General features: G+C 41.3%; 494 protein-coding genes, 2 tRNA genes, 1 other RNA gene, 1 pseudogene, 5 riboswitches and 7 other annotated features (2 of these 510 running past the window's edge). Of the genes and pseudogenes, 88 read left to right on the forward strand and 410 right to left on the reverse strand.

Annotated elements, in window-relative coordinates:
• The 15 genes from ACTJJD_RS01200 to ACTJJD_RS01270 all read right to left on the reverse strand — a co-directional run.
• A protein-coding gene (locus ACTJJD_RS01200; protein ID WP_242730622.1) for a M23 family metallopeptidase crosses the window boundary here: on the reverse strand, window positions 1-105 show its beginning. Its footprint begins 543 nt before the window's first position; 105 of the gene's 648 nt are visible here — the first part of the coding sequence; the start codon lies at window positions 103-105; the stop codon falls past the left edge of the window.
• Between the two features lie 100 nt (window positions 106-205).
• Window positions 206-1,312 carry a sigma X negative regulator gene (locus ACTJJD_RS01205; protein WP_242730624.1) on the reverse strand — a complete coding sequence of 369 codons (1,107 nt, stop codon included), beginning with the start codon at window positions 1,310-1,312 and terminating at the stop codon, window positions 206-208.
• On the reverse strand, window positions 1,272-1,832 hold the full coding sequence (gene sigX / locus ACTJJD_RS01210; protein ID WP_007501006.1) for an RNA polymerase sigma factor SigX: 561 nt from the start codon (window positions 1,830-1,832) through the stop codon (window positions 1,272-1,274). The genes ACTJJD_RS01205 and sigX overlap by 41 nt, the downstream gene beginning before the upstream one ends.
• Before the next feature lie 202 nt (window positions 1,833-2,034).
• Window positions 2,035-3,816 carry an ATP-binding protein gene (locus ACTJJD_RS01215; protein ID WP_024718919.1) on the reverse strand — a complete coding sequence of 594 codons (1,782 nt, stop codon included), beginning with the start codon at window positions 3,814-3,816 and terminating at the stop codon, window positions 2,035-2,037.
• Window positions 3,813-4,535 carry a response regulator transcription factor gene (locus ACTJJD_RS01220; protein ID WP_003215596.1) on the reverse strand — a complete coding sequence of 241 codons (723 nt, stop codon included), beginning with the start codon at window positions 4,533-4,535 and terminating at the stop codon, window positions 3,813-3,815. Before ACTJJD_RS01220 ends, ACTJJD_RS01215 begins: the two co-directional genes overlap by 4 nt.
• 86 nt (window positions 4,536-4,621) lie before the next feature.
• Complete coding sequence (gene ccsB, locus ACTJJD_RS01225) at window positions 4,622-5,800, reverse strand: c-type cytochrome biogenesis protein CcsB (protein ID WP_440608032.1); 1,179 nt, start codon at window positions 5,798-5,800, stop codon at window positions 4,622-4,624.
• Window positions 5,784-7,463, reverse strand: a complete 1,680-nt coding sequence (gene resB / locus ACTJJD_RS01230) for a cytochrome c biogenesis protein ResB (RefSeq protein WP_440608033.1) — start codon at window positions 7,461-7,463, stop codon at window positions 5,784-5,786. The genes ccsB and resB overlap by 17 nt, the downstream gene beginning before the upstream one ends.
• Window position 7,464: 1 nt before the next feature.
• Complete coding sequence (gene resA, locus ACTJJD_RS01235; RefSeq protein WP_017359780.1) at window positions 7,465-7,995, reverse strand: thiol-disulfide oxidoreductase ResA; 531 nt, start codon at window positions 7,993-7,995, stop codon at window positions 7,465-7,467.
• A 90-nt stretch (window positions 7,996-8,085) separates the two neighbouring features.
• Entirely contained in the window at window positions 8,086-8,820 is a 735-nt protein-coding gene (gene rluB / locus ACTJJD_RS01240; RefSeq protein ID WP_007501012.1) for a 23S rRNA pseudouridine(2605) synthase RluB, read from the reverse strand.
• Between the two features lie 134 nt (window positions 8,821-8,954).
• Entirely contained in the window at window positions 8,955-9,491 is a 537-nt protein-coding gene (locus tag ACTJJD_RS01245; protein WP_035391619.1) for a spore maturation protein, read from the reverse strand.
• Between the two features lie 4 nt (window positions 9,492-9,495).
• Window positions 9,496-10,083, reverse strand: a complete 588-nt coding sequence (locus ACTJJD_RS01250) for a nucleoside recognition domain-containing protein (protein WP_440608034.1) — start codon at window positions 10,081-10,083, stop codon at window positions 9,496-9,498.
• Window positions 10,071-11,222 (reverse strand): D-alanyl-D-alanine carboxypeptidase family protein, encoded by a 1,152-nt coding sequence (locus ACTJJD_RS01255; RefSeq protein WP_017367523.1) that lies wholly within the window; start codon window positions 11,220-11,222, stop codon window positions 10,071-10,073. Before ACTJJD_RS01255 ends, ACTJJD_RS01250 begins: the two co-directional genes overlap by 13 nt.
• 110 nt (window positions 11,223-11,332) lie before the next feature.
• A complete protein-coding gene (locus tag ACTJJD_RS01260) occupies window positions 11,333-11,812 on the reverse strand; it encodes a YpuI family protein (RefSeq protein ID WP_061419515.1) in 480 nt (159 codons plus the stop codon).
• 113 nt (window positions 11,813-11,925) lie between these two features.
• Window positions 11,926-12,519: an SMC-Scp complex subunit ScpB gene (gene scpB, locus ACTJJD_RS01265; RefSeq protein ID WP_008344462.1), complete on the reverse strand. Its 594-nt coding sequence runs from the start codon at window positions 12,517-12,519 to the stop codon at window positions 11,926-11,928.
• The gene (locus ACTJJD_RS01270; RefSeq protein ID WP_440608035.1) at window positions 12,509-13,267 is read right to left on the reverse strand and encodes a segregation/condensation protein A; all 759 of its coding nucleotides are present in this window, start codon (window positions 13,265-13,267) and stop codon (window positions 12,509-12,511) included. The genes scpB and ACTJJD_RS01270 overlap by 11 nt, the downstream gene beginning before the upstream one ends.
• 210 nt (window positions 13,268-13,477) lie before the next feature.
• Here ACTJJD_RS01270 and ACTJJD_RS01275 point away from each other — a divergent pair, with 210 nt between their 5' ends.
• Window positions 13,478-13,570, forward strand: coding sequence for a YjcZ family sporulation protein (locus tag ACTJJD_RS01275; protein WP_008359694.1), 93 nt, complete (start codon window positions 13,478-13,480; stop codon window positions 13,568-13,570).
• 88 nt (window positions 13,571-13,658) lie between these two features.
• Window positions 13,659-14,183 (forward strand): DUF309 domain-containing protein, encoded by a 525-nt coding sequence (locus tag ACTJJD_RS01280; RefSeq protein ID WP_072367786.1) that lies wholly within the window; start codon window positions 13,659-13,661, stop codon window positions 14,181-14,183.
• Window positions 14,184-14,409: 226 nt separating this feature from the next.
• Here ACTJJD_RS01280 and ACTJJD_RS01285 read toward each other — a convergent pair whose 3' ends face one another.
• From ACTJJD_RS01285 to ACTJJD_RS01315, 7 genes are all read right to left on the reverse strand, one after another.
• On the reverse strand, window positions 14,410-14,763 hold the full coding sequence (locus ACTJJD_RS01285; protein WP_017359785.1) for a GNAT family N-acetyltransferase: 354 nt from the start codon (window positions 14,761-14,763) through the stop codon (window positions 14,410-14,412).
• A gap of 113 nt (window positions 14,764-14,876) precedes the next feature.
• Window positions 14,877-15,341, reverse strand: a complete 465-nt coding sequence (gene ribH, locus ACTJJD_RS01290; protein WP_007501031.1) for a 6,7-dimethyl-8-ribityllumazine synthase — start codon at window positions 15,339-15,341, stop codon at window positions 14,877-14,879.
• Between the two features lie 26 nt (window positions 15,342-15,367).
• Window positions 15,368-15,991: a 3,4-dihydroxy-2-butanone-4-phosphate synthase gene (ribB, locus tag ACTJJD_RS01295; protein WP_017359786.1), complete on the reverse strand. Its 624-nt coding sequence runs from the start codon at window positions 15,989-15,991 to the stop codon at window positions 15,368-15,370.
• 11 nt (window positions 15,992-16,002) lie between these two features.
• Window positions 16,003-16,653, reverse strand: coding sequence for a riboflavin synthase (gene ribE / locus ACTJJD_RS01300; RefSeq protein WP_242730626.1), 651 nt, complete (start codon window positions 16,651-16,653; stop codon window positions 16,003-16,005).
• A gap of 252 nt (window positions 16,654-16,905) precedes the next feature.
• Window positions 16,906-17,047, reverse strand: a riboswitch (FMN riboswitch).
• Between the two features lie 114 nt (window positions 17,048-17,161).
• Window positions 17,162-17,506: a hypothetical protein gene (locus ACTJJD_RS01305; protein WP_008344451.1), complete on the reverse strand. Its 345-nt coding sequence runs from the start codon at window positions 17,504-17,506 to the stop codon at window positions 17,162-17,164.
• A 234-nt stretch (window positions 17,507-17,740) separates the two neighbouring features.
• Window positions 17,741-17,977, reverse strand: a complete 237-nt coding sequence (locus ACTJJD_RS01310; protein ID WP_017359788.1) for a DUF2164 domain-containing protein — start codon at window positions 17,975-17,977, stop codon at window positions 17,741-17,743.
• A gap of 200 nt (window positions 17,978-18,177) precedes the next feature.
• Window positions 18,178-18,759: a TetR/AcrR family transcriptional regulator gene (locus ACTJJD_RS01315; protein ID WP_242730628.1), complete on the reverse strand. Its 582-nt coding sequence runs from the start codon at window positions 18,757-18,759 to the stop codon at window positions 18,178-18,180.
• Window positions 18,760-19,009: 250 nt separating this feature from the next.
• On the opposite strand from ACTJJD_RS01315, the gene ACTJJD_RS01320 reads away from it, so the two are divergent.
• Window positions 19,010-20,272, forward strand: coding sequence for an MFS transporter (locus ACTJJD_RS01320; protein WP_242732070.1), 1,263 nt, complete (start codon window positions 19,010-19,012; stop codon window positions 20,270-20,272).
• A 30-nt stretch (window positions 20,273-20,302) separates the two neighbouring features.
• Here the strand turns inward: ACTJJD_RS01320 and ACTJJD_RS01325 are convergent, their stop codons facing one another.
• On the reverse strand, window positions 20,303-20,740 hold the full coding sequence (locus tag ACTJJD_RS01325) for a peptidylprolyl isomerase (RefSeq protein ID WP_007501040.1): 438 nt from the start codon (window positions 20,738-20,740) through the stop codon (window positions 20,303-20,305).
• A 321-nt stretch (window positions 20,741-21,061) separates the two neighbouring features.
• On the opposite strand from ACTJJD_RS01325, the gene ACTJJD_RS01330 reads away from it, so the two are divergent.
• The gene (locus ACTJJD_RS01330) at window positions 21,062-21,946 is read left to right on the forward strand and encodes a DUF1002 domain-containing protein (protein ID WP_008344446.1); all 885 of its coding nucleotides are present in this window, start codon (window positions 21,062-21,064) and stop codon (window positions 21,944-21,946) included.
• Between the two features lie 40 nt (window positions 21,947-21,986).
• On the opposite strand, the gene lysA is transcribed toward ACTJJD_RS01330, so the two are convergent.
• The 23 genes from lysA to ACTJJD_RS01445 all read right to left on the reverse strand — a co-directional run bounded on the left by lysA (window position 21,987) and on the right by ACTJJD_RS01445 (window position 40,147).
• A complete protein-coding gene (gene lysA / locus ACTJJD_RS01335) occupies window positions 21,987-23,312 on the reverse strand; it encodes a diaminopimelate decarboxylase (RefSeq protein ID WP_440600068.1) in 1,326 nt (441 codons plus the stop codon).
• A gap of 115 nt (window positions 23,313-23,427) precedes the next feature.
• Window positions 23,428-24,900, reverse strand: a complete 1,473-nt coding sequence (locus ACTJJD_RS01340) for a spore germination protein (RefSeq protein ID WP_440608036.1) — start codon at window positions 24,898-24,900, stop codon at window positions 23,428-23,430.
• Window positions 24,893-25,462, reverse strand: coding sequence for a stage V sporulation protein AE (locus ACTJJD_RS01345; protein WP_440608037.1), 570 nt, complete (start codon window positions 25,460-25,462; stop codon window positions 24,893-24,895). Before ACTJJD_RS01345 ends, ACTJJD_RS01340 begins: the two co-directional genes overlap by 8 nt.
• A gap of 6 nt (window positions 25,463-25,468) precedes the next feature.
• Window positions 25,469-25,819, reverse strand: a complete 351-nt coding sequence (spoVAE, locus tag ACTJJD_RS01350; RefSeq protein WP_007501045.1) for a stage V sporulation protein AE — start codon at window positions 25,817-25,819, stop codon at window positions 25,469-25,471.
• Window positions 25,819-26,835, reverse strand: a complete 1,017-nt coding sequence (spoVAD, locus tag ACTJJD_RS01355; protein ID WP_008344437.1) for a stage V sporulation protein AD — start codon at window positions 26,833-26,835, stop codon at window positions 25,819-25,821. The genes spoVAE and spoVAD overlap by 1 nt, the downstream gene beginning before the upstream one ends.
• Window positions 26,836-26,847: 12 nt before the next feature.
• Window positions 26,848-27,300 carry a stage V sporulation protein AC gene (gene spoVAC, locus ACTJJD_RS01360; protein ID WP_024718929.1) on the reverse strand — a complete coding sequence of 151 codons (453 nt, stop codon included), beginning with the start codon at window positions 27,298-27,300 and terminating at the stop codon, window positions 26,848-26,850.
• 20 nt (window positions 27,301-27,320) lie between these two features.
• The gene (locus tag ACTJJD_RS01365; RefSeq protein WP_007501049.1) at window positions 27,321-27,737 is read right to left on the reverse strand and encodes a stage V sporulation protein AB; all 417 of its coding nucleotides are present in this window, start codon (window positions 27,735-27,737) and stop codon (window positions 27,321-27,323) included.
• A complete protein-coding gene (locus tag ACTJJD_RS01370) occupies window positions 27,727-28,347 on the reverse strand; it encodes a stage V sporulation protein AA (protein ID WP_046343891.1) in 621 nt (206 codons plus the stop codon). Before ACTJJD_RS01370 ends, ACTJJD_RS01365 begins: the two co-directional genes overlap by 11 nt.
• A 114-nt stretch (window positions 28,348-28,461) precedes the next feature.
• A complete protein-coding gene (sigF, locus tag ACTJJD_RS01375; protein WP_007501051.1) occupies window positions 28,462-29,229 on the reverse strand; it encodes an RNA polymerase sporulation sigma factor SigF in 768 nt (255 codons plus the stop codon).
• 12 nt (window positions 29,230-29,241) lie between these two features.
• Window positions 29,242-29,682: an anti-sigma F factor gene (spoIIAB, locus tag ACTJJD_RS01380; RefSeq protein WP_007501052.1), complete on the reverse strand. Its 441-nt coding sequence runs from the start codon at window positions 29,680-29,682 to the stop codon at window positions 29,242-29,244.
• Window positions 29,679-30,032: an anti-sigma F factor antagonist gene (gene spoIIAA / locus ACTJJD_RS01385; RefSeq protein WP_008344431.1), complete on the reverse strand. Its 354-nt coding sequence runs from the start codon at window positions 30,030-30,032 to the stop codon at window positions 29,679-29,681. Before spoIIAA ends, spoIIAB begins: the two co-directional genes overlap by 4 nt.
• 157 nt (window positions 30,033-30,189) lie before the next feature.
• Entirely contained in the window at window positions 30,190-31,344 is a 1,155-nt protein-coding gene (locus ACTJJD_RS01390) for a D-alanyl-D-alanine carboxypeptidase family protein (protein WP_205625806.1), read from the reverse strand.
• Between the two features lie 159 nt (window positions 31,345-31,503).
• Window positions 31,504-32,316, reverse strand: a complete 813-nt coding sequence (locus ACTJJD_RS01395; RefSeq protein ID WP_019743098.1) for a purine-nucleoside phosphorylase — start codon at window positions 32,314-32,316, stop codon at window positions 31,504-31,506.
• A gap of 11 nt (window positions 32,317-32,327) precedes the next feature.
• Window positions 32,328-33,512: a phosphopentomutase gene (deoB, locus tag ACTJJD_RS01400; protein ID WP_025207568.1), complete on the reverse strand. Its 1,185-nt coding sequence runs from the start codon at window positions 33,510-33,512 to the stop codon at window positions 32,328-32,330.
• Between the two features lie 153 nt (window positions 33,513-33,665).
• On the reverse strand, window positions 33,666-34,556 hold the full coding sequence (gene xerD, locus ACTJJD_RS01405; RefSeq protein WP_007501057.1) for a site-specific tyrosine recombinase XerD: 891 nt from the start codon (window positions 34,554-34,556) through the stop codon (window positions 33,666-33,668).
• Between the two features lie 6 nt (window positions 34,557-34,562).
• A complete protein-coding gene (locus ACTJJD_RS01410) occupies window positions 34,563-34,790 on the reverse strand; it encodes a YqzK family protein (protein ID WP_024718934.1) in 228 nt (75 codons plus the stop codon).
• A 117-nt stretch (window positions 34,791-34,907) separates the two neighbouring features.
• Entirely contained in the window at window positions 34,908-35,360 is a 453-nt protein-coding gene (gene fur, locus ACTJJD_RS01415; protein ID WP_003215577.1) for a ferric iron uptake transcriptional regulator, read from the reverse strand.
• Between the two features lie 121 nt (window positions 35,361-35,481).
• Entirely contained in the window at window positions 35,482-36,126 is a 645-nt protein-coding gene (gene spoIIM, locus ACTJJD_RS01420; protein ID WP_017367532.1) for a stage II sporulation protein M, read from the reverse strand.
• Window positions 36,127-36,241: 115 nt separating this feature from the next.
• Window positions 36,242-37,372, reverse strand: coding sequence for a S8 family peptidase (locus tag ACTJJD_RS01425; RefSeq protein ID WP_008344415.1), 1,131 nt, complete (start codon window positions 37,370-37,372; stop codon window positions 36,242-36,244).
• A gap of 111 nt (window positions 37,373-37,483) precedes the next feature.
• Window positions 37,484-37,705, reverse strand: a complete 222-nt coding sequence (locus ACTJJD_RS01430) for a hypothetical protein (protein WP_024718937.1) — start codon at window positions 37,703-37,705, stop codon at window positions 37,484-37,486.
• Window positions 37,706-37,972: 267 nt separating this feature from the next.
• Window positions 37,973-38,425: a GNAT family N-acetyltransferase gene (locus ACTJJD_RS01435; protein WP_008343848.1), complete on the reverse strand. Its 453-nt coding sequence runs from the start codon at window positions 38,423-38,425 to the stop codon at window positions 37,973-37,975.
• Window positions 38,412-39,593, reverse strand: a complete 1,182-nt coding sequence (locus tag ACTJJD_RS01440) for a TIGR00375 family protein (RefSeq protein WP_050827375.1) — start codon at window positions 39,591-39,593, stop codon at window positions 38,412-38,414. Before ACTJJD_RS01440 ends, ACTJJD_RS01435 begins: the two co-directional genes overlap by 14 nt.
• The gene (locus ACTJJD_RS01445; protein WP_019743103.1) at window positions 39,590-40,147 is read right to left on the reverse strand and encodes an NUDIX hydrolase; all 558 of its coding nucleotides are present in this window, start codon (window positions 40,145-40,147) and stop codon (window positions 39,590-39,592) included. Before ACTJJD_RS01445 ends, ACTJJD_RS01440 begins: the two co-directional genes overlap by 4 nt.
• A gap of 168 nt (window positions 40,148-40,315) precedes the next feature.
• Here ACTJJD_RS01445 and ACTJJD_RS01450 point away from each other — a divergent pair, with 168 nt between their 5' ends.
• Window positions 40,316-41,242 carry an aldo/keto reductase gene (locus ACTJJD_RS01450; RefSeq protein ID WP_242730635.1) on the forward strand — a complete coding sequence of 309 codons (927 nt, stop codon included), beginning with the start codon at window positions 40,316-40,318 and terminating at the stop codon, window positions 41,240-41,242.
• A gap of 192 nt (window positions 41,243-41,434) precedes the next feature.
• Here the strand turns inward: ACTJJD_RS01450 and ACTJJD_RS01455 are convergent, their stop codons facing one another.
• Window positions 41,435-41,722, reverse strand: a complete 288-nt coding sequence (locus ACTJJD_RS01455) for an LCI fold-containing protein (protein WP_057079335.1) — start codon at window positions 41,720-41,722, stop codon at window positions 41,435-41,437.
• Window positions 41,723-42,018: 296 nt separating this feature from the next.
• Window positions 42,019-42,243: a YqkE family protein gene (locus ACTJJD_RS01460; RefSeq protein WP_017367538.1), complete on the reverse strand. Its 225-nt coding sequence runs from the start codon at window positions 42,241-42,243 to the stop codon at window positions 42,019-42,021.
• Between the two features lie 119 nt (window positions 42,244-42,362).
• Between ACTJJD_RS01460 and ACTJJD_RS01465 the strand changes: the two genes are divergently transcribed.
• The gene (locus ACTJJD_RS01465) at window positions 42,363-43,292 is read left to right on the forward strand and encodes an alpha/beta hydrolase (RefSeq protein WP_019743104.1); all 930 of its coding nucleotides are present in this window, start codon (window positions 42,363-42,365) and stop codon (window positions 43,290-43,292) included.
• 24 nt (window positions 43,293-43,316) lie between these two features.
• On the opposite strand, the gene ACTJJD_RS01470 is transcribed toward ACTJJD_RS01465, so the two are convergent.
• From ACTJJD_RS01470 to ACTJJD_RS01480, 3 genes are all read right to left on the reverse strand, one after another.
• Window positions 43,317-44,579: a tetratricopeptide repeat protein gene (locus ACTJJD_RS01470; RefSeq protein WP_008343838.1), complete on the reverse strand. Its 1,263-nt coding sequence runs from the start codon at window positions 44,577-44,579 to the stop codon at window positions 43,317-43,319.
• Between the two features lie 300 nt (window positions 44,580-44,879).
• On the reverse strand, window positions 44,880-45,119 hold the full coding sequence (locus ACTJJD_RS01475) for a YqkC family protein (RefSeq protein WP_008343836.1): 240 nt from the start codon (window positions 45,117-45,119) through the stop codon (window positions 44,880-44,882).
• 12 nt (window positions 45,120-45,131) lie between these two features.
• Window positions 45,132-45,458, reverse strand: a complete 327-nt coding sequence (locus tag ACTJJD_RS01480; RefSeq protein ID WP_008343835.1) for an iron-sulfur cluster biosynthesis family protein — start codon at window positions 45,456-45,458, stop codon at window positions 45,132-45,134.
• A 212-nt stretch (window positions 45,459-45,670) separates the two neighbouring features.
• Between ACTJJD_RS01480 and ACTJJD_RS01485 the strand changes: the two genes are divergently transcribed.
• Complete coding sequence (locus ACTJJD_RS01485; RefSeq protein ID WP_440608038.1) at window positions 45,671-46,378, forward strand: expansin EXLX1 family cellulose-binding protein; 708 nt, start codon at window positions 45,671-45,673, stop codon at window positions 46,376-46,378.
• A gap of 17 nt (window positions 46,379-46,395) precedes the next feature.
• Here the strand turns inward: ACTJJD_RS01485 and ACTJJD_RS01490 are convergent, their stop codons facing one another.
• Both ACTJJD_RS01490 and ACTJJD_RS01495 read right to left on the reverse strand, forming a co-directional pair.
• Window positions 46,396-47,370 (reverse strand): GNAT family N-acetyltransferase, encoded by a 975-nt coding sequence (locus ACTJJD_RS01490; protein ID WP_440608039.1) that lies wholly within the window; start codon window positions 47,368-47,370, stop codon window positions 46,396-46,398.
• Complete coding sequence (locus ACTJJD_RS01495; protein ID WP_440600019.1) at window positions 47,367-47,846, reverse strand: GNAT family N-acetyltransferase; 480 nt, start codon at window positions 47,844-47,846, stop codon at window positions 47,367-47,369. The genes ACTJJD_RS01490 and ACTJJD_RS01495 overlap by 4 nt, the downstream gene beginning before the upstream one ends.
• 286 nt (window positions 47,847-48,132) lie before the next feature.
• Between ACTJJD_RS01495 and ACTJJD_RS01500 the strand changes: the two genes are divergently transcribed.
• The 4 genes from ACTJJD_RS01500 (at window position 48,133) to ACTJJD_RS01515 (ending at window position 51,783) form a co-directional block, all read left to right on the forward strand.
• Entirely contained in the window at window positions 48,133-48,582 is a 450-nt protein-coding gene (locus ACTJJD_RS01500) for a YfmQ family protein (protein ID WP_008343832.1), read from the forward strand.
• 141 nt (window positions 48,583-48,723) lie between these two features.
• Window positions 48,724-49,956: a DNA polymerase IV gene (locus ACTJJD_RS01505; RefSeq protein WP_440608040.1), complete on the forward strand. Its 1,233-nt coding sequence runs from the start codon at window positions 48,724-48,726 to the stop codon at window positions 49,954-49,956.
• 15 nt (window positions 49,957-49,971) lie between these two features.
• Window positions 49,972-50,316: a YolD-like family protein gene (locus tag ACTJJD_RS01510; RefSeq protein ID WP_017367544.1), complete on the forward strand. Its 345-nt coding sequence runs from the start codon at window positions 49,972-49,974 to the stop codon at window positions 50,314-50,316.
• 231 nt (window positions 50,317-50,547) lie between these two features.
• Window positions 50,548-51,783: an MDR family MFS transporter gene (locus tag ACTJJD_RS01515; protein WP_008343828.1), complete on the forward strand. Its 1,236-nt coding sequence runs from the start codon at window positions 50,548-50,550 to the stop codon at window positions 51,781-51,783.
• Between the two features lie 29 nt (window positions 51,784-51,812).
• On the opposite strand, the gene coaA is transcribed toward ACTJJD_RS01515, so the two are convergent.
• Window positions 51,813-52,772: a type I pantothenate kinase gene (gene coaA / locus ACTJJD_RS01520; protein WP_281201286.1), complete on the reverse strand. Its 960-nt coding sequence runs from the start codon at window positions 52,770-52,772 to the stop codon at window positions 51,813-51,815.
• A 188-nt stretch (window positions 52,773-52,960) separates the two neighbouring features.
• Here coaA and ACTJJD_RS01525 point away from each other — a divergent pair, with 188 nt between their 5' ends.
• Together ACTJJD_RS01525 and ACTJJD_RS01530 are read left to right on the forward strand one after the other, a co-directional pair.
• Window positions 52,961-54,289 (forward strand): CoA-disulfide reductase, encoded by a 1,329-nt coding sequence (locus ACTJJD_RS01525; protein WP_281201287.1) that lies wholly within the window; start codon window positions 52,961-52,963, stop codon window positions 54,287-54,289.
• 140 nt (window positions 54,290-54,429) lie between these two features.
• Window positions 54,430-54,621 (forward strand): hypothetical protein, encoded by a 192-nt coding sequence (locus ACTJJD_RS01530; RefSeq protein ID WP_440608041.1) that lies wholly within the window; start codon window positions 54,430-54,432, stop codon window positions 54,619-54,621.
• An 18-nt stretch (window positions 54,622-54,639) separates the two neighbouring features.
• On the opposite strand, the gene ACTJJD_RS01535 is transcribed toward ACTJJD_RS01530, so the two are convergent.
• Together ACTJJD_RS01535 and ACTJJD_RS01540 are read right to left on the reverse strand one after the other, a co-directional pair.
• Window positions 54,640-55,416: an SDR family NAD(P)-dependent oxidoreductase gene (locus ACTJJD_RS01535; protein WP_025207582.1), complete on the reverse strand. Its 777-nt coding sequence runs from the start codon at window positions 55,414-55,416 to the stop codon at window positions 54,640-54,642.
• Window positions 55,417-56,379, reverse strand: coding sequence for an MBL fold metallo-hydrolase (locus ACTJJD_RS01540; RefSeq protein WP_440608042.1), 963 nt, complete (start codon window positions 56,377-56,379; stop codon window positions 55,417-55,419).
• A 169-nt stretch (window positions 56,380-56,548) separates the two neighbouring features.
• Window positions 56,549-56,760, forward strand: a binding site (T-box leader).
• Between the two features lie 41 nt (window positions 56,761-56,801).
• Here ACTJJD_RS01540 and proC point away from each other — a divergent pair.
• Window positions 56,802-57,629, forward strand: coding sequence for a pyrroline-5-carboxylate reductase (proC, locus tag ACTJJD_RS01545; protein WP_008342285.1), 828 nt, complete (start codon window positions 56,802-56,804; stop codon window positions 57,627-57,629).
• A 35-nt stretch (window positions 57,630-57,664) separates the two neighbouring features.
• Here proC and ACTJJD_RS01550 read toward each other — a convergent pair whose 3' ends face one another.
• Together ACTJJD_RS01550 and ACTJJD_RS01555 are read right to left on the reverse strand one after the other, a co-directional pair.
• Complete coding sequence (locus tag ACTJJD_RS01550) at window positions 57,665-58,156, reverse strand: DinB family protein (protein WP_008342284.1); 492 nt, start codon at window positions 58,154-58,156, stop codon at window positions 57,665-57,667.
• Window positions 58,157-58,273: 117 nt separating this feature from the next.
• The gene (locus tag ACTJJD_RS01555) at window positions 58,274-59,887 is read right to left on the reverse strand and encodes a M20/M25/M40 family metallo-hydrolase (RefSeq protein ID WP_440608043.1); all 1,614 of its coding nucleotides are present in this window, start codon (window positions 59,885-59,887) and stop codon (window positions 58,274-58,276) included.
• Window positions 59,888-60,027: 140 nt separating this feature from the next.
• On the opposite strand from ACTJJD_RS01555, the gene namA reads away from it, so the two are divergent.
• On the forward strand, window positions 60,028-61,044 hold the full coding sequence (gene namA, locus ACTJJD_RS01560) for an NADPH dehydrogenase NamA (protein ID WP_024718910.1): 1,017 nt from the start codon (window positions 60,028-60,030) through the stop codon (window positions 61,042-61,044).
• 119 nt (window positions 61,045-61,163) lie between these two features.
• A complete protein-coding gene (locus ACTJJD_RS01565; protein WP_041091946.1) occupies window positions 61,164-61,928 on the forward strand; it encodes an alpha/beta fold hydrolase in 765 nt (254 codons plus the stop codon).
• Window positions 61,929-61,972: 44 nt separating this feature from the next.
• Here ACTJJD_RS01565 and ACTJJD_RS01570 read toward each other — a convergent pair whose 3' ends face one another.
• Window positions 61,973-63,280, reverse strand: a complete 1,308-nt coding sequence (locus ACTJJD_RS01570) for an aminotransferase class I/II-fold pyridoxal phosphate-dependent enzyme (protein ID WP_440608044.1) — start codon at window positions 63,278-63,280, stop codon at window positions 61,973-61,975.
• A 139-nt stretch (window positions 63,281-63,419) separates the two neighbouring features.
• Window positions 63,420-64,349, reverse strand: coding sequence for a ribonuclease Z (rnz, locus tag ACTJJD_RS01575; RefSeq protein ID WP_440608045.1), 930 nt, complete (start codon window positions 64,347-64,349; stop codon window positions 63,420-63,422).
• Window positions 64,350-64,571: 222 nt separating this feature from the next.
• Here rnz and zwf point away from each other — a divergent pair, with 222 nt between their 5' ends.
• Window positions 64,572-66,047: a glucose-6-phosphate dehydrogenase gene (zwf, locus tag ACTJJD_RS01580; RefSeq protein ID WP_008342269.1), complete on the forward strand. Its 1,476-nt coding sequence runs from the start codon at window positions 64,572-64,574 to the stop codon at window positions 66,045-66,047.
• A 50-nt stretch (window positions 66,048-66,097) separates the two neighbouring features.
• On the opposite strand, the gene ACTJJD_RS01585 is transcribed toward zwf, so the two are convergent.
• The 9 genes from ACTJJD_RS01585 to ACTJJD_RS01625 form a co-directional block, all read right to left on the reverse strand.
• Window positions 66,098-66,820: a GntR family transcriptional regulator gene (locus tag ACTJJD_RS01585; RefSeq protein ID WP_008342268.1), complete on the reverse strand. Its 723-nt coding sequence runs from the start codon at window positions 66,818-66,820 to the stop codon at window positions 66,098-66,100.
• Window positions 66,821-66,995: 175 nt separating this feature from the next.
• A complete protein-coding gene (locus ACTJJD_RS01590) occupies window positions 66,996-68,402 on the reverse strand; it encodes a glycoside hydrolase family 1 protein (protein WP_168948532.1) in 1,407 nt (468 codons plus the stop codon).
• The gene (gene celB / locus ACTJJD_RS01595; protein ID WP_007501108.1) at window positions 68,386-69,732 is read right to left on the reverse strand and encodes a PTS cellobiose transporter subunit IIC; all 1,347 of its coding nucleotides are present in this window, start codon (window positions 69,730-69,732) and stop codon (window positions 68,386-68,388) included. The genes ACTJJD_RS01590 and celB overlap by 17 nt, the downstream gene beginning before the upstream one ends.
• 26 nt (window positions 69,733-69,758) lie before the next feature.
• Window positions 69,759-70,091 (reverse strand): PTS lactose/cellobiose transporter subunit IIA, encoded by a 333-nt coding sequence (locus ACTJJD_RS01600; protein WP_017357943.1) that lies wholly within the window; start codon window positions 70,089-70,091, stop codon window positions 69,759-69,761.
• Window positions 70,092-70,094: 3 nt separating this feature from the next.
• The gene (locus ACTJJD_RS01605; protein ID WP_008342261.1) at window positions 70,095-70,406 is read right to left on the reverse strand and encodes a PTS sugar transporter subunit IIB; all 312 of its coding nucleotides are present in this window, start codon (window positions 70,404-70,406) and stop codon (window positions 70,095-70,097) included.
• Window positions 70,407-70,979: 573 nt separating this feature from the next.
• The gene (locus ACTJJD_RS01610) at window positions 70,980-71,765 is read right to left on the reverse strand and encodes an SDR family oxidoreductase (RefSeq protein ID WP_041091776.1); all 786 of its coding nucleotides are present in this window, start codon (window positions 71,763-71,765) and stop codon (window positions 70,980-70,982) included.
• Window positions 71,766-71,778: 13 nt separating this feature from the next.
• Window positions 71,779-72,624: a GRP family sugar transporter gene (locus ACTJJD_RS01615; protein WP_024718904.1), complete on the reverse strand. Its 846-nt coding sequence runs from the start codon at window positions 72,622-72,624 to the stop codon at window positions 71,779-71,781.
• A gap of 315 nt (window positions 72,625-72,939) precedes the next feature.
• On the reverse strand, window positions 72,940-74,349 hold the full coding sequence (gndA, locus tag ACTJJD_RS01620) for an NADP-dependent phosphogluconate dehydrogenase (RefSeq protein WP_440608046.1): 1,410 nt from the start codon (window positions 74,347-74,349) through the stop codon (window positions 72,940-72,942).
• 98 nt (window positions 74,350-74,447) lie between these two features.
• Window positions 74,448-75,704 (reverse strand): DNA polymerase IV, encoded by a 1,257-nt coding sequence (locus ACTJJD_RS01625; protein WP_216099380.1) that lies wholly within the window; start codon window positions 75,702-75,704, stop codon window positions 74,448-74,450.
• Between the two features lie 120 nt (window positions 75,705-75,824).
• On the opposite strand from ACTJJD_RS01625, the gene ACTJJD_RS01630 reads away from it, so the two are divergent.
• Both ACTJJD_RS01630 and ACTJJD_RS01635 read left to right on the forward strand, forming a co-directional pair.
• The gene (locus tag ACTJJD_RS01630; protein WP_008342247.1) at window positions 75,825-76,106 is read left to right on the forward strand and encodes a hypothetical protein; all 282 of its coding nucleotides are present in this window, start codon (window positions 75,825-75,827) and stop codon (window positions 76,104-76,106) included.
• 25 nt (window positions 76,107-76,131) lie between these two features.
• Window positions 76,132-76,950 carry a membrane protein insertase YidC gene (locus ACTJJD_RS01635; RefSeq protein ID WP_007501121.1) on the forward strand — a complete coding sequence of 273 codons (819 nt, stop codon included), beginning with the start codon at window positions 76,132-76,134 and terminating at the stop codon, window positions 76,948-76,950.
• Between the two features lie 126 nt (window positions 76,951-77,076).
• Here ACTJJD_RS01635 and ACTJJD_RS01640 read toward each other — a convergent pair whose 3' ends face one another.
• Genes ACTJJD_RS01640 through mce form a run of 4 tightly spaced genes read right to left on the reverse strand, consistent with a single transcriptional unit; the run spans window position 77,077 to window position 80,572 of the window.
• Entirely contained in the window at window positions 77,077-77,541 is a 465-nt protein-coding gene (locus ACTJJD_RS01640; protein ID WP_008342245.1) for a chemotaxis protein CheW, read from the reverse strand.
• Between the two features lie 14 nt (window positions 77,542-77,555).
• The gene (locus ACTJJD_RS01645; protein WP_035390776.1) at window positions 77,556-78,677 is read right to left on the reverse strand and encodes a tripeptidase T; all 1,122 of its coding nucleotides are present in this window, start codon (window positions 78,675-78,677) and stop codon (window positions 77,556-77,558) included.
• 16 nt (window positions 78,678-78,693) lie between these two features.
• On the reverse strand, window positions 78,694-80,157 hold the full coding sequence (locus tag ACTJJD_RS01650) for an acyl-CoA carboxylase subunit beta (protein ID WP_046343931.1): 1,464 nt from the start codon (window positions 80,155-80,157) through the stop codon (window positions 78,694-78,696).
• The gene (mce, locus tag ACTJJD_RS01655) at window positions 80,150-80,572 is read right to left on the reverse strand and encodes a methylmalonyl-CoA epimerase (RefSeq protein WP_035702812.1); all 423 of its coding nucleotides are present in this window, start codon (window positions 80,570-80,572) and stop codon (window positions 80,150-80,152) included. The genes ACTJJD_RS01650 and mce overlap by 8 nt, the downstream gene beginning before the upstream one ends.
• A gap of 101 nt (window positions 80,573-80,673) precedes the next feature.
• Here mce and prli42 point away from each other — a divergent pair, with 101 nt between their 5' ends.
• On the forward strand, window positions 80,674-80,766 hold the full coding sequence (prli42, locus tag ACTJJD_RS01660; protein WP_017357951.1) for a stressosome-associated protein Prli42: 93 nt from the start codon (window positions 80,674-80,676) through the stop codon (window positions 80,764-80,766).
• A 39-nt stretch (window positions 80,767-80,805) separates the two neighbouring features.
• Here prli42 and ACTJJD_RS01665 read toward each other — a convergent pair whose 3' ends face one another.
• From ACTJJD_RS01665 to ACTJJD_RS01690, 6 genes are all read right to left on the reverse strand, one after another.
• A complete protein-coding gene (locus ACTJJD_RS01665; RefSeq protein WP_035702811.1) occupies window positions 80,806-81,315 on the reverse strand; it encodes a L,D-transpeptidase in 510 nt (169 codons plus the stop codon).
• 52 nt (window positions 81,316-81,367) lie between these two features.
• A complete protein-coding gene (locus ACTJJD_RS01670) occupies window positions 81,368-82,321 on the reverse strand; it encodes an aromatic acid exporter family protein (RefSeq protein WP_007501130.1) in 954 nt (317 codons plus the stop codon).
• 111 nt (window positions 82,322-82,432) lie between these two features.
• Window positions 82,433-83,155, reverse strand: coding sequence for an amino acid ABC transporter ATP-binding protein (locus ACTJJD_RS01675; RefSeq protein WP_017357952.1), 723 nt, complete (start codon window positions 83,153-83,155; stop codon window positions 82,433-82,435).
• Window positions 83,148-83,801 (reverse strand): amino acid ABC transporter permease, encoded by a 654-nt coding sequence (locus tag ACTJJD_RS01680; protein ID WP_008342239.1) that lies wholly within the window; start codon window positions 83,799-83,801, stop codon window positions 83,148-83,150. Before ACTJJD_RS01680 ends, ACTJJD_RS01675 begins: the two co-directional genes overlap by 8 nt.
• 126 nt (window positions 83,802-83,927) lie before the next feature.
• Window positions 83,928-84,692: a transporter substrate-binding domain-containing protein gene (locus tag ACTJJD_RS01685; RefSeq protein ID WP_008342238.1), complete on the reverse strand. Its 765-nt coding sequence runs from the start codon at window positions 84,690-84,692 to the stop codon at window positions 83,928-83,930.
• 196 nt (window positions 84,693-84,888) lie between these two features.
• Window positions 84,889-85,326 (reverse strand): BrxA/BrxB family bacilliredoxin, encoded by a 438-nt coding sequence (locus ACTJJD_RS01690; protein WP_007501138.1) that lies wholly within the window; start codon window positions 85,324-85,326, stop codon window positions 84,889-84,891.
• 167 nt (window positions 85,327-85,493) lie between these two features.
• Here ACTJJD_RS01690 and ACTJJD_RS01695 point away from each other — a divergent pair, with 167 nt between their 5' ends.
• Window positions 85,494-86,387: a YegS/Rv2252/BmrU family lipid kinase gene (locus ACTJJD_RS01695; protein ID WP_048003061.1), complete on the forward strand. Its 894-nt coding sequence runs from the start codon at window positions 85,494-85,496 to the stop codon at window positions 86,385-86,387.
• Window positions 86,388-86,401: 14 nt separating this feature from the next.
• Here the strand turns inward: ACTJJD_RS01695 and ACTJJD_RS01700 are convergent, their stop codons facing one another.
• The 9 genes from ACTJJD_RS01700 to ACTJJD_RS01740 form a co-directional block, all read right to left on the reverse strand.
• The gene (locus ACTJJD_RS01700) at window positions 86,402-86,695 is read right to left on the reverse strand and encodes a YesK family protein (RefSeq protein ID WP_008342236.1); all 294 of its coding nucleotides are present in this window, start codon (window positions 86,693-86,695) and stop codon (window positions 86,402-86,404) included.
• Window positions 86,696-86,763: 68 nt separating this feature from the next.
• The gene (locus tag ACTJJD_RS01705) at window positions 86,764-88,020 is read right to left on the reverse strand and encodes a dihydrolipoamide acetyltransferase family protein (protein ID WP_099496598.1); all 1,257 of its coding nucleotides are present in this window, start codon (window positions 88,018-88,020) and stop codon (window positions 86,764-86,766) included.
• A 19-nt stretch (window positions 88,021-88,039) separates the two neighbouring features.
• Window positions 88,040-89,023 carry an alpha-ketoacid dehydrogenase subunit beta gene (locus ACTJJD_RS01710; RefSeq protein WP_007501148.1) on the reverse strand — a complete coding sequence of 328 codons (984 nt, stop codon included), beginning with the start codon at window positions 89,021-89,023 and terminating at the stop codon, window positions 88,040-88,042.
• Between the two features lie 12 nt (window positions 89,024-89,035).
• Complete coding sequence (locus ACTJJD_RS01715) at window positions 89,036-90,028, reverse strand: thiamine pyrophosphate-dependent dehydrogenase E1 component subunit alpha (RefSeq protein ID WP_017357956.1); 993 nt, start codon at window positions 90,026-90,028, stop codon at window positions 89,036-89,038.
• 17 nt (window positions 90,029-90,045) lie between these two features.
• Window positions 90,046-91,470, reverse strand: a complete 1,425-nt coding sequence (gene lpdA, locus ACTJJD_RS01720; protein ID WP_099496599.1) for a dihydrolipoyl dehydrogenase — start codon at window positions 91,468-91,470, stop codon at window positions 90,046-90,048.
• Entirely contained in the window at window positions 91,460-92,581 is a 1,122-nt protein-coding gene (gene buk, locus ACTJJD_RS01725; protein ID WP_017357958.1) for a butyrate kinase, read from the reverse strand. Before buk ends, lpdA begins: the two co-directional genes overlap by 11 nt.
• A 33-nt stretch (window positions 92,582-92,614) precedes the next feature.
• The gene (gene bcd / locus ACTJJD_RS01730; protein ID WP_007501155.1) at window positions 92,615-93,709 is read right to left on the reverse strand and encodes a branched-chain amino acid dehydrogenase; all 1,095 of its coding nucleotides are present in this window, start codon (window positions 93,707-93,709) and stop codon (window positions 92,615-92,617) included.
• Between the two features lie 25 nt (window positions 93,710-93,734).
• Window positions 93,735-94,628: a phosphate butyryltransferase gene (gene yqiS, locus ACTJJD_RS01735; RefSeq protein ID WP_008342231.1), complete on the reverse strand. Its 894-nt coding sequence runs from the start codon at window positions 94,626-94,628 to the stop codon at window positions 93,735-93,737.
• 125 nt (window positions 94,629-94,753) lie between these two features.
• The gene (locus ACTJJD_RS01740; protein WP_025207603.1) at window positions 94,754-96,826 is read right to left on the reverse strand and encodes a sigma-54 interaction domain-containing protein; all 2,073 of its coding nucleotides are present in this window, start codon (window positions 96,824-96,826) and stop codon (window positions 94,754-94,756) included.
• A 149-nt stretch (window positions 96,827-96,975) separates the two neighbouring features.
• Between ACTJJD_RS01740 and ACTJJD_RS01745 the strand changes: the two genes are divergently transcribed.
• A complete protein-coding gene (locus tag ACTJJD_RS01745; protein WP_017357960.1) occupies window positions 96,976-97,212 on the forward strand; it encodes a DUF2627 domain-containing protein in 237 nt (78 codons plus the stop codon).
• A gap of 33 nt (window positions 97,213-97,245) precedes the next feature.
• Here the strand turns inward: ACTJJD_RS01745 and ACTJJD_RS01750 are convergent, their stop codons facing one another.
• The 29 genes from ACTJJD_RS01750 to ACTJJD_RS01890 form a co-directional block, all read right to left on the reverse strand.
• On the reverse strand, window positions 97,246-97,983 hold the full coding sequence (locus tag ACTJJD_RS01750) for a glycerophosphodiester phosphodiesterase (RefSeq protein WP_017367573.1): 738 nt from the start codon (window positions 97,981-97,983) through the stop codon (window positions 97,246-97,248).
• 226 nt (window positions 97,984-98,209) lie between these two features.
• Window positions 98,210-99,310 (reverse strand): Rap family tetratricopeptide repeat protein, encoded by a 1,101-nt coding sequence (locus tag ACTJJD_RS01755; protein ID WP_007501159.1) that lies wholly within the window; start codon window positions 99,308-99,310, stop codon window positions 98,210-98,212.
• A 436-nt stretch (window positions 99,311-99,746) separates the two neighbouring features.
• Window positions 99,747-100,550 (reverse strand): sporulation transcription factor Spo0A, encoded by an 804-nt coding sequence (spo0A, locus tag ACTJJD_RS01760; RefSeq protein WP_440608047.1) that lies wholly within the window; start codon window positions 100,548-100,550, stop codon window positions 99,747-99,749.
• 283 nt (window positions 100,551-100,833) lie between these two features.
• Window positions 100,834-102,111: a SpoIVB peptidase gene (gene spoIVB, locus ACTJJD_RS01765; protein ID WP_007501161.1), complete on the reverse strand. Its 1,278-nt coding sequence runs from the start codon at window positions 102,109-102,111 to the stop codon at window positions 100,834-100,836.
• Window positions 102,112-102,309: 198 nt separating this feature from the next.
• Window positions 102,310-104,043 carry a DNA repair protein RecN gene (recN, locus tag ACTJJD_RS01770; RefSeq protein ID WP_268382927.1) on the reverse strand — a complete coding sequence of 578 codons (1,734 nt, stop codon included), beginning with the start codon at window positions 104,041-104,043 and terminating at the stop codon, window positions 102,310-102,312.
• Between the two features lie 34 nt (window positions 104,044-104,077).
• Window positions 104,078-104,527 carry a transcriptional regulator AhrC/ArgR gene (gene ahrC, locus ACTJJD_RS01775; RefSeq protein ID WP_007501163.1) on the reverse strand — a complete coding sequence of 150 codons (450 nt, stop codon included), beginning with the start codon at window positions 104,525-104,527 and terminating at the stop codon, window positions 104,078-104,080.
• A 367-nt stretch (window positions 104,528-104,894) separates the two neighbouring features.
• Entirely contained in the window at window positions 104,895-105,749 is an 855-nt protein-coding gene (locus ACTJJD_RS01780) for a TlyA family RNA methyltransferase (protein WP_007501164.1), read from the reverse strand.
• Window positions 105,746-107,647 carry a 1-deoxy-D-xylulose-5-phosphate synthase gene (dxs, locus tag ACTJJD_RS01785; RefSeq protein WP_135226712.1) on the reverse strand — a complete coding sequence of 634 codons (1,902 nt, stop codon included), beginning with the start codon at window positions 107,645-107,647 and terminating at the stop codon, window positions 105,746-105,748. The genes ACTJJD_RS01780 and dxs overlap by 4 nt, the downstream gene beginning before the upstream one ends.
• Before the next feature lie 151 nt (window positions 107,648-107,798).
• Entirely contained in the window at window positions 107,799-108,695 is an 897-nt protein-coding gene (locus tag ACTJJD_RS01790; protein ID WP_440608048.1) for a polyprenyl synthetase family protein, read from the reverse strand.
• Entirely contained in the window at window positions 108,679-108,939 is a 261-nt protein-coding gene (locus ACTJJD_RS01795; RefSeq protein WP_003215880.1) for an exodeoxyribonuclease VII small subunit, read from the reverse strand. The genes ACTJJD_RS01790 and ACTJJD_RS01795 overlap by 17 nt, the downstream gene beginning before the upstream one ends.
• Entirely contained in the window at window positions 108,923-110,281 is a 1,359-nt protein-coding gene (gene xseA, locus ACTJJD_RS01800) for an exodeoxyribonuclease VII large subunit (protein WP_440608049.1), read from the reverse strand. Before xseA ends, ACTJJD_RS01795 begins: the two co-directional genes overlap by 17 nt.
• 70 nt (window positions 110,282-110,351) lie before the next feature.
• Window positions 110,352-111,203, reverse strand: a complete 852-nt coding sequence (gene folD, locus ACTJJD_RS01805; RefSeq protein ID WP_007501171.1) for a bifunctional methylenetetrahydrofolate dehydrogenase/methenyltetrahydrofolate cyclohydrolase FolD — start codon at window positions 111,201-111,203, stop codon at window positions 110,352-110,354.
• 11 nt (window positions 111,204-111,214) lie between these two features.
• The gene (nusB, locus tag ACTJJD_RS01810; RefSeq protein WP_012010530.1) at window positions 111,215-111,610 is read right to left on the reverse strand and encodes a transcription antitermination factor NusB; all 396 of its coding nucleotides are present in this window, start codon (window positions 111,608-111,610) and stop codon (window positions 111,215-111,217) included.
• A gap of 209 nt (window positions 111,611-111,819) precedes the next feature.
• Window positions 111,820-112,227, reverse strand: a complete 408-nt coding sequence (locus ACTJJD_RS01815; protein ID WP_017357965.1) for an Asp23/Gls24 family envelope stress response protein — start codon at window positions 112,225-112,227, stop codon at window positions 111,820-111,822.
• A gap of 25 nt (window positions 112,228-112,252) precedes the next feature.
• Window positions 112,253-113,602, reverse strand: coding sequence for an acetyl-CoA carboxylase biotin carboxylase subunit (accC, locus tag ACTJJD_RS01820; RefSeq protein WP_007501177.1), 1,350 nt, complete (start codon window positions 113,600-113,602; stop codon window positions 112,253-112,255).
• Between the two features lie 11 nt (window positions 113,603-113,613).
• Window positions 113,614-114,096, reverse strand: a complete 483-nt coding sequence (accB, locus tag ACTJJD_RS01825; RefSeq protein ID WP_024718862.1) for an acetyl-CoA carboxylase biotin carboxyl carrier protein — start codon at window positions 114,094-114,096, stop codon at window positions 113,614-113,616.
• Window positions 114,097-114,290: 194 nt separating this feature from the next.
• On the reverse strand, window positions 114,291-114,923 hold the full coding sequence (locus ACTJJD_RS01830) for a SpoIIIAH-like family protein (RefSeq protein WP_024718861.1): 633 nt from the start codon (window positions 114,921-114,923) through the stop codon (window positions 114,291-114,293).
• Complete coding sequence (spoIIIAG, locus tag ACTJJD_RS01835; protein ID WP_370539206.1) at window positions 114,923-115,558, reverse strand: stage III sporulation protein AG; 636 nt, start codon at window positions 115,556-115,558, stop codon at window positions 114,923-114,925. The genes ACTJJD_RS01830 and spoIIIAG overlap by 1 nt, the downstream gene beginning before the upstream one ends.
• 28 nt (window positions 115,559-115,586) lie before the next feature.
• Entirely contained in the window at window positions 115,587-116,219 is a 633-nt protein-coding gene (gene spoIIIAF / locus ACTJJD_RS01840; RefSeq protein ID WP_440608050.1) for a stage III sporulation protein AF, read from the reverse strand.
• A gap of 14 nt (window positions 116,220-116,233) precedes the next feature.
• The gene (gene spoIIIAE / locus ACTJJD_RS01845; RefSeq protein WP_017357967.1) at window positions 116,234-117,427 is read right to left on the reverse strand and encodes a stage III sporulation protein AE; all 1,194 of its coding nucleotides are present in this window, start codon (window positions 117,425-117,427) and stop codon (window positions 116,234-116,236) included.
• 19 nt (window positions 117,428-117,446) lie between these two features.
• Window positions 117,447-117,860 carry a stage III sporulation protein AD gene (gene spoIIIAD / locus ACTJJD_RS01850; RefSeq protein WP_440600066.1) on the reverse strand — a complete coding sequence of 138 codons (414 nt, stop codon included), beginning with the start codon at window positions 117,858-117,860 and terminating at the stop codon, window positions 117,447-117,449.
• Window positions 117,857-118,063 carry a stage III sporulation protein AC gene (gene spoIIIAC, locus ACTJJD_RS01855; RefSeq protein ID WP_003153142.1) on the reverse strand — a complete coding sequence of 69 codons (207 nt, stop codon included), beginning with the start codon at window positions 118,061-118,063 and terminating at the stop codon, window positions 117,857-117,859. Before spoIIIAC ends, spoIIIAD begins: the two co-directional genes overlap by 4 nt.
• A 19-nt stretch (window positions 118,064-118,082) precedes the next feature.
• Window positions 118,083-118,598 carry a stage III sporulation protein SpoIIIAB gene (gene spoIIIAB / locus ACTJJD_RS01860; protein WP_007501189.1) on the reverse strand — a complete coding sequence of 172 codons (516 nt, stop codon included), beginning with the start codon at window positions 118,596-118,598 and terminating at the stop codon, window positions 118,083-118,085.
• Entirely contained in the window at window positions 118,592-119,515 is a 924-nt protein-coding gene (spoIIIAA, locus tag ACTJJD_RS01865) for a stage III sporulation protein AA (protein WP_440608051.1), read from the reverse strand. The genes spoIIIAB and spoIIIAA overlap by 7 nt, the downstream gene beginning before the upstream one ends.
• A gap of 66 nt (window positions 119,516-119,581) precedes the next feature.
• On the reverse strand, window positions 119,582-119,863 hold the full coding sequence (locus tag ACTJJD_RS01870) for a YqhV family protein (protein ID WP_017367580.1): 282 nt from the start codon (window positions 119,861-119,863) through the stop codon (window positions 119,582-119,584).
• A 369-nt stretch (window positions 119,864-120,232) separates the two neighbouring features.
• On the reverse strand, window positions 120,233-120,790 hold the full coding sequence (gene efp / locus ACTJJD_RS01875; RefSeq protein ID WP_440608052.1) for an elongation factor P: 558 nt from the start codon (window positions 120,788-120,790) through the stop codon (window positions 120,233-120,235).
• 25 nt (window positions 120,791-120,815) lie between these two features.
• Complete coding sequence (locus ACTJJD_RS01880) at window positions 120,816-121,877, reverse strand: M24 family metallopeptidase (RefSeq protein ID WP_007501193.1); 1,062 nt, start codon at window positions 121,875-121,877, stop codon at window positions 120,816-120,818.
• On the reverse strand, window positions 121,874-122,317 hold the full coding sequence (gene aroQ, locus ACTJJD_RS01885; protein WP_007501195.1) for a type II 3-dehydroquinate dehydratase: 444 nt from the start codon (window positions 122,315-122,317) through the stop codon (window positions 121,874-121,876). The genes ACTJJD_RS01880 and aroQ overlap by 4 nt, the downstream gene beginning before the upstream one ends.
• Window positions 122,318-122,426: 109 nt before the next feature.
• A complete protein-coding gene (locus tag ACTJJD_RS01890; RefSeq protein WP_035390792.1) occupies window positions 122,427-122,954 on the reverse strand; it encodes a YqhR family membrane protein in 528 nt (175 codons plus the stop codon).
• Between the two features lie 221 nt (window positions 122,955-123,175).
• Between ACTJJD_RS01890 and ACTJJD_RS01895 the strand changes: the two genes are divergently transcribed.
• Both ACTJJD_RS01895 and ACTJJD_RS01900 read left to right on the forward strand, forming a co-directional pair.
• Window positions 123,176-124,132 carry a DUF1385 domain-containing protein gene (locus ACTJJD_RS01895; RefSeq protein ID WP_017357970.1) on the forward strand — a complete coding sequence of 319 codons (957 nt, stop codon included), beginning with the start codon at window positions 123,176-123,178 and terminating at the stop codon, window positions 124,130-124,132.
• 38 nt (window positions 124,133-124,170) lie between these two features.
• The gene (locus tag ACTJJD_RS01900) at window positions 124,171-124,566 is read left to right on the forward strand and encodes an SA1362 family protein (RefSeq protein ID WP_024422959.1); all 396 of its coding nucleotides are present in this window, start codon (window positions 124,171-124,173) and stop codon (window positions 124,564-124,566) included.
• Here ACTJJD_RS01900 and ACTJJD_RS01905 read toward each other — a convergent pair.
• The 3 genes from ACTJJD_RS01905 to ACTJJD_RS01915 all read right to left on the reverse strand — a co-directional run bounded on the left by ACTJJD_RS01905 (window position 124,563) and on the right by ACTJJD_RS01915 (window position 126,898).
• Complete coding sequence (locus ACTJJD_RS01905) at window positions 124,563-125,438, reverse strand: patatin-like phospholipase family protein (protein ID WP_440608053.1); 876 nt, start codon at window positions 125,436-125,438, stop codon at window positions 124,563-124,565. The genes ACTJJD_RS01900 and ACTJJD_RS01905 overlap by 4 nt on opposite strands.
• Window positions 125,439-125,541: 103 nt before the next feature.
• Window positions 125,542-125,976 carry a transcriptional regulator MntR gene (gene mntR / locus ACTJJD_RS01910; protein WP_003215946.1) on the reverse strand — a complete coding sequence of 145 codons (435 nt, stop codon included), beginning with the start codon at window positions 125,974-125,976 and terminating at the stop codon, window positions 125,542-125,544.
• 85 nt (window positions 125,977-126,061) lie between these two features.
• Window positions 126,062-126,898 (reverse strand): lipoate--protein ligase family protein, encoded by an 837-nt coding sequence (locus ACTJJD_RS01915; RefSeq protein WP_017357972.1) that lies wholly within the window; start codon window positions 126,896-126,898, stop codon window positions 126,062-126,064.
• 219 nt (window positions 126,899-127,117) lie between these two features.
• Between ACTJJD_RS01915 and ACTJJD_RS01920 the strand changes: the two genes are divergently transcribed.
• On the forward strand, window positions 127,118-127,498 hold the full coding sequence (locus tag ACTJJD_RS01920) for a rhodanese-like domain-containing protein (protein WP_110487391.1): 381 nt from the start codon (window positions 127,118-127,120) through the stop codon (window positions 127,496-127,498).
• A gap of 39 nt (window positions 127,499-127,537) precedes the next feature.
• On the opposite strand, the gene gcvPB is transcribed toward ACTJJD_RS01920, so the two are convergent.
• From gcvPB to gcvT, 3 genes are read right to left on the reverse strand one after another with little or no spacing between them, the layout of a single operon-like run.
• Window positions 127,538-128,998 (reverse strand): aminomethyl-transferring glycine dehydrogenase subunit GcvPB, encoded by a 1,461-nt coding sequence (gcvPB, locus tag ACTJJD_RS01925; protein WP_035390797.1) that lies wholly within the window; start codon window positions 128,996-128,998, stop codon window positions 127,538-127,540.
• Window positions 128,991-130,337, reverse strand: coding sequence for an aminomethyl-transferring glycine dehydrogenase subunit GcvPA (gcvPA, locus tag ACTJJD_RS01930; protein WP_345910964.1), 1,347 nt, complete (start codon window positions 130,335-130,337; stop codon window positions 128,991-128,993). The genes gcvPB and gcvPA overlap by 8 nt, the downstream gene beginning before the upstream one ends.
• Window positions 130,338-130,353: 16 nt before the next feature.
• Window positions 130,354-131,451: a glycine cleavage system aminomethyltransferase GcvT gene (gcvT, locus tag ACTJJD_RS01935; protein ID WP_019743009.1), complete on the reverse strand. Its 1,098-nt coding sequence runs from the start codon at window positions 131,449-131,451 to the stop codon at window positions 130,354-130,356.
• A gap of 104 nt (window positions 131,452-131,555) precedes the next feature.
• Window positions 131,556-131,651, reverse strand: a riboswitch (glycine riboswitch).
• Between the two features lie 3 nt (window positions 131,652-131,654).
• A riboswitch (glycine riboswitch) is annotated at window positions 131,655-131,762 on the reverse strand.
• 250 nt (window positions 131,763-132,012) lie between these two features.
• Here gcvT and ACTJJD_RS01940 point away from each other — a divergent pair.
• The 4 genes from ACTJJD_RS01940 to sinR all read left to right on the forward strand — a co-directional run bounded on the left by ACTJJD_RS01940 (window position 132,013) and on the right by sinR (window position 135,213).
• Window positions 132,013-133,683: a DEAD/DEAH box helicase gene (locus tag ACTJJD_RS01940; RefSeq protein WP_440600370.1), complete on the forward strand. Its 1,671-nt coding sequence runs from the start codon at window positions 132,013-132,015 to the stop codon at window positions 133,681-133,683.
• Between the two features lie 14 nt (window positions 133,684-133,697).
• Window positions 133,698-134,495, forward strand: a complete 798-nt coding sequence (locus tag ACTJJD_RS01945) for a YqhG family protein (protein ID WP_007501215.1) — start codon at window positions 133,698-133,700, stop codon at window positions 134,493-134,495.
• Between the two features lie 184 nt (window positions 134,496-134,679).
• Window positions 134,680-134,844, forward strand: a complete 165-nt coding sequence (locus ACTJJD_RS01950; RefSeq protein ID WP_008342197.1) for an anti-repressor SinI family protein — start codon at window positions 134,680-134,682, stop codon at window positions 134,842-134,844.
• Window positions 134,845-134,877: 33 nt separating this feature from the next.
• Window positions 134,878-135,213, forward strand: a complete 336-nt coding sequence (sinR, locus tag ACTJJD_RS01955) for a transcriptional regulator SinR (protein WP_017357978.1) — start codon at window positions 134,878-134,880, stop codon at window positions 135,211-135,213.
• Between the two features lie 67 nt (window positions 135,214-135,280).
• Here sinR and tasA read toward each other — a convergent pair whose 3' ends face one another.
• From tasA to tapA, 3 genes are read right to left on the reverse strand one after another with little or no spacing between them, the layout of a single operon-like run.
• Window positions 135,281-136,081 carry a biofilm matrix protein TasA gene (gene tasA, locus ACTJJD_RS01960; RefSeq protein ID WP_008342195.1) on the reverse strand — a complete coding sequence of 267 codons (801 nt, stop codon included), beginning with the start codon at window positions 136,079-136,081 and terminating at the stop codon, window positions 135,281-135,283.
• Between the two features lie 58 nt (window positions 136,082-136,139).
• A complete protein-coding gene (sipW, locus tag ACTJJD_RS01965; protein WP_017357979.1) occupies window positions 136,140-136,712 on the reverse strand; it encodes a signal peptidase I SipW in 573 nt (190 codons plus the stop codon).
• A 49-nt stretch (window positions 136,713-136,761) separates the two neighbouring features.
• Window positions 136,762-137,289, reverse strand: coding sequence for an amyloid fiber anchoring/assembly protein TapA (gene tapA, locus ACTJJD_RS01970; RefSeq protein ID WP_073413951.1), 528 nt, complete (start codon window positions 137,287-137,289; stop codon window positions 136,762-136,764).
• A gap of 252 nt (window positions 137,290-137,541) precedes the next feature.
• Here tapA and ACTJJD_RS01975 point away from each other — a divergent pair, with 252 nt between their 5' ends.
• Window positions 137,542-137,868: a DUF3889 domain-containing protein gene (locus ACTJJD_RS01975; protein ID WP_242730660.1), complete on the forward strand. Its 327-nt coding sequence runs from the start codon at window positions 137,542-137,544 to the stop codon at window positions 137,866-137,868.
• A 34-nt stretch (window positions 137,869-137,902) separates the two neighbouring features.
• On the opposite strand, the gene ACTJJD_RS01980 is transcribed toward ACTJJD_RS01975, so the two are convergent.
• The 9 genes from ACTJJD_RS01980 to ACTJJD_RS02020 form a co-directional block, all read right to left on the reverse strand.
• The gene (locus tag ACTJJD_RS01980) at window positions 137,903-138,091 is read right to left on the reverse strand and encodes a YqzE family protein (RefSeq protein ID WP_008360237.1); all 189 of its coding nucleotides are present in this window, start codon (window positions 138,089-138,091) and stop codon (window positions 137,903-137,905) included.
• A 60-nt stretch (window positions 138,092-138,151) separates the two neighbouring features.
• Window positions 138,152-138,535: a competence type IV pilus minor pilin ComGG gene (locus tag ACTJJD_RS01985; protein ID WP_242730662.1), complete on the reverse strand. Its 384-nt coding sequence runs from the start codon at window positions 138,533-138,535 to the stop codon at window positions 138,152-138,154.
• Window positions 138,532-139,029, reverse strand: a complete 498-nt coding sequence (gene comGF / locus ACTJJD_RS01990) for a competence type IV pilus minor pilin ComGF (protein WP_242730664.1) — start codon at window positions 139,027-139,029, stop codon at window positions 138,532-138,534. The genes ACTJJD_RS01985 and comGF overlap by 4 nt, the downstream gene beginning before the upstream one ends.
• The gene (gene comGE, locus ACTJJD_RS01995) at window positions 138,971-139,285 is read right to left on the reverse strand and encodes a competence type IV pilus minor pilin ComGE (RefSeq protein WP_341275286.1); all 315 of its coding nucleotides are present in this window, start codon (window positions 139,283-139,285) and stop codon (window positions 138,971-138,973) included. The genes comGF and comGE overlap by 59 nt, the downstream gene beginning before the upstream one ends.
• Window positions 139,269-139,715, reverse strand: a complete 447-nt coding sequence (gene comGD / locus ACTJJD_RS02000; protein ID WP_440608054.1) for a competence type IV pilus minor pilin ComGD — start codon at window positions 139,713-139,715, stop codon at window positions 139,269-139,271. The genes comGE and comGD overlap by 17 nt, the downstream gene beginning before the upstream one ends.
• A complete protein-coding gene (gene comGC / locus ACTJJD_RS02005; protein ID WP_008342186.1) occupies window positions 139,708-140,001 on the reverse strand; it encodes a competence type IV pilus major pilin ComGC in 294 nt (97 codons plus the stop codon). The genes comGD and comGC overlap by 8 nt, the downstream gene beginning before the upstream one ends.
• Before the next feature lie 17 nt (window positions 140,002-140,018).
• Entirely contained in the window at window positions 140,019-141,059 is a 1,041-nt protein-coding gene (gene comGB, locus ACTJJD_RS02010) for a competence type IV pilus assembly protein ComGB (protein WP_440600365.1), read from the reverse strand.
• Window positions 141,040-142,110 (reverse strand): competence type IV pilus ATPase ComGA, encoded by a 1,071-nt coding sequence (gene comGA, locus ACTJJD_RS02015; protein WP_024718839.1) that lies wholly within the window; start codon window positions 142,108-142,110, stop codon window positions 141,040-141,042. Before comGA ends, comGB begins: the two co-directional genes overlap by 20 nt.
• A gap of 465 nt (window positions 142,111-142,575) precedes the next feature.
• Window positions 142,576-143,448, reverse strand: a complete 873-nt coding sequence (locus ACTJJD_RS02020) for an STAS domain-containing protein (RefSeq protein ID WP_035390819.1) — start codon at window positions 143,446-143,448, stop codon at window positions 142,576-142,578.
• Between the two features lie 99 nt (window positions 143,449-143,547).
• On the opposite strand from ACTJJD_RS02020, the gene ACTJJD_RS02025 reads away from it, so the two are divergent.
• Window positions 143,548-143,618: transfer RNA gene (locus ACTJJD_RS02025), tRNA-Gln, on the forward strand.
• A gap of 55 nt (window positions 143,619-143,673) precedes the next feature.
• Here ACTJJD_RS02025 and ACTJJD_RS02030 read toward each other — a convergent pair.
• Window positions 143,674-144,054, reverse strand: a complete 381-nt coding sequence (locus tag ACTJJD_RS02030) for a Spx/MgsR family RNA polymerase-binding regulatory protein (RefSeq protein WP_007501232.1) — start codon at window positions 144,052-144,054, stop codon at window positions 143,674-143,676.
• Window positions 144,055-144,266: 212 nt separating this feature from the next.
• On the opposite strand from ACTJJD_RS02030, the gene ACTJJD_RS02035 reads away from it, so the two are divergent.
• Window positions 144,267-144,509 carry a DUF2626 domain-containing protein gene (locus ACTJJD_RS02035; RefSeq protein ID WP_003217440.1) on the forward strand — a complete coding sequence of 81 codons (243 nt, stop codon included), beginning with the start codon at window positions 144,267-144,269 and terminating at the stop codon, window positions 144,507-144,509.
• 48 nt (window positions 144,510-144,557) lie between these two features.
• Here ACTJJD_RS02035 and ACTJJD_RS02040 read toward each other — a convergent pair whose 3' ends face one another.
• Window positions 144,558-145,196: an MBL fold metallo-hydrolase gene (locus ACTJJD_RS02040; protein ID WP_216942587.1), complete on the reverse strand. Its 639-nt coding sequence runs from the start codon at window positions 145,194-145,196 to the stop codon at window positions 144,558-144,560.
• Between the two features lie 160 nt (window positions 145,197-145,356).
• Between ACTJJD_RS02040 and ACTJJD_RS02045 the strand changes: the two genes are divergently transcribed.
• Complete coding sequence (locus ACTJJD_RS02045) at window positions 145,357-145,530, forward strand: DUF2759 domain-containing protein (protein WP_003217333.1); 174 nt, start codon at window positions 145,357-145,359, stop codon at window positions 145,528-145,530.
• 24 nt (window positions 145,531-145,554) lie between these two features.
• On the opposite strand, the gene ACTJJD_RS02050 is transcribed toward ACTJJD_RS02045, so the two are convergent.
• The 11 genes from ACTJJD_RS02050 to rpmG form a co-directional block, all read right to left on the reverse strand.
• On the reverse strand, window positions 145,555-145,869 hold the full coding sequence (locus tag ACTJJD_RS02050; RefSeq protein ID WP_017367597.1) for an MTH1187 family thiamine-binding protein: 315 nt from the start codon (window positions 145,867-145,869) through the stop codon (window positions 145,555-145,557).
• A 77-nt stretch (window positions 145,870-145,946) separates the two neighbouring features.
• Window positions 145,947-147,200 (reverse strand): MFS transporter, encoded by a 1,254-nt coding sequence (locus tag ACTJJD_RS02055; protein ID WP_048001385.1) that lies wholly within the window; start codon window positions 147,198-147,200, stop codon window positions 145,947-145,949.
• A 330-nt stretch (window positions 147,201-147,530) separates the two neighbouring features.
• Window positions 147,531-148,652, reverse strand: a complete 1,122-nt coding sequence (locus ACTJJD_RS02060) for a M14 family metallopeptidase (protein WP_440608055.1) — start codon at window positions 148,650-148,652, stop codon at window positions 147,531-147,533.
• 86 nt (window positions 148,653-148,738) lie between these two features.
• Window positions 148,739-150,658 (reverse strand): LTA synthase family protein, encoded by a 1,920-nt coding sequence (locus tag ACTJJD_RS02065; RefSeq protein ID WP_025207626.1) that lies wholly within the window; start codon window positions 150,656-150,658, stop codon window positions 148,739-148,741.
• A 212-nt stretch (window positions 150,659-150,870) separates the two neighbouring features.
• Complete coding sequence (locus ACTJJD_RS02070; RefSeq protein WP_008342319.1) at window positions 150,871-151,824, reverse strand: ROK family glucokinase; 954 nt, start codon at window positions 151,822-151,824, stop codon at window positions 150,871-150,873.
• 13 nt (window positions 151,825-151,837) lie between these two features.
• Entirely contained in the window at window positions 151,838-152,041 is a 204-nt protein-coding gene (locus ACTJJD_RS02075) for a YqgQ family protein (protein WP_008342322.1), read from the reverse strand.
• Window positions 152,042-152,112: 71 nt separating this feature from the next.
• Window positions 152,113-153,651 carry a rhomboid family intramembrane serine protease gene (locus ACTJJD_RS02080; RefSeq protein WP_440608056.1) on the reverse strand — a complete coding sequence of 513 codons (1,539 nt, stop codon included), beginning with the start codon at window positions 153,649-153,651 and terminating at the stop codon, window positions 152,113-152,115.
• An 86-nt stretch (window positions 153,652-153,737) separates the two neighbouring features.
• Window positions 153,738-153,911 carry a hypothetical protein gene (locus ACTJJD_RS02085; RefSeq protein ID WP_017357994.1) on the reverse strand — a complete coding sequence of 58 codons (174 nt, stop codon included), beginning with the start codon at window positions 153,909-153,911 and terminating at the stop codon, window positions 153,738-153,740.
• 89 nt (window positions 153,912-154,000) lie between these two features.
• The gene (locus tag ACTJJD_RS02090) at window positions 154,001-154,264 is read right to left on the reverse strand and encodes a hypothetical protein (protein ID WP_202734342.1); all 264 of its coding nucleotides are present in this window, start codon (window positions 154,262-154,264) and stop codon (window positions 154,001-154,003) included.
• A gap of 85 nt (window positions 154,265-154,349) precedes the next feature.
• The gene (locus tag ACTJJD_RS02095; protein WP_440608057.1) at window positions 154,350-154,910 is read right to left on the reverse strand and encodes a 5-formyltetrahydrofolate cyclo-ligase; all 561 of its coding nucleotides are present in this window, start codon (window positions 154,908-154,910) and stop codon (window positions 154,350-154,352) included.
• 49 nt (window positions 154,911-154,959) lie between these two features.
• Entirely contained in the window at window positions 154,960-155,109 is a 150-nt protein-coding gene (gene rpmG, locus ACTJJD_RS02100; RefSeq protein WP_008360061.1) for a 50S ribosomal protein L33, read from the reverse strand.
• A 451-nt stretch (window positions 155,110-155,560) separates the two neighbouring features.
• On the opposite strand from rpmG, the gene ACTJJD_RS02105 reads away from it, so the two are divergent.
• The gene (locus tag ACTJJD_RS02105; protein ID WP_003217285.1) at window positions 155,561-155,908 is read left to right on the forward strand and encodes a hypothetical protein; all 348 of its coding nucleotides are present in this window, start codon (window positions 155,561-155,563) and stop codon (window positions 155,906-155,908) included.
• Complete coding sequence (locus ACTJJD_RS02110) at window positions 155,905-156,405, forward strand: endolytic transglycosylase MltG (RefSeq protein ID WP_008342335.1); 501 nt, start codon at window positions 155,905-155,907, stop codon at window positions 156,403-156,405. Before ACTJJD_RS02105 ends, ACTJJD_RS02110 begins: the two co-directional genes overlap by 4 nt.
• A 44-nt stretch (window positions 156,406-156,449) precedes the next feature.
• Here the strand turns inward: ACTJJD_RS02110 and pstB (ACTJJD_RS02115) are convergent, their stop codons facing one another.
• The 9 genes from pstB (ACTJJD_RS02115) to ACTJJD_RS02155 form a co-directional block, all read right to left on the reverse strand.
• On the reverse strand, window positions 156,450-157,232 hold the full coding sequence (pstB, locus tag ACTJJD_RS02115) for a phosphate ABC transporter ATP-binding protein PstB (RefSeq protein ID WP_017367606.1): 783 nt from the start codon (window positions 157,230-157,232) through the stop codon (window positions 156,450-156,452).
• 15 nt (window positions 157,233-157,247) lie between these two features.
• Complete coding sequence (gene pstB, locus ACTJJD_RS02120; protein WP_366967242.1) at window positions 157,248-158,060, reverse strand: phosphate ABC transporter ATP-binding protein PstB; 813 nt, start codon at window positions 158,058-158,060, stop codon at window positions 157,248-157,250.
• Window positions 158,061-158,083: 23 nt separating this feature from the next.
• On the reverse strand, window positions 158,084-158,968 hold the full coding sequence (pstA, locus tag ACTJJD_RS02125; RefSeq protein ID WP_007501259.1) for a phosphate ABC transporter permease PstA: 885 nt from the start codon (window positions 158,966-158,968) through the stop codon (window positions 158,084-158,086).
• The gene (gene pstC / locus ACTJJD_RS02130) at window positions 158,968-159,894 is read right to left on the reverse strand and encodes a phosphate ABC transporter permease subunit PstC (protein ID WP_440608058.1); all 927 of its coding nucleotides are present in this window, start codon (window positions 159,892-159,894) and stop codon (window positions 158,968-158,970) included. Before pstC ends, pstA begins: the two co-directional genes overlap by 1 nt.
• A gap of 79 nt (window positions 159,895-159,973) precedes the next feature.
• Entirely contained in the window at window positions 159,974-160,891 is a 918-nt protein-coding gene (locus tag ACTJJD_RS02135) for a phosphate ABC transporter substrate-binding protein (RefSeq protein ID WP_440608059.1), read from the reverse strand.
• Window positions 160,892-161,105: 214 nt separating this feature from the next.
• Window positions 161,106-163,241 carry a peptidoglycan D,D-transpeptidase FtsI family protein gene (locus tag ACTJJD_RS02140; protein ID WP_039964027.1) on the reverse strand — a complete coding sequence of 712 codons (2,136 nt, stop codon included), beginning with the start codon at window positions 163,239-163,241 and terminating at the stop codon, window positions 161,106-161,108.
• A gap of 122 nt (window positions 163,242-163,363) precedes the next feature.
• Entirely contained in the window at window positions 163,364-164,650 is a 1,287-nt protein-coding gene (locus ACTJJD_RS02145; protein WP_008342348.1) for an MFS transporter, read from the reverse strand.
• A 123-nt stretch (window positions 164,651-164,773) separates the two neighbouring features.
• Entirely contained in the window at window positions 164,774-165,382 is a 609-nt protein-coding gene (gene sodA, locus ACTJJD_RS02150) for a superoxide dismutase SodA (protein ID WP_007501264.1), read from the reverse strand.
• A 183-nt stretch (window positions 165,383-165,565) separates the two neighbouring features.
• Window positions 165,566-166,051, reverse strand: coding sequence for a DUF456 domain-containing protein (locus ACTJJD_RS02155; RefSeq protein ID WP_017358001.1), 486 nt, complete (start codon window positions 166,049-166,051; stop codon window positions 165,566-165,568).
• A 143-nt stretch (window positions 166,052-166,194) separates the two neighbouring features.
• Between ACTJJD_RS02155 and ACTJJD_RS02160 the strand changes: the two genes are divergently transcribed.
• The gene (locus ACTJJD_RS02160) at window positions 166,195-166,947 is read left to right on the forward strand and encodes a DUF1189 domain-containing protein (protein ID WP_017367612.1); all 753 of its coding nucleotides are present in this window, start codon (window positions 166,195-166,197) and stop codon (window positions 166,945-166,947) included.
• A gap of 241 nt (window positions 166,948-167,188) precedes the next feature.
• On the opposite strand, the gene ACTJJD_RS02165 is transcribed toward ACTJJD_RS02160, so the two are convergent.
• On the reverse strand, window positions 167,189-167,734 hold the full coding sequence (locus ACTJJD_RS02165) for a GNAT family N-acetyltransferase (RefSeq protein ID WP_017367613.1): 546 nt from the start codon (window positions 167,732-167,734) through the stop codon (window positions 167,189-167,191).
• Between the two features lie 184 nt (window positions 167,735-167,918).
• Here ACTJJD_RS02165 and ACTJJD_RS02170 point away from each other — a divergent pair, with 184 nt between their 5' ends.
• Together ACTJJD_RS02170 and ispG are read left to right on the forward strand one after the other, a co-directional pair.
• Window positions 167,919-168,221 carry a hypothetical protein gene (locus ACTJJD_RS02170; protein ID WP_007501268.1) on the forward strand — a complete coding sequence of 101 codons (303 nt, stop codon included), beginning with the start codon at window positions 167,919-167,921 and terminating at the stop codon, window positions 168,219-168,221.
• A gap of 106 nt (window positions 168,222-168,327) precedes the next feature.
• Window positions 168,328-169,443: a flavodoxin-dependent (E)-4-hydroxy-3-methylbut-2-enyl-diphosphate synthase gene (ispG, locus tag ACTJJD_RS02175; protein ID WP_008342357.1), complete on the forward strand. Its 1,116-nt coding sequence runs from the start codon at window positions 168,328-168,330 to the stop codon at window positions 169,441-169,443.
• Between the two features lie 48 nt (window positions 169,444-169,491).
• On the opposite strand, the gene ACTJJD_RS02180 is transcribed toward ispG, so the two are convergent.
• Window positions 169,492-169,854, reverse strand: a complete 363-nt coding sequence (locus tag ACTJJD_RS02180; RefSeq protein ID WP_008342359.1) for a DUF308 domain-containing protein — start codon at window positions 169,852-169,854, stop codon at window positions 169,492-169,494.
• A gap of 139 nt (window positions 169,855-169,993) precedes the next feature.
• On the opposite strand from ACTJJD_RS02180, the gene ACTJJD_RS02185 reads away from it, so the two are divergent.
• Window positions 169,994-170,572, forward strand: a complete 579-nt coding sequence (locus tag ACTJJD_RS02185) for a 5' nucleotidase, NT5C type (protein WP_366964946.1) — start codon at window positions 169,994-169,996, stop codon at window positions 170,570-170,572.
• A gap of 24 nt (window positions 170,573-170,596) precedes the next feature.
• On the opposite strand, the gene ACTJJD_RS02190 is transcribed toward ACTJJD_RS02185, so the two are convergent.
• The 5 genes from ACTJJD_RS02190 to ACTJJD_RS02210 all read right to left on the reverse strand — a co-directional run bounded on the left by ACTJJD_RS02190 (window position 170,597) and on the right by ACTJJD_RS02210 (window position 174,716).
• Window positions 170,597-171,514: an ROK family protein gene (locus ACTJJD_RS02190; RefSeq protein ID WP_440608060.1), complete on the reverse strand. Its 918-nt coding sequence runs from the start codon at window positions 171,512-171,514 to the stop codon at window positions 170,597-170,599.
• 141 nt (window positions 171,515-171,655) lie between these two features.
• Window positions 171,656-172,084, reverse strand: coding sequence for a Fur family transcriptional regulator (locus ACTJJD_RS02195; protein ID WP_003217433.1), 429 nt, complete (start codon window positions 172,082-172,084; stop codon window positions 171,656-171,658).
• The gene (locus tag ACTJJD_RS02200; protein WP_440608061.1) at window positions 172,062-172,922 is read right to left on the reverse strand and encodes a metal ABC transporter permease; all 861 of its coding nucleotides are present in this window, start codon (window positions 172,920-172,922) and stop codon (window positions 172,062-172,064) included. The genes ACTJJD_RS02195 and ACTJJD_RS02200 overlap by 23 nt, the downstream gene beginning before the upstream one ends.
• On the reverse strand, window positions 172,922-173,698 hold the full coding sequence (locus ACTJJD_RS02205; RefSeq protein ID WP_008342368.1) for a metal ABC transporter ATP-binding protein: 777 nt from the start codon (window positions 173,696-173,698) through the stop codon (window positions 172,922-172,924). Before ACTJJD_RS02205 ends, ACTJJD_RS02200 begins: the two co-directional genes overlap by 1 nt.
• 136 nt (window positions 173,699-173,834) lie before the next feature.
• Window positions 173,835-174,716 carry a YitT family protein gene (locus ACTJJD_RS02210; protein ID WP_007501276.1) on the reverse strand — a complete coding sequence of 294 codons (882 nt, stop codon included), beginning with the start codon at window positions 174,714-174,716 and terminating at the stop codon, window positions 173,835-173,837.
• 140 nt (window positions 174,717-174,856) lie between these two features.
• Between ACTJJD_RS02210 and ACTJJD_RS02215 the strand changes: the two genes are divergently transcribed.
• On the forward strand, window positions 174,857-175,111 hold the full coding sequence (locus ACTJJD_RS02215; protein ID WP_008342377.1) for a DUF2624 domain-containing protein: 255 nt from the start codon (window positions 174,857-174,859) through the stop codon (window positions 175,109-175,111).
• 49 nt (window positions 175,112-175,160) lie between these two features.
• Here ACTJJD_RS02215 and ACTJJD_RS02220 read toward each other — a convergent pair whose 3' ends face one another.
• Complete coding sequence (locus tag ACTJJD_RS02220; protein ID WP_017358005.1) at window positions 175,161-176,054, reverse strand: deoxyribonuclease IV; 894 nt, start codon at window positions 176,052-176,054, stop codon at window positions 175,161-175,163.
• Between the two features lie 9 nt (window positions 176,055-176,063).
• Window positions 176,064-177,383 (reverse strand): DEAD/DEAH box helicase, encoded by a 1,320-nt coding sequence (locus ACTJJD_RS02225; protein WP_024718822.1) that lies wholly within the window; start codon window positions 177,381-177,383, stop codon window positions 176,064-176,066.
• Between the two features lie 155 nt (window positions 177,384-177,538).
• Here ACTJJD_RS02225 and vrrA point away from each other — a divergent pair, with 155 nt between their 5' ends.
• Together vrrA and ACTJJD_RS02235 are read left to right on the forward strand one after the other, a co-directional pair.
• On the forward strand, window positions 177,539-178,252 hold the full coding sequence (gene vrrA, locus ACTJJD_RS02230) for a VrrA/YqfQ family protein (protein ID WP_144679327.1): 714 nt from the start codon (window positions 177,539-177,541) through the stop codon (window positions 178,250-178,252).
• 156 nt (window positions 178,253-178,408) lie between these two features.
• Window positions 178,409-179,353 (forward strand): 4-hydroxy-3-methylbut-2-enyl diphosphate reductase, encoded by a 945-nt coding sequence (locus tag ACTJJD_RS02235; RefSeq protein WP_007501283.1) that lies wholly within the window; start codon window positions 178,409-178,411, stop codon window positions 179,351-179,353.
• Window positions 179,354-179,389: 36 nt separating this feature from the next.
• Here ACTJJD_RS02235 and ACTJJD_RS02240 read toward each other — a convergent pair whose 3' ends face one another.
• The 25 genes from ACTJJD_RS02240 to rpsU all read right to left on the reverse strand — a co-directional run bounded on the left by ACTJJD_RS02240 (window position 179,390) and on the right by rpsU (window position 202,738).
• Window positions 179,390-180,511, reverse strand: a complete 1,122-nt coding sequence (locus tag ACTJJD_RS02240; protein ID WP_017358008.1) for a Nif3-like dinuclear metal center hexameric protein — start codon at window positions 180,509-180,511, stop codon at window positions 179,390-179,392.
• Window positions 180,504-181,220 (reverse strand): tRNA (adenine(22)-N(1))-methyltransferase, encoded by a 717-nt coding sequence (locus tag ACTJJD_RS02245; protein WP_017358009.1) that lies wholly within the window; start codon window positions 181,218-181,220, stop codon window positions 180,504-180,506. The genes ACTJJD_RS02240 and ACTJJD_RS02245 overlap by 8 nt, the downstream gene beginning before the upstream one ends.
• Before the next feature lie 120 nt (window positions 181,221-181,340).
• Complete coding sequence (gene cccA, locus ACTJJD_RS02250; protein ID WP_008342390.1) at window positions 181,341-181,700, reverse strand: cytochrome c550; 360 nt, start codon at window positions 181,698-181,700, stop codon at window positions 181,341-181,343.
• A gap of 301 nt (window positions 181,701-182,001) precedes the next feature.
• Entirely contained in the window at window positions 182,002-183,123 is a 1,122-nt protein-coding gene (gene rpoD, locus ACTJJD_RS02255) for an RNA polymerase sigma factor RpoD (RefSeq protein WP_008342392.1), read from the reverse strand.
• Window positions 183,124-183,326: 203 nt separating this feature from the next.
• On the reverse strand, window positions 183,327-185,156 hold the full coding sequence (gene dnaG / locus ACTJJD_RS02260) for a DNA primase (protein ID WP_008342393.1): 1,830 nt from the start codon (window positions 185,154-185,156) through the stop codon (window positions 183,327-183,329).
• 33 nt (window positions 185,157-185,189) lie between these two features.
• On the reverse strand, window positions 185,190-185,690 hold the full coding sequence (locus ACTJJD_RS02265) for a YaiI/YqxD family protein (protein WP_008342395.1): 501 nt from the start codon (window positions 185,688-185,690) through the stop codon (window positions 185,190-185,192).
• Between the two features lie 261 nt (window positions 185,691-185,951).
• Window positions 185,952-186,773 (reverse strand): pyruvate, water dikinase regulatory protein, encoded by an 822-nt coding sequence (locus ACTJJD_RS02270; RefSeq protein WP_008342399.1) that lies wholly within the window; start codon window positions 186,771-186,773, stop codon window positions 185,952-185,954.
• A 25-nt stretch (window positions 186,774-186,798) separates the two neighbouring features.
• Window positions 186,799-187,437: a helix-turn-helix transcriptional regulator gene (locus ACTJJD_RS02275; RefSeq protein WP_024423017.1), complete on the reverse strand. Its 639-nt coding sequence runs from the start codon at window positions 187,435-187,437 to the stop codon at window positions 186,799-186,801.
• A gap of 166 nt (window positions 187,438-187,603) precedes the next feature.
• Complete coding sequence (gene glyS, locus ACTJJD_RS02280; RefSeq protein WP_099496613.1) at window positions 187,604-189,649, reverse strand: glycine--tRNA ligase subunit beta; 2,046 nt, start codon at window positions 189,647-189,649, stop codon at window positions 187,604-187,606.
• Window positions 189,642-190,529, reverse strand: a complete 888-nt coding sequence (gene glyQ, locus ACTJJD_RS02285; protein WP_003217487.1) for a glycine--tRNA ligase subunit alpha — start codon at window positions 190,527-190,529, stop codon at window positions 189,642-189,644. The genes glyS and glyQ overlap by 8 nt, the downstream gene beginning before the upstream one ends.
• 329 nt (window positions 190,530-190,858) lie before the next feature.
• Window positions 190,859-191,629: a DNA repair protein RecO gene (gene recO, locus ACTJJD_RS02290; protein WP_007501304.1), complete on the reverse strand. Its 771-nt coding sequence runs from the start codon at window positions 191,627-191,629 to the stop codon at window positions 190,859-190,861.
• 35 nt (window positions 191,630-191,664) lie between these two features.
• Window positions 191,665-191,808 carry a YqzL family protein gene (locus ACTJJD_RS02295; protein WP_008342408.1) on the reverse strand — a complete coding sequence of 48 codons (144 nt, stop codon included), beginning with the start codon at window positions 191,806-191,808 and terminating at the stop codon, window positions 191,665-191,667.
• A 147-nt stretch (window positions 191,809-191,955) separates the two neighbouring features.
• Window positions 191,956-192,861 (reverse strand): GTPase Era, encoded by a 906-nt coding sequence (era, locus tag ACTJJD_RS02300; protein WP_007501305.1) that lies wholly within the window; start codon window positions 192,859-192,861, stop codon window positions 191,956-191,958.
• The gene (locus ACTJJD_RS02305) at window positions 192,854-193,252 is read right to left on the reverse strand and encodes a cytidine deaminase (RefSeq protein WP_008342410.1); all 399 of its coding nucleotides are present in this window, start codon (window positions 193,250-193,252) and stop codon (window positions 192,854-192,856) included. Before ACTJJD_RS02305 ends, era begins: the two co-directional genes overlap by 8 nt.
• A 112-nt stretch (window positions 193,253-193,364) precedes the next feature.
• The gene (locus tag ACTJJD_RS02310) at window positions 193,365-193,751 is read right to left on the reverse strand and encodes a diacylglycerol kinase family protein (protein ID WP_242730675.1); all 387 of its coding nucleotides are present in this window, start codon (window positions 193,749-193,751) and stop codon (window positions 193,365-193,367) included.
• Window positions 193,729-194,208 (reverse strand): rRNA maturation RNase YbeY, encoded by a 480-nt coding sequence (gene ybeY, locus ACTJJD_RS02315; RefSeq protein WP_007501310.1) that lies wholly within the window; start codon window positions 194,206-194,208, stop codon window positions 193,729-193,731. The genes ACTJJD_RS02310 and ybeY overlap by 23 nt, the downstream gene beginning before the upstream one ends.
• The gene (locus ACTJJD_RS02320) at window positions 194,209-196,323 is read right to left on the reverse strand and encodes an HD family phosphohydrolase (RefSeq protein WP_423232571.1); all 2,115 of its coding nucleotides are present in this window, start codon (window positions 196,321-196,323) and stop codon (window positions 194,209-194,211) included.
• Window positions 196,324-196,437: 114 nt separating this feature from the next.
• The gene (locus tag ACTJJD_RS02325; protein WP_008342419.1) at window positions 196,438-197,397 is read right to left on the reverse strand and encodes a PhoH family protein; all 960 of its coding nucleotides are present in this window, start codon (window positions 197,395-197,397) and stop codon (window positions 196,438-196,440) included.
• 3 nt (window positions 197,398-197,400) lie between these two features.
• Window positions 197,401-198,591, reverse strand: coding sequence for a sporulation protein YqfD (gene yqfD, locus ACTJJD_RS02330; RefSeq protein ID WP_242730677.1), 1,191 nt, complete (start codon window positions 198,589-198,591; stop codon window positions 197,401-197,403).
• 18 nt (window positions 198,592-198,609) lie between these two features.
• Window positions 198,610-198,891 carry a sporulation protein YqfC gene (gene yqfC / locus ACTJJD_RS02335; RefSeq protein ID WP_012010618.1) on the reverse strand — a complete coding sequence of 94 codons (282 nt, stop codon included), beginning with the start codon at window positions 198,889-198,891 and terminating at the stop codon, window positions 198,610-198,612.
• 205 nt (window positions 198,892-199,096) lie between these two features.
• Window positions 199,097-199,594: a hypothetical protein gene (locus ACTJJD_RS02340; protein WP_024718815.1), complete on the reverse strand. Its 498-nt coding sequence runs from the start codon at window positions 199,592-199,594 to the stop codon at window positions 199,097-199,099.
• 31 nt (window positions 199,595-199,625) lie between these two features.
• Complete coding sequence (floA, locus tag ACTJJD_RS02345) at window positions 199,626-200,618, reverse strand: flotillin-like protein FloA (protein ID WP_007501317.1); 993 nt, start codon at window positions 200,616-200,618, stop codon at window positions 199,626-199,628.
• A 27-nt stretch (window positions 200,619-200,645) separates the two neighbouring features.
• Window positions 200,646-201,959: an NfeD family protein gene (locus ACTJJD_RS02350; RefSeq protein WP_079919484.1), complete on the reverse strand. Its 1,314-nt coding sequence runs from the start codon at window positions 201,957-201,959 to the stop codon at window positions 200,646-200,648.
• Window positions 201,960-202,100: 141 nt separating this feature from the next.
• Window positions 202,101-202,550, reverse strand: coding sequence for a GatB/YqeY domain-containing protein (locus ACTJJD_RS02355; RefSeq protein WP_007501319.1), 450 nt, complete (start codon window positions 202,548-202,550; stop codon window positions 202,101-202,103).
• Window positions 202,551-202,564: 14 nt separating this feature from the next.
• The gene (gene rpsU, locus ACTJJD_RS02360) at window positions 202,565-202,738 is read right to left on the reverse strand and encodes a 30S ribosomal protein S21 (RefSeq protein ID WP_003152957.1); all 174 of its coding nucleotides are present in this window, start codon (window positions 202,736-202,738) and stop codon (window positions 202,565-202,567) included.
• A gap of 182 nt (window positions 202,739-202,920) precedes the next feature.
• Here rpsU and ACTJJD_RS02365 point away from each other — a divergent pair, with 182 nt between their 5' ends.
• The gene (locus ACTJJD_RS02365) at window positions 202,921-203,850 is read left to right on the forward strand and encodes a Na/Pi symporter (RefSeq protein ID WP_041506931.1); all 930 of its coding nucleotides are present in this window, start codon (window positions 202,921-202,923) and stop codon (window positions 203,848-203,850) included.
• 40 nt (window positions 203,851-203,890) lie between these two features.
• On the opposite strand, the gene mtaB is transcribed toward ACTJJD_RS02365, so the two are convergent.
• The 12 genes from mtaB to gpr form a co-directional block, all read right to left on the reverse strand.
• Window positions 203,891-205,249, reverse strand: coding sequence for a tRNA (N(6)-L-threonylcarbamoyladenosine(37)-C(2))-methylthiotransferase MtaB (gene mtaB / locus ACTJJD_RS02370; RefSeq protein WP_017367626.1), 1,359 nt, complete (start codon window positions 205,247-205,249; stop codon window positions 203,891-203,893).
• Window positions 205,249-206,019, reverse strand: coding sequence for a 16S rRNA (uracil(1498)-N(3))-methyltransferase (locus ACTJJD_RS02375; protein WP_212359953.1), 771 nt, complete (start codon window positions 206,017-206,019; stop codon window positions 205,249-205,251). Before ACTJJD_RS02375 ends, mtaB begins: the two co-directional genes overlap by 1 nt.
• A gap of 23 nt (window positions 206,020-206,042) precedes the next feature.
• Window positions 206,043-206,978 (reverse strand): 50S ribosomal protein L11 methyltransferase, encoded by a 936-nt coding sequence (prmA, locus tag ACTJJD_RS02380; protein WP_017358022.1) that lies wholly within the window; start codon window positions 206,976-206,978, stop codon window positions 206,043-206,045.
• Window positions 206,979-207,000: 22 nt separating this feature from the next.
• Entirely contained in the window at window positions 207,001-208,134 is a 1,134-nt protein-coding gene (gene dnaJ, locus ACTJJD_RS02385; RefSeq protein ID WP_017367628.1) for a molecular chaperone DnaJ, read from the reverse strand.
• Window positions 208,135-208,299: 165 nt separating this feature from the next.
• The gene (dnaK, locus tag ACTJJD_RS02390) at window positions 208,300-210,138 is read right to left on the reverse strand and encodes a molecular chaperone DnaK (protein WP_008342469.1); all 1,839 of its coding nucleotides are present in this window, start codon (window positions 210,136-210,138) and stop codon (window positions 208,300-208,302) included.
• A gap of 24 nt (window positions 210,139-210,162) precedes the next feature.
• Window positions 210,163-210,720 carry a nucleotide exchange factor GrpE gene (gene grpE / locus ACTJJD_RS02395; RefSeq protein WP_008342471.1) on the reverse strand — a complete coding sequence of 186 codons (558 nt, stop codon included), beginning with the start codon at window positions 210,718-210,720 and terminating at the stop codon, window positions 210,163-210,165.
• A gap of 63 nt (window positions 210,721-210,783) precedes the next feature.
• On the reverse strand, window positions 210,784-211,815 hold the full coding sequence (gene hrcA, locus ACTJJD_RS02400; RefSeq protein WP_008342473.1) for a heat-inducible transcriptional repressor HrcA: 1,032 nt from the start codon (window positions 211,813-211,815) through the stop codon (window positions 210,784-210,786).
• Between the two features lie 81 nt (window positions 211,816-211,896).
• The gene (gene hemW / locus ACTJJD_RS02405) at window positions 211,897-213,036 is read right to left on the reverse strand and encodes a radical SAM family heme chaperone HemW (protein ID WP_440608062.1); all 1,140 of its coding nucleotides are present in this window, start codon (window positions 213,034-213,036) and stop codon (window positions 211,897-211,899) included.
• 114 nt (window positions 213,037-213,150) lie between these two features.
• Window positions 213,151-214,989 carry a translation elongation factor 4 gene (gene lepA / locus ACTJJD_RS02410; protein ID WP_008342476.1) on the reverse strand — a complete coding sequence of 613 codons (1,839 nt, stop codon included), beginning with the start codon at window positions 214,987-214,989 and terminating at the stop codon, window positions 213,151-213,153.
• A 165-nt stretch (window positions 214,990-215,154) separates the two neighbouring features.
• Window positions 215,155-215,487: a YqxA family protein gene (locus tag ACTJJD_RS02415; protein ID WP_017358024.1), complete on the reverse strand. Its 333-nt coding sequence runs from the start codon at window positions 215,485-215,487 to the stop codon at window positions 215,155-215,157.
• A 13-nt stretch (window positions 215,488-215,500) separates the two neighbouring features.
• Window positions 215,501-216,709, reverse strand: a complete 1,209-nt coding sequence (locus ACTJJD_RS02420; protein ID WP_007501337.1) for a stage II sporulation protein P — start codon at window positions 216,707-216,709, stop codon at window positions 215,501-215,503.
• A gap of 66 nt (window positions 216,710-216,775) precedes the next feature.
• Entirely contained in the window at window positions 216,776-217,891 is a 1,116-nt protein-coding gene (gene gpr, locus ACTJJD_RS02425; RefSeq protein ID WP_008342483.1) for a GPR endopeptidase, read from the reverse strand.
• Window positions 217,892-218,089: 198 nt separating this feature from the next.
• Here gpr and rpsT point away from each other — a divergent pair, with 198 nt between their 5' ends.
• Entirely contained in the window at window positions 218,090-218,356 is a 267-nt protein-coding gene (gene rpsT / locus ACTJJD_RS02430; protein ID WP_008342485.1) for a 30S ribosomal protein S20, read from the forward strand.
• A 134-nt stretch (window positions 218,357-218,490) separates the two neighbouring features.
• On the opposite strand, the gene holA is transcribed toward rpsT, so the two are convergent.
• A complete protein-coding gene (gene holA, locus ACTJJD_RS02435; RefSeq protein WP_048001522.1) occupies window positions 218,491-219,510 on the reverse strand; it encodes a DNA polymerase III subunit delta in 1,020 nt (339 codons plus the stop codon).
• Window positions 219,511-219,748: 238 nt separating this feature from the next.
• Between holA and ACTJJD_RS02440 the strand changes: the two genes are divergently transcribed.
• On the forward strand, window positions 219,749-219,883 hold the full coding sequence (locus ACTJJD_RS02440; RefSeq protein ID WP_008342491.1) for a YqzM family protein: 135 nt from the start codon (window positions 219,749-219,751) through the stop codon (window positions 219,881-219,883).
• Window positions 219,884-219,922: 39 nt separating this feature from the next.
• Here ACTJJD_RS02440 and ACTJJD_RS02445 read toward each other — a convergent pair whose 3' ends face one another.
• The 3 genes from ACTJJD_RS02445 to ACTJJD_RS02455 all read right to left on the reverse strand — a co-directional run bounded on the left by ACTJJD_RS02445 (window position 219,923) and on the right by ACTJJD_RS02455 (window position 223,507).
• The gene (locus tag ACTJJD_RS02445) at window positions 219,923-222,250 is read right to left on the reverse strand and encodes a DNA internalization-related competence protein ComEC/Rec2 (protein ID WP_440608134.1); all 2,328 of its coding nucleotides are present in this window, start codon (window positions 222,248-222,250) and stop codon (window positions 219,923-219,925) included.
• Window positions 222,243-222,812 carry a ComE operon protein 2 gene (locus ACTJJD_RS02450; protein ID WP_060781205.1) on the reverse strand — a complete coding sequence of 190 codons (570 nt, stop codon included), beginning with the start codon at window positions 222,810-222,812 and terminating at the stop codon, window positions 222,243-222,245. Before ACTJJD_RS02450 ends, ACTJJD_RS02445 begins: the two co-directional genes overlap by 8 nt.
• A gap of 65 nt (window positions 222,813-222,877) precedes the next feature.
• A complete protein-coding gene (locus ACTJJD_RS02455) occupies window positions 222,878-223,507 on the reverse strand; it encodes a helix-hairpin-helix domain-containing protein (RefSeq protein WP_440608063.1) in 630 nt (209 codons plus the stop codon).
• Window positions 223,508-223,597: 90 nt separating this feature from the next.
• On the opposite strand from ACTJJD_RS02455, the gene comER reads away from it, so the two are divergent.
• Window positions 223,598-224,446 carry a late competence protein ComER gene (gene comER, locus ACTJJD_RS02460; protein WP_008342498.1) on the forward strand — a complete coding sequence of 283 codons (849 nt, stop codon included), beginning with the start codon at window positions 223,598-223,600 and terminating at the stop codon, window positions 224,444-224,446.
• 48 nt (window positions 224,447-224,494) lie between these two features.
• Here comER and ACTJJD_RS02465 read toward each other — a convergent pair whose 3' ends face one another.
• Genes ACTJJD_RS02465 through ACTJJD_RS02500 form a run of 8 tightly spaced genes read right to left on the reverse strand, consistent with a single transcriptional unit; the run spans window position 224,495 to window position 229,512 of the window.
• Window positions 224,495-225,238: a class I SAM-dependent DNA methyltransferase gene (locus ACTJJD_RS02465; protein ID WP_007501350.1), complete on the reverse strand. Its 744-nt coding sequence runs from the start codon at window positions 225,236-225,238 to the stop codon at window positions 224,495-224,497.
• Window positions 225,235-225,591, reverse strand: a complete 357-nt coding sequence (gene rsfS / locus ACTJJD_RS02470) for a ribosome silencing factor (RefSeq protein WP_008342502.1) — start codon at window positions 225,589-225,591, stop codon at window positions 225,235-225,237. The genes ACTJJD_RS02465 and rsfS overlap by 4 nt, the downstream gene beginning before the upstream one ends.
• A gap of 12 nt (window positions 225,592-225,603) precedes the next feature.
• Window positions 225,604-226,167, reverse strand: a complete 564-nt coding sequence (gene yqeK, locus ACTJJD_RS02475) for a bis(5'-nucleosyl)-tetraphosphatase (symmetrical) YqeK (RefSeq protein ID WP_041091337.1) — start codon at window positions 226,165-226,167, stop codon at window positions 225,604-225,606.
• Complete coding sequence (locus ACTJJD_RS02480; protein ID WP_440608064.1) at window positions 226,157-226,726, reverse strand: nicotinate-nucleotide adenylyltransferase; 570 nt, start codon at window positions 226,724-226,726, stop codon at window positions 226,157-226,159. Before ACTJJD_RS02480 ends, yqeK begins: the two co-directional genes overlap by 11 nt.
• Window positions 226,727-226,739: 13 nt before the next feature.
• The gene (gene yhbY / locus ACTJJD_RS02485; protein ID WP_008342507.1) at window positions 226,740-227,030 is read right to left on the reverse strand and encodes a ribosome assembly RNA-binding protein YhbY; all 291 of its coding nucleotides are present in this window, start codon (window positions 227,028-227,030) and stop codon (window positions 226,740-226,742) included.
• Window positions 227,024-227,866, reverse strand: a complete 843-nt coding sequence (gene aroE, locus ACTJJD_RS02490) for a shikimate dehydrogenase (protein WP_254000668.1) — start codon at window positions 227,864-227,866, stop codon at window positions 227,024-227,026. Before aroE ends, yhbY begins: the two co-directional genes overlap by 7 nt.
• A 21-nt stretch (window positions 227,867-227,887) precedes the next feature.
• Entirely contained in the window at window positions 227,888-228,988 is a 1,101-nt protein-coding gene (gene yqeH / locus ACTJJD_RS02495; RefSeq protein WP_007501357.1) for a ribosome biogenesis GTPase YqeH, read from the reverse strand.
• A 2-nt stretch (window positions 228,989-228,990) separates the two neighbouring features.
• Window positions 228,991-229,512 (reverse strand): YqeG family HAD IIIA-type phosphatase, encoded by a 522-nt coding sequence (locus ACTJJD_RS02500; RefSeq protein ID WP_008356191.1) that lies wholly within the window; start codon window positions 229,510-229,512, stop codon window positions 228,991-228,993.
• A gap of 362 nt (window positions 229,513-229,874) precedes the next feature.
• On the opposite strand from ACTJJD_RS02500, the gene ACTJJD_RS02505 reads away from it, so the two are divergent.
• The gene (locus ACTJJD_RS02505) at window positions 229,875-230,015 is read left to right on the forward strand and encodes a sporulation histidine kinase inhibitor Sda (protein ID WP_003217327.1); all 141 of its coding nucleotides are present in this window, start codon (window positions 229,875-229,877) and stop codon (window positions 230,013-230,015) included.
• Window positions 230,016-230,151: 136 nt separating this feature from the next.
• Here ACTJJD_RS02505 and ACTJJD_RS02510 read toward each other — a convergent pair whose 3' ends face one another.
• The 4 genes from ACTJJD_RS02510 to ACTJJD_RS02525 form a co-directional block, all read right to left on the reverse strand.
• Window positions 230,152-230,301, reverse strand: a complete 150-nt coding sequence (locus ACTJJD_RS02510; protein WP_003217499.1) for a hypothetical protein — start codon at window positions 230,299-230,301, stop codon at window positions 230,152-230,154.
• A 78-nt stretch (window positions 230,302-230,379) separates the two neighbouring features.
• Entirely contained in the window at window positions 230,380-231,108 is a 729-nt protein-coding gene (locus ACTJJD_RS02515; RefSeq protein WP_169476094.1) for an SGNH/GDSL hydrolase family protein, read from the reverse strand.
• 71 nt (window positions 231,109-231,179) lie between these two features.
• On the reverse strand, window positions 231,180-231,920 hold the full coding sequence (locus ACTJJD_RS02520; protein WP_163116347.1) for a polysaccharide deacetylase family protein: 741 nt from the start codon (window positions 231,918-231,920) through the stop codon (window positions 231,180-231,182).
• Between the two features lie 166 nt (window positions 231,921-232,086).
• Window positions 232,087-233,208 (reverse strand): tetratricopeptide repeat protein, encoded by a 1,122-nt coding sequence (locus tag ACTJJD_RS02525; RefSeq protein WP_007501361.1) that lies wholly within the window; start codon window positions 233,206-233,208, stop codon window positions 232,087-232,089.
• Between the two features lie 231 nt (window positions 233,209-233,439).
• Here ACTJJD_RS02525 and sigK point away from each other — a divergent pair, with 231 nt between their 5' ends.
• Complete coding sequence (gene sigK / locus ACTJJD_RS02530) at window positions 233,440-234,168, forward strand: RNA polymerase sporulation sigma factor SigK (protein WP_058014952.1); 729 nt, start codon at window positions 233,440-233,442, stop codon at window positions 234,166-234,168.
• A 151-nt stretch (window positions 234,169-234,319) separates the two neighbouring features.
• Here the strand turns inward: sigK and ACTJJD_RS02535 are convergent, their stop codons facing one another.
• Together ACTJJD_RS02535 and ACTJJD_RS02540 are read right to left on the reverse strand one after the other, a co-directional pair.
• Window positions 234,320-234,601: a DUF3986 family protein gene (locus ACTJJD_RS02535; RefSeq protein WP_178897028.1), complete on the reverse strand. Its 282-nt coding sequence runs from the start codon at window positions 234,599-234,601 to the stop codon at window positions 234,320-234,322.
• Between the two features lie 30 nt (window positions 234,602-234,631).
• Window positions 234,632-235,042 carry an Imm1 family immunity protein gene (locus ACTJJD_RS02540; protein ID WP_144668553.1) on the reverse strand — a complete coding sequence of 137 codons (411 nt, stop codon included), beginning with the start codon at window positions 235,040-235,042 and terminating at the stop codon, window positions 234,632-234,634.
• 342 nt (window positions 235,043-235,384) lie between these two features.
• On the opposite strand from ACTJJD_RS02540, the gene ACTJJD_RS02545 reads away from it, so the two are divergent.
• Window positions 235,385-235,891 carry a restriction endonuclease gene (locus tag ACTJJD_RS02545; protein ID WP_048003091.1) on the forward strand — a complete coding sequence of 169 codons (507 nt, stop codon included), beginning with the start codon at window positions 235,385-235,387 and terminating at the stop codon, window positions 235,889-235,891.
• A gap of 109 nt (window positions 235,892-236,000) precedes the next feature.
• Here the strand turns inward: ACTJJD_RS02545 and ACTJJD_RS02550 are convergent, their stop codons facing one another.
• The 3 genes from ACTJJD_RS02550 to ACTJJD_RS02560 form a co-directional block, all read right to left on the reverse strand.
• Window positions 236,001-237,395 (reverse strand): polysaccharide deacetylase family protein, encoded by a 1,395-nt coding sequence (locus tag ACTJJD_RS02550; protein WP_440608065.1) that lies wholly within the window; start codon window positions 237,393-237,395, stop codon window positions 236,001-236,003.
• Window positions 237,396-237,549: 154 nt separating this feature from the next.
• Window positions 237,550-238,104 (reverse strand): hypothetical protein, encoded by a 555-nt coding sequence (locus ACTJJD_RS02555; protein ID WP_017358048.1) that lies wholly within the window; start codon window positions 238,102-238,104, stop codon window positions 237,550-237,552.
• Entirely contained in the window at window positions 238,058-238,660 is a 603-nt protein-coding gene (locus tag ACTJJD_RS02560; RefSeq protein ID WP_319078268.1) for a GNAT family N-acetyltransferase, read from the reverse strand. Before ACTJJD_RS02560 ends, ACTJJD_RS02555 begins: the two co-directional genes overlap by 47 nt.
• A 287-nt stretch (window positions 238,661-238,947) precedes the next feature.
• Between ACTJJD_RS02560 and ACTJJD_RS02565 the strand changes: the two genes are divergently transcribed.
• The 5 genes from ACTJJD_RS02565 to ACTJJD_RS02585 all read left to right on the forward strand — a co-directional run bounded on the left by ACTJJD_RS02565 (window position 238,948) and on the right by ACTJJD_RS02585 (window position 242,842).
• Window positions 238,948-239,274, forward strand: coding sequence for an uberolysin/carnocyclin family circular bacteriocin (locus ACTJJD_RS02565; protein ID WP_017358050.1), 327 nt, complete (start codon window positions 238,948-238,950; stop codon window positions 239,272-239,274).
• A 299-nt stretch (window positions 239,275-239,573) separates the two neighbouring features.
• On the forward strand, window positions 239,574-241,112 hold the full coding sequence (locus ACTJJD_RS02570; RefSeq protein ID WP_440608066.1) for a hypothetical protein: 1,539 nt from the start codon (window positions 239,574-239,576) through the stop codon (window positions 241,110-241,112).
• 1 nt (window position 241,113) lies between these two features.
• A complete protein-coding gene (locus ACTJJD_RS02575) occupies window positions 241,114-241,614 on the forward strand; it encodes a stage II sporulation protein M (RefSeq protein ID WP_440608067.1) in 501 nt (166 codons plus the stop codon).
• Window positions 241,615-241,635: 21 nt separating this feature from the next.
• Entirely contained in the window at window positions 241,636-242,181 is a 546-nt protein-coding gene (locus tag ACTJJD_RS02580) for a hypothetical protein (protein WP_045034088.1), read from the forward strand.
• Entirely contained in the window at window positions 242,174-242,842 is a 669-nt protein-coding gene (locus tag ACTJJD_RS02585; protein ID WP_440608068.1) for an ABC transporter ATP-binding protein, read from the forward strand. The genes ACTJJD_RS02580 and ACTJJD_RS02585 overlap by 8 nt, the downstream gene beginning before the upstream one ends.
• Before the next feature lie 52 nt (window positions 242,843-242,894).
• Here ACTJJD_RS02585 and ACTJJD_RS02590 read toward each other — a convergent pair whose 3' ends face one another.
• Window positions 242,895-243,188 (reverse strand): CotD family spore coat protein, encoded by a 294-nt coding sequence (locus ACTJJD_RS02590; protein WP_096881650.1) that lies wholly within the window; start codon window positions 243,186-243,188, stop codon window positions 242,895-242,897.
• A gap of 184 nt (window positions 243,189-243,372) precedes the next feature.
• Here ACTJJD_RS02590 and ACTJJD_RS02595 point away from each other — a divergent pair, with 184 nt between their 5' ends.
• Window positions 243,373-243,690 carry a hypothetical protein gene (locus ACTJJD_RS02595; RefSeq protein ID WP_024718781.1) on the forward strand — a complete coding sequence of 106 codons (318 nt, stop codon included), beginning with the start codon at window positions 243,373-243,375 and terminating at the stop codon, window positions 243,688-243,690.
• A 27-nt stretch (window positions 243,691-243,717) separates the two neighbouring features.
• The gene (locus ACTJJD_RS02600; RefSeq protein WP_224558471.1) at window positions 243,718-243,939 is read left to right on the forward strand and encodes a hypothetical protein; all 222 of its coding nucleotides are present in this window, start codon (window positions 243,718-243,720) and stop codon (window positions 243,937-243,939) included.
• Window positions 243,940-243,975: 36 nt separating this feature from the next.
• Here the strand turns inward: ACTJJD_RS02600 and ACTJJD_RS02605 are convergent, their stop codons facing one another.
• The 4 genes from ACTJJD_RS02605 to ACTJJD_RS02620 all read right to left on the reverse strand — a co-directional run bounded on the left by ACTJJD_RS02605 (window position 243,976) and on the right by ACTJJD_RS02620 (window position 249,163).
• Window positions 243,976-245,316 (reverse strand): sugar porter family MFS transporter, encoded by a 1,341-nt coding sequence (locus ACTJJD_RS02605; RefSeq protein WP_440599877.1) that lies wholly within the window; start codon window positions 245,314-245,316, stop codon window positions 243,976-243,978.
• 84 nt (window positions 245,317-245,400) lie between these two features.
• On the reverse strand, window positions 245,401-246,822 hold the full coding sequence (gene araA, locus ACTJJD_RS02610; RefSeq protein WP_217966971.1) for an L-arabinose isomerase: 1,422 nt from the start codon (window positions 246,820-246,822) through the stop codon (window positions 245,401-245,403).
• A 17-nt stretch (window positions 246,823-246,839) separates the two neighbouring features.
• A complete protein-coding gene (locus ACTJJD_RS02615; protein ID WP_007501382.1) occupies window positions 246,840-247,544 on the reverse strand; it encodes an L-ribulose-5-phosphate 4-epimerase in 705 nt (234 codons plus the stop codon).
• Window positions 247,538-249,163 (reverse strand): xylulokinase, encoded by a 1,626-nt coding sequence (locus ACTJJD_RS02620; RefSeq protein ID WP_440608069.1) that lies wholly within the window; start codon window positions 249,161-249,163, stop codon window positions 247,538-247,540. Before ACTJJD_RS02620 ends, ACTJJD_RS02615 begins: the two co-directional genes overlap by 7 nt.
• Window positions 249,164-249,435: 272 nt before the next feature.
• Here ACTJJD_RS02620 and ACTJJD_RS02625 point away from each other — a divergent pair, with 272 nt between their 5' ends.
• Entirely contained in the window at window positions 249,436-250,548 is a 1,113-nt protein-coding gene (locus tag ACTJJD_RS02625; RefSeq protein ID WP_440608070.1) for a GntR family transcriptional regulator, read from the forward strand.
• Between the two features lie 5 nt (window positions 250,549-250,553).
• Here ACTJJD_RS02625 and ACTJJD_RS02630 read toward each other — a convergent pair whose 3' ends face one another.
• The 22 genes from ACTJJD_RS02630 to ACTJJD_RS02735 all read right to left on the reverse strand — a co-directional run bounded on the left by ACTJJD_RS02630 (window position 250,554) and on the right by ACTJJD_RS02735 (window position 271,973).
• A complete protein-coding gene (locus ACTJJD_RS02630) occupies window positions 250,554-251,570 on the reverse strand; it encodes a serine hydrolase domain-containing protein (protein ID WP_440608071.1) in 1,017 nt (338 codons plus the stop codon).
• A 10-nt stretch (window positions 251,571-251,580) separates the two neighbouring features.
• Complete coding sequence (locus ACTJJD_RS02635; protein ID WP_202394234.1) at window positions 251,581-252,036, reverse strand: MarR family winged helix-turn-helix transcriptional regulator; 456 nt, start codon at window positions 252,034-252,036, stop codon at window positions 251,581-251,583.
• 94 nt (window positions 252,037-252,130) lie between these two features.
• Complete coding sequence (locus tag ACTJJD_RS02640; protein ID WP_024718774.1) at window positions 252,131-252,856, reverse strand: DsbA family oxidoreductase; 726 nt, start codon at window positions 252,854-252,856, stop codon at window positions 252,131-252,133.
• 148 nt (window positions 252,857-253,004) lie between these two features.
• Window positions 253,005-253,562: a 6-phospho-3-hexuloisomerase gene (gene hxlB, locus ACTJJD_RS02645; protein ID WP_440608072.1), complete on the reverse strand. Its 558-nt coding sequence runs from the start codon at window positions 253,560-253,562 to the stop codon at window positions 253,005-253,007.
• A complete protein-coding gene (gene hxlA, locus ACTJJD_RS02650; RefSeq protein ID WP_007501390.1) occupies window positions 253,559-254,191 on the reverse strand; it encodes a 3-hexulose-6-phosphate synthase in 633 nt (210 codons plus the stop codon). Before hxlA ends, hxlB begins: the two co-directional genes overlap by 4 nt.
• 338 nt (window positions 254,192-254,529) lie before the next feature.
• The gene (locus tag ACTJJD_RS02655; RefSeq protein WP_012010675.1) at window positions 254,530-254,886 is read right to left on the reverse strand and encodes a winged helix-turn-helix transcriptional regulator; all 357 of its coding nucleotides are present in this window, start codon (window positions 254,884-254,886) and stop codon (window positions 254,530-254,532) included.
• A 71-nt stretch (window positions 254,887-254,957) separates the two neighbouring features.
• Window positions 254,958-255,827: an alpha/beta hydrolase gene (locus ACTJJD_RS02660; RefSeq protein WP_206113976.1), complete on the reverse strand. Its 870-nt coding sequence runs from the start codon at window positions 255,825-255,827 to the stop codon at window positions 254,958-254,960.
• A gap of 53 nt (window positions 255,828-255,880) precedes the next feature.
• A complete protein-coding gene (locus ACTJJD_RS02665; protein WP_008342582.1) occupies window positions 255,881-256,258 on the reverse strand; it encodes a hypothetical protein in 378 nt (125 codons plus the stop codon).
• Between the two features lie 18 nt (window positions 256,259-256,276).
• Window positions 256,277-256,624: a YxiJ family protein gene (locus ACTJJD_RS02670; RefSeq protein ID WP_440608073.1), complete on the reverse strand. Its 348-nt coding sequence runs from the start codon at window positions 256,622-256,624 to the stop codon at window positions 256,277-256,279.
• A gap of 58 nt (window positions 256,625-256,682) precedes the next feature.
• Window positions 256,683-257,081: a YxiG family protein gene (locus tag ACTJJD_RS02675; RefSeq protein WP_163116333.1), complete on the reverse strand. Its 399-nt coding sequence runs from the start codon at window positions 257,079-257,081 to the stop codon at window positions 256,683-256,685.
• A gap of 1 nt (window position 257,082) precedes the next feature.
• Window positions 257,083-257,700 carry a hypothetical protein gene (locus ACTJJD_RS02680; protein WP_440608074.1) on the reverse strand — a complete coding sequence of 206 codons (618 nt, stop codon included), beginning with the start codon at window positions 257,698-257,700 and terminating at the stop codon, window positions 257,083-257,085.
• A 56-nt stretch (window positions 257,701-257,756) separates the two neighbouring features.
• Window positions 257,757-258,386 (reverse strand): hypothetical protein, encoded by a 630-nt coding sequence (locus ACTJJD_RS02685; protein WP_440608075.1) that lies wholly within the window; start codon window positions 258,384-258,386, stop codon window positions 257,757-257,759.
• A 24-nt stretch (window positions 258,387-258,410) separates the two neighbouring features.
• On the reverse strand, window positions 258,411-258,794 hold the full coding sequence (locus ACTJJD_RS02690) for a DUF2750 domain-containing protein (RefSeq protein WP_081832184.1): 384 nt from the start codon (window positions 258,792-258,794) through the stop codon (window positions 258,411-258,413).
• Between the two features lie 65 nt (window positions 258,795-258,859).
• A complete protein-coding gene (locus ACTJJD_RS02695; protein ID WP_035390920.1) occupies window positions 258,860-259,102 on the reverse strand; it encodes a DNA-binding protein in 243 nt (80 codons plus the stop codon).
• Window positions 259,103-259,149: 47 nt separating this feature from the next.
• On the reverse strand, window positions 259,150-259,908 hold the full coding sequence (locus ACTJJD_RS02700) for an Imm26 family immunity protein (RefSeq protein ID WP_375829959.1): 759 nt from the start codon (window positions 259,906-259,908) through the stop codon (window positions 259,150-259,152).
• 53 nt (window positions 259,909-259,961) lie between these two features.
• Complete coding sequence (locus ACTJJD_RS02705; RefSeq protein WP_440608076.1) at window positions 259,962-260,618, reverse strand: hypothetical protein; 657 nt, start codon at window positions 260,616-260,618, stop codon at window positions 259,962-259,964.
• A 426-nt stretch (window positions 260,619-261,044) separates the two neighbouring features.
• Entirely contained in the window at window positions 261,045-261,209 is a 165-nt protein-coding gene (locus ACTJJD_RS02710; protein WP_440608077.1) for a hypothetical protein, read from the reverse strand.
• A 123-nt stretch (window positions 261,210-261,332) separates the two neighbouring features.
• Window positions 261,333-261,998, reverse strand: a complete 666-nt coding sequence (locus ACTJJD_RS02715; protein ID WP_440608078.1) for a DUF7003 family protein — start codon at window positions 261,996-261,998, stop codon at window positions 261,333-261,335.
• Window positions 261,999-262,025: 27 nt separating this feature from the next.
• Window positions 262,026-262,709 (reverse strand): DUF7003 family protein, encoded by a 684-nt coding sequence (locus ACTJJD_RS02720; protein ID WP_440608079.1) that lies wholly within the window; start codon window positions 262,707-262,709, stop codon window positions 262,026-262,028.
• A gap of 6 nt (window positions 262,710-262,715) precedes the next feature.
• Window positions 262,716-269,594: a DNRLRE domain-containing protein gene (locus ACTJJD_RS02725; RefSeq protein ID WP_440608135.1), complete on the reverse strand. Its 6,879-nt coding sequence runs from the start codon at window positions 269,592-269,594 to the stop codon at window positions 262,716-262,718.
• Window positions 269,595-269,898: 304 nt separating this feature from the next.
• Complete coding sequence (gene blaBPU / locus ACTJJD_RS02730) at window positions 269,899-270,684, reverse strand: BPU family class D beta-lactamase (protein WP_417901551.1); 786 nt, start codon at window positions 270,682-270,684, stop codon at window positions 269,899-269,901.
• Between the two features lie 119 nt (window positions 270,685-270,803).
• Window positions 270,804-271,973: an acyl-CoA dehydrogenase family protein gene (locus ACTJJD_RS02735; protein WP_440608080.1), complete on the reverse strand. Its 1,170-nt coding sequence runs from the start codon at window positions 271,971-271,973 to the stop codon at window positions 270,804-270,806.
• 144 nt (window positions 271,974-272,117) lie between these two features.
• On the opposite strand from ACTJJD_RS02735, the gene ACTJJD_RS02740 reads away from it, so the two are divergent.
• Genes ACTJJD_RS02740 through ACTJJD_RS02755 form a run of 4 tightly spaced genes read left to right on the forward strand, consistent with a single transcriptional unit; the run spans window position 272,118 to window position 275,160 of the window.
• Complete coding sequence (locus ACTJJD_RS02740) at window positions 272,118-272,882, forward strand: amino acid ABC transporter ATP-binding protein (protein ID WP_024718348.1); 765 nt, start codon at window positions 272,118-272,120, stop codon at window positions 272,880-272,882.
• Entirely contained in the window at window positions 272,879-273,739 is an 861-nt protein-coding gene (locus ACTJJD_RS02745; protein WP_142155560.1) for an amino acid ABC transporter substrate-binding protein, read from the forward strand. Before ACTJJD_RS02740 ends, ACTJJD_RS02745 begins: the two co-directional genes overlap by 4 nt.
• A complete protein-coding gene (locus tag ACTJJD_RS02750; RefSeq protein ID WP_440608081.1) occupies window positions 273,736-274,434 on the forward strand; it encodes an amino acid ABC transporter permease in 699 nt (232 codons plus the stop codon). Before ACTJJD_RS02745 ends, ACTJJD_RS02750 begins: the two co-directional genes overlap by 4 nt.
• 12 nt (window positions 274,435-274,446) lie before the next feature.
• On the forward strand, window positions 274,447-275,160 hold the full coding sequence (locus ACTJJD_RS02755; RefSeq protein WP_008342619.1) for an amino acid ABC transporter permease: 714 nt from the start codon (window positions 274,447-274,449) through the stop codon (window positions 275,158-275,160).
• Between the two features lie 40 nt (window positions 275,161-275,200).
• Here ACTJJD_RS02755 and ACTJJD_RS02760 read toward each other — a convergent pair whose 3' ends face one another.
• From ACTJJD_RS02760 to ACTJJD_RS02780, 5 genes are all read right to left on the reverse strand, one after another.
• Window positions 275,201-276,241, reverse strand: coding sequence for a 2,3-butanediol dehydrogenase (locus tag ACTJJD_RS02760; protein ID WP_008342621.1), 1,041 nt, complete (start codon window positions 276,239-276,241; stop codon window positions 275,201-275,203).
• 70 nt (window positions 276,242-276,311) lie between these two features.
• On the reverse strand, window positions 276,312-277,532 hold the full coding sequence (locus ACTJJD_RS02765) for an MFS transporter (RefSeq protein WP_440608082.1): 1,221 nt from the start codon (window positions 277,530-277,532) through the stop codon (window positions 276,312-276,314).
• A gap of 371 nt (window positions 277,533-277,903) precedes the next feature.
• Window positions 277,904-278,653: a glucose 1-dehydrogenase gene (locus tag ACTJJD_RS02770; RefSeq protein WP_007501410.1), complete on the reverse strand. Its 750-nt coding sequence runs from the start codon at window positions 278,651-278,653 to the stop codon at window positions 277,904-277,906.
• Between the two features lie 194 nt (window positions 278,654-278,847).
• Entirely contained in the window at window positions 278,848-280,047 is a 1,200-nt protein-coding gene (locus tag ACTJJD_RS02775; protein ID WP_058214191.1) for an iron-containing alcohol dehydrogenase, read from the reverse strand.
• Window positions 280,044-281,486, reverse strand: a complete 1,443-nt coding sequence (locus ACTJJD_RS02780; protein ID WP_440608083.1) for an alanine/glycine:cation symporter family protein — start codon at window positions 281,484-281,486, stop codon at window positions 280,044-280,046. The genes ACTJJD_RS02775 and ACTJJD_RS02780 overlap by 4 nt, the downstream gene beginning before the upstream one ends.
• A gap of 130 nt (window positions 281,487-281,616) precedes the next feature.
• Here ACTJJD_RS02780 and ACTJJD_RS02785 point away from each other — a divergent pair, with 130 nt between their 5' ends.
• On the forward strand, window positions 281,617-282,510 hold the full coding sequence (locus tag ACTJJD_RS02785) for a LysR family transcriptional regulator (protein WP_008342630.1): 894 nt from the start codon (window positions 281,617-281,619) through the stop codon (window positions 282,508-282,510).
• Between the two features lie 160 nt (window positions 282,511-282,670).
• Here ACTJJD_RS02785 and ACTJJD_RS02790 read toward each other — a convergent pair whose 3' ends face one another.
• The 5 genes from ACTJJD_RS02790 to ACTJJD_RS02810 form a co-directional block, all read right to left on the reverse strand.
• The gene (locus ACTJJD_RS02790; protein WP_046344081.1) at window positions 282,671-283,792 is read right to left on the reverse strand and encodes an ABC transporter permease; all 1,122 of its coding nucleotides are present in this window, start codon (window positions 283,790-283,792) and stop codon (window positions 282,671-282,673) included.
• A complete protein-coding gene (locus ACTJJD_RS02795; protein WP_440608084.1) occupies window positions 283,785-284,951 on the reverse strand; it encodes an ABC transporter permease in 1,167 nt (388 codons plus the stop codon). Before ACTJJD_RS02795 ends, ACTJJD_RS02790 begins: the two co-directional genes overlap by 8 nt.
• A 19-nt stretch (window positions 284,952-284,970) precedes the next feature.
• Window positions 284,971-285,915: an ABC transporter ATP-binding protein gene (locus ACTJJD_RS02800; RefSeq protein WP_440608085.1), complete on the reverse strand. Its 945-nt coding sequence runs from the start codon at window positions 285,913-285,915 to the stop codon at window positions 284,971-284,973.
• A 209-nt stretch (window positions 285,916-286,124) separates the two neighbouring features.
• Window positions 286,125-287,339: a formaldehyde dehydrogenase, glutathione-independent gene (fdhA, locus tag ACTJJD_RS02805; protein ID WP_017367682.1), complete on the reverse strand. Its 1,215-nt coding sequence runs from the start codon at window positions 287,337-287,339 to the stop codon at window positions 286,125-286,127.
• Between the two features lie 425 nt (window positions 287,340-287,764).
• On the reverse strand, window positions 287,765-288,367 hold the full coding sequence (locus tag ACTJJD_RS02810; RefSeq protein WP_366963676.1) for a class I SAM-dependent methyltransferase: 603 nt from the start codon (window positions 288,365-288,367) through the stop codon (window positions 287,765-287,767).
• 267 nt (window positions 288,368-288,634) lie between these two features.
• Between ACTJJD_RS02810 and ACTJJD_RS02815 the strand changes: the two genes are divergently transcribed.
• Window positions 288,635-288,760, forward strand: a complete 126-nt coding sequence (locus tag ACTJJD_RS02815; RefSeq protein ID WP_008342643.1) for a YjcZ family sporulation protein — start codon at window positions 288,635-288,637, stop codon at window positions 288,758-288,760.
• Between the two features lie 43 nt (window positions 288,761-288,803).
• On the opposite strand, the gene ACTJJD_RS02820 is transcribed toward ACTJJD_RS02815, so the two are convergent.
• The 7 genes from ACTJJD_RS02820 to ACTJJD_RS02850 all read right to left on the reverse strand — a co-directional run bounded on the left by ACTJJD_RS02820 (window position 288,804) and on the right by ACTJJD_RS02850 (window position 293,681).
• A complete protein-coding gene (locus ACTJJD_RS02820) occupies window positions 288,804-288,965 on the reverse strand; it encodes a hypothetical protein (RefSeq protein WP_154666048.1) in 162 nt (53 codons plus the stop codon).
• A gap of 159 nt (window positions 288,966-289,124) precedes the next feature.
• On the reverse strand, window positions 289,125-289,259 hold the full coding sequence (locus tag ACTJJD_RS02825; protein ID WP_008342648.1) for a YrzI family small protein: 135 nt from the start codon (window positions 289,257-289,259) through the stop codon (window positions 289,125-289,127).
• 647 nt (window positions 289,260-289,906) lie between these two features.
• Entirely contained in the window at window positions 289,907-290,137 is a 231-nt protein-coding gene (locus ACTJJD_RS02830; protein WP_148943687.1) for a YrhC family protein, read from the reverse strand.
• Window positions 290,138-290,209: 72 nt separating this feature from the next.
• Complete coding sequence (locus ACTJJD_RS02835; RefSeq protein ID WP_008342652.1) at window positions 290,210-291,358, reverse strand: bifunctional cystathionine gamma-lyase/homocysteine desulfhydrase; 1,149 nt, start codon at window positions 291,356-291,358, stop codon at window positions 290,210-290,212.
• Window position 291,359: 1 nt separating this feature from the next.
• Window positions 291,360-292,283 (reverse strand): PLP-dependent cysteine synthase family protein, encoded by a 924-nt coding sequence (locus tag ACTJJD_RS02840; protein ID WP_024718360.1) that lies wholly within the window; start codon window positions 292,281-292,283, stop codon window positions 291,360-291,362.
• Between the two features lie 45 nt (window positions 292,284-292,328).
• The gene (gene mtnN / locus ACTJJD_RS02845; protein ID WP_144679901.1) at window positions 292,329-293,024 is read right to left on the reverse strand and encodes a 5'-methylthioadenosine/S-adenosylhomocysteine nucleosidase; all 696 of its coding nucleotides are present in this window, start codon (window positions 293,022-293,024) and stop codon (window positions 292,329-292,331) included.
• Window positions 293,025-293,039: 15 nt separating this feature from the next.
• Window positions 293,040-293,681, reverse strand: coding sequence for a class I SAM-dependent DNA methyltransferase (locus ACTJJD_RS02850; RefSeq protein ID WP_242730742.1), 642 nt, complete (start codon window positions 293,679-293,681; stop codon window positions 293,040-293,042).
• A gap of 187 nt (window positions 293,682-293,868) precedes the next feature.
• Here ACTJJD_RS02850 and ACTJJD_RS02855 point away from each other — a divergent pair, with 187 nt between their 5' ends.
• Entirely contained in the window at window positions 293,869-294,075 is a 207-nt protein-coding gene (locus tag ACTJJD_RS02855) for a YrzA family protein (protein ID WP_026050117.1), read from the forward strand.
• A gap of 141 nt (window positions 294,076-294,216) precedes the next feature.
• On the opposite strand, the gene ACTJJD_RS02860 is transcribed toward ACTJJD_RS02855, so the two are convergent.
• The 11 genes from ACTJJD_RS02860 to ACTJJD_RS02910 form a co-directional block, all read right to left on the reverse strand.
• On the reverse strand, window positions 294,217-294,879 hold the full coding sequence (locus tag ACTJJD_RS02860) for a YrrS family protein (RefSeq protein ID WP_113747145.1): 663 nt from the start codon (window positions 294,877-294,879) through the stop codon (window positions 294,217-294,219).
• Window positions 294,880-294,946: 67 nt separating this feature from the next.
• Window positions 294,947-296,689, reverse strand: coding sequence for a peptidoglycan D,D-transpeptidase FtsI family protein (locus ACTJJD_RS02865; RefSeq protein WP_440608086.1), 1,743 nt, complete (start codon window positions 296,687-296,689; stop codon window positions 294,947-294,949).
• Window positions 296,690-296,739: 50 nt separating this feature from the next.
• Window positions 296,740-297,213 carry a transcription elongation factor GreA gene (gene greA / locus ACTJJD_RS02870; RefSeq protein WP_007501433.1) on the reverse strand — a complete coding sequence of 158 codons (474 nt, stop codon included), beginning with the start codon at window positions 297,211-297,213 and terminating at the stop codon, window positions 296,740-296,742.
• Window positions 297,214-297,861: 648 nt separating this feature from the next.
• Window positions 297,862-298,494, reverse strand: a complete 633-nt coding sequence (gene udk / locus ACTJJD_RS02875) for a uridine kinase (protein WP_007501435.1) — start codon at window positions 298,492-298,494, stop codon at window positions 297,862-297,864.
• 7 nt (window positions 298,495-298,501) lie between these two features.
• Window positions 298,502-299,770: a peptidase U32 family protein gene (locus ACTJJD_RS02880; protein ID WP_025207695.1), complete on the reverse strand. Its 1,269-nt coding sequence runs from the start codon at window positions 299,768-299,770 to the stop codon at window positions 298,502-298,504.
• Between the two features lie 20 nt (window positions 299,771-299,790).
• Window positions 299,791-300,720, reverse strand: a complete 930-nt coding sequence (locus ACTJJD_RS02885) for a peptidase U32 family protein (RefSeq protein WP_008342670.1) — start codon at window positions 300,718-300,720, stop codon at window positions 299,791-299,793.
• Complete coding sequence (locus tag ACTJJD_RS02890) at window positions 300,717-301,382, reverse strand: O-methyltransferase (RefSeq protein ID WP_008342672.1); 666 nt, start codon at window positions 301,380-301,382, stop codon at window positions 300,717-300,719. The genes ACTJJD_RS02885 and ACTJJD_RS02890 overlap by 4 nt, the downstream gene beginning before the upstream one ends.
• 212 nt (window positions 301,383-301,594) lie before the next feature.
• Window positions 301,595-302,677 (reverse strand): endolytic transglycosylase MltG, encoded by a 1,083-nt coding sequence (gene mltG / locus ACTJJD_RS02895; protein ID WP_440599865.1) that lies wholly within the window; start codon window positions 302,675-302,677, stop codon window positions 301,595-301,597.
• A 73-nt stretch (window positions 302,678-302,750) separates the two neighbouring features.
• Window positions 302,751-303,839 carry an acetyl-CoA C-acyltransferase gene (locus tag ACTJJD_RS02900; protein WP_041506821.1) on the reverse strand — a complete coding sequence of 363 codons (1,089 nt, stop codon included), beginning with the start codon at window positions 303,837-303,839 and terminating at the stop codon, window positions 302,751-302,753.
• A complete protein-coding gene (locus ACTJJD_RS02905) occupies window positions 303,827-305,284 on the reverse strand; it encodes an acyl-CoA synthetase (RefSeq protein ID WP_369456506.1) in 1,458 nt (485 codons plus the stop codon). Before ACTJJD_RS02905 ends, ACTJJD_RS02900 begins: the two co-directional genes overlap by 13 nt.
• Window positions 305,284-305,850, reverse strand: coding sequence for a biotin transporter BioY (locus tag ACTJJD_RS02910; protein WP_242730752.1), 567 nt, complete (start codon window positions 305,848-305,850; stop codon window positions 305,284-305,286). Before ACTJJD_RS02910 ends, ACTJJD_RS02905 begins: the two co-directional genes overlap by 1 nt.
• Window positions 305,851-306,126: 276 nt before the next feature.
• On the opposite strand from ACTJJD_RS02910, the gene ACTJJD_RS02915 reads away from it, so the two are divergent.
• Window positions 306,127-307,215, forward strand: coding sequence for a hypothetical protein (locus ACTJJD_RS02915; protein WP_079920071.1), 1,089 nt, complete (start codon window positions 306,127-306,129; stop codon window positions 307,213-307,215).
• A 62-nt stretch (window positions 307,216-307,277) separates the two neighbouring features.
• Here the strand turns inward: ACTJJD_RS02915 and ACTJJD_RS02920 are convergent, their stop codons facing one another.
• The 5 genes from ACTJJD_RS02920 to ACTJJD_RS02940 all read right to left on the reverse strand — a co-directional run bounded on the left by ACTJJD_RS02920 (window position 307,278) and on the right by ACTJJD_RS02940 (window position 312,386).
• Window positions 307,278-307,562 (reverse strand): DUF1292 domain-containing protein, encoded by a 285-nt coding sequence (locus ACTJJD_RS02920; protein WP_017358102.1) that lies wholly within the window; start codon window positions 307,560-307,562, stop codon window positions 307,278-307,280.
• A gap of 15 nt (window positions 307,563-307,577) precedes the next feature.
• Window positions 307,578-307,994, reverse strand: a complete 417-nt coding sequence (gene ruvX / locus ACTJJD_RS02925) for a Holliday junction resolvase RuvX (RefSeq protein ID WP_003216519.1) — start codon at window positions 307,992-307,994, stop codon at window positions 307,578-307,580.
• A gap of 3 nt (window positions 307,995-307,997) precedes the next feature.
• Complete coding sequence (locus tag ACTJJD_RS02930; protein ID WP_024718370.1) at window positions 307,998-308,264, reverse strand: IreB family regulatory phosphoprotein; 267 nt, start codon at window positions 308,262-308,264, stop codon at window positions 307,998-308,000.
• Between the two features lie 89 nt (window positions 308,265-308,353).
• On the reverse strand, window positions 308,354-310,990 hold the full coding sequence (gene alaS / locus ACTJJD_RS02935; RefSeq protein ID WP_242732083.1) for an alanine--tRNA ligase: 2,637 nt from the start codon (window positions 310,988-310,990) through the stop codon (window positions 308,354-308,356).
• A gap of 80 nt (window positions 310,991-311,070) precedes the next feature.
• Window positions 311,071-311,278: a binding site (T-box leader), on the reverse strand.
• A 43-nt stretch (window positions 311,279-311,321) separates the two neighbouring features.
• Window positions 311,322-312,386 (reverse strand): AI-2E family transporter, encoded by a 1,065-nt coding sequence (locus ACTJJD_RS02940; RefSeq protein ID WP_017358104.1) that lies wholly within the window; start codon window positions 312,384-312,386, stop codon window positions 311,322-311,324.
• Window positions 312,387-312,610: 224 nt separating this feature from the next.
• Between ACTJJD_RS02940 and ACTJJD_RS02945 the strand changes: the two genes are divergently transcribed.
• From ACTJJD_RS02945 to ACTJJD_RS02960, 4 genes are all read left to right on the forward strand, one after another.
• Window positions 312,611-313,339 carry an amino acid ABC transporter ATP-binding protein gene (locus tag ACTJJD_RS02945; RefSeq protein ID WP_242730756.1) on the forward strand — a complete coding sequence of 243 codons (729 nt, stop codon included), beginning with the start codon at window positions 312,611-312,613 and terminating at the stop codon, window positions 313,337-313,339.
• A gap of 14 nt (window positions 313,340-313,353) precedes the next feature.
• Window positions 313,354-314,163 carry a transporter substrate-binding domain-containing protein gene (locus ACTJJD_RS02950; RefSeq protein ID WP_008342689.1) on the forward strand — a complete coding sequence of 270 codons (810 nt, stop codon included), beginning with the start codon at window positions 313,354-313,356 and terminating at the stop codon, window positions 314,161-314,163.
• A gap of 80 nt (window positions 314,164-314,243) precedes the next feature.
• Window positions 314,244-314,897, forward strand: coding sequence for an amino acid ABC transporter permease (locus ACTJJD_RS02955; protein ID WP_007501460.1), 654 nt, complete (start codon window positions 314,244-314,246; stop codon window positions 314,895-314,897).
• Between the two features lie 15 nt (window positions 314,898-314,912).
• Window positions 314,913-315,563, forward strand: coding sequence for an amino acid ABC transporter permease (locus tag ACTJJD_RS02960; protein ID WP_048001804.1), 651 nt, complete (start codon window positions 314,913-314,915; stop codon window positions 315,561-315,563).
• Between the two features lie 38 nt (window positions 315,564-315,601).
• On the opposite strand, the gene ACTJJD_RS02965 is transcribed toward ACTJJD_RS02960, so the two are convergent.
• The 8 genes from ACTJJD_RS02965 to cymR all read right to left on the reverse strand — a co-directional run bounded on the left by ACTJJD_RS02965 (window position 315,602) and on the right by cymR (window position 322,421).
• Window positions 315,602-315,733: a YrzQ family protein gene (locus ACTJJD_RS02965; protein WP_008362324.1), complete on the reverse strand. Its 132-nt coding sequence runs from the start codon at window positions 315,731-315,733 to the stop codon at window positions 315,602-315,604.
• 20 nt (window positions 315,734-315,753) lie between these two features.
• Window positions 315,754-315,945, reverse strand: coding sequence for a hypothetical protein (locus ACTJJD_RS02970; protein WP_003216308.1), 192 nt, complete (start codon window positions 315,943-315,945; stop codon window positions 315,754-315,756).
• Between the two features lie 13 nt (window positions 315,946-315,958).
• Window positions 315,959-316,417, reverse strand: a complete 459-nt coding sequence (locus ACTJJD_RS02975) for a PRC-barrel domain-containing protein (RefSeq protein ID WP_100325247.1) — start codon at window positions 316,415-316,417, stop codon at window positions 315,959-315,961.
• A 90-nt stretch (window positions 316,418-316,507) separates the two neighbouring features.
• The gene (gene recD2, locus ACTJJD_RS02980; RefSeq protein WP_440608087.1) at window positions 316,508-318,892 is read right to left on the reverse strand and encodes an SF1B family DNA helicase RecD2; all 2,385 of its coding nucleotides are present in this window, start codon (window positions 318,890-318,892) and stop codon (window positions 316,508-316,510) included.
• 19 nt (window positions 318,893-318,911) lie between these two features.
• On the reverse strand, window positions 318,912-319,565 hold the full coding sequence (locus ACTJJD_RS02985) for a tetratricopeptide repeat protein (RefSeq protein ID WP_440608088.1): 654 nt from the start codon (window positions 319,563-319,565) through the stop codon (window positions 318,912-318,914).
• Between the two features lie 61 nt (window positions 319,566-319,626).
• Window positions 319,627-320,745: a tRNA 2-thiouridine(34) synthase MnmA gene (gene mnmA, locus ACTJJD_RS02990; RefSeq protein ID WP_008342709.1), complete on the reverse strand. Its 1,119-nt coding sequence runs from the start codon at window positions 320,743-320,745 to the stop codon at window positions 319,627-319,629.
• Window positions 320,746-320,840: 95 nt separating this feature from the next.
• The gene (locus ACTJJD_RS02995) at window positions 320,841-321,983 is read right to left on the reverse strand and encodes a cysteine desulfurase family protein (RefSeq protein ID WP_024718375.1); all 1,143 of its coding nucleotides are present in this window, start codon (window positions 321,981-321,983) and stop codon (window positions 320,841-320,843) included.
• A gap of 18 nt (window positions 321,984-322,001) precedes the next feature.
• On the reverse strand, window positions 322,002-322,421 hold the full coding sequence (gene cymR / locus ACTJJD_RS03000) for a cysteine metabolism transcriptional regulator CymR (RefSeq protein ID WP_008342713.1): 420 nt from the start codon (window positions 322,419-322,421) through the stop codon (window positions 322,002-322,004).
• 207 nt (window positions 322,422-322,628) lie between these two features.
• Here cymR and ACTJJD_RS03005 point away from each other — a divergent pair, with 207 nt between their 5' ends.
• A complete protein-coding gene (locus ACTJJD_RS03005; RefSeq protein WP_008342715.1) occupies window positions 322,629-323,894 on the forward strand; it encodes a replication-associated recombination protein A in 1,266 nt (421 codons plus the stop codon).
• 33 nt (window positions 323,895-323,927) lie between these two features.
• On the opposite strand, the gene ACTJJD_RS03010 is transcribed toward ACTJJD_RS03005, so the two are convergent.
• The 5 genes from ACTJJD_RS03010 to ACTJJD_RS03030 all read right to left on the reverse strand — a co-directional run bounded on the left by ACTJJD_RS03010 (window position 323,928) and on the right by ACTJJD_RS03030 (window position 328,656).
• Window positions 323,928-324,692, reverse strand: coding sequence for a tRNA threonylcarbamoyladenosine dehydratase (locus ACTJJD_RS03010; RefSeq protein ID WP_008342718.1), 765 nt, complete (start codon window positions 324,690-324,692; stop codon window positions 323,928-323,930).
• A gap of 92 nt (window positions 324,693-324,784) precedes the next feature.
• Window positions 324,785-324,965: non-coding RNA, 6S RNA (gene ssrS / locus ACTJJD_RS03015), on the reverse strand.
• A 77-nt stretch (window positions 324,966-325,042) separates the two neighbouring features.
• The gene (aspS, locus tag ACTJJD_RS03020) at window positions 325,043-326,821 is read right to left on the reverse strand and encodes an aspartate--tRNA ligase (RefSeq protein WP_242730766.1); all 1,779 of its coding nucleotides are present in this window, start codon (window positions 326,819-326,821) and stop codon (window positions 325,043-325,045) included.
• 18 nt (window positions 326,822-326,839) lie between these two features.
• Window positions 326,840-328,114, reverse strand: a complete 1,275-nt coding sequence (gene hisS, locus ACTJJD_RS03025; RefSeq protein ID WP_017358112.1) for a histidine--tRNA ligase — start codon at window positions 328,112-328,114, stop codon at window positions 326,840-326,842.
• Between the two features lie 73 nt (window positions 328,115-328,187).
• Window positions 328,188-328,427, reverse strand: a binding site (T-box leader).
• A gap of 58 nt (window positions 328,428-328,485) precedes the next feature.
• On the reverse strand, window positions 328,486-328,656 hold the full coding sequence (locus ACTJJD_RS03030) for a YrzK family protein (RefSeq protein WP_003216250.1): 171 nt from the start codon (window positions 328,654-328,656) through the stop codon (window positions 328,486-328,488).
• Window positions 328,657-328,793: 137 nt separating this feature from the next.
• On the opposite strand from ACTJJD_RS03030, the gene ACTJJD_RS03035 reads away from it, so the two are divergent.
• On the forward strand, window positions 328,794-330,374 hold the full coding sequence (locus ACTJJD_RS03035) for an SH3 domain-containing protein (protein ID WP_007501478.1): 1,581 nt from the start codon (window positions 328,794-328,796) through the stop codon (window positions 330,372-330,374).
• 97 nt (window positions 330,375-330,471) lie between these two features.
• Here the strand turns inward: ACTJJD_RS03035 and dtd are convergent, their stop codons facing one another.
• The 8 genes from dtd to ACTJJD_RS03075 all read right to left on the reverse strand — a co-directional run bounded on the left by dtd (window position 330,472) and on the right by ACTJJD_RS03075 (window position 339,949).
• On the reverse strand, window positions 330,472-330,915 hold the full coding sequence (gene dtd, locus ACTJJD_RS03040) for a D-aminoacyl-tRNA deacylase (protein WP_216099482.1): 444 nt from the start codon (window positions 330,913-330,915) through the stop codon (window positions 330,472-330,474).
• Window positions 330,916-330,933: 18 nt separating this feature from the next.
• Window positions 330,934-333,144: a RelA/SpoT family protein gene (locus tag ACTJJD_RS03045; protein ID WP_008342726.1), complete on the reverse strand. Its 2,211-nt coding sequence runs from the start codon at window positions 333,142-333,144 to the stop codon at window positions 330,934-330,936.
• 142 nt (window positions 333,145-333,286) lie between these two features.
• A complete protein-coding gene (locus tag ACTJJD_RS03050) occupies window positions 333,287-333,799 on the reverse strand; it encodes an adenine phosphoribosyltransferase (protein WP_008342729.1) in 513 nt (170 codons plus the stop codon).
• Between the two features lie 23 nt (window positions 333,800-333,822).
• The gene (recJ, locus tag ACTJJD_RS03055) at window positions 333,823-336,156 is read right to left on the reverse strand and encodes a single-stranded-DNA-specific exonuclease RecJ (protein ID WP_440608089.1); all 2,334 of its coding nucleotides are present in this window, start codon (window positions 336,154-336,156) and stop codon (window positions 333,823-333,825) included.
• 81 nt (window positions 336,157-336,237) lie between these two features.
• A complete protein-coding gene (locus tag ACTJJD_RS03060) occupies window positions 336,238-336,594 on the reverse strand; it encodes a LapA family protein (RefSeq protein WP_440608090.1) in 357 nt (118 codons plus the stop codon).
• A 99-nt stretch (window positions 336,595-336,693) separates the two neighbouring features.
• Window positions 336,694-337,182, reverse strand: coding sequence for a cation:proton antiporter regulatory subunit (locus tag ACTJJD_RS03065; protein WP_008342734.1), 489 nt, complete (start codon window positions 337,180-337,182; stop codon window positions 336,694-336,696).
• A gap of 200 nt (window positions 337,183-337,382) precedes the next feature.
• Complete coding sequence (gene secDF / locus ACTJJD_RS03070; protein WP_440608091.1) at window positions 337,383-339,611, reverse strand: protein translocase subunit SecDF; 2,229 nt, start codon at window positions 339,609-339,611, stop codon at window positions 337,383-337,385.
• A gap of 41 nt (window positions 339,612-339,652) precedes the next feature.
• Window positions 339,653-339,949 (reverse strand): post-transcriptional regulator, encoded by a 297-nt coding sequence (locus tag ACTJJD_RS03075; protein WP_003216788.1) that lies wholly within the window; start codon window positions 339,947-339,949, stop codon window positions 339,653-339,655.
• A 116-nt stretch (window positions 339,950-340,065) separates the two neighbouring features.
• On the opposite strand from ACTJJD_RS03075, the gene spoVB reads away from it, so the two are divergent.
• A complete protein-coding gene (spoVB, locus tag ACTJJD_RS03080; protein ID WP_440608092.1) occupies window positions 340,066-341,616 on the forward strand; it encodes a stage V sporulation protein B in 1,551 nt (516 codons plus the stop codon).
• Window position 341,617: 1 nt separating this feature from the next.
• On the opposite strand, the gene ACTJJD_RS03085 is transcribed toward spoVB, so the two are convergent.
• Complete coding sequence (locus tag ACTJJD_RS03085; RefSeq protein ID WP_024718383.1) at window positions 341,618-342,280, reverse strand: DUF421 domain-containing protein; 663 nt, start codon at window positions 342,278-342,280, stop codon at window positions 341,618-341,620.
• Window positions 342,281-342,445: 165 nt separating this feature from the next.
• Here ACTJJD_RS03085 and ACTJJD_RS03090 point away from each other — a divergent pair, with 165 nt between their 5' ends.
• The gene (locus ACTJJD_RS03090) at window positions 342,446-342,823 is read left to right on the forward strand and encodes a TIGR04086 family membrane protein (protein ID WP_007501492.1); all 378 of its coding nucleotides are present in this window, start codon (window positions 342,446-342,448) and stop codon (window positions 342,821-342,823) included.
• A gap of 49 nt (window positions 342,824-342,872) precedes the next feature.
• Here ACTJJD_RS03090 and yajC read toward each other — a convergent pair whose 3' ends face one another.
• The 7 genes from yajC to ACTJJD_RS03125 all read right to left on the reverse strand — a co-directional run bounded on the left by yajC (window position 342,873) and on the right by ACTJJD_RS03125 (window position 347,901).
• On the reverse strand, window positions 342,873-343,139 hold the full coding sequence (gene yajC / locus ACTJJD_RS03095) for a preprotein translocase subunit YajC (protein WP_003216659.1): 267 nt from the start codon (window positions 343,137-343,139) through the stop codon (window positions 342,873-342,875).
• A gap of 47 nt (window positions 343,140-343,186) precedes the next feature.
• Window positions 343,187-344,332 carry a tRNA guanosine(34) transglycosylase Tgt gene (gene tgt, locus ACTJJD_RS03100; RefSeq protein WP_008342748.1) on the reverse strand — a complete coding sequence of 382 codons (1,146 nt, stop codon included), beginning with the start codon at window positions 344,330-344,332 and terminating at the stop codon, window positions 343,187-343,189.
• Between the two features lie 31 nt (window positions 344,333-344,363).
• Window positions 344,364-345,392, reverse strand: a complete 1,029-nt coding sequence (gene queA / locus ACTJJD_RS03105) for a tRNA preQ1(34) S-adenosylmethionine ribosyltransferase-isomerase QueA (protein WP_431793892.1) — start codon at window positions 345,390-345,392, stop codon at window positions 344,364-344,366.
• A 34-nt stretch (window positions 345,393-345,426) separates the two neighbouring features.
• Window positions 345,427-345,627 carry a DUF2905 domain-containing protein gene (locus ACTJJD_RS03110; protein ID WP_008342752.1) on the reverse strand — a complete coding sequence of 67 codons (201 nt, stop codon included), beginning with the start codon at window positions 345,625-345,627 and terminating at the stop codon, window positions 345,427-345,429.
• Entirely contained in the window at window positions 345,620-346,624 is a 1,005-nt protein-coding gene (ruvB, locus tag ACTJJD_RS03115) for a Holliday junction branch migration DNA helicase RuvB (RefSeq protein ID WP_007501501.1), read from the reverse strand. Before ruvB ends, ACTJJD_RS03110 begins: the two co-directional genes overlap by 8 nt.
• A gap of 11 nt (window positions 346,625-346,635) precedes the next feature.
• Window positions 346,636-347,241, reverse strand: coding sequence for a Holliday junction branch migration protein RuvA (ruvA, locus tag ACTJJD_RS03120; RefSeq protein ID WP_173408156.1), 606 nt, complete (start codon window positions 347,239-347,241; stop codon window positions 346,636-346,638).
• Between the two features lie 147 nt (window positions 347,242-347,388).
• Complete coding sequence (locus tag ACTJJD_RS03125) at window positions 347,389-347,901, reverse strand: intercompartmental signaling factor BofC (RefSeq protein ID WP_008342756.1); 513 nt, start codon at window positions 347,899-347,901, stop codon at window positions 347,389-347,391.
• 226 nt (window positions 347,902-348,127) lie between these two features.
• On the opposite strand from ACTJJD_RS03125, the gene ACTJJD_RS03130 reads away from it, so the two are divergent.
• On the forward strand, window positions 348,128-348,772 hold the full coding sequence (locus tag ACTJJD_RS03130) for a serine/threonine protein kinase (RefSeq protein WP_017358124.1): 645 nt from the start codon (window positions 348,128-348,130) through the stop codon (window positions 348,770-348,772).
• Window positions 348,773-349,004: 232 nt separating this feature from the next.
• Here ACTJJD_RS03130 and ACTJJD_RS03135 read toward each other — a convergent pair whose 3' ends face one another.
• Window positions 349,005-349,187, reverse strand: a complete 183-nt coding sequence (locus ACTJJD_RS03135; protein WP_008342761.1) for a hypothetical protein — start codon at window positions 349,185-349,187, stop codon at window positions 349,005-349,007.
• Between the two features lie 192 nt (window positions 349,188-349,379).
• Here ACTJJD_RS03135 and ACTJJD_RS03140 point away from each other — a divergent pair, with 192 nt between their 5' ends.
• Window positions 349,380-349,502 (forward strand): hypothetical protein, encoded by a 123-nt coding sequence (locus tag ACTJJD_RS03140; RefSeq protein WP_436482096.1) that lies wholly within the window; start codon window positions 349,380-349,382, stop codon window positions 349,500-349,502.
• Window positions 349,503-349,559: 57 nt separating this feature from the next.
• On the opposite strand, the gene thiC is transcribed toward ACTJJD_RS03140, so the two are convergent.
• The gene (gene thiC / locus ACTJJD_RS03145) at window positions 349,560-351,320 is read right to left on the reverse strand and encodes a phosphomethylpyrimidine synthase ThiC (protein ID WP_272511749.1); all 1,761 of its coding nucleotides are present in this window, start codon (window positions 351,318-351,320) and stop codon (window positions 349,560-349,562) included.
• A 125-nt stretch (window positions 351,321-351,445) separates the two neighbouring features.
• Window positions 351,446-351,555: riboswitch (TPP riboswitch) on the reverse strand.
• Between the two features lie 238 nt (window positions 351,556-351,793).
• On the opposite strand from thiC, the gene ACTJJD_RS03150 reads away from it, so the two are divergent.
• Window positions 351,794-352,426, forward strand: coding sequence for a LysE family transporter (locus tag ACTJJD_RS03150; RefSeq protein ID WP_440608093.1), 633 nt, complete (start codon window positions 351,794-351,796; stop codon window positions 352,424-352,426).
• A 46-nt stretch (window positions 352,427-352,472) separates the two neighbouring features.
• Here the strand turns inward: ACTJJD_RS03150 and ACTJJD_RS03155 are convergent, their stop codons facing one another.
• The 5 genes from ACTJJD_RS03155 to nadB form a co-directional block, all read right to left on the reverse strand.
• Window positions 352,473-353,093 carry a YhcN/YlaJ family sporulation lipoprotein gene (locus ACTJJD_RS03155; protein ID WP_017367717.1) on the reverse strand — a complete coding sequence of 207 codons (621 nt, stop codon included), beginning with the start codon at window positions 353,091-353,093 and terminating at the stop codon, window positions 352,473-352,475.
• Window positions 353,094-353,226: 133 nt separating this feature from the next.
• Window positions 353,227-354,450, reverse strand: a complete 1,224-nt coding sequence (safA, locus tag ACTJJD_RS03160) for a SafA/ExsA family spore coat assembly protein (protein ID WP_440608094.1) — start codon at window positions 354,448-354,450, stop codon at window positions 353,227-353,229.
• 131 nt (window positions 354,451-354,581) lie between these two features.
• Window positions 354,582-355,691 carry a quinolinate synthase NadA gene (gene nadA / locus ACTJJD_RS03165; RefSeq protein WP_440608095.1) on the reverse strand — a complete coding sequence of 370 codons (1,110 nt, stop codon included), beginning with the start codon at window positions 355,689-355,691 and terminating at the stop codon, window positions 354,582-354,584.
• Window positions 355,678-356,541 carry a carboxylating nicotinate-nucleotide diphosphorylase gene (nadC, locus tag ACTJJD_RS03170; RefSeq protein WP_440608096.1) on the reverse strand — a complete coding sequence of 288 codons (864 nt, stop codon included), beginning with the start codon at window positions 356,539-356,541 and terminating at the stop codon, window positions 355,678-355,680. The genes nadA and nadC overlap by 14 nt, the downstream gene beginning before the upstream one ends.
• Entirely contained in the window at window positions 356,523-358,094 is a 1,572-nt protein-coding gene (nadB, locus tag ACTJJD_RS03175) for an L-aspartate oxidase (protein ID WP_440608097.1), read from the reverse strand. The genes nadC and nadB overlap by 19 nt, the downstream gene beginning before the upstream one ends.
• 92 nt (window positions 358,095-358,186) lie before the next feature.
• Between nadB and ACTJJD_RS03180 the strand changes: the two genes are divergently transcribed.
• Entirely contained in the window at window positions 358,187-359,335 is a 1,149-nt protein-coding gene (locus ACTJJD_RS03180; protein ID WP_440608098.1) for an IscS subfamily cysteine desulfurase, read from the forward strand.
• Window positions 359,336-359,338: 3 nt separating this feature from the next.
• Window positions 359,339-359,878 (forward strand): transcription repressor NadR, encoded by a 540-nt coding sequence (locus tag ACTJJD_RS03185; protein ID WP_017358132.1) that lies wholly within the window; start codon window positions 359,339-359,341, stop codon window positions 359,876-359,878.
• A gap of 24 nt (window positions 359,879-359,902) precedes the next feature.
• Here ACTJJD_RS03185 and pheA read toward each other — a convergent pair whose 3' ends face one another.
• The 20 genes from pheA to ACTJJD_RS03285 all read right to left on the reverse strand — a co-directional run bounded on the left by pheA (window position 359,903) and on the right by ACTJJD_RS03285 (window position 377,978).
• Complete coding sequence (gene pheA / locus ACTJJD_RS03190) at window positions 359,903-360,781, reverse strand: prephenate dehydratase (protein ID WP_039167032.1); 879 nt, start codon at window positions 360,779-360,781, stop codon at window positions 359,903-359,905.
• A gap of 18 nt (window positions 360,782-360,799) precedes the next feature.
• Window positions 360,800-361,243 carry an ACT domain-containing protein gene (locus tag ACTJJD_RS03195; protein ID WP_008342790.1) on the reverse strand — a complete coding sequence of 148 codons (444 nt, stop codon included), beginning with the start codon at window positions 361,241-361,243 and terminating at the stop codon, window positions 360,800-360,802.
• 55 nt (window positions 361,244-361,298) lie between these two features.
• Window positions 361,299-362,585: a GTPase ObgE gene (obgE, locus tag ACTJJD_RS03200; protein ID WP_007501521.1), complete on the reverse strand. Its 1,287-nt coding sequence runs from the start codon at window positions 362,583-362,585 to the stop codon at window positions 361,299-361,301.
• Window positions 362,586-362,606: 21 nt separating this feature from the next.
• Window positions 362,607-363,200, reverse strand: coding sequence for a sporulation initiation phosphotransferase B (locus ACTJJD_RS03205; protein ID WP_007501522.1), 594 nt, complete (start codon window positions 363,198-363,200; stop codon window positions 362,607-362,609).
• Window positions 363,201-363,478: 278 nt separating this feature from the next.
• Entirely contained in the window at window positions 363,479-363,763 is a 285-nt protein-coding gene (gene rpmA / locus ACTJJD_RS03210; RefSeq protein WP_003216586.1) for a 50S ribosomal protein L27, read from the reverse strand.
• Between the two features lie 12 nt (window positions 363,764-363,775).
• Complete coding sequence (locus ACTJJD_RS03215) at window positions 363,776-364,114, reverse strand: ribosomal-processing cysteine protease Prp (protein WP_007501524.1); 339 nt, start codon at window positions 364,112-364,114, stop codon at window positions 363,776-363,778.
• Between the two features lie 14 nt (window positions 364,115-364,128).
• Window positions 364,129-364,437, reverse strand: coding sequence for a 50S ribosomal protein L21 (gene rplU, locus ACTJJD_RS03220; RefSeq protein ID WP_003216781.1), 309 nt, complete (start codon window positions 364,435-364,437; stop codon window positions 364,129-364,131).
• A gap of 12 nt (window positions 364,438-364,449) precedes the next feature.
• Window positions 364,450-364,523 (reverse strand) — a sequence feature (ribosomal protein L21 leader region).
• 66 nt (window positions 364,524-364,589) lie between these two features.
• On the reverse strand, window positions 364,590-365,459 hold the full coding sequence (locus tag ACTJJD_RS03225; protein WP_041506793.1) for a M50 family metallopeptidase: 870 nt from the start codon (window positions 365,457-365,459) through the stop codon (window positions 364,590-364,592).
• Window positions 365,452-366,243, reverse strand: coding sequence for a M23 family metallopeptidase (locus ACTJJD_RS03230; RefSeq protein ID WP_039167025.1), 792 nt, complete (start codon window positions 366,241-366,243; stop codon window positions 365,452-365,454). The genes ACTJJD_RS03225 and ACTJJD_RS03230 overlap by 8 nt, the downstream gene beginning before the upstream one ends.
• Window positions 366,244-366,352: 109 nt before the next feature.
• The gene (gene minD, locus ACTJJD_RS03235; RefSeq protein WP_017358134.1) at window positions 366,353-367,156 is read right to left on the reverse strand and encodes a septum site-determining protein MinD; all 804 of its coding nucleotides are present in this window, start codon (window positions 367,154-367,156) and stop codon (window positions 366,353-366,355) included.
• A gap of 2 nt (window positions 367,157-367,158) precedes the next feature.
• A complete protein-coding gene (minC, locus tag ACTJJD_RS03240; protein WP_007501533.1) occupies window positions 367,159-367,842 on the reverse strand; it encodes a septum site-determining protein MinC in 684 nt (227 codons plus the stop codon).
• A gap of 54 nt (window positions 367,843-367,896) precedes the next feature.
• Window positions 367,897-368,415, reverse strand: coding sequence for a rod shape-determining protein MreD (gene mreD, locus ACTJJD_RS03245; RefSeq protein ID WP_440608099.1), 519 nt, complete (start codon window positions 368,413-368,415; stop codon window positions 367,897-367,899).
• The gene (gene mreC / locus ACTJJD_RS03250; protein WP_007501536.1) at window positions 368,412-369,311 is read right to left on the reverse strand and encodes a rod shape-determining protein MreC; all 900 of its coding nucleotides are present in this window, start codon (window positions 369,309-369,311) and stop codon (window positions 368,412-368,414) included. The genes mreD and mreC overlap by 4 nt, the downstream gene beginning before the upstream one ends.
• A 28-nt stretch (window positions 369,312-369,339) precedes the next feature.
• Complete coding sequence (locus ACTJJD_RS03255) at window positions 369,340-370,359, reverse strand: rod shape-determining protein (RefSeq protein ID WP_007501538.1); 1,020 nt, start codon at window positions 370,357-370,359, stop codon at window positions 369,340-369,342.
• A 90-nt stretch (window positions 370,360-370,449) separates the two neighbouring features.
• Complete coding sequence (gene radC, locus ACTJJD_RS03260; RefSeq protein WP_026050121.1) at window positions 370,450-371,124, reverse strand: RadC family protein; 675 nt, start codon at window positions 371,122-371,124, stop codon at window positions 370,450-370,452.
• Between the two features lie 48 nt (window positions 371,125-371,172).
• Window positions 371,173-371,742: a Maf family protein gene (locus tag ACTJJD_RS03265; RefSeq protein ID WP_007501543.1), complete on the reverse strand. Its 570-nt coding sequence runs from the start codon at window positions 371,740-371,742 to the stop codon at window positions 371,173-371,175.
• A gap of 177 nt (window positions 371,743-371,919) precedes the next feature.
• Window positions 371,920-373,104 (reverse strand): SPOR domain-containing protein, encoded by a 1,185-nt coding sequence (locus ACTJJD_RS03270; protein WP_440608100.1) that lies wholly within the window; start codon window positions 373,102-373,104, stop codon window positions 371,920-371,922.
• Complete coding sequence (locus ACTJJD_RS03275) at window positions 373,085-373,816, reverse strand: prepilin peptidase (protein WP_440608101.1); 732 nt, start codon at window positions 373,814-373,816, stop codon at window positions 373,085-373,087. Before ACTJJD_RS03275 ends, ACTJJD_RS03270 begins: the two co-directional genes overlap by 20 nt.
• Before the next feature lie 149 nt (window positions 373,817-373,965).
• Window positions 373,966-375,270 (reverse strand): bifunctional folylpolyglutamate synthase/dihydrofolate synthase, encoded by a 1,305-nt coding sequence (locus ACTJJD_RS03280; RefSeq protein WP_440608102.1) that lies wholly within the window; start codon window positions 375,268-375,270, stop codon window positions 373,966-373,968.
• A gap of 65 nt (window positions 375,271-375,335) precedes the next feature.
• Window positions 375,336-377,978 carry a valine--tRNA ligase gene (locus ACTJJD_RS03285; protein ID WP_024718405.1) on the reverse strand — a complete coding sequence of 881 codons (2,643 nt, stop codon included), beginning with the start codon at window positions 377,976-377,978 and terminating at the stop codon, window positions 375,336-375,338.
• A 59-nt stretch (window positions 377,979-378,037) separates the two neighbouring features.
• Window positions 378,038-378,267 (reverse strand) — a binding site (T-box leader).
• Window positions 378,268-378,436: 169 nt separating this feature from the next.
• Here ACTJJD_RS03285 and ACTJJD_RS03290 point away from each other — a divergent pair.
• Window positions 378,437-378,625: a hypothetical protein gene (locus ACTJJD_RS03290; RefSeq protein ID WP_003216497.1), complete on the forward strand. Its 189-nt coding sequence runs from the start codon at window positions 378,437-378,439 to the stop codon at window positions 378,623-378,625.
• Window positions 378,626-378,704: 79 nt separating this feature from the next.
• Here ACTJJD_RS03290 and ysxE read toward each other — a convergent pair whose 3' ends face one another.
• The 8 genes from ysxE to hemA all read right to left on the reverse strand — a co-directional run bounded on the left by ysxE (window position 378,705) and on the right by hemA (window position 387,610).
• On the reverse strand, window positions 378,705-379,736 hold the full coding sequence (ysxE, locus tag ACTJJD_RS03295) for a spore coat protein YsxE (protein ID WP_008342818.1): 1,032 nt from the start codon (window positions 379,734-379,736) through the stop codon (window positions 378,705-378,707).
• A 37-nt stretch (window positions 379,737-379,773) separates the two neighbouring features.
• Window positions 379,774-381,024, reverse strand: coding sequence for a LysM peptidoglycan-binding domain-containing protein (locus ACTJJD_RS03300; RefSeq protein WP_440608103.1), 1,251 nt, complete (start codon window positions 381,022-381,024; stop codon window positions 379,774-379,776).
• A gap of 331 nt (window positions 381,025-381,355) precedes the next feature.
• Complete coding sequence (gene hemL / locus ACTJJD_RS03305; RefSeq protein ID WP_440608104.1) at window positions 381,356-382,648, reverse strand: glutamate-1-semialdehyde 2,1-aminomutase; 1,293 nt, start codon at window positions 382,646-382,648, stop codon at window positions 381,356-381,358.
• A 27-nt stretch (window positions 382,649-382,675) separates the two neighbouring features.
• A complete protein-coding gene (gene hemB / locus ACTJJD_RS03310; protein ID WP_007501555.1) occupies window positions 382,676-383,647 on the reverse strand; it encodes a porphobilinogen synthase in 972 nt (323 codons plus the stop codon).
• A complete protein-coding gene (locus ACTJJD_RS03315; RefSeq protein WP_217967937.1) occupies window positions 383,644-384,435 on the reverse strand; it encodes a uroporphyrinogen-III synthase in 792 nt (263 codons plus the stop codon). The genes hemB and ACTJJD_RS03315 overlap by 4 nt, the downstream gene beginning before the upstream one ends.
• Window positions 384,432-385,367 (reverse strand): hydroxymethylbilane synthase, encoded by a 936-nt coding sequence (gene hemC / locus ACTJJD_RS03320; RefSeq protein WP_024718409.1) that lies wholly within the window; start codon window positions 385,365-385,367, stop codon window positions 384,432-384,434. Before hemC ends, ACTJJD_RS03315 begins: the two co-directional genes overlap by 4 nt.
• A gap of 37 nt (window positions 385,368-385,404) precedes the next feature.
• On the reverse strand, window positions 385,405-386,235 hold the full coding sequence (locus ACTJJD_RS03325) for a cytochrome c biogenesis protein (RefSeq protein WP_007501558.1): 831 nt from the start codon (window positions 386,233-386,235) through the stop codon (window positions 385,405-385,407).
• A 7-nt stretch (window positions 386,236-386,242) separates the two neighbouring features.
• The gene (gene hemA / locus ACTJJD_RS03330) at window positions 386,243-387,610 is read right to left on the reverse strand and encodes a glutamyl-tRNA reductase (RefSeq protein ID WP_024718410.1); all 1,368 of its coding nucleotides are present in this window, start codon (window positions 387,608-387,610) and stop codon (window positions 386,243-386,245) included.
• 240 nt (window positions 387,611-387,850) lie between these two features.
• Between hemA and ACTJJD_RS03335 the strand changes: the two genes are divergently transcribed.
• Window positions 387,851-388,336 (forward strand): hypothetical protein, encoded by a 486-nt coding sequence (locus ACTJJD_RS03335; protein ID WP_024718411.1) that lies wholly within the window; start codon window positions 387,851-387,853, stop codon window positions 388,334-388,336.
• Window positions 388,337-388,580: 244 nt separating this feature from the next.
• Here ACTJJD_RS03335 and yihA read toward each other — a convergent pair whose 3' ends face one another.
• The 14 genes from yihA to ilvE all read right to left on the reverse strand — a co-directional run bounded on the left by yihA (window position 388,581) and on the right by ilvE (window position 406,932).
• The gene (yihA, locus tag ACTJJD_RS03340) at window positions 388,581-389,168 is read right to left on the reverse strand and encodes a ribosome biogenesis GTP-binding protein YihA/YsxC (protein WP_007501562.1); all 588 of its coding nucleotides are present in this window, start codon (window positions 389,166-389,168) and stop codon (window positions 388,581-388,583) included.
• Window positions 389,165-391,489, reverse strand: a complete 2,325-nt coding sequence (lon, locus tag ACTJJD_RS03345) for an endopeptidase La (protein WP_096881697.1) — start codon at window positions 391,487-391,489, stop codon at window positions 389,165-389,167. Before lon ends, yihA begins: the two co-directional genes overlap by 4 nt.
• A 171-nt stretch (window positions 391,490-391,660) precedes the next feature.
• Entirely contained in the window at window positions 391,661-393,322 is a 1,662-nt protein-coding gene (lonB, locus tag ACTJJD_RS03350; protein WP_007501566.1) for an ATP-dependent protease LonB, read from the reverse strand.
• Window positions 393,323-393,460: 138 nt separating this feature from the next.
• Window positions 393,461-394,726: an ATP-dependent protease ATP-binding subunit ClpX gene (gene clpX / locus ACTJJD_RS03355; protein ID WP_007501568.1), complete on the reverse strand. Its 1,266-nt coding sequence runs from the start codon at window positions 394,724-394,726 to the stop codon at window positions 393,461-393,463.
• Window positions 394,727-394,977: 251 nt separating this feature from the next.
• Window positions 394,978-396,252 (reverse strand): trigger factor, encoded by a 1,275-nt coding sequence (tig, locus tag ACTJJD_RS03360; protein WP_440608105.1) that lies wholly within the window; start codon window positions 396,250-396,252, stop codon window positions 394,978-394,980.
• Window positions 396,253-396,492: 240 nt separating this feature from the next.
• Window positions 396,493-397,500 (reverse strand): DNA damage checkpoint antagonist DdcA, encoded by a 1,008-nt coding sequence (gene ddcA, locus ACTJJD_RS03365; protein WP_008342841.1) that lies wholly within the window; start codon window positions 397,498-397,500, stop codon window positions 396,493-396,495.
• 123 nt (window positions 397,501-397,623) lie between these two features.
• Window positions 397,624-398,223, reverse strand: a complete 600-nt coding sequence (gene leuD / locus ACTJJD_RS03370) for a 3-isopropylmalate dehydratase small subunit (protein ID WP_008342843.1) — start codon at window positions 398,221-398,223, stop codon at window positions 397,624-397,626.
• 15 nt (window positions 398,224-398,238) lie between these two features.
• The gene (gene leuC, locus ACTJJD_RS03375) at window positions 398,239-399,654 is read right to left on the reverse strand and encodes a 3-isopropylmalate dehydratase large subunit (RefSeq protein ID WP_007501575.1); all 1,416 of its coding nucleotides are present in this window, start codon (window positions 399,652-399,654) and stop codon (window positions 398,239-398,241) included.
• Between the two features lie 42 nt (window positions 399,655-399,696).
• Window positions 399,697-400,794, reverse strand: coding sequence for a 3-isopropylmalate dehydrogenase (gene leuB, locus ACTJJD_RS03380; RefSeq protein WP_046344144.1), 1,098 nt, complete (start codon window positions 400,792-400,794; stop codon window positions 399,697-399,699).
• Between the two features lie 18 nt (window positions 400,795-400,812).
• The gene (locus ACTJJD_RS03385) at window positions 400,813-402,366 is read right to left on the reverse strand and encodes a 2-isopropylmalate synthase (protein ID WP_008342850.1); all 1,554 of its coding nucleotides are present in this window, start codon (window positions 402,364-402,366) and stop codon (window positions 400,813-400,815) included.
• A complete protein-coding gene (gene ilvC / locus ACTJJD_RS03390; RefSeq protein WP_007501581.1) occupies window positions 402,353-403,381 on the reverse strand; it encodes a ketol-acid reductoisomerase in 1,029 nt (342 codons plus the stop codon). Before ilvC ends, ACTJJD_RS03385 begins: the two co-directional genes overlap by 14 nt.
• An 18-nt stretch (window positions 403,382-403,399) precedes the next feature.
• Window positions 403,400-403,918 carry an acetolactate synthase small subunit gene (ilvN, locus tag ACTJJD_RS03395; protein ID WP_007501584.1) on the reverse strand — a complete coding sequence of 173 codons (519 nt, stop codon included), beginning with the start codon at window positions 403,916-403,918 and terminating at the stop codon, window positions 403,400-403,402.
• Window positions 403,915-405,639: an acetolactate synthase large subunit gene (gene ilvB / locus ACTJJD_RS03400; RefSeq protein WP_008342854.1), complete on the reverse strand. Its 1,725-nt coding sequence runs from the start codon at window positions 405,637-405,639 to the stop codon at window positions 403,915-403,917. The genes ilvN and ilvB overlap by 4 nt, the downstream gene beginning before the upstream one ends.
• 122 nt (window positions 405,640-405,761) lie before the next feature.
• Window positions 405,762-406,009 (reverse strand) — a binding site (T-box leader).
• Between the two features lie 8 nt (window positions 406,010-406,017).
• Window positions 406,018-406,932 carry a branched-chain-amino-acid transaminase gene (ilvE, locus tag ACTJJD_RS03405; protein WP_008342856.1) on the reverse strand — a complete coding sequence of 305 codons (915 nt, stop codon included), beginning with the start codon at window positions 406,930-406,932 and terminating at the stop codon, window positions 406,018-406,020.
• A gap of 432 nt (window positions 406,933-407,364) precedes the next feature.
• Between ilvE and ACTJJD_RS03410 the strand changes: the two genes are divergently transcribed.
• Window positions 407,365-408,408 (forward strand): lactonase family protein, encoded by a 1,044-nt coding sequence (locus tag ACTJJD_RS03410; RefSeq protein ID WP_440608106.1) that lies wholly within the window; start codon window positions 407,365-407,367, stop codon window positions 408,406-408,408.
• Between the two features lie 183 nt (window positions 408,409-408,591).
• On the opposite strand, the gene ACTJJD_RS03415 is transcribed toward ACTJJD_RS03410, so the two are convergent.
• From ACTJJD_RS03415 to ACTJJD_RS03500, 18 genes and pseudogenes are all read right to left on the reverse strand, one after another.
• Window positions 408,592-409,011: a YkvA family protein gene (locus ACTJJD_RS03415; protein WP_008342863.1), complete on the reverse strand. Its 420-nt coding sequence runs from the start codon at window positions 409,009-409,011 to the stop codon at window positions 408,592-408,594.
• Between the two features lie 95 nt (window positions 409,012-409,106).
• Window positions 409,107-410,273, reverse strand: coding sequence for a D-alanyl-lipoteichoic acid biosynthesis protein DltD (gene dltD / locus ACTJJD_RS03420; protein WP_440608107.1), 1,167 nt, complete (start codon window positions 410,271-410,273; stop codon window positions 409,107-409,109).
• Window positions 410,273-410,509, reverse strand: a complete 237-nt coding sequence (dltC, locus tag ACTJJD_RS03425; protein ID WP_003216498.1) for a D-alanine--poly(phosphoribitol) ligase subunit 2 — start codon at window positions 410,507-410,509, stop codon at window positions 410,273-410,275. The genes dltD and dltC overlap by 1 nt, the downstream gene beginning before the upstream one ends.
• Before the next feature lie 21 nt (window positions 410,510-410,530).
• Window positions 410,531-411,715 (reverse strand): D-alanyl-lipoteichoic acid biosynthesis protein DltB, encoded by a 1,185-nt coding sequence (gene dltB / locus ACTJJD_RS03430; protein WP_035391213.1) that lies wholly within the window; start codon window positions 411,713-411,715, stop codon window positions 410,531-410,533.
• Complete coding sequence (gene dltA, locus ACTJJD_RS03435) at window positions 411,712-413,217, reverse strand: D-alanine--poly(phosphoribitol) ligase subunit DltA (RefSeq protein WP_212338295.1); 1,506 nt, start codon at window positions 413,215-413,217, stop codon at window positions 411,712-411,714. Before dltA ends, dltB begins: the two co-directional genes overlap by 4 nt.
• A gap of 14 nt (window positions 413,218-413,231) precedes the next feature.
• The gene (locus ACTJJD_RS03440; protein WP_024427820.1) at window positions 413,232-413,381 is read right to left on the reverse strand and encodes a teichoic acid D-Ala incorporation-associated protein DltX; all 150 of its coding nucleotides are present in this window, start codon (window positions 413,379-413,381) and stop codon (window positions 413,232-413,234) included.
• 254 nt (window positions 413,382-413,635) lie between these two features.
• Window positions 413,636-414,895, reverse strand: a complete 1,260-nt coding sequence (locus ACTJJD_RS03445) for a Kelch repeat-containing protein (RefSeq protein ID WP_041092487.1) — start codon at window positions 414,893-414,895, stop codon at window positions 413,636-413,638.
• A gap of 226 nt (window positions 414,896-415,121) precedes the next feature.
• Window positions 415,122-415,586, reverse strand: a pseudogene (locus ACTJJD_RS03450) (DUF4241 domain-containing protein).
• 446 nt (window positions 415,587-416,032) lie between these two features.
• A tRNA-Arg gene (locus tag ACTJJD_RS03455) sits at window positions 416,033-416,106 on the reverse strand.
• Window positions 416,107-416,226: 120 nt separating this feature from the next.
• Entirely contained in the window at window positions 416,227-416,751 is a 525-nt protein-coding gene (locus tag ACTJJD_RS03460; protein WP_008345914.1) for a YfcE family phosphodiesterase, read from the reverse strand.
• A 14-nt stretch (window positions 416,752-416,765) separates the two neighbouring features.
• Window positions 416,766-417,368, reverse strand: a complete 603-nt coding sequence (locus ACTJJD_RS03465; RefSeq protein WP_440608108.1) for an XTP/dITP diphosphatase — start codon at window positions 417,366-417,368, stop codon at window positions 416,766-416,768.
• 10 nt (window positions 417,369-417,378) lie between these two features.
• On the reverse strand, window positions 417,379-418,107 hold the full coding sequence (gene rph, locus ACTJJD_RS03470) for a ribonuclease PH (RefSeq protein ID WP_007501599.1): 729 nt from the start codon (window positions 418,105-418,107) through the stop codon (window positions 417,379-417,381).
• Between the two features lie 151 nt (window positions 418,108-418,258).
• A complete protein-coding gene (locus tag ACTJJD_RS03475; protein WP_007501601.1) occupies window positions 418,259-419,320 on the reverse strand; it encodes a GerMN domain-containing protein in 1,062 nt (353 codons plus the stop codon).
• Window positions 419,321-419,421: 101 nt separating this feature from the next.
• A complete protein-coding gene (gene racE / locus ACTJJD_RS03480; RefSeq protein ID WP_440608109.1) occupies window positions 419,422-420,240 on the reverse strand; it encodes a glutamate racemase in 819 nt (272 codons plus the stop codon).
• Between the two features lie 7 nt (window positions 420,241-420,247).
• Window positions 420,248-420,688, reverse strand: a complete 441-nt coding sequence (locus ACTJJD_RS03485) for a MarR family winged helix-turn-helix transcriptional regulator (RefSeq protein ID WP_007501606.1) — start codon at window positions 420,686-420,688, stop codon at window positions 420,248-420,250.
• 149 nt (window positions 420,689-420,837) lie between these two features.
• Entirely contained in the window at window positions 420,838-421,062 is a 225-nt protein-coding gene (gene gerE / locus ACTJJD_RS03490) for a spore germination transcription factor GerE (protein ID WP_003184172.1), read from the reverse strand.
• Window positions 421,063-421,268: 206 nt separating this feature from the next.
• Window positions 421,269-422,585: a CitMHS family transporter gene (locus ACTJJD_RS03495; protein ID WP_025207747.1), complete on the reverse strand. Its 1,317-nt coding sequence runs from the start codon at window positions 422,583-422,585 to the stop codon at window positions 421,269-421,271.
• A gap of 155 nt (window positions 422,586-422,740) precedes the next feature.
• On the reverse strand, window positions 422,741-423,601 hold the full coding sequence (locus ACTJJD_RS03500; protein ID WP_007501609.1) for a LysR family transcriptional regulator: 861 nt from the start codon (window positions 423,599-423,601) through the stop codon (window positions 422,741-422,743).
• Window positions 423,602-423,736: 135 nt separating this feature from the next.
• On the opposite strand from ACTJJD_RS03500, the gene ACTJJD_RS03505 reads away from it, so the two are divergent.
• On the forward strand, window positions 423,737-424,867 hold the full coding sequence (locus ACTJJD_RS03505; RefSeq protein ID WP_058336561.1) for a 2-methylaconitate cis-trans isomerase PrpF family protein: 1,131 nt from the start codon (window positions 423,737-423,739) through the stop codon (window positions 424,865-424,867).
• A gap of 139 nt (window positions 424,868-425,006) precedes the next feature.
• On the opposite strand, the gene ACTJJD_RS03510 is transcribed toward ACTJJD_RS03505, so the two are convergent.
• From ACTJJD_RS03510 to ACTJJD_RS03530, 5 genes are all read right to left on the reverse strand, one after another.
• A complete protein-coding gene (locus ACTJJD_RS03510; protein WP_076822506.1) occupies window positions 425,007-425,723 on the reverse strand; it encodes a biotin--[acetyl-CoA-carboxylase] ligase in 717 nt (238 codons plus the stop codon).
• A 71-nt stretch (window positions 425,724-425,794) separates the two neighbouring features.
• Entirely contained in the window at window positions 425,795-426,253 is a 459-nt protein-coding gene (locus ACTJJD_RS03515; protein ID WP_007501614.1) for an acyl-CoA thioesterase, read from the reverse strand.
• Between the two features lie 123 nt (window positions 426,254-426,376).
• Window positions 426,377-427,141 (reverse strand): succinate dehydrogenase iron-sulfur subunit, encoded by a 765-nt coding sequence (gene sdhB, locus ACTJJD_RS03520; protein WP_017358239.1) that lies wholly within the window; start codon window positions 427,139-427,141, stop codon window positions 426,377-426,379.
• A gap of 1 nt (window position 427,142) precedes the next feature.
• Window positions 427,143-428,903, reverse strand: a complete 1,761-nt coding sequence (sdhA, locus tag ACTJJD_RS03525) for a succinate dehydrogenase flavoprotein subunit (protein WP_008345971.1) — start codon at window positions 428,901-428,903, stop codon at window positions 427,143-427,145.
• Between the two features lie 37 nt (window positions 428,904-428,940).
• Complete coding sequence (locus tag ACTJJD_RS03530; RefSeq protein WP_007501622.1) at window positions 428,941-429,549, reverse strand: succinate dehydrogenase cytochrome b558 subunit; 609 nt, start codon at window positions 429,547-429,549, stop codon at window positions 428,941-428,943.
• A 283-nt stretch (window positions 429,550-429,832) separates the two neighbouring features.
• Between ACTJJD_RS03530 and ACTJJD_RS03535 the strand changes: the two genes are divergently transcribed.
• The gene (locus ACTJJD_RS03535; RefSeq protein ID WP_202734304.1) at window positions 429,833-430,276 is read left to right on the forward strand and encodes a YslB family protein; all 444 of its coding nucleotides are present in this window, start codon (window positions 429,833-429,835) and stop codon (window positions 430,274-430,276) included.
• A gap of 168 nt (window positions 430,277-430,444) precedes the next feature.
• On the opposite strand, the gene ACTJJD_RS03540 is transcribed toward ACTJJD_RS03535, so the two are convergent.
• From ACTJJD_RS03540 to zapA, 15 genes are all read right to left on the reverse strand, one after another.
• Window positions 430,445-431,680 carry an aspartate kinase gene (locus tag ACTJJD_RS03540; protein ID WP_017367813.1) on the reverse strand — a complete coding sequence of 412 codons (1,236 nt, stop codon included), beginning with the start codon at window positions 431,678-431,680 and terminating at the stop codon, window positions 430,445-430,447.
• Window positions 431,681-431,811: 131 nt separating this feature from the next.
• A riboswitch (Lysine riboswitch) is annotated at window positions 431,812-431,989 on the reverse strand.
• Between the two features lie 61 nt (window positions 431,990-432,050).
• Window positions 432,051-433,823 (reverse strand): excinuclease ABC subunit UvrC, encoded by a 1,773-nt coding sequence (gene uvrC, locus ACTJJD_RS03545; protein ID WP_440608110.1) that lies wholly within the window; start codon window positions 433,821-433,823, stop codon window positions 432,051-432,053.
• A gap of 140 nt (window positions 433,824-433,963) precedes the next feature.
• On the reverse strand, window positions 433,964-434,278 hold the full coding sequence (gene trxA, locus ACTJJD_RS03550; RefSeq protein ID WP_007501629.1) for a thioredoxin: 315 nt from the start codon (window positions 434,276-434,278) through the stop codon (window positions 433,964-433,966).
• 246 nt (window positions 434,279-434,524) lie between these two features.
• Entirely contained in the window at window positions 434,525-436,003 is a 1,479-nt protein-coding gene (locus tag ACTJJD_RS03555) for an alpha-N-arabinofuranosidase (RefSeq protein WP_440608111.1), read from the reverse strand.
• Between the two features lie 75 nt (window positions 436,004-436,078).
• A complete protein-coding gene (locus ACTJJD_RS03560; RefSeq protein WP_007501631.1) occupies window positions 436,079-437,056 on the reverse strand; it encodes an electron transfer flavoprotein subunit alpha/FixB family protein in 978 nt (325 codons plus the stop codon).
• A gap of 44 nt (window positions 437,057-437,100) precedes the next feature.
• Window positions 437,101-437,874, reverse strand: coding sequence for an electron transfer flavoprotein subunit beta/FixA family protein (locus ACTJJD_RS03565; protein ID WP_017367815.1), 774 nt, complete (start codon window positions 437,872-437,874; stop codon window positions 437,101-437,103).
• 31 nt (window positions 437,875-437,905) lie between these two features.
• Entirely contained in the window at window positions 437,906-438,685 is a 780-nt protein-coding gene (locus ACTJJD_RS03570; RefSeq protein ID WP_017358245.1) for an enoyl-CoA hydratase, read from the reverse strand.
• A gap of 25 nt (window positions 438,686-438,710) precedes the next feature.
• The gene (locus ACTJJD_RS03575) at window positions 438,711-439,295 is read right to left on the reverse strand and encodes a TetR/AcrR family transcriptional regulator (protein ID WP_017358246.1); all 585 of its coding nucleotides are present in this window, start codon (window positions 439,293-439,295) and stop codon (window positions 438,711-438,713) included.
• 174 nt (window positions 439,296-439,469) lie between these two features.
• Window positions 439,470-441,179, reverse strand: coding sequence for an AMP-binding protein (locus ACTJJD_RS03580; protein ID WP_144610573.1), 1,710 nt, complete (start codon window positions 441,177-441,179; stop codon window positions 439,470-439,472).
• A 100-nt stretch (window positions 441,180-441,279) separates the two neighbouring features.
• A complete protein-coding gene (locus tag ACTJJD_RS03585; RefSeq protein ID WP_440608112.1) occupies window positions 441,280-441,735 on the reverse strand; it encodes an Imm63 family immunity protein in 456 nt (151 codons plus the stop codon).
• A 162-nt stretch (window positions 441,736-441,897) separates the two neighbouring features.
• Window positions 441,898-442,302, reverse strand: a complete 405-nt coding sequence (locus tag ACTJJD_RS03590; RefSeq protein ID WP_007501637.1) for a DUF350 domain-containing protein — start codon at window positions 442,300-442,302, stop codon at window positions 441,898-441,900.
• Between the two features lie 14 nt (window positions 442,303-442,316).
• The gene (locus ACTJJD_RS03595) at window positions 442,317-444,674 is read right to left on the reverse strand and encodes an endonuclease MutS2 (protein ID WP_440608136.1); all 2,358 of its coding nucleotides are present in this window, start codon (window positions 444,672-444,674) and stop codon (window positions 442,317-442,319) included.
• 21 nt (window positions 444,675-444,695) lie between these two features.
• A complete protein-coding gene (gene polX, locus ACTJJD_RS03600; RefSeq protein ID WP_178930442.1) occupies window positions 444,696-446,408 on the reverse strand; it encodes a DNA polymerase/3'-5' exonuclease PolX in 1,713 nt (570 codons plus the stop codon).
• A gap of 114 nt (window positions 446,409-446,522) precedes the next feature.
• On the reverse strand, window positions 446,523-447,056 hold the full coding sequence (locus ACTJJD_RS03605) for a CvpA family protein (RefSeq protein ID WP_008345997.1): 534 nt from the start codon (window positions 447,054-447,056) through the stop codon (window positions 446,523-446,525).
• 7 nt (window positions 447,057-447,063) lie between these two features.
• The gene (gene zapA / locus ACTJJD_RS03610) at window positions 447,064-447,321 is read right to left on the reverse strand and encodes a cell division protein ZapA (RefSeq protein WP_008345998.1); all 258 of its coding nucleotides are present in this window, start codon (window positions 447,319-447,321) and stop codon (window positions 447,064-447,066) included.
• A 134-nt stretch (window positions 447,322-447,455) separates the two neighbouring features.
• Here zapA and rnhC point away from each other — a divergent pair, with 134 nt between their 5' ends.
• Window positions 447,456-448,379, forward strand: coding sequence for a ribonuclease HIII (gene rnhC / locus ACTJJD_RS03615; RefSeq protein WP_035391180.1), 924 nt, complete (start codon window positions 447,456-447,458; stop codon window positions 448,377-448,379).
• 246 nt (window positions 448,380-448,625) lie between these two features.
• Here the strand turns inward: rnhC and pheT are convergent, their stop codons facing one another.
• The 3 genes from pheT to ACTJJD_RS03630 form a co-directional block, all read right to left on the reverse strand.
• A complete protein-coding gene (gene pheT, locus ACTJJD_RS03620) occupies window positions 448,626-451,040 on the reverse strand; it encodes a phenylalanine--tRNA ligase subunit beta (protein ID WP_440608113.1) in 2,415 nt (804 codons plus the stop codon).
• 15 nt (window positions 451,041-451,055) lie between these two features.
• On the reverse strand, window positions 451,056-452,090 hold the full coding sequence (pheS, locus tag ACTJJD_RS03625) for a phenylalanine--tRNA ligase subunit alpha (protein ID WP_008346004.1): 1,035 nt from the start codon (window positions 452,088-452,090) through the stop codon (window positions 451,056-451,058).
• 376 nt (window positions 452,091-452,466) lie between these two features.
• A complete protein-coding gene (locus ACTJJD_RS03630) occupies window positions 452,467-453,210 on the reverse strand; it encodes a TrmH family RNA methyltransferase (protein ID WP_254000713.1) in 744 nt (247 codons plus the stop codon).
• A gap of 113 nt (window positions 453,211-453,323) precedes the next feature.
• Between ACTJJD_RS03630 and sspI the strand changes: the two genes are divergently transcribed.
• The gene (gene sspI / locus ACTJJD_RS03635; protein WP_008346010.1) at window positions 453,324-453,545 is read left to right on the forward strand and encodes a small acid-soluble spore protein SspI; all 222 of its coding nucleotides are present in this window, start codon (window positions 453,324-453,326) and stop codon (window positions 453,543-453,545) included.
• 45 nt (window positions 453,546-453,590) lie between these two features.
• Here the strand turns inward: sspI and cstA are convergent, their stop codons facing one another.
• A complete protein-coding gene (gene cstA / locus ACTJJD_RS03640) occupies window positions 453,591-455,387 on the reverse strand; it encodes a carbon starvation protein CstA (protein ID WP_268372974.1) in 1,797 nt (598 codons plus the stop codon).
• Between the two features lie 349 nt (window positions 455,388-455,736).
• On the reverse strand, window positions 455,737-456,825 hold the full coding sequence (locus ACTJJD_RS03645; protein WP_411230726.1) for a M42 family metallopeptidase: 1,089 nt from the start codon (window positions 456,823-456,825) through the stop codon (window positions 455,737-455,739).
• 179 nt (window positions 456,826-457,004) lie between these two features.
• Between ACTJJD_RS03645 and ACTJJD_RS03650 the strand changes: the two genes are divergently transcribed.
• Complete coding sequence (locus tag ACTJJD_RS03650) at window positions 457,005-457,409, forward strand: sigma-w pathway protein ysdB (RefSeq protein ID WP_440608114.1); 405 nt, start codon at window positions 457,005-457,007, stop codon at window positions 457,407-457,409.
• A gap of 17 nt (window positions 457,410-457,426) precedes the next feature.
• On the opposite strand, the gene ACTJJD_RS03655 is transcribed toward ACTJJD_RS03650, so the two are convergent.
• From ACTJJD_RS03655 to infC, 4 genes are all read right to left on the reverse strand, one after another.
• Entirely contained in the window at window positions 457,427-457,693 is a 267-nt protein-coding gene (locus tag ACTJJD_RS03655) for a DUF1294 domain-containing protein (RefSeq protein WP_008346019.1), read from the reverse strand.
• Between the two features lie 63 nt (window positions 457,694-457,756).
• Window positions 457,757-458,116 carry a 50S ribosomal protein L20 gene (gene rplT / locus ACTJJD_RS03660; protein WP_007501659.1) on the reverse strand — a complete coding sequence of 120 codons (360 nt, stop codon included), beginning with the start codon at window positions 458,114-458,116 and terminating at the stop codon, window positions 457,757-457,759.
• Between the two features lie 31 nt (window positions 458,117-458,147).
• Window positions 458,148-458,348 (reverse strand): 50S ribosomal protein L35, encoded by a 201-nt coding sequence (gene rpmI, locus ACTJJD_RS03665; protein ID WP_003216324.1) that lies wholly within the window; start codon window positions 458,346-458,348, stop codon window positions 458,148-458,150.
• A 25-nt stretch (window positions 458,349-458,373) separates the two neighbouring features.
• On the reverse strand, window positions 458,374-458,889 hold the full coding sequence (gene infC, locus ACTJJD_RS03670; protein ID WP_024718649.1) for a translation initiation factor IF-3: 516 nt from the start codon (window positions 458,887-458,889) through the stop codon (window positions 458,374-458,376).
• A gap of 71 nt (window positions 458,890-458,960) precedes the next feature.
• Window positions 458,961-459,092 (reverse strand) — a sequence feature (ribosomal protein L20 leader region).
• A gap of 338 nt (window positions 459,093-459,430) precedes the next feature.
• Between infC and ACTJJD_RS03675 the strand changes: the two genes are divergently transcribed.
• Window positions 459,431-460,006 (forward strand): DUF4352 domain-containing protein, encoded by a 576-nt coding sequence (locus tag ACTJJD_RS03675; RefSeq protein WP_039168866.1) that lies wholly within the window; start codon window positions 459,431-459,433, stop codon window positions 460,004-460,006.
• A gap of 136 nt (window positions 460,007-460,142) precedes the next feature.
• Window positions 460,143-460,922 carry an HAD family hydrolase gene (locus ACTJJD_RS03680; RefSeq protein WP_017358259.1) on the forward strand — a complete coding sequence of 260 codons (780 nt, stop codon included), beginning with the start codon at window positions 460,143-460,145 and terminating at the stop codon, window positions 460,920-460,922.
• Between the two features lie 55 nt (window positions 460,923-460,977).
• Here the strand turns inward: ACTJJD_RS03680 and ACTJJD_RS03685 are convergent, their stop codons facing one another.
• Window positions 460,978-461,373, reverse strand: partial view of a methyl-accepting chemotaxis protein gene (locus ACTJJD_RS03685; protein WP_135009385.1) — the 3' end only. 525 nt of this gene lie beyond the right edge of the window; the window shows 396 of its 921 coding nt (coding positions 526-921); the start codon falls outside the window, past its right edge — the gene reads right to left on this strand; the stop codon is at window positions 460,978-460,980.

Here is a 461,373-nt window from a genome sequence, read left to right on the forward strand (position 1 = left end):
ACCTTTGATTGGTTCCACCCACTCGGTTGTTTTCTCTGCATGGGCAAACGGTGATAAGGTCAAGAACAAGAAACAGCTAGCACATATGTAGCAATACCTTTTCATCAGTGACTTCCCTTCTTTGAAGTTCTTTTCATGACAGCTTAGTATACCTCAAGGAAGCCCTTTTCTATACATGAAAAAAGAACGCAATAAGTTGCGTCCTTTAGCGTTCTTTGATAACAACCGGGTTTGGCAGTGCCGGTACCTCTAGCGGTTCTTTTAATTCATATGGGCCTACTTGATCTGTTCCTGCATTTTGTATCGTGACATCTGTAAAACCGAAATCTTTCGCTGTGAGCAGCAGTCCTTCAATAAGTAAAATATGATCAATTGAGTCCGTTAATTGTGCTGATGCTCCAAACGTGATGGTTGCATGTTTTCCTTTTGATGTCACCTTTTGAATAGGCTCTTCTTTAATGAGTGGATCGAGTCCTGCATCATTCGCCCGCTTCATCGCCTCTACCGCATCTTTATAAGAAGGATAATCATCTTTTGACGGCACCAAAAATGTCCCGCTCTTATTTTCTAAAACGTAGTAAGCGTGCTTTGTTTGTTTATTAATTGAAATGGTACCAAGACGGCCATTCGTCCCTAATTGAAGGTGCGAGCCATTGACAGACTTGACCTGTACTTGTTTATATTGGCTCCATTTTAACGTTTCTTTGACCATGTCTTTAAAACGATTGGCTTCTTTTAATGTATCAACAGACAAATCATTTTTCAGCTGAAAAATCAGTGTATCCCCTTTTTCACTCACATCCACCATATCCATATAAGCTTGAAGAGGTTTTGTCATTTCAGGCAGCTCCAGTTTTTCGTATGTATCAAGAAGCGCCTGCACATCATCATGCTTATTTTCTTTTTGAATACTGATTGGGACAACTTGAGAAGTCGATTCATCTATGTATGAAATCGTCATATACTTTTCTTTGTCAGATGCATAAGCAACATGTGAAGGATCATTTGTGTTTTTTACCGCCTCTAATGTAGCATTCACCTGTCCTTTTTCAGCACTCGAGTCCATTTTCACTTTCTTTATATCTTGAGCAGCCGGCTGAAATAAATGAGGAGAAATCAAAAACGCCATAAATAAGACCACAACGGTTGCGACCGCTGGACCGATCCATCTGGCACTTTTCTTTTTCTTCCCGCTTGCCATCAGCATTTGCTGGTAAATCTGCTTAGATGAACGGTTGTCCTCCACCTTTGGAAGCTGACTGAGTAATACTTTAATTCGTTCTTCGCTCCAATTGGACCTGTTCGTTTTCATTCACTAGCTCCTCCTTCAAAAGCTCCATATGTTTTCGGAGCACTTTCAGGCCTCGGTGCTGCGTTGTTTTGACTTTGCTTTCCGAGAACTTTAGCGCCTTGGCCGTCTCCATGATTGAGTAGCCTTGGATAAACCTTAAAATGATGACGGCTCGTTGATCAATGGTGCAATGATCAAGTGCGGCATAAATTTCTTTGATATTTTCATCCTGTACAGCCAATTCATCTGGGAGCAGGTCTGGATCTTTTACATCCTGTTTATCCCAATCAAACGTGCCGAGCACCCGTTGTCTGATGGTTTGCTGTTTGCGAAACCAGTCAATTGCCACATGCCTTGCAATTGAAAACAGCCATGTTTTCTCGCTGCTTCTTCCTTCAAAAGTTTTATATGAGTGAAGTACCCGAATGTAAACCTCCTGCACGAGATCCTCTGCCTGATTTTTATCTTTTACCATATAAAATAAAAATTGGTACAAATCTTGATGGTACGAATCATATATTTTTTGAAAGGTTTCATGCATAGGAAACCCCTCCGTTCACTTATTTTTGTCGAGTGACTCTCACAAAACGTTACATTACAACTTTATGACAAATATATTACAAGATCGACAATTTGGAAAGGGCTTTTTGTTTAACTTCTCCTTAAAAATATGAAAATAGAAAAAACACTTCATTTTCTTTCGAAAAGAAGTGTTTCTCATGTAACAAGATTCTTCGTCAAGATTAGACGAGTTCCTGCTTTTTTTTCGGAATATAGAAAGTGAAGTGAGTACCTGTTCCAGCTTTACTATGTGCATGAATGGAGCCTTGATGCGCTTCTACGATGTTTTTCACAATCGCAAGGCCCAGCCCCGTACCGGAACGTCCTCTTGTTCTTGCTTTATCTGCTTTATAGAACCGTTCAAAAATAAACGGGAGATCCTCTTCAGGAATGCCGCTTCCCGAATCTTTCACATCCATCTTGAGCCCATTTTCCACCGATTGAACTGAGAAGTGAACTTCTCCGCCTTCTGGTGTATGACGAATGGCATTATCGATGAGATTTGTAAAAACCTGTTCTATTTTATCTGGATCAAATACAAAATACGGTTCTTCTACTTGAATTTCATACGTCAGGTTGATTTGTTTTTCTTTCGCAATTCCAAGGAATTTACGGTAAATTTTTTCAGTCAGCTCTTCTGTATCAGTTGATTCAAGATTCAGTGTAATATGACCAGCTTCCATACGTGCGAGATCGAGAAGATCATTCACAAGACGCCCCATTCGAAGTGATTCATCATAGATAATTTGGGCAATCTCTTTCTTTTCCTCTTCAGATCCGGCAATGTCATCGACAATCGCTTCACTATAGCCCTGGAGCATAGCAATAGGTGTGCGGAGTTCATGACTAACATTTGCAATGAAGTCTTTTCTTAGCTTATCCAGTCTTCTCTCTTCTGTCATATCGCGAAGTACCGCTACCGCTCCTCTGACATCTTGCTGATTATAAAGCGGAGACATGAGAAGAACCCAAGTACGCCCTTGCAGCGTGACTTCGATCATTTGCTCTTTTTCCGTACTGACGGCAGTATGAAACAATTCACGCGCTTCTGGCGGCAGTTCATCCCCATCTTTGATCTTCATATTTTGCTCGTAATACCAAGCCTGCAAGAATCTTTCTGCAGGAGGATTTGTCATGAGGATCGTTCCATCAATATTGATCGTGATGACACCGTCTGCCATACTGCTCAGAATGTTGGACAAATGTTCTTTTTCTTGATTTAAAGCGGTTATATGAAATTTAAGCTGCTTACCCATTTGATTAAAGGCGATCGCCAGTTCCCCAATTTCATCTTGCGTTAAAATAGGAATCTTTGTATCAAATTTCCCTTTCGCCAAATCTTGTGCTCCCTCCCTCATCTTTCTAAGAGGATAGGTGACACGAGTGGATAAGAAGAAAGCGAAAATCGTGGTGAGCACAATCGCAATTCCGGCTGCGAGGAAGATATAACGCGTCGTATGTTTTGTCGTCTGCTCTACTGCGAGGAGGGATTGAGAAAGAAAGACCATCCCTTTCTTTCCGTTCGCCTCGTAAGGAACACCTACTACAATGCGTTCATCCTTCTGATTGCCTGTATCAGATTCAGCTCGTTTACTGATTTTTTTTCGTTCTGTCAGTGCCCTGTTCAAATCTTTGTCTGCTTCAATTTGTTCTTTTGTGATCGCAGGAAGCTTCCCGCCTTTTTCAGACGAATACCATTCTAGTCCATCCTCTTGAACAATCGCGATACTTGTCAATTTATCAGCTAGTTCTGATGTAATCGATCTTGCAAGCGATTGATCCTCATGGCTTTCTAAAATGACTGCTACTTTGTTGGCCATTTGTGTTAAATCAGACTTTGCTTCTTCCACATGGTAATTCTCAATGAACTCTAAAAGAAGCACAGTTAAAATCGATAAAACAATGAGCACGAGGAAAAGAATGGTTAACCATAGCTTTCCTACGACACTTTTCCACAGCTTCATTCAGCGCCGACCTCAAATTTGTACCCGACACCCCATACTGTCACGATTTTTTTCGCTGCTTCTGGTGACACTTTATTTAGTTTTTCGCGAAGCCTTTTGACGTGAGTATCCACTGTTCTCAGATCCCCAAAGAATTCATACTGCCACACTTCTTTGAGAAGCTTTTCCCTGTCATAGACCTTATCCGGTGTTTTTGCCAAGAAGTACAAAAGTTCGTATTCTTTCGGCGTGAGGCTGACTTCTTTTCCATCTGCTGTGACCCGGTGTGCATCATGATCAATAGATAGATGAGAAAACACGAGAACATCTTTTGTGGTTGTTCCAGTATTAAGGTATGACGTTTGAGACGATCTTCTTAGCAGTGCTTTCACACGAAGAACCACTTCACGCGGGCTGAAAGGTTTGACGATATAATCATCCGTTCCTGCCTCAAAGCCTTGCACACGGTTAGCTTCCTCACCTTTTGCTGTCAGCATAATAATTGGTGTGGCTTTTTTATCTCGGATTTGATTACACACTTCAATCCCATCTGTCCCAGGCATCATTAAATCAAGCAAAATGAGGTCATAATCGGTTTGAAGTCCTTTTTGAATGGCTTCATCCCCATTTTCCGCTTCATCAATTTCATAATTTTCCCGTTCTAAATACATTTTTAAAAGGCGACGAATTCTTGCCTCATCATCGACGACTAATATTTTCGTTTGAGTTGTGTGTTCCATTAGACAATCCTCCTGCTTTCTCCGTTGTTACATACATTTTAACAAAAAGCCGAATCGAATCATAAAAGTTGGCCTTTTTCATGCGATTACGCGTAAGAATGAAGCCCGGCAATCACTAGGTTGACAAAGATGAGGTTAAACATAATGATCGCAAATCCGATTACAGCAAGCCAAGCGGACTTTTCACCATGCCAGCCTCGTGATAACCGAAGGTGGAGATAGGCGGCGTAAAATAAAAATGTAATTAAAGCCCATACTTCCTTCGGGTCCCATCCCCAGAATCTCGTCCATGCAATTTGTGCCCAGATCATCGCAAAAATAAGACCGCCTAACGCAAATACAGGGAATCCTATGGAAACAGCCCTGTATCCAATTTCATCGACTAAATCAAGATTCACCTGTCTTACGAGCGGCTGAAGCAGCGCACTTAGTCGTTTGCGAATGATCAATCTTAGCAGTCCATAAATGATCAGCCCAACGCCAAATGACCACAGCACTGTATTCACCTTTCTACCTGAAAAAACAGGCGGCAGATCAACCACAGGCTCTAAACGATCTTTTGTGATAAGTTCTCCTTTATGAGGTCCTACTAAGGCAGGCAGCTCATAGACCATGACGCTCTCTTCTTTATTTTTATCTACCCAATTAAATTCCGCTTCATACCCTGTCATTCTAAAGATGGACGTGACAGCGATAAATGCAAGGGTGACCACAATCATAAACATGACCAGCTCTAAGCCAAAGGTTTTCTTCCCCGGTTTTGTTTGATCGACATGCTTCAAAAGAAAAATCACACCTGCCACAAAACTGATCGCCAAAATGGCTTGACCAAGCGCTGCTGTCGTGACGTGAATATATAGCCAATTACTTTGAAGCGAAGGAATCAACGGTGAAATATCCGATGGAAACATGCTTGCATAAGCAATGATTAATAAAGCGATTGGAAGTGTGAATAAACCTAGCACAGACACTTGATAGACAAAATATAAAATAATAAATGCGAGCACCAGCATCATGCCAAAGGCTGTGGTGAATTCAAACAGATTACTGACTGGTGCGTGACCAGACGCGATCCACCTTGAAATAAAATAGCCAAATTGACTCAAAAAACCGATGATGGTGAGCGTTATGCCGATAAGTGCCGCCTTGTTTTTGCGCGGACCATCTTCCTTCTTTTTTCCTTTAATGGCCCCTCCAAAAAAAGGAACTGCCGCTAAATACAATAGAAAAGCTGCAAATAACAGGTTTTCACTGACTGCCGCCATCTAATCCTTCCCCCTTGCTTTTGCTGATACTTGTTGTATCAGGCAGTTCTTTTTGATCCACTGGCTGTTTGATGCCACTGCCATGCAGTAACACCTTGAGATCAGACTTTAAGCCGAACCAGTTTTTGTTTGTATGTCCTGCCACAAACACTTTTCCATCCTTTGCCGACAGCCAGATTCTTCTATGCTGCCAGTACATCCCTTGTACGACACCAATCATAAAGATCATTCCGCCAACAATAAGTACCCAGAGTGTTAAGTCTTTTCGAACCGTTAAACCTGTCACGTTTTTTGTTTCAACCCGGTCAAATTTCATTTTATAAAGATTGTTATCAGAATCCTCTACTGTCTCTTGAATCGCGACAAAACTTTTTTCACCTTTTGGTTTTTCAGGAGAGATCATTTCAAATACGAACGCAGGATTATTCGGATTCCTCGTTTTCGTACTAGGTGTGCCATCTTCGTCAAAATAAAAATCAGGCAAATAACTCATCACCTTGACTTTGTAACCGCTACCAAGATCATATTCTGACTTAGGCTCCAGCAGATTAATCTTTACTGTTCCGAAAGATTTCTCAGTATCTTTTCGAATCAGCTGAAAGACCATTTGATCGAGTTCATTTTGTTTAAAATCCACTTGATATAATGAGAAATTGTCAAACTTAAGCGGTTCATTCACTTTAATATCGTGTTCTGTTACCTGCTTCAGCTTTGGTTTTTCACCAAAAACAACTTCCCCTTCACGTTTGTATAAAACGGCATCGGTTTTATAACTTTTGACGACTTGACCATCGCCAGCCTTTTCAATAGCATTTTCAAAGACTTCTTTTTCTTTTTCAGATTCATAGCGGTCAATTGAAAACGCATTATTCTTTAAGAAGTATTGGCCTCCCGTTCCTGGGATTGGTGCCGTTTCGCCTTCTCTTACCCATAATGTTTCATCCACGTACATTCCTGGGACAAATCGAAGCATGGATCCAATGAGAAATATAATTAATCCAATATGATTGACGTAAGGTCCCCAGCGGGAAAAGCGGCCTTTTTCAGCTAAAATATGTCCATCTTCTTCTCTTACGCGGTAACGCTTTTGTTTCATTTTACTAACGATGCCTTCATATGTATGTTGATCTAATGTTTGATTTGTTTCGCTGAAAAGACGCTGCCTTCTCATAAAACCTTCTTTTTTGACAACCCCTTGATTTTTGAGTGCGCGATAAAGTGGAATCACTCGATCAAGGCTGCAAATCACAAGGGAAATTCCGATAGATGCGACAAGGGCTAAAAACCACCAAGAATTATAAAGATCATGGAATCCAAGGATGTAATATAACTTGCCAAACGACCCATATTGCTCCTCATAATAAGTGGAAGCTGATGCACCTGGCGGAATAAACCGCTCCTGCGGAAAAATAGTTCCTAGCGAAGAAGCTAACAGTGTGATGACAATGAGCCACACACCCACTTTTACGGAAGAAAAAAAGTTCCATACTTTATCAACAATCGTTTTGTTGTATGTTTGCGAGCGTCTTGCACTGCCGTCATATCTCATATCAAGCAGCTTTGATGAATTTTTCTCTTTTGCTGCAATGGGATTCCCGCATGATTCACATAGAACAGTACCGATTGGATTAATATGTCCACACTCGCACTTTACCTCTTTCATTCTATGACCCCTTTGGTTTAATCAAATTCATATATTCATAGACATTACGTTCTGTCATCGTCCCCTTTATGACTTTGATTACTTTGCCTTCAGGATTAATTAAAAATGTGGTTGGCAGCGGCGTAATATCATATGCCTCTGTCACTTGACGATCTTTGTCCATGGCAACAGGAAAATTCACGCCATAAGCATCCATAAAATTCTTCACAGCAATATTGGATTCCCCCACATTCACGGCAACAATTTCGACACCGCGATCCTTGAACACTTCATACTGATTTGCCATATAAGGGAATTCCTGCTTACATGGACCGCACCATGTACCCCAAAAATTGAGAAAGACGCCTTTGCCTTTTAAGTCCTTTAATTCAATCCGTTCCCCATCTACCGATTGAAGGACAAAGTTCGGCGCAATAGATCCTTCTTTGATTTGATCCTGTTTGGCAAATACTGAGTTATACATCGTATAACACAGTGCAGCAAGCATCACGAGGAGAATGCCCGTCCGTATGAAAAATCGTCTTTTCTTCATCTGAAGTACCCCTTCCCCATAGACATTCAGGTAAATTATAGCATTCTCCTTCTTTTGATGCTTCTTCATTTTTTGAAGTTTATGTGAAAATTAAAAAGCGCTTTTCCCATGATCCGCAATCGCTCTTAGGCGTTTTACTTCATGCGGCGTCAATTCTCTGCGATCTCCTGGTCTCATGCCTTCAATATGAAGGAAAGCATATTGCTCTCTTTTGAGTTTTAAAACGTCGTGACCGATTGCTTCAAACATGCGGCGAACCTGTCTATTTCTGCCTTCATGAATGGTTAATTGCACAATACATGTTTGCTTTCGTTTATCAATCGAGAGCATTTTGGCACGGGCAGGTGCTGTTTTTTTATGGTCTAACATGATTCCTTTTTCTAGCTTTCTAAGCAATTCTTTTGAAGGGATGCCTTTTAGTTTCGCTGCATACGTTTTATCAATTTCATATTTCGGATGCATGAGCTTATGAGCAAATTCGCCATCATTTGTAATCAAAATTAAACCGCTCGTATCATAATCCAACCGGCCGATTGGATACAGACGCTGCGGAACATCATCAAAGAAGTCTGTCACGACTTTTCGTCCTTTATCATCCTCGGCAGCTGAAATGACGCCGCGCGGTTTATAAAGCATAAAGTAAACCGGTTCTTCTCTTTCAAGCTTTAAGCCATTGACTTCAATTTTATCTGAAGAGCCCACCTTTACTCCGAGCTCTGTCACTGTTTCACCATTAACGGTAACTCGTCCTTCTTTAATTAATTCTTCAGCCTTTCGTCTAGAAGCGACGCCGGCATGGGCAATTACTTTCTGTAAACGTTCCATTTGTCTTTCACCTCATGTACTATCTTACTTGCTTGGCTTGAAACAAACAAGCATTCGTGGAAAAATAAGCGTTTCATCTGTCTAATTTCAACAAAAAAGCTGTTTTCCATCCACGAAATAAAAAAAGCACCTGATTAGGCGCCGCTAAATAACAAACTGACGATAATAATCGATGCAATGATCCCAATCAGGTCTGCTAACAGCCCCACTTTCAGTGCATCTCCCATTTTTTTAATACCAACTGCTCCAAAATAGACGGTTAAAATATAAAGGGTCGTATCCGTTGACCCTTGCATAACGGCGGCAAGCTTGCCGATAAAAGAGTCTGGACCATAAGTCGCAATTAAGTCTGATGTCATACCAAGCGCCGCTGTTCCTGATATAGGACGAATAAACGCAAGCGGCACCACTTCTGTAGGAACTCCAATCGCTGTGAACACAGGTTTCAATAATTCCATGACAAAGTCAAGGGCACCTGATGCTCGGAAAATCGTAATGGCGACAAGCATACCGACTAAATATGGAATGATTGAAAAGGCAATTTGAATGCCTTCTTTCCCGCCTTCTACAAATGTTTCGTACGTCGGTACTTTTTTAATCGTCCCTGCAATTAATATTCCTGCGATGATCAGTGGAATCAAAGCAAGTGACAGCCAGTTAATAAATGCCACAAGATCACCCCCGCTTGCTTCTGCGATAGTGGAAATAGCGATCAATCATAATCGCACCGATACCTGAAATAAGTGTCGCCAAAATGGTTGGGCCTACAATATCTGTTGGCTGATCTGCGCCATAGGTCATACGAATGGCAATGACAGTCGTTGGCACAAGTGTGATAGAAGATGTATTGACTGCTAAAAAAGTGATCATAGACCGGCTCGCCTCATTTTTTCCGCCATTTAATACTTTCATCTGCTCCATCGCCTTAATTCCAAGTGGTGTAGCGGCATTCCCAAGGCCAAAGAAATTTGCCATGAGATTGGACAGAATATACCCCATCGCTGGATGATTCGCAGGAATCTCAGGAAATAGTTTTGAGATAAAGGGCCGGCATAATTTACTAAAGAAATGTAACAACCCCGCTTCTTCTGCGATCTTCATCAATCCTAGCCAGAATACAAGAACACTAATCAGCCCTATTGAAATGGTGACCGCTTCTTTTGATCCTTTAAAGACCGCTTCATTCACTTCATGCATCGTTCCGTTAAACATTGCATAGACAAGACCGATGACCGTAAGGAATACCCAAATCAGATTGACCATGAAGATCCGCCTATCGATGTCTGAAAGACAGATTTAAACATTTCTTGAAAGCTTTTTTGAGGCATTCGGTTGCGTTTGTTTTCATAAAAAATCGGGACTTGCTCAATCACCTGACCATCCAGTAAGAACGTCATTTTCCCTACTACATCTGGGATCGCTTCTTTGTTTTTCTCCCATTTCTTTTCAGGCGTCAGCATTTCCGTTTCGATTTCCACTAGTTTTTTCTCATCCTCATTTAGTAAATAGTCCACATCCCGCTTAATAAACGCTTTTTTTTCGTAAAAAGTCCCTTTTAACGAAGCGAGCCTGCCTTTTTCAGCAAGCACATACGTTTTATAGTGATCAAATGCATACTCAAACATTGAGATATGATCCTTCCAGTCATCCGGTGCATTAATCGTCACAGCAATGAGCGCAGCATCTCCTTTTGCAGCTGTGGAGACAAGTGTGCGTTTTGCAAGTTTTGTATATCCTGTCTTCCCTCCAGTCGAATATTGATACAAACCCGTGAGCAGCTTGTTTTTATTTTTCCAATAACCCTCGATTGTTTTTGCTTTATAAAAGGTGGTACCGGCAATTTTTTGATATTGCTGATGCTTCATGGCGTACTTCGTTAAGATCGCCATATCATAAGCTGATGAATAATGGTTTTTATGATCATCGAGTCCATGCGGATTTTGAAAATTCGTATTCTCCATGCCTAGTTCAGAGGCCTTTTGGTTCATCATAAAAATAAAGCCTTCTAAGCTGCCGCCAACATGTTCTGCAATGGCAACAGCTGCATCATTTCCAGAGCGCAGCATGAGCCCATATGTCAAGTCTTCTAAACTCACCTTCTGTCCTTCCTTTAAATAAATCGAAGAACCTTCCGCTTGAATCGCACGTTTTGACACTTTGACCATGTCGTTCATTTTTCCTGATTCAATGGCTAATACAGCCGTCATAATTTTTGTGATACTGGCGATTCTTCTTTTTTCGTGCTCGTCCTTTCCAAATAGGACTCTGCCTGACTGTCCATCTATTAAAATGGCGCTTCTCGCACTCACCGATAATGAGACGTCTGCTTGAGCGTGTGAGGAAAAAGGCAGTAAGAGTGTTAATAGAAGAAGGACTGCTGTTCCAATTTTTAAATAGGGCATGTTCATTCACGTCCTTGTCCGTTTTGTACAAGTGTATGCGCGGCTGAAAAAGTTATGATGCCTCGTCCATAAAAAAAAGCAACTCTCATGTGAGAGTTGCTTTGTCTTCTTTATACCATTTTCATTTGCTGATGAGATGTTGTATATTCCAGCTCTTCTCTCATCGTTAAAAAATCTTTTTCTAATGAAGAAAACAAACGTTTGACCTCAGCCGATACTTCATAATGGAAAACAATGCAGCTTTTTCCTGTGTAGGCTGAACGGCTATTTTCATACCAAGTATCCTTTTTTGGTGTAAAAAATTCTTCAATACATTGATGATAAATACGATGAAGCGTCTGCTGTGCGGCTTGCTGCGGGAATGTCTGCTGCTGCCTGATTTTCCTACAAACCGCCGCGGCATCCTCGCTATAAACTGCAAGCTTCCGCAATGTACTTAATATGTCACAATAATAGGCTTCCGCTTCCGGGTTTAATCGTTTCAAGCTTGATAAGGTAGCTTCGTTCAGAAAATCATTCACTTCAACTGCAACCTTTGATAAAAAAACGCCTGCTTGATCAACTTGAGCCTTTACATTCATATGTGCCATTTGTTTCGTGTTTACCTTCCCCTCATGGCTTTGTCACCATTTTATCTTTCAAACGAAGATTTTAGACCTAAAATCTTTTTTATATTTTATCATACATTTTTCCTTATTTTGAACTATTTTATCTCTTCAAATGTTTGATTGAAGTTTTCAAAAAAGAGATCAGCCTCTTCTTGTACCCCATCTGCTTCCACATTCTCTGGAAGTGGCGGTAATTCGTCTAATGCTTTTAAACCAAATTGCTCTAAAAAGGTAGGTGTTGTCCCATAAAGAATCGCTCGTCCCGGACCATCGGCACGTCCTACTTCACAGAGCAGTGCTTTGGCAACTAAACTATGCAGCACTCGTTCTGATTTCACGCCTCTGATCTCCTCGACTTCGCTGCGTGTAATCGGTTGTTTATACGAGACAATGGCGAGCACTTCTAGCGCTGCCTGTGACAAACCTTTCGATGGTGTCTCTACTAATTTTTTTAAATATACGCTGTATTCTTTTTTCGTCAGCAGCATATATGAATCTGCATATTCAATAAGCTCAATCCCTCGTTCTTGTTTTTGATATTCTTCCTTTACGGCAGACATAATATCAAGCAACGCTGCCTCATCAACTTCAAGAACAGACATGAGCTGTTTTCTTGTTAAGCCTTCATCACCTGCTGCATATAGCAGCGCTTCTAAGATGGCTTTCCAATTCACGATATCAAGCGTCATGAATCGTTTCACTCCCTATGATATAAATATCTTCAAAGTTTCCTTCCTGCTCCAGCATGATTTGATGGCTTTTCATCAATTCGAGAACAGCAAGAAACGTCACGACAAGGTGTTCCTTTTGATCATGTTGAAATAAAGTCATAAAATTGGTCCGCTTTTTTGTTTTTCTTAAATGGTTCATAATCTCATTCATTTTGTCTTCAATCGGGATTTCTTGTCTTGTAATCTTTGATGGTGCTGGTTTTGTTATTTTTTTGCGGTTCAATACCTTTTGGAACGCACCTAACATATCATACACCGTGACGTGTAAGTTTGTGTCCTTCGCTTCTGCTTCTTTTGCAAAATCACTTAAATCACTTGGTGGTTTTGTGAAGGCGTTTTGCCGCTCTTCTTCACGTTCCTTCAGTTCTTGCGCTGCATTTTTATACTTGCGGTATTCAATTAATTTACCAATCAGCTCATCACGAGGGTCCTCTTCTTCTTCCATCAGGTCTTCATCAAACAGCTCTTCCTCTTGTTTTGGAAGAAGCATTCTGCTTTTAATGCTCAGGAGAGTTGCAGCCATCACCAAATACTCACTTGCAACATCCAGTTCAAGCTCCCTCATCGTGTGGACATATAATAAATACTGCTCCGTAATTTTAGCGACGGGAATATCATAAATATCAATTTCCAAACGGTTAATTAAATGTAAAAGCAAGTCCAAAGGACCCTCAAACGAATCTATTTTCACCTGATATTCCAGCATTCTTTTCTCACCATTTCTACTGTCTTCTAAGTACCGTTTTCATCGGCTAACCTTTAGTATAAGACACGATAAAGCTCTCGTCCAATATAATTTCGACCATGAGGCAGCAGGCAAAAAAAGAAAAACAGTGGATTCGCCCATACCAATGAGGGCATTTATACATAGAATACCATTGTAATCAGAACTGATGAAAAAGGAGGCCGTAACATTATGGGAGATGGTTATTACTTCGGCGGAGGATTTGCGCTTATTGTTGTGCTGTTCATCTTGCTGATCATCGTTGGCGCGGCTTGGGTTTATTAAAGAAACAGAGCGTCCTTTCATAAAGGGGCGCTCTTTCTTCTTTTCTTTTCGGTATGTTAGACTGATAGTGGAAAAGGAGATGACCGCTGTGTATCCTAAAGCGTACGTGGCTTTTTTACATGAATTTCATACGACAAGAGATTATTTTGAGTGTCATGAAATTCTTGAAGAATTTTGGAAAGAAGATCCTCCTCATCAGCGCAAAAAGTACTGGGTGGGTCTCATTCAGCTTGCTGTTGCTTTGTATCATCAAAGACGAGGAAATGGAAAAGGAGCAAAACGGCTGATTTCAAACAGCCTTCATATATTAGATTCGGACCGGAACGTACTAACAGAATTAGGTCTTGATGAAGAGGCATTTCTTTTACTGCTGAGAACACTGAAAAAGAAAATCGATGAAGACATGCCCTACGAAAGTGTGATGCTGCCAATCCGAGATGAAACGCTTCTTTCTTTATGCCAAGAGATGGCGGAAAAAGAAGGCTTAACCTTCGGACAGGAGAGCAACTTATCCCATACATTCTTAATTGAAAAGCATAGACTGCGTGATCGGACGGACGTATTGCTTGAACGTGAAAAACAGATGGAACGTAAAAAAAGCAGAGGCATATAACCTCTGCTTCAGCGTGTAGACAAACCCTCGCATTCGGTGTCAGTCCTGCGTGCCGGTGCTCACGAATATCGAATTCGCTCCGCTCCAGTACTCGTCCTTCCTAGACTGCAAAGGTTTCTATCACGCTGAAAAAAAGAAGACAAAGGGCTAAAATCAAGTTCATTTTAGCCCTTTGTCAACAATCTAAAGCAGAGGCATATAACCTCTGCTTTTACATGTGTGATATTTAGTTTGTTTCATTGTGACACTTATGAAAGAAGCCTTGCGTTAATTCATTTGGAATGAGTGTTTTCGTTTTGAATACTTCTTCCACGGCTAATACCATTTCCTTGCCGATGCCTTGGTCACGATGGGACGGATTGACACTAATATGTTCGATTTGTACTTGGTCGTCTGTTTTCAGCACACCAATCGCACCGACGATATCCTCACCATCTTTCCAAAGGAACAGCTGCCGATCTTCATCCATTTCATACGACTTTATCGTCTGCTGAAGCTGTTTGACGTCTTTCTCACCCGGCATAAAGGACAGGAGTCCCATGGCAATTTTTTCAAAAGACCTCTTGTAACGAATTAACATATATACCCCTCAATATTAAAATTATCCTATTTTCCAGCAAATGTCTTATGAATCACTTGCTCATCACACATTATAAACACTTTTAGGTTGTTTTTAAACTCTTTTTCATCAAATTAACGAAACGTTCGATTTAGGTTGGCCATTTCAATAGCCGCTGCAGCCGATTCACTGCCTTTATTTCCAGCCTTTGTACCGGCTCTTTCAATGGCTTGTTCAATAGATTCTGTTGTCAGTACACCAAAGATAATCGGCACCCCTGTTGAGATGGCACTTTGTGCGATTCCTTTAGCCGCTTCATTACAAACATAATCGTAATGTGATGTTGCCCCGCGAATCACGGTTCCAAGTGTAATGACTGCATCATATTTTTTTGTTTCTGCTAGTTTTTTTGCCATATACGGAATTTCAAAAGCCCCCGGCACCCACACGACATCAATATCGTCACCGTTTGCTCCGTGTCTGAGCAATGTATCTTCTGCTCCATCTAGCAGTTTGCTTGTAATAAAATCATTAAATCTAGCGACGACGATTCCAAACTTTAATCCTTCTGCTACTACATTCCCTTGTATTGTATTCATATGTTCATCATCCTTTTTTGTGATTTTTATTTTGTTTTCATTGTCGTTGTTTGCTTGTTTATATATGCCTGCAACGCTTCAATCGTCAGCATCTTTAAATCGTGTTCTTTTTGAATTTTTTGTAGTTCGGGTACGCGGGCCATGGTTCCATCTGCATTCATAATTTCACATATGACACCCGCTGGCACTGAACCCGCAAGTTTAGCAAGATCAACGGCTGCTTCTGTATGACCTGGTCTTTCTACTACGCCTCCCTCTTTCGCAATAAGAGGGAAAACATGACCTGGGCGGGCAAAATCTTCTGGTTTTGACTCTTTATTTAACATGGCCAAAATGGTCGTTGAGCGCTCAAAAGCACTTATACCAGTTGTCGTTGACGTATGGTCGATGCTCACTGTAAATGCTGTATGATGTGCATCCGTATTTCGCTCGACCATGGGATGCAGATCCAAGTGTTTCGCAATCGAGGCATGAACTGGTGTGCAAATAAGACCTCTTCCATGTAAAGCCATGAAGTTAATGACTTCCGGCGTTGCATGCTCAGCAAGTGCCACAAAGTCTCCTTCATTTTCTCTGTCTTCATCATCTACTACGATAATGATTTCTCCTCGTTTCAGGGCATTTACTGCCTCATCAACTGAATGATACATACAATCGCCTCCTAGAATCCGTGCTCTTTTAAAAATGATGGGGTTAATCGTGATGGCTGCTTTTCGTTTTGCTCTTTTGTTAAAAAGCGATAAATGTATTTACCGATCATGTCACATTCAATATTTACTACATCCCCCATAGATTTAGTCGGGAAAATAGTTCCTTCAAGCGTATGTGGAATGATAGAAACTGTCACATGAGCATCTCGTAAATCGAAAATAGTCAAGCTGACGCCGTCTATTGCGATCGATCCCTTTTTTGTGAGCATATCTGTGAGGGTCTTGTCCATTTTCAAATCATAGTAAATGGAATTACTCTTCTTTTCTACACGGGTAATCACAGCCGTTCCATCAACATGGCCTGAAACAAAATGACCGCCGAATCGTCCATTTGATGACATCGCTCGCTCTAAATTCACTTGGCTACCTGGTGCAAGCTGATCAAGTGATGTCGCTTTGACCGTCTCAGGCATCACATCTGCCGCAAACTGTTCTTTTGTGAAGCTTGTGACAGTGAGACAAACGCCATTGATGGCGATACTATCGCCTAGGTGAACATCTTCTAGTACACGACTGCACTTGATGATAATTTCCATGGCATCTGCGGATCTTTTGCTCAATGACTGGACTGTACCCACTTCTTCAATAATCCCCGTAAACATGTGATCCTCCCTTTCTCTTTCTTTTGTATTTCTCACTTTATGAAAAAGCGATGTTTGGGACATGTGATCGATTGAACACCTTCGTCGCTTTTTATGGTCCATACAAGGTAAATGAGGGATCACCTAATAAACACTGCATGCGATGACTATATTGACATACAGAAAGCCCCGGAAAAATTCCGGGGCTGTGGTTTTTTTGCATTAGAAATAAAACTATGATCAACACATATTTTTTGTTCATACATAGCTTTCGTTATCCTTCTCCCATCCAGACTTTCACTGTCGGCTTCAGCTTCTCACTGAATCAACCGTTAATAAATTAACGGGTCACGGGCTGTAAAGCATTTGCTTTATTACCGTCGGTCGGGATTTTCACCCTGCCCCGAAGGATACAATCGATATTTAGCTGTCCTTAGGGGCTATTATAGCGATCCTTGTGGTCAAATGCAACAATCAAGATTTATCACCTGTTCATAAAAAAAAGCCTCCCTATAGGAAAGGAGACTTGTTAATTGACGACTTTTACTACTTTTATAAGACCGTCTATTCTTTTTTCATTACTAAAGTATGCTTTAATACGATCGCCTTTTTTCAGATCGGCCACATCATCTTCAAATTTCTTTCCGTTAAAAATGATTTTCGTGCCATTTTTGGCTTGACCGTAATACTCATCACCATCAATTTTTGTAATGGTATATTCATAGATGGTGTAATCTTTATCATTATTCGTTAAACTTTCGCCAATGGCTGTTGGCACATCTTCAATTTTCATGCCATTCATGTATAAATAACCTGCGCCTAAACAAAGCAGTAAAACAAATAAGATTGCGATTTTTAATTTGATTTTCCCCATATTTAGAACCTCCATCATCTGCACTTCGCCTATTTGTATGTTCTATTCCTTCTTTTGATGAAATAAAACCAAAAAAGCTGATTTTCATTAATGGTTACTTATATAACGATTCAAGTGGACTTTTGGTTCCACCTTTTCATCATTACATATGATACGAATATGCGTTCTTTATTAAGGGGGTCTTTTTTCCTCTTTATCTGTTAGCAGGGTGAACAAGAAAAACGAGCTTTTTGATTATATTCTTTTCTCTAATGCGAATAGATCTTCCTCTAACAATTGAGATCTTTGAACAGCGATATTTCGGCTGTCACGAACCCCTTGATTATAATAGTAGCTTCCAAGATGTTTTGTGATAAATTCTAATATATTGATGGCTGCTAATTCACCAATCTCCTCTTCTCGTTCTTCAGCAAAGTAACGCTGAATGGCAATCATCATCTGGTTTTTTTCTTCTTTTGTTAATGGTTTCAAAGTATCTCCTGCTTTCTTTCAGCATGATCACACGCTTTTTAGATGTGCACTTTCACTTATTTTTAGAGCTACATATGGTGACACTCACGAATACGAATGTTTGTTCCCTTATCATATCACAAAAACGTGTCCATCACACCCTAAAAGAAAAAGCGTGCTTTAATCAATGGATCAAAATACGCTTTCTTTATATAGACTATTTATTTCAATATGGATAGTATCGTCGCTACAGAATGATCTACAAATGAACGCTCTGGGCGAGATTTCATGAGGACTGTAAGTCCAATAAAAGAAACAACCAGCGCCTGTGCTAAGGCTTTGGCATTCAGACTGCTTTCGAGCTCACCCGAGCGAATACCTTGTACAATTTTTTCTTCAAAAATGACCGAAAGATACATCTGATGCTCTCTTGTAAGAATTTCAAATTTCTCTTCGTGGGGGGCAAGCTCGACTATTGTATTGATGCAGAAGCACCCTTTACTCGGCCCATTTCCATATTCCTCTTCTACTAATTCAGCAAATAATATATGAAATGCTTCCTTTACAGATAGATTGTTTTGAAGTTTTGTTCGAATGTGGGCAGCATGCTGAGTTGTATATTTGCGTAATGCCGCTTCAAACAATTCCTCTTTATCACCGAACGCTGAGTATAAGCTTGGCCGCTGTATTCCCATTTTTGCAGTTAAGTCGCTTAATGTAGTCGCTCTATACCCCTTCTCCCAAAAAAGCAACAAGGCCTCATCCAACACTTTTTCCTCATCAAATTCCCGTTGTCGAACCATTATCAACCCTCATTTCTATCATAAAAATCTCTTCACTAAATCAATCATCTATTTCTTATAAGGATTTTTTACTCATCGGTATATTATCATTTTATTTTATTGACGTATCATTGTCAAACCGACTGCCCCTCTCAAGATCTTCACTACATCATCTTGACTTTAAAACGTTTCTCTGGTTATCCTTAACAGGAATCATTTTATACCAAACAGTATATTATACTATTTAGTACAAAAAGAGAGGATGACATGCATGAAAAAAGAAAAAATGAATGCCGTTGAACATTCTGATCTAGAAACGACTCATTTACAAATAAACACCCGATCAACGATGACTCGCAATATGGCTCTACTGTTTTCGACAGCCTCAGGGATGGCAGTTGCAAACATATACTTTGCACAGCCATTATTAGACTCCCTCGCAGCCGAGTTTGGTATCAGCTATTCATCCGTTGGTATGGTCATTATGATTACTCAGCTTTGTTATGCGCTAGGACTGCTACTGATCGTACCACTTGGTGATCTGTTCAACCAACGGCGGCTCATCGTAGCTCAAATGCTAGTATCCGTGTTATCTCTCATTCTAGTCGGTATCGCCCCTACCGCCACCGTCCTGTTCATAGGACTAGCTGCGGTGGGACTGCTCGCTGTAGTCACTCAGGTACTCGTAGCATTCGCAGCGACATGGGCCGCTCCTGAAGAACGTGGCCGCATAGTGGGCTTGGTTCAAAGTGGAATTGTGATTGGTATTCTTCTCGCACGAACGTTTGCTGGTGTACTAACCGATCTCGCCGGCTGGAGATCAGTCTATCTCGTTTCCGGCGTGATGATGCTGATCATAACTGGCGTGTTGTACCGGTATCTTCCGCGTGCTGACAGCAAGAGAGTCTCCATATCCTATGTGAACTTGCTCGCTTCAATGTTTATATTGTTCAGACAAGAACGAATTCTACTTATTCGTGGCGTACTGGGTTTTCTGATCTTTGTTGTGTTTGGCACGCTGTGGACTTCACTTGTGCTGCCTCTCAGCACTACGCCATACAATCTGTCACATACGGCAATTGGTGCATTTGGCATTGCTGGAGTTACCGGAGCATTAGGTGCCGCTCGAGCTGGAAGCCTTGCTGATCGAGGCTTAGGACAGTTAACAACGTGCATCGCCCTTGTCCTATTACTCTTTTCATGGTGTTTTATCTTTTTCACTGAATATTCCCTCATTTTATTAATCGTTGGTATAGTCATTCTTGACCTATCTGTGCAGGCCGTTCATGTGACCAATCAAAGTATGATTTTCATGGTCCGGCCTGAGGCGAGAAGCCGGCTGACTGCTGCTTATATGATTTTTTATTCCCTCGGCAGTGCGCTCGGTTCTATTGTATCAACTAACATATACGCAAACGCTGGCTGGAATGGGGTATGTTTATTTGGAGCCTCTATCAGCGCCTTAGCCCTTTTATATTGGATGATCACCTACCGCTTCACGGCACAGATCACAGGAACATCAGATGTAAAATAAAAAAACACCGCAATTAAGCGGTGTTTTGGATTAAGCATCGATCACTTCGACTTTTTCCATGCCTTGTCCTTGTTCCATATCAAGAACAGCTTCGATACCAGATGTTACTTTGCCAAAAACAGTGTGAACACCGTTTAAGTGCGGCTGTGGGTCATGTACGATAAAGAATTGGCTGCCGCCAGTGTCTTTACCAGCGTGTGCCATTGATAATGAACCTCTCTCGTGCTGATGAGGGTTTCCTTCTGTTTCACATTTAATTGTGTAACCAGGTCCTCCAGTTCCATTACCGTTTGGATCGCCACCTTGGCTTACGAACCCTGGGATCACGCGGTGGAATTTCAATCCATCGTAGAAGCCTTCATTCGCTAATTTTTCAAAGTTTGCTACTGTACCTGGAGCAGCCTCTGGGTAAAGTTCAAACTCAATTTTCTTTCCATTCGTTAATTGTATGTATCCTTTTTTCGCCATTTTTCACATTCTCCTTTCAGGTTAAACAACGCTCATTATAGCACATTTTCGGTGATGTTAAACATCCCCTGCTTGTCGAATGTGATTTACCTCTTTTGCCATCATTGATAAAATAAAAGAGCTTGATCCTTTTCTCCTAAGGAAATGATCACAGACTGAGCAAATCACTTCATCATATTGGAGGTTTCAAACATCTTTAAAAGAAAATTGAAACGTCAGACTGATTTGTTACGTCTATATGATGGAGTACGATTCAAATCATGTACTCAAAAGATGAGTTTCTCACCATCGAGAAACGCTTTCGACTTGAAGGAGGTCAACATGTTTAAAAAAACAATGCTTGGTATGATGGCAGCGCTCCTTTTACTGATTGGTGCGCCAAAAGTCAGCTTAGCGGATGCAGCTGTCGGCGATGTCATCGTCACACTCGGGCAAGACTTAACACCGGCTGATCGCCAGAAGGTGCTTGACGAGTTGAATCCACCTGAAAATGCGACAAAAATTGAAGTAACCAATAAAGAAGAGCACGAATATTTAGGAAAGTATATCCCTCGTTCTTCTATCGGGACGAGAGCATTATCATCTTCATCCATCACCATTGAAAAATCAGGTACGGGTCTGACCGTGGATACACATAACATTAAGACCATTACAGATGAGATGTATTTAAATGCTTTAATGACCGCAGGCGTGAAAGATGCAAAGGTTGTCGTGACGGCGCCGTTTGAAGTATCTGGTACAGCAGCACTGACAGGTCTATTAAAAGCCTATGAAGTGTCAAGCGACAAAGCCATTCCTGAAGATGTGAAACAGGTGGCAAACGAAGAACTTGTAACAACATCTAAACTGGGAGACTCTATTGGAAAAGACAATGCCTCTGCCCTGATTGCAAAAATCAAAGATGACATTGCCAAAAATGGAGTTCCTAAAACAACAAAAGAAGTGGAAGAAAAAGTAGATCAAGCCGCTTCTGATTTGAACTTAAATCTAACGCAAGACCAAAAAGATCAACTTGTCTCTCTCTTTGATAAGATGAAAAATATCAATATCGATTGGAAACAAGTCGGATCTCAAATTGATAAAGCAAAAGACAAGATTACAAAATTCATAGAATCAGATGAAGGGAAAAACCTTCTACAGAAGATTTGGGATTTCTTTGTCTCCATTTGGAACGCGATCGTTTCTGTATTTACTGGTGGAAAATAAATGTCATAGAAAAAGCTGCCTGATGATCAGGCAGCTTTTTTTAAGTCGATGATTTCACTTTTGATTGATAAGGTAAATCCAATTTGACAATGTCCTCATATGTCTCACGCTCAACGACAAGCTGCGCTTCCCCATCTTCTACAAATACTACAGCCGGGCGAGGGATGCGGTTATAGTTGTTTGACATGCTGTAGCCATAAGCTCCTGTACAAAAGACAGCTAACAAGTCTCCCTGTGATAACTCTGGCAGATCAATATCCCAAATGAGCATATCTCCACTCTCGCAGCATTTCCCTGCAATGGACACAGTTTGATCATGCGTTTGACTCATTTTATTGGCGCTTGCTGCTTCATATTTTGCTTGATATAAAGCAGGTCGAATGTTATCACTCATTCCGCCGTCAATGGCTACATAATCGCGAATGCCAGGTACATGTTTTGATGAACCAATCGTATAAAGAGTGGTTCCCGCATCTCCAACAAGTGAGCGGCCTGGCTCAATCCAAATTTCAGGCATCTCAAACTCATAGCGGGCTACATTTTCTTTCACCGCTTGAATAATTTTCTCCACGTATTCAGTTGCTGGAAGTGGTTCGTCCTCTTCTGTATAACGGATGCCAAAGCCTCCGCCTAAGTTCAGCACTGTGGAAATAAATCCAAATGATTCTCTCCATTCATCCAGCTTCAAGAAAATTTTATCTGCCGCAAGGACAAAACCAGCTGTATCAAAGATTTGAGAGCCGATATGACAATGAACACCTAAAAGCTCGATCACTTCTGATTCAAGTACTTGTTTGACCGCTTCGTCTGCTTGTCCATTATGAAGATCAAAACCGAATTTTGAATCTTCTTGACCTGTTGTAATATAGTCATGCGTATGTGCTTCAACGCCCGGCGTGATGCGGAGGAGTACATTCACCTGTTTTGATAGCTCTTGCCCAAGCTGTTCAATGAGGTTGATTTCATAGAAATTATCAACAACAATACAGCCGATTCCATGCGCTAATGCCATCTTTAATTCTTCTCTGCTTTTGTTGTTACCATGGAAATGAATTTTTTCTACTGGAAACCCGGCACAAATGGCTGTGTGCAGCTCCCCGCCTGAAACGACATCAAGTGATAAGCCTTCTTCTTTTGCCAGCTGGAACATGGCAATAGAAGAAAACGCCTTACTCGCATATGCCACCTGAGCCTTTAGTTCTTCTTCAATAAATGCTTTCTGAAAGCTTTTTGCACGCTCCCGTATTAAAGCCACATCATATACATAAAGTGGTGTCCCATACGTTTCAGCTAAAGAAACGGCATCAACACCACCAATTTCTAAATGTCCGAGTTCATTTTGTCTGCAAGTGCCGTGTAAATACAATGTCATTCCCTCTTTCTCCGCCTCGGCTGAAAAAAGACAGCTGCACAAGCTGCCTTTTGCCGTTTCTCAAAGTTAAAAATACAATATCACAATCTTCAGCCACTTTCAACGAGCGTTAAGAATTTGGCGGAATTTTTGATCTGTTCTGAGGGTGAACGATGCTCGGCCTTACTTTTGAGCCAGGAACAGACGTCCGAATGAGCACTTGCCACAAAGCCTTTCCATTAAAAGGAATAAACGGCCACATATAAGGCGTCTGTAAGGAACGAATGGATGTTAAATAAATAAGTAACAGCGTAAAACCGATGATCAGTCCATTCAGCTTAAAGATCGCTACTAGTGCTAATATGATCAGTCGGATGATTTTATTAGCGACACTCAGTTCATAACTTGGAGTGGTGAATGTGCCGATGGCTGCTAGCGAGACGTATAATATGACCTCTGGTGTAAATAAACCGACATCAATTGCAATTTGTCCAATTAAAACGGCTGCAATCAAACCCATGGCAGTCGACAAGGCGGTCGGCGTATGAATCGCCGCCATTCGTAAAAATTCCACCCCAAAATCAGCAAGGAATACTTGGAGAATGACAGGGATATGAGAAGGTTTGTTAAATCCAATATAGCTTAGATTGTCTGGCAGAAGATTCGGTTCTAGAATAAAAAGAAACCAGATCGGCAAAAGAAAAGTAGAACATAAGATGCCTAAAAAACGCACCCATCTTAAAAAAGTCCCAACCGCTGGCGCCTGGCGGTATTCTTCAGCATGTTGAACGTGATGAAAAATAGTGGTTGGTGTAATGATGACACTAGGGGATGTATCCGTAATGATGATGACATGCCCTTCTAATATATGGTTAGCGGCTACATCTGGGCGCTCGGTGTATCGCACAAGCGGGAAGGGATTATATCCTTGCTTAATGATAAATTCTTCTATTGTTTTATCAGACATCGTCAGTCCGTCAACTTTAATCCCAGACACTTCTTTTTCGATAATATCAACAAGATCAGGGTCAGCTATGTCTTCAATATAACAAACACAGACGTCTGCTTTAGAACGCTCGCCTACTTTAAGCATTTTGTATCGCAGTTTTTCATCCCGCACTCTTCTGCGAATGAGTGCTGTGTTCACAATGATGTTTTCAACAAAGCCGTCTCTTGCACCTCTGACAACCTTTTCTGTATCCGGTTCCTCCGGCATTCTGCCAGGGTAGCTCCTGACGTCAATAATAAATGCGTAATTTTCACCTTCGACAACGACTGCCACAAGTCCAGACAACACTTGATCCACTGCTTCATCAAGCGTTTCAACTTTTGAGACTTGCTGATTGACAAGACGGTTTTCTACCACACGTGCAAGATCATCTGATTCAGGTTCGTTGTCATTGATTTCAATCAGTTCTTTTAATAAATAGATCACATATTGTGTATCACATAATCCATTTACATAGTAAAGCTGGATTTCCTGATCATGGACATAAATTTTCCGAACGCCAAGGTCAAAGCTGAGACCCATCCCGACATTGTCTTTGAAAAAATCTTCATTTTTCTTCGGATCTCGGTACACGTGCACCTTGTCTTTATTCATGGAAACCACTCCTTTCTAAAATTAATTCGACTGCCTTCATTGTGATGGGGGACCCTTTGCTTAGATCATCTTTCCGTCCCATCTTGCCAATATCTCCAATGCCGACAACAATCGGAAGCTGTAGTGAATCGAGACAATACACTGTATCTCCACTCATTTTGTGTGGTTCCATTTCTGGAAGTCCATGTTTGTCAACGCCGTATTCTGTCAGTTCACCTTCCCGGTCAATGGAGACATGTACCTTTGTCCATTCCGCTTGATGGGTTTTAGATGCCACTGCAATGGCGCCAATCACTTCAATTTCAGGGTGACGTGCTACGTGCTTCATGGCCGTTTCCCCTGTTCCTTCACCTGTTAGACCAGAATCATCAAACATGACAAACACTGGGTCATACGGCGTTTTCAAAATCATCTGGACCAGTTCTGGTCCTGTTCGTTTGCTCGGATTCCCTTTTGAGCTGGAAATACATCTTCCGCCGACTTTCTTTGCGACAAGCTCAATCGTTTTGGCAGCATATATATCTCCGTCTGTCACTAAAATGATTTTGCGTCTTTGCCCCATATTAGGTTATCCTTTCGGTTTAAAGATAAGTGCAATGATAAATGAAAATAAAATTGCAGCTGATATTCCAGCAGAGGTTAACTCAAAAATCCCAATTCCGATTCCAATAAATCCGTGGACATCAGCCTGATGCATCGCCCCATGAAGCAAGCTATGACCAAAGCTTACGATAGGGACGGTAGCACCCGCTCCTGCAAATTCAATAAATTTATCATAAATACCAAACCCGTCTAAAATCGTCCCCGCCACAACAAAGGTCGTCATGACATGTGCCGGTGTGAGTTTCAGTACATCAAGTAAAAGCTGGCCGATCACGCAAATCAGTCCGCCTGCAACAAAAGCAATCAAATAATCCATTAGCTTTCTCCTCCTGCACGCTCAAATACAACTCCATGCGCAATGGTTGGAATGGTCTCTTTTTGCTGAACCATCATTGGGCTAAGAAGCGCCCCGGTTGCTACAACCAATACTCTTTGTAAATTCCCTGCTTTCATTTCTTGAAAGATGTGACTGAATGTCACGACAGCTGAGCAGGCACAGCCGCTGCCTCCAGCGAATACATTTTGATCAGGTGTGTATATGATTAATCCGCAATCATCATGCTTCCGTCCAAGCTGAATGCCATCTTCTTTCAGAAGATCCTTTAAAATAGGCGATCCAATTCCAGATAGATCTCCTGTTAGGATGAGATCATAATCATCTACTGTTCTTCCTAAGTCTTCTAAATGTTGTTTGATTGTGTCTGCCGCTGCAGGCGCCATAGCCGAACCCATATCAAATGGATCTGTAATCCCAAGATCCATCACCCGTCCGACGGTGGCACTTGTAATTTGAATTTGGGAAGGTTCTTGGCTGATGACGACAGCACCGCTCCCTGTCACTGTACTTGTGGCTGTATCGGGTTTTTGCCCGCCATATTCTGTTGGATTACGAAATTGCCGCTCTGCCGTCGCATTGTGACTGCTTGTGGCAGCAAGCGCTCTATTGGCAAAGCCACCATCTACTAGCGCTGAGGCAATGGCGACTGATTCCATTGATGTGGAGCAGGCACCAAATAAACAAAGAAACGGGATTTTGAGTTCTCTTGCCACATAGTTGGCTGTCACGTTTTGGTTCAGTAAATCTCCTGCCAGCAGAAGGTCAATATCACTTTTTTGCAAATTCGCTTTTGATAAGGCCATTGATATGGCATCATCCATGAGCTGCCTTTCAGCCATTTCCCAGTTCTTTTGATAACAGTGCATTTCATCATAGGTTTTATCAATGAGATGACCGATTGGGCCTTCTTTTTCTTTCGGTCCTGCAGCTGTTCCTTCCGCATTCACATAAAGCTTGTGTTCAAATACCCAAGATTGCTTACCTGTTAGTTTCACGTTTTATTCCTCCTACGAAAACATCTTTTCCAAGACGTATCGAATAATCCCTACGACATATGCCGAGACGACACCAAACACAATGACGTTCCCAGCCAGTTTAAACATATTGGTCGCTACACCTAACACAAGCCCTTCACTCTTATGCTCAAGAGCCGCACTTGTCATGCTGTTTGCAAATCCTGTCACCGGGACAGCTGATCCCGCTCCAGCAAACTGGCCGATTTTATCGTAAATACCAATACCAGTTAAAATAGAAGAAATTAAAATAAGGGTTGCCACCGTTGGATTCCCTGCTGTCTTCTCATTAAAATCAAAAAAAGTAATATAGAAATTTTGCAATCCCTCGCCTATCGCACAAATCAAACCGCCGACAAGAAAAGCCTTGATGCAGTTCAGTACATAAGGAGGTTTCGGCTGATACGTTTTCACTTTAGATGGATAGTTCTCTTTTAAACTTGACACGTGTTGTTCCCTCCACATTTTTAAATATAAATAAGCCAATGAAATAGCGAGCCAAACACCTTTCCTAAGACGATGGCCATGAGCAGCAGCACAATTTTCCCGTCCATTCCAATTCTTTTCGTTAAGATAGGAAGTACATTTAACACTTCAGTGAGTGCGGCTGCAAGCATGCCAACAAAAATGCCAGATAAAAGACCGATCGGAAGCGCTAGCCATTTGGATAAATGCAAATGGACTTGACTTAAAGTAGCCCAGCCGCCAACGACCGCTCCACTTATCACGGCAGCCTCATATCCTTGAATGAAACGCTGCGTTTTCGTTAATTGCATTAATCGAGGGATAATACCAAGCACTGTGAGAAACGCCACAAATCCTGCCCCTACCGTTAAACCGCCGCCGAGCCCAACAAGCACCACAAAAAGCCATTTACCGATCATGGATATCTTTCAATGTTTCTTTGTTTTCATTGAGTGCGACATAATGATCAAGATCGAGCTGATATTTAAACATTTCCACTTCAAGCGGACTTGGCTCTTCGTTTAAACGCTTTTTAAACACATGATTGAAAAATAAAATCATGCCCAAACCGAGTCCAAAGCTATATGGAATTTGTAATAAATAAGGATGCTCAACCGTGTTTCCAGTAATCATCTCGTAAAGGCGGATATGCACAAGCCGCATACTAACATCCTCATGGAAATTCATGATGGCAAGGGCCGCTCCGACAAATAAGAGGAGCCATACAAACACGAATAATACGGGGGACAGTTGGCGTTTGCCTGTATCAATTTCAACAATGGCCTCTGAGCCTCCAACCGTTTGAATGTCGATGTCAGGCCACGCTTTTTTGATCGTTTTGACCACATGCATGATATCTAACACAACGATGTGACGATCCTTTTTGCTGACATGGTATATCGGCATTTTGCTCAGCTTTTGCACAGCACTGTCATCTCCAGTGATTTGGGCAATATCCTCTAAATAGATAAGCTGATCATTACCAGTCTTAATCCGATGGCGCAGCCGAATAAAGATTTGTCCGTCCATCCAAGTCACTTCCTATACGATGGGTTAAAAATAGTATGTGGTGAAAAATGGTTCTCATACTGAAAGAACTTGATTTACCGGTAATTACCACACAAAAAAAGCCAGCCGAATTGGCTAGCTGTCTTTTTGATCCATTTGCATTTGGATTTGTTTTAAAATCTTCTTTTCAAGCCGTGAGACTTGCACTTGGGAAATTCCGAGTCTTTCTGCTACTTCTGATTGTGTTTGGTCTTTATAATACCTTAAATAGACAATCAGTTTCTCACGCTCTTCTAATTCTTTAATCGCCTCTTTTAGCGCAATTTTATCAAACCATCTTTCTTCTGAATGATCGGCAATTTGATCGAGCAACGTAATCGGATCGCCGTCATTTTCATACACGGTTTCATGAATAGATGATGGTGAGCGGACCGCTTCTTGAGCAAGAACGACATCCTCAGGTGTGATGTCCAGATATTCAGCGATTTCCTGAACAGTCGGCATTCTGCCATGAGATTTAGACAATTCGTCCCTTGCCCGCCTGATTTTATTTCCAAGTTCCTTTAAAGACCTGCTGACTTTGACGGTTCCATCATCACGAATGAAACGCTGAATTTCACCAATGATCATTGGAACGGCATAGGTCGAAAACTTCACATCATAAGACAAATCAAATTTATCAACAGATTTCAGCAGGCCAATACAGCCTATTTGGAACAGATCATCTGGTTCATATCCTCTATTTAAAAAGCGCTGAACAACGGACCAAACAAGACGCATGTTTTTTTCTACGAGGAGGTCTCTTGCTTGTTGATCTCCGTCTTGGCTTTTTTTGATGAGCTGTTTCACCTCATCATTAGACAGCTGTGCTTTTTTTGCTTGCTTTTTTACCTCCACATCCATATGAGCAGCTCCTTAATTACAAAGCGCTTTGCTTTTTGATAGATGCTTTGTTAAGCGGATCGTTGTGCCCATTTCTGGAGATGAGTCCACCATGACATCATCCATAAAGTTCTCCATGATCGTAAAACCCATCCCGGAACGCTCTAAGTCTGGTTTCGTCGTAAAAAGCGGCTGCCTTGCTTCCTCAAGATCTGAAATGCCCATGCCTTCGTCTCGAATCGTCAGATACACAATATGGTCATCCAGTGTGACGCTAATGTGCACCTTGCCGTCTGGATTCCCGTCATACCCGTGAATGATCGAGTTCGTGACCGCCTCTGATACGACGGTTTTGATTTCTGTTAGCTCATCTAATGTTGGATCGAGCTGAGCGATGAATGCTGCCACCGTTACTCTCGCAAAGGATTCGTTTTGACTTAAAGCAGAAAAAGTCAGATTCATTTCATTTGTCATGATGCCACCCCCAATGTTTGCAGCGCAGTTTGCTCTGAAGGCTCCATACGAATAATTTTAAACAAGCCGGACATATCAAATAAACGGTTCACTGCTGGCGAGATCGCACAGACGACCATTTCACCGCCAAGCTGTTTAATTTCTTTGTATCTTCCTAAAATCACTCCGAGCCCAGAGCTGTCCATAAACGATAAATCAGCTAAATTCAGCACGATGTGGCGAATGTCCTCTGTTTCCAAATAATTCGTCACCTTTTGTCTCAATGTCTCTGCGGAGTGATGATCAAGCTCCCCTGTCAACCGAATGCAAAGTACGCTCTCTTTTATTTGAAAATCAATACCAAGGCTCATCTTTTCTTCCTCCTTGCTCTATTTTCGGATAAAGAATGTTTCTCTTTCTTCACATGCAAATCCTTCACCATGACAAAACTAGTGATCATTCGTCACATTTAGATGTTCTTTTCGTTCATAGCAAAAAAGACTGCCAGTTGCAGCAGTCTTTCACCTTTTAATTCCATTTAACAAATTCGGCCATCGCCCGTTTGAAGAACGTCCAAACACCGGCTTTTTCCATATCTTCTTTCGCTTCAACAGGACTTTCATGAAGCACTTTTCCATCTTTTTTCAAGATGATGGTGCCAAGTTTCGTTCCTTTTGAAAATGGGGCTGTGACATCTTGAGATAATTTAATTTCTTTTTTGATCTGATCGACATTTTCACCTTTTTTCGTTAGAAGAGAGATCGGTTCTGACGTGACAAGCTGAATTTTTTTCTTTTTCCCTTTGCTCACTTTGATCTCTGCTACGTCTTGACCACGCTTGTACAGAGGATGCGTTGTATATTGACTAAAGGCGTAATCCAGCATTTTGACGACTTGGGCATTTCTGTCTTTTGGTGTACTTGCGCCGAATACAACAGCAATGACGCGCATGTTCCCTTTTTTAGCGGATGCCGTTAGACAGTATTTTGCCTCGCCTGTAAACCCTGTTTTCACCCCATCCACACCTGGATAAAATTTAATGAGACGGTTTGTATTCACAAGCCAGAATTTTTTATCCGTGTTCTGACGAAGATAGTCTTCGTATACACCTGTGAACTTGGTGATCTCTTCATATTTCAACAGCTCTTTTGCCATTTTTGCCATATCATGAGCCGTGCTGTAATGATCTTTTTCAGGAAGTCCTGTTGGATTTTGAAAGACCGTTGAGGTGAGCCCAAGCTCTTTTGCCTTTTTGTTCATTTGCTCAACAAACTGTTCTTCAGATCCAGCAATATGTTCTGCCATGGCAACTGAAGCATCGTTTCCTGACGCAATCGCAATGCCTTTTAGCATGTCTTTAACCGTCATTTCTTCTCCCGGTTCAAGGAAAATTTGTGAGCCTCCCATAGATGCTGCATGATCGCTCGTTCTTACTTTATCAGTCATTTTTAATTTCCCTTGATCCATCGCTTCCATGATGAGAAGCATCGTCATGATTTTGGTCATACTTGCAGGGGCAAGCTTTTCATCACTGTTTTTGTTGTAAAGCACTTTTCCCGTGTCACGTTCCATTAAAATCGCTGATTTGGCTTCATGCGCCAATTCTGATGTTTGTTTTTCTCCTGGCTTTTCAATCTTTTCTTTTGCCATCGCTGATGGTGAAACCATTGAGATAAGGATCATTAAAGTAAACAATGCACATATATGACGTTTCAAGTGGCAGACCTCCATTATCGTAATCCTTTCTATTTTTTCCTCATAAAGGCTGTTTTATTCAGAGATCGTTTGATTGCCATAAAAAAAAGCCCTCTGTTTCATGAACAGAAGGCTTTTTCACACGATCTATGAGAGTTGTTTGACAACTTCTTTCACTAAATCAAGGAAACTTGCTTTCACTTTTTCCGTCACTTCGATCACTTCATCATGAGAAAGCGGCTGATCTAAAATACCTGAAGCCGCATTAGAGATGCATGAAATACCAAGTACTTTTATGCCTGCATGACGTGCCACAATCACTTCTGGCACAGTCGACATACCGACTGCATCAGCGCCAAGCGTTCTGAGGAAACGAACCTCTGCCGGTGTTTCATATGAAGGGCCTGTCATTCCTGCATAAACCCCTTGCTGCACAGATATGCCTAAATGTTTAGCCGTTTTCTCTGCAAGTGCCAGCAAATCTTTATCATACGGTGCAGACATATCAGGGAAACGAACCCCTTGACTGTCGTTTGGTCCAATTAACGGATTGGTTCCCATCATATTGATATGATCTGTAATCAGCATGAGATCGCCAGGATGGAAGGATGTATTCACACCGCCCGCTGCATTTGTCACAATACATGTCTCAATGCCGATTTCTTTCATCACACGGACAGGAAATGTCACCTGCTTCATATCATACCCTTCATAGTAATGGAAACGTCCTTGCATGGCACAAACGACCGTGCCTTTCAGCGTTCCAATGACGAGCTGGCCTGCATGCCCTTCTACTGTTGAAACAGGGAATCCAGGAATATCTTCATATTTCAATTTGATTGGATTTTCAATCTCATCGGCTAAAATGCCAAGACCTGAACCTAAAATCAATCCAACTGTTGGTACATATGTCGATGCTTGTTTAATATATGCCGCCGCTTCTGAAAACTGTGCTCCCACGTGATTTCCCCCTATTTGAGTTTAGATAAAAAGCTTGTTCCGTATTTTGGCAGCGTTGATTTAAAATTATCTGCTACCGTTGCCCCAAGATCAGCAAATGTTTTCGCTGTTGGCAGCTCATTCGCTTCTTGATGCTTTTTGCTGTAAGCAATAAGCGGAACGTATTCTCTTGTATGATCTGTTCCGTGATGAACCGGGTCATTTCCGTGATCTGCTGTGATCACAAGCAGATCATCCTCTTTTAATAGATCAAACACTTCAGGTAGACGTGCGTCAAATTCCTCTAGTGCCTTACCGTAGCCTTCTGGATCTCTTCTATGTCCATAAAGCGCATCAAAGTCGACAAGATTTAAGAAGCTCAGCCCAGTAAAGTCTGTTTTCAGCGTCTCCACTAGCTTGTCCATTCCATCCATGTTGGATTTCGTTCTGAGTGAAGAGGTGATTCCTTCACCATCATAAATATCAGAGATTTTTCCGATCGCAATGACATCAAGTCCATCATCTTTCAATTCATTCATGACGGTACGGTCGAATGGTTTTAATGCATAGTCATGACGATTTGGTGTTCTAACAAATGCCCCCGGCTCTCCGACAAATGGACGAGCGATGATGCGCCCTACCATATATTTTTCATCTAAAGTCAGTTCACGTGCGATTTCGCAAATGCGATAAAGTTCGTCTAATGGCACAACTTCTTCGTGTGCAGCAATTTGCAGCACAGAATCTGCTGAAGTATAAACGATTAAATCGCCTGTTTTCATATGCTCTTCGCCAAGCTCATCCAGAATTTCTGTACCAGACGCTGGTTTATTTCCAATGATGCCGCGCCCTGTTTTTTCTTTTAATTCATTTAACAGTTCATCTGGAAAGCCGTCTGGAAAGACTTTAAATGGTGTGTCGATGTAAAGACCCATGATTTCCCAATGCCCTGTCATTGTGTCTTTCCCGTTGGATGCTTCTTGCATTTTCCCATAATACGCAAGCGGTTTTTCGTCCGCTGGAATTCCTTTAATTTCTTTAATATGACTTAGCCCAAGCTTCGCCATATTCGGCATATGAAGCCCGTTCATTTTTTCAGCAATATGTCCAAGTGTATCTGCACCTACATCATTAAAATCAGCAGCATCAGGTGCTTCCCCGATTCCTACTGAATCCATCACAATGAGGAAAATACGTTTATACTGATAATCAGGCATAAAAAAGCGCCTCCTTCAATATTCTTGTCCTTTCACCTTTCACAACTGGAGAGGTCAGACATCTCAAGTATAAACCGTTTTCAAGTCAATTGACAACCATAAACGGTCCAAACATAAAAAAGCATGATACACGTTCACCGTGCCATGCTTTACTTATGCCCTTGGATGGAATTTGTGATACACGTCTTTTAATCTTGTTTTTGTGACATGTGTGTAAATTTGTGTAGTAGAAATATCGGCATGTCCGAGCATTTCCTGTACGGCTCTAAGATCCGCACCGTTTTCAAGCAAATGTGTCGCAAATGAATGTCTGAGCGTATGAGGCGTCAATTCTTTTTGAATACCTGCTTCTATGGCTCGTTTCTTTAAGTTCTTCCAAAAGCCCTGCCGCGACATTTTTTTTCCGTGATGATTCAGAAACAAGGCATCGGCCGGCTGTTTTTTGAGCAGCTTGTTTCTGCCTTTTTCTATATACACTTCAATCGCACTTGCAGCAGCTTCACCAATAGGCACGATTCGCTCTTTTCTTCCTTTTCCAAAACAGCGGATAAACCCCATGGTCAGATGCACATCTGCAAGAGTCAGATCAAGCATTTCACTTACGCGAATACCTGTTGCATATAAAAGTTCGAGCATGGCTTTGTCACGGTAGTCAAATGGTGTTTGCTGCTTAGGTGTATCGAGCAGCTTTTCTACCTCATCTAATGATAGAACTTTCGGTAATTTCCGCTCTGTTTTTTGTGATTCAATGTTCCATGACGGGTCATCTGTTGTCACTTTTTCACGGAGCAAGAATTGATGAAAGGAGCGTATCGATGATAGATGACGGACGGACGTTTTACTCGATTTCCCCTCGTCTTTTAACTGTTTTAAATAATGAATAATATGAAGGCGTGTGACGTCTTTTACATCTGTCAATTGTTCATGCGTCATTAAAAAAGACAAATAGTTCTGTAAATCTCTTTTATAAGAGACAATGGTATTTTCAGAGAGTCCTCTCTCTACTGTCATAAAATGAATAAAGTCGGATAATTGATCCTTCAATGGTTTCTACTCCCCGTTTTGATAAAAATAAATCAATCGATCCTGCCACCTGTCTTGTTTCGGCTGATCCATTTCCATCACTTTTATCGCTGCACCTTCTGGTTTATCATAACGATGATAGCTTTCATATTCTGAATTTATCCATATCATAGCATAATAGAACAGGACGGTAAAACCAGTGAACAAGATAAATACTTTCATTACTTCACCTGTTGTTTTGAGCCATTTTCGCATGTTCTTCATGTCCTTTCTCGTGTTCTCATTACTTCAGCATATGCCAGGTGGGACAAGGAATATACAGCGAACATGCAAAAAACCTTTTCATTTTGAATGAAAAGGTTCCAATTCGGATTATTTGCCGGATTCATCATCATGACACCGGTGGCAAATACCATGGAATGTCAATCTATGATCCTTAATTTTAAATTTCCAATCGCGTTCAATAATTTCTTCAACATCTTCTAATAAATCATCTTCTATCTCATCGACTGTTCCGCATTCCATACAGACAAGATGGTGATGGAAGTGAGCGGCTCCTTCTTTGCGAAGATCATATCGCGAAACGCCGTCTCCAAAGTTAATTTTATCAACAACTTTCAGTTCAGTAAGCAATTCTAACGTCCGATAAACAGTAGCAAGACCAATTTCAGGAGACTTCTCTTTTACGAGGAGGTATACATCTTCTGCACTTAAATGGTCTTCTTCATTCTCAAGCAGTACTCTTACTGTTGCTTCACGCTGTGGCGTGAGCTTATAGCTGGAAGAATGAAGCTGTTTCTTAATTCGATCAATCCGATTTTCCATTGACTTTCCCTCCTACGCCACATTACTTGATCATTATATCAAATGATGTGCAGAGAGCCAACTATAATCATTTTAAATTGATAAATAAATTGATTATTATTTAATAACGATTATAAAATCATCAAAACAGAACACCTGCCAGCTTTTTCATCAGCATGAATGATAAGTATGATTCAAAGAAGGACGAAAGAGCAGCGAGGGTTAAAATCATCAGTAGAACAGAAGCATACCGGCCAAACCAATGGATTGGCGCTTGACTGATGGTTTTTTTCATAAAAAGCTGACCAATTAAACGAATGGAGAACGCAATCGCACAAGTTCCGATCACTAAATACGCAGGAATGAGCAAGATATTTTGAGGAAGCACCGAGACAAAAGAAAGAAAAAAACCGCTAAGCCCCATTTGATTGACTAAAAAACCGACAGTAAACCCAACTACAATCCCTTTTAGAAAGATCATAAGAAAAATAAGCGGCAGGCCAATGATGGAAATTCCGAGTATCCACATGAGGCCCAAATATTTCATATGATGCAAAAAGCTTTGCAAAAACATTTCTTTTGATTCTGCTGCTTTCTCATTCGTCAGTTGACCAAAAAATTGATTTAAATAGTAGAATAAATCCTCTTTCTGACTCATTGTCATACTATTGACGATAATGGCTCCAAAAATGACGCCCATTAAAAATAGTACAGAAACAAACAAATAAATCGATAAATGATCTTTCACGTGCTGAAGAAGATGTTCTTTCCAAGACTTTTTCCGCATGCGCCTTCCTCCCAAATAGTAAAGGTTACTAGATTCTATGAGAGAGCAGACGAAACATGACAGTTTTATAAAAAGAAAAACGAGAAAGCAGCTGTACACCGCTCTCTCGTTTCCTTTATCGTGCAGCTTTTTGTACGTTCACAAGCCCAGCGCCATAATAAAAAGGTTCGCCAAGTTTTGTTGCCGTTTTTGTCAGCCTTTCACGCAATTCATCATTTGTCAGATTCGGATGTTTTGATAGAATGACTGCCGCAGCACCAGCTACATGAGGTGATGCCATAGACGTTCCACTCTTATATCCATATTCGTTATGAGGAATGGTACTTAATGTTGAAACACCTGGTGCTGATACTTCCACTTCTTCCCCAACAGAGGAATCAAAGGCTCTTTGCTTTCGTTGATCCACAGATGCGACTGCCATGACAGAGCTGTATTTGGCCGGGTAATCTATCGTATTAAGTGACCCGTAGCTCCCAGCATTTCCTGCAGATGCGACAATGAGAATCCCGTTGTCATAAGCTCGATCTACCGCTTCTTTCAGCGCCTCCGATTCACTTGCTCCCCCCATACTAATATTGATAACATCCATCTCATTCTCAATCGCCCATTCAATGCCTTTAATGATCCAGCTATAGTAGCCGTCACCATTTTCATCTGCCACTTTCACCGCATAGATCGAAGCTTTTGGTGCCACACCAACGACGCCTACTTTATTATCTAATGCTGCGATCGTGCCTGCAACGTGAGTTCCGTGTTCATGCGGGTCAACGAGCGGATCGGACTCTGTTGGAACAAAGCTGACACCACCAGTTACATGTAAATCTTCATGCTTGCCGTCGATTCCACTGTCAAGAACAGCTACTTTGACATTCTGTCCGGCATATCCTCGTTTATGTACCTTTTGTGCTTTGATGCTTTTGATGCCATAAGGAACGCTTTGACCGCTTGTTTTTGCTTTTTGGTCTTCCTCAATAAAAGTAACTTCTTTTGCTTGATGTAGTTTTTCTTTTGATGCTTCGTTCAACGAAACTTTCATCATATCTATTTTCTCTATTGATTCTTTCACATGACCGCCGGCTTTTTCAACAAGCTGTTTTTGTGTTTTGTCTTGAACGGAAGAAGAAAAACCGATCATATACTCTTTTTTTGCTTGATCCTTTGCAGATACATCTGATGCGCCGAATGTCATCGATGCCAGTAGCATACTTGCCATACAAAGCCCTGCTCCAAATGATTTGACCTTCACGATACCCACTCTCCCTTTCATTTCTTTTTGTCATTTAACTACATTTTTAGACAAAAAGAAACGACCGTTTGTCCTATTTTTTAAAATTTTTCCAATTATTTGATCTACTTGTCACAAAAAAGCAAAATAAAAATGCTTATGATCCTGTTCATAGCGATCATAAGCATTCCTACCTTTATGTTTTTTCATCATATGCTGCAAGGCTTCTTGTTTTGTTTTTGTCTTTCTTTCGTGTGTACTAAAATGCGGTATATTTCCTCTCGATTGTTCTGGATTTCGACTGTGCTGCCTTTGAAGGTGTTCTCTCTTTTTCTTTGCTTTGCTTTTTCCCATTTCGCAAAACCCCTTTCGTTGTCGTTATGATACATGAAAGCACCTAAAAAAGATAGACGTATACACGTCTATCTCAAATTGTTGACAAAAGGCTAAAATGTACTTGATTTTAGCCTTTTGTCTTCTTTTCAGCGTGATAGAAAACCTTTGCAGTCTAGGAAGGACAGCTACTTTCACGGAGCGAATTTGACATTCGTGAGCACCGGAGCGCAGGACTGACAAAGAATGCGAGGGTTTGTCTACACGCTGAGATAGACGTATACACGCCTATCTTTCTTTTCTCACCATATCAAGATGCGGAATTCCATCCTCATCATAACAATCTGAGACAGCTTCAAAGCCAAACGATTCGTAGAACGATTTCAAATAAGCCTGTGCTTGGATTTTAATCTTTGTTTCGCCTAATTCACTGAGCTTTTTTATCGCTTGATCGAGCAGGATCTTCCCGTAACCTTTTTTCCGGCCGGTCTTCGTCACAAGGACACGGCCAATGGATGCCTCTTTGTACATGATCCCGCTTTGGAAAATGCGGCAATAAGCGACAATCGTGCCGTTCTCTTTGGCGATGACATGCAGCGCCTCTTGATCACGATGATCAATTTCAGGATAAGGACATGTTTGTTCTACAACAAACACATTTACCCTTTCCATTAAAATCAAGTAAAGGTCCTCTTTAGACAGTTGTTCAAATGTGTGACATGTCCATTTAAGTTGATTCATGATTGATATCCACCTTACCGTAGACCCCGCCTCCGCCAGCGATCAGTCCAACTTCACCTCTTCTTGCTTTGATGATGTAATCGGCTGTTTTCTCAGGCAGGACCGCTTTTAATTCTTGTTCTGTTGCTTGATGAAGAATATTCATCTCTGTATGAAAGACAGCTTTTAACTTTTCTAACGTTTTGGCTCCAACACCCGGAATAAAATGAAGGGGAAGCTGGTGAACATAAGGAGGCCTTATTCCTTTGTCACTTTCTTGGTCAGCAAGCTCCTTTAACCGCTCACTCACCCCTTTTGTCATTCGGGTATGGCCGCATGCTTGGCACTTTTCTTGATCCTGACTGTCAGGTCTTACCCCGCATTTCTCACAGGTCGTATGATAATACTTTCCGAGCCGCGGAGCGAGCCCATAATTTCCAGTGATGTTTCTGCCATCTTTTCCTTGAAGCGCTAGCTCAAATTCAGCAAAGGAGGCATGATCCATTCGGATCTTCGTATATTCCCGCGCAATTTTCCCTAAAGAATGGGCATCTGAATTTGTTAAAAAAGGATAACGGTTTAGCTCACTTAGCTGGGAGGCCATAGACGTATCACAGCTAAGGCCAAGCTCAACAGCATCAATGAGTTCTGGATCGAATACTTCGGTTAAAGACGTATTGACCCCTTTACCGTATAAACTTTTATGCGGCGTAAAAATATGGGCAGGAATAAATAATCCCCCTAGTTCCTTCACCTTATGCTGAAGCGTTCTCCCATCCACATATAACCGCTGTGAACTCAAATGCACATTTTTCATATGAAGAGAAAGCCATGCGGAAAACTCAGACATTTTACGAAGCGTGGGCATAAAGGCAAGCACATGAATCGGACCTTTTGATTGGTCATCATTGATTTCTAGCTCACTGCCTAAAAGCAAAACGGTCTTTCCAAATGATAACCCGCCATCGCTTAGTTCCGTGTATATGCCTTCCTCTACACCTTCTATCAATTCTTCTAGGACTTCAGGAGATTGTGCATCAATCACACCAATCATTCCCATCCCTTTACTTTGAGACGCTTCAATGAGAATTTGGTCAATGGTCAGTGACCTTGCACCTGTAATTTTGACAGCCCTGCCTGTTCTTGTTCGACCAATATGAATATGGATATCTGCAAAGAATTCCCTCATTTTGTAGACTTAAGTACCTCTTGCAATTGTAAGTATTGAATGGCATAGGCTGTTTTCGCATCATAAATATGTTGTTTTTCGATGAGGTGCAGTGCTTCTTCTAGTGAAACTTCCATCACTTCGACAAATTCATCCTCATCCAGCTCTCGTTTTTCTTCAAGCGGGACGAGCTGATCAGCAAGGTAGATGTGAACAATTTCATCCGCAAACCCTGGTGATGTATAAAAGGCTGTCAGCTTTTGGAGCGCCTGAGTTGTATAACCTGTTTCTTCTTCTAATTCTCTCAGTGCTGTATGTGCCGGCTCTTCTCCTTTTTCTAATTTTCCAGCCGGAATTTCAACGATGGATCTCTCCAGTGCTTTACGGTATTGCTTGACCAAAATGATTTTATTTTTGTCTGTACGTGCAATGACTGCTACTGCACCTGGATGTTTAATGATTTCGCGTTTGCCTGGTTTTCCGTTCGGCAATTCTACATCTTCAAGAACCAAGTCAATGATTTTTCCGTTATATAATGTTTTTGACGATAATGTTTTTTCTTCAAAGTCCTTCAATTTTGTCAGCTCCTCGTTCTACTTTCACTTTTTACTTCATTCATTTTAACATAGATGTTTTAGGAGAAGCCAAAATGCGGATGCCTGCTTCAATGCGCCTTTTGAAATCACCTAGCTTGAATTCCAGAATTGTTTCACTTAATGTGAAAGGATAGGAGTGTGATTGAATTGAAAAAAAGACGAATTGGCACCTCTGATCTCTTGGTTAGTGAGGCGGCACTAGGATGTATGTCCCTTGGGACTGAAAAAGAAAAAGCGCTCTCTTTATTAGATGAAGCCATTGATCTTGGGATTAACTATTTGGATACAGCTGATTTATATGATTTTGGAACAAATGAGGAGATCGTCGGGGAAGCCATTAAGAACAGACGCCAAGATCTGATTTTGGCCACAAAAGGCGGCAACCGCTTTGAAAAAGGCAAACCTGGCTGGGACTGGGATCCTTCAAAAGCATATATAAAAGAGGCAGTGAAACAAAGCCTGAAACGACTTCAAACAGATTATATTGATTTATATCAATTGCATGGCGGCACAATTGACGATCCAATTGACGAAACCATCGAGGCATTTGAAGAATTGGTTGAAGAAGGTGTCATTCGCTATTACGGCATATCGTCAATCCGTCCAAATGTCATTAAAGAATACGCCAAAAAATCAAATATCGTGAGTGTGATGATGCAATATAGTTTACTCGATCGTCGCCCAGAAGAATGGTTCTCTCTTCTTGAAGAACAAAGCATTAGTATCGTGGCAAGAGGTCCTTTAGCAAAAGGATTATTAACTGAAAAACCCCTTTCGCAAGCAAGTGCGGCGATTCAAAAGAACGGGTATCTTGACTATTCATTTGAAGAGCTCCAGCAAATCATCCCTTCGTTAAAGAAAGTCGCTTATGACCTATCACTGACAGAGCTGTCCATTCAATACTTGCTTAAGCATTCTGCAGTCAGCTCTGTTGTTTTTGGCGCAAGCTCGGTGAAACAGTTAAAAGAAAATGTGGCAGCGGCAAATGCACGTTCATTAAGCGATCAAGAAGTAAAAGCTTTGTCATATTTCACAAAACAGTCTGTGTATGAGACGCATCGTTTGAATCAATAGAAAGCAAAAAGAGATCGCTTGCATGCATGTGATCTCTTTTTAGCGTATGTATATATGTATGTACGTTTTCATGTTCTACGTGCAAATAGGAGAACAACTTGCCACTTACGTTTTGTTTCCCGTTTATCCAGTAGCAACGAGCTAATCAAGATTTCCTCTAAGACTGAGGGGCTAAAAGCCCCCGTTGACTAATTAACTTTTGCTGCTACTTTCATAATATCCATAATTTCCAGCTTTGCCTTTAAAATAAAATGTAGTACCGAAATTATTGAAACTATTTGCAAAAACACCATTATCTGAGTACATACATAATCTATTCGTTTCTTTTTTAAAAGGAGTTTCGGAACAATCTACAATTTTAGTAGCCTTCGTACGCAGATCTGCATCGGTTGAATGATTTGTAGCAAGAGCTTGTCCAGAAATAGGTAAAAGCAAGCCTAAAGATAAAGCAACTCCAGTCATTGTTCTTCTCAATTTCATGTGAATCATCTCCATCCCCAAATTTTGTAATACACCTTAATTATAAGAGGAATGACTCTTTCCTAAAAGGGTCTTAACTACTATTTTTGGGATAAAAAGGAATTTAAGTAAATCAATACTCCTCTTTTTAATTTATCGTTTATAAAATACGTTTTGTTTTGGTTTGGTTTGAACGTAAAATCCTATTGGTAAATGAAGTGATACGAGGGAGTCAGACGTGTTTTCTCTCAGGCTCATGTAGTATGTATTCATCTCAATGATATAACATAAAAAAGGGAGCATCGTAGCTCCCTTTTTTAACTTTTATACTTTCTCCAGTCTAAATGACTTTCATCTAGCAGCTCTGAGAAGCTTTTATTTTTTTCTTTTTCTTTCTGTTGCCGAAGGAGGTCTTGTCGTTTTTGTTCTTCTCTTTTTTCTGTTTCGGCGGCCAGATGCTGCTTCATTTGAAGGAGCTGCTGTTTCACATCATCCTTTATGCCGTCCTTTAGCTTTGCTTGATCTTGATTGGTCTTTTTCACTTTGCCTCTCTCCTTTTGCTTTAGTGTATCATCCGTTTTATTTGCTCAGCAAGAGTCACGCCAAACTCCCAACATGTGGTATGATCATCATAGAAACCCTTCGGAAAGGAAGAATCAGCTTGAAGAAGAAATGGCTCGCTATACTTGCCTTGGTATTATTTCCACTAGCTGCAATCGGCATTTTTTTTACCAATAAAATGATGTATATACGAAAATTAACGGATGAAGAGCTCATGAAACGAGAATCAGATGAAGGGCACTATCATCACGAGGAGTTTCAACAGCTTCAAAAAGAGAAAGTTTGTATTTCTTCAGCATTTGGTTATGATCTTCATGGCTATTTTGTACCGCTCCCTCATACAACACGCACCATCGTTCTTTGTCACGGGGTTACAGTCAGTTTGATCAATTCCGTGAAGTATATGAAATTATTCCAAAAGCTTGGATGGAATGTGCTGCTTTATGATCATAGAAGACATGGGATGAGCGGCGGAAAAACAACGAGCTATGGATATTATGAAAAAGAAGATTTGGCTCAAGTCGTCAAGTGGCTGAGAAAAAGACTTGGGGAAAAAGCAATCATTGGTATACACGGAGAATCGATGGGCGCAGTCACAACTTTATTATATGCTGCAAAACCGGATGCAAGCGCCAATTTTTACATCGCTGATTGTCCTTTTGCTTCTTTTGAGGATCAGCTTCTGTATCGATTAAAAACGGATTTTCGTCTTTCAGGACAGTGGATTCTTCCACTAAGTGATCAAGTGTTGAAATGGCGGGACGGATACAGCATTCGACAAGTTTCTCCACTTGATGTAATCGACCAGGTGAAAGAACCTATCCTTTTTATTCATAGCCTCCATGATGACTATATCCCTTGTGAGCAAAGCGAGCAGTTATACGCACGCAAAAAGGGTGATAAACGGCTATTTATTGCGCCACATGGTGCGCATGCGATGTCTTATAGTGACAATAAGGAAGTCTATGAACAAGAGGTCGAAGCATTTCTGGAAGCATTTCAATTCAATCAAAATGAAAGAGGAGAATGAACAGCCGTTCGTCTCCTCTTTTTGCTAACTTATACGATAGTCACCACTGTTGTATGGTGTCTGCCCGCCAGCTCCATATGGCTCTCTTCCGATTGCTGCTGACTCATGACCGATAATCCTGCAGTTGCTGCCAATAAAAGAACTATCAAACTCATTTTCATATAAATGACCTCCATTTTGAATTTTTGATATGGCTTGAATTTTCCTTTCGTAATACCGGGTAGAAACTTCAAATAATCCAAGCTCATTATAATAATGTGCCGCATCAAGTGCCAGTTCCTCAATATCTGGGTATAAGCGCTTGTCCTCCAACAAATCTAATGTATCGTCTATGATTTTTATTTCTGCATCAACGTATAATGCTTTTAAAAACTGAAACTTGCAGATGTAAATTTCATCTTCTAAATCACAGGCTTTCATAATACCTTGTTGATAGAGGGTTAACGACTCTTCTATTTGTTTTTGTTTAAACAGGATTTGGGTCAGCATAAATAGTGGGTCTAGAGAGCGATTCAGATGGGTTAAATTCTCCTTTTCAAACACTTCAAGAGAGTCTTTGAGATAGCGACTTGCTGCAGCAAGATCGTTCATTTGGTAATAGCAGTTACCTAAGTTGAAAAGGGCCGAACCTATGACTCGAGGGTTTCCAATTGAGCGTGCTCGCTTTAGAGCATTTTTAAAGTAGGGCAATGCATGTTCATAGCATTTCAAATCATCATAGTTTGCACCGATGACAAATTCACAGTGGATGATTCTCAGCGTGTACGTTCTGTAGGCAGAGTACGTATCTAACGCTTGCAAAGCATAGTGCATCGAAAAGTGGGTTTGTTTCATGTGGTAGTATATTTCTGCTAATTTAAAATAAAATTCTGCTCTTTCTATATCATCTGATATGAGATTGAGCTTTTTTTCTGCGGAACGGTAATAAGCAATGGCACTCAAATAGTTTCTCTGTTCAAATTCAAACATTCCTGTAAAAAAATGAACATAGTATTCAAGCATATCCGTTAATTTGGTCTGCGAATGTTCAATTGTTTCTAGAAGCTTCTTAATCTCCTCATCATTCGAGGCTTTTTTTGCCGGTTCAAAATATTCAAGCATGACCTTATGTCGAAAATCCATCAGCTGGTAAAAAAGCAGCAAGTTCTGATCTTGCTCCATCTCAAGGATTTCCTGCTCGATCTCGGCCTTTAGCTTCTCTGCTTTCATGACATGAAATCCGCAAATCTGCCTATACCATTCGTTTATTTTGATTCCAACCTGAGGCGATGACAGCTTGAGCTTCAATTCACCTTAGCACCTCCCTCCTCATGTACGATACATGTTGTATTCTATCATATTTCCTCGAATGGAAGAAATATGAAATGTCGTTTTTCGTAAAGTTTTCGGTATCCCGCAATAACCGCTTCCATTGCCGATTTTTCGGCATTTACAGCCTCTCCTTTTCTCTTTCTATTTTTCTCATTTTGTCGAAATGTTTGTTAAAAATGACTTTTTATCGTTGAAAAATCTCATTTTTCAAATTAGACAGTTCTCCTGTTTGATGAGATGATGATGGCACAAAAAAAGCCCTCTTCAGCAAAGGGCTTATAACACGTCTGTTACGTGTTCCATATTCTCTTTTATCCAACTGACTGCTAATTCAAGCGTTGGAAATTCTTCCGTTTCAAATGTGACTTCATCTTGGAGAAGCCAGACGTCCTTTTTTACTGAATCCATTCCACCGATTGACCAGTGCAAAAGGCTATACGGATGATTATTATTTAAAAACGACACCCACGTTTTATTTTGTGCCGTGTTTTGTATCACTTTCAGCTTTTGATCCACTACGTTTCCACCTTACTTTACAAGTATACCCATTCTAGGGCTGAGTATTTGTTGAGGACTTTTCAACATAAGTGTATTGGCTTTTTCATTAAAATCAATCGTCATTTCCTCGTCAAAAAACACCTTTTGTGCTGTGTGTATATATAGTTTTAAATGTTGGCTATTATTAAGTGGTTCCCATTCACCTGTTCTTTCACTTGTTAACCAAAGCATTGGTACGCCACTCACTGCACAGCCACAACCTTCTGAATCGTAGCGAAGCAGTAACTCCTTCGTTTCGTTTCCTGTTTGCTGTTTCTCTATATACGTTTTAGCCAGTTCTGTGATGTGAATATACATGGCGAACATCCTTTTTAAATTGATGCTTACATTGTAACACATAAAACACCATAAAACATGACACACGACTAAATCCGAAAGTCACACTCTTTGAAATACACCCTCTTCTCACTAGGATTATATCTATCTATTGGCTCTTTCTGCATCCTGTTTTTTAGAATTATACTGATGACGCTATCAATTTTAAAAGAAGAAACAGGAGGTTTTAGATCGTGAAAAAAAGATTATCTCTCTGCTTCATCGGGGCGCTGATATTGATGTTGAGTTTCACTATGCCAAACATGAAAGCGGCATCTATCCTTGATGAAGTACGAGAAAGCTATGCAACTTATACGGGATCTGGTTACTCAGGGGGCGCCGCTTTATTAGATCCTATTCCATCTGACATGAAAATTACGGCTTTAAATCCCCATGACTATAACTATAAAGGGGTAAATGCGGCACTTGCAGGGGCTTACCTTGAAGTAACGGGACCAAAAGGAAAAACCGTTGTGTATGTAACCGATAAATATCCAGAAGGAGCAAAAGGAGCTCTTGATCTTTCACCTAATGCCTTTGCCAAAATCGGCAATATGGCAGATGGGAAAATCCCAATTAGTTGGAAAATTATAAAAGCACCGATTAGCGGAAATGTAGCTTACAGAATAAAAGAAGGTAGTAGTGAGTGGTGGGCTGCGATTCAAGTACGCAATCATAAATATCCGATTATGAAAATGGAATATTACAAAGATGGACAATGGGTTAACATGGAAAAGACAGACTACAACCATTTCCTTGGCTTTCATATGGGGTCTACATCTCTTCCTGTTCGAATCACAGATATCCGCGGGGTCATAGTAAAGGATCAATTACCCGCTCTTCCATCTACTGCTGCTTCACAGGCCTATATTGTAAAAGGCAATGTTCAGCTTCCTAATTAACGAGGAGAAGAGGCAGCTTATTTATGAGCTTCCTCTCTTCCTTCTCTATCCCAGCGATATGCCTCATTTTCTATTTCTTTTATGATTTCATTCTTTCCTGCCATATAGCTTTGTATATCTTCCGGATACTGATTTGCTAATTGTTCCTTGACAGACGCATACGCTACAGCTCGTTCTGGGTGGACTCTTAAGTAATCTCGAAACAATAAATGTCTTTTCACATCAGGATGATTTCTTTCATAAACATGGACATGATGCGTACGATTCAAGCCACCCTTTTGAAAAAAACGTCTCCCTTTTATACCATTTTCACCGAGCACTTCGTATCCAAGGTGTTCAAATCTCTCTTTTTTCCTATCAATCTCTTCTATATCGCTTACTTCTATTAATATATCTATAATTGGTTTGGCAACAAGTCCTGTAACTGACGTGCTGCCAATATGGTATCCTTCTATCCAGCTCTTTTGAATGATTTGCTTGAGTCGCTGCTTTTCTTGACGGAATTCTTCATGCCATTCTTTTTTGAATTCGACAACCTCAACCTTGCGTCGCGGTGTCCATTTCATTTTTGATAGGGTGAGCTCTTTTGCCACATGAATCACATTTGTTTCAAAAAACCCCAATTTTTCATATAGCCTTTTTGCAGGGGTGTTTTCTTGCCCTGTGGTCAGTTCTATCGGGACATTCTTCTCTATGATTGTGGACATAAGTCTTGTTCCAATACCCTGCTTTAGCGCTTTTGGATGCACAGCCAATCGACTAATGATCAAACAATCTTCCAGCTCTTCATAAGAGACTACACCTAATAAGAGATCATCTTGCTGAAAACCAATAAATTGCTCTTTTGCTCTCATAACATCTTGAATGGTCTCTTTTAATGGCGGAAGATCAGCATAGCCAATTTGTTCAGCTTCTTGTTGGTATGCAGCTAGTTGAATATGTAAGATCTGCTTTGCTACATCACTTATTGTGTGATCTAAATTGACAATCATTTCATTGCCTCCAGCTTCTTCACAAATAACACACGGTCTTCATGAATGCCATCGTAATCTGAAAAGACTGAGATGCCATCTACTGTTTTATCTCCCTTTTCTATCTGAAACCCGAGTTTTGTATGATAAGCAATGGAGACTTTATTGATAGGAGCTGTGACAGCTTTAATTGTTGTTCTTCCTTCCTTTTCAGCCGCTTCATAAAAAGCTTGATAGAGGATTTTACCTATCTTTAATTTACGGTGATCTGGGTGGACGCCAACAAAGTGAATATAGGCTTCATCCGAATGAGATTGTGATAAAAAACCAACCAAAAAGCCGATCAGCTCTCCCTTTTCAACGACAACAAAACTTGTTTGATGGAAATGTTCAAAAAAGAGCTTTGGCAATTTTGCACGCAAATCTCTGCCTCCCCACCAGCTTTGAATGACGGATGTGACTGCGTAAAAATCTGATGGTTTCACTTGACGTATCATGATGGCCTCGCCCCTTTTCCATTTTGGCTTTCCTTGCTTGAATCGTTTTTTTCTCAAAAATATGATTGTTTCAATAGTCTACCTGTCTGATCAAATGATTGTAAAGACAGTATGCCCGTCTTTTTTCATGTTCACTTGTTGGTTCTTCGTCTTTCAGCCGCCATCTCCTTTTAAATCTTCACACTTATTTCAAAAAGTCCACTTTTTGTGCGAAAGTTTCATTCATTTGTTATGTTAAGATGGTTCATATAGGAAATGGTACAAATGTTTATTGGAGATGATGAGATTGGTTTGGGTTGTTATTTCACTTGTTGTGTTTAGTCTTTTAAAGCTGCTTGTCACCTCTTTGCCTTCTGGTGTTGTTGAGCGCCTTTTTAGCCGCTATGCCGTACATGCTAAAGTAACAAGTGAGCAAACAAATATTACTTTTCAAGGTCGTTCGCTTGATAAGCAGCGAGCAGCTGAAGTCATTCAACATTTTAATGATGCGATCTTTATTGAACGCTATTATATTTACCCAGGTGATGAAGAACGTTTTCTTCATCCGAATGAAGGGCCAACGCCGCTTACTATGCAAACAAAGCATGGGAAACATGATGTCACCCTTTATCTGTTCCATTATGATGACCATGTGGATGTGGTTCGGCAGTTTACACATAAGCCAAAGAAAAAGCTGATGGCTTATCGTCTGCGTTCTGAACCGCTCCAAACATTCCACAACATGGCACATGCCTAACAATCGTTGCAGCAGACGAGACGAAGTGTTCACCACTTCGTCTTTTTTGTATGGACAGCTTTTGAATGATTTACCAGTATGAATTTCACCTCATGTTGTTTACAATAGATACAGAACATATGTTCTAAGAGGTGAAGTACAATGAATGAACGAGCCATTCTGCTTGTGGATATGCAGTCATTTTATGCATCAGTCGAGAAGGTGGAGGCGCCTCATTTGGAGAATGTGCCGCTCATTGTCTCTGGAGATCCAGAACGAAGAAGCGGAGTCGTCCTGGCAGCCTGCCCTCTCGCGAAGAAACGTGGCGTACAAAATGCATCAAGGTTATGGGAAGCACAGGAGAAATGTCCTGAAGCAGTGGTCGTACGTCCACGTATGCAGCGCTATCTCGATATCTCTGTCATGATTACAGAACTGCTTGAACAATACACAGACCTTGTCGAGCCATATTCCATTGATGAACAGTTTCTTGATATTACAGGCAGTCTTACACTATTCGGCTCTCCACATGAGATCGCTCAACATATACAAACAACGATTATGAACCAGACTGGCATTTACGCACGTGTGGGCATAGGCCCTAATAAAGTGCTCGCTAAAATGGCCTGTGACCATTTTGCCAAAAAAAACAGAACCGGCATCTATGAACTGAGTGCCGACCGAGTTGCTGCTGATTTATGGCCGCTTCCAATTGGAAAATTATTTGGCGTCGGCAAACGAATGGAGCATCATTTGAAACGAATGGGCATCAGTACCATTGGCACACTTGCTGCTTATCCGTTAGACCAATTAAAAAAACGCTGGGGAATCAATGGGGAGCTTCTGCAGCGAACAGCTTTAGGACACGATCCCTCTCCCGTCACTATTCACACACATGATCAGCAAAAAGCCGTTGGGCACCATATGACCCTTCCCCGTGATTACGCATCTTTTGAAGAGATCAAAGTCGCTCTTCTTGAATTGAGTGAGGAAGTCGCTAGGCGGGCACGTTTTAAGCATTATCTCGGTCAAACGGTGTCTGTTGGTGTAAGAGGGGCTGATTTTTCACATCCAACAGGCTTTCATCGACAAATGAAGCTTCATTCACCGACACAGTATGGCTCAGATATTGCAGAGGCAGCGATTCAGCTATGCCAGCAGCACTGGGATGGCCAGCCCATTCGCAGTGTAGGCATTACACTCTCACAGCTGCAGCCTGACAGCCACTATCAGCTGACTTTATTTGATCATCATTTGAAGAAAGAGCAACTCAGCAAAGTATTTGATGAAATCCATCTGAAATATGGACCTGCGGCATTGCTGCATGCTTCGTCACTGACAAGCGCAGGGCAGGCATATCACCGCGCCGAAAAAATTGGCGGGCATTACAAATAACGGAGGCGAACAAGCATGAATCCCAATAAATTAACACCTGGATACAACATCATGTGGGAATCAAGCCGAATGATGCTACCAGAGCACCGGGAGCAGCTTCTTGCTCAAAAACGAAAGAAAAAAGAATATACACCTCTACCGCTCAGCTCCGATCAGCTAGAGGAAATGAATGTTTTGATCACACAGTCGATTACCGAGGATCAAGCGATTTGCGTGACATATGTCTCATCCGGCATGAAAGCACAGTTTTGGGGCTGGGTGAAAGCCATTCATTATGAAACACGCCAAATGAAAATCGTGAATGACGAAGATGTTCTAAACCTTTCCTTACATCAAATTATTGCCATCGATCTCAATTGATTTTCGCAAAACGAAAACATGATCATTGAAAAACCCGCTTCGTTTTTCCGAAAAAATTATGATCCATCAAGGCTTAAAACCTTGAAAACGGGGCATATGCTCTTCGAATGAACGGAACGGTTCAAGCTTCTCTGTCATTTGACGTATGACTCCTCCATCAAATTGTGTATTTAATTTGCACAATTTTTCATGTATGATTGGAACATCTTACAAACTCAGGGGAGACACAGCATGAAAAATAACTTACGCACTTTACATCCACTTAGTTGGACGATCATCATCGGCACGATATTTGGCCGAATGGCGACATCTATGAGCATTCCCTTTTTAGCCGTTTATTTGACACAAGTCAAAGGCGCCTCAGCCTCTTCAGCTGGATTGATCATTGCCGTCAGCTCTCTTATTGGGATTGTTGCGAGTTTTTACGGCGGCTATGTTTCCGACCGAATCGGCAGAAAAAAGGTCATGCTTTTATCCATCTTTGGCTGGACACTTGTCTTTGTTGGCTTCGCGTTTGCAGATGCCATTTGGGTCTTCTTTTTTATGAATGCTTTAAATGGACTGTGCCGGGCGCTGTTTGAACCAACGTCTAAAGCACTCTTATCCGATGTCACCCCATCGAGCATTCGGTTGTTTGTCTTTAACTTACGGTATACGGCCATTAACATTGGTGTCATTTTCGGCCCGCTGCTTGGCTTATATCTCGGGTCATCAAAAACGACTTTTCCATTTCTCGTCGCTGCCCTCATTTACTTGTTGTACGGGTTAACGCTGGCATGGCAATTTCAAAAGCACCCAGTGGCTGCTCCAGAAAGCACCAAACAAATCGGCGTCAAAAAAGCTCTTTCCATTATTCAGAAAGATACGGTCTTTAGCATCATCCTCATTGGCGTTACTTTATGTTCATTTGGCTATTCACACCTAAGCTCAACACTGCCTCAATATTTATCGGCATCCCCTATGATTGAGGATGGCCCTAAACTGTTTGGGTATCTTTTATCCTTAAACGCAGTGGTTGTCATTGTCGTTCAGTACCCGCTGATTATGATCGCTAAGCGCTATTCAACGATTTTGTCGTTAACGACTGGGAACGTGCTTCTAGCAGGCAGTTTGTTTGCCATTGCTTTTTCACAAAGTCTCGGCACGCTTGCTTTTATCATTGTCGTGTTTACGATTGGTGAAGTGCTGCTCTTTGCGATGATGGATCTGTTTGTAGACAATATTGCAAAACCTGAAGTGAAAGGATCATACTTCGGCGCAATGGGGTTTTCTCAGCTCGGCAGCGTCGTCGGACCGTTTGTCGGAGGATTGTGTATTGACTTATTTGGCGCAGCCCATCCCCTTTCTATTTTTTCAGTCTTGGCGATTGTCACCGCTGCAGGCGTTCCGTTTTTACTTATCGGATACTATCGCCTAAAAAAACGAACGGCGGCTGCCGTGGCTGTGAAAGTAAGTGGAGGTCATTAAAAAAACCGCTCTCAATTGAGCGGTTTTCTTTATACCCTGCGGATGGCGATCTCTTCCACCTTATGCTGATCGCCTTTTTTTAAAATCAAATCGGCTCTATATTTTGTCGGCAAAATATTTTCATATAAATTTGGCCGGTTCACTGTATTCCAAATCGTGCTTGCCATCTGATCTGCTTCTTCATCCGTCAAATCTTTGTATTTATGAAAGAAAGATTCAGGGTCTTGGAAGGCTGTTTCCCGCAGCAAACGGAACCGTTCTTTATACCAGCATTGAATTTGCGTCTCAGCGGCATCTACATAAATCGAAAAATCGAAGTAATCTGATACAAACACGCGCGGCTCATCCTTCAGATCATCCAGTGCCGGTGATTGCAACACATTGATCCCTTCAATGATGACAATATCTGCATCTTCTACTGTTTCATACACCCCTTCAAGACGGTCATAGGTCAGATGTGAATATACAGGTGCATGCACAGTTTGTTTCCCTGATTTTAATTCATTTAAAAACGAAAGTAGCGCTTTAACATCATAGCTTTCCGGGAAGCCTTTCTTTTCCATCAGCCCCCGATCTTTTAACTCTTTTTGAGGATACAAAAAGCCGTCCGTTGTTACGAGACTCACCTTCAGCCCATCTCCAAGCCTTGATAAAAGTGTTTCAATAATACGTGCTGTCGTGCTTTTTCCGACGGCCACACTTCCTGCAATCCCAATTAAAAAAGGGATTTTCGCATGATGCGGGTAGTTTAAAAAAGCATTGACATGCTGATTTTTTTGTTTTTCTGCAAAGACATGTAATGTCAGAAAACGAATAAGTGGTATGTAAATATCTCGCACTTCTTCTAGCGATAAGTAGTCGTTTAATCCTTGAAGTGCTCTCACTTCTTCTTCTGAAACAGATACCGGCATATATACTCCAAGAGCGGCCCACGCCTCTCTCGTATGGCGTGTATATAGTGTATTAAAATCTAGTCGTTCGTCACCCAAAGTCTTTCCCACCAATCTAAACTAAACTCATAACCAAAAAGACGATAATCCGATTGTAGCTTAAAATGAAGGCGCTGTCTTTATTTTTCAACGAAAGTTTGCTTCTTTTGCGAAAAAAAAGCATTAAATAAAGGAAAATGAGGGTAAATAAGAGTATTCAGTTTGATAGATAGAAGGGAGCACACCAAATGAAATATGTGATGATTGGCGGAGATGCAGCAGGAATGAGCTGCGCTATGCAAATATATAGAGAGGATCCAGATGCGCAAATTGTAGCTTTTGAAAAAGGAGAGATTTTCTCATATGGACAGTGCGGACTCCCCTACTTGATCGGCGGTCTCATTGATCATCACAGAAAACTCATCGCACGTAGCGCTGACACTTTTCGTGACAAATACGGAATTGATGCCAGATGCTTACACGAAGTGACCTCAATTGACCCGGAGCAAAAAACAGTATCGGGTATTCATTCTAAAACAAAAGAGCCCTTTACAGAAACGTATGACCGCCTGTTAATTGCGACAGGAGCAAGCCCCGTCACACTTGATCTAGACAGTCATTCATTAGAAGGCGTCCACGTATTAAAAACAATCCCGCATGCGCTGTCTATTTTAGACAATCTAAAAAAAGACGTCACACATATCACGATCATCGGCGGAGGATATATCGGCTTAGAAATGGCAGAAAATTTAAAAGGGCTAGGCAAAGACGTTCATATCATTCAGCGGGGTGCAACACTTGGCCCAGGCTTTGATCCCGATATGGCAAAATATCTGAAAGAAGAAGCGGACAATCAAAGCATTCACGTGGTACTTGGTGAAACAGTGCAAAAATTGAAGGGCAAGACACATGTAACAGCTGTTCAAACAGACAAACAGACCATTGAAACAGATATGGTCATCATTGCCGTTGGCGTCACTCCGCAAACATCCTTTTTAGACAGCACAGGAATTCAGCGACTTCAAAATGGCGCAATTGTTGTGAATGAATACATGCAGACCAATGTACAAGATATCTATGCGGCGGGTGACTGCGCAGCAACCTATCACCGTATCAAAAAGGAACTGGACTATATTCCGCTCGGCACGACAGCAAATAAACAAGGAAGAATCGCAGGCTTTCATATGACAGGAACAAACCGTGCGTTTCAAGGCGTAACCGGCACAGCGGTGATGAAATTTATGGACGTGACGGCGGGACGAACAGGTTTGTCAGAGAAAGAAGCAAAAGACGCGGGCCTTCCTTTCTCCACCATCACCATCGACAGCACTAACCACGCTGGATATTACCCAGATGCAGAGAAAATGAAAGTGAAACTGATTTACAGAAGCGATGATCACACCTTGCTTGGCGCACAAATCATCGGTAAAGAAGGTGTTGATAAACGAATTGATGTCATGGCAACTGCTCTTTATCAAGGGCTGACTGTGACAGACCTTGAAGATTTAGATATTAGCTATGCCCCTCCTTTTAACAGTGTATGGGATCCACTTCAGCAAGCGGCAAGACGAATATAGAAAACTTGGTATGAACAGATTTTATAGATGATCGTTCTACATCAATCAGAAGAAGCAGCCATGCTCACTTTTATCTCGTCAAAACAAAACACGAGAAACGAATCTACTTTATGAACTCTTTTACAGGAGTTCGGCATAGTATGATTGATCTATTTGTGAAGGATTTAAAAAACTTTCACCAGTATTTAAGCGAGCATGAAGTGACCGTATCGGATATTCAAATATTAGCTGACCCAGACTTAGGCGGTTTTAGCTTTGAAGCTGTTGATGGCAATGTCTTTGGCGTCACCAATATTAAGCCCCATCAAACAAAAAAAGAAACCAGCCTGTGACCGGTTTCTTTTTTTTTGTTACTTTTTCATCATCGCTTTACGTGCTGCTTTTTCAAATAAAAACGGGAATAATTGATACAACTTACTGCCAGCATTCATCCATCCTGGTAAATTAATCTCTCTTTTTTTTGTCATCATGGCGGATACGACCTTCCCTGCTACCTTGTCAGCACTGAGCATCATAAAATCAACATTTTTCACATATTCACCACTGCGGTCTGCAATGGTAAAGAAGTCTGTGGCAATCGGTCCTGGATTGACGGTTGTGACATGAATTCCGCTGTCTGCCAGCTCCATTCTGAGGCTGTTTGAAAATCCGAGAACCGCATGCTTTGATGCGGAATAGATGGCGGATTTAGGGGTGGCAATTTTGCCTGCCTGTGACGCAATATTGATAATATGTCCCTTCCCTCTTTGTTTCATCTCAGGAAGGACCTTTTTTGTGCAGGCAATTAAACCAAAGACATTGACCTCAAACATCGACACCATTTCTTCAATGGATGCGTCTTCGACGAGATCGAACACACCAAAGCCGGCATTGTTCACCAAAATATCAACAGCACCCACTTGTTGATAGGCTTGATCAATGTCCTCAAGCTGACTGACATCAAGCTGAACGATGTGACATACGCCGCCAGCACTTATAATCTTTTCTTTTACACCTGCGAGCTTTTCAATTCGTCTTGCCGACACAATGATTTCTGCTCCTTCGGCTGCTGCCAAGTACGCCATCTTTTCACCAATACCGCCTGAAGCACCTGTAATCCATATTCTCTTTCCTGTTAGTCGCCCCATTTATTTCACTCCTTCAGTTGCTCGATAGTAGAGGGTTCCGTCTTTTTGCACTTCTTCAATTTGTCCAGCCGCTAAAAGCACATCAAGCTGGCCGACTGTCTCAGACATTGTCAGAAATAATGCTTCTTCATACAGGCCCGGAAATAAGGTGCGGCAAAGATGAAAGGCGGTCATTTCCTTTCGTTGAAGCAGCTGATACATCGTATTTGCCCGTTTTTCCTGTTTTTTAAATCTTTCTTCGATCAATTCGTGATGAGAGGTAATGAGCTGGCCATGCCCTGGATAAATCGCCTGAATGGGCAAATGCAATAAACGCTCGAGTGATGCTTTATATTGAAGCAGCGATTTTTGACGTTCTGTTCCTTTCACCGGCGCTTCCATTAACGGATTGGAAGAAATGGTCGTAAGCAGCAGATCACCGCCGATGAAATTCCCTGTTGTTTCATCTAAAAAAGAAAGATGAGATTGTGCATGTCCTGGGGTCTCCAGCACTTGGAAGTGCTCATGTCCCTTCAAACGATCGCCTTCTTTTATGACGTCATCGACATGTGCCGTACATGAATATGTATAGGACTGCCTCACCATTCTTTCACACTCACCTTGACGAAGCGGGACACCTAACTGCTGAAAAAAATCATTCATAAAATGGATTTGACGCTGTTTAAACGCTGCATCCTGACTAATATAGGGCTCATTCAACTCGTGTCCGATGACACGGACATGAGGTTTCATCAGATCTAAAAGACCGACATGATCTGCATGATGATGTGTTAAAACCACTTGATCAATATCATCTATTGATAAATGATGTTCCTTTAATTGCGTGACAAAGGCATGCTGCGCCTCTTGTGTCATCGGTCCGCAATCGACTAAGGTCACGGCATCGCCTTTTAATACATATGCATGGACATCCCCAACCGCAAACGGTGTAGGGATGGATAATTGAATCATTTCTTCTTTCACTTTTATACGTCATCTCCTGATTTTTGTCTCATAGATCATCTGAACTCACTCTTCTTTATTCATTGTATCTTGCAAAGGGCAGACTGTCATGCGGTTTAGATGGTCAATTTTTTTATCTCTCCCTATTGACACAAACTTGTCCATCGTTGCATAATGAACAACAAATATAAGATGCGCGATGACAAGGATTAGTAAGCAAAATAATGATGCAAGAGAGTGAGGTCCGCCGGCTGTAAGACTTCACCATCCTCTTATTTGCTGAACCTGCCCTTTGAGCTGTTAGGCAAACCTAAACGTTTCCCGCGTTAAGGGACTAGAGCTGAGTATGCATGATTGCATGCTAATTGAGGGTGGTACCGCGAAAAACCTTTCGTCCTTTGCAGACGAGAGGTTTTTTTATTTTCTACAAGGAGGAGTATCTTATGAGTAAAATTGGATTTATTGGTGCAGGCTCAATGGCCGAGTCTATGATTAAAGGTCTTTTAAAGAGCGGCATTATGTCAAATGAAGATATCATTGTCACAAATAAAACAAATGAAAAACGATTAGAAGAATTACATGCACGTTATGGAGTCAAAACAGATTTCGCTCGTTCCTTTATTTATGAAGAAGCCGATATGCTGGTGTTTGCTTTAAAACCAAAAGATGCGGAAAGTGGCATTTCTGAAGTAAGGCCCCATTTAAATGGACAGCTGATTATTTCTATTTTAGCGGGCATTTCTATTGAAACCATTCAGCATTATGCTGGCGCAAAAACGGCGGTGGTTCGTGCCATGCCAAATACATCAGCGGCCATACAACAATCAGCTACTGGCATTGCTGTCAGTGATGAAGTCACAGAGGCGCAAAAGGAAAAAGCAGTTCAGCTGTTTGAAACGATCGGTCATGTGACGGTTTTAGATGAATCACAGCTGAATGCGGTCACAGCCATTGCAGGCAGCGGTCCTGCCTTTATTTATCATTTGATTGAAGGAATGGAGCGAGGTGCATCGGAACTTGGGATGGACCAAGAGACAGCGAAATTGCTCATTTGTCAAATGATTGCAGGCGCTGCTAACATGCTGCAGGATAGCGGAAAGGAACCTGCTGAACTGCGCAAAGAAATTACGAGCGAAGGCGGAACGACAGAAGCAGGACTGAATACCCTTGCTTCCTATCAATTTGAAGAAGCGATTGTCGATTGTGTGAAAACAGCGACGAAACGTGCAGCAGAATTAAATGATATGTTTTCAGCGAGTACGTATAAGTAAGAAAGCAAAGCACCTGCCTTGATGACAGGTGCTTTTCATCTATCACTCGATGCTCTCATGGACATGATGGCTTTGATTTGATCGAGGTGATGAATTTCATGTAAAGCAATGGTTTCAGCTAATATTTGGACTGTCATCATCCCTTCTTCAGGATGGAGACCTGAAAAATCCCATGTATCCTTTTCTAATCGTTGTAGTGTTTTGTTTCTGCTCTCTTTTAAGCGTTCGATCAATGCACTGACCTCTTGTGCGGTATACGTTTCATAAGCTCTTCCCTTCACATATATCTCTGGATCATATGATGCGAAAAGCGTGTGCTCATTTGATATTGCCTGCTCTATCCGCTCTGACCAGACTTCTTCTGTATCATACAAATGTCCAACAATTTGTTTAATCGACCACTTGCCTTCCCCAAAAGATTCATCTAATGTAGCCTCATCACATGTCCATACTAACTCCTCAAGCTTACGCAAACTCTCATGAAGTGATGTCATGATCTCTGTTTTTGTTAGTACTCCTGTTTTCACTCTCACAATCCCCCTTCAAATATATGTAAGTATTATTCTATATCATACTCTATTTCTTTAGACAGAAGGTGATTGATATCAAAAAGAAAAGCCCTATCATGACGATAGAGCTTTCACTTAATTCTTTTCTAATAAAGCATGAATTGTTGATTCTAAGAGCGAAGGCAAAACGCCAAAAGAGAATGGGACATGCAGCCGTTCTGTCCATTTGTGCGCATCCTTTCCTAATGGACCAACGTTGATGACAGGTACGTTAAGAGCTTCTTTTTCTCCTTGTGGTAACGAGTAGCCTTTTTGGTATAGCGGCATGTTGGCTGTATAATCGTCTATATCTTGATTTTCAAGCTGTAAGTAGCTTAAATCAGATAAACCAGGAAAATATTTGACTTCTTCTACTTCAATTCCATAGATCTCTTTTGCTTCTCTTTGAATCTTCTTTAAGGTCGTTTGAATATGCAGATCGTTTGTTGAAGAAACAGATGGGTAAAATGGCGGACTATAAAACAACACAATCAGTGCTCCATCTTCCTTACAAAGGGTCGTCAGTTCTGATACAATTTTGGTTGAAAAATCACGATCCCCTAGCTCACCCCGGTTGGCAAAGGCGTAGTTGACAATTCGCTCGACCTCCTGCTTGCCGGATCGTTCAGCAGCTTTTTCGTACAGCTCATGATACGTTAACACCGTGATGTTTGTATCAATGGGTGTAAAATGTTTAAAGCGTTGAAATGCAGCGGTTTTCTGTTTGAGATTGGCTTCGATTTGAGCTGCTGCTTGTTTCGCAGTTTCATAGAGGAGCCCGTGAAGCTCTTCACTAGAGCGGTTCATCATCAGCACATTAAATAAAGAAACAGCCGTGTGAGGCGTTTGAACAGAGTAAGCTTCTTTCAAATCCTTTTGCATCAAATTGGTCGGAGGCGGTGTCACTTCACCATCTACTTCCTCACAATAATCACTATTCAGTTCTAACAGCCTGTTTAATTCAGATACCATAAAATTTGCATTTAATCCTGAGAAGGGCTCACCTACATGTGTTTCAATTCCTTTGCAGAAAAATCCCGCAAGTACCTTCCCTATACTACCTGTATAGATATATTGGTGCGCATCCCCGGGATACTTTTCAAACATCGGCTCACTGTTTAAACACGCGGTATACTCAAGGTCATACTTCTGCTTGAGCTCCTTTAGTTTCGGAACAGCCTCCAGCATCCCCTGTGAATTCACTTCTTCATCTGGCACTGTGACGAGCAGAATATTTCCTTCAAACCTCCCCGCCATGGCTCTTTCTAGCATGGAAAGCTGGACAGTCAGGCCTGCTTTCATATCCATGGACCCTCGTCCAAACAGCCAGTCACCTGAAGCTAAATCCTCTCTTGCCCTTTTTGGAAGAAGTGCACTTTTTTGAGAAAAGGACACCATTAACTCTTCGGGCTTACACGCCATATTTTGAAATTCTCCGTAATCCTCTGTATCGACGACATCAAAATGGCTGAGGAGTAAAACAGTACATGGCAGCGTACTTCGTTTGACAAGTGCCGTTAAAAAATACCGGCCATCTTTCATTGGATGCAAAGCCAAGTGATCAGGATGCTGCTCAAAATATGGCCGCTCCCTCAGCAAGTAATATAAATATTCCGCTAATGCGACTTCTCCCGTTGTACCAGATATGCTTTCATACTGCATCAGAGCTGTGAGTAGCTCCTTTAGTTCACTTTCCGTTTGCCATTTCATCCGTTTATCCCCCTTTGATGTCCATATCTTTCATTATACAAAATCATGTTCAAAAGCTATATGGTTTGAGCACCTTTTATGACGAATGTTTGAATGACTGTTATAATCGGCTATACCATTCTATGAGGAGGCGAAGGTAATTGGAAACAAAGCTTTTTTCACCTTGGACATTAAAAGGTGTCACACTCAAAAACCGCATCGTCATGTCCCCGATGTGTATGTATTCATCCTATGACCGTGATGGAAAATTACAGCCTTTCCACTTTGCACATTATATTTCCCGTGCGCAAGGTCAGGCCGGATTAATTATGGTCGAGGCAAGTGCTGTTTCACCTGAGGGAAGAATTAGTGATCAGGACCTCGGAATTTGGAGTGATGAGCACATTGAAGGATTTGCCTCATTAAACGAACAAATCAAAGCGTACGGAACAAAAACGGCCATCCAGCTAGCCCATGCAGGACGCAAGGCTGAGCTAGATGGTGACATTCTTGCTCCATCCAGCATTCCATTTGACGAACAATCTAAAACACCTCTTGAGATGTCTATCGATCAAATAAAAGACACCGTTCAGGCGTTTCAAGATGCAGCTGTCCGCGCCAAGAAAGCTGGATTTGACATCATTGAGATTCATGGTGCGCATGGCTATTTGATTAACGAATTTCTCTCACCGCTTGCCAATCACCGGACAGATGAATATGGCGGTTCACCAGAAAATCGTTATCGCTTCTTGAGAGAAGTTGTTGATGCAGTCAATGAAGTGTGGGATGGACCATTATTTGTCCGTGTATCCGCTTCTGATTACACAACAAAAGGACTAGATATTGCAGATTATATTGGCATTGCCGCATGGCTGAAAGAGCAAGGAGTCGATCTAATTGATGTGAGCTCAGGTGCTGTGGTGCAAGCCAGTATTAAAACATTCCCCGGCTACCAAGTCACCTTTGCTGAGAAAATAAGAGAAGGTGCCGGCATCCAAACAGCCGCTGTTGGTATGATCACATCTGGTGTACAGGCCGAAGAAATTTTACAAAATCAGCGTGCTGACTTGATCTTTATCGGCAGAGAATTTTTACGGGATCCGTATTTCCCCAAAACAGCCGCTAAAGAGCTTCGTACATCCATCGAAAGCCCGCGCCAATACGATCGCGCTTGGTAACATCTTTAAGCAAAAAGGTGTCTATTTTTTGAAATAGGCATCTTTTTTGTTTTTAAGAGAAACATCTTTGCCTTTTGTGCCGTCTTTTAGCTAAAGAACCACTTAGAGGAGATGGAAGAATGAACTCGGCATTGATTGAAAGAACGTATCATATAGATGGACATCACTTTTATACAAGGCATCGTCAAGGAAAAAAGCAAGCCACCATTATTTTTGAAGCAGGATATGGAATTTCAGGCGATACGTGGGCGAATATCGCTCGTGATATTGACCCAGAGCTTGGTGTTTTCTTATATGACCGTTTAGGTAATGGAAAAAGCAGTGAAAGCAAAGAAGGAAGAACTTTGCATGATCTTGCGGATGATTTAGATACACTCTTACATCAAGCCAATATTCAGCCGCCATTTCTCATTGTGGCGCACTCATTTGGCTCTCTTGTCAGCCGCTTATGGGCAAGCCGCAGAAAAGAAGATGTTATCGGTATGGTCCTTCTAGACCCAGCAAGTGAGGAGCAAGAGCAGGTCATTCTGCCGCTCTTATCAAAGGAAGAACGCACTTCATATATGGCGCAGTTCACAGCAGAATGTACACATGAGGACTTTGAGCAAATGCTGCGTACGATCAAAGAGGAGCAAACGCATTATGGGATGATGCCCCTTCTTGTCATTTCATCAGGCAAAAGCCGCTTGTTTCATCCAGCACATGAAGCTTGGCTGAGGCTCCATAAACGAATGCTCACATTGTCATCCCAAAGCGGATGGATTCAGGCGCAGAACAGCTCGCACTATATTCATCACGATGAACCACATATTGTGCAGCTTGCCATTTATGATGTATGGTGTGCAGCAAAACAGCCTGTCTCTTATTATCAAACAGCTAACTAAAAACAAAAACTCCTTGACCGGACATCAGTCAAGGAGTTTTTTCATTATACCGTTGGTGCTGATTGACTTTTCTCAGACAGCAACTTTTCAATGCTGACAAGCTGAACGCATAACGTAAAGATGTCAATCGCCTGCTCTAGTTCTTCAAGTGTTGGGAACGTTGGCGCAATACGGATGTTCCGATCAAGCGGGTCGTTTCCATAAGGATATGTCGCCCCTGCCCCTGTTAGTGTCACACCGGCTTCTTTCGCTTTTTGCACAACAGCTTTTGCACAATGATCAAGTGTATTTAAGCTAATAAAATATCCGCCATTTGGTTTGTGCCACTCAGCGATGCCTGTTCCACCAAGCTTTTCATCAAGGATCGAAAGAACGAGGTCAAATTTCGGCTTAATAATCGCTGCATGCTTTTTCATATGTTCCTTCAATCCTTCTGGGTTCTTGAAGAAACGAAGGTGTCTTAATTGATTGATTTTATCTGGCCCAATGGTTTGAACTGATAGCTGTTTTTGAATAAAGCTGACGTTGTCCTGACTAGATGCCATCAGTGCAACACCCGAGCCTGGGAACGTAATTTTAGAAGTAGAGGCGAACATAAACACACGGTTTGCATGTCCTGCTTTGTCTACTGCTTGAAAAATATCTTTTAACGTATCAGGCGTATCTGTTAGATGGTGGACTGCATAGGCATCATCCCAAAAAATACGGAAGTCTTCTGCTTTTGTCTGCATAGAAGCAAGACGGTCAACAACCTCATCTGAATACGTAATGCCGTCAGGGTTACTATATTTCGGTACACACCAAATCCCTTTGATGGCTTCATCTTCTGCAACCAATTTTTCCACCTGATCCATGTCAGGTCCATCCGACTTCATATCTACCGTAATCATCTCTATGTTAAAATGCTCACAAATGGCAAAATGACGATCATATCCTGGGCTCGGTGCAAGGAATTTTACCTTTGGAAGCTCTCCCCAAGGTGTTTTGCTGCCATATACGCCGTGAGTCATAGCACGTGCAATTGTGTCATGCATCATATTCAGACTAGAATTACCGCCAATGATGATTTGTTCTGGCTTCAGATTGAGCACACTTGCAAAAAATTTCTTTGTTTCAGGAAGGCCTGTCAAGCCGCCATAGTTTCGCACATCTGTACCATCCTCAGCTGTCATTGCATCCTTTGATGTCACGACATCGAGCATGCCCATAGATAAATCGAGCTGTTTTGGTGAAGGTTTCCCTCTAGACATGTCTAAGTGTAAGTTTTTACTTTTGTACGTTTCATATTCTTTTTGTCGTGCTGCATATAGGTCATTTAATTCTGCTTCACTTAACGCTGTAAAACCGCTCATCTTTGATTGTGCCTCCCGTATTCTTCATAGTGTAATTCGTCATTTGTTTTTTCTTCACCATTTTACCACTACCTGAAAAAGAGCGTCATCATAAATATCAAAAAAATCACACAACTTTTTTTGACGATTCATCCAATTTTTACAGGGTACGGTCAATAGGAAAAGAAAAGAAATCATGTGCAGCTTCAGTCAGCGGGAATATATCGCGGGCTTCTTTGAGTAATTGTTTCAGTGACTCTTCCCCTTGGTACCGTGCACTAATATGGGTCAAAATCAGTCTTTTTGCGCCTGCTTCCTGCGCTGTTTTTGCTGCCTGTTCTGTCGTACTGTGATAATAATTATAGGCTAGTTCTGCATCTTCTTTCCCAAATGTTGCTTCATGGACTAACACATCCGCATTCTTGGCAAGCCTTGTTATATTCTCGCACAAACGGGTATCTCCTGAAAATGCAACGATTCTCCCTTTTTTAGGGGGTTCCAAATAATCGGTTCCATCAATTATTCTTCCATCTTCGAGTGTAACGGTTTCCCCATTTTTCAACTTCTGATACAAAGGTCCAGGTTTTACACCGATTTTTTTTAGGTCTTCGGCTTTTAGTGCACCCGGTACATCTTTTTCCACGACCCGATAACCGTAAGCTGGTATCCCATGAGACACTCGTCTTGCTTCTACTTGAAAGGTCTCATCTTCAAAAACGATCCCTTCCTCTATTTCTATGATATGCAGCGGATAAGTCAAATGCGTTTGTGTCGCTGAAAGTGCTGCGTTTACAAAAGCTTTAATGCCGCTTGGACCATATATCGTCAATTCATCCTCTCCGCCTTGAAAGGACCTGCTGCCAAGCAGACCCGGGAGACCATATACATGATCACCGTGCATATGCGTGATAAAGATCTTCTCAATTTTTCTTGGTTTAATCGTTGTATGTAATATTTGATGCTGCGTCGCTTCTCCGCAATCAAAAAGCCACACGGCTTTTCTCTCTTCTAAAAGCTTCAGCGCAGTGCAAGTGACGTTTCTTGTTTTTGCAGGAATGCCTGCACCTGTTCCTAAAAAGAGCAGTTCCATTACGATTTCCTCCTACAGCCGGTATACAATCTCTTCATTCATATAGAATACATGAAGACAGGATAAATGTGAATTCAGCGGAATTTTTGAAAAAAGTCAAACTCGGGCAGAAAAAGTCGAATCAAATGTTTGCTTTACGAACAATGAACCTTTAAAATAAAGAAAATGTACATACATTCTCGGTTTTTACAACAATGCTACGAATAAAGTGAGGTACTTTTCGTGAATACAGAAACTAACTATCCAAAAGCAGTCATTGTCATTTTTGGCGCAACAGGAGACCTTGCAAAACGCAAGCTCTACCCTTCTATACATAGACTTTATCATAGCGGAAAGCTTGGAGACCAATTCGCCGTTGTAGGTGTTGGACGTCGTCCTTGGTCTCATGAAGACCTAAGAGCTGTGGTAAAAGAATCGGTCTCTTCTGATGATGCAGAAGCAAAAGCAGAGGAATTTATTTCTCATTTCTATTACCATGATTTTGATGTCTCAAGCCCTGCTTCCTATCAAGCACTGAACACACTTCTTTCTGGTCTTGAAGATACATACAGTATCCCGAATAACCGGATGTTCTATTTAGCGATGGCACCAGAATTCTTCGGAACCATTGCGAAGTTTTTAAAAAGCGAAGGCGTATCAGAAACGACTGGATGGTCTCGACTTGTTATTGAAAAACCGTTTGGTCATGACCTGCCTAGTGCCAAAACATTAAATGAAGAGATCCGAGATGCATTTACAGAGGATCAAATTTATCGTATTGACCACTATCTTGGTAAACAGATGGTGCAAAACATTGAGGTAATTCGTTTTGCGAATGCGATCTTTGAACCGCTTTGGACAAACCGCTATATTTCAAACATTCAAATCACATCGAGTGAATCATTAGGTGTCGAAGACCGTGCGAGATATTACGAGAGTTCTGGTGCACTGAGAGATATGGTACAAAACCATATGCTTCAAATGGTTGCACTGCTAGCCATGGAGCCACCGATTAAGCTCAATACAGAGGAAATCCGTAGCGAAAAACGGAAAGCATTGCGTGCGCTTCGTCCATTCTCGAAAGATGAAGTGGATCAATTCTTTGTCCGCGGACAATATGATGCAGGAACAATTGATGGCAATATGGTTCCTTCCTATCTTGAAGAGCAAAATGTGGACCCAAACTCCAACACAGAAACATTCGTTGCAGGGAAACTTCTCATCGATAACTTCAGATGGGCCGGGGTACCATTTTACATTCGTACAGGAAAACGTCTAGAAAAGAAATCCACTCAAATCGTGGTGCAATTTAAAGACATTCCGATGAACCTGTACTACGGAAACGGGAATTCCATGCATCCAAACTTACTTGTGATTCACATTCAGCCAGACGAAGGCATCACCCTTCACCTGAATGCTCGCAAGCTTGATGGCGGAACGTATGCTAAACCAATTAAGCTGGACTATCAAACAAATTACAACGACATCATGAATACACCAGAAGCGTATGAAAAGCTAATTCATGACTGTTTGCTAGGTGATGCAACAAACTTTGCCCACTGGGATGAAGTGGCACTGTCTTGGAACTTTGTTGATCCAATTTCAGAAAAATGGGCTGAAACCAAAACGTTAAAACCAAATTATCCTGCTGGTTCTATGGGACCAAAAGAAGCAGATCAGCTTCTTGAAAAAGATGGATATCACTGGTGGAATATATAAAATCAACAAAAAAACAGCAGTCTCCCGATTGAGGGGGTTCTGCTCTTTTTTTAAAGTCGTGTTTTCGTAATTTCAACTGTTGAAAAATCAAATTTATCATAGCGATGATGGCTAAAGGAATATTCAAACGGCCGGCCTGTGTTTAAATAAGCCACCTGCTCCACTTCTAGCACCGGATCCGTAGGGTCACAGCCTAAATATTGCTGATCAAGCTGATCTGATTTAGCCGCTCTAATTTTTTTGTGCGCTCCTGCTACTTTTAATTGCAGTGTGTTTGTAATGTAGCTATAGATGGAACCCAATAAAACCTCTTCATCTATTCCCTTAATGACATTGACAGGCATAAAGGTTTTTTCTAATACATATGGCTCTTCTTCTACCAAACGGAGCCGAATAATGTCATAGACGGGTGTACTTGAGTCAATGGATAAATGAGCTGCCACCTCTTCACTTGGAAAATGCACATCAAAGCGAATGATTTGGCTCGTCACGTTTTTATCTGCCATCACTTTCGTGAACCCTTTATTTTCATGACCTGATACGTTGATCGCACCTTGATTTAGTGCTGCCTTCACAATAAATGTGCCATGACCTCTTTTTCTAAAGAGCAGACCTTCCGCCACTAAAAGATCGAGCGCACGCTTCATCGTCATTCTGCTGCATTTAAATTCAGCGGCAAGCGAGTTTTCATCTGGAATGGGTTGATCTTCTGGATAATATGCTGTTCCTATTCTTTTTCTAATTTCTTCTGAAATGAGTTCGTACTTTGTCATCTCACACCACCAACTGACTTGTTTTTTCATATCCTATTATAGCGCTTTCTAGCCTTCCTCTCATTCTACACTAAGCCTAGTGCGCTTAAAAGGTTCGAGCCACTTTCATTTCAACCCTTTCATCTTTACATAAGAAAAATACTTGCCCTTTTCAAGGAAAGAGCAAGTATCTTGATTAGAAACCATTATTCTCTGAAACCGATTGAAACCAATAGCCACTTTTTTTGATGGTACGTTTCCCGTCTTCCTCAAGGTCCACTGAGACAAATCCATAGCGATTTTTATAGGCATTCGACCATGACCAATTATCCATAAACGTCCACAGGTGATAGCCTTTTACATGACTTCCTTCTTGGATGGCTTGATGCACCCATTTAAGATGCTCAGAAATAAAATCAATGCGGTAATCGTCATGAATCATTCCTTCTTCATCCTGAAACCGCTCTTCTCCTTCAACACCCATTCCATTTTCAGAAATAAAGCATTCAATATTCCCATAGTCTGTCTGGACTTTTTTCAATATATCGTAAATACCCTTTTCATAGATTTCCCAGCCGCGGTACACATTCATTTTTCTGCCCGGCATTTCAAAAGAATCGAAATAATGATCTGGCATAAATGGTGCATCAGGGTGAGGCATGTGTTCCTTTGCTTTCACTCTTCTTGGCTGATAATAGTTGATGCCGAGAAGGTCGATCGTGTTCTCTTGAATGAGTTCAAGGTCTCCTTCTTCCATACTTGGCATAAAGCCTTCTTTCTTTAAGACTTCTACTAGTTTTTCTGGGAAATGTCCCTTCACCGCAGGATCTAGGAAGGACCGGTTAAAGAAGGCGTCAGCCATCTCAGCTGCTTCGACATCCCTCGGATTCTGGCTTCGCGGATACGAAGGAGTAAGGTTCAGGATAATGCCTATTTTCCCATCCTGCTTCATCTCTTTATAAGCCGCAATGGCCTTAGCATTTGATAAAATCTCATGAAATCCAACTTGCACTGCCTTTTGGAAATCAACTTCGTTTGGATAATGGAAGCTATACATATATCCACCCTCTACAGGGACAATCGGCTCGTTATGGGTAAACCATTTTTTCACCCGGTCGCCAAATAGCTGAAAACACAATGTCGCATAGCTGACATAATCGTCTACGACCTGCCTGTTTACCCATCCTCCCGTCTCTTGCAACGCCATTGGCATATCAAAATGATACAAGTTCACAAACGGTTCAATGTCACTGGCTATCAGTTCATTGATCACATCATTGTAAAAAGCCACAGCTTCTTCATTAACAGCCCCTTTTCCCTCAGGTAAAAGGCGTGACCATGAAATAGATAGACGAAACGAGTTGTGCCCAATCTCCTTCATGAGGCGGATATCCTCTTTGTATTTACGATAAAATTGCGAGGTTACACCTGGACCGACGCCCTGAAAAAAACGATTCGGCTCTTTTTCAAACCAGTGATCCCAAATGTTCGGTCCCTTTCCATCTCCTGGATAACTGCCTTCTGTTTGCGTAGCAGAGGCAGAAGATCCCCACCAGAAACCTTCTGGAAATGTATATGATTGACTGTTAGTTTCCATCGACATGTATTGAGTCTCCTTCACCTTTGATGTTTGTTTGTTTCGTTTTTTCTGTCGTGACTATTTTTTCATTTTTCACATTCATACGATCAATAAATTTTAGGAACGGGAACCAAATGACAAACACAATCATTAAATTAAACAGCTGAAGCAGACCGCCCGCTAATGAATTCGTTGCCATGACTCCGCTAATAAAGATCGGTACTGTCCATGGAATATTCACGCCTGTCGGAGGCGGCACAATACCTGCGGCCATCGCAAAATAAGAAATACAAGTAATCACCATTGGCGCCAAAATCCATGGAATGAGAATAAGCGGGTTCATCACAATCGGTAAACCGAAGATAATGGGTTCATTGACGTTAAATAAACCTGGTCCTAAGCCGAGCTTTGCTACTTGTTTCAATTGCTTACTTTTAAGAAAAATTAAAATCGTAAACACAACAGCTAGCGTCATACCGGTTCCACCCATACCCACTGTATAGATTTCGATAAACTGCTTGCTGATGATGTTCGGAACCTCACCTGTTTTTGTGTAGCTTTCTAGATTTTGAATGGACAATGTATTCCAAATCGGGTCCATGACAGAGTTGATAATAATTTGGCCGTGGAGCCCAAAGAACCAAAGAATTTGTATAAAGAAAATAGCGATCAAGGTCGGAATGATACCGCTTCCAAGTCCGACAAGCGGCGCCTGAATCGCATTGTAAATCAAGTCATGCATGTTGGTTTTGAACCCTTGTGTAATGATGATATTGATCAGTAGAAAGGTTGTGAGTGTCAAAGTAGCCGGGATGAGTGCAGCAAAAGACTTAGAAACAGCTGGCGGAACCCCTTGCGGCATATTGATGACAAATTTCTTTTGGACAAAATAGCGATAAATTTCAGCAGACAAAAAGCCTGTGATCATTCCAAGGAACATTCCCTTTGCGCCCAAACGATCGACTGGGATGACGCCTGCAATGGATGCACCGCCCTCTTGTTCTAGTAAAAATGGCGTAAGGAGCAGAAAAGAGGCTAAAGCGATCACACCGCCAAAGACAGCTTCCACATCATAGCTTTTCGATAAATAGTAGCCAATCCCAAATACAACAAACACACTCATAATGCTGATGGTCGCACTAGGTGCAATATTCAGTGCAGACTGAACACCTTCCAGTGCTGTTTGACTCATGATCTTATCTAAAAATGGCAAATTCATTAATACGACCATGATGGAACCAAAAATCGTTAATGGGAACGCAAGCATAAAGGCATCCCTTAATACCCCTAGATAGCGATTGTTGTTCAATCTCCCAGCAATCGGAACCAAAATCGCACTTATTTTATCAAACATTGGTTTCCCCCCCTTGTTTACACCCTTTATTGTTTCAATGATTGCAATATCGGTAAGAGCTCTCCCACAAGCTCTTTTATTGTCATCGTTGACATGAAATGATCTTCGGCATGCATGAGCAGCAAGGAGAATGAAATCGTTTCTCCGCTTGCCTCTTGCTGTACCATTTGAAAATGAATATCATGTGCATTCCGCAAGTCATCTTCCGCTTCTTTGAGAAGGTCAGATGCTACTGTTTCATGACCTTCTCTGAATTGTTTAAGAGATTGAAGCAATTTGCTTCGTGCATTTCCGCTGTGTAAGATCAATTGAAAACTGATTTGTTCTTCCGTGAGTCCTTCGAGCGTTTTCTTTTCCATCCTTTAAGATTCCCCCATCAATGAAACCGCTTGTTCATACGCTTTTTGTCCATCTGCTAGCCCATACGCCTGCATATCGATGACCTCTACTTCAATCCCATATTTTTGAGCTTCTTTTTGAAGATCCCCTTTTAAAAAGCTCATTTGCGGTCCAATTAATACAACATCGGCATGTGCCATTTCTTTTCTCGCTTGGTCTTGTCCGACTGCCCAAATCTCTGCTTCTTCCCCTATAGACTCAGCATGTGCCTTCATCTTTGTGACTAGTAAACTCGTAGACATACCTGAACTGCATGCTAATAAAATACGTTTCATTTCTCTCACCCCATTGTTGTAATAAAAGCGCTTCCAGTTAATATTATATATTTTTATTTTTAAATGTCTAGACATTTAATTATATATGTCTGTATTTTATTTTAAAAATGACCGTATCAATACTCACAACAAGCTTTCAGAACAAAAAAGATCTCATCCAGATATGAACGAGACCCCTTTTCTTTTAAAAAATACTCTCCGAATGAACCATAAAGTAGCTTTTTCTTCAGAAGATTTGAGAACTTTGTTAAAATAAGTGCTAATGACTTAGCTCATTCAAAAACCCATAAATCATGAGAAGTAACTGCCCCGAGATGGAAACAGATGCTATTCCCACTCAATTTGATGGATAGGTAAACGTCTTTTGCTGCTACTTTTCGAATCTATTCATATCTTTGTAATCAAAATTTGGGTAAAGCCTGTAAAAGAAACAAGCATATTTGAATAAGGCGTATAAACGGATAAAAGCGTGTGAATGTTTATACACACGCTTTTCATTAGTCTTCACATGCACATACTAGATCATAATTTGATGTTGTGTTATCCTCTGGACCCAGCCCGTGATCATCACGATTATCCTTTTCCTGCTTGGAATCCCGGGTACTTGGTCATACCGCCGTCTACATATAACGTCAACCCTGTCACATAGCTCGCCTCTTTTGATGCAAGCCAGACAGCACATGCTGCCACTTCTTCCGGTTTTCCGATATAACCAATCGGTATCAGCTCAATGACGCCCTTTTTCAATGCTGGATCATCAAATTTTTCGGCATTGATCGGGGTATCAATTGCGCCTGGTGCAATGCTGTTTACGCGAATTTTTTTAGGGGCATATTCTAGTGCCAGCGTTTCTGTCAAAAGCTTGGCGCCTCCTTTACTTGCTGCATAATGGACAAAATGAGGCCACGGAATTTGCTGATGGACCGACGACATATTAATAATCGACCCCTCGATCCCGTGTTCTGTCATATACTTCAATGCATCACGGCACCCTAAAAACATACCTGTTAAATTGGTGGACATCACTTTGTTCCAGTTATCTAGCGTCATTTCAGTTGAAGGAACTTCATTTTCAATTCCTGCATTATTGATCATGACATCAAGACTGCCATATGTATTGACAGCTTGATCAATCATCGCCTTCATATCCTCTTCTTTTGATACATCCCCTTGAATTTTGACAGCCTGTCCGCCACTTTTTTGAATCTCAGCAATCGTGTCGTCCGGGTTTTCTTTATCTGAGAAATAATTGATCACTACATTGGCTTTTTCTTGTCCAAACCGGCGTGCCATCGCCTGACCTATCCCTGTACCTGCTCCTGTGATGAGAACTGTTTTTCCTTCCAAATCTGGATACATTCGCTTAAACCTCCTATTTTGTAAAACCTAGTAGCACACCGCCTGCGATAATCATCAAGCAGCCTGCAATGACAAAGCTTGTTTTAGATGCTTTCTCTTTTAATAAATAAATACCGCCTAAAGTCGAGATGACAATTCCTGTTTGAGACATGGAAAAACTTACTGCTACGCCAATGAGTGGAATCGCCAAAAGAAGTCCTAGATTTCCTGTCGACCACACAAGACCAGCAATGATATTTCTGAACGTATATTTGCTAAACGGGTCTTGCTTTAGACTAATCGCTAACGATGAAAGCAGCATGCCGACAGATTGCGGAACGAGCGCAGACCAGCCATCTATATGAAACCATCTTAAAATGACGACGTATCCTACGTAGCCTACGGTTGAGATGAGCAAAATGATGATTCCCTTTTTAAAATTGCCGCCTTCGTTCCCGCCACTCTTTTTTTGACCGAGGGATGTCATGACAACGCCAGCAATAATAAATAAAATGGCACAAGAACCAATAAGTATGACCGTCATGGTTTGCCATTCTTTGAAGACGATGACACCAAATAATGTCGTGCTCACAAGCTGCATACCCGTTGATAAAGGAACAGCCTTTGACACCCCTAGAAAGGCGACACTTGAAAGCTGATTCATTTGCCCAATACTCCAAAAGATCCCAGAGATAACGGAAACCGCAAAAATAAGCGGTGTCAGTTCCGGCATTTTGATCAAATAGGCGCCGATTGAAAACAAAAAAGCGCCGAGGGTAATGCCGAGTGTTTGCTGATAGGCATTCCCGCCAAGTTTGACACTGATGAGAACAATACTTCCCCAAAATATCGCTGGGAGAAGTGCATATAAAATGCCCACTTCTATCCCTACTTTCTGTTCTTTTTTACTTAGCATCCCTCTTTTTCGGATTTTTAGCCGAATAGATGTAAACACAAAAAAGACCTTACCAAAGGTAAGGTCACAGCGTGTAGACAAACCCTCGCATTCGGTGTCAGTCCTGCGTGCTGGTGCTCACGAATGTCAAATTCGCTCCGCGCCAGTACTCGGCCTTCCTAGCCTGCAAAGGTTTTCTATCACGCTAAAAAGAAGACAAAGGGCTAAAATCAAGTTCATTTTAGCCCTTTGTCAACTATCTGAGACCTTACCAAGGTAAGGTCTTTTGAGGTTGTATACTTATTTCATCCATTCAGTATGGAAGACGCCTTCTTTATCTGTGCGCTCATACGTATGTGCGCCGAAGTAGTCACGCTGTGCTTGAATTAAGTTAGCTGGAAGGACAGCTGTACGATAGCTATCAAAGTAAGCTAGTGCACTTGAGAATGAAGGAACAGGAACACCTTGTTCTACTGCAAGTGAAATCACTTTACGAAGTGATGATTGATAGCTTTCTACGATATCCTTGAAGTAAGGATCAAGCAATAGGTTTTTCAATTCAGGGTTACGGTCATATGCTTCTTTGATTTGCTGCAGGAAGGCTGCACGAATGATACATCCACCACGGAAGATCATCGCAATTTCACCGTATTTCAAATCCCAGTTATACTCATCAGACGCTGCTTTCATTTGCGCAAAACCTTGTGCATATGAGCAGATTTTACTCATGAATAGGGCTTTTCTAACTGCTTCGATCAGCTCTTGTTTATTCTTTGCTGATTGCGCTGGCTTAGGACCTTCAATTAATTGACTTGCTTCAACACGCTCATCTTTCATTGCTGAAATGTAACGCGCGAAAACAGATTCAGTAATGATTGGAAGCGGAACACCTAGATCAAGAGAGCTTTGGCTCGTCCATTTCCCAGTTCCTTTTTGTCCAGCTTTATCTAAGATCACATCCACAAGCGGCTGATTTGTTTCTTCATCCACTTTTGTGAAAATGTCAGCTGTAATTTCAATTAAGTAGCTGTCAAGTTCGCCTTTATTCCACTCTGAGAATACTTCATGAAGCTCCTCTGCTGACAATCCTGCCACATGCTTCAAGATAAAGTATGATTCAGAGATCAATTGCATGTCTCCGTACTCGATACCGTTATGAACCATTTTGACATAATGTCCTGCTCCATCTGGACCGATATACGTTGTACAAGGCTCACCATCTACTTTCGCAGAGATGGCTTCTAAAATTGGTTTCACTAGCTCGTGCGCTTCTTTTTGACCGCCAGGCATGATAGAAGGACCTTTAAGTGCGCCTTCTTCACCGCCAGAAACACCTGTACCAATGAAGTGAATACCACTTTCCGCAAGCTCTTGGTTACGTCTTTGTGTATCCTTGTAATATGTATTTCCACCATCAATTAAAATGTCACCTTTCTCTAGGTGAGGCAGTAATGATTGAATGGTTGCATCTGTTGCTGCACCCGCTTTTACCATTAAAAGAATTTTACGCGGCGTTTCAAGCGATTGAACAAATTCTTCAATGCTGTATGTGCCTACAACGTTTTTCCCTTGTGATTCTTGAAGAAACTCTTCTGTTTTGCTGCTAGATCTGTTATAAACGGACACGGAGAAACCGCGGCTTTCAATATTTAGGGCAAGGTTTTTCCCCATAACGGCTAGTCCAACGACACCGATTTGTTGTTTTGACATAATTCTGACGTCCCTTCTAACACACTATATTGATTACTGCTGAAATGATGTACCCTTTGAAATTACCACAACATCACCTCTTTTATCAAGTTTTCAGGCTAGTCATTTCCTCTTTCGTCCTGAAAAAAGTCTTTATTAAAACTTGTACCACTTGTTTTGCTCTCTTTTTCCTTAATGGTCACTCCTCTTTGGATGAGTGGTTTACCGTATTTTTCTTTCAGTCCGTCTAAAAGAGATTGGAGCGGTTCGTCCTTTGCATCTTCTGTATAAGAGAATAAATCAAGTTGCTTGACAGCTGATTTTCGTTCCACAAGATCGGTCCCCGTCACACCTAAAAGTCTTACAGGCTGGTCATTCCAATGCTTTAGGAATAGCTGCTTTGCCGCCTCAAATAGATCTTCATTTCGATCAGTTGGATTCGTGAGTGTGACGCTCCGTGTGATATTTTTCCAGCTTGCATACCGAATCATAATGAGCAACCGGTTTGCCATCACTTCTTTTCTTCGTAATCTGGCACTCACCGATTGCGACAGTTTCTCTATTAATGAAACGAGTTCATCTGTATCATCAGAATCGTGAGGAAGAGTGGAAGAATTGCCGACAGATTTAAATTCGTATATTCTTTCTGGATCGACAATGCCGTCATGCTCTCCGTTTGCTTTTTGCTTTAACCTCGGTCCATTGATGCCTAATAACTCTTTCAGCGCATATTCATTCGCTTTTGCTAAATCTTCAATAGTATGAATTCCGATGGTTTTCAGCTTATCTGCCGTTTTCTGTCCAACCCCATGCATGTCACCTGCAGGGAGCGGCCAGAGCATTGTCGGGACATCTCGTTTACGCAAAATGGTAATGCCCATTGGCTTTTTCCAATTAGACGCCATCTTCGCTAGAAATTTATTCGGTGCAATGCCAATACTCGATGGAAGCATGAGCTCTTCTACGAGCCTCGTTTGAATATCATGAGCGGTTTTTACGGCATGCTCAGCATAAGGTGTATCGGTTAAATCAATATAGCCTTCATCAATTGAAACGGGTTCAACTAAGTCACTATATTCTCTTAGTATGGTAAACATTTCTTGTGAGGAGCTGCGGTACCGGTCGAAGTTGGGTGTACGCACAATCAGTCCCGGACATAGCCGCTTCGCTTCCCAAAGTGGCATCGGCGGCTTCACCCCGAGTGCTCTTGCCTCGTAGCTGCAGGTTACAACTATGCCTTTGCGCTCTTTTGCATTTCCGCTAATGGCTAAAGGTTTCCCTCTCAAAGAAGGATCATACGCCATTTCTACCGATGCATAAAAACTATTCATATCAATATGAAAAATGATTCGCCCCTTCTTTTGAGAATCAGCCATTTGCTTGCCTCCTTAGGTGATCTACTTTCCTTCACTTCACCGTGATTTCACCTGTTTGTTCCATTAGACATTTCATATGGTGTATAGTACACTGTGAGTAATGAAATGGATGTGATAATCATGATTATTGATACATTCAATGAAGTCTTTTTCCTTGTTGAATTCTTTACGATTATTCTTCCAGCGCTGACCGCCATTGGTATTGCTTTCTTATTAAAAGACTGCCGAATGAACGAGCACCTCGGAGGACATCGTTTAGAAGAGTTGGATGCATCTTGTTTGAATCGAACAGACTTTCTGTTTATCATATATGATCGCATTACAACTTGGATTAGTAAAGTCATTCGAATGAAAAGATCATCAAATGATGATGAAGACCATTCGCTTCCTCTCTCTTATTAGATTTTATTATTGAGGAGGAAACGAATTGAAACGTTTATTGACAATTTGTACGACTTTATTTTTGATGATGGTAGCGTCACCGGCATTTGCTGCCAGTGCGCAAACAAATACAAGCTCTGATGGGTTTTTCCATCATTATTTTGTTCAGCCTTTTTCTGAGTTGATTATCTGGCTTGCGAACTTTTTCCATGATGACTACGGTTTATCTATTATGTTCGTGACATTGATTGTCCGGCTGCTTATTTTCCCGCTTTTTGCAAACCAATTTAAAAAGCAGAGAGTGATGCAAGAGAAAATGGCACTCGTTAAACCTCAGATTGACCAAATACAAAGCAAATTGAAAAAAACGAAAGAACCTGAAAAACAAAAAGAACTGCAAATGGAAATGATGAAAGTATATAAAGACAACAATGTGAACCCGCTGGCAATGGGCTGTCTGCCGATGCTGATTCAAATCCCAATTGTTCTTGGCTTTTACTCAGCAATCCGCTCAACACCTGAGATTGCAACACATTCGTTCTTATGGTTTAACTTAGGACAAACTGATCTTTTGGTAGCGATCTTTGCAGGGGCCATGTATTTCTTGCAATTTTATGTCACACAAAAATTCGCAAAACAATCAGGCACCCAAACAGAAGCTGCACTGAAACAAGCAAAAATCATGGGCATGATTTTCCCAGTCATGATGCTGTTTCTATCAATTAATGCTCCCGCTGCTCTTCCTTTATATTGGATGACAAGTGGACTTTTACTCACCATTCAAACGATTATTTTAAATGTGATGTACCAAAAATCAAAAACAAAAGCTGCGGCAAACGATTCAATTAACCCAGCAGCTGAATAAATTATAGCCCCCTTACCGGAACATGATAAGGGGGCTTTATTTGTCTTCTGTAGAGCGCAACAAATAAAAGATGCGTGAGCTCCGGCACGCAAAATGACCCCTTATCCATGGATAAGGGGCCTTTGTTTATGCCAATTCCTCTTTCAATCGCTCAGGCAATTGATCAAGATCCTCAATTTTCCCTAGAAACTTATTAGGGTCCACTTGTAAAATCATCTTGTTCTCTCTCTCAACGACGCCGAAGAAATATTCAGATGCTTTTGTGTTCATATGAAATGGCTTGATCTCACTTAACTCGATATCAATGATATCTTTTGCATCAGAAACAAGGCAGCCAATCATTTGATCGTTCAATTCAAATAGTAGAACCTTAGACTGTTCGGTTACATCCAGAGGTTTTCCGTGCAGCATGACACCTGTGTCACTGACTGGAATGACCTCTCCTCTTAACGACATGAGTCCTTTAATCTCTTTTGGAAGGTTCGATACTTCTTGTAAATAAGGGACCTTCTCAATTGAGCGTATATGTTCTACGCTGATACCAAAATCCTCTTGTCCCACTTGGAAAATAATGATCTTTTGCGTGCTCACAGAGTCTCCTGCCTTTACGATGGATTTGTCGTTTCTTCGATAATGGCGAGAACCATTTCAGCTGTCTTGACTAATTCTTCAATCGGCATTTTCTCATTTTTCGTATGAATATCTTCATATCCAACAGCTAGGTTGACGGTCGGGATGCCATTTCCAGCAATGACGTTTGCATCACTGCCTCCCCCGCTTGTCTGTAGTTCTGAAGGACGGCCAATTTTCGCAGCCGCTTTTTTCGCCACTTCAACGACTTGATCGCCGTGTGAGAATTTAAAGCCTGGATACATGATGTCAATTTGTACATCGGCACTTCCGCCCATTTCTTTAGCGGTTTTTTCAAAGGCTTCTTTCATTTTCGCTACTTGCGCTTCCATTTTTGCCGGTTCTAAAGAACGTGCCTCTGCCAAAATATCCACTTGATCACAGACAATATTCGTTTGTGTTCCGCCTTCAAAGCGGCCAATATTCGCCGTTGTTTCTTCATCAATACGGCCAAGCGGCATGCTGGCGATCGCTTTTGATGCAATCGTAATCGCAGAGACGCCTTTTTCAGGTGCCACTCCTGCGTGAGCTGTTTTTCCGTAAATGGTTGCACGTACTTTCGCCTGTGTTGGCGCAGCCACGATAATGGTACCGACCTTGCCATCTGAATCAAGGGCATAACCATATTTTGCTGTCATCAGTTTCGGATCTAACGCTTTTGCTCCTACAAGTCCTGATTCTTCACCAGCTGTAATGACAAATTCAATCTTGCCATGCGGTACATTTTTCTCTTTTAGGACACGGATCGCTTCAAACATTGCAGCAAGCCCTGTTTTATCGTCAGCACCAAGAATGGTTGTGCCATCTGTCTTGACATAGCCGTCTTCAATGACTGGCTTAACACCATTACCTGGTACAACTGTATCCATATGAGAAGTAAAATAAATCGTATCTGCCTCTTGATTCCCTTCAAGTGTGCAAATAAGATTGCCTGCTCCATGGCCGGTTGTCTCTTTTGAATCATCTTCGACTACATTAAGCCCTAAACCAGTAAATTTCTCTTTTAGGACTTCAACAATTTTTTCTTCATGTTTCGTTTCTGAATCGATTTGAACAAGTTCTAAAAATTCGTCTAATAAGCGTTTCTCATTGATCATGGTGATGTTCCTCCTCTTATAGCGGCATGTTTCCATGCTTTTTTAACGGTCTATCTTCTTCCTTACTGCGAAGCAGGTCAAATGAGCGAATGAGCCGCTCTCTCGTTTCATCTGGCATTAAAATATCGTCGATTAATCCTAATTGTGCTGCCTTCATGACACTAGGTTCATTGTCCACCTCACGCAAAGCAGGATGAACAATTTCGTCTGCAAACGATTTTCCCATGACATCAATTTCTGCCTCTGGCCATGCATACACAAAGTCAGCACCTAAGCCCTTACTATTCATCGCAACGTATGCACCGCCAAATGCCTTTCGCAAAATCACAGTGATCTTTGGAACGGTCGCCTCAGCGTACGCATACAGAAGCTTTGCGCCGTGGCGGATAATGCCTGCATGCTCAGCTTTCTCCCCTGGCAAAAAACCAGGAACGTCCACAAGGGTTAAAATGGGAATATGAAATGCATCGCAAAATCGAATAAACCGAGCCGCTTTATCAGCAGCATCGAGGTCAAGGCTTCCTGCCAGCACCTTAGGCTGATTGGCTACAAGACCAATGGAAGACCCTTGTAATCTGGCAAAACCTGTGACGATATTTTTGGAGAAACAACGCTGCGTTTCAAAAAATGAGCCGTGGTCGGTGATCGCTGTCACCACTTGTTTGACATCATAAGTACGTGATGGCTCCTTTGGCAAGATGTTCCCAAGATCGCTCGCATCATGCTTTTGCACCTTACGATGAATGACAGGCCGTCGTTTCGTTGGTATGTACGTTAAAAGCGTTCGAACTGCTTTTAACACGTCTCTCTCATCTTTCCCTGTATAGTGCACATTCCCGCTTGTTTGATGCTGAACTGCTGCACCTCCAAGCCGGTCAGGACAGACCGTCTCTCCTGTTGCTTTTTCTATCACTTTCGGTCCAGTTAAAAACATATGAGCTGTTTGCTCCGTCATGAATACAAAATCCGTCAGTGCAGGTGAATAAACTGCACCTCCCGCACAGGAGCCTAAAATAACGGATATTTGCGGAATTTGACCAGAGTACAGCACATTCCGTTTAAAAATCTGACCGTATCCCTCTAATGATACCACACCCTCTTGAATTCTCGCACCACCTGAGTCTTTTAGACCGATAACAGGCATTTGATTTTTAGCAGCCAAATCCATTAAAGCCGCTATTTTTTTCGCATGCATGTCCCCTAGCGAACCCCCGTACACGGTCGCATCTTGTGCATAAACGCCTACTTGTCTCCCATGAATCAGTCCCGTCCCAGTGACAACGCCATCCCCTAAATGTTCTGAGCGGCAGCCTTTAGCAAATGACTGAATTTCCATAAAGCTGCCTTCATCAAGAAGTTCATGAAGCCGCTGCCGAACAGTCAGCTTTCCTTTGTTTCGGTGAGCTGCTGCTCGTTTTTCACCGCCGCCCCTTAAAGCTTTCTCGCGCCATTCAGACAAGTCATTGAACGATTCATGCATCTTCCTGTTTCTCTCCTTTCAAAGGTTCACACAATTCAATTAGCACACCTGACGTTTCTTTTGGTGAAATAAACGCAATGCGATTTCCGTTCGCACCATTTTGTGCGCCCTTTTGAATGAGCTGCATGCCGAGCTCCTCAAGTTGACTGAGATCAGCCTGAATGTCACCTGACTTTAATGCAATATGATGAAGCCCCTCTCCTCTTTTTATTAAAAAGGTATGTAATGTGCTGTGATCCTCCATCGGTTCAATCAACTCAATGTGCAGATCACCTAGGGAAGCAAAAGATACTTTGACCCCTTGATTCGGAAGTACTTCTATGTCTGAAAATTCCCAGTTAAACAGCCTAGAGAACGTACGTGCTGTTTTTTGAATTGAGAAAACGGCAATGGCTATATGATCGATTTGATTCATCCGTTCACTTCCTTTGTACATCACTTGTCGCCTGCGTAAAAACGAGCTAGAATAAAGAAAGGTGCGCTCGTCGCAAAAACATTTGATTATAGGGGTGCGATATGTCTCAGAAATTCATGAAATTTATGGTATTGCTCATGATTAGCTTACTGTTAATTTCTTCACTTTTAGCAGGAGCGGCAGCCTTTTTATAAAGTGTTGATAAAAAAGCAGACAAGCAGGTGATTCGTTTTTTAACGAATGGCCTGTTTGTCTTTGGCCAGTTTTTCAAATGCATCGCTTGATGTCGTGATCCATACCTTTGTACCAACTGGAAGCTGATCAAATAGCCGTTCTACATCTTGATTATGAAGACGTACACAGCCTGCCGTAATAAATTTCCCTATCGATGTCTCATCACTTGTTCCATGAATGCCATAGGTTCTCCCGTCGGTTCCTCGCGCATCAAATCCAATCCACCTTCGGCCGAGTGGGTTATTCTTCGCACCGCCTTCAATATTTTTTCTTCTGTAATAAGGATCTTTCGCTTTGATCATAATCGTAAATTCACCTTCTGGCGTTAAATCAGCTGTTTTGCCAGTAGAAGCCGGGTAGACTTTTTGAATTTCCCCATGATCAATATACGCAAGCTCGTTCGTTTGTTTATTAATAATGACATACGGGTCTCCTGGAAGCGGGTTTTGCCCGAGCGGCCAGATGGGTGAAAGGGACATGGTCAGCACAGTATAAAATAAAAGACGCATAGGCTCCTCCTTTTTCATTAGATTGACCAATGAAGGAGGAACTCATGCGTCTTTATTCTTTCATCCCTTTAAAATAACTTTTCAACACCAAATATTGTTCCATTTCCCCGAGAAAATGAAAGAGTGCGGCTCTAGCTTCAAATTCTTCACGTGTTTGCGGAAGCGGCAGTGCATCAAACTCTTCTTTCATATCAATCAGGCGTCTTAAGAACTTATGAGCCGTGTTCCCTGGGTGAATATGTTCTCGTAAATCTCTAATATATTCTGCAATGATTTGCCCATGCTCCGTTGTAACAGAAATGGACGTAATTTTCGGAAGCACCCGCTCAATGATTTCAAATTGCTTTTGTCTCATGTTGAAATAATGATAATACAGATTTTCATGTCTTAAGACATGATTTTCAACATCACGGTATGCAAGAGCTTTCGCTTCTTTAATCAATTGATGCGTCTCTGGAATTTCTTTTCCTGTCCAGTCTTGTTTTCCGGTCATTAAATATTGCTCGATTTCTTCAAAGATTTTCGCAAAATTCGCTTCAATTTGTTCACTGTATTGTTTCAGCTTTTTATCAACGCTAGGCATATACAGGTTCATTATGAGTGCGACCCCTACACCAATGGTGATGAGTAAAAGCTCATTCCAGATGAGATGAAGCGTAATGCCTCCAGACATATACAAATGAAGGATAATCACTGAACTTGTGACAATCCCTTCTTTAATCCGAAGCAAGACCGTTGTTGGAATAAAGACGAGCAGCATCAGTCCAATGACGAAAGGATGATACCCAATCAGATCAAAAAATAAATAAGAAAATAAGATGGCAAGACTGCATGCGGCAAAGCGGGCCCCAGATGCGAGGAGTGACCTTTTTTTCGTCACCTGAATACATAGGATCGTAATAATGCCGGCAGCTGAATAGTTTTGCAGACCGAGCATTTGTGCAATGTAAATGGCTAGAGCTGTTCCTAATGCTGTTTTCAGCGTTCGGTAGCCGATTTTAAACATGATGTGATTCACTCTTTTCTGTCTACTTTTGTGAAATGATGAACTTTTTTTACTTTCCCCATTATAATCAAAAAAAGAAGGAGATGTTAAGTCTCCTCCTCGTTTTTTTCATTATAATATTTTTTGTAAGAAATCTTGAGCACGCTGTGAAGACGGAGATTCAAAGAATTCTACAGGATTGGCATCCTCTACAATTTTCCCATCATCCATAAAAATCACACGGTCTGCCACTTCTTTTGCAAAGCCCATTTCATGTGTGACGATCATCAGCGTCATCCCAGATTGAGCGAGCTCTTTCATGACCTCTAATACTTCCTTTACCATTTCTGGATCAAGAGCAGACGTCGGCTCGTCAAAAAGCATGATATCTGGTGTCATTGCAAGAGCACGTGCAATGGCGACACGCTGCTTTTGACCACCTGACAGCCGGTTCGGATAATCATCTTTTTTCTCTAGAAGTCCGACCTTTTTTAAAAGCTCCTCTGCCTGCTTGATGCTGTCTTCCTTCGATTGGTTCTTTACATTCATTGGCGCATACGTAATATTTTCTAGCACTGTTTTGTGCGGGAATAAGTGAAAATGTTGAAACACCATACCAATATTCTCGCGCACTTTTAGTGCATTTGTTTTTGGATTGGTAATTTCCGTCCCCTGAATCGTAATCACTCCAGAAGTCGGTTTTTCAAGTAAGTTAATACAGCGAAGAAATGTTGATTTTCCTGAACCAGACGGCCCGATGACAGCTACCACTTCGCCTTCTTTAATTGTGGTATCAATCCCTTTCAACACTTCATTTTTACCGAAAGATTTTGTGAGTTTCTCTATTTTAATCATTTGATTTTAACTTCCTTTCCACCGATTTGCCGACGAAGGTAAGAATAAGCACGATGACATAATAGATGAGACCCGCAAAAATTAGCGGTTCAAGATAGTTATAGGTGACGGCACCTGCTTGATAGGCTCGTCTCATGACATCGCCAAGTCCAATGACTGTGACAATCGCTGATTCTTTTGTCAGTGTAATCGTTTCGTTCACAAGTGCTGGTGAAATATTTTTGAATGCTTGCGGAAGCAATAAGTCCTTCATCATTTTAGCATACGGGATACCTAAAGCAACGGCCGCTTCTTTTTGCCCTTTATCAATGGCATTGATTCCTGCACGAATGATCTCAGAAACGTACGCCGCCGAGTTTAGTGAAAAGGCGGCTACAGCAGCCCAGTATTGATCAATTTGAAAGCCGAGCAGCTGGGGAAGACCAAAATAAATAATCAAAAGCTGAAGCACAAGCGGTGTGCCTCGGAAGATTGACGTATAAAAATCGGCTAGCCAGATAAGCGGCTTAAATACACTAATTTTACAGAGCGTTAATAAGATTCCTAAAATAAAACCAAGAAACAGTGATACCACAACAATAGAAAGCGTTACTTTAAGACCTTCTAAAATAAAGGGCATCTGAGGTATGACATCTTTAAAATCCATCATGATATTCTCCTTTTTTTCCTTCAGATAAAATCAAAGAATAAACAGGAAAAAAGTTCAACACATGTTGAACTTTTCAGCGCTTTCTACTTGATTTTCATGAATGACGCTGATCCTTTTCCTGACTTACTTTTCATCAGCAAACCATTTTTTAATGAGTTTATCAAGTTCGCCATTATCCTTCATTTCTTTTAATGATTTATTGAATTTCGCTGTTAAGTCGCTATTTTTTTTGAATGCAATGGCTGAACCTTCGTTTGAGCTATTCAATCCAAATGCTTGGAAATCTTTTTCCTTTTTCAAGTAGCCAGCCGCTACTTTATCTTCAATAATAGCTGCATCAAAACGGCCTGCTTTAATTTCTTGAATGATATCAGAAATTTTATTACGATCTTCAACTGTTAAGTTATATTTCTTTTGCAATCCGTTTGCTTCATCTTGCTGGATAGAACCTAATTGAACGCCAACCGTTTTGTCTTTTAAATCTTTCTCTGTTTTTATACCGCTAGATTTTTTTGATACAACCAAGTTTTCAGCATTGTAGTAAACATCTGAGAAATCAACTTGTTTTTTACGTTTTTCAGTAGGTGTCATGCCTGCAAGCACAATATCAGCTTTATTTGTTTTAAGAGCTGACACGAGGCTTGCAAAGTCCATATCTTGAATTTCTAGCTTGTAGCCGTTCTTTTTCGCTAGAGCTGTAGCAAGGTCGACATCAAAACCGATAATTTTATCACCATCTTTTGATTCAAATGGCGGATAATCTGCTGAAGTCGCCATAATGAGTGTTTTGTCGTCTCCTGATGCGTTTGAATTATTAGAAGAAGTTCCGCATGCTGCTAATGCAGCTGCAAGACCAGCTGTCATAAGTAATAATAACCACTTTTTCATATGATAATGCCTCCTAGTATTTAAAATCATGAGTAGATTTGAATATTTATTCACTATAATGTATTTTAAACACTTTCTTTTTGATATGCAATAGTATTTTGCTAAAATTATTTTGATTCTTATGTCATGTAAAACAAAAAAACAGACCGATCAAAAGACCGGACTGCCTCTAAATGATTCATTCAAAAGTAACATGTTACACTTCTTCGCAATACTCATCGAAAGCGGCTTGAAGTTTTGACACCACTTCCATCGGTTCATGTCCTTCGATTTCGTGACGTTCGACCATTTTAATGATCTTCCCGTCTTTTAATAGAGCAAATGATGGTGAAGATGGCGGGAAGCCTTCAAAGTATTCACGTGCTCTTGCGGTTGCTTCTTTGTCCTGTCCAGCAAACACTGTGAGCAATTGATCTGGACGCTTATCGTAATGAACAGAATAACCAGCCGCTGGTCTAGCAATACCACCTGCACAGCCGCACACTGAATTCACCATGACAAGTGTCGTTCCTTTTTTCGTCAGCGCTTCATCGACTTCTTCAGCTGTTGTCAGTTCCGTATAACCTGCCTGTTTAATCTCTTCTCGTGCTTGTTTCACAATATCATTCATAAATAAATTAAAATCAATATTCATAACCGTCCACTCCTTCTACGTACCAAACCATTTTAACTACATCATATCAAGGAAAACGCCGGCGGGCAAATGTCTTGTTTCGCCCCCTTCACTTTTTTCAAACGTCGTTTATGACTTGTGGAATTGGGGAAAAGTGATAGTAAAGTGATGAAAGGGAGAACTGCGTGATGGCACAATTCAAAAAAGCGATACTCATTTATAACGGAAATGCTGGACAAAAAAACATGGAAAAAACACTAGGTCAAACAGTGCCTCTTCTTTCTTTACATATTGATGAACTCATCCTTAAGCCTACAAAACAGCCGAATGATGCCTATCATTTCTGCCGTGAGATGGATGAGTCGGTTGAATTGCTGATTATACTAGGTGGAGACGGAACCGTCCATGAATGTATGAATGGAATTGGCGGTTTAGAAAAAAGGCCAGCTTTAGCGATCTTACCTGGCGGGACGTGCAATGACTTTTCTAGAACGCTGGGCATCCCTCAGCAGATGCCAAAGGCCGCTCAAATGGTGATAGATGGCACTGAAAAAAAGGTCGATTTAATCAAAGCAGATGATCGATACCTTTTAAATTTTTGGGGGATTGGTCTCATCGCAGATACCTCAAACAATATTAATGATAAAGAAAAAGCTGTCCTCGGAAAAATCAGTTACTTCACGAGCGCTCTTCGAACCCTTCAGCAGACAGAACCTTTCTATGTACGCATTGAAACCGAAGAGGAAAACTGGGAAGAAGAAGCTGTGATTGTCCTTGTCATGAATGGGCACTTTATCGGTACAAATAAAATAGATCTGCCAAATGCTTCAATTGATGATGGAAAAGCCGAAATTTTAATTTGCAGAAATACGAGTTTCTCTGCTTTAAAAGAGATTTTTTCAATGAACCGCGAAGAGCTAGAAGATTTTAAAGGTGACCTGTCTCTTATACAAGCATCCCGCATTCATATTCATACTAAAGAGGAAATGGATGCAGATACAGATGGAGAAGTATACATGACCGCTCCTTCTTCCCTTGAAGTATTAAAACAGCATTTAACCTTTATCGTTCCAGCAGAATAAAGAAAACGCCTGCATCATTTCGATGCGGGCGTTTTTTTGATATAACGTCTGTATAAATATTCAAGTGCATACCCTAGCAGTGTACCTATCAGAAGGGAAATGCCTAATAAACTATTGGCGACTCCTTTAAATCCTCCTATCATTAACAAGCAATAGGCGATTTGAATGATTGAAACGATCGATATGATGAGCAGTAAGCGTTCAGGATGATTGCGTGATTTGGAAATATACCGAAGAAAAGCGAACGCAATGGCTGTGATAAACATCAGACCGATCGTAAGAAAAGCAAAAAAATCTAGTCCAGACATCTCATGCCTCCTTTCTGATTGATATGGAAATCCCCCTCTCATTGTGAGAAGGGGACATATAAATGAGCTTAATAGACGGACGTCTCTTCGTCAATGCCTTCAAGAATTTGTTTAATTCTTTGCAGGAATCTACCGCATACAAGACCATCGAGTACTCTATGATCTAATGAAAGACAAAGATTCACCATATCTCTTGCGGCAATCATACCATTTACAATCATCGGGCGCTTTACAATAGATTCTACTTGTAAAATGGCTGCTTGCGGATAGTTAATGATCCCCATTGATTGAACCGAACCAAATGATCCTGTGTTGTTCACAGTGAAAGTGCCGCCTTCCATGTCACTTTGCTTCAGTTTGCCTTGTCTGACCTTGAAAGCAAGTTCATGAATTTCCTTGGCGATTCCCTTAATCGTTTTCTCATCCGCATCTTTAATCACTGGGACAAAAAGAGCGTCATCTGTCGCAACAGCAATGGAGACATTGATCGCTTTCTTTTGAACAATTTTATCACCAGCCCACATGCTGTTCATTTCAGGGAATTCCTTTAAGGCCTGAGCCACTGCTTTGACAAAGAACGCAAAGAACGTCAAATTAAAGCCTTCTTTTGCTTTAAATTGATCTTTTAGCTGATTTCTTCTTGTCACAAGGTTTGTCACATCCACTTCCATCATCGTCCAGGCATGTGGAATTTCATGCTTGCTTCTTAGCATGTTTGCGGCAATCGCCTGTCTAATCGGAGTGACCGGCAGTTCAACATCTCCAGGCATTGAAGGGATGGAAGGAGCCTCTTTTGCTTGTGACGGCTTCGCAGGCTCCGTTTGACCCGTACCATCACTCACAGGTGCTGCCGTTTCTTGTGCGCCTCCACTTTCGATAAGCTTCAGCAAATCTTTTCTTGTGATTCTGCCGCCAGCTCCCGTTCCTTGAACAGCCGCTAAATCAATTCCGTGCTCATCTGCTAAACGCAGGACTGCCGGAGAGTATCGTTTCTTTTGACTCTGATCCACATTTGTTTGGTCAGGTTCTGGTGCTTCATCTTGCGCAGGCGCCTCTTCTGTTTTCGCACTCTGCTGCGCACTGCCTTCTACTTCAATTTCACAAAACACTTCTCCTACTTGAAGGGTATCACCCTCTGCAGCCGCTAGTTTAGTGATTGTTCCTGTAAAGGATGACGGAACCTCTGCATTTACTTTATCTGTCATGACTTCCGCAATCGGATCGTATTTATTCACATGATCGCCAGGTGAAACGAGCCATTTGCTAATGGTTCCTTCTGTTACACTTTCACCAAGCTGAGGCATTTTCATTTGTTCAGTTGCCACTTTGAAACCCTCCTCTTTCTTAAAACGCCGCTAGTTCTCTCATTTCAGCTTCTACCTTATCCGGATTAACCATGAAGAATTTCTCCATTGTCGGTGCATAAGGCATTGCAGGGATATCAGGTCCTGCTAGACGTTTAATTGGCGCATCTAAATCAAACAAGCAGTGCTCTGAAATGATGGCCGCCACTTCACTCATGATGCTTCCTTCTTTTGTATCTTCTGTTAACAAGAGTACTTTCCCTGTTTTTGATGCCGCTTCAATAATCGCTTCTTGATCAAGCGGGTACACTGTACGTAAATCGAGAATATGAGCAGAAATTCCGTCCTTCGCAAGGCGCTCTGCTGCTTGGAGGGCAAAATGAACACAAAGGCCATATGTAATGACCGTAATGTCATCGCCTTCTCGTTTCACATCCGCTTTTCCAATTGGGAGCGTATAATCCTCTTCAGGCACTTCTCCTTTAATGAGACGGTATGCACGTTTGTGTTCAAAGAACAATACAGGATCTGGATCACGCACTGCGGCTTTTAACAACCCTTTGACATCATAAGGTGTAGAAGGCATCACAATCTTTAAGCCTGGCTGATTGGCAAAAATGGCTTCGACCGATTGTGAATGATAAAGCGCCCCGTGTACGCCGCCCCCGTAAGGAGCACGAATGACCATTGGGCAGCTCCAATCATTATTGGAACGATATCTAATTTTTGCAGCCTCTGAAATGATTTGGTTGATGGCTGGCATAATAAAATCCGCAAATTGCATCTCTGCGATCGGACGCATTCCATACATAGCAGCCCCAATACCTACACCTGCAATCGCTGATTCGGCAAGAGGTGTATCCATGACGCGCGCTTCTCCAAATTGCTCGTAAAGACCCGCTGTTGCTTTAAATACGCCGCCTTTTTTCCCGACATCCTCTCCGAGCACAAACACTTTCGGATCTCGCTCCATTTCTTCTTTCATCGCTAATGTGATAGCGTCTATATATGACATAACAGGCATTTTTCTTCCCCCTTACTCCGCATACACGTAACGAAGTGCGCTTTCTGCATCGGCATAAGCTGCGTTTTCCGCTTCATCAGTGGCTTCGTTTACGATTTGCATAATTTCTTTGGTCATGTCTTCTTTCATTTCAGAAGTCATGACATTTCCTTCGATTAAGTACGTTTCATATTGAATGAGCGGATCTTTCTTTCTTGCTTCGAGCACTTCTTCCTTTTCTCGATAGCTAGAATCATCGTCATCACTTGAATGCGCAGTTAACCGGTAAGAAATGGTTTCGATCAATGTTGGGCCTTCGCCTCTTGCCGCACGGTCTCTCGCTTCTTTGACCGCTGCATACACTTCAAGCGGATCATTTCCATCAACCGTCACACCAGGCATTCCGTACCCTATTGCACGATCTGAAATACGCTCACATGCCACTTGTTTGTCATACGGGACAGAAATCGCATACTTATTGTTTTCACACATGAAAATAACAGGCAGCTTATGCACCGCAGCAAAGTTGGCGCCTTCGTGGAAGTCTCCTTGGTTTGAAGAGCCTTCACCGAACGTGACAAAGCTAACAAAATTCTTTTGCTCTAGACGCCCGGCAAGTGCGATGCCAACCGCATGAGGAACCTGTGTTGTCACAGGTGATGATCCAGTCACAATTCGGTTTGATCTTTGCCCAAAATGACCTGGCATCTGTCTCCCGCCTGAGTTTGGATCGTCTTTTTTCGCAAAACCAGACATCATTAAATCTTTCGCCGTCATCCCGAATGCAAGGACAACCCCCATATCACGGTAATAAGGTAAAACGTAATCCTCTTCCCTATTGAGGGCAAAAGCGGCACCGACTTGCTGCGCTTCCTGTCCTTGACAAGAGATGACGAATGGAATTTTTCCAGAACGGTTTAAAAGCCACATCCGTTCATCAATTTTTCTTGCTAAAAGCATGGTTCTATATATGTCAATCGCTTGTTCATCTGATAATCCTAATTCCTGATGACGCATGTTACTCATCATGTTTCCCTCCTTGATTAAAAATGGATCGCCTTTCCGTCAACAGCCAGTGCTGCCTCGCCAATTGCTTCTGACAAGGTTGGGTGCGGGTGGATCGTCTGCCCCACTTCCCACGGAGTTGCATCTAATACTTTGGCTAATCCAGCTTCAGATATCATATCTGTTACATGAGGACCAATCATATGAATCCCTAAGATATCATCTGTCTTTTGATCGGCAATGATTTTGACAAATCCATCAGACTCTCCAAAAACAAGCGCTTTTCCGATGGCCATGAAGGGAAACTTCCCAATCTTGACTTCGTAGCCTTGCTCTTTTGCCGCCTGTTCAGTCAGCCCAACACTAGCGGTTTCTGGGTGAGAGTACACACATTTAGACACGAGCGTTTCATCAAGCGGCTTTGGATCTTGACCAGCCATATGTTCTACTGCAATCATGCCTTCATGTGATGCGACATGCGCCAGCTGAAGACCGCCAATGACATCACCTATTGCGTAAATATGCGACTCTTTCGTTTGATAATGCTCATTCACGACAATGCCTTGCTTTTCTGTCTGAATGTCCGTGTTTTCAAGACCTATGCCTTCCACGTTTGGCACTCGGCCAACTGAAAGAAGCAGTTTCTCTGCTTCAAACGACTGAGTGTCTCCACCTTTTTCCACTTGGATCTTGACGAGATTCTCGTGCTTTTCGGCAGTATCTGGCAGAACCTTCGCATTTGTCACTAAGGTGATGCCCTTTTTCGTTAAAAGCTTTTCCATTTCTTTAGAAATATCTTGATCCTCTGTTGGTAAAATGCGATCTGCAAATTCGATCACTGTGACTTTTACGCCAAAATCATTGAGCATAGAAGCCCATTCGATTCCAATCACGCCTCCGCCGACAATCAGCATGGACTGAGGGAGTTCTTGCAGTTCAAGTGCTTCGTCTGATGTAAGGATGTGTGTTCCATCTGCTTCAAGTCCGGGTAGGACGCGCGGTCTTGATCCAGTCGCAATGATGACCTGCTTAGGAATCAGCATTTCATTTTCATCGCCATTCGCCATTTCTACCGAGATGGTGCCTGGCATTGGCGAAAAGATTGAAGGGCCTAGGATACGGCCTATTCCTTCGTATACATCAATTTTTCCTTGTTTCATTAAGTGTTTGACGCCGCCTGCTAATTTGTCGACAATCTCTGTTTTTCTTTTTTGTACGCTTGCAAATTGTAAGGCAATTCCGCTTGCTTCAACGCCAAAATCAGCGGCACGTTTGACCGTTTGATAGACTTCTGCACTTCTAAGCAGCGCTTTAGATGGGATACAGCCTTTATGAAGACATGTTCCACCGAGCTTTGATTTTTCTACGACTGCTGTTTTCAATCCAAGTTGAGAGGCACGAATGGCCGCTACATAGCCGCCTGTGCCTCCACCAAGAATGACGAGGTCATATTCAGTTGCCATGACTTGTCACTCCTTTCTCCGCCTTTTGATCATTTGGGTATTCTTTTGGTGATTCTTCTTCTTTTAAGATGCGAAGCGCCCCTTCTGCTAAGGATTGCAATTCATTTTCACCTGGGTACACAACAACATCTGAAATCCAGTCAATGTATCCTCTAATGCTTGACGTAATTTGTTTGCTGTAGGCAAGGCCGCCTGTTAACACAATGACGTCTACAGCTCCTTTTAAGACCGCACTAGCCGCACCGATTTCTTTGGCAATTTGATAGCACATCGCTTCATAAATAAGCGCCGCACGCTCATCACCTGCTTCGATCATGCGCTCTACTTTTACTGCATCTGTCGTACCAAGATAGCCTGCAAGACCGCCTTCGCCAATAATGCGTTTGAGCATTTCCTCTTGCGAATATTCACCAGAAAAGCATAAATTAACAAGGTCACCTGTTGGGAGAGTACCTGCCCGCTCTGGACTGAAAGGACCCTCACCATGAAGACCGTTATTCACATCAATGACTTTTCCTTTTTGATGTACACCAATCGTAATTCCGCCGCCCATATGGGTAATGATCATGTTCAAATCTTCGTAACGCTTTCCAAACGAAGCAGCCGTTTTTCTTGCGACTGCTTTTTGATTTAACGCATGAAAAATGCTTTTCCGCTCAATTGTTGGCAGTCCTGAAATACGAGCAATCGGCTGTAGTTCATCTACGACTACGGGATCAACAATAAAAGCTGGGATGTTAAGGCCAAGTGCAATTTCTCGGGCAATAATTCCGCCTAGATTAGAGGCGTGCTGGCCAGCATACCCTTCTTTTAGGTCTTCAACCATTTGCTCATTTACTTCATATGTGCCACCTTCAATCGGGCGAAGCAGACCACCACGTGCGCAAACTGCATCAAACTTTGAGATGTTCATCCCCTGTTCATGCAGTGTTTTCAAAATGGTTTCTTTCCGGAATGAAAATTGATCAATGATATGAGGAAACTGCTTGATTTCCTCATCTGTATGTCTTAATGTCGTTTCAAAAATAGATCGTTCATTATGAAACACACCGATTTTTGTTGAGGTAGAGCCAGGATTAATCGTGAGAATACGCCATTCTTTTGTCAGCAAAAACAAAACCTCCGTTTCAACTCATTCATCCATTTAGCGACGACTTAAAATATGTTGACCATTTTGCAGGAATTGGCTTCTTGATTTGCGCATTCTTTCAATTCGCTCTTCAGCCAATCGGTCAGCCGCTTTATAAGTTGGAATGGCATCACGGTTAGAGATTTCAATCACTCGCTCAATGTTTTGGTAAATGCCTTCTACTTTTTTCATTGCACGATCTGCATTATAGCCATAAAGCTCATCTGCAACATTAATCACACCGCCTGCATTGATCACATAATCAGGTGCATACACAATGCCCATTTCATGAATAAGATCTCCATGATGTGTTTCTCTCAGCTGGTTATTCGCTGCACCTGCAATGACTTTTGCCTTTAATTTAGGAATCGTCACATCGTTAATGGTTGCACCGAGTGCACATGGTGCGTAAATATCACATTCTTGATCATAAATATCATCAGGGTCTACCGCTTTTGCACCGAAGTCTTCTACAGCTCGCTGAACTGAGTCTTTGTTGATATCAGTAACGATAAGCTGTGCGCCTTCTTCATGCAGGTGTTTACATAGGTTGTAAGCCACGTTTCCAACACCTTGAACGGCAATTGTTTTTCCTTCTAATGAATCTGTACCGAATGCTGCTTTTGCAGCTGCTTTCATGCCTTTATATACACCGTAAGCAGTCACTGGAGATGGGTTTCCTGAAGAACCAAATGCAGGAGAGATGCCTGTGACAAAGTCTGTTTCTTCATGGATAAGATCCATATCTTCTACCGTTGTACCGACATCTTCAGCAGTGATATAACGGCCATTTAATCCTTGAATGTAACGGCCAAAAGCACGGAACATTTCTTCATTCTTGTCTTTTCTCGGATCACCAATGATGACCGTTTTACCGCCGCCAAGGTTAAGCCCTGCCGCCGCATTTTTATAAGTCATACCTCTTGCAAGACGCAAGGCATCTTCGATAGCTGCTTCTTCATTTTCATATGTCCACATTCTTGTTCCGCCGAGTGCTGGCCCAAGTGTTGTATCATGAATGGCAATGATGGCTTTTAAACCAGACTGTTCATCCTGACAAAATACAAGCTGTTCATAATCGTATCGTTCCATATATTTAAAAAGTTCCATTTTCTATTCCTCCTAATACTTTCGCTTAATTAGATGTACAGATGGCAAGTGCAATTGAATAGAGCTTGCTTTCAGCTGAATCAGACCGGCTTGTTAAAGCAATCGGTGCTTTCGCTCCTGCCACCACAGCTCCCACTTTTGCATGAGCAAAGTAGATGAGAGATTTATAAAGAATGTTGCCTGCTTCAATGGTTGGCACAAGCAAAATATCTGCATGACCAGCCACATCACTCGTAATATTTTTATGAGAAGCTGCCGTTTGAGAAATGGCATTATCTAAAGCAAGCGGCCCATCAATCAGGCAGCCAGAAATTTGACCTCTTCGATTCATTTGCGCAAGACTTGCAGCTGTGAGCGTCGAATCCATCGCTGGGTTTACGACTTCTACCGCTGATAATACCGCCACTTTGGGCATATCATTTCCGACAGCTTGCGCGACTTGAACGGAATTCACCGTAATTTCTTTCAGCATATTTAAATCAGGCGCAATGTTCATCGCAGAGTCCGTCACATAGATAAAACGGTCAAAGCCCGGTACTTCGAAGGCTGCAACATGTGAAAGGACACTCGCTGTCCGAAGACCATATTCTTTATTTAGGACAGCTTTTAACAGTACGGCTGTCGGGACATGACCCTTCATGAGAATATCTGCATGATTTTCACTTACTGCCTGAACGGCAATTTTTGCAGATTCTTCTGGTGAATCTGAATGAATAATATCTATCCAGTCTTCATTGATCTCATGCTGTTTGACTAGCTCCTTTAGGTTGCGTTTGTTTCCAACCAGCAGGAAGCGAGCGACTTTTCGTTCGATTGCCATTTTGATGGCATGAAGCACTTCTTCGTCTTCTGCATGAGCCACAGCCGCTGTTTTATTCTGCAGCTGCGAGGCTTTGATAATCAGATCGTCAAGCTTCATACTTGCCCACCTTTCCTTGTGCTCGGTTCCTCTTTTTATATGCAAGTTCCGTGCCAGCTTGAAATGTGTGAAAAATAAACCTTTTCGCAAAGAAATCATGCAATTTTTTGCAGGTTACGTGCATGTTACTGCATGCTATCTTTTGCAAGCTGATACTTATCCATTTTATAGTAAAGATTTCGAATGCTGATCCCTAACGTTTTTGCTGTTTTTGTACGATTGAATTGATGTTTTTCAAGGGTTTGTTTGATCAGCTGCGCTTCAAATGCTTCTACAGCATCCGAGAGCGTCTCCCCCTCAAATTGACTAACAGCCAGTTCCTGCTGCTCTTTTTCCTCATGCTCTTCTGACTCCATGAAGGCGATATGTGCTTCATCGATCCATTCTTCTTGCGGATTCAAAAAGATCATCGCTCGTCCAAGCACATTTTCAAGCTCTCTCACGTTGCCTGGCCAGCTATATGATCGAAGTCTATGAAGCGCACGATCTGTTAAGCCGCTGACGTTTCGCCCATAGTCTAAATTGATCTTCTGGATGAGGCGTTTACTTAATGATTCAATATCTTCGAGACGCTGTCTGAGCGGTGGGATCGATATCGGGTATCTATTCATTCGATAATATAAATCCTCTCTGAACTTCCCTTCTGCCATCGCCTTTTCAATATTGACATTTGTCGCTGTGATCACACGCACATCGACCGGTATCGCTTTCGTTCCGCCTACCCGAACAATTTCTTTTTCTTGCATGACACGCAGCAATTTCGCTTGTGTACTTGGCGTCATTTCACCGATTTCATCTAAAAAGATGCTGCCTTGATTGGCTTCTTCAAACAGCCCTTTTTTCCCGCCTCGCCTTGCACCAGAAAACGCTCCTTCCTCGTAGCCAAACAGTTCTGACTCTAAAAGAGTTTCTGATAAGGCAGCACAGTTGACACGGACAAAGCGGTTGTACTTGCGATCACTTTCATTGTGAATGGCATGTGCAAACAGCTCTTTCCCAGTACCTGATTCTCCGCGGAGTAAAATGGTTGCCGGCGTTTTTGCACCCAGCTTTGCCTGCTCAAGTGCGACAAGCATTTGTTCACTTTCTCCAATAATGTCTTCAAATGTGTACTTTGCTTCAAGTGTTCGGATGAGCTGTCTTGCTTTATTTAATTCATTCGTCAATGATTGAATTTCGGATACATCGTGAATGACGCCGACACTGCCTTTTAGAATGCCGTCCACAATAACAGGTGCTACATTGACGATGACATCTTTTTTATTTGGACCAACCTTCATTCTGACGCCACGAACAGGTCTTCTTGTTTCAAGCACCTTTAAGTGCATGCTTTCCCCTTCGGAAATATCAGCACCAGCTGGTTTACCTACGACCTCTTTATCCGTTAAACCGGTCATTTTCGTATAAGCACGGTTGATCAAAATACCTTTCCCCTGCTCATCGACAACCGATATGGCTTCATCTGATGATTGAATAATCGCCTCAAGCATCGTTCTTACTTCTTTGAGGTTTGTCACTTCTTCCGCAAGCTCCACCGCATCTGTAATGTCTTTAAAGATGGATAAAGCACCTAACATTCTCCCCGCGTCATCAATAATCGGCAGACGGGTGGTCACAATTTGAATTTGCTGATTCAAAAATTGCTTTTGGTTAAATTCCGGCTCCCTTGACCTTAATATATCGGGAAGTTTCGTGTTCGGAATCACTTCTCGAATGTGACGGCCAATCGCATCCTTTTGCGAACACCCCACCATTTTGGCAGCCGATCGATTAAACAGGACCACTTCTTCATCCATATTAATAAAAATCATGCCATCATTCGTTGCATTAAAAATGCGGTCATGTTTATAGGTTTGTTCCTTCAATATTTGAATAAGCTGTTGTTTCTCTGCCATTAATTCTGACATGACATATGCCATCGAGCTTGGCACAATCACAGCATGCTCTGGTTTTTGTTCAATTAGTTCCTTCAGTACAGCAGAACTGCCTGTGGTTTCAATGATGATATCAATGTCATCTTTTATGTATTCTTTCCAATCCGTCGTCGTCTCAATTCCATTCTTTTTCGCTTCATCCATCCCCGGTGCCTCGAGATCAAGGTCGGCGATCGCAATGATTTGAACCGTATTTGTTTTCAGCAATGTTTCAAGCAGTGCTGATCCACCTTGTCCTGCACCGACAATCAAGACTCTCTGCATCCCGTTACCCCTTTATATGAAAAATTTTGCACACCATATTTTTCCGTTGCAAAAAATTGCACAACACCTATATTACCACGTTTTCCTTTCTTGACAAAATATTTTTTGAATTAGACAATGGAAGTAAATGACGTTTAAGGGGACATTTGATGGGGAGAATACTGGCATTAGTGATTATTTTAATACCTGGAGCCTTTGCAGCACTTGGCATTAAGCTGCTGCGTGACACTGTTTTCGGCATCATCATTGCACCATTTCCATATTTATGGCTGCAAGGAATTGCAGGGTTGTTATTTTTAGGGGGAGGTCTTTATGTTGTTGCAGGATTTATTTTATATAGAGACCGTAAACGAAATAAAGTAACAACTCGTTTTAAGCAAAGGTAATCATGAAAAAGACCCGCTGTTGATAGCAGGTCTTTATTTCATTTCTTCTCTTATTTTGACGGCTCGATCAGGAAAATCAGTAAAGATTCCATCAACACCCAAGGTCAACATATTTTTTATTTGCTTCTCACTGTTTACAGTAAACGGTCTGATCACTTGTTGGTCCGCATGGAGAGCGGATACTACTTCTTTTGTCACCCCAGCGCCCTTTATATTCGGATGGTAGCCCTTTGCCGGGATTGTTTTTAAATACATGTCCGGTTGATGAATCACATCCATCGTGAGGACCGCCAGTTCAATGTGCGGCATCAGCTTGTGAAAAAGAGCTAAGCTGCCGTGATGAAATGATGAGACAAGCACTCGATCCTCTATTTGAAAGTGCTCAATTTGCTCTTTTACTTTTTCTTCAATCCCTGGATATCGATAAATAGAGTTTTTTAATTCAATGTTGATCATAAAGGATGGTCTCTGCGTCACTAGCTCTAATACTTCTTCTAATAGAGGAATGGAGACCGCACCCGTTTCTTCATAGAAAGAATGACTGGCATCTCCTCTTTTTAACTCTTCATATGTATAGTCTTTCACTAACCCTTTCATATTGGTCGTTCGGTTCAGCTTTTCATCGTGAATGACAGCTAGTCTGCCGTCTTTGGTGAGCTGAACATCAAGCTCAATCCCATCCGCTCCAGAATGGAGTGCGTGCTCAAAGGCAATCATGGTGTTCTCTGGATAGTTTCCTTTAAAGCCTCTATGTGCAAAAATTTTCGTCATATGCCACCTCTAAATATGATGATTACCTATATTATGACGTGTCTGTTTTCGTTTTGCCAGTTTGAGCACATAAAAAAACCTCTTCTAATAAGAGAGAAGAGGTTGACAGGTAAATTCGATCACGTAATCGCTCTGATGGCTTGCTCTGTCGTCTCTGCGTCAAGAGCAAAAAGGGAAGAAACAACTGCGACTGCTGTAACGATTGTTACACCTAACAACAACTTTTTCATAAGATAACCTCCACTTTCTTTTGAAGTATTTGTGCATCGAATTTCTTTTCAAGAAAACGAATGGCATTTTGATAATCATTTCGTTCCTTGAAGTATTTCGATATTTGTTCAGACAAATCCTCAAGCTCCACATATAATCTATTTTTTTCTATGTAGTCTAATTTTTCAGAGAATACGTCTGCTGCTCCACTATTTTCGCACATCAAATCCAAAATTTCAAATTTTACTATATATTCATTATTTTGGATATCGCAGCTATATTGAATCCCCTCTTTAATATATTCTTTTGCCTCATGATCCCCTAAATGAACTAAGGCATTTGCGAGAACATATAAAGATTGGATGAAATAATGGCTATTGTCGCGATGAATTTGAATGCTCATCCCTTTTTTAGCGTATTGTGCGCTTTTTTCATAATCATGTTTTGCGTAATAAAGAACCGCTAAATTGTGATAGCACTTCCCAATCAGCACTTCATTGTTAATGCGCTTACTTTTCTCAAGTGCCTCTTGGTACTTTTCCTCAGCTTCATCAAACTGTAGTAAATCAATACAGTTGCTTGCATGTAAAATCAAGCTGTCAATCGCCTGTGCGGTATATTCCTCATGCGCTTTAAACGTATCAATGGCTTTTTTAATATGATTAATGGAAATGAAATTTTGCTTCAGTTCGTAATAAATGGAAGCGACTTTATGATGAAAAGTTCCGACTTCAAGATCTTCATTCACACGTTTTAGACGCTGCTCAGCAATCTTATAAAAACTAATCGCCTCATCATATTTTTTGACATAGGCAGCATATTGGCCTTTATAAAAGTAAAAATAAAAATTAATAATGTCATCTGCTTTTTCATCCAGCGTTCCGACACTTTTCATAATCTGATTGGCTTTTTCAATATTTCCAAGTAACATTTCATGTCTGCCGTCGACTAGCTGATAATAAAGAAGAACTTCTCGATCCTCATCTGTATTTTTTAGCAAATTCTGAATTTTCTCTTTATAGACAGCAGATTTTTCTAGGTCATTCTGAGAAATGACCCTCGTCCACTTGCTAATTTCGTTCGCAACCTCAGCAGAGTGGATTTTCAGCTTTCCCATAACCTCACCCTCTTCTTTTCATTATTATAGCATAGTAAAAGAATGTGAAAATTATTAAATTCGACAATGGGAATATTCAGTTCAAATGGCACAATCTCTAAGAAGCCAGTGACTTTAAAACGCCAACCAATCAGGTCAATAGAAATAGAACTTTCGATCTCATTTACTTTATTTACTAATTACATAAGACCTTTTCCTCTCATCCTTTTTCTTACGAATGAGCGTTTTCTTCTTCTATAAGCCAATTGATTAGCGTAGCTGATTACCACTATTTTATGTCCTATTCATTTCTTTCATGCTTTATTTTTCATTTTATTCTGAAAATAAAGCAGCCCGTTTGTCCAATTTAAACATTAAAGATGATTTTATCAATATAACCATTTTTTGGCAATAAAAAAACGCCTCATTGAAGAAACGTTTTTTTATGGAAGGTGACTTAGCTTGCTCTATGCTCTAAACGCAGACGATCAGCCACCATGGCAATAAATTCGGAATTGGTCGGTTTGGCTTTTGACATGCTGACTGTGTAGCCAAAGAGTGACGAAATGGAGTCAATATTCCCTCTACTCCAAGCCACTTCAATGGCATGGCGAATCGCTCGTTCTCCCCTGCTGGCTGTCGTGTTAAATTTCTTTGCAATGTCTGGGTACAATACTTTTGTAATACTGCCGAGTAGTTCAATATCATTGTACACCATCGAAATGGCTTCTCTTAAGTATAAATAACCTTTAATATGAGCTGGCACGCCAATCTCATGAATAATCGTCGTAATGCTCGCATCTAAGTTCTTACGTTTCGGTTCAGGTTTGCTGCGAAGGACACTGTTTTGGATAGATGAAGATCGATGGCTGACTTGTGTGCCGTTTCCACTGACTTGACGAATATGACCTACGAGGTTTTCCATATCGAATGGTTTCAAAATGAAATAGGATGCGCCCAAATCGACTGCTTTTTTCGTTACGTCTTCTTGTCCGAAAGCCGTCAGCATAATGACACTTGGCTGTTTGGTCATTTCATTGTTTTCACGGAGGCGTTCCAGTACAGCAAGACCGTCTAAATGAGGCATGATAATATCTAAGAGGAGAACGTCGGGCTCTTTATCTTTAAATAATGTCAGACATTCCTGACCATTATACGCCACGCCAAGTACTTCCATATCTTCCTGTCCCTCAATATACTCTGTCAAAAGGCCAACAAGTTCTCGATTGTCATCAGCTACACACACTTTAATTTTCTCCACGTTCTTTCCTCCCCAATGTCGATTCCTTAGTCTTTTGCATTTCTCTTCTGAGTGTTCAATTCGACAAAACCATGCTATCCCCTTTAAAAAAGTTTAATTTTCCGAATAATAGAGCATTATCTAGCTTTTTCTACGTTTTTCTTAATGAATCGACGATTATTGCAATTTGACAACACACTGTTTTCCATTTTGTCGAAAAATCTCTTTTTCCTTATTTTATAACATGATGGAAGAGAAAGAAAGGGTAGAAAAAAACTGCCGGAAAATTCGCGGCAGTTTTTCATCAGCTTGCTTTTTTGTTTTTTTGATAAAGATCAATTCCTGCTTCTGACAGCATCCATTCAATGTGTACGCCGTATCCGCTTGTCGGGTCATTGACGAACACGTGAGTGACCGCTCCAATGACTTTGCCATTTTGGATGATCGGACTTCCGCTCATTCCTTGAACGATCCCGCCCGTTTTGCTTAATAAGCGTTCATCTGTTACTTTAAGCACCATTCCTTTTGTTGCCGGGAATTTTTGTGGTGTTGTGCTGACGATTTTAATATCAAATTTCTCTACTTTATCATGGTCCACAACCGTTAATATTTCGGCTGGACCTTCTTTTACTTCATTTGATAATGCGACTGGAAGTGGTTTGTCTGCTACATGATTTTCAAGTTTTTCGGTTAACGTACCAAATATACCGAATGGACTGTTACGTGAAATATCACCTATCGTTTTTCTTTCGGAAGAAAACCTAGCCAATTTTTCTCCAGGGTTGCCTCCTGTCCCTTTTTCAATGGATGTGACGGTTGATCTGACAATTTCACCATTGTCGACTACGATTGGTTTTTTTGTATCCATGTCAGAAATCACATGCCCAAGGGCGCCATATTTTTTAGAAGATGGTTCAAAGAAGGTCATCGTCCCGATTCCTGCTGCGGAATCACGAATATAAAGACCGATTCGATAAGTACCTTCACTTGCATCTTTCGCGGGTGTTAATGTCGTTTGAAAGGTTTTATGGTCTCTTTTTATGAGTAAATGAAGGGTTTCCCCCGTTTTTCCGGCTTTCTGAATAAATGGGGTGAGGTCATTCATCTTCTCCATTTTCTGACCATTGATCTCAATGATCATATCCCCTGATTGAATGCCTGCAGCTTCACCTGGTGATTTTTTGCCGTCTGCTGTTGTGATTTGATGAAAACCGACAACGAGAACTCCGACAGAATGGAGTTTGACGCCAATGGATTGTCCTCCAGGAATGACTTTTAATTCGGGAAGAACATCGACTTTTGTTTTCTTAATAGGAAATCCTTTAAAATCATAAACAATTTCGGCTTTTCCCGCCTTTTGTCCCGTTACTTCAAGTTGATTCTTTTTCTCTGAAAGACTAAAGGCTGGTGAAGAAGCATTGGCTGACGCTTCAATGGATGTATCAATCGAATGCTTCTCGTGTTCAAATACTGCGACAGTTGTTGGAATGCTGATATATTCCTTCACTATGCTCATAAACCCTGTACTTATTAAAGAAACAAGGAGAATCACACCAATGGCTTTTCTCATCTTTTCGGGCATTCATTTTTCACTCTCCTCGCTCCTTACCCACACCAGAACATTAATGTTTTGGCTACATCTTTACTTTTGCCTTCTTAGCGAGGATTTATAACTGACACCTTTAGAAAATGATTGGATAAATTGATAAAAGAAAAAGACGATTTCATGCGTATATACGGCGAATATGAGACAATATAAAAAAGGCAGCTGTTGTTTCAGCTACCCTGTCGTTTTGACATCATTTGCTTGGTGCAGTAATTCTTTTGCATGCTGTTTTGTGAGCTCAGTGACTTCTACACCAGCAATCATTCGGCCAATTTCACTCACTTTTTCATCATCACTGAGTGGTTTGACGTTCGTCATTGTTCTACCAGCTTTAGCGCGTTTTGAAATAAAAAGATGTGTATCAGCCATTGCTGCGACTTGCGGCAGATGGGTAATACAAAGTACTTGTGAGCCTGCTGCTACTTTATAAATTTTTTCAGCAATGGCTTGTGCGACTCTGCCGCTAACGCCCGTATCCACTTCATCAAATATAATGGACGTCACTTCTTGTTTCGCCGAGAAAATACTTTTCACTGCCAGCATGACACGTGATATTTCTCCTCCAGATGCTACTTTTGACAAAGATTTCATCGGTTCACCCGGATTTGTAGAAATGACAAATTGCGCTTGATCTATGCCATTTTTCCCGAGCTGTACGGGTTTTCCATCTAAAAGCGGGCAGTCCGTACTGCCAAAAGGTGCATATCGAATCGAAAAAGCGGTATCAAAAGAAGACTTCTCCATATATAAATCCTTCAATTCAGCTTGAATGTGCTTCGCCAGTTTTTTCGCCCATTTTTTACGGAGCTCTGACACGTTAAGCGCTTCAAGCAATGCATCCCGGCTTATCGCATCAAGTTTGTTTTTAAGTGTCTGCAAATGGCTGTCTCGATTTTGGATTTGGTCTATCTCCTCTTCAATCTTAGCCGCATATTCTAAAATTTCCTCAACGGTTGTGCCGTACTTTCGCTTCAGCTGCTTCATCTCATTTAGCCTAGACTCAATAAAATCAAGACGGGCTGGGTCAAATTCTAATTGATCAAGCATGCTGCGCATTTGAAAAGTAGAATCTTCTAATAAATAATAGGAGTTTGACACTTGCTCAGAGAGTGTTTTCAGATCGTCATTGATCTCAGAAACTTGCTCAAGCTCGCTTGAAGCCATCCCAACCCAATCAAGTCCTCCCTGCTCATTACGCAGAGCATTATACGCGTTTTGAAGCGAGGAAAAGATTTTTTCAAAATTGCTGATTTGATGACGTTCCTCTTGAAGTTTCTCATCTTCCCCAGGCTCTAATTGTGCCGCTTCAATCTCTTCGAGCTGAAATTGCAATAAGTCTAACCGGTGAACCATTTCTTGTTCATTTTCAGACAGCTGTTTGAGTTTTTGCGCCGTCTTCATATATTGATCATACGCTTCTTGATACTGCGAGAGAGCAGGTGCAATTTCTTCTGCTCCAAATTGATCAAGCAAATGCAAATGATTTTCATCCTCCATTAACAGCTGGTTATCGTGCTGTCCATGTATATCAAGCAAAAGCCGGCCAACTTCTCTTAAAAGCGAGATGGTGACAAGCTTCCCATTAATGCGGCAAATGCTTTTCCCGCTTTGATTGATATCACGGCGAAGAATCATCATTTCATCAGATGCATCAATTCCTTGTTCCTCGCAAAGAGCAAATACAGGATGATCTGCTGGTACAAGAAAAAGACCTTCCAGCTCTGCTTTTTTTTCGCCATAACGGACAAATTCGGATGATCCTCTTCCCCCTACGAGAAGTGAGACAGCGTCAATCATGATTGATTTTCCGGCACCTGTTTCCCCTGTTAGAACTGTGAGTCCTTTTTCAAACGAAACCGTTAACTCCTCAATGATTGCAAAGTTTTTAATGGTTAGTTCTGCTAACACTCATTTGACACCTCTTTTTGTAAACCTGATCTCTTTATAGAAGCTCTAAAATTTTGGACGAAACGGTATCCGTATCGTCTGGCGTGCGGCAAATGATTAAGATGGTATCATCCCCACAAATGGTTCCCATAATTTCTTCCCAATCTAAATTATCCATTAAAGCACCGATGGCTTGAGCGTTCCCAGGCATTGTTTTTAGAACGATTAAATGACTGGCAGCATCCATTTTAATAAATGCGTCCATTAAGGAACGCTTTAATTTTGATAGCGGGTTAAACCGCTGATCTGCAGGAAGGCTGTATTTATATGTTCCATTATTTGTTGGCACTTTGACTAAATGCAGTTCTTTGATATCTCTTGATACGGTCGCCTGTGTGATGTTATATCCATCCGCTTTCAAAATATCGACTAATTCGTCTTGTGTTTCGATTTCTTGGCTTGCGATAATTTCTCTAATCTTAATATGTCTTTGACCTTTGTTCATTTTGACCCCCCTAGGCGTTAGAATCTCAGTTTGTCTTTACGTTCTATGTTATATGATGCACACTTCAAAAAACAAGCATTACGTGAGAAACGGTCAATTCTGATCTTTTGACCATGTAAAAAGGAATAATAGCGAGCTATTATTCCGTTCAGCATGTAGACAAACCCTCGCATTCTTTGTCAGTCCTGCGCTCTGGTGCTCACGAATCCCAAATTCGCTCTGCGCCAGTACTCGTCCTTCCTAGGGCTGCAAAGGTTTTCTATCACGCTGAAAAGAAGACAAAGGGCTAAAATCAAGTTCATTTTAGCCCTTTGTCAACAATCTAAAAGGAATAATAGCGAGCTATTATTCCTTTTGTTTCAATAATTCATGTGTCAGCCGGCTCAGGACTGTTTTTCTTTTCTTTCAATACGGCATGGGCTTCTTTGACGACTTTTTCAAGTTCAGATACTGGAAGTGCCGTATTCTCTTCTTGATCAGGATGCAGGACCAAGTGGAGGAGAAATTCGATATTTCCATCTCCGCCTGTAATGGGTGAAAAAGAAACATCCTTTACATCATAGCCTTCTTTTGCAGCAAATTGATTCATTTCTTCTAGCACACCAAGATGTACAGAAGGTTCTCGCACAATGCCTTTTTTTCCAACAAGCTCTCTGCCCGCTTCAAACTGCGGCTTTACTAGCGCAATACAGTCGCCGCCTGGGATAAGAATATGCTTTAATGCGGGAAGAATGAGTTTGAGCGAGATAAATGATACATCAATAGATGCAACCTCTGGTAATCCTTCGGTGAAATCTGCCGGAACAGAATGGCGGAAGTTGGTGCGTTCCATGACGATCACCCGATCATCCTGTCGTAATTTCCACGCAAGCTGATTGTAGCCAACATCCACAGCATAGGATTTGACTGCTCCATTTTGGAGTGCGCAATCTGTAAATCCCCCTGTTGATGAGCCGATATCAATTAAAAGCTTTCCTTCAACGGTTAAATCAAATTCTTGAAGTGCCTTTTCGAGCTTTAGCCCACCTCGGCTGACATATTTCAGCGGATTCCCCTTCACAGTCAGCGGGGTATCACGAGCGATTTTTTCTCCTGGCTTATCCAAACGGTTTTCATTTGAGTAAACGATCCCTGCCATAATGGCGCGTTTTGCTTTCTCTCTCGTTTCCATTAGTCCTTGTTCGACTAATAAAACGTCAAGTCGTTCTTTCTTTGATGTCATGATCCAATTCCTTTTCTTGGTGCTGCGGGAAGCAGGTCACGTAACGTTTCAGCAGCCTGTGTTTTCGTCAGTCCAATTTCCTCAAGTAGCGCATCGACACTTCCATGCTCAATAAATTCATCTGGAATGCCCATACGTTCTACTTTTATATGAGACGCTTTTTTGTCGTGAATATATTCTAGTACGCTGCTGCCAAATCCACCCTGAAGCACCGCTTCTTCTATTGTTAAAATTGGCAAACCTTCAGACAGTATCTCATTTAACATGCCTTCATCAAGAGGCTTAATGAAACGTGCATTGACAACACGGATTGATTTTCCTTCTTTTTGCAGTTCTTCTGCTGCCTGCAGCGCCATTTTAATGGTTGTACCGAATGTTAAAATGACAGCATCTTTCCCGGGACGAAGAACTTCCCAAGAACCAATTGGGATGGTTTTCAGCTGTTCATCCATTTTGACGCCTAGTCCATTTCCACGCGGGAAGCGCATGGCAATTGGACCATCATCATATTGAATGGCTGTGTTGACCATATGCTGTCCTTCATTTTCATCCTTTGGCATCATGAGAACCATATTCGGCATATGACGCATGAAAGCAATGTCAAACACACCTTGATGTGTTTCTCCATCTGCACCGACAAGACCTGCACGGTCAATTCCAATGAACACATTGAGATTTTGACGGCAAATATCATGCAGCACTTGATCATAAGCTCTTTGGAGGAATGTTGAATAAATCGCTAAAAATGGCTTCATGTCTTGTGTAGCAAGTCCAGCTGCCATTGTTGCGGCATGCTGCTCTGCAATTCCAACATCAAACATTCGCTCTGGGAATTCTTTTGCAAATCCTTCAAGCTTTGAGCCGACAGGCATTGCAGGTGTAATTGCGACAATTCGCTCATCTTCCCGTGCCAGCTTTCTGACGGTTTCACTGACGAGACCACTCCATGACGGTGCGGCGGCTGTCGGTTTTACAAAGTCACCTGTGTCGATTTTGTATGGGCCTGTTCCGTGCCATGTGCCGATCTTATCAGATTCGGCCGGCTTATAGCCTTTTCCTTTTTTCGTGATGACATGAAGGAGAACCGGGCCTTTTGTTTTCTTTGCGTACTCAAGATTCTCAAACAAATCTTCATAGGAATGTCCATCTACTGGTCCTAAGTAAGTAAAACCCATTTCCTCAAAGAACATACCAGAGACAAGCAAATATTTCAGACTGTCCTTGATACGTTCTGCTGTTGCAGCAAGCTTCCCGCCTACTGCTGGGATACGCTTGAATAAGTATTCAAGCTCGTCCTTTACCCATTGGTATTTACCAGCTGTACGTAGTCTGCCAAGCATTGTATGGATCGCACCAACGTTTGGCGCAATACTCATTTCATTGTCATTTAAGATCACAATCATGTCTTTTTTTTCATCCCCGATATGATTCAGTGCTTCTAACGCCATACCGCCGGTTAGTGCACCATCGCCGATAATCGGGAGAATGTATTCATCTGTTCCTTTAATGTCACGCGCTGCCGCCATTCCCATTGCACCAGATAATGAGGTTGAACTGTGTCCAGTCTCCCAAACATCATGTTCACTTTCATTTCGTTTAGGGAAACCGCAGAGCCCTTTATATTGACGAAGTGTATCAAACTCGGCGCCTCTTCCAGTTAACAGCTTGTGAACGTAAGACTGATGTCCAACATCCCAAAGAAATTTGTCTTTCGGGCTGTCAAATACTTTGTGAAGTGCAACAGTAAGTTCAACGACACCAAGGTTTGGACCAATGTGCCCACCAGAGTTCGCTAACGACTCAATTAAAAACGTGCGAATGTCCGCACTAAGCTCCTCTAATTCTGCATTTGACATTCCTTTTAGAAACGTTGGATTTTTTATTGATAAAAGATCCAATCAGGATCAACTCGCTTTCAACAAAATTTCTATCTACATATATAATGCCTTATTCCTATGAAAACCAATTCAGGAATAAGAGTTGTCTCATCATGATAAACTGTTTACAGTTTACCACAATTGCTCGAGGACCCTCAAATCTAGGCTGTTTTTAGTGATCTCTTGAGGCAATCAGATCGCATAAATCATGCAGCAAGTTTTGCTCTAACTCAAGATTTGAGACAATATCTTTCGCACGAGTGATATGTTCATCCAGCTTTTCTTTTGCTCCTGAAAGCGTTAATAAAGAAGGATATGTCGACTTTTCATTTGCTGTATCGGAGCCGATCCGCTTTCCTATTTTCTCTTCGCTGCCTTCAAGATCTAAAATATCATCACGGATTTGAAAAGCAATACCAATATGATAGCTGAATTCTCTCAGCTTTTCGATCTCATCATCAGGTGCACCTGCCAGTATCGCACCAGCAACCACACTAAAGGTGAGTAGCTTTCCTGTTTTGCGCGCATGAATCGATTCTAGTTCAGAAAGAGGAATTTGTTTCTGTTCTGCTTCCATATCATCAAATTGCCCGCCAACCATTCCGAGTGCACCTGCTGATGTAACAAGTTCATCGATGATTCTAAGCTTTTGATCAGCAGGTACATCGTCAGATAATTGCGATGTAATCAGACGGAAGCTTTCAGTAAGCAGCGCATCACCTGCAAGAACGGCTGTTGCCTCGCCGTATACTTTATGGTTGGTCGGCTTTCCTCTGCGCAGATCATCATCGTCCATACAAGGAAGATCATCATGTATCAAGGAATACGTATGAATCATTTCCACTGCGCAGCCTACTGGTATACCGTCTTCTTCCCTTTTTCCATACGCATTTAAAAGAGCAAGAACAAGCACAGGACGCAGTCTTTTCCCGCCAGCTTTCAGAGAATAAAGCATAGAAGATTTCAGCTCTTCTGGAATAGACAATTCCTGCACATATGTAAATAAATAATCTTCAATTGCTTGTTTTCGTGTTGTTAAAAATTCGTTTAAGTTACTTGTCACCAGCATCTGCCTCCTTCACTGAAAAAGGAGCTAGTTCACCGTCCTCTTTTAAAATGAAATCCATTTGCTTTTCAACATGCTGTAATTTTTCATGGCAAAGTTTTGAGAGTGTCATACCCTCTTGGAAATAGTGGATGGCTTGTTCAAGCGGTACATCGCCTTCTTCGAGCTTTCCCACAATCTCTTCAAGTCCTTTCATGGCCTCTTCAAATGTCATTTGTTCTTCTTTTTGTTTATTTGATTCTGTCATGATGATTGCCCTCCTTCTCAATAACCTCACAAATCAGACGTCCATCCTTCATTGTAATCGTCAGTTGATCCTTCGTTTCTACTTGATTCACACTTTTAATGAGCTCATCTTCTTTATAGGCTAAACTATAGCCTCTTTCCATGACTTGAAGCGGATTTAATGCATTTAGTTTACCAAGAACCGATTGGAACTGCGAATGAATTGTTTTCATTTGCACATTCATGCTCCGAACGAGCTGTTCTGTTTCATTGGCGTGACGTTTTTTCGCCTGAAGTAGCTGCTCTTTTGGATGAAGCGGCTTCAGTCTATATGTTTGGCGGTCAAGTTGACTGCGTTTTTGTTCCATTTGTCTTGTCAGCTGTTTTTGAAAACGATCAAATACCATATCGAATTGCTGCTCTTTTTGCTCTTGTAATCGTTTTGGAAAACGGAAAGCATAGGAGGATTGAAGTGCCACAAGACGGTCTTTTGCTTGTGTCGTTCGATTTTTTACCGCTCTTGTTAACCGAATGTCGATTGATTTGATTCGTTCAATTAAATCAGCGGTGCTTGGAACAGCTAGTTCTGCTGCTCCTGTTGGTGTGGGTGCTCTCATGTCTGCAGTGAAATCACTAATGGTAAAGTCTGTTTCGTGCCCAACGGCAGAAATGATTGGAATGTCTGATGCGAAGATCGCTCTTGCGACTGCTTCTTCATTAAAGGCCCAAAGTTCTTCAATCGATCCTCCGCCTCTCCCGACAATCAAGACATCACAAAGCTGTTTTTCATTGGCTTCTTTAATCCGTTCCACAATCGAACGCGGAGCATTTTCTCCTTGGACTAATGCCGGAAGCACAATGATCTTGGCCTGCTGATAGCGCCGATTGATTGTGGTAATGACATCTCGAACAGCTGCTCCTGTTGGGGATGTAATGACACCAACAACCTCTGGATATTCAGGAATTGTTTTTTTATAGCGCTCATCAAATAAGCCTTCACTTGCTAGTTTCTTCTTCAGCTCTTCATAGGCAAGATGAAGAGCACCAACACCATCAGGCTGCATTTCTTTTGCATATAATTGATAGCTTCCGCTCGGTTCGTAGACTTGAATTCCGCCACGTACGAACACTTTCATTCCGCTCTTTGGTGAAAAAGGTAGCTTGGACGCGGAGCGCTGGAACATAACAGCTTGCATACGTGCATTTTCGTCCTTTAAGGTGAAATAAACATGACCTCTTGAATGAATCTTCACATTTGATAACTCACCTTTGATCCAAATATCTTCTAAATGAGGGTCAACATCAAATTTTCTTTTTATGTATTTTGTAAGGGCTGTGACCGTCACAAAGGCTTTTTCACTCATGACGTATTCCTCCTCTTCAAAAACGCACATTCATCCACCGGCAGCACGCAGGTGGATGAATGGATCAAGCTTATGATAATGTACGTTTTGCTGATTTAACCGTATTGTGTGCAAGCATCGTAATTGTCATTGGACCCACTCCGCCAGGGACTGGTGTGATGTAAGAAGCTTTTTCTTTTGCTGCTTCAAAGTCAACGTCCCCTACAAGTTTCCCTGTTTCTAGACGATTGACTCCTACATCAATGACAATAGCGCCTTCTTTGATTTGGTCAGCTTTAATAAAGTTTGCTCGACCGACGGCAACAACTAAAATGTCCGCTTTTAACGTATGTTCTGAAATGTTCGCCGTTCTTGAATGACAGTAGGTGACGGTTGCATTTTCGTTTAGTAGCAATTGTCCAACTGGTTTGCCGACGATATTGCTTCGTCCTACAACAACCACTTCTTTGCCAGAGAGATCCACACCTGTTTTGTTCAATAATTCAACAATACCTGCTGGTGTGCAAGGGAGGAATGTGTCTTCCCCAAGTAGCATTTTCCCGATATTCAGCGGATGAAAACCATCTACGTCTTTCTCTGGTGAAATTCGTTCAATGACGGCTTTTTCAGAAATATGTTTTGGCAGTGGAAGCTGAACAAGAATTCCGTGGAATTGATCATTCGCATTGTACTGATCAATCATCTTTAGCAATTCCTCTTCTGTTAAAGAAGCATCTAAATGATCAAGCTGGAAATGCATGCCCATGGCTTCTGCTGCTTTTTTCTTCCCGCGTACGTAAGAAAGTGAAGCCGGATCATCACCGATTAGAATAACGGCAAGACCAGGTGTGACTCCTTTTTGTTTTAGCTCTTCTACTTCTTTTGCTAATTGTTCACGCTTTTCTTTTGCTGTTTCTTTCCCATCGATGATTGTTGCTGTCATGTCGAATCCTCCTATTGCTGCTTTAGGTCGTTTTTAATGTTTGAAAGTACACCATTTACAAATTTCGGCGCCTTATCGTCACCGAACAATTTAGCCAGTTCAATGGCTTCATTCATTGAAACACTCACCGGGATATCTTCTTGATATACCATTTCGTACACAGACAGCCTTAAAATGGCTCTGTCTACGTTCGCAATACGATCAAGTTTCCAATTCACAAGATGCTGTGAAATCATGTCATCGAGCTTGTCCTTTTGTTCGAGCACACCGAAAACCAGTTCCTCGAAAAAAGGATCTGATTCTTGTTCATCCAGCGCATGTGTAATGGCCTCTTTCGGATCAATATTGCTGACATCAATTTGAAATAATGTTTGTAGCGCCTTTTCTCTTGCAGTTCTTCTTTTCATTATTTACTCCTTTAACCACTTTATCCGCTTGTCGTTAAGCCATACAGAGATCATAACATATTTTGACCGCAGTCGCACCAAGATCCATGCGAGCTGTGACGAAAAACGAATCACTCCATGCGTGACGTAATCATCATGTGGAATTTTCCCAAAAATGGGCTTTAAAAAACCAAAGAGGCAATGCCTCCTTGGTTTCACTTCAACCCTTTTTACATTTCTTGATCAACTTCAGCTTCAGCTGTTTTTGTATCAAATTGAATGCCGACGACATGAATGTTGATTTCATTAATCGTTAAGGCCGTCATGTTTAAAAGGGTTTGACGGATATTTTCTTGAACAGCAGTGGATACCTTTGGAATGGATAGGCCAAATTCAACCACACAATACACATCAATTGTGATGCCTTCATCAGAGACATCTACTTTCACACCTTTACGGTGATTTTTCTTCCCAAAGCGTTCTGCCACATCAGCAGCGAAGTTGCCGCGCATTTCCGCAATTCCTTCGACCTCTGATGCAGCGATCCCAGCAATGACTTCAATCACTTCTGGCGCAATTTGCACTTTTCCCAATTGATCTTCATCAAGGTTCATTTCAAGCAAATTGTTTTCTGACACGATCATTCACCTCCGAAAGCTGTTATTATTTCATAATTTGATATGTTTCTAAAAACTTCGTATTAAAATTACCGCTCACAAATGTTTCGTGCTCTAGTAATCTGAGGTGGAATGGAATCGTTGTGTAGACTCCTTCAATGACGAATTCTTGAAGCGCACGTTTCATTCTTGCAATTGCTTCTTCTCTCGTTTTACCATATGTGATCACTTTCGCAATCATACTATCGTAATATGGCGGAATCACATAACCAGGATAAGCGGCAGAATCAACACGTACTCCTAAACCGCCTGGCGGAAGGTACATTTTAATTTCACCAGCAGAAGGCATGAAATTTTTCTCAGGGTTCTCTGCATTAATACGACATTCAATCGCCCAGCCTTCGTATACGACATCCTCTTGCGTAAGGGAAAGCTTTTCACCTGAAGCTACTTTGATCTGTTCTTTGATCAAATCAACACCAGTGACCATTTCCGTTACAGGATGCTCTACTTGGATACGTGTATTCATTTCCATGAAGTAAAACTTCTCTTCATTATAATCGTAAATGAATTCAACCGTTCCGGCACCTGTGTATTCAACAGCTTCGGCTGCTTTTACGGCAGCTTCACCCATTTGCTCACGAATATCTGCATTTAGTGCAGGTGATGGCGTTTCTTCCAGTAGCTTTTGCATTCTTCTTTGGATAGAACAATCACGTTCACCTAAGTGAATGGTATTCCCATGCTGATCAGCAAGGACTTGAATTTCAACGTGTCTAAAGTCTTCAATGAATTTCTCCAAATAGACACCTGGGTTCCCGAAGTTTTGTGCTGCTTCCTGCTGCGTGATGGTGACACCGTTAATGAGCTCTTCTTCTGTGCGAGCCACACGGATACCTTTACCACCGCCGCCTGCAGTTGCTTTAATAATGACAGGATACCCAATACCAGCTGCTGTTGAAACAGCATCATCAAGATCTTTTACAATTCCTTGAGAACCAGGGACAATTGGAACTCCAGCTTGCTTCATTGTTTCTCTTGCCACATCTTTCGTTCCCATTTTGGAAATTGCTGACGCAGTTGGTCCAACAAAGATGACATTACATTCCTCGCAAAGCTCTGCAAAGTCTGCATTTTCAGCAAGGAAACCATATCCTGGATGGATGGCATCTGTACCTGTTAGTTTTGCCACGCTGACAATATTTGTCACATTTAAATAACTATCTTTTGAAGCAGTCGGTCCGATGCAATATGCTTCATCAGCCATTTGAACATGCAGCGCATCACGATCTGCTTCAGAAAATACCGCAACTGTTTCAATTCCAAGCTCTTTACAAGCACGGATGATTCTAACTGCGATTTCTCCTCTGTTTGCAATTAATAGCTTTTTAATCATGATCGTACTCCTTACTCTGCTTTCACTAGAAAGAGGGGTTGTCCGAATTCTACAAGCTGACCGTTTTCAGCTAATACTTCGACGATTTCGCCTTTTACTTCTGCTTCGATTTCATTAAACAGTTTCATCGCTTCAACGATACATACAACTGAGTTTTCCTTCACTTTAGAACCTGTTGTCACATATGGATCTGCTTCTGGTGAAGAAGAAGCGTAAAATGTGCCAACCATTGGGGATGTGATTTTATGCAGGTTTTCAGACGCGGCTCCCTCTTGTGCAGGGGCTTCGGTCTGAGCTGGAGCTTGTGCTTTAGGAGCTTGTTGAGCTGGAGCTGCTTGGACAGGAGCCACTGGTGCTTGTGCCGCAACTTGCTGAACGACTTCTTTATTTTTCTTTAACTTGATTTTTGCACCTTCATTTTCGTACGTAAATTCATCAATTGTTGATTCGTCAATTAATTTAATTAGTTCATGAATCTCTTCAATTTTTAACATGGATTTGCACCCCTATGTATGGATTTATCTTTTTTTATAGGCTAGTACTAAAAGTACATACTATAACCATCTTACAGGAGGATTTCGTTGAATTCAACTATTAATGTGATGAGACACCTCGCGCAAGCACCTGAAAAAGGGCGTCAACCCGCATGAAAAAACGCCCTTTTCAGAAAAGGGCGCTTGTGCATTTTTTATTGATTCGATGGCTCAAAAGTGACGGCTACGTTATCGAGCCCTCTCATTTCTTTTGTGACCAAATCAATAATATCTGCTGCTTGGGACTTTGATTTTTTATCAGAACGAACCGTGATGTTCACTTTATCTCCTTCTGCACTGACGAGCGCATCTTTATATCCTTTTGTTTTAATTAATGTCTCCAGCTGGCGCTCTGTTCCTTCTGCCTCACTAAGCGCTGTCATTTGATCATAAGCTTCACTTTTTTCTTGCGCTGTTGCATCATCGCTAGACACGATTTCGTTATACTCTTCACGCTGCTTGCTGCGCTTATCTTCCAGTTCAAGTCTGTAGGTTGTGAAAAGTTCATCGTCGGTCTGCTCTGATACAGCCTTTCCTTCTTCTCCACTTGTTTCAACATCTTCTTGTTTCGCATTGGTTTCTTTGTCAGTTGACTTCTCTTCTGCGTTCTTTTCGGTTCCTTTATCAGTCCCTTTTTCTGGCTCAGCCTTTTTCTCTTCCATTCCTTTTGATTTTGTATCTTCTACTGTCACAGCATTCTCACCTTGTGGGGACATGATATAGTACACACTTAATACGACAACTAAACTTAGCATCGTTAATAGCCAAACCGTTTGTTTTTTTAACATCATTCCGAATCCTCCTTGATTTTTTTAGGGGCAACAGCCACTCTATGGCTCGGTACATCAAGCACTCGTGTAACCGCTTCAATGATGGTTTTCTTTATTTGAACGTTGTCTACTCCTTGAGCAACAACGAGGACACCTCGAATGTCTGGCTTTTTCGTTTGGACAACAACAGGTGTTTCTTCATTGCCATTTTTAATAATGACAATTTCTTCTTCTTTTGTTTGATCCGTGACACTTCGCACGCCGCCTTCTTTGTCTGTTTCCTCGGTCGTAGTGCTTTTATTGGATTTGTTTTTTTCAAACACTTTTAAAGAAGTTGCGTCTACATTTACTACGATAGAAACATCCTCAACACCAATGATCGTTTCTAAAATCTCTTTCAGCTGATTTTCGTATTCTTGTTCAACATCCTCTATCGAGTTGTTTGACTTACCTGAAGAGGATGGTTTGAACACCGCCTGCTCTTCTGAGGATGTTTTTTTAGACGCAGGAACAGCAGCCTCTTGTTTGCTTGATGGCGGTGACAAAATTTGACTGACTAACATGAATGACACGCCGATGATGAAGACAAGCAGTAAGTAATGGTGCTTCGTTAATTTTGGTTTCCCTTCACCTTTTTCAGGTGCTTGGAACATTGATTTCAGTTTTTGTCTCCAGTCTTTGTTATTCATGATCTGCTGCGTCACCTCCCTCAATGTTGAGCGCAATGTGTTCAGGCCGTGTATTCCAAACATCTGCAAGCGTCTCTTTCACCCTCGCCATCTCTTTTGCTGACGTCTCGGCGCTTTCCTCCTTTTGCCTGGAGAGATCAATGTCGACCTTTGCCACCGTTTCTACAGCATCACCTGTGAGCGGGACAAGGACTGCTTTGATGCGAAATTGATCTGCCTCCATATTCTGATCAAGGTGCTCCTCATCTGCCAACACTTCTACGTGTTTCATTTCATAGCTCTCCTTCTCCAGTGGCTCCTTTGCGCTTTTTTCTAGTTGGACAGCCATTTGCTTTAAAATATATGCACGCTGTGAAGCTTGTATTTCTTTTTTTTCTAAATTCACCTGATTTTTTATTTCTTCTGATTGCGCTTGGTCCTTCCCTTTCATGATTTCTGAGAAAATTTGGTCCGGATCTGCCCGGAATAACGCAAAGATCGGATTGAGCATCACCACAATCAACAATAAGCTGACGACCATTTTTGCATACTTCTGCATGCTTGAATTGGGAAGCAAAAGATCAATCACAATCGCAAATAAAATAAACAGAATAATACTTGTGATCCATTCTGTGAGAAAACTCAAATGGTGTCCCCTCCTTACTTCATCATCATGGTGAGGTTGCCAGCTGTGATGATAACGGTAATGCTTAAAAAGAACATAAGCGATACAACAGCTAATGCAGCAAATATATAAAGAACACTTTTTGAAATGACATCAAGGCAGCTTATAATCGGCCCGCCCCCTAAAGGCTGAAGAATCGCAGCGGCCAGTTTATAAATCAGAGCGAGCGACAGCACTTTAATCGCTGGGAAAGCCGCAATTGAAATCAAAATGGCGACGCCTACAAGGCCAACCGTATTTTTCAGCAGCACAGAGGCGCTGATAACGGTATCTGTCGCATCAGTAAACATTCTGCCAAGGACAGGGATGAAATTTCCGGTAATAAACTTGGCTGTGCGAAGAGCGATTCCATCCGTGATAGCAGCAGATGCCCCCTGTACAGAAATGACGCCGAGGAATACAGTTAAAAAAACAGCGAGCCCGCCAATGGCGACATTTCTTAACAGCTGGGCAAGCTGGGTCACTTTGTATTGTTCGGTCAATGTACTGACGATGCTCAAGATCGCTGATAAAAAGATGAGCGGAAGAACGACATATTGAATAAAAACACCGCTCGTGTTCATTAAAAACAAAATCACAGGATGAAAGAATCCGGCTGAGACAAGCCCGCCTGATGAGGCAATAAGTGCTAATAAAAGAGGAATAAGAGCAAGAATAAAACTAGTCATCGTTTGAATGGCTTCTGTTGCATAAGAGATCGCAACATGAAAACTGTTTAATGCAATAATGATAAGCACCATATAAACAAGAGCGTATGCAACTTTACTAACAGTGCTTTGTTCAAACGCATTTTGCAAAAGCTGCAAAAGCGAACAAAAGATGGTGAGTAATATAAGTGTGCCTAAGAGCTTTCCATTGGCAATCAGCTCATGAAACAGATAATGAACAAAAGCCTTCAGCCACGTTTGGGGAGATAGCTCTTTATCGCCATCGATCATTTCCTTCACTGTACCTTTTTGGCTTTCAGGCAGAAATCCGCCATACTCGTCCAATATCGTTTCCCAAAAGTCACTGATAGAATGAAGCTCTAAGGCATCAGCCTGTCCACCCGCAACTTCTTCTGCGACCGGTTCTTCACTTGATAAAGGCACACTTTCTTCTGCACCTGCATACGGAACGATCATCCAAAAGAACATCATAAACCCTAGCACAGCTGTCACCCGTTTCATCATCATCACCTCTTTTCCATCAAGTCATGGACGGGATCATACCTAGGATCGTCTCAATGATGACCGTTAAAATCGGTACCGCCATGACCAAAATAAGAATCTTGCCGCCAAGCTCTATTTTTGAAGCGATGGCGCCTTGTCCCGCATCCTTTGTGAGCTGGGCACCAAATTCTGCAATATAGGCAATGCCAATGATTTTCAAAATGGTTTCAACGTATTTCATATTGACGCCTGCGCTTGCTGCAATTTTTTCAATCATGGAGATAATGGCATAGATTTGATCGATTAGATAAAGGAAAATGACACACCCAGTAAACACAATAAGCATAAAGGCGAAGGTTGGCTTTTGTTCTTTGACAATTAATGCTAGAAAAGTAGCGATTAAACCAAGTCCAACAATTTGAATGATTTCGATTTGTAAGCCCTCCCCTATCCTTGAAATAGAAATACGGCTTTAATCTTCTTAAACAAATCATCCACAATGGTAGCAACCATAAATAAAATGTAGATAAATCCAAGCAGTGTCACCCACTGTGCGTACTCTTTTTTCCCCATTTGATCTAAAATCGTATGGAGAAAAGCCACAACGATACCCACTCCCGCAATTTGGAAAATGACGTTTACATCAACGCCCATGCTCTCGACTCCCTTCTTCTCACATCAATAACAGAATCAGTAGTAACCCACTTAGAAAACCAAGACTTCTCACCATTTTTTCATTTTTCGCTTGGGCAACTTCAGCTTCTTTTTCCTCTGATTCCAAATGGCCTAAAGCTAGCTTGATATATTTTTGCTGAGCCGTCACATCATGCTGACCAAGGGTTTCTCCAAAGTGCTTCAGCGCCTCATATTCGCCTTTTTTTAATACGGTTTTTTTCCATACATCCTCTAGACTTTCATTCCATGCATGCCTCGCAGAAAAGGTTCCGACGTTGAGTTTTTCTGCAAATTGTTCAAATAGCCGATTCACAGGTGGTCCTACTTGGGACGCAATTTGGTCAGCGGCTCTAGCTAAAGGTGTTTGACCATACATAATTTCAGCTTCAAGAGATTGGAGTGCAAACCGGAGCTGGCGGATTTGCTTTGGCCGATCACTGTACCGCTTCGCAAACTCGAATCCTCCCCATGTCGTAGCCGCAACAATGAAAATAGCACCAATAAGCTTTAACATACGTCCACTCCCCGCCTCCTCTTCAGCTCTTGTCCCTCTTGGTCAAATATCCGTCCGATCGTGCCAGGCCCCTTTTCTCTATTTAATTCCACATATCGATCAAACACACGAAGCTGCCATAACGGTTCAAATGATGGCCGTTTAGATAAGTCTTCAAGAGAATACCCATGAGCTGAGACGATAATGGTGACTCCAGCATGGATTGCTTCTAGCAGTGCCTGTACATCTTCACTTTTTCCGATTTCATCGACAATGATGACTTCTGGGCTCATGGACCTGATCATCATCATTAACCCTTCAGCCTTTGGGCACGCATCAAGTACATCAATCCGGTGTCCAAAAGAATGCTGCGGCACTCCTCTTATACAACCTGCGATTTCAGATCGTTCATCTATAATCCCTGTTTTTCTAGGAGAAATGGCTGTTGTTCCTGTACTGACAAGACGTGCTAGATCACGCAGCAATGTCGTTTTCCCGGTTTGCGGCGAACCTATAATCAGTGTGTTACACCAATGTTTTTCATATAAATAAGGGAGAAACGGCAAAGCAATTCCGATCTTCTCTTTTGCGATGCGAATATTAAATGAAGAAATATCTCTTAAGCCTTTGACGAATCCATTTTCGACGATGACCTTTCCAGCAAGCCCAACCCGATGTCCGCCAGATATGGTGATATAGCCCTGTTTTAACTCTTCCTCAAGTGTGTACATGCTGTAATTACTGAGCCTGCCTAATAGCTGAGCCGCATCTTCACCTGTTGTATAATAGGAAAGAAAGCGGGGTTTTCCTCCTTGCATCAGCTCAATTGGGCGATCGGTGCGAATGCGGATTTCTTCTATTTGCGCCCACTCTGCTTCTTTTAACATGCTGAGTTCTTGTCCAATTGAGTGCGGGAGAATATCCAACAAACTCCGCAACGAATTCCCCTCCTTTTTTTCTTCTCTAAAATGTATGATGCATGCCGTTAATTATGCCAAGCCATTTCACTTATAAATTCCAACAAGAATAAATACGACACCAATGAAAATAAACACAAGCTTCGCATAGGATAACTGCCCTGCAATTTGATAGATTCCAATCGTCATCGTGATAATAAAAATGAGCGGCCCGATAATCGCTAATATACTATTGATGACAACCGCTTTACGCACATCATTTGTCACTAAAATGAGGATGGCGGCCGTCAGTTCAATCGCGGCAGATAAAAACCTCATCCCAGCCATGGCAGCAACTGATGGGTGTATACCCGGGAGAAATTGTTTCATATAGAACCTCCAGCTTTTTTTACACTATATGCTTCACTAGCTAGAAGTAGTCTTGTTTTTCAAAAGGAAGAGAGATGGATGAGAGAATAGAGTAAGGGGTGTCATAACGAGGCGTCCTATTTTTCCAAATAAAAAAAGACTGTAAACACGAGGTTTACAGTCTCAGATAGTTGACAAAGGGCTAAAATGAACTTCATTAGCCCTTTGTCTTCTTTTCAGCGTGATAGAAAACCTTTGCAGTCTAGGAAGAACGAGCACTGGAGCGAATTTGACATTCGTGAGCCCCAGCGCGCAGGACTGCGGGCGAATGCGAGGGTTTGCCTACACGCTGAGACTGTAAACACGAGGTTTACAGTCTCTCTCCGTTCATTACGCTCTTGAAACGTATGAACCGTCAGATGTATTGATCACTAGTTTATCACCTTGGTTCACAAAGAAAGGAACGTTCACGATTAAACCAGTTTCTGTTTTTGCAGGTTTTGATCCACCTGATGTTGTATCGCCTTTAATACCAGGCTCTGTTTCTATTACTTCTAGTTCTACAGTGTTTGGAAGTTCTACTCCAAGTGTTTCATCACCGTACATGACGATTTGAACCGACATATTTTCAAGCAAATATTTCAGCTCATCTTTGATTTGCGCTTCGCTTAGTTCAAGTTGTTCGTATGAACTTGTATCCATGAATACATGCTGATCGCCATTTGCATATAAATATTGCATTGTTTTTGTTTCAATTTGCGCTTTCGCTACTTTTTCACCTGCACGGAATGTTTTCTCTTGAATCGCACCTGTACGCAGGTTACGCAGTTTCGAACGGACAAACGCTGCGCCTTTTCCTGGTTTTACGTGTTGGAAATCCACTACACGCCAAATACCGCCGTCCACTTCAATTGTCAGGCCTGTACGAAAATCGTTTACTGAAATCATTTTGTCATCCTCCTACATTTCACCATCATAATATGATAAGTTCTTTCGGTGAGTGGGTCAATCGTTTATTGCCGTCAGCTGTCAGGACAATATCATCCTCAATTCTCACGCCGCCGACATCCGGCAAGTAAATGCCTGGTTCAACTGTCACAACCATTCCCTCTTCTAACACGACATCTGAGCGTGAGGAAAGGCCAGGTGCTTCATGTACTTCCATACCAAGCCCATGTCCAGTCGAATGCCCGAAGTATTGACCGTAGCCATACTTTTCAATGATGTCTCGTGTGATGCGATCAGCTTCTTTTCCTGTTAAGCCTGGCTTGATTTTATCCACACCAGCGTTTTCTGCTTCTAATACGATATGATAAATTTCCTTTAATTTGTCGCTTGGTGTTCCTACAGCAATAGTTCTTGTCATGTCTGAACAATAGCCTTTATAATAGGCACCGAAATCCAGTGTCACCAAGTCGCCAGATTCAATCACCTTTTCGCTCGCTCTCCCGTGTGGCAGGCTTGAACGAACGCCAGAGGCAACAATCATATCGAATGAAGATCCTTCTGCCCCTTCTTTTCTCATGAAAAATTCAAGCTCGTTCATGACTGCAATTTCTGTCAGGCCCGGCTTGATGTACGTGAGAATATGATCAAAGGCATGATCTGCAATCTTCGCAGCTTCCTCTAATATCTTAATCTCTTCATTAGACTTAATCAAGCGCAACTTTTCAACTGATTCCGAGACTGGAACAAGCTCGATACCGCTTGCTTTTCCCGAGTACTGCTGGTAGGTGGCAAATGTCATATGGTTTTGTTCAAAACCAAGACGTTTCACCCCAAATTCGTTTGCCGTTTGGACAGCAGTTTCCACAATGTTTCCTTTATGTTCAATGATGTCATAGCCCTTTACTTGATCCTTGGCTTGCTCCGTGTAACGAAAATCCGTAATAAAGGCGGCTCGATCCTTTGAAACGATGGCAAGACCGGCTGATCCAGTAAAACTCGTCATATAATGTAAATTAAAGCTGCTCGTAATCACTAAACCATCTATGTCTAATTCGGCTAAAAGTTTTCTTAGTTTTTCAAGTTTCATGATACTGCTCCCCCTTCACTGACTAAATAACGAATCGCCAATTTATATCCTTCTAAACCAAGTCCAACGATTTGACCTTGGCATACTGGAGCAAGAACCGAATGATGGCGGAATTCCTCTCTCTTATGAACATTTGTGATATGTACTTCGATGACAGGTAACGTAATACTTGCAATGGCATCTCTCAGTGCATAGCTATAGTGGGTAAAAGCACCCGGGTTAAACACGACGCCATCGTACTGATCTTCTGCTTCATGGAGCGCATCGACCAGATCTCCCTCGTGATTCGATTGAAAGAACGTTAATTGAATATTTGCTCTTTCTGCAAACTGAAACAAATCCGTTTCTAAATCTGTTAGTGTTTTACTTCCATAAACTCCTGGCTCTCTCTTGCCGAGCCTATTTAAGTTGGGCCCATTCAGCACTAGAAAATGAGGCATATGACCACTCCTTCACCCTAATTCACTCTATATCGATGTCTGTTTCTTTTTCCTTAGAAACCTTTCGTTTCCAAAAATAATTTTATCATATGAAAGGTGGATTTACACTTTATTCTGTCTTTTTCCCGAGTGCCCTTGCAAGCTTCTGACTCGTTAATTCATTATATTCAAATGAAATACTGTACCCGACAAACATGCCATATAAAATATATAGGCAAAATGTCGTCACAATGGTGCTTTGCTGCAAATCTTGCACTTGCTTCACATCGGGGAATATAGGATTAAATACATAAAAAACAAGCAGCCACAAAATTGCGCCATAAATCAGTCCCATCCAAAAACCTTTGATTCGTTTGAGCAGTCCATAATAAATAAAGGCTGCTCCAATAGATAAAATCCCTAAAAGTACAATACTCATAAATGTACCAAGTCCGCCTTTTTTCCATTCACCAAGCACAAATGGCTGCAACAGCATATTTGGACTCACCTCTGAAAAATGAAACATATGGGTCAGAAATCCGATAAAGCCCCAAAAAACTCCGCCGACAAAACCTGTAGCTGCTGCCCTTGCCACCATTGAAGACGTTTGTACTGATTGATTTTTTTCTTCTTGGTTTTTCTTTTCATCACGTTTCATATGAACACCTCCAGCAAGTAGTATGTCCAAAATGTCATGAAAAAAAAGGATTTCCGTGCGAGAGTGTAAAATTTTTATAACAGGGTATACTGGCTAAAAAGAGGTAGATAGAATTCTAGTAGATAATCGACCTGTGAGCTAGTGATTTCCCCTCTTTTCCTGTACAATAAAGGTATAAGGAAATGCATGTAAATTACAGGAAACAGGCAGGTTGATGAAATATGTCCAATCAAACAAAACCTCCAGCATATGGAGGGCAGGCAGTTGTGGAAGGTGTCATGTTCGGAGGTAAAATGAACTATGTGACAGCGATTCGGCGTAAGGATGAGTCGATTGAGTTTTTAAAGCTTCCCCGGACCTCCAATAAACGAACCGCCTTTCTTAAGAAAATCCCTTTTGTCAGGGGTGTTGCTGCACTTGTTGAAGCAAGCGCAAACGGCAGTAAGCACTTAAACTTCTCCAGCGAGCGCTATGACTTAGATCCTTCTGAAGATCATTCTCTTGAAAAAGAACAAAAAAGCTCGAAATTATCAATGATCTTTGGCATTGCTGTGATCGGAGTTCTCTCTCTTCTTTTTAGTAAATTTGTCTTTACTTTAGTGCCTGTCTTTTTAGCCGAACTTGTGCGTCCGGTGTTTTCTGGAAACTTCGCACAAATTGCAGTGGAAACATTCTTTAAATTGATCCTGTTATTAGGCTATATTTACTTTATTTCCATGACCCCTTTAATTAAAAGGGTATTTCAATATCATGGGGCAGAACATAAAGTCATAAACTGCTATGAACAGAATCTTGACATCACAGTGGAAAATGTCCAAAGCCAATCTCGCCTGCATTATCGATGCGGCAGCAGCTTTATTTTATTCACTGTCATTGTCGGCATGTTCGTCTATTTACTCGTACCGACAGATCCTTTGTGGGTGAGAGTTCTGAATCGCTTGGCGCTTATTCCGGTTGTTCTGGGCATTTCATTTGAAGTGCTTCAGCTCACAAACAAACTCCGTGACGTGCCAGTGCTTAAAGTGCTTGGCTATCCTGGCCTTTGGCTGCAATTGCTCACAACAAAAGAACCCTCTGATGATCAAGTCGAGGTAGCCATTGCAAGTTTTAATGAACTTCTTCGTTTAGAGGAAGCATCTGCGAAACAAGCATCAGATTCTGCTCATCAAGTGATCTAGTTTATAAATCCGGTAAATTCTTTCGGAGGTGGACAGTTATGAATCGCCGAGTACATCCTGCTTTTACCATTATTTTCGCTTTAGGTGTTTTGGGATTTGTGTATTTACTCACAACGAATCCAGGCAGACTCTTTACGATGCTGCTATCAGTTGTGATCATTGGAGCGGTTCTATTTTTCTTATTTAGATGGCTGATGAATCGAAGAACTGGAACAGAAGGAAATCTTTATCGTAAAGCAGTCAAACAATCAAAACGTCGCTACCAGCAGCCTAAACCAAAAACGAAAAGCCAGATGAAAAACCGGGTCACTCATTTGCGAAGCGTGCCGACTGACCACAAGTCTAAGCCCGTCCTTCTCAAAAAGAAAAGCCAAACACATTTGACAGTCATTGAAGGCAAGAAAAACAAAAAGAAAAATCGCGCCTTATTTTAAAATGTCCAGCTCTTTAAAAATTGCTCGGCCTTCTGTCTGCCTAGATCGACGAGCGCCTTTTTCTTTTCTGTCATGAGATGAAAATCAGTGGCAATGACGTGTTCTACAGGGATAAAAATAATATGACGTTCGTGTTTTGTGGCAATATGTCTTTCGTCATGAGCACCACGCATCGTTTCAAATAGAGCGCCAAACAGTTCAAACGCATTGCGGATGGAATGTTGAGGGCGTTCTTTTTCGTTTGGGGTTAATGTGACACCGACAAACGGTCTTTTTTTCTCTTCAGCAAAAAGCCAAATCGGAAAGTTGCTGAGCACGCCGCCATCCACGATGGTACAAATTCCTTTTGAAGACCTCAGTTTGACAGGTTCGAAAAAATACGGCAAACTGCAGCTCATCCGAATGGATCTGGCAACAGAAAACCGTTCTGGATTTAACCCATAGGAAGGAAGGTCATCTGGAAGGACGAGGATTTTGCCATTTGTTAAATCAGAAGCGACGATTTTGAGCGTATCTTTTTTCAGATCCCCAAATACGGTGACGCCTTTTCGTTTTAACACGTCTGTCAGCCATTTTTCTAGACGGTCACCTTTGTAAAGGCCAAGACGCCAATAAATAGACACCCACCTGAGCATTTTAAACGGGATGAATTGACACCTTCGGTCAAGCAATTGATGCTCATCCATTTCGTCTAACAGCTCCCGAATCTCCTGACTCGTAAAACCCGCTGCGATGAGTGAAGCAATGATCGCTCCCGCACTTGTTCCAGCGAGACGGACAAATTGAAACCCTCTTGCTTCAAGCGCTTCATAGGCGCCTGCAAGTGCTGCACCCTTAATGCCTCCACCTGAGAACACACCATCTATCTTCATCAAGGAGCCCCCTTTTCTGTCACACTATTAATAGTGTAGGAGCATTTGCCTTTCATTAGAACTATATTCAAAAAGGACACCCATGCTAAGGGTGTCCTTTTTCTTAAGATTCTTGATTTGTTTGTTCGTTTTTCTTTTGAATCGCTTTCAGCTGAACGGATCGCTCATCGTTTTCTTCAAAGAATTGGACGAGGTCGCCGATGCGGTCAATGCTGTTCCAGCTGAGATGATGCTCAATACCTTCTACATCATCATAAATTTTCTCTTCATCTACACCAATGATTCTTAAAAATTGCTCTAGCAGTTCATGTCTGTATACGAGACGTTTTCCAATTTTTTTGCCTTTCGGGGTTAAAATTAGACCACGATATTTCTCATAAATGAGGTATTCATCTTTATCTAGCTTCTGAACCATTTTTGTTACAGAGGAGGGATGGACAGCGAGGGCTTCTGCAATATCAGATACTCTTGCATATCCTTTTTCTTCTATCAGCATATAAATTTGTTCAATATAATCTTCCATACTAGGTGTAGTCATAAAACCCCTCCAAAATGCACCTTTACTTAATAATCATAACAATTCTACACCATCGCCCATTAAAAAACAAGAAGAGTCCTTCGTCTTAACGCTTGTAATTCCAATCATCTGTGGCGTATTTCGTTTTGGCGAGGTGATGAACAAATGCCAACTCTTCATCTGTCAGCTCATAAGGCACAAGCTCGATATTTAATCCTTTTTCAAACCCTCGTTTAAATGCAACACGCGCATCGTCTATCGTACATGTTCGATCTGAAATTTCATTGATCGCCACCGCTTTGTTTTTAAAGCTGCGCTGCATCCGCTCTCTCACCCGGTCGTTTGGATACAGAAATAAATCAAACAATTTGTCCTCATCAAGATCAATTAAGATCGAGCCATGCTGGAGGATCACACCTTTTTGTCTTGTTTGCGCACTGCCTGCTACTTTTCTACCTTCTACAACAAGCTCGTACCATGAAGGCGCATCAAAACATACAGACGATCTTGGATTTTTTAAGCTTTCTTTTTCTTTTTCTGTACGAGGAATGGCAAAATATGCATCGAGTCCTAGTTCTTTAAAGCCCTCTAAAATCCCTTCTGAAATGACGCGGTATGCCTCTGTCACCGTCGCCGGCATCTCTGGGTGCTCTTCTGACACGATCACACTGTAAGTCAATTCCTGATCATGAAGAACGCCGCGGCCTCCTGTAGGCCTGCGAACAAATCCAAGACCATAGCGCTCAACCGCTTCCATGTTGATTTCTTTTTCAACATGTTGAAAATATCCAACAGATAATGTCGCTGGATTCCAACCATAAAAACGGATCACAGGCGGGATCAGCTTCTCGCTATGCCAATAAAGCAAGGCTTCGTCCATTGCCATGTTAAAGGCAGGGTCTTGGTTTCCTGTATCAATGAAACACCATTTCTCTTTTTGCATATAAAATCCCTTCTCTTTTACTTAGTCAATGTTAGATAATGGTGGTGACCACCGATTTTCTCTCTTCATCAGTCTATCAAATAGGGAAGGAATTGAAAATAATTCTTACCATTTATGATGACAAGTTTCTTTTGCTTTACTATAATAGTATTTGTCTAAAACGTACCATCAGACAGGTGACTGTGCTGATGCTCAAGAAGGAGTCGAGTCGTATTGCCAATATTCAACTATATCGTCCTCGCACTTTGTGGACTTTTCGTTCTTTATTCCATCGGCAGTTACATTTATCAGCAGCGCATAATGAAAACGCTGACGGAAGCAGAATTTATCAAAGGTTACCGCAAAGCCCAACTCATTGATGTGAGAGAACCAAATGAGTTTGAAGGTGGACATATTTTAGGCGCAAGAAACATTCCCCTTTCACAATTAAAGCAGCGCAAAAATGAAATACGTCCTGACAAGCCTGTTTATCTCTATTGCCAAAATAATTTGAGAAGCGGAAAGGCTGCTCAAACGTTACGTAAAAATGGCTGTCGTGAGATTTATAATTTAAAGGGCGGCTTTAAAAAATGGGGCGGCCGCATTAAAACAAAGAACTAACAAAAAAGACTCTGGGAGCTAATGCCCCCATGAGTCTTTTTATTTTCTTTCAAAAACCAGCACTGGATTCCGTGCAGCCTTTGTTTCATCCATTCGTTTCACAACGGTTGTATGTGGTGCTTCCTGTACGATTTCTGGGTTCTCTTCCGCTTCTTTTGCAATTTGAATCATCGCTTCAATAAATGCATCAAGGGTTTCTTTTGATTCTGTTTCAGTTGGTTCAATCATGATACATTCCTCTACATTTAGCGGGAAGTAAATCGTTGGCGGATGATAGCCAAAATCAAGTAATCGTTTGGCAATATCAAGCGTCCGCACACCTAGTTTCTTTTGACGTTTACCTGAAAGGACAAATTCATGCTTACAGTGACGGTCAAATGGCAAATCATAATGAGCACATAAGCGGCGCATCATATAGTTTGCATTCAACACCGCATGATCCGTTACAGCCTTTAAGCCGTCTGGTCCCATAGAGCGGATATACGCATACGCTCTGACATTGATACCAAAGTTCCCATAGAACGGTTTCACACGGCCGATGGATTCTGGACGATCGTAATCAAAGAAATAACGACCTTCTTTCTTCACAAGCACTGGCTTTGGCAAATATGGAATCAAATCCTTTTTCACGCCAACTGGACCTGAACCGGGGCCTCCTCCTCCGTGTGGACCTGTAAAGGTTTTATGAAGATTTAAGTGAACCACATCAAATCCCATATCCCCCGGTCTTGCTCTGCTTAATACAGCATTTAAGTTCGCTCCATCATAATAAAGCTTCCCGCCTGCTCCGTGGACGATTTCAGCCATTTCTAAAATATTTTCTTCAAAAAGGCCGAGTGTATTTGGATTTGTGAGCATGAGAGCCGCTGTTTCTTCATTGACAACACGGCGCAGGTCGTCTAAATCGACAAGCCCATGTTCATTAGATGCCACCGTAATCGTTTCAAATCCAGCTACTGTTGCAGATGCGGGATTTGTTCCATGAGCAGAATCAGGCACGATGACTTTTGTTCGTTTAAGATCTCCTCTTGCTTCATGGTATGCACGAATCATCATGAGCCCCGTCCATTCGCCATGTGCTCCTGCCGCAGGCTGTAATGTCACGGCGTCCATTCCTGTAATTTCTTCTAAATGGTCACCTAAATCATAAAGTAACTCTAATGCACCTTGCACAGTGTCTGCCTCTTGAAGTGGATGCACATGCGAGAAACCTGCAAGACGTGCCACCTTTTCGTTAATCTTTGGATTATATTTCATCGTACAAGAGCCTAGGGGATAAAAGCCAGAATCGACCCCGTGATTACGCCTAGATAATGCTGTGTAGTGACGCATAATATCCAGTTCAGAAACCTCTGGCAGCTTAGCATCTTCATGGCGGATATACGCTTCATCAAATAAATCTGGGAGCTTCTCCTCAGGTACGTCTAAATCAGGCAGGCTGTAACCAATTCTTCCTTCTTTGGATAATTCAAAAATAAGCGGCTGATCTTGTTTATTCATGACGATCCCCCAATTCCTTGATGAACGTATCAATTTCTTCTTTTGTTCTTAGTTCTGTCACAGCGACGAGCATATGCTGCTGAAGCTCTGGATAATCCCGTCCCAAGTCATATCCGCCGATGATTCCTTTTTTAAGCAATCGCTCATTCGCTTCTTTCACAGGTTCATTCAGTTTCAACACAAATTCATTAAAATGAGCACCCTCTATTTCAGCCTGTAACCCATGTTTTTCTGCCTGCGTCTTGGCATAATGGGCTTTTTGTACGTTTTGATAGGCAATGTCTTTGATGCCTGTTTTCCCAAGCGCCGTCATCGCAACAGAAGCGGCTAACGCATTTAATGCTTGGTTTGAACAAATATTTGAAGTCGCTTTGTCTCTTCGGATATGCTGCTCGCGCGCTTGAAGGGTCAGCACAAATCCTCGCACACCGTTCTCGTCTTCTGTTTGCCCGACTAAACGCCCCGGCACTTTTCGCATTAATTTTTTCGTCACAGCGAAATATCCACAATGAGGTCCGCCAAATGCAGCTGGAATGCCAAATGGCTGCGCATCACCAACGACAATATCTGCCCCAAGCTTTCCTGGTGGTGTCAGTAAACCAAGTGCAAGCGGGTTACTTGAGACGATGAATAAACTTTTCCCTTTATGCGCAATCGGTTCAATGTCCTTTAATGGTTCAACAACACCGAAGAAGTTTGGGTATTGTACAAGGACCGCTGCTGTTTCGTCGCAGACGGCTTCTTCTAATGCAGCTAGATCGGTCTGACCTTTTCGCGCAGGTACCTCGACGACTTCAATATGCTGACCTTTCGCATATGTTTTCAGCACCGCTCTTGATTCAGGATGAACCGTCTCAGAAACCACAATCTTTTTCTTCTTTGTATGACCTGCAGCCAGCATCGCTGCTTCAGCTAATGACGTTCCGCCATCATACATCGAGGAATTGGCAAGATCCATACCGGTCAGCTCAGCAATCATTGTTTGAAATTCAAAGATTGCTTGCAATTCACCTTGAGAAATTTCAGGCTGATAAGGTGTGTACGCTGTATAAAATTCAGAACGTGAAATCACATGGTCGACAATCACAGGCTGGTAATGATCATACACACCAGCACCTAAAAACGAGGCATAGGCCACTGTATCTTTATTTTTTGCAGCAAGACGAGACAATTCCCGCACTAGCTCTGTTTCAGATGCGGCTTCTTTGATGTTGTACGCACCTTTGAATCTGACTTTCTCTGGGATATCTGAGAAAAGCTCATCAATTGACTGAACACCGATGACATCCAGCATTTCTTTTTGATCTTGCTCTGTTTGCGGCAAATACCTGTGCTTCATCCTCTATTCCTCCTCGTTATTTGGCTCTTTTATAAAATGGTGTGGCGACGATTTTGGCTTTTAGACGTTTTTTACGAACTTGCACTTCCACTTCTGTCCCAAGCTGCGCCTCTGATGTTTCAATCAAGGCAAGCCCAATATTTTTCTTTAATGTTGGAGATTGTGTACCGGTTGTGACTACACCAATCTGCTTATCTCCCGAGAAGACTGGATAGTCTGTCCGCGGAATCCCCTTATCTATCATTTCAATCCCGACAAGCTTTCGCTTCGGTCCTTCTTCTTTTTGTTTTTTAAGTGCATCTTTTCCGATAAAATCTGCTTCTTTATCCGTTTTAACAGCAAAACCAATGCCGCCTTCTAAAGGAGAAATATCCTTCGTGAGCTCTTGGCCATAAAGCGGAAGTCTTGCTTCAAATCTTAAGGTGTCACGTGCACCGAGTCCACATGGAATCAGTCCTTTCGGCTGTCCGGCTTCTAATAAAGCGGTCCAAAGGTGAACAGCATCTTCTGACTGGCAGTAGATTTCAAAGCCATCTTCTCCTGTGTAGCCGGTTCTTGATACAAGCACCTCTTTTTGCGCAATGATTGCTTTTGATAAAAACGTAAATGGCTTCAATGACGTTACCTCTTCATCCGCAACATCTTTGATGATGTCAGCAGCAAGAGGTCCTTGAAGGGCTAACAAGGCGGTTTGATCAGAGACATTTTTAATCGAAACGTCTTCCTCACCTTGATGTTTCAGCAGCCAATCCACATCTTTTTCAATATTTGAAGCATTGATCACAAGCAAATAGTTGTTCTTTTCTTTTTGGTAGACGAGCAGATCATCCACCGTTCCGCCATCTTCATAACACATGGCTGTATATAGTGCCTTACCGTCTGTCAGCTTTGACAGATCATTGGTTAATAACCTTTGTAAAAAAGGAAGGGCTCCCTGACCTGTGACTTCCACCTCACCCATGTGAGACACGTCAAACAGTCCTGCTTTTGTTCGAACAGCTTCATGTTCTTCTTTAATGGAAGAAAATTGGACAGGTAATTCCCAGCCCCCGAAGTCAATGGTTTTTGCGCCAAACGTTTCATACGCATGAAAAAGCGGTGTTCGTTTCAACATCAATCGTTTCCCCCTTTTTTCTTACAGTGCACATCACAAGCTGAATTTTCAGAAAAAAATCACAGCAAAAAAGGACAGAGCGCTCCCTTTTATCAAAAAGAAGTCTCTGTCCTTGCACCTGAAAGTTTACAGCACAACATCATTGTGCGTTTTCCCCTTTGGTGGTTTGCTAAAAATCGCTGCGCAAACACTCTCCAGAGTTGCGTCCGGTAAGAGTACTTTTGCCTGAGAGATTCACTGAACCAATTCAGCTTGCTCCTTCGGCGCCTGTCAGTGCAAAATAACCGCTAGGTCTCTCCCCATACCATCATCCGCTCATATTCTTCACCTTTATTGGACATACTATCAAAATGGGTGACTTATTCTCTAGATCACTTACCAACATCCTACCATTAGAAATGGATGAAGAGCAACAGAAAAATCATTAACATTTTTAAAATAATCATTCATAATCGTTCGCTTTTATTGATATATAACATCTTTTAAATCGCTATCAAAAAATGAAGCGTTTAAAAACAGAACGATTTTATCATCACTCTACCAGAAAGGCAGGCGGTCACATTGAATATTCAAACGATATTTGATCAAAAATGGGCAAGTGAATTTCAAAAGCGGCTTACAGCAGACGGCCCCTGGGCGAATTGGGATATGTACCGTTTAGCAGCACAGGTACAAAAAGTGACAGCCATTGATTCATTTGAAGGACTGCAAGCACCTGCGCACCTGCCTGCATTTACTCCTTTAAAACACCAGCTCGAAGTCGCTAGAAGAGTCGTAGAAGAGATGAATGGGAAAGCCATTTTAGCAGATGAAGTGGGTCTTGGAAAAACCGTTGAAGCAGGACTGATTATCAAAGAATACATGATTCGCGGACTTGCCAAAAAGATTCTCATTCTCGTACCCGCCTCCCTTGTGTCCCAATGGGTACAAGAACTGCGGACGAAATTTTACATAGATGCTGTCGAGCAAAAGAAGAGCTATGTGTGGGAGCAGTGCGATGTTGTGGTTTCCTCAATTGATACAGCCAAAAGACAGCCGCATCGAGACACGATCTTATCCATCTCCTACGATATGGTCATTATTGATGAAGCACACAAACTGAAAAACAATAAAACGAAAAACTATGAGTTTGTGAGAAATTTGAATAAAAAGTTCTGCCTACTGCTCACAGCCACACCTATCCAAAATCGGATAGGAGAAATTTTTAATCTCGTCTCTCTGTTGAAGCCAGGCCATTTAGGTAATGAAACACAATTTAAAGACCTCTTTGCCAAAAAAGACCTTCAACTTGAAGACCATGACCGGCTAAAACAGTTAGTCAATAAAGTCATGATTCGGAACCGGAGACAAGACACTGGCATCGAGTGGTCAAAGCGTCATGTGAAGACAATTTCTATTGATTTCTCCCCGACAGAACAAGCACTATATGATGAAATTTGTCAGTTAAAAGAAAACCCTTCCTATACGAAGCACATGTTTTCAATTATGACCTTAGAACGAGAATGCTGTTCGAGTCGTGAGGCCGTCTATATGACCATTAAAAAAATGCAAGAAGAGGAAAAACACATTCTAGGTGCTTCTGCGATGATGCACATCATGGAGAAAATCAACCAGGTAGAACAAAATTCTAAAGCAATTGAAGTCGTTAAACTCATTCAGCAATTAAATGAAAAAGTCATTATCTTCACTGAATACCGCGCGACACAAATTTATTTACAATGGTTTCTCCAGCAAAACGGCATCAGTTCGGTTCCTTTTCGAGGCGGGTTTAAACGGAGTAAAAAAGACTGGATGAAAGATTTATTTAGAGAGCGGGCGCAAGTGCTCATCGCAACAGAAGCAGGCGGCGAGGGGATCAACCTTCAATTTTGCAACCAAATCATCAACTACGACCTTCCGTGGAACCCAATGCGCTTGGAACAAAGAATTGGACGTATTCACCGGCTCGGTCAAGAGCGGGATGTCCACATTTACAATATGGCAACCAGCGGGACAGTCGAAGAACATATTTTAAAACTTTTATATGAAAAAATTCAGCTGTTTGAAAACGTCATTGGCGATCTAGATGATATTTTAACCCGAATTGATATCCAAGATGCTGAAACAGAATTGCATCAAATTCTCTTCCAGCACGAGTCTGACGTAGACATGAAAAAGAAATTAACCCAATTTGCTTCCTATTTAACAGAAACACAAACACCGTTTTTAGAAGAAAGACAGCAAGGTTCATAAAGGAGAGTTGACCAATGGAGCAGCGCGAGATTCACACATTTCTTCTCCGTTTCTTTCAGGCAAACCAATGCGACATACTTGAAGAAAGTGCAGGGCACCTGACCGTACAGCTGACAATCGAAATGGATAAATTGATCATGAACCGCCCTTTTTATTGGCATTGGCTCGAAAAAACGGGAGGCGTACCTGAGCCGCGGCAATTGACTTTGATCACCGATCAAAAAAAAGCTGATGACTCGGTCGAAGGAGAATTTGTCCACTTCGGCTCCCCTCGTTTATTCCAAATATTCGAGGTTGTGAAACAGCAAGGCCGTTTTATTCGGCTGTACGAAAAAGTCAGACCGCTCACAAACAGCCAGATCGCACTGGAGCCGTGGCTTGGTCTCAATGTCAAAATATCCTATCTGGCAGACCGTAAAAAAGACAAACTGCTGTCTCTTGGACTTCATCTAATACGCGGAGAAGTCATCGAACAATTTCAAGAGAAGCTGGAAGCGCGTGAGCTATCGTCTCAAATTCCTGATTATTGCTTCACAATGAGTACGATGATTAAGCCAGAGAGCGGCGTCAAACGGCTTTACAGCCTGATGGAACGTTATGCCAATGAAGAGCCGGATGATTGGGCGGTAAGAGCTGTTCAAAAGTGGAAAGAAGACTCGGAACTTTTAAACCAATTTTATGAAGGGACTTCAGACACATCTGTAGAATATGAAATAGAAAGACAAGCACTTAAAACTTTATACGAACCAAAAATCAGTCTTACGATTGAAAATGGCGGACTTTTTTACTTACAGCAAAAAAGAGGAGGCTGACTTAGCGAGTCTCCCTCCCTTTCATGTGATATCAAATTTTCGATCAATCAAAAGCAACGTTTGTCTGTTTGTATTGGGCGGAAACATGACGCAAGCAATCTATGAGGTCTTATCACCTGTGTTTTTCCATTTCATGCGTTAAGTGCCTGAAATACACGATTCAGTATTTTAGGAGGGTATTTGTATGGAAAAGAAAACGAAGTTATTAGACAGTGAATGGGTTCAATTATTACGCGAAGCGCGCAAAGCGGGACTAACAGTTGAAGAAGTCCGTCATTTTCTCAAATCACGCGAAAAGTCCTCTGAGTCTCCCCCTATGGCAAGAAGTCATTCTATCAAACCTTTCTGAATGTGCTATAATATCGAAAGGAAGGTGATGACATTGATTGGCCAGCGTATTAAACAATACCGCAATGAAAAAGGCTACTCACTATCAGAACTGGCCGAAAAGGCTGGGGTAGCGAAGTCTTATTTAAGTTCAATAGAAAGAAACTTGCAAACAAACCCCTCCATTCAATTTCTTGAAAAAGTCTCCGCTGTTCTGGACGTCTCGGTTCATACACTGTTAAACGAAAATGATGAAACCGAATACGATGGTCAATTAGATAGTGAATGGGAAAAACTAGTTCGAGATGCAATGACATCAGGGGTTTCGAAAAAGCAATTTCGTGAATTTTTAGATTATCAAATCTGGAAAAAAAAGCAAGAAGAGGAGTAATGCGCATATTTTAGCGCATACTCCTCCAATTGCTATGCAGATCTTGTTATCAGTCTAAAGACTGACTTTATTTTTTATCTTCGCTGTGTGCTTTTTCGTTTTCTTTCACGTAGCCTTTTTCATCCGTATGCTTTTTCGGATTGATCGTTAAACCATTCCACTGAGTCGCTTCGAAGGAAAGATCAACTTGAATCGCATCGCCTTGGTATTTATTTTGGATATAGTTACCCGCTTTATCCTTCGTCTGGTCATTGACAAATTCAATGATCATTTCCATTTTATCGTAATCAAACGGATTCTTTGGAATGCCGTCATACTCTGGAGCTGTTGATCCATCAACGGTGGCAACATTAATTTTACCACTTTCATGTAAAAACTTCTCATCGACGGCATGACGAAGCTTTTCAAATGCGGTCTGATCCTGCTTTGACGTTAATAGATGCAGGTCAAGCAGGTTTGCATGGTCTAAAATAATATTTTTCGGGTATCCATTCCCACCTTCGGCTCCAACCGTTAGAACACTCACCTGAAATTGGCTGAGGAATTCTTCAGCTGTATTCTTCCCGCCATTTTTCGCTGATGTTCCATCTTGAAACTGGCTATAATCAAGACTCATCAGCACTTGATTAATTGCAAGAGACCCTTTATTTTCAAAATTAAATTCCTTCTTTATACGGTCACCGGGTTTTATGTTCGCAAGGTTGATGGCGCCGGAATTCTCTTTTGCAGATAGATTCAGCTCTCCTGTAGAGTAGACCGCGTTTGCCGTCTCAACATCATTAAATGCAGCCCACGTTCCCCCGCCAATTAAAGCAAGACCTAACGCTCCCGATAAAACACCTAAACGAATTGATTTTTTCATTGCCATGATTGAACCCCCTAATAAATTGTTTTATTGAAACCTGATTTAGGTTACAAACGAAAATTTATGCTTGTTCCTCTGACATATGTAACTCAGCCGTATGTCTTCGATGTTTGGCAGCACCAACAAAATGAATGGTTGAATAAACAAGCAGCATCACCCCTGGAATAATGAGCAAAAGAGCGGTCCCAGCAGAAGTTCCTGCATACGAAAGAAGCTTTCCTGCATAAGGAATGTTCACGCCCGTATACTGCGCAGTCACTTGATTCGCTTTGACGAGCGTGCCGTCTTGATACATATTGTGGTCTCCTTTTGTCTCAAAGGCTTTATTTACTCCTTTTCCTTTCACCCCAACAATGCGGTGAGTCACAAAGGATTGGTCTTGCTTCGTTTGAAACGTAATAATATCCCCTTTTTTGAGTGTTTCAGGTGAGGTGACATGTTTCACAACAATCAATGAACCAGTCGAAAATTCCGGTTCCATTGATCCAGATAATACTTGCTTGAACTCATAACCAAAAATCTGAGGATCTCCGCCTGTTGTCCTTGATGACAACACGACAATAATACACACAATCATCATCGTGAAGACCAGCGCGTAAAGAATACTCCCAGACATTTTCATCCACTTTTTCATACCTTTCTCCCCTTTACATATCATGTTTCATTCAGCAGGCAAACCCTATTTAGGACGCCTTTTCTTGACAATTCGAAAGCTGCATATGTTGAGACGTAAAGAATGGCTTTTCAGAACCACCAAACCCTTTAGGATAATAGATTTTAAACACATAGATTCCATTTGTTTTTGCTTTAACTGCCGTGACAGTCGTCGTTTCTTCTGATGAGAGGGACTGTATAGCACCTTTTTCAATAACATGGCCATCTTGTAATGGCATCTGAACACTCTCTACTTTATGTAGTTCCCACTTCCATTCAGAGTGCGCGATGGGTTGTCCAATATTTTTTAGTGACATGCTCAGCTTTTGAGGCGCACAGACTGTCCCCTCAATGATCGTTTGATCGATCAGTTTCAAATGGCTTCTATCCCATTTCTTCGGCTGGCAATGCTGATCTGTCTCTTCGAAATTTTCACATGTTTTCATGACAAAGTTCGAATGCTCGACATCGTTAAAAGAAGCATTAGTAGACGTAATAAAAAAAGAAGTGAAAATCAAACAAATAGCACAAAATAGTACAAAGAGCAGCTGTTTCATTGAATCTTTCAACTCCTTGAACAATTGTTCTTTAAAAAGAACGATTACACTCAGTATAAGGAATTACCTATAAAATCCAAAACGTCAAATTAGTCCATTTTGTTCTTAAACAAGAACATTACCGAGAAAATTCTTCCATTTTCTCATTCTTTCGCCATATTCAATATTTTTTTCTGTGACATTTGTACTTCTTAAAAATTTACATAAAAGTGCAGGATTTGGTCAGGATAATAATTGGTGAGGTGATGTTAGTTGAAATATGGAAGAATCATGATCATGCTCAGTTTACTGTTAAGCCCCTTGATACAAAGCGCCCATCTAGCTGATGCAAAAGGAATCACTGCTGCCGCAGATCAATGGGAAACAAGGGCAGTCAAAGAAGCAAAAAAACGGTATCCGTTAGCACATGTTTTATTCAAACAAAAAGTGTGGGATCGGCACCGGGAGAAAGAAACTGTGAAGCAATATCATATTACGTTGAAAGATCAGGCCAAAGAATTTGGGGTATATGTCACCATTTCCTATAACCCTTACTCGAACAAGGTCAATAAAGTCATTGTTGTGGAAGAATACAGCTAAAATGGCATTAAAAAAACCGCCTGCTGGCGGCTTTTTACTTTTGTCGATGACGTTTTTTTAGCATCATTGAAAAGCCAAAAGGCAGAACACCGAATAAACGCTGAGAAAATGGTGGTTTTGTCTCCATTTTTTCCTGTTTATGTTCTTTCCGCTCGTCACGTGGTGTATTCATATATTTAATAATTTCCTGCGTCATATATTTTACATAATCATTTGTCTTCATCGAACACTCACCTCTTCTTCCTTAAAGTGTTACCAAGAAGAGTATCGTTTTATACACTCGCTAATAAGTGCTGATCCATTGATTGATTTCTCCTGTCTCCTTATTCATCTCTAGTTCCCGCTCGTCAGTTACACCACCCTTTGTCTCGATGTTAACCAAGAGGCGGACTAGCTTTTTTCTGTCATCACACCCAATTCGCTTCAACGTCACTCGACCTTCTTCTGTGACAATTGGGCTCAATGGCTGATTACAAATACGATTTAATTTGTTTGCAGCTTCACTTAGACCTAAACGAAATAACTGCTGTTTTTGATAAAAAGAAATCGTGAGCTCTGCACTTTTCAACTCTTTTTGAAACCCAATGGTCATCGAGCCTAGAATCAATAAAAATAAAAGAATGACAGCAAATACGTGAGGATAAATAAACCCGTCTTCTCTTTTCACGTTTTAGGAATCACTCCTTTGTAAGTGAAAAAAACAGCTTCATGTACTTGACCAAATACATCTGTGACTTGGAGAGTGGTGGTTTGCTCTTTTGTTCTTACATGGAATTGTTTCACCTTTTGTAATAAAGGGAGATGGCCTGCCTGATCCGTTCGTTTACGAAGCATCTCTTGATACGGCTCAATCGTCACCACTCGCCCTTGACTTGAAATATACTCCAGAGCTGTTCCATTTTTCACCGCTCTTACAGCGACAGCACAATTTAGATCCTCCTCTAATTGCAGGACCGTTTGTTTCCACTCCATTTGCGAAAATTTGTTGATTTCTGCAAACGGATGAGTTTTTTCAACAATTGATAAAAGCAGCATGCAGCCAAAAGAAAGCAGCAAAAATAGCTGCAATTGCCATATTGCTTGAGCGAGTGTAAATCCTTGTTCATCGCTCCAAATGTCGAAAGCAAATCGTCTTCTTTTTTTGTACTTTGTATGAAACACATCCCTTCTCCTGACCCCAAATGAATTCATATGTGATCTCGCCTCGTTTCTTTGTACTTGATTCATTTTGACCTACTATAAAAGCTTTATTCATATACTCATGTAAGATTTGATAAGCTTCAAGTTTAGCCCTTAATTCTTCTTTCCCAATTGTCAGTTTTTCAAAGGATGGCGCGAGCACAAGAGCAGCAAATAAAAAGAGGTGGCAAGAAAAGAGCATCTCAAACGTACTAAATCCTTTATTGTTGCTGAACATGAATCCGCCCGCTCCCTAAGTAAATCGTGAGTTTATATATTTGACTGCCAAATTGAACAATGAGAGAACCGCCGCTATTTGGATGTCCGTTTTTATTAAAGTGAAGGCCTTTTTGAAATGTGGATTGCTTGATGGTGCCTTTTTTATGTGGATTAGAAGCAATGATCTGCTCACTATTCTGCTCGATGACTTGATAAGATACATTGGGCGGGTGAAACTCAACAGTTACTCGTGTTTTTTTAATAAATGCAGTATAAGATGCCAATTGAAGATCTTGTTTTAGCAAGTTCACTTGCTTTTTTGCTTCAGCACTTTCTAATACATTGGGCACTTTTCCACCTATTATCGATAATAAGATAGAGAAAATCATGACGATCAAGAGATGCTCAATGAGTGTAAATCCTTTCTCCTGGAAAAGCGATTTATTCATTTTTCACATCGCCGTTTTGAATGAAAATTGCTTTTCCATTTGGACAAGTTAATCCTTTTTTGACATAGCCTTCTTTTTCTAATTCAGCTAAAGATGGCGTCTTGCCGTCATGCTCTAATTCATATGCCATTACCTGTGTACTCACCATTGATTTCAGCCCTTCACAGCCCTTTGCTTGAATGCTTTGATGATGCCGAGTGATATTTGGAATGGTGATCAATAGAAGAATGGAGATCACAAGCATGACAATTAACATTTCTAACAGTGTAAATCCTTTATCATTCATGCCTTAGTCCTCCCTTTTCACACTTGTTCCATTAGTTGATACATTGGTAAAAGAATAGATAAATACACAATGAGTATAAGAAATGCTGTTAAGCCATAGATGACAGGCTGCAGCCATGAAACCCATTTTTCAATTTTCAATTCTGCATTCTCTAAAAGAAATTGACTATATGTGTACATTTCTCTTGCTAGCATCCCACTTGCTTCCCCATGCTTAATGACAGCCGCAAAATGCCTTTCGAAAAAAGGAGACCGGCTTATTTGATGTTCCATACTCTCACCTTTTCTTAACTCTCCTATCATTTGTTCAGACATTTCTTGAAGGAAGGGTAAATAGGTCTGCTGTTTAAAAGCTTGCAAACTTTCGTAAATCGATAACCCAGCTTGAAGAAGTCCGCTTAGTTGAAGGGAAAAAAGATACGTATGCATCAGCTGCACCCCTTTAAATACCACCGGCAGCCTGCTGATGACTTTCAGTTTCTCAAGGGTTGATTTTTTCTTAAAAAAGAGCTCATAATATCCAAAAAGACAGATACATATACAACCGATCATGATCAGCAAAGCGTGTAGGAATTGGAAGAGGCCAAACATTCCTTGAATGAGCCATGACATGCTTGTATTCATAGATGAATATAATAAAGAAAATTGAGGAACGATCATTTGCTGAACAATGATGAGCACAACAAAAACTGTAAACATAAGAAAAATTGGATATCGTAACATGCGCTTGAATGTGTCTATCTGCATAATTTTTCTCTCTAAAAAACGGGCGCTTTGTTCAAGAGCTCTCGCTAGGCTGCCATGTTTCTCTGAAAAACAAAGAATAGCGACGGCTTCTCGCTGAAAATGAAGTCGCTCAAGCACAACGTAAAAAGGCTCTCCTTCAAGCAGCCACTGAATGCCTGGCGTTAATCGTTGCTGCTGTTTTTTTGATAACTGAATATTCACCATCGTTAGTGCATCAACCAATGTATATCCGGCTTGAATCAATTGAGCCAGTTTCGATAAGAATTCAACTTGTTCTTTTTTAGACCAGGCTTTAGAGGTTCGCTTCTTCATAAACCCAGCGATGATATGTGCTTTTTGATAAATAGCCGAGTGCCACTCCTTTCCGAATTAATCTTTGCAGTGTTTCGTATGACGAATGAGCGTATTCTCCTTTTGCCTCTTTGATACACTCACCAAGCTCCTTTCCGTAAAGCAATTCAAATACATTTGTTCGTCTGACTGGTCGATTTAGTTTGCAATAAAGCTCACACGTTTCGCCGCAAAATGGACATGCGAGTTCGATTAACCGCTGAGCAGCAATGGCAACCATTGTTTGTTCGAGTTCATTCATCGTCACACCAAATTCGAGCATTCGATAAAGAGCTCCTTTTGCATTCTTTGCGTGCAGTGTGCTCATGACTAAATGACCTGTCAGAGCTGCTCTAATAGCTGTTCTTGCTGTTTCCGCATCTCTTATTTCTCCAAGCACAATCATATCTGGATCATGTCTTAAAATAGCGCGTAAACCTGCCGCATACGTGATACCAGCTTTTTCATTTACTTGAACCTGCAGCACTTCTTCATTTCTTGTTTCCACAGGATCTTCAAGGGTAATAATATTTCGATTAAAATGTTTTTTGGCAAACTGGATCAATGAATAAAGTGTTGTCGTTTTCCCTGAATTTGTAGGTCCAGTAAATAAAATAAGCCCATGCGAATGATTCAGAAACGATAATAATCTCGCTGAAGCCTTCGGGAACAGTGACAAATACTTTGTTTTCGGCACATGATCCTGCGGTAAAATCCGAATCACTAAACTTTCATCATTTACAGTCGGTAATGTAGAAAGCCGAACAAACACTTGACCGCGTCTTAGCATCACAGCCAATGACCCATTTTGTGGTCTCCTTCTTTCACCAATATCCATAGAAGATAAAAATTTGAAATGAGCAATGAGCCGCTCTCCGCTCTTTTTGTCAATGATCCGCTGCTGAATGAGGTCAGCGTCTACACGAAAAGAGACTGAAGCTTCCTTTTCTCTCGGAACAATATGCACATCAGATGCTCTCATGCGGCACGCCTCTTCTAGCAGCTCTTGCCCCAAATATTCAATACCATACAAGGGTGTTCACTCCTTTCAGTGACCATATTGTATGATGGTGGAACGTGCCTGACAAAAACGTATTTCATGATTTTCATGACTGAAGAGGGTTAAAAATGTTCAATTTGAGGTGTATTTCATCTATAAATAACAGAAAGACATATCAAAAAATTTGACTTTTACAACAACGGGTTCCGTTCAGAGGAGAAAATAAAAAAGAAGTGCTACTGGCACCTCTTTTTTGATGATCATCATTATTTCATTTTGTTCTTTCATTATGGATGATCTGTTACAAGGAGGTGTCTCCAAATTTAATCCTCCTTAATAGATTACTGATTTGAAGATAAAGAATATCCTTTCGTGTCTGATTTATGGATAAAAAAAGAGACCAAATCTGTATGCGAATTGGTCATCTCATTCATATGCTCATTATATTGTTTCTCCTTGTCAACGGACCCGTTACTTTTACTAGTAACATTTTTTGGTTCACGTTGCTTCTTGCTGCTGCTCTTCAAAGATACGAAATCCTCTTTTTTCTAAAGCTTTTGCAAGGCTGTGTTCAGTATTTACTTTTGAGAAATCAATGCCGAGTTTCACTACAGTTTGAGCGATTTCTGGTCGAATACCTGATATAATCGTCTCAATTCCTAGCAACTTCGCACTATCAACCACTTTAAACAGCTGATAAGCAACCATCGTATCAACAACGGGAACGCCAGATATATCAATAAATAAATGGGTTAGACGCAGTCTAGATGCCTGTTCTAGTACTGATTCCAAAATGATTTTCGCCCTGTATGTATCAATTTCACCAATCAGCGGCAAAATACCGATCTCTTTTGAAACTGGAATAACAGGCGCACTAAGCTCTTGAATCATTTCTCTTTGTGCATTAAGCTGATTGATTGTCACGCGGTCATACTCTTCTGATAAACGTGCAATCATGTCATCAAATGTGGCGTGAAAATGCTGATTCCAATCGCACACATCTTTGAGTGTCACTTCAAGCTCCGTTTGTTGTGTAAAGGTCTCAATTCTGGAACAAAAAATGTGGCGGAACACCTTAAATTGTCCGATGATTTCATATAAAGGTACTTCATGAACAGCTCGATCGCGGGCAATATCAACTGACCACTTTTTTAGATGGTCTTCTACTTTATCTGATAGCGTGACTAACGTTGCTGCAATCGTTTGAATAAATGCTGTGTTTTGTTCTTTCAGCTTCTTTTCTGTCTCCTCTGAAGCATGTTTGGAATATAATGAGCCTTCTTCTGTTCTTGTTTTCAGCCATTCTTCGGTCATGACAGGGGCTTCTTTAAGAATAAATTCATATAATTGCTCAGATTTTTCATTTTTCATTTCTGTCGTTCGCTCCTTTTTCACTTACAACTAGTGACAACCAACTTTTTATGTATAAATGACCGCAGATGGTGAACAATAGCATTACACGTTTCATATTGGGCTATAGCCAAGTGGTAAGGCAATGGACTTTGACTCCGTGATCGTTGGTTCGAACCCAGCTAGCCCAGTTCAGCACAAAAACGAAGACGGCTGAAACATCATTCAGCTGATCTTCGTTTTTGATTAGGAAACCGATTGATGAATCGCTTTCTTTTTTGAAATTTTCATGAGTTCTCCTGGATTATAGCCGACCACTAATTTATTTCCATCAATGATAATAGGTCTCCGGAGCAGCTTTGGTTTTTCAATGAGAAGCTGAAGTACCTCATTTACTTTTAGATCATTAATATTTAAATTTAAGCTTTTAAAAGCTTGGCTTCGAGTAGCTAAAATTTCATCCATTCCTTCTGTTGTTAAGGAAAGGATTTTTTTCAATTCGTCTAGTGTTGGCGTTTCTCTGAAAAGGTGACGCTCTTTAAAATCAATTTGATTCGCCTTTAACCAATGTTTTGTTTTGCGGCAAGACGTGCAGCTTGGGTATGAATAAAAAGTAATGTCACTCATTAGTCTTCCTCCTTAGGTCGTTAACCTTTTCTCTTATGGACTAAGTACCCTCATAAATTTAGGCATAAACACTTTTTCATCACTTTTTCAAAAAAATTTTTTCTAACGAAAGAATGAATGTTCACACGTTGTCAAAAATGTAAATGTTTACATAACAAGTGATCATCAGCTATAATATGAATCAAAGGGGTTTTTTAAGGGGAGGGAAAGAAATGAATCGCATGTTCCGCGTTCTTGGGTTTTGGACGGGTATTTTTGCTGTCATGTTCTATTTAGGACATATGAAAGATGCATCCTTGCTGTTCTTCGGTCAAACCGTTCTTTTTGTATTTTTATCCTACTTGAATTTATCCGAAAGAATGTATATTTACATTTTCGGAGCGTACTTGACGATTTTCTTTGCCGGATTTACATATTATTCGATTTTCATCATGGTTCCCGGTACCGGACATTAATAGAAAAAAGCATCTCCTTTGAAAGAGATGCTTTTTTCGTGCGTGCTATTATAAAGAAAACCCATTGATAAACGGATTTTGCTCCTGTTCTGTAAGCACAGTTGTTTCCTCGCCATGTCCACTTAACACAAGAGTTGATTCGGGCAATGACAACAATTTGTCATGTATCGATTGAAGCAGCACGTCTTGATTACCGCCCGTTAAATCAGTTCTCCCGATACCACCTTGGAATAAAGTATCACCAGAAATTACAAATCCCTCTTCCGCAGAATAGTAAGACACACTGCCAGGTGAATGACCTGGTGTGTGGAACATTTCTAATGTAAACGATCCAATGTGAAGAGGTCCTTCTGACGTAATCAATTGTTCCGCTTCTTTGACCGTAATTCCGTTACCAATAAGTCGAGCTGAACCGTTTAGCTGAGCATTTGTCAGCCATTCTTTTTCCTTTTCATGGACATAAAGCGGAATTCCCCATTCTTGACGCACCTCATCTGCTGCACCAATATGATCAAAATGGGCATGTGTCAATAAGACAGCAAGTGGTTTCAGCTGTTTTTCTTTCACATAAGAAATTAGCTTTTGCGCTTCGCCGCCTGGATCAAAAATTAAACATTCTCCCTGTTCATTTTTCCAAATATATGCGTTCGCTTGCACATAGCCTAGCGGCATTCTTCTCCAATTCATTTTCATCACCTACTACTTTTTTCATTCTTTTTTATTATGAAGGCTATTCAATAAAAATTCAAACAATCGTCAACTTGAATGTACTCGACAAGCTTTATGAAAACGGTTAAAATGAAAAGAAAGGAAATCAAGGGGATTGATGACAAAGGGGGACTTTCATATGATGCTCGTCATTATTTTTGGTCTAGTCACGATTTTAGCCGCTCTCGGCATCTATCGCTCACTCAAAAAAGTGAACGTACTGGCCATTGCTTTCGCTGGCGCCACATTTTTGGTTTTTGGATGGTTTACCGTCATGACCATCATCTATAGCGGTTATCCAACTGCACATTAAAAGCCTGCAATAAGCAGGCTTTTTCTATTGATTCAAATGTTTATTCACGCTTTCTAATTTGCTTGAAAGGGTGGTCGTTTGATCTCTTCTGTCATCTATGCGGATATTGGTTGCTACTCGGTGTAAACCCTTTTCAAATGGAGCTTCATGAATACGCTGAATGACCTCAAATAAAACGGATAGCTCCCCTTCAATTAAAGTATTCATTGGTGTGAGCTGATATTTGATTTTCCCTTCTTGTTGAAAGCCCTCTAACAGTCTTTGTACGTCTGCTACATATGCACTCACGCTTGGTGTCTCAGTGCCTATTGGAATGATGGTGACATCTGCTATCGCCATGGTTCTTGCTCCTTTCAATGACATCCTATTTCTTTCTCGTTCTCATTGTAACCCATCGTGATTCAAAAATGCCATGATCATGTGGCGTTTAAGCTTGGTTTGTCCCGTTCTATCGTCAAATCTGCTCTCTCTACCTTCCCAATCTTTGTGAAAAGGAGCAAGCAGATACCTGAAATGGCTTCTATCAGTCCACCAGCCGCAATGACATATCCTGAACCGAATAACGTCGCCATATAGCCACCAATGAGAGCGCCTAACGGGATCATTAAATACGAGATCATGTTAATAATCGCATACACTTGCGGCTGATCCTCCGCTTTTACTGACAATTGAATCATCGTATGTTCAGGTACATTTACTGCACTGATGGCTGCACCTAAGGCAAATGCAGATATAAACACAAGTGGTAATAAGGCATTCATCCCTGTAATGAAAAATGCAATTCCATCAACGATCCCTGCCCCGATAAACAACAGACCGTATCGATTCACTTTCACCTTTGTTAAAACGAATCCCATCAAAAATGCACCTAATGCCGTGGTCACTTTGATGAATGAATATACTACTGGTCCACTATGTAAATCTTCTGTTAAATAAATAACCGACAATGCCTCCCACGGTGCCGCAGCAAAATTGGAGCAGACACAAAAAATGGCTAATGGAAACAAAATATGATGACTTTTCACAAGTGAAAATCCTCTTATTAATCGTTTTCCGTATGATAATCCTTTTTTACCTTTATCCATGATCGCTTCCGTTTTATATGTAATCAGCAAAACCAGCAAAGCGGACATGAGGTAAAGAGGAATAATGACAAGCATTGTATATCCTACCCCTACAAATGCAATCATGACACCACAAATCGTCACAGTCACAAGCCTGACCACATGACTGGCTGATTGAATGGTTGCATTCGCCTTTTGTATCACATCTTCATGCACAAGCTTTGGAATAATGGACACCGAAGCTGGTTCATAGGAACCACCAGTCGCTGAATGCAGCAACATACCGCCAATGATGAGTGCCAAAGGAGAAAAATCATAAAAGTAACTCACCACAATCACAAGTATAATCGCCGCCCGAGTTAAATCAGCAAAGCACATCCAAAATTTCAATTGATGCGGCTTCATCATTGGGGTAATAAACGGCCCAATAATGGCTTGAGGGACAAAACTAACGGCAATAAAAAATGCTGTTCCAATTGCTCCTTTTCCCCCTAGCACTAAAAGCCACAAAATGGTGTTAAAAGATAAACTATCAGCAGTAATTTTACACATTTTAGAAACAAATAGATAAGTAAAATTCCGTTTCCACAGGCTTTGAGCATTCAATCATCGACATCTCCCTAATTCATATCCTTTTTTTTACATCTACTCTTTCACAATAGCTTACAGGGATGCTCTCGTCAATCACTTCAACACGGTTTTTATTGACCATAAGAAATTGATTGGTTTGAACGGATTAAATGATTGTTGACAAAGGGCGAAAATGAACTTGATTTTAGCCCTTTGTCTTCTTTTCAGCGTGATAGAAAACCTTTGCAGCCCTAGGAAGGACGAGTACTGGTACGGAGCGAATTTTACCTTCGTGAGCACCGGCACGCAGGACTGACAAAGAATGCGAGGGTTTGTCTACACGCTGAAAGCACCAATTAGGTGCTTTTAATACTTACATGCTTCCCACAATAACCGCTTTGTTTTTTCATAGATCGAATCAAATTGACTCATAGAAAGCGGGTTCTTTCCTCGCCCAAGTTCCACCGTATAGCCCTCACTTTTACATTGATAAATAAACCAATCTCGATAACCTGCATAGCTATCAAGATATTGAATCGCTTTGTAACCGCTCACCCGTTCTAACCGTTCGACCGTCTCTTTTGAAATGGCCGGTTCGTGGCCAAGAAACCCCCAGTATATCTCTTCTCCTTGTGTATGAAGGGCAATTAGCCGGTCAAAGCGTTTTCGTAAGGCGAGATGTGCCATTGCTTTCGCTTCTGGTTCTGTTAACGGCTGATGCCCTGGGAAATCCCTATAAGACGGTGCCTTCGGCTTATTACGATAATATTCGATTTCCCAATAGGCAGGAAATTGATTGTTTAAATCAATTCCTCGAATATTCGCCTTCCATTCTCGATAATCGGAAAATCCACCATTTAGCGGCGCGAACTCCTCACGGCACAGACCTAAAGATTCTGGGCCATTGCGAACCAAATCAACACCGTCTGGATTTACCATGGGTACAATAGACAAAGCAGTGGTCTGCAATATACGAACCGCTTCATGATGTCTTGCTTGCACTGGGTCCGAGGCCGCTAAACAAAGTGATTTAAGCCATTTTAATAAAACAGAGGTCGTGATCCATTCATTTGCATGAAAAGAGGCATTAACATGTATGGAATGTAAATGTTGTACAGGCTCCGTACGGATTTCATAAATGGGCGTATCAAGCACTGATTGACCAATCACACTCATCTGAAGAAAAGGAAAAACAGCTTTCAAATATTGAAGCTCTCCTTCTAAGTGAGCGCTATCATATTCAAATGTTCCGCTGATCCATTCATCTGATTGCTGGAGCCGGTAAGGCGCTATGAAGCTTTGCACATCACCTACCGATTGAAATGAATGGGTCCCTTCTGGAAGTCTATACCCCGGTAAAAGGAGGTGATCCGTATTTGATTGATTGGATAAACTGAAAGCTTCTTTCCCTATACCAAGCTGCTTTGCCACATCCTCCTTCCTTGCTTCACCCAGATGCCATTCAATTGTGCCAAACGACTTTTTCATTTACATCCCTCCCCTCTCACACTATATGAACCAGTAAGTAAAAAAAGAAAACCTCTGCATGTAAATAGCAGAGGTTTTCTTTTAAATTAAGACGCCTTTTTTAGCTCAGTGTCATCTTCTTTTTTAGATGGTGAATGGTCCGAGTTGTTTCGGTCATAAAATCTAAGGAGATCTCCATAGATAATTTGATCAGAGAATTGAAGCTCCTGTTTTGCCTTTTCTTCATAAGACTGACAACCAGACTCATCTTCTCTCGGCTCACCCGTTTCTTTGTTGTAGCACACACCAGCTGTGAAAACACTGTCCTTCGTAATAAAACTTCCATCTCGAAGCACTGTGAAGTCATTTGTATCTTTTGATAATAGGTCATGACCAAATTGAATTTGCTTACTTGTATCGATTCCTAGAAGGTTCATGACTGTTGGACGGATATCCACTTGGCCGCCAACTGTATCAATCTCTTTTGGATGTTTATCCGTGATACCAGGAATGTGTACAACAAATGGTACTTTTTGAAGCTGAACTTCTTCAAAAGGTGTAATGTCTTTGTTTAAGAATTGTCCCATTGCTTCGTTATGGTTTTCAGAAATCCCGTAGTGATCCCCATATAACACAAAAATGGAGTTATCGTATAACCCTGCTTCCTTCATTTTTTTAAAGAAAAGCTTGAGTGCCTCATCTTGATAACGCACTGTAGGGAAGTATTTGTTCAACGTTTTGCTCTTTGAGTCATATTCATCAATGAGCTTATCTTCTTCATCTAAGTCAAATGGAAAATGGTTCGTTAATGTAATTAATCTCGTATAGAACGGCTGCGGGATCGTTTTCATTAAATCTACTGACTGCTCAAAAAACGGACCATCTTTTAGTCCCCAGCCAACTGAATTTTCTTCATTTACATCGAATGATTTAATATCAAAAAATTTGTCGTAGCCAAAGCTGTCATAGATCAGGTCACGGTTCCAGAAACTTTTGTTATTCGCATGAATAACAGAAGAATGATAGCCTTCCTCTTTTAACAACTCAGGTGCGGCTTTGAACTCGTTGCTTGGATTTGTGAAAAATACAGCTCCTCTTCCAAGTGGATAGAGTGAATTATCAACAATAAACTCGGAGTCGGATGTTTTTCCTTGACCCGTTTGATGATAGAAATTACTGAAATTGTAGCTTTTCTTGATCAATTTGTTTAAGAACGGCGTGATCTCTTTCCCATTCAATTTTTCATTGATCACAAAGCTCTGAGTAGACTCAAGCGATACTAAAATGACATTTCGTCCTTTTGCTTGACCAAACGTCTTTTCATTACGGTCTGTTTGATTTGCGCTTACATAGTTTTCAATTTCCGTTAAGCTATTGCTGTCGGCAAGTGCTCGCTGAGCGGATTGCTTCGATTGCAGAACCCCATCATAAATATGGAAGTTATATAAGCTGATGTTTTTCACTAGCATCTCACGGTCAAATGAACGAGTTAACAGCTCTGGTCTTTCTGTTTCAGCCAAACCAAGGTTAAAAAAGAAAGTGGCTGCCACAAATAAGTAATAAGCTGCACGTCCCTTACGTGAAATCGTTACATCTGTTCTAAAGGAAGGCTGTTTTTTATAGAGCCAAATTAAAATGATGATATCAACAAACATCAGAAAATCAACTGGTTCAATTAAAGAGGTAATACTTGACCCGAGGTCACCCATATTGTTTGTTTGAAATAGGACGGGGATGGTTAGAAAATCACTGTAGAATCGATAAAATACAATGTTAGCTAACAAAATAAATGTCAGAACAAAACTCGTCACGATGATATATCGATTTCGATTTTTTTCTTTAAAGAATAAACCGATACCGAAGATAAACAAGAGAAAGCTAAGCGGATTAATAAACAGGATAAATTCCTGCATGAAATTTTCAATTTTGATATTAAAGCTAGATTTATAGATAACATAGGTTTTCACCCACATTAACAAAGTCGCAATCAGTAAAAATGAAATCGCCTTTAATCTTTTCTTTCGCATTGTAACCTCCTTATGCTAAAAACGCACTCAGGTTAGGGACATCCCCAATTATTGGTGCTTCTTCAAAAATAACTAAAGTATATCTTATCCTGTCTATGCTGGAAAATCAATGTCTTTTTCCCCATGACAAACTTATGAATATGCTAAACATTCAATTTCATGCCTATCTATCGCTGATTTTAATAAAAATGACATCATTATGACATTTTTGTTCAAGACAGCCACTTGTTTTTTGCCATCCATGCACCGCCGATCACGCCTGCATCGTTTCCTAGCGAGGCAATCACCACTTCAACATCCTCAGCACATGGCGGGAAGGCATGATGCTTGACGACACGCTCTACTTTACTGCGAAGAAGCTCGCCCGCTTTAGATACACCGCCGCCAATGACGATTTTTGTTGGGTTTAAGGCACTGGCTAGATTCGCAAGGACAAGACCAAGATGGGTTGTTACTTCATCTACGACATGCATCCCAAGTTCGTCTCCGTTTTCTGCTGCCTCAAATACATCCTTTGCAGACAGCGAAGTAAGTGAGCCAAGTGATGATGTATGGCTCTTTGTTTGTAATGTATCCTTTGCGATTCGGACGATACCTGTAGCAGACGCAATGGTTTCAATACAGCCTGTTCTCCCGCAGTTACATGGTGCTCCTTGAAATGGAACGGCACAAATATGACCAATTTCTCCACCAGCACCTGTTTCGCCTTGAACCACTTCTCCATTGACAATAATACCGCCGCCAACCCCTGTGCCCAGTGTAACCATCAGGATGTTTTTGGCGCCATCACCTGCACCCTTCCACATTTCACCGAGTGCAGCAATATTTGCATCATTTTCGATGACAGATGGAAGTCCTGTCTCTGCCTCTAAATGGTCTTTCAAGGGATAGTTTGTCCAGCCCAGATTCGTTGTTTTATAGACAATTCCGGATACTTTATCCACTGGTCCAGGTGCCCCCATACCGATCCCAATTAGGGCTGATTTCGGCATGCTGATCTCAACTAGTTTATGGTCAATTGACTTGGCAATGTCGACTGTAATTGTCTGCCCAGATTTATCCGTAGGAATCTCCCACTTATGCTGAATTTCACCATAAAGATTAATAAACGCAAGCTTAATTGTCGTACCGCCAAGATCAACTCCTACAAACCAATCCCCTGTCATATGTCCTCCACCTTCACATTGTTTTTCGATTTAATTTGGCTAGTTCCATTTGAAGGATGGTCATTGCGTTTGACCATTCAGTTCGATCAATGATGCCCGATGTGTACATTTCCTTCAATTCATCTGCCATAAATTCTAATTCCACTTCACGATCTCCGAAATACACGTAATTTCCAAATCTCATGAGCAGCTGCTGTACATCATATAACGTTTTCATTATTTTTCACCATTTCTCTAAATCAACAGATAGGATAAGCGTATTCATAAATACGCTTTCAGTCAAGTCATTCAACGTGTTTGAGTGTTTTCAATATATTGTTTCAACTTTAAAAATTGGTCATTTTGCGGATCTTGTTTTAATGCTTTTTCGATGAAGTCGTCTGCTTCCGCTGTCTCGCCTTTTTCTACATATAACAACGATAAGTGATACAATTTATTCGGCTCATTTGGATCTTTTTCAAGCGACTTTTGCAAATACTCAATGGCCTTGTCAAGATGTCCAAGCTGCGCTTCGGAAAGCGCATATATATGAAGTGCTTCAGCTGAGGCATCCTTTTGCTTTACATATTCCTCTAGACGCTGACTTGCTTCGCTATAGTTCTTTTCATCAAATAAACTCGCTGCCTCGCTAGTTGCCGCCGCTTCTTTTTGATCGTCTGAATGAAACCCTGTATACAATCCAAAGCCGCCAATAAGGAGGAGAAGAAGACTAGCAAGAAGCATTTTGACAGGCTGAAACTGTTTAGGAAGACGGACCGCTAAAGCGGCTAAAAATCCGCCAGCGAGCCCCCCAAGATGCCCTGCATTATCAATCCCTGATACAGTGAAACCTATCCCTAAATTGATGAGGATAATCACGATAATATTTGTCCCCATCGTACGAAAGAAGAGCTTCCGGTTAGAGATCGCTAAATATAACAATGCGCCTAAACAGCCAAAGATCGCACCTGATGCTCCTGCTGCGATGGCTGTATTAAACACAAAGCTCGCTATGGAGCCAAAGATGCCGGAAATTAAATAAATGAGCAAAAATCTTCCTGAACCATAAATTCTCTCAACAGCCGCTCCAACGGACCAAAGAGCAAATGTATTAAAGAGTAAATGCGTCAAACCAATGTGTAAAAACATAGGTGTCACAAAACGCCACCATTCACCCTCTAAAATCAGCATATTATTTTTCGCACCAAATGCTGTTAAAGTGGCTGTGTTGGTACTTCCACCAGATAATTCGAGTAAAAGAAACATCATCACTTGAACTGCGATTAACATGTAGGTAAAAATCGGTCTGCCATTTTGAAAAACGGCCCGTTCTCGTTCACGCTGCTTTTCCTGATCTTGAAATGCCTGAAGCACGTTCATTTTAAGCTGCATCACATCTTCGGCTGTATCTGCCTTCGCCTCTTCTACATTAATCGAGAGTGATGTATTCAGCCATTTTTGCAGCTCGTGTCCATCGTTTTGAAGGGTTTCTTCATTCAGTAAAACAGGTGTCACCGTCACCTTTTGCTGTTTTTGCGGTTGACCGTTTATGTCTTCCCAATCATCTACTGGATGATCAGCTGTAAATTGTAGCTGCAGGAGATGGAGAGAACGTTTACGCATGGCTTCTCTTAACTGATTCATCCGAAAGGCCTGTTCTTCCATATCTCGAACGATCTCCTGTCTAAAATTCACATCTCTTCTATATAGACGGATGAGATCGTATCCTGAGTTTCGTGGTGCTTCAAAAAAGATTTCATCTTCTGGGTACGGACTTTGAATCATCTCGTATCCTTTTTGTCTGAGTTCATCAATCACTCGCCAAAATAGACTATCTATGACATTCATTCATTCGCGCTCCATTTTTTACATTATTATAGCAAGAATTACTCTTATACGCATTTCTCAACAAAAAAATCCCGGCTTTTGCGGGATTAGAATGCTTGGCGAATAAATTTCGTCCGAAAATATGGGATTTTCATTAGCCATTTAATAAAAAAGTGCCGCACTTGGTTTTGACCTAAGATCAAATTCATGACCCGATAACGATTTTGCACAAGAACGAATGCAAACAGTGTGAACACAATGCTCCAAATCATTTTATTCATCATATTCCCTCCTATGTTCGTATCGTGGCTTAAATAGGATTTGTTTATGCATGAACCATCATTTTTATCTCTTACCATGCGATCTACTTTCACACTCTAATCCCTTGTTCTTTTGATTGAATATAATAGACCTCTTCACACTCTGATTGATCATAAGAACCGCCAAATTGATGAAGGTCGATTAAATTTTTGAACGCTTTGATATACTCTCTTCTTATTTTTCCGACTCCAAAAAAATCAAGATGTGTATGCCAAAAATAAACCCATGAATCATGTTCGAGTTGTAAGTCAAAAGTATTCACTTCCTCCCACAAATTACGGAAGTATCTTTTCTTTCCTCGAAATTTTTTCAATATATGCCTCCTGCTAGCTAAAATGCCATGAGCTAATGAAACGATCTCAACACAAAAAGCCCGTTTTTGGACAATGAGCGGGCTTTCACTTTTGATATAACGTACCTTTTTCACTGACAATCATAGATACCGGTATGTCGTGCGCTTCAGCCGGAATATGCCTCGTCTGCTGTAAAGACAAACAAAGGGCAATGGTTACGCCGTGGTAGTCCGCTAAGTAGCGATCATAATAGCCCCCACCAAACCCAATCCGGTAACCACGTTGATCGAAGCACACCCCAGGGACAATGATCAAATCAATGGCTTCTTTATGTACAGCTTTAGACTCAAGAGGGTCTGGCTCCAATAGTCCAAAGTAGCTGGATGTCATCTTTGTTTCAGGTGTATATTCATAAAACACCATCTCTTTTGTTTTCGGAAAACAGGTCGGAATACAAACTGTTTTTCCTTCTTCCCACGCTTTTTCAATCAGAGGCATTGTCGGTATTTCTTTTCCCCTAGACATAGTCAAAGCAATCGTTTTCGCCTGTTTCCATTCTGACAGCTGCAGCACGTGTTCATGAATTAGAGCGGCGTAGCGATTGAACTCTTCAGCGCCTATCTGATCAAGCATGGCCAATGTTTGAAGGCGGAGCTCCTTTTTCATACAGGTTCATCTCCCATCATAAAAAAACAGCAGGAAAATTCCCTGCTGCTTACTTTGTTTCACGATGTAAAGTTTGTTTTTTATCACGTGAGCAATACTTTTTGAATTCAACGCGATCTGGATTGTTTCGCTTATTCTTTTTAGTAATATAGTTACGCTCACCGCATTCAGTGCAAGCTAGAGTAATATTTACGCGCATGTTTTTCCCTCCAAACTAAAATCAATTCACATTCAGACCTAACTATAATACCACTTCTAGCTAAGGAATGCTAGAATGTTTTTTCACCAATTTCATTTTTCAATGCATTCCACCCGCATCCTGATTCATATTGTCTGGTCATGTGATGAAAAATCGCCTTCTCCCCTATAAAAACACGTTCTTTGTCGTACTGTATACATGAGAACCCCCTCTTTGTTCCACAGCTTTTTTTCATCTGATCCGTCTTCATTTATTTTAACAGCGGGCAAGGTTTTCATACTTGGTTTCCCTATAAAAAGAAAAATGATGAAAAAAAGGTGATTTTTTCAGCAATTCCTTTTGAAACTAGCTTTTTTATGGTATAAAAAAGAAGGGTCGAAAACTGTCTGAAACAATCATGAGAGCCTTTTTTGGCTTTCAGCATTAAAATATGAATAAAAGGTGATGAAACATGGAAATTGCAATTATCGGATTGCTTGTTGTCAGTATTGTACTGATCGCATTCTCATATTTTCAAAGAGAGCCGATTAAAGAAGTCGAACAGGAACTTGAAACACTTCAACTATCTGCAATGCAAGAAATCTATAAACTGAAAAAGAAAATGAAGGTTCTTGAAGAAGAATTGCTTGAAACAAACATCGTTGTCCGCAAGCATTCAGAAATTGATCCATCTATTGCAAGACAAATCATTTCAAAGCATCAAAATGGCATGTCTCCTGAGGCGATTGCGCGCGCTGAGCATGTATCTGTAGAAGATGTGAACATGATCATTAAAGACAACGAGAGGGTGCTTGTATGACGAAAAAAAGCATCCAAACGTTTGCAGCAGGTATGATTCTTGCAACCGGTGTTCTGGCGATCGTTTTTTTCCTTACTGGAAAAGATGAAGCGGCGGCTGATTCTACAACAAAAGAAACCCTCGCAGCGAAAGTGACAGACACTGACGTGAAAAATTACTTAGACTCTAAAAAAGAAGTCTCCGTCAGCCGTGAAACATATCAACAACTTCTTGATTATAAAGAAAAAGCGTTGAAAGCAAATGAAGACGGCGATTCTCAGAACGATAAACAAACAACGGACAAGCCAAAAGGCAAAACGGTTAAATTCGTGATTAAAAATGGTATGAGCACAAGTGATGTTTCAGACATGCTTGAAAAGGACGGAATCATCAACTCGTCTAAAGATTTTAATGATTACGTAATAGACGCAGGCTACCATAAAGAAATTCGTGCCGGCAAATTCAATTTAAAAACAGGTATGACATTCAAACAAATCGTCAAAGCCTTAACAAAATAACATCAAAAACCCCCTGGCGGCATTGACCTCCAGGGGGTTTTTGATTATCCAAATCGTCCTGATATATAATCATTTGTTCTTTGATCATTTGGCTCTGAGAACATCACATTCGTATCATTGACCTCAACAAGCTCGCCCATCAAAAAGAACGCTGTTCGGTCTGATACCCTTGCCGCTTGCTGCATATTATGCGTCACAATGGCAATCGTATATTTCTCTTTCAATTTCATGATTAATTCTTCAATCTTTAATGTTGAAACAGGATCAAGCGCAGATGTTGGTTCATCCATTAATAGAATATCCGGGCTTGTGGCAATGGCTCTTGCGATACAAAGACGCTGCTGCTGACCGCCGGAAAGACCTAATGCAGGCGCACTTAATCGATCTTTCACTTCATCCCAAAGGGCAACATCACGAAGTGCTTTTTCAGCGATTTCTTTCAATTGTTGCTTGCTCTTCACCCCATGAATTCTTGGCCCGTAGACGACATTATCAAAGATAGATTGAGGGAATGGGTTTCCTTTTTGAAAGACCATCCCGACGTTTTTACGCAGTTCCACTAGATCGACACGGCCTTTTAAAATATTGTCACCGTTATACATCATATCCCCGGTGATTTTCACACCTGGCACTGTTTTGACCATGAGATTTAAGGTCTTTATAAATGTTGACTTTCCGCAGCCGGACGGACCGATAATCGCTGTGACCTCATGCTCTTTAATGTCTAAATCAATATGCTTCAGTGCGTGATGTTGTCCGTACCAAAGGTTCATATCATTCACACGAAACACTTCTTTTTTGGCTGTTTCAGTTGCTACTGCATTCATCAAAATCCACCCGCCTTATCCGAATCGACCATTAATATAGTCTTCTGTTTTTTGCTGCGCAGGACGTGTAAAGATACGTTCAGTCGCATCGTATTCCACTAGATCACCGTTCAGGAAAAAGGCTGTATGATCAGATACACGTAACGCTTGCTGCATATTGTGTGTGACAATGACAATCGAATAATCATGTTTTAATTCCGATAATAGTTCTTCAATTTTTGCATTTGAGATCGGGTCTAAGGCAGAAGCCGGTTCATCTAATAAAAGCACGCTAGGTTTCATCGCAAGGGTACGTGCAATACAGAGGCGCTGCTGCTGGCCGCCTGATAATGATAAGGCAGAGCGGTGCAAACGATCCTTGACCTCATCCCATAGCGCTGCCTTTGTTAAGCTTTCTTCTACCGCATCATCAAGCACTGATTTCCTTTTTTCACCCGCATATTTTAGCGCATGCGTAATGTTGTTGTAGATGGATTTAGGAAATGGATTTGGCTTTTGGAAGACCATCCCGATTTCTCTTCTTAAATTCACCACATTAATACGGTCATCCAAAATATTTAACCCTTCGTACATGATCGCCCCTTCACTTCGTGCACCTGGAATTAGGTCGTTCATGCGGTTAATGCTGCGTAAAAAAGTCGATTTTCCGCACCCTGATGGGCCGATTAATGCAGTAATTGCATTTTTTTCAATTTCAAATGAAATTTGATTGACTGCTCTTTTTTCACCATAATAAATACTTAAATCCTGCACCTGTAGAATCTGTTCCGCTTGAAGTGGAACCTTTTTTGCTGCAATCTCTTTTTTTTCTGCTAGCATTTGAACCATATCCCCTTCACACCTCTCACTATTTATTTTGACGTAAGCTTCTTATGAATAAATGAACCAAGCCATCTAGCTGCTAAGTTGAATACTAATACAGAGAGCACAAGTACGGCTGATGCACCATTTGCAATGGCCTCTGCATCTGGAATAATCCCCTGTGTATTGACGTTCCATATATGAACGGCTAATGTTTCTGCCGGTCTAAAAATATTCAGTGGTGATGTATCGGAGAAAGGACTCCAGTTTGTAAAATCAAGACGCGGTGTTGAAAGACCTGCTGTGAAAAGAAGAGCAGCCGCCTCACCGAAAACTCTTCCCGATGCTAAAATCGCTCCGGTAATAATGGATGGAATCGCACCTGGGATCAGAACCGTCTTCACTGTATGCCACTTTGTCACACCGAGCGCAAGCGATGCTTCCTTTTGATCCTTCGGTACAGATCGAAGTGCATCTTCTGTCACCCTGACCATCACTGGCAGGTTAAAGACAGTCAGCGCAAGGGCTCCTCCGATGATCGTATAGCCCCATCCTGTTAAATTAACAAACATCAGCAAACCAAACATACCGATGACGATCGATGGCAGAGACGATAACACTTCAATACATGTACGAATAAAATCAGTCACTTTGTTTTGAGGTGCATATTCTGCCATGTACACCCCACCGCCCACGCCAAGAGGCACGGTAAACAGCATCGTAATAAATAGAATGTAAAACGAGTTAAACAGCTGATCCCTAATACCGCCACCAGAACCAATCGCACTTGAGCGTGTAGTCAAAAAGTCAAAATTTAATTCTTTGGCACCGTTGAAGATGATATAAGAAAACAAGCCAACAAGTATCGCCGTAATAATGGCGGCACATAATCCAAAAACAATTGTGGCAAAACGATCGGTCATTTTGCTATTCATTAAATCTTCCTCCTAGATGACAAGTATCTGATAATGAGTATGAACATAAATGATACAACTAGAAGGACAAGTCCCATTGACCAAAGTGTATTGTTTTCAACACTTCCATACGTTGTATGTCCCATGTTTAACGTAATAATGGTTGTTAATGTACCAGCTGTGTCCATAATACTTTCTGGTAGATTACGCGTGTTTCCAATGACCATCTGAACGGCAAGGGCTTCTCCAAATGCTCTTGCCATTCCAAGCACGACTGCTGTCATTAATGTCGGAAGCGCTGCAGGTACAAGAACACGTCTGATCGTTTGCCATCTTGTTGCGCCTAATGCATACGATCCCTCACGTAAATTTTTTGGAAGTGAAGCCATTGCGTCAGTTGCAATGGATGTAACAGTTGGCAGAATCATAATAGAAAGGACAATCGTTCCTGCTAAAACACTGTGCCCTGAACCGCTTGACTTAAAGTGTCCAATAAACGGCACCAATACTGTAAGACCTATGAATCCGTAAACAACGGATGGAATCCCTACAAGCAGTTCAATCACTGGCTGGAGAATTTTCCGTCCCCATGCAGGTGCAATTTCTGTCATAAAGATCGCTCCTGCGATGCCTAGCGGTGCTGCTATGAGTGCTGATAGAAGCGTGACAGCGATTGATCCAAAGATAAATGGAAATGCGCCGTATTGCGGATTTTCTGCTGTAGGGTTCCAATTGATACTGGTTAAGAACTCAATTGGGCTTACACCATTTACGATGAAAGATTGTAAACCCTTAATGCCAAGGAAGATTGTGATGGCAATTGATACAGCAATCATTAAGAATGCGCAAAATTTCACCAAAATACTTCCTCTTACTTCATCCATTTGCCTATTTTTTTTCGAGCTGATCAGTCGATCGCTCGCTTCTGTATGTTCTATCTGTTTCATCTTTTTCTACACTCCTATGAATGTCATAAAAGGAAAAGTGAAAAGCTCCACTTTTCCTTCATCATCAATTCAAGACCCTTTAATTATCTGTTTGTTTGCCTGTTGCGTCTCTTTCTACTTTCATATTAGAGACTGAGATGTAGCCTTGGTCTTTAACGATTTCTTTTTGTACTTCGTCACTCATCAAGTAATCTAAAAATTGTTTTGCTAAACCTTCTGGCTCACCTTTTGTATAAGAGTGCTCGTATGCCCAAATTGTATATTTACCGCTTTCTACATTGCTTTCTTCTGGTTTCACACCATCAATGCTAAGCGGTGTAATTTTGTCATCTGTTAAATAAGAGAATGCTAGGTACCCAATCGCACCTGGTGTTTCTGCAATCAACTTTTTCACTGTGTTTGAAGAATCCTCTGTGATTCCTTCTGCAGGAGTCGCGCCGTCAAGTGCATATTTCACAAATGTTGCACGGGTTCCTGATGAGTCTGGTCTGTTCACAAGTGTGATTTTTTGGTCTTTCCCGCCAAGCTCTTTCCAGTTTTTGATTTTACCAGTGAAGATTTTTTTCAATTCGTCCTTTGTGATGTCTTTGACACCAACTTCAGGGTTAACAGCTGCGGCCATTCCAACAACTGCTACTTTGTGGTCTTTTAAAGCTTTTGCGTCGATTCCGTCTTTCTCTTCTGCGAATACATCTGAGTTCCCAATTTGTACAGATCCTTCTGATACTTGAGAAAGTCCTGTTCCTGAACCGCCGGCTTGTACTTGAATATCGGCTTTTGGATGTTTATCCATGAATTTTTCTGCTGCCGCAAGAACTAAAGGCTGCATCGCAGATGATCCTGAGATGGTAATGGAACCTGATGCCTCATCTTTGTTTGAAGCATTTCCTTTACTGTCTTTTGAATCTCCGCTTGAGCTGCTGTTTCCGCATGCTGTGACGAATGCTAACAATGCGATAGTAAGGAAAGTAAGCAGCCATAATTTGTTCTTTTTCATTTCAAGAATACCCCCTGAATAATTTGTCCTACGAGTAATACATTAAAGGTTCTTTATTAATTTCGTTTAAATGGAATGTTAAGGTTTTGTAAATGTCGGAGATTTGTAGAGAAATTGCGGGGTTTTTTATGATTTTTGTCAATTTATATCGAAAAGTTTGAAGAAAATATAAAAAAACGCCCACAAAAAGTGAGCGTTTTTACCTAGAATAGGTCTAGTTATTTGTTTCTGCTTCATTTTCAATTTTGTTTTTGTTCTTCGCTTGTGTATCATTGCTTTCCTGTTTCGATTTCAGTTCAAAGTACTTGTCTAATACTTGTTCACCAATATCATTTGTAATCGGATAGCGCTGGTTGTAATCTTGATACACCCAAGGCACGACAACTGAAATCGCTACTTCTGGATTATCAGCAGGCGCATACGCAACAAGTGTTGTGTTATATGTTGGTGTGCCGCGTTTGCTTTTAATCGGGCCGTCATAGAATGATTGAGCGGTCCCTGTTTTGCCAGCTGGATTGTATTTTTTGTTGCCAAAGTTCGAATATGCTGTCCCTCTTGGGTTCTGCATCACAAGCTTGAATCCTTGCTGTACGCGTTTGATCTCATCACTTGTCATATCGAGCTTATTCAGTACATCCGGCTTGACGGACTCCGTTACAGCCCCAATGCCTCTTTGCGGATCTGGCTCTCTCACTTCTTTTACGAGCTGAGGACGTAAACGATAGCCGCCATTGGCAATCGTTGAAACGTATTGCGCCATTTGCAGCGGTGTAAACGTGTCATATTGTCCAATCGCATAGTCAAGTAAAAGACCAGATTGTGTAGATGTTCCACGATAGCCAGTTGCTTCGTTTGGCAGGTCAATACCTGTCTCCACTCCAAGACCAAATTTACTAAAATTGTAACGGAACGTATCAAACGCCTTTGTATCAATTGGGAGCGGCTGATTCTTACGATATTCCCCTTTCCCAATTGCAATCGCTGTTTTAAACATATACACGTTTGATGAACGTTCTAGTGCGGTTAAATCATTAATGAGACCCATATTTTGATAGGATTTTTTCGGCGGTGACTGAGCGATATAGAGCGGTTCATCGTATTGGGTGCTTCCAATATGAAGGACGCCTGTTTTATAACCTGTCAGCACAGTTGCCCCTTTTACTGCTGATCCCATCGCATATGATGATGTCATCGTTCCTAGTGCATAGTCATCAAATTTGTATGACCCATTCTTATTGGTAATCTGTTTACCCGCAATCGAGAGTACTTCCCCATTTCTCGGGTCCATCATGACAACAAACGCACGATCAAGAAGTTCTGTGCCGCCTCTTTGCTTCGCACTTTTCAAGTTCTTTTCGATGATTTTTTCCACCGCTTTTTGCAGCTGAATATCAATCGTCAGCACAAGGTCTTTCCCGCTCTTTCCTTCTGTTAACACTTTAGAGCTTGTGACATTGCCTTCTTTATCTGTTGTACTTTGTTCTTTTTCTTTTTGACCTTGCAGCACATCTTCATATTGATATTCAAGATAGCTTTTTCCTACACGATCATTTCGGCTGTAGCCGAGTGATAGATAATGTTCAAGCAGTGACGACGGAAGACCTTCATCACTTGAAGACACACTGCCGAGCATACTGCGGAGCAGTCCTTTATAAGGATAGCTGCGTGACCAGTCTGTTGTGACATCTACACCTGGCAGCTCGTCCAAATGCTCAGAGACGTAAGCAATTTCACTTGGCTTTACATCTTCATTTTTAATGAATTGAGGCGTAAGTGCATAGCCTGCGTCCATCTGTCTTTTAATCGCAAGCACTTGCAAATCTTTTTTCGTCAGTTGATTTAATTCTTTGTCTGTGATGCGTTTCAGCTGGAGCTCGTATAGTTTATCATCAGAGACCTTATCGTCACCCTTTAAATCGGCTTCTTTTTGAACAAGCTTTTTCGCTTCATTCGGATGGGTTAAGATCCAGAAATCTTTTTTATCACGATCTGTGATTTTCTTCGTACTTACGTGAATCATATCCGCTAATTTTGTTGCCACTTTGAGCCGCTCTTCTTGTGAAGTCGTCGAGGTTCTCGTATATGTAATGGCATTTAGCGCTTTATTGCTGACAATCGTGTTATAATTTCGATCATAAATTTTTCCGCGCGGAGCAGATGAGCTGACATTCACGTCTTCTTGTTTTTCTGCCTGCTTTTTATAATCTTCTCCATTCACAATCTGCACAAAACCGAGTCTGACCACAACACCGGTAAAAATAATGAACGCAGCTAAAAATAATAAATTCAGCCGGATCGGAAGTGTTTTGCGCCCTTCCTTCGCGTCTTTTTTGTTTTTCTTGTTTCTCATCACATCACCTTTTCTATCAAGAAAGAAATGGCACCCCTTTTTGTGTATAAAAGGTGCCATCATCATTTTAGCGGTTTTTCTATCATTTATCTAGAAATTTGATGTTCCATTGGTAAGAAATTTTACCTTTCTCCCTTCATAAGGTTCGTTTGAGAAACAGGCTTTTGACCGTCAGCCTCTTCTATATCAGCTGTTTTCTCTTTTAAATGAATGTCCTTTACAAAATAATAAATAAGGGTGTGCCCCGCTCCAAGTACGACTAGTGAAGCAGGAATCCCAAGCCGATCGCCCAGTAAGGTGACAGATAAAAGAAAAAAGACAATCGAACAAATACGCCCGGCATTTAAAAATAGTTCTCTGACGACAATATATTCAATTCGGGCTTTTCTTGCATATCTAGCATGACCGATGACATCGTAAGTTAAAGAGACATACGGAACTAGCAGAAGCGGGTAGCCGATCGCAATGGCTACAGCGTACATAAGCAGTGATACATAGGACAAGTGAAAGACGATTAAAAATAAAGCGCCGTATAAAATAAGCCCGCCAAACATAATCGCTTTTTTGCGCCATTTTTTCTTAATCAAACGAGTAGCAAAAAAATAGGCAAAAAAGGCAACACCTGAATTGACTAGACCAAATGTGCCTAAAGCAAGCTCACTGTTTGTTGCAATAAACACAAAGACACTGATTAAAAAGACAAACACGCCTTCACGGAGCCCCTGAAAAAAGTGAGCAGTTGTGATCTTACGCCAATTCTCGTCCGCATGGCGCTCTTTCCAAATTTGCTTAATGATAAATTTTCCTTTTGATTGTCTCCTCTTGAGGAAAAAACTCATCACAACCGCTAGTGAAAACAAAAAAAGCGATAAAGTGAAAATCACTGTATAGCCTGTATCATCCGTTAATTGAGAAATCACAATTCCTGCAATGAGCGGCCCGATCATACCGGCTGTAGAGGTAAGCACTCCTAAAAATCCATTAAAGAAATCCCTTGTTTCAGGTTCAGTAATCTCAAAAGTGAGCACGTTAAAGGCAAGCCAGTAAAAACCATAGCCGATTCCAAGCACACTGCCTAATAACACGAGCCGAGCTGCCGCTTGCTCTCCTGCCATGAGAACAATTAAGTAAAAAGCGGCTAAGAAGATGACACCGAAACGAAGGACAAATGCACGATCTATTTTTTTAGCGAGCCGTCCAGCAAATAAAAAGGTAATGGGCTGAAGGACAACAATCGCCAAGTTATAAATCGCAAGGTCTGTAAATCGCCCAGACTGTTTCCATAAATACACGTTCACAAACGTATTCGAAAGCGCAATCGCAAGTGCGTATAATCCGCCAATCGTGAGGAGGAGCAATAAATCTCTTGTGACATCCATGTCCCCGAACATTTTCTTTAATCTGCTCATATCATTCATTCTCCTTTTCTACACAATAGTCTGTCTCATCAAAAGGCAGATATGTAAAAAAAGGAGGGAAAATATAAAAAGACCCGCTCTCAGAGAGAAGCAGGTCTTTTCAAATCAAATCATTTATTTAGCTTCGCTGTAAAGGCGAGCCACTTCATCCCAGTTCACAACATTCCAGAATGCTGAAATGTAATCAGGACGACGGTTTTGGTAGTTTAGGTAGTAAGCATGCTCCCAAACGTCTAGTCCTAGGATTGGTGTTTTTCCTTCAGTTAAAGGAGAATCTTGGTTTGGTGTGCTTGTGATTTCAAGTTTGCCATTGTTCACAACAAGCCATGCCCAACCAGAACCAAAGCGTCCTGCAGCTGCTGCAGCGAAATCAGATTTGAATTTTTCAAATCCGCCTAATTCTTTTTCGATCGCATCTGCAAGTTCACCAGTTGGTGCGCCGCCACCGTTTGGTGAAAGAAGCGTCCAGAATAATGAGTGGTTCGCATGTCCTCCGCCATTGTTACGTACAGCTGTACGAATGTTTTCAGGCACAGAGTTCAAGTTAGCCACTAGCTCTTCAATTGATTGATCTTCAAGAGCTGATACACCTTCGATTGCTTTGTTTAAGTTTGTTACATAAGTGTTATGGTGTTTTGTGTGGTGAATCGTCATTGTTTCCTTGTCGATATGTGGTTCTAATGCATCGTAAGCATATGGTAATTCTGGAAGTTTAAAAGCCATGGTTAAATTCCTCCTTAGAAATGTATGTACTGAAATGCTTCCTTAGTAAGCAAGCAATTCACCCTAATCAAAGAGTATCAAAAGAAACGGCTTGTTTCAACGTTATTGCTCATGATCTGAAACATTTCAGTGTTTATTTTGTATTTAACCCTTCTGAAAGAGTGTTAAACACCGATTTTCCATTTAGCGAAGCACATAAAACAAAAAGATTCCCAGCATCAGTGCTTGAATCAACCCTTTTGCAAATACGCCTGACACAAAACCAATTAATGAGCCAAGCCCCACTTTCACACTTGTCTTCAGATCTTTTTGATGAACGAGCAGCTCTGCGATGACACTGCCGATAAATGGACCAATGATAATTCCAGCAATCGGAATCACAAAAGGACCGGCTAAAAGCCCAATGGTACTTCCCCAAATGGCCGCCCGGCTGCCACCAAAGCGTTTCACCCCAATCAAATTGGAGACATAATCCGCGGCAAATAACACAGCTGTAAACATGGCTTGAATGAGCCAAAAGGTGAGCGTCAATTTCTCAAAGCTAAAAAAGAGCCCATATAAAATAAACCCAAGAACCATGAAAACCACACTAGGAATGATTGGATAGACAAGTCCCACAAACGCAATGATAAATGCACAGCCGATCAAAACCCAATATAGCACGTCCAATCCGCAGCCGCCTCCTTTTTATATGCTGTATACATTATGCCTCATTCCTTCTATCTTAACCAGCAATGAAGGCCGTACTTGTACTGGATGGATAGACATTGATACAATGTGAGAAATAGAAAAGAATGTAGGAAGTGAATCGGTTGAACGTATTTAGTTTATTGTTAAAAGGAATTTATTCACCAAAAGATATTGCCAGAGCACGTTTTACTGGGATTGGAAAGGCCATTTTATTCATCTTTATCCTTTCGATCATCGCAGCTGTCCCCCAGGGCTATCATATGAGCCAAGAGATTTCAAATGCGATGTCAGGATTTCAGCATGTGATTAAAAAAGATTTACCCGACTTTTCCATTGAAAAAGGAACGCTTCAAGCGGTCCAAAGCACGCCGATAGAAAAAGAAGAAAACGGCATCACGATTATCTTTGATCCCGCTGAAAAAATAAAATCAAGTGAGCTTGAGTCAAAACAAACAGCCATTGCGTTATTGAAAGAAAAAGCAGTGATTGCCATTGATGGACAAATGACAGATATTCCATACCAGCTGCTTGGCGGAACACTCACAAAAGATGAACTTGCCAGCGTCACAAACCAGAATCAAGCGATCATTATCCCTGTCATTTGTGTCCTGCTGTACCTATCTACTGCTGCTCTCATGTTCATCAGCGCAACATTCCTAGCCATGCTTGGCACATTTATTAAACGAATGCAGCAAAAAGAGCTGTCCTTTCAAATGCTTTGGAAGCTCTCTGCCTATTCACTCACATTAACAACCGTCTTTTTCGCCATCATGAGTGCATTAAACACGCCGGTTGCGAACTCATTTTTATTAAATTGGGTGATTAACTTTATTTTCTTATATCTTGTCATTAAAGAAATACCTGCAAAAAAATAAGCTCCCTCATTTTGGGGAGCTTTCAGATTGTTGACAAAGGGCTAAAATGTTGTTGATTTTAGCCCTTTGTCTTCTTTTCAGCGTGATAGAAAACCTTTGCATTCTAGGAAGGACAGCTACTTTGACGGAGCGAATTTGTCATTCGTGAGTACCAGCGCGCAGGACTGACAAAGAATGCGATGGTTTGCCTACACGCTGTAAGTTCCCTCATTTTAGGGAGCTTTTTTTATTTGTCTTGACCCTATGACTCATCTGGATGGATGATCGCAAACATATAGTGATCCTCCCACTTATCATTGATCTTTACTTTTTTACGATGAAGTCCCTCATTTTCAAACCCTGTCTTCTCAAGCACACGAATGGAACCAATGTTAGATGGTTTTACGCCAGCCTCAATGCGGTGAAGGTACAATTCATAAAAGGCATAATCGATAATCAAACGAATCGCCTCTGTCATATACCCCTTCCCGCCTTGCCTTTCATCAAGCACATATCCAAGCAAAGCCCCTTGAATCGGTCCTCTTTCAACAGAATGGAGTGAGATCGTTCCAATTAATGCATCTGTTTCATTTAAGAAAATACCGTGCATATAGGCTTCATCTTTTGCACGCCTTTGCATACTGCGGTTAATCCGTTCCTTTTGACGAGGTACAGTAAAAAAATCATCCTGAACCAAAGGTGTAAATTGCTGAAAATAAGTGCGATTCTCTCGTTCAAGTGTTAATAGAGCTTCTGCATCACTTTCTGTTAGTGTTCTTACATATATATTCTGACTGATTTTCTTCATATACTCTCCCCCTTTTTTTATTTTATCATAATAAAGAAAGGGCTTCGGCTTATCAAAGATTTTTCCGATTACAAGTCATAATAGAACTCACTAGAACCACCCTTCCTAGCTTTTTCACTCTTTTTGTTCTATCAACTCAGGGACAAACATACACTGAAGTAAACTCTTAAAAGCGGTGAGTAAAATGCGGCGAATTATTTTTTTACTAGTCAGTTTGTTTGTCCTCTTTATTATCTTTTTTGATTTGAAAAATGGAACGATCCCCGTTCAGGAAGGACCTGCTGTTCCCGCCAGCGCCTTTCAAACAGCTGAAAAACAGGCATATAAAACTGTCACTGTTAAACAAGGTCAAACCGTCGTCTCTATCGTACATACAAGTAAGCCATTAGATGAAGTGATCGAAGACTTTGAAGCACTGAATCAAGGCGTCAAAGCGAACGAAATTCGGGCAGGCAGCACATACAAGTTTCCGGTCTATAAGAGATAAAACGTTAATTCCTTGTCATTCATATAAAGAGACTGTTACAATATGAGATGTAAAACACGTCGTACACTGCAAACGAATTGCATGTACACTAAGGAGCGATTGACAAGTGAGTGAAGTCACACATCGTACAAAAACGCGTCCCGTCAAAGTGGGACCTTTAACTATAGGTGGAAACAATGAAGTCGTCATTCAAAGTATGGCGACAACCAAAACACATGATGTCGAAGCGACAGTAGCTGAAATTAAACGTTTAGAAGAAGCTGGCTGTCAAATCGTGCGTGTCGCATGCCCAGATGAGCGTGCAGCAAATGCGATTGCGGACATTAAAAAACAAATCAACATTCCCCTTGTTGTCGACATTCATTTTGACTACAAGCTTGCACTGAAAGCGATTGAAGCAGGTGCAGACAAAATTCGTATCAACCCAGGAAACATCGGAAGAAGAGAAAAAGTCGAAGCTGTTGTGAAAGCGGCAAAAGAAAAAGGCATTCCAATTCGTATTGGGGTAAACGCCGGTTCACTCGAGAAAAAGATTCTTGATAAATACGGCTATCCAACAGCAGATGGTATGGTTGAAAGTGCACTGCATCACATTAAAATTTTAGAAGACCTAGACTTTCATGACATCATTGTCAGTATGAAAGCATCTGATGTAAACCTTGCGATTGAGGCATACGAAAAAGCAGCAAAAGCCTTTGATTATCCTCTTCATCTTGGGATTACAGAATCAGGTACGTTATTTGCAGGTACGGTCAAAAGTGCTGCTGGTCTTGGCGCAATCTTGAATATGGGGATTGGTAACACACTCCGTATTTCATTAAGTGCTGACCCGGTCGAAGAGGTCAAAGTGGCACGTGAATTATTAAAATCATTTGGTCTTGCATCAAATGCAGCCACACTCATCTCTTGTCCAACTTGTGGACGAATTGAAATTGACCTCATTAGCATTGCAAATGAAGTCGAAGAATATATTTCTAAAATCAAAGCACCAATTAAAGTAGCTGTTCTCGGATGTGCTGTAAACGGTCCGGGTGAAGCGCGTGAAGCTGATATCGGCATCGCTGGTGCTAGAGGTGAAGGCCTCTTATTCCGCAAAGGTGAAATTGTTCGGAAAGTACCAGAAGAAACAATGGTCGAAGAACTGAAAAAAGAAATCGATAAAATCGCTGAAGAACATTATGCGAAAATGGAAGCTGAAAAAGCAAAACAAGCGAACGCATAACAAAGAACGCCTGACATCACTGTCAGGCGTTTTTCTGTTCCTGTCCTGTTAAAAGAACGGGGTGATAAAGATGCCGAGGATGACGGAAACGATTCCGATCCCGATTGACCACGCGCCAAGCGCATGTGCTCCTTTTCTTCTTGCAATATAACCAACGACGATTGCCGCTACCCCTAATAGCACCGGCAAGACAAATAATGAGATAATCGCAATCGCGAGTGCTGTATAGCCTATCCCTTTACTGCCTGAATCGTCACCTACATGGTCACGTTCTCTTCTGTCTTCACGATCTCTTGATGCTTGATATGGCTCTGCTATTTCAGCAGCTGTTTCCTCTAAATAGCCATCATCATTACTAAAGTGTGTGTCGATTTCACGATCATTTCTTCTGAAATCTTCGTCTCTTTCCATGATCAATTCCCCCTTTTGGTTAATAGAAAGGAGCTTTTTTAGTATGAGCAAAAATGTCTGTTTCATGTTTGCTAAAACTTGCTGGAATTGTGAATTGATTATGTTACACTTTAAGAGGATAAATATGAGGAGTGTGGGCATGTTACGTTTAGGAATTGATATCGATGGCACAGTCACGGCGCAGGACACCTTTGTCCCCTACTTAAATGAGTCGTTTCAATGTGACATCACACTAGATGATATGACGGAATATGATTTGACGAAGCTTTTAAAGATTTCAAATGAAGAATTTTGGGGCTGGATGAATGAGTACGAGCCTCTTATTTATAAACAGGCAAAGCCTGCCGAGGGTGCAAAAGAAATCCTCAATCAAATGAAACTTCATCATCAATTGATTTATATCACAGCCAGAAGGCAGCATCACTCAGACATCACCTACAAATGGTTTGAGGAGAACCATGTCCATTATGACGATATTGAGCTTGTTGGCGGACATCATAAGGTGGAAGCTGTTCAAAAACATAAGATCGATGTGTTTTTTGAAGATCACCATGGCAATGCCACAATGATTGCAAAAGAAGCTGACATTCCAGTGATTCTGTTTAACTCACCGTATAATCAAATGCCAATTGATGAACGGATCATTCGCGTGAATAACTGGCAAGAAGCATCCCAATGGATCAAACAGTATGAAAAGCGTCTGCAAACTGCTTACTAAAACAGATCAAAAGCCGATACGTTTTTAATGTATCGGCTTTTTGATTGTACGATGATGTCCTTCTTTTATTAAAAAATGATAAAGTGCACCCATCATACCTGCCTGATTGAAGTAATAGCACGTTTCCAGTGTCACCTGTATGTTTTTCCATGCATGCAAAGTATGTAAATGTTTCTCAATGTTTGGAATCAAATCGGGCCTTGCACTCACGCCCCCGCCAATGAGGATTTTCTCTGGATTGAGAACAGTTGACACATTGTAAATGCCAATTGCGATTCGTTTGTACCACTGATCGATCATCTTCTCAATGGCCGGATCATGCTTGGCTTTTTCAAAGATCTCTTGACCGTCGATTTGCTGACTTTGTGGAATTCCCTGCTGCTTTTTGTAGCTTCGTATCAATCCAGCTGTCGAAGCACTGCTGTTGAGTGTGGTAAACTGACCATTTTCTGTTTCTGTGAGCATCATGCCAAATTCACCGCCGCGAAAAGAGGCACCGCGCACAAGCTCGCCACCAGCAAAAATACCACCGCCGACACCAGTCCCAAGCGTCATACATATAAAGCTGTCACACTCTTTCGCATGACCACTAAATTTTTCGGCCAGAGCTGCACAGTTCGCATCATTTTCTACTTCTACACGAAGTGATGTTTTTTCTTCCAAAAGCGTTTTGACATTTTGACCATTTAAAGCAATAATCGCTCCTGCAAATTCCGTATAACCCGTTTGACTGTCAACAAACCCCGGAAGACTCATCGCAATCCCTTTGATATCCCAAGTCCTTTGATACTCTTTCACCACGTTCTCCATGTCCTCTAAAAACGGCTCAAGCTGCCGGCAGTTTGTTTCGTAGTCGCCGCTCATGATCAGCTCACCATTTCGATTCATGACCCCGTGCTTTGTTTTTGTCCCGCCTACATCGAATACGATATAATACGCCACTTTTGACCCCTCCCCCTATTTCTAAAGACTCAAATCTGCTTCTATAGATGATCTGTTGTTCTCATTTTAATGAAACAGCTATCCTTTGTAAAACGTTTTCAACATGACAAAACAAAAAGCCAGCCCATCGGCTGGCTTCTTTCATGAATGAACTTCTTTTGGTTCGCAAGAAGGACACGTTCCGTAAATTTCAAATTTATGTCCGCTAATGTGATAATCCTCTAGATCAGCATCAAGCTTGTCCATAGGGCAAGCGTCGATTTCCTTTGTTTTACCGCACGTCAAACAAATAAAGTGATGATGATGATGAGAAAACGAACATTTAAAACGGAACAGTTTCTCCCCTGATAATTCCGTTGTCTCTAATATCCCAAGATCTTCATATAAAGACAGGTTTCGATAAATCGTATCAAAACTAAGCCCTGGGTAATCTTCACTTAAAGCTGTTAATACATTTTTAGCGGTCAAGTATTTATCAGAATCAGAAAACAATTGAAGCATATCTTCACGTTTGCTTGTATATTTATAGCCTTTTTCCTTTAATAAATCAAGCGCTTCTTGTACGTTCATGATGATTCCCCCTTCTGAATTTCCCAATACTAATACACCCGATTAAAATCAAAATAGACAGCATCACAATGGTTCCACCCGGCGCTAAATCAAGATAATAACTTAAAATCAAGCCGACCATGACAGACAATTCCCCAAATAAGATGGAAAGGAAAATCGCCTGTTTAAACCCTTTGGCAATCCGAATACTTGCCGCAACTGGCAGTGTCATGAGTGCGGACACTAGGAGTGTACCGACAATACGCATCGATGCTGCGATGACAAGTGCAACAACTAAAATAAAAATAAAATGAATCCACTTCGCTGAAATACCAGAAGCCTTCGCATGTTCTTCATCAAAAGAAAGCAAAAACAATTCTTTATACAAGAGCACAACCACTAATACAACAACAAGTGAGATCCCAACAATAATCCAAAGATCGAGCTTTGAAACCGCACTGACACTTCCGAACAAATAACTGAACAAATCTGTATTAAAACCATTTGCAAGTGAAATGAAAATAACAGAGATCCCAATACCACCCGATAAAATAATGGGAATCGCCAGCTCCTGATAATGTTTATACACAGAGCGCAGACGTTCAATAAACAATGAGCCAGCCACAGAAAAAGCCATTCCTAAGTAAAGCGGGCTAACCCCTGTCAAAAGTCCAAATTTTTTATCAAGGAATAAACTTGCCGCTATCCCAGCAAGTGACACGTGACTAAGTGCATCTGCGATGAGAGAGAGCCTTCTCACGACAATAAATACACCAAGTAAGGGCGCAATAAAGCCGATCAGCATACCTGCGATAAACGCATTTTGTAAAAATTCATAATGAAAAAATGGAAATAGCATTATTCATGTCCCCCATGATGGTGATGATCGTGATGAATCACTTGAATGTCATGCCCGTAAAACTGAGAAAGCGCCTGATCATCCATCGAATCAAACGTTTCCGCATCTCCATGAAAATGAAGTGTCTGATTTAAACAAGCCACATGCGTGACTTTGTCAGAAACGGTTCCTACATCATGTGTAACGAGAATTAAAGACATTCCTTTTTCTTTGTTCAATGTTTCTAACAGCTGATAAAAGCCTTCTACTGTTCTTTGGTCTACACCCACAGTCGGCTCATCTAAAATAAGCAGCTTCGGCTGACTGACGAGTGCACGGGCAATAAATGTACGCTGCTGCTGCCCGCCTGAAAGCTCACCAATGTTTTGGTGTTTTAAGTCCTGTATGCCAACTGAGCGGATGGCCTCATCTACTTGAAGCTTATCCTGCTTACTCATGCGTTTGAATAAACCAATCTTCGCCGTTAAACCACTTGCCACGACCTCGTATACAGAAGCAGGAAAACCTGTATTAAAGCTATTCGCCTTTTGAGAAACAAATCCAATTTGATCCCAGTCTTTAAATTTTTGAGCAGGTGTGCCAAAGAGCTTCAATTCTCCCTGCTGGGGTTTAATCAAGCCAAGCAGGCATTTTAATAAGGTTGTTTTACCAGATCCATTCGGTCCAACAAGTGCTAGAAAGTTTCCTTCCTCTACCGTTAAATGAATGTGATCGATGACATTTCGCTGTCCATATGAATACGAAATGTCCTTCATTTCAATAATTGGCTTTGCCATAAATCTTTCCACCTTTAATCCAATATAAAAAGAATGATTACGATTTATACAACAAAAAGAAAATGGCAAAAGCCATTTTCTTTGTCCATACATACATTTCATTATATAAAAGAAAGATAAAAAAGTAAAATAAAAGCTAATGAATGGCTGTTTTGAATTTACCGCCTTTTGTTTCATGCGTATCCATAATCGTAATAAAGGCTTGACCATCAATTTCAAACACGATAGATTTCAGTTTCGTAATTTCAAGTCTTGTCACGACGGCGTAAATGACATCTTTTTCTTCATCAGTATAACCGCCTTTTCCTCTAAGTTTGGTGGTTCCCCTTCCGAGACGATGAAGGATCGCATCTGAAATTTCATCATAATAATCCGAAACGATAATGACAGCTTTTGTTTCATCTAGTCCTTGAATGACAGCATCAATTGTTTTCATTGCCAAATAATATGTCATGACAGAATACATAGCTTGCTCCGGTCCGAAGACAAAGCCCGCCCAAATAAAAATGAACACATTGACGATCATGACAAACTCACCGACGGAGAAAGGAATTTTTTTCGTCAGAAGAATTCCTAAGATTTCCGTTCCGTCCATTGAGCCTCCATTCCGTATCACAAGCCCAACGCCAAACCCGAGTAACAGCCCCCCAAATACAGTAGCTAAAATCGGCTGCGTCGTAAATGCTTCTACATGATGGAGTGAAGATTCAATCACGGCCAAGCTGACAATCCCAATCACAGTGGAAATCAAGAAGGTTTTCCCAATATGTTTGTATCCTGATATCATAAATGGAATATTTAAAATGACAACAATCGTCGCAAAATTAATGAATGGGTTATCCGTAAAAAGATAATCCAAAATAAGCGAAATACCGATGATGCCTCCATCAATAATATTGTTTGGCACTAAAAATAATTCAATGCTGACTGCCGCACATGCAGCTCCTACTAGAATCAGAAAAATTCTCAAAATAAAATGAGGCACTGATTCCTTTTTATGCTGTTTACTATTTGCCATACGTTCTCCCTTCTACACATGTTTAGTTTTCAATGAACATTTTATTCACTTTACTATTTTATCATTTCACAGAGTAAAATAAAATTTTTTGCACATTTTCCGTTTTCGCCCATACATTGATACAGAGGGGAGGAATGGAATTGATTTTAATTCAAAAAATTGTGTTGCAGCGTCTGAATCAGATCACAGCAAATGACTTGTTAAGGTATGCGAAACAGTATGGGGTCAGCTTAACATCCAATCAGGCTGCTGAGGTCGCCAAACTCATGAATGGGAAAAACGTCAATATTTTTAACGATGCAGAGCGCAACCGGCTGCTTAAGCAAGTGGAAGCGATTACGTCTAAACAAACTGCACAGACCGTCAACGATCTGTTTAATCAGTTCACAAATTAGGCAAAAAAGGGCCGCATTTAGCGGCACCTCATCACATTGCATGCACTTTTTATTGACCCGTAATCTTGTCTAGTAAACCTTCATCGAATTGCTTTTCTTTCAGCATCGCAATTTCGAATTTGTAAGGTGGTTTCTTGTTCTTTTTATCTTCACCTACATAAGGCGTTTCTAGAATCTTCGGCACATCTTGAAGCTGTGGATGATGAACGATATAGCTCAGGGCATCAAAACCAATTTCTCCAAAACCGATATTTTCATGTCGGTCTTTTCTTGCGCCTTGTACATTTTTACTATCATTAATATGAAGAACTTTGATTCGGTCGATCCCGACAATTCGATCAAATTCTTCTAAAACTCCATCAAAATCACTCACAATGGGATAACCTGCATCGTGCGTGTGACACGTATCAAAGCAAACAGAAAGTGCTTCGTTATGTGTCACACCGTCAATAATTTGGGCAAGCTCTTCAAAGCTTCTTCCGCACTCTGATCCTTTTCCTGCCATTGTTTCCAGCGCAATTTGAACCTCCTGCCCCTTCACAATGACTTCATTAAGACCTTCAATGATTTTTTGAATTCCAGCATCTGCACCTGCTCCGACATGCGCACCTGGATGAAGAACAATTTGTCTTGCACCTAGCGCTTCTGTACGCTCTATCTCAGAGCGAAGGAAGTCCACTCCAAGCTCAAATGTCGCTGGATTCACTGTGTTCCCAATATTGATAATATATGGTGCATGAACGACGATATCTGTCATACCATGCTCTTTCATATGCGCTTGTCCAGCTTCAATATTGAGATCTTCAATTTTTTTACGGCGCGTATTTTGCGGTGCACCTGTATAAATCATAAAAGTATTTGAACCATAAGAGGCAGCTTCCTCACTCGCCGCAAGTAGCATATGTTTTCCGCTCATGGATACATGTGATCCAATCTTCAACAATGTGTCCCCCTACTTTCCGTTACGCTTTGACTTTCTACGTTCTTGTCTTTTGATCTTATCCATCTCACGTGTCATTTTCTTTTTATATCCAGGTTTGACGGCTTTCGGTTTTCTGACAAGGCGTTTTGCTTTTTCTTCAATTTCATTTGGTGCTTTTTTACGTCTTTGACGCTTCAAACGATCATCTGCATCTCGCCATTCGCCATGAACAATCGTTTTGTTTTCAAACACAACACCCATTTTTTCAATTTGAACGAGTGCATCCTCATCAGCAAGATCATAAATGGTCATTGCAATGCCAGATGAACCAGCGCGAGCCGTTCTTCCCACACGGTGAACATAAAAATCAAGATCGGATGGGAGCTCATAGTTAATCACGTGGCTGACGCCCTTAATATCAATCCCGCGGGCAGCAAGATCAGATGCCACAATATATGTGAACTCCAAATCTTCAATTTGTTTCATCACTTTTTTACGTTCACGAGGCGTTAAACCACCATGAAGCACCCCAATTTTCATTCCTTTTTCCTGTAGGAATGAGGCAATTTCATCAACAGTTGATTTCGTATTGGCAAAGATGATCCCTAAATAAGGCTGTACATTCGTCACCATTTCATGAAGTAATTTTAATTTATCACGTTGTTTAGATGGAACTAAAATATGCTGAATGTTTTCAGCCGTAATGCGTTTCGGTTCAACATGTGCATATTTCGGATTATCCATATATTTTTTGAGGAAAGGTTTTAATTTTTCTGGAATAGTTGCTGAGAACACGAGCATTTGCAACTGTTCTGGCATTTGTGAACCAATACGATCCACATCTTCTAAAAAGCCCATATCCAGCATAAGGTCGGCTTCATCAATGACAAGAGATGTTGCTTTGTACACATTCAGCGCTTGCTCATGAATAAGATCAGCAATACGTCCAGGAGTGCCGACCACTAAGTGCGGCTGATTCTTTAGCTTTTGAATCGATTTCTGCTTGTCCGTTCCGCCAATGTAAAGCTTTGCCTTGATTTCTTCTTCTGGAGGCGTATTTTTTAAGATCGTTTGTGCTTCTTTAAAAATTTGATTCGCTAATTCTCGTGTTGGTGCAGTAATGACCACTTGTACTTGCTCTTTGCTTGGATCAATTGAATGAATAAGCGGCAATAAATACGCATGGGTTTTCCCTGTCCCTGTTTGAGACTGTCCAATCACGCTTTCACCTTTTAAAACAGCAGGTATGATTCTTTTTTGAATATCAGTCGGCTCATAAAAGCCCAGTTCATGAATAGCATCTATAATAAAAGACTTTAATTCATATGTCGTAAATTTCGTTTCTTTCATGTTTTCACTCCTTAAGGCAATGCCTTTTTGCTCATCTCCTCATTATAGCTGATTTTCTGCAAAAAAACCATGTCCGCTTTTCTCACAGGAAACCAAATGATACTTCCCTGCATAACCTATGAAGAGAAAGAGAATGCAGTAAGGGAGGTACAAGTATGTTAGGGCAAAGGCCTATGGGCGATTTTCAGCCGCATCGCCCCTCACGCCGGCACCTTGGAAATGGCGGACAGCCCGGAATTTTTCAACGGAGACAGCAGGCTCCGATCGAACAGCCTTTTCAAGGGCAAGGCAACCAATTTCAACAAATGATGCCTCGCTCTCCGTCTGTACAAGGCGGCGGTCTACGCGGGATGGGTGGCATTCCTGGAGGCGAAAGCCGTGCACTAGGCGGCGGAGCCGGAATTAAGGGCATGCTGGCAAAATTTCTTCCTGGAGCTGGAGGAGCAGGGATCTCTGGAGCTGGAGGTGGTGCGGGATTACAAGGAATCCAGAGCTTCGCAAACCCTGCGAACCTTTCAAGCATGTTAGGAAATGTTCAAAAAGTACTCGGAATGGCGCAGCAATTCACGCCTATGATTCAGCAATACGGTCCTTTAGTCAGAAATTTGCCTGCCATGATTAAACTCTATAGCCAGCTTGGCAGTGCGGATGACGATGAAACAAATACGAATGATGCAGACGAAGAACCAAAAGAAATCACTGCAGAAACAGACGTTCCGCACGAACCAGTTGATGATGAAATAGAAGAAGGAAAAGAAGAAGAACCAGAGGACATCCTTGTCAAAAAAGGGACTGTACACACATCAGCTGCTCCTGAAGCAAAACCGAAAAAAAGATCGGGTAGTTCCATTCCGAAACTATATGTCTAGTGATCTTTTAAAGGCGAAGTGTTTCCCATGTATAACAATCTTTGATATATGCGCTTACTTTGGCTATAATGAAGGAAGAGAATGATCAAAAGCCGTTTTTCACGGCTTTTTATATTGTTCTTCTCTAGCAGCACTTCCCTACAGGAGGACGAATAAATGAATGTAATTAAAATTTCGCCGCGTGGCTATTGCTATGGCGTTGTAGATGCAATGGTCATTGCTAAAAATGCCGCACTTGATAAAAACTTGCCACGCCCAATTTATATATTAGGTATGATTGTGCACAACAAACATGTCACAGACGCCTTCGAAGAAGATGGAATTTACACACTGGACGGACCAAACCGTCTGGATATTTTAAAACAGGTTGAAAGTGGCACAGTGATTTTCACCGCTCACGGCGTATCTCCTGAAGTCCGTCAAATTGCAGAAGAAAAAGGCCTTGTCGCCATTGATGCGACCTGTCCAGATGTCACGAAAACACATGAACTCATTTCAGAAAAAACAGCTGATGGATATGACATTATTTATATCGGAAAAAAGGGTCACCCTGAGCCAGAAGGAGCCGTCGGTGTTGCACCTGACAAAGTGCACCTTGTCGAAACAGAAGCTGATATTAAAGCGCTCGATTTAACGTCAGATAAACTGCTCATCACCAATCAGACGACAATGTCTCAGTGGGATGTTCATGATCTGATGGAGCTCATTAAAGAAAAATATCCTCACGTCGAGTACCATCAAGAGATCTGCCTTGCGACACAGGTACGTCAAGAAGCTGTGTCACAGCAAGCAGGCCAAGCCGATCTGACCATTGTGGTCGGCGATCCAAAAAGTAACAACTCAAATCGTCTGGCGCAAGTGTCAATGGAGATTGCAGGAACGCAGGCTTACCGAATTGGTGATCTCAGTGAGTTAAAGCTTGAATGGCTCCAAGGGGTAAAAACAGTTGCCGTTACTGCAGGTGCTTCCACACCAACACCTATTACAAAAGAAGTCATTCGTTTCTTAGAAAACTACGAACCTGATGATGAATCGACATGGAAAATTGAACGGACGGTTCCTCTTTCTAAGATATTACCTCGCGTGAAAACAAAGAAATAAAAAAACGTCAGAGCTGCTATGCTCTGACGTTTTTATTTACACAAATTGAAACGGATTTGTGTTTGATTCTGATACAAAGAATCGCACATCATATTTTTTATCTGTACATAGCGATTCTAGCTTTGTCTTTACGCCTTCTTTCATGATCTTTTCTGCGTAATGACCTGGGTCCACTACATTCAGTCCGAGCATCATGGCATCGTGAGCGACATGGAAATAAAGGTCGCCAGTCACGTACACATCTGCACCCATTCTTTTCGCTTGATGGATATATTTATTTCCGTCTCCTCCAAGCACAGCTACTTTTTTCACGACCGCTTCCTGATCTCCTACAAAACGCGCTCCATTCACATCTAACTTCGTTTTCACAAATTGAGTGAAGTCTTTAAGTGTCATAGGTTCTTTTAATTCTCCAATACGGCCAAGGCCTTTTTGAATAGGAGGAAGATCTGTCGTGTGTACACTGTAAGCCACTTCTTCATAAGGGTGTGCTTTGATCATTTCACGAATCACTTGTTTTTCAATACTTGCTGGGAAAATGGTTTCGATTCGTACTTCTTTCACAAATTCCAATTTACCCGTCTCACCAATAAATGGCACAGCTTCTTCTGATGGCAGAAAACTGCCTGTCCCTTCATTTGAAAAAGCGCAATGACTGTAGTTGCCAATATGGCCAGCTCCCGCATTTCCTAAAGCCGTCCTGATGGCCTCTTCAAATTCCACTGGGACATACAAGGCTAGCTGCTTAATTGGATCTTCGTATGTTGGAACTAGCACTTTTGTTTCCCCGAGCTCTAAAGCGTCTGCAAGCAAGTCATTGACTCCTCCATCAGCCACGTCCAGGTTTGTATGTGCTACATACACCGCAATATCATGTTTGATGCATTTCTCAATGATCCGTCCCGCCGGCTGATCTGTCGCCACATGTTTTAATGGACGGAAAATTGGCGGATGGTGGGCAATAATGAGATCCACCTTCCGCTCAATTGCCTCATCTACCACATTTTCTAATACATCTAAGGTGATCATGACATTGGTCACTTTTTTATTCAGCGTTCCAATCTGGAGCCCAATTTTATCACCTTCCACCGCATATGCCTTTGGTGAGAATTGCTCAAATAATTGGATGATTTCATGCCCGTTCACTGTTTTAGCCAACAGTCAAAACCTCCTTTAGCATTTTTATTTTCGCATTCAGCTCTTTGAGACGTTCTTTGTTCTCTTCCGTCGGCGCTGCTTGTTGAATCTGGCCTTCTATATGCTCCATGTGCTGAAGCTCATTCATCCATTTGCGCCGGAAGACATCATTTTGCTCTTTGGCGAGAAACGGACCAACGAGCATGCCTTTTTCAATCGACATGCCTTCATAGGCTTTATCTTTGTCGCCAGTTTCGGCAATGATGATTTCGTATATTTTGCCATCCTCTTCTAAAATCACTTCATCCATCAATTCATACCCCTCTTGATAGAGCCATAAACGAATATGGTGGGCATGAATATTAGGCTGAAGAATAAGCCTCTCCTGCCCTGTGAACTTGTGCTTACCTTCATTTAGAATGCTTGCAATAAGTGCTCCGCCCATCCCTGCAATCGTGACAGCATTTACCTCGCCTTTTTCAATCACTTCAAGGCCATTTCCTTTTCTGACTGAAATTTGCTCATCTAATTCAAGCCTATGTACTTGCTGCTTCGCAGATTGAAGTGGTCCATCAGTAATTTCACCAGCAATGGCTTTCAATGCTTTATGATGTAATATCGCATAACATGGCAAATAGGCATGATCTGAGCCGATATCAGCAAAGACCGCCTCTTTTGGTAAAAAGTCTGCGACTCTTTTTAATCGTTTTGACAAATTCATTTCATTCATCCATATCACTACTTTTCTTTAATGTTCATACTTGTCTATCTTATATAAATTATGGACTTTTTAAAAGTCGTTTTCAAATGAAAAAAGCTCTTCTGATGAAAAAGAGCTTTTTGCACTTTATTATTTAATTTTGGATACCCATTCTGACATTTCATCGAGCTTTTCATTCGGGATTAGCCCGCCCGGCATCCCATTTCCGCCTTCTTGAATTTTCTTCTTGATGTCTGCTACTTCAAGCTTGTCGCCAACACCTTTTAATGCAGGACCAGCGCCACCTTCGTAGTTTTCCCCATGACAGCTAATACAGTTCTGCTTATACAATTCTTCCGGCGTTGCATTTGCGGTCTCTTCTTGCTTTTGCTCTTTGCCCCCAGAGGCAATTTTGTCTTCATCTTTCAGCCCCTTCATTGATAAGAAAAAAGTGAGTCCAATACCTAAAATGGCAATCAATAAGAATGGTATAAGTGGATTCCGTTTCATTTCTTTCATCCTCCCCTTTGTGAAAAACCCCTTTGAGACTATGCAAACAATTCTAATTCTACTTTAATTTTACAAAAAGTAAACGAATTATGATACAAAACTTTGGTCAAGTTCACAGATTAGACAAAAATGATTCAAAATGAGAAAAGAAGCCTTCAGCACATTTAGATGTATTTTTTATACATCTTTTCTCTAAGAACGTTGCAAATTCATTTGTTATTCAGTAAAATATAATCAGATCAAAAAAGCGTTTTCATTTTGATGAAGAAAGAACGGATCTCTCTCAAGATCCGTCCGGTTTCTATTCTAAGAAGTCTTTTAATCGTTTACTTCTGCTTGGGTGTCTTAATTTACGAAGAGCTTTCGCTTCAATTTGGCGAATACGCTCTCTTGTTACGCCAAACACCTTTCCTACCTCTTCTAATGTGCGTGTTCTTCCGTCATCTAGTCCGAAACGCAGTCTCAGCACATTTTCTTCACGGTCCGTTAGCGTATCTAATACATCTTCAAGCTGCTCTTTTAAGAGCTCATAGGCAGCATGGTCTGATGGAGAAGTCGCCTCTTGGTCTTCGATAAAATCACCAAGATGCGAGTCATCTTCCTCACCAATAGGTGTTTCTAAAGATACTGGCTCTTGCGCAATTTTAAGAATTTCTCTTACTTTCTCTGGTGTTAAATCCATGTCTTCCGCAATTTCTTCTGGCGTTGGTTCTCTACCTAGATCTTGTAGAAGCTGTCTTTGAACACGGATTAATTTATTAATGGTTTCCACCATATGAACCGGGATCCGGATTGTTCTCGCCTGATCGGCAATCGCACGTGTGATCGCCTGTCTAATCCACCAAGTCGCATATGTTGAGAATTTGTATCCTTTGCGGTAATCAAACTTCTCAACCGCCTTCATGAGCCCCATGTTTCCTTCTTGAATCAAGTCAAGGAACAGCATACCACGACCAACATAACGTTTCGCAATGCTGACAACAAGACGAAGGTTCGCTTCCGCTAATCTTCTTTTTGATTCCTCATCGCCTTCTTCAATCTTTTGAGCATACGTAATCTCTTCTTTCGCAGATAGCAAATTGACGCGCCCGATCTCTTTTAAGTACATACGAACAGGATCATTAATTTTGACACCTGGTGGTACGCTTAAATCATTCAGGTCAAATTCCTCTTCTGCCTTAGCCAGCTGCTGAACATTTGGGTCTTCAGTCTCTTCATTTTCACTGATGAGTTCTACACCCTGTTCGCCTAAGTATTCATAGTATTCATCCATCTGGTCTGATTCAATTTCAAAGCTAGACATACGCTCTGCAATTTCTTCGTATGTTAAAACGCCCCGTTTTTTACCCGTTTCAGTGAGCTTATCTCTCACCTGTTCAAAGGTTAATTCAGTTTCAGTTTCGTGGGCTTGTTTATCAGCCATTATGGATCCCTCCTTCCAAAGCTTGCAACGAATTCTAAAGTAACTTGCGATTTGCTTCTGCTCTGCCTTTCTCTCTCTATCAAACAGAATGAGCAAATAGGAATAAAATAAATAATGATGAAGGCAAGATGCTTGCGGTCTTATGCTCCTCCCATTAAAGGATTCATTGCCAGCCGTAAGTCTTGTCATAAATAGTAGACGTATTACTTCAGCGAACGGTTCAACTGAATAATTTCTTTTGCAAGTGTTGCCGCTTTGAAGAAATCTTTTTGCCTCTCCGCCTCTGCACGTTCTAGTTCTTTTTCCTTTATCATTGACAAATTCCGATGATTCAACACTTTTTTTACATAATCACTTAATTCAGCTTCACTTAGTTCGTCTCCAACTTGAATCATGAATATATCCGTCAGGAGCTGATTGATCACATCATCTTCTATACGGTTCATCAGATGCTGCGGGGTCGGCTCCTTGCCTTCTTCATACAATGCATAAATGTATGTTGCCAGCGCTCTGTGCGAATCTATATTAAATTCAAACCCTATCCTATCAAGCACTTTTCGGATCACGTCATCATTTTTCAACATATGTGCAAGGAGCATTCGCTCTGCGTTTTCATATGCCGGCCTTAGACGTTTTCGTCTTACCTGTGTTGACAGATGTGCACGCCGCTTTTCAAGTCCATTTTCTTCTTGCGAGCTCTTGGCCTCTTGTCTCTGCTGCTTTTCAAAAAGCTCCAATTGCTCCTTTAATGAGTCAAGTGAAATGGAGAACTCCCCAGCCAGCTGCTTCATGTAAATCTCTTGTTCCAAGGAACCGTTTAATCGGCTAATTTCTCGGAGAACCTGCTTCATGTAAGTCAGGCGGTCTCCTTCGTCAGACAAATTCTTTCCTCTTCGGAAAAAGTTCATCTTAAATGTCATTAATGTCACACTTGCATCTATGATGTCATTCCTAAATTTCTCGCCGCCATATTTACGAATGTAATCATCTGGATCAAGTCCATCTGGTATCATGGCAACGCGAACTTTACATCCTCTTTTTCCAAGCAAATCTGATGCTTTCATGGTCGCTTCATACCCGGCCGTGTCAGAGTCATAACATAAAATGATCTCTTCTACGTTCCGCCTAAGAAGCTTTACGTGCTCTTCTGTTAAAGACGTACCCATTGTTGCAACACTTTCGCCAACACCACTTGTGACAGCCGAGATGACGTCAGCAAATCCTTCGAAAAGGACTGCACGTTCGCGTTTTCTAATATGCATACGCGCGTCATGAAAGTGATAAAGCAGCTTACTTTTATGAAAAAGTGGCGTTTCAGGACTATTCATATACTTTGGCTGCTGATCACCAAGTGATCTTCCAGAAAAAGCGACGACCGTCCCGTGATGATCATGAATTGGAAACATGACACGATCTCTAAAGCGGTCAAAAAAACCTGTGCCGTTTTCTCGTTGAATCAAAAGACCAGCCTTCTCCATCATCGCAGGATCAAACCCTCGTTTTTCTAAAAACTTGGTCACGAAATCCCACGAGTCGAGAGCATACCCGATCTCAAACTTGGCAATTGTTTCATCCGTAAAGCCCCTGGACCTTAAATAATCGAGTGCGTTTTGACCTTCCTTTGTATTTACCAGCAAATGGTGGTAAAATTTCTTAAGAAGCTCATGCGCCTCAATCATTTTATGATCTGCTGTATCCTCTTGCTGTGAGGAACTGATCTGCGCATTCGCTACATGATCCGGCAAATCAATATGGTACTTATCAGCAACATGTGAAACGGCTTCAATAAATGAGTAGCCTTCCATTTGTCTGAGGAACGAAAATACATTGCCTCCTGCACCACAGCCAAAACAATGGAAGATTTGCTTATCTGCTGAAACAGAGAATGAAGGAGTATTTTCACCATGGAATGGACAAAGACCGAAGTAATTCCGACCTTGTTTTCTAAGCTGTACGTATTCTCCAATCACTTCGACAATGTCTGCGTTTTTTTGGATTTGCTCCAAAAGTTCATCTGGTATACGTTTGCTCATCCTAATAACACTCCGTCGTACATTATTCGCCTTTTAATTCAAAAATCCTTCATGATTCGACAGGATTTTTTGTAGTTGGGCAATAAATCGCTTTTTATCCTCTTCTAAAAGCTTTTTGGGACCTTTTCCGTATACACCTTTTCTTCGCTGTTTACTGGAAACATGCCTGCGTTCCAAATCAAAATCAATTGTTTCGTTTGTGTACATTCGTCCTCTTTCAGACAGAACAATGACTTGTCTTGGAAGCAGTAAGGAGGCCAGACCAATATCCTGGGTGACAACAATATCGTGCTTGACAGCTAAGTTCGCAATGACTAAATCTGCTGCTTCCTTATGTGTATCAACAAACCGCCAATCTTCAAGTGGTGATCGTTTGGTTTGAAAATGCTCATATGAAGCAATGAAAGTCACAGGTACTTGAAATTGAGATGCGACAGAAAGGATTTCGTCTTTTACAGGACAAGCATCTGCATCGACATAAATCGTCCTTTCTTTTTTACGTTCATTCAGGTGACTAATTCTCCATCCCTCCACCTTATTCCTGCTTTAGAGAAGCAAAAAGACCATACTTTTCCCCCATAAAGCAATCAACAGTAAAACTCATTTTGTCGAAAAGTTATGTTCAGAATCACTTGACTTCTGCCAATATTAGTTTATTCGTTCTTGACTTAACTTAAACCTAAAATCAATCATTTTATCACAATTTTTTATTATAATACAAATGCAGCAAATATGCTATTGTTTTTGTTTACCCGTTTTCCACCATAGGAAAAACCCAGGAGGAGCATCCTGAGTTTATTCGGAACCTCTTTTGGTCAGCATTTGATGAATGACATTTGCTGTCTCCTCAACTGCTTTATTCGATACATCAACAACTTGACAGTTAATGCGGTCAACCACTTTTTCAAAATATTCTAGTTCCTCTTTAATCCGCTCAATATTCGCATAAATGGCACGGTCATTTAAACCGAGTGATTTTAAACGTTCTTTACGGATATGATTTAGTTTATCTGGACTAATTTTCAGGCCGATGCATTTTTTTGGATCAACTGAGAATAACTCCTCTGGCGGATCAACTTCAGGAACAATCGGAACGTTTGCTACCTTCAAGCGTTTATGTGCTAAGTATTGAGAAAGTGGTGTCTTAGACGTACGCGATACACCAATCAGCACAATATCAGCCTTTAGAATACCTCTTGGGTCCCGGCCATCATCATATTTCACAGCGAACTCAATGGCTTCTACCTTTTTAAAATAGTCCTCATCTAATTGACGTACACGACCTGGCTCATGTTTCGCTTCATTTCCATATGCCGTCTCCATTTTATCAATAAGTGGACCGATAATGTCATAGTACACGACGCCATTCGCTTCTGCTTCTTCTATTAAGAATTGGCGCATTTCTGGCACAACAAGAGTAAAGCAAACGATCCCATTATCTGCTTTCGCCAATGAAATCACTTCTTTAATCGTACCGACATCCTCTACATATGGGATTCTTCTAATATTTGAATGGTCGGATGAGCCGCCATCAAATTGGCTAAGTGCCGCTTTGACCACGAGCTCTGCCGTTTCTCCTACTGAATCTGATACAACAAAAATTACGCGATTACTCATAACATCCCCTCGCAGTCTTCTGTAATTAGATAATTTCGTTCTCTGATAAGCTAACAAGTATTTTCGTCATGTTTGTTTTCGTAATTCTGCCGACCACTTCAAAGCCTTTATCCGTATCTTTTATAACAGGAAGTGCATCTATTTGCTTTTCAATCAAGTGCTTGGCCACATCCATAATAAAATCTTCTTTGCGGCAAACGGTAATGTTCGGCATTCTTGTCATAATAATATGGACAGGTATAGATGGAAGCTCTTGTTTCCCAATACTTGCTCGAAGGAGGTCTTTTCTTGATAACACGCCTGTTAAAATAGAGTGATCGTCCACAACGAATAATGTGCCCACATCCTCTAAAAACATCGTACAAATCGCATCATAAACCGAAACATTCTCGTGTATCACGACCGGAATGGACTGAAAATCTTTCACTTGAAGTTTTTTCAGCTTATCTGCCAGAAGCTGCGTGCCTGTTTTGCCTGTAAAAAAGTAGCCGACCCTTGGTCTTGCTTCTAAAAAGCCAGACATCGTTAAAATGGCTAAATCCGGTCTGAGGGTAGCCCTTGTTAAGTTCAGCCGATCGGCGATATGCTCTCCAGTGATCGGACCATTCTCTTTGACAATCTGTAAAATCTGCTCTTGCCGTTTATTTAACTCGATTGTACTCACCACCTTTAAATAGAGAGAGCGAATCCTTACTTTATGTATATCAATTTCATAACTCATCATATTATAGCGCATCTTTGTCCGAATGAAACAAAAATCCACTCAAAAACCGTGAATTAAATGAGTAAAAAACGATTGCCCTTCGAAAAAGGCAACCGTTCTTAGGTATTTATTTTACAATTAAATTGTTCATATTCGCAAATGATTGAATGACTTTTGCAAGTTTGACCATTTGTGCCAAACGATTTTGTTTCAGTTTTTCATCATCGGCATGAACCATGGTATGGTCGAAATAATGAACAATTGGTGCCTTTAACGTATCTAACGCTTCAAGTGCTGAATGGTACTGTCCACTTGCCATATGCTCGTTGACGGCTTTTTCCGCTTGCTGATACGCTTCAAATAGCTTTTGTTCGTGTTCATTTTCAAACAGTTCAGGCTGAATCTGTGCGTCTTCCCCTTTTTTACTGATTGAAATGACGCGGCCTAGTGCCTCAGCCGTTTCTTTGAAACTCTCCTGTTTCACGCTCTCTTCAAGAACAGCCGCTTTTTTCACAACCGCATATGGTTCAATATTTTCAACATCAAGGACTGCTTCCACTACGTCATGACGGATATGTTCTGCTTGGAGAACATATTTCAAACGGTGTGTTAAAAATTCAATGAGAGCCGCTTCATGTTTTGCATCTACTTGAGCTAGTGCTAAAAGCTCTTTAAATGAAAGATTCCATTGGCGGTCGAGCAGGATTTGAACGATACCGCTCGCTTGTCTTCTTAATCCATAAGGATCTTGAGAGCCCGTTGGAATGACATCAATTGAGAAGAATGAACAAATAGAATCTAACTTATCCGCCACTGCAACAATCGCCCCAATAAGTGTTGACGGCGCATCGTCACCAGCAAAACGCGGCATATAGTGCTCGTTGATACTTTTTGCCACTTCTTCATGCTCGCCAAGTGCTCTAGCATATTTTTCACCCATGATTCCTTGCAGTTCTGGGAATTCATAGACCATCTGAGTCACAAGGTCAAATTTAGAAATACTGGCTGCTCTTGCAGCGCGTTTAGACGTTTCTTCATCTGCACCCACATGACTAGCAAGGCGAACGGCAATGTCTGTTACTCTTTTCAGCTTGTCGCCAATCGTGCCAAGTTTCTCATGGAATACGACTTTATCAAGCTTTTGAATGTTGTCTTCAATGACGAGTTTTTCGTCTTCTTTATAGAAAAATGCCGCATCTGATAAACGTGCACGAAGGACCTTTTCGTTCCCTCTTGCCACATTTTCAAGTGCCTCACTGTTTCCATTTCTGACCGTAATAAAGTGCGGCAGTAATTCCCCTTGTTCATTTTTCACAGGGAAATAACGCTGATGCTCTTTCATTGTCGTAACAAGCACTTCTTCCGGTAGCGCAAGAAATTCTTCTTCAAAAGAACCAAATAGAACGGTTGGATATTCAACGAGATCGTTCACTTCTTCTAGAAGCTCGGGATCAACTGGAATGACCCAGCCTTTTTCGGAAGAAAGGGCATGTAATTGCTCAGTAATTAATTGTTTTCTTTTATCTGAATCTACAATGACAAATTGATCTCTTAATGTTTGCTCATAAGAAGCTGGTGTGTCAATGCTGGCTGTTGTCCCTAGGAAACGATGTCCTCTAGTCTCCCGTCCGCTTTTCACTCCTGCAATTTCGACAGGAATGATCTCTTGACCAAATAAACAAACAATCCATTTAATTGGACGGATATAGCGTAAATCCTCGCTTCCCCATCTCATGTTCTTTGGAAAACTCAATGAAGCGGCAATGTCCCCCAATGCTGGAAGAAGGTCTTTGACTTGCTTACCTTCTTGAAACTTTTGGACATGGACATAATCCACACCTTTGATGTCTTTGAAATACAGATCATCAGTTGAAGCGCCTTGTCCGCGGGCAAAACCTTCGGCAGCTTTTGTCCAATTGCCTTCAGCATCTTGAGCAATCTTTTTAGCCGGTCCTTTTGCTTCTTCTTTGATGTCCTCTTGTTTTTCTGCAACACCTTTGACGAGTACAGCTAGACGTCTTGGTGAATTAAATAAAGCAACGTCTTCGAATGAAATATTTTGCGCTACGAACCAAGCTTTTACTTTGTCACCTAGCTGCTTTGTGCTTTCTGGCATGAAACGAGCCGGCATCTCTTCTAAGCCGATTTCAAGTAATACATCTTGTTTATTCATGAGAAGCCGCCTCCTCTTTTAGCATAGGGAATCCTAGTTTTTCTCGTTCTTCGTAATATGTTTTGGCTACTTTTCTCGCTAACTGACGTACTCTTCCGATATAACCTGTTCGCTCAGTCACAGAAATCGCGCCTTTGGCATCAAGCAGGTTAAAGGTGTGAGAACATTTGAGTACATAATCATATGCCGGGTGAACAAGCCCTTTGTCCATTTGACTATGTGCTTCTTTTTCATACGTTGTAAATAAATCGAACAGCATATCCGTATTAGATGTTTCAAACGTATACACAGAATGCTCGTATTCAGCCATTAAGAATAAATCTCTTACAGTAAAGCCATCTGTCCATTCAAGGTCAAACACATTTTCTTTGTCCTGAATGTACGAAGCAAGACGCTCAATTCCGTATGTGATTTCAACAGAAACTGGCTTACATTCTAAACCGCCGACTTGCTGGAAATACGTAAATTGCGTAATTTCCATTCCATCTAGCCAAACTTCCCAACCAAGTCCTGCGCAGCCAAGAGATGGGTTTTCCCAGTTGTCTTCAACAAAACGAATATCATGTTTCAGCGGGTCAATTCCAAGCGCCTTCAATGATTCTAGATACAGTTCTTGAATATTGTCAGGTGATGGCTTAATGATCACTTGAAATTGATGATGTTGATACAATCTGTTTGGGTTTTCTCCATATCTGCCGTCAGCCGGGCGTCTTGAAGGTTCTACATAGGCTACCTTCCATGGCTCTGGCCCAATGCTTCTGAGGAACGTGTATGGACTCATCGTTCCGGCACCTTTTTCTGTGTCATATGCCTGCATTAATACGCAGCCTTCATTTGACCAATGCTTTTGCAGTGTCAAAATCATGTCTTGAATATTCAATGATCGCACCTCCATCTTTTTTACACCATCCGCTATGTATGGCGGTGGGGCCTAGAACCTTTTTGCAAAACACAAAAACTCCCGTCTCTATGCTCACAAGGTTCCTTGCAAACATAGGGACGAGAGTTTTTCCCGCGGTTCCACCCTATTTGCTGGTGTCGTAGCACCCAGCCGCTTTGTTTTACGTTGCTCAAGAATGCCTTTCGTTACGTGTCCATCCTTAGCTCACACCGTCCTAAGGTCGCTTTTATGGCTGATACGTAAGTACTTCTTTCTGTCAATGCAACATATTTGATCTTAGATGATCTTACAAAAAGTCACGAGAGATGTCAACTTTTGTTTTCACCGTCCATTAGCTTTTTCATGGATTCCATTTGATTCATGAATTTTTTTGATTTTAAATAAAGACCTGAATACTCTTCATAATAATGATCGAGCACTTGACGAATTTCTTGTTTCGTTTGTGGTTTCACGTCAACCTGACCAAGCCTTGATAAATCAAAATAATGAAACAAACGGAGCAGTCTTGCTGCTGCTGGGGATAAGGGCAGTTTATATGGATCTTTAGAAAAGCATTGCCTACAGATGAATCCGTTATCTCTAATTGAGAAATGGAACTGCCCTTCTTTTTGACCGCAGTGTACACATTGGTCCAGTTCTGGCTTCAACCCCATCACTGACAGCATTTTAACCTCTACGATAAATAAAATAATATCAGCATCTGTGCCTTCATTGAGATGGCGTAAAGATTGAAGAAGAAGTTCAAACAAGTAAGGGTTTGGCTTCTTTTCTTCTGTTCCTTTATCAAGTAATTCTGTCATATATGCGGCATATGCGGTCAGAAATAAATCTTCCCGAATGGTCCGCATGCTTTCCATCATTTCACCTTGCTGGAGCGTTCCAAGTCCTGTTGACGATTGGATCAGGAAGGTTCCGTATAAAAACGGCTGGCTTATGGCTGACAGGCGGCTGTTCGATTTCTTAGCGCCTCTTGCCATCACACCAATTTTCCCATGTTCTCTAGTGAGCAGCGTGACAATTTTGTTTGTTTCGCCATAATCTGTTGTTCTAAGGACGATTCCTTCACTTTTAATGAGCATTTGTCTACACTCCGAGCATTGGAGGGGGTCAAGAATTATAAGATTGGAAAATCAAGTCGTGCTATTTCTTCTTCAAGTACATCGGGTCTTTCCAGGTTCTCCTTTTCTAACTCTTTGAAAAGCAGATACGTGTCAACGCTTCCTGTTTGTGAAAATACGTTCCATGTAAAATTCAACATAAAAACCCCACCTTTCTTTATTAGAAGCAGCAACGCTACATCCAACATATTAATTTTATCTTGACCAGGCTACCTCCATTTCATGATAAACAATTTTTACTAATCGAACCGCACCATTGTCAGATCTACTAACAACTGTATCGGTTTTTAATATTCGTCTTCTCTAAATCCGAAATCACGAAGATGTGTGGATTTATTACGCCAGTCCTTCTGCACTTTTACCCAAAGCTCTAAATACACTTTTGAGCCTAAAAGTGCTTCAATGTCTCTGCGCGCTTTTTGTCCCACTTCTTTTAATAAGCTGCCGCGCTTACCAATCACAATCCCTTTTTGTGAATCACGTTCTACGACGATGGTCGCTGCAACATGAATCTTGCCGTTTTCATCTGGCTTAATCGATTCAATCGCAACCGCAATACTGTGAGGGATCTCTTCTCTCGTTAAATGCAGCACTTTTTCACGAATTAATTCAGAAATAATAAATCGCTCTGGGTGATCTGTTACTTGATCTGCCGGATAAAATTGAGGGCCTTCTGGAAGATAACCTTCAATTTGCTGAAGAAGCGTATCAATGTTGTTGCCTTCAAGTGCTGAAATTGGCACAATTTCCTTAAATGGGTAACGTGTGCGGTATTCATCAATTAAAAGGAACAGTTCATCCGGATGAATTTGATCAATTTTATTGACGACAAGGAACACCGGTGTCGATGTTTGCTTTAGTCGTTCAATGATGAATTCATCACCTTTTCCATAGCCTTCCTGTGCGTTGATCATAAACAAGATCAGGTCGACTTCCTTGAGTGTATTTTGAGCCACCCTCATCATAAAATCGCCAAGTTTGTGCTTCGGTTTATGAATTCCTGGTGTATCGATAAAAATCGTTTGTGACGTGTTCGTTGTCAGAACACCTTGCACTTTGTTTCGAGTCGTTTGGGGCTTATCACTCATAATCGCAATCTTTTGCCCAATCACACGATTAAGAAAGGTCGATTTCCCTACATTTGGTCTTCCAATAATTGATACAAATCCTGATTTGAAGCTTTCGTTAGTCATTTAAATCCTCCGGTGAAAATGCGCCTGGCAATAGTTCGTTTACTGTCGTTTCGTATATATGTCCTTTTAAGTTCGTTAGAATCACTGGCATATCAGGTGCACATAGCTCTGAAATGACCTGTCTGCATGCGCCGCATGGTGAAACAGGTCGATCTGTATCAGCCACTACTGCAAGCATTTGAAAAGATGTGATGCCCTCTGAGTAAGCTTTAAAAAGTGCTGTTCTTTCCGCACAATTACACATACCATATGCTGCATTTTCAATATTGCAGCCGCCATACACTTTTCCGTCATGCGATAATAATGCTGCACCGACTTTGAATTTAGAATAGGGTACATATGCAAAATCTCTTGCTTTGACTGCTTCTGAAATCAACTCTTGTTTGTTCATTCTAGTTCCCACTTTCAGAAGAAATGGTACCACTGTCACATTTATATTTTACATAATTCACGTGACATTTTCACGCCCATTTCTAAAAATGTTAATAAATAGTAATATTGTTCTATTGCATGATCTTCGGTAAGAAGATCATCAACCCAATCATAACCGAAATGGCGGCGTAAACGCAAACAGCGCCTGCTGCCGCGTCCTTCGCTCTCTCAGCAAGAGGATGCTTCTCTTCTGTGAAAAGATCTACTGTATGTTCAATCGCTGTATTCACAAGTTCTAACGCAAACATCCCGCCGCATAAAAGCAGAATGATCATCCATTCAACCGGATGAATGTGAAACCAAAAGCCGCAAATCACCACGATGATGGCTGCGACTGTGTGAAACCGAAAATTCCGTTCATTCAAGAAAGTTCGCCATATTCCTCTAAATGCATAATAAAAACTCCGAAAAAAACGGACAAGCGGCGTTCGTTTCTTACGATGATCTAGAAAGGCCATAATCATCCAAGATTTTTGTCTGTTTGGCGAACATTTCTTTTTCATCTTCTTCTGTCATATGATCATAACCAAGCAAATGAAGAAAACCATGAATCGTTAAAAATCCTAGCTCTCTCATGAAGGAATGTCCATATTCCTCTGCTTGCTCTTTCGTACGATCAACACTAATGATAATGTCACCAAGTACAGGCGGAATGTCATCAGCTCCAATGATTTCAATTTCCCCTTCGCCTTCTTCCTCAAGTGCAAATGAAATTACATCTGTTGGTGCATCTTTTCCTCGGTATTCTTTATTAATTTGATGAATTTCTTCATTTGAAACGATCGATACTGATACTTCTGCTTGATCTTTTACTTCAAGAGCATCCGCAGCAAATTGAAGAAGCTTTTCCACTTCTTCAAGCTGCTCTTTCGATACTTGTCCTGTTTCATCTATTAAATCGATTAACAATGTCATTTACTTCACCTTCTGCTTCGGGGCATCTGGATATTCAATCCGAGAATGGAAAATCCCCTTTAATGTTGTACAAATTGTTTGACTAATAATATTTAATTCTTTAAATGTCAGATCACATTCACTAAATTGCCCATCCTGCATCTTATCTGAAATAATGCCTTTGACAAGCTTTTCAATCCGCTCAGGGTTTGGATTATGCATCGAACGAACCGCCGCTTCCACGCTGTCAGCTACAGAAATAATGGCCGCTTCTTTCGATTGCGGTTTTGGACCAGGATAACGAAATTCTTCTTCTGTCACCTGATCATCCCGTTCTTTTGCCTTATAGTAAAAGAACTTCAGCAGGGACTTTCCGTGATGCTGTTCTGCAATGTCCACAAGTTCCTCTGGAAACTTCTTTTCTCTCAGCATTTCAGCACCATCTGTCGTATGGGCAATAATAATATTTTTGCTCAGCTGAGGAGAAAGCTTGTCGTGCGGATTATCAATGTTCATTTGATTTTCAATAAAGTATTGGGGTCTTTTCGTTTTTCCAATGTCATGATAATAAGCTCCAACCCTTGCTAACAATCCATTTGCACCGACTGCTTCACATGCAGCATCCGCTAAATTCGCCACCATGACACTATGATGATATGTACCTGGCGTCTCTGTTAAGATCTTTTTCAGCAGCGGATGATTCGGGTTCGATAATTCAATAAGCTTCATGGTCGAAAGAATGCCAAACATGCTCTCAAAGACTGGCATTAACCCAATAACCAAAATAGCCGATGCAAACCCTGACACAATCGCCATGATGAGGTTCACACCTATTTCAAGCCCTGATGGAGAAGAATTTTGAATCAGCGTAATGGACAGCACAACAAGTACATTCACCAAAGCTACCCAAAGCCCCGCCTGCAAAATTTTTGATCTCGCATTATGTTTTCTCAAAAATAAAATCCCCGCCATCCCGCTTATTAGATAATAAGCACAGATGACATAGTTAAAGACGCCTGTTACTCCTTGATTAAACATCATACTGCCGCAAAGGGCAAATACAAGGCCGGAGAAGATCGCCAGCCGCTCATTGATCAGCAGCTTAATCAGCATCGTGCCAAGTGCCACAGGCACGACGTAGCCGATGGTTGTATATTTGGTTTCCTGGAAGAGACTGAATACTTCCATGATGATTAAAATAATGGTGAAAATAAGCGAGTACAGCAGTAACGATTTATTCTTATGGACGAGCGACTTTTTCCTCGATTCCAGTGAGTGGACAATCGCCGCTAAGAAAAGACCGATTAAGATGATAAGACCGCTTACAGGCTTAAACAAATTGGAGCTGTTTAAAAGACCGGTCAGTTCTAATTTACGATACACTTCACGGTCAATGAGCTCGCCTTCTTCCACTAAAATTTGCCCTTGCTTGATTTGAACCGGCTGGATATTATCAGCTGCTTCTTGTCTTTTCTTCTCTGTTGCCACCGGGTCAAATACATAGTTTGGAATAATCGCAAATTCACCAATTTCTTTCGCTGCATTTAAATATTTTGACGGAATCGAATTGTTTTCAAGCTCTGCTTTCACTTGTTTCTTTTCATCTTGCAGCTTAGAAGCTGTGATTTCTTTACCCATGAGCGAATTGACCACTGTGATGATGGAGTCCTTTGTAAAAGAAAGGTTTTCGTCGCTTGCTTGGAGCAGTGCTTTAATCGATTGATCCGAAACAGCTTCCTGCATATCCGTCGTGAGTTTCTCTTTTACATGCTTCACCATCTCTTGATCTGTTGGCGGGTTCTCTTTGTCATCAGCTGCTGCTTTCTTCTCTTCTTTAATGGCTTCAAAGAGGGATGAAATGAGGTCAACACGATTATCAGAATACGCTTTTTTGAGTGTATATTGGTCTTCCACTTGATCCGTTGCTTCTTGTTTCTTTTCTTCTGTTGCTTCTTGGTCATCAACGGTAGACGGAGAATAGATGGTCTGTTCGCTCACTGAAAACAAATCTAGGTCGAGCGATTCAGGCTTTACATGGAAGAAGAGCACCACAAACATGATGGCCGCTAAACCAGCGTATAGCAGTACGTTTAAATAGCGTGAGCGCTCCATTTTCTGAGGTTCTTTTTTAGACAGCAGCCTTTTGCGCTTACTGCCTTTCTGATTCTTTCTCAAGGAAAGTACCTCCTTTTTTACTTTAAACCACGATCGAAACAAAATGACCCGATTAAGGCGATCGGGTCACTCAGTTCATTTTTGCTTTTCGTATGCTCCAATGATCTTCGCCACAAGCGGGTGTCTGACCACATCTGTCTGATCTAATTCAATGAATGAGATACCCTTGATCTCAGCAAGCATGTCCTTTGCAGCCGCAAGACCTGACTGCATACCTTTAGGCAGATCAATTTGTGTAATATCTCCTGTAATGACCATTTTAGAACCAAAGCCTAGTCTCGTCAAAAACATTTTCATTTGAGCTGGCGTTGTATTCTGCGCTTCATCTAAAATCACAAATGCATCATCAAGCGTCCGCCCTCTCATATAGGCAAGAGGGGCAATTTCAATCACTCCGCGCTCAATTAAACGTTCCGTATGATCACTACCAAGCACATCGTGCAAAGCATCATATAGCGGTCTTAAATAAGGATCAACTTTTTCTTTTAAATCTCCTGGCAAAAAGCCAAGACTTTCTCCTGCTTCAACAGCTGGCCTTGTCAGGATAATCCGTTTGACATGTCCATTTTTCAGGGCATGTACGGCGTTGACCACTGCCAAATACGTTTTACCTGTACCAGCAGGTCCAATCCCAAAGACCAGATCATCTTTTTTCATTGCCGCAGCATATTCACGCTGGCCGATCGTTTTGACTCTGATTGACTTTCCTTTGGCATTTTTCGTAATTTCATCTTCATACATATTTTCAAAATAATTGAGCTTGTCTTTTTGCGCCATTTTAATGGCATAGACAACATCCCGTTCAGAAATCTCAATTCCTTTACGAATGAGATGTAAGAGAGATGTAATCAAACGGCTCACAGTATCTCTTGATGCTTCCTGACCAGAAACATACACTTTCTCTCCACGTGTGATAATGGAGACATTCAGCTCGTTTTCCATCAGTTTCAGATAAGCATCTTGATTGCCAAATAAAGCAATGGCTTCGTTTGGACTATCCAATTTTTGTTGAATCTCAAGTAAATGTTCTGTCATTCTCTAGTCTCCCTGAACAATAGGTGTTGGTTGAACAATATCTTCTATTACTTGGTAAAGGATGATTAACTTAACTTTACCATTCCCTGTTGTCTCGTGCAAAACTTTTTCACTTTTCACCTCACCTGTTGAACCTAGCTTTTCTTCTAATTCTTTTTTACCCATTTTAATCCCTGCTTGAACCGCTTCTTTATTTGTGTATTCTCGATTTATTTTTTCACTTTCTCGTGTGATTTCCTTTTCATAGGAGAACGGCAATTGCATATTCAAAAAATGAAGCGGGTGAACTTCTGTTTCTGTTTTCGGCTGCTGAAAATCATCTTTTTTAAAGGAAAATCCCCAAAATGGGATGGAGCCTCCAAATAAGGAGAGCTTGTGCTTTGTCTTCATTTTACCCGTAAAGACATCAAAAGATGTTCGGAGAGGGACAGAAACTTCAGATCGGTACCATGTTTCACCATAGATTTTCGCTTTAGCTCCGACCGTTTTTTTCTGATCTTCACTCCCAATTAAACCTGAGACGAGCATCTGCCCTTTTTTCACATGCTCATCGACCTGGGCAAGCGGTTCCCCCTTTTCTACATACATTCTCGTGATGACCGCCTTTTTCTTGGCAACGATGTGCTGAGGACTCGTATATTTCTCCTTTTCAGGTTCATTTTTTTCGACCACTTTCATTTGAAACGTCGTTCCGTTCAGTTCAACTCCGACCCATGTAATGCTCTGAATATTGGTCGTCAATGACTTTTGTATTTTTTCAGGTGTCCCCATGAGAAACTGAAAACGCCCTTTTTGCACCCCTATTTCGTCCAGATGCTTTCTCATTTGGTGTTCTGTTTCTGGATTCGCACCTTTAATCTCAATTTTCCACACCATATTTGAAAGAGCCAATATCGTCACTAGGAAAAAAGCCATTCCGAGGGTGAATCCAATATTTCTTCTCGACCATAGAAGAAGAAACGGGAACCCTTTCTTTTGATGAAACGAACATTTCACCTCATGATGTCTGCGCACTTTTCTAAAGGCATGTACATCTGAGAGGCGAATAAATAAGCGCACGCTGTCTTGACGGCGGCTCACTTGAAAAATTGTGATCCCCTGTCTCGTGCACTCATTGATTAGCCGCTCAATACCGCTTCCTCTTATCTCCACTTCCACTCTGCCAATAAAATAGGAAAACCATTTGTTTTTCACGTTTCTCCCCTCCGTCAGTTAAGAATCAATATAACGGACCTCATCAATTTTCCCCTCTAATAAGATCTCTTCTGGCAAAATCGTTTTAATCACAAAGTCTTTTCCTGAAATAATGCACTGTCCTTGCTTGAGCATCAGCCTTACCTCTTGATCACTGAAAAGTAAAAGCCCTTTATGGTTCTCTATGTAAATATGGAGTCTGCCAACCATCGTAATACGGGGAAGATCCATCATCACGTCCGGAGGGATTTCAAGTGTTCTTGTCAGCCATGCTTTAAGTCGATTTTTTCTTTTTCCCATTCAATAAGAACCCCTTCCCACCTCATGTGTATGAGATCAAACTGAAAGATGGTGAGACTGATGAGAAAGCCTCTATATCATCCTATTCCTTAGCGGTTCATATCATGCTAATGAATCCCGTAAAACAGCCGTTTCATCATTTTGACTAAAAAAAGTCTCCATACACAACAAAAAAGCCCCCTTAAGGATGAGGGGGCTTACTTCTTTATCTTTTATATGGCCGTTTCATCGTTCGATGTGGCTTTTTCGCACGAGGCTCTCCAAATACTTCACCAAGGATCATCCCTTGAACGACCGTATCTTGGTTGAGTTTCTCAATCATTTTCGGCTTCATTCCAGCAGATGCTGCCTTTGGCCTTGTAAGTTCTCTTTCAAGCGATTGAAACTCTTTATTCAGCTCGCTTTTTCTTTCTTCCATTTCGGCAAGTGTAGCTGTATAACGATCCTGTAAGGATTGTGAACCTTGTTTCTTCATCCCGCCATGATCATGTACATCGCCAAAATCGTCAAGCTGGTCCGTTACGACCGGATCTGGACTTGTTTGTTTTGTTTGCTTTTGCGGCACTGGTTTACGCTGAGGAGCCGGTTTGTTTTGCTGGTTCTTTTGTTCGTTCTCCTCTTGTTTACCGATTTTCCCAAAGACCGCAGAAATGATACCGATGATAATCGCGATTAATAGCGGATTTTCAAATAGAATGTCCAATGGGCTCCCTCCTTAAAGCGTGAGAGGATGCTTATTTGTTTTCATTATCAGATGGACCTTTTGTCATTTTGCCAAATGAATCTCTCATATCCGTATCAGCATCGATATTCTTAATGTTCATGTAGTCCATGACACCGATATTACCTTCACGTAGTGCTTCGGCCATTGCAAGTGGTACTTCAGCCTCTGCTTCTACTACTTTCGCGCGCATTTCTTCAACTCTCGCACGCATTTCTTGTTCTTGTGCAACAGCCATTGCGCGGCGTTCTTCTGCTTTCGCCTGTGCAATGTTTTTGTCGGCTTCTGCTTGGTCTGTCTGCAGGATCGCCCCGATGTTCTTACCGATATCAACATCTGCGATATCAATCGAGAGAATTTCAAATGCTGTACCTGAATCTAATCCTTTACCAAGAACCGTTTGAGAAATCATATCAGGATTTTCAAGAACCTTTTTATGATTATCTGATGAACCGATTGTCGAAACAATCCCTTCACCTACACGAGCAATGATTGTTTCTTCCCCTGCACCACCGACAAGCCTGTCAATGTTTGCACGAACTGTAATACGTGCTTTTGCTTTTACTTCAATCCCGTCCATCGCAACACCTGAGATAAATGGTGTTTCAATGACTTTAGGGTTTACACTCATTTGGACAGCTTCAAGTACGTCACGGCCTGCTAGGTCGATTGCCGCACAGCGAGCAAAGTTCAATTCGATATTCGCACGCTGAGCTGCGATCAGTGCGTTGACAACTCGGTCTACGTTACCACCTGCAAGATAGTGGCTTTCTAATTGGTTAATCGTCGCATCAAGACCTGCTTTATGCGCTTTGATGAGCGGGTTGACCACTCGGTTTGGAATCACTCGGCGAAGTCTCATTCCTACTAGTGTAAAAATGCTCACTCTTACGCCAGCCGCTAGGGCAGAAATCCACAGCATCACCGGTACAAAGGTGAAGAAGATCGATAGAACGATCAAACCTGCTGCGATAATCACGAATAATAGTAAAGTAGATGGATCCATTTTATTCCTCCTATAAAATCAGTATATCTATACTTTCCTCACGACAATGCGTGAGCCTTCCGCTTTCACAATTTTTACTTGTACATCCTTATCGATAAAAGCACCTTCTGACACAACATCAATGCGCTCGTCTCCGAATACAATCGTACCAGATGGACGAAGTGCTGTTGCTGTCACTGCGATTTGTCCTACAAGATCATCTCTTGTTTCATTTGAGACATAACCACTTTCTTTATTGGTTGAATCGGTTAAAATGAACTTTTTAAAAAATTTCATACGTTTCCCCAACACCTTTGTCAATAAAATAACTGCTATGATTGAAACAGCAGTGGCAATCAAGATGGAAATCGCCATTTCTGTGAAGCTTCCAGCTGCTAAAAATAAGCTGACAACGACACAGATTAGTCCAATGACACCCACGATTCCCCCTGGCAAAAATAATTCCAGAATGATCAACACAATCCCTGCCAAAAACAGGAACAATGTCTCATATCCTGCAAAACCTGCCACGAGATGACCATAAAAGAATAGAAGAAGCGCTGTGACTCCCATGGTGCCTGGGACCCCAAAGCCGGGAGAATATAATTCAACAATTAATCCTAAGCTCGCAATGGATAAAAGGATAGGAATGACGATCGGATGCGTGAGAAAACGCGCAACCTTTTCAGCAAAGCTCACTTCATCGTATTGAACAGAGGCATCTGCTAAGTTCAGCTTCTGAAGCAAGTCATCCATATTTTTCGCTTCTCCTTCTGCATAACCGAACTGAAGCGCCCGATCTGTGTTAAAGGTCAGCAATTCTCCTTTTGGTGCACCAGCTTCTTTTGCGTCTATATCTACATCTGCCATCGCAAGAGCATATTTTGGATCACGCCCCTGCTTTTCAGCAGCGTCACTCATTTCAGCAAGCCATAGAGATTCAGATTTTTGATCGGCAGCGTTGCCTTCACCGTCAATGATCGCAGCAGCCCCCATCTTTCCGTTTGGGGTCATATAAATTTGATCGGCATTTAAGGCAATGAATGCCCCGGCTGAAAGCGCTCTATGATTCACAAACGCTGTCACTGGGATGTCGGATGCACGAATGGTATCGGCTATTTCAAGTGCCGCATCGACTGCACCACCTGGTGTATTGATGTCGAGAATGATGTGCTTCGCCCGTTCCGACTTTGCCTGCTCAAATGATCGTTCAATGAATTTAGAAAGTCCTTTTTCTACTGTATCTTCAATTGGGATAACATGAACTTTCTGATCTGCTGATTTCGCGGTCAATTGAACCCCTAATAACAAGCATATTATAAAACAACTGAAGAGAGCAATAGAAATTTTCATTTTTTTCATCTATTTAGTGATCCCCCCTCTCTTTATTTCATTTTACCGTTCCTTTACATACGTTACAAATGTATCATAGGTTTCATTTTTATATGACAGGTTTATGGAGGCATAAAAAAAGTACCCTTCTAACATGAGAAGGATACTTTTTTATTGAGACAGTTGCTCGCTGACAAGTCTGTTAATCACAGCCCCATCAGCTTTACCTTTTACTTTTGGCATAATAGCGCTCATCACTTTACCCATATCAGCTTTCGATGAAGCACCGGTTTCGGCGATTGTTTCTTTCACAACCGCCTGCAGTTCTTCTTCAGAAAGCTGTTCAGGTAAATAAACGTCTAAAATGTCAATCTCTTTTTGAACTTTATCTACTAAATCTAAGCGATTAGCTTTCGAAAATTCATGGAGGGAGTCTTTACGTTGCTTAATCTCGCGGGAAAGGACGGTTAGTTCCTCATCTCCGGTCAAACTGTCTTTCTTAAGCTTTATTGCTTCATTTTGCAGTGAAGCCTTTACCATACGAATGACAATAAGCTTGTCTTTCTCTCGGTTTTTCATAAAAAGCTTCATATCAGAATTTAATTGCTCAAGAAGACTCATAAAATCCACCCTCTTTAGAATTTACGTTTTCTAGCAGCTTCAGACTTTTTCTTACGCTTTACGCTAGGCTTTTCATAAAATTCACGCTTTCTTGCTTCTTGCAATGTTCCAGTTTTGGATACACTGCGTTTAAAGCGACGAAGAGCATCTTCAAGCGATTCGTTTTTTCTAACGACCGTTTTTGACATTCTCTTTCCCTCCCTCCGAATACACCAATCGACTGCATTAAAAAAAGATATACATGCAAAACATGTACCTAGACATTATAATATAAGCCTAGGTTGAGGTCAACTAAGTGATTTGGAAATATATTTTCGTCATGAGCAGGTAGACAAGTCCATATATTCATTGGTAAGAGGAGGACTTTTCTATGATGGCGATCATTTATTTTTGTGCACTTATTTTCATTTTTTTATGGGCAATGGGTTTGCTTAGGAAAGGATTAATGGCACTCACGTCGTCTCGTATTGAGAAATCACTTCTTCTCTTTACAGATCATCCAGTCAAAGCATTCTTGGTCAGTATTGTGTTTACAGGGGTTCTTCAAAGCAGTTCGGCGTTTATGGTCATCGTTATCGGCTTTGTGAGTACAGGCATTCTCACGTTTAAAAAATCCATACCCATGATTCTTGGAACGAATATCGGCTCAACATTTACGACAGAATTTATTGCCATTAAGATGGACGTGTTTATGTGGGTTCTGATTGCAGCTGGTCTTTTATGTATCATTTTGGGCAGGAAGTCTTTTCGATATGCAGGAAAAAGTTTATTTGGGCTTGGCATGATCTTTTTTTGTATTCAAGGTTTTTCAAAAATTGCAGGTATGATGACCAGTCAGCCAGAGACACTGCGTTTCCTTGAAATGATGCAGCACTCAGATTGGACAGCTCTTCTCTCTGGTACAGTGTTCACGGCCATTGTTCATTCAAGCTCTGTATGTATCGGTATTTTGATGGGATTTATGAATGAAGGGACTGTCGCTCTAAAAGAAGGCATCAGCTTTGTTTTAGGGTCCAATATCGGAACATGTATTACTGCCGTGATGGCTGCTATCTCTGGCGGTTATGCAGCCCGCCAAACCGCGTATGCACACGTCGTGTTTAATGTTCTAGGTGTACTTTTATGTCTTCCTTTTCTCGCCTTTATTACAGAGTTTGTTGCACTTTTAGCAAGCTCTCCTGCCCAGCAAATTGCGCACTTTAGTCTGCTGTTTAATGTTGCAAGTTCTCTCCTCTTTTTCCCGTTCATCCGCCCTTTTCACGCCTTGATTTTGTTCCTTCTTCCGAATCGGTCAACATAAAAGAAACCGGCTTGCCTAATGGCTGCCGGTTTTTCATTCATTATGAGGTCATTCTCACTTGATCCGTCTGCACGTCATCACTTATACGGACGAATTGCCCTTCGTTATAAGGATAACCTGCTTTCGTAATCTTCACTTTTACCAAACGGCCGATCATGTCCTCTGTTCCTTCAAATACGACCTTCATGTAGTTATCAGTATATCCTACATACAGATTGTGCGTTCCGTCCTGTTCTTTGAAGGATTCTTCTGGAATAATCTCTAAGACGTCGCCTTCATATGCCGATGCATATTCTTTCGCAAGCTGATCAGAAAGAGCAATGAGGCGGTGAACGCGTTCGTTTTTCACATTCTCATCTACTTGATCTTCCATTCTTGCAGCAGGCGTACCTGTCCGTTTGCTGTAAGGGAACACATGGAGCTCAGAGAATTGATGGTCTTTGACAAAATTGTATGTCTCCATAAATTCTTCTTCTGTTTCTCCTGGGAATCCAACGATCACATCTGAAGTGACAGCAAGACCTGGCAATGCTTTTTTAAGCTTCGTTAAACGCTCTGCAAAGAATTCCATTGTGTATTTACGGCGCATTCTTTTCAGTACAGTATTAGAGCCAGATTGAAGCGGAATGTGCAAGTGTCTCACAATTTTATCTGACTGATCGAGCACTTCAATCACTTCGTCTGTAATTTGACTTGCTTCAATGGATGAAATGCGGATTCGTTTTAATCCCGCCACACGTTCATCTAATTCTTTCAGAAGCTTAGCAAAGTTATAATCCTTTAAATCTTCACCGTATCCACCTGTATGAATACCTGTTAATACAATTTCTTTGTAGCCAGCATCGACAAGCTGCTGCGCTTGATTGATGACTTCTTCTGGATCGCGAGAACGCAGTAATCCGCGAGCCCAAGGGATAATGCAGAATGTACAGAAATTGTTGCAGCCTTCTTGGATTTTTAATGAAGCACGTGTTCTGTCTGTAAACGCAGGAACATCTAGTTCTTCAAAGACCCGTGCTTTCATGATATTGCCAACTCCGTTGATCGGCTGTCTTTCTCTTCTGTATTCTTCAATATAACCAAGCAGTTTATGTCTGTCTTGTGTGCCAACCACAATATCAACACCAGGAATCGCCATGATTTCTGCCGGAGACGTTTGTGCGTAACAGCCTGTTACACAAATGACACCATCCGGATTATGACGAATGGCTCTTCTAATGACTTGGCGGCTTTTTTTATCGCCTGTATTGGTGACGGTACATGTATTAATGACATATACGTCTGCTTTTGATTCATAATCTTTTCTTTCATAGCCAGCTTCTTTAAACAGCTGCCAGATGGCTTCTGTTTCGTAGTGATTGACCTTACAGCCAAGTGTATGGAACGCTACTGTTCCCATCATGCTTCACCTCTTAATAACTCTGTTTGATAAGATATAGCAGAAAGCGCGTAAAGAGGAGCTGTTTCTGTTCTTAAAATGCGTGGTCCAAGCCCGCAAATGACTGCACCATGCGCTTCAAGTTCTTCAATTTCCTTTTCTGCTAAACCGCCTTCTGGACCAAAAACCACTAATAAGGTTTGTCCGCCCTTCATCTGTTGGAGCACCGTTTGAAACCGGCTTTGCTCGCCTTCTTTCGATGATTCTTCGTATGCAACGACACATTTATCGAATTCACCGGCCAGTTGAATCAGCTCTTTAAATGTTGATACTGGATGAACGCGCGGAATGATATTCCGGTAAGACTGCTCGGCAGCTTCTTTCGCAATTTTTTCCCAGCGATCTCGTTTTTTTAATGACTTTTTTTGGTCAAGTTTTGTAATCGAACGAGTCGCTTGAAACGGAATAAAAGCACTTGCGCCAAGCTCGGTGCCTTTTTGGATAATCCATTCAAGCTTATCCCCTTTTGGCAGACCGCTTGCAATCGTCACCTTGATCGGAAGTTCTCGATTCTGATTCGTCCAGCCTTCCAAGTGACAAATCACTTCTTCCTTTGTTATTGTATCAATTTTACTGAGCGCTTCAAAGCCGTCTGTCGTTAAGCAAAGGATGTCCTCCCCTGCTTTCATCCGCATGACGTTTGCAAGGTGATGAACATCTTCACCCTTTATGACGATGTTTCCCTTTTCCGTCACTTCTTCTTTTGTGAGGTCGATAAAATATCGTTGCATACGTGTCCTGACACCTACTCGCTTTATTTTTTCGCTATGATGCTGACCCAATCTTCCATTGACAGCACTTCAACAATCTCAAAACCGGCTTCTTCTAAAGCAGTTTTGACTTGTAATTTCTTTTGTCCGATAATGCCTGATGTAATAAAGTAACCGTCTTTCTTCAATAGATCATACGCTTGATCTGTAAAGCGCATGATGACCTCTGCAAGGATGTTGGCCACAATCACATCGCGTTCACCTGAAATCCCATCAAGTAAATTATTTTGTTTTACCGTTACTTGCTCGCTCACACCATTTAATTCGATATTCTGCTTTGCACTTTCCACTGCAACGGTGTCGAGATCAAATGCATGAATGTCTTTTGCACCGAGCATTGCAGCAGCAACACTTAAAATGCCAGATCCTGTTCCAACGTCAATCACCGTGTCGTTTTCCTTCACATAGCGCTCAAGCGCCTGAATGCAAAGAACCGTTGTTGGATGTGTACCGGTTCCAAATGCCATTCCAGGGTCCATTTCGATGATCAATTCATCAGAATGAACGGGTGTGTACTCTTCCCATGTTGGGACGATGGTAAACTTCTCAGAGATTTTCACAGGATGATAGTATTTCTTCCATGCAGTCGCCCATTCTTCTTCGTTTACTTCACAAATTGACAATGTATTTCGTCCAAGGTCAATATCGTATAGAAGAAGATTGTTAATGGCTTCTTTGATCTCATCTACCGTTTCCATCAAAAAGCTATTCATCGGAAGGTAGGCTTTGACGATAACCCCTTCCTCAGGATAATCATTCGGATCGAGCTGGTAGATCTCACCGTATACATTTTCACGTTCCTTGACTAAATCAAGCGGGTCCTCAATCACGACACCGCTTGCACCTGCTTCATGCAAAATATTGGTGATCGGTTCCACCGCTTCATTTGTTGTATGGACGCTAATTTCTGACCACTTCAATACTACCAACTCCTTATCCGTCTTACTCGCCTTTAAATGCGCGTTTCACCTTATCGAAAAAGCTCATTTCTTGTTCGTCCGGTTTATTTCCGCTCACTTCAGCAAATTTTCTAATGATATCTTTTTGATTTTCAGTTAAATTCGTCGGTGTTACGACGCGTACAACGATATGCTGATCGCCTTGACCATAACCACGTACATTTTTTACACCTTTTCCTTTGAGTCTAAACTTCGTACCCGTTTGTGTGCCCGCAGGAACTTTTAATTTGACTTTCCCATGTAATGTCGGCACTTCAATTTCATCACCTAGTGCAGCCTGCGCAAAGGTAAGCGGCATTTCGCAGTAGATGTCATCTCCATCTCGTTCGAAGAATTCATGTGCCCTCACATGGAAAACAACAAATAGATCACCTGGAGGTCCTCCATTTACACCTGGTTCACCTTGACCAGATACTCTAAGCTGCTGACCATCGTCCACACCTGCTGGGATCGTCACATTGATTTTCTTACGCTTACGCACTTTACCAGATCCACCACATGTTGAACACTTATGTTCAATTTGTTTACCAGTTCCGCTACAGTAGTTACATACTCTGCGGTTGACTACTTTACCAAATGGCGTGGATTGCTCGACATTTAGTTGACCTGATCCGCCGCAATGTGAGCATGTCTTCGCCTGTGTTCCAGGTTTTGCACCTGATCCATGACACGTTTCACATGATTCTTCGCGGGGAATCTCGATCGTTGCTTCTTTCCCAAATGCCGCTTCTTCAAATGAAAGGGTCATTGTATATTGAAGGTCCGCTCCTTGACGCGGTGCATTTGGATCTCTTCTTCTGGCTCCGCCGCCAAAAATACTAGAGAAGATGTCATCAAAGCCGCCGAAGCCGCCAAAGTCTCCTCCACCGCCAAATCCGCCGCCACCAAATCCTTGGTTTGGATCGGTGTGACCGAACTGGTCATAATGTGAACGTTTTTGATCGTCAGAAAGGGTTTCATAGGCTTCTTTTACTTCTTTGAATTTCTCATCTGAGCCAGCTTCTTTATTAATATCAGGGTGATACTTTTTTGAAAGCTTGCGGTATGCCTTTTTGATTTCGTCCTTTGAGGCGCTCTTACTCACGCCAAGCACTTCATAGTAATCACGCTTACTCATCTCTTCACACTCCCGATTTTCTCACATAAATACGATTGTATCATTTTAAATTGATCTTTTTCAATTCCTTTTCATCGTTGAAAAGAAAAAAGTCAAAGCCAAGAGATCCTGACTTTGACTTTCTGACGAGTACGTTTCAGCAGTCTTTTTCAAAAGTAAAGGTGATTATTTTTTCTCTTGATCGTCGTTTACTTCTTCGTATTCTGCATCCACTACATTGTCATCTGCTTTTTGAGCACCTTCAGCGCCTTCTTGCTGAGCTTGTGCTTGTTTTGCAGCTTCTTCATAGAGCTTTGTCGTTAGTTCTTGAACGATTGTTTGCAGCTCATCTTTTTTCGCTTTGATGTCTTCAAGCTCGCCTTTTTCGATCGCAGCTTTTAGTGCATCTTTCGCGTCGTTTGCTTTTTTCACTTGCTCTTCATCGATTTTGCCTTCAAGATCTTTTAATGTTTTTTCTGTTGTAAACACTAATTGATCTGCTTCATTGCGCACTTCGATTTCTTCTTTTTTCTTCGCATCTGCTTCAGCATTTTCTTCTGCTTCTTTGACCATTTTTTCGATCTCATCATCAGAAAGACCTGAAGAAGATTTGATTGTGATGTTTTGTTCTTTTCCAGTACCCATATCTTTCGCACGTACGTTGACAATACCGTTTTTATCGATATCAAAAGATACTTCGATTTGTGGTACGCCGCGTGGTGCTGGTGGAATATCAGTCAATTGGAAACGACCTAATGTTTTGTTGTCTGCTGCCATTGGACGCTCACCTTGTAAGACGTGAATGTCTACAGCAGTTTGGTTGTCAGCAGCCGTTGAGAATACTTGAGATTTGCTTGTTGGAATTGTTGTATTACGTTCAATCAGCTTTGTGAATACGCCGCCCATTGTTTCAATTCCTAAAGAAAGTGGTGTGACGTCAAGAAGAACAACGTCTTTGACATCTCCTGTGATAACTCCACCTTGAATTGCCGCACCAAGTGCAACCACTTCATCAGGGTTTACGCCTTTATGAGGCTCTTTACCTGTTTCTTTTTTGATTGCTTCTTGTACTGCAGGAATACGAGTTGATCCACCAACAAGGATGACTTTATCAATCTCGCTAGCAGATAGACCAGCATCTTTCAATGATTGACGTACAGGTGTCATTGTACGCTCTACAAGGTCTGCAGAAAGCTCTTCGAATTTAGCACGCGTTAGCGTTAATTCTAGGTGAAGAGGACCTGCATCTCCAGCTGTGATAAATGGCAGTGAGATTTGTGTAGAAGATACACCAGAAAGATCTTTTTTCGCTTTTTCAGCAGCATCTTTTAAACGCTGAAGCGCCATTTTATCTTTAGAAAGATCAATGCCGTTTTCTTTTTTGAACTCAGCCACTAGATGATCGATGATGACTTGGTCAAAATCGTCTCCACCTAGACGGTTGTCCCCAGCAGTTGAGCGTACTTCAAAGACGCCGTCTCCAAGCTCAAGGACTGATACGTCAAATGTACCGCCACCAAGGTCATATACAAGGATCGTTTGATCTTCATCTGTTTTATCTAAACCATAAGCAAGTGCAGCTGCTGTTGGTTCGTTGATGATACGTTCTACTTCAAGACCAGCAATTTTACCAGCATCTTTTGTTGCTTGGCGCTCTGCATCGTTGAAGTAAGCAGGAACTGTAATAACCGCTTTTGTTACTTCTTCGCCAAGATAAGCTTCAGCGTAAGATTTAAGGTGTTGAAGGATGATTGCAGAGATTTCCTGCGGCGTGTAGTTCTTGCCTTCAACTTCTACTTTATAATCTGTACCCATATGTCTTTTAACAGACATGATGGTGTTCGGGTTTGTAATTGATTGACGTTTCGCTACTTCACCTACTTGGCGCTCTCCATTTTTAAAAGCGACAACAGATGGTGTTGTACGTGCTCCTTCAGCGTTTGCAATAACTTTTGGCTCGCCGCCTTCGAGTACTGCAACACATGAGTTTGTTGTTCCTAAGTCAATACCAATGATTTTACTCATATTCGATGACCTCCCATTATGTAGTTATTGATTTACTTTTACCATTGATGGACGAATAACTCGGTCTTTGAGTTTATAGCCCTTTTGCAATTCTTCTACAACGATGTTTGAATCGTAGTTTTCATCTTCAACTTGCATGACGGCTTGATGAAGGTTTGGATCGAACTCTTTGCCGACAGCTTCAATTGGTTCAACGCCTTCATTTTTCAACGCTTCTACCAGCTGGCGGTAAACCATTTGCATACCTTCTAACAAACTTTTCGTCTGCTCATTGTCTGGATCGATTCCAAGCGCTCTTTCAAAGTTGTCGAGAGCTGGGAGAAGGTCGCTGACAACATGTTGAGAACGATATTTTTGCACGGTCTCCACTTCAGTTCGAGCACGGCGTTTATAGTTTTCAAAATCTGCTTGAACACGCAGAATTTTGTTTTCTTTTTCATCTAGAAGCTGCTGCAATTCATCAATCTTCTCTTGGAAGGCAGACTGTTCATCGTGCTTTACTTCCTCAGTTTCTGCTTGAACTGCTTCTTCTTGTGCTTCAACCTCTGCTGCTTGCTCAGGTGTCTGTTTTTCTTCTGACATTGTGTTCACCTCCCTCAAAAGATTCAATTATACGAAGGGGCTGTGCCCCCACCTTTTATCACCCTACTCATCATACAAATTGGAAAGTGCGTTTGACAAGTCTTTTGATACATGATGCAAAAGACTAACGACTCGCCCGTAATCCATACGGGTTGGACCAATGACAGCGATGGAGCCGAGTGATTTTTGATCAATCGCATAAGTTGCTGTGATTAAACTGCAGTTCTCCATTGCTTCCAAATTGTTTTCTGAACCGATTTTAATGGTGATTCCTTGCTGATTTGGATGAAACAGCTGCATGACATCATTCTTTTGTTCAATCAGCATCATGAGTGAACGAATGCGGTCAATGTCATGAAACTCTGGCTGGTTCAACATATTAATCTTCCCGCCAAAGAAAAGTTTTGATTCATTTTGTGTTGAAGTGAATGTGTTACCAAGCGCATCTAAAATATGATCATAGTCTTTTAAATGCGTGCGAAGGAGCATCACTACTTCTTTATACATCCTGTCCTTCAGCTGATCCATCGGGACTCCGGCTAAGCGGCTGTTTAAAATATTCATCAGCTTCTCAATATCGGAGACATCAAGATGCTCAGAGAAGGTAATGGTTTTGTTTTCAACATGCCCGCTGTCTGTAATCATAATCGCTACTGCTTTATTAGGTTGGACGGGGACAAGCTGAATTTGCTTCAATCGATTTTCACTTAGCTTTGGACCAAGGACAATCGATGTGTAGTTTGTGAGATCTGATAAAATTTCCGCCGATTTTTGAACTGTTTTTTCCAGCTCAAAAATTTTCTCCTGAAATACTGACTGGATGAGCACAAGCTCTTTAGATGACAGTTTTCGCGGAGAGAGCAAATGATCTACATAATAACGATATCCTTTTTCGGAAGGAATTCTTCCTGATGAAGAATGGGTCTTTTCAATAAAACCGAGTTCCTCCAAATCAGCCATTTCGTTTCTAATCGTCGCAGAGCTGAATGTAATGTCTTCTTTTTTGGAAAGAGTCCTTGATCCAACTGGCTGCGCCGAACGAATAAAGTCATTAATAATGACTTGTAGAATCAAAAGCTGACGATTTGTTAACATCATCATCACCCCTGTTAGCACTCTCTTTCAACGAGTGCTAATTGTATAAACAAAATTACCAAACTCAAATTAAAATGTCAATTATAACTCACCGAGAAACGCTTGAAATACTTCATTTCCTAACAATTTTCCTTTTCTTGTTAAACGAATGCCAATCTCATCCTGTTCAATGAGACCTTTTTCTGCTAATTCTTCAAGAACGGCGGGAAAGAGTGCTTCTGGTGATGCTCCAAATTTCGCTTGAAAGTGAGCACTTTTCACGCCTTCAATTTTCCGCAAACCTAAGAACATTTCTTCTTCAATCTGTTCTGCTTTTGTCACCTGATGCGTTTCCTTATATGGAAACCCTGTTTGTTCAATGAGCTCTAAGTAATGCTTCACTGGTCCAGCGTTCACATTACGGACGCCATCTACATACCCGTGCGCTCCTGCGCCAAAACCAAAGTAATCTTCGTTGCTCCAATAGGTGAGGTTATGTTGGCTTTCAAAACCTGGTTTGGCGTAATTGCTAATCTCATATTGTCTGAGTCCGTTCCGCTCCATTTCATCCATGACGAGCTCATACATTTCAGCCTCACGTTCTTGCGGTGGTAAATGCAGTTTCCCTTTTTGCATTAAATTGTAAAAAACCGTCTTCGGCTCGACAATCAGCGAATAAACCGAATAATGTTCTGCACCTAATGAAAAAGCGGTCTCTAGTGAATGCATGACATGATGCTTCTCTTGATGAGGCAAACCAAACATCAGATCAAGACTAATGTTGTCAAACCCAACTGCTCTTGCTCGCTCGAAAGACGTGAGAACATCTTTCTTTTGATGAACCCGTCCGATTTTTTTGAGCAGGTCATCTTCAAATGTTTGAACACCAAAGCTCAGCCGATTAACGCCTGCTGATTTTAAGACATTCAATTTCTCAAGCGATAGTTCGTCTGGGTTTGCTTCTACTGCAAACTCGATTAAGTTTTTGGTTGGTTTTAATACGCGGTAAATGCTGTCCATAAGCTGATCTAACTGGGTGGTTGTCAGTGATGTCGGGGTTCCCCCGCCAATAAAGATCGTCTTTAGTTCTTGCTCCCCTTTTTGATCGATCGTGTGCTGCATTTCTTTTTCAAGAGCGGCTAAGTATTCATCGACCGGCTGGGTTTTAATGAAAAATTTATTAAAATCACAATAGTGACAAATGTGCTCACAAAATGGAATGTGAATGTATGCTGCTTTCATTTGTTGACACCTTCTTTACAGGTAAAGAGCCGCAGTTTATCGCTGCGGCCTCTTCGTTTGTTTTCGACTATAAACGTCAAGGCGAGCATTGTAAAGCAGGTTGCCTTGAGGATGTTATTTTTTCGGTGTGCTGTCGTCCATTTTCAGCACGGCCATAAATGCTTCTTGTGGGACTTCTACAGAACCCACTTGCTTCATGCGCTTTTTCCCTTCTTTTTGCTTCTCAAGAAGCTTTCTTTTCCGGGAAATATCTCCACCATAACACTTCGCTAGTACGTTCTTGCGCATTGCTTTAATGGTAGACCGAGCAACAATTTTTTGACCGATCGCTGCCTGAACTGGTACTTCAAAGTGCTGGCGCGGAATCAGTTCTTTCAGCTTTTCTACAATGATCTTTCCGCGTTCATATGCATAATCGCGGTGAACAATAAAGGAAAGTGCATCGATTTTTTCGCCATTGAGCATGATATCCATTTTCACTAGAGTGGATGGGCGATAGCCGATTAGCTCGTAATCAAAGGATGCATACCCTTTTGTATTGGACTTTAATTGATCAAAGAATTCGTATACGATCTCTGCCAGAGGAATTTCGTACACAATGCTCACGCGGTTTGCATCAAGATATTGCATATCAATGAAATTGCCGCGCTTTCCTTGGCAAAGCTCCATCACAGAACCAACATAATCATTTGGCACCATCATTGTTGCCTTCACGTATGGCTCTTCAATTCGCTCAATCTTTTGCGGATCAGGCAAATTGGATGGATTATCTACAACGATTTTTTCTCCGTCTGTCATATACACATCGTAAATAACACTTGGCGCTGTCGTAATGAGGTCGATTTTAAATTCACGTTCAATCCGTTCTTGGATGATTTCCATATGAAGCATGCCAAGGAAGCCGCAGCGGAAGCCGAAGCCAAGTGCTTGGGATGTCTCTGCCTCATATTGAAGTGAAGAATCATTTAATTCAAGCTTTTCTAACGCTTCACGCAAGTCGTTATATTTCGCTGTGTCAATTGGATAAAGGCCGCAGTACACCATTGGGTTCAGCTTTCTATATCCAGGCAGAGCTTCTTTCGCAGGGTTTACCGCACTTGTGATCGTATCCCCTACTCGTGTATCACCAACGTTTTTAATGGCAGCTGTTAAATAGCCAACATCTCCAACAGTGAGTTCGTCTGTTGGCATTGCTTTCGGTGTAAATACGCCAACTTCAAGCACTTCAAATTCTTTGCCTGTCGCCATCATCTTAATTTTTTGACCCGGTTTTACGGTTCCTTCGACAATTCGTATGTAAGCAATGACGCCACGATACGCATCGTAGAGAGAATCAAAAATGAGGGCTTGAAGTGGTGCTTCTGGATCTCCAGCTGGTGCCGGCACCTTTTCGACGATTTGTTCTAAAATATCCTCGATCCCGATGCCCGCCTTAGCAGAGGTGAGAACAGCTTCAGATGCATCCAACCCGATGACATCTTCAATTTCTTGTCTTACACGTTCAGGCTCTGCACTCGGCAGATCAATTTTGTTAATGATCGGCAGGATTTCTAAGTTGTTATCAAGAGCTAAATAAACGTTCGCAAGTGTCTGTGCTTCAATGCCTTGTGCTGCATCCACCACAAGAATTGCACCTTCACAGGCAGCTAGGCTTCGAGATACCTCATAGGTGAAGTCGACATGCCCTGGTGTATCAATCAGGTGCATAATATATTCTTCTCCATCCTTCGCCTGATATTTCAGCTGGACAGAGTTTAATTTGATCGTAATGCCGCGTTCACGCTCTAAGTCCATGGAATCAAGTAATTGTTCTTTCATTTCTCGTTGCGTAATCGCCGCTGTTTTTTCCAAAATACGGTCAGCCAATGTGGATTTCCCATGGTCAATATGGGCGATAATGGAGAAATTTCGAATTCTTGATTGCCGTTCTAATCGTTTTTCTTTATCTGTCACAATCTATCACTCCTACTATAAAACGCGGGTTGCGCTAGGTTAGATTATATCAATAGGGCTGTAAAGATTCAATCGAAATCAAGAAAAGCCGCTCATCGGTTAGCGGCTTTTGCGAAAAGGTGTGATATCTTATGAAATAACATCCAACATGATGCTTACAACAGTTTATTTACCATTCACCCAATCATAAAGTGTACGGGCTGCATGCGTCATACCATCTGATAATGCTTTTCCGGCCTTAGAGAAGGCATTAAAGCTCTCCATTTCTTCTAGCTGCTTTTGTTTTTCTGCTAAGTCTTTTTGTGTGACAGCTGTTCCGAGGATAGAAGCTTCTTTTTCTTGATCATCATTCGTTTGCACAGTGAAGGCCCCTTTTAATTGCGGATCATGATACCCTTTCATTTGCAGCATGCCATTATTGGCTTGCTGCATTCCTAAAAAGACACCGAATAGCAATACGAGCGATAAAATAATGGTTTTTCCGATAAATGATCCCATGTCCTCCACCACCTTAAGACCGTTTTTTCTCATCCTTTGCTTTGCCGTCTACCTTTTCTGCGTCCCAGAAAATTTCACTGAACACATCAGCTGCTGCATTGGATGCGTTTTTCAGTTCTTCCATATTATTATCCACACCGCCAAATTCTAATAGGAGGGCTTTGTCAGATAAATCTTGATTATAGATTCCATTATCACCAATTTCTCCTTTGGCAAACACACCGACACTAAGTCCTTTATATTTTTTCTCCATCAAATGGTGGAACTCTGTCGCCAGCTTTAAGTTTTTCTCATAGCTTTGATTTTTCTTCCCTACAACAAAAGCGATTCTCGCATATTTCTTGCCTTTGATTTCTACTGTCGTATCTTTCTTTCTTCTTGAATCCCGGTGAATATCGATTAAGTAATCTAGATCATCATTTTTAGCGAGAGCTTCTTTTACAACCAATCTGGATTCATTATATGATTGAGGATACTTCAACCCTTTTTTCAGCAGTCTTTTTTCAATTTCTGTTTTATCCACTGTGTTGCCGATTCCTTGCTGATCGAGCGCTTTACCAAACATCTCCCCGACAAGGGTGACGTTCACTTTTGAGTGGCGCGCATTGTTTGGGTTTGTTTCTCCTTTTAAAAATGGTAAATATGATTCCGTATTATGTGTGTGATAAATGTATACAGCTTTTCGTTTTCCTGTCGACTGGTCCGGCTCTTTTGCAGGCGTTTTCGGTTCATCTTCATCAAGCTTGTCCAGCTCAGCTAGATTTGCTTCTTTTTCATCTTTGATGACTTCACTTGGAGGCGGCGATTCCATTGGCATATTCGTATAGTCTGTACCTTCACCTGCTAGGATGATTTTTGTATCAAAGTGTTCAAAGCCTGGCAGCTCTCTTCCTAGAAAACTGCGGGGGTCTTCTAAATTGATACTTGTGGCAAGTTTGAGTGACAGCCCGGAGAAATGAAATCCTTTTTGATCTTCAGGGACTGCTGAGGCAAAATATTGATTTTCCATCCCCATTAGAGTTGCAAAGAATGCCCCTGACAGCTCATCTGCCACACCATATAATGATGCTTGAGGCCTAAGCTCAGGTTTTAAAGACGTCAAAGCCCCTGACATGACAAACACAACCACCAGAGAGACAATAAACAAAAAAATACTCTTCACTACTTTTGTTCCATTAATCGCAACGACCAATTGTCGAGGACGGCGAGGTCTTTTTTTCATGATTTACTCCCTCCAGCACGCTTTCTAGTAATTACACTATGAGCGAGCTAGAGAAAGTAGAACTGATTAATGATTATAGGAACCCATGTTGTCTTGAGAGATTTTTTGATGAAGTGCTGTATTTAACCCATTGGCGAGTACGTTCGCCATGTCATCAATGAATGTATCCACTTCCTTCGGTGTGACCATTAGATTTTGTCCAAGCGGCGCAAGCACTTCATGGATCAACTGTCTTTTTTCTTCTTCAGGAAGCGTTCCGACGATTCCTAAAAAGGATTGACGCGTTTCATCATCTGGCAAATCTTCTTCATTCAGCACTTTTTTCTTCCCAAATGTCAGACCCGCTGGTACTAAAGATCGGGAAGGTCTATCATCTTTCAGTTCTCTACCAAAATGCTTTAACACGTAATCAATCGTGTCACTTGCGATCGTCACTGCATCGACCACTGTCGGTACACCAATGGCAATGACTGGAATCCCCAAGGTCTCTTTGCTTAATTCTTTTCGTTTATTTCCGACACCCGATCCTGGATGTATACCTGTATCAGAAATTTGAATCGTTGTATTCACCCGTTCTACTGCACGTGCAGCTAGTGCATCGATGGCGATCACAAAATCTGGTTTAGATCGTTCAATGACACCTTGTATAATGTCACTTGTTTCTATACCAGTCAGTCCCATGACTCCAGGCGATAGTGAAGACACTGGGCGATAGCCTTCCTGCACATTCTCAGGCTGTAATTCAAATAAATGGCGTGTCACCAGCAAATTCTCAACTGTGAGCGGCCCTAATGCATCCGGCGTGACATTCCAGTTTCCTAGTCCTACGACAAGACAGCTCGCATCTGCCTGAATGCCGTGATCTTTTAAAAACTGAGCAAAATGATGGGCAAAAACTTCGACCACTTTTTCTTGCATCTCAGAGTCTTTCTCCCGAATTCCTTGCGCCTCAAGCGTCAAGTATGTCCCTGCCTTTTTTCCGGTCAACTCTTCTCCTTCTGTCGTAATCTCCACAGTGCGGATGCGGATGCCGTGCTCTTCCTTCTCCTTCTCAACAATTCCTTGAATACCGTCCTTTTTGACCACATTCGGATCGTTCTCTTGTTCTAGTATCTCTTTTGTTTCAACGGCCAAATCGGTCCGGATTTGATAAGCGCTTAAATCGAGTTTCTGTTTCTTCATGAAAAGGCTCCTTCCATCAAGTAATTAACAGTAGTCTTTCCATCTCTTTCAAGAAACATTCGAGCGCTTCATCAATGAAAAATACTTTACATTTATATTGCATTCTAAAGGTGTGTTTGATAGAATACAATTTGTTCTATTGTGAAGATTTAACCTTAAGACAATTGTGTTTAGGTTGTATCTTAGGAGGTGAAACACATGCCAAATATTAAATCAGCGATCAAACGTACAAAAACGAATAACGAACGCCGTGCACACAACGCAACAATCAAGTCTGCGATGCGTACTGCGATTAAACAAGTTGAAGTTTCTGTAGCTAACAACGATGCTGAGCAAGCAAAAGCTGCTCTTTCTTCTGCTGCAAAACGCATTGACAAAGCCGTTAAAACTGGTCTTGTACACAAAAACGCAGCTGCGCGTTACAAATCAAGACTTGCGAAACAAGTAAACGGACTTTCTGCATAATGTTTGCAACGCCTCAGTGATGAGGCACCTGTTTAACTGTACGTCCGTCCTGAACGGCTCAGCCATAAGGACAGACTGGCAATTATACATCTAAACAAAAACGACCCTCTTTTGAGAAGGTCGTTTTTTTATGTTCAAGCCCCTAATAACCGAAGCAGGAACAATTCTAATAATAGCTGCTTGTCCTTTTTACCCGTTTTCATTTCATAATCAATCGTGGAGAGCTCTTTGACGATGTACTTGAGCTCTTCTTCTGAAAACAGTCTTGCTTGATCCATTGCAAGTTTGACCCGAAATGGGTGGACTTTCAGGTTTGACGCAATTTGTTTTTGCCCGTATCCCTGCTGAGCAAAGTACTTTGTCTGCAATATCAACCGAAATTGATTTGAAATGAGTGCCAATATTTTAATGGGTTCCTCATTTTGCTTTAGGAGGTCATAAAACATTTGCATCGCTTCAGACCGGCGCCTGTTCACGATTTGGTTAATCAGTTCGAAAATATTCTGTTCCAAACTTCGTGCAACGAGCTGATTGACATCCGCCAGCTCAATTTCCTCTCGCTGCCCAATATATGTACTTAGCTTTCGAACCTCTTGAAAAAGTGAGGACAGGCTCCCGCCACATAACATGACAAGCTGTTCTGCCGCTTCAGCCGAGATTGTTTTTCCTTCTGTTTTTACTAATGTGATGGTGAAATCCGTTGTTTCTTTCGGATTTAACTCTTTCGCCTCAACCACAGCCGCTTTCTTTTTTAACAATTTGGTGATTTTCTTACGTTCGTCCAGTTTTTCATATGGGGCTAATAACACGAGAATCGTGTAGGGTGCTGGCTTTTCTAAATAAGCTTCTAATACAGAAAGCTGATGCTCGATCTTTTCTTTTTTCTTTTCTGCAGTGAGGAAATAAGGGTTCTTGATCACAACGAGACGCCGCTCTCCCATAAACGGAAATGTTTCTGCGTCCGTCACAGCCTGCTCAAGCGGCACCTCTTCCATATCGAAGACAGAGTAATTAAAATCCTTTGTTTCTTCGTCGACGACAGCTTGTCTCAATTTTGCAGCTGTCTCTTGAAGTAAATACGTTTCTTTTCCATATAAGCAATAAACGGGATTGATATCCCCTTTTTTTAAATTGTTCCATACTTCAAAGACCATTCGCTTAAATCCCTCTCTTTCACTTCCTCCTCTATCCTAAAGTGTGTAGAGACATTAGTAAAGAGGAAGCTGAAAGTGCCGCCTCCTCATTTATAGTAAACGTCTCACGTAAGCTCCCGGGTCAGCTTACAGTCAGACGATATTCACAAAATGATCATGAAAATGGAAAACGGTTACTTTACCTTCTAGCAATTCCAAATGAGTTCAAGTATACTAAAAATAGCCAGGAGGGATGAAAATGAATGAATTTGAAAAGAATGTTCAAAGCAAGCGGAATGATGTGACCGACTCAGCTGTTGGTTTTATCGTCACATTCGGATTTTTCGCCTCAATGTTTATTTTGGCAACAGTGATACACCTCGTTGGATCTTAACTACATGAATGCAAGATGACTGCCGTTTTGGCAGTTTTTTTATTGATTTTGTAAGATATCATATGGAGGATGAGCGTAAAATGTTCCATCCTCTTCAAGAAATTCATAGGTCACACTTCCATCAATATCTGTACGATACACCTTTGTTTGATGATCATTTAATTTTTTCAAAACTTCTTGATGAGGATGGTGATACCGATTTCGTTCACCTACTGAAATCAGTGCATATGACGGGTTCAAATGCTGAAGCCATTCTTCACTTGTTGATCCTTTACTCCCGTGATGCCCAACCTTCAAGACATCCGCTCGTAGCTCAGGGTAAGCTTGAATGATGTCTCGTTCCCCTTCTTGTTCAAGATCCCCAGTCAGCATAAAACGCTTTCCGCCAAGCGTAAAGGTGAGGACCAGTGAATCATTATTTTTACTCGTCACCTGGTCACGTGCGGGATGCAGAACGTCAAATTTTTGTCCTCCAATTCTCAGCTGATCCCCTCTTTCTAACTCATCTATAGGAATCCTTTGATCAGCCGCTTCCTTTAAAAGCTGCGCATCCTCTGGATTTCGAGCAAAGCCTTTTGGGATTGCAAGGCGTTTGACTTTATTTCGCTTTATTAACCGCATCGCTTCTCCCATATGATCTTGATCTGCATGGGTAAGGATGAGGACATCAAGTTTTGCTATGCCTTTAGAATGCAGAAATGGAATAAGCGTTTGATCCCCAATTGTAGATACTTTACGTCTTTTTTTCCATGGCTCTTCTTCAAAAGAAAGTCTGCCTCCTGTATCGACTAATATATGCCCGGTTCGATAAGGTAGCTGAATAAACAAACTATCCCCTTGTCCTACATCTAACATCGTGACCTCTCCTTTTTGGAGAAAATTCGGCGTGAAATAGTGTACAGCCAGCACACAAACGAGAATCAAAATCGGCACAAGATAAGATTTGATAGAAGTTTTACATTCCATCACAATGAATAGAAAAACAATGGAGGAAACCTCTAGGAGCACATGCCACCATGTCGATTTCATAAAAATCAGAGTAAGACCATCGTAAGCAGCCATGTGTGCAGACAATTGATGACTAAACTGGATCACCCAATCAAGCAGCTGAAACAGTGTTTGTCCAAGCGGAAGATAAATGATAGATAAAAGAAAAAAGAATAAGGACAGAGGCATGACAACCATTGTGTAAAAAGGAACAAACATCATATTTAAAGGAACACTCAGCAAGGAAAATTGTTGAAAATAATATAAAAGAACAGGAAGCGAAGCAAGCTGTGCAATCAAGGAAATGAGGAATAACTGCATCACCGAACTTTTTGCTTTTGATAAAATACTAGTGGATAGCAAAATAAATAAGGTCACCACAAATGACAGTTGAAAACCGACATCAAATATATAAAGTGGTTGAATGGCTAATAAAAGCAAGAACGCTGCACTTAACACGACCGCAGAAGGCTGTTTCATTTCTTTTGGCAGGCTTGTGATGACTAAATAAATTCCAGCCATGAGACAGGCTCTTAACACAGACGGTGCAGTACCTGTTAAACAAGCATAAACCGGCAAAAAGGATAATAAAAGAATACGCGCTGTCTCTCTTGTCACGCCAGCACGGAGTAGACACCAAAATAGACAAGCGAGCAATGTTTGAACATGAAGTCCTGAAATGGCTAATAAATGAATGATGCCAAGCATTTGATAATCTCTTAATGTATCAGGGTCTATTAAATCACGATCGCCAAAAATAAGTGCCTGCACAATCCCAACAGAATTCTTCGGAACGTGATCTTCTAGAAATTTCAACCCCTTCTGCCTAATAGATGAAAGGTCATGTGAAGGGCTGTCATGTTTCGTGCAGCTTTTCATAGACTGCGTTAAGAAAATAGCATCAATGCCTTTTGTTTTTAGAAATTGATCATATTGAAAGCCATTCGGTATGGTTGCATGTTTAGGCAACCGCATCTCACCTGTCATATGACAGCTCATACCTGGCCCAACATCTTTTAGCGCTTCTTTTTCACGCTCTGTTTGAATCGTATAAAATGCCGCTAGTCGACGATTCTCTGATGAAACAGTCGCTGAAAAGCGATTGCCATCTATTTTCGGAATCGTTTCAATCACAACCGAATCAGAAAATGCTTTTTCTTGTATGGGATGATTCGTTTCAAAAGACTGATGCACCATAAAAATGAGCATATAAATCATTCCACACAAACTGACCATTAAAAAGAACTGGGGTGTTTTTTTCAGCAGACTGAAAAGAAGACATACAAGAAGAAAAAGGAGAAAATACAAATGAAGATGATATGCGGCCAGAGCAATTCCAGCAGCTGCTGAAATCGCCCCGAACGGCAAATACTTAAACATAGGAAGTAAATAATTGATTCGCCTTTTCATGCATTTGACGAATTTCTGTTTCGCTACGTCCTGATTCACTTAGTTTGCCTATTAAATCCGCAACAAAGGCTAATTTTTCTTGGTTTTTTAAGTCAATAATCATCTCATCTAGTTCAACCTGTTCTGTATGAACTCCGGCTTGTTCGAATAAATCAACAGCATATGGATGATTTTTATAATCCTTCGCATAATACACTGTTCGAATACCTGCTTGAATAATCGCTTTACAGCACTGCAAACAAGGAAAATGCGTCACATATATTTCAGCATCAGCCGTTGGTGCACCAAATTTGGCACATTGTAAAATAGCGTTCATCTCCGCATGGATTGTACGAACGCAGTGATGATCTATCACATAGCATCCTACATCTGCACAATGCACGTCACCGGCAATGGATCCATTATATCCACCTGCGATGATGCGCTTGTCTCTTACGATCGTTGCCCCAACAGCTAGCCGCTCACAGGTGCTTCGCAAGGCAAGCAAATGGCTTTGAGCCATAAAATATTGATTCCATGAAATTCTCTCCACGAGCTGATCCCTCCAGAATGATGGTTGGTATTAAGTGTACATGCCTTTCTTCTATACCGTCAATTCTACTTGACCGTCAGTTGATTTTTCAGCCGTTCAATGGTCTTCTCTCCAAAACCCGAAATATTCCGTAAATCTTCAATTTGCTGAAATTCTCCATGTTCTTCTCTATACGCAATGATGGCTTCCGCTTTGGCTGGGCCTATTCCGTTAATGGTCTGCAATTCCGCTGCATCAGCTTGATTGACATTCACCCCTTGACTCTTTTCATTTCCCGGCGGCGTATCAGCCGCTGCTGTTTGTCCCTGCTTGTCAGCCTCCCCCTTCTTTCGTACATAAATCATCATACTGTCCTCTAATTTTGCTGCTTGATTGATGTCAACTGTATCTGCCTTGCCCGTAAAACCACCTGCTCTTTCAATGGCTTCTTCAACTCTGTCCTCAGCCATAAATACATAAACGCCCGGCTTCCGTACAGCTCCTTTGACCTCTACTACGATGGATGTTGGCTCTTTTTCTGCACTCTCTTGTTTTTCTTCTAATGTGACTTGCGTTTCATGTTGTTCTTTCAATACACTTGGCTCGGCGCTGCCTTTCTCTTTTCCTACTAAAAAGCAGAAACAGATGATGAGGAGAATGATGATTCCCGCTATCAGATAAAGACTGTATTTTTTCAACGAAATGAGCTGCTTCACTTGTTCACGCTTCTTTCAATCATATTTTCACGCTGCTTCACATACTGTTTAGAAGATAACAGATCCTATGCGTCTAAGGAGGGAGAACGTTTGAATATAGGGTTAATCGGTACAGGAAACATGGGTACCATACTTACTGAGGCATTTATTGAATCAAAAGCAGTCAATCCCTCATCTATCACCATTACAAATCGGACCATCGAAAAAGCGTTCAATATAAAAAAGAATCACCCAGAGGTCGAAGTGACGAAACAGCTTTCAGGAGCTGTAACAGATAAAGATTTCATCTTTGTTTGTGTCAAACCACTTGATATTTATCCGCTTTTAAAAGAGCTGAGCCCACTTTTAAAAGAACAGCAAACCATTGTCATCATTACAAGTCCGGTTCATCCTGAACAGCTTCAAGATATTGTTCCTTGTCAAACAGCCAGACTGATCCCAAGCATCACCAACCGCGCATTATCAGGCGCATCACTTTTAACATTTGGTTCATCATGCAATGTCACGACAAAAGCAGCGCTCAGACAACTCGCTTCCCGCATTTCAACACCAATCGAAATTCATCATTCAATCACACGGGCAGCCTCAGATATTGTCAGCTGCGGTCCTGCCTTTATTAGCTTTCTTGTTCAGAAAATGATTGAAGCCGCTGTTGAAGAAACAGATATTTCAAAAGAAGAAGCCACCACCCTATCAGAAGATATGCTTGTAGGACTTGGCCGTTTGATTGAAAAAAGGGTGTATACCCTGCCTACACTGCAAGAGAAGGTGTGTGTAAAAGGCGGCGTCACCGGCGAGGGTATTAAAGCACTTGAAGCAGGTGTTCAAGATATGTTCCATCAGCTTTTTCAGAACACTCATGACAAGTTCGATGAGGATGTAGAAGCGGTTGCGCATCAATACCCACCGAGTGTGTTTACTGATGATCTCAGAAATTAAACATCTTCGCAACAAGCGAAAAAAGGGTTTTAAAAAACCATCGTTCCATTAAACGATGGTTTTTGGTTTCTTCGCTGAAATAAAATATCTTTCTGCACATTCTTGAGGTGCTTCATTTGTAAAATCAGCGGTCACTTCAATCTGTTCAAAGCCAGCGGACTCAAGGAACGCTGCATATGTCTCAAAAGGAAATGTACGCTGTTCGTGCGTTTCATCATAACGCTCATACACGTCTCCGTCTTTTACAAAAAAGCTTAAATCATGAATGACTGAAAATGGATGATCTCCTTTATCACTCTGCCAAATGTAGCTGATTTCTTCATCTTGATCGGCATAAGTAGAGCCAGGAAATACCTCTTCCATTTTAAAAGGGGTATGAACATCAAACAATAAAACCCCACCTGTCTCTAAAAGCTGAAACATGTTTTTAAAGGTTTTTTTGACGTCATTTTCGTTTTTTAGATAATTCAAAGAATCACAGCAAATAACCGCTGCTTGAAAAGTTTGTTCAAACCCCTCAAGCTCTCTCATATCTTGATGTAAAAATTGAATAGACTGCTTATGAGCCTGTGCTTTTTGCTGCGCAAATGCCAGCATCTCTTCACTTAGATCAATTCCTGTGACCATGTGGCCTTTTGCAGCTAACCGAAGAGAGATCTCTCCAGTTCCACAACCTACATCGATAATCGCACTATTTGGCTTGATATGCCGCTGTATCCACTGAACCCATTCATCATAAGGGGCATGTGTCATGAGCTCATCATACACACCTGCAAACCCTTGATAAATCATGAGTTAATGCCAAGCGAAAGCGTTTCTCTCGGCGCATCTCCCCAAAGCTTCTCTAAGTTATAGTATCCTCTTTCCTCTTTGTGGAACACATGAGCAATGACATCTCCTAAATCAATCAAAACCCATCTTGCTTCGTCAAAGCCTTCCATCTTTTTAACTTCGATGCCGCCTTCTTCTGCAAGGTGTTTCACTTCTCTTGCAATGGCCTGTACTTGTTTGTCAGAATTACCGTGACAAATGAGAAAATAATCTGCAACAAGTGAGATCCCTTGCATATTCAGGGCAATAATGTCCTCTGCCCGTTTATCATCGCACGCTCCTGCTGCGATGTTTAAAATTGATGATGCATCCATCAAAATTCCTCCTTAGTTGTTCTTTTGCACAAGTGAGTTATAAGTAGCAAGTGTATCTGGGAAAACTGGCTGATTCTTTTTCATTAAAAAGCTGACGGTGTTTTTTAAAGATTGAATCAAGGCAAGGTCCAAATCCTGCTCTGCTAACTCTCTTACTTCCTCTACACCAGGAAAATGGCGTCCTGGCTCTATATAGTCGGCGACATAAATAACTTTTTCAAGCAATGTCATGTTCGGTCTGCCGGACGTATGGAATTCAATGGCTGTTAAAATATCTCGGTCGTCAATTCCAACTTCTTTTTTGACCAAATAGGCACCAACTGGGGCATGCCAAAGCTCAGGTGAATATTTAAGCAATAGAGGGTTCATCTGTTCTTGCTCGATGATGCCCTTCATTTCTTCTTTCGGTCTAAATTTAGCATAATCGTGGAAAATAGCCGCGACCTCTGCTTTTTTCACATCTGCACCAAAACGTTCAGCTAATGAAATGGCCGTCTCCATGACCCCAATTGTATGTGTATATCTATGCTCTGTTAACTGCTGTTTGACACAGTTTAACGCTTCTTCACGATTCATATAAATGATGCTCCTTTATATAACACTCAACAGCTTTCGGAATCAAATAATCAACAGGTTTCCCCTGCTCTATTCGCTGCCTAATCAATGTCGATGATACATCAAAAGCCGGAACATCTGCAAACAAAAGAGGATACGCCGTACTTCCTTCATAACCTGGTCTTTTCATCCCAATAAAGGTGATCATCTGAAGCAAATCATCGATTCTGTGCCATTTCGGTAAATACTCGACCATGTCCGCTCCAATCATAAAAAAGAACTCATCTTCAGGATGGCGCTTCTTTAACAGCTCAACCGTATCTACTGTATAAGATGGGCCTTCCCGCTCCATTTCAATAAGCTCAACTCGAAAATGAGGATTTGACTGAATCGCTTTTTCCACCATTTTTACACGGTGATGACTCTCTGCTCGTTTTCGACCTGTTTTATGGGGGGGCTTGTGATTTGGGATAAACCAAATTTCATCAAGCCCTACTTGGAAACGCACCTCACTTGCCATCAGCAAATGCCCATTATGCAGGGGATCAAACGTACCGCCGAACAACCCTATTTTTTTCATATCATATCCACCTTTACGGCAGCTTAATTTGTTTATTTTCCTTTGATTCCTTATAAAGGACAATCACATTTCCGATCGTTTGAACGAGTTCAGCTTTTGCACCTTTTACAAGTGCTTTTGCAACCTCTGTTTTGTCCTCGTCGCAGTTTTGCAATACGCTGACTTTCAAAAGTTCTCTTGCTTCAAGCGCCTCGGAAATTTGCTTGACCATATTGTCATTTACCCCGCCTTTTCCAACTTGAAAAATAGGTGATAAATGATGTGCTTGCGCACGTAAAAAACGTTTTTGCTTACCTTTTAACATGGTGTTCCTCCTAATTTCTCTATGACAATTGACTTCATTTTTCGGGCGTCAGGTGTAATGCCCGTCCACAGTTCAAAGGCTCTTACCGCCTGACCAACAAACATGCCGACGCCATCGACTGTTTTCAAACCTAACCCGGCTGCTTCGCTTAGCAGCTTTGTTTCTATTGGATTATACACAATATCACAAACGACCGCTGTTTTTTTTGCGTTCGCTAAAGAAATTGGGGTTTCTTCAACATTCGGATACATACCAATTGAGGTCGTATGGATGACGACATCATATTCCCCAAGCCGCTCTTCTGCTGTATTTAATGCAATCGCACGAGATGTGATTTTCCCATCGGCACTTTCAATTAAAGCCTCAGCTTTTTCAATGGTGCGGTTGGCGATATCAAATTGTTTCGGTGCATACTCAGCAATTGTCGTGTAAATCGCTCTTGCTGCTCCACCAGCACCAAGCAGGAGAAATGACAGCTCTGATAACGGCTGATCCAACGCTTCAAGCAATGAATGAAGAAAGCCTTCTCCATCTGTATTGTACCCAACGAGCTGATCTCCTTCGAGACGCACCGTATTGACGGCACCAAGGCGTTCAGCTGTCACATCAATTTTGTCGAGGTACTTCATGATTTCTACCTTGTGCGGAACAGTGACGTTAATGCCGCTGATTCCTAACGCTTTCATGCCGCTAATCGCATCTTTCAGGTCATCATTTTCTACTTGAAAGCCATGATAATGTCCATCAATTCCAGCATCCTTTAATGCTGCATTATGAATATCTGGAGACATTGAATGGCCAACAGGGTTACCGATTACTCCGTATAAAGGTTTCAAGGTCTCTCCCCCTCTGAACATTTAAATTAACGAACGTCTCATAAACACGTGCACGCCTTTTGGCGCATACACTTTGATTTGTTTCCCAGCATCATTCGCCGTCACCCAGCCTAATCCTGAAAAGACAATGTCCATTTTTGGCTGATCGATGGTGAAAGTGTGCGGAACGAGCGGCGGGAAATCTTCCATTCCCTCTTTTGATGGCGGTGAAAGCAGTTCACCTGCATGCTTTTCATATAAGTCATCTGCATTCTCCATCTTCGTCCTATGAATGTTGAGTTCATTTGGCATATAGCAGACAAAGGATGTTCTGCCGCCTTTTACATAATCAAATCGAGCCAGTCCGCCAAAGTAAAGCGTTTGAGCTTCATTTAACTGGAACGTTCTCGGTTTCAATTCTTTTTTGGGCGTTAAAATCTTTAAGTCATTTTTGCCGACATAGTGCGCCATTTGATGGCGGTTGATGATCCCCGGTGTATCGAATAAAGCAGACCCGTCATCAAGCGGGATTTCAATCGCATCAAGTGTTGTCCCTGGGTATTGGGATGTGGTGATCACATTCTCTTCTCCAGACACCTCTTTGATAATGCGGTTAATAAATGTTGATTTCCCAACATTTGTACAGCCGACAACATAGACATTTCTACCCTCACGGTAATGATCAATGGCCTCCATGACCTCAGGCACACCTTGTCCTCTGCTCGCACTGATTAAAAACACATCGATCGGATTGAGCCCATTTTCTTTTGCTTCCCGCTTCATCCATTGAACAAGACGGTCTTTTTTCACGGATTTCGGTAAAATATCTACCTTGTTGCCGACAAGTAAAATGGGATTACCACCAACAATACGGCTCAGTCCATTAATCCAGCTTCCGTTAAAGTCAAAAATATCAACGACCTTGACGATCAGAGAATCAGTCTCGCCAATGCTGTGTAAAATATTTAAAAAGTCGTCTTCTGTTAAAGATACATCCTGAATTTCATTGTAGTTCTTTAACCTAAAACAGCGCTGACAGATCACATCTTCTTTCAATAGAGATGCTGCCGGCGCATATCCTAATTGATCTTTATCTTCCGTCTGAATGGCTACACCGCAGCCAATACAAACAACCTTTTCCATTATTACTCTTCCTCCCACTGAATGTGGCCCTTACGCTTTAAGGCTCCTAAAATTCTGCGTTCAATCTGCCTGTTAAACTTCGTGAAAAATCCGTCCGATGCCGCAACAGGTACAACCAAAATGGTATGGAAGCCATGCCTGTTTCCGCCAAGCACATCTGTCATAAGCTGATCGCCAATGACAACCACATCTTCTTTCTTCAATTGCATATCAGCGACGGCCTTATTAAAGGCTCTTCCCATCGGTTTTCTCGCTTTATAAATAAACGGGATATGAACCGGCTCAGAAAAAAGCTTGACCCTTTTTTCATTATTGTTCGATACAATCGTCACCTGTATCCCGTGATCTTTCATCTCTTGAAACCATTCAATTAAACGCGGGGTCGCACTTGGACGATCCCATTCTACTAGTGTGTTATCTAAATCCGTAATAATTCCTTTTACATTTCGTTCTTTTAGTTTTTGCGGCGAAATGTGGAAAATACTTTTCACAAATTCATCCGGTAAGAAATACTTCTTTAGCACAATTTGCACCCTTTCTTCCATTGGTTTTTCAGCGATTGTGTCGAATCAAATCACAATTTGTCTGTCTATCGAATACAATGAAAAAGTTTTCGACATATGATGAGGACCTTCAACAGGTGTGGATAATTTTACACACATTATCCACCTATATTTCATCACGCTTTCATTCAATTATAAACACTCTACCCACAAGTTATCCACTTAACCATGTGGATAACAGAACGATTGTTCTTGTTTCCCATTCATGGTAGATTAAAGGTACTTCAAAGACATTCGATCAACCTATGATGATATGTCTTTTCCTCAAGTTTTATGCCAACTTTTTCAGGGGAGGTGTTTTTCCCATCATATGGGTTTCTAGTATGAAAAAGCTGTCAGATGATTTACTTATAGAATCGTATTATAAAGCAAATGAAATGAACTTAAATCGCGACTTCATTGAATTAATTGAGACAGAAATGAAAAGACGTTCGCTCGGGCATATGCTCTCTGTTTCCTCTTAATTCCATATATCCAGGAACCATGCCTCCCGAGCACTCTCCTTTTTTAAACTCAGGTGACTGATATTATATCACTTGCGCTATAGGCTTACTACTATTTTCCGTAAAAAACACCCCTTCTGATCAAAGAAGAGGTGTCTTATTTGCAAGGCTGTTCATTCCAAAACCATAACCCTCCACCTACGACCAAAATAACGACAAGGAACACAACAAGAAAAGCGTAACCGATTCCTGCTCCTTGAGCTGGATAAGGTGAACACGCAGGGTAAGGATAAGGACATCCCCACATATCAGTTACCTCCTTCTAAGAAGATATACTGTTAGACTATGCTGGATGGATCGTCTTGTTTAGGCTGATGGCCTGCATTTAAAAATGTTTAATGACATCACGCTCTTTGATTTCGTTATAAATGATTCTTGCCCCTTTTGGTGTCATATGATTGCCAGAAGGGTCAATGAGGCCAGATTGAATCAAGGCGTTGTCACTATCTTCACCCGCTTCTCGGATGAACGCTTTCCAATTGTCGACAAGCGGCACTTGCTGTTTTTCAGCTACTTGTCTTGTGATGTCATTGTATGAGTTTTGCCAAGCTCTCGCCCCGCCTCTCTCAGCAAAATAAGATGACTTATATCTAGAATAATAATACAAGCCCTTTTTGCCTCCTTCCACCACAGGCACGCACGTCATGAGGATCGGGGTAATTCCCTCTTTCCTACTTTCAGAAATGAAGTAGGATAAGTTTTCTTTAAATCGTTTTTTGGTCACACGGGGATGTTTCCCGTCTAGAATCGCCGCATCATTTGTACCGAACATGATGAGGACGTAAGTTGGTTTTTGTTTTAAAATATCCTGCTCAAAGCGCAGCTTCGCATCCTCTGTTGTCTGCCCGCCAATCCCGGCATTCTGTACCTTGATTTGGCCGCGCTCGACGTTTTTCATGAGATTCACCCATTTTTCAGATGTGGGATAATCTCGAAAATCCCAGTTCGATCCTCTTGTGTTACTGTCACCAAATGCAATCACACTTTCCTGCACTGGTTTTGAGCACCCAGCAGCAACACATAACAGGATGAAAAGGAAAACAAATTTCTTCACAACATTCACCTCCAAAAGCCCTCTTCATATAGTAAACGACAAGACTTTTGGTTTCAATGAATGACTGTTTCTTATTGTAATTGAACCGGCAGATAATCTCTGTTATGGTGCACCAGTTCGCTTACTTTCACAAACTCATAGCCCCTTTTCTTTAGTTCAGGTACGACTTGTTTCAGCGCTTCTACTGTCTGCTTACGATTTCCTCCGCCATCATGTAAAAGGATGATATCACCGCCCTGAATATTCTCAATAATACGGCTGGCAATTTTGTGTGCACCTGGCCTAGACCAGTCCTTCGGATCTTGCGTAAAGGACCACATCACGACATCGTATCCTTGCTTAGAAAGAATGCGGAATGACTTCATCGTCAAGCGCCCGCCCGGGGGACGAAATAATAAGGGTCCGCCAGGCTGGAGTGAAGCGATATGAGCCGCTGATTCTTTTAATTCTTGCTTGATTTCTTTCGATGACAAAAGGTCAAAATACGTATGGTTCATCGTGTGATTGCCAAGCTCATTTCCTTCGCTCACAATCCGCTCTGCGAGCAGGGGATATGCATGAATACGGCTTCCGATGACAAAAAAGCTGGCATTCACTTCATGCTCTCTCAGTACATCTAGTATTTGATTTGTGTATACCGGATGAGGCCCATCATCAAAGGTTAACGCAATCTTTTTCCGTTCCTCTCTCATGTCCCAAAAGGCTCGTCCCGTTTTTTCTAGGTCGATTCTTTTTAATGTACGCGCCTCTATGTTACCAGGAACAAAAGCGCATAATACCAATATACATAACAAGATATGCAACCCTTTCATCAGATCGCCTCCACAGAACATCATTTCACATTAAATTGCCCGCTTTCTGATGAATTCATTCAAGTTTCGTGATCGTCTACGCTTCTTTTTCACATAAAAAAAGCCGGCCCATTAGGCCCGCTTTTTGTCTCACGTTTGGTTTCTCTCTTCAACTGTCGAACGTTGCTTAGAATTCATACAGACACTCTCCTTCTTGGATTTGATTTTGAGCCCATAGCAATTTTTGATAATACTGGTTGGACTTCTGGTATTGTTGAGAGGTTTCTAAGGCTGTCGCAATTTCTAGTGAGATATCCTCTATATAAGAGTATAGGCTAAGTTTTTCCAAATAATCAATGGTTTTTTGCAGTTGTTCTTCATTGATTTCCTGAACATATAAAGCATCCAGATACTCAAACATATGACAGAACAGCTGGTCTTCATGCTTCTTTGCGGCCAATTTCCCATCCTCTAATATGCGCCTTGCTTCAGTCTGCTCATTTTGTCTAAAAAGCAGCTTGGCCAGTGTATAAAGTGTATGAGGCAGCGTGGGAAGCAGTTCTTTTTTGGCGAGGTCAGCCGATTCGGTTAAATATCGTTCTGCTTCTTCTCGATAACCTAACTCCCCGTAACATTTCCCTAAATTATAGAGTGCTGAGCTATAAATGCGCGGGTGATCAATTTCGGATGCGAGTTGTTTCGCCTTTTTCAAGTGAGGCAGTGCTCGATCTTTACGTTTTAAATCTTGATAATTTCCCGAGATGACAAAGAGGCACTGAATAATGCGAATGGAATATGCATCATGCTGATCGTATATTTCAAGCGCTTTTAAAATATGGTGCATGGAGACATGCGTTTGTTTCATTATATAGTAGGCTTCTGCTACTTTAAAATGAAACTCAGCCTGCTCAATATCATCAAATACCATAGACAGCTGTTTTTCTGCCATGCGATAATATTTGACGGCCTCCAAATATTCTTTTTGACTAAACTCATGCATGCCACGAAAAAATGCATGGTAATAATGCAGCATATCAGATAACTCATGATTGGAATTTTCGATTTTATCGACAAGGTTAGATACTGAGAAAGGTTGATATTTTGAAGGGTGTATATAGTCGAGCATAATTTGGTGCCGAAAACACATGAGCTGATAATAAATCAGTAAATGCTGGTCCTCTTCCATACGTTCAATTTCCGCTTCTACTTCCGCTTTCAAGATTTCCGCATCTGGAACACTGAACTGCCGTATCATTCGATACCATTCATTAATTTTCATACCGACATGTGAAGAAAGAACCTTCCCCATGTTCCGAAAAAACCCCTTCCTTTTCGGTCTAATATTACATATTTTAGCACGCTTCTAGACCGCCAAGCACCGCAAAGAAACCGCAAACATATGAGAGGTGCAGCAAAAACATACGCACAGAAGCACGTTTCTTTCAAATAAGATGATTTTTTCATCGTACAGACACAGACAATCCTTCCTTCACATACATTTGAGGATATAGGCAGCGGCCTAAACATGGTGGAGGTGAAAATCGTGGCAGGAGTATTTACAGCGATGGGATTGATGGTCAAAGAATTGGTGTTTTTAGTGTCCTATGTCAAAAACAATGCCTTTCCACAACCCCTTTCGGGAGATGATGAGAAAAAATACTTAGCCCTCATGGCAGAGGGCGATGAACACGCAAGAAACATGCTGATTGAACATAACCTTCGGCTCGTCGCCCATATTGTCAAGAAATTTGAAAATACCGGGGAAGACGCTGAAGACCTCATCTCCATCGGGACGATCGGACTCATTAAAGCCATCGAAAGCTATTCCTCTGGAAAAGGAACAAAGCTGGCAACTTATGCGGCGCGGTGTATTGAAAATGAAATTCTCATGCACTTACGCGCACTCAAAAAAACAAAAAAGGACGTCTCTCTGCATGACCCCATCGGTCAAGATAAAGAAGGCAACGAAATTTCATTAATTGACGTCTTAAAATCAGAAAATGAAGACGTGATTGATACCATTCAGCTCAACATGGAGCTTGAAAAAGTAAAAGAATATATCGACATTCTCGACGGCCGGGAAAAAGAAGTCATCGTCGGCCGGTTCGGTTTGGACTTAAAAAAAGAGAAAACGCAGCGGGAAATAGCCAAGGAGCTCGGGATATCAAGGAGTTATGTGTCTCGGATTGAGAAGCGAGCGCTGATGAAGATGTTTCATGAGTTTTACCGGGCAGAGAAGGAGAAACGGAAGCGGGAGAAGGGGAAATGATTTGAAAGATGTAAAAAAATCCATTCATTTTGGGTTGATAAAAAAACAGACCACATTAGGTCTGTTTTTTTATTTTGACCATTCTTTGTTTCTTATATAAGACTGACCCTTATTAGATTTAAAAATACTCTAAAGGCTAAGAGATATCTGTTCACTCCATTGACTTCAATATCCCGTTTTCTTTTAAAAAACGCTCAAACAGCTGATTTCCTTCACCTTCAATTTTGTCATCTTCAATAGAATACTCGCCAATCAACAGCCCTAAATCTTCATATTTTTCATAATGCTTTAAAAGCGTGATCCCATACCATGTATGGTCAAAGAATAATTGCCACTTTCCTGTTTCTAAACTCTTAAAAAACACCCCTTCAACATCAAGACCATGTTCGTAATAGCCAACATGTACATGCATGGTATCATCTAAACGACACATTTTATTCTCCTTCTTGTTCCCCGTAAAACTTTATAGATCTTGCTGAAAATCAATCGTCCTCAACTCCACCCATTCAACACTATCAGGTACCGATTTTGTTTTTAGAAAATGTTGAACGATTTCATAAGCTTGATGTCGATCGACGTAGCTGCATGAAGGTACATACAATGGTGCGCCTGCAACGACATGCTTGATCGTTTCTATCTTCTCTACTTTTTTAAAAGGAACCAAAAAATCTGGATATCTCATAAGAAAAAAGCCATAAGGTTCATGATAAAAGAAAACAAGACTTTCCGTTTCCCAATCTTCATCCACTTCAATAGAAGATTCTCCATTCCCTTGTTTCCAATAGTCTTCACCCTTATGGAAGAAGATTTCTTTCATCCATTCTTCTCCCGGATTTTCCACTGGAGCACCGGTTGGTCCATAATACAAAAACATTCCATTCTCTCCTTCGACAACTATTGATTTCTCGTTCTCTTTCCTTCAAATGTGTAAAATGGATAAGTAAATGATGATTTATTCTGAAAGAATGCTTCTTAAATTCAATATTTTTTAATAGACCATTCATATTCAATTACTAAACTCCATTAATCTAAATTCTCCTTATTATGTTTCAACTCTTTATAAATAAATTAAATAAGTTTAAAGTTTTCATTTAACCAACTATAAAAATCTTAAACTCCTATGAAAAAACTTTAATTCTTTACTTTCAGACCGATTATAAAATTAAAGATACACCAATATTAAACAATATTTTTATTCTGAACAAAGGGGAATGACATGTACGATTTTTTCTTATTTATATTTTTTGTTAGCCTTATTTCCATAATAATTATTATTATATTGACCCTCATTGAAAGGACCAAAGAAAAAAATGAATTTGAAAAATTAAGCAAATCAGGAATCGATCAAATAGATGCTATGACAGGAAGAGAATTTGAAATCTATTTAAGCGTTCTATTTAGGAACCTAGGTTATAAAGTAAAATTAACTAAAGCTTCTGGTGACTACGGTGCTGATCTAATCTTGAAAAAATCTGGTTTGAGTATTGTAGTTCAAGCTAAAAGGTATAAAAAAAAAGTGGGGGTGAAATCTGTACAAGAAATCACTTCAGCAAGGTTTTATTATTCATCTGAATCATCATGGGTAGTTACTAATAATTATTTTACATCTCCAGCAATCGAATTAGCTGAAAAAACAGATGTTAAATTATTTGATAGAGATGATCTTGTTAACTTAATTTTAAAGTCAAAAGAATCAAACGAAAAAATAATTATTACCTATTGAATATTAACTAGATTAACTCTAAGAGGCATATATAATGGATCTAATTACTTCTTAAACAGAAAACAATTTCTATGTTCCGAAATTGTTTTCTCAATTAATTATCAATAAATTATTTTTTCTGTTCTTCCTTCCACTGCTCAAGCTCAGACACCGTCAATAATTGATATCCCTGTTTGGTGAGTTCTTTGATAATCGTGACGGCTGCGTTTGCTGAGGTGTCATAGATGTCGTGCATTAAGACCGTTTCACCGCTAGATACATGGGCTAGAATGTAGTTCGCGACGTATTGGCTGTTTCGATATTTCCAGTCTTCAGGATCCACATCCCAAAGGGTCACTTTCATGTGAAGAGCTTCGTTGATTTGCCCGTTTGTCCCGCCATATGGCGGTCTAAAATGAGTCGGTGTGAACCCGCTCGCTTTTTCAATGATTTGTTGCGTGTCTTCTACTTGTTTGACCGCTTGTTTTAAAGGAAGTCTTGTGAGCAAAGGGTGGTTATAGGAGTGGTTTCCAATTTCATTTCCACCCTTTCTGATTTCACTTAACATATCGGGATAATACTGAACCCTGCTGCCTAATACAAAAAATGTAGCATGTCCTTTGTTCTCTTTTAATGCTGTTAAAATTTTTGAGGTCGTTGATGGATTGGGCCCATCATCAAATGTGAGTGCAATGGCTTTTTGATTTGGATGAAATGTGGATGGTTTTGGCAATTTCACAATCTTTCTTGTTGGAATCGGTTCTTTTTTCTCGTTTTTGTTCATTTCTTTCTTAATATATTCGGGTTTTAATATTCCTTTCAGCAGTGTTTTCTTAATCGCTAACACTTGAGGGCCTTGATGATTTGGAGCGATTTGTCCTCTTGGAAAGTAGAATTCGATATAGCGATCCTTGATGGCAAAATACTGATAATTCTTCGCCACAGGAGACGTTCCCTGTTTGAGCAGCGACTGATTTTCAGCTAGCGTTCGATCTTTTTTTAATTCCTCAAAAGTCATATGAGATAATTTTTGAAGATTGTCCTTCTTTGATAGAAAGATATCGTTGATTGATAAAAATGTCTGTTTCTTGAAATCAAAGTTCATCACCTTCGTTTGATTGACGCCTTGCTTTCCGCCCTTCACTTCATATGTATTGAATTTGATTGCGACGGTTTGCTTGGCATAATGAATGATCTCATAATCGATGTTTAACTCGTATCGTTTTTCTTCATTGGCATCACTCGCTTGACTAAACGATGTTTTAAACTTTTCTAACGCTGTCTCTGCAAATCTTTTGATCTCCTGATCTAGTTTTTCTTGATGAAACAGCGGATAGTTGACAGCATATCTCATGAATTTCCCGTCATTCACAAGTGTGACAATTTCAACTTGTTTGTAGCTCGCATCTTGTTCTACTTTTTTTCTCTCTGTCCCGCTTGCCTGCTGGTTATGATAAAACGCAGCGATACCGATGACGATCGCAAGTACACACAGGACGAGACTGATCTTCCCTTTCATTGACACAATGATTCTCCTCTCGTGATGCCGTCATGTCTAAATGGCGTGTGTTTGTTGGATAGACTTTTCGCAGCCCCTTTTTAGTTTGCAAAAAACACATTTGTCACATTTTCGACATATTTTACGAGAGACATATAAAAAGGGCTTGATCGCTCAGCCCTTATTTTTGCATATACAGTTGGAATAACTTTGTTTCTTCATCAATAGAGCGTGCCTGGTCAAAAGCTGCTCTGACTGTCTTTGAGTTGTTCACCAGCTCATACAGCATGGTGAGAACAAAAATAAATGACGCATTTCCATCAATGTAGTCATCGGGCGCTGTATAGGATATCGCCCCTGTTTCTAAAAAAGCTTCTGCCACCTTTTTTTCGCCTAGTGTACAGCCTGTACATATAATGTGGACTCCATTTAACGAAGCATACCGCTTTATGTCATCCGCACCAAAAGCAGCACCTCTCGGCTCACCCTCTTCGTATACATCTTCTCCTAACTCCGGCATGAGAAACGCTCCTTCTTCTCCGTGAAAGGATAAAAGAATGAAATCCGTCTCGCCTCTATTCCTCCCGGATAAAACATTAATCAGGTCATTCGGTCTGCCTATCCAATGCATATCGACTTTTGCGCCAAAGTTTTCAAGTGCTGCACGAAGCGCAAAGGATTCCAGCTCACTATTTGGTCCGGCTGCCAATGTGATGCGCATGACTGGCTGGCTCATTTATATCCCCTCCAAACGATGATAAACATAGCACCATTTTTTCCTCATCTACATAAGCACCATTTATTTTTAGTGCTTTTTCTTCTACCGCATACGACTTAAATCCAACAGACCTGTAAAGATGTTTGGCTGGGTCATTTGTTGTGACCACTGTTAAATATATTTGTTCGATGTCTTTTTTTTCGCGTGCAAAAGAAAGAACTTTTGTCAGGAGTGCCTTCCCCATTCCTTTTCCGCGTCCATTAGCCGTTACATACATCGCTGCCACATTGGCACGGTGCTTTAATTTCTGCAAGGTTTCTTGTATGAGTGTAACCGAGCCGAGCAGCTGACCTTGATGAAAGGCACCGAATGTCCACATAGATTGTGTAGAGGCAAAACGAGCCTTATATTTATTCTTCGTATCTAGCTTCTCTTCCTCGTAACTCATAGCAAAACTCTCTGGATTTAATCGGAGTGCTTCTAATCTCAAGTTCGCATATTCTTGAGCATCTTCTGGTGTTAACAATCGAATATTCAGAAAATCGCCTCCATCAGAATGAATTGATACTTCCAATTTTATCTTGAAAGGCGCTTTTGATCAAAGAATATTGGTTCATTTACATATAACATATTTCTTATAGACTTTTAGGCTCTCTTTCGTTTTTGTGAAAACAAGGTCATTTTGATCATGTTCACTCGATATTTCCTATCCAAAACGATTCTTTTCTCACTTATCTTTTCACTTTTTTTATATTAACCTATAACTAATTCATAAAAAAAAGAAAAAAAAGGATTGATATGAACAAAAACATATCATAAGATAGAATAGTAATAAAAAGACAAAAAAGGGAGGAATTTGATATGACAGAAACAAGAAATGAAATCAAACTACATGTTCTTTTTGGTGCTTTAGCAGTAGGATTCCTTATGCTAGCTCTTTTTTCCTTCTCGCTACAAGTACTGCCAGTTGCTGATCTAGCAAAAGAATTTGGTATTCCAGGCAGTGTTGCCGCTGTAGTTCTTAATGTGGTTGAAGCGGGTGGAGCTGTCACTACAATTGTCTCCATTTTAACTGCTGTAGGTTCAGGCGGTCTTTCTCTTATTGCTGCAGCTGGTAAAGAGACAATTCGTCAATACCTTAAAAACGAAATTAAGAAAAAAGGCCGTAAAGCCGTTATCGCTTGGTAATTTATTTAACGACTCAATAGAAGGAGACTCTGTTCTCCTTCTATTTAAATTTTAGTGCAGGTGAGAAGATGTTATATCCATTATTATCACTACTTCTATCCATTAGACTGGAGCAACAGTATTCTAATATCGCTCAGTTCGTTATACGAAAAATTCCATTTCTCAAGTCGTTTTCTTCAAAACAGTACATATTTTTTTCTTGTATTCTTGATATCATATTCGGATGCATGATTGTATTCGTGATTTCTTCATTTCTTTACTCCCCCGTTTATCAAATAGAATGGGAAAGTGCTTTTGTGATGTTTTTATTTTTATTTTCTATCGTCAAAGGAATTGAATCTTATAGAAGAACTCATCTTCTTCCTTTTAAAGAATTGATACAGCTAGCACCTGTTTCCTCCAGACAACTTTTTCAAACGCTTCTGTTTTCAGAATTGATTTGGCTTGTGTTTACGAGTTTGAGCACTTATTTGATCTATTTTTTATTCCAATATGATATTGTTCAAACACACGATCTGGCATTCTGGTTAAAACATGTCAATGTGATGCTGACAAGTATCTTCCTATTTATCATCAGCAATAAGATATTCGGTGCTTATATCTATAACATCGTCGTGAAAAAAATCGGGGCTATTCGTGTCCTCTTTTTTGCAAGCATCGCTTTGCTTTTTTTCTTATTCGGAAGGGTTCTCATATTAAACATCATTTTCCCTTTTTATCACACCTTCCAAAAACTTTTTCAATCAATCTCATCGCTTGCAGAGGATTCGTTTTGGATCACTCTTTCAAACAAGCTGATCTCTTTATATCAACATGATCTTCAGCAAATGCATCATGCTTTATTTTCAGATGGCTCTGTTTTTCTACAATTTCAAGCCCTTTTTAATTCACCTATTACATTGATTGTTGTGATACTAGGTAGTGCGCTTGTCATGAGAAGTCCTGTTCGATGGATTCCAACGGAAAAAGATCAAGACCAAAGCTCAAAGCATTTTCGGGATTTATTTTATTGTTACTTTCAAGTACTGCATAAAATTCAGGGTTCGCTGTTTAGACAAAATGTGTTGATCCAAAAAGACATCAAGCTGCTGAAAGAAAAAAGGTGGCTCTTATCTAAAGAATTTTTTAATTATATGTTCATGTCATATGAAGCCTTCTTTTATATTGGTGTTTTTACCGGATTGATCTCGATCATCGATCAACAGGCCTTGCAAATTCAGCTGCTATTCACACTCAATATTATGATACTAGCGAATCAATCTTATGAGATGAGAATGCTGACACCTTCTATTTTTGCTTTAAGTGCTGAAAAAAAGAACATTTGGCTTTACGAGCTTTCTCAAATATCTCTTTTGCAATTTTTCTTATCAAAAATCCAGTTATTTTATTGTTTATTTTCCATACCAGCGCTCTTTTTACTATTCATTAATCTATCTATTATGACTGTGTATCAACTGTTTCATATTCAGATGCTCATTCAACTGGTGGTATTAGGGGTTGGCTTTTTCATTTTTCCTTTGATTCAGCTTTACTTGTTTCCATTCACAACGAAATTCAATTTTATTCATGAGCATGAAATAGGGACAACAAATGAGGAACTAGAGATCATCGATAAAGGTCAGGCATTTGCAAGAAACTTTCTTGTTCTGCCTTTTATGTACTATTTGATTTTGACCTCTTTTCTCCCTATATTGCAGCAATCCTCAGGGCTCGTAAACGTGCTGTTCGCTATATATTTTGTGATCGTTTCAGTGATTTGCTGGATATTATGCCGCAAGACCATTTATAAAGGAATTGAGTATGTTGAAAAAAATAAGATATTTTCTATCGGAGAATAGATTGATTCTACGCCTCGGCTATCTTTACGCCGGTGTATTTATTGCAGCTTTGCTCATTGGATGCCTCCTTCCTTATGATCAGATTCCTTATTTAAAAAAGGATGAAGACATGTTTTTTCTCTCTATTTTTTCAAACAATTTACAGGTTGGGCTTGCCATTCTAGGTATCGGGGCTTTTACTGGCGGCATTATGTCTGCTGGCATTCTTTTTTATAATGGCTATGTCATCGGAAAACTCATTCAGTTTTTGATAGCTCAGCATGAAGTGAAGCAGTTATTCACTGGCCTCATGCCGCATGCTTTTGTTGAGGTTCTTGGTTTGATCTTATTTTCAATCGTCAGTGCTTTTCCATTTATTTATCTTTACCGGTTTATGAAAGGTAAGGCCATTGATGTAAGAAAGCTGACTCGAACTGTGATTCAGTTAATCTTTGCCGCTATAGTGCTCTTGTTGATTGCCTCTCTTTTAGAGGAATATGTCAGCCATGTACATCTATCTTAGAAGAAAGGAGAATGTGGTTCTATGGAGCTACTTCTACGCCCTAAACAATTTTTCAACCAACATCAATCGACCAAAACTGTTATAGGCTTAGTCTTACTATCTTTATTTGTTTCAACTGTTTTTTTAACATTTTTCATTATTGATTTGTTAGTAGAGGAACCATTATCTGCGGGAAAACAATTAGCCAGCATTGTGTTTATCTTTTTACTGACAATCCCACTTTATTTCATATTGAATTTTCTCGGTACTGTCGTGACTTCAATTTATATGTACTTTTTTCATAAAACGTTTATTTTGCGCAAAATGTATTTTGTCATCTTGCTTTATAATGCGTTTCTTCTATTAGTGAATAGCGCAGCAATCTATTGTGTGATGGTACTCGATTTAGATCATTATTTTATCTTCATCCAAGCGGTTTCGTTTTTGATCAATTTGTACCTTTTACGCATCCTATATGATGGGATCATTTATTATGCTAAAGGATCAAAAAAAGCCGCCCTTGCGACCGTCATCTTGTATATGCTGGTGACCACTGTTTTTGTTATTGGAGGATTTATCAATGGCTAGTTTGCAAGTGTCTCAGCTATCTTTTCGTTATGAAACAACTGAAGAAAGCTCTCCCCTCCTTGATCAAGTATCCTTTCATCTGAAAGAAGGTGATCGTGCTTGTATTATCGGAAAAAACGGCAGCGGTAAATCGACACTTTTAAAGATCATCGCAGGTCTGCTTCCTTCAGTATCCGAAACGGTTTTACTCAATGAACAGCATCATCCTGGGTCAGCTCTTTATAAAGGGTTGGTCGCGTACATCCCAGATAAGCCTTTGGTTTATGATGCGCTGACTGGTATCGAGCATATGACTCTTATACAGTCGCTATGGAAAATGAATCAGTCAGAAAAAGAGGTATACAAAAAGACCTTTCTCTCGCTTTGTGATGCATTTGATTTAACTCATGCACTCAAGATGCCTGTCAAACAATATTCACTAGGCATGAGATATAAGCTTTTCTTTAATTGTATGGCGGCCAGATCACCAGAGCTAATCATTCTTGATGAACCTTTTACATCTCTTGATGAGGCATCTCAAATGCAGTCTATTTCTTTATTAAAAGAAGAATTCTCTGATCAATGTGTTTTATTTACAAGCCATCAGAGCTACCTTTATTCAGAATTAGGAAATCGTTTTTTCGAGCTTGATCACGGACAACTAAATGAAATAGAGCGTTAAACATACAAAAGGCATCCCATCACAGGATGCCTCACTTCTTTTCACCATTAAACTACCACTTACAGCGTTTGACCGGGCGGCAGCAAGGATTCTTGATATCACTACCACAGTCATATTCTTCCACAATATACTCATTTCGTGTAGATTGCGTCACAGGGTAGTAGTTTTCAATTCTTTTGATGTTTTTATTGACGTTTGTGATATGAGTTGGATGAATCTTTCTGATCGTTTGTTCATTTGTTCTCGTGTTGACAATTTGACGTGTAGGGGATACAACCGTTTCAACTTCTCCATGATTCCCTCTGCGAGGCCCAAAGAAAAAATTGTCTAATCGATTCCGGCTCATTCTCAACACCCCTTCAAGTTGTCTTTCACTTACACTCTATCGTATGTCAGAGGCACGATCAGTGATTAGATGCTTGTCTATTTTTGAAAAAATTCGCTTGTGATCTAGTAGTCTCTTTCTTTACAATAGGACAATTTTAACATATTATACAAATGATCTCTTGTGAAGGAAAGGACATTCATTGATGAAGACAAGACATAAACTTTTTTCATTTTTCATCCTTCTCGTCGTAGTTATCACCCTTCCCTTGCTGTCGCCTATGGTTTTTACAAATGCGACTGAAAGAGGAGCGATACGGCATGCCATTTATCAAGAAGGCTACCCTTACCAAAGCTATTTTGCTATTTTGCAAAAAAAGGACGATGTAGATCCTCAATATGGTCAGCTGTATGATGTGTATTGGCAGGCTTGGAAAAGCGAGACAGGAATGACACCTTCCGTCTGTTATTCAAAAAAGATAGAAGACCATGAATATAAGGTCAGCTGCGGAACTGCACCATAATATTTTTCAATAACTTTAAAATTAGAGGTGAACGATTTGATCAACACAACACAAACCATCGAACGAAACAAACTGGACATTGCACTTGAACTGACACAATTGCATTTGAATCGATATGAAGCAAATCATCCTGATCAGCTGAGTGAAATTTATGCGAAATATTATGCGCTTCTTGAAGTACTGGACGTATCCTCATCTGATCAATTAATGGATTTACTGCCAGATGAACTGAAACAAATACTTGATTAAAAAAGCCATCTATCCTGTGTGGATAGATGGTTTCCTTTAGACACGTGCAGCCATATCGGTTTCGATTTGTTCTAAGCTTCTTCCTTTTGTTTCGACTAATACAAAGCGCGTGAACAACAGGCCAATTAAGCAGATGACCCCAAATGAAGAGAAAATGACGCCAAAGCTGAATTGGTCAGCCAAGATAGGAAACACAAGGCCAACTGCTAATGATCCCGTCCAGTTAAAGGCAGATGAAATGCCCGCTCCAATACCCCTGACAGAAAGTGGGAAAATTTCACCGATGATAATCCATGTGATCGGTGCCCATGAGAAGGCATAGCACAAAATAAAGCAGCAAAGTGAAATCAATGTGACCCAGTTTAATATGCCTTCACTCACTCCGAGCGCACCTAATGCCGCTGGTGCAAAGAAAGACAGGGCCATCCCCGTTCCCCCAACTGTGAGAATCGTTCGGCGGTCGAACCGGTCGACGAATTGTAAAAAAATCACGGTCGTCACAACAAATATGACACCAACAATGACGGTAAAACCTGCGGCAACTTGCGGAGCAAGACCTACATTTCTTGCGATACTCGTTGCATAATACACAATGGAGTTCGCCCCCTGTATTTGCTGGAGTGTTGCCATTCCGACCCCAATAAAGAGAGCCATTCGGAATTTCTTTTGAAATAATTCACGAACGCCTGAGCGTTCTTCTTTTGCTACTTCTAAAATTTCTTGCATTTCTGCTTCAATCTCTTCACGTGATGAACGAAGTGATCCTAATACTTCACGTGCCTTATGAGCCATTCCGTGTTTAATTAAATATCTTGGAGATTCAGGAAGTTTCAGCATGCCAATATAAAGCACGATCGCAAATAAAGCAGCACTTCCCAGCATCCAGCGCCAGCTGTCTGGAATTGGTTCAAACACAAATGCGACGATATAGCTAAGCAATAATCCACTCACAATCATCAGCTGATTCAGGCCGGACAATTTCCCGCGAATTTTGGCCGGAGCGATTTCAGACATGTAAGCAGGCACGAGCGATGAGGCTGTCCCTACAGCTGTTCCTAAGAAAATCCGGGCAATGGTTAATGAGATTTCTTCTGGTGCAATGGCTGAGCCAAGCGCACCGACAAAAAAGATAATCGATGACACCAAAATGAGCTTTCTGCGGCCAAACTTATCCCCCATCAGACCGCTTAAAATGGAACCAATGATCGCCCCGCCCATTAATGAAGAAACGACGATGCCAAGCCATAACGGGCTGAGCTGAAATTCTTCCTGAATGTGCCCTTCTGCCCCTGCGATAATACCAATATCATATCCAAATAAGATACCTGCAAAGGACCCGAAAAAGAAGATAAATTTACTTGATACTTTTTTCTCCAAGTGGATGACCCCCCTCACTTAATAAACCGCTTTCATTTCTCCCTGCCATTCTACCGTTCACAGTAGAATGCATTTCACCCTTCTTTATAAAACCACATATTCTGCATTCACAAGCTTTGCAAAATGAACAATTTGATCAACCGTTAAATTGAGAGATACGACTGTATGATGACCTCCGCCGTGCTTAATCCATGCTTTGACGCCATCTTGAAAGTTCGGTTTGATTTTCCAGAGGACTCGTGCTACCGGTAAATGTGGTGCTGCTTCCTGCGGCTCAAAGGCTTCCACTTCTTGAATCAGCCATTTGAAATGTGTTCCAAAATCAGCAATGGAGACAACAACGCCCTCGCCTGCTTTTCCATCAAACACAAGACGTGCTGGGTCTTCCCGGTTTCCAATGCCTAGCGGAGACACGACAATGACAGGTTTTGTATGTGCAAGCGCAGGATCTACTTCTAGCATATGAGATTGCAGCACTGCTTCCTGACCAGCAGTCATTTCATATGTGTAATCTTCCATAAAACCAGTCGATTGATGATGGCTCATCACCTTTAATAAACGATCCAGTGCGGCGGTTTTCCAATCCCCTTCACCCGCAAAGCCATATCCCTTTGCCATCAGTCGCTGAACGGCTAAACCCGGAAGCTGCTTCATGCCATGTAAATCTTCAAAGTTTGTCGTAAAGGCATTGTAGCCGCCTTCATCTAAAAAACGTTTGATGGCAATTTCATATCGTGCTTGCACTTTTACACTTTGTTGCCATTCTTCTGCCGAATAGCTCCCATAATCCACGTCATATAACGTTAAGTACTCAGCAAACAGAGCATCAACTTCTGCTTCTTCCACAGCATTTACATAGTTCACAAGATCGCCAATTCCAAAGTAATCAACGGTCCATCCCAGCTGGATCTGCGCTTCAATTTTATCTCCTTCTGTCACCGCAACGTGGCGCATATTGTCACCAAACCGAGCCACTTTAATGTGGAAGCTCTCATGATAGGCAGCCGCAACGTCCATCCAATCAGCGATTTGCTGCTTCACCTCCTGCTTCGACCAATGACCTGCAACGATTTGGTTTTGCTTATTTAAACGTGCATTGATATAGCCGTACTCTCTGTCTCCATGTGCCGATTGATGGAGATTCATATAGTCCATATCAATCGTGTCCCACGGAATGTTTTCATAGTATTGCGTGACGAGATGCAAAAGAGGCTTTTGCAAAAGAGACGTACCACGTATCCACATTTTTGCTGGAGAAAACGTATGCATCCAAGTCATCACACCGATGACCTCATCACGATAGTTGACCTCTTTCATCAGCTCTGTGATTTGATCCGCACTAACCGCCAGTTCCTGCAGAATAATTGGATAAGGCAGCAAACCGCTCTCATTTAAGGCATCTGTTATCTTTTGCGCATCTGCCTTCACTTGCTTCAGTGCCTCGTCCCCATATAAGTGCTGTGACCCGACGACAAACCAACATTCTTTCTTCTGACTTGTTAACATAGAAATCCCTCTTTTCTTTATCTTGAAGGTTTTTGTCCGTAATACGCATGTGTTCCATGTTTTCTTAAATAATGTTTATCTAAAATCACCTGCGGAAGAGGCTCCGCATATTCGTTCAATTGCTTTGCAAACAGGTTCATTTTCGCTACTTCATCTAAAATGACACTGTTCGTTACCGCACTTTTTGCATCTTTTCCCCACGTAAAGGGACCATGACCTTGTAGCAAAATACCAGGAACCGCCATGACATCTATTTGTCTTTTCTCAAACGTTTCAATGATCAGGTGTCCTGTTTCCACCTCATACCCGCGATTCACCTCTTCTTCTGTGAGAAATCGAGCGCACGGAACAGGTCCGTAAAATGTATCTGCATGTGTTGTGCCCATTGCTGGTAAATCAAGTCCAGCTTGCGCCCATACCGTTGCCCACATCGAATGGCTATGTGAAATGCCGCCAATTTCCTCAAAGTGTTTGTAAAGAACAGCATGTGTGGCAGTATCGGAAGAAGGATTGAATTCTCCCTCGACCACTTGACCGTCAAAATCGACCACGACCATGTCTTTTGCTGATAATTTGTCATACGCTATGCCGCTTGGCTTAATGACAAACAGTCCACTGTCACGATCGCACGCACTGACATTGCCCCATGTAAATTTCACAAGTCCGTACTTTGGCAGATCTAGATTCGCTTGAAACACTTCTTCTTTTAACCGCTCTAACATACAGGTGCCGCTCCTTTCTGTGGCGTCAAATGTTCTACTGCCGCTTTTTCTATCGGGAGTCCTTCTTGATAGCGCTTTATAAATTCCTCAAAACCTTTAACATCCAGTGGATCAGGATCAATAAGCTCTTCTAATGTATGGGCAAACACTTGTTGCTTGAGAAAATGGCTCAGGGTTTGCTGCTGGTGATTGAGCATATATGAAGCAAGGACCGCCATCCCAAACGCACCGCCTTCTCCCGCAGTTGATACGACGGATACAGGTGTCCCGAGTGCAGCAGCGACCATTTTTTGCCCAACTATCGGTGTTTTAAATAAACCGCCATGTCCTAGTAAGCGATCAATCTTGACTTGTTCATGTGCTTTTAAACGATCCATCCCAATTTTCATTGCGCCAAATGCAGAGAAGAGATGCGTCCGAATGAAATTAGCAAGGGTAAACCGGCTTTGAGGAGATCTAACAAAAAGAGGTCTTCCTTCTTTTAGTCTCGTAATATTTTCACCAGAATAATAGCCATAGCTTAAAAGCCCGCCCCCATCATGATCTGCTTCTAAAGCTTGATTTAATAGAGTTTCGTACAATCTTTCTGTTTCAACTGGCTGACCCATTGCTTCAAACGCTTCTCTGAATAGATTCATCCAAGCGTTGAGGTCACTTGTACAATTGTTGGCATGAACCATCGCGACTGGCAGGCCATCTGGTGTCGTGACAAGATCCACCTCTGGGTACACACCTTTTAAATGATGCTCTAACACAATCATGGCAAATACAGATGTCCCAACTGAAATATTCCCTGTCCTCTTTTCCACACTGTTTGTTGCGACCATCCCTGTTCCTGCATCACCCTCTGGCGGGCAAAAAGGGATACCTGGCTGCAACTGTTTGCCTTGGTCTAAAATCGCTGCTCCAGCTGCTGTTAACACACCAGCTTCTTCGCCTGCTAAATAGACGCGCGGCAAAAGATGACGAAGCTTCCACGGATAGCCTTTTTCTGCAATCAATGCTTCAAATTGATGAAGCATCACTTCGTTGTAATCCTTCGTTTTTTCATCAATGGGGAACATTCCCGACGCATCGCCAATTCCGATGGCCTGCTTCCCTGTTAGCAGCCAGTGAATGTAGCCGGACAAAGTGGTCACATACTCTAACCGGGACAGATGTTTTTCCTCTCCTAGTATCGCTTGGTATAAGTGAGCGATACTCCATCTTTCTGGAATATGAAATCGGAATACATCTGTTAGCTTTTGACTCGCCTCGGTCGTTGTTCCATTCCGCCACGTTCGAAACGGGACGAGGACTTCTCCTGTATGATGACAGGCGACATAGCCATGCATCATCGCAGATATCCCGATGGAGCCAATGGTTTGAATCGTCACCCCATACAATTGTGCAGCCTGTTCTTTCATCTGACGGTATGCCACTTGAAGACCTGTAATGATCTCAATTAAGTTGTACGTCCATATTCCTTCTTGAAGAGAACTTTCCCATTCAAATGCACCTTGCGCAATTGGCTGAAACTCTTCATCTATTAAAATCGCTTTAATTCGTGTGGAACCAAATTCAATGCCCAAAGATGTCCTGCCTTCTCTAATGGCTTTGGCCGCCTTTTCACGATTCATTTTGTTCACCTCCAAGATGATAACGGTTTCAAATATCTTTTTCGTTTGATTCACCTTTACCTGTGCACAAAAATAATATAATATTTGTCCGTACATATGTCAATAATAAATATAGTTGTGCATACATAATCAGACAAAAACTTTTATATTCTCTAAGGATCAGACAGTAGACACTGTAAGCGTCTGTTTTTGATTAAGCAACCATGTTAAAATATGTCCATACAAGTTCTTCTCAATCCGAGTAGAGGATCAACTGTGAAAGAAGTGAAACGATGAAAAAGAAGTACCAGATCATTATGGATGATATAAAAAGCAAAATACTGACAGGGGATTACCGGATCGGGGAGCGTATTCCAACCGAATCAAGCTTACAAGAGATGTATCAAGTAAGCCGGCATACGGTGCGAAAAGCCATCTTGGAATTATCAAGTGAAGGTTTTTTAAGAAGTGAAAAAGGCTCAGGCACATTTGTCACCAATCAATATCAAACAAAACCTGCTGGACATGCTCATATGAAAACGATTGGCGTCATCACCACATACATATCCGATTACATTTTCCCGTCGATCATTCGGGGCATCGAAAGCCGATTAAATGAAGAGAACTATTCTTTGTTACTGGCGAGTACAAATAACGATGTGGAGCAAGAGAAAAAAGCGCTTGAAATGATGCTGTCCTTTGGTGTGGACGGATTAATTGTCGAACCGACAAAAAGCAACTTATATAATCCAAACATTTCGTACTACCTATCCTTTAAAGAACAGGATGTACCGCTTATTATGATCAATGCCTACTATGAGCAGTTAGAGGTCCCCTTCCTTTGTTTGGATGATGTAAAGTCCAGCTATTTAGCGACAAAGGAGCTGATCACCTCTGGGCATCAGCACATTGGACTGATTTCAAAAACAGATGATTTACAAGGAAAATATCGAATGAAAGGCTATATTCAGGCACTCGGTGAAGCGAAGCTCAATTTCCTACCAGAGCATGTTCTTTTTTTCGATACAGAATCGAAGCAGTATTTAGGGGATCATATAAAAACCTTTTTACAAGCGCACCAGCATGAGCTGACAGCCCTTGTTTGCTATAACGATGAGGTAGGATTAGAAGTAGCAAATGTATGTAGTGAAATGGGTTTATCTATTCCAGATGATCTTTCCATTATTGGACAGGATAACTCGTATATTGCCCAAAAAAATGCCCATGTGAAACTGACAACGCTGACACACCCTCAAGAGCAAATGGGACGAGATGCGGCAGACTGGATGATTAAAAAAGTACAAGGGAAAAAGAATCTCCCTGATCAAACATTTTATGAGCCTGCACTCGTTCCTGGTGAAACGATTAAAGAGCTGAACGCAAGAAAAAATGAGCCCTCTTCATAGGAGGCTCATTTGACTTTAGGCTCTTGTTCAAGCATATTCATCACGTCATAAGCAATTCGGTCGGGAGAGTCTTGCGTGATACGATTGCGATAGTTAGACAAGACGACCACTCCTGTTTTTGAATGTGGGCGGAAGCCCATGAAGCTGGAGAAACCAGAAGTGGCACCATTATGGCAAATCAATCCCGTATCATCTATGACCCACCCGAGTCCCATTGACATGTTTTTACCTATCTTCACCTTTGGCTCGTGGATCATTTTCCATGGAGAAGCGGCGTCTGCACTCATATGTGCAGAGAGAAATGAAAGCAAATCAGTGACCGTCGACCGAATCGCACCAGCCCCTTGATAGTCATGCATCTGAAGCGGAGGAACCTCTTTTCCATTCTCTTGATGACCTAGGATCATCTTCTCTTGGACCTCCTCCTTGATCGTAATAAAGGTGTTCGATAGTTTCAGCTCATCCACGATATATTCAGTCAGCAGCTCTTCATATGTTTTGTGAAGAGACCATCCCATGATCAACCCGAGGAGTCCCATCCCTACATTGGAGTAACGAGATGGGTATTCTTTTCGCTCATTCCATTTTTTCGAGTGTAACAATTTCATTAATTCATCGAGGGAGTATTGACAGTACATATCTCTTCTCACTTTTGGAAGGAACCTTAGTTGTAAATCTCTGAGAAAACGATATGAAGGAAGTCCAGACGTATGGATTGCCAGCTGTTCTATTTGAATGGGGTGATTCTTTCTTATTTCAGGACAATACAGTGAAATGGAATCGTCTAGCTTCATCTGCCCTTTTTGAATCATGCTTGCCAATATACTTGTCGTAAAGACTTTTGAAATAGAGCCGATTTCAAAAATGACCTCCTCAGGCTGGACGCGCTGCCGTATGGGGTGATCTCCGAAATGAAAAACATGTCTTTCTCCTTGATGAATCAGTCCGATCACAAGCAGTGCCTGTTTCTTTTTCTCCGTATAAGAAGAGGCAATTCGCTGTACTTCTTGTTTGAGCATCATCAATGGATCATCATCCTTCCCCTTCATTTTGATCTACAATCAATTGATCAAGCTTTGTATAAATGGATGTCAATGTGTTGATCTCTTCGAGGCTTAATTTTGAATAGTATTTTTCAATGATCGCAAGTTCTATCTTTCTCATATTCTCCAAGTACGTCTTTGCCTTTTCAGAAAGTTCAACGTGCAATTCCCGACGATTTTGCGGGTTGATGCTGCGGCGAACCCATTCTTTTTTTTCAAGCGTGTTTAACAACTGGCTCACAGCACTTTGGGTGATGCCTAGTTGCTGAGCAATTTGAATAGGTGAGCTTCCCCCTTTTCGCTCTACGAAATCAAGGACAATGTGCTGCTTATCAGTTAACTCATCTACAAATAACTCTTCAAACTCTAATCGGAGCTTTTGATGGATGCGCGCTTCGATTTGGTTTAATTCTTGGATCATCGTTGTTTTGGATGTCACTGTCATCACCTTCATAATTAAGATAACTTAAGTATAAAGGTATGTTAATTATTAATCAACAAAAATCCCTATCTTTTATTAAAGATAGGGAAAATGCCGATTATACTTCTTCTTTAGGTGAAGGTACTGCACATACGCCATCTGCACATGCTTCTTCAAATGAAGCATCAGCCGCTTTCTCCGTTTGCACTGCCTCTTCTGTCCAAGCCGTTTCAAGGGCACGAAGGAACGTATCTGCTGGCTGTGCACCAGCAACCGAATATTTGTCATTGATCAAGAAAAAAGGCACAGCAGAAATCCCGAGCTGTCTTGCTTCTTTTTCATCTTCTCGTACATCGTCTGCAAATTCTTGCCCGTCTAGAACCTTTTGTACTTCGTTCTGATCAAGGCCTGCTTTTTCTGCGATATCTAAAAGGGTTTGACGATCACCAACATGCTTTCCATCTGTAAAATACGCTTGAAACAGCTCTCCCATGACGAGATCGCCTTTTCCCATTTTTCCAGCATATTGAGCGAGCTGGTGGGCATCAAAGGTGTTTGTCAAAACGAGTGGATCGAATTGAAAATCGATTCCTTTCTCCTTGCCCGCCTGTTTCACCTGTTCATTCATCGCGATGGCCCGGCTGCGGCTCATGCCATATTTTTTGACAAGCATATCATGCACATCATAATCCACTGCAACAGGTGCATTCGGATCAAGCTCAAAGCTTTTAAACTCTACTTCTACCTGTTCTTTATGAGGAAATTGCTCAAGCGCTGTTTCCAACTGTTTTTTTCCTATATAACAAAAAGGACAGGCGATATCTGACCAAATTTGCACTTTCATCTTCATCTTCCTTCCGTTGCTTACGTTTTTTCTTCCAAGATGTAACTATTATAGTTACATCTTATCCTTTATGTCAAGTGATCCTTCTTTTTAAGTACCATGTAATAAAAAAACCTTTCCTTCAAAAAAGGAAAGGTTTTCATCATGGCTATTCTAAGTTCGCATGGTGACCGTACATTTTATGGGTGTCGAGCTCTTTCAATTCCATCAATCTCAAGATGACCGCATCGTACATAAGAAGCAAAGTTTGCTCAAATAATGAGCCCATCGGCTGAATCGTATGATGGTTTCCTTCATGTTGATCCTTTGGCGCACCTGACAGTAAGATGACTTCATCCGATAGATCAGCTATAGGTGACTCAGCTGAAAGCGTGAACGACGCCACGCTTCCGCCAATCCCCCTTGCCTTTTTCGCGAGCACAAGTAGCGTCTCTGTTCGGCCAGAACCGCTCCCTACAATCAATAAATCCTCAGATGTAAAAGCAGGCATATTCGTTTCACCGATCACATAAGCTTCAACACCAATATGCGTGAGTCTCATCGCAAACGATTTCCCCATCAAACCAGACCTGCCAGCCCCTGCGACGAAGACCTTTCGAGCCGCTAAAATGCTTTTGACAAGCTGCTCTGCTTGTTCGTCTTGAATCGCGGGCGAGTGTTCAGAAAGCTCGCTTAGAATTACTCTCACATAGTCACTTATTTTCATGATTGTGCAATCAACTGCTTCATTTGCGCAGCCACTTCTGCTTTATTGTCTTGAGCCGCAATGCCGCCGCCGACAATAATCAAATCTGGATTTAATTTGACGACTTCAGGCAATGTATCAAGCTTAATACCGCCTGCAATCGCTGTTTTTGCCTGTTTGACCACTTGTTTAATGGTCATGAGGTCAGCAAATGAGTTTTGACCAACCGCTTGCAGGTCATAGCCTGTGTGCACGCAAATATAATCTACCCCAAGCTCATCCAGCTCTTTCGCACGGCCGGCGATATCTTTGATCCCAATCATATCAACTAAAATTTGTTTCCCTCTTGCTTTTGCTTCCTTCACCGCTCCTTGGATAGACATATCTTCCGCTGCCGCAAGAATCGTGACGATATCCGCTCCAGCTTCAGATGCCTGCTGCACTTCATAACCGGCAGCATCCATAATTTTAAGATCCGCCAGCACACGTAAATTCGGAAACGCCTGTTTGACTTCTTTTACAGCACGAAGCCCTTCGTTGATCACAACAGGTGTCCCAATTTCCACCACATCAATAGACGCTTCTACTTCTTTGATCAGCTCGATCGCTTCTGGTATATTCACTAAATCTAACGCTAATTGTAATTTCATGAACGTTCACTCCCGTTTTTTCATCTCATCTTCAAGAGCTCCGTGAATAGGGCTTCTTGAACGATGAAATGAGTATAACAACAGGATGGAAGCAATCCAAGTACGCACTTTTTTTTTACATACTATACTTTTTCGCATATGGTTACAAAAAAGACACTGTCTTTTCGACCAGTATCTAAACGTACTGACAAATCCTCGCATTCGGTGTCAAGTCTGTGTTGTGATGCCGCTCCAGTACTCGTCCTTCCTAAACTGCAAAGGTTTTCAAGTCACGCTGAAAAGAAAACAAAGAGCTAAAATAAAATGATTTTAGCTCTTTGTCTACATCTATCGTCTTTCTATTTATCATCCTTTAAAAAATTGCTGTCGAGATATTGTTTGCCCCAATCATACATCGCCTCTAAAATCGGCATTAAGCTTTCTCCGAGTTCTGTGAGAGAGTACTCAACCTTTGGCGGAACGACAGGATAAACCTCCCGATGCACAATATGATCTTCCTCTAATTCTCTTAGCTGATTGACAAGCATTCTTTGCGTAATCCCAGGCATTAACGACTTTAACTCACCAAACCGTTTTGTCCCTTCTCTGCCAAGGTGCCATAAGATCAGCATTTTCCACTTCCCGCCGATAATATTCAGCGTCAGCTCTTTTTCGCAATTGAACACTTTATTTTCCATACGTGATGACAACGACATACACTCCTTTGATCTAAAACCACTTTATCATATACTGCGGCAAAATGGATTGCCCTAGCATACAGTCTTTGTTATTGATTTTGTTTTTTGACGAAAGCCATCACAGCCTTTGTCATCTCTTGCGCTTCTTTTGGCGCTCTGTCAGATCCAAACCATTTATTTAAATCACTGTGGCTCAGCGAATGAACCCGAAAGACAAACTTAGAACCTTTATCATGATTCAGTTTTTCTGCAAATCGGTACACCTCAGGATTTTCCCATCCTGTGACCAAATAAACAGGCGGTACATTCGTTTGATTCATATAAGTGACCGGTGATGCCTTTGTCCAATTCTCCTCTTGTTTGCCAAAGACTTTTTTGTACGATGGGATAGCTTGTATAAATTGATTGAGGTTTAACGGTCCGTCTAGAACAACAATGGAATTGATTGTTTTTGGCGACAGCCCCACACGTTTCAAGTAGGTCGAATCTGTGGCAACCAGCGCCGTCAAATGACCGCCCGCTGAGTGACCCATGACATTGATTTTTGACGAATCGATTTGATATTCATCTGCATGATCCTTCACCCACTTAATAGCATTCGCCGTATCATCTGCCATCTGCTCGTAGTTGGCATCAGGGTGAAGCCTGTAATTCATTGAAACAAACACATACCCTTGACCGGTAAAATAATCAGCCTTTGAAGCGACTCTATTCTTATCGCCGCCTGTCCAGCCTCCGCCATGGAGATAGATCATGACTGGATGCTTCTTCTTTTTGTCTTCATCTTTGTCCTTTGGCATGTACATATCGAGTGTTTGCTGTTTGTTTTGTGTGTCTGCATAATGGATGTTTGTCGTCGGCTTAGGCTGGTTGAAACGGAACACAAAGAATGCGCATACCAATAAGCCAGCGATGACTGCCGCAAATAAAAGCCACTTCATCATTCGATTCAATGTCATTGCACCTTTCTGTGTTAGGATGGGGAAGCATGATTTGCACATATGTAGAGCGACTAGCCCGATTCATTTGATACGACTTGTATGACTTGAATCGTTTCACAATAAAAAGAAAAATACTGTTCTTCATAATCTTCGACAAAGTAATTCAAATATTCCCAGCCTCTATCCAAAAGTTGAATGTTCAAAAAAAGAGAGGAATCGTTTGTTAACTCCAAATCTTTGATTTGAACAGAAGAGACGTTGGTAAATTTCAGATGAATGTCTGCTTTATGGGTTGCAGATTCGTATGGGATGTGTAGATGAATACAGTTGATCAAGTCGTAATGTTCATTATACTCTTTAAAGTAGTGAAATTCATTGATTTGCTTTAGATGGTTGATATTGAAATCAGGGATTTGTTTCTGGACTTTTTCATCTAAAAACCATGTCATCGTTTGTCCTCCAAGAGGTTATTGTATCAGTGCAATGATTCGTTTTCTTGTTTCTTCATGGTATTGAACATAGGAGTGCAGTAAAGGATATGATTCAAGGATCTCTTGATACGATTTGATTTGGGGATATTGCTCTTCAAATGACTGACGCAGCACGTTTAACTGTTTTTTCGGTATTCGTTTATGATCGACCACATAACTTAAGCTGCCTGCAACAAGTGAAAAAAATAAATAAAAGTCATCTGAAAATATACCAGTTTCTGCTTCAAAAGAGACGATTTCATCTGGATAAGATGAATCTAATAAGTATTGATAACGTTGTTTTAAATCATCGAATAAACCTTGTTTACCTCGGCTGATTTTCATGGATTTTCCCCAATCTCTCATTGTTTTTAATTCTTATTTAGACGCTAATGAGATCTTCCTATACACTGCAAATAAATTCTTGTGAATCGAAACATACGTTTTTCGATTCTATTGCGAGTAACATCCCATTGATGTTAAATAGAAAATTTGCATTTGAATCAAATTCTTCAAGAAGTACATTTTTAAGGTTCCCTATCCCATTAGGATGGTAACTACATTCAAAAATTTGCCAATTCATCTCTTCTTGTATCAATTCTTCAAATCTATCATTACCTTCACCTCCATTATAATAAAGACTCGCCACATTCATAAATCGCAATTCATGATACCGAGCATCATTTATTTCACTTATACTAATGTTTATGACTAGTTCTTTACGAAAAAAATCAAATGAGAATGCCAGTACCTCACAGACACCATCTAAATAATCGATCCATTTCTCAATACTGCTAAACATCTCATTCACTCCCCAAAAAATTAGTATAATTTCGAATCAGTTCTTTTCTAAAATCATCAGGAAGTTTTTGATTCGGAAATACAACTGAAATCCAGCCTAATACAATCTCATCTAAAATTCTCCACGTTTTTAACAATTGTTTATTCATTTGTTCTAATTGAAGAATCGCTAGTACTCCTATCTCATAACCTCTATCGCCATAAATGATCCATTTTGCAGAAGGGGAAACCCATATCACACGTGAAGCAATATCCATTATGCTATCATTTACACTCTCTATCGGATAATCCGTTAAGAGATCGAGGTAATCACTTGGTGTGAGGTTTAACGGTACTTTCACCCAAGGATAATAACCAAAATCATGATAATAATCATCCATGCTCTTCTGCTCATCTAATACAGCCATGAGTATATAGTCATCATGATGATTCAAAGCTAAACCTTTTAACATTTCCCAACCATCATCTGATAACAACCAATGGAATTCTTCGAATAAATAATGAGGGGTTTTCGTTTTCAACACTTGATCAGGGAATGTCTTCGTACTGTGAATGAGCGAATGAACAAACGATAGAACATGTTCAAATTCTTTTGGATCGGATATAAACAAATGTTTCACTTTATGCTCCTTTCATATCTTCGGGTAAGTCTATCATCAGTCATTAATAATCCATTTCACCGCTTGTAACATGACGCATAATGAGAGAGCATTTGAGTGTAATAATCATTGAATGTTTTTTGATCCTTCAATAATCCTTCAAACCAATTTGCTAAAACAGGGTGATCCATTGGTTTCCACCCTTCTTTTAATAACCTATTTTTCACAGAATCTTTTGTTGATACCATTCCTATGATACAAATTTCCATATCTCTATCTGCCCAAATCGCCCACTGCAAAGAATGAGCTAACCAGACAACTATATTCGAATTCGTGATTATATTATCCGCTATGGAACCTTTTGGGTGCATCCATAGTGCATTTACATAATCCTCACCTGAAATGTTCACACTCGCTTTCAGCCAATGATAATAACCAAATTCCTTCAAATAATATGCGGTTGGATCTGGTTGAAGGACTGCAGTCAAAAATTCTCTATCTTGTGTAACAGTTGATAACTCTTTTATGGTTGGTAAAATATCATCACTCAATGCCCAATCAAACTCTTGAAACAAAAAACAATCAAATGTCTTACGGAAGACTTGTTGTGGCAGCTCTTTATTTGTGTCAAACACATGATCTACTAAATTCTGATAGAATTTGAATTCTTTTTCTGAACGAATAAATAAGTCTTCAAGCCGTTTCAAACAACTACCTCCACTCTTGTCGAACTAGTAGTTTTTTAATTCTTCCTCTATATCTTCTTTTAATGTTTGAATTTCAATTGACACCGAATTATTTCGATTATAGAAAATGGACGGATTGATTCCATCTGCTAACATTCCCGGCAGCCACTCTTCTATAAAATCGTCTAAATCAGTCATTTCTGGCACTGTTTTTTCCCATTGGTCGATCGCACAATAAGCGGCATGTTCCTCTGTCGGCCAAAAATGAAGCTGCGGTACACGATGTTCATCCTCTGACATCACCCACCCCTTCTCGTTTCTTAATGACCAAACCTCTTCAAAATCAACAATCTTTTTGATGAAATAGTCATAACGCTTTTTCGCAGGTAATTGGACGGTGGTTTCTAATTCTTTCGGATGCATGGACATTGCGTCACTCCTTTTATTTATAAATGGGCTTAATCATAAGAATTTAGCAAGCTCATATATAGGAACTATTTGTATTCTTCTAACCAGTCATTCAAATCCTCTACAGGATGTAAGTAAGAATTAGGTGAATCTTTCAAATCAATTCCACTTAAAAGAATCAGCATATCCCAAACTTGATCATCGTCTATTTCTGGATCGTCTGCAGAAACGTAAATTTCAGCCCAATCAGACACTTGTTCTCTTGTGATCGTCCCCTTTAAGACATTTCGGATTTTATTTAAACAGTCTAGCATTTTTGGTTCAGCCATTTATTACACCATTCCTTTCTCAAAACTCATTTTACGCTGTAAACTGCCTATATTTCATATTTAATAATATCCTCCATTGACATACCTTTAAAATATAATGAAAGAATGCTTATAATAGTGTATTCGCCAAGCATACCAATCGGGTTAAATATCATTTTAGCCATTTTGGGGTCAGCAACCTCTAAGTCCATAACAGGTGCATTGTGACCTTCTTTCCCCTTGCTTACGTAATAATTTCCATCTCGGTATTCCACGAATTTCAGATTTTGAAGATCCTCTTCTTTTATAAAATCTTGATTTATTTTTGTGATGACTTTCCATGAACCATTTAAAAAGCCTGTCAGACCTGTATTTGCAACAAATAGTCCATTCTCTTTTTTCATCAATTGTTTTAACTCATTTTTTTCTATTCTTTCATCAACAAACAAATCATAGTATTGGATTAAAATATCATCATATTGATTTTTCCCCTCACCCGAAATGATCAAAGCATAGCTCAATTTCCCAACTTCTTTTAATGGGAGTTCAAATATAGCTCCTGGTTCCACTTTACTTAAAGTTTTTACTTTTTTAGTTGTTATTTTAATATCCGTTACTTCTTTGTCGTTTAAATCATCAAAATAGTGACTACCTCCATTGTTTAAAGCCATCATAATTGTCATAAGCATCTCATCAATCGTTGGCTTTCTCTTCAAATGTTCCTCAGTCATTTCATAGAATTGTTCAATCGCTTCTTCAAAAATATCTAATCCATCATCACCAATTATGATGTTCTTTTTCTTATGTTCTTCTTCCCAAAAGCCCATTTAGAATACCCCTTTATATATTGTGTTCTTTATGCTATTCTCATTTTGCTTTATCACGATAAACGTATACTTGTATAAACTGTTTTATTTGCACGTTTGAAAAGTGCCACTTCATGATCCGTTAACCACTTAAGCTCTCTCATATGATAGGAAATTTCTTCTAAGTAAGTATCGGTTTTAGCAATTAATTTTTGATCTAAGATATTTCTTTTATTGTCTTCAACTACAAGATAAAGAGTAAACTCTTTTAAATCTAATTCGATAAGTGGGTAAGCTTTTCTTTTTTTATCGGGACTTAGTTTTGTTCTCCCTTTAATCTCCGCTTTATATTCCTTCTCTTTCATTTTGTTAAATGTCGCTTTGACTAGCTGACTGTCCCAATTTTTCAGTTCACACAGATAGAGTATCGCTTTTTCCAAAGTATCTGCTAAGATCTTTTTCTTATTTGTTGCATTTTCAAATTCACTGTAACAAAAGGGTACTTCTAGCTCATATGTATTTTTTAAAAATAACATGTTAGGTTCTTCTTTTGAGGTACTAATTAATTTATAGTCTTTAAAAGACCCACATATAAAAACAATAGCCTCACAATCTTTCGTTTGAAATTTCTTTTCTAATTCGTATAAAAACATTTCAGTCATACAAAGGGATTGGCTGGCTAAGTTCCCACGATCGTTATCTGACATTAATTGTATATTTTTCAAATGCACTTCTTATAGGCCTCCTAATAAGATTTTATTCATCATGGCTTTGAATGGTTTGCTCATTCTTTTTCCTTTACTTGCTTTCTTACTGCAAATGCTCTACTTTATCTTGTTCCTATCTAAGCACCATTTCTCTCCCTTTTAGACCGGTTGAAAAAATCCTAGCTGCTTAGGATTTGAAGAATTTCTGTTGCTTCTTTATACAATTCATCAATTAATGGTATAATCATTCCCCACAAATCTGATTCATTTTCAAATACTCTTAAATATCCTTTTTTGCTAACGAGATTATTCGATACACAAATCCAAATATCGAGATGGTCTATACAATAACCTGGATCACCTTCTTCACCATCATGAAGCTCTTCGCCATTTTATGGATGAATGATATCCTGCTGTAAAACAATCTGAAACTTGAATTTCTCTTCCTCTCTATTTTCCGAATACAAACCTTCCAAATTCAGCATTGATTGTTAACCCTAAATCTTTAAATTTTGCTTGTTTTTCTTTCACTAGATTCAGTGCGGAATTTATTATTTCTTTTTCGATATCTGCGATAGATTCTTTGGTCATCGTGCTTAATTTAACTTTCTTCAATTTTTTCACCTCAATTACTGTACAAACTCAAATGATCTTTATAGCAAACAAACCTCCTACTGATAAGTGGAGGTTTGTTTGCAAACTTAAAAGTATTCATTTGAATCTTCATGTTCTCATTGATCAATCAATATCATAATCTTTCCATTCCATCCAATGATTATTTGGGATACCAACATTAACGGAGTCTACCTCATTTGCCAAAAATTGAGCGAACGATTTAAATGATACTGTCTCGCTTGGTTCTGTTAAGTAGTCTGGATACTCCCATTCCTCTGTCTCAAATACTTTTTCATAACCTTCTTTTAAACCCACAAAATTCAAAAGAGAGCTTGGTGTTTTCCAAAGAAAATTTCTAAAAGAGGGTATTTCATAAAGATTTCTAAAAAAAGATTTATCACTCTTATCCATTTCATCATTTAGATTTAGATTTAGATTTTTCAAACAAAAAGAGTCTTCATTAAACTTTATTTCTTTTATTAATTGTAAATGATGGGGTTCAATATCTGAAAAAGGGATGTAACTATTATTATCTAACTTAAAAGTCAAGTCGTCCATTAGTATATTTTGATATCTGTTTTGTGTGTCATTACGGTAAAAATCTATTGTCACATAAGGACCTTTCTTATCTAATAAGAAAGATTGTATTGCTATCAACCACTGTTGATGATTCAAGCGAATAATTGTACATTTACTTCCAATATAATTCATTTCACGCCACTCAAAAATAGGACGATTTAAATTATCAAACTCTTCGTCTAATATATTAAGAATTTGTGTTGAATTCATTAGTATTTTCTCCTTTTAACAATGAGATTAATAATATTCTACCGAGTCAGTATGTGCCCATAAATTCCATTCTGTGTTCTTTTTTTCATTTTTGATAATACTAGAATCATGAAAAACTATACTCTCAGCAACTGTTTGAAAAAAAACATTTTGGCTAGGCAGATGTTTATCCGATTCTGGGTGAAACCATGAATTAGTTGTATACAGTTGAGTATAACTTGATTTTAAATTGAATAATTCTAGTTGTTCTTTACTTGTCAACCAGAGCCTCTCTAGAAACATTTGGTCTTTAGCCATTTCTCTTAAGCAAACAATCCATTCATTTTCTTCTTTTATATGGGTTTGAGAGGACTCAGAAATATGAAATTCAAAAAATTGATCTCTTAATTTAATATGAATTGGATTTTTTGTAAAACCTGGTTCTATCTCTTCATCCACAATAATTGTATTATGTTGATCTATGAAATCAAAAGGAAAGTCTAACAAAGTATTCGAAGGTTTGTTGTTTAATTGATTTCCAATTGCAAAACAATCTATGGCCGGTCCCAATTTGGATAAACCAAATATTTGAATTGTAATTAGCCAATCTTCTCTTCCAACAAATACAGAAAATCTACCTGTGACAAAATCAAAATTTCCATTATCCAAAAGAGGCATCTCTTTTTTAAGAAAAGACTGATCCAGTATTAATAAGATCTCTTCTTTTTTCACCTTTAATTACCTCCTAGATTTTTTTCTAATAATTGCACTTACATGCCCACCCTGTTTTCGAGAGCAAGTCTGACAATGAGGAAATAACTTTTGAGCTTGGCCTTTTTTTCTCAACTGTGATACAGGTTGATGGTCAGCTATCCAATTTCCACTTTTTGTACCTGAGGCTCTCGCACCACACGTATGACAACCGTGTGTATTTCCAATTCTATTAAGGATTCTACGTTCTTTCTTTCTAAGCCTACTACTTGTACTCCTCGCTGGAATAGATCTCTTAGCAAAAGGTCCTGGCTTTAAGTATTTTTTACCTTTCGCAAAACTATAAACCCTTTTCGCACCTTTAAATATCTTCCCAGGTCCAAAGTTCGAAGCTGCTGCTAAAGCCGCACCTTTCCAGCCCTTGCCCGATTTATAAGCTTTGTATCCATCATATACCGCAAATCCTGCATTGACAACAAACCATACCCAATGACCATCCGGGTCAACATTCATGACTGGGTTGTTGTTTCCATAGGTATATCCGTTTTGATCTAGTGCATCTCCATCGCTTCCTGGGTCTGGGTCAAGTGATAGGAATACGCCATTTTTTGGTTCATAGTAGCGGGCGATTAGATAGTAAAGTCCTGTTTCTTCGTCGAAGCGGTAACCAGCATAGCGATATGGGTTTCCTTTTACTTCTTCATTTTCTTTTACTTTTGTTGGAACGCCCCATGTATCGTATTCGTACTCAGCAACGATTTTTCCTGCACTATTTGTGATGGCTATGACATCACCGTGTGCATTGTAGTGATAGAAATATTTGTTTCCATTTTGCGTGAATGCAAGGAGTTGTCCACTCTCACCGTATGTGTATGTTTTTGTGACTTCGTTGTCTCCATCTGTTTCGTATAAAACATTCAGACTATCACCATCATAAAAATAATTGGTGACTTTTCCATTCACTGTTTTTTGAATTCTATATCCACGCTCATCATATTTGTAAGTGACAAATGGCTTGTCTTCCCCTTTTTTCGTGATGGCCGTTATGTTATCTTCTGCATCCCATTTATAAAGGAATTGCCCGTCAGACGTTCGGTTGCCATTTTTGTCATAAGTTAAAGTCTCATCATTTACCTTTGTCAGTTGGTTCATGATGTTGAATGATGCGTTGATTGTTTTTTTAGTGCCATTTTTTTCAGTCGTGACGGTTTTTCTGTTTCCAAACCCATCATATGTGTAACCAATGACCGTGCCATCTGGATAAGTTTCTTTGATCAATTGATCTAATTTTCCATATTCATAACGAATCTTCCCGTTGCTTCCTTGATCAACCTTTATTCTGTTTCCATTTTGATCATATTCGTAAGCTTCGTTTAAGATCGTTACCCCTTGGCTTGTTCCAATGTGCAAATCATTAATTAAATTGCGCTCATCATAAGCAAAGCTAGCACCACTGCCGTTACCTGTAATAAAGGACTGAACATTTCCATTTTCATCATAATCAAACGAATACGTAGAACCCGAATCCTTCATCTGCGTCATTTGATCAAGCTTATTGTAACTGAATTGGTTCGTTCCTTTTTGATTTCCGTGTGTCCATTCAAAGGATTTCAGTTTATCTGAATTGGCTGGATACGTCCAAGTTTGGCTGCTGCCACGCTCTGTTAACTTTGTGATGCGGTTTTGTTGGTCGAACGTTCTGTTTTTGGTTGTGTTTTGTTCTTTGTTAACAACCGTTGTTTCGTTTCCGTTTTTATCATAGCTAAAGTTATATTTTTCTGTCCCATTGTATGACTTGGATTTCACTCGGTCTGTTCCATCATACGTGAGAGACACTTCATGTCCATTTGCAGAAATTGTTTTGATTAAGTTGCTATTCGCATCATATTCACTTTTCAACACATTCCCTAATGGATCAATGGTTTTTGTCAATTTGCCCATTAGGTCGTATTCGAATTGATACGTCTGATCTGACTCTGCACGAATGGTTTTCGACTGTTCATTGCCCTCTTTATCATACGTTCTCACAATGGATGTCTCGTTAGATAAAGTGATTTTCTTCAGCTGATCAGCCTGGTCATATTCAAATGTTGTTTTTTCGCCTTTCGCATCTGTTTCAGAAAGTTTTTTGCCTGTTTCATCGTAGGCAGATTGAGATGAGTAACCAAGCTCGTCCTCTTCTTTAACTGCATAGTTCCCTTTTTCGTCGTAAGTGGTTTTCGTTAAAAGACTTCCTTCTACTAGACGGATATCATCAAACCAAGCCGTTCCCGTCGCACTTTTTTGGAAAACGATCTGTACATCGACTTTTTTCAATGGTTTTGTTTTTGGTATGACAACCGCTGCTCGGTTCCATTCCTGTGTACCGGTTGGGAATTTCGCATTAAATGTTCCTGTTGTGCCATCTGTATACGTAACGAACGCTTGAAGTGAGTAATCATTTTCATTTGAGGCTTTGACATTTTCAGCCTTAGACATCCCAGTCAATGTGACATATACAGATTGATCATTCGCACTTTGTTCAATCGGTACAGATTGTTTATAGATGGCATTTGCTTGAGTTGAAGAGGTTCTTGTCATTTTTAACGAAACGTCATCGTTAAAGCCTTCTTCATTATCTAATGAACCACCTGACCCACTCCAGCTTGTTGTTTTATCTGTAAAGGAATTATTTTTGACTGGATTATAACTTGATGAAACTTCGCCTTTTTCTAACTGAATTTCATCGAACCAGGCTTTTCCTTTTCCAGCCTTATCTCGATGATCCACTTCCATATAGATCACAGCTTTACCTGCATGAGATGGCGTCGTAAACGTGACTTGGCGTTTTGTCCAATCGTTTTTGCCTGATAATGTGCTGTAACCGTTGCTGATCCATTGAATTCGTTTGTTGTTTGTATCTCTTAAATCGATGTTAAAAAATGCCCTTGCTTTCGTTAGTTCTGTCTTTATTTTCCCACTCAGTGTATACGTCGTATTTGGCTCTAGTATTACTTCTTGTGTAGCCGAAGAATAGCCAAGTTCTGTTCCTTCAGTTGTCGATTGTGAACTGATCTCTAACACTCGACTACCAGATAACACACCACTTTTCCCAGCTGTTTGTGCTAATTTCCCTTCATCCTTAGATGCTGTAAGCTTCCAGCCAGTTAGCGTATCTTCAAAACTGCCATTTTTTAATATACTCGCACCTGCAGCAAGTTCTTTACTCGTTTGTACCAAATTCCCGTACGAATCATAAATACTTGCTGAAGACATATTTCCACTTTGATCCGTTTCAGATACAGCATCTAATCCATCATAGGCGATATCTGTGATATCTCCTTCTGTATCTTTTACTTTAATGACATCATTGTTTTTGTTATACTCGTAGGTTTCTGTCCCGTAAGCATCTTTCGCCAGAATGACGTTGCCATTTTTGTCATACGAATAGCTTTCTGTAGCTTTTCCTTTTTCTACATCATTGGGATCAGTTTCTTCTACGATTTGGTTGCCTTCATATTTCGTTTTAGTAGTAATTTTAAGCCCTTCCGCATCATCTACAACTTGAATCGGGTTGGCTGCTTCATTATACGTATACTGTATTTTCCGACCGTTTGGCTGCGTCAGCATGAGTGTCTTTTTAGACATATCATATGCATACTCAAAGGTTTCTTTTTTTGCATTGATCGCTTTGACTAAACGGTGATTTTCATATTGGTATTCTGTAAAAACAGGCTGATCTTCTGTGCTGTTTTGAGAGAATTGTTTAATCAATTTTCCTTCTTTGTCGTATTCATATGAGATACTCGTTCCATCTAAATCAATGACTTTTACTAGTAAGCCTGCATCATACTCAAATGAAAGTTTTTTCCCTTTTGGTCCTTGAACCGAGGTGATATGACCATCTTCATCATATTCCATTGTTATTTTTCGGCCAGATGCATCTTCCATTGAAGTGAGCTGATTGTTTTCGTTATATTTGTATGTCGTTGTATTTTTATGTCCATCTACAATCTTGGTGATTTTCCCACCATTTTTACTAAAGTGTGCAAAGGTTTGATCCTTTGTTTTTAACATGTATTCATCTTTTGATTCCGTTAATTCAAGGAAAATACCTGTTGGTGGTTGATACGTACCATCTGCTTTTTTTGTAAAAATATGAGTTGTGGCATCCTCATCAAGATAGATGGCACCTTCTTTTGTTGGCGTGATACTAGTTTCTACATCTGCGTACCACCCTTGACCAAACAGATGGTCAGCTGCATCTAAACTGTTATACGTGCGACCAATTCCAAGTCCCGGTCCTCTTCCATCAATCGACATTTCTTCTTCACTGACAATCACATTACCAGTTGCACCATTCAGCTGGCCGTCTGGTATATCAATAATCGACCAGTAATCCTCTATTCCAAGGAATTCGGCACCTTCATGGAATGTCGGGTTAAAGGCTGGTGTCGGAATGGTTTCTCCATTTGCATCGTAAGCGGAAAGGGTAAAGGAGTAGTTCTTGCGTCCTTTATAATTTCCATTCGCATTTTCATAAACTGGTGATGGGTCTAGCGCTAATTCCCCGCCTTTATCATCTGTATGAAGCACATATTTCCCATTTTTAACCTCAGTAGGAGTCGGCCAAATATTCTTATTTTGTGTTGTCCAATGATCGACATCACCAACATCAAATGATTGATATGCCTTACCATTATAGATGTTAATTTTATATCCTTTTGCATTTTTTACTTTGTCCCAATGTAAATTGATATAACCTGTTTGGCTCTCTTTCGTATTCGTATAAGCATATCCAGACAAAGCTTTCGGTCTAGATAGATCAGGTAAAGTTGGTCCAGATGGCGGTGAAGCAATAGCTTCTCCATCTTTATTGTAGGCAATCACTCTGAAGGAATAATGTTTTTGAGCCGCATCTCCTCCAGCATTTTTATAAGTCGCACCAGGATGAATTGGCAGCTCAGCCCCTTTTCCATCTTGGAGGTGCAATGCAAATTTACCTGCTTTAATTTCAGCAGCTGTTGGCCATACTTTTTTTCCTTTTGTTGACCATGATGTTTGATTACCGAGATCCAATGTCTCATAGCTTTTCCCATTAAACATTTGTATTTTATAACCGGTCGCACCGGAAACTGAAGTCCAAGAAAGATCAAAGTAACCTGTTGCGTTATTATTATTGAATCCTTTTGTACTAGGTGCTTTCGCTCTAGCCACATTCGGCACGACAGGTTTTACTTTTGCTGACATTGCGCCTTCACCTTGGTCGAAAATCGCACTTACAGCTACCCAATAATTTTTGCTTGTCGCATAATTACCACCTGAGTTTTTGTAAACCGGGGAAGGATCAACTGCTAATTCTGTCCCCCCTTTTCCATCTAAATGAAGTTTATATTTCTTAGCTGCAATCTCGCTTGCTGTCGGCCAAATATTCTTTCCTTTTGTACTCCATGATGCTACATTCCCAACTGAAATGGCTTCATATTCTTTTCCGTTGTATAGCCACACTTTGTAACCTTTTGCGCCAGACACCTTTTTCCAACTTAAGTTTAAGTAACCTGTCCCATTTCCATTACTAAAACCTTTTACAGTTGGTGCATTTGCTTGTGGAATGGTATATGTGACTTCAATGACTGGTTTTTTGGTTGAGTTTGTTGATGAGATTATTTTTTTCCAATGGTCTTGTCCATTTCCATTAGCATGTAATTTAAAGCCGTAGTTAGCTGTTCCACTATTCCAAGCTTTGATGGTCGATGTCACATCATAACTCGCCCATTGTCCTTTATATACGTTGGCCTTACCGATGTTTTTAGAACTTGGTTTATTGTTCCATGTTAGCTTTGTATGATCATAGTTGGCATTCACTGTATCAAGCCAAAGACCAGTTGCTTTCGTCCCGTAATATGAATGAGCAACATACGTTTTGAGCGTCGCTTTTGTTACATTCATATTTTGAATCGGTTTGAATGAATTAAACTTCATGAACGCGTAGTTTGTACCAGTTGTTTTATCATAATAACCGGTTTTCAGGACATAACTTTTCAGATTAGCATCCCATTTTTGCGTAGATGTTGAATAGTTTGTTGTTGGGTATGCACTCATAATGAATGTGTCTGATGAAACAGATAAAGAAGTCGATGGATCGATAGACACAGGATAAACTCGTTCAGGATCCTTAAGCCATTTCTCATCAGCAGTTACACGAAGTAAATAGCCATCATCTTCTTTTTGCAATTCAAAGCTCACATCTTCTGATCGAGCCACTTCGCCTGACTTTTCATCTAGATTTGAATCGGTCATAAACGGTTTTGGAACTTGAAAAATGGTCTGTTTTTTCTGATCAAAAAATCTAATAGAACCATCTTCCTCAATTTCTCCAGTTAGATCTGTCTTTATTTTAAATGTAAAAGAATTGTAGCCATCATATCGTTTGAGTACAATATCTTCTTTGATATTTTCATTAAAAGTAAATGATCGTAAATCAATATGTGGAAATACCTCTTCGTATGTAAGTTCGTTGGTGTTTTCTTTAAATTGTGCAGAGGTATCTTTGGAACGAATTTCTGATTTGTTTGTTCCTGAAGCTTTTAAAATTGAAAATTCAATTTGATGCTTCTTGTGTTCGAATGTAGCATAAAGCCCTTGCTTCATTTGTTTTTGAAAGGTTGAATCTAACCTTGCATTTTCCGTTTCTATTTCTTTTTTCGAAGTTGCTTTTAACTCTGGAGAGATGTCCTCCCACTCAGCATCTGGTGACTCTTTTATATGAATGGGGTCAGGATATACTTCTTGCGTAAATACTCCCTCTCCTTCATAGAAAAGTTTGCTATTGGCTGTTCTTTCCGAAAGAACTTCTCCGTCTTTACCAATTTCAGCTTCATCAATCCCTGCTATTTCAAGGGTTTTTGAATCGTCTGTTTCTGGCATGCTGTTATGACTTGATTTTGTATTTTCTACATGTTCTTCTGCAAAAATGTCAGAAGGTAACATTGATATAAGCATCACAAAGGCTAGAAGCGCTGCAATATTTCTTTTCCAATTTACTTTTCTTTTTAGGTTCATATTAATCTCCTTATCATATATTTGTAACATTTGTAACAATACGTCATATATCATAATATATTTAAGATAACGTTTCAATATTTTTCTAAAAATATATCATTCTTTCAAACTAACCCAAGTATCATCTTTTTATCAATATATCCCCAAATTCACTCATAAAAAAAGCACCCTAAACGGATGCTTCTACCAAATGATATTTTTTCAAAATACGATAGGTGATTTCTTTTGCTTCTAGTCCGGTGCCTTCTATATTTGTGGCGAAGATGTAGGTTTTGTTTTCATGTTTGATGAAGCCTGCGTACCAGCCGATTCCTGATCCGGAGCCTGTTTTTCCGTATAGCGTGGTGTGTTTCTCTTCTTCTTGTATCATCATTCGTTTGACGGTTCTCATAACCGATAGGTCAAATGGGAGACTTTCTTCATATAGCTGTTTAAGGAAATGAACTTGTTCTACTGGAGAAATGCTCAACGTACTGCTTAGCCAAAACTGATCAATTCCGCCAGATATGTCTTGATTCCCATAATGAATGGCTTTTATCCAATGGCCCATGCGTTCTTCCCCGATGTCACGTGCCATGGCTTGATAATACCAGACGACTGAATCTCTCATGCCAGAGCCCAGTGTATGGTCCTTATTCCAGTTATCAATCTCTCTTTTTACTCCGTCCCAATATTTGATGTCGTATTCATCTTTAACTGCACCTGTTTGAAGTCCGATTAAGGCATTTACTATTTTAAACGTTGATTGTGGTGCAAAGCGCTTGTTCGCTCTTTTTTTGTTATACACCCATGGTGATTTTTCTTTTACTTCTTGAATCACAAATGTGCCTTCCCGGTCTTTCAAAAATTCATCTACTGACCACGATGGTGATGTTCCTTCGCTTGATGAAGGTTGGCCGATAAAAAGTGCCATCAGCATAATAGTGGAAAATAGCCATTTTATATGCTTCTTCAAAAAAACCGCTCCTTTTCCCATGATTTGTATCGATTTTAGCATGTTGAGCGATAAGACATAAGGTACGCTTGTCCTCTTTTCTGCCATATAAAAAAAGCCGGTTTTATCCGGCTTTCTGTTTATTGTACGTTCCATTTTTTCTCTTCAATCGCTTGCTTTGCAATTTTCGAAATCGTCATATCGTCCATTGGTGGGTTATGAAGGCCAGCACGAATGTCTCGATAGTAACGTTGAAGCGGGCAGCTAAGGCTTAAGCTTTTTGCACCGACTAAACGCATGGCTTTATCGACCACTTGCAGACTATAATTGACGACTGTATGCTTCACAGCACCGAATTCATTGATTAACAGCTCTCTTTTCTCTGGCTGCTCATACAATGTTGTCGTTGAATAGATGACATGGCGTGCTTGCTTTAGTAGTAAATCAATTTCGCCAATCAGTGTTTGGACATTTGGCAGTTCGCTAATCGTTCCGCTAATACTGTTCGGTGAATGGGTGATGGCATACTGAACAGCATAGTCTCTTGCCGCTTGTGCAATCCCTAAATAGCAGGAAGGAATGTGTGCGATCCAAGGGTTTAACGTACCGCCCCGAGGTCCTTTTTGCACTTCAACCAACATGTCATCTGGAACTTCCACATGATCTAGAATTAAATCATGGCTCTCTGTTCCTCTCATGCCAACAACATCCCACGTTTCTTCTATAGAAACACCTTTTGTATCACGGTGAATTAAGAAGAAGCCCATCGCTTCTTTTTCTTCGATCCATACACCGACGAGAAAGTATGTGAGTGCTGGTGACATCGTTGTGAATGTTTTCCGGCCATTGATCACCCAATGATCTCCTGATTTCGTTGCAGTTGTTCCAGGTTTGCCTCCTCTTGTTGGACTCCCTGTCTGCGCCTCACTGACGGCCCGGTTCACAAGAGCCCCATTTTTGATTTCTTCAGCAAAAAATTGCAGCTGCTTCTCATTCCATAGTTTCTTTTCATAAATTTCACCAACAACTCCTTGGTGCCAGCCGATCGATAAGGCAGTTGCTCCATCCATACTTCCTAGTGTTTCTTGAAAAAGAACCATATCCTTTACAGATTGACCCCCGCCCCCGTACTCAACGGGCAGAGACAACGTTGTATAGCCCAGTTTTACTAATGATTCGATATTTTGTTTAGGAAAATAGGCACCCTCATCATGTTCTTTTGCAGATTGTTCGATCGTTTCACGAAGGGATTCTAGTTGATTTAGCCAATTTTTTTGAAAATCTGTATCGACAAATAATGCTTTAGACAAAACGCATCCAACTCCTCTGTTTCTCGCAATCTATCATATCCGATTTATCCAATAGGTATTATTAAAACACACTTTACTTATAGGATTTAATGTGTTAAATTTTATCAATATTAAGTACATATGTCAAAGGAACGTGATGCTTTTATGATTTCTGCTACTAATCTACATAAATCCTATGGGTCAACTCATGTGTTAAAAGGAATTGATTTCACCGTACAAGAAGGTGAAGTGGTCGCCATTATTGGACCGAGCGGATCAGGAAAAACAACACTTCTCCGCAGTCTAAACAGCCTTGATATCCCAGACAAAGGAACGCTGACAGTTGGAGAAGCTACGATTCAATTTGAACAATATCGAAAAAAAGATCTTCTAAAACTCAGACAGCAATCGTCTATGGTGTTTCAGCATTATCACTTGTTTCAAAATAAACGAGCACTTGAAAACATCACAGAAGGATTGATTGTGTCTCAAAACATGTCTAAAAAAGAGGCGGAAAAAATCGGAGAGCAATTGTTAACACGAATTGGGCTGCTTCATAAAAAAGATGCGTTTCCAAGTGAATTATCCGGCGGTCAACAGCAGCGTATCGGAATTGCCCGTGCGCTTGCCATGAATCCTGCGGTGCTTTTGTTTGATGAACCAACGTCCGCACTGGACCCAGAGATGGTCGGAGAAATCCTTGAAATGATGAAAGATATTGCGAGCCAAGGCATGACGATGGTCATTGTGACGCATGAAATCTCTTTTGCAAAGGATGTAGCGGATACAGTGATCTTTATGGCAGATGGGGAAATCGTTGAAAAAGGCTCACCAGAAGACGTCCTGATGAAACCTCAGCATGAACGGACGAAACAATTTTTATCAAGAATTCATCGCGGGATGTGGCAAGGATTGGAGGAAGACAGATGAAGCGCAAGACTTTATTCACTGCCGCTAGTATCCTTCTGTTTCTCCTCTCTCTCATTGGCTGTAGCAGTGTGAAAACAACAACAGATGATGGCAGACAAATTGTCAAAGTCGCACTAAGCGCAGAAGTCAATCCTCCTTTTTTAGCCACAAATGACCGCAACGAGCCGATTGGCTATAACATCGATTATTTAAATGAAGTCGAGAAACGTTTGCCACACATTCATTTTGATTATATCTTTGGCGAGGAAGAATCCAATTTAATTGGGATCGGCGCTGGGAAATTTGAAATGGCGGCTAATTGGTTTTTTAGTAATCCTGAACGTGAAAAACGCTTTCTTTATCCTAAGGTTCCATACGGCTATTCGATGACAGGTTTAATTGTGAATGAATCAGAGCAAGATATTCAATCTCTAGACGATATGACATCAAAAAAGCTCGCTCCCGTCAGTCCTAGCGGCGGCCTTCGTTCCATATTAAATCAATATAATGAAGAAAATGATCGGAAAATTCCGCTCACGACCATTGAAAGCCCTTCAAACGAACTCAATTTAAAACGAGTCGAAAGTGGACGGTCCGATGCGGCTTTTATGAATATTTCGACCTTTGATACGATTCAAAAACATCTTCACCTGAAAGTCAAAGTGGGCGGCATTGTCTCAAAGGAACCTATTTATCTTGTCTTACAGCCTAGTCAAAAGAAACTAGCATCAGAATTGGACCGAGTGACACAAGAGATGATAGAAGACGGAACATTACCTGACCTTGCGAAGAAATGGTTTGGCGTTGATTTCTTTCAAGATATTGACTATATATCAGAGCAAGGCTATCAATATGAAGAAAGGAAGGAAGCGCCATGACGTTTACAGCTGGAGATTGGCTGAGAATCTTTTTACAAGTGGTTGATCGTCTGCCACTCACATTTCTTATGATTGTGGTGTCATTGTTTTTTGCCATCATCATCGGATTGCTGTTTGCTTGCATTCGAATCAAACAAATTCCAGTGCTGAAACAATTGGCGGTCATTTATTTGTCATTTACACGAAGTACACCGCTCATTGTTCAGTTATTTCTGATTTATTTTGGCCTGCCTCAGCTTTTACTCATGGCCGGAATTCAAATCAATCATTGGGATCGTGTGTTATTTGTGATGATCACATTCTCGTTACATACGGGCGCTTATTTATCTGAAGTCTTTCGCAGTGCATATTCCTTTGTTGGGAAAGATCAGCTTGAAGCAGCTTACATTGTTGGGATGACAGATACGCAGGCATTAATGAGGATCATTATTCCGCAAGCCTTTCTCATTGCACTTCCGAACCTCGGAAATTACACCATTGATCTCGTGAAAGATACCGCCATTGCATTTACAATCGGACTCATTGATATGATGGGACAGGTCAAAATCATCCTAGGCAATAACTACGGGATAGGGATGTTTGAAGTGTACGTCATCATTGCAATTGTGTATTGGCTGATTTGCATCAGTATTGAACTGATCACGATGCTACTGGAAAGAAAATTTGTGAAAGGCCGCACCAGCCTGTCACGCTAAGGAGGCGATTTGATGCAAACCATTGATATATCATTTGCGATTGACCAAATACCACATATTCTAAAAGGCGTTCCCTTTACCTTATTGATTGCACTTGTTTCTATGGCTGTGAGCCTTTTGATTGGATCTGTTTTTGCTTTCATTCGCCTCTTTCGTATCCCTGTGCTCCGCCAGCTGGTCACACTCTATGTCTCATTTTTTAGAGGAACACCTCTCATTGTTCAGTTGTTTGCTTTCTTTTATGGCATTCCATTTGTTCTGACCAAAATGAATAGCACTTTTGGGTTGACCTTTCACCCGGATATGGTCTCCCCGCTTACCGTTGCCCTTATCACCTTCAGCCTGCATTCAGCCGCACATTTAACAGAAGTGGTCCGAAGCGCACTTCTTGCAGTAGACAGAGGGCAGCTTGAAGCGGCGAAAATCGTTGGCATGACCACTAGACAGGCGATGATTCGCATTATTTTACCGCAAGCGTTTGTGGTTGCCCTGCCAAACCTAGGGAATCAGCTCATTCAGCTGTTAAAAGCCACATCCCTTTCGTTTACAATTGGTGTACTAGAAATCATGGGAATCTCGCGCATCATTGCAAATGATGGCTACAAGTTTTTAGAAACGTATCTTGTCTCTGCTTTGATCTATTGGATGCTTAGTATTTTCTTTGAACTCGCTTTTGCTTTGTTAGAGAAACGAGTCAGCGTGTACGGAAAATCTCTTGGACGTTAAAAAAAGAGAATGGTAGATGCCATTCTCTTTTTCGTCCTACTTATTCAGCACTGACTAAAATTTTCACTTGATCTTTTTCATTGATTAATGCATGGAAGCCATCTTCGATCACATCGTCCAACTTGATTTTCTTCGTGACGAGTGTGTCTGCAGAGAAATAGCCTTTTCTCATTAAGTTTAATACAGATGGGAAAACATCTCTGTAGCCGATGATTCCTTTGACTGTACGTTCTTTAATGACAATGTCATTCGGCATAATTTCTGCGCCCTTTTCCCAAATGCTTACAATGACTGTTTCACCTGAAATTCTAGTTGATTGGATTGCTTGCTTCAATACAACAGGTACACCTGTCACTTCAAAAGAAACATCGACTCCACCATTTGTACGGCGTGCGATTTCTTGAACAACATCTTCATACTGAGAAGGATCTACAATGATCGCTCCAAGTTCTTTTGCTTTTTCTTGGCGCTCTTTTGATAATTCCACTGCATAAATGTCAGTAGCACCAGCTGCTTTTAATGCTTCAATGACAAGTAAACCAATTGGTCCACAGCCAAACACAGCTGCTGTATCCCCAGCTTGTACTTTACTAGAACGAACGGCATATAAAGCAACTGCAGAAGGTTCAACAAGTGCACCTTGCTCATATGAAATTTCGTCTGGTAACAAATGAAGTAATTCTTCATCGACAGATACATATTCAGAGAATCCTCCACCGCCACCAGCAAGTCCTAAGAAGCCCATGTTTTCATCTAAGTTGTAAGCACCTTGGTGCCCGTGAGTTGCAAAAATAGGTTCAACAACCACTCGATCGCCTACTTTGTAATTACTCACGCCTTCACCAACTTCTACAATTTCACCAGAGAACTCGTGTCCCAGTGTAATGGGTGCTTTTTCTTTTGTAAGTGGATGAGGTTCATTCACAGGAATGAAGATCGGCCCGCCTAAATATTCATGTAAATCACTACCACAAATGCCGCACCATTTTACTTTCAGTTTCACTTTTCCTGGAGCAACTGTTGGTTCGTCAATTTCCTCTAGTCGAATGTCCTTTTGATCGTGCCAGCGTAGTGCTTTCATTTGTAAGACTCCTTTTCTCATCAATTTAATTAACTTACTTAAATAATGATAACATAATTTTTTTAATTTTCTAAGTAAGATGCACTATTTTTTTGACAGTCAATGGACGAAAAATGACAAAACATAGCAACAGACAAATAAGAAGCATACATAGGCAGCCGATTATGACAGAAGTACGTATCGATAACACATGCGCCAATGCGCCGCATATTCCTGTCATCATCATCGTCAGAACAGCTTCACATAACGCATAAAAACTTGCCACTCTCCCCATAACCTCTACCGGGATATTCGTTTGATAAAAAGTCATAAAACCGGTGTTTGCAAATGCTAAAAAGAAAGCGAGAACAAAAAAGCCAGCTGCTGCGACAGTCAATGTGTTCGAAAAAGCATAGATCAAGTATCCAAAAGCCACAAGCAAACTCCCCGCACCAAGCATCACTGAAACAGGCAGCCTTTCGACAATGACCGTATTGAGACATGCCCCTGCGATAATCCCTGCTCCAGCTACACTGACAAGAAACCCATATTCGGTATTGGTCAACATCAGCACTTCCTTTGCAAAAGCTGCTTCAAGTGAGTCAATCGCAGTCGGCAGCACCGTGATGGCGGCACTAAATAATAAATACACGGCCATCACTTGCCTGGATGTGAGACTGAAACGAAAGACAAGTTTTGCATCTTCCTTTAATACCGAGAGAGAAAAGCCCTTTTGTGCCCCGTCTGCTTTTGACAAAATCGGTAAACACATCGTCAAAACAGCAGATATCAAAAGGCAGATTGCATTTACATAAATTGAAAGGACTGGTGTACCAATGAGAAAAAGCAGCCCTGCTACGGCGGGTCCGAGTAAAAATCCACCAGACTGCAGCAAGGATCGAATGGCATTAAACCGTTTTCGTTTATCCGCCGGGATTAGTGCTGTCATATACACCATCGAAGCTGGATGAAACATGGCTTGTGCCATATGAATGAGAAATAGCATCACATATACGATCAATAAGTGGCCTGAAAATAAGGCAAAGGGTAAACAAGCAATCAGAACGGCCCGGCATAGATCTAGACTGATCATGACATTCCGCTGATTCAATCTATCTATTAAACTACCAGACCAGCTATTTGTTAAAAGAGCCGAGACAGGTCTTAACATATAGACGGCTGTTACAGCAAGAACGGAGCCCGTTTCCTGAAAAATCAGCAGGTGGAGAGCAATCATATAAATCCATTCTCCTATGTTCGCAATACCAATCGCTCCAAGTAACATGCTCATATCCCGCCAATGTTTTTTCATCGTGGTGCCCTCCTTTTTGTCATAAAAAAATCCCGCCCCCAAGACATTTCTGTCTTGAGGACGGGATTGACTCCGCGTTGCCACCTCAGTTCATTCACCTGTTACCAGATGAACCTTAGCAGGTTATCGCTAACCCTTCTCTATAACGGGAGAATGCCGCTGCACCACCATCACAATGAATCCGGTGCAGAGCTAAGAGGCTTGGTTCTGTAACGCTTCCCAGCTCCTTCTCAGCTTCACGGAGTTCTCTGTGTGAGGCAGCCATTACATACTCTTCTCTATTTGCGCTTTATCTTTTTTTTCATCACGATCTTCAGCTGAATTGTTCTATATTGTACTGCGCCTCCGTCAAGACGTCAATGTTTTTCATGTTAATCCGCATAAATCATTTTTCTCGTCATACCGCCATCAACAACCAAATCTGTTCCTGTCACAAATTGATTGTCTTCATCTGTTAAATAAAAACAAGCTTTGACAATATCCTTTGGCGTTCCTACTCGATTGGAAAGGTGCTGCTGATGGTCAATTTCTCGCAAATTTTTCTCATCCTTCGTTTCAATCCACCCAGGGGAAATGCTGTTTACTGTTATATGATCCTGACTAAAAGAAGCAGCCAGCGCATGAGTAAGTGCTGATATCCCGCCTTTTGATGCAGCATACGCTTCTGTATGAGGCTCTGACATGGTCGCACGGGTAGATGAAATATTCACAATGGAACCGCCGTTTGGATTCTCTTTGATATAACGTGCCGCTTCCCTTGCACATAAAAAAGCACCTCGTAGGTTTGTATGCAGCACATGATCAAACTCATCAACCGTTAGCTCATAGGGCGATTTTGTACACATAACCCCTGCATTATTGATGAGAATATCGATCGTTTGATAACGAGCCACAGCAGCCGACATGATGTCTTGAATATCCTTCTCTTGTTTCACATCCGTTTTTTTAAAAAAAGCCTCAAAGGACTCCTTTTTCAGCTGATCTTCCAAGCGTTTACCCTTCTCTTCGTCAATATCCGCAAGCACGACACGCGCCCCTTCTTTCGCATAGCCATACGCGATCGATTCACCAATTCCATTGGCTGCGCCAGTGATAACGACTGTTTTATTGTGAAAATTCATCGTTTATCCTATCCTTTCTCTCATGAGATGTTGTCGTCTATCATACCACTCATATATACACGATACCTAGTCCAATGGGACATAGAAAAACCACCACCTAAATCATACATTAGGAGGGTGGTATATTTGTAATTCTCCATATTGACGACATAGTCGTTTGCTTCTTGTGTAAAGTTTAGGAAAGTTTGTGTTTATCATTCAGTCATTCTATTCGGCTCTTTTTCTGTATGACTATATGAAAAAGCAGCCTTTAGTATATCTAAGTAGTCCGCTTTCGTAACGGCACGAACATTGCTTTTTGTAGAGTTGTTTTGTTCTGCTAGTTCAGCCATTTTTTCAAAATCTTCTACTTTTATATAAGATAATTCTTTTAGTGATGGAATACCTAAATTCTTTGTGAATGTATACATACCATCCATTAATTTTTGAATCGCCACATCATCTGCATCCGTTTTATCTGCAAAGCCCATAATGTTTGCAAGCTCTATGTGCAATGATTTGTTTTCAGCTGCATTAAATTGTATGACATAAGGTAAAAACACAGCATTTGCGATACCATGAGGCGTATCATAAAGACTGCCGAGCGCTTCGGCTAAACAATGTACGGCTGCTACATCAGCGGAACCGAAGCATAAGCCAGCGAGTAAACTGCCTTCCTGCATTTTGTATCTTGCTTCTAAATCAGAACCGTCTTCATACGCCTTCGGTAAATAGGTCACAATGGTTTTCATTGCGCTTGCCCCCATCGCCTTAGAAATAGGGTTTGTTTCTTTACATGTATAGCCTTCAATCGCATGGACCAGTGCATCAACACCTGTTGCCGCTGTTATACTTTTTGGCACCGTAGAAGTAAGAGCAGGATCCAAAATCGCAATAGTTGGCCGAAGCAAGGCATGTTTTAAGGTGATTTTTTTATGTGAAGTAGCTAACGTAATCACAGATGAACGGGTCACCTCAGAGCCAGTTCCAGCAGTGGTTGGAATACAAATTAAGGGTGATACATTTGTATACGCCTTCTTCCCTGCAATATACTCTTCAGGATTACCGCCATTTGGACCTAATAAAGCAATGGCTTTTGCCGTATCCATTGGGCTTCCTCCACCAATCGCAATAACCGCTGATGCTTGTACTTTTCTAAAGAGCTCTGCACCCGTTAGACATTCATGATCTCTAGGGTTTGGTGATACTTGATCAAAGACGACAACGGAATAACCAGCTTCTTGCAAATACGCTTCAATAGGCGTCACCAATCCTGCGCTTTTTACACCAGGGTCAGTCACAATCATAATTGTAGCACTAGGCAATACAATGTCCTCTACAATAGAGGCAATATCTTTAGATTTTCCAGTCCCCATGATCATTTTCGTATGACAATCATATTCAAAATTTATCATTGATTTTCTACCCCTTCATTTGTTGATTTAATCGCTTGTTTTTCTGCTCCCCACCATTCTATTCCTTTTAAACCTGGAATGGTAGAAGCGTAAAAAACAGGGTTCTTTCCTACCTTTCTTTGTCCCATGTAATCATTTAGAGCCGCAAAAGCAAATTTGCCTAAAATCGCAATGGCAACCAAGTTAACAATAGCCATAATCGCCATCGACAAGTCCGCTAACGTCCAAACGATTTGTAAGTTGGCGAGAGCACCAAACATGATCATCATTAAAACAGTGATTCGATACACGAATAGCGCGGATGCACTGTTATGAATAAAACCGATATTGGCTTCACCGTAATAGTAGCCACCTACAATGGAGCTAAATGCAAAAGTAAAGATCGCAAATGCTAAGAAAATACTAGCCCAAGAACCGAAATGCTGCGCCATTGCAGCTTGAGTAATTTCAATACCTGACAAATCACCTGCTGTTTCTACTGTTGATAGCATAATAATAAATGCTGTACAACTACAAACAACTAATGTATCAAAAAATACACCTAATAATTGAACAAACCCTTGTTTTACTGGGTGCGAAACATGGGCAGCTGCTGCTGCATTTGGCGCACTTCCCATTCCTGCTTCATTGGAAAATAAACCGCGTTTGACACCGTTCATTATTGCAGCGCCGATTCCGCCTCCAACCATTTGCTCTAATCCAAACGCGCTTTTCATAATACTTGCTAATGCTGCGGGTACATCAGCGATATTTGTCACAATCACATAAAGTGCTAAGATAATATAAAACGAGGACATGATTGGCACAATGATTTGGGTAAAGCGGGCAATTCTCTTTACACCACCAAAAATGATGAGAGCCGTAAGAATGGTTACGAATACCCCCATACCAATTGGATTGATACCAAATGAATATCGAAAGGCATTTGTGATGGTGTTCGTTTGTACTGCATTAAAAATCAAGCCAAAACTAAGAATAACAGAAAAGGCAAAGATCCTACTTGGCCATTTCAGTCCAAATTGCTTTTGTATATAATAGCCTGGCCCCCCTTTAAAACCATCACTTGTTCTCACTTTATATATTTGAGCGAGTGTGCTTTCGACAAATGCAGAAGCTCCCCCTAAAACTGCTGCAAACCACATCCAGAAAATAGCTCCAGGACCACCAACTGTGATGGCAATAGCAACACCTGCCATATTTCCAGTTCCAATCCTCGTCGCTGCTCCGATAAAGAAAGCTTGCATTGAAGAAATGTCTTGACTCCCTTTTATTTTTGGGGCTTTTTCAAAAATAGAACGGAAGATCTCTTTTAGTAAGACAATTTGCATAAACTTCATTCTCACCGTAAAGTAGATTCCAATCCCTATTAACATAACGACTAAAATATATGTCCATAAAAAGTCATTTATTGAATTGACAATCGTTTCAAACAAAGCCATCCCCCCTATAAAATCTGAACATTCTAAATAATGAAAGCGCCTACTTTTATCATAGTAAAAATGTTATGATCTATCTATAGAAGTTTTCTGATTGCATCAATCGGCTCATCCGATTTAGGAGGGATTGACGTTGGAAATAAAGCAACTGATGATGTTCCAAACAGCATCAAAAGTATTAAACTTTACAAAAACAGCACAAATACTTGGCTATGCTCAATCTAGTATCACGGCGAATATCGCTGCATTAGAAGAAGAGCTAGGAACCCCTCTATTTGAAAGGCTTGGAAAAAGGGTCATTTTAACTGAAGCTGGCATGAAGTTTCAAGATTATACGGATAAGATTTTAGGTTTAACAGGAGAAGCATTAGAGGCTGTTGGTGGGATGAGTGAGCCAAGCGGCATTTTGAGAATATGTGCATCTGAAACACAATGTACCTATCGACTTCCTCATATTTTAACGGACTTTCAAACAACGTATCCTAAAGTAGAACTGATTTTTCGTCCCGGAATAGCTGAAAAGGATGTTTTAAATCTATTACTGGAAGGACAAATTGATGTCGCCCTATTATCGATGAATCCTGTCGTATCCTCACATTTAATTGTAAAAGAATTAAAAGATGAACCGATGGCGATTGTATGCTGTCCAACAAATCCATTGAGCAAAAAACAAAAAGTATATCCTATCGATTTAGACGAGCAAAGATTGTTGTTAACCGAAGACTGCGATTATCGTTATGCCTTCGAACACTCTTTGACACAGGCAGGAGCAAAACCGAGAAGTAAACTAGAACTAGCAGATGTAGAAGCCATAAAAAAATGTGTAATGGCTGGTTTAGGAATTGCTGTACTTCCCGAAATTTCTATAAAAAGAGAAATAACAGAAGGCCATATGATTAAAATCAATTGGATGGGACCCTGTCTCACAACGAAAATCCAACTATTCTGGCATAAAAATAAATGGATGTCTCCTGCTTTGAAGGCGTTTGTTGATTTAACAGAGGAATATATCCTTCTCAATGGGTAATGTGAAATATTTATTTGGGCAGCCTTCAATTTCTTTCACCATTGTACCTCAGAAAATATTAACGAGTTATCCAATCATTTTAAGTAAATCACATGTATACAAAAAGCCCTCTACATAGCTATAGAGGGCTTTTTAGAAGATACAATGTAAATACAAAGGATTAATAGGATCTGATACTCTTCAAACCAATGATCATAAAGACCACCGTAAAAGCAATTAAAACCGTCGCATCTAATAATAAGATAGAAAGATTAACATTGCCGCTCATGATCTCACCAAAACCAGACATCATCCATGTTTGCGGTATAGTCAAAGAAATCTTCTTCATAATGTCTGGAACGATATCTAAAGGCCAATAAATACCACCCAGCATGCACGATCCTACAATGACAATTGCACTAAAGATTTCAGCTTGTTTTTTTGTTTGAGATAAAGTAGCTATCATAAATCCTAAACTTACGACAAGGCCTATAACAAATGATCCGAACAATAAGATAAGAAACAGGTTGCCTAAGTAGACATTAAAGAAAATAGATAAGATGGTCAAAAGAACACCCAATTGTATCCATCCAAGAAGGAAATATGCCATTAAATAGCCCAGAAGTACATATATTTTATGGATTGGACTCGAAAGCAATCTTTGCCATGTATAATTTTTATACTCCGAATGTATAGATGACAAAGAGCTTGAAATCGCAAACATCATAAACATAATGGTAAAGCCAAGCGGTATCAAATTTGGTTGTTGGCTTGCTTGACCATTTTGATTTTTTTCGGCCAATGAAATCGTACCAGATTCATTTAACTTGTTCAATGCATTGGTGAGAGAAACACTTTTCTGCTCTTTCACACCCTGATTGATTTGATAAATGATGGCAGCTGTCTCTTTTAAATAGGGAGATAAGACTGCATATTCTTCAGTTTTTTTATAAACTGTCACATCAAAAATCTCTTTATTTTCTTTTAGATGGGACTTTAATTGGTTTACGACTTTCACAGACGCAACTACCTTTTCTTCAGATACTAAATCTTTTGCGTCGCTTTCAGTTGCCTTTACCCAGAGAAATTTGGTGTTTTTTTCGAGAATTTGAAAAATTTCTTGATCTAGTTTACCTTGACTGGGCTCTAGAATAAAAGCAACTGTCGGTTTCTTTGTATCAGATGCGGTACTACCAAAGATAAAACTAAAAACAATTGGCATCACAAATAAAAAAATGAGGGTCAATGGGGACTTTAATGTTTCTTTTAACTTTAACGTGATAATGGCTAATATTTTATGCATAACGATGCTTCCTTTCAAAAGACATTCTTAATAAAGCAATGATGAAGAAAGCCATTCCCATCCCACAGCTAAGTAATAATCCGTTTTGTATTTCACTAAAATCAGCACCTGCCATACTTTTCAAAAACATTTGAAGTGCAAGAGAATTAGGTAAAAAATAGCTGGTATCAATCACCCATTGTGGGAATAAGTATAAGGGCACCATACTCCCGCCTAAAGCAGCTAACACTTGAGTGCCTAAAATCCCCACACTATTAAACGTTTTTTCTCTTTTGATAAAAGAACCAATCAGCACCCCGAAACCCGCAGCATTTAATATAAAACTACATCCGATCATAACAACAGTAAAAGGCTCTCCCCAGTTCACCTTAAAGACAAAGCTAGTAAATAAAATAATGACCGCAAGTTGAATCATACTCATTAAAATAATGCCCAATAACTTTCCAATGATATAACTAGTATTGTTTAATTTTGATACTAGTAGTCTTTTATAAACTTCTTCTTCTTTTTCCTCTATCATACTGCCAACCAAGAAAACAACAGTCATTAATAAAAAAAGCACACCCATCCCGCCTGCGTAGTATTGGAAGGATGTAATCGGCTGGCTGTTGATATGAATATTCCTTTCGTTCACTAGTTCTTTTTTCAGTTGATCAGACACGACCTCCACTTCTTTACCTTGATTCAACGGCACCAGAATACGATTCATATGATAATTTTGAAAGAATTGCAAAACCACATTTTCTAGGACCATTTCCTGTAAGCTTGAATTAGGTCCTTTCAAAATATTCAATTGCACATGATCATGATTTAATAGGCTTTTTTCAAAATTCGGCTTGATGATTATACCCATTGTAATGTCTCTACTATTTAAATCTTTCTCTAGCTGATTTTTCGAGGTGACCTTCACTTCAAATATGTCACTGAGTTCACTCTTAGACAATGTTGAAAGAAACATTTTACTTCTAGCGGACTTATCTTGATCTGTTATTCCTACTCGAAATGAATTGATCCTAATTTCGCTATCTTTCTTCATGTTATCTCCAAATGCTGCACCTAAAATAGCAATTAATATGATAGGCATAAAAAAAAGTGTAAAAAAGCTTTTCTTATCCCTAAAAAACAATAATAGATCTTTCAGTACAACCCAAATACTCATATACTTACCTCTATTCGGTCTAGTCTCGTAATTTCTTACCTGTTAAATACAAGAATACATTTTCTAAATTTGGTTCTACAACTTCTGCTGAAATTAATTGAACATGTAATGCGGTTACACCTTGAATAAGTTGACTTAGTAAATGCTGAGGATTGTCATCAAATAATTTGATTTGATTTTCCTGCACCGTAAAGTCATTCAATGGGTGGTATTCATTTATATATTGGCACACTCGCTCCATATCCTTTTGTCCTTGTTCACATTTAATCGTAAAAATGATTTCTCTCTTTTCTCCAACAAGCTCAGCCAATTCACTTAAATCACCTACCTTAATGAAAGAACCTTGATCCATAATAGCTATTTTTTCACATAGATATTCGACTTCCTCCATGTAATGACTCGTATAAATAATCGTCATTCCTTCACTATTTAACGTTTTAACTGTTTCTAATATATGATTTCTGGATTGCGGGTCTATACCCACTGTAGGCTCATCCATTATTAATAGTTTTGGCCGATGCAAAATCGCACATCCGATATTCACTCTTCTTTTCATCCCTCCTGAGAATACTTTCACCTTATCATTCGCTCTATTGCCCAGACCAATTAATTCAAGGATTTCTTGTACTCTGCTTTTTAATTCTTCTCCTTTAAGTCCATACATTTTCCCCCAAAACGTTAAATTTTCTTTTGCTGACATATCTAAATATAAAGCGATCTCTTGCGGAACAATGCCAATCAATTGCTGTGCATGCTTTGTTTCTTTATGTAGATCAATGCCTCCAATCGTAATAGTCCCGCTCGTTGCATGTATAAGTCCTGTCATGATACCGATTAAGGTTGATTTCCCTGCACCATTAGGGCCCAACAGTCCAAATGATTCACCTTGTTTTAAGTGGAAGCTAACCCCTTTTAATACTTGTTTACCTTCATAATTTTTGATGATGTTTTGTACTTTTAGCAATCGCAATCTCTCCTCTATTCTTCCTATCTATCAAAATCCTGTCCAATCATTGCCAACTGTTTTATGGTATGTCTTTCAACTAAAGATCATTTTTTCCAATTTACTCATTTTACCACGTTATGAAATATAGAAGAACAGTATAGGTCTTTTTATATTTATAAACAAAAAAACTTACAGGAAAAATCCTGTAAGTTTTTTTCGATGGATCATTATTTAGAAATCATGCCATGCGGGTCAATCACAAATTTCTTCGCCACACCCGAATCAAAATCGCTATATCCTTTAGGGGCTTGATCAAGGGAAATGACGGTTGCATTAACGGCTTTGGCGATTTGTGCTCTTCCGCTTAAAATAGATTTCATCAAGCTGCGGTGATATTGCATGACAGGGGTTTGGCCTGTCACAAAGGTATGGGCTTTGGCCCAGCCAAGTCCAATTCGCACTTTCAGAGATCCAACTTTTGCATCTTCATCCACAGCACCTGGATCTTCTGTGACGTAAAGTCCTGGAATTCCAAGCTTACCGCCAACTTTGGTAATATCCATAATTGTATTTAAAACGGTGGCTGGTGCTTCTCCTTGATCTCCATGACCTGAAGCTTCAAAGCCGACACAATCGACCGCACAGTCGACTTCTGGCTCTCCAAGGATGTTTGTCATTTGTTCACCGATTCGATCATGTTTTCGTAAATTAATCGTTTCGCAGCCAAAGCTTCTCGCCTGCTCGAGCCTTTGTTCATTGAGATCGCCGACGATGACAGCAGAAGCGCCAAGGAGCTGAGCGGAATGCGCTGCTGCAAGACCTACTGGCCCTGCACCAGCAATATAGACAGTAGAGCCTGGTTTTACGCCAGCCGAATACGCACCATGAAAACCTGTCGGGAAAATATCGGAAAGCATTGTCAAATCAAGTATTTTCTCCATCGCCTGATCTTTGTCCGGAAATTTAAGCAGCTGGAAATCAGCATATGGCACCATGACGTACTCTGATTGGCCGCCAACCCATCCGCCCATATCTACATAACCATAAGCTGAGCCAGGTCGATCGGGGTTCACATTTAAACACACATGGGTTTTTTGTTCCTTACACATGACGCAACGGCCACAGGCAATATTAAACGGAACTGATACGAGATCACCCTTTTGGATAAACTCTACATCTCGTCCAACTTCAACGACTTCACCAGTAATTTCATGACCAAGGACAAGTCCTTCAGGCGCAGTTGTGCGCCCTCTTACCATATGCTGGTCGCTCCCGCAAATGTTTGTTGTCACTACTTTTAAAATGACGCCATGCTCACACTTACGTCCAACATTGGCTTTAGGTACACCAGGGCCATCCCTTAAAACCAAATCAGGGTATCCAATATCCTCAACTGCTACATTTCCTGCTCCTTTGTAAACGACACCTTTGTTTCCCGACATGTTTTCATTCCTCCCTTTTTGTTTAAAAATGAAGTCTCTCCAAAATTCTCTCTTTCTCGGGCTTTTTCCTTCTTTTAACCGCACATTGACTCAAAAAATAAGTGACAAATGTCTATCTAGGAGAGAAAAATGTATTTTCCAGTCAAATAAAAAAGAAAATATTGAAAAAAAAGCTAAACATTTGCAGAACATTGTCGATATAAGGAATAAGCCAGACAGGTATCCTTAATCGACAAACAAATTCCTTATATATACTATCATTCCTTACACACCTGGCTGGCCCCTACATATGAAATGAATGCAAAAGACTCTTCTTGTGAAGAGTCTTTTTTATTGATGAATGATCAATTCCTACATGCAAAAAAGGCCCTTCTGGCGAAGAGCCTTTTTTTGAGTGCTTGTTCATTACCTGGGAAATATTTTCATCATTTTAAGGCTTTGATACAGATGTATGTATCATAATGGTAAACAGAGACGTCTCTAAAGTGATACGCTGAAAAAAGACAGCTGATGTCTTCTTCACTGTACGTTGAAAGAGACTGTGAGCGTTTTTGTTCCTTCATTAGTTCCTGCTTTTGAAAAGATAAGAATACTTCTCCATCCACTTGAAGAACACGATATACCTCTTTCATGACTTGTTCGATATCTGGCAAGTAATAGATGGTCTGCACTGTGAACAATTTATTGAATGATCTGTCTTCAAAAGGTAATTGCTCAGCTTTTCCAAGTGTGATAACGGCTTTTTCCTGCTCGACAAGTCTCTTATGTTTTCTTTTCGCGTATTTTACCATATGACGCGAAGCATCGATTCCATATACTTTTCCTCGGTCAAGTTTTTCCGCTACTTTAGATAATGTCATACCTCTTCCAGTACCAATTTCTAAAATCCGGTCGTTTTCTTGTATATTTAAGAGTTGAATCGTCCATTGATTGATATTATGATGATTTTTTTCCATATAGCGGGCAACCCATTTTGATAACAAGCCCTTTGGTTCCCTCATTTGTTTTCCAATCCAGCTTTGAATCAATGTCAACACCTGCTTTGCACCAGTAAATAAAACTATTTACGAATTTTCTTACTTTTCATATCGGCTCTCGCCTAACAAAAGTTAAGACCTAGTCCTAATTTCTTTGTCTTTTATTAGACGGCACCTTTTCTGAAAATGTTTCGCACGTAATGAAAAATATTTAAACAAATAGGCATTTTCATTAATTGTGCTCAGATTGATTTCGTTTTCTGCATGAGCTGCATATTTTATGAATGTATCTTGATTAGATAAAGGTGGTGCTAGATTATGGGCTTTGGCGGTTATTCTGGAGGCTACTGCGGTGGCTACGGTGGCGGTTTTGCAGGCGGATTCGCATTGCTTGTTGTACTGTTCATTTTGTTAATCATCATCGGTGCAAGCTGGATTTGCTAATGTAAAAGGAGCAGGAAACGATGACGTTTCCTGCTCCTTTTCTTTAATACCAATAGGTTGGATAATTGTACATATAGCGTCTGAGCATTTCTTCTTGCTCTCTTTGCATTCTGTATGGATTGCCGTACCCGTGCTTTAAAGAATGCGGAATAGACGCATACCCGTGCCCCACTGACGGAAACCTCATATATGGTGACATCGACATTCATTGATCACCTCACAATCTCCTTTTACGGTTATCATATGTGCAGGTGATCAATGTGGAGCGTGTCTAAACCTGGTCCTTCTCCCTTGTATAACAATCAAGCATTGCAAGCATCATAAACATGTCAATCTCCTCCTTTTCATGTTTTTATTGTCCTTTTTAGTTCATGTACTTTAGTTGTTTCTGCTTCATTTCTTCATAAAATGTTTCGACTTGTTGTTCATAAAGAACGGTTTCAATGTCCTTGTATTTACGTTGGATCGTCAATGTGATAAAAAATAAATGGATTGTCATATACGCTCACCTCCCTTCAGTTCGCAGCACGCGAAATAGCCCGCAGATCTTCTTTATCAGTTGACCTGCGGGCACACAAAAATGCAGATCAAAAGACAGTGTCTTCTAACCTGCGATGGATGATACGTGAAATCCTCGTTTACTTAAACAGTTTTGTAGCGTGAACCGTAAAAGGTAAAGGAAGGACACGAGCTCTTCCACAGGCTGATGACATGATGAAATTGGTTGTTGAATTGATCACAAGTAGATACGAATAACATATTCTTCAGCCTCCTTTACGTTTTTAATTACTTTGTAAGTATATCCAGCAAGCACCATTTTGTAAACCTGTTTTTAGTAAATTAGATGATTTTTGTGTGTTTGACTAAATTTCTACAGTGATTCTTGTCCGATTATCCAGTGTAATTAAAAAAAGTTTCCTCACCACATGAGGAAACTTCAGAATGTTGACAAAGGGCTAAAATGAACTTGATTTTAGCCCTTTGTCTTCTTTTCAGCGTGATAGAAAACCTTTGAATTCTAGGAAGGACGAGTACCGGCGCGGAGCGAATTTGACATTCGTGAGCACCGGCACACAGGACTGACAAAGAATGCGAGGGTTTGTCTACACGCTGAAAGTCTCCTCATCATATGAGGAGACTTTTTGCTTAATCTTCATCTAGTTCTTGTAGCTTTTTTTGAAAAAAGATCGCACGTTTCACGCAAAGAAAAGCAGCCAATAGGAAAACACAATCAACTGCCAGCATCAGCATTTTTGGTGATGCTTCTAGGTGCTGATTCGGTAAAATCGTACCAATATATAAAAAGGTGCTAACAGCAAGCAAAATAAAAGCGTATTGCTTGTAATCTGTCACTAAACCATCCCACTTTTTCTTCACTTGTTTCACCTTCCCGTTATCAATGTCTATTGATAGCTTACCATAGTGAGAGAAAGCGAGGGGCATGTAAATCTATCCATTCGTTACTGCGTCGAGCCCTTGTTCAATATCATGTAATAAGTCATCAATATCCTCAATACCGACAGAAATACGGATTAAACCATCTGTGATACCAAGCTCTTCTCTGCGCTCTTTTGGAATGGATGCATGGGTCATGCGAGCAGGAACAGAGATTAAACTTTCAACCGCCCCTAGGCTTTCTGCGATTGTAAACAATTTCAATTGGCTTAAAAACACGTCGACATTTTCTTCTTTTCCAATATCAAAAGAAATCATACCGCCAAAGCCTGTTGCTTGAGTTTTTGCAAGCTCATGACCTGGGTGAGCGCTTAAACCTGGGTAATAGACACGTGTAATCGCAGGATGCTGTTCTAAAAACTCAGCGATTTTCTGCGCGTTTTGTTGATGTGCTTCCATTCTTAGTCCGAGCGTTTTCATCCCTCGCATTAGAAGCCACGCATCTTGCGGTCCAAGAATACCGCCTGTAGAGTTTTGAACAAAGTGCAGTTCTTCACCAAGCTCTTCAGTAGCTGTCACGACAAGTCCGCCCACCACATCACTATGGCCGCCTAAATATTTTGTGGCACTGTGCAAGACAATGTCAGCCCCATATGAAATCGGCTTTTGAAAATATGGGGTAAAAAACGTATTATCGACAATCATCAAGATGCCAGCTTCTTTTGTGATCCGGCTTATGGCTTGTAGATCGGTCATTTTCAGCAATGGATTGGTTGGTGATTCAATATAGACGGCTTTTGTTTCTGGTAAAATTGCTTTTTTCACCGCTTCAGGATCACTTGTGTCTACAAATGTGGCTTTAATGCCAATCCGGTTGAGCACCTTTGTCATCACACGATAGGTTCCGCCGTACACGTCGTCAGTCAGTACGATATGATCTCCGCTGTTAAACAGCATCATCACAGCTGTAATTGCAGCCATCCCTGAACCGAATGCATAGCCGTTTGCCCCGCCTTCAAGATCACGAATGACTGTTTCCAGTGCTGTTCTTGTTGGATTCGCAGTTCTGGAATATTCATATCCTGTGTGCTCGCCTGCTTTAGGCTGCTTATAGGTGCTGACTTGATAAATGGGAACAGACACGGCTCCTGTTTTTTCATCACCAGTGATTCCACTATGAATCATCATTGTTTTTGGCTTCATTTTATTTTCCTCCCTCATAAATACCTTTACTTAGATAACGCTCACTGCTATCAGGAAAAATAGTCACGATCACCGTCCCAGGTGATGCCTTTTTCGCTTCCTCTAAAGCGGCAAATAGAGCGGCTCCAGACGAGCTTCCGAGCAGAACACCTTCCTTTTCAGCTGCTTCTTTCACCATTCGGAAAGCATCATCGTCACTGACGGTATAAATCTCGTCAAATAAAGTCGATTCCATATAATCTGGAATAAATTCAAGGCCAATTCCTTCCGTTCTATGCGGTCCCGGCTTTCCGCCATTTAAAATAGATCCTTCTGGTTCCACGATCACTGTTTTTAGCGCTTCTTTCTGCTCTTTTAAATAGGCAGCACAGCCTTGAAACGTTCCGCCAGAGCCCGCTCCTGCTACAAACACGTCTATGTTTCCCTGGAGGTCAGACCATATTTCTGGCCCGAGCGTTTTATAGTAAGTCAATGGATTTACTTGGTTTTTAAATTGTAAGACACAATAAGCATTGTCAAGGCTTGCCTCTAGTTCAAGGGCTCGATCAATCGCACCCTTCATCCCATCTTTTCTTGGTGTATGAATAATCTCTGCACCAAGCGCCTTCATGAGCTGTTGTTTCTCTTGACTAAAATGTTCTGGTACACAGAAGATCGGATGCAATTGATGTTTTCTTGCACTTAGCGCAAGCCCGATGCCTGTGTTTCCTGCAGTTGCTTCAATAATGGTTCCGCCTGGGCGCAGTTTGCCCGATGCCAGCGCTTCTTTAATCAGCATATCACCTAAGCGATCCTTAATACTTCCGCCTGGGTTCATCATTTCAAGTTTTGCATAAACATCAACACCTGCCGGCACACCCATCCCTGACAGTTTTAAAAGCGGTGTGTGGCCAATTAATTCCGTAATATCATGTATGACAGCCATATAAATCCCTTCCTTTGTATGGAAAAGAAGGGGAAACCCCTTCTTTTATTGTGTTTGCTTTATCATACGCAGGACAAGGTCTGTTGAGTGAATCGCTGCTTGCTCTAGAAATTGATCAAAAGAGATATTGGATTCTTTCCCAGCAATATCTGACAACGCTCGAACGACCACAAATGGCGTTTCAAATAGATGACAAACTTGCGCAACTGCTGCTGCCTCCATTTCCACTGCATACAGCTCTGGAAATTTCTCTCTCACAAACGCGACACGACTAGGATCATCCATAAATGAATCTCCTGTTGCAATCGTTCCTTTTGCCACTTGAATATGATCGATTTCTGAAGCAGATTCCTCTGCCAGCTTCACAAGCTGATCATCTGCGATGAAAGCAGCTGGTAATCCTGGCACTTGTCCATATTCGTAATCAAAGATCGTCACGTCCACATCATGATGTCTAACATCTGTAGAGATGACAATATCACCTACATTTAATGAGTGATGGAAACCGCCAGCTGATCCTGTATTGATCACATAATCTGGCTGAAAGCGGTCAAGCAGAAGTGTTGTGCTGACCGCTGCATTTACTTTTCCAATCCCTGATTTTAATAAAATCACTTCTTTATCTTCATAAACACCTGTTGTAAATTCACACCCAGCGATGTTTTCTTGTGTGGCATTCTTTAGTTGGTCTCTTAAAATCGTCACTTCTTCTTCCATTGCACCTATCACTGCGATTTTCAAATCAAAAACATCCTTTCATTCCCTTTTCTTCGCTTCTACGATCCACACAAAATCATTCATTTGATGAAAAGATGTGCTAAAACCTTCTTCTTCAAAGATTTGCTTTAACACACCTATGGATGGATAATATTCCGTTTCTAAATCCTCTGCAAGCTGATCGAATCCAGCGGCTTTCGCTTTGTTCGTTTCAGCTTGATGTGCTGCTTGATTTTGAAACATTGTATCAGCAAAGACTATTTTACCACCTGAGGGAAGGATGTTGCCATAGGTGTGGATGGCTTGTTTTTTTTCGTCGTCCGTTAAATGATGGAAAGCATATGAACTGACGATCGTATCTGGCTCAAAAGGTGGAGATGGAAACGATAAAAAATCCCCGTCATGAAATACATCTGGTATTCCTTTTTGAAGAGCCGCTTTCTTCATGGCCTCTGAAGGTTCAATGCCAAACACTTTCTTATCTGCTTGAAGCAGTGCCGCCGTTAGGTTTCCTGTGCCGCTTCCAAACTCAATGACATGTTGACCTGCACGGCGAGTAATCTCTTTTAGAATGGCCGGATACCGGCGAAACACTTCTTTATACTGCTCGTCATGACCACTTACCGTGTCATCATAAGATTCAGCCCAATGATCAAATAAAGAAAGAAACTCACGTCCCATTTTTCTTTCCCTCCACTTTATCTATTTATTCCTATCCGTATAGTATGTTTTATTCCGTCGAACAGTTCCTATCCTACCACATCTTCTGATTCTTTCCTACTAAAAAATACTGGGCGGGGTAGAAAAATATTTGCCCTTTTGAATGGGAGAGATTATGATGAATCTAGAGCATGGAGGGATGAATGAAATGGATTTTCAACTGGATTTTTTAAAGGACAAAATTGAATTTTTTGAAGCAACGTCTTTAAAAGAACTTGAACAAAAGATCCAAAAACAAATTGAACATAATCAGGCGATCTTGCTGACTGTTCATTCTGTAAGTCATCAAACAACTGTCATTGATGATAAGATTTTGTATACAGCAGTTGTTCATTTTAAAGCGAATATCTCATAAAAAAAGATCAGCGTGTAGGCAGTCAGGTCTATGCGCCGGTGCTAGTCCTTTCTAGACTGCAAAGGTTTTCTATCACGCTGAAAAGAAGAAAAAGGCTAAAATGAAGTTCATTTTAGCCTTTTTGCATACATCTTTTTTATTTTATTTTAATTTTTCAACCTTCACAGGTTTCCAGCCTTTTTCATCCACCCACGTAATTTCTACACGGTAGCGTTCACCTGTTGATTTATCACGGATGGTTCCTTTTGCATCTTGAGGTCCTCCGTTATTTCCTAACCAAATAACAGTCATTTGGTCTTCTGAGATTCCTGTCGCATAGGACATGGCTTTGATCATTTCTTTCCAGTCTTTTGAGTTAGCATCATAGGTTGCTGTATGTGATCCCGATTGCTCTGTTCCTACAGGCTCCCAGTTATCGTTTTCATATGTTTTATCTACGTCACTTGTTTTACCGCCATCTGTTTCTGTGGCGTCTTTTAACGCATCTTTGTTTGGCTCTTCTTCTTCATCTGTTTTCTTTGTATCGTCTTTTTTGTCAGATGAATCGTCTTTTTTTGCATCCGCATCATCGGATGTGTCTTTCTTTTGATCTTTCACATCTTCTTCTGAGTTTTGTTTATTTTCACTCGATGCAGGTGCTGTTTTTGATGGTTCGTTGGCTACATCTTTCGGTGGTCTATTAAAAATTAACAAACTCGATGCGACAACCAAAATAAGCACCACAACGATACCAATTAATATGTTAAGCACCATATTCGCCTTTCTGCGCTTATCACGATGTTCAAATCGAGAATTTCTACTCAAAATCTCTGCACTCCTTTGCCTCTGTTCCCTAAGTCGTTACTATTCTAACATGACATGAAGGGATGTTCTATGTCTGTTTCTTTTCAATTTCATTGACCTTTTTTACAATATCATAAAACGCTTCATTTGTCTTAGCCCGGCCACTTTCCTCATCAAGGTGAACAACAACCAGAGCGTATTTTGGTTTTTCTGCCGGAAAGTATCCGGCAAACCACTTGTGATAAAGTGGATTCCCCTGTTTATCTTTGCTGCCGGTTTGGGCAGTGCCTGATTTCCCTGCTATATGGAACGGCAGGTCTTGAAATCTTCTTCCTGTTCCTTTGTCAGAGGTCACCACCTGCCTTAAGTACTTTTGCAAGGTTTGAGCTGTATAGCGGTCAATACTGTCACCATCAGGTCGTTTGTTTTGAAAGGATAGCATCGTTGTTCCGTTTTGATACATCACTTTATCTGCAATCCTCACTTCTTTTCGTTCTCCGCCCCTTGCAATCGTTGCCATCATATTGGCAATTTGTAAGGGGGTTGTTTTGACATTTTTTTGACCAATCGCCGTTTGCGCAATGGCTTTTTTGACATGCTTGTCTCTTTTATCTCCCCACACACTGCCTGTTTCTTCACGATCAAACTGTTTGAATTGTTGCTTATGGTATACATCCCCTTCCCAACCGGCTCGATCCACAAGCCCAAGCTTTGAAGCTGTCTTTTCAATGATTTGATCATCTGTTTGGATGAGCTGCTCAGCGAGTGTCGCAAATGTATAATTACAGCTTTGCGCAAAGCTTTCAGACAAATTCAGTACTTCCTGCTTTCCTTCTGGCTCTCCATATAAATTCTTTCGACAATCATACATCGTTTGTGGCTGGTTCAAGTTTTTTTCAATCGCTGCGGCAAGTACGACCGTTTTAAATACAGAACCGGGAGCCATTGCGGTCAGCATGTAATTTCTTGCCTCATGCCGGTTTTTGCTGGTCACATTTGGAACACTCGCCATCGCCAGCACACTGCTATTTTGAATGTCGAGCAGAACCGCTCCGCCTTTTTCAACACCTTGCGCTTTGAGAACATTCTCCATTTTCCTCTGCATGTCTTCGTCCATAGTTGTCTGCACTTGCAGCAGATAAAACGAATGAGCTTCTGCTGTATATTTGACGTCCATCCCAAACAAAGGGTTTCCCCTTCCGTCCACATGATATAACAATTTTGTGTCTTGCTCTGGTAATAGAAATTCGTCAAATGTACTTTCCAAACCGAATGTACCGATCTCAGTGCGAATCGAAAGCTCTTTTTTGTCCGGATAACGTTTTCTCAAGAGTTCTGGATTCTCGCTTGTGAAACCTAATGTGTGGAGGGCAAGTCTTTTTTTGTCCTTCTCTTTCATATATACGCCGTAAACACCTGAATATTTCATATCATTGATGTCTTTCAGCTTTTTTTTCGTGACATCATCTTTTAAAATGAGTGGTTTCTTCGTTTCTGTCAGCTGGCTCTTCAATTCATCTTCTTCCATCTCAAGTATAGAAGCGGTTTGTTTTAAGTGAGGCAGGTCATATTGCAGGAAAGGAAATATGATGACTGCAGGCTCTTCTTTTGTGAGAAGTGCCTCGCCGTTCCGATCTAAAAATTCGCCGCGTCCGTCTGAAATGACTACTTCTTCTGTCCGCTGCCTGACACTTTCTTGGATCAAATTAATATCAAGCTTTGAAAAAGATTCCGTGAAAAACAACTGAATTTCCGCTAGTCTAAATAGGAGACCGAGCAATAAGATAAAAATAATGACACCTGTCCATTGGATTCTTCTTGTTTTCAGCATAAAAACACCTCGTCCCTATTGTGGACGAGGTGTTTATCGTATAAACGTAATTATGAAATTTTTACAATTTGGACGAACATTTCTCCGCCAGGTGTTTGAACCGTGACTTTGTCGTCTACTTGTTTGCCTAAAAGGCTTTTTGCAATTGGTGAATCGTTTGAAATTTTGCCTTCAAACGGATCAGCTTCTGCACTTCCTACAATCGTATAAGACTCTTCTTCACCGTCTGGTAATTCAACGAATGTCACCGTTTTACCGAGTGAAACAATATTTGAGTTACCTTCATCTTCAATAATTTTGGCATTACGAATCATATTATCAAGCGTTGTAATACGACCTTCTACAAACGCTTGCTCTTCTTTAGCAGAATCATATTCCGAGTTTTCAGAGAGGTCTCCAAAACTTCTAGCGATTTTAATACGCTCTACAACCTCTTTACGTTTAACCGTTTTCAAATATTCAAGCTCTTCTTCTAATTTGCGCTTTCCTTCTTCTGTCATTGGAAATACTTTCTCTTGTGCCATGAATCATTCACTCCTTCTATTAATCCTCATCATACAAGCTTTCTGCATGTGAGTGACGACTGAAATATACAAGAATGAGGACATATTCCGGCCCTCATTCCTTCTGTCCCATATTCGTAAAAGTCCATCTTACATGGCGTCCCTTTTAGATGCAACTATTATGCCTTTTTATTAGGCAGGAACAGCAGCGGTCTCATGATGATGTATTATCTTCATCGCACAAACTGTGGAAAGGCACAGGAAGCTCCTGTACCTCGTTCGGCCATTTCGATCATATGTAGAAGAATAGCTTATCCATTCTCCATCTTCCAATACATAATATGGTCAGTGTACGATATGTCTATGCTATATTATTACAAAATTGCATTTTGATCAAGAATTGTTTGAAAATTTGTGATGATTTGTTTGTCGTTTTTTTAATATACTTTTACAAAGCAGGAATAACTGAAACTTTCAGCATCCCATCGTGATTTTCCTGTCTTCATTTCGCAGCATTGTTTTCCTATCATATCAAATCTTTTATTCAGAGGGCTGTTTCTTACAATGCTCACCGATGATTTCGGACTAGCCATTACTAAAGTATTGACTACAAGAGCATGATGTTGAAAAGACCTTTACGTCGTAAAGGTCTTTGTTCTTCTCCACCATTTACTCTCCGCGGTTTTGAAGAATCGTTTGAATTTTTGTCACCATGAGATCAATGGCCACATGATTTTGACCGCCTTCTGGGATGATGATATCCGCGTATCGTTTTGACGGTTCAATGAATTGATTGTGCATCGGTCTGACGACAGATACATATTGTTCAATCACGGAATCAATCGATCTGCCTCTTTCTTTCGTATCACGTAAAATACGGCGAATGATCCGAAGATCTGCATCAGTATCCACATACAGTTTAATATCCATTAAGTTTCTTAGACGTTCGTTTTCAAGAGCAAAGATTCCTTCAACGATGATGACATCTTTGGGTTCAACATGTACCGTCTCTTCTGAACGTGTGTTTAGTTTAAAATCATAAATCGGTTTTTCAATGGACTCGTACTTTAGCAGCGCTTCTACATGCTCAATCATCAGGTCATTGTCAAATGCAAGCGGATGATCATAATTGGTCAGCAGGCGCTCTTCAAATGGCATATGACTTTGATTTTTATAATATAAATCTTGCTGAAGCATGAGGATTGAATGTCCTTTAAATTTTTCGTAAATGGAATTGGTGACGCTCGTTTTACCTGAACCCGAGCCGCCAGCGATTCCAATCACCACTGGTTTTTTCCCCATGTGCCGGTTATTTCCCCTTTCTCATCATGTTGCTAGGGTATACTTTTTGATCAAGCTTAAATTTCACAATTTGCAGTGGATGACGAGCGGCATCGATTTCGTTCCCTTTTTCGTCCCAAATCGTCTCAATCTTACATGTGAAATTTTCGATTTCTGGACCGAAAAATTCAACTGCGTCGCCAGCTTTAAAGAAATTACGCTGCTGTAATGTGACAATTTGTTCTTGTTCATCATAATGAAGTACAAGACCGACGAAATCAAAGGTCGTTTTCTTTCCATGAATGCCAAACATTTGTTCATCCGTTCCTGGTACACCTTCAAAAAAGGCAGGAGCCGTGTCACGGTTGGCACATTTGTCTAATTCATCGAGCCATTCTTGTTGAATGACGAAATTGTCTGGATCCGCACAGTAAGCATCAATGACTTTACGATAGACACTGACAACTGTTGCTACATAATGAATGGACTTCATTCGTCCTTCGATCTTTAAGCTGTCAATTCCCATTTCGATCATTTGCGGTATGGATTCGATGAGTTTTAAATCTTTTGGACTCATCGCAAATGGTGCATCTTCTTCACCGAATAAAGGCGCTTCCTCAGAGCCTTCTAGTTTATAAAGGTCATAATCCCAGCGACAAGATTGGCAGCAGCCCCCGCGGTTTGAATCTCTCGCTGTCATATGGTTACTGAGCACGCAGCGGCCAGAATAAGCAATACACATCGCCCCGTGAATGAACGTTTCGATTTCAATATCCACTTTTTCTTTCATTTCTTTAATCTCTAGAGCGCTTGTTTCACGTGCAAGGACCACACGCTCAAGCCCTTCTTCCTTCCAAAACTGCACAGCTTTCCAATTTGAAAGAGATTGCTGTGTGCTTAAGTGAACTTCAAGTTTTGGAGCTACTCGTTTGCATGTTTCGATGATGAGTGGATCAGCGACAATAATTCCCGCTACACCCGCTCCTTCAATCCCTTGAAGATATTCTTCCAGCCCGTCCATGTTTTCGTTGTGGGCGAAAATATTCGTTGTCACATAAATACGAGCACCGTATTTGTTCGCAAATGCGACCCCTTCTGCCATTTCTTCGATTGAAAAGTTATCTGCATTTGAACGAAGTCCAAATTCTTTCCCGCCAATAAAAACAGCGTCTGCTCCATAATGCACAGCAATTTTTAGTTTTTCTAAGTTTCCTGCTGGCGCTAGCAGTTCTGGTTTTTTTGTAATGACACGTTTTCCATCGATCACTTCAGAAATTCCATCTTTTAAAAGTGCCATTTCCTCTGCCTCCTTTTATCTTAATAAACCGTTTCTTTAAAGAAGAACCCTGTATCGATTGAGCGGTTGACAGGCTGGATCTCTTCAATACGCTCCACCCATTCATCTTTCTGATCTTCATAGGCTTCCTTATCAGTCACTAGTAAATCAATGGCTTTTCGATAGAGGGATGTCACCTCTGTCATATAAGAAAGTGACTTTAAAATTCCGTCAATTTTAAATGAGTCAATGCCTGCGTCGACAAATTCTTCTAATTCATCAATCATACATACATCATTTGGACTCATAATGTGTGTACCATTTTCATCCTCAAAAATAGGATATTTGTTTTGACGCTCCTGGTCGTGAAGGAATAGACCTTCTTCCATATTTCTGCCTTCCACGTCCATTTGTTTGCCTTGATATTCAAAATAGTTGCCAACAAGTGTCCGTTTGGATTGGAACATACAGGTCATGCCGTGGACTTGAATTTCAATCTCCACTTCGGCGTTTTCTTTGATATCAATCACGCTATCCATATTGAGTTCTTTGGCAAGAACAGCACGTGTTGCGCCTTTTCTGCCCCAGTAGTTACAAGTGTAATAGTTTGTCCCAGTTGTTTCTGTACTCCAGTGCAGATTCAAGTTGACACCTGTTTCTTTTGCGGCCATGATCACGGCCGGATCTCCAAAAACGACACCATCCACGTTTAACCCATCGAGAAAGGTTAAATAATCTCCAAGCAGTGCCACACGGTCATTATGAAAAATCGCATTCATGGCGACATATACTTTTTTGTGATGTGCATGTGCGAGTTGAACCGTTTGTTTCACATCTTCTCTTGAAAACTCACCTGCAAGACGGATTCCATATGTTTGTTCACCTATTAAAAATGCGTCAGCACCCGCTTCAATGAGCGGCAGTACATCCGACACCTTGCTTGGCGTCACAAGCAATTCTGGTTTTTTCATGATTGGTCACCTCTTTTTGTACTAATAGCGATCCCATCTCCAACCGGAATGATACACGTTTGGTAGTCAGGATTTGACATCAGCCATTGATTGTATCGATCAATTTTGCCTATTAATTGTTTTTTTCGTTTATCTTCAATTTCTTCTTCATAATTTGTCGCAACTAAGCCTTTAAATAATACGTTGTCTGTAATAATCATTCCGTCATCGGACAGCATCGGTTCAAACAGCTCAAAAAAGCGTTGATACTGACCTTTTGCCGCATCAATGAAGATCACATCATAGGGCGCCATCGTCTGAACCGTTTTAGCTGATTCGATCGCATCGCCAAAAAACACGTGAATTCTATCTTTGAAATGTAATTCTTCAATATTTCGTGTCGCTTCCTCATAACGTTTCGCATTTCGCTCAATCGTATAGATTTCAGCATCTGGCAGAGCTTCTGCCATTCGAATCGCTGAATAGCCAATCGCTGTCCCAACCTCAAGAATCTTCTTCGGTTTTTTCAAAGAAAGCAGCTGCAATAACAGTTCAATGCTCACCTTTTCCATGATTGGCACATGATGCTCTTTGGCATACTCCTCTAATTGAGCGATGGCATCAGGACTCGGCTCAATTAAATCTTCAATATAATCATTTATTTGATCATCTTCGATTGTCATTATATGTCTAGCTCCTTCATGACCTGAAAAAGAAGAGTCCTGCCTGCTGCAGCTCTCTTTCTCGTCAATCTTTCGTTCATCTAAGTAAAAACAACCCGATATATTTTACCACAAAGATGTGGTAATTGCGAACCTATAAAATGGATATAACAACGAAAAAAACTGCAGGCAATTTCACCATTGTCTACAGTCTTTTTCCTCTCACATGAGCGCTAGTTGCTGCCTGTGATGTATTTCGCTTTCGCTTTGTTGTGCTCATTTAACGTTTTCGTAAAGACGACTTCCCCATTTTTCTTTGCTAGGAAGTAAACAAAATCTGTTTTCTCTGGATGGAGTGCTGCTTTCCAAGAAGATTCTCCAGCATTGGCAATAGGTCCAGGCGGCAGCCCTTTGTTTGTATACGTATTATAAGGTGATTTCACTTTTAAATCTTTGTAATAAACACGGGACTTATGCTCGCCAAGCGCATAAAGAACGGTTGGATCTGTTTGAAGCGGCATGTCCTTTTTCAACCGGTTATAAAACACACTTGAGATTTTTGACCGGTCTGTTTTTTCGGTTGCTTCCATTTCTATCAGGGATGCCATCGTTAGGACATCATGGATGGACATCTTTCTCTTTTTCATGTCCTTTTCATACGTTTTCACATATTGATCTGTTTGTTTAATCATCGTGTCAATGATGGTTTCAAGTGATTCATCCTCACGATAAAACGGATACGTCGCCGGGAATAAATATCCCTCTAACGGATGCTTGACCTGTTTCCCGTTCACTTGTGATGTCACCGTTTTCGGGTATTTTTTCATTAATTTTTTAATAAAGGCTGGATCATCCAGCTTCGCTTCAACTTCCTTCGCTGAAAAATTCGTCTGGTTTGCGATAATAGCTGCAATATCAGACAACTGTTTCCCTTCAGGTATCACAAGCTGAAATGCGTAGTCTGTCCCGCCAGATGTCAGCTTTTGAATTAGCTGATCCGCATCCATTGTTTGTTTGAGATGAAAATAGCCCGCTTTAAAGCCTGACGCTTTTTTGTACTTTGCATAGTAAGTGAAAATCGTGTCATTTGAAATCAGCTCTTTTTCTTTTAAAATGCTCGCAATTCCACTGACAGATGTCCCATTTGGAATATGAATATTAATGGTTTGTTTGCTTTTTTGATCGACCGGCCCGAGTGCTGATTTTACATATAAAAAACCTGATAATGCTGCAATGATGATCACAGCAAGTACAGATAACAGGACGATCCCCATTTTCCTTTTAAAAAATGGTCGTTTCTTTTGTTCTGAAAACATGCATGGCCCTCCTCACTACTAGCTTTTATAGTACATGATTCGACGGAGTTCGGCAATTACTTGCTCATGCATGTCATGACAGAACTTGCCATAGTGCGGCTAAACCGACACCGCCTCCACTTCCAATTGCAGCCATGACATAGCTTCCATTCGGTAAGGCGCGGGCTTCGTAAAACAGTCTCACCATCATAGCTGCTCCCGAGGCGCTATATGGATGCCCAAGACAAAGCGCACCGCCTCTTTTATTGATACGGTCATAAGGAATACCTAGTGTCCGGGCAATGAGCACTACTTTGAGCGCAAACGCTTCATTGATTTCAAAAAGTGCAACATCTTCTATCTTCACCTGTTCTTTATGTAAAAGTTTCTTGATTGCATCAATTGGTGAAGCAGCAGGATAATGCGGGTCCATAGCGGTCACGGCACTCCCGATATACCGCAGCATAGGGCTGAAGCCTTTTGCCTCCGCTTCCGCTCTTTCCATCACAACGACGGCAGCTGCACCATCTGCTTCTTTACAGCTATTGGTCACAGTCACAGTACCTTTGCCTGGTAAAAAGACAGGTTTTGCCCGCTTTATCAAGCTTGCAATCGGTCTTATTTTAGCTGCCGCTTCATCTGTACTCATCCCGCTAATCGGAACAATTTCTTCTGAATACGTTCCTTGCTTGAATGCGGTTATACTTCGTTCCCAGCTTAAAAGTGCATAGTCATCTTGCTCTTGTCTCGCAACTGAAAATCTCGACGCCGTCAGCTCTGCCGCTTCCCCCATATGAGGGTCCCCTATCCACTCTGGAGAAAAGCGGGCCCTTTCTTTCATTGGTGACCGAGAAATGCTTTCCGTTCCACCAGCGATATACATTGATCCCTCCCCCGACTGAATCATGATGCACGCCGTTCTAATGGCTTCAAGACCGGAAGCACACTGCCTATCAATGGTCATACCCGGAATATGTAATGAAAGCCCTGCTTCTAACGAGGACAGACGGGCAATATTGCCACCACCCCCGACGACATTGCCTAAAATGATGTCATCTGGCTTGGTCACGTTTGAAAAATGCTGGATCAAGGGCGCAGCTAGATGCTCTGGCCGGTAATCCTTCAACATTCCATTTTTCTCACCGAAGGGCGTCCGCTTCGCTTGTACAATCACGGCTTGCATGATAATTGTTCCTCCGCCCATTTTTTCATACTGGCACGAGCGATTTTCCCTCCTGATGTTTCGATCATTTTGTCCGTGACGAGCCATTTTTTTGGTACTTTGTATGCCGCTAATGTTTCTTTTACCGCTTGCCGAATGGTTTTTGTTTGCTGTACATTCTCAATAATGGCAACAGGGATTTCGCCCCAATATGGATCAGGAAGTCCAATCACGATTGACCGATTCACCTCTGGCTGTTCATTCAGCACACGCTCAATTTCCTCTGGAAAAATATTCAGTCCCCCATAGACAATCATGCCATTCTCGCGGCCGCTCATATACAAGTAACCATCCTCGTCGAGCCACCCCATGTCATATACGGTCAGCCACTCTTCGGGCGGCTTTTCATCTTGTAAATAGCCTGAAAAAGACACTGGGCTTTTCACATAAATTCTCCCTATTTCATTTGGCTTGCAAACGGTTTGATCTGCCCTCCTGACTTCAACCTGAATAGAAGGAAAAGGCTTTCCGACAGAAGTAGGCTTTTGCAAAAAGTCATCTGAAGATAAATAGGAGACAAAACTCAATTCTGATGTTCCATAAAAATCAAAAAATGTGATGTGAGGATAGCGGTTGACGAGCTGTTTTTTTGAAGAGTTTCCCCAATCTGCACCAGAAGACAGGACAAGAAGCGGATTCTTTCCGAAAGCATCCATTTGCAGTAACGATTCTGTCATGGTCGGAACCGTATAAATAGCCGTGATGTCTCCTTTCTCTAAGGTTTTCTTTGCTTTCTCTGGCACAAATTTTTCTAACAATGTCACGGTGCCCCCGAAATAAAGTGTGCTGATCGCACCGTATAAAAAATGAGAGGATAAAAGTGTGCCTAAAATCAGTACATGGTCTTGATGTGTGATCCCAAAGACGGAAGCTGTCATTTGAAAGCTCTCGATCCATGACTGCTGGCGTCTTATAAAGGCTTTGGGCGATCCCGTTGATCCTGAAGTAAAACCCATATAAAAAGCAGGATCTTCCTCCGTATTACTTTTGTTCGATTGAACGTTTATGCTGAGACTGATTTTTTCTTTCCATTCAGATAAAGAGAGCACTGGCATATCCAGCTTGTACTTTTCAATTCTTTTGATATATCGATCTTCCACAATGACAAGGTCTGCCTCGCTTAATAAGAGCTTTTCCGCGCATTCCTTATCACTCCACCGCGGATCAAGAGGCACCGCTGTCCATCCTGCAGAAGCTGCGCCAGCAAATAGTTGGAGAAACGGAACACCATTTGATAATAAAAAAGCGACTCTTTTTTGCTGATGAGGCGTTTCTTTTAACCATTGTGCAGATGACTTCACATGCTCATGCCATTCTTCATAAGTGATCTGCTCTTTTTCATCTATGATCGCCATCTGATCTGGCTTCACTTTTGCATGAGCTGCATAGCTTTCCGTTATTCTCATCAAACTGCTCGCCTCCCTCTATGGAAGTCCCTTTTTCGATATGACATCGCTTGAATGATTTTCACCGTGAAGACGGCACATATCCCTGCTTTGATCAGATCACCCGGTAAATAAATGACGCTGAACAGAGCTGCTTGCGTGATCTTTATATGCATCATCATGGCTTGAAAGGGAATTCCACCTATATATAATATCCCGATACTGCATACCGCATAGATCAAAAATAGTCGTAAGGCCGTCACTTTCTTCAGCTGGTTCAGCCACAGGCTGATCATAAAGGCAGCCACTGGATAAGCAAGTAAAAAACCACCACTTGGCCCAAAAAAGACCCCTATTCCACCTCTCCCTCCAGATAAAAGAGGTGCGCCTGCTGCCACTATTAGAAGAAACAGAAGTAAACTAATCAGGGCTTGCTTTGGTTTTAACAGCCCTCCAGCAAGCAAAAGACCTGCGGTTTGTAAGGTGATTGGTACAGGTGTAAACGCAAGAAAAATAGGCGGAATCAATCCTAACATCCCAATAACTGCTGTCATGAATGCCATTTGCATCATATCGTGAATTTTCAATTTTCATACCCCTCACTCGATTCATTGTTAAAAATAGAGTAAAAGGTACAGTCCATTATGTCAACTTAAAATGATTTAAAGTTGACATAATGGATGTAAAAAAGAATTAACTTAATATAAAATTTTAATTCCTCTAGATCATGTCTTTAAATTAAACTTAAATTAACTGTAGATCTATTTATTTCCTGATTAACTAAATGCTAATATTCTCTTGATAAGGATATATTTCATTAATACCTATATCTTAGTGAAAGTACATACTGGAGGAAACACATTTTGCGTAAAATCTTTTATATTTTAATGATACTAATTGGTTCAGTAACTCTTTTATATCTAGGCGGATGTAGTCAAAAAAAGACCGTTTCAGAAGATCATAAAATAGAGTTTAAAATTGAGGACAAAGAATTTGGTCATACAACTATGCTCAACTATCTTGTGACAAACTCTGTTTCAGCCGTTGGAGATCATTTATTTTTAAGTGTAGATGACCATAGTCCTTCAAAGATGGCAAATAAAGTAGTTGAATTTAATAGAAAGACACTGAAAAGCAACATACTATTTACAACAACTTTCGAGCGTTCTTCCATTCAAGGTTTAAAAGCTAATAAAGACTGGGTCGTTTGGATTGACAGTGATGAATTAGGCGGACAGATGAATTATTACGTCATGAATTTGAGCACACAAGAGATAGAGTCGATTAAAAAGAATAACACTTCGGAGACATTAAGTGACACTCTTGAATTAACAGGTCATCGTGCAGTGTGGATATCTCATGATGAAGAAAAGGATGCTACCCATATTTATATGAAAGATCTCAAAAAAAAGCAGACAAAAAAGCTCTTTAAACTAGACTCAATGAATAACGCCCATCTCTCTGTTCACAATGATAAGCTTCTCTTTTTTAATAAAGACAATAGAAAGCAGCAAGCATACATTTACAATCTTACTACTGAGTCACTTAAAAAAATTCCATTGAATCAAAGTTTAATCAATAACGGTCAACTTATTAACGACCATCAATTTGTTTACGAGAAGGCTTTTACTGACTCGGAAGGAACAATCAATAAAAGCCAATTAATCTTTTATGACATAAACACAAAACAATCTAAACTAATTAAGAACACTGACTCGGGTATCGGATCAATCGTGATTGATGATCATAATCGGTTTTTCGTCGAAACAGATGAAGCTAAAAAGAGTGGTTACACGATACTAAAAGAGAAGAACGATTCCATCAAAAAAATTGGTTCCCTAAAGAAAGAAAATCATTTTCATTTAACATTTGATCATGGTCTTTATTTACTTAACTTTCAAAATGCACAACGAAATAATCAAAAGTTAACCATCACTTCAAAGCTTCCATAAATAATAAAAGGCCTGTGATCATGCAGATAACTCTCATCTGCTTCACAGGCCTTTTATTCGTTCTATTCTTCTTCGTCTTCTTGATCTAAGAACGTATTTAACGTTTCTTCAATCATGTCCCACTCTTCATCCGTTTCAATTGGCTCTAATTCGCCATCTTCACCGTCTTCATTTGGTGTGAAGCTTGATGCATGAATTTCAATTTCTTCGTTATCTTGTTCAGAAATTGGGTAGTAAAGAACATATGATTTGTTAAAATGGTCGCTTTCAAAAGTAAATAGTACTTCGCAAAGCTGCTCATTTCCATTATCATCAACGATTGTAATTTGCTTTTCTCCGTGTTCCATTTGATTCACCTCATTTTAATTTAAGCTGTCTAAATACCCTTGAAGGATCATAACAGCCGCCATTTTATCAATGACTTTTTTACGCTTTTGTCTGCTCACATCTGCAGAGATGAGCATTTTTTCTGCTGCCATCGTTGACAGACGCTCGTCCCAAAGCACAACAGGAACATTGTACGTGTTTTCTAACACTTTCGCAAATGATTGGCTGGCCTCGCCTCTTGGACCGACCGTACCGTTCATATTTTTTGGAAAACCAAGGACAATTTTATCCGTTCCATATTGCGAGACGATCTCAGACAGGCGGCTGAGACCAAAGTCTCCGCCTGCTTCATCAATTTTAATGGTTTCAATCCCTTGAGCTGTCCATCCCATTTCATCACTGATTGCCACACCAAGGGTTTTCGTGCCTAAATCTAAGCCTAAAATTCTCATGTTTTACGCCTCTTTATGTGTCTCTAAGTACGATTTAACCAATTCCTCAATTAATTCGTCTCGTTCTAGTTTACGAATTAGGTTGCGTGCATCCTGATGTCTTGGAATATAAGCAGGGTCGCCTGACAGCAAGTATCCGACAATTTGATTGATCGGGTTGTATCCTTTTTCTTGGAGTGCGTCATAAACTGTTATGAGCACTTCATTCACATTGGTTTCAGCTGAATCATCAGAGAAGTTAAACTTCATTGTCTTATCAAATGAACTCACTGCTTCTTGCACCTCTCTTCCAACATTCTACTAGCAAGCTTTTTTCTAACCGCTCATCTAATACCATTATTCTACACTACATTGACTGATTATAAAACGGATTTGACAGATTCTTCGACAGTTGCCAGTGCTTCTTCAAGCTTTTCTGGCTGTTTCCCGCCTGCTTGTGCCATATCTGGGCGTCCGCCTCCGCCTCCGCCGCAAATTTCAGCTGCCTGCTTCACAAGTTTTCCTGCATGAAGACCTTTTTCAATAACGTCTTTCGTCACACCGGCTGAAATGTTGACTTTTCCATTTTGAACGGCACCAAGTACGATGACAGCTGAACCTAATTTCGCTTTTAAGTCATCAACCATCGTTCTTAAATGGTTCATGTCTTTGGCGTTTACTTTTTCAGTTAACACGTTCACTCCGCCAACTTCGATGACTTTTTCTAAAATAGAGCCAGCTTCTGCTTGACTTAATTTCGCAAGAAGTGATTCGTTTTCTCTTTGAACTTCTTTTAAATCAGCCTGCAAGGAAGCGATGCGTTTTGGTACATCTTTTGTATTTGATTTCAGTTCATTAGCTGCCTTTTCTAAAATCGCAAGCTGATCATTTAATTCTTCATAAGCACCTTTACCTGTTACAGCCTCAATACGGCGTGTTCCAGCACCAATACCCGATTCAGATGCAATTTTAAACAATCCGATCTCCGCAGTGTTTTGAACATGACAGCCTCCGCATAACTCGATGCTGTAATCACCTACTTGCACCACACGGACAATATCGCCATACTTCTCGCCAAACAGCGCCATTGCGCCCATTTCTTTTGCTTCAGCAATTGGTTTCAGGTCAATGGCAACCGAAATGCCTTCCCAAATCTTTTGGTTGACGATTTTTTCAATTTGTGACAATTCTTCTTTTGTTACTTGTCCAAAGTGAGAAAAGTCAAAGCGAAGTCTGTTTTCATTCACAAGTGAACCCGCTTGGTTAACGTGGCTGCCCAATACATCTTTTAGCGCTTGGTGCAAAAGATGTGTCGCTGTGTGATTTTTCACAATGCCTTTTCGAAGCGCTGATTCGACTTCTGCAGTGACTTCAATGCCTTTTTGAACCGTACCACTTACGACGATTCCTTCGTGGACATGCTGGCCGTTTGGTGCCTTTTTCACATCTTTGATATCAATGATCGCTTCGGCACTTTTTAACGTTCCTTTATCCGCCACTTGTCCGCCGCTTTCCGCATAGAAAGGTGTTTCATCTAATAAAATTTGCACCGTTTCCCCTTCGTGAGCTTCTGTAACAATTTCACCGTTTTGAAGCAATTCGATAATACGAGCATCTGCAGTTAAATTTTCGTAGCCCACAAACGTACTTTCTGCTTTAATATCGCCTAAAGCCCCGCCTTGAACCTGCATACTACCTACATCTTGTCTGGCATTTCTTGCACGTTCACGCTGCTTCTCCATTTCTAGCTGGAAGCCTTCACGATCGACTGTCATGTTCTCATCTTCTGCATATTCTTCTGTAAGTTCGACCGGGAATCCATATGTGTCATAGAGCTTAAACACATCTTTACCGGAAATTTGTGAGCTGCCATTGTCTCGTTCTTTTTTGATCACTTCTGATAAAATGGCTAACCCTTCATTCAGTGTCTCATGGAAACGCTCTTCTTCATTTTTGATCACTTTTGCAATAAATTCTTCTTTTGCTTGAACATCTGGATAGAAATCCTTCATGATCTCCGCAACAACTGGAACTAGGTCATACATAAATGGACGGTGGATATGGATCGTTTTTGCATAACGCACAGCACGGCGCAGCAAACGTCTTAACACATAACCTCGGCCTTCATTAGAAGGAAGTGCTCCGTCACTGACGGCAAAGGCAACAGTACGAATGTGGTCAGCAATGACTTTAAATGCTGTGTCTTTTTCTTTTGACTCCCCATAGCTTTCTCCAGAAATCGTTTCTACTGCACGAATAATCGGCATGAACAGGTCTGTATCAAAGTTCGTCGGTACGTTTTGAATCACAGAGACCATACGCTCAAGACCCATTCCTGTATCAATGTTTTTCTTCGGAAGCGGTGTGTATGTACCATCTGGATTATGGTTAAATTCAGAAAAAACAAGATTCCATACTTCTAGATAACGTTCATTTTCTCCGCCTGGATATAATTCAGGGTCGTTCATGTCGTTGCCATATGCTTCGCCGCGATCATAGAAAATTTCGGTATTCGGACCACTTGGCCCCTCGCCAATATCCCAGAAGTTGCCCTCTAGACGAATAATTCGTTCCTCAGGGACACCAATTTTATCTCTCCAAAGAACATACGCTTCTTCATCCTCTGGATGTACTGTTACAGATAACAGATTCAAATCAAAGCCAATCCACTCGTCACTTGTGAGGAATTCCCAAGCCCATTCGATTGCCTCTTCTTTGAAATAGTCTCCAATAGAGAAGTTGCCCAGCATTTCAAAAAACGTATGATGGCGTGCTGTTTTCCCTACATTTTCAATGTCATTTGTACGAATTGATTTTTGTGCGTTGCAAATACGCGGATTCTCAGGCACGACGCGGCCATCGAAGTATTTTTTTAATGTTGCCACCCCGCTGTTAATCCATAAAAGTGTTGGATCGTCATGCGGTACGAGAGACGCACTCGGTTCGACAGCATGTCCTTTTTCTTTAAAAAAATCTAAAAACATTTGACGTACTTGAGCTGAAGTTAAAGTTTTCATCATAAATCCTCCTTTTTTTATTCCTCAATCTTCACACAAACGAAAAAACATCCCGCCCTATGCAAGCAAAAAACTACTTACACAGGGACGAGATGCTCTCGCGGTACCACCCTGATTATAGACATATGCGTCTATCACCTTCACATCCGATAACGCCGGAAGAGAGCGGCAGTGTTTATCTGCACTCGGGACTAGCTTCCGTTAAAGGTCTGATAAGGCTTTTCTCAGCAAACAAAGCCTCTCTCTGCAACAGCTTTTTAACGTACTCGGGTCCGTCATTGAATTCAATATGTATGAATCGAAATTATTATAGACAACTCGGCTCGTCTTGTCAATGAACGCTTCGTCTCATGTGAATATATTGCACAATGATGACCCTCATAATGGCTGCGGACGGCACGGCTAAAATCATTCCAATCAAGCCAAACAGCTCACCTCCAGCGAGTAACACCAGCATGATTACGACAGGATGCATATGCAGGCTTCTCCCGACAATGATCGGACTCAGTACATTGCTTTCTAAAAATTGAAGCACGGCTACTGTAATTAGCACAATGATCACTGACTTCACTGAGATGGTAAAAGCGATAAAAACAGCTGGAATCGCTCCAATTATCGGGCCAAAATACGGAATGACATTCGTTGCACCGATTAACATACCTAGTACAAGCGGATATGGAATATGAAACAGCCAGAGAACAATGGCAGCAGCTCCCCCAATTAAAGAACAGACAAGCAATTGCCCTCTAATATAATCCCCAAGTGAGTCATCCACTGCTTTCACAAAGGCATGTCCCCTTTTTCGAAAGCTCGGCGGCGTTAAATACCATGCTGCCCGCTTCATCGTGTTCATATCTTTCACCATATAAAAGACAAGAAAAGGAATAAGTGCAGCAACTAAGGCGTAATCAAGCAGTACTTTACAGCTAAGAATCATCCGCTCTGCGCCATTTGCGGCATACGTCTCAGATTGGACAATAAAACGATCCAGCCTTTCATGTAGTCCATCAGGCCAGTGGCTTGTATGACGATGAACATGTGATAAAGCACCATTATACGTTTCGGCAAGCATGGGAATTTGCTCCGACAATTCATTTAACTGAGCGATTAAAACCGGTGCCCCTTTATACACAGCCAAACCAATGCCGCCAAAAAACAGCACATATATCAATAAGAGACTGACCGTCCTTGGCAAACCTCGCTTATGTAGTCGTTCAACAATTGGATAAAGAAGATAAGAAATAAAAATAGCGATAAGAAGCGGGATCAAAACCGCTTTGAGCAATAAAAAAATAGGCATCCATAACTCGTCGAGCTGAACCAAAATGAGTAAAGACGCAAGGACAAGCAGTACACCTGCAGCATATATTAGAAACTCGATCGGACGTTTCTTCACCTTTTTCACCTCTCTTCTTATTGTTTAACCAACTTCTGCAATTATCCATGTAAATAAAATTTGTCCTAACTTTGTTAAAAATGAATACACATGAAACATACAGCTCCATCCAAAGTCACTGTTTGCTGTAAAACCCCGTCAGAAAATATTCCAATATTTACTTCTTTTTAAACCATTTATGCTAGAATCCGCTTTAGTTCAATGATGACAAGAGGAGGTTCTTCATGATCACATTCGAAGAAGTCAACAAGCATTACGGCCCGTTCCATGTACTTAAGGACATTAACCTACATATTCAAAAAGGTGAGGTTGTTGTGATCATCGGTCCTTCAGGATCTGGAAAAAGCACGATGCTCAGGTGTATCAATCGTCTTGAAAGCATTGATGAAGGAAAAGTCCTTGTCAATCAAGTGTCTGTTCAGCATCCGAAAACCAACATCAATCTCATCAGGCAAAATATCGGGATGGTGTTTCAGCACTTTCATCTTTATCCGCATAAGACGGTGCTTGAAAACATTATGCTTGCGCCTATGAAGGTTAAAAAAGTGAGCAAAGAAGAAGCAAAGGAAACAGCTGAATTTTATTTAAATAAAGTTGGCATTCCTGAAAAAGCAGACACCTACCCTTCTAGACTCTCAGGAGGACAACAGCAGCGTGTGGCAATCGCAAGGGGACTTGCAATGAAACCTGATGTCATGCTTTTCGATGAACCAACATCAGCTCTTGATCCAGAGATGATCGGTGAGGTGCTAGATGTGATGAAACAGCTGGCTAGGGAAGGGATGACAATGGTCGTTGTCACGCACGAGATGGGATTTGCCCGTGAAGTCGCAGACCGCATTGTGTTTATTGATGAAGGAAGAATCCTTGAAGAATCAACACCAGCTGCCTTTTATGAAAAACCGCGCGAGAAACGCGCTCAGCTCTTTTTAAGCCGTATTTTAAATCACTAGGAGGTATAAATTTGATGAAAAAAATGAAACGCTTTGGCCTATTACTGTTGATGACTTGCTGTATGATCGCTCTCGCTGCTTGCGGCTCTGCCGAGAAAGGCTCAACCGATGCAAAACAAGGCAGCTCATTAGAAGCCATTAAGAAAGACAAGAAAATCGTTTTTGGTGTGAAGAACGATACTCGTTTATTCGGTCTAAAAAATCCTAGCAGTGGGGATATCGAAGGGTTTGATATTGATATAGCAAAAGCGATCACTAAAGAAATGCTCGGTGATGAAGGAAAAGCAGAATTTAAAGAAGTGACATCTAAAACAAGGATTCCTTTACTGCAAAAAGGAGATATTCATGCCATTGTTGCCACAATGACGATCACAGAAGAGCGTAAAAAAGAGGTCAATTTCTCAGACGTATACTTTGAAGCAGGACAATCACTGCTTGTGAAAAAAGGCAGCGACATTCAATCGATTGATGATCTTAAAAAAGGTACGAAGGTGCTTGCAGTGAAAGGGTCGACTTCTTCTCAAAACATTCGCGAAAAAGCACCAGAAGCATCCGTTTTGGAGTTTGAAAATTATCAAGAAGCCTTTACAGCCTTAAAATCAAATCAAGGGCAAGTTTTGACAACTGATAATGCGATTTTATTTGGCATGGCAGACGAAGATTCAAATTATGAAGTCGTTGGCGGAACATTTACCGATGAACCATATGGCATTGCTGTGAAAAAAGGCGATGAAGAATTAACAGAAGCCATTAATAAAGCGTTAAAGGCATTAAAAGATAATGGAGAGTATGACAAAATTCATAAAAAATGGATCAAAGAATAATCAATTAACTCGATCAACCTCAATACCCTCAGGAGAGCCGCTTGCCGGCTCCTCTGTTGATTAGGAAGGAAGTGAACTGATTGCTGCGGTTTTCCATTTTAACTGAGAACTTCCATCTTTATTTAGAAGGGTTTAAATATACGATTGGTGCAAGTGTCATTGCGTTGATTGGAAGCTTTTTCATCGGTACACTCATTGCCATTATGAGAATTGCGCCACTAAGGCCGCTCAACTGGTTAGGGACGGCTTACGTGGAATTTATTCGGAATATTCCGTTATTATTGATCACCTTTGTGTTCTTCTTTGGTTTACCGGTACTTGGCATTGTGGCAGATGGCTTTACAGCAGGAACCATTGCCCTCTCCATTTATACGTCTGCTTTTATCGCTGAAGCCATTCGTGCAGGTATACAAGCTGTACCGCTTGGACAAATGGAAGCAGCTAGAGCTTCTGGCCTGTCATATGGTGGAACGATGCGATATATTATTCTGCCGCAGGCAATCAAAATTGTCATTCCCCCACTTGGGAATCAATTTATCAATCTTGTGAAAAACTCGTCTATTTTAGGTGTCATTGCAGGGTTTGATCTGATGTACCAAGGAGACCTTATCGCTTCGAGAACGTTTGTGACATTTGATGTATACATCTTTGTTGCCATGTTCTATCTTCTATTGACCATTCCGCTTAGTCTAGGCGTTGGTTATTTAGAAAAAAGATTAGCCCGAAGCCACTAGAAAGGAGGAAACACAATGGATTTTATAGGTGCCTACCAGCCCGATCATCTCGCCTTTTTACTTGAAGGATTTGCTGTCACCTTAAAAGTGGCTTTTATCTCCATCATTTTAAGCTTTATCATCGGATTAGTCGTTGGCACATTGAGGTTCGCACAAATCCCTATTTTATCAAAGGTGCTTGCGGTCATTGTTGAAACCGTCCGGAACCTGCCGCTTTTGCTGATCATCTTTTTTACGTATTTCGCCCTGCCTGAAATCGGTATTAAGCTGAGCATCACCGCCTCTGCCATTGCGGCTTTAACCGTGTTTGAATCCGCCATGCTGTCAGAAATCATTCGCAGTGGGTTAAAATCAATTGATAAGGGACAAATCGAAGCTGCCAGGTCCTCTGGCTTAACGTATATGCAAACGTTAAAAATGATTATCATGCCACAGGCGTTACGCCGAATGGTACCGCCGATTGTCAGCCAATTTATTTCTCTTTTAAAAGATACATCGCTTGCCGTTGTGATTGCCCTTCCAGAATTATTGCATCACGCACAGATTTTAAATGGTCAAAGCCAATCTTATTTACTTCCTATTTTCCTCTTGGCGGCCATGATGTATTTTGTTGTGAACTTCAGCTTGTCCTTACTTGCACGGAGATTAGAGTACAGGCAGGCATAAAAAAAGGACATCCGCTCATGGTGGATGTCCCTTTTTGTTTAAAACATTCGCATAACTCGTTTTCTCATCTTTTTCATATCTCGCTTAGATGGCATATCATATCGACTTGCAAAGTGATATGCGAGTGCACCTGCACCAAGCGTTAATAGTGAAGAAGTCATTTTGCCCATTCGAAATTCCCCCTTAACACTTATAGTTGAATTGAACGTTCATCGTCACTAAACAGGTCGTCTAAACTGCTTAGTGTACCATCTTCCTCCACTTGATGAGTAGATATTTTGCCTTTTGACAGTGTCAATTCAATAAAACAGCCCCAGCAATAATATTGATTGACCCCAATTTTTCCGATGTCTTTACATTTGCAATTTGGGCAAATGAGCATACTCAGCACCTCTTTACGTTCGGTTTAGAACAAGTGCTTCCTTTTGAACATCCATCAAGGTTCCGGCAGCATGCAGCTGCTTTCGAATCCCTGATAGCTCTGTAAAGAAGCCGTCCGAGAGTTCATATGCTACGATTGTGCCCGAATTCATGCAAAAGTATACATCTTCCAAAACACCTAATGTTTCACCATCTGGCGTATGGATCATTTTCTTTTTTAATTTCGAAAAGAAGAAGGATGGAGCGGAGGTATCTATCTCGATGCCCTTCTGGCAGCTCACATATAGACCTTTGTCTGTCAGTTTGTCGCCAGCTGAGAATGGAATGAAAGCACAGTCTTTCTTTTTCCCATCTAAAACATATCCCCCGCAGCTGCCGCCGGCTAAAAAGCAAATATCTTTGATCGCCCCAAGTGAATGAGACAGCTCGTCTGTATAAATCGTCTGTCCTTCAAGCTCTCGACATGTTCTCAAAATGTGATCAACCACCTTTTCGGAACAGTCTTATCGTGTGCGTTTCCTCTATGACTCATACGAAGAAATGGCTTCCATGAAGGAAGCCATTTACTCTTGCATAAAATCAAACGGGGTGATTCCCTCCATGCCAATATTGGCATCGTGTACGCTGAAAGGAAGTTCTTTTTGGAGTGCTGCTAGCTCAGCGTCCATGATTTTTTCCGTTTCAGTAAGACGCATGGTTAAAGACGTTTGTCTGAGGGAGTCTTCATTATTTTTCACGCCCCACTCTAATGCTGATTCCTCGCCGCACAAAATTAAAAACTTTTTACTTCGTGTAATGGCCGTGTAAAGCAAATTTCTTCGAAGCATTCGATAATAACTTCTCACGACTGGCAGCACCACGATTGGGAATTCACTGCCCTGAGATTTATGAATCGAGCAACAATAAGCGTGTGTAAATTGATGAAAATCTTTTTTCGTAAACGTGATTTCGTTTCCATCAAAGGAGATGACCGCCATATCTTCTTTTTCCGTGTTTTCTTTCGCATAAAAGATCGAGACAATTTCGCCAATATCTCCATTAAAAATGTTATTCTCGGGCTGATTGACAAGCTGAAGTACCTTATCGCCTGTCCGGTAGACGACATCACCAAATGGAATCTCTCTTCCTTTTGGCTTTTTAGGATTCAAAATTTGCTGGAGCATTTTATTCAGTTCATTAATGCCTGCTTTTCCTTTATACATCGGGGCAAGCACTTGAATGTCCTTTGCTGAATAACCCTTTTGAGCAGCATTGCTGACCACTTTCTCGATGACTTCTTTCATTTGGTCACTAGAGCATTGAATAAAGGATCGATCCTTCGAGCGCGCAGTAATATCCTTTGGCAATACACCATTTTTCATATCATGCGCAAGCTCAACAATTGTTGAACCGTCTGCCTGCCGGTAAATATCAGTTAGTGTCACTGCCGGTATAGCTTGTGAAGCAAGCAGGTCTCTTAACACTTGACCAGGTCCGACAGATGGAAGTTGATGTTCGTCTCCAACCATAATGACTTGAATATGATCTGGGATCGCCTTAAACAAATGGTTCGCCAGCCAAATATCCAGCATACTCGATTCATCAATGATGACAAGTTTTCCTTCAATCGGCTGGTCTTCATCATGTGAGAAGCCTTCTGATCCATTCCAGCCTAGCAGCCGGTGAATGGTCACAGCAGGAAGTCCAGTGGATTCTGTCATTCGTTTCGCAGCACGTCCAGTTGGTGCGGCAAGCACGAACGGAAATGCTTCATCCTTTTTATAATCACCCGGGTCAAGAGATACGCCGTGAAGATCGCTGTAAAGCTCGACAATCCCTTTAATGACCGTCGTTTTCCCTGTACCCGGTCCGCCTGTTAAAAGCAGCATTGGAGACATGAGTGCCTTTTGAATGGCTTCTTTTTGGGTTGGTGCATACTGGACACCAAGCCGTTCCTCCAGTTCACCGAGTGCAAGCAGAAATTCTGATTCAGGAAATTGATCTGCATATTCCGTTTGAGCGACAATTTTTTGAATGCGTTTTGCCACACTTTGCTCCGCATAAAAGAGCGACGGATGATAACAGCGCTCATCTTCAATAATCATTTCTTTCCCTTCACCAAGTGCAATGATCTGATTGGCAACGTCCATTTCAGTCACTTTGTAGTCATTGCCGGTTTGATTCAGCAGTTTACGGGTTTCGACGATCAGATCTTTCGTTTGTATGTACGTATGACCGTCCTGCAGGCTTGCTGTCTCAACGGTATACAAAAGAGCTGCACGAATGCGGTCTGGATCATTTCCAGATATCCCTGTTCTAGCGCCGAGTTCATCTGCTTTAATAAAGCCAATCCCCTCGACGTCTTTGACGAGCTGATAAGGGTTTTCTTCAATTTTCTGCAACGTTTCACTCTCGTATACTTGGTAAATCTTCATGCTAAGCTGAGGACCAAAACCATATTGATTCAGGCTGATCATGATTTGCTCAAGCCCTTGATGCTCTTGAAGTGCGGCAGCCAGCTTATCGGCCTTCTTTTTTGACAGGCGAGGGACATCATACAACACAGACGGATCACGCATAATTTGATGAAGCGTCTGATTGCCAAGCTTGCCGACGATTTCTTCCGCCGTCTTTTTTCCAATCCCTTCAAACAAGTCACTAGAGAGATAATGAATGATGCCTTGCTTTGTTGTAGGGACTTCCTTTTGAAAATGAGTGGCTTGAAACTGCTCGCCAAACTTCGGATGACTTGTGACCTTGCCATAGAAGGTGTAGGTTTCCTCCTCATGAAGCGCTGGGAAGTACCCTGTGACAGATGCTGTCTTTTCCTCTAAATTCTCTGATGTTTCAATGACTTTTACTTTTAACACAGAGTATAAATTACTTTCGTTATGGAAAATAACGGCTTGAACCGTCCCTTTTAAAAACGGTTCATCTTCAAGCTTCATTTGATCTGGATGTTCCTGCACAGGTCTTCCCTCCTTCCGGTTATTCTGCCTCTTGAATCAGCTTTTGCGCATGCAATGCAAGCATATGATCAGGCTGCACGTCAATGGCTTTTCCTAGCATTTCAAGCGCTTCGTCCTTTTTCTCTAAATACGCATACGCAACGCCTGCATTATAAAAGGCGTCTGCATGCTGCGGATCTCGCATAATCACTTCAGTAAAGACTGCGACCGCTTCCTCCAGCAGATGTTCATTCGCTAAGCACATGCCAAATTGAAATCTTGCTTCGTTGTCTTCTTCGTTTAACTCAACTGCACGCTGAAGATAAGGCATCGCAAGCTTCGGCTGCTCTAATTTCATCAGTGTCTGCCCTAACATATAAAACAAATCACTGTTTTCCATTCCAGCTTGTAGCGCTTGCTCAAAATAGTCTTTCGCTTTCATAAAGTCTTCTTTCATCGTGTAAACATTTCCTGCTCCGTAATAGGCTGCAGCTGCTGTATGATCAAGTTCAATGGCTTTTTGAAAGAAGTTCAAAGCACGTTCAAATTCATGAACACTTGAAAGTAAATTCGCAAAGTTGATATATGGAACCGGGTCCTTTGGGCTTTCTTCAATGGCTTTCGTAAAAGCTTCAGCTGCCTGTTCGATATTCCCTAGATTTAAAGCTTCAATACCGATTTCGTTATGATTCATTCGCTCTCTTCATCCTTTCATTAAAAAACCTCAACAGCGACGTTGAGGTTTTTAACACATGTTACACATACGACAGCTTTTGGCCATCTTTAAAGACATCGTCAATGGTCCCGCCGCCAAGACATTCTTCGCCATCATAAAAAACAACAGCTTGTCCTGGAGTGACAGCACGAACGGGTTCATCAAAGATCACCATTGCTTCCTGCTCACCTGTCATTTTGACTTTTACATGATGGTCTTCTTGACGGTATCGGAATTTCGCTGTGCATGTGAGTTCACCGTTTTCGCCGACAATATGAGGACGAGTCCAGCTGATGTTAACAGCTGAAATACTTTCAGAGTATAAAAGCGGATTGTGGAAGCCTTGTTCAACAAATAAGATATTTTTCTCTAAGTCCTTCCCAACAACGAACCACGGATCACCGCTTCCGCCAATGCCAAGTCCTTGGCGTTGACCGATCGTGTAATACATGAGTCCATCATGTTCACCTTTTACTTCTCCGTCCATTGTCTGCATCACACCGGGCTGTGCAGGCAAATATTGGCTAAGGAACGTTTTAAAGTTTCTTTCCCCAATAAAGCAGATGCCCGTAGAATCTTTTTTCGTTGCTGTTGCGAGCTCTGCTTCTTTCGCTAATTCACGCACTCTTTTTTTCTCTAAATCGCCGATTGGGAACAATACTTTATCAAGTTGTTCTTGAGTCAGCTGATTCAAGAAATAAGTTTGGTCTTTGTTTGTATCAAGACCTCTTAGCATTTTCACTTCATCGCCGGTTCTGTCGACACGGGCATAGTGGCCTGTTGCCAAATAATCCGCTCCAAGCGACAATGCATGCTCAAGAAATGCTTTGAACTTAATTTCTTTATTACACATGACATCTGGATTCGGCGTTCTGCCTGCTTTATATTCATCAAGAAAATATTGAAACACTTTGTCCCAATACTGTTTCTCGAAATTCACTGCATAATATGGGATTCCAATCTGGTTACAAACACGAATGACATCCTCATAGTCCTCCGTTGCTGTACATACACCATTTTCATCTGTGTCATCCCAGTTTTTCATAAATATGCCGATCACATCATAGCCTTGCTCCTTTAGCATGAGAGCAGCAACTGATGAATCGACGCCTCCGGACATACCGACCACAACTCTTGTGTCTTCAGGTCTTTTTGTCATCTTCATCAACTCCAATTTCAATGAAACAACGTGCGCGTTTCGTTCTTCAGGTGCCTAGCTGTTTCATTTTTCACACACGAACAAAAGGGGAGCATTTATTTGGCCAGGCGTTTGACGACAGCCGCTATCTTATACGCCGCCTGCTTTACATGTTCCTCTTCATTACCAAGACCGAAGCTTATTCTGACTGAGGATGTCAGCTCTTTTGCTTCTTCACCATACATGGCGCTTAATACGTGCGAAGGAAGGACAGATCCAGCCGTACATGCTGACCCGCTTGAAACAGCAATCCCTTCCATATCTAAGTTCACAAGTAACGATTCAATAGAAACGCCCGGGAAGTGAACATTTAAAATGTGCGGCAATGTCTCTTTCGGATGTCCATTGATAGAGAAATTGAGTGATTCCTCTTCGAATACTTGCAGCATCGCTTCTTTGAGCTTACCATAATGCACTGCTTTTTCTCTTCTATTTTGCTTTGTTAATTGAACTGCTTCTGCAAGTCCAATGATTCCCGCCACATTTTCAGTACCAGCACGGCGTTTTCTTTCTTGTTCTCCTCCGAATAGCTGCGGTGAAAGTTTCACACGCTCATTCACGTATAAAAAGCCTGTTCCCATCGGGCCATTTAGTTTATGACCGGACGCAGATAAGAGGTCGATATGAAGTTCTGTGACATCAATTGATATTGTCCCAAATGCCTGTACAGCGTCTGTATGAAAATAAGCAGTGTGTTCGTGTAAAAGTTGACCAATTTCTTTAATTGGCTGAATCACACCCGTTTCATTATTGCCATACATGATAGTCACAAGAATTGTATCGTCTCTTAGTGCTTGTTTTAATTGATCAAGATGAATCAATCCAGTGTGATCCACATCTAAATACGTCACATCAAAACCAAGCTTCTCTAGTCGCTCGCATGTATGCAGCACTGCATGATGCTCAGTTTTTGTTGTGATGATATGTTTTCCTTCATGCTGCCTTGCCATTGCCACACCTGTAATGGCCAAGTTGTCTGCCTCTGTTCCTCCGCTTGTGAGGATGATCTCCTGCTGCTTACAGTGTAATTCTCCTGCAATGACTTCCCTTGCTTCATCGAGCCACTTTCTTGCCTCGCGCCCATATGAATGAATACTAGAGGGATTGCCAAATATCTCTGTAAAGTAAGGCATCATCTTGTCCACAATCCGTTGATCCATCGGCGTTGTGGCTGCATGATCTAAATAGATACGTTCCATTTCCGGTACACCTCTGATCTAAATATAGAACATATACGCCTCTTGATCCTCGTCATCTTTATAGCTTGCCAAGTCTTCAAGAGTTGTATTGTCTAGTACGTCTTTTACTGCATCACGAATACGAATCCAAAGTGCACGCTTTGCTGGTTCTTCGTTTTCGATCACTTCAACAGGACTAATAGGTCCTTCTAATACACGAATAATATCACCGGCTGTAATCTCGTTTGGCTCATGGGCAAGCACATAGCCGCCATACGCTCCGCGGATACTTTTCACAAGACGTGCATTGCGAAGTGGTGATACAAGCTGCTCTAAATAATGCTCAGACAAATCATTGTTTTGAGCGATTGATTTTAATGATGTAGGGCCTTCGCCATGTTTTTTGGCTAATTCGATCATGATCGTCAGACCATATCTGCCTTTAGTAGAAATTTTCAAGTTAAACACCTCTGCGTTTTCTATTTCTATGTCATCAATTATTTTTCTGATTTCATATACGCTTATATAGACCAAAAGCAATTATATCATACTTTTAGCCAACTTTCATTTGCGGGTTCTGAGCTCAAAACGAGGACGCATCCCTTTTCTATTTGAAGAAATTTCGGTACTCTATACAAACAAGACATTGCTTTAGGAGAGATAATCATGAAACCTTTAGCGTATCGGATGCGCCCAAGTCATATTGGAGACATTATTGGGCAGGAGCATCTCGTTGGGGAAGGTCAAATTATTAGGCGAATGGTCGAGGCGAAACATTTGTCCTCGATGATTTTATACGGACCGCCGGGAATCGGCAAAACATCCATTGCAACTGCAATCGCTGGCAGTACAAGCATTGCCTTCCGTACATTGAATGCGGTGATTCATAACAAAAAAGATATGGAAGCTGTCGCCGCTGAAGCGAAAATGAGTGGTCAGGTCATCTTGATTTTAGACGAAGTCCACAGACTCGATAAAGGGAAGCAGGATTTTCTTCTTCCGTATTTAGAAAATGGCATGATCATTTTAATTGGCGCGACAACAGCTAATCCGTATCATGCGATCAACCCAGCCATCCGCAGCCGGACACAAATATTTGAGCTGAAGCCGCTGGAAACAGAGCAAATTAAAGCTGCATTATCTCGAGCTTTACAGGATGAACATCGCGGGCTTGGCGGTTATTCCGTCAAAGTTGATGAGGAGGCAATGAATCATTTTGCAAATGGATGCGGAGGAGATGTGCGTTCCGCTTTAAATGCGCTTGAACTAGCCGTCTTATCGACAAAAGCGGATGAATCTGGACAGATCACGATCACTCTAGCTGCAGCAGAAGAATGTTTACAAAAAAAGAGCTTCTCGCATGATAAAAACGGTGATGCCCATTATGATGTCCTCTCGGCTTTTCAAAAATCCATTAGAGGATCTGACGCAGATGCGGCACTGCATTACCTTGCAAGACTCATTGAAGCGGGAGACCTTGAAAGCATTTCGAGACGATTACTTGTGATGGCTTATGAAGATATTGGCCTAGCCAGTCCGCAGGCAGGGCCACGTGTGTTAAGCGCTGTTCAAACAGCTGAGAGAGTTGGTTTTCCAGAAGCACGAATTCCACTCGCTAATGCCGTGATTGAACTGTGTCTTTCTCCAAAGTCAAACTCCGCTTACCAAGCGATTGATGCGGCACTGCATGATATTCGCACGGGGAAAATTGGTGAAGTTCCCGTTCATTTAAAAGATGCCCACTATAAAGGAGCAGCAGCACTTGGAAGGGGCGCCGATTACTTATATCCGCACGATTATGAAAATGGCTGGGTGAAGCAGCAATATTTACCTGACCCGCTGAAAAACAAGCAATATTATGAACCAAAGCAAACTGGAAAATTTGAAGGTGCACTAAAGCAAGTGTATGAAAATTTAAGACGGCAAAAATAAAAAAAAGCCCCCTGCTCTAAGCAGGCGGGCTATTTATTTATCTTTCACACGTGTAATCGGAATGTCTTTTAACAGTTTCATAATGACATGACCACCCATGATCAGTCCAGCCACAGATGGAACAAACGCATTAGATGATGGCGGCATTTGTGCCTTACGAATTTTCGCTTCATCATTTCCAACTTCTTTTCTCACATCTTCACGAATGACAATCGGACTTTCATCAGAGAAAATAACTTCAATTCCCTTACGAATGCCTTCCTTCCGCAGGCGTGTTCTGACGACTTTCGCAATTGGGTCTGTATGTGTTTTCGAGATGTCATCAATTTTAAAGCGTGTCGGATCTGTTTTATTTGCAGCACCCATACTCGAAATAATGTTCACATCGCGTTTCAGGCACTCTTTCATTAAATGAATTTTATAATGAATTGTATCTGATGCATCAATGACATAATCAAGTGGATACTCAAAGAATTGTTCATATGTTTCTTCTGTATAAAACATTTTGAGCGCAACAACTTCACATTCTGGGTTAATGTCAGCAATTCTTGCCTGCATTAAGTCAACTTTAGGCTGACCAACCGTTGATAGCAGAGCTGGCAGCTGCCTATTTACATTTGTAATATCAATATCATCTTTATCAACAAGAACAATACGGCCAACACCTGAACGAGCAAGGGCTTCTACTGCAAAAGAACCTACGCCGCCTACTCCAAGCACTGCAACTGTACTGTTTTTTAATATATTTAAGCCTTCCTTGCCAATGGCAAGCTCGTTTCTTGAAAACTGATGTAACAAGTGCCTCACTCCACCTTTATTTAAAATGAATCGAAAGAATCATATCATATTCAGCGTTCTCCGTCATCCTTCTCAAATAGAAAAAAACACAAAAAAGTCCCGATCACGCCGCCAGCTTTTCCTTCGTTTTGAACCCCGCACCATGCAGGTGGGTGCTTTCTTCCTCACTTTATAAGTCCTCAGAAGAGGCATTTATGCAGAAAGGAAAGGCAAGCTCCCGTAGAAAAAAATGTTCGGTCAAAACTAGGTAACCACCGTACGTATCAGGACTTTATTTATTGGTTGATGAAAGCATATCATAGGCATGTCCCTTTTTCAAGCGTTTACATGCCTATAAACATGCGCCTATTTTACTGTTTTACTTTTGTTTTAATAGCCAAACTCAGTTCATCTAGCTGCGCTGCGCTTACAGTGCCAGGAGCATCTGTGAGAACACAGCTTGCACTTGCCGTTTTCGGGAACGCAATGGTATCTCTTAGGTTAGATCGGCCGGCAAGCAGCATTACTAGGCGGTCAAGTCCAAGCGCAATTCCGCCGTGCGGAGGCACACCATGCTCAAATGCATCAAGAAGGAAGCCGAACTGATCGTACGCTTCTTCTTTAGAAAAGCCAAGTAAACCAAACATTTTCTCTTGAATGTCCTTTTCAAAAATACGAATAGAACCTCCGCCAAGCTCATAGCCGTTCAGCACAAGATCATACGCTTGAGCTTTCATATCTTCTGGACTTGTTTCAATTAATTCAAGATCATCCCGAACTGGCATTGTGAAAGGATGGTGGGCAGCATAGAAGCGGCCTTCTTCTTCATCTTTTTCAAGCAGCGGCCAGTCGACTACCCATAAGAAATTGAAGACAGACTCATCGATGAGTTTAAGCTCTTTGCCAAGTTTTAAACGAAGTGCGCCAAGCGCATCATGGACAACAGACGTCTTATCTGCAACAAAAAGTAAAAGGTCGCCTTCTTCAACTTGAAGCTGTTCTTTTAATTCTGCTTGTTTTGACTCATCAAAGAATTTAGCGATTGGTCCTTTTAACTCTGTCCCTTCAGCTTTTAGCCAAGCAAGACCTTTTGCACCATAGTTCGCTGCAAATGCACCAAGTGCATCGATGTCTTTTCTTGAGTAGTTTGCTGCAGCCCCTTTGACATTAATCGCTTTGACAGCTCCGCCATTGTTTACAGCACCGCTGAAGACTTTGAAATCTGAGTCTTTTACCGTGTCTGAAATGTTGACAAGCTTCATGTCAAATCGGGTATCTGGCTTGTCAGAACCATAGGAATTCATCGCTTCATCGTACGTCATACGAGGTAATGGCAATGTCAGGTCAACACCTTTGACATCTTTCATCACCTTTGCCATCATCTCTTCAGCAATTGTCATGATGTCTTCTTGGCTCATAAAGGACATTTCAATATCGACTTGTGTAAATTCCGGCTGACGGTCAGCACGCAAGTCTTCATCTCTAAAGCAGCGAGCGATTTGATAGTAGCGGTCCATCCCAGACACCATGAGCAATTGCTTAAATAATTGCGGAGACTGCGGCAACGCATAGAATTCTCCTTCGTGTACACGGCTTGGCACAAGATAGTCACGCGCACCTTCTGGCGTACTTTTTGTTAAAATTGGCGTTTCAATGTCTAGAAAGCCGTGATCATCTAAGAAATGGCGGAATGCTTTTGTGACTTCATGTCGCATTTTCATCGTTTCAAACATCGCAGGACGGCGAAGATCTAGGTAGCGGTATTTTAAGCGCACATCTTCTGATACCTCATCTGCTTGATCAGAAATCACAAATGGAGGCGTCTTGGCTTCATTTAAAACAGTGACCGTGTCGACTTGAATTTCAATTTTGCCTGTTTTTAAATTTGGGTTGATCGTGGCTTCTTCTCTTGCGACCACTGTCCCTTTAATATCAAGGACATATTCATTCCGAATCGATTCTGCTGTCTCAAGAGCCTCTTTTGATTGGTCTGGATGAAAGACAACTTGCACAATGCCTGTACGATCACGCAGGTCAATAAAGATTAATCCACCAAGGTCACGACGTTTTTGTACCCATCCTTTTAATACAACGGTTTGACCGATTTGGTCTTCTGTTACTTCTCCACAATAAAAAGTTCTACCAAACACAAACATTCCACTCCTTCTTTACGCTTTCTGGTGGGCTTTCATCATTTGAATCAGCTCATCAAGCTTCACTTCAATTTGTTCACCCGTTGTCGTATCTTTTACATTTACAATTTGCTGCGCCAGCTCATCTTCACCAAGAACTGCAATAAACTTGGCTTTCGAGCGGTCTGCGGCTTTAAATTGTGCTTTTAGCTTTTTCCCTGTATAGTCCATTTCACTTGAAATGCCTTCTTTTCTTAAGCGATTCAATAAGCCAACAGCATAATCTTTTGCTTGATCTCCTAATGCCGCAATGTATAAATCAATGCCGTCTTGAACAGGAAGCTCAATCTTCTCTGCATCAATCGCTGATAGGAAACGTTCAATACTCATCGCAAAGCCGATACCTGGTGATTCAGGACCGCCAATTCCTTCAACAAGTCCATCATAACGGCCGCCGCCGGCTAATGTTGTGATCGCGCCAAAGCCTTCTGCATTACTCATGATCTCAAAGGCAGTGTGATTGTAATAATCAAGACCGCGCACTAAGTTCGGATCGACGACATATTCAATGCCTAGATCGGTTAAGTATTGTTTTACTTTTTCAAAATAAGTCCGTGATTCTTCATTTAAGTAATCTTGAATGGATGGTGCCGTTGCCATCAATTCGTGATCGCGGTCCTTTTTACAATCAAGAATACGCAATGGATTTTGATGTAAACGAATTTGGCAGTCGTGACAGAATTCATCAATTCTTGGTTCAAAATGCTCGACAAGTGCTTGACGGTAATCTGCACGGCTTTCTTTGTCACCAAGGCTGTTAATGACGAGTTTTAAGTTGGAAAGACCTGCTTTCTCGTACACACTCATCGCTAATGAAATGACCTCTGCATCAATGGCAGGATCTTTTGAACCGATCGCTTCAATTCCGAATTGATAAAATTGACGATATCTTCCCGTTTGCGGACGCTCATAGCGGAACATTGGTCCAATGTAGTACAGCTTTGTAGGCTGTGCAGGCTGTGCAAACAGTTTATTTTCAACATAAGAACGGACAGTTGAAGCTGTTCCTTCTGGGCGAAGTGTGATGCTACGTCCTTTTTTGTCTTCAAATGTGTACATCTCTTTTTGAACGATATCTGTTGACTCGCCTACTCCTCGTGCAAACAGTTCCGTATGCTCAAAAATCGGTGTGCGAATCTCTTTGTATTGAAAGGCTGCACATGTATCTCTCGCAATTTGTTCAACATACTGCCAGCGTTCTGATTCTCCCGGTAAAATATCCTGTGTGCCTCTTGGAATATTAAAACTCATTTTTCGTCCTCCTACGACCATCATTCATTTTTTATGTGGACATATAAAAAACCCCCGTCTCTACTATGTGTATAGTAGGGACGAGAGTTATACCCGTGGTGCCACCCTAGTTGGAACATGATCTAGTCATGTTCCCGCTCAAATCCTTAACGCAGATTCACGTTCTCCGCCTAATGACTCATTTTTTGAGTGTTCAGCAGGAAACCTACAGAGTGTTCTTTCGTGATAAATGCCATGCGGATTCGCTTTCAGCCTAAGGCGATTCCTCTCTGCTCACGCAATTTATCCTACTATTCTCTATCATCAGTTCCACATTTTAAATTTTCAAGTGTGTTGATTTATATTATAATAAGGTCGGTGCTGCCACTCTGTCAACCCTTGCCGTGTCTCTTTTTCTTTTCCAGCTCTTCTTTTGACGTGCATCCGTATTCAGATGCCGTTTCTTCAAGGAAGCCTGGTTGATCCATTTCGTCGTGCTGCCAGCGGTCGATATCACGATGTCCATTATATTGCACTCGTCCTAATTTTCTGCTTAATCTCATGTTTGTACATCCTTTTATCACATTTTTATTTAGTATAAACAGATTGATTCAATTTTATTAGGGAAACTGCAAGGAATTCATCCATTACATAACGAATTAACATTCATCGGTTTTACAAGGGAGGGGAAAACACCGTTTTGAATCTGAAAACACACCATCACATGATGTTGCTGCTCACCTGTTTTGTCCTCATTGCCAGCACTTGGCCAATGACACATGCGACGGCTCAAACAGATCAAGCCGTCGTTGCAACAGATGAAATCAATGTGCGAACCGGACCTGGTTTAAGCTACGGGATCGCAGCAGTTGTGAAACGAGGAGAAAGCTACCCGATTCTCACTGAACAAGGAGAATGGGTACAGATCGGTCTATCGAACGGACAAAAAGGCTGGGTCGTCTCATGGCTGATTACCAAGTCATCTGATGCACAAAAGCCTGCTAAGCAAAAGACACAAGGTCAAAGTACGCAAGGAAGCAGTTCGATTACGTCAACAGCCTCCGACCTTCGCATTCGGACAGGCCCAGGGACTTCCTATCAAGTCATTGGCACTTTCCCGCAGGGCGCTTCCGCTAAAAAGCTGGACACAAGCGGCGAATGGACAAAAATATCGTACAAACAAGCGGAAGGCTGGGTCCACTCTGATTATATTTCTGGCGGACAAAACGCTTCTTCATCCAGTTCAGCTGAGCCCGCTCGTTCTAAACAGTCCGGCACAGTTGGCGTATCAAGCTTGAATGTTCGAAAATCGGCGGCACCAAACGCACAAGTGGCCGCTTCACTTTCCCGCAACACTCAAGTCACCATTTTACGGGAGCAAAATGGCTGGTATGAAATCGAAGCAAAAGGCGTTAAAGGCTGGGTTGCAAGTTATTATATTGTCTCAAACCAAGGAACAAGTGCAGCACCTGAAAAGAATTCATCCTCTTCGTCATCTCATCAGAAAGCGTACATCGTTTATGATGGAACGAATATTAGAAAAAGCGCTTCTACCTCTGCTGGAATTGCAGAAAGAGCAACAAAAGGAGCTGCTTATCAAATTGTTCGTACGCAAGGTGACTGGTACGAGGTGACATTATCAAACGGCGGAACAGGCTATGTGGCGAGCTGGGTCGTTCAAACAAAGAAAAATAGCAGCGAAGCACCAAGACCTCAGCAGGATTCATCGTCTGGCACTGGATCTTTAAAAGGCAAAACAATTGTTCTTGATCCTGGGCATGGCGGAAAAGACAGCGGCACGATCGGCGCAGACGGTGCATTTGAAAAGAATATCACGATCAAAACCGCTCATTTGCTGGCGGGTAAGTTAAGAGCTTCTGGAGCAAATGTCTATTTAACAAGAAGTGATGATACATTCATCAGCCTTCAATCGAGGGTTGCCACTTCACATTACCGAAATGCAGATGCATTTATTAGTCTTCATTATGATAGTTTTATGGACCCAAGTATCAGAGGGAGCACCGCATATTATTATCAGGCATCCAAAGATCAACGTCTGGCGACAAGCGTTCATACGGAAGTCGCAAAACGATCACAGATCCCTGATAAAGGAGTCAAATTTGGAGATTATTTTGTTTTAAGAGAAAACAAGCGCCCTTCCCTTTTATATGAACTCGGCTATTTAAGCAATCCTCAAGAAGAAGCGATCATTTATAGCGCCTCTTACCAAGAACGAGTGACAGAAGGAATGACAGAAGGATTAAAACAATATTTCCGATAGAAAAAAGAGGCCGCTGCGCCTCTTTTTTGTTTGATCGCAAAAGAAAAAGACTCTAAACAAACTCTCAGCAAGAGTTTATCTACAGTCTAAAGTGAATCTATTCTTTGCTATCCATCCAGATGGTGACGGGTCCTGAGTTGGTCAATGACACATCCATCATCGCACCAAAGCGGCCAGTTTCTACATGAATGCCTTTGTCTCTAAGGGCTTTATTGAAACATTCGTAAAGGGCGTTCGCAGCATCTGGCTTGGCAGCTTTCATAAAGTTCGGCCGTCTGCCTTTTCTCGTATCACCATAAAGGGTAAATTGAGACACAGACAGTACACTTCCTTTTACATCTAACAAAGAATGATTCATTTTCCCGTTTTCATCTTCAAAAATACGCAAGTGTGCGAGCTTTTCAGCTAAGTAATGCACATCTTCTTCTGTGTCTTCATGTGTAACCCCAACGAGCACCATATAGCCTTCATTGATGGCACCTGTGATCTCTTCTTCTACTTTCACAGATGCACTCGTCACACGCTGAACAACAAGCCTCATAGACGATATACTTCCTTTCTAATTCATGAATCGGCGAACAGAGTAAATGTCTTTGATTTGTTTAATGCGTTCTACCACTTTGTGCAAATGGTTAATATTTTGGATAAAGATCGCCATATGGATCGTCGCCACTTTGTTACGATCCGACTTACCAGAAACCGACGAGATGTTCGTTTTGGTTTCGTTGACTGCTTGAAGCACCTCATTAAGTAAGCCGCGTCTGTCATATCCTAATATTTCAATTTCCACATTGTATTCTTTACGGTTTCGAGCAGGCTGTTCATGTTCCCACTCAACCGGGATTAACCGTTCCTGCGCTTCTCCTGTCTTCACGTTCGGACAGTCATCACGGTGAACAGATACGCCACGGCCTTTTGTAATAAAGCCAACAATGCTATCACCAGGAACAGGATTACAACACTTAGATAAACGGACAAGCAAGTTATCAATGCCTTTCACTCGCACGCCAGCTTCCCGTTTTTTCCCGTGATATGGTTTTGACTCTACAGACACTTCTTGAACGGTTTTCTCTTGTTCTTCCTGATCTCTTTGTTTTCTTTCTTTTTCCGTTAAACGATTCGCCACTTGGAGTGCCGTAATTCCGTTATAACCGACAGCTGCATACATGTCCTCTTCATTTGAGAAATTAAACTTATCGGCCACTTTTTGCAGATTTTCAGCGGTCAAGATGTCTTTAACATCGAACTCAAGGTTTTTGATTTCTTTCTCCACAAGTTCTCGGCCTTTTTCGACATTTTCTTCACGGCGCTGTTTCTTGAAAAACTGTCTGATCTTGTGCTTCGCTTGGGAGGTTTGGGCAAGTTTGACCCAATCCTGGCTTGGTCCATAGCTATGCTTAGATGTCAGAATTTCAATAATGTCACCTGTTTTTAGCTTATGATCAAGTGTAACCATTTTACCGTTGACTTTGGCTCCGATTGTTTTATTCCCAATTTCCGAATGAATCCGGTATGAGAAATCAATTGGTACGGAACCAGACGGCAGCTCGATGACGTCACCTTTTGGTGTAAATACAAACACCATATCAGAGAAGAGATCGATTTTTAACGATTCCATAAATTCTTCCGCATCTGTAGATTCATTTTGGAATTCAAGGATTTCTCTAAACCAAGACAGCTTCTTCTGGAAAACGGCTTCTTCCGTCGATTCTGCTGACTCTTTGCCTTCTTTATACGCCCAATGTGCGGCAATTCCGTATTCAGCAATTTCGTGCATTTCCACTGTACGAATCTGAACTTCAAGCGGGTCCCCTTTTGGACCAATCACCGTTGTATGAAGAGACTGATACATGTTCGGCTTTGGCATCGCAATATAATCCTTAAATCTGCCTGGCATCGGCTTCCAGCATGTATGAATAATACCAAGTACCGCATAGCAGTCTTTAATGCTGTCAACCAAAATACGTACAGCCAGCAAATCATATATTTCATTAAACTGCTTATTTTGCATGACCATTTTGCGATAAATACTATAAATATGTTTCGGTCTGCCGGAGAATTCAGCCTTAATGTTCACTTCAGACACGCGGTCTTTTACTTCATTGACAACCTCGTCCAAGTATTCCTCACGTTCCGCTCGTTTACGCTTCATGAGATTCACAATTCGGTAGTATTGCTGCGGATTTAAATAGCGGAGGGCTGTATCTTCAAGCTCCCACTTAATCTTTGAAATCCCTAATCTGTGCGCAAGCGGTGCAAAGATCTCAAGGGTTTCATTTGAAATTCTTCGCTGCTTTTCCTGCGGAAGATGTTTGAGTGTTCTCATATTGTGAAGACGGTCTGCCAGCTTAATTAAGATGACGCGAATATCCTGCGCCATTGCAACAAACATTTTACGATGGTTTTCAGCCTGTTGTTCTTCTTGTGATTTATATTTAATTTTTCCAAGCTTTGTCACACCATCAACAAGCATGGCTACTTCTTCGTTAAAATGCTCTTTTAAATCTTCTAATGTCACATCCGTGTCTTCGACAACATCATGCAAGAAGCCGCCAGCAATGGTCGAAGGGTCCATTTCAAGATCAACAAGAATTCCCGCCACTTGAATAGGATGGATAATATAGGGCTCACCGGATTTCCGGTATTGCTCCTTGTGAGCATTTTCAGCATATTCGTATGCACGCTCTATAAATTGAATATGTTCAGCGGACAGGTATTCTCTTGCCTTATCAATGACCTGCTGCGCCGTTAAAACTTGTTCGTTCGCCATGGAATCACCTTTTTAAATGAAAACTGTATTGTAGTTTATTATCAAGAAAAATTCGATAGATGTAAAGAGAAGAAGTCCGCTAAAAGATTTTTGATAGGAAAAAAGCACCCTTCTTACTGAGTGCTTTTTGCGTAAAACTCCATTAGTATTGCATTAACGTCAAGATGTCGTAACCGTCAAGCTTCTTTCTGCCATCAAGATACGTCAGCTCAATTAAAAATGCAATCCCTGCCACAACGCCGCCTAATTCTTCAACCAGCTTGATGGATGCTTCAATCGTTCCACCTGTCGCAAGCAAATCATCTGTGATCAGTACACGCTGACCAGGACGAATTGCATCTTTATGAATCGTTAATACATCTTTACCGTATTCCAAACCGTAATCGACTTTGATGACTTCACGAGGAAGCTTTCCTTCTTTACGAACTGGGGCAAAACCTACACCAAGTGCGTATGCTACAGGGCAGCCAATAATGAATCCACGCGCTTCAGGACCAACAATGAGATCAATGTCTCTTTCCTTCGCGTATTCAACGATTTGATCCGTTGCATAACGGTACACTTCGCCTTTATCCATTAACGTTGTAATATCTTTAAATTGTACACCTTCCTTTGGGTAGTCAGGTACAACTGTCACATATTGTTTTAAATCCATCTTTTCCTTTTCCTCCTCGTACGTCAAAGCACAGGTGAGACTTCGCTCATCATGCTATTCAGCCATTCCTTCAGCTCTTTGGCTGAGGAATATGTTAGTGTTTGATCGAGTTCCATCAATCGTTGTTTTGCTGTATAAGACGATGATGCGGTTAAATCTTTTTTAGGGGCATCACGCACTATTGACAGCACACCATTCTCTATTTTAACAAAACCGAGTTCAAAAAACACCTTTGTCATAAAAATGATTGTATCTTTTGTCCAACCTCTATGTTTGGCAAGCTCCATGCCTTGTTCTTTAATAGGAAAACTTCCCCGTTTGAACAAGAATCCATAAAACCATTTGAATTGATCACGGCTCGGGAATGAGGACATAAAGTGATCTTCTTTCCGCTGAAACACCGTATAAATTCTTGCTGGTTGTTGATTTTCTAAAAGCAGCTTGAGCAAGTGTTCGTCGGCAGGAACATCGGCAAAGATCACATACTTTTCCTGCACATCAAACGTGGATACATTTTCTGCATCAATAAGGTGAATCGGAATATCCACCAGCTCCGATTGCTTTTTTGTTTCTTCGTCAAAACAGAAGACCATCGTTTTTGCTGGATCAAGTGTTGATACTTTCTTTTCCCAATCTTTTTTCCCGCGTAAATCAAACAGCTGCCATTCATCGACTCTAGCGTCTTTTAGCATGAGCTGAGGTTTCTTTCGGTTATTCCATTCATTAATCGAGACCTCACCAACGACAGAAATTTGACTCCCTGGGACAAGTTCTTCTTTTAGCTTGCCTTGGTGAAAACCGACACAGTCGAGCAGCTTGTCTTCGTCTTTTAGTGACATTTTAATGTGATTTTGATTGGCCCCGATCGTTCGGATGTCTTCAAGCTGGGCGTCTTCAATCATAATGAACGGCTTAGGATTCTGCATGCCAAACGGGGACAGCAGTCCCACTTCTTCAATGGCTTGCACCGTCATTTCGTCCACTTTACATACTGCATCGACCCGTTGAATTGGAATAAAATCTTCTTCTGTCAACGTTTCATTTGCATATTGATTCAATCTTTCCCTAAGTAAAGGAACATCATCCGCTTGAAGTGTCATTCCTGCTGCCATCGGGTGTCCACCGAAATGCGGCAGGATGTCACGGCACTTGCTCAAATGGAAAAACAAATCAAAGCCAGGAATACTTCGTGCTGACCCTTTCGCCATCTGCGTTTCTTCATCTATTCCAAGCACAATCGCCGGACGAGAAAATGTATCCGTCAATTTTGAGGCAACAATGCCGACAACGCCTGGATTCCAGCCAGCTTTTGCTACGACGATAGCAGACTGGTCAGCGCCTGTCTCTTCGACCATTTGAATGGCTTCTTCCGTGATCGTACTCACAATTTTCTGCCGTTCTTTGTTCAATTCTTGTACAAAACGAGCGAGTTCTTCTGCTTCATCCATATCCTCAGTCATGAGAAGATGAACAGCCGGATCTGCCTGCTCAATTCGTCCAACAGCATTCAGCCTTGGCGCAATTTGAAAGCCGACCGTTTCCTCATTTGCTTCTTCAAGAGTGGCGCCTGCTTCTTTTAATAACGCTTTTAACCCAGGCCGTCTAGATTGACGAAGCTGCATTAGGCCTTTTTTTGCAAGCCATCTATTTTCATCATGCAGCGGGACAAGATCCGCAATTGTACCGATTGCAGCAAGATCTAATAATTCTACTGGGAGTTTACCGAGGAGTGCATGTGCCACTTTAAACGCCACACCGACACCCGCCAGCTCTTTAAACGGATACTCACACCCAGGCTGCTTAGGATGTACAATCGCAAGTGCCTCAGGCAGTTCCTCGCTTGGTTCATGGTGATCTGTGATGATCAGGTCTAATCCTATTTCTTTTGCAATACGTGCTTCATTTACAGCAGCGATCCCTGTATCCACAGTGATGATAAGCGATGCTCCTTGCTCTTTGATATATCGGAAAGCCTGTTCGTTTGGCCCATATCCTTCTTTAAATCGATCTGGAATATAAAAGTCTACCTTCGCAGATCGTTCTTTAAGTGTATGTAAAAGTACAGAAGTACTTGTCACACCATCTGCATCATAATCTCCGAAGATCACAATCGATTCCTGCTCTTCGATCGCTTTGTTGATGCGCTCTACTGCTTCTTTCATTCCTTTTAATAAGAATGGATCATGAAATTCGGCTTTTTGATCAAATAAAAAAGACCTCGCTTCTTCTACTTCTTCGAGTCCTCTTTGTACAAGAAGTGATGCAGTCAGCGCTGAAATATTCAGATTTTCAGAGAGTGATTTCACTTTTTCTTCGCTAGGATGTTCATATTCCCAACGCATTTTGGATAATAACATAAATTCACCCCTCAACCACACTATTATACTAGAGTGGACTGAGGGGTTTCAATTTTTATTTTATGAAATTGTACTGGAAGATTATTTTTCCTTCCGGTCAAAAGACGCTGGCTGTTCTTTTAAAGGTGTGACATTCGTTTTCTTTTGAACGTCTTTGTCTACCTTTTTTGGAGAAGCAGTAGGGGCAGTCACAGCGGCTGCACGTTCAGCTTTTAATGCTTTTAATTCACGTTTCATTTTCACAATTTGGAAAATCCCCGCAAAAGCCACAATGAGTCCGCCCATCAGAACAGAACCGATAATGACAAGGATTAGCGGCCATTCAGCCGTTCCAAATAAGTAGTCTACCTGTACAGGCCGCACGTTAATAACAGCAAATACTGAGACAATTAATACGAAAATAAATGCGAGTATGATGGTCCATTGTTGTTTATTCATCTACAAATCCCCCAAGCTTTTTCTTTTATTCTTCCCTCTTTCTTGTCCTTTTTAAACACCGAAAGAACATGGTGGAAGGTTTTCTATCAGCATGGGCGCTTAGCTGCTGAGTTTTTCTTTAATGAGGCTCTTTAATTCTTTTCTTTCTCCAGAGATGACAAGGGTGTCTCCTTCTTCAATCACCGTATCTGGTCCTGGATTTAAAATTTTCTCATGTGATTTTCTCACAATGGCGATGACTGTTACTTGATAGTTTTGGCGAACACTCAGGTCTCCGATCGTCTGGTTAACAGCCGGTGCGTTCTTTTCAATCTTAAACCATTCAATGATGAGTTCATCAATGGCCACCTCCACTGTCTCAAGCGCTTTAGGTTTATAGACCATGCCGCCTAAAATAGCCGAGATTTGTCTTGCTTCTTCATCGCTAAGCAAGATACCAGAAATACATTCTTCGTGATCATCTTCTTGAAAATGATACATCTCTCTTCTGCCGTCATCATGTGTGATAATGGCAAGTTTCTCATTATTTCTTGTGATCATTTCGGCTTTGTGACCGATACCTGGCAGTTCAGTTTCCCGAACCTTCATAACAGCCCCTCCAATGAATAAAAGCCAAATGCCCCAAACAGACACTTGCTTTCTATACTGATCTAAACGTATGTCATTATAGCAAAAGACCATTTCAAGATCAATGAAACCCGAAATGTTTTTACATATCATCTTATTGTTGTGACGATGACAAGTATGATGCATGAAAAAAAGACTGCCAAGCTGGCAGTCTTTCTTGTTTAAATATCTTGTTCTGTGTCGATTTTAGCCGGCTTTTTCAGCTCACGACCTTTCCAAATCAGCCAAATTTGTGCCGCAATGTAAAGAGATGAATACACCCCTGTTAATAGGCCGACAAGTAAGGCAATGGAGAAGTTTGTAATAGATGCTGAACCGAAAATGAGAAGTGCAATCACCACTACAAGTACAGTGAGTACAGTGTTCACAGAACGCGTAAAGGTTTGCTGTAAACTTAAATTCACAATGTACGATAAATCTTCGATCGTTTTCGGTTTGCGTTTCTTCATTTGCTCACGCACCCTGTCGAAGGTGACAATCGTGTCATTGATTGAGTACCCAATGACCGTGAGTATCGCTGCAATGAAGGTGACATCCACCTCTAAGCGCGTAATACTAAAGAAGGCAACGATAAAGAATGCATCGTAAAGCAGAGAGATTATCGCTGCAATCGCCATTTTATACTCAAATCGGACGGATACATATAAGATAATCCCGATCGAAGCAATGATGACAGCGTATAATGCGTTACGCGCCAGCTCTTTTCCAACTGTCGGAGACACTGTACTTACGTTAGGCTCCGTTCCGTATTTATCTTTGAAGTAATCTTTCACTTCAGCAATTTTTTCTTTATTCGGAACACCGACAAATCGAGCTGCTGCTTGATTTTCTTTTTGCCCCGATAACACAACACTGTCTGTCTCAAGGTCTAGCTTTTTAAAATCTTGCTCCACCTGTTCTGTTGACAGTTTATGGTCACTTTGAATGTCAACTCTAGTACCACTTGCAAAGTCAATACCTGCATTGAGCTTGAAGATCGACAGCACAATGATTCCAGCAATGGTAATGGCTGCTGAGAAAATCATAAAGCCCTTACGTTTGCTGACGAAATCCCATTTATCAAATGGTGTTTTCGGTTCAGTATTTTCAGTTGTTTCATGAATATCAATGATGTCTTTCTGACGAACACCAAACCAGCCTTTTCTGCGATCGAGATAGCGGCTTTCTACAAGTAAGCCAAGAAGGAATCTTGATAGGAAGACAGCCGTGATAAAGCTTGTCAAAATTGATAGGATAAGCATGGTTGCAAACCCTTTGACAGAGCTTGTTCCAAAGAAGAATAGAACCCCGCCGGCAATAATACTTGTTAAGTTTGCATCAAAGATCGTGGCGAACGATCTGCGGTTACCCGATCTGAAAGCAGAACGGACAGATTTACCGAGCTTGAGCTCTTCTTTAATCCGCTCATACGTAATAATGTTGGCATCAACAGCCATCCCTACCCCAAGAATCAATGCAGCGATTCCAGGCAGTGTCATGACCGCACCCATCCAGTCAAAGACTTGCAGTGTGATATAGATATAAGCTGACAGTGTAATGACAGCAACAAGACCTGGTAATCGGTAATAAAGCAGCATGAATAAGAAGATAAATGCTATTCCTACAATTCCTGCGAAGACTGTTTCGTTTAGTGCTTGCTCACCAAACTGTGCACTCACAGATGTTGAATATTTTTCGGTTAATTTTACTGGCAATGCGCCGGCATTTAAAATGCTCGCAAGGTCTTTTGCCTCTTGAACCGTAAAGTTTCCTTCGATTTGTACGTCACTGCTGTTAATTTCTTGGTTTACATTCGGCGCAGATACATACTTATGATTTGATTTAGAGACTTCTTTTTTGAAGGAATCTCCCTTATGATAATCTAGCCAAATGACAAGCTGATTGTTTGGTGCCATCGCCGCTACTTTTTTTGTCACGTCACCAAACTTTTTCGCATCCTTTAGTTTGACCGTCACGATCGGCTCATTCGTTTGATTGAATGTTTGTTTTGCACCATTTTCAACAAGATCAGATCCGTTTAGAAGCTCTTTGTCATTCGTATCTCTGAAGGAAAGCTGTGCTTCAGTCGATAGAATCTCCCGTGCTCTGTTTTGATCTTTTACACCCGCAAGCTGTACGCGGATACGGTTGTTTCCTTCAATCGAAATGTTCGGCTCACTGACCCCAAGCACGTTGGCTCTTCGGTTTAAAGCCTCTACTGTACTGACGAGAACACCATTTGTGATCTTGTCTTCTTTTTTCACTGGGTGTACATCATACAGAACCTCAAATCCACCCTGTAAGTCCAGCCCTAGCGTCATATCTTTCGCAACGGGCTTCGTTAATAAGCCCACACCAGTTCCGATTAACAGAACCACTAAGAAAAACGCAAGTATGCGCCCTTTTTTCATTATGTATTTCCTCCTTAAACACCTGAATCCATTTAGATGGCTTATTTCAACAGTTCGTCCAGCATATTCTTGCCATCTTCACTGTCCAAAAAAGCAGACGTTTTAAACGACTGAACGGTTGCATAGTTCATAAATTCGCCAATTTTCACAGATAAAATATCTGCAACCATTTCATGAATCGGATACTCTTGTTTTTTCTTCCACTTCTTATTCTCTAAGTATGACCATAATTCCTCTAAATCTACATCTTTATAGCCCAAAACGATGAATTCTTCAAGCTTACTGAACAGAAAAGGCTTTAGATGGTCTTTGTATATAGCAGCCGGATGTTGTGTCATTGTGAGGCTCCCCCTTTTCAGTTTTTTATCGAGAGACTTGTCATGCTTGGACGATATACACGCATATCTTATTGTATATGATTCTATGTCGTTTGAGAAGGCAGGTGATCTGTGATTTGACGAAGCAAACGTTTTTAAAAGGGACGATTATTTTAATTTTAGCAGGTTTTATTACAAGAATATTGGGTTTTGTCAATCGAATTGTGATTGCAAGGTTCATTGGTGAAGAAGGCGTAGGGCTTTATATGATGGCAGCGCCTACCTTTTTTCTCGCCGTGACGCTGACACAATTCGGACTTCCTGTTGCTATTAGTAAGCTAGTCGCAGAAGCAGAAGCCCGTGGTGACAAACAGAAAACAAAACGCATTCTAGTGATGTCCCTTGCGATAACAGGAACACTCAGCCTGATTTTCACGCCGCTCTTTTTATGGTTTGCCCCTATTATGGCGGAAAATATGCTGACAGATCCTAGAACGGTCTATCCTCTGCTTGCCATTACACCAGTCGTACCCGTTATTGCGATCTCTAGTGTGTTAAGGGGCTATTTCCAAGGAAGACAGCAAATGAGCCCGCTTGCGATGTCGCAAGTACTAGAACAGGTCGCAAGAATTTCACTCGTGGCAGTATGTACAACAGCGTTCCTGCCTTATGGAATTGAATACGCAGCAGCAGGCGCTATGATTTCATCTGTCATCGGGGAAATGATTTCACTTGCTTACTTACTGATTGCCTTTCGTTATAAAAAGACCATCCGTATCCGAAAACGTTTTTTCAAGGCAATTCATGATGGAAAGGACACGTTTAAGCAGCTCATGAGTATTGCCCTGCCAACGACAGGCAGCCGTTTCATCGGCAATATCTCTTGGTTTTTAGAACCGATTGTAGTCGCGCAAAGCCTTGCGATTGCCGGTTATGCAGCTGTGGAAGCAACAACGCAGTACGGAGAATTGACGGGACTTGCGCTCACCCTTTTGACACTTCCTAGTTTTATCACGTATTCTCTCTCCACCGCACTAGTTCCAGCGATTAGTGAGGGGATGGAACAGAACAAACGCAAAACGGTCGAATACCGGCTCAAGCAGGCGATGCGCCTTTGTTTATTAAGCGGGGGCATTTCATGTATCATCCTTTTCGTGTATGCAGAAAATTTAACCCTCTTCATGTATGGTTCATCTCATGCCGCTGTCTATGTAAAATTCATGGCGCCCTTCTTTTTGCTCTATTACTTTCAAGGGCCGCTGCAGGCTGTCCTTCAAGCATTAAATTTAGCGGGGGCAGCGATGACCAACAGTTTGATAGGAGCTGTTGTGAAAACAGGCATGATCTTTGTTCTTGCTTCACAGCCAAGCTTTGGCATTATGGGCGCAGCGCTTGCGATCCTCATTGGCATCGTTCTTGTCACGTTGCTCCATGCGGCAACTGTCGGTAAAGTGCTGCCTATTCATTTACCATTAAAAGAATATGGACTTTGCGTCCTTGTGATCATCGGCACTGGGGCAGTCAGCTTATGGATGAAACATCAAGCGAGCGGACTCTTTTCCGCACCTTTAGAGCTTGTCATGATGATCTTTTTGACGTGCGTGCTGTATGTCATTCTATTAATCTGTCTTGGGCTAGTGAAACGAGAAGAGCTGCGCCGCATCCCGTTTATTGGGAAGCTGCTGTAGCTCATCTTTTCTTTATAATTTCATCTTTCAAATCAATATAAAAATTCTTCTGATTAAAGCTGCAGTAAGAGATTTGCTCGATATCATGATAGCCTCTTTTGGCAAGCTCCTTTATCAGCCACTGTTCATCATGGTTGATCTGCTTGAGATGATCATGCTGAACCACACCGTCTGCAATAAGCGGGAGCTCAAGCGCTGCATGTTTGCGCTTGTTTTCTTTTTCAACAACGGCGAGCTTTCCTGAAGGCTCTAAGATGGCATATGAGACATCCTGGATACTATCGATGTTATTTTCTCTTAATTGAATCAGCAAATCATCAAAATTGTATCGCTGTTTTCTCATCGCACCCTCGTCTATTTTTCCGTTGATGATGAGCAGGGCCGGCTTACCGTCGAGAAAACGACGGACACCTTGGAATTTTAGTGACAAATAGGCAAGGGTGATTTGAATGAAGGTTAACAGCAGGATCGGCCATACTGTATGTAACATGTGATCCTCTACTTCTTCTATGGCGAGCACCGCAATTTCAGCGATCATCATAAAAATAACAAGATCTAAAATACTCAGTTCCCCAATCTCCCTTTTGCCCATTAAACGAAAAATAAACCAAATGAGAAAATATAAAATGATCGTTCTCATGGAGATAATTAAGATGTCCTGCATATGATGTAAACCCTCCTTCTCCACCATAGCTTGTGTCAAAACACTTTATTTATGTAGAAAAGAAAGCCTCGGTTTTTATCACGAGAAACATGTCTATTTTTTCTTCTCCGTGAATACATTTTAGTAAAAGACAAGCTTCGGTCAATTGGAGAGGAGACGAATCACATGCAGGAAACGAAACAAATAGGAAAAGGCATTTTATCTGGCTTAATTGCTATTTTTGTCGTGATGATTGTCACAAGCTTACTTGTATCACTGATGCTTACCTTCACAAGTATGCAGGAATCATCGTTTAAATGGATGATCATGATCTTGTCCTTTGCGGCACTTTTTCTAGGAGGAATGATTTCTGGAGGGAAAGCAAAGGAACGGGGCTGGCTCATTGGCGCCATGACCTCTTTTATCTTTTCACTCACTGTTTTTTTATTTCAATATTTAGGGTTTGGAGAAACCTTTTCACCAGAACAATTCATCTATCATGCAGCCTTTTTGGGAATTTGTATGCTAGGGGGAATGATTGGCGTTAATCTTCGGGGCAAATAAAAAAAGAGCGAATGATATCGCTCTTTTTTTATCGCTATGTATTGGAGGATTAACCTTTGTCAGCTAATTCTCTAATAGCACGTCGGTCGAAAGTTAAACGGTTGTTTTCGCTTGTTTTGATGACCACTTTTGATTCATCAATGTAGTCGATTTCACCGTGTAAACCACCGATTGTGACGATTTTATCGCCTTTTGATAAAGATTGCTGCATCTGACGCACAGCTTTTTGTTGCTTTTGCTGTGGACGGATTAACAAGAAGTAAAGCACAGCAAACATGACAACAATCATAATGATTGAACCCATACCACCATCCATTCTATCTCACCCCTTTCTAAAGCATTGTAAAGCTTTTCGTTTATGCGTTAAAAGTTTTTCGCATTCGGCTTGTTAAAGCCATAACGCTCAAAAAACTCTTCTCTAAAATCACCTAAACGATCCTCACGGATAGCTTCTCTCACTTGCTCCATTAATTTTAACAGAAAATGAAGATTATGATAAGTTGTTAATCGAATTCCGAACGTCTCATTTGTACGGATCAAATGTCTAATATAAGCGCGTGTGTAATTTTTACATGTGTAGCAGTCACAGTTTTCATCGATTGGTCTGAAATCACGCTCATATTTAGCATTTTTCACAACAAGGCGTCCTTCACTTGTCATGAGCGTACCATTTCTTGCAATTCGCGTTGGCAGTACACAGTCAAACATATCGACACCGCGGATCGCACCGTCAATTAATGAATCTGGTGAGCCAACACCCATTAAGTATCTTGGCTTGTCATCCGGTAAAAATGGCGTTGTGAACTCCAGCACACGGTTCATCACGTCTTTAGGTTCACCAACAGATAAACCTCCAATGGCATAGCCTGGGAAATCAAGTGAAACAAGATCTTTTGCACTTTGTTTACGAAGCTCTTCGTATTCTCCGCCCTGTACAATGCCAAACAGTCCTTGATCCTCTGGACGCTGGTGCGCTGTTAAGCAGCGCTCTGCCCATCTGCTTGTCCGCTCTACAGAACGTTTCATATAATCGTACTCTGCTGGGTACGGAGGACATTCGTCAAATGCCATCATAATATCTGAGCCGAGCGCATTTTGAATCTCCATCGCTTTTTCAGGAGAAAGGAACAACTTATCTCCATTTAAGTGATTACGGAAGTGAACGCCTTCCTCTTCAATTTTTCTAAATTCACTTAAAGAAAACACTTGGAATCCGCCTGAATCAGTGAGAATCGCTCGATCCCAGTTCATAAATTTGTGCAGGCCGCCTGCTTCTTTGACAATGTCATGCCCAGGGCGCAGCCATAGATGATACGTATTGCTTAAAATAATGCCTGCTTCCATTGCTTTTAACTCTTCAGGCGCCATTGTTTTCACTGTAGCCAGTGTACCAACTGGCATAAATACAGGTGTTTCAAAGGAGCCGTGCGGTGTATGAACGCGTCCAAGACGTGCACCTGTTTGTTTGCATGATTTAATGAACTCATAACGTATCGGTAATTGCGACAAAAATGAGCCCTCCTGTCTTTGTTGTATGATGTTATTGAATCAGCATGGCATCGCCAAAACTGAAGAATCGGTATTCCTCTTTTACAGCCTCATTGTACGCTTTTAGGACGTGTTCTCGTCCAGCTAATGCACTGACAAGCATAATTAAAGACGATTTTGGCAAGTGGAAATTCGTGATCATGCCATCAATTGCCTTAAATGTATAACCTGGATAAATAAAAATCGACGTCCAGCCGCTTGACGCTTTGAATTCCCCATCATAAGCACTTGCAATGGTTTCAAGCGTTCTTGTCGAAGTTGTTCCGACTGAAATAATCCGCCCGCCTTCTTTGCGCACGCGATTAAGCTCTTCTGCCGTTTCTTCATTCATTTCGTAAAACTCTGCGTGCATTTCATGTTCTTCAATGCGTTCAGCACTGACCGGTCGAAATGTGCCAAGTCCTACATGGAGCGTAATAAACGCAATATGCACTCCTTTTGCTTTCAGTTCATCCAGCAGTTCATTTGTAAAGTGAAGACCGGCAGTAGGCGCAGCAGCCGAACCAACCTCTTTGGAATAAACGGTTTGATAACGCTCACGATCGTCAAGCTGCTCTTTAATGTACGGAGGCAGCGGCATTTCACCTAAAGATTCAAGTACTTCATAAAAAATGCCTGTATACTGAAACTCAACTTTTCTTCCGCCATGTTCCAGTTCCTCTGTACATACCGCTTTTAATCGTCCATCACCAAATGTAATGACTGTTCCGTTTTTCACACGTTTTGCTGGTTTCACGAGCGTTTCCCATTTGTCTCCTTCTTCTTGTTTCAAAAGAAGCAGCTCCACTTTAGCACCCGTATCCTCTTTCGTTCCAAACAGACGTGCAGGCAATACACGTGTATTGTTTAAAACGAGACAATCACCCTTTTGAAAGTAATCTGTGATTTGCGAGAATGTATCATGTGTGATGTCACCTGTTTGTTTATGTAAGACCATCAGTCTTGATGCATCTCGTTTTTCAAGCGGCACTTGTGCAATCAATCTTTCTGGTAAATCAAAATCAAATAGTTCTAACTTCATTTCCTTCACCTATTCTGTAGTTAACTAGTTAACGTTATTTCATCCGTCCGAAGACATTGAGTAAAATGGTTAGGACGATGCTAATGACAATGCATGTAATCACAGGAAAAAAGAACGTTACGTTCCCTTTTTTCACGAAAATATCGCCTGGAAGTTTCCCAACCAATTGAAACACTAAACCTGCGGCAAAAAGGACACCACCTAAAATCATCAACATTTTAGGGAATTCAGTCACGAATCGGAACCTCCATATGAAAATGTTCATACGCTTCTCTTGTGACGACCCGCCCTCTTGGTGTTCTTTGCAGAAAACCAATTTGCAGTAAATACGGTTCGTACACATCTTCAATCGTATGTGATTCTTCTCCAATTGTCGCTGAGATCGTATCAAGTCCAACAGGACCGCCTCTAAATTTTTCAATCATACTTAAAAGCAGCTTATGATCGATATGATCAAGTCCGAGTCTGTCAACTTGCAGACGCTCAAGAGCATCTTCTGCAATGTCTTGTGTGATCGCATGATTTCCGAGCACCTGCGCAAAATCTCTTACTCTTCTGAGCAAACGATTGGCGACCCTCGGTGTGCCTCTAGATCTTCTTGCAATCTCTTCAGCTGAACGAATGTCGATCCCAATCTCAAACAGCTCGGCTGTTCTTGCTACAATGTGAGCCAAATCTCTTTGCTCATAGTATTCCAATCTTGCATGAACCCCAAACCTATCACGAAGCGGCGCTGTTAAAAGCCCAACACGGGTTGTAGCACCTACAAGCGTAAATGGCGGTAAATCAAGCCGCACAGAGCGTGCTGTATCTCCTTTTCCAATCACGATATCTAGACAAAAGTCCTCCATCGCTGGATATAGCACTTCCTCTATTGAACGCTGCAAGCGATGAATTTCATCAATAAACAGAACATCGCCAGGTTCAAGAGATGTTAAGATCGCCGCCAAATCGCCAGGACGTTCAATCGCCGGTCCAGACGTTGTACGCAGCTGAACATTCATTTCATTGGCAATGATCGACGCAAGCGTTGTTTTCCCAAGTCCCGGCGGTCCATATAAAAGGACGTGATCCAGTGTTTCCTGCCTCATTCGGGCAGCTTCAATAAATACGCTGAGATTATCCTTTACTTTCTGCTGGCCAATATATTGACTAAGCGTCTGTGGACGCAGACTTTGCTCAATGGCTGATTCATGGTTGTCTGCTTCAGTTGAGACGAGCCGTTCATCCATGAGACATCACCCTATTTCAACATTTTTTGTAAAGCTTTTTTCACATATTGATCGGTTGTAAGATTCTTCTCTTCTTTTAATAAAGGAAGAACCTTTTTGATTTCACGATCACCATACCCAAGGACACTTAAAGCTTCAACCGCTTCATCTAAAGCGCTTTGCTGTGTTTCAACCTGAATATGATCCTCGTGGTTAAATAAGTTTCCTATCATTTCAGGCACCACATCTGCGAGCTTCCCTTTCAGATCTAGAATGATCTGACGTGCTGTTTTTTTGCCAACACCCGGGAATTTAATGAGGAAAGCTTCATCCTCTCGTTCGATCGCTGAAATGACAGCGCCAGGGTCACCGGAAGCAAGAATCGCAAGCGCCCCCTTCGGTCCAATCCCTGTGACATTTAACAGTTTTGTGAACAACGCTTTTTCTTCTCGTGTTTGGAATCCATATAACGAAAAAGCGTCTTCCTTTATGTAATGATACGTATAAATCGTTTCTTGTTTTGATACTCGATAGATAAACGGATTTGGGGTATAGACTTGATATCCCACTCCGCCGTTTTCAATGACAACATATTGCGGGCACACATAATCAATGGTCCCTTTTACAAACTCTATCACCGTTTTCACCTCTTTGACTGTTCTCCATTGTAACATAAATCGAAGAGAAAACCGTAATAAAAGTTAACATACGTTCGCTCAGCCTTTTTTCATAGTCAACCCATGAAAAAGAGCTTGCGGTCTTCACACCAGCAAGCTGTCATACGATTAAAACGATTGTTCATTTCGGTAAGGTTTCATGACTTCAAGCACATGCTCAAATTCATCTTTTGTTCGAAATGGAATGCCTTGTGCAAGCTGCTGCTCTACATGACTTTCCAAGCGGGACGTATCAATTTGAAAAAAGAGATGAATAGGCTCCGCCCACCCGTCAGGCCTTCCATGAAACGTAGAAATCACGCCGTCTTCTGATAATCCGATATATCCATTTGCTTTACTCAAAGGCGATATATCGTCAATTTGCTTTCTAAAAAGGGCAAAATCCTCTCGCTGTTCTACCAATGTCCAGCCCTTATACTGGGCCCAAAATGTGTCTTTGTCTTCTAATGATGCCCGCTGTCTTTCAATACTTACATCGCCGTCTAGATAGACCTTTTCAAGCTGAACGTTGATGGTTTTTGACTCTTTTTGCAAGTGTTCTGCTGCTTCCATATCAACAGCGAAAAAGAGTACACTTGTCATGATAAGTCCTGTAACGAAATACTTTATTTTCACTTTCACTATTTACACCTCTTTAGAACATAAGATCGATGCATGACATATGTAGTTTGACCCATTTTGCTACACATTAACCAAATCGATGTCTTGACACATATTGAGAGTCTTTCGTTGTATCCTTCGTGCGTAAATGTTATGTTTTATACAATCCATTGCTCTACCGAATTACATGGTTTTTTCATCATTCGTTTTTCAGCCGCATAAACTGAAACCAAAGAAGGTGAAGTCAATGTCAGATGTCAAAAGATTAGCCGAATCGATTCAGTATCAAGAAGAAAAGCGTTTTAATAAGCTCGTCTTTAAACCGGCTGAGCTTGAGCTGTGCGGCAAAGGAAGAAGTGCCTATGTATTTTCATACAAAAAAGACGGCAAAAAAATGGCGTTAAAAGTCTTTTTTCCTTCTTATCGAAACATCGCCCGCAAAGAGGCTGCAATTTATGAAAAACTTTCCGGCTCCTCCTATTATCCTGAGATTTACGAGTCTGGGGATCAGTATATTTTAATGGAATATATTAAAGGTTATACTTTCTATGAATGCCTGACAAAAGGAATTCCGATCAAAAAACAAATGATTGAACAAGTAGATGATGCATTGGAAGAAGCACGCGCGAAAGGTTTAAATCCTTCTGATATTCATCTGCGAAATTTAATTTTAACAAAGGATGGCCGCGTCAGGGTCATTGACGTCGCCCGCTTCACGCAAACGAAAACATGTCATCAATGGGATGATTTAAAAGCTGCATACGCCTATTATCAAAAACCTTTTTTCCCTAAAAAAGCGCCGCGTCTGTGGCTTGAAGTGATTGCCTATTTGTATAAGAAAAACTGGCTGTCTCGAAGTCAGCTGAACAATCGAAATGATTTTACTGCATAATGAAAGCCGCTCGAAAAGAGCGGCTTTCAGATTGTTGACAAAGGGCTAAAATGAACTTTATTTTAGCCCTTTGTCTTCTTTTCAGCGTGATAGAAAACCTTTGCAGTCTAGGAAGGACGAGTACCGGCGCGGAGCGAATTTGACATTCGTGAGCACCGGCACGCAGGACTGACACCGAATGCGAGGGTTTGTCTACACGCTGAAAGCCGCTCTCTTTGAGCGGCTTTTCGTTTTATTCTGTTTCTACATGGATACTATTCACATTTAATAGGTTAATGATTTCATTATTCAGCTTAAACCAATGATTGGCTTCCTCAATTTTTTTATACACATCATAGGTAGCTGGACGTTTCAGCTCGAAATCGAGCACTTCCCCATTGTTCATATGAAATGTTACCTTAAATACTTTCATCATAAGATCACCTTCCACTCTGTCTTGTTCACTAACCGGATCGGTCAGCTCTTTTCATTCATTCTCTATTCAATCCGTTTCCCCTGCTTCTTTCCTTCTAAACACAAGAAGTTTAAATTTTGTTTAAATTCGCACAACATATCTATCTATATACTCTTCAAAAGAAGTATATTGAATGAAAAGGAGGCTGCCTTTATGAAACAAAAGAAAAAACGAACATCTCCAGAGAGACAAACAGTCCTGTTTCATTTAACAGATGCCTCATCCCAAGTATTGAAACGATGGCGATTGCAGTTAGAGCATTTTTGCACCTCGTGAGAAAAGCCATTTCAGCCGTTTTATAAAAACCCCGCACTAGAGGAGTGCGAGGTTTTTTTAGGATTGGTAGATTTGACTTCCTTGACTGATAAACTCTTTTGCCTTCTTCTCCATCTCTCTTTTCACTTCTTCTGATTGGTTGCGGATGTCATGAGATATTTTCATACTGCAAAACTTTGGTCCACACATGGAACAGAAGTGAGCAGTTTTAGCACCTTCAGCAGGCAATGTTTCATCATGGAATGCCAGCGCTCGTTCTGGATCAAGTGACAGGTGAAATTGATCCCGCCATCTGAATTCAAATCTCGCTTTCGATAAGGCATCATCACGCTTTTGAGCAGCAGGATGTCCTTTTGCTACATCAGCTGCATGTGCAGCAATTTTATAAGCGATGACGCCTTCTCTTACATCTTCTTTGTTCGGCAGACCTAAATGCTCTTTTGGTGTCACATAGCACAGCATGGCTGTTCCGTACCAGCCGATCATCGCCGCACCGATTGCGGATGTAATATGATCATATCCCGGTGCAATATCTGTTGTTAGAGGGCCTAACGTATAAAAAGGTGCCTCTTTGCATATCTCCATCTGCTTATCGACATTCTCTTTGATTTTATCCATTGGAACATGACCAGGTCCTTCAATCATGACCTGTACATCATGTTTCCAAGCGATCTCTGTCAATTCCCCTAACGTTTCGAGTTCTGCAAACTGCGCTTCGTCATTTGCGTCCGCAATGGATCCAGGTCTGAGCCCGTCCCCAAGCGAAAAGGCAATGTCATATGTTTTCATGATTTCACAAATTTCTTCAAAATGGGTATACAGAAAGTTCTCTTGATGATGAGCGAGACACCATCTTGCCATAATGGCTCCGCCTCTGGAAACAATTCCTGTGACCCGGTCGACTGTGAGCGGAATATACCTTAACAGGACGCCCGCATGAATGGTGAAGTAGTCAACCCCTTGCTCTGCCTGTTCAATTAATGTGTCTCGGTATACTTCCCACGTCAAATTTTCTGCGATTCCATTCACTTTTTCAAGTGCTTGATAAATCGGGACAGTTCCTACTGGGACTGGGCAATTGCGGATAATCCATTCTCTCGTTGTATGAATGTCCTTTCCTGTAGACAGGTCCATCATCGTATCTGCCCCCCATCTAATTGCCCATGTCATCTTCTCCACCTCTTCTTCAATGGACGATGTCACAGCTGAATTGCCAATATTCGCATTAATTTTCACGTGAAAATTCTTTCCGATGATCATCGGCTCACTTTCAGGATGGTTGATATTCGCTGGAATGACCGCTCTCCCACTAGCCACTTCCTCTCTAACAAACTCAGGACTTAGCTGTTCTCTCAAAGCGATAAACTCCATTTCAGGCGTAATGATGCCCTTTTTTGCATAATGCATTTGCGTCACACAAGCACCTTTTTTCCCGCGGAGCGGTATATGATGAAAATCTGTCTGGACAGCTTGAAAGGATTCTTTCACATTCAAGCGATATCCATTATCTTCTGGCTTTACTTGACGCCCTTCATAGCTTTCAGTATCTTCTCTTTCTTTAATCCATGCTGATCTCAGGCGCTTTAATCCCTTTGTGACATCAATATGAGCCTCCTCATCTGTATACGGTCCACTTGTATCGTACACACGAATCGGTTCATTTTGGATATCACCTGCTTGTGTCACTGTATTTGTGAGCACAATTTCTCTTTTTGGCACCAAAATGTCAGGTCTTGAGCCTTGTTCATATACCTTTCGACTGCCTTCAAAGTTTGATAATAAAAATTGCGTTGATGGAACATTTGTCTTTTCATTCATTTGCTGTTCTCTCCTTCTTTTCGTGTCACCGGACAGGATGGAATCAGCACCAGCAAAAAACCAGATTCTATGTAAAGAACCTGGTTTCGTCGTCAGAAAAAACATGTATGCCATTCATATGGCACATGTATCATCTTCAACTTCCCCACGCTGGTACGAGCCAGATCAGGTCCAAAGGGTTAAGAAGCTTGTCTTCTCTCTCAGCCCGCATTTCCGGGCACCCCTAGTCACTTATATTGATTTCCACAACAGTGTAGCATAGCTGAGAAATGAAAAAAAGAAGTTTCAGGAAAATAGTTCCTTTCCCCTACAATGAATACATGATCTTCACGATATACATCTTTCTATACACGATCTATCTCTCTCATTTCGATTAAATCAGAAATAATCATTGATCCTTTTCTCCTATTATGTATAATTAATCTAAACGGAGAATTTTTATACAAACATGATTCAAAGGAAGTTCTAGTCGATTGCAAACATTTCTTACATTTATCGTCGTTGGATTCTCAATTGCTCTACCTGTTGGAGCGATCACGGTTGAAATGACAAAGCAGGGATTAAAAAACGGATTCTTTCATGGATTAACTGTAGGCGCTGGTGGTATGACCATCGATATATTGCTCATCTTGGCTTTATATGCTGGATTTGCTCAATTTTTATCTTTGCCCTTTATCCAAATTCCGCTCTGGCTGATCGGTGCCATCTTTTTAATGATTCTTGCCTACGATTCGATTAAAAATGCGGATCAAGACATCCATTTAGCAGGAGAAAAAGTGAATAAATCATTCGCTAAAACATACCGAAATGGGCTGCTCGTCGCGGTATCCCCTGGAAACCTTGTGTTCTGGGTATCTGTGTTTGGTGCTGTACTGGCAGATGCTTATAAAAATACAAATTCATCTGAATTTATATTGGCTGCTGCGGGTATTTTGGCAGGAATTCTTCTTCATGACATCGGTCTTCTCTCGATTGTTTCCCTAACAAGAAAAGTGATGAACCGAACCATGATTAAGTGGACATCCATTATTGCCGGTATTTTATTACTTGGATTTGGCTGTTATTTCTTTTATGAATTTTATATCGGGATCAAAGTTTATTTTTAAAGAAAGGCTAAAGTTCGTCATGAACTTTAGCCTTTTTTATTCCAGCTTATCGGGTCATGCCTGTCTGACCTGTTTCAAATTGCGTTTTTCTCATATCTCTGAAGCGTGTAAATGCGCCTTCGTCTTTAATGACTTGGACAGCTCTACCATCTGCATAACGAGTCGCTGCTTCTTCTACTTGTGATACACCCTCTGATGTCAAGCGCCCATCTGTTTTAAGAGCAATATACACATTTTCATCCGTCACCATAACTTGTGAGTCTGTCACATGGTTCATTTTGTTCACTCGGTTGGCGATTTTTCTTGAACGCTGGATGTTCTCTTGTTTATCGTAGCCAGAGAACGACATTTGGTTATGATAGTTCATATCTCCATGACTGTAGCGTCCATCTCCACCAGTAAGCGGCATTCTCACTTGATCCTGTGTAGGGCGTGAACGATAATCAACATTCGTTGTATTTCTTCCGTTCATTCCCTCCATAAGCTCAGAAACCGGTCCTTGATGATCTTGATTGTTGTCTGTTGCCTGTTGATTGGAGTGGTATCCAACTGGCTGACCTGATTGATTATGTCGTGTATCTACACCCGCATTGTTATTTGTACCACATGCCGTTAATCCAATAGGTAAAAGCACTAAGGCGATTGTTTTTTGCCATTTTTGTCTCAAACGAAAAACCCCCTGTACAAATTGAATCTCATGAGCGCAAAACAGGCTCTGTATTAGCATGTACAGTTGAGGACAAAAACAAGCTGTCAGTTATAAACAAAAAAAGGAACGATTGAGATCGTCCCTTGTGTCATTAATCTTCTTCGTCTTCTTCTGGTCTTGCAAAGACAGATGGGTTTTGATAAGGCTGCTGCATATAAGGCTGTGCTGGATAAGCACCCATTTGACCATATGGAACAGGGTTTGGATAATGTCCAGGCCATGGTTGATGATGCTTCATCCCATCATCGCATCCGCAGTCTTCCTTGCCATATGCTTCATTTGGAGCGTTTGGAGCGTTTGGATAAAAGCCTTGATTGGCATTGGCATTGGCATTGGCATTTGCATTGGCATTTGCGCCTGCATTTGGATGCATATGGTGGTGCCAGTGATGCCCATCGTTTGCATGATGCTCATGATGTTCACCGTAATAAGCCGGTGCTTGATACGCAGGATAATAAGGCTGAGCCGCCGGGTAAGGGTACGGCATCATGTGATGGTGATAATACGGCTGTACCGGATAACAAAGGCCTGATCCCGGTAAAATAGGAGAAGCGGGTACCATTTGCTGCGGATATGGATACATTGCTGGCATGTAATGACCATAACCATAATAAGGATCATATGACTCTTGATGATGGTGGTGATGCTCTTTATTTTCAGCCATGCCCCCTACTGCTGCCCCTCCAACATTCGGCATTTGCGGGAAATTAGGAAGGTTTGGGTAATTACTATGTTCCATTTCTTTTCCCTCCTCTTTTTGATGTGGGATATGAATGAATGGATCATATCCCTTTGCCACTTCATCTTTGAAATGATCCTTATTTTCATGATGAAAATGGTCCTTGTGATCTTTATGATCCTTTTTCTCATGAACATGATCTTTCTTTTCATGAACGTGATCTTTTTTCTCATGATGTTCTTTTTTGGGAGGAGGCGTGAATGGCTGGTAGAGATTCGTCTGATAATAGTTTACATCAACTTGTGGAAAAACTGGCTGTTCAATCTTTGGTACTGGTGGCACATAAGGTACCGGTTCATTCGGCTTTTCCTTCGGCTTCGTATCTTGAACTTGCACGACATCCTTTGGCTTTTCTTTTACATACGGGTGTTCTTTTGCTTTTGGCATTTCTTTTGCTTTGTGATGATCGGTTTTCACAGGAACACCACTAGATGGAATTTTGATTTTCATTCCTGGCATGATCAAATCTGGATTACTGAGCTGCGAATTTAATTTTTTCAATTCTTGAAAGTCGACTCCGTACTTCTTTGAAATTTTCCAAAGGGAGTCTCCTTTTTGCACAATATGAATTTTCAACGTTTTCCCCTCCTATGCAAAACGTGAACGTAGCGGTTATGTCAGAAGTACAATATGTTTCAACATAAATTTATGCCTATTTACAAGCCGATATGATAAAAACTTGTTTTCTGATAGGAGGGGACACTTCATTATTTAATGGTGAGCATCTTATTTAAAGCGAGCAATGCCTCTTTTGTCGTCTCTTCATTCACTTGAATCAAACCGACCGGCTCCCCTTTTTCAATGCTTTCAAGTGACCATAGTAGATGAGGCAGATCAATACGGTTCATTGTCAAACATGGACACATATCTGGATTAAGGGATTCGATTTGTTTGTCAGGGTGCTGGTCAATGATGCGTTTCACTAAATTCATTTCTGTTCCAATGGCCCACTTGCTTCCTGCTGGTGCCTGCTTGATCGTATCGATAATAAATTTCGTTGAACCAGCTAGATCAGATGCCTTTACGACTTCATGCGTACACTCTGGATGAACAAGAATCTGTATGTCACGGTCTCGTTTTCTCGTTTGTTCAATATTCTCAATGGTAAATTTCTCATGAACAGAGCAATGACCTTTCCATAAAATCATTTTGATTCGATGAAGCGGTTGGTCGGTGATGAGCTTTTCTTCTATTTGATCCCAGACAGCCATTTCCTCTAGCGGAATCCCTAAATCATAGGCCGTATTACGCCCTAAATGCTGATCAGGAAGAAAAAGAATCCGCTCTTTTTGGGTCAGCGCCCACTCCAATACTTTTTTAGCGTTTGAAGATGTGACAGTCGATCCGCCATGTTTGCCGACAAATGCTTTAATATCAGCCGTTGAGTTTACATAAGTCAGCGGAAGGATCGTATCTCCAAACAGCTCAGTGAGCTTATCCCACGCCCTGTCTGTTTGTTTCATATTCGCCATATCTGCCATTGAACAACCTGCTCTCATATCTGGCAAAAAGACGTGCTGATTCTTTTTTGATAGCATATCGGCCGTTTCTGCCATAAAATGAACCCCGCAAAATACAATGTATTCTGCTTCGTGATTGTCAGCAGCAATTTGTGCAAGCTGCAATGAATCACCTGTCACATCAGCAAATTGGATGACTTCATCTTTTTGATAATGATGACCTGGTATAAAAAGCTTTGATCCAAAGGCGCGTTTAATCTCTAATACTCTCTCTTTCATTTCATCATAAGAGCGCTGTTTATATTCATCTGGCATCACGACTGTATGCTGCGCTGCTAACACATCAAGCATGGACATGAGTCGTTCCCCCTTTATGGCTGAATTCCATATTCATACTAAAATCGAATGATGGAGCAGAATGTGTGAGGAATCCAAGTGAAATAAGGTCTACACCTGTCCCCCGGTAGTTAGCCACATTCTCCAACGTGATACCGCCTGATGCCTCTGTCAATATGGTTTCAGGGGTCATTTGTATAAAGCGCTTCACTTCGTCAGGAGAGCAGTTGTCAAACATGATGACATCTGCTTTGGCATCAATGGCTTCCATCAGCTGTGCTTCTGATTCAATTTCCACTTCAATTTTCACCATATGACCGGCGTATGCTCTTGCTTTCTCCACAGCTTCCCTGATAGAACCACAAGCCGCAATATGATTATCTTTAATCATCACCCCATCGGATAAGCCGAAACGATGATTCTTTCCGCCTCCGACTTTTACTGCGTACTTCTCCAGCATTCGCAAACCGGGTGTCGTCTTTCTCGTATCACAAATCGTAATAGATGGATCAGCTAATCGCTCTACTGCTTCATGCGTTAGTGTAGCAATCCCTGTCATTCTTTGCAGGATATTCAACACCACCCGCTCCCCTTTCAGCAAGTCGTTGACGGGGCCTGTTATTTGTGCCAGTACAGCCCCTTCATGAATCCAATCACCTTCTTGGAAGAACAGCTCAGTTTGAACTTGTTCATTCAGCAGTTTGTATCCCATATCAATAACTTGCGTCCCGGCCAATACGCCTGATTGTTTCGCCATGATGTAAGCTGTTCCTTTCTTGTCTCCAAAGATGGCATCAGCGGATACATCTCCAAACCCAATATCTTCTTTTAAAAAATGAGTGAGCATTTGCTTTAACTGTAAACGTTCCATTTGGCACCAATCCTTTCATTTTTTACGATATAAATATGACCCTGTTCATGTACAATCTGTTTTGCTCGCCACGAAGCATCGTGCCGATTTGGATAATCGGTGCGATAATGACCGCCCCTACTTTCTGTTCTGAGTAATGCGGATTTGACAAGGCATATGGCTAAAGCCCATTGATTAGTTATTTCGATCTGTTCATTTGTGATATTCTTCACATTAATTTGCTGAAAAGAGACTTGTTCTAAATGATCGAGCAAAGTCTGTAAGCCTTTCTCATCTCTCACAATTGCGGCATATGCTGTCATCCATTTTCTGAGCTGAGCCTGTGAAACCGTTGGGACAGACCATACTTCTTGAATGGAAAGAGCAGGGTTTTTATCTTGCTGGGCTTGCAACCGCTCAACATACCGTGCCGCCTTGTTTCCTAAAACGAGACCTTCTAAGAGCGAATTACTTGCCAGTCGATTGGCGCCGTGTAAACCTGTACAAGCTGCTTCACCAATGGCGAAAAGTGATGGAACTGTTGTTTCTCCATGTTCATTCACCTTAATTCCACCCATTAAAAAGTGCATACCGGGTGAAACTGGCAGCCTTCCGCTTGCCATATCAACTCCCGCACGCTGACACATCGAAGCAATCGCAGGAAAACGTGCAGAAAAACGCGGAATATCACGGATGTTCAGATAAATGGAATGACCGAGTTGCTGCTCATGGAAAATGGTCCTTGCCACCACATCTCTAGGCGCTAAATCGCTCTGCGGGTGGATTCCTTTCATGATCCGCCTGCCTAATTCATCTTCTAAATAGGCGCCCTCTCCTCTGACTGCCTCTGATACGAGACCGATCGCTTTACCTGAAGTGGTCAAAAGGGTCGGATGGAATTGCACAAATTCGAGATCTACTAGCTGTGCCCCTGCGCGATAGGCCATCATCAGACCATCTCCTGTCACAGACGGATCATTTGTGTTTGTTTCATATAAGGATCCACAGCCGCCAGTGGATAATACAACTGCATCTGCGGTCATTGTATGTACATGACCTTTTTCGTCTTTCCACACAACACCGGTACATATCCCTTCATGAACTAATAGATCCATGACATGATGGTTTTCGTATACATGAATGTGTGAGCCGAGCTTCTCTTTCAAAAACTGCACGAGGGTTTTTCCCGTTTGATCTCCTCCTGCATGCAGAATACGATGGGTCGTATGGGCTCCCTCTTTACCTAACTGCGGAATTCCCGTTTCATCTCGATCAAATGGGCAGCCCTCTTCTACGAGCTTCTTTACAAGATCTTTTCCATGACGGACGATCTCCTGTACAGTTTTGTCATCATTGTGACCACACCCCGCAGCTAAAGTGTCTTGCACATGCTGATCGACAGAATCATGTACGGAAAAGGCTGCAGCGATTCCCCCTTGTGCAAGCATGGAATTACTAGAGGAAAATTGTTTTTTTGTCATCATGATGACTTGGCAGTTCTCTGAGATCGTATTCACAAAGGAAAGAGCCGCAATGCCCGACCCCACCACAATGACTTTTTTGATAGATGACACAATCGCCCCTCCTGTCATTTACACCTGTCTTGACACATATCATTACATAACACTACAATAAATACAAGAAAAAATTTTCACACAGGAGATGGATGGATTTGATTTATTTAGATTATGCAGCTTCTACACCTGTTTCTGAGGAATCACTGCATGTATTTCAGCAGTTGAGCAAAGAATGTTACGGAAATGCGAGCAGCCTGCATGATGCAGGAGGAAGAGCAAATGAAATCTTGGCTTACAGCAGACAATCACTTGCAGCGATTCTTGGAGGCGAACCTGATGGTATTTACTTTACAAGTGGCGGAACTGAATCCAATATCCTTGCGATTCAATCGATCATAAATGGGCTACCTCCACATAAACAGCATGTCATTACCACATCAGTAGAGCACCCTTCCGTTCATCATGCGGTCAATGCCTTGCAGCGTCTCGGTGTGAAGGTGACGTTCATAGAACCGAATCAAGAAGGAATCATCACAAAGGAGATTCTCAAACAGGCTCTATTGCCTGAAACCGGACTAGTATCCATCCAGCATGCCAACTCAGAAACTGGGATTATTCAGCCATTAGCTGAATTAGCAACGCTCTTAAAAGAAAGAGATATTCTTTTTCATACAGATGCAGTGCAGACATTCGGAAAAATGCATGTGTCGATTAAAGAACTTGGGGTTGATGCCCTCTCCATTTCGAGTCATAAAGTGTATGCACCTAAGGGCGCCGGTGCTGTCTATATGGGGGCACATGTCCCTTGGAAGCCTATATATAAAGATACTGTACAGGAAAATGGTCTACGCCCAGGGACAGTGAACGTTCCATGCATCGGTGCTTTTGTTGCCGCGAGCGAGCAAATCATGTTGAAAATAGATCAACAGCAGCAGCTGGATATTCAGCTTCGTGATTATTTTCTTCAGCAGCTAAAAAAACGGAAGCTGCCTGTCCGCATGCTGCAAGAAAGTGACCAGCGCCGCACGCTGCCTCATATTATTGGTTGTTTTTTTGAAGGGTTTGAAGGACAATATGTAATGTTAGCTTGTAACCGGCATGGGATTTGTATATCCACAGGAAGTGCGTGCGCTTCTGGTTATCACCACCCTTCCCCTGCTGTGAAGGCATTACATGTATCAGATCGTGATGCCCTTCAATTCATTCGACTATCATTTGGACGAGGATCATCAAAGGATGACATCGATCAGCTTTTGCATACATTTGAAAGCTTGCAAAAGGAGAAGAAAGGAGCATAAAACGTGGAACAAGAGAGAAAACTCATTGGCGAAGAAAGAAGAAACGCCATTTTAAAGTGGCTACAAGAGACTGATACACCACTCACCGGAAGTTTTTTAGCTAAAAAAGCCGCTGTCTCACGACAAGTCATTGTACAAGATATTTCATTACTAAAAGCAAAAAACGAACCCATTATTGCTACAAGCCAAGGCTATGTGTATATGGCACAGCATACACCGGAAACTGAAATTGAACAGATTATCGCTTGCAAGCACGATCCTCATCGTACAGAAGAGGAGCTGACACTGATTGTAGACTACGGTGTAACGGTGAAAGACGTGATCATTGAGCACCCTGTCTACGGGGAGCTGACGGCCTCTATTCGAGTGAGTACGCGCAAACAAGTGGCTGACTTCGTTCATCATATTTCTAATACGGGCGCCTCCTACTTATCAGAGCTGACAGACGGCGTACACTTACATACCCTTACTTCATACAGCCAAAAGCAGCTTGACCAAGCCATTCAAGCGCTTGATGACGCTGGATTTCTCATTAAAGACTAAAAAAATAGTGTCCCCAAGAGGACACTATTTTTCATTCGTTAATTCATATGTTTGATAGCTGCCGAGTAATTTCACTTCACAGCCAATCGCTTCTAATTCTTGAATGGCGCCAGGGACAAGTACATCATCCATCTCTTTTTCGATATCAATGATAAATAAATAGTGTCCAAGGCCTGTTTTTGTCGGACGCGATTCAATTTTGGACAAATTGAGATTCCGCCATGAAAAAGCTGATAACACGCGGTGCAATGCACCTGACTGATCATCCTTTGGCAGGCTGACAACAATGGTCGTTTTTGGCTTTGAAGAAAAACCAGAGTTCATTGGGAACGATGCCTTCGCCTCTTTATGTAAAATAACAAAACGTGTATGATTGTGCGGATAATCATGAATGTCTTTTTTCGCAATCGTCAATCCGTACGTTTTTGCGGCGATTTCATTCGCAATCGCACCAACAGCTTCATCTGGATGCTCACTGATGTATTTTGCTGCATAGCCTGTTGATTCCACTGGCCGATGCGGAATATCAGGGAACTGCCTCTTCAAAAATTGATGACACTGCGCAATGGCGTGCGGATGTGACTGAATCACATCTAATGTCTCCCAGCTCTCCGCTCTCGATGGATGGACAAGCAGGTGCTGGCGAATCGGTGCTGTCATTTCGCCCACAATGGACAAAGCGTCCTCATGAATTAAATAATCAATCGTTAAGTTCACAGATCCTTCGAGTGCATTTTCAAGTGGAACGACCGCCAAATCTACTTCTCCCTTTGACACGGCATCCATACATTGCGGAATGGTTGCATAAGCCCGTTGCTCTGCTTCTTTTGGAAAACAAGAACAGACAGCCAAATGAGTAAATGTGGCCTCTGGTCCAAAGTAACCTACCGTTAATTGCTTCATTTGCTATGATCTCTCCTTTTACGCCCCAGAACCTAGAATTTCAACTTTTTCGACAAATTCAAGTTTTCTTAATTGATTCATGACTGTATTGATATCATCTGCCATGCCGGCAGTACTGATCGACAGGGTAACATTCGCTCTTCCTTGCAGCGGAATCGTTTGGTGAATGGATAACACATTACAGCCAGAGTCAGCCACAATTTGCAGCAGCCTAGACAGAGCCCCAGACCGATCCTCCAGGTGGAAAAACAATGTGATGATCTGCTCTTTGACCATCGTATAAAATGGAAAAACAGCATCTCGATATTTATAAAAAGCACTGCGGCTTAAATCCGCTTTTTGAACAGCATCGGCAACTGAATCCGCTTTTTTGCGATCGAGAAGCTTTTTGACTTCAAGCGTTTTTCGCATCGCATCCGGAAGTACATCCTCTCTTACTAAATAGAACGTTTCTTCTTTCACCTGTTTTCTCCCCTTTTAAAAACGGGAGAGCCCATGAACTGGACCCTCCTTTTGATCAATCGATAAATTCAAATTCAAATTCCAGCAGACGAATAATGTCTCCATCTTTTGCACCACGTTCACGCAGGGCATCATCAACGCCCATTCCGCGCAGCTGTCTAGAGAATCGTTTCACTGACTCGTCTCTTGAAAAATCTGTCATTTTAAACAGTCGCTCAAGTGCTTTACCAGTTAAGACAAACGTACCATCAGGATCTCTTGAGATCTCAAATGCTGCTTCTCCTTCATCAAACTTGTACATCACACGGTTATCAGAGAGCTCTTCTTCATTGTAGAGCGGGAATTCCGGTGTTGTTTCAAGCTGATTGGCGATTTCAAATAAGAGCTCACGAAGCCCTTCTCTTGTGATCGCACTAATTGGGAACACTTTATAGTCATCTGTTAATTTTTCTTTAAATGCCGCTAGATTGTCAGCTGCATCCGGCATGTCCATTTTGTTCGCTACAATGATTTGCGGACGCTCTGTCAATCTCATATTGTATTGCTCAAGCTCTTCGTTAATCGTCACGTAATCTTCGTATGGGTCACGTCCTTCAAGTCCAGACATATCAATGACATGGACAATGACACGTGTACGTTCAATGTGGCGTAAAAATTGATGACCTAAGCCAACACCTTCGTGCGCTCCTTCGATCAGTCCTGGCAGATCCGCCATGACAAAGCTTCGGTTATCGTCTGTTTCAACAACTCCGAGGTTTGGCACAAGCGTTGTAAAATGATAATCCGCAATTTTTGGTTTCGCAGAAGAGACAATCGAAAGCAGTGTTGACTTCCCGACACTTGGGAAACCAACAAGTCCAACATCTGCAAGTACTTTTAATTCTAAGATGACGTCACGTTCTTTACCTGGCTCACCGTTTTCAGACAGCTGTGGTGCAGGGTTTGCTGGTGTTGCGAAGCGTGAATTTCCACGTCCGCCACGTCCACCTTTGGCAATCACAGCCCGCTGTCCATGCTCTGTCAAGTCAGCTAGTACTTGTTCCGTCTCAGCATCTGTCACAACTGTACCCGGCGGAACTTTAACAATCATTTCTTCCGCATTTCGGCCATGCTGGTTTTTACTCATTCCATGCTCACCGCGGTCCGCCTTGAAATGACGCTTATAACGAAAGTCCATTAACGTTCTGAGTCCTTCGTCTACTTCAAATACTACATCTGCACCATTTCCGCCGTCGCCGCCTGCTGGCCCGCCTTTTGGCACATATTTTTCACGACGGAACGCCACCATACCGTTTCCGCCGTCACCGCCTTTAACATACACTTTAACCTGATCTACAAACATAACTTCCTCCGTTTCTCTGCATCACATATCTCGTTCTTGCCTCAAACAAAGCTCAATCATGGACTCGTGATTCGTCACATGAAATTGCGTTATACTCATACATGGATAGTTTGCGTCATGAAACGCATTTAACGCATCCAAACTTGTTAATTTTCCTTTGAAATCAAAATATAAGATCACATCATTCTCTTCATGATCCGTTTGGAAAGTGACCGTTAAATGATTTTCAGTTTTTTGGCAAACTGATTGATCGAATATCGAAAACAACTCCCGTGATACCGTTAGCAGCTGCGATTCATATGCTGATAAGTCTCGGGTTTCACCAAGCACTTCATATTCTAGGGTGATAAAATGCGACTCCCAATTAAAGGTTAGAAAGTAATAGGCCAATTGGGGAATTTTTAAATTTGAGAGTTTGGATTCATGCTGTGCTTCAATGACCATTTCTTCTATTATTTCGAACACTCGGTCATATTTTTCTAATGTCAAGTTGCCTTTGATTAACTGCAATTTATTCATCCAGTCGTGTCTTGAACGACTAAGCAAATGGATCAATTCATTCGTTAATGCAACGTGAGTTAATTTTTCGTTTTGTTTACTTGGTATCTCTTCCATTATCGCACTCCCAATCGTTTGGTCTCTCTTTTAGGAGTCTTATCATCAATATGTCTCCCTGAATTATAACAGAGAAGACAGCTTAGAAAAACACTAGTTATGTGAGGAAAGGTTGTTTTTTCTGATCGTATAGGAGAAAATGAGGCAAAGTCAGCAAACATTCTTTGATATTCTATGGAGTGCATCTTCTTTTATCATCTTCGGTACTACTTGTAAAAAGCGCAAAAGCTCCCTGAATAGTGAAAAAAACTCCAGTCAATGACCGGAGTTTTTAGCAATTATTGTGCCGCAGGATATACGCTCACTTTTTTACGGTCACGACCGAAACGTTCGAATTTAACTGTTCCGTCGATTTTAGCGAAAAGAGTGTCGTCGCCTCCGCGTCCAACGTTTTCACCTGGATAGATTTTCGTTCCACGTTGACGATAAAGGATAGAACCACCAGTTACGAATTGACCATCAGCACGTTTAGCGCCTAAACGTTTAGACTCAGAGTCACGTCCGTTCTTTGTAGAACCTACCCCTTTTTTAGATGCGAAAAATTGAAGATCTAATCTAAGCATGAAGTTCACCTCCTATTTTTTTGTAGATATTCTCACATAATCGTGATAATCTCGTTCAATTGTTTCTAAGGAAACGACCATGCCTTCTAAAAGCAACTGGGCTTTTTCAAAGGTGACTGGATCTGTATCAGCTGGCAGTTCAAAAGAGAAATACCCGCCTTCATCTCCAATATCAAGCAGTGGATCCATTCCTGTCAGTGCAATAATTGAATTGACTGACCCGAAAACAACAGCAGATACACCTGCACAAACGAGATCCTGACCTTTTTCAGCAAACTCGGCATGTCCAGTCATCTGAAAAGACGTAATGCTTTCATCTGCTGGCGACCGAGTAATGGTTGCTTTGATCATATCACTCACACGCCTTAAGCGTTGATTTTTTCGATAACAACTTTAGTGTAAGGTTGACGATGACCTTGTTTTTTGTGGTTGTTTTTCTTCGGTTTGTACTTGAACACAGTAATTTTCTTACCACGACCTTGTTTTTCAACTTTAGCCGTTACTGTTGCTCCAGCAACTGAAGGGTTACCCACTTTGACAGTGTCTCCGCCGACAAACAATACGTTTTCGAAAGTAACTGTTTCACCTGCTTCAGCAGCTAGTTTTTCAACATAAACAGTTTGACCTTCTTCAACTTTTACTTGTTTACCACCAGTTTCGATAATTGCGTACATCTCTGCACCTCCTAATAAACTCAGACTCGCCGAATACAGGGGGCCAATAGGCACTTTACACCTGCTCCGCGCGGTTGTAGCACGGGTGCTACATATCCATAACATTAAAAAATATATCAAATTAGACGCTGAATGTCAATGTATTTTCACCATTAGTACGGCAAAAGAAGATCTTCCATGGAAGAGGTGGTTCTTCGATCTGAAAAATAAGCATGGAGCAATTCATTTTCATCGAGCTGGCTCATTTTCACACCATTCCGTTCGATAATAATGGGATGCTTACAGCCCCTTTGGAATCGCGCCATCACTTCATATATTTTCTCCTCAGCACCGGCTCTCAGCGGAATGAGTTTCTCTACCTTTTGCTCTTTTTTACCGTAATAACGTTCTAGTAAAAAACGTACCCTGATATAATGCCGCTGCCGGTGCTCCATCACAAGCGAGTAGGCTAAAAAAGTGAGCAGGATCCAGCCGTTGAATTGCAGCGGAGCAAAACAGAGTAACCCTGCTGTCAAAAGACCGAAAAAAATGAGAGAGCCTTTTATTGCAAGGGCATGTGCCTGTTGGAAAGGGTAAAAAACAGATAAGAGCAAAAAGAATAATTTCCCGCCATCAAGTGGCCAAATGGGCAAAAGGTTCACTAAAAAAATCGCTACATTATAAAAAGTAAACATCGTAAAGACGTCATATGAGATAAGTGAGGCTTCCATGAGAAGCCAGGCGACGAGCTGGAGCGGGACATGCTGAAGCGGTCCGCATAAAATGACCGCCAACTCTTCTTTTAGCGGACGGTTCCCATGCTCTTCTACTTCTACCGCCCCGCCAAATGGCAGTAAAAAAATCCGCCGAATCCGCCAGTGATAATAACAAGCAGCCGCTGCATGTCCAAGCTCATGGACACAGACGATGATGAGCAGACAAAGCAACGGCTTAATTTGACCTGATAGCATGGCAAATGCCATGACTATCCAAAGGAGCGGGTGAACATGGACCTTTGTCAGCATGAGCAGCCATCTATTCAAAGGTCATCACCTGAATGGGATCAATAAACTGTTCATTTTGCTTAATGGCGAAGTAATATGTCCCCTTGCCTTGTTCATCAAGCGCAATTTGACCAATTTTTTCCCCTTTATCGACAAAATCGTATAAAGCCACATCAGCTTCTTTTAGTTGGCCGTACCAGCTGTAGCTGTTATCTGCATGCTGCACCACGACTGTGAGCCCCGTATCACTTTTCTTTTTCACTTCTACGACATAGCCTTCTTTCATACTATCGATGGCTTCAGCAGATGTTTCAACTTTCACTCCGGCACCGTTTTGCGTAAAGGATTCCTGCACTTTTCCAGACGCAGGGACAGCCAGCTCTTGATTGGCTTGTACGTCCTTTTGTCCTTCTTTTTTATCGGTTAAAAAGGCAAGTGGGTTTCCGACAGTCTTTTCAAACCACCGATTGGCGGCGGCAAATTGAAAATCTTGCTCAAAGGTTTGACTGATCATCGGCTTCAGCTGCTGAAAAGGCCCCGCCTGTCCTTTAAATGAAATAGCGGCAATCAGTACTAGAGAGGCAGAAAGTAAACATTTAAGCACAAATGTATTTGAATGAAATAACGGATGGCGAAATTTTTTCGGCTGATGAGACGTTGACTCGTAGGAAGCCGAGCCAGAATGCTTTTCTTCTTCTGTTAACATGACCCATGGTGGAATATCATCTTTCTTCTTGAAAGCTGCCTTCTTAGGGGCAGCAGCTGGCTGCTTCATTTTGCGGCGCTGCGCTATTTTCTTTCGATACTCGTCCACTCTTTTCATAAGATCACCCTTTACATACAAACAGTTTGTACATTTTATGTGGCGACCTCATATGATATGCAACAAAAAGACCGATTCTCATCGAATCGGTCTCATCTCACGTGAATCATTATGCTCTTACACCGAAAAATGCTTTCAGCTTTGCAAACATCCCTTTGTTTTCTTCTTCAAAGGATTGAAGAGGAACAGATTCACCTAGTACGCGGCGAGCAATATTGCGATACGCAATGGAAACTTTATTTTTAGCATCCATGACAATCGGTTCACCATTGTTTGAAGCCTTAATGACATCATCATCATCGGCTACAATGCCGAGAAGATCAATTGATAAATGATGAACAACTTCATCCACATCCATCGAATCGCCATTTTTCGCCATGTGTGTACGAATGCGGTTCACAATCAAACGAGGCGGTTCAATATCCTCTTGTTCCAGCAAGCCGATAATTCGGTCTGCATCTCTCACAGCTGAGATTTCAGGTGTCGTGACCACAATTGCTTTGTCAGCACCTGATACAGCATTTTTAAAGCCTTGCTCAATTCCAGCAGGGCAATCAATGACAACATAATCAAAGTCTTGTTTCAATGATTGAATTAATTCTTTGATCTGCTCCGGCTCTACCGCCGTTTTATCGCTTGTTTGAGCAGCAGGTAAAAGATACAACAGATCCTCGAACCGCTTATCCTTCACAAGCGCTTGGTGAATCTTGCATCTTCCTTCTACTACATCGACTAGATCATAAATAATGCGGTTTTCAAGCCCCATCACGACATCTAAATTCCGAAGGCCGATGTCGGTATCAACTAGACACACTTTTTTTCCTTGAATTGCTAGTGCTGTGCCTAAGTTTGCAGATGTTGTTGTTTTGCCAACGCCGCCTTTTCCTGAGGTAATCACAATAGCCTCGCCCAATTTCACATTCCTCCCTCAAGCCTTGTCAGATTAGGTCTTATATGAGCCAATTGCTGCAGGCGTTCAATGATCATATTGCCATCTATATCTAAATAAGCACATTCCATTTCATTTCCATCTTCTTTTTGATCCGGTGCACGGTTAAACACCTGTGCGATACGAAGCTGGGTTGGAATCATATGAGATGCCGCAATCACAGCTTGTTTGTTTCCATTACATCCAGCATGCGCTACACCTTTTAATGCACCGAGCACAAAAATATTCCCCCCTGCACGAATGGTGCCGCCAGGGTTGACATCTCCTATTAATAAAAGATCCCCTTCGACATAAAGCACCTGTCCAGAGCGTACAATTTTTGCTACAGAAGTAATCTCAGCCTCTGCTTTTAAACGTCTCGCCTCTTCAGTTGACATGACGTCACTTTCAATAGAGTGAATGACGAGATGTTCATTTTCAGACACCGCTTCAGTTAAACGCGCCTCTTGATCCTCTGTTAAATATCGAAAACCAAGTTTAATATGCACATTGACTTTATGTCCTTCTCTTCCATCTGTATATTGCTCAAGTAAAAGAACCTCTCGCAAGCCAGAAAGAAGGTCTTCAAACGAACAGTCATCATTTAACTGTAATGTTAATCCGTTTTTTGTACCTTTTATTGTCACATACTGCTGTTTTTGAGTTTTCAAGATGCTCACCTCAACAACATACTCATTTCGCCGTAATTGGACAAACTCCTGCTTTTATTCGTCGATCAGTCCTTGTTTCACATTGATGAAAAAGAGCCTAAGCGGCACAACAAGTATGAGAGACGCAGCAGTATTTAAAAGAATCGTTGGAATAAAGCGTTCGATGACATACGTATTAAAAGGCATAATACCTGGTTGAACCGTCGCTTGAACGCCGTACACATAAAACTCCATCACTGCAACAGCAATCATCGATAGAAAGACAACGACTAACATATTCGTTTGGAGGACTTTGAAGGCTTTTGCTAACAAATAGCAGAGCGCACCAAAGCCAAACATATGAACACCAAGAATACCTGTATACGAAATATCATATAAAAGTCCAAAGATAAATCCATAAACCACACCATATTTTTGATTCACAAAAGCTGTCATAAATACAAGTGCGAGTAAGATGAAATGAGGTGCTAAAATTTGATTATCTGAAACAAATGGGAGCTTCACTAAATCGACAAAAATACTGTCAAATACGAAAATAAACAACATGACGAAAGCAAGAAGGACACGTTTCACGAGCCTTCCTCCTTCGTTAATTGAGATGCATCTGCCGTACTTGTGCTGCGATTCACAACAATCACGCGATCTAAATTATTGAGTTCAGCAGCTGGTTCTACATAAATAATCTTTGTCAGTCCGTAATGGTCCGGCTCAATTTCGCTTACCTTTCCAATCGTCAAGCCCTGCGGGAATACGCCCCCTGCTCCAGATGTTTCAACAAGATCTCCTTTTTTGACATCCCCATCAGCATCGGATTTTAAAATGTTCATTGTCAGCATTTTTTTCTTGCTGTCATAACCGTTAATAATTCCATTGAGTTCTTCTTTGCCCTTTTTCGCAAAAATTTTCGTTGAAATTCTATTATTTTGATCTGTAGAGCTTAGCAACCTTACAGTCGACGTAAAATTGTTGAGCTTATCACTTTCAATTTTCCCAATTAACGCACCACTCTCATTGGTGACCGCCATATCTTTTTCAACGCCTTGTTTTTTCCCTTTATCAATCATGACAAAACTATCCCAAAGGGACGGGTTTCTCGCAATGACTGTTGAAAGAATGGGCGTGTAGTCACGAATAGAGTTCACATATCCGAGCTGCTTGCGAAGCTTTTTGTTCTCATCTTCTAGTTCTTGAAGTTTCGCCTCATATTGGGTTTGTCCATCAAGTTTTTTTCGAAGACGCTCGTTTTCATCATATGTGTTCTTTAAGTCTTGTACGTTTCCATAAATACCGGCAATAAATTGTGATGGTTTATGAAAGACACCTTGAAAAAAGCCTGTCGTATCCCCCACTAATTTTTCCGGCCATGAAGCACCTCTGCCGCTTTTCACTGAAAAACCAATCATGGCCACCAGTACGATGACACAGACAAGGAGCAACATTAATCTTTTATTCATAAAAAACTGCGGCATGTCTTACACCTCTTTATTTACGCCCAATTTATCGATTATCTTTAGATTTTCCTTTGAACAAGTGAATATGTTCTAGTGCTTTCCCTGTTCCGATCGCCACACAGTCAAGCGGATCTTCAGCAATAATGACCGGCATTTTTGTTTCATCACTAATGACTTTGTCAAGATTACGCAGCAATGCACCACCGCCTGTTAAAACGATTCCACGGTCCATAATATCTGCTGCCAGCTCAGGTGGCGTTTTTTCAAGTGTCATTTTGACCGCATCGACAATTGTTTCCACCGTATCGCGAAGCGCTTTTGCAATTTCTTCTGCCGTAATAGAGATCGTTTTTGGCAGACCTGTTAAAAGGTCACGGCCGCGAATGTCCATCTCATCATGTACGTCAGGCTGCGCAGAACCGATTTCCATTTTAATCGCTTCTGACGTGCGATCACCAATCATAAGATTATACGTTTTACGAATGTAGCTGCTGATCGCATCATCCATCTCGTCTCCTGCAACACGGATTGATTGAGATGTCACAATACCGCCAAGTGAAATAATGGCTACTTCTGTTGTACCGCCGCCAATATCTACAACCATGCTTCCAGTTGGCTCCCATACAGGAAGGTTAGCACCGATTGCCGCAGCAAATGGCTCTTCAATAGGGTATGCGTCACGAGCACCAGCTTGTCTTGTTGCATCAATGACAGCACGCTCTTCTACTGCTGTAATACCAGATGGTACACACACCATCACGTACGGTTTACGAGCAAAAAGCCCTTTACCTTTTAATGCTTGATTAATGTAATATTTCATCATTGTTGCTGTCGTCTCGTAGTCTGCAATGACTCCGTCTTTCATTGGGCGCAGTGCCACAACATTACCAGGTGTACGACCGATCATGTTTCTAGCGTCATTTCCAACCGCCACTATAGACTTCGTATCAGTTTCCAAAGCTACGACCGAAGGTTCTCTCACAACAATGCCTTTTCCTTTAATAAAAACAAGCGTATTCGCTGTTCCAAGATCTATTCCAAGGTCTTTTGTACCAATTCCAAACATATGTATGTATCTTCCTTTCTTAAACCAAAATTCCCTTTAGGGAAAAACTCATAAACTCTATTATATCGTAAAACATTGAAAAAAAAAGTGTTACAAATACCCTTTTTCCTTCAAACTCACAAATTTTTGATCACCGATCACTAGATGATCAAGCAGCTGTATTCCAATCAGCTTCCCACATTCAAAAAGTCGCTGTGTGACTTCAATATCTTCCCTGCTGGGCGTCGGATCTCCAGATGGATGGTTGTGCACACATATAAATGAAGCGGCCGAACGTTTAAAGGCCTCTTTAAAAATTTCGCGCGGGTGAACAATCGACGAATTTAGACTTCCGATAAACACAGTATGTTTATGAAGAACTTGATTTTTGGTATTGAGATAAAGACAAACGAAATTCTCCTGCGTCAAAAATCTCATATCTTCCATCACAAAATTCGCACCATCTTCCGGTGTGCGGATCACATAACGATTGTCCGTCGTTTGATGGTGTAATCTAGTGCCGAGTTCTAAAGCAGCTAAAAGAGAGATCGCCTTCGCTTTTCCAACTCCTCGAATCTTTGACAGTTCTTCAATCGAAGCTTCCTTCACAGAACGAAGACCACCAAATGTTTGCAAAAGTCTTGCGGACACTTGAAGAACTGATTCCTTTTTTGTGCCTGTTCTCAAAAGAATCGCGACAAGTTCATGGTTTGATAAGCTGCTTGGACCATATTTGACAAATCGTTCGCGCGGCTTTTCATCATGAGGAAAATGCTTCAGCAGCATAGGGAAATGATTCAAGATCTACACTCCTTTTTTGATTCCTTCCCGTCATCAAAAAGGGGTGATACCAAATGTTTCAAGCACTCTGACTGTTTTAGCAATAGGGAGTCCTACAACGGAAAAATAATCACCGTCTATTTTTTGTACAAACAGGGCACCTTTTCCTTGAATGCCGTAGCTTCCAGCTTTATCAAGAGGCTCACCGGTTTCAATATAGCGGTCTATTTCATCTTGTGTAAGCGGCCAAAATGTCACGTCTGTCTGTTCATAAAATGTTTCTTTTCTATTCTCTGATTGAATCGTGACACCAGTCAAGACTTGATGTGTCTTACCTGACAATAATTGAAGCATTGAGGCTGCATCTTCCTTGTCTTTTGGCTTTCCAAGACATTTGCCATCAATTGCAACAATTGTATCTGCACCAATGATCACAGCTTTGGGATGTATTTTTTGAATATCATTTGCTTTTTGTTCTGCCAACCATTGGACGTTCTCAGCAGGAGAAAGGTTTCGATTTATTTCTTCTTTTAAATCACTTGCTTGAATGTCATAAGAAAACCCTGCTAAATCAAGCAATTCTTTTCTTCTAGGTGATTGAGATGCGAGTATTAACTGGTTCATGTTTGTTCATCCTTTCAGGGTTTAGCCTAAGAAGTAAGATACCCATTCATCCTATCAAATGAACATCTTACCGACAATTGACGAAAATGCCATTTTCATGTTCCTACATCATTATGTTGGAAGCAAAAGAAAAAAACTAGTCATTTTTTGACTAGTTTGGCTGTTAAAAACATGATTTTACGTATTTAGTTGATCTAATAGCGCTTGCTGAGATTTCCAGCCATTTTCAGCAGATGGATCATTTAAAAGCTGTACAGCTTTCAGCAAACTGCTTTTAGCTGGTGCGTCGGTTGTTTTGGCATTTTCAAGCTCAGAAATCAACTGAGTGACTTCTTTTTGATCCACATCTTCTCCTGCAATCACCTTAGAGGATAAGACAGATGCCTTCTCTATTAAACCTGTCAGCTCATCCGGCACTTGAAATGAGAGCTCTTTTCCTCCCCATGCTTCAAAATGCTGATCGATCAATTTTTTCCCAACGGCACTTGTCATGCCTTGTTCTGTGGCAAGTCCGGCAATAACATAATATCCATCATCCATTGATACCTTTTTACCTGCATATCCAGCCTCTTTTAAACTGTCAACTAAGTCATCTGCTCCTTTTTCAGAAGAAAACTTTCCAGCCTGCACCACAAAAGTTGAAAAATGACCTGTTGCACTTTTTTCACCTTCATTGTCCTTTGACGTATCTGCAAGATCAGCATCTCCCCCAGCTTTCGCCGAAGGCCCGCTTCCAGATGCTGAGACGCTGATATGATCGCCTCCTGATAGATTGGCAGATCCATCTTTACTTAAACTTAGTGCAAATACACCGAGGCCTGTCCCTAGAACGACTGCAAACACAATCGTTGTCATCACTCGTTTGAAGGGACCGCGGTTTTTACTGAACTTCTGGTCAAAAGAACCTTTTTTCTTTTGATAAGGTGTGACGACCTTTGGATCCGAATGGTAAATGTGATCAGCCGCATCGTCCCATTGAAAATCTTCTTCTTTCGGTTTAGACGGTTCTTCCCCGGAAGCGGCTGTCTCCTGTTCCGACTGCCTCTTTTCCTCCCAGTTCGAAAACGTCACTTGATCCTCTTGCTGTTTTTGAGGCTGATGCTCTTCTCCATGCAGCATTTCTTCCTTGCCATTAATATTGACCTTTAACCCTTGTTTTTTTGCCTGCCTTTTTTTCACTGTCATTCCCCGCTTTCTGACATTGTTTGTAAGAAAGACCTTTCTGTCCAATGAAATAGCGCGAATGTAACCCGTCCTTCTTTCTGTTTCACACTTTAACATAGCCAATAAAAAAAAGAACAAGACTTTTGTCGGCAGGTTCAAAAAGTGTTCGCCAATTTTCTCATCCGAAAAAATCACCAATTGGGTTTAACAGATCCCCACAAAAAAGATAAAACCAGAAAGAACAAGCGATGGCAGGAACAAAAGGAAAGGGTTCATTTGCCTTGTAAGAAAACACCTTTGCGTAAACCATTCCCGTGACAGACGAAAGAAAAAGAATGATCAGAAACGGCTTAAATCCGAAGCAAAATGCAAGCACACCTAATAGTTTGACATCCGCTCCCCCCATACTATTTGGCTTGAAATGTTCTAAACTATAAAACAAAAGAAGACAAATAAGAAGAGATGCCGCTCCTTCCCACCAAATAAAAAGCGGTTCTAGCGTGCGGTATATGACGAAAAGAGGAAAAAAGAAGAGAAAGAGCTCGTTGGGTACTCTCATATAAAAAAGATCGCTCACGACAGCAATCACGAATAAACTACATAGACTCACAAGAAAAAGGCCCTCAAAAGAGAAACCAGCATGTCTATAAACGAGTAAAAAAAGGCCGCCTGTCAACAGCTCAACCATTGGATAAAGCAAAGAGAGCCGGGTTCCACAATGCTTACATGACCCTTTCAATACAATATAAGAAACAAGCGGGAGCATGTCGTGAAAAGAAAGCGGCTCTTTACAAGCTCCGCAGTGTGAACGAGGAAAAAGAATAGACCGCTTCATTGGAAGCCTCTCACCAACAAGATGAAAAAATGACCCCATGACCATGCCTGTGAAAAACATAAAAAAATCAATCAAATTAGGTGACTCCTTCCGGAAATAGAATAGACCAGATTGTACCATAGCGATTCACCTTTGATCACCTTGCGAAAAAGTGATTTTCCCCCTTTCCTACATATCAAAAGAAAAAAGACGCACATTGCGTAGAAGCAATTTGCGTCTTTTCCTTACTGTAAAATACGACTTCGTACATCTGAGATAAAATAAAGGGAACCTGTCACCAGAATCATTGCTGTAGGGTCATCTCTTTTCTTCTGAATGAAGTCAAGCACTGCACGAGGGTCTTCATCAAACGATTTTGCTTCTAAATGACTGCAAGCATAAAGCTTTTCCGCTGACTCAGCTCTTGGAAAGTCAAAGGAAACAAAATGAATCGATGAACTAATCCTTTCAAGCTTTTCGATCATTTGTTTGTAAGGTTTATCTTTTAACGCACTAAAACATACATGAACCTGTTTACTAGAAAAATGAGCTTGTACAGTTTCAATTAAACGGTCCATTCCTTCTTCGTTATGAGCACCATCTAAATAAACAAGAGGCTGATCTTGGACCTTTTCAAATCTTCCAGCCCACACCGCCTGCCGAATTCCTTCATACACTTGCTCATTTAGCACATGGATATATCCTTCTTGCTCCAGCCATTCGATCAGTAGAATGGCAAGGGAGGCGTTCTGCATTTGATGCGTTCCGATTAACCCTGTCTCTAGCTGCGAGTACTCCCTTTTTGGGGTAGTGAATGTGAAGCGTTCACCTGTTTCCGTCGGCTGCTGGTCCTTAAAGGTACAAGTATCATGTAACGAGATAAACGGCGCATTCTTTTCTTCGGCTTTGTGTTGAATCACAGTAAGAGCATCCGCTTGATGAACGGCCGTGATCATCGGAATCCCAGCTTTAATAATGCCAGCTTTTTCTGCTGCAATCTGATCAAGTGTGTCGCCTAAAATGGCCATATGATCGTGACCAATCGACGTAATTGCTGTTAAGATGGGCGCTGCCACATTTGTAGAATCAAGTCTTCCGCCAAGTCCTGTTTCCAAGAGGACAAAGTCTACTTGGTGCACATGGGCAAAATAAGCAAACGCACATGCTGTAATGATCTCAAACTCTGTTGCTGCACCAAGCTCTGTATCATCTAATTCATCAACTAAAGGCTTGATTTCGTTCACCAAACTCAGCCACTCATCGTCCAAAATCGGCTCCCCATTTACACTAATTCGTTCATTGAACGTTAAAATAAATGGCGAGGTAAAGGTTCCAACTGAATAGCCCGCTGACTGTAAAATGGATCGAGTAAATGTTATCGTTGATCCTTTTCCATTTGTTCCAGCTACATGCACCGCTTTTATTTTTTGTTCAGGATGGTCTAGTCTGTCCATCAGCCATTTCATTCGTTCAAGTCCCGGTTTGACACCGAAAGCGAGTCTGCTATGAATCCATTCAATGGCTTCATGATAGGTTGTAAACAATGTCATCTCTCATTTCATACGAAATTTTCAAAAAAGACGACTCCATTCCGTTAGGAGCCGTCTTTTCAACATTATGCTTTCAGCTCTTCAATACGCTTTTGAACAGCTTCGCGTTTTGCGACATAATCACGTTCTTTCGCACGCTCTTCTTCTACGACACTTTCAGGCGCTTTTTTCATAAAGCCTTCATTGCCAAGCTTTTTCTGAACTCGTTCCACTTCTTTTGTCAGTTTATCCAGCTCTTTTTGCAGACGAGCAATTTCTTCATCTAAGTTGATTAAGCCTTCAAGCGGCAGAATGAGTTCTGCTCCAGAAATAACAGCCGTCATCGCTTTATCACTAGCTGGGACATCTGTGCCAATTTCAAGAACACTTGGGTTCGTGAAGCGCTCAATATATGAACGATTTTTCTCTAAACGTTCCTGAACATCAGATGTAGATGCTTTAATGTAAAGCTCAACTTGTTTGCTCATTGGCGTGTTCACTTCACTACGAATGTTACGAACAGAACGAATCAGTTCAACAAGCAGTTTCATATCAGCAGAAGCTTGTTCGTTGGAAAGCTCCGGCTTCACTTCAGGCCATGCCGCTACAGTAATGGACTCACCTTCATGAGGTAGATGCTGCCAGATTTCTTCTGTTAAGAACGGCATAAACGGATGTAGAAGTCTCATCGTTTGATCTAATACATACGCAAGGATCGAACGAGTCGTTTTCTTCGCTGCTTCATCTTCTCCATAAAGCGGAAGTTTCGCCATTTCAATGTACCAATCACAGAAATCATCCCAAATGAAGTTGTATAAATGTCTGCCCACTTCACCGAATTCATACTTGTCAGCAAGCTGTGTGACACTTTCAATTGTTTCATTTAAGCGTGTTAAAATCCATTGATCAGCAACTGATTTTTCTCCTGTCAAATCAAGCTCATCGTACGTTAAACCATCCATATTCATGAGAGCAAAACGGGATGCGTTCCAAATTTTGTTCGCAAAGTTCCAAGTGGATTCAACCTTTTCAAAGCTAAAACGTAAATCTTGACCTGGAGAGCTTCCTGTCGCTAAGAAATATCTCAGTGAATCTGCACCGTACTTGTCGATGACCTCCATTGGATCAATTCCGTTGCCAAGTGACTTACTCATTTTACGCCCTTGTTCATCGCGGATAAGACCGTGAATGAGGACATCTTTAAATGGTTTTTCTCCTGTGAATTCAAGACCTTGGAAGATCATACGAGATACCCAGAAGAAGATGATGTCATAGCCTGTTACAAGCAGATTGGTTGGGTAGTAGCGCTTGAAGTCTTCACTGTCTGCATCCGGCCAGCCCATTGTAGAGAAAGGCCAAAGCGCTGAACTAAACCATGTATCAAGTACATCGTTATCTTGCTCCCAGTTTTCAATATCTTCTGGCGCATCAAGTCCCACGTATACTTCCTTCGTTTCTTTATGATACCAAGCCGGGATGCGGTGGCCCCACCATAGCTGACGAGAAATACACCAGTCACGGATATTTTCCATCCAGTGTAAATACGTCTTTTCAAATCGGTCTGGAACAAATTGAACTTGCTCATCACCTTTTTGCAGATTGATGGCTTCATCTGCGAGCGGCTGCATTTTCACAAACCATTGTGTTGATAAATACGGCTCCACTACAGCTCCACTTCGCTCACTGTGACCAACTGAATGCATGTGGTCCTCAATTTTGAACAAAATGCCTTCTTCTTGAAGATCTTTCACAAGCTGTTTACGACATTCGAAGCGGTCCATTCCTTTGTATTGAAGTGCGTTTCCATTCATTGTGCCATCTTCATTCATCACAAGAATGCGCTCTAGGTTATGACGGTTTCCAAGCTCGAAGTCATTCGGGTCATGAGCCGGCGTTATTTTTACAGCTCCTGATCCAAATTCCATATCGACATAGTCATCCCCAACGATTGGAATCTCTCGGCCTGTAATTGGTAAAACAACTGTTTTCCCAATCAAATGCTGATAGCGTTCATCTTCAGGATGTACAGCGACTGCCGTATCTCCAAGCATCGTTTCAGGTCTTGTTGTCGCAATTTCAATCGAACCTGATCCATCTGCAAGCGGATATCTCAAGTGATAAAACGCTCCTTGCACATCCTTATAGATAACTTCAATATCAGAAAGGGCCGTTTTTGTTGCTGGGTCCCAGTTAATAATGTATTCTCCGCGATAGATCAATCCTTTTTCATACAGTTGAACAAACACTTGGCGGACCGCTTTATTCAAGCCTTCATCTAATGTGAAACGCTCACGCGAATAGTCTAGACCTAGACCCATTTTCGCCCACTGGCTGCGAATAAAATCGGCATACTCTTCTTTCCACTTCCACGTTTCTTCTACAAATTTTTCACGTCCGAGATCATAGCGGCTCACACCTTCTTCGCGAAGCTTCGCCTCGACCTTTGCTTGTGTTGCAATACCCGCATGGTCCATTCCTGGCAGCCATAAAACATCATAGCCCTGCATCCGTTTCATACGAGTCACGATGTCTTGAAGGGTTGAATCCCAAGCATGCCCTAAGTGTAATTTTCCTGTCACGTTTGGTGGAGGAATGACGACTGTATATGGATCTTTCGTTTTGTCATTTTGTGCTTCGAAGAATTTCCCTTCAAGCCAGTACGTATAGCGGTCTTTCTCAATCGCATTTGGATCGTACTTTGTTGGCATTTCTTGATTATTTGTTCCCATTTGTGTTACCTCCACATTTTTTCGGCTGATGAAACATAAAAAAAGCCTTTTCATCCTTATAAAAGGACGAAAAAGCTTTTTCGCGGTACCACCTTTTTTCACGAAACACTTAGACGTGTCCCGTACTCTCTAAAGGATAACGGGGATCTCCCGAATTTCTCTACTACATGTTTCAAGAAATTAAGCTCACAGGCGACCTTCCAAACAAGTGCATCCTAGAAAACCTTTCAGCTATTGGTTTCCCTCTCTTTAGGGTCTTGCTCGTACTCTTCCCGATCCACGCTTACGATATATCACGTTCATCAGCTTATACTCATCTTTTATTAATATTACTAAATGCCTTTTGTTTTCGTCAATCATCTTTTCCGCTTTTCTTCTTCTTTATACAAATTGAGCAGGCACCCTTTGCCTCTTTGCCCATATGATAATAACAAAATAAAGAAGGAGGGCGTTTTATTTTGAAAAAGATCAATCCTTACACACTCCCCCCATGGCTTAGACAAATTCGGGCAGTTGCCTCCCAAGTCGTTCTCCCGATTGCCATATTTCAAGGCTTTCGCACGATCATTTTTCCCACAACATTTGACGTCCTCATCTTAGGAATTCTTATATTTCTCGCCTGTGCCTTTCACCTTGATTGGTTTTAAGAGAGCTGAAAGTTGCAGGCTCACTCTTATGTATAGGTCCCTCGGTAGACATTTCATAGCGCAACAGCAAACAACCTCGTCACTCTTCTGATGACGAGGCATTTTGTTCTTCTTCAAGGCGTCTAGCCTGCTCAATTTCGTGTATTTTCATGACGGTCGGCTCAGAATTTTTCATTTGCCAATACGCCCTTAACAGCTCCTGACAACTTTCCATCTCATCCTGTCCGCCTGCTTCATAGGCTTTCACCGTATCAAACAAACCCTGCGGATAAGCGAGGTAGCTCAAGAACAAATGAATCTCTTCCTCACGAAGTTTATTTCCCTTTTGATACGTATAAAACAAAGATGTGCATTCAGGACAAGGAGTAGGGTAGGTTTTGAATGTGCGATAGTAAAAGGTCAAAAGGTCATAAATGGGGGCAGCCTTTTTGGACCGCTCAAAATTGGTGAAATGTCCTGTACCTACATCATTGTACAAAAAGTGATGGATTGACAATTGCCCATGGTTTAACACAATACGTGTCGTCTCTTGGTCTTTCATTTCCTCATGCCAATCCTCTAAACGTTCAAGTGCAAATTCACTTGCAGACATCGCTTCTGAAAAATACATAGCAGCAGCCAGCTCAAATGGCGACATATACCATGTTTGTTCTGCCCGCTCGATAAAACGTTCATACATGTCTTTCTCTGTTTCCCATTTGCTTTTCATTTGGGTGTAGTGAGCCTCTATTTCCTGCTCAGTAATGTCCATCATGACTTCTGTTCGTTTATGAAGTCTTGCAATCTCTTGAAATAAATATTCATGTTTATCGTCCTGCTCTTCTCTCTTTTCATTGGTCAGCCACGGCATGAGATAATACGTGTACTGGCTTTCTCGATGATTAGAGAAAAAGGAACCGCTCTTTGTGCGATAAATCGGCACAAACGAGCGATAGCCTTTTGATTCTAGTTCAAGCATTTGCTCTGTAAACTGCATGTGTCGATGGGGCTTTACCCGCTTTAGTGCAAATACGCCCTGCTTTGTATACACTCTAACGACAGCTGGACTGACAGGTTCGATATATTCAGCCTCAAGCCCGTATTCGTATAGGACAGATTGGATTTCATCCACGTTCTCTCACCACATTTTCTCGGTCCATCATCTCATACTATGCATTGCTTTTTTGATATTCAGGAATATAAAGAATCTGCCCTTCTTCAAGCTCTGCATCCACCGACAATGAATTCGTTCGAAGGAGCTGCTGCACATTCAACTGATATCGCTCACAAATACGATCGACCGTATCTTCTTGTTGAACTATACATATTTTCATGCGAGAAAAATCTTCCTCCTCCTGCTTAGCGAACAGCTTCGTTAAATAAAGAGAATTCTCACTGCCAGACGCTTCTCTCTGGTCATGTTCAAACTCCTCAGCTTCTTGAGCTGATTCATACACCTTTGGTGCTTCACGTTCATATAATCGTTCGAACTGATAGCTGTCATCCCGCTCTTCCTGCGTCTGTTCCATCTGATAAGCAGGTGATTCAAAGGCTGGATAAGCTGGCGGCTCTTCTTCTTCCTCCTTGCTCTCTGCTTCAGGGTCTTTCCTCACTTCCACCTCAAAGAACGTCTCATCCCGCTCCTCTTCTTCTAAAAGCTTAGGCGGGTCAAAGAATGGCGGCTCTTGTACTTGAGCTTCTGGGAAGGAACGATACCCAAGCGCCACGGCTTCTTCTTCCTCGTATTCCTCCTCTTCTTCTTCTGCTTCTTCCACCATCACCGTCTCGATGTCTATTTCATCCTCTTCTTGTTCAGTTCGCGCTTCATGTTGCAAAGCGGCCTGCTGTTCTGCATTTTCTTCATGCTCTTCACGTGGGAGCATTTCTTGCTCTTCATATTCAGGCTGCGCCTGATATTCATAGGTGACATCGCCATATTCCTCTTCAGCACGATGGACAAATTCATATGGCCCTTCTACAAGCGGTTCAGGCGTTCCTTCATCTAACAGACCTTCAATGGCCAAATCAGCCTGAATCGTGAGCAAACGACTTTCTGTCAGCTGGTAATCAAATGCATCAATAAACACAAATACATCATTTAAATGACTAATTTTGTTCTTGGGGATCGTGATATCCACCGGAAATTGATGCAGCAGCTCCGCCGTTCCGTCCTCTCTTACCTTCACCTCATCAGCCTGCCTGTATGATGCATAGGAACTGGATTCACCCATTAGCTCCTCTTGATTTATGTTGTATTCTCCTGTTAGCTCGAGTGAACCTCTAATGGAAACATAATCATTCACTTCTTGAACGAGAATGTCAGGATCGAGAGAAATTGACAGTAGCTCACTGACTTCCTGTCCGTTTTTGAAATAAATGGACTCTTCTACCGAAAACTGTAATCGATTGTTTTGAGACAAGTCGGTGTCCTCCTTTCATCTAATCCTTCAAAATAAAATTAGATGTCAATACAGGTGTATGAAGGAGGCGGTGAAAATATGATTGGTTTTATGCAAAGCAAAAAGCCGATATGTCTCCATATCGGCTCAGCGTGTAGACAAACCCTCGCATTCGGTGTCAGTCCTGCGCGCTGGTGCTCACGAATGTCAAATTCGCTTCGCTCCGGTGCTCGTCCTTCCTAGACTGCAAAGGTTTTCTTTCACGCTGAAAAGAAGACAAAGGGCTAAAATAAAGTTCATTTTAACCCTTTGTCAACGATCTAAGCCGATATGTCTCCATATCGGCTTTTGGTTACTGAGCTAATTTTTGAAATACCTTTTCAACTGTCTCAATCGTATACTCGATGTCTTCATCCGTATGAGCAGTTGATAGGAACAGCCCTTCGAATTGTGAAGGTGGAAGGAAGATGCCGTGATTAGCCATTTCCTTGTAGAATTCAGCGAATAGAGCGAGGTTAGCTGTTTTCGCTGTATCGTAATTGACGACTTGTTCGTTTGTAAAGAAGAATCCGATCATGGAACCTGCACGGTTAAATGTTAATGGAATCCCATGTGCTTTCGCCGCTTTTGAAATGCCTTCTTCCAAACGATCTCCTTTGCGTCTAAACTCTTCATAAGACTCAGGTGTCAGCTGTTTTAATGTTTCAAGACCTGCTGTCATCGCAAGCGGGTTACCGGATAACGTTCCTGCTTGATAAATCGGGCCGCTTGGCGCAATTTGTCTCATAATGTCCGCTCTACCGCCATAAGCACCAACTGGCAAGCCGCCTCCGATGACTTTACCAAGACATGTCAGATCAGGCGTAATACCAAAATAGCCTTGGGCACAATGATAATCTACACGGAAGCCTGTCATGACCTCATCAAAAATGAGTAAAGAGCCATATTGCTCAGTGATGTCTCTCAATCCTTGCAAGAAACCTTCTTGCGGAGGGACAACCCCCATATTTCCTGCAACTGGTTCTACAATGACACCTGCAATGTCGTCTCCAAATTCTTCAAAAGCGACTTTGATGCTTTCTAAATCATTGTATGGAACGGTGATCGTATTGCTTGCTGTACCTTCAGGGACACCAGGGCTATCCGGAAGTCCAAGCGTTGCCACACCCGAACCAGCTTTAATGAGCAAAGAATCACCGTGGCCATGATAACAGCCTTCAAATTTCACAATTTTGTTTCTGCCTGTAAAACCACGTGCTAGACGAAGCGCACTCATCGTCGCCTCTGTTCCAGAGCTGACCATACGAATGACCTCAATAGAAGGAACTCGTTCTGATACAAGCTTAGCTAATTCATTTTCAACTAAAGTAGAAGCACCGAAGCTTGTACCATGTTCAGCTACTCGCTGAATACTTTCAACCACACGGTCATTCGTATGCCCTAAAATAAGCGGTCCCCATGATAAGACATAATCAATATATTCATTTCCGTCAATATCGTATATTTTTGCGCCTTTTCCTCGTTCCATAAAAATCGGGTCTGTATTGACTGATTTAAATGCGCGCACAGGGCTGTTCACACCACCCGGCATTAACTGCTGCGCTTCTTTAAATGCTTGCTTTGACTTTTCATAGCTACGTCCCATTTCAATGTCCTCCTGTCTATCCGTTCTTTATTCTGAGAGCCATTTCGCTGCATCTTTTGCATGATACGTAATGATTAATTCTGCGCCTGCACGTTTCATGCTAGTCAGCATTTCAAGAACAAGCTCTTTTTCAGAAATCCAGCCATTTTGAGCTGCTGCTTTCACCATTGCATACTCTCCGCTCACATTGTACGCAACAACAGGAAGTGTAAATTCATTTTTCACATCACGCATGATATCTAAGTATGAAAGTGACGGCTTCACGATCAGGAAGTCAGCGCCTTCTTCTACATCAGACTGCGCTTCTCTCAGTGCTTCTAAGCGGTTTGCAGGGTCCATTTGATACGTTTTACGATCTCCAAACTGCGGTGTGCTATGCGCCGCATCACGAAACGGACCGTAAAAAGCACTTGCATATTTCACAGCATATGACATCACAGGCACATGAACAAAGCCGGCCTCATCAAGCGCCTCACGAATTGCGATAACAAAGCCATCCATCATGTTTGATGGAGCAATGATATCTGCACCTGCACGAGCCTGACTGACAGCGGTTTTCGCTAAGAGCTGAAGAGATTCATCATTTAAAATTTCCCCATCTTCAACGATTCCGCAATGTCCGTGATCTGTATATTGGCATAAGCAAGTATCAGCAATGACCACAAGCTCTGGGAAATGCTTTTTGATTTCAAGCGTTGCTCTTTGAACAATCCCATGATCGTGATAAGCTTCACTGCCTACATGGTCTTTATGGTCTGGTACCCCAAAAACAATGATAGATTTAATCCCAAGGTCAACAAGCTCCTGAACTTCTTCTTTCACAAGATCAACTGAAATGTGATAGACACCCGGCATTGAAGGGACTTCTTTCCGGACATTCTCTCCCTCTACAAAAAAGATGGGATAAATGAAATCAGAGGGTCTTAAAAATGTTTCTCTCACCAATTCTCTCATTCCTGCGCTTGTACGCAATCTGCGGTGTCTGTTAAATTTCATCATTGGTTCAACTTCCTTTCAGATAAACGGCACATCAAATCAAGCATCCCGTCTATCGTATAAGTATCTGGGGTTTCAGAAGAAATCCCGTATTGAAGCAGTGCCTCTTGTGTAAGAGGACCGATGCTCACAAAACATGTGTCTGATGCAGCTAATCTATCGATATCAGCCTCCATGGCGTGCATAAAAGAATGAACAGTGGAGGAGCTTGTAAATGTAATAAAATCAAATGTTTGCTCCATCATTGCCGACTTGAGTGCGATAATTCCGTCCTCATCCTTCACTGTTTCATATATAATCCACTCTTTTACGTCAATGCCAAGCGGAACAAGGGTATTCTTTACCACATCTCGTGATAGGTGGCCTTTTGCTACAAAGACACATTCTTCTGGGTGTACATGTTCAATTAAAGCATCTGCCAGTTCTTCTGCTATAAAACGTTCTGGAACCACATCCACTTTTAAGCCGTGCTGCATCAGATAGGCAGATGTTTTTTCACCTACGGCCGCCACTTTCAAGTGGGATAAGCTTTGATGTAATTGATGCTTCTCTATATAACTGAGAAAAAAAGACGCACCATTTACACTTGTAAACACAAGCCAATGGCTTGCTTCTAAATCTTCTAAAAATGCCTTCGCTTTTTCTTTTGTCAGCGTTGGCTCAAACCTGATAAGAGAGGTTAAAACAGCATGGCCGTTCAGCGCTTCAATTTTCTGCTGAAACGCACCCGCTTGACGTTCATTTCGAGTGACAAGCACCGTCTGTCCGTAAAGCGATTTGGCTATCGTCATTGGGAAGACAGATCCTTTTTCACCTTGTCGATCAAATCCTTTGCTCCCTTATCAGCCATCTGCTTCGCACATGCTGTTCCAATTGCCTCAGGGTCAGTACCTGTTACGGTTTCTCGAATAATCGTATGCCCATCCGCAGATGCCACAAGACCTGTCAATTCAATTTCATCACGCTCATTCATCGTTGCGTAACCAGCGATCGGCACTTGACAGCTTCCATCCATTTGTTGAAGGAAAGCTCTTTCAGCAAGGACCGTTTTCTTTGTATACTCATTTGTGAATTGAGCTAACAGCTGTAATAGCTCTTCGTCATCTCCCCGGCATTCTATCGACAATGCGCCCTGCCCCACAGCAGGAAGGCAAGTATCAGGAGATAAAAATTCCGACACGACTTCTTGACTCCAGCCCATTCTAGACAATCCGGCAGCCGCTAGAATAATCGCATCATATTCTTCATTTTTCAGTTTTTCGAGTCTCGTATCAATGTTTCCACGGATCCATTTAATCTCAAGATCTGGTCTCTCCTGAAGAAGCTGGGCACTGCGCCGTAAGCTGCTCGTTCCCACAACCGCTCCCTTTGGCAGTTCATGAAGACGGAGATGATCCTTTGAAATCAATGCATCCCGCACATCTTCACGCTCAGGAATACAGCCGATGACTAAACCTTCCGGAAGAGAGGCCGGCATATCTTTCATGCTGTGTACCGCCATGTCAATGTCATGGTTCAGCATTGCCTGTTCAATCTCTTTAACAAACAGACCTTTTCCGCCAACCTTTGATAAGGTCACATCTAAAATTTGATCACCCTTTGTCACAATCTCTTTAATTTCAAAAGAATAAGAAGGGTTTAGTTCAGACAACTTTTGAATGACCCATTTTGTTTGTGTAATCGCAAGTTTGCTTCGTCTAGAACCTACTTTAATTGTACGCATTACGTCTTCCTCCCGACAATGCCCTTAAGACTCATCATTATTGAAACCAATGAAAGGTTGATAAGCTACCAAGCAGAAAATAATTGATCATCAGCACAAGAAATGAAGCGACATTCCATCGCGCCACGATTTTGCCCTGCATATTTCTCACCAGTCTAATGTATAAGTAAAAGCCGTATAAAAACAGCATAATAAACGAACCGAGCACCTTTGCATCTGTCCAGTACAACGTATCATACGAAATATATGCCCATATAATGCCAAGAATTAAACTAAGCAAGAGCATCGGCACGCCAATAATATTTAAGACATACGCCATATGATCAAGCTTTGATAAGTCTTCAATTCTCAAAAGCCATTTTCCCCATTTTTTCTTTTTCAGCAAACGATATTGAAATAGGTAGAGTAGTGAAAAAGCAAATGAAAGTGAAAAAGCGCCGTATGATAAAATGGCCATCGTAATATGAATGACGAGCAGCTCACTCGTCAGCTTTCCCGTCAGTTCGGCAGAATGAAGATCAGATGGTGTAAAGGTGTGAATCGCCATCATGGAAAAACCAATCACATTTGTAAAAAAGACAATAAATTCAACGCGTAATACTTTTGTCAAAACAAGTGACAATGTCACAAGCACCCACGTATAAAAATATAACCCCTCTGCTACATTCAACACAGGGAATCGGTCTGTTTCCATCATAATATAAAACATGTAGACTGTTTGCAGCAGCCAGACAATAGAAAGCAACCAGAAAGCCATTTTTCCAGCCTTCCGGTTGTGTTGAAGAAAATCTATGAAATAGAACAAGACGCTGAGTGCATAGATCAAGGTCGTCGCTTCACCTAGTCTCGCTACAATGGATTCCATCATCGCCTAATCACTCACTGGCAACTGTAGCAAGGCCTTGTGCCATATTTGTTTTAAACAGCTGAAACGCCCCTTGCTCCACCTGCATCGGCTCTGCCTTTTGCTCTTCATCTTCAACCTGTAAATCAAAGATTTCTTTAAAGAGTAAAAGTTTTTCCTCTGCATTCGGCTCCCCGGCAATTTCTTTGGCCTTTAAGATAGGATCTTTCAGCATTTGATTGATGATGCTTTTCGTATGTTTATTTAACAGCTTCATTTCACGATTTGTGAGGTTTGGAAGCTTTCGTTCGATGCTTTGCATCGTATCCGCTTGAATCGAGAGTGCTTTTTCTCTTAAAGCAGAAATCACCGGAACCACTCCGAGTGTATTAAGCCATTGCTTAAATTCCACAATTTCAGCTTCGATGAGAAGCTCCACCTCTTCAGCTACTGCACGTCGCTCTTTCAGGTTAGCTGCCACAATGCCCTCAAGGTCATCAATGTCATACAAAAAAGCACCTTCTACTTCAGAAATAGCTGGATCTAAATCACGTGGTACTGCAATATCCACCATGAATAGAGGTCTGCCTTTTCTCTGTTTGTTCGCTTTTTCGACCATTTCTTTTGTAATCACAAATTGTTTAGCCCCAGTAGAGCTAATTAAAATATCTGCTTCAGATAATGTCTTTTCTAATTGATTCAAGCTCTTAGGCTCTCCTGAAAAACGGCCGGCCAGTTCTTTGGCCTTTTCAAACGTTCGATTGATGACTGTTACCTGGCCAATCCCTTGACCTTGAAGGTTTTGAGCCGCCAGCTCGCCCATTTTACCCGCACCAAGAATAAGGACATGTTTATCAGAAAGACGTCCAAAGATTTTTTTGGCAAGTTCCACTGCCGCATAGCTGACAGATACAGCATTAGACGCAATATCTGTTTCCGCATGAGAGCGCTTCGCAACTGTTACCGCCTGCTTAAACAAATAATTGAAAACGGTACCAATGGTCTTCTCCTCTTGAGCGACTTTAAAGCTTGAGCGCACTTGACCGAGTATTTGTGTTTCACCAATGACCATAGAATCAAGTCCACAGGCAACCCGGAATAAATGCTCAACCGCTCCATCATTTTCATAAAACTTCAAATATGGAGAGACATCTTCTTTTTCTAAACCGAACCAATCTGCTAAAAATCTTTTTATATAAAACCGACCAGTATGAAGCTGATCTACAACTGCGTAGATCTCTGTTCGATTACATGTTGAGATGACGATATTCTCTAGAATGCTTTTTTCTTCTTTAAGCTTGGACATCGCTGTTCCGAGCTCGCTCGGTTCAAAGCTCAGCTGTTCCCGTATCTCAACAGGGGCTGTTTTATAATCTAAACCCACAACAAGAATATGCATAACTTCAGCTTGCACCCCCAACGCCCTGTCTAATTTATAATAATTACAATATAGAATTTATTATTTATAATGATTATAACATATATTCATTTTTAACTGGATAAAAATTGTGAACAGATTTCAAAAATGTTGTGATATAGTAGAAAAATGTTCGACATCGAATGCCATATCATCACTTCAAGCAATTTACCAGATTTGGCGCGTGCGGACAAATGATCTGCTTATAAGAAGGTGACATCTTTGAAGAAGAAATCTATTTTGCTGCCGCTCACTTTGCTGGCTGTAGCACTATATGCCATTCTCTCAGGAGATCAATTTGACATTTGGAAAGATCAGGAGAAATGGTATACACTTGTACTGCTTTTTGGCCTTGCTTTCTTATATCAAGGAAAGAAGGAACAGGAAACCTCTCATGTGTTTATCGGTATGCTCATGACAGGCCTTGCGCTACACTTTATCCTTCAGCCGAAATTAGAACACTGGCCAGATACATTTACGATGATTGTGTTCATCGTCGGCCTCGCACTTTTGATGAAATCATCACAGAAAAAGGAATATCGAATAGAAAGTGTTGTTCTCATTGCACTCGGTCTATTCCTTTATTTCTTTCAACAAATTACGAAGCAACTTAGCACACTTTCGATCCCTACTTCCGGTTTTGAATTGTACTGGCCATATGTATTGATTGCCGTCAGTCTCCTCTTATTATTTTTAAAAAGGAAATAACTTATACAATAAAAAGGCATCTGCATTGTGCAGATGCCTTAGAATGTTGATAAATGGCTAAAATGAACTTGATTTTAGCCATTTGTCTTCTTTTCAGCGTGATAGAAAACCTTTGCAGTCTAGGAAGGACGAGTACTGGTGCGGAGCGAATATGTCATTCGTGAGCACCAGCACGCAGGACTGACAACGAATGCGAGGGTTTGTCTTCACGCTGAGGCATCTGCTATGTGCAGATGCCTTTCTTTTAACTGTTAATCTTCGCAAGGATCGCATTCCAGGCTTCATCTTTTCCCTTTTTTGTTTCAGAAGAGAAAAGGATTAATTCATCTGATGGGTCGATGTCGAGTGTCTGTTTGACGACTTTCGCATGCTTTTCCCATTTGCCTTTTGGAATTTTATCGGCCTTTGTCGCAATAATGATCACAGGAACTCCATAGTATTTAAGGAATTCATACATGTTCACATCATCTGCGGATGGCTTATGACGCAGATCCACAATTTGGACGACTGCTTTTAACTCTTCACGCATTGTAATATACGTTTCGATCATTCTCCCCCATGCTTCGCGCTCTGTTTTTGATACTTTTGCAAAGCCATAACCTGGGACGTCCACAAAATGGAGCATATCATTAATAATGTAAAAATTAAGCGTCTGGGTCTTTCCTGGTTTAGAAGACGTACGCGCTAAATTTTTCCGATTAATCAATGAGTTAATGAACGAGGACTTTCCAACATTTGATCGTCCAGCAAGTGCGATCTCAGGCAGTCCCCCGCTCGGGTACTGCTCTGGTTTCACCGCACTAATGACGATATCTGATTTTGTTACTTTCATCTTCCCTCTCCTACTAACGCTTTCTCAAGCACCTCATCTAAATGTGAAACCGGAATAAAAGTTAATCCTTCTCTCACACTTTCAGGAATATCATCAATATCCTTCTCATTGTCCTTTGGAAGAATAATCGTTTTCAGTCCTGCACGATGTGCGCCTAATGCTTTTTCTTTTAATCCGCCAATCGGAAGCACTCTTCCTCTTAACGTAATTTCTCCTGTCATGCCAACCTCTTTTGAAACAGGACGTCCTGTGAGTGCTGATACAAGAGCCGTCGCAATGGTAATACCAGCTGATGGCCCGTCCTTTGGAACCGCACCCTCTGGAACATGGATGTGAATATCGTGCTTTTCATTAAATTGAGGGTCAATGTTCAGTTCATCTGCTTTTGAACGAACATAACTGAATGCCGCCTGCGCAGATTCTCTCATGACATCACCGAGCTTACCTGTTAGCAAAAGCTTGCCTTTACCCGGTGAGAGTGAGACCTCGATGGACAAGGTGTCTCCGCCAACTGTGGTATATGCAAGGCCTGTGACAACGCCGACCTGATCTGTCGTTTCCGCCTGACCATAACGGTAAAGTCTTTTTCCGAGGAATTCAGATAAATTCTTTTCCGTCACTGTAATGCGTTTGCGGTCTTCAGCCACAATTGCTCTTGCCGCTTTTCGGCAAATCGCCGCAAGCTGACGCTCTAACCCGCGGACTCCTGCTTCTCTCGTGTAATAGCGAATCATATCGTAAATCGCTGCTTCACGAAGCTGCAAGTTCCCTTTCTTTAATCCGTGCTCCTTTAGCTGCTTCGGCAGAAGGTGATCTTTCACAATTTCTGCTTTTTCAACTTCCGTATACCCTGCAATCGTGATAATCTCCATTCTATCACGAAGTGGACCTGGAATGGTTGCTAAATTGTTGGCAGTTGCGATAAATAAGACTTGAGATAAATCAAATGTCTCTTCAATATAATGATCGCTAAAGTTATGATTTTGCTCTGGATCTAACACTTCAAGCATCGCAGAAGACGGATCTCCCCTAAAGTCAGAAGACATTTTATCAATTTCATCTAAAAGAAAGACCGGATTCATTGTGCCCGCCTTGCTCATCCCGCGAATGATACGGCCAGGCATCGCACCTACATAAGTTCTTCGATGACCACGGATCTCAGATTCATCACGTACACCGCCAAGAGAGATACGGATAAACTTTCGATCGAGTGATTTGGCAATGGATTTAGCAAGTGACGTCTTCCCTACCCCAGGAGGTCCTGCTAAGCAAAGAATCGGTCCCTTTAATGAATTTGTCAGTTTCTGAACAGCAAGATATTCGAGTACCCGCTCTTTTACTTTTTCAAGCCCGTGGTGCTCGTCATCTAAAATTTCGCTTGCAAGCTTTAAATCTAGACGATCTTCTGTATAAGTGCCCCACGGCAGATTGATCAGCCAATCAATATAATTGCGAATGACAGAACTCTCAGCAGAGCTTGAAGGGATTTTTTCATAACGGTTCAGTTCTTTTAAAGCCGTTTCACGAACAGAATCTGGCATACCGGACTCTTCAATTTTAGCCATGAGCGTACTGACTTCGCCTGTTTTTCCCTCTTTGTCTCCAAGCTCTTTTTGAATAGCTTTCATTTGTTCGCGCAAATAATATTCTTTTTGCGTTCGCTCCATTGAACGTTTGACACGCTGGCCAATTTTCTTTTCAATCTCTAGCACTTCTTTTTCATTGTGAATGAGACTGATGACCCGATTCAATCGTTTTTTGACATCGACTGTTTCCAGCACTTCTTGCTTGTCTTTTAATTTCAAAGGAAGGTGGGAAGCGACGATATCCGCCATTCTTCCAGGTTCTTCAATATCCGTCACCGTTGCATATGTTTCAGCTGAGATTTTTTTTGAAATTTTTATGTACTGATCAAAGTGATCTAACAAAGTGCGCATGAGTGCTTCTGCTTCTGCGTCCTTTAATTCTTCTTCTGTCAACTCTTTAATATCGACTGACGTATAGTCTTCTAGCTCCATGTAGGATTCGATCTGCGCTCGATTTAAGCCTTCGACGAGCACACGGATCGTTCCATTTGGCAGCTTCAGCATTTGTTTAATTTTTGTGTAGGTGCCGACTTTGAAAATTTCCTCTTCACCTGGTTCATCTATTGAAATTTCCCGCTGTGTTGCTAGAAAAATCATATGATCGTTCATCATGGCCTGTTCTAATGCTTGAACAGACTTTTCGCGCCCAACGTCCAAATGCAAGACCATTGTTGGATAAACAAGCAAGCCTCGCAGCGGAAGGAGCGGAACATTCTTTTTGATTTCATCTGCCATGTTGATAGACACCTCCGTCACTAGTATGAATCATTATAATATACCTGTTTCAGTCTTGTACAATGTAAAAGACTTGAGAAATGATGATCTTACCGTAGTATACCCTTTCTTTTTATCTTGAAAAAGAAAAAAAGATCTATTTCACTAAAAAATCCCCATATGAGATGGGGATTAAACAGATTTCCTTTTCATTTCTTCTTCTAGTCCATCTTTCTTCTCATCTGGCGGATTGACCAAACACTGATCCAGCACTTCTTGGAAATGCTTCACAGGCACAATCGTAACCCCTTCAATCTCTTTTAAGATCGACTGCTGATTGTCATAAGGGATGATCACTGTTTTGACACCCGCTTGTTTGGCTGCCTTGATTTTTGGTATGACACCGCCGATCGGCTTCACCTGACCTTGTAATCCAATCTCACCGGTCATCGCCGTTAAATGATCAATCGGAATTTGATGAATGGCTGAGAAAATGGCTGTGGCCATCGCAATTCCAGCAGACGGCCCATCAATCGGGGCACCAGCCGGAAAATTAATGTGGATATCATATTCATTTGTTCGTATGCCTAAGTTTCGAAGCACGGTTAAGACATTTTCAACTGAGCCCTTCGCCATACTTTTCCGTCTGATCGATTTCGACTGATTGCCGATGCTTTCTTCTTCCGCAATACCAGTAATATTGATACTGCCTTTTTCAAGCGCTTTACAAATGTTCACTTCAATTTCAAGCAGAGCCCCGCTGTTCGGTCCATACACGGCAAGACCATTTACTACTCCTACCTTTGGCTTTTCCGGTACTTTTTGTTCATATCTTGGTGTCAGCTGGCTTGAATGAATGACCCATTCTACATCGGCGATCGTAATATCTTTTCGGTTTTCAGTGACAGCCATACCTGCGGCAATCTGTACCATGTTGACCGCTTCACGTCCATTTTTCACATAGGATGTTAACAGGTTCAGTCCTTCGTCACTTAATTCCTTCTGTATTTTCTCGACTGCTTTAGCTGCAACAATTTTCAGCTCATGCTGATCCAAATCCTTGAAGAAAATCTCCAAACATCTTGATCGAATAGCCGGCGGAATTTCGTCCGGTGTTCTTGTCGTGGCGCCAATCAGTCGAAAATCAGCGGGCAACCCATTTTGAAAAATATCATGGATGTGATTCGGGATCTGCGTATTTTCTTCACTGTAATAAGCACTATCTAAAAACACTTTTCGATCTTCTAGCACTTTGAGCATTTTGTTCATTTGAATCGGATGCAGTTCTCCAATTTCATCGATAAAAAGAACGCCCCCATGAGCATGTGTGACGGCTCCTTGTTTCGGCTGCGGAATGCCTGCCTGTCCCATGGCCCCTGCTCCTTGATAAATGGGATCATGCACGGAACCAATCAAGGGGTCTGCGATGCCTCGTTCATCAAATCTTGCCGTTGTGGCATCAAGCTCAACAAATACTGCATCTTTTTTAAATGGTGAATCAGCGTGACGCTTCGCCTCTTCCATCACTAGACGGGCAGCAGCTGTTTTTCCAACACCAGGCGGCCCGTAGACGATGACATGTTGCGGGTTCGGTCCACACAGGGCAGCTTTAAGTGCACGTATACCGTCTTCCTGCCCTACAATATCTTGAAACCCCTTTGGCCGGACTCTCTCTGATAAAGGTTCACTCAGTTTAATGGATCGCATCTTTCTGAGTGCTTCCATTTCTTTCTTTGATTCTTTATCGATCGTCACCTTTTGTGTGCGCTGATTTTTCAGTAAGTTCCAAAAGTACAACCCGATGACGATACCAAAGAACAGTTGTATGAATAATACGATTCCTGTCCAGCTCAATCGGTGCTCCCTCCTTCATCTATCGTTATGTATTGGTTTCTGTCTGCTAGTATTTCCTAGAGCTGGACGGAATAAACACAACTTCCACGATAAATAAAAAACTCCTGAATCAAAAGATTCAGGAGTCATCAAATGGGCTTATGCTGATGTTTTTGTATCTTTATTCACGACTGTACCGTCTTTTAAGACAAGACGTGGCGGCTCACCATCAGCAACCGTTGCACCAGTAATGACACATTTCTCAATATCATCACGAGATGGAAGATCAAACATCACATCAAGCATGATGCCTTCAATGATGGAGCGAAGACCACGAGCTCCTGTTTTACGCTCAATTGCTTTTTTCGCAATTTCGCTAAGAGCATCTTCTTCAAACTCAAGCTCAACATCATCAAGCTCAAGCATTTTTGTATATTGCTTCACGAGCGCATTTTTAGGCTTCGTCAAGATTTCTACAAGTGCTTTTTCATCTAACGGCTCTAGGCTTGCAATAACCGGAAGACGACCGATGAATTCTGGGATTAAACCGAAGCGAAGTAAGTCTTCTGGCAGAACTTTTGATAGAAGGACTTCTTTTTCAAGATCTTCAATTTTATTTTCCGCACCGAATCCAATGACTTTTTGACCTAGGCGGCGTTTGATGATTTGCTCAATGCCGTCAAAGGCTCCACCACAAATGAAGAGGATATTTGTTGTATCAATCTGAATGAATTCTTGATGAGGATGCTTACGTCCACCTTGAGGCGGTACACTAGCGACTGTTCCTTCAAGAATTTTCAAAAGGGCTTGCTGTACACCTTCCCCAGATACATCACGAGTGATAGAAGGGTTTTCTGATTTTCTTGCTACTTTATCGATCTCATCGATGTAGATAATGCCTTTTTCAGCTTTTTCTACATCATAATCTGCTGCTTGGATCAGCTTTAGTAAAATATTCTCTACGTCTTCCCCAACGTAACCTGCTTCTGTTAAAGACGTCGCATCGGCAATCGCAAATGGAACATTTAAAATACGTGCAAGTGTTTGAGCAAGTAATGTTTTACCGCTTCCTGTAGGTCCAATCATAGAAATGTTACTTTTCGAAAGCTCAACATCATCAATCTTACTGTTGGAATTAATCCGCTTGTAATGGTTATAAACCGCTACAGCTAAGGATTTCTTCGCATTCTCTTGTCCGATGACATATTCATCAAGAATTTCCCGGATTTCATGAGGTTTCGGAACATCCTTGAATTCAACTTCTTCCTCAGTACCGAGCTCTTCTTCAACTATTTCCGTGCAAAGCTCGATACATTCATCACATATATATACGCCAGGTCCTGCGACCAGTTTACGCACTTGATCTTGCGTTTTTCCGCAAAACGAGCATTTTAATTGACCTTTTTCCTCGTTGAATTTAAACATTCTTTCACCCCTTATTCTTCTTCACTTGCCTGTAGCTAACAGTCAGCTACCCTTCTGGGTCCAGTATGTATGCATTTTACCATACTTTCCTAAAAGACGGTAATGATGTGTTTGTAACACTGCACATTGAGATATGTATGACAGAAAGATGCGACTTACACTATCGTTTCCAAAAGAAGCGATGATAAGTCAAAAATTGTACAAAACAAGGCACGAGTCACTCGCGCCCTGTTTTATTATTATGCACCATATTAACGGTTTTCTACAAGAAAATCAATTGCTTTACGAACTTTTAAATCTTCTTTCATTGCTTCAGTAGAACCGATCGCTTGTTTGATATTTTCAACTGGCATGTTGTATGCTTCAGCCATTTTTGAAAGTTCTTCTTCCACTTCTTCATCAGACACTTGTAGGTCTTCTGCAGCAGCAATTGCTTCAAGAGTAAGATTAGATTTTACGCGTTTAGCAGCATCTTCTTTCATTTGCTCTTTTAGCGCATCTTCATCTTGTCCAGAGAACTGGAAGTAAAGCTCAAGGTTCATCCCTTGCATTTGAAGACGTTGTTCGAATTCTTTCATCATGCGGTCTAACTCAGTGTCAACCATCGCTTGAGGAACGTCAACTTCCGCATTTTCAGAAGCTTTTGCTACTAACTCTTCACGAAGTTTGCCTTCTGCTTCGTTTTCTTTTGCTTCTTCAAGACGTTTCTTCGTTTTTTCAGTTAATTCAGCAATCGTTTCAACTTCTTCATCAACATCTTTAGCGAACTCATCGTCAAGTGCTGGAAGTTCTTTTGCTTTAATTTCATGAATTTTCACTTTGAATACAGCTGGTTTACCCGCAAGGTCTTCAGCATGATATTCTTCTGGGAATGTCACTTCAACGTCTTTTTCTGCACCTGCTTCAAGACCAACCAATTGCTCTTCGAAACCAGGGATGAATGAACCAGAACCTACTTCAAGAGAGTAGTTCTCAGCTTTTCCGCCTTCGAATGCTTCTCCATCAACGAATCCTTCGAAATCTAGAACAACTGTATCGCCGTTTTCGATTGCGCCTTCTTCTTTGACAACAAGCTCAGCTTGACGGTTTTGCATAGCTTTTAACTCTTCTTGGACATCTTCATCAGATACAGATGTGTCGTCTTTTTCTACGTTAAGACCTTTGTAGTCACCAAGATTTACTTCTGGCTTCACTGTTACTTTTGCAGTGAAGATTAAGCTTTCGCCTTTTTCGATTTTCTCAACATCGATTTCAGGGCGGTCAACCGGCTCGATACCAGCTTCGTCGATTGCTTTCGGATATTCAACTGGAAGAAGAATATCTAGTGCATCTTGATAAAGAGATTCTACTCCAAAACGCTGCTCGAAAAGACCACGTGGTACTTTCCCTTTACGGAATCCAGGGATTGATACTTGCTTAACTACTTTCTTAAATGCATCATCAAGTGCTTTGTTAAATGTTTCAGCGTCAACTTCTACTGTTAAGACACCTTCGTTACCTTCTTGTTTTTCCCATTTTACTGACATGTGTGTTTCCCTCCAAAAATCTATTCAGATTGTGCGTTGTTACATTCTAAAGCATCATAAAGACTTCGTCCAATCAAAAACCACGCACTCCGCTAAAGAAGCGGTCTTATGTATACAACATTTGACTTGATTATACATAACGTCTTTCAACCGTTGGAATCTTACAACCGCACGATATATGCACAAATACAACCATTATATTATAACATAACAAGTCCGTCTTTCAACTAAATCGACAAATTACAAATAAGAAATTTCTTCAATATCTTTCAGCATTGTACAAGCTTCTCTCAGCTCTCGTTCGTTAAAATCATACAATAAATGCAATTCTTCGAGGTCAATCTCGATTCCATGCATTTCATAGCCGACTTTATGAAGTGCCGCAGCCCAAAGATTCGGATCCGTATATTTAGGAAGAAATGGATATAGCACAAATAAGTGCCGGCGCCATAACTCTTCAACCCCTTGGTAAAGGGTTGGGTTCTCATTGCCGAGAGTGTCATCGAGCTTTCGAAGGACTTGCTGAAGCAGTGGCATTTGCTCTGGCTTGACAGCCTCAGAAGGAACAAGCGTTAAAGAATCACCGAACTTCGTCACATGAACCGGCTTTGCCACATCATGATCTGACAGAAGTTGCAGGATCAATGATTTGACCAAAGGGTTTCCATCAGGCTTTTGTAGAATCGTATTTAATAGACCCATATGTGGCGTGATGTTTCGGTCTTTCAGCGAATGGATGAACTGCACCTGCTCTTCTGGCCGCTCGAGCATTTCATCTATATTGATTTCTCCGCTGCCTTCCTCGTCTTCGTCTAAAATCTCTTCTGGTGATTCAATCATCTTTCTGCTAAATTCAAGCAGTTTATAAAAATGCTCCGCGCTTTCTGCTGGAAGGTGATTTTCTTCAAGGACAGCCTCAATTGTTTGTTTGACTTCCTCGTACTCTTTCAGCTGAATTAAGATGGTCATATACACTTGAAGCACAGTGAAATAGTGTCCATATCCTTCATGTAGCATCTTTTCACATACTCGCTTTGCATCCTGCAGCTCACCAAGCTCTAGAAAACAAATCGCCATACCGAGATGAATATCGGATTCTTCATCGTCATCATACGATTTCGCTTCTGAAAATAAGTGAAGCGCCTCTTGATACTGTTTATCTTTTAATGCTGCCATTCCTTTTTCAATCAGTCTTTCTTTCAGACCAGGAAACAAAATGACATTATCTTTCTTCTTGTCATGTTTCATGCTTACGTTCCTTTCGGGCGCATATTTTTTATCAGTTTACCAACGAAGGTTAGTAAACACAAGTAACGAGAGGTTTTCATGCAAAAAAGAAGCCGTCACACCACGGGGACGGCTTCTCGTTGTTTATGCACGCAGCCAGCTGCTACGTTTCTCTTCAAATGCCTGAATCTCATCTTCTAGTAACAATGTTAATGAAATCTCATCATAGCCATTCAGGAGCATTTCTCTCCAGTGTGGATCTACATCGAAAGGAGTAACATTCCCTTCATGGTCTTGAATCTGTTGTTTTTCCAGATCAACTGTCATTTCATATCCTTTGTTTTCATATGATGCAGCAAACGTTTTCCACACATCATAATCAAGGCGGATCGGAAGCATCCCGTTTTTAAAACAGTTTTGATGAAAAATATCGGCGAAAGATGGGGCAATGACAATTTTGAAGCCATAATCATCAAGTGCCCAAGGCGCATGTTCCCTTGATGATCCGCAGCCAAAGTTTTCGCCTGCGATCAAAATAGAGGCTCCTTCATAAATCGGCTGATTGAGTTCAAAATCTGGATTCGGACTGCCATCTGCTAAATATCGCCAGTCAAAAAAGGCAAATCGGCCATATCCTGTTCGTTCGATTCTTTTCAAAAACTGTTTCGGAATGATTTGATCTGTATCTACATTAATACGGTTAAGCACAGCGGCTTTTCCTTTATGAGTGACTAAAGGCTCCATCTATGACACAACTCCTTACACGACTGTTTTCTCTTGATTAAACTTCCTGACATCGACAAATCGGCCATGTATGGCAGCCATTGCAGCCATTGCCGGGCTGACAAGATGCGTTCTTGCACCCTTCCCTTGACGTCCCTCAAAGTTACGGTTTGATGTAGATGCACAGCGTTCACCTTCTGGCACCACATCGTTATTCATGCTGAGGCACATACTACAGCCAGATTCTCTCCATTCAAATCCTGCTTCTAGGAAAATTTCATGAAGACCTTCTTCTTCTGCTTGAAGTTTGACACTTTGTGAGCCAGGAACCACAATCGCTCTGACATGATCGGCTACTTTTTGGCCTTCAATCATAGAAGCGGCTTGGCGTAAATCAGTCATTCTTGAGTTCGTACATGAGCCAATAAACACATGCTCAATCGTAATATCTTCAATACGCTGATGCGGGTGAACCCCCATGTATTCATAAGCACGCTTTGCTTCTTTTTGATCATCTTCTTGTGCAAAATCTTCAGGTCCTGGAATTGCTGCATCCACAGGGAGCACCATTCCTGGGTTAATTCCCCACGTGACCATTGGTGAAATATGATTTCCATCTAAAACAATGGTTTTATCATAGGTCGCACCCGGATCTGTTCTTAGTTCTTTCCATTCTTTGATCGCTGCTTCAAAATCTTCACCCTGCGGTGCGTATTTGCGTCCGCGGCAATATTCAAAGGTCACTTCATCAGGTGCGATCAATCCTGCTCTTGCGCCTGCTTCAATTGACATATTACAAACGGTCATCCGCTCATCCATTGACATGTTTCTGAATACTTCCCCAGTGTATTCAATGACATAACCTGAACCGAACTTCACGCCATGTGCGCCAATGACTGCTAAAATGACATCTTTGGCTGTTACCCCTTTTTGAAGCGTTCCGTCTACTCTAATTTCTAGTGTCTTCGGACGCTGCTGCCAAAGTGTTTGTGTGGAAAGCACATGCTCAACCTCACTTGTGCCAATCCCAAAGGCAAGTGCACCAAATGCGCCATGAGTAGATGTATGACTATCTCCACACACGATTGTTTTCCCCGGAAGTGTTAAACCAAGCTCTGGTCCAACGACATGAACGATTCCTTGGTCTACACTGTGAAGGTCAGCTAGACGGACCCCGAATTCAGCACAGTTGCGCTCTAGAGCACTCACTTGCTTCTTCGCAATCTCATCTTTGATCACAAATCGATTCACAGTCGGAATGTTGTGATCCATCGTCGCAAATGTGTTTTGTGGTCTTCGCACCTTGCGCCCTTTTTGTCTTAATCCTTCAAATGCTTGAGGTGACGTCACCTCATGCACCAAGTGCAGATCAATATATAAAAGGTCTGGTTTTCCCTCGCCATTTTTGACAACATGCTGATCCCATATTTTTTCGATGATTGTTCGAGGCATAACCCTTTTTCCTCCCTCTACCTAATTCAACAAGATTTCTATTTATACAATTGATTTCGTACGTTGTTTGAGTGCATCTACAACGGCTTTCGTGATATCATCAGTCGTTTCATACGTTCCCTCTTTTGATGCTAGGTCCTTTGTACGTTTGCCAGAGGCAAGAACGGCTTCCACAGCTGCTTCAATTGCAGCCGCTTCTTCTTCTAAAGCAAAGGATGTTCTAAGCAAGCTGGCTGCTGACAATATAGTAGCCAGAGGGTTTGCGACATTTTGCCCCGCAATATCGGGTGCTGAACCATGAATCGGCTCATATAAATGAAGGCCGGTGCTTGATAAACTAGCAGATGGCAGCATGCCGAGTGAGCCAGTAATCATAGATGCTTCGTCACTTAAAATGTCACCAAACATATTCTCTGTCACGATGACATCAAATTGAGCGGGCTTATAAATCAGCTGCATCGCGGCATTATCGACGAGCATGTGCTCATATGCGACATCTGGATATTGGGATGCAACTTCTTCTACAGCATCCCGCCATAGTTTACTCGAAGCGAGAACATTTGCTTTATCCACAGACGTTACTTTTTTCCGTCTCGTTAATGCCATGTCGAACGCTTCTTTTAATACACGAACAATCTCTTCCTTTGTATAAAGAAGTGTATCAACCGCAGCTTCTTTTCCTTCATCATCCGTGTAGCGCTCACTTGGTTCGCCAAAGTAGAGGCCTCCAGTTAATTCACGAACGATGACGAAATCTACTCCGCTAATGTGATCTTGTTTTAACGGTGAAGCCTCACTCAAGCTATCAAATACTTTGACAGGGCGGATGTTCGCAAATAAGTCCAGCTGCTTGCGAATGGAGAGCAAGCCTTTTTCTGGGCGAAGTTCTGGCGGGTTTTGATCCCACTTTGGTCCGCCAACGGCTCCTAATAAAATCGCATCTGCGCTTTTGCACACTTCTACTGTTTCTTTAGGGAGCGGATTGTTTTTTTCATCTATCGCTATACCGCCAATGAGAGCTGTTTCAAATTCAAATTCGTGTTGAAATTGAGCCGCTGTCTCTTTCAGGACAGCGACGGCTGATGTGACGACTTCCGGTCCGATTCCATCGCCGGGCAAAAGTGCAATTTTCTTTTTCATGAGTCCCTTCCTCCTTTCTTATGAGATGGCGTGATGTTTCTCAATTTCTATTAGGTTTGATTTAAAGATTAAATGTCTATTCACTGCATTGACGTAAGCTTTAGCCGATGCTTCCAGCACATCTTGCGCTACACCGCGTCCTGCTGTTTCTTTTCCTTCTATTGAAACAGTGACATATACTTCCGCTAGTGCGTCTCTGCCTTTTCCATTGGATTGAATACGATAATCTAGCAAATGAATTCTTTCCTCCATACAGCGCTCAAGCGTGTTGTACACAGCTTCTACACTGCCTGCACCTGTAGCTGCTTCTTGAATGACTTCCTGCGTTTCTTGATTTTTAAGAGAGACTGTCGCTGTCGGCATTTGCTCTGTCCCATAATGAACTTGAAGACTTTCAAATTCATAGCCGATTTTACGGTCTGCTACTTTTTCTTCTAATATAATAGAGATCAAATCATCATCTGTGATCTCTTTCTTCTTCTCTGTTAAGTTCTTAAAAGTTTCGAAGAACTTATTGATTTCTTCTTCAGTCAATTTAAAGCCAAGTGTTTTTAAGCGGTCTTTAAATGCGTGTCTTCCGGAGTGTTTACCAAGGACAAGCACATCTGTTGTGACGCCTACAAGCTCTGGAGAGATAATTTCATAGGTTGTTTTTTCTTTGAGGAATCCATCTTGGTGAATACCTGATTCATGGGCAAATGCATTGTTTCCAACGACTGCTTTATTACGCGGTACAATCATACCTGAGTATTTGCTCACTACATCACTTGTGCGCTTAATTTCATTCAACTGAATGGTTGATTCGACTTGGTAAAAGTCTTTGCGAATATGAAGGGCAACTGCTATTTCTTCTAAAGCAGCATTCCCTGCGCGCTCTCCAATACCGTTGACAGCTGTTTCAATTTGATCTGCTCCATTTTCAATGGCAGCAAGTGAGTTCGCTACAGCCATTCCTAAATCATCATGACAGTGTGCTGACAAGATGACTTGATCGATATTTGGAACGTGTTCCTTCATATATTTAAAGATATTTCCGTACTCTTTTGGTGCTAGGTATCCAACAGTATCAGGCAAGTTAATGACACTTGCGCCTGCGTCGATCACTTTTTCTACAATTTCTGCTAGGAAAGAAAGATCTGTCCGGCATGCATCTTCTGCTGACCACTGAACAACTGGGAAGCGCTCTTTCGCGTATTTCACCATTGAAACAGCTTGTTCAACCACTTCTTCACGTGTTTTCTTTAGTTTATGCTTGAGGTGAATGTCAGAAGTCGCAATAAAGACGTGTATTCTTGGTTGAGCTCCATCTTTTAATGCGTCCCATGCAGCATCAATGTCACCTTTCACACATCGTGCAAGTCCTGCAACTGAACAGTTCTTAATCGTTCTTGCAATTTCTTGTACGCCTAAGAAATCCCCTCGGGATGAAGCGGGAAAACCCGCTTCAATGATATTAACCCCAAGGCGCTCAAGCTGCTTAGCAATGATTAGCTTTTCTTGTGCATTTAAGTTCACTCCTGGTGATTGCTCTCCATCTCGAAGTGTTGTGTCAAAAAAATTAATTTTTCGCACCGACGCTCACCGCTTCCTTTTTCTTTCCTTGTTTAACGAAAGGCATCATTTCACGAAGCTTTCTTCCGACGATTTCAATTTGGTGCTCATTTTCATTTGCATTGATCGCATTGAAACGTGGACGATTCACTTGGTTTTCAACAATCCATTCTTTCGCGAATGTTCCGTTTTGGATGTCAGTCAAGACTGCTTTCATTGATTCTTTTACTTTTGCATCCACAACGCGTGGTCCTGATACGAAGTCACCCCATTGCGCTGTATCAGAGATTGAATATCTCATACCTTCTAATCCTTCTTCATACATAAGGTCAACGATCAATTTCAGTTCATGCAGACACTCGAAGTATGCAAGCTCTGGCTGATAACCAGCTTCTGTTAATGTTTCAAAACCTGCTTTAACTAATGAAGTAAGACCTCCACAAAGAACTGCCTGCTCACCGAATAGATCCGTTTCTGTTTCTTCTTTAAATGTTGTTTCAAGAACGCCCGCTCTTGCTCCGCCGATTGCTTTTGCATAAGCCAGTGCTTTGTCTTTCGCTTGACCTGATACATCTTGATAGATAGCAAATAGTGCAGGTACACCAGCGCCTTGCTCATATGTTCTTCTTACAAGATGTCCTGGACCTTTTGGAGCCACAAGATACACATCTACGTCACTTGGAGGAACAATTTGATGGAAGTGAACGTTGAATCCGTGTGCGAATACAAGTGAATTACCTGCTTCTAATTGATCTTTGATTTCTTCATCATATACTTTCTTTTGCTGCTCATCTGGAAGTAATACCATGACGACATCTGCTTGTGCTGCTGCTTCTTTTACTGTGAATACTTGATGGCCGTCTTCTTGTGCTTTTGTATAAGATCCGCCTTTTCTCACACCGACAATCACATCTACGCCGCTCTCTTTTAAGTTCAATGCATGTGCATGACCTTGTGATCCGTAACCAATGATAGCTACCTTTTGACCATTTAATACGTTTTCTTGAATATCACCGTTATAATATACTTTTACCATTTGACTCTCTCCTTTTGTTTAGACAATTGAAATTGTTTTATTTGTTTGCGGCTTTTGCTGATTATCTCTCGCAAAGGCCGTGGTGCCAGTTCTGGCGACTTCTTTAATGCCGTATGGCTTAAGTAATTCAATGAGTGCTTCAATTTTTGAAGACTCACCTGTCACCTGAATGACGACACTCTCTCTGCTCACATCTACAATAGAAGCTCTAAAAGGTTCAATGACCCCTGTGATTTCCATTCTAGATGCTGGTGCAGATACGACTTTTATCAAAGCCAGCTCTCGCTGAACGATTGATTGGTTTGTAATATCCGTTACTTTGAGGACATCGATTTGTTTGTTCAGCTGTTTTGTCAGCTGTTCGATGTCTTTCTCCTGGTCTACATGGACGACGAACGTGATGCGTGATACATCTTGAATCTCAGAATGGCCGACCGTAATGCTTTCAATATTGTAGTGTCTTTTAGTAAAAAGGCCTGTGATTCTGTTCAGTACGCCTGATCGATTTAATACAGTCAACACAATAATTCTTTTCAAGGTTTCACCCCCACCATCTCATGAAGTCCTTTCCCCGGTGCTACCATCGGGAATACTTTCTCATCTCTCGCTACATTGACATCGATGAAAACAGGCTCTCTAGAGGTTAAGGCTTCTTCGAGTTTTTCTTGCGCCTCTTCGTCTGATGAGATTCTGATCCCTTTAATGCCATAAGCTTCAGATAATTTCACGAAGTCTGGCTGCTCTGAAAATTTTGAATGTGAGTAGCGTTCTTCGTAAAAAATTTCTTGCCATTGTCTTACCATTCCAAGACTGTGATTATTGAGAACAATCACTTTCACCGGAAGGTTCAGCTCACGGATAACGGCAAGTTCTTGCAGGGTCATTTGGAAACCTCCGTCTCCTAAAATCGCCACAACCGTTGCCTCTTGATCAGCTAGCTGCGCGCCAATCGCTGCCGGTAAACCAAATCCCATTGTGCCAAGCCCACCAGATGTCACCCATTTATCGGCATTTTCAAATGGATAGAACTGTGCAGCCCACATTTGGTGCTGCCCAACATCGGTTGCCACAATGGCTTCACCTTTTGTAAATTGATGAATGTATTCGATCAGCTTTTGAGGCTTAAAGCCTTCAGCTTCGTTTTCGACATACCAGAGTGGATATTCTTCCTTCCACTGATTTAGCTGGCTCTTCCACTCGTCTGATTCACCTTGTTTCCCGTCCTGCTTGATCAGTTCTTGAAGCACTAGCTTACTATCACCAACAACCGGGATATGAGTGTGAATGTTTTTACCAATTTCCGCTGGGTCGATGTCAATATGAGCCACCTTCGCATGCTTTGCAAAATGATTGAGGTTGCCGGTTACCCTGTCATCAAATCTCGCTCCGATTGAAATGAGTAAGTCACATTGATGTAGTGCCATGTTCGCTGCGTATGTGCCGTGCATACCCGCCATTCCTAGGAAAAGAGGATGCTTTGCCGGGAATCCACCAAGCCCAAGCAATGTATGAGCGACAGGGATTTGCTGCTGCTCTACATATTGCCTTAATTCTTCCGACGCTTTGCCATGAAGAACGCCAGCTCCTGCTAGAATAACTGGTTTCTTTGCTCTACTTACAGCTTCTACTAACTTGCGAATTTGCAAATAATTCGGCTCAATTTTCGGCTGATAACCAGGCAAATCGATTGGCTGATCGTATTCAAATGTTCCTTCAATACCAGCGACATCTTTTGGAATATCAATCAAGACTGGACCAGGTCTGCCGGTTGTTGCGATGTGAAATGCCTCTTTAATGACACCCGGTAACTCTTCTGGACGTCTCACTTGATAGCTGTGTTTTGTGATTGGCATTGTGATACCAAGTACATCTGCTTCTTGGAAAGCATCTGATCCAATGACTGAGGTTGCCACCTGTCCAGTGAAGATAACCATAGGTAGTGAATCAATCATCGCATCCGCAATTCCTGTGACTAGGTTTGTTGCCCCCGGTCCTGATGTGGCAATGACAACGCCTGGTTTACCAGATACTCTTGCGTATCCCTCCGCTGCGTGAATCGCTCCTTGCTCATGTCTTGGCAGGACATGAAATAAACCAGAATCGTAAATTTTATCGTAGATCGGTAAAACGGCTCCGCCAGGATAACCAAAAATGACTTCTACTTTTTCTCTTTTGAGTGCTTCAATTAACATGAGTGCACCGTTCATCGTTTGTGGTGCATTTGATTTTTCCGTCTCCATTTGTACATTTGTCCCCATTTGATTTCCTCCTCTTTGTCTTGCTTCAGTCAAGTCCTTTCACCCTTTTCCATTCAAGATAGAGATATGAGACCATATAAAAAAGCCTTCTCACCCCACAATGACACTACTTTTCACTAGGTCAAAGGGGCGAAAAAGCTTTGTTTTTCGCGGTACCACCCTTGTTCACGGCAAATCATGCTGCCGTCTCATGGACATCTTTCATCCATTTTGGTAACGAGTGATGCAATGTCACTCGGTCTGCCCTACTATCATTTCAAGCAGACACTCAGAGGTGAGTTCACTTTAGAAAGTAACACCGGTTTCCAGCTAGCACCGGCTCTCTGTAGATACTGACTCTAAAGCTACTAGTCCTCTTCAACGTTTATCGATATCTATTTAGCTTGCGTGAATGTTCTCATCGGTAAAGACTACTTTTTCTCCTTCTTCAACGACTCGCTTGCGGAATTGTTCAAGAAGTTTGTTTGTGTGGAACCCTGGTTTTCCTTCGCCAATGATACGACCGTCAACTTTTACAACAGCGATGACTTCGGCAGCGGTTCCTGTCAGGAAGACTTCTTCAGCTGTATACACATCATGTCTTGTGAAAGGTTCTTCTTTCACTTCGTAGCCTAAGTCTTCTGCAATCTCCATGATGGCATTTCTTGTGATGCCTTCAAGAGCGCCGATATAACCTGGCGGTGTATAGAGCTTACCTTTTTTATAAATAAACACATTGTCTGCAGAACCTTCTGCCACGTACCCTTGATCGTTCAGCATCAGCGCTTCACTCACACCGGCCATATGGGCTTCGATTCGGACAAGGATGTTATTCAAATAGTTTAATGACTTCACTTTTGGACTTAGTACGTCAGGACGATTTCGCCTCGTTGGTACTGTCACAATATCAATACCTGTTTCATATAGGTGCTTTGGAAAGATGGCCAGCGGCTCTACAATGATCACTGTGTTGGCTCTCCCGCAGTTGTTTGGATCTAAGCCAAGATCACCGGCTCCTCTTGAGACAACAAGGCGGATATAGGCATCTTTTAGGCCGTTCCTTTCAACTGTATGAATCATTTTTTCAGTGAGCTCCTCAAGTGAATATGGAATGTTCAGCATAATGGATCTAGCGGAATCATACAGGCGGTCTAAATGTTCTTTCATTCGAAAGATATTTCCGTTATATACACGTATTCCTTCGAACACACCGTCACCATATAAGAAGCCATGATCATAAACTGAAATTTTCGCATCCTCTTTTTTCACGAGTTCATCGTTTAAAAAGATCCACTGTTCCTTTTGGTCTTCCATCTTCAGTGAGCACCCTCTCTTTCAAACAAAAAGTAGTTGAATTTTCAGACACTTTATATTGAAGTGTCTCACGCTTACTCTGCGTGTCTGTTTGCTTTTGTTGAACCCATCTTACGCCGCTTTCCATACAGTGTCAACAGCATTTTTAAAATTATTAGACAATTTAGACTAATCAAAATAAAATGTATACGCTTACACCTTTGCTAGACAAGGAATGAAAAAACTTAAAATTTTTTGTATTTTTTCTTCAATTTATTTACTCTACATGAACGGTTTTCTTTTGAACAAGCTTTTGTAATATTTTTTCACACGGTTTTTGAAGAATATTGTGAGATTTCATTGCGTTTGTTTTTTCCTTCAGCATGCCTTTCTAAAGCGTTTTCCTATGAATTTGTGATAGAATGAGAGCATCTAATAGAAGGAGGGCAATACATGGCTAACATCAGAGGTTATATCGGAACGTATACAAAGGGAGACAGCAAAGGAATCTATTCTTTTACTTTAAATACGGACAAGCAGCAGATTGAACAAGTAGAAGTGGCTGCAGAACTTGAAAATCCTACATATTTAACTGTCTCAGATTCTCAAAAGTTTGTGTATGCTGTTGTGAAAGAAGGAGCACAGGGCGGTCTTGCTGCGTATCAAATTGATGCCGACACCGGCGCACTTCGTTTCATCAACCAAGAGCTTGCCGATGGGGCTTCTCCTTGTCACGTCAGCGTGGACAGCCAAACGAAAACAGCGTTTACAGCAAACTATCATAAAGGAACAGCAGAGATGTACGAAATTGATGCTGAAAACGGCTCAGTGATCCGCACGCTGTCACAGGCGCAGCATGAAGGCACTGGACCAAACGAAGACCGTCAAGAAAAACCGCACACTCACTTTATGGGTTTGACGCCTGATGAACAATTTGCGGTGGCTGTTGACCTTGGCACAGACGGTATTTATACGTATAAGAAAGAAAACGGCAAACTTGAGCTTGCCCATACATTTGAAACAAAACCAGGAAGCGGCCCTCGTCATATCACATTCCACCCAACGAAACCTGTGGCCTATGTCATGACAGAGCTCAGCTCAGAGGTCATTGTCCTTCGTTACTTTGAAGATGGTCATTTCGAAGAGATCCAAACGATCGCAACCATTCCTAATGACTTCACAGAGAATAATCAAGGCAGCGCCATTCATGTGTCTTCTGACGGTCACTTTGTGTATGCAGGAAATCGTGGACATGACAGCATTGCCATTTTCAAAGCAAATCATGACGGCAAACTAAGCCTCGTTGACATTGCTTCATCTGAAGGAAATTGGCCTAGAGACTTTGTCCTTGATCCAACAGAAGAATTTCTCGTCGGCTCAAACCAAGAATCTAGTAATCTTGTGTTATACAAACGTGACAAAGAAACGGGACGACTCACTGTCTTACAATCAGACATCACCGTTCCGCATCCGGTTTGCGTGAAATTTTTAGGATAATGAAAAAAAGCCTCCGTTTAGGAGGCATTAGATTGTTGACAAAGGGCTAAAATGAACTTTATTTTAGCCCTTTGTCTTTTTTCAGCGTAGTTGAAAACCCTTGAAGTCTAGGAAGAACAAGCATCGGAGCGCAGGACTGACAAAGAATGCGAGGGTTTGTCTACACTTTTAAGAGGCTTTTCTTTAAGCAGACGGCATACCGCCATCTTCAAGCTTTTGATCAATGAAAGACGTATCGCTTTTTTCACCGAACCATTTTCCCAGCCTGTCTTTCGCTTTTCCTTTGACATCGTCATCAATGTACATTGCCACTTGAAGCAGAGCAAATGTGATGGCGCCTAGATCATCTGTGTAGCCGATCCCCACCAATGTATCAGGGATCAGGTCAATCGGAAGGATAAAGTACCCTAGCGCCCCAATGATGAGGGTCTTCGCTTTAACCGGTACTTCGGGTTTTTGCAATGTATAATAAAGTAATAGCACAGCATAGACAAGAGAAACTCCAGCTTTTTGTGCCGTCTTTTTTAACTTTTCCCAAAAGGCATGATCATTAAAATGCTTCTTTGAACGCTTTAATAGTTCTTTTTTCTCAGAACGATTCATCGTATCGCCTCCATATTCAGCATAGCCCTTCCACCTTATTTATACAAGAAATCCACTCATTCGACAAACAAAAAGCAGCAGAAAGCTGCTGCAATCTACTGCTCTTTGTAAAACTTTTCGATCGCCTTATCGATGTATACCCATCCTTTATACGACACATGAATCGTATCCTTAAAGAAATATGGATCATACTCATGCGAAGTCAAATCTGCGACTTCATACCCATTATCTCGAATTTGACGATTGATTTTTTGATAATAATCTGTACGTCCCTCTTTCGGAAAACCAGTGTAATCATACCATTTTCCGTTGACAGGAATCGTCACGAATAAAGGCTTCGCCCCTGCCTGTTTTAAAATATCCAGCATGATCTGGAAATCTTTATATTCAGGTGATGCTGCATAAGAATTGTCACGACGAGAATCCTTCATCTTTTTCATGATCGGCTTCAGCTTACGATCAAACAGTCTCTGATCAATATAAAACGGGTTGTCCCCTGCTTTTTCAGATCCTAAGACGCTCGCTTCTTTTTGAAGCTCAGTCCATGTTTTCCCTTTCACTGAAGGAGACGGACGATGCTTGCGCTCATGCCCAGACCCGATCGTATAGTACATGTCTTTCTTTTGAAGCATGCCATAATACATTTTTGCAATAGGAGAAATCGCGCCATAAGCGAATTTGTTCCCAGAAAGCTCTGCTTTAAAAAGCTCTGTGATGACCATGTCGTTCTTTACTGCCTTAAACTTCATGATCCTTTTGATGAGCTCTTTTTTCACAGCTGGATCAATTTCTTTATTATAAGCAAGATCAAGCGCCTGAAGCGCTGAATAGTTAGGAGCAAAGTGATTCTCGTCTGATCCCCCTTTGACAAACCACTGCGGGGACACGATAAACACAAGCTTTTTCCCTTTTAATTCATCCATATGCGCTGCAAAGTTCATGGCATGAATTAATGATTGCGATCCACCTTTTCCAACAAGATAAGGTGTAAACCCTTGAGGATTTTCATGAAAGAAATTCGAAGGGTGATATGGATCAAAACGTGAAAGTTCAGAAGATCCATAGATCGGCAAATAAGTTGGATCTTTTAGCATTTCATCTTGTAAATAAAGCCCTTGAAACATCCCTGGATCTAATTCTGTGGCTGACTTTTGTAATTTGTCTTTTGGGATCAGATGTGAGAGCCATGCATTTGGTACAAGAAGAACACCAATGAATAGAACAGCCGCTAAAATAAGCGGCCCAAAAAAACGCTTTTTCATTACTTCATCTCTGCCAGCTGCTCAGCAATGTGATTCGGTGTATCCCACACATCACGATCAAACTCTGTAATCGGAACAGTAATTCCAAGTTGACTTTCAATTGCCATAAGTAGTTCTACTGTACCAAATGAATCTAGAAGACCTTCGTCAAAAATTGCAATCTCTGGATTTTCTTTCACAACGTCGTCCTGACAAACCTCTGCAATAATACCGTATACTTGATTTTTAAATTCCATAATTTTCTACTCCCTTAATCATTAATGATGAAATGGTTTTCCTGAAAAAATATAAAATCCGAAACAAATCACATGGAATGTAATAATGATCGACACAACCATTGTGACCTTATTATCCGGCCACCACTTGTGCTTTTTATTCCACTTCTCAAATAAATTGTAACCGGACATCACAACTGCATGGTATAGTCCGTAAATAATGTATTGAAGGGCGAGACCATGCCAAGCACCCATCAATAGAAAGAGGACAAAGTACCCAATATTTGATACAGCCATCCGGTTCTTGATCCACTTCTTCTTTGTCATAAAGAACACAAATCTCATAAACACATAATCTCTGAACCAAAAGGATAGCGACATGTGCCAGCGATTCCAGAAGTCTTTAATATTACGGCTGATAAACGGTTTATTAAAGTTTTCTGGTGATTTAATGCCCATGATATAACTCACACCTACAGCAAATGCTGTATATCCAGCAAAGTCAAAGAACAAATACATACTGTACGCATACATATACGTTAACTGTTGAACAAAGTGACTGCTGCTAATGTGATGAATATTCATGAGAATATACGTGTGAATGAGATAACCAATAATGAACTTATATAAGAACCCAATAAAAATTTTATGAATCCCTGCATATAGAAGGTCACTGTACGCTTCTTTTTCAGGCGGTGTATCCATATCCTTTTCAAACCGGCGGTAACGATCGATTGGACCTGATGAAATCGTCGGGAAAAAGACGATGAAATAAACCAAACGGTGAATCGGGATTTTCTTTTTAATCAAGCCGTCTCTTGTCTCGATAATTAACTGAACACCTTTAAATGTTAAGTACGAGATCCCCAAAAAGCTCAGCCAGTTCATTGGCGGCGGTTGATGCGGCTGATGAGTTAAAAAGAACGGTAAAATCTTTGATAGCACAAGCGGCAAAATCGATGCCACCACTGCCATATAGAAGACAGACGCACGGTTCGCCTTCAGCCGGTACGCAAGGTATAGGCGGATGATCAAGACTTGCCACACTGTAAACAGGAACAGCAGCAAAGCGCCATGTGCATCCTTTGAGAAAATAAGCGCAAGTGCCACAACCGTTGCAAACATGTTGTAGCCCTGCATTCTTTTGCCGCGAAGACCAAGAATCATCGTCGGCAAAAGAAGAATACCAATTAGAATGAAGAAAAAGAATGAACTAAACGGAATCATAGAAGAACCTCTTTCGCGATTCTTTTACGGTCAACCTTCCCGTTTGGCGTCATGTACAACTGCTCAAGATAGACAAACTTTCTTGGAATCATGTACGCAGGCAGTGAATCCGCCATTTCTTTCTTAATCGCACTTGTCAGCTGATATTCTTTTTCAAAGGAATGCTCAGTTGGGACAATTACTGCAATTAAGTACTCCACATGCCCGTTTGGCTGGAATGGCACAATCACACAAGCATTGACATACGTTGTCTCGCTCACATGATATTCAATTTCTTCAAGCTCCATTCGGTATCCATGTAACTTAATTTGATAGTCCAGACGACCGTGGCACGTAATCAAACCATCCTGCGCCACACCTGCGTCACCTGTGCGGTAAGCAGGGCGTCCTTCGTATTCAAAGAACACTTTATCCGTTAAGGCTTGTTCACCTAAGTAACCTCTCGTGACGCTTGGCCCCACGATGACAATTTCCCCTTTTTCCCCATCAGGGAGTGTCTTGCCTTCTTCATCTAAAATGACGATATCTGTATCCGATTTGGCATAACCCACTGGTAAAGAATCGTGCTGATCAAGAATCTCCTGCGTGACTTCAATCGATGTAATCGCAACAGTTGCTTCAGTTGGACCATACGTATTAAAGACCTGCGCCTTAGGAAAACGCTCAAGAAGTGCACTTGCTACAGAGACAGGAAGTGCCTCACCGCAGAAAAGGAAAACGTTTAGCTTTGGTAAAAGGTCACCTGTAAAGGATGGGTCCATTAAGCACATTTGCACAAAGGAAGGTGTTGATGTCCACACTTCAACGTCAGATTGACCAAGTGCTGCAAACATATCCTTTGGCTTATTGACAAGATCTTTTACTAAACAGTAAAGCGTGCCGCCTGATTGAAGCGCTGGATAGATATCCATCACTGATAAGTCAAAAGAAAATGGCGCTTGATTTAAGAACGTGCGCCCCTCACCAATTGGGAAGTCGCGGCACATCCACTCTGTAAAACTTTCTAAATTATTGGCTGTTACCTGAACGCCTTTCGGTTTTCCTGTACTGCCAGACGTATAAATAATGTAGAAAACATCATCTTGTTGAACCCACTGCGTGGACGGCGGTGCTTCTTTTTCAAGTGCTAAAAGCGATGCCGCACTCTTCACTTCAATGTGTTCTTCTACACCTGGTACAGCCTGCTCATTTGCACAAATCAATAGACTGGCTTTTGAGCTTTCAATGATTGAGACGATGCGCTCGACAGGTATTGAGATGTCGACCGGAATATAAGGTCTGCCTGATTTCACAGTACCTAAAAAAGAAATCAGCATCTCTGGCTCCATATGACCGTAGACAATGACAGGTGCACTGTCAGTTGCGACTGGATCGATCGCACCAGCCATTTGGTCTGATAGACGCCAAAGCTCATCATATGTGATCGAAGCATGTTGAGAAACAAATGCTGGCTGTGTCGGTTTCGTTTGTTGGTATTCATGAATCGTGTGTAATAGTTTCATAGTTTAATCTCCAATTAAAAATCGTTGTAAATGAATGATCCCGTATTTGCTGTATGGAATCCGTAAATAAAGAACAATAATAGCAAAATAAGTAAGTAAAAGCTTGTATATCCTATCCATTTTACAGACTTATTTTCTGATAGCTTTTTGAATAGCATATTGATAACCTCTTTTCTTTTGACACTTATAAAGACGCATGGATCATCAAAAGAGTTTCATATCAAAACATAAAAATTTTAAGAATTGATGAAAAAAAGATGTCCAAAGTATGAACGTGTCTTCGGGCAAAGCTGTCTTATTGTAACAAAGATTTAATGTAATTGAAATGAAATGGAAGCTTAAATTTGCCTTAAAATTGGTGAAAGCTGTCGAACAAACGCAAAAGCCACCTAGTTAGACTAGATGGCTTTGATGTTATTTACTTTTTATATTTATTCACTTCGAACATGAGAATGTTGTTGAATACCACATAGTCCTTTTTACTTTCAAAAGGACCTTTGTTGTTGTCATGCTCGTCAATTTCATAAAACCCTGGACCTTCGCCAGCATCACGTTTTTTGTACCAGGATAGAAAGGCGTTGACTTCTTTCATTGAAAGGTCATACTCTTTTTGCAAACCATTGACCATTGTGATGATGAGAAGCGCATCGCCGTCTTCATCTGTTGTATCGTCTTTTGGTGGTGTGGTTGGTTCTGGGTCTTTATCGCCTGGGGTTTCGGTGTTGTTTTCTTGAGGTAATGCGTCTTTTAGAGAAAGTGATATGACAGATTTAAATTTTTCTCTTGCACGAGGCATATCACCATTTGTGTTTTCTTCTCCCCCAATGATATAAAGATTATCTTTGACAATAGCAGCGGAGTGTCCCTTTCTATAAAAGGTTTTAGGTGTTTGAACGCTATACCTTGTTCCTAACATTACATCATGTACCGATAATCTAGCAGTTCCACCTGTAAGTAAAACTTTATTATTGTAAACAGCTGTCGCATAATACCCCGCTGACCAACCACCTTGCTTTTTCATCCACGTATCTGTGTCAGGATCGTATTCACCGATCATTTTATTTAAAGCCTCTGTCCCTCCAGATAAATATAACTTACCATCTATCTCATTTAACGTTCCGGCAGTCACAATATAATCTAAAGAACTTTTCTTTTCCCATTTTTTCGTGTCTGGGTCATAGCTGTATGTTTTCATTTGATAGTTACCTTCTTTTGCGACAACTAAAATTTTCCCTTTTACACTGCTCGCATATATTCTATATGGTGAGACTTTTGTTTCCAGCGGAATATCTTCAAGCTTTTCCCACGAATCATTTTTAGTATTATAAACTTCTACTGTCTTTACTACTCCATCTGTAGACATTCCACCTATAACATATATTTGGTCATTTAAAATCGCCGTAGCAGCCCCATATCTAGGAGTTGGCATTGATGTTTTACTTGACCATTCATTTTTCTCAGGATCATAAACAAAAGTTTGATCTGCACCTTGTCGTTGAGTTGGCCCCTGACCTCCTATGATATATATCTTGCCGTCAACTACTCCACTACTAGCACCAACACGTGCCTCGGGCAAATCTGCTTGATCTTTCCACTCTACTGTTTCCGCTTGTACCGAATGTAACGGATAAATTAATGACGAGATAAATAAGAAGAATATTAATCCTAATTTTTTCAAGAAAATCACTCCTTAAAATTGTGTACCCAACATTTATCGGTTTTTTCATGACTTTCTTCATACTTTTGTTATATTTTTAATAATTTAACACTTTATTATCTAATACCGATTCACTAATCGTTATATGTTTATCTATTTTTCTTCCGTTCAATCTCCTTCACGATTTCTATAAATACACTATCTTCAGAAACAAATAAAAAACCCATAGTTTCATGGGTTTTTCTCATCAGTCCACTATAAGAAAGTCTGTCACAAGGCAAGCGGGTTCCCCGTTTTCATCCATCCCCCAAAAGCTTGGGTACATTCCGTCACCGAAGCCTGTTGTAAACATGGCAATGTCCACCTTGTCATGAAAACGGGTGACAAGCCAGTCCCATGTGTGCTTGTAGTTTTGCTCAAGCGCTTCTGCAAATTCCTCATAAAGATAGAAATCATTGTCCTCTTTATAGCGCTTATCCTCATAAGCCTGTAAATATAATGCAGCCTCAGCATCCATGAAACAGCCCATACCCGTATTTACACCGTAACCTTAAAATTCGTCTTCTTTCAAATGTTCGAGTTCCTGCCCTGCTCTTGTAGCAAGCTCCCACTCTATTGCTTGCTCGTATGTATACTTGATCATTGCATAGGCTACGCGTTCGTCTCCGCTTTCTAACCGCTTCACTATAAGTAGAATAGGATATTTCCCTATAGCAACCTTACTCGTCTGTCAGCCTCAGATACCTTGTGTATTCGCGGATTATCTCCGGAGTCAAACGGTCGATATCGTCTAATACATCTGCGTACTTTCCCCCTAAAAAATCCGAGAAGTATCGGACATGACTTCGATAGTCTGCGATAGTTCTCTCACGCATCCCATCCGCTTCTTTTGCTAGGACGAAAATGTCTAGCGCTTCTTCTATCGAATACTTGCGTTCAGGCGACCGTGGCTCGTGGGTTAGCCGTATGACTGATCGCTTAGCCGTAGGACTCCTTTTGACTATAAATTTTCGAGCCATAACGTTAATTCCCTCCGTTTTGGCCAACGTACACCCTGACGCATGTCTTACGTACACGAAAAAACCCGCTACCAATACGTCTATGTCATCGTTTGATTCAACGGACACTATACGTATCAATAACGGGTCTTCTAAAATACGTCCCAGGAGAGATTCGAACTCCCGACCGACGGCTTAGAAGGCCGTTGCTCTATCCTGCTGAGCTACTGGGACATGTTGTTATGTAGTGTGCTGTGGTGTATTACCTCAGCGACAAGATTTATTATATTACTATTGTTCTTTAAAGTCAACGGTTTTTCGAAAGTTTTTTCATAAGGGGCAAATGCTGCACCCTTATGAAATACCTTCCAATGTGACAGTGTTTTCGAGGTCTTGTATGACGTGACCTTCGTCCGTGAAAAACTGTACGTTTGCTTCGCTTCCATCTAGTGTCAGTATAGCATAGCTGCGCTCTTTGCGCACTCTTGGCAGGTGCACGCTGCCTGGGTTAATGAGCAGTTTTCCTCTTAGCAGTTCACTGCCAGGGATGTGCGAGTGGCCAAAGCAGATAATGTCTGCGCCTAGCTCTTCTGCACGGTAGTAGACTTGGAGCAAGGATTGTTTGATGCCATGCAGATGTCCGTGAGTGAGAAATAGTTTTCCGCCTCCGTCGAGTGGGAGCAGGAGCTCTTCTTCAAAATCGCCCATAAAGTCACAATTTCCTTTGACGACTTTGTATCCTTCGAGTGCTGGGTGGTTCGTTTCGAGTTCTGAATCTCCGCAGTGAATCATCATATCCACTTCAGCCGCATGCCGTTTGGCAATGGTTTGAAGTTCGTCTGTGAGTCCATGACTGTCACTAATGATGAGTATCTTCATGGCTTCATTCCCCCTTATTCATTTGCGTCTAGCAGTGATGAAAGCTTTTGAAGCGCGACCGCTCGATGGCTGATCTTGTTTTTTTCCTCTGGTGATAACTCGGCCATCGTCTGGTCTTTGTCTTTGACGATGAAAATTGGGTCGTATCCGAAGCCGTTTTCGCCGATCGGTTCTTCTGCGATAAAGCCTTCTACTGATCCTTCTACCGTTTTTGTTTCTTTCCCCGGTATACTGACAGCCAGGGCACATCTAAATCTAGCAGTGCGGTCTTCTTTTTCAATACCTTGCAGCTCATTCAGCACCTTTTCCACGTTCTCGTCATCGTCTTTATGCTCGCCCGCGTACCTCGCTGAATAGACGCCAGGCTTTCCGCCAAGGTAATCAATCGACAGACCCGAGTCGTCTGCAATCACCATTTCACCTGCTTTGGCTTGAATGGCCTCGGCTTTGATGATCGCATTTTCTTCAAAGGTATGTCCTGTTTCTTCAATCTCTTCCGTAAATCCGATGTCCGCTAGTGTTTTGACCGTGAATCCTTTTGGCTCAAGAATGGCTTTGAATTCTTTCGCTTTGCCCGCATTGTGCGTTGCGATGATGGCAGTTTTCATCCTGATCAAACCCTTCTCTTTATTCGATAACTTCTCCTGTCACTGCTTTTTGCTTTTCAATTAATTCTTTGATACCTTTTTCGGCTAAATCAAGCAGTCCGTTTAGTTGTTCTCTTGAGAATGTCGCTTCTTCGCCAGTGCCTTGAAGTTCAACAAAGCGTCCAGCGCCTGTCATGATGACATTCATATCCACTTCAGCTGAAGAATCTTCTTCATAATTTAAATCTAACAGAAGTCCCTGTTTAGAATCAATTCCGACGGATATCGCAGCTAAATAATCAGTGATCGGATTTTCTTTCAAAACGCCTTCTGATTGAAGCTTTTGAATCGCTAGTGTCATGGCCACAAATGCACCTGTAATAGAAGCTGTGCGTGTTCCGCCGTCTGCTTGAATAACATCACAATCAATCCAAATGGTGCGTTCACCAAGCTTTTCTAAATCAACGACTGCACGTAGAGCTCGTCCAATTAAACGCTGGATCTCCATTGTACGTCCTGTGACTTTTCCTTTAGATGATTCTCTTATCGTTCTTTGAGCTGTTGCTCTTGGAAGCATGCTATATTCTGCTGTAATCCAGCCTTTTCCTTCTCCTCTTAAAAAAGGAGGTACGCGGTCCTCGATAGATGCGTTACAAATCACCTTCGTATTTCCCGCTGAGATTAAGACAGAGCCTTCTGGGTGCGTAATGTAGCCTGCCTGTATTTCAATTTTTCTTAATTCGTCGTATTGTCTTTCATCTAATCTCATGTTTTACCTCCGTTACAATATACATTCCACGCGGGTGTCAGCGGGGTTCTCCTATTAACTTTGACAACCTCGATCCGTTCTAATCGCTTGGAATAAAAAAGAGGCAGCGAATGTGCATGCCTCTTTTTCTCCATTATATCAATGTGTGACGTTAAAAACTACCTGTATTCACTTGTTCTGGTCTTGAAACTGGCTTTGTGAGCTCTGCTCCTTTTTCGTTCACAAGCTCTGCCTTTCCGTTTACCTTCACAGACACGCTTTTCACATCTGGCAACTCTGTTAATGTCAGCACAATGCTATCAAGAACTTTTTGTGAAATGACTTTTTTCTTTTCATCTGCACTGCCAAAAATGGATTCATTGAAATCAAGTGTCACATGACCGTCTTTTACTTTCGGGACATCATTGAGCTTCACATCTTGATCAAAGTCTGTCAGCAATTGGCTTGTTTTGCTTGGCCCAGAGACGAGCTCATCAATGGCTGCTGTAATTGGATCATCCTCGTCTTTTGGTGCTCTTTTGGTCACCGGGACATAGTAGGTCTGTTCATCAGATTCAGCTAAATAGTAGACAGTCACAGGCTTTGTCGATGTCATATCAGCCGCAGCCTCGTGCTGAATATTTATGCCGTCCTCTCTGCTTAAATCATCTGAAATAGGCGTCCCATTCACAGGCATCTCTTTTAATTCATGGCCATTCATCTTTAATTTGACTTTCGCTACTGAATCAAACTGCGTTAATGTCCAAGTGACTGATTGTAAAATGCGCTGTTCGTCTTCTTTTTTATAGTTTTTGAATTCATTTGAGAAATCAACAACCGCGGTGCCATCTTTAATATCGACAGATACGCTCGTGTCCGCCGGCAGCACGGCTCTGAATCCATTTGGCATCAGGTTAGAAATCGGTCCCCCGTCTACGAGGTATTCAAGTGTTTGTTTCGCACTTCCTTCGTTTTTCGGCAGCGGAATGGATTGAGACACAACATATCCATTTTTATCAATTAAATATAATTCTCTCATGACGGTATCTGCTTGCTTCTCTTCTTTTCCTTCTTTCGCTGTTTGTTTCTCTTCTTTATTTTCTTTCACAAACGTGACATTTTGTGGTGGATCAATCTCTGTTTTCGCTTGGTCTGTTTGAAACAATCCGCATCCTGATAAAAGCATGGCTGACGCAATACACGTAACAGCTGCTGTAGTTCCTTTTTTCAGCATACTTCACCCTCCTCTAGTGGTTTGTACTAGTATGTATACGAGCTCCCTCAGAGGATTAGACCCTTTTCATAAAAAAATAACCCACTTCCATGAGAAGTAGGTTATTGCTGATATACGTGTTCAAGCGAAACCGTTTCGACCTTCCCTGGCAGGTAGCCGAACCAGTCTTGAGCGATATTTTGAAAGTTTTGCTGCTCCCCTGTTGTATAAAAAGTATGAACAGGCTCTTCCTTCGAATCATTTAACAGCCCTTTATATGAAAGAATTGTGCTCGCTTCTCTCGCTGTTTCGTCTCCTGAAGAAATGATGTTGACGCCACTGCCCATAAAGCGCTGAATCGGTTCTTTTAAAATCGGGTAGTGCGTGCAACCAAGAATGAGCGTATCAATGCCTTTTTCTTTCATCGGTTCAAGAGAAGCTTTTACGACTTCATCTGCTGTATGATCTAAAAACGTACCGCTTTCCACAAACGGTACCAGCATTGGACATGCCAGACTTTGAACAGTTAGTCCTGCTTTTAAAGAGAGCAACGCTTCTTTATAGGCCTCACTTTTGATCGTATTGGCTGTGCCGATGACGCCAATATGCTGATTGTTTGTGACCTTGATCGCTGTGCGGGCTCCGGGCTGGATCACGCCAATGACCGGGATATCAAGTGTTGCTTTAATTTCATCAAGTGCTATCGCCGTCGCAGTGTTGCACGCAATGACAAGCATTTTAATATGGTGGTGTCTTAATAGGTAGTGCGTCATTTCCCATGTATATTGAAGAACCTCTTCTTCTGCTCGAGGGCCGTATGGACATCGTTTTGTGTCGCCTACATAAATAATTTTTTCTTTTGGCAGTTGTCTCATGATTTCCTTCGCAACGGTTAAACCGCCTACGCCGGAATCAATCACGCCGATTGGTTGATCCAACAAAATCGCCTCATTTTCTTTTCATTTGCTGCTGTAGTTTCGTTAAAGATTGGTTGAAAACGATGGCTTCTTCTTCTGAGAAAGCCCCTAGAAGTTCACTGACGTATTCTTGGCGTTTGACAATCACTTCTTGAATGATCCGCTCACCCTCAGGCAATAAATGAATGCGAACCACGCGGCGGTCAGACGGATCTTTCACCCGTTCAACAAGTTCACTTTTTTCCATTCGATCAATTAAATCGGTTGTCGTACTGCAAGCCAAATACATCTTTTGTGATAGCTCACCTATTGTCATATCTCCGAATTCATAAAGCCACTGAAGCCCTACAAATTGAGGAGGTGTAATCGTATATTGATTCAGAATTTCTCTACCTTTTTGCTTAATGATTGCAGCAATATGGCGCAATGATTTTTCAATTTCTGCAACATGGCCTGACTCATTCGTTTCCATTTCATTGATACCTCACTATAGCATCTCACTTTGATTAAAACGTACATTCCTATTTTCCTCGTTTTTCAATGAAATTGCAAGAAGAGACTCATGGAAACCATATAGAAATAACCGGCTCCTCCCTGGTGCGGAAGGAAAACCGGCTGACGTTAGAGCTCTAGCTCACCCATACGCAGAAGCTCGACTACGGCCTGTGAACGACCTTTGACTCCTAGCTTTTGCATGGCATTCGAAATATGATTTCGAACAGTCTTTTCGCTAATAAAAAGCTCGCTTGCAATTTCTTTTGTTGTTTTATCTTGGACGAGCAATTCGAATACTTCTCTTTCTCTTTTGGTTAATAGCGGCTTGGATTGAAACTCTTTCTCCTTCAAGTATTGTAACCCTCCTTGCTAAGGTGAGAGCTCTAGTCTCTATAGAATGGGATTCTGTATAGTCGAGATATCATATGCCGGGTACTTGAGGTAGGTGACGTTAAAATCGAGAATTCCCGCAGATGAGCGTCCAATTTCCTCCCCTTCAAACCGCACAAAAAAGGACGAGTCCCCTATAGAGACATCGTCCTTGATCAAACAAGCTTTTAAAATATCGAAATGGCTCCTGTTAAAAGAGCAATAAGTGTTGTAAACAGGGCTGTGAGTACGGTCCATAACAGTGCGTACTTTTGCAAATCACCGATATCTTTATTCAGCATACTCACAAGTAGTAATGTGGAAGCCACAAGCGGACTCAGTAAATGGACAGGCTGTCCGATAATAGAGGCGCGCGCAATTTCTACTGGATCAATTCCGTAAGCTGCGCCGGCTTCAGCTAAGATTGGCAGCACCCCGAAATAATACGCATCATTTGAAAGAACAAATGTAAATGGCATACTCGTCAAAGCGACAATGAGTGGAAAAAATGAGCTGTATGAATCCGGAATCATGTAAATGACCAAGTGAGCAATGGACTCCACCATTTTTGTTCCCGAAAAAATGCCTGTGAAAATTCCTGCTGCAAACACAAGGGTAATGACCGTTAAGGCATTTCCTGCATGCGATAAAATCCGCTCACGCTGATCTTCCACTTTTGGATAGTTGATCATAAGCGCAATGACAAAGCCAATGAGAAAGAGTACAGGAATCGGTACGATATCCAATACAAGTGTCACCATGACAGCAATCGTCAGGAAGAAGTTGACCCAAATCAGGTTTGGTCTCTTCATATCTGCAACGCCATCTTCAATTGATGCCGCCAATTCAGGAGAGATCGAGACCTCTTCTTTATACTGAATCTCGGCAACCCCAATGCGCTTCCGTTCTTTTTTTCCAAGAACATACGCTGTAAAAAGGATAAAAAGACCGCCCCCTATCATCGTCGGGAGTAATGGAATGAAGAATTCCGCTGCATCTAAACCAAGTGCAGCAATCGCCCGAGTGGCTGGACCGCCCCAAGGCGTCATTCCACTCATAATGCCTAGTGATAATAATGAAATCGTCCCTAAAATCAGTGGGTTCATCCCAATTCTTAAGAAAAGTGGCAGCATAGCTGATACGGTAATCATGTACGTTGTGGTCCCATCACCATCTAATGCAACAAGCATAGACAAAATCGCTACCCCAAAAGCAATTTTCACCGGATCGCCTTTCACAAGACGTAAAATCAGTTTAATCAATGGGTCAAACAATCCAGCATCCAGCATGACACCGAAGAATAAGATGGCAAATAACAATAAAGCAGCAGATGGTGCAACGGTCTTGAGTCCATCAAGCATCATGTCCCCTAATCCGCTGTAAAATCCACCGATTAATGCAAAGATGATTGGCACAACGGTTAGAGCCACCACCGGATGCATACGTTTTGTCATAATAAGAAATGTAAAAGTCACGACCATCAAGATCCCTAAAATAGCTAGCACTTCATATCCCTCCATCCTCTTTTTTACACGATCCACAAGCGCCCCTTTTGCACTTGCGGCCCGAAATGTTAGCGCTTTCTATTTCAAGGATATAATAGCTTTTTTTATAATGAAAATATCGATTTTTTCGTCTATTCAATAAATTTTTTTTATAATTAGCCTTGCTGACTTCTTAAAAACTCAATGAATGCTTTCACAACAGACAAATGAAGGGAATCCGGCTGGTACATGAGCCATGTATCTCTTAAAACAGGCTGTCCATCTTTATACGAAAGACCTTTTACAAATAGCTCATCACTTGGTCTGAGGCAAATTTCCGGGACAATGGCATAACCTAAACCATGCTTCACCATCTCTTTTGATGTATCTTGCCTGTCTGTCTCCATTGTCACAAGCGGAGGCATCGTGAACGTCTCCTGCCACCATCTGTTAATCAATCGTTTTAATGAACTATCCGTGTGATAGTCAATGAGCGGCAGCTTCGGAAGGTCCTTTAGCTGTATTTCTGATTTTGAAATGATACAAAGGCGTTCTTTATCAAGCAAGAATCGCTCTCCATTCCAGTCGTAATCTCCTCTTAAAATCCCTAAATGTACACTTGATGTACCTAATAAATCCATGACTTTTGTGCTCCACCCTGTGTTCACCATAAATTGAACATGTGGATACTGCTTAGAAAACTCTCTTAAAATTTCCGGCAGTTTATATTGAGCAAAGTTACTCGACACCCCTAACCTGATCGTTCCTTTGACCTTTTTTTGCATATTGAGCATGCCATCTTTCGTTTGCTGGAGCTGCTTGAGCATGTCATTTGCGTATTTAGCCAAGTATTCGCCCTCTGATGTAAATTCAATGCCTCTTTTTCTTTTAAAGAAAAGCTTCATGTCAAATTCCTCTTCAAGCTGTTTCAATCGATAACTTAAGGCAGGCTGCGATACAAATAATTTTTCTGCCGCTTTTGTGATGTTCTTCTCTTCATATAGCACCTTTAAAAACCGCCAATCTTTCTCATCCATTGTGTGCCCTCCTTTTGACTTTGTTATAAAAATATTTTATCGGTTTCTCTTAAAATAATGTATTTAACTTATTTCTTATTATACTTTACCATTTTGATTAGATAAATAGTAACTAAACAATTGAGGGTGAGAGCAATGAGAAAAGTTCCAATCACAATCATGCGAGGCGGTACAAGCAAAGGGGTCTTCATTCAAGCAAATGATGCACCTTACGAACACGATGAGCTCGAAGCATTTCTATTAGACATTATGGGCAGCCCTGACCGGCTGCAAGTTGATGGAATCGGGGGCGGTAATTCTTTAACAAGTAAGGTGGCCATTATCGATAAAGCCACTCGTCCAGATGTGGATGTGAACTATACGTTTGCACAAGTCAGCATCAATGAAAGATTTGTTGACTTTAAAGGAAACTGTGGGAATATCTCATCAGCAGTTGGACCGTATGCCATCATTAAAGGACTTGTCCAAGCAGTTGAGCCTGTCACAACAGTACGTATTCTGAATACCAACACGAATAAAATCATTGTGGCAGAGGTAGAAGTCGAGAACGGAGAAGTAAAATTTGAAGGACAGGCAGAAATTCCAGGAGTGAAAGGAACAGGTTCTCCCATTTATTTATCCTTTGAGAAACCTGAAGGCGCTGTCACAGGTAAAACCTTTCCGACTGGAAACAAAATGGATACGATCCAGACAAAGTTTGGAGAGATTCCGATCTCAATCGTTGACATTGCAAATCCAATCGCCTTTGTCCGTGCCAAAGATATTCAATTAAAAGGAACTGAATTGCCTGAGGAGTTTACAGACGAATTGCTGGATGATTTAGAAGAGATTCGTTCCATCGCTGCTGAAATGTGTCACTTCGCACCAAAAGAACTGGCCACATTACAGTCTCCAGCTGTTCCTAAGCTTGCAATTATTAGCGAGCCTGCTGATTATGTAGATACAAATGGAATATTGAGAAGAGCAGCAGATATGGACATCATCGTTCGGATGCTATCGATGCAAAGACCGCACCAAGCACTTGCCATTACCGGATCTGTCTGTGTGTCAGCCAGCTGTTTCATGGATCAAACGCTTCCAGCTCAGCTGTTTCAAGGAAAAGATGACACCCTCCGTATTGGGCATCCTGCTGGTATTATGCAAACTGAAATTGACATCTCTGAAAACAGAGTCAAAGTTATTCGAACCGCAAGAGAAATCCTAGATGGAGTGGTCTTTACAAAAAAAGACTACATGGTTCAACCTCAAATAAAAAAAGAAGCATAAATGAGACGTCATCTTGTCGACAAAGAGCTAAAATGAACTGATTTTAGCTCTTTGTCTTTTTTTCAGTGTGAAGATCTTAAAGCAATCCGTTCTAACATCGAATGCAACGGTTTTCTACACTCATCGAACGAGAAATTGTCTACTTGGGCGGTGCATCAATATCTCCTGCTGAATGGGCTTTTATATGTCCTTGATCATCTTTTAACTGAATATGACCATATCGGTTCACACCACAGCAAATCCCTTCCTGCCATGTTTGCTTTTCACGATCTAATGAAATACGAAGCGGTTGATTTAGCCGATATAATCGTTTGTTATAAAGGGCAGTGAGGGCTGCAAATCCTTCCATTTGCCAGCGTGCATGGTATTTTTCAAAGGCATCTGCCAAATCTTTCACTAGCTGGTCGGCTTTCACCTCAGTCAGTTCTGATAGGCAAACGGTTTTATACGGAACGTGCTCGGGCTTTGTCTCTACATTGATGCCCACACCGATGTAAATGGCGCTACGGTCTGCTTCAATTAATGTGCCAGATACTTTCGCTTCATTAATCAATAGATCATTTGGCCATTTGATCGCCAGCTGATCCTCTGCTCTCATGAGTGGTTTGAGTACATCATAAATCGCGAGTGCCGTCAGCGGGGCAATCGTTGATTGGGTGGAGATATCTACTGGCGGTTTTACTGTCATCGTGACAGCCACATTTCCTGTAGGCGTTTCCCACGGTCTGCCAAGCCTGCCTCTCCCTGCTGTCTGCTGCCGGGCATATACAGCAAATGAAGGGATTTCTCCTTGCTGAATGAGCCTTTTCGCTTCATTATTTGTACTATCAATGGTGTCGTATTGAAAAATCTTCATGTGCTCTCCTTTTGTTTCATCTTCATATGATCTTTTTATTATAACAAAATGAAACATGTGACCGTGATTCTTTAATGTCGCTGGGCCTGAAAAGTCTCTTTTTCCTCTTCTGTAAACGGTACAGGGGCACCGGTGTCTTTACTTATTTGCACCATCGTGACTGAGCCTGTAAAACACGGTTCTTGCTGTTCATTTTCTCCTAAATAATGAAGGATGAGAGAGCTTGATCCAACCTTTTCTGGCTTTACATACACACGCAGCCTCTCACCGATTTCCACTTGCTTGATGTAATCACATTGAAGGTTTGCCACGACCGTAATCGTCTCTCTCGCTCGCTTCATTCGTTTATCTACAATTCCCGTTTTTTGAAAGAAGGCAATCCGCGCCTCTTCAAAATACACAAACGGGGTGACATTGTTCATGTGACCAAACATATCCGTTTCTGAAAAACGGACGGTTGTTTCCACATAAAATCGAAACGATGCCCTCCACTCTTCAAACGGTTCTTCAATATATGACGGCAGCCTCATTTGATCCACTCCTTATTCGCAAACAAAACGCCTCTCCCGTATTGGAAGAGGCGTTTGTTATGTTTTTGCATCCAGCCTCTTGTAAACACTCATCATGATTGGCAAGGAGGACTGAATGTGATGTTATTCTGCGTGATCGCTTCCGAAGAAATTACGGAAAGCTTGTAATGTTGTATCTCGGTTAAGTGCTGCAATTGATGTTGTGAGCGGGATTCCTTTCGGACAAGCCTGCACACAGTTTTGAGAGTTCCCGCAGTTTGCAAGACCGCCATCACCCATAATTTCTTCTAAACGGTCAGACTTATTCATTGCACCTGTCGGATGTGCGTTAAATAGACGAACTTGTGAAAGCGGTGCAGGGCCCATAAAGGAAGACTTATCATTCACGTTTGGACAAGCTTCAAGGCAGACACCACATGTCATACACTTCGAAAGCTCATACGCCCATTGACGCTTTTTCTCAGGCATTCTTGGTCCAGGTCCAAGATCATATGTGCCATCGATCGGCACCCATGCTTTGACTTTTTTCAATGAATTGAACATACGGCTTCGATCAACCTGCAAGTCTCTCACAACCGGGAACGTTTTCATCGGCTGAAGACGGATCGGCTGATCTAACTGATCGATCAGTGCTGTACAAGACTGGCGAGGCTTTCCATTAATGACCATGGAACAAGCGCCGCATACTTCTTCAAGGCAGTTCATGTCCCAGTTGATCGCCGTTGTTTTTTCACCTTTTTTATTGACCGGGTTACGTCTGATTTCCATGAGTGCAGAAATGACGTTCATATTCGGACGGTAAGGGATTTCGAATTCCTCATCATAAGGCTTGCCATCTGCTGTATCTTGACGTGTGATAATAAATTGAATCGTGTTTTTTTCACTCATCTTATTTCTCCACCTTTTTCTTCGAGTAATCTCGTTTACGAGGTGCAATTAACGATACATCGACGTCCTCATAGTGGAATGCAGGTTTTTGGTTTTTCCCTTTGAACGTAGCCATCGTTGTTTTTAGGAATTCTTCATCGTTTCTTTCTGGGAATTCCGGTTTATAGTGTGCGCCTCGGCTTTCATTCCGGTTGTAAGCCCCAATCGTAATGACGCGTGCCAGCTGAAGCATGTTGTCAAGCTGACGCGTGAAGGCAGCGCCTTGGTTGCTCCATGAAGCTGTATCGTTGATGTTAATATGCTTATAGCGCTCCATTAATTCTTCAATCTTCTGATCTGTTTTTAAGAGCTTCTCGTTGTAACGAACCACTGTCACGTTGTCCGTCATCCATTCTCCAAGCTCTTTATGAAGCACATATGCATTTTCTGTGCCATCCATGCTAAGGATGTTGTCCCATTTCTCCTGCTCTTTCTTCACGGCACTGTCGAATGTTGCAGATGATAAATCTTCTGCAGACTTTTCAAGACCGCTAATGTATTTCACAGCATTTGGTCCAGCAACCATTCCGCCGTAAATCGCAGAAAGCAATGAGTTTGCACCAAGTCTGTTTCCGCCGTGCATAGAGTAATCACATTCTCCTGCAGCAAACAAGCCTTTGATATTCGTCATTTGATCATAATCAACCCATAATCCGCCCATTGAATAATGAACAGCCGGGAAAATTTTCATCGGAAGCTTACGCGGGTCATCACCCATGAATTTTTCATAGATTTCAATGATTCCACCAAGCTTAATATCAAGCTCTTTTGGATCTTTGTGAGAAAGGTCTAGATACACCATGTTCTCTCCGTTGATGCCAAGCTTTTGCTCCACACATACGTCGAAAATTTCACGCGTTGCAATGTCACGCGGTACAAGGTTCCCGTATGCTGGGTACTTTTCTTCAAGGAAGTACCAAGGTTTTCCGTCTTTATATGTCCAAACACGTCCACCTTCACCACGAGCTGATTCACTCATGAGACGCAGCTTGTCATCTCCTGGGATCGCTGTTGGGTGAATTTGAATGAATTCTCCATTAGCATAATGAGCACCTTGCTGATAAACGATCGATGCAGCTGATCCGGTATTAATCATGGAGTTCGTTGATTTACCGAATACGATACCAGGGCCGCCTGTTGCCATGATGACAGCATCTGAACGGAAGGATTCGATTTCCATTGTCGTCAAGTTCTGTGCGACAATGCCTCGGCATACTTCTTCGTCATCTAAGACAGCGCCAAGGAATTCCCAGCCTTCATATTTCGTCACAAGCCCCGCTACTTCATAGCGGCGAACCTGCTCATCTAGTGCGTATAATAACTGCTGACCTGTTGTCGCACCAGCAAATGCTGTACGGTGGTGCTGTGTTCCCCCGAAACGGCGGAAGTCCAGTAATCCTTCTGGTGTTCTGTTAAACATTACACCCATACGATCAAGTAAGTGGATAATGGACGGCGCTGCTTCACACATTGCCTTTACTGGCGGCTGGTTAGCTAAAAAGTCTCCGCCATATACCGTGTCATCAAAATGCTCATAAGGTGAATCTCCTTCACCTTTTGTATTGACCGCTCCGTTAATTCCGCCCTGTGCACAAACAGAATGCGAACGTTTTACAGGTACGATTGAAAATAGTTTAACAGCTGTTCCCGCTTCTGCTGCTTTGATAGTTGCCATGAGACCAGCTAAGCCGCCTCCGACAACGATGATGCTAGAATTACTCATTGTAGCCCCTCTCCCTCTTCTACTAATCTATTTCCTCTTAAACAAAAGCGAAAATTGCTCTTAGCCCTACATATGAAAGCGCTATAAATATACCTAATGTCACATATGTGGAGATTCTTTGTGAGCGTGGTGAAACTGTAATTCCCCAGCTGACAGCAAATGACCACAAGCCATTAGCAAAGTGGAAAATAGTAGATAAAACGCCGACAATATAGAAACCTAGCATAAATGGAGAGCTTAAAATATTCGCCATCATGTCATAGTTTACTTCAGCACCAAGCTGCGCTTGAATGCGTGTTTCCCATACGTGCCAAGTGACAAAAATCAATGTGATGATACCTGTAATCCGTTGCAGTCTGAACAACCAGTTTCTTAAGTAACTGAAGCGAGACGTGTTGTTTTGTGCCGTAAAGGCTATGTACACCCCATAAACAGCATGATAGATCAGTGGTAAGAAAATCACGAACAGCTCAAGTGCATATCTGAATGGAAGCTGTTCCATAAAGTGTGCAGCTTTGTTAAACGCCTCTGGTCCATTCGTCGCAAAGTGGTTAATCACTAAGTGCTGTACTAAAAATAGACCGACCGGAATGACGCCAAGCAAAGAATGCAATCTCCGATAAAAAAATTCTTTGTTCCCCGACATTACTTTACCCCCTAGTAAAAAAAGTGCAATTGCTTGAAAATTGTCTTACCCCCGCTTCTTTCAATTGTAAGCACTTTATTCAAATTTATTGACAATTTCATTTTACTCCTATGTCAAAAAAGCGTCAAGAAACCGCGTACATAAATTAAAATTTTCCGAAATTTAAAAGTTTTAAATCAAAATTCGTTTTACTACAATAAGAATTTCTTAGACTTCAGGGAAAACTCTGTCATCATATGCCCACATAAGCTATAATAAATTGTTGAAAGAGGGGAGCCATACAATGAATAAATTCGAATCTAACTTAGAACAGCTAAAAGAAATTGAAGTCAATGGATTTGCCTACGAGCTGATACGCGAAGTTCTGCTGCCTGACATTCTTGGTCAGGATCATTCATCTATGATGTATTTTGCGGGTAAGCTGCTTGCTCGTAAATTTCCTCAAGAGTCATGGGAGAAGATCCCCGAATTTTTCCATGATGCCGGATGGGGAACTCTCACGATGGTCCATTCGAAAAAACAGGAAATTGAGTTTGAGCTCGAAGGTTCACTTGTATCGAATCGACTCAGCTATCAAAAGGAGCCATGCTTTCAAATGGAAGCAGGTTTTATCGCTGAACAGATTCAGCTGCTCAATGAGCACGTGGCTGAATCCTATGAACAAGTAAAAAAGCGTGCTGATAAAGTCATTTTGACCGTTAAATGGGATTTAAGAGACCCTAGCTAACACTGCTTCTGAAAGGCGAGGACTTCGTGTCACGCCTTTTTTATATGCCCTTCTATCATAGCACAGTTGGCGTACCGGTTTACGCACGTTTTCCTTTCTTCATATGCTGATGATTTCCAATATAAAAAAGAGGTGTATCTTTTCATGGGATACACCTCTTTTGAAGATTTAAGAATGAGCTGCTGCGCTCACCTTTGATAATTCAAACGCATCATGAAGGGCTTCTACAGCTTTCACCATATCTTCACGATCAACGACTGTTGAGACTTTGATCTCAGACGTACTGACCATTTTCACTTGAATGTCTTTTTGAGCTAACACAGCGAACATTTCAGCCGCAACGCCTGGGTTTGAAACCATACCAGAACCCACGATGGATACTTTGGCTAATTTGCTTTCTGTCTCGATCTGCTCATAGCCAAGCGCTCCTTTATATTCTTCTAATACTTCAACTGTTTTAGACAAATCATCCGTTTTCACAGAGAAAGAGATCGACGTTTGATTGGTGCTTGTGACAGACTGAATGATGATATCAACATTGATATTTTGCTTTGCAAGTGTCGTAAAAATCGTCGATAGCGTTGTTAAACCGCTTGAAAGGCCGCATACCGTCACGCGTGTCATCTGATCTTCAAATGCAATGCCTCTTACAACTAAATTTTGTTCCATGGATGATTCCTCCTCAATTAACGTACCCGATTCATTTTCAATACTAGAACGGACTTCTAGCGGGATTTGATAATTTTTCGCAAATTCGACCGCTCTCGGATGCAGCACACCTGCTCCTAAATTGGCTAACTCAAGCATTTCATCGTATGAAATTCCTGCAAGTTTTCGCGCAGACGGCACATAACGAGGATCTGTTGTAAACACACCTGGTACGTCCGTATAAATATCACATTTGTCCGCTTTGAGTGCCGCAGCTAGTGCCACTGCTGTCGTATCTGATCCACCACGCCCAAGTGTTGTAATATGTAGATCATCCGCAATTCCTTGGAAACCTGCTACAACGACGACTTTTCCCGCACTCAGTTCTTCTTTGATTCTTACTTCATCGATGTCCACGATTCTTGCATTTCCGTGCACCTTCTCTGTCTTCATCCCAGCTTGCCAGCCTGTAAAGGAAATGGCATCATAGCCTTTTGCTTGCAGTGCCATGGCCAGTAACGAAATGGTCACTTGTTCTCCAGTCGTGAGCAGCATATCCATTTCTCTTTTGCTTGGTTCGTCTGTGAGTTCTTTCGCTAAATCTACTAAAACATCCGTTGATTTGCCCATCGCAGACACAACCACGACCACATCATTTCCTGCCTCGCGTTCAGCGATGACTCTCTCTGCGGCATTGCGAATTTTTTCTGTCGATCCAACAGATGTTCCACCGAATTTTTGTACAATTAGTCCCATGTCTACCACCCTTTTTCAAAAGATCACGTGTGAGAGAAGAGGCTGCGGAGACTGCTCTCTGCACTGCAAATAAAAAAGCAATGAGAGAACAAATCTCCCATTGCTTTAAAATCATCATCAAACGATGCAAACAATGAGATAGCCCTCCAAGAAATACATTCTTGACAGCCCTACATTTCTTCAATGTACAGCCAGCGAATAAAATGAGTGGATTTTATTCACTTCGGCGACGCTCCCCTTTCAGCCCTCTTCCTAGATCCCCTCGATCTCTGAAGGCTTACTCTTGAAGTTCGCACCTCTATCTTCAACAAACAACACGTTCATTTATTAAATTAGTCACATCTTAACAGACTTTTGGAAAAAGTACAATCTATTTTTTTAATGCCTCCATTAAAAGTTCAGCCGTTTGTTTCGGAATACCAGCGTCCTGAAAATCCTGGATAGAGGCTTCTTTCATCTTTTTCACAGAGCCAAAATGTTTAAGTAACTGCTTTTTGCGCTTTTCCCCGATACCTGGGACATCGTCTAGAATAGACTGGAATGCATTCTTCCCGCGCAGCTGCCGGTGAAAACTAATCGCAAATCGGTGCACTTCATCTTGAATACGCTGCAATAAATAAAAGGCCTGACTATTTCGTTCGAGCGCAACAATTTCAAGCGTATCACCCATCATCAGATTCGATGTCCTGTGTTTTTCATCTTTCACTAGACCTGCCACAGGAACAGACAGATTTAATTCATTTTCGAGCACATCTATGGCTGCGTTGATTTGTCCTTTTCCTCCGTCGATTAAAATCAAGTCAGGAAGCGGCAGTTCATCCTTTAACACCCGGGTATACCGCCTTCTAATGACTTCACGCATGGAAGCATAATCATCGGGTCCCTCAACGGTTTTAATTTTGTATTTTCGGTATTCTTTTTTATACGGCTTCCCGTCTTGGAAGACAACCATAGCGGATACGGGGTCTGCTCCTTGAATATTGGAGTTATCAAATGCCTCAATCCGGTATGGCATATAAATATTAAGTGCATCTCCAAGCTGCTTCACTGCACCAATCGTCCGTTCTTCATCACGCTCTATAAGCGAAAACTTTTCTTTGAGAGCAATTTTGGCGTTTTGGTGGGCAAGTAAAAGCAAATCCTTCTTCTTTCCTTTTTTCGGTTGATGAACATTCGTTTCAAGCAATTGCTCAATCATCTCTTGATCGACGCTGTCTGGCACCAAAATTTCCTTCGGCAAAAAGTGGTTGTTTTTTTCATAAAACTGCCCCATAAACGTGAGAAATTCTTCCTCAGGGTCTTGATACATCGGAAATAGGCTGACATCACGTTCGATTAATTTCCCCTGTCTGATGAAGAAGACTTGGACACACATCCAGCCCTTATCATAAGCATAGGCAAACACATCACGATCAGATAAGTCACTCATCGTCATCTTTTGCTTTTCCATCGTTGAGTCAATGTATGCGATTTGATCTCTCAGCTCTTTTGCCCGCTCAAACTCTAATTGTTCGGCCGCTTCTTGCATCTTCTCTGTTAATTCTTTCTTGATTTGCTGATGACCTCCGTTTAGAAATCTTGTGATTTCATCGACGAGCTGTTTATTCGTTTCTTCAGAAATGTCATACACACACGGAGCAAGACATTGTCCAAGATGATAATAAAGACAGACGCGGTCAGGAAGGGTGGCGCATTTTCTCAGTGGATATAAGCGGTCGAGCAGCTTTTTCGTTTCTCTTGCTGCTTGTACGTTTGGATATGGACCGAAATATTTTCCTTTGTCCTTTTTTACATTGCGGGTGACGAGCAGCTTAGGATGACGTTCATTCGTAATTTTTATAAAAGGATACGTTTTGTCATCCTTGAGCATGACATTATATTTTGGATCATATTTTTTAATTAAATTCAGTTCTAAAATAAGTGCCTCAATATTTGAAGAGGTGACAATGTATTCAAAGTCTTCGATTTCACTGACAAGCCGCTGCGTTTTGGCATCATGAGATCCTGTAAAATAAGAGCGGACCCTATTTTTTAATACCTTTGCCTTTCCCACATAAATGATCGTATTTTGTCTATCTTTCATTAAGTAACAGCCTGGTTGATCAGGTAAGACTGACAGCTTTTCTTTGATCAATTTGTTCATATTTTCATCCGTCCTTGTTTTCCTCGTTCACTCCTTCTAGTGTATCACGAACATTTGTTTTATACCACGATGAAAGAAAAGCGGCTCTCGACTATACGAGAACCGCTTTTTGAGATCATGCCACGCGGGCATAGATCGGTTTATAGATGTTTGTTTACAAGCTCAGCTAGTGCTTCTTTTGGTTTGAAACCAACAGACGTTTCGACGACTTCACCGTCTTTTAAAACAAGAAGTGTTGGGATACTCATAACGCCATATTTACCAGCAGTTTCTTGGTTATCATCCACATCAATTTTTACAATTTTCATTTTATCGCCCATTTCTTGATCAAGTTCTTCAAGAACTGGAGCAATCATTTTACAAGGTCCGCACCAAGGTGCCCAAAAATCTGCAAGAACAACACCTTCTGCAGTTTCTTGTGAAAATGTTGCGTCAGTAGCTTTTACGATTGCCATTATTCATTCCTCCAATGTAAATTATGCTTTTTAGTATAGCATCTACCAATGTGACTTGCGAATGAAATGCTTACGAATCATTTTTTATGAAATGAATTAAAAAACAAACCGTATAATCGCACCAATAACAACAATCGCACCAATGATCATCAGAATGGTTCTAAGCATATGACATAACTCCCTTTCCGCTTCATTTACAATGTATGATGCCCCAACATTCTTCTCATCAAACATTGAAATATGCGATCAAGCCAGATCGACGGTCAACATGACAACCGACATAGGCGGCAGATCAATAGTCAGCTCGCCGTGCTTAACAGCAAATTGTCGAAAGTCCGCAGGCTGAACAGAATGAGGATTATCGAACGTGTTGTGTGCATTCATCCGATCAGCAGTCAGCACACGGCCAGTGACCTTCGTTTTTGCATCGATTCCCTCTATCGCAAGAGATACGTCTGCTTTTTCATGGGGATTCACATGACAGAAACTAATATGCATCTTGTCAGATGACCGCGAGGCTGACATACTGACTTGAGGGATTTTTTCACCCCGGCGTTCATACGAAGGCGCATTCAATTCTACTTCAAGCGCTTCTTCTTCTTGATGCACTTGAAACATGTGAAATACATGATAGGTAGGTGTCAGGAGCATCTTTTCGTCCTGCGTTAACACCATCGCTTGCAGCACATTGACGGTCTGGGCAATATTCGCCATATGAATCCGCTGGCAATGGCGATGAAAAATATGAAAATGCAAGGCACAGACTAGAGCATCTCTTAATGTGTTTTGCTGATACAAAAACCCTGGATTTGTCCCCGGTTCTGGATCATACCATGTCCCCCATTCATCAATAATCATCCCGATTCGCTTGTCTGGGTCATAACGATCCATGATCTCTCCGTGATCTACAACAAGCCGCTCCATTTCAGACGCCTTTTTCAGCGTTGTAAACCACTCATCCTCATCAAAATCGGTCGCAGACCCTTTTTTCTCCCATGTTCCTGGGACCGTATAGTAATGCAAACTGAGCCCATCCATCCAAGGCGCTGCACGCTCCATTAATACTTTTGTCCAATTCACATCATTTGAATTCGCACCGCATGCGATTTTGTAAATGCGCTGACCAGCAAATTCTCTCACATACGTTTGGTAGCGTTTATATAAGTCTGCATAATACTCTGGTGTCATATTTCCACCACATCCCCAGCTTTCATTGCCTACACCAACATACGTCAGCTCCCACGGTTCTTGTTTTCCATTTTGAATGCGCCAATCCGACATAGGTGTCCCCTTAGGAAATGTGATATATTCAATCCATTCTGCTAATTCTTGCACAGAGCCGCTTCCAACGTTTCCACAAATATAAGGCTCACATTCAAGTAATTCACACAGTCTCATAAATTCATGTGTACCAAACGCATTTGATTCAACGGTGCCACCCCAATGAGTATTCACCATCGGCTTTCGTTCACTCAGATCACCGACGCCGTTTGCCCAATGATACTCGTCTGCAAAACAGCCGCCCGGCCACCTCAGCACCGGGATATGTAAGGCTTGAAGGGCCTTTAGCACATCAGTACGAATCCCTTCAACATGATCAATCTCTGAATCTTTCCCTACCCAAATGCCGTCATAAATTCCTCTTCCTAAATGCTCTTGAAAGTGTCCATAGATGTGTTTAGAAATGCGTCCAATCACTTCATTGACTTTTACTGTCCCATTCACTTATAAACCGCTCCTTTGTTTCGTGATAACATACAAAAAAACCCAGAATACCTAGGCATTCTGAGTGTATGAGCGTTAAGAATGGATATTCATGTTTTTTAACTCTTCATTTAAAAGCGGAACGACTTCGAATAAGTCACCAACTATTCCGTAATCAGCGATTTTGAAGATTTCAGCTTCTGGGTCTTTGTTGATCGCAACAATGACTTTACTGTTGGACATACCGGCTAAATGCTGAATAGCTCCTGAAATCCCGCAAGCAATGTAAAGGTCAGGTGTGACGACTTTACCGGTTTGACCAATTTGCAGGGCATAATCGCAGTAGTCAGCGTCACATGCACCACGCGAGGCACCGACTGCTGCACCAAGCGTTTGGGCAAGTTCTTTCAGCGGTTCAAAACCTTCTTTGCTCTTGACCCCCCTGCCTCCTGCGACAATGACCTTCGCTTCAGATAAATCTACACCTTCTGATGTTTTTTTTATGACTTCCTTCACGATCGTTCTTAGGTTTTGAATATCGACAGAAACTGGCGTCACTTCTCCGCTGCGTGACGCATCACGCTCCAGCGGTGCCACGTTGTTTGGACGGATAGTAGCCAAAAGCAGACGATCTGTTGAAATGACTTTTTCAAAGGCTTTTCCTGAATAAATCGGTCTAGTGAAAACAAGATGTTCACCGGTAACGCTTACATCTATTGCATCTGAAATTAAGCCAGTTTGCAGGCGTGCAGCTATTTTGGGTGACAAGTCTTTTCCGATCGATGTATGACCGAAGAGCACTGCATCAGGATTGACTTGATCTAATATTGCTTGAAGCGCCTGCGCAAAACCATCAGACGTATAATAAGAAAGATGCGGGTGCTCGACGATCATCACATGATCCGCTCCATAATAAAGCAGTTCATCCGCTTGGTCTTTGACGTGATCCCCTATTAAAACGCCAATCACTTCACCGCCATCAGCCACCTCGTGAGCGGCAGCAATCGCTTCAAATGTCACATTTCTTAATTTACCGTCACGACTTTCTCCAAGTACAACAACTTTTTTACTCATCCTATAAGCTCCCCCTTGTTCTCGTGATATCGTAAAGTGGATGTTTAGATGACTTTTGCTTCATTTCTTAGCAGGTCTGTCAGTTCCTTGACCTGATCCTGAAGCTCGCCGCTCAGCACCTTGCCACCCTCTTTTTTCTCCGGTAAGAAACGTTCGATTGTTTTGATTTTAAATGGCACATCGTCTTCATCTAGATCTAGATCGTCTAATTCTAATTCTTCTAAAGGCTTTTTCTTTGCCTTCATGATGCCTGGTAACGATGGATAACGAGGCTCATTGAGACCTTGCTGCGCGGTGACCACTAGCGGGAGCTCGGCAGAAATCACTTCCACATCACCCTCTGCATCTCGCTCAATTGAAGCTGAGCCGCCGTCGATTTGAATACTTGTAATGGTTGTGACATACGGAAAACCGAGTAATTCAGCAAGACGCGGGGCCACCTGTCCAGACCCGCCGTCAATCGCTACATTCCCTGCTAAGATCAAGGAAGCTTCTTTATCCTTGAGATAGTGATATAGAATCGTAGAAGCGGAAAACTGATCCCACTCCTCCAAATCATCTTCAACATTTAATAAAACGGCTTGATCACAGCCCATTGCAAGTGCTGTTCTAAGCTGTTTCTCCGCATCTTCATTGCCAACTGTCACGACCGTTACTTCTCCCCCGTGCTCATCCCGAAGCTGAATCGCTTCTTCAATTGCGTACTCATCATAAGGATTAATAATGAACTCTGCCCCATCTTCTTGAATAGCACCAGACTGAATAGAGATTTTCTCTTCCGTGTCAAACGTACGCTTCATTAAAACAAAAATATTCATTCATTTCTCCCCCTTGTGTCGTACTAATCCCTTATTCCCCTTTAAAATTCGGTTTGCGCTTTTCGATAAAAGCCTGGATGCCTTCTTTGGCATCATTCGACTGGAACACCTCAGCAAACTTTTTGGCTTCCAGCTTCATTCCGCCATCATATGAGTACACTTTTGTCGCATTCAATAACTCAAGCACATACTCAAGCGTTTTAGGGCTTTTCGCTGCAAATTTCGCCGCCAATGTTTTGGCTGTTTCCAGCGCTTCTTCCTCTGTTTCCGCAAGTTTTGAAACAAGTCCGCAGGCAAATGCTTCTTCTCCTGTAATCGGCTCAGCTGTTCCCATCATTTCAAGTGCTTTAGCTGATCCAACGTAGCGAGGCAGGCGCTGCGTTCCGCCGAATCCTGGGATAATACCGAGATTTAATTCCGGCAGTCCCAGTTTTGCATCTTTTGTTGCGATTCGAATATCACACGACATCGCCAGCTCAAGCCCGCCGCCTAATGCTGCCCCGTGAATGGAAGCAATCACCGGTTTTGGACATTGTTCAATTCGTTCAAACACTTGCTGTCCTCTGTCTGCAAGGCTGGCATAATCAGATTCTTCCTGCAAGGTCGTAAATTCTTTAATATCAGCACCTGCTGAGAAAAATCTACCTTCTCCATGAATGACAATAGCTCTCACTTCACTGTTTTGTTCAAGCTGATCAAACATGTCGTTGAGTTCAGTGAGAAGCTGAGAGGATAAGGCATTTGCAGGCGGGTGTTGAATCGTGATGAGTGCTGTCTGTTCGTCTTGGTGTAAGCTAAGTATTTTTTCCATGTCAATCATCCTTTTTCAATTGTCTTTAAGATTGATGTATTCCGTTTAAGAGAAGATCATGTACACTTTCTGCGAGTGCAGGCAGGTCATACTTTTGATCATTCATGACCCATGTTGTAGCGGTTTCATCAATCGTCCCAAATACCATTTGTCTCGCTAAGCGGACATCTAGATTTTGTCTAAATTCTCCTGTCTTCTTTCCTTCGGTTAAAATGGAGTCTAGCATATTTAAATACCCTTTCAGCACCTCATTGATTTTTTGGCGCAGTTCAAGGTTTGACTGCCTGAGTTCAAGCTGTGTCACAAGGGCCAAATGATGGTCTTGCGATAGCAGGCGAAAGTGTTCTCGAATGAGGAGAAGAAGCTTTTCTTTGGCAGACGGTTTCTTTTGAATATCTGTTTCCATCCGTTCGATGAATTGTCCCATTTTTTCTTTGAACAACGAGATCAAAATGTCCTCTTTGTTTTTGAAATAGAGATAAATGGTTCCGTCTGCTACCCCTGCTTGTTTGGCAATCTTTGAAACTTGTGATTGATGGTAGCCGTTCTCTGCAATCACCACAACGGCTGCATCAATAATTTGCATGTACTTCGGTCTTTTCTGCTTCAATGTGCTTCGTCCCTTTCTGAATTGAATGAGCATTCATTCATAACTTTATGTTAAAAAGAAACGAGTGATTTGTCAAGTGATGTTCTTCTTTCTTTTCAACCTTTAGCATACCAGAGCAGACACCTACAATTCAAATCATCCGGCCGCTTGACCGGATGATGCTGGTTCATTCTCTCATTGATCGACTGGTTCTTCTGTTGAAGATGATTGCTTTCTTTTTTCTTCTTCAATTAACACTCTGCGCAAGATTTTCCCTACAGCCGTTTTAGGCAGTGATTCCTTAAATTCGTAGACACGCGGCACTTTAAATGAGGCAATTCTTGTTCTTACAAAACGATCCAGTTCATCCTCTGTTACATAGGCATCCTTTTTCGGGACAACAAAGGCTTTTACTGTTTCCCCTCTATACGGATCTGGAATACCCGCCACAACCACTTCTTGTACAAGTTCATGCTCATAAAGGGCTTCTTCAACCTCTCTTGGGTAAATATTATAGCCGCTCGCGATGATGACATCCTTTTTCCGGTCTACGATATAGAAAAAACCATCCTCATCCATATACCCAATGTCTCCTGTGAAAAACCAGCCGTCTCTTAACACTGCCGCAGTCTCCTCCGGCTGATTCCAGTATCCTTTCATGATTTGAGGACCTTTGACGATAATCTCTCCGTGCTCATATGGCGCTTTGAGTCCACCCGTTTCTTCACAATAAATACCGGCATCTGTATTCGGCCAAGGGCACCCGATACTTCCTATTTTGTTCGCTCCCCATAAGAAATTGGCATGAGTGACAGGAGAAGTTTCTGAAAGTCCATACCCTTCTACAAGCCTTCCTCCTGTTAGTTTTTCAAAACTCTGTTTGACTTCAACAGGAAGAGCGGCCGATCCGCTTAAGCATGCGGTGATGGATGATAGGTCATACTTTTCAATATTCGGATGATGAAGCAGGGCAATATACATCGTTGGTGCTCCTGGGAACAGCGTCGGTTTCTGTTTTTCAATGGTCTTCAAGGCATCCGCTGCATCAAAACGCGGAAGAAGAATCATTTGATGACCTTCTTTGACTGCAAGGTTTAGCACGGTCGTCATGCCGTATACATGAAAAAACGGAATGATCCCAAGAATCCGCTCTTTTCCACGGTTCGTTTTATACATCCAGGATGTACACATTTCTGTATTGGCTACTATATTTTCGTGTGTGAGCATGACCCCTTTTGGTAAACCGGTCGTTCCGCCTGTATATTGCAAAACTGCGACATCCTCTTTCGGTTGAAAGGATATTTGCGGAATCCGTTCTCCTGACGATTCTTTCATGATCTGTGAGAAATGATGAATGGTCTCACTCTTCTCCACTTGGATGACCATGTTGTTTTTCCTTCGCTGGACAATCGGAAACAATATGTTTTTCGGAAATGGCAAGTAATCTTGTAATTTTGTGATGATCAAATGTTCCATACTTGTCAGCGCTTTCATTTTATAGGCCTTTGGATACAGTAGATCGAGAGTGATCAGCACCTTAGAGCCGCTGTCCTCCATTTGATATTCCAGTTCTTTCTCCGTATAAAGCGGATTGGTTTGAACGACAATGCCGCCTGCTATTAAAACCGCATAATAAGAAATCACCGATTGCGGGCAATTTGGCAGCATAATCGCTACTCTGTCGCCTTTTTTGACACCGATGTCAATCAAGTGACTCGCTAATTTCAGTGCATCTTCTTGTAACTGCTGGTAGGTGATGTTTTTTCCTAAAAAATGAATGGCTGTATGCTCAGGTGCTGCCTCTGCGGAGCTGAATAAGTAAGATTGCAACGTTTCATTTGGGATGGTGAGTTCGTGGGGAATTTGATTCGGGTAATGCAGAAGCCAACGTTTATCTGACTGCATAAAAACCCTCCTTCCTGAACTTTCGTACTATTTTATTATAGCAAACTTTTCCTTATGGCTGTTTGCTTTTTTCAAATCGAGCTCGTTCCATGACACATCTTCATTTTTTCGCCGGTGTTTCTATAGAGGCTCTTTTCCCTTCATGATGCCACTTTTCGTATAATCCACCGATCGCACGAAATGACTCATGGACTCTCTCCACAATCTGTTTATGGATACTAGGGTCATTAGGTAAATGTGTATGGATGTTGTCCACTTGATATTGTCTCATCATGTCTAGATACACAGTTAGAAAGATGGTGTCTTCTAAAATCCAATAAACGACTTCATCCGCCTCTTTTGTTCTTTTATGAAGCACTTTAACCCCTCGTTCATATTGAATAAGAATATAGCCGGCTGGATCAATTTCAATATAGGGGCTCAAATCATCAAAAAAACCAGTCGTTTGAAAAGGACGTGCAATATACGGTTCATATATATCTTGGGGAAGAGATGTCTTTTTGAGACAACTGTCAATGCGCTTTATGAGTTCGTCTTTTTGCAAGATTTGATTCATTCTGATTCGCCGCCTTTGATGAGTGAAAAGCTGTCAAGGTTTTCCCTGACAGCTTTCTAGAATGTATTCTTCATTTTACAGGAACATGTAAACGGCACCAATAATCGCAAAAGTGCAGGCAACTACAATTAATACTTTGGCTAGTTTTTCCATGTCGTCTCCTTAAATGCCGGCTGCTACTACATAAGACAGCCCAACAGAAATAATGAGTGAAATAAACCCGACCGCTCTATTATCATTCTCAATCTCTTTGTCTACTTTAAATCGTGGTGTTAAAAATTCAAAAATGAAATAGCTGACGAGCAGCATCACAAAGCCGTATACGCCCCATCCGACCATTTGAAGAAGCGAGTTGTGCTGGGCGATGGAATGCTGAAAGACATTAGCAATCCCAAAAATCTTCCCGCCGGTTGCCATAGCAACAGCTAAGTTCCCCCGCTGAATCTCTTCCCAGTTTTTATAGGAGGTCACGAGTTCAAATATGGTAAGAAATAAGACAAGACATAGGACGGCCACGCTGTAATAGGCGGCAATTTCCACAAGTTCATTTTCCCAAAAGGCTTTCATGCGTTTTCTCCTTTTTACTTTAATTCGACGATGGTGACGCCTGATCCTCCCTCGCCTTGTTCTCCAAAACGAGCATTTTTTACACTACGGTGCTGTTTTAATAATTCCTGGACCCCTTTTCTCAAGGCGCCAGTGCCTTTACCGTGAATGATCGACACACGCGGATAGCCAGCTAAGACGGCATCATCTAAGTATTTCTCGACTCTGCTTAAGGCATTCTCATAACGCTCTCCTCTTAAATCAAGCTCAAGTGATACATGATAGTCTTTTCCTTTGACCGCCGTGATGGCTTTCTCTTGCTTAAATTCCGGTGCTGATTTGATAAATTCCATATCTTTTTCTTTTACTTTCATTTTTAGAATGCCCATTTGGACACTCCATTCTTTGTTACCCGTTTGTTCGATGAGCGTTCCTTTTTGGCCAAACGTCAGCACTTTGACTTCATCGCCTGGCTTTAGCTGTCTTGCTACTTTTTTCACCGGCTCTGGTTTTTTCTTACGGTCAAACTCAGGGACAGCTTCTTCAAGACGCTTTCTCGCATCAATGAGTTCATGTTCTTTGAATGAACGATGCTCACTTTTAATGGACCGAAGCTCTTGAATAATCTCTTCTGCTTCTTTTGTTGCTTGTTCAATTTTTTCTGCCGCTTTTTGTTCGGCTTCTTCCAGCAGTTTGTCCTTTTGTTCATTCCATTCAAGGATTTGTTTTTGCAGTTCTTTATGGAGCTTCTCTGCTTCTTTTCTATAGAATTCCGTCTCATGCAGTTCTTCTTCTGCTTGTTTTTTGCTGTCTTCTAATGAAGCAATCATCTGATCGACTTCATTATGTTCTGCGTGCATATCTGCTTTTGCACGATCAATTAAATGATGAGGCAACCCTAGACGCTTGGAAATTTCAAATGCATTACTTCGTCCCGGCACCCCGATGAGCAAGCGATATGTAGGGGATAAGGTTTCAATATCAAACTCTACACTCGCATTTGTGACGCCTTCTCGGTTATACCCGTATGCCTTCAGCTCAGGATAGTGAGTCGTTGCGATGACGCGCGCATTTGTTTGATGAACTTCATCTAAGATGCTCATCGCAAGTGCTGCACCTTCAGCAGGATCTGTCCCCGCACCTAATTCATCAAATAACACGAGTGAATTAGACGTCAAATGCTTTAAGATATCCACAATATTGACCATATGAGATGAGAATGTACTCAAGCTCTGTTCAATAGACTGCTCGTCTCCAATATCAGCAAAGACTTGATCGAATACAGCCACTTCTGATCCTTCTTCGACTGGAATATGAAGACCTGCCTGCGTCATCAGCGTAAGAAGTCCGAGTGTTTTTAAAGTGACGGTCTTACCGCCTGTATTTGGACCTGTGATGACGATCGTAGAAAAATCTTTGCCCAGCTCAATATCATTTGCCACAACCTGATCTCGGGGCAATAGGGGATGTCTTGCCCGTTTTAAATAAATCTCCCCTTGGTTATTCACAGTAGGTTTTGTGGCTTTTTCTGCTTTTGCATATTTGGCTTTGGCGAAAATAAAATCTAATGTCTGAAGTTCATTCACATTATGAAGCAATTCATCAATGTGCTCTGACACACTCGCTGTCAGCATTTGCAAAATTTTTTCAATCTCTTGCTTTTCTTTTAGGCGAGTTTGCTGCAAGGTGTTATTTAAATCTACGACCACTTGCGGCTCAATAAAAAGAGTTGCGCCTGAAGAAGATTGATCGTGAACAATCCCTCCATAATTCGAGCGGTACTCTTGTTTTACGGGAATGACAAACCGATCATTACGAATGGTCACAATGGTGTCTGACAGCATTTTCGAGGCAGATTGTGAACGAATCATTGATTCTAATTTATCTCGTACTTTTGATTCTAGTGATCGTAACTGCGTTCGTATGGTGCGGAGGGCTGGCGTTGCGTGATCAAGCACTTCTCCATTATCACCAATACAGCTTTCGATTTCTTTTCTCACGTCTGGCAGTAAAATCAGCGATTCTGCATATGTATGAAGACGGGGTATCTCTACTCCGTCCTCATACATAGAGGCGAGAAAGTGCTTCATGTTTTTTGTGGTATATAACAGCGCCGCAATTTCCATCAGCTCAGAAGGGCTTAATATACTGCCTATTTCTGCTCGTTTGACGCCTCGTCTAATATCCGTTAACCCGCCAAATGGCGCAGATCCTTTTAAACGAATCACATCTTGCGCTTCTGCTACCTCTTCTAGCAGATGCTGAATGCTCTCGATATCTGTGAGTGGAATTAAGTCCTGCGCTTTTTCTTTCCCTAAAGCCGAAGCAGTATAGGACATGACTTTTTCTTTTACTTTATGAAATTCTAATGATGCTAACACTTTTTGTTGCAGCATGGTCCAGCCTCCTAACGACTACCTGTCACGCGTTAAAAACTTTTTCATCTCATTGAGTGAAAATGTATTCACGACATTTGCTTTTGGTGTCCATCCTTTTCTTGCAGCTGTGACACCGACGTCCATATGATCGAGCATGGCGATGTTGTGTGCATCTGTGTTGATCATGATGTTCACACCCGCTTCGTTTGCTTTCATTAAATGCTCTGTTTTTAAATCAAGTCTTGACGGGTTGCTGTTGAGTTCCAGTGCAGTGCCCGTTTTTTTCGCAAGCTCTATGAGCTGATCAATATTTAAGGCATAGCCGTCTCGTCTACCGATCAAACGGCCAGTTGGATGGGCAATTAAATCCACATGCTGATTATTCAAGGCATTTTCTAGGCGCTCCATAATGACTTCCTCCGGCTGAGAGAAGCTAGAATGAATAGACGCAATGACAAAATCCATGTCTGCTAGAAAGTCATCATCATAATCTAACGATCCATCCGGCAGAATATCCATTTCGACCCCTTTGAAAATGTGAAAATGCTCGAATTCTTGATTCAGCTTGTCAATTTCTTTTGCTTGCAAACGCAAACGTTCTTTTGTTAAACCGTTTGCTACTTTTAAATATTGTGAGTGGTCTGTGATCGCCATGTATTCATAGCCTTTTGCGATACATGCCTCTGCCATTTCGCGAATAGAAAAAGCGCCATCACTCCATGTCGAGTGCATATGAAGGTCGCCTTTGATATCTTTTCGGTCTACAAATTGCATACTTTCTTTATACGAATCAATCTCTGCTCCGGTTTCACGAATTTCTGGCGGAATGAGCGGAAGTTGGAAATGTGCATAAAAAGCGCTTTCGTCTTCAAATGTTTTCACATCCCCAGTTTCGATCGTTTCAACCCCATATTCACTAATACGCTCACCGCGCTCCTTCGCAAGCTGTCGCATACGAATGTTATGATCTTTTGAGCCAGTGAAATGGTGCAGCGTTGTTGCAAATTGGTCTGTTGTCACAAGTCGGAAATCTACACTGATTTCAAAATCAAGTGCAAGCATGACAGATACCTTCGTATCACCGCTCGCAATGACATCTTTGACATCATCAAGAGCAACAAGCTGTTCTCTCACTTGTTCAGGATTATCAGTCGCAATGATGTAATCTAAATCTTTGACCGTTTCACGCGCACGTCTTAAACTGCCCGCTCTTGAAAAGCGGATGATTCCCTCCATCTGTTCCAGCGCATGATCAATTCGTTCTGCCACATCTAATGCAAAGCCAATTGGCAGTCGTTCTGGCTGCTTCCCTGCCTCCTCAAGAGCGGCAAGAATCTTTTCTTCTGTTTTTTTGCCAAACCCAGCAAGCGTTTGTACTTTTTCCGCTTCACATGCTTCTTTTAAAGACTGTGCATCGTGAACACCAAGCTCTTGGTAGAGCTTAGCAATCTTCTTCCCGCCGAGTCCTTGCAATTTTAAGAGCGGGACAAGTCCTTCAGGCACTTCTTTTTTTAATTGTTCGAGTGTTTCAGACTGTCCTTTTTCGATATACTCTGTGATCACAGCAAAGGTTCCTTTTCCAATGCCGGGTAATGCTAATAGGTCATCTATTTGAGAAAGACTGCGGTCATCTTGTTCTAGTGCCGCAGCTGCTTTACGAAAGGCAGAAATTTTAAAAGGATTATCTCCTTTTAGCTCCATATAGACTGCAATTGTTTCAAGAAGTTTGATAATATCTTTTTTATTCATCTCTCATCCTCCAACCGCTTTGGCATCTTCCTATATAAATATACAAACTTTCCCTTCATCCTACAACTTTCTGTCATGGAATGAGAAAAAACTTCTCCAAGAAAGGAGAAGTTCTTAAACTCCATACGTCGACCAGAGGTCTTTGACAAGACCGGACAGGTAAGGGGTGCTATTTACGATCACATCTGCTAACATTGATTTGCTCATCATGGTTTGAAGCGCATCGACTGGAAGTAATGCAGCCACAAACAATAGAATAAACACAAATAGATAGGTTTCAAGAAATCCTAAAACAGCGCCAAGCAGTTTGTTGACCTGTTTAATCACAGGGATACTTGCAATGGTTGTGAGCAATCCGCCGATGATAGCGAGCAGGATTTTGGTCAAGATAAACAGAATGATAAACGCAATGGTATTATAATAAGCTGTTTCTAGATTCCCACTAAAGAAAGCAAGCTGCGCTTGACCGCCGCTAAAATTAGGTGCTGGGATCCACGTAAGCTGTGGTGCAAGTGACTGATAAAACATAGAAGCCACTAAAATAGAAACAACAAAGCTAATCAATTTAATAAATTGAAGAATAAACCCGCGTTTTAGACCGACAAGCGTTCCCATAAGAAGCAAAAACAAAATGATGATATCGATCACGGTAATTTCATTCCTTTTCTTTTAGATGAAGCTCTAGTTTTTCGTATTGCTCTTTTAATTTCAAGTAGTCGTGGACGACATTGACTGCTGTCAGTACAGCTAATTTGTTTATATCAAGGTATGGATTTTTTTCATTGATTTCTCTCATTTTATCATCAACAATTGAAGCAACATGTCGCATATGCATCTTCGTTTCTTGACCGATGATCGTATAGGACTGTCCGTAAATCTCAACTGTTGTTTTCGTTTTACCGCCGTCAGACAACGTTTCTCCTCCATTCCACGAGAATCCTAGTCTCTATCATAACATGTTTAGACATTGAATGGAAAGACGAGCCCTTCCCTGTTATGGTACACTTTAGAAATCAATGATATCAAGGTAAAAAGGAGTTATCCACTGTGCCCCAATCCGTCTTAAAAGCAACATCAGAAGACATGAAAAAAATGAAGAGCGTGTACGCTCAGCATTTAACTGACACTTTGCCACCAGGCGCTCTTTTTCAAGCAAAGGTTCCCGGCTGTACGATTACAGCCTACAAATCTGGAAAAGTACTGTTCCAAGGACAAAAGGCAGAAGCTGAAGCAAGTCAGTTCAACCATTTACAAGCAGCTGAAACAAAAAGCAAAAAAACACCATCCATCACACAGTACAGCCCACCACCCGGCATCGCTTCCATGTCGGTTATTGGCTCAGATGAGGTCGGTACTGGCGATTATTTTGGACCCATTACGGTCTGTGCGGCTTATGTTGATTCCAGTCAGCTTGCTCTCATGAAAGAGCTCGGGGTGAAAGACTCAAAAGGACTAAAAGATCCGCAGATTATCAACATTGCCAAAGACTTGATCAAAACCATCCCGTTCAGCCTTCTCGTGCTTCGGAATGAAAAATACAATGCGATGCAGGAAAAGGGCATGAGCCAAGGGAAAATGAAGGCACTGCTTCATAACCAAGTCATCACCTCCGTACTTGAAAAACTGGATGGCAAGAAACCAGAAGCCATTCTCATTGACCAATTTGCCGAACCAGGCATTTATTTCAGGCACCTTGCGGGGAAAAAGATCATTCGGGAGCGTACATATTTTAGTACGAAAGCAGAAGGCATCCACTTATCGGTTGCTGCAGCTTCTATTATTGCAAGGTATGCTTTTTTAATTGAAATGGATAAATTATCAAAAGCAGCGGGCTTTGACATTCCAAAAGGAGCCGGTCCGCATGTTGACAAAGCGGCAGCAAAGCTGATGAAACAGCACGGCGAAGAGGCTTTACGCCAATTTACAAAACTTCATTTTGCCAACACCCAAAAAGCGAAAAAATGGTTATAATTAAAAAAGAGCTATCGCCCATAAGGTGATAGCTCTCAGATTGTTGACAAAGGGCTAAAATGAACTTGATTTTAGCCCTTTGTCTTCTTTTCAGCGTGATAGAAAACCTTTGCAGCCCTAGGAAGGACGAGCACTGGCACAGAGCGAATTTGACATTCGTGAGTACCAGCGCGCAGGACTGACAACGAATGCGAGGGTTTGTCTACACGCTAAGAGCTATCGCCCATAAAGCGATAGCTCTTTTGATTATCCGCGCAAGACGGCTTGATACGTATCTTCTAATGCTTTCAATACGTTTGTATGAACAGCCGTGACTTCTTCCTCGGTCAACGTTTGTTCTGGGTTTAAATATTGCAGAGAGAATGCAACAGATTTCTTGCCTTCTTCCATATGCTCACCCTCATACACATCAAAGACGGAAAGGTCTGTGAGCAATTGGCCGCCAGCTTCATAAATGACTTGCTCCAGCTGTCCGCTTGAAATATGCTGATCGACGACAAGTGCGATGTCTCTTGTCACTGCTGGGAATCTCGGAATTGCCGTATATTTCATATCCTCTGCTTCAGACGTCATTACATCTGTTAAATCAAATTCAAATACATACGTTTCTTTTAAATCTAATTCCTTTTCCACTACTGGATGAAGTGCAGCTACAAAGCCAATCACTTTTCCATTTAAATGAACATCGGCTGTACGTCCTGGGTGAAGGCCCTCACGCTCTGCTTGAACATACGTGATCTCTTCTGATACACCAAGCTTTTCAAACAGCCCTTCTGCAATACCCTTCGCTACATAAAAATCGACAGCTTTTTTCTCGCCCTGCCAAAGATTTTTATGCCATAAGCCTGTCAGCGCACCAGCGACATGTTCTTTCTCCTCCGGTTTTGCGCCTTCCGTTCCCGCTAAGAACACAGAACCCGTTTCATAAAAGGCAAAAGAATCAGCTTGTCTTGCTAAGTTATATGCAACAGAATCAAGTAAGTTTGGCAGAAGGCTTTGTCTCAGCACACTGCGTTCCTCACTCATTGGCAGGGAAAGTCTTGTTTGATAAGCTGGATTTAGAGCAAAGGCTGTGGACTTATGCTGATTCGTTAATGAATACGTAATCGCTTGAGAAAGCCCTGCGCCCTCTAAGAAACGTCTCACCTTTCTGCGCTTCACTTGGTATGGCGTGAGACCGCCAACGGTACCAGCTGTCGCAGGCAGTGTAGATGGAATATTGTCGTAGCCGTATAATCTCGCAACTTCTTCAATGAGGTCCTCTTCAATCGTAATATCCATTCTACGGGAAGGAACCGTTACGACAAGCACATCATTTGATTCGCCCACAGTAAAGCCTAGTTTGTTGAAAATCTGAATCATATCTTCTTTTGAAATGCTCATGCCAAGCACCTTGTTCACACGCTCAGTTGATACGTGGATGACATTCATACTTGTTTCAAGGTGGTTTTCCTCAACTGTACCACTTAGCACTTCGCCGCCTGCATAGGTGCTGATCAATTGCGCTGCTCTTTCGGCTGCTGATTTCGTCCGCTGCGGATCTAGCCCTTTTTCAAATCGTGTGCTTGATTCACTGCGAAGCCCTAAGTCTCTAGATGCTTGACGGACGGTTTGACCGTTGAAATATGCCGCTTCTAAAAGAATCGTTGTCGTCTCATCACGCACCTCTGATTCAAAACCGCCCATGACGCCTGCAACAGCATGCGCTTTTGTGCCATTTGTAATGACAAGATGCTTCGAAGACAATGTACGTTCTTGTTCATCCAGAGTTTGAATCATTTCATTTTCAGCCGCTTTACGTACAACCACCTGCTTTGAACCAAACCGGTCATAATCAAAGGCATGTAGAGGTTGACCGTATTCAAGTAAGACAAAATTCGTAATATCCACGACGTTGTTAATTGGGCGGATACCTGCATTCATCAATCTTGTTTGCATCCAAAGTGGTGCTGGTCCAATCTTTACATTTTTAATGATCTTCGCTGCATAAAGTGGATTCGCTTCTTGATCCTCAATTTTAACAGAAATATAGTCTGCTGCTTTTTCAGAAGAAGTGTCATGCGCTGTATCAGGAAGCTTGATGTCTCTCCCTAAAATGGCGGCAACCTCATAAGCGACACCTAGCATATTAAGGGCATCGGCACGGTTTGGTGTTAAGCCAAGTTCAAGTACCGCGTCATCTAATTGAAGCGCTTGAAGGGCATCATCTCCTGGTTTTACGTCATTCGGGAAAACAAAGATGCCTTCTGCATATTCTTTTGGTACGAGCTTACTCTCTACGCCTAATTCTTGCAGAGAACAAATCATGCCATGAGACTCTTCACCGCGCAGTTTGGCTTTTTTAATTTTAAAGTTTCCGGGAAGGACTGCACCAACCGTTGCGACGGCCACATGCTGTCCTTTATCCACATTTGGAGCCCCGCATATAATTTGCACCGGTGCGTCTTCGCCGATATCAACAAGACATTTGTTTAATTTATCCGCATTCGGATGCTGTTCACGTTCAATGACGTGTCCAACGACAACACCTTTGATGCCTTCGCCTTTATACTCAACGGCTTCCACTTCAATTCCGCTTCTTGTGATTTTCTCTGCTAATTCATCCGGCTGAATGCCTTCTAAATCGACATAGTCCTCTAACCATTTATATGAAACAAACATGTTGATTTCCTCCTCTTAGTCCTGCTTAAATTGCTTCGTGAATCTAATATCATTTGTGTAGAAATGACGAATGTCATCTATGCCGTATTTCAGCATCGCAATACGTTCAACACCCATTCCAAAAGCAAAGCCTTGGTAAGTATCTGGATCAAATCCGCTCATTTTTAATACATTCGGGTGAACCATTCCTGCACCTAAAATTTCAATCCAGCCTGTTCCTTTACATACGGAACAGCCTTTCCCGCCGCATTTAAAGCATGACACATCAACTTCAACGGAAGGTTCTGTGAATGGGAAAAAGCTTGGGCGCAGTCTAATTTCACGATCTTCCCCAAACATTTTTCTTGCGACTGTCTCAAGCGTTCCTTTGAGGTCACTCATGCTAATATTGTGATCTACCACAAGTCCTTCAATCTGCATGAATTGATGCGAGTGAGTGGCATCATCGCTATCACGTCTATATACCTTACCAGGACAGATGATCTTCACAGGACCTTGGCCTTTATATTTCTCAAGTGTACGTGCTTGAACGGGTGATGTTTGTGTTCTCATGAGTGTGTCTTCAGTAATATAGAAGCTGTCCTGCATATCACGCGCCGGATGTTCTTTTGGAAGATTGAGCGCTTCAAAGTTATAGTAATCTGTTTCCACCTCAGGGCCCTCTTCAACGGTATAGCCCATTCCGATAAATAAATCTTCAATATCTTCTACGACAATCGTTAATGGATGTCTTGCCCCGATTTTGATCGGACTTGCTGGTAATGTGACATCAATGGTTTGAGAAGCCAGTTTCTTTTTCACTTCTTCTGCTTCTAGCTGCTCATTTTTTTCAGCAATGGCACCAGCAATCTGCTCTCTCACTTCATTTGCAAGTGCGCCCATTTTTGGTCTTTCTTCAGCGGAAAGCTTGCCCATTCCGCGCAGCACTTCTGTAATCGGACCTTTTTTCCCTAAATATTGAACACGAATATCATTGACTTCTTTTAGCGAGCTGGCTGCTTCTACCTTCGCTATCGCTTCTGTTTCAAGCTGTTTTAACGTTTCTTGCATGAGTGTTATCCTCCTTTTAATATACAAAACCGTCTGAATAAACGGGTGTTTGATTGTTTGAAGACAATAAAAAAACCCGCCCCTCCAAAAAAGAAGGGACGAGTTGTGGTCGCGGTACCACCCTTGTTAAGCACAAATATATGTGCGAATAAGCTTCATTGACATAACGGAATCAAACGAATCCGGTCCACCTTTACGCAAAATCTGCGGTCCCGGTGACAACTCCAGAGGTGAATTCCTGTTTCAGCATTCCTTAAATGCACTTTCAGTCTACGATGCATTCTCCCTATTAGGACGCTCCGTGAAACAATCTTCCTCTATCATGGTTTTTAAAATATTAGTTTCATTATAGTGAAAAATAGGACGTGTTGCAACACTATCCGCGCAAATGATAGACAAGAACCGCTGCTGCCACAGCCACATTTAATGATTCCGCTTGTCCGTACATCGGAACATATAAATTTTGATCTGTCATTTGAAGAATCTCTGGATCAATACCTGCTCCCTCGTTGCCCATAATTAACGCAAATGGACCTTCTGATGCTATGTGTCTATACTCTTTCGCATCTTTTAAAGCACTCCCATATACGGGTATACCTTGCGCCTTTAATGCTGGAATTGTCTGTTGTAGTGTTTGTTTGAAGATAGGCAGGTGAAAATGAGACCCTTGTGCTGAACGGAGCGTTTTTCCGTTAAACGCATCAACGGTTCCATCCCCTAGGACCACAGCATCAAGACCCGCTGCATCTGCTGTCCGAATAAGTGTGCCTAAATTCCCCGGATCCTGCACTGCATCTAACAGAAGCATTCGTTCATACTTTTTCTCCTCAAATACAGGAATTGTACAAACCGCTGCGATTTGCTGAGGTGTTTCCGTTTCCGTCATCGCAGTAAAAGCCTCTTCACTTAATTCATACAACTCAATGTCAGGCTCGATGTCAGCAGGGAGCATATCAGGCGTTGCGACCATTAACTCTTTCACAACCCCGCTTTTTAATGCTTCTTCTACTAAGTGTTTTCCTTCAACAAGGAATAGCCCTGTTTTCGTTCGTTCTTTTTTTGTATGGAGCTTTTTCCATTGTTTAATGTGTGCGTTTTTAGCTGATTCTATATATTTCAAGCGACTTTAACTCCTTTAAATATCATGAATTTATTATATCTCAAGCACACTACATAATAAACCTGTCTTTGAGACAGAATAGGACTATCACCATCAAAAAAGGAGTGTGGGCAATGGATTTTAATTTAAGAGGCGCAGTGATTCAAAACATCACTGGCCATAATCAAGAGCAGCTTGAGCATACGATTTTAGATGCGATTCAAAGTGGCGAGGAAAAAATGCTGCCAGGGCTTGGCGTTTTATTTGAGGTGTTATGGCAAGAGGCATCAGAGGATGAAAAAAATGAAATTCTTGAAACATTAGAGCAGGGCTTAAAGCCTGAGCATCAGCAATAACAAGAAGCCGGTTTGCTTATCTATGAGCAAGCCGGCTTTGTTTATTTAGCCAGTGATTGGCGTCTCCATTCGAAGAGCTGGATCGCGCCAAATCTCGATCCATTTTTTAATAGCGAACACGATAATGACAAAACCTAAAATCAGCATAATCATCGAAAGCACGGCATTCAGTACACTGTAGCCAGATGCTTCAGGATTGAGATAGACATTCGCAACCATCCAATAACCCGCATAATTCACCGTCACATATAAGTAAGCAAGTGGAATTAAACAAGTCAACATATACCGCCTTTTATCCGCAATTTTCAACACAACCGTCGCTCCAATGATTAATCCGACCGAGGCCATTAGCTGGTTTGACACGCCAAAGAGTGCCCAAATGGATCCAATGTCTCCAGAGTAAAGCAAGTATCCCCACATAAAACAAGCAAGTGCACTTGCAAAGACTGACCCTGGTACCCAGTCATTTCGTTTCAGCGGTTTATATGCTTCTCCAAAGAAGTCTTGGATCAAATATCGTGCGACACGGGTTCCTGCGTCAATCGCCGTTAAAATAAAGACGGCTTCAAACATAATCACGAATTGGAAGAAATAAGAGGCCAAATGACTAAAGAACGGAATACCCGTAAAGATGTACGCCATCCCTACAGCTAATGTAACAGCTCCACCTGTTCTTCCTTCTAAGTCAAGACCGATTTCTTTGCTTAGTTGAGGAAGATTCTCGACACTCATACCAAGCGTACGGAACACTTCAGGTGTACTATTAATTGCAAAATAATCTCCCGGATGAAGCGCAGTAGCGGCAATTAACGCCATGATTCCCACTAAACATTCTACGAGCATCGCGCCAAACGCCACCGGCTTCATATCACTCCAACGATCTAGCATTTTTGGCGTTGTGCCAGAGCCAACAAATGCATGAAAACCAGAAATCGCACCACAAGCAATGGTAATCGAAATAAAAGGCCATACAGGTCCAGCTAAGACAGGCCCTCCTCCATTTACAAACTCCGTAAACGCCGGAAATTGGATGGATGGATTAACCACAAAGATTCCCGCAATGAGCGCAATGAAAACACCAATTTTCATAAAACTGCTTAAATAGTCTCTTGGTGCCAAAAGCAGCCAAACCGGCAGGGCCGCAGCAAAAAAAGCATAGATTGGCAGGGCAAGGGCAAGCGTTTTTGTATCAAGTGTTAACAAATCTCCAAGTGCTGTTCCTTGAATATTCGGTCCAAGGAATACCCCCAACATCAGTAATATGAATCCCGCAGATGTCGCCAGCTTTAAATTGCCAGTCTTTTTATAATAAAGGCCGACTCCCATCGCTATTGGAATGGTAATACCAACTGCAAAGGTTCCCCAAGGATTTCGTTCTAAAGCATGAAGCACAACCATGGACAGTCCTGCCATTGTAATTGTAATAATAAATAACATGGCGAGCCCTGTGCAAAATCCTGCCACAGGACCGAGCTCCTCTTTCGCTACCTCGGATAGTGATTTCCCCTTTTTTCGCATCGAAGCAAACAAGACCACAAGATCATGAACAGCTCCGCCAATCACCGCTCCAATTAAGAGCCAAAGGAGACCAGGTAAATACCCAAATTGTGCGGCTAAAATCGGACCAACTAATGGACCGGCAGCGGCAATTGCAGCAAAGTGATGCCCAAATGTGACCCATTTGTTTGTTGGCACATAATCTTTCCCATCCTCGAGTGCATGAGCCGGTGTAGGATGATCATCTGTGACCTTTAGTACCTTCACCATCATAAACGTGCCATAGAGGCGATAGGCAATCGCTAAAATACACATCGATCCTATCACAATTGAAACCGCATTCATTTAACCATCCCCTTTGTATAAACAATTTGTTACAAATATAACATAAATTGAGTGATTTTTCTTTCTTTTAAAACCAAGTTGACAAATAGGAATAATTGATTTAATCTAAAATAAGCTTCACCTACTTCCATAAACTCTCTTTTGACAGAGCCTCAATTAGCTCTGTCCTTTTTATTGATTTCATCTTACATAAATACAAGATGGATCACATGTGCCTTCCTCACTAGAAAAATATCACTTCATTTACTGAAAACAGTTCTTTTGACACAACTTACATTCCAAAGTTCATTTCCTGGGAAATTCAACGCAATTAAAAAACCTTTCCCCATACTGAGGAAAGGTTTCATCATTAAGAACCGTACGTAATTTGTTCGACCGTTTTTTGATCAAGTCTTTTGATGACTTCTGTTAAAAGCTTCACCGCATTTTCATAATCATCTCGATGAATCATGGCTGCATGGGTATGAATATATCTGCTTGGAATCCCGATGGATAGTGATGGAACACCATGACCTGTTAAGTGAATACCTCCAGCATCTGTTCCTCCACCTGGCATGGAATCATATTGATAAGGAATGTTTAATTCATCTGCAGTTTGGACAACAAAATCGCGAAGCCCTTTATGAGAAACCATGGAAGCGTCGAATACAACAATCGTTGGTCCTTTGCCAAGTTTGCTTGTTGCTTCTTTTTCAGTAATACCTGGTGTATCACCTGCTACTCCAACATCAATAGCAAATCCAATATCAGGCTGGATTGTAGCTGCAGCTGTTTTAGCTCCGCGTAAGCCAACTTCCTCTTGGACAGTTGCTACACTGTATGCAATATTTTCATGCTGAGTATCCTTTAAATTCTTCATGACATCAATAGCTACTGCACAGCCGATACGGTTGTCCCAGGCTTTTGCAAGAAGCATTTTTTCGTCATTCATTACCGTAAACTCAAAGTAAGGTACGATTTGATCTCCAGGGAGGACGCCCCATTCCATTGCCTGTTCTTTGCTCGAAGCCCCAATATCAATGAACATATCTGTGATTTCGGTTGATTTCTTTCGTGCTTCTGGTGATAAGACATGTGGCGGTTTAGAACCAATCACACCTGTAATGTCTCCTTTTTTCGTCACAATGGTGACACGCTGCGCCAGCATAACTTGTGACCACCAGCCACCGACCGTTTGAAAACGAATATAGCCTTTGTCATCGATTTTTGTCACCATGAATCCTACTTCATCTAAGTGACCAGCAAGCATCACTTTAGGCCCATTTGCATTTCCTTCCTTCTTAGCAATTAAGCTGCCAAGGCGGTCTGTAGAGACTTCATCCGCATATGTTTCTATGTATGACTGCATGACTTTTTTTACATCACGTTCATTTCCTGGAATCCCTTTTGCATCCGTTAGGTCTTTCAGCATAGTTAATGTTTGATCTAGTTTTGTCATTATGTGTATCCTCCTTTTTCTTCATGGTGCATTCTTATTATACAAAACCTCTTTCGTTCAATACGATCTTTTTATGAATATTTTTTCGTAAATCGAAATATTTTTTTAAAAAAAGTTGAAACCTTTTGTCTTTCTCATTCGTAGTACATCAGATAACGGTATTGGAGGTGCATCCTGTCATGTTTGTCATCCTCATTAGACTTGCTCTTGTTGCATTGCTTGTCTATATTTTCTACATGGCGGTAAAATTCTTCTCAAACCCGAGAAGAAAGCTGAAACAAGCACAATTAAAAGAAGGCTTTTATTTTATGGACGAACAGCAAAATGCCCGCAAAAATTTTAATTTCGTCTATAAAGGTGTCTTGTTTGAAGGGGAGAAGCATGTTCCTTCTAAGGATCATCCTCTGTTTGTCCACTCCATTTACGTTTGGACGGAGTCACCTGAGAAGCTAAATGAATTCACATTAGAAGACTTTGAAAAACTTGAGGAAAACATCATTGAACGGTATCCTCAAACAAAAATTGATTGGGATCAGCCCATCAAAAAAATCAAACATAAAAAGGGAGCAGACACGCCGACTTAACGGCGTCTGCTCCCTTTTCAGATGAGATTGAGATAGACCAATATCACCAATTGGACAACAATTAAAGCAGGCATACCCATTTGAAAGGCAGGATGCTTTGTTTTATGACGGAAATACTGCATGCCAAGAAATGACCCAGCAGCACCAAAAAGTACTGCGGCACTCCATAAGTGCGCTTCTGATATTCTCCATTTGTGTGCTTTCGCCCGGCGTTTATCCTCTCCCATGAGACAAAACCCATAGACATTGACCAAGATGAGCAGCACGATCAGAGCGATATTCATTGATTTCACCTCACATGATGAGAAAAAAAGATCACTCCTTGGCGGAATGATCTTTTATATGACTTACTTGTCTAGTTGTGCTTTTGCAGCATCAGCAAGCTGGTTGAATGCGTTTAGGTCATTCACAGCAAGATCAGCAAGCATTTTGCGGTTTACTTCGATACCAGAAAGCTTTAAGCCATGCATTAAACGGCTGTAAGAAAGACCGTTCATACGAGCTGCAGCATTGATACGAGTGATCCATAGTTTACGGAAGTCACGTTTTTTCTGACGACGGTCACGGAAAGCGTAGTTTCCAGATTTCATCACCTGTTGGTTTGCTACTTTATATAATCTATGTTTTGAACCGAAATAACCTTTTGCTAATTTAAGAACCTTTTTACGACGCTGACGCGACACAGTTCCGCCTTTTACTCTTGGCATTGTAATTCCCTCCTATGATTCCTATTCCAGATTACTTGATGTTTGCAAGTTGTTGTTTGATACGTTTGAAATCTCCAGCACTTACGATTGCGCTCTTACGCAATTTACGTTTTTGCTTTGTAGATTTGTTAGCGAACAAGTGACTTGTGTACGCATGAGAACGTTTAAGTTTACCAGAACCTGTTTTTTTGAAACGTTTAGCAGATCCGCGGTGAGTTTTCATTTTTGGCATTGGATGTTTCCTCCCTCTGTTACTTTTACTTTTCGACTTTTGGTGCAAGCATGAGGAACATGCTGCGTCCGTCCATCTTAGGTTTTGTTTCTACTGTTGCTACTTCAGCGCAAGCTTCAGAGAAACGGTCTAACACGCGCTGTCCGATTTCTTTATGCGTAATCGCACGGCCTTTAAAGCGGATAGAAGCTTTCACTTTATCTCCCTTTTCAAGGAATTTGATTGCATTACGGAGCTTCGTGTTAAAATCATGTTCATCGATTGTCGGGCTCAACCGAACTTCTTTTAAGCTAATGATTTTTTGATTCTTACGTGCCTCTTTTTCCTTCTTCTGTTGTTCGAATCGGAACTTACCGTAGTCCATGATTCGGCAAACAGGTGGTTTTGCATTTGCAGCAACTAACACAAGGTCAAGATTGGCTTTCGTAGCAATTTCCAGAGCTTCCTGGCGGGTTTTAATCCCCAGCTGATCGCCATTTTGTCCGATCAAACGAACTTCACGCGCACGAATACCTTCATTAACTAATTGATCTTTGCTAATAGTGAGCCACCTCCATGAGATTTTGAATTGAGTTCACAATTCATTTTGACCATTTCGTTGTATGTTTTACAGGCAAACAAAAAGTGTGGGCATATAAAACACCCACACTGCGAACATTTGCATGAAAAAATAAATGTACGGTCAACCTGTCAACTACAAACATGTGTCAATCAGGTGAGAAGCGGGTGCTTCTGCTTGTGATATCTATTCAATTCGTTAACTATTCTACACAATTTTCATTTGTCCGTCAAGTAACCGAACTCTTGAAACAACTTTTTCATTTTAGCATGACGAAACGTTTTGGGCAAGACTTATTTAAAAAGAAAATAAAGTCTCTTCAATTCCTTCAATATTTCATTAACACACCGATATAAATCAAGTTGTATACACAAAATAAACAAAAATATAAATCATATTCCATATAAAAAAGGATATTATATCTATTTTTTCAAAAAAATGATTGATTTTATAATCCTTTAGACTTATCATTGGAGAAGTATTCAAATTCATTTAATAAAATAAGGAAAAGTAGGGGATTTATTTGAAAAAGTTTTTTAAGATTGGGTGTCTTAGTATCATTATTCTCATTTTGATCATTATCTTTGTATCTTGTATGGCTGGGGGCGGCAACAAAAAAGATAATACATCAAACACTGGTTCTAAAAATGCAGTAACGAGTAGCGAAAAGAAAAATAATAAAGAAAAAACGCATAAAATTGGAGATAAAGTAGCAGTCGAAGACTTTACTTATCAAGTAAACAGCGTAACAGAAGCGAAATCTTTACAAAAACAGTATATGAGTGATGTAACGACAGACGGCAAATTTGTGATTGTTGAAATAACGGTCAAAAATACAGGTAAAAAAGGTAGAATGGTAGATACTGAGATGTTCAGGTTAATTGGCAAAGACGGCACAGAATACAAATCACTTGCAACAAATAATATGTATGTAAATGATACCGATTCAAGTTTCTTCTTAAAACAAATAAATCCTAAATTATCTAAAAAAGGTAAAATTGCTTTTGAAGTTCCAAACGAAAAGAAATTCTCGCTTCAAGTCTCATCAGGACTAGGATGGACTGGCGGTAAGTATAAGACCATTGATTTATCAAAATAATGTAAGAGTGCACATTTTTGTGCACTTTTTTTATTACTAAATAAGCTATTTAAACTCTAAAACTTCTATTGTAAAATGAACATGAGCCTGTCACATGCAATTGAGGGTAACTACATACATAACAAGGGAGAAGATCATGAAAGCCGTATTTTTCGATTTAGATGATACTTTGCTTTGGGATGAAAAAAGCATTCATACCACTTTTCAGGAAACATGCAGGGAAGCGGAAAAGAAATATGGACTTGATCCAGAATCGTTTGAACAGATCGTGCGTGAAGAAGCAAGAAAGCTGTACTCTTCTTATGAAACATATGATTATACTGTTATGATTGGCATTAATCCTTTTGAAGGACTGTGGTCTAATTTTAGTGAGCCGATTAGCGAAGGCTTTCAAAAGCTGAACGCCCTTGCACCAGAGTATCGCAAAAACGCATGGACAAACGGCTTAAAAGAGGCAGGCATTGACGATGAAGCATTTGGTCAATACTTAGCAGATTTCTTTGCAGCAGAGCGTAGAAAACGCCCATATGTCTATGAAGAAACGTATCCTGTTTTAGAGCGCCTGAAGGGCAACTATGAATTACTTCTTTTAACAAATGGAGATCCTAGTCTGCAAAAAGAAAAACTTGCAGGTGTTCCGGAACTTGCCCCTTACTTTAATGAAATTGTGATTTCAGGAGATTACGGAAAAGGAAAGCCTGATCCTGGCATCTTTGAGCACTGCCTTCAGCTGTTAAATCTCACAAAAGATGACGTCATCATGGTAGGAGATAATCCAAAAACAGATATTCTCGGCGCTTCTCGCGCTGGCATCCAAACCGTTTGGATCAATCGTCATGGCAAGAAAAATGAAACAGATGTGACACCAGATTATGAAATTAAAGACTTACACGAATTGTTTGATATTTTAAAATAAACCATAGGAAAAACACCCTTCTCCTGATCGAGATTGGGTGTTTTTTCGTTTTCGGCTATACAATTGCTGCTAAACTTTGTGCTTGACGATCTAAGCCGCGTGCTGCTTCTCCTACATTCATGAATTCTTCGCTTGCTTGCTTGACAAGATCCCGGTTTGTAAAAACGCTTGTCTTTGCACGGCTTGTTCCGGTGCTGACCTTTTCAACTTCTAAATGGATCGCCTTCACATAACGATCCACCTTTACGATCGCTTCCTTTGAATCTGTCGCAAGCTTACGGATTTCTGCTGCGACGACACTAAAGCCATTTCCATAGGAACCCGCATGCGCAGCTTCTATGGCCGCATTTAATGCGAGCAGCTGCGTTTGGGAAGCGATACTGTTAATCGTTGTAGCAATTGAGCTGATCGACTCCACCTGCTCTGTTAACCCTTCTAGCAAACTCATGTT

Source organism: Bacillus sp. 22446 (assembly GCF_052044955.1).
GTDB lineage: Bacteria > Bacillota > Bacilli > Bacillales > Bacillaceae > Bacillus > Bacillus altitudinis.

Coding starts and splice junctions, on each gene's coding strand:
- ACTJJD_RS01205 (WP_242730624.1), bottom strand. CDS start 1,312: ATGAAAACGAACAGGTCCAATTGGAGCGAAGAACGAATTAAAGTATTA.
- sigX (WP_007501006.1), bottom strand. CDS start 1,832: ATGCATGAAACCTTTCAAAAAATATATGATTCGTACCATCAAGATTTG.
- ACTJJD_RS01215 (WP_024718919.1), bottom strand. CDS start 3,816: ATGAAGCTGTGGAAAAGTGTCGTAGGAAAGCTATGGTTAACCATTCTT.
- ACTJJD_RS01220 (WP_003215596.1), bottom strand. CDS start 4,535: ATGGAACACACAACTCAAACGAAAATATTAGTCGTCGATGATGAGGCA.
- ccsB (WP_440608032.1), bottom strand. CDS start 5,800: ATGGCGGCAGTCAGTGAAAACCTGTTATTTGCAGCTTTTCTATTGTAT.
- resB (WP_440608033.1), bottom strand. CDS start 7,463: ATGAAAGAGGTAAAGTGCGAGTGTGGACATATTAATCCAATCGGTACT.
- resA (WP_017359780.1), bottom strand. CDS start 7,995: ATGAAGAAAAGACGATTTTTCATACGGACGGGCATTCTCCTCGTGATG.
- rluB (WP_007501012.1), bottom strand. CDS start 8,820: ATGGAACGTTTACAGAAAGTAATTGCCCATGCCGGCGTCGCTTCTAGA.
- ACTJJD_RS01250 (WP_440608034.1), bottom strand. CDS start 10,083: ATGGTCAATCTGATTTGGGTATTCCTTACGGTCATCGGTCTTGTCTAT.
- ACTJJD_RS01255 (WP_017367523.1), bottom strand. CDS start 11,222: ATGCCCTATTTAAAAATTGGAACAGCAGTCCTTCTTCTATTAACACTC.
- ACTJJD_RS01260 (WP_061419515.1), bottom strand. CDS start 11,812: ATGGCACATATGAATGTAAAGGCTCAAGTTGATCAAGCAGGCGTTTTT.
- scpB (WP_008344462.1), bottom strand. CDS start 12,519: ATGACGCTTGATATCGTGAATTGGAAAGCCATCTTAGAAGCGCTGCTA.
- ACTJJD_RS01270 (WP_440608035.1), bottom strand. CDS start 13,267: ATGCTGGAATATCAGGTGAAAATAGATTCGTTTGAGGGTCCTTTGGAC.
- ACTJJD_RS01275 (WP_008359694.1), top strand. CDS start 13,478: ATGGGAGATGGTTATTACTTCGGCGGAGGATTTGCGCTTATTGTTGTG.
- ACTJJD_RS01285 (WP_017359785.1), bottom strand. CDS start 14,763: ATGTTAATTCGTTACAAGAGGTCTTTTGAAAAAATTGCCATGGGACTC.
- ribH (WP_007501031.1), bottom strand. CDS start 15,341: ATGAATACAATACAAGGGAATGTAGTAGCAGAAGGATTAAAGTTTGGA.
- ribB (WP_017359786.1), bottom strand. CDS start 15,991: ATGTATCATTCAGTTGATGAGGCAGTAAATGCCCTGAAACGAGGAGAA.
- ribE (WP_242730626.1), bottom strand. CDS start 16,653: ATGTTTACGGGGATTATTGAAGAAGTGGGTACAGTCCAGTCATTGAGC.
- ACTJJD_RS01305 (WP_008344451.1), bottom strand. CDS start 17,506: ATGGGGAAAATCAAATTAAAAATCGCAATCTTATTTGTTTTACTGCTT.
- ACTJJD_RS01315 (WP_242730628.1), bottom strand. CDS start 18,759: ATGGTTCGACAACGGGAATTTGATGAGGAAAAAGTGTTGGATGAGGCC.
- ACTJJD_RS01320 (WP_242732070.1), top strand. CDS start 19,010: ATGAAAAAAGAAAAAATGAATGCCGTTGAACATTCTGATCTAGAAACG.
- ACTJJD_RS01325 (WP_007501040.1), bottom strand. CDS start 20,740: ATGGCGAAAAAAGGATACATACAATTAACGAATGGAAAGAAAATTGAG.
- ACTJJD_RS01330 (WP_008344446.1), top strand. CDS start 21,062: ATGTTTAAAAAAACAATGCTTGGTATGATGGCAGCGCTCCTTTTACTG.
- ACTJJD_RS01340 (WP_440608036.1), bottom strand. CDS start 24,900: ATGAATAAAGACAAGGTGCACGTGTACCGAGATCCGAAGAAAAATGAA.
- ACTJJD_RS01345 (WP_440608037.1), bottom strand. CDS start 25,462: ATGGGGCAAAGACGCAAAATCATTTTAGTGACAGACGGAGATATATAT.
- spoVAE (WP_007501045.1), bottom strand. CDS start 25,819: ATGGATTATTTGATTGCTTTTGTTGCAGGCGGACTGATTTGCGTGATC.
- ACTJJD_RS01365 (WP_007501049.1), bottom strand. CDS start 27,737: ATGATCGGTAAATGGCTTTTTGTGGTGCTTGTTGGGCTCGGCGGCGGT.
- ACTJJD_RS01370 (WP_046343891.1), bottom strand. CDS start 28,347: ATGGACGGACAAATCTTTATTCGGCTGCGCCATCGGATTAAGACTGGT.
- sigF (WP_007501051.1), bottom strand. CDS start 29,229: ATGGATGTGGAGGTAAAAAAGCAAGCAAAAAAAGCACAGCTGTCTAAT.
- spoIIAB (WP_007501052.1), bottom strand. CDS start 29,682: ATGACAAATGAAATGAATCTGACTTTTTCTGCTTTAAGTCAAAACGAA.
- spoIIAA (WP_008344431.1), bottom strand. CDS start 30,032: ATGAGCCTTGGTATTGATTTTCAAATAAAAGAGAGCGTACTTTGCATT.
- ACTJJD_RS01390 (WP_205625806.1), bottom strand. CDS start 31,344: ATGATCCTTATCTCAATGGTTTCACCATCAGCGATGGCAAAAGAAAAG.
- deoB (WP_025207568.1), bottom strand. CDS start 33,512: ATGCCTGATTATCAGTATAAACGTATTTTCCTCATTGTGATGGATTCA.
- ACTJJD_RS01410 (WP_024718934.1), bottom strand. CDS start 34,790: ATGCGAAAATGGCTCAAAACAACAGGTGAAGTAATGAAAGTATTTATC.
- fur (WP_003215577.1), bottom strand. CDS start 35,360: ATGGAAAATCGGATTGATCGAATTAAGAAACAGCTTCATTCTTCCAGC.
- spoIIM (WP_017367532.1), bottom strand. CDS start 36,126: ATGCGGAAAAAGTCTTGGAAAGAACATCTTCTTCAGCACGTGAAAGAT.
- ACTJJD_RS01430 (WP_024718937.1), bottom strand. CDS start 37,705: ATGGGAAAAAGCAAAGCAAAGAAAAAGAGAGAACACCTTCAAAGGCAG.
- ACTJJD_RS01435 (WP_008343848.1), bottom strand. CDS start 38,425: ATGAATCAACTTAAATGGACATGTCACACATTTGAACAACTGTCTAAA.
- ACTJJD_RS01440 (WP_050827375.1), bottom strand. CDS start 39,593: ATGAGGGAATTCTTTGCAGATATCCATATTCATATTGGTCGAACAAGA.
- ACTJJD_RS01455 (WP_057079335.1), bottom strand. CDS start 41,722: ATGAAATTGAGAAGAACAATGACTGGAGTTGCTTTATCTTTAGGCTTG.
- ACTJJD_RS01480 (WP_008343835.1), bottom strand. CDS start 45,458: ATGTATATTCACATCACAGAACTGGCTAAAACGTATATAGAGAAACAG.
- ACTJJD_RS01490 (WP_440608039.1), bottom strand. CDS start 47,370: ATGATTGTCAATTTAGATCACACAATAAGTGATGTAGCAAAGCAGATC.
- ACTJJD_RS01495 (WP_440600019.1), bottom strand. CDS start 47,846: ATGATACGTCAAGTGAAACCATCAGATTTTTACGCAGTCACATCCGTC.
- ACTJJD_RS01505 (WP_440608040.1), top strand. CDS start 48,724: ATGAATGAACGAGCCATTCTGCTTGTGGATATGCAGTCATTTTATGCA.
- ACTJJD_RS01510 (WP_017367544.1), top strand. CDS start 49,972: ATGAATCCCAATAAATTAACACCTGGATACAACATCATGTGGGAATCA.
- ACTJJD_RS01515 (WP_008343828.1), top strand. CDS start 50,548: ATGAAAAATAACTTACGCACTTTACATCCACTTAGTTGGACGATCATC.
- ACTJJD_RS01525 (WP_281201287.1), top strand. CDS start 52,961: ATGAAATATGTGATGATTGGCGGAGATGCAGCAGGAATGAGCTGCGCT.
- ACTJJD_RS01530 (WP_440608041.1), top strand. CDS start 54,430: ATGATTGATCTATTTGTGAAGGATTTAAAAAACTTTCACCAGTATTTA.
- ACTJJD_RS01535 (WP_025207582.1), bottom strand. CDS start 55,416: ATGGGGCGACTAACAGGAAAGAGAATATGGATTACAGGTGCTTCAGGC.
- proC (WP_008342285.1), top strand. CDS start 56,802: ATGAGTAAAATTGGATTTATTGGTGCAGGCTCAATGGCCGAGTCTATG.
- ACTJJD_RS01555 (WP_440608043.1), bottom strand. CDS start 59,887: ATGAAATGGCAAACGGAAAGTGAACTAAAGGAGCTACTCACAGCTCTG.
- ACTJJD_RS01565 (WP_041091946.1), top strand. CDS start 61,164: ATGAACTCGGCATTGATTGAAAGAACGTATCATATAGATGGACATCAC.
- ACTJJD_RS01570 (WP_440608044.1), bottom strand. CDS start 63,280: ATGAGCGGTTTTACAGCGTTAAGTGAAGCAGAATTAAATGACCTATAT.
- rnz (WP_440608045.1), bottom strand. CDS start 64,349: ATGGAACTGCTCTTTTTAGGAACAGGTGCAGGCATTCCTGCAAAAACA.
- ACTJJD_RS01585 (WP_008342268.1), bottom strand. CDS start 66,820: ATGACAAAGTACGAACTCATTTCAGAAGAAATTAGAAAAAGAATAGGA.
- ACTJJD_RS01590 (WP_168948532.1), bottom strand. CDS start 68,402: ATGTCGATGGAAACTAACAGTCAATCATATACATTTCCAGAAGGTTTC.
- celB (WP_007501108.1), bottom strand. CDS start 69,732: ATGTTTGATAAAATAAGTGCGATTTTGGTTCCGATTGCTGGGAGATTG.
- ACTJJD_RS01600 (WP_017357943.1), bottom strand. CDS start 70,091: ATGGAAAAGAAAACGCTCGAAGGACTCACGGAAGAACAAATCAGTTTT.
- ACTJJD_RS01605 (WP_008342261.1), bottom strand. CDS start 70,406: ATGAAACGTATTTTATTAGCATGCAGTTCAGGTATGTCTACGAGTTTA.
- ACTJJD_RS01610 (WP_041091776.1), bottom strand. CDS start 71,765: ATGTATCCAGATTTGGAAGGAAAAACAGTTCTCATCACAGGAGCAGGT.
- gndA (WP_440608046.1), bottom strand. CDS start 74,349: ATGTCAAAACAACAAATCGGTGTCGTTGGACTAGCCGTTATGGGGAAA.
- ACTJJD_RS01625 (WP_216099380.1), bottom strand. CDS start 75,704: ATGGCTGATTCTCAAAAGAAGGGGCGAATCATTTTTCATATTGATATG.
- ACTJJD_RS01630 (WP_008342247.1), top strand. CDS start 75,825: ATGATTATTGATACATTCAATGAAGTCTTTTTCCTTGTTGAATTCTTT.
- ACTJJD_RS01645 (WP_035390776.1), bottom strand. CDS start 78,677: ATGATCAATGAGAAACGCTTATTAGACGAATTTTTAGAACTTGTTCAA.
- ACTJJD_RS01650 (WP_046343931.1), bottom strand. CDS start 80,157: ATGCATGAATCGTTCAATGACTTGTCTGAATGGCGCGAGAAAGCTTTA.
- mce (WP_035702812.1), bottom strand. CDS start 80,572: ATGAATCAAATCGATCATATAGCCATTGCCGTTTTCTCAATTCAAAAA.
- prli42 (WP_017357951.1), top strand. CDS start 80,674: ATGTCTCAGAAATTCATGAAATTTATGGTATTGCTCATGATTAGCTTA.
- ACTJJD_RS01665 (WP_035702811.1), bottom strand. CDS start 81,315: ATGCGTCTTTTATTTTATACTGTGCTGACCATGTCCCTTTCACCCATC.
- ACTJJD_RS01670 (WP_007501130.1), bottom strand. CDS start 82,321: ATGTTTAAAATCGGCTACCGAACGCTGAAAACAGCATTAGGAACAGCT.
- ACTJJD_RS01675 (WP_017357952.1), bottom strand. CDS start 83,155: ATGATTAAAATAGAGAAACTCACAAAATCTTTCGGTAAAAATGAAGTG.
- ACTJJD_RS01680 (WP_008342239.1), bottom strand. CDS start 83,801: ATGGATTTTAAAGATGTCATACCTCAGATGCCCTTTATTTTAGAAGGT.
- ACTJJD_RS01685 (WP_008342238.1), bottom strand. CDS start 84,692: ATGAAAAAGTGGTTATTATTACTTATGACAGCTGGTCTTGCAGCTGCA.
- ACTJJD_RS01690 (WP_007501138.1), bottom strand. CDS start 85,326: ATGAATATTGATTTTAATTTATTTATGAATGATATTGTGAAACAAGCA.
- ACTJJD_RS01695 (WP_048003061.1), top strand. CDS start 85,494: ATGGCACAATTCAAAAAAGCGATACTCATTTATAACGGAAATGCTGGA.
- ACTJJD_RS01700 (WP_008342236.1), bottom strand. CDS start 86,695: ATGTCTGGACTAGATTTTTTTGCTTTTCTTACGATCGGTCTGATGTTT.
- ACTJJD_RS01710 (WP_007501148.1), bottom strand. CDS start 89,023: ATGCCTGTTATGTCATATATAGACGCTATCACATTAGCGATGAAAGAA.
- ACTJJD_RS01715 (WP_017357956.1), bottom strand. CDS start 90,028: ATGAGTAACATGCGTCATCAGGAATTAGGATTATCAGATGAACAAGCG.
- lpdA (WP_099496599.1), bottom strand. CDS start 91,470: ATGGCAACTGAATATGACCTCGTCATTCTTGGTGGAGGCACAGGCGGC.
- bcd (WP_007501155.1), bottom strand. CDS start 93,709: ATGGAACTTTTTAAATATATGGAACGATACGATTATGAACAGCTTGTA.
- yqiS (WP_008342231.1), bottom strand. CDS start 94,628: ATGAAGCTTGACGATCTGATTATCAAAGCCTCGCAGCTGCAGAATAAA.
- ACTJJD_RS01740 (WP_025207603.1), bottom strand. CDS start 96,826: ATGCAGAGAGTCTTGATTGTCGGTGCAGGACAAGGTGGATCAGCACTG.
- ACTJJD_RS01745 (WP_017357960.1), top strand. CDS start 96,976: ATGGGGAGAATACTGGCATTAGTGATTATTTTAATACCTGGAGCCTTT.
- ACTJJD_RS01750 (WP_017367573.1), bottom strand. CDS start 97,983: ATGACGAAAATTTTTGCACATAGAGGCTTTAAAGGAAACTATCCAGAG.
- ACTJJD_RS01755 (WP_007501159.1), bottom strand. CDS start 99,310: ATGGGAAAGCTGAAAATCCACTCTGCTGAGGTTGCGAACGAAATTAGC.
- spoIVB (WP_007501161.1), bottom strand. CDS start 102,111: ATGCCCGAAAAGATGAGAAAAGCCATTGGTGTGATTCTCCTTGTTTCT.
- ahrC (WP_007501163.1), bottom strand. CDS start 104,527: ATGAACAAAGGTCAAAGACATATTAAGATTAGAGAAATTATCGCAAGC.
- ACTJJD_RS01780 (WP_007501164.1), bottom strand. CDS start 105,749: ATGACATCAAAGAAAGAACGACTTGACGTTTTATTAGTCGAACAAGGA.
- ACTJJD_RS01790 (WP_440608048.1), bottom strand. CDS start 108,695: ATGCTGGTGACAAGTAACTTAAACGAATTTTTAACAACACGAAAACAA.
- ACTJJD_RS01795 (WP_003215880.1), bottom strand. CDS start 108,939: ATGACAGAATCAAATAAACAAAAAGAAGAACAAATGACATTTGAAGAG.
- xseA (WP_440608049.1), bottom strand. CDS start 110,281: ATGAGTGAAAAAGCCTTTGTGACGGTCACAGCCCTTACAAAATACATA.
- folD (WP_007501171.1), bottom strand. CDS start 111,203: ATGACAGCAACAATCATCGATGGGAAAGAAACAGCAAAAGAAAAGCGT.
- nusB (WP_012010530.1), bottom strand. CDS start 111,610: ATGAAAAGAAGAACTGCAAGAGAAAAGGCGCTACAAACATTATTTCAA.
- accC (WP_007501177.1), bottom strand. CDS start 113,602: ATGATTAAAAAGCTATTAATTGCAAACAGAGGAGAAATCGCAGTTAGA.
- accB (WP_024718862.1), bottom strand. CDS start 114,096: ATGTTAAAAATTGAAGAGATTCATGAACTAATTAAATTAATTGACGAA.
- ACTJJD_RS01830 (WP_024718861.1), bottom strand. CDS start 114,923: ATGTTAAAAAAACAAACGGTTTGGCTATTAACGATGCTAAGTTTAGTT.
- spoIIIAG (WP_370539206.1), bottom strand. CDS start 115,558: ATGTTCCAAGCACCTGAAAAAGGTGAAGGGAAACCAAAATTAACGAAG.
- spoIIIAE (WP_017357967.1), bottom strand. CDS start 117,427: ATGAAACGGGTGACAGCTGTGCTAGGGTTTATGATGTTCTTTTGGATG.
- spoIIIAC (WP_003153142.1), bottom strand. CDS start 118,063: ATGGGCGTTGATGTAAACGTCATTTTCCAAATTGCGGGAGTGGGTATC.
- spoIIIAB (WP_007501189.1), bottom strand. CDS start 118,598: ATGTTAAAGCTTATTGGTGCTATTTTCATTGTTGCGGCTACGACATGG.
- ACTJJD_RS01870 (WP_017367580.1), bottom strand. CDS start 119,863: ATGAAACAATTTCTCCCGGGTATACACCCATCAGTTGCTGCCATGGCT.
- efp (WP_440608052.1), bottom strand. CDS start 120,790: ATGATTTCAGTAAACGATTTTCGTACAGGCCTGACAATTGAAGTGGAC.
- ACTJJD_RS01880 (WP_007501193.1), bottom strand. CDS start 121,877: ATGAAACTTGAAAAACTAAGAAAACTTTTAGCCGAATTAGACATAGAT.
- aroQ (WP_007501195.1), bottom strand. CDS start 122,317: ATGCCTCATTTTCTAGTGCTGAATGGGCCCAACTTAAATAGGCTCGGC.
- ACTJJD_RS01890 (WP_035390792.1), bottom strand. CDS start 122,954: ATGAAACGTGATGAAAAGAAAAACCAAGAAGAAAAAAATCAATCAGTA.
- ACTJJD_RS01895 (WP_017357970.1), top strand. CDS start 123,176: ATGTCCAATCAAACAAAACCTCCAGCATATGGAGGGCAGGCAGTTGTG.
- ACTJJD_RS01900 (WP_024422959.1), top strand. CDS start 124,171: ATGAATCGCCGAGTACATCCTGCTTTTACCATTATTTTCGCTTTAGGT.
- ACTJJD_RS01905 (WP_440608053.1), bottom strand. CDS start 125,438: ATGAAGATAGATGGTGTGTTCTCAGGTGGAGGCATTAAGGGTGCAGCA.
- mntR (WP_003215946.1), bottom strand. CDS start 125,976: ATGACTACACCTAGTATGGAAGATTATATTGAACAAATTTATATGCTG.
- ACTJJD_RS01915 (WP_017357972.1), bottom strand. CDS start 126,898: ATGCAAAAAGAGAAATGGTGTTTCATTGATACAGGAAACCAAGACCCT.
- gcvPB (WP_035390797.1), bottom strand. CDS start 128,998: ATGAATAAACAAGATCAGCCGCTTATTTTTGAATTATCCAAAGAAGGA.
- gcvPA (WP_345910964.1), bottom strand. CDS start 130,337: ATGAAGCACAGGTATTTGCCGCAAACAGAGCAAGATCAAAAAGAAATG.
- gcvT (WP_019743009.1), bottom strand. CDS start 131,451: ATGTTGAAACGAACACCGCTTTTTCATGCGTATGAAACGTTTGGCGCA.
- ACTJJD_RS01945 (WP_007501215.1), top strand. CDS start 133,698: ATGGAGCAGCGCGAGATTCACACATTTCTTCTCCGTTTCTTTCAGGCA.
- ACTJJD_RS01950 (WP_008342197.1), top strand. CDS start 134,680: ATGGAAAAGAAAACGAAGTTATTAGACAGTGAATGGGTTCAATTATTA.
- tasA (WP_008342195.1), bottom strand. CDS start 136,081: ATGGCAATGAAAAAATCAATTCGTTTAGGTGTTTTATCGGGAGCGTTA.
- sipW (WP_017357979.1), bottom strand. CDS start 136,712: ATGAAAAAGTGGATGAAAATGTCTGGGAGTATTCTTTACGCGCTGGTC.
- tapA (WP_073413951.1), bottom strand. CDS start 137,289: ATGAAACAGCTGCTCTTTGTACTATTTTGTGCTATTTGTTTGATTTTC.
- ACTJJD_RS01980 (WP_008360237.1), bottom strand. CDS start 138,091: ATGAAGACAAATGATTATGTAAAATATATGACGCAGGAAATTATTAAA.
- comGE (WP_341275286.1), bottom strand. CDS start 139,285: ATGTTCAGCAACAATAAAGGATTTAGTACGTTTGAGATGCTCTTTTCT.
- comGD (WP_440608054.1), bottom strand. CDS start 139,715: ATGAATAAATCGCTTTTCCAGGAGAAAGGATTTACACTCATTGAGCAT.
- comGC (WP_008342186.1), bottom strand. CDS start 140,001: ATGAATGATAAAGGATTTACACTGTTAGAAATGTTAATTGTCATGCTT.
- comGB (WP_440600365.1), bottom strand. CDS start 141,059: ATGAAGAAGCGAACCTCTAAAGCCTGGTCTAAAAAAGAACAAGTTGAA.
- ACTJJD_RS02020 (WP_035390819.1), bottom strand. CDS start 143,448: ATGAAAAATGAAAAATCTGAGCAATTATATGAATTTATTCTTAAAGAA.
- ACTJJD_RS02030 (WP_007501232.1), bottom strand. CDS start 144,054: ATGAGTGACATTACTTTTTATTCATACCCAAGCTGCACGTCTTGCCGC.
- ACTJJD_RS02035 (WP_003217440.1), top strand. CDS start 144,267: ATGAATCGCATGTTCCGCGTTCTTGGGTTTTGGACGGGTATTTTTGCT.
- ACTJJD_RS02040 (WP_216942587.1), bottom strand. CDS start 145,196: ATGAATTGGAGAAGAATGCCGCTAGGCTATGTGCAAGCGAACGCATAT.
- ACTJJD_RS02045 (WP_003217333.1), top strand. CDS start 145,357: ATGATGCTCGTCATTATTTTTGGTCTAGTCACGATTTTAGCCGCTCTC.
- ACTJJD_RS02050 (WP_017367597.1), bottom strand. CDS start 145,869: ATGGCGATAGCAGATGTCACCATCATTCCAATAGGCACTGAGACACCA.
- ACTJJD_RS02060 (WP_440608055.1), bottom strand. CDS start 148,652: ATGAAAAAGTCGTTTGGCACAATTGAATGGCATCTGGGTGAAGCAAGG.
- ACTJJD_RS02065 (WP_025207626.1), bottom strand. CDS start 150,658: ATGCGAAAGAAAAGATTAAAGGCGATTTCATTTTTACTGATTGCGACT.
- ACTJJD_RS02070 (WP_008342319.1), bottom strand. CDS start 151,824: ATGACAGGGGATTGGTTTGTAGGAGTTGATCTTGGCGGTACGACAATT.
- ACTJJD_RS02075 (WP_008342322.1), bottom strand. CDS start 152,041: ATGAAAACGTTATATGATGTACAGCAGCTGCTCATGAGATTTGGAAAT.
- ACTJJD_RS02080 (WP_440608056.1), bottom strand. CDS start 153,651: ATGAATGTCATAGATAGTCTATTTTGGCGAGTGATTGATGAACTCAGA.
- ACTJJD_RS02085 (WP_017357994.1), bottom strand. CDS start 153,911: ATGAATAAAATGATTTGGAGCATTGTGTTCACACTGTTTGCATTCGTT.
- ACTJJD_RS02095 (WP_440608057.1), bottom strand. CDS start 154,910: ATGAAAAAGGAGCTCCGCCTTCAAACATTGGCCATGCTTGATCAGATA.
- rpmG (WP_008360061.1), bottom strand. CDS start 155,109: ATGCGCGTAAATATTACTCTAGCTTGCACTGAATGCGGTGAGCGTAAC.
- ACTJJD_RS02105 (WP_003217285.1), top strand. CDS start 155,561: ATGGAAATTGCAATTATCGGATTGCTTGTTGTCAGTATTGTACTGATC.
- ACTJJD_RS02110 (WP_008342335.1), top strand. CDS start 155,905: ATGACGAAAAAAAGCATCCAAACGTTTGCAGCAGGTATGATTCTTGCA.
- pstB (WP_017367606.1), bottom strand. CDS start 157,232: ATGAATGCAGTAGCAACTGAAACAGCCAAAAAAGAAGTGTTTCGTGTG.
- pstB (WP_366967242.1), bottom strand. CDS start 158,060: ATGGTTCAAATGCTAGCAGAAAAAAAAGAGATTGCAGCAAAAAAGGTT.
- pstA (WP_007501259.1), bottom strand. CDS start 158,968: ATGAATAGCAAAATGACCGATCGTTTTGCCACAATTGTTTTTGGATTA.
- pstC (WP_440608058.1), bottom strand. CDS start 159,894: ATGAAACAGATAGAACATACAGAAGCGAGCGATCGACTGATCAGCTCG.
- ACTJJD_RS02135 (WP_440608059.1), bottom strand. CDS start 160,891: ATGAAAAAGAACAAATTATGGCTGCTTACTTTCCTTACTATCGCATTG.
- ACTJJD_RS02140 (WP_039964027.1), bottom strand. CDS start 163,241: ATGAGAAACAAGAAAAACAAAAAAGACGCGAAGGAAGGGCGCAAAACA.
- ACTJJD_RS02145 (WP_008342348.1), bottom strand. CDS start 164,650: ATGAGCAGATTAAAGAAAATGTTCGGGGACATGGATGTCACAAGAGAT.
- sodA (WP_007501264.1), bottom strand. CDS start 165,382: ATGGCTTTTAAACTTCCAGAATTACCATATGCTTACGATGCATTAGAA.
- ACTJJD_RS02165 (WP_017367613.1), bottom strand. CDS start 167,734: ATGAAGAAAATCAGTCAGAATATATATGTAAGAACACTAACAGAAAGT.
- ACTJJD_RS02170 (WP_007501268.1), top strand. CDS start 167,919: ATGCGGCGAATTATTTTTTTACTAGTCAGTTTGTTTGTCCTCTTTATT.
- ACTJJD_RS02180 (WP_008342359.1), bottom strand. CDS start 169,854: ATGGAAAGAGACGAAGATTTCAGAAGAAATGATCGTGAAATCGACACA.
- ACTJJD_RS02185 (WP_366964946.1), top strand. CDS start 169,994: ATGTTACGTTTAGGAATTGATATCGATGGCACAGTCACGGCGCAGGAC.
- ACTJJD_RS02195 (WP_003217433.1), bottom strand. CDS start 172,084: ATGAACGTACAAGAAGCGCTTGATTTATTAAAGGAAAAAGGCTATAAA.
- ACTJJD_RS02200 (WP_440608061.1), bottom strand. CDS start 172,922: ATGCTATTTCCATTTTTTCATTATGAATTTTTACAAAATGCGTTTATC.
- ACTJJD_RS02205 (WP_008342368.1), bottom strand. CDS start 173,698: ATGGCAAAGCCAATTATTGAAATGAAGGACATTTCGTATTCATATGGA.
- ACTJJD_RS02210 (WP_007501276.1), bottom strand. CDS start 174,716: ATGGCAAATAGTAAACAGCATAAAAAGGAATCAGTGCCTCATTTTATT.
- ACTJJD_RS02225 (WP_024718822.1), bottom strand. CDS start 177,383: ATGAAAGAAACGAAATTTACGACATATGAATTAAAGTCTTTTATTATA.
- vrrA (WP_144679327.1), top strand. CDS start 177,539: ATGTTAGGGCAAAGGCCTATGGGCGATTTTCAGCCGCATCGCCCCTCA.
- ACTJJD_RS02235 (WP_007501283.1), top strand. CDS start 178,409: ATGAATGTAATTAAAATTTCGCCGCGTGGCTATTGCTATGGCGTTGTA.
- ACTJJD_RS02245 (WP_017358009.1), bottom strand. CDS start 181,220: ATGAATGAAATGAATTTGTCAAAACGATTAAAAAGAGTCGCAGACTTT.
- cccA (WP_008342390.1), bottom strand. CDS start 181,700: ATGAAACGGAATCCACTTATACCATTCTTATTGATTGCCATTTTAGGT.
- rpoD (WP_008342392.1), bottom strand. CDS start 183,123: ATGGCTGATAAACAAGCCCACGAAACTGAAACTGAATTAACCTTTGAA.
- dnaG (WP_008342393.1), bottom strand. CDS start 185,156: ATGAGCAAACGTATACCAGATGAACTTTTGGAGCAAATCCAAAAAAAC.
- ACTJJD_RS02270 (WP_008342399.1), bottom strand. CDS start 186,773: ATGAGTAATCGCGTAATTTTTGTTGTATCAGATTCAGTAGGAGAAACG.
- glyS (WP_099496613.1), bottom strand. CDS start 189,649: ATGAATAAACAAGATGTATTACTTGAAATCGGCTTAGAAGAGATGCCG.
- recO (WP_007501304.1), bottom strand. CDS start 191,629: ATGCTCATTAAAAGTGAAGGAATCGTCCTTAGAACAACAGATTATGGC.
- ACTJJD_RS02295 (WP_008342408.1), bottom strand. CDS start 191,808: ATGTTGAATTTTACATGGAACGTATTTTCACAAACAGGAAGCGTTGAC.
- era (WP_007501305.1), bottom strand. CDS start 192,861: ATGACTAACGAAAGCTTCAAATCAGGATTTGTATCAATTATTGGAAGA.
- ACTJJD_RS02305 (WP_008342410.1), bottom strand. CDS start 193,252: ATGAACAAACAAGAGTTGATTTCAGAAGCAGTCAAAGCAAGAGATTTT.
- ACTJJD_RS02310 (WP_242730675.1), bottom strand. CDS start 193,751: ATGGCCTTTCTAGATCATCGTAAGAAACGAACGCCGCTTGTCCGTTTT.
- ybeY (WP_007501310.1), bottom strand. CDS start 194,208: ATGACATTGTTAATCGATTTAATAGATGAAACAGGACAAGTATCGAAA.
- ACTJJD_RS02325 (WP_008342419.1), bottom strand. CDS start 197,397: ATGACAGAACATTTACTTGAGATTCAACAAAAATTGGATAGTCCAAAC.
- yqfC (WP_012010618.1), bottom strand. CDS start 198,891: ATGGGAAAAAGAAAAAATCGACTTAAAGCATGGCTGACAAGAACACTT.
- floA (WP_007501317.1), bottom strand. CDS start 200,618: ATGGATCCATCTACTTTACTATTATTCGTGATTATCGCAGCAGGTTTG.
- ACTJJD_RS02350 (WP_079919484.1), bottom strand. CDS start 201,959: ATGAAAAAAATGAAAATTTCTATTGCTCTCTTCAGTTGTTTTATAATA.
- ACTJJD_RS02355 (WP_007501319.1), bottom strand. CDS start 202,550: ATGAGTCTTCTTGAGCAATTAAATTCTGATATGAAGCTTTTTATGAAA.
- rpsU (WP_003152957.1), bottom strand. CDS start 202,738: ATGTCAAAAACGGTCGTTAGAAAAAACGAATCGCTTGAAGATGCTCTT.
- ACTJJD_RS02365 (WP_041506931.1), top strand. CDS start 202,921: ATGATGGCGATCATTTATTTTTGTGCACTTATTTTCATTTTTTTATGG.
- mtaB (WP_017367626.1), bottom strand. CDS start 205,249: ATGGGAACAGTAGCGTTCCATACACTTGGCTGTAAGGTCAATCACTAC.
- ACTJJD_RS02375 (WP_212359953.1), bottom strand. CDS start 206,019: ATGCAACGATATTTTATCGACCTCACAAAAGAAGAAGTGACGGAAAAG.
- dnaJ (WP_017367628.1), bottom strand. CDS start 208,134: ATGAGTAAGCGTGATTACTATGAAGTGCTTGGCGTGAGTAAGAGCGCC.
- dnaK (WP_008342469.1), bottom strand. CDS start 210,138: ATGAGTAAAATCATTGGTATTGACTTAGGAACAACAAACTCATGTGTT.
- grpE (WP_008342471.1), bottom strand. CDS start 210,720: ATGTCAGAAGAAAAACAGACACCTGAGCAAGCAGCAGAGGTTGAAGCA.
- hrcA (WP_008342473.1), bottom strand. CDS start 211,815: ATGTTAACAAATCGTCAGCTTTTGATTCTACAAGTCATTATTAATGAC.
- hemW (WP_440608062.1), bottom strand. CDS start 213,036: ATGAAAGCAGCATACATTCACATTCCATTTTGTGAGCACATTTGTCAC.
- ACTJJD_RS02415 (WP_017358024.1), bottom strand. CDS start 215,487: ATGGGATCATTTATCGGAAAAACCATTATTTTATCGCTCGTATTGCTA.
- ACTJJD_RS02420 (WP_007501337.1), bottom strand. CDS start 216,709: ATGAAAAAAAGACCTCGCCGTCCTCGACAATTGGTCGTTGCGATTAAT.
- gpr (WP_008342483.1), bottom strand. CDS start 217,891: ATGAAGAAACAGAAACTCGATTTAAGCGCTTATCAAATCCGGACCGAT.
- rpsT (WP_008342485.1), top strand. CDS start 218,090: ATGCCAAATATTAAATCAGCGATCAAACGTACAAAAACGAATAACGAA.
- holA (WP_048001522.1), bottom strand. CDS start 219,510: ATGGTCTTTGAAGTATGGAACAATTTAAAAAAAGGGGATATCAATCCC.
- ACTJJD_RS02440 (WP_008342491.1), top strand. CDS start 219,749: ATGAATGAATTTGAAAAGAATGTTCAAAGCAAGCGGAATGATGTGACC.
- ACTJJD_RS02445 (WP_440608134.1), bottom strand. CDS start 222,250: ATGTTTAAGTATTTGCCGTTCGGGGCGATTTCAGCAGCTGCTGGAATT.
- ACTJJD_RS02465 (WP_007501350.1), bottom strand. CDS start 225,238: ATGATTTATCAAGGGTTTGCAGGTGTGTATGATGAGCTCATGACACAT.
- rsfS (WP_008342502.1), bottom strand. CDS start 225,591: ATGGATGCATCATCAATTTTAAACATCGCAGCAGGAGCGTGCGATGAT.
- yqeK (WP_041091337.1), bottom strand. CDS start 226,167: ATGAATCGTGAAGAAGCGTTAAACTGTGTCAAACAGCAGTTAACAGAG.
- ACTJJD_RS02480 (WP_440608064.1), bottom strand. CDS start 226,726: ATGAAAAAAATAGGGTTGTTCGGCGGTACGTTTGATCCCCTGCATAAT.
- yhbY (WP_008342507.1), bottom strand. CDS start 227,030: ATGTTAAAAGGTAAGCAAAAACGTTTTTTACGTGCGCAAGCACATCAT.
- yqeH (WP_007501357.1), bottom strand. CDS start 228,988: ATGGAAAAGGTTGTTTGTATTGGCTGCGGTGTAGCCATTCAGACGGAA.
- ACTJJD_RS02505 (WP_003217327.1), top strand. CDS start 229,875: ATGAAAAAGCTGTCAGATGATTTACTTATAGAATCGTATTATAAAGCA.
- ACTJJD_RS02510 (WP_003217499.1), bottom strand. CDS start 230,301: ATGTGGGGATGTCCTTATCCTTACCCTGCGTGTTCACCTTATCCAGCT.
- ACTJJD_RS02520 (WP_163116347.1), bottom strand. CDS start 231,920: ATGAAAGGGTTGCATATCTTGTTATGTATATTGGTATTATGCGCTTTT.
- ACTJJD_RS02525 (WP_007501361.1), bottom strand. CDS start 233,208: ATGGGGAAGGTTCTTTCTTCACATGTCGGTATGAAAATTAATGAATGG.
- ACTJJD_RS02535 (WP_178897028.1), bottom strand. CDS start 234,601: ATGTGTCGTTTAGATGATACCATGCATGTACATGTTGGCTATTACGAA.
- ACTJJD_RS02540 (WP_144668553.1), bottom strand. CDS start 235,042: ATGTTTTTGTATTATGGACCAACCGGTGCTCCAGTGGAAAATCCGGGA.
- ACTJJD_RS02545 (WP_048003091.1), top strand. CDS start 235,385: ATGTACGATTTTTTCTTATTTATATTTTTTGTTAGCCTTATTTCCATA.
- ACTJJD_RS02555 (WP_017358048.1), bottom strand. CDS start 238,104: ATGAGCCAGCCAGTCATGCGCATCACATTGGCAGCCGGACCAAATAGT.
- ACTJJD_RS02565 (WP_017358050.1), top strand. CDS start 238,948: ATGACAGAAACAAGAAATGAAATCAAACTACATGTTCTTTTTGGTGCT.
- ACTJJD_RS02570 (WP_440608066.1), top strand. CDS start 239,574: ATGTTTTTATTTTTATTTTCTATCGTCAAAGGAATTGAATCTTATAGA.
- ACTJJD_RS02580 (WP_045034088.1), top strand. CDS start 241,636: ATGGAGCTACTTCTACGCCCTAAACAATTTTTCAACCAACATCAATCG.
- ACTJJD_RS02585 (WP_440608068.1), top strand. CDS start 242,174: ATGGCTAGTTTGCAAGTGTCTCAGCTATCTTTTCGTTATGAAACAACT.
- ACTJJD_RS02590 (WP_096881650.1), bottom strand. CDS start 243,188: ATGAGCCGGAATCGATTAGACAATTTTTTCTTTGGGCCTCGCAGAGGG.
- ACTJJD_RS02595 (WP_024718781.1), top strand. CDS start 243,373: ATGAAGACAAGACATAAACTTTTTTCATTTTTCATCCTTCTCGTCGTA.
- araA (WP_217966971.1), bottom strand. CDS start 246,822: ATGTTAACAAGTCAGAAGAAAGAATGTTGGTTTGTCGTCGGGTCACAG.
- ACTJJD_RS02615 (WP_007501382.1), bottom strand. CDS start 247,544: ATGTTAGAGCGGTTAAAAGAAGAAGTGTTTCAAGCGAATCTAGATCTG.
- ACTJJD_RS02620 (WP_440608069.1), bottom strand. CDS start 249,163: ATGAATCGTGAAAAGGCGGCCAAAGCCATTAGAGAAGGCAGGACATCT.
- ACTJJD_RS02625 (WP_440608070.1), top strand. CDS start 249,436: ATGAAAAAGAAGTACCAGATCATTATGGATGATATAAAAAGCAAAATA.
- ACTJJD_RS02630 (WP_440608071.1), bottom strand. CDS start 251,570: ATGATGCTCAAACAAGAAGTACAGCGAATTGCCTCTTCTTATACGGAG.
- ACTJJD_RS02635 (WP_202394234.1), bottom strand. CDS start 252,036: ATGACAGTGACATCCAAAACAACGATGATCCAAGAATTAAACCAAATC.
- ACTJJD_RS02640 (WP_024718774.1), bottom strand. CDS start 252,856: ATGAAAGTGCAAATTTGGTCAGATATCGCCTGTCCTTTTTGTTATATA.
- hxlB (WP_440608072.1), bottom strand. CDS start 253,562: ATGAAAATAAGTGACTATGTGAGAGTAATTCTAAGCGAGCTTTCTGAA.
- hxlA (WP_007501390.1), bottom strand. CDS start 254,191: ATGAAATTACAATTAGCGTTAGATTTAGTGAATATACCAGAAGCGATC.
- ACTJJD_RS02655 (WP_012010675.1), bottom strand. CDS start 254,886: ATGTCGTTGTCATCACGTATGGAAAATAAAGTGTTCAATTGCGAAAAA.
- ACTJJD_RS02660 (WP_206113976.1), bottom strand. CDS start 255,827: ATGACATTGAATCGAATGATGAAGTGGCTTTTATTTGCGGCAGTCATC.
- ACTJJD_RS02665 (WP_008342582.1), bottom strand. CDS start 256,258: ATGACATGGTTTTTAGATGAAAAAGTCCAGAAACAAATCCCTGATTTC.
- ACTJJD_RS02670 (WP_440608073.1), bottom strand. CDS start 256,624: ATGAAAATCAGCCGAGGTAAACAAGGTTTATTCGATGATTTAAAACAA.
- ACTJJD_RS02675 (WP_163116333.1), bottom strand. CDS start 257,081: ATGTTTAGCAGTATTGAGAAATGGATCGATTATTTAGATGGTGTCTGT.
- ACTJJD_RS02690 (WP_081832184.1), bottom strand. CDS start 258,794: ATGTCCATGCATCCGAAAGAATTAGAAACCACCGTCCAATTACCTGCG.
- ACTJJD_RS02695 (WP_035390920.1), bottom strand. CDS start 259,102: ATGGCTGAACCAAAAATGCTAGACTGTTTAAATAAAATCCGAAATGTC.
- ACTJJD_RS02700 (WP_375829959.1), bottom strand. CDS start 259,908: ATGGGCTTTTGGGAAGAAGAACATAAGAAAAAGAACATCATAATTGGT.
- ACTJJD_RS02715 (WP_440608078.1), bottom strand. CDS start 261,998: ATGAATTCAACACAAATTCTTAATATATTAGACGAAGAGTTTGATAAT.
- ACTJJD_RS02725 (WP_440608135.1), bottom strand. CDS start 269,594: ATGCCAGAAACAGACGATTCAAAAACCCTTGAAATAGCAGGGATTGAT.
- ACTJJD_RS02740 (WP_024718348.1), top strand. CDS start 272,118: ATGATTTCTGCTACTAATCTACATAAATCCTATGGGTCAACTCATGTG.
- ACTJJD_RS02745 (WP_142155560.1), top strand. CDS start 272,879: ATGAAGCGCAAGACTTTATTCACTGCCGCTAGTATCCTTCTGTTTCTC.
- ACTJJD_RS02750 (WP_440608081.1), top strand. CDS start 273,736: ATGACGTTTACAGCTGGAGATTGGCTGAGAATCTTTTTACAAGTGGTT.
- ACTJJD_RS02755 (WP_008342619.1), top strand. CDS start 274,447: ATGCAAACCATTGATATATCATTTGCGATTGACCAAATACCACATATT.
- ACTJJD_RS02760 (WP_008342621.1), bottom strand. CDS start 276,241: ATGAAAGCACTACGCTGGCACGATCAAAAGGACATTCGACTAGAGGAA.
- ACTJJD_RS02765 (WP_440608082.1), bottom strand. CDS start 277,532: ATGAAAAAACATTGGCGGGATATGAGCATGTTACTTGGAGCGATTGGT.
- ACTJJD_RS02770 (WP_007501410.1), bottom strand. CDS start 278,653: ATGAATTTTCACAATAAAACAGTCGTTATCACTGGCGCAGCCAATGGA.
- ACTJJD_RS02775 (WP_058214191.1), bottom strand. CDS start 280,047: ATGATAAATTTTGAATATGATTGTCATACGAAAATGATCATGGGGACT.
- ACTJJD_RS02780 (WP_440608083.1), bottom strand. CDS start 281,486: ATGGCTTTGTTTGAAACGATTGTCAATTCAATAAATGACTTTTTATGG.
- ACTJJD_RS02790 (WP_046344081.1), bottom strand. CDS start 283,792: ATGCATAAAATATTAGCCATTATCACGTTAAAGTTAAAAGAAACATTA.
- ACTJJD_RS02795 (WP_440608084.1), bottom strand. CDS start 284,951: ATGAGTATTTGGGTTGTACTGAAAGATCTATTATTGTTTTTTAGGGAT.
- fdhA (WP_017367682.1), bottom strand. CDS start 287,339: ATGTCGGGAAACAAAGGTGTCGTTTACAAAGGAGCAGGAAATGTAGCA.
- ACTJJD_RS02815 (WP_008342643.1), top strand. CDS start 288,635: ATGGGCTTTGGCGGTTATTCTGGAGGCTACTGCGGTGGCTACGGTGGC.
- ACTJJD_RS02820 (WP_154666048.1), bottom strand. CDS start 288,965: ATGTCGATGTCACCATATATGAGGTTTCCGTCAGTGGGGCACGGGTAT.
- ACTJJD_RS02825 (WP_008342648.1), bottom strand. CDS start 289,259: ATGACAATCCATTTATTTTTTATCACATTGACGATCCAACGTAAATAC.
- ACTJJD_RS02835 (WP_008342652.1), bottom strand. CDS start 291,358: ATGAAGCCAAAAACAATGATGATTCATAGTGGAATCACTGGTGATGAA.
- ACTJJD_RS02840 (WP_024718360.1), bottom strand. CDS start 292,283: ATGGCTGTCATACATGATATTACGGAATTAATTGGCCACACACCGCTT.
- ACTJJD_RS02850 (WP_242730742.1), bottom strand. CDS start 293,681: ATGGGACGTGAGTTTCTTTCTTTATTTGATCATTGGGCTGAATCTTAT.
- ACTJJD_RS02855 (WP_026050117.1), top strand. CDS start 293,869: ATGGATTTTCAACTGGATTTTTTAAAGGACAAAATTGAATTTTTTGAA.
- ACTJJD_RS02865 (WP_440608086.1), bottom strand. CDS start 296,689: ATGCTGAAAACAAGAAGAATCCAATGGACAGGTGTCATTATTTTTATC.
- greA (WP_007501433.1), bottom strand. CDS start 297,213: ATGGCACAAGAGAAAGTATTTCCAATGACAGAAGAAGGAAAGCGCAAA.
- udk (WP_007501435.1), bottom strand. CDS start 298,494: ATGGGGAAAAAACCAGTGGTGATTGGAATCGCTGGCGGCTCGGGTTCA.
- ACTJJD_RS02880 (WP_025207695.1), bottom strand. CDS start 299,770: ATGGCACTTTTAAAAGATGGAATTTCTGAAGTGATCGATGGAAAACGT.
- ACTJJD_RS02885 (WP_008342670.1), bottom strand. CDS start 300,720: ATGAAAAAACCAGAATTGCTTGTGACGCCAAGCAAGGTGTCGGATGTA.
- ACTJJD_RS02890 (WP_008342672.1), bottom strand. CDS start 301,382: ATGACAATCGAAGATGATCAAATAAATGATTATATTGAAGATTTAATT.
- mltG (WP_440599865.1), bottom strand. CDS start 302,677: ATGTTTTCAGAACAAAAGAAACGACCATTTTTTAAAAGGAAAATGGGG.
- ACTJJD_RS02900 (WP_041506821.1), bottom strand. CDS start 303,839: ATGCAAGCCGTGATTGTACAAGCGAAGCGGACGCCCTTCGGTGAGAAA.
- ACTJJD_RS02905 (WP_369456506.1), bottom strand. CDS start 305,284: ATGAGAATAACGGAAAGCTATGCAGCTCATGCAAAAGTGAAGCCAGAT.
- ACTJJD_RS02920 (WP_017358102.1), bottom strand. CDS start 307,562: ATGGAACACGGAGAAAAGCAAATTACAATCGTTGATGATAATGGAAAT.
- ruvX (WP_003216519.1), bottom strand. CDS start 307,994: ATGAGAATTTTAGGCTTAGATTTAGGCACGAAAACCCTTGGTGTGGCA.
- alaS (WP_242732083.1), bottom strand. CDS start 310,990: ATGAAAACTTTAACTTCAGCTCAAGTACGTCAAATGTTTTTAGATTTT.
- ACTJJD_RS02945 (WP_242730756.1), top strand. CDS start 312,611: ATGATCACATTCGAAGAAGTCAACAAGCATTACGGCCCGTTCCATGTA.
- ACTJJD_RS02950 (WP_008342689.1), top strand. CDS start 313,354: ATGAAAAAAATGAAACGCTTTGGCCTATTACTGTTGATGACTTGCTGT.
- ACTJJD_RS02960 (WP_048001804.1), top strand. CDS start 314,913: ATGGATTTTATAGGTGCCTACCAGCCCGATCATCTCGCCTTTTTACTT.
- ACTJJD_RS02965 (WP_008362324.1), bottom strand. CDS start 315,733: ATGGGCAAAATGACTTCTTCACTATTAACGCTTGGTGCAGGTGCACTC.
- ACTJJD_RS02970 (WP_003216308.1), bottom strand. CDS start 315,945: ATGCTCATTTGCCCAAATTGCAAATGTAAAGACATCGGAAAAATTGGG.
- ACTJJD_RS02985 (WP_440608088.1), bottom strand. CDS start 319,565: ATGAATCATAACGAAATCGGTATTGAAGCTTTAAATCTAGGGAATATC.
- mnmA (WP_008342709.1), bottom strand. CDS start 320,745: ATGACAAAAAGACCTGAAGACACAAGAGTTGTGGTCGGTATGTCCGGA.
- ACTJJD_RS02995 (WP_024718375.1), bottom strand. CDS start 321,983: ATGGAACGTATCTATTTAGATCATGCAGCCACAACGCCGATGGATCAA.
- ACTJJD_RS03005 (WP_008342715.1), top strand. CDS start 322,629: ATGAAACCTTTAGCGTATCGGATGCGCCCAAGTCATATTGGAGACATT.
- hisS (WP_017358112.1), bottom strand. CDS start 328,114: ATGAGTTTTAATATTCCAAGAGGCACACAGGATATTTTACCGGGAGAA.
- ACTJJD_RS03030 (WP_003216250.1), bottom strand. CDS start 328,656: ATGAGATTAAGCAGAAAATTAGGACGAGTGCAATATAATGGACATCGT.
- dtd (WP_216099482.1), bottom strand. CDS start 330,915: ATGAGGCTTGTTGTTCAGCGTGTGACGAGTGCATCTGTGAAAGTAGAA.
- ACTJJD_RS03045 (WP_008342726.1), bottom strand. CDS start 333,144: ATGGCGAACGAACAAGTTTTAACGGCGCAGCAGGTCATTGATAAGGCA.
- ACTJJD_RS03050 (WP_008342729.1), bottom strand. CDS start 333,799: ATGGATTTAAAACAATATGTGACAGTTGTACCTGACTACCCAAAGGAA.
- recJ (WP_440608089.1), bottom strand. CDS start 336,156: ATGTTATTATCCAAAATGCGTTGGGAATATGAACATCCTAGCGAAGAA.
- ACTJJD_RS03060 (WP_440608090.1), bottom strand. CDS start 336,594: ATGAATAAACAACAATGGACCATCATACTCGCATTTATTTTCGTATTA.
- ACTJJD_RS03065 (WP_008342734.1), bottom strand. CDS start 337,182: ATGAAGGTTCGGGAAACTGAACTGCCAGGTATCGGTCACAAAGCCGAA.
- secDF (WP_440608091.1), bottom strand. CDS start 339,611: ATGAAAAAAGGGCGCATACTTGCGTTTTTCTTAGTGGTTCTGTTAATC.
- ACTJJD_RS03075 (WP_003216788.1), bottom strand. CDS start 339,949: ATGACACAACATCCGGCTGCTATATACAAAGACCATCTAAAGCCTTTT.
- ACTJJD_RS03085 (WP_024718383.1), bottom strand. CDS start 342,280: ATGCAGGACATCTTAATTATCTCCATGAGAACGATCATTTTATATTTT.
- ACTJJD_RS03090 (WP_007501492.1), top strand. CDS start 342,446: ATGCAGGAAACGAAACAAATAGGAAAAGGCATTTTATCTGGCTTAATT.
- yajC (WP_003216659.1), bottom strand. CDS start 343,139: ATGGATGGTGGTATGGGTTCAATCATTATGATTGTTGTCATGTTTGCT.
- queA (WP_431793892.1), bottom strand. CDS start 345,392: ATGAAGTTAGAACTATTTGATTTTGATTTACCAGAAAGATTGATTGCA.
- ruvB (WP_007501501.1), bottom strand. CDS start 346,624: ATGGATGAACGGCTCGTCTCAACTGAAGCAGACAACCATGAATCAGCC.
- ACTJJD_RS03130 (WP_017358124.1), top strand. CDS start 348,128: ATGTCAGATGTCAAAAGATTAGCCGAATCGATTCAGTATCAAGAAGAA.
- ACTJJD_RS03135 (WP_008342761.1), bottom strand. CDS start 349,187: ATGATGAAAGTATTTAAGGTAACATTTCATATGAACAATGGGGAAGTG.
- ACTJJD_RS03140 (WP_436482096.1), top strand. CDS start 349,380: ATGAAACAAAAGAAAAAACGAACATCTCCAGAGAGACAAACAGTCCTG.
- thiC (WP_272511749.1), bottom strand. CDS start 351,320: ATGAATGAAAAGACAAATGTTCCATCAACGCAATTTTTATTATCAAAC.
- nadA (WP_440608095.1), bottom strand. CDS start 355,691: ATGTCCATGCTTGATGTGTTAGCAGCGCAGCATACAGTCGTGATGCCA.
- nadC (WP_440608096.1), bottom strand. CDS start 356,541: ATGGAACGTTTACAGTTAAAGCAAATGCTCACTCATTTTTTAAAAGAA.
- ACTJJD_RS03180 (WP_440608098.1), top strand. CDS start 358,187: ATGGATTTGATTTATTTAGATTATGCAGCTTCTACACCTGTTTCTGAG.
- pheA (WP_039167032.1), bottom strand. CDS start 360,781: ATGAAGCAATTAACGGTAGGTTACTTTGGACCAGAGGCCACATTTACT.
- obgE (WP_007501521.1), bottom strand. CDS start 362,585: ATGTTTGTAGATCAGGTTAAAGTGTATGTTAAAGGCGGTGACGGCGGA.
- ACTJJD_RS03205 (WP_007501522.1), bottom strand. CDS start 363,200: ATGGAAGAGATACCAAGTAAACAAAACGAAAAATTAACTCACGTTGCA.
- rpmA (WP_003216586.1), bottom strand. CDS start 363,763: ATGCTTAGATTAGATCTTCAATTTTTCGCATCTAAAAAAGGGGTAGGT.
- ACTJJD_RS03215 (WP_007501524.1), bottom strand. CDS start 364,114: ATGATCAAAGCAACCATTACTCGGTCGCCAGCAGATGAAAGCATTACG.
- rplU (WP_003216781.1), bottom strand. CDS start 364,437: ATGTACGCAATTATCGAAACTGGTGGTAAACAAGTAAAAGTTGAAGAA.
- ACTJJD_RS03230 (WP_039167025.1), bottom strand. CDS start 366,243: ATGAAAAGAGTGGACGAGTATCGAAAGAAAATAGCGCAGCGCCGCAAA.
- mreC (WP_007501536.1), bottom strand. CDS start 369,311: ATGCCGCAGTTTTTTATGAATAAAAGATTAATGTTGCTCCTTGTCTGT.
- ACTJJD_RS03255 (WP_007501538.1), bottom strand. CDS start 370,359: ATGTTTGGAATTGGTACAAAAGACCTTGGAATAGATCTTGGAACAGCG.
- radC (WP_026050121.1), bottom strand. CDS start 371,124: ATGCTGCTGAAGCATTTTCCTCATGATGAAAAGCCGCGCGAACGATTT.
- ACTJJD_RS03265 (WP_007501543.1), bottom strand. CDS start 371,742: ATGAACCAGTTAATACTCGCATCTCAATCACCTAGAAGAAAAGAATTG.
- ACTJJD_RS03280 (WP_440608102.1), bottom strand. CDS start 375,270: ATGACATTGTTTACAACCTATCATGAAGCCATTGAATGGATTCATAGC.
- ACTJJD_RS03285 (WP_024718405.1), bottom strand. CDS start 377,978: ATGGGAACAAATAATCAAGAAATGCCAACAAAGTACGATCCAAATGCG.
- hemL (WP_440608104.1), bottom strand. CDS start 382,648: ATGGGACGTAGCTATGAAAAGTCAAAGCAAGCATTTAAAGAAGCGCAG.
- hemB (WP_007501555.1), bottom strand. CDS start 383,647: ATGATGAAATTTAACAGACACCGCAGATTGCGTACAAGCGCAGGAATG.
- ACTJJD_RS03315 (WP_217967937.1), bottom strand. CDS start 384,435: ATGACGATAGCCAAATCGCTTTACGGACAGACGGTGCTTGTCACTCGA.
- hemC (WP_024718409.1), bottom strand. CDS start 385,367: ATGCGTACAATTAAAGTAGGTTCTAGACGAAGCAAACTTGCGATTACA.
- ACTJJD_RS03325 (WP_007501558.1), bottom strand. CDS start 386,235: ATGATGGAATCCATTGTAGCGAGACTAGGTGAAGCGACGACCTTGATC.
- hemA (WP_024718410.1), bottom strand. CDS start 387,610: ATGCATATTCTTGTTGTGGGTTTAGATTATAAAACAGCCCCTGTTGAG.
- yihA (WP_007501562.1), bottom strand. CDS start 389,168: ATGAAAGTAACAAAATCAGATATCGTCATTAGTGCGGTGAAACCAGAG.
- lon (WP_096881697.1), bottom strand. CDS start 391,489: ATGGCAGATGAAATCAAAAAGAATGTTCCGCTCCTTCCGCTGCGAGGC.
- clpX (WP_007501568.1), bottom strand. CDS start 394,726: ATGTTTAAATTCAACGAGGAAAAAGGTCAATTAAAATGCTCGTTTTGC.
- tig (WP_440608105.1), bottom strand. CDS start 396,252: ATGTCAGTAAAATGGGAAAAACAAGAAGGTAACGAAGGTGTCTTAACA.
- ddcA (WP_008342841.1), bottom strand. CDS start 397,500: ATGAAACATGACAAGAAGAAAGATAATGTCATTTTGTTTCCTGGTCTG.
- leuD (WP_008342843.1), bottom strand. CDS start 398,223: ATGGAGCCTTTAGTCACTCATAAAGGAAAAGCCGCTGTGCTTAACCGT.
- leuC (WP_007501575.1), bottom strand. CDS start 399,654: ATGCCTCGAACAATCATCGAAAAAATATGGGATCAGCATGTTGTCAAA.
- leuB (WP_046344144.1), bottom strand. CDS start 400,794: ATGAAAAAGAAAATTGCACTTTTGCCCGGCGATGGAATCGGACCGGAA.
- ilvC (WP_007501581.1), bottom strand. CDS start 403,381: ATGGTAAAAGTATATTATAACGGTGATATTCAAGAAAACGTATTAAAT.
- ilvB (WP_008342854.1), bottom strand. CDS start 405,639: ATGGGGACAAATGTACAAATGGAGACGGAAAAATCAAATGCACCACAA.
- ilvE (WP_008342856.1), bottom strand. CDS start 406,932: ATGGAAGACCAAAAGGAACAGTGGATCTTTTTAAACGATGAACTCGTG.
- ACTJJD_RS03410 (WP_440608106.1), top strand. CDS start 407,365: ATGGCTAACATCAGAGGTTATATCGGAACGTATACAAAGGGAGACAGC.
- ACTJJD_RS03415 (WP_008342863.1), bottom strand. CDS start 409,011: ATGAATCGTTCTGAGAAAAAAGAACTATTAAAGCGTTCAAAGAAGCAT.
- dltD (WP_440608107.1), bottom strand. CDS start 410,273: ATGAAAAAGCGTTTTTTTGGGCCGCTTATTTTAGCGGCTGTTCTATTC.
- dltC (WP_003216498.1), bottom strand. CDS start 410,509: ATGGAATTTAAAAATCAAGTATACGGTATTATTGCAGAGGTTTGTCAG.
- dltB (WP_035391213.1), bottom strand. CDS start 411,715: ATGATTCCGTTTAGTTCATTCTTTTTCTTCATTCTAATTGGTATTCTT.
- dltA (WP_212338295.1), bottom strand. CDS start 413,217: ATGAAACTATTACACACGATTCATGAATACCAACAAACGAAACCGACA.
- ACTJJD_RS03460 (WP_008345914.1), bottom strand. CDS start 416,751: ATGAAGATACTCATCATTAGTGACAGTCATGGACTCACAGACGAACTT.
- rph (WP_007501599.1), bottom strand. CDS start 418,107: ATGAGATTAGATGAAAGACAATACGACGAATTAAGAAAAATTGAAATA.
- ACTJJD_RS03475 (WP_007501601.1), bottom strand. CDS start 419,320: ATGCTGAAAAAAGGAACTACAGCAGCTGTTACGTGTATTGCGTCAGCC.
- ACTJJD_RS03485 (WP_007501606.1), bottom strand. CDS start 420,688: ATGGAAACGAATGAGTCAGGCCATGTTGCAGAAATTGAAAAATCATTG.
- ACTJJD_RS03500 (WP_007501609.1), bottom strand. CDS start 423,601: ATGGATGAGAAAGATTGGCGGTTTTTAAAGGTGCTATATGAAGAGAAG.
- ACTJJD_RS03505 (WP_058336561.1), top strand. CDS start 423,737: ATGAGAAAAGTTCCAATCACAATCATGCGAGGCGGTACAAGCAAAGGG.
- ACTJJD_RS03510 (WP_076822506.1), bottom strand. CDS start 425,723: ATGAAGATTTTTCAATACGACACCATTGATAGTACAAATAATGAAGCG.
- ACTJJD_RS03515 (WP_007501614.1), bottom strand. CDS start 426,253: ATGAGGCTGCCGTCATATATTGAAGAACCGTTTGAAGAGTGGAGGGCA.
- sdhB (WP_017358239.1), bottom strand. CDS start 427,141: ATGAGTGAAAAAAACACGATTCAATTTATTATCACACGTCAAGATACA.
- sdhA (WP_008345971.1), bottom strand. CDS start 428,903: ATGAGTAATTCTAGCATCATCGTTGTCGGAGGCGGCTTAGCTGGTCTC.
- ACTJJD_RS03530 (WP_007501622.1), bottom strand. CDS start 429,549: ATGTCGGGGAACAAAGAATTTTTTTATCGGAGATTGCATTCTTTGCTT.
- ACTJJD_RS03535 (WP_202734304.1), top strand. CDS start 429,833: ATGAATAAATTCGAATCTAACTTAGAACAGCTAAAAGAAATTGAAGTC.
- ACTJJD_RS03540 (WP_017367813.1), bottom strand. CDS start 431,680: ATGGGACTAATTGTACAAAAATTCGGTGGAACATCTGTTGGATCGACA.
- uvrC (WP_440608110.1), bottom strand. CDS start 433,823: ATGAACAAATTGATCAAAGAAAAGCTGTCAGTCTTACCTGATCAACCA.
- trxA (WP_007501629.1), bottom strand. CDS start 434,278: ATGGCAATCGTAAAAGCTACTGACGCAACATTTTCACAAGAAACTGCA.
- ACTJJD_RS03560 (WP_007501631.1), bottom strand. CDS start 437,056: ATGAGTAAAAAAGTTGTTGTACTTGGAGAAAGTCGTGACGGTAAATTA.
- ACTJJD_RS03565 (WP_017367815.1), bottom strand. CDS start 437,874: ATGAATATTTTTGTTTTAATGAAGCGTACGTTTGACACGGAAGAGAAA.
- ACTJJD_RS03570 (WP_017358245.1), bottom strand. CDS start 438,685: ATGGAAAAAATACTTAGCTTACACCAAGACGAACAGACAGCACTCATC.
- ACTJJD_RS03580 (WP_144610573.1), bottom strand. CDS start 441,179: ATGCAGTCAGATAAACGTTGGCTTCTGCATTACCCGAATCAAATTCCC.
- ACTJJD_RS03585 (WP_440608112.1), bottom strand. CDS start 441,735: ATGAATCAAATCTTGCAAAAAGACGAACTCATAAAGCGCATTGACAGT.
- ACTJJD_RS03590 (WP_007501637.1), bottom strand. CDS start 442,302: ATGAAAGCCTTTTGGGAAAATGAACTTGTGGAAATTGCCGCCTATTAC.
- polX (WP_178930442.1), bottom strand. CDS start 446,408: ATGAATAAAAAAGATATTATCAAACTTCTTGAAACAATTGCAGTCTAT.
- pheT (WP_440608113.1), bottom strand. CDS start 451,040: ATGTTTGTTTCATATAAATGGTTAGAGGACTATGTCGATTTAGAAGGC.
- pheS (WP_008346004.1), bottom strand. CDS start 452,090: ATGCAAGAAACGTTAAAACAGCTTGAAACAGAAGCGATAGCGAAGGTA.
- sspI (WP_008346010.1), top strand. CDS start 453,324: ATGGATTTTAATTTAAGAGGCGCAGTGATTCAAAACATCACTGGCCAT.
- cstA (WP_268372974.1), bottom strand. CDS start 455,387: ATGAATGCGGTTTCAATTGTGATAGGATCGATGTGTATTTTAGCGATT.
- ACTJJD_RS03645 (WP_411230726.1), bottom strand. CDS start 456,825: ATGACAAAACTAGATCAAACATTAACTATGCTGAAAGACCTAACGGAT.
- ACTJJD_RS03650 (WP_440608114.1), top strand. CDS start 457,005: ATGTTTGTCATCCTCATTAGACTTGCTCTTGTTGCATTGCTTGTCTAT.
- ACTJJD_RS03655 (WP_008346019.1), bottom strand. CDS start 457,693: ATGAATATCGCTCTGATCGTGCTGCTCATCTTGGTCAATGTCTATGGG.
- rplT (WP_007501659.1), bottom strand. CDS start 458,116: ATGCCAAGAGTAAAAGGCGGAACTGTGTCGCGTCAGCGTCGTAAAAAG.
- rpmI (WP_003216324.1), bottom strand. CDS start 458,348: ATGCCAAAAATGAAAACTCACCGCGGATCTGCTAAACGTTTCAAAAAA.
- ACTJJD_RS03680 (WP_017358259.1), top strand. CDS start 460,143: ATGAAAGCCGTATTTTTCGATTTAGATGATACTTTGCTTTGGGATGAA.